Raw genomic sequence first — 459,220 nt, forward strand, 5'->3', positions numbered from 1 at the left:
AATGCCGCACCCAATCAGAGTGCGGCATGAGAGAGATTGCTTAGAGTGCGTCAGCAGCATGATCCGCAAGGCGTGAGCGCTCACCACGCGCAAGAGTGATGTGGCCACCATGACGCCAACCCTTAAAGCGATCGACTACATAGGTTAAGCCGGATGAGCCTTCGGTTAAGTAAGGCGTATCAATCTGCGCAATATTACCTAGACAAATAATTTTGGTCCCAGGACCCGCACGGGTTACTAGAGTTTTCATTTGCTTAGGCGTTAAATTCTGCGCCTCATCAATGATCACATACTTACTCACAAAAGTTCTTCCGCGCATAAAGTTCATGCTCTTGACCTTGATGCGTGAGCGAATGAGCTCTTGGGTTGCAGCGCGACCCCATTCACCAGCATCATCGTTGCGCTGAAGAACTTCAAGGTTGTCATCAAAGGCACCCATCCAGGGTTGCATTTTCTCTTCTTCAGTTCCTGGCAGAAAGCCAATATCTTCGCCAACGGGAACGGTAGCGCGAGTAATGATAATTTCGTTATAGCGTTTGCTATCTAGCACTTGTTCGAGTCCAGCAGCTAAGGCCAGCAAGGTTTTACCAGTACCGGCTTGGCCTAGTAGGGTCACAAAATCGATATCAGGGTTCATGAGCAAGTTCATGGCAAAGTTTTGCTCACGGTTTCGGGCGGTAACGCTCCATACATTATTTTTCTGATGGGAGAAGTCCCTGAGAGTTTGCAATAGCGCGGTTTTGCCATTGATTTCTCTGACGTGGGCATAGAAAGGCGTTGATCCGTCAGGATTCTCTTGATAAACAAATTGATTGACCAACATGCTTGTTACCGCAGGACCAGTCACTCGATAGAACATCGTGCCAGACTTAGGATCTGACCAACTTTCCATATCTTTGCCATGCTTTGGCCAGAAATCAGCTGATAGCGCCATGATTCCGGAATACATCAAATCACGATCTTCTAAAACCTGATCATTAAAATAATCTTCAGCAGGCAAACCAAGAGCACGTGCTTTGATGCGCATATTGATATCTTTAGATACCAACACGACTTCTTGACCATTGCGAGCTTTTTGTAATTCGCTCACTACTGCCAAAATCATGTTATCGCCCTTACCCTCTGGAAGTCCCTCAGGCAATGCTTGAGTAGATAGCTTGGTTTGGAAAAAGAGACGACCTGAAACATCTTGATTGCCAAGCTTGTTTAAAGGGATGCCTTCATCTAATGTGCCACTAGTACCGGCAACCAGCTGATCTAAGGATCTGCTAACCATACGGGCATTGCGGGCTACCTCAGTCATACCCTTTTTATGATTGTCCAGCTCTTCCAATGTGGTCATTGGCAGGAAAAGGTCATGTTCTGAGAAGCGGAACAAGGAACTTGGATCATGCATTAATACGTTTGTATCTAAAACGAATAGGCTCGGCGGACCAGTACGAATAACACGTTTAGGTTTTGCAGGGACTGCTACTCTATTCTCATACTGAGTAGGTGCATGGTCTGCTTTAATTTTCTCGAGAGCTACTTCTGCTGCTGATAAGTCCTCTGCAGCATCATCAGTCCAATGAGAGGCTTCCATCACCACTGGTTTTGCTGGTGCAGGACGTTTATTTAAATCCGGTGTGTCCTTGCGAGTCAGTTTGACTTGATCAGCAATTTGAGTTGGGATGGGTGGCAGTGGCATGCAGACTCTCCTAAAAGAAAAAACCGCTAAGCGATTTGCTGTAGCGGCTTGTTACGAAACTGATTACAGCGAGGTCAAAAAAACGGAGGGGGTTGCTCTCCGAACCTGTTCTGGAATATTCAGGCTGCTGATTCAAACGGATTGTCAGGCTTTCCCGTCGTTTGCGGTGCATATGACTTTACTTTACCCCAAATTTTGGGCTTTGCAAGCACCTCAGAACAAATTGTTGTAAAAATTATTTAGCGGCTTGGGCTGCCTGTAATACCTCTGTCACATGGCCTGGGACCTTAAGGCCGCGCCACTCTTTAACGAGCTTGCCAGAGGAGTCAAATAGGAAGGTGCTGCGCTCAACCCCGCGGACCTGCTTACCGTACATATTCTTCATTTTCATGACGCCAAAGATCTGGCACAGCTTTTCTTCGGTATCGGCAACGAGCTCAAAAGGGAGGCCTAATTTGCTGCGAAAGTTATCATGCGACTTCAGGCTATCTCGGGAGACTCCGACTACCAAGGTATTGGCTTTGGTGAAGGCATTAATATGGTCACGAAATTCACCAGACTCTGCTGTGCAGCCAGGCGTCATATCTTTTGGGTAAAAGTAGAGAACCAGTTTTTTACCTGCGGCTGAGGACGGAGAGAAGATCAGCCCCGAAGTTGCTGGAATGGCGCACTGAGGAATAGATTGACCGATAGCTACTGTCATGATGATCCTTTGTTATTTGTTTCTAAATGTTATTTATGAAGCATTCTGAATAATCAGTTCACCGCTGCGGTTAGGTATTTCCCCCCACGTTAACGGCAATATGGCTATTTTATCGAGTTGTTTGGTGGCATCCCAGGATTTATGAAGTTCACCCATAGTTACTAGCTCATGGCCTTGATTTAGCCACCCAGCTAGTAGCTGCTCAAAGGCTGGGAGTAGCTTTTGTCCCTCAAGTTCAGCGTGCAGAGTAAAGACTTGATCATTGGGGTTGCTTTGGGTGATTTCTAAGAGCTTTTTGACTGCGCTGAACTCATCTGCACCTTCAATACCAATGAGTTCATCAAAGGTTGGTAGAGTAGTTGGATATTGCACATGCTTTGTTTTACCTGAAGAAAGCGCCAGTCGGTAGGGCATGAGATTAGGATTAGCTCTGCCATCAGAAGAGTAGCTGATACCCCATTGATCAAGTTGTTCAAACGCAGCTTTGTTCATTTGCCAACCAGCGGCACCATAGGTGACTGGTGCATGGCCAAAGATCTCTACAAAGCGATCCCAACTTTTTTGCATCATCGCTTTTGTCCACTGCGAATCTTGGTGACGTACCGCGTCTTGCCAGGCAACATGATCCCAAGTATGAATACCGGTTTCATGGCCAGCTTGATCGATCGCACGCATCTGGGCAGCTGCTTTTTTACCAATATCTGGGCCGGGGATGAGTACGCCATAAAGCAAAGTCTTGATGCCATAGTGCTCTACAACAGAGGTGCGACTCACTTTTTTCAGAAAGCCTGGACGAAAGACACGCTTTAATGCCCAGCCAGTATGGTCTGGTCCTAAGCTAAATAAGAAGGTGGCTTTAAGGCCAAAGCGCTCTAAAGTACGAGCTAGGTTGGGTACGCCTTCTTTGGTTCCGCGTAAGGTATCAACATCAACCTTGAGAGCAATCTTAGCCATGAACCCTTAGAGTTATTTACTTATTCTTTATCTACTAAAGAGCGGGCTTTTTCTACATCCTGACGATAGGCTTCAAAAATATTCTTGAGAGCATCAGTCATTGGAGTAGTTGGCTTCCAGCTTAGTTCACTCATCGTGTTATCAATTGCCGGTACTCGGTTTTGAACATCCTGATAGCCTTCGCCGTAATAGGCTCCAGAGGTAGTTTCAACGATCTTTACTGCATTTGCGGTCTTCGCATACTCAGGAATGCTTCGAGCAATCTCTAACATTTGATTAGCCAGTTCGCGAACAGAGTGATTATTCTTTGGGTTGCCGATGTTGTAAATCTTGCCATTCGCAACACCATCTTTGTTATCGATGATCTTGATGAGCGCATCAATACCATCATCAATATAAGTAAAGGCACGTTTTTGAGCGCCACCATCGACTAGGTTAATGGGTTCGCCGCGAACGATGTGACCTAAAAACTGCGTTACTACTCGGGACGAACCTTCTTTTGGTGTATAGATACTATCAAGACCGGGGCCAATCCAGTTAAATGGACGGAACAGGGTAAAGCGCAAACCTTCCATGCCATAACCCCAGATGACGCGGTCCATCAGCTGCTTGGAGCAAGCATAGATCCAACGCGGTTTGTTAATGGGGCCATAGACCATATTGGATTGCGCAGGATCAAATTCACCATCCTCACACATTCCATAAACTTCGGAGGTTGATGGAAATACCAAGTGCTTTTTATATTTAACAGCAGAGCGCACGATTGGAAGATTGGCTTCAAAGTCGAGCTCAAATACTTTCAGTGGCTGCTGCACGTAAGTAGCTGGAGTAGCGATTGCAACCAAAGGTAAGATGACATCGCACTTACGAATGTGGTACTCAACCCATTCTTTATTAATGGTGATATCGCCTTCAAAAAAGTGCATGCGAGGATGATTAATCAAATCACCTAGGCGATCATTTTGCATATCCATGCCATAGACATCCCAATCGGTTGTCTCCAGAATGCGCTTGGAAAGGTGATGACCAATAAAACCGTTAACACCAAGAATGAGTACTTTTTTCATCTTTACTGCCTCGTTTTAAGCTAATGTATGTTGCTACTTACTTGTTGGAGGGAAACCATTCCAGAATTTCAACTGCCTGGCGGTCCCCGCAAATGCCGAATACCCGATTATCAACCACTTGGATGCCCAAAGAGCCAAGATCGAGATTGCTAGGGAATGGACCGTTAATGCTGGTGCGGGCCACAGTCATTGTCCGCTCCTGGTAGTCTGTGAAAGCGCCTGGATAAGGGGGTGCTACTGCTCTCACCAGGTTATGAACCTGAACGGCCTTCTGCTGCCAATGAATCTGGCCATCAGAGGGCTTTCTGCCACCAAAATAGCTGCCTTTTTGGAGTTCATTAGCCTTGCGGGGAACTTTACCTTGCATGAGGCTTGGCAGAGCTTGCTCGATCACTATTACTGCAGCTTGACTGACCTTGCTAAAGACATCGGTAGCAGTTTCATTAGGACCAATGTTCACTGCAGATTGACCAACAATGTCACCAGCATCGGGTTTAACTTCCATGACATGTAAAGTGGCACCTGTTTGCGTTTCTCCATGCAAAATTGCCCAGTTCACTGGAGCGCGGCCACGGTACTTTGGTAGTAAGGAGCCATGCATATTTAATGCGGCGATTTTCGCGCAAGTCAAAATCTGCGCAGGAATCATGTAGCGGTAATAGAAAGAAAAAATGTAGTCTGGTGCTAGTGCTTGTAGTTTGGGAGCTAAATCAACCAATTCAGTTGCGCTAGGTGTGATGTAAGGAATATTTTTTTCTTGGCACAGTTTAGCAACACTACCGAACCAAACATTCTCATTGGGGTCATCTTGATGGGTAACCACCAGATCAACTTGGATGCCTGCAGTTAATAAAGCGTTAAGGCAATTGAGGCCAACATCGTGATAAGCGAAGACGACTGCGTGCAATTATTTTTTCTCTAAAACAGTTTGCACAACATAGCGTGGGCGATTGCGGATTTGCTGATAGATGCGGCCAATATATTCGCCAAGGAGACCAAGACCAAATAGCATGACGCCAATCAGAAAGAAGGTTAAAGCAAACAGGGTGAAGACTCCTTCAACCTCAGCGCCTAGCAAGAAGCGGCGCACCAGTAGATACGCGAATAAGCTGCCTGCAGCCAGAGATAGCAACATGCCTAGAATAGAGAAGATCTGGAGCGGCATTACCGAGAATCCGGTTACCAAATCAAAGTTCAAACGAATGAGTTGATAGAGGCTATATTTTGATTCACCGGCAAAACGCTCTTCATGCTTAACGCTAATTTCAATCGGGTTGGCTGCAAAGGTGTAGGCTAATGCAGGAATAAAAGTATTGTTCTCGTCACACTGACGAACTAAGTCAACGATGCGACGGCTGTAGCCGCGCAACATGCAACCTTGATCCGTCATCGTGATGCGGGTAATGTGTTCACGTAATCCATTCATAGCGCGTGAAGCAAATTTTCTAAAAAAACTATCGCGACGATCTGCGCGTATGGTGCCTACGTAATCATGACCTTTTAATAACTGCTCAGTCAGAGCATCAATTTCTTCGGGGGGATTTTGTAAGTCCGCATCTAAGGTAATGATGTATTCACCCTTGGCATATTCAAAGCCAGCCATGATGGCCATGTGTTGACCAAAGTTGCTGTGGAATAAAACGGCGCGTGTAACGTCAGGACGCAATTCCACTTGTTTTGCCAGAATCCCTGCTGAGCGATCTTTACTGCCATCATTAACAAAAATGATTTCATAGGAAATATTGCGTTTGGCAGCTACCGCATCCAAAGATGGGTAGAGGCGATCAAAAAGTGCTTGAAGGCCGTCTTCCTCGTTGTAAACGGGGATCACAATGGAAAGCTTTGGGTTAGCAACTAAATTTGCAGTCATGCCGCAATTTTGCCTGATTCTTGGGGCCAAGCCCAATTGGGCTAGTTTTTGTAGTGTTTCTTGAGGATTCCGACCAATCCACTAGCGATACGGCCAATATCTTCATCTGCCATACCAGGGAAAAGTGGAAGGGTCAGGATAGAGTGACCAATGCGATCTGCCATCGGCGTATCACTTGTTTTGTAACCTTGGTTTTTGTAAAGAGTAAATCCAGTAATGGCGGGGTAGTGCACCCCTGTACCAATACCAAGATCTTTTAACTCAGTCATCACTTGACCGCGATCGCAATTTAATTGCTCCAGTGGCAGTAGTACTTGAAACATATGCCAATTGCTATCAGTGAAATTTTCAACCGGCAGTTCTAATTTGAGGTTTTCTAAGCTGGCTGATTTGAGTTCTGTGCGAATGGCATCAAAGTATTGATGCGCCAATGCTGCGCGGCGCGCCTGATATGTGGGTAATTGTTTAAGTTGTTGTAGACCAATCACTGCATTGACGTCGGTGAGATTATCTTTACCACCAAGGACATCTACATCCATGCCATCCATACCTTGACGTGTTAAACCTTGCAGGCGTAATTTTTCAGCCAGCTTAGCTTCTGTCTCGGTATTTAAAACCAAGCAGCCACCTTCTACGGTAGTGAGATTTTTATTGGCCTGGAAGCTAAAGCTCACTAGATCTCCAAAGCTGCCAATTTTCTTGCCCTTCCATTGAGAGCCAAAAGCTTGCGCGGCATCTTCAATGACGCGCAGATTGTGCTGCTTCGCTATTGAATAAAGGTGATCCATGTCTACCGGTAAACCAGCAAGATAGACCGGCATGATCGCTCGTGTTTTCGGTGTGATTGCCGCTACAACTTTATCAAGATCAATATTGCGTGTAAGAGGATCAATATCTACAAAGACGGGTTTAGCACCAACACTTAAAACTACATTTGAAGTAGCTACCCAAGAAATAGGGGTGGTGATGACTTCATCTCCCTCGCCAATACCAGCAACTTGTAATGCAATCTTCATGGTTGCTGTGCCATTAGCAAAGCAGCGCACAGGACGACCACCAAAGTAGGTGCTTAAGGCAGCTTCAAATTCTGCTAATTTAGGTCCTGAGGTAACCCAGCCAGAGCGCAGCACTTCTGTAACAGCATCAATCGTTTCTTGATTAAAGCTGGGGCGGGTGAAGGGGATAAAGTTTGACATGGTGTCCTATATTACCGCGTCACATTCGATGTGTCAGGATGCTTAACAATCACTCTGCGTGAATCGCGATCAACTTCTTGCATGGGTAAATTTAATTCTTGGAGAGCAATGTACTGCTCTGGAACCATTAAGGCATAAGCGGTTGAGTCTTCTTTCCAGCGCGCAATGAATGCGTCTAATGTGGGTATCCAAAGCTCAGGCTCTTGATTGACGCCAAACCCTAGCTCATCTGGTGATTCAACCATGATCATGGTTCTACCAAGATAAAACGGCACGGTGTGATCTAAAAGGCGAACAGAATAGAAATTAACTTTTTCTGGAATAGACGCTTTCACGCGATTGACAAGATCTATGCCTGAAACTGCACGCCCTAATGTCTCATGGCCTGTTCCGGCAATGATGGCGCAGAGAAAAAATCCAAAGGCAAAACTCACAATACTTTGAACACCATTGCGCTTACTTTGCCATGCTGCAAATGCACTGAAGGTAATGAGTGCAACTAAAGCGGCGATTACCCAATTGGTATATTGAGCATAAGCTTCGATTTCATCGGGCCTTGCTTGCTTGCTAATGTCTGATAGAAAGAAAAATCCAATACAACCCAAGATTGCAAATCCGATAGTTTGTAATTTCCAAGGAAGCTCCAGGGAATTGGCATGCGCCAATAGTTGATCGAGGCGATTACCAATTAATAATGCGAGCGCCGGGAAAATGGGGATGATGTAGCCTGGTAACTTAGAGCGTGAAATACTGAAGAACGCGAAGATCACCAAAAACCAACATACTAATAACCAACCGCTAGAGAACTCGCGACGACGCTCACCCCATGCTTGCACAATCGAGCCGGGGATTTGTAAAACCCAAGGAAGTAAGCCAATGAGAAGTAATGGAACAAAGTAATAGATGGGCCCCGTTCTACTATGAGCATCTTGAGTAAAGCGCTGTAGATGCTCATGAATAAAGAAGAACTCTAAAAATTCAGGGTTACGCTGCGCAACTAAAATAAACCACGGTGCAGTAATTGTGAGAAACAAAATGGTGCCACTGAACAGGCGTAAGCGCGCCCAGATTTTCCAATCCCAAGTACTGATGGAGTAAGCAATAAAGACCATCGCTGGAATGGCAGCGCCAATGACTCCTTTGGAGAGAGTTGCAAGAGCCATAAAGATCCAACAAGCCCACATCCAATTTCGACGGCTGGTTTTGTTGTGCGATGTTTGCGCTAGTAAGAGACTACACAGAGCTGCAACTAAAAATGCAGACAGGCCCATGTCAAGAGAATTAAAGTGACCACTAATGACCCACATCGGACTGGATGCGAGTACGACTGCCGCCAGCCATCCTGCTCTGGCGCTGTAGATACGAGCTCCAGTAAAGCCAATGAATAGAATTGTTAGAAAGCCAGTAAGGGCAGTCCACAGGCGTGCTTGCCAATCACCAATGCCGAACACTTGAAACGCTGTTGCGGTTGCCCAGGCTTGTAGGGGCGGTTTCTCAAAATACTTGTAGCCGTTGTAACGTGGTGTAACCCAATCACCAGTGACTAACATTTCTCTGGCGATTTCTGCATAACGCCCTTCATCTGAGGGAATGAGGTGACGATAGTTGAGCGTACCAAACCAGAGCAAGCTGTAAATGATGAACAGCAATAAAATTTTGCCGGGATGTAGGGCTGAGGATTGTCGGATTTCTCCAAATTGCATCAGATCGGCTCCACGATTAAAGCCAATAGAACTTGACGTCCTTCACCCACCAAAATGTTGTAGGTGCGGCAGGCTGCTTGAGAATCCATGATTTCAAAGCCAATTTTGGCCAAAATCAGGGATTTCAGGAGTTCGGGCTTCGGAAAGCGCTGTTTGCTTCCCGTTCCAATCAGGATTAATTCGGGTTTGAGCTCCACCATTTGGGCGAAATGGGATGCTTCTAGGCTATCGAATGACTGGGCTGGCCATGCAGAGATTGCCCCATCAGAGCTCAATAAGACCGCGTGGGCATATGGTGTCTGGTTGATCTCCACATAGCCATCACCATAGCCGGTGATCGTGTTGGCTCCAGAATGGGGGTCAGATTGAAGCTTCAAGTGGACTCTCTGTCATAATTGTATGGATTATAGCTAGCTGTTTTTTCCAAGATTTCAAGAACTTACCCTTTAATTTATTGTGAAACCCATCCTAAAGTCATTAAAACTCAATGATGTCTGCTACGACATACGCGGGCCAGTGCTCGAGCTCGCGCAGCGCATGGAGGAAGAAGGCCACAAGATCATCAAATTAAACATCGGAAACGTAGGGGTTTTCGGTTTTGATCCACCTGAAGAAATTCAGTTGGACATGATTCGTAATTTGAGCAATGCCTCAGCTTATTCTGACTCCAAAGGCATCTTCGCTGCTCGTAAAGCCATCATGCAGTATTGCCAAGAAAAAGGCATTCAAGGAGTGGCATTGGATGATGTTTATACCGGCAACGGTGTTTCTGAACTCATCGTACTTTCAATGAATGCATTGCTCAATGATGGTGATGAAGTATTGGTACCCGCACCTGACTATCCACTTTGGACTGCTGCTGTGAGTTTATCTAGCGGTACACCAGTTCACTATCTTTGTGATGAGTCTCAAGATTGGGCGCCAGACTTAAATGATCTGCGTAAAAAAATTACACCTCGCACTAAGGCGATTGTGGTGATTAATCCAAACAATCCAACAGGCGCGATTTATTCCAAAGAAGTACTGCTCGAGATAACCAAAATCGCGCGCGAACACGGTTTGATTTTGTTTGCTGATGAGATCTACGACAAGATGTTGTATGACGCAGAAAAGCATATCTCCCTGGCATCTTTATCTACTGACGTAGTGACAATCACTTTCAATGGCTTATCTAAAAACTACCGCTCATGCGGCTACCGAGCTGGCTGGATGGTGGTTTCAGGAGACAAAGAGATGGTGCGTGATTACATTGAAGGGCTCAATATGCTTTCTTCAATGCGCTTATGTGCAAACGTGCCAGGGCAGTACGCAATTCAAACTGCGCTTGGCGGCTATCAAAGTATTAATGATTTAGTAGCTGAGGGTGGTCGCTTAGCGAGGCAACGTGATCTCGCTTGGAAATTGATTACTGATATCCCGGGTGTGACTTGTGTGAAGCCAAAATCTGCTTTGTATTTATTTCCAAAGTTAGATTCTGAGATGTACCCCATTGAAGATGATCAACAGTTTGTTGCTGATTTTTTAAAAGAAGAAAAAGTATTATTAGTCCAAGGCTCTGGTTTTAACTGGGGCAAGCCTGATCACTTCCGCGTAGTATTTCTGCCTCACGAAGATGTTCTCAAGGAGGCCATTGGTCGTCTTGCGCGCTTTCTAGAGCGTTATCGTAATAAACATGGCCGTAAGGCTTCTGCAGTTGCAGCAAAGGCATCATGAAACCGATTCAAGTAGGTCTATTAGGTATTGGCACTGTTGGCGGCGGCGTATTTAAAGTGCTCGAGCGCAACCAAGATGAAATTACGCGTCGTGCCGGTCGCGGTATTCGCATTAATACCGTTGCTGATCTCAATGTAGAGCGTGCTAAAGAGATTGTTAAGGATCGAGCGCAGATTGTTAGTGATGCGCGTGCTGTTATCAATAACCCTGAGATTGATATCGTCGTTGAGCTCATTGGTGGCTACGGCATTGCCAAGGACTTAGTTTTAGAAGCGATTGCCGCTGGTAAGCATGTGGTTACAGCCAATAAAGCCTTGATCGCGGTTCATGGCAACGAGATTTTTAAAGCAGCCCACACTAAGGGTGTGATGGTGGCGTTTGAAGCCGCAGTTGCTGGTGGTATTCCAATTATTAAAGCGCTGCGTGAAGGCTTAACCGCGAATCGTATTGAATGGATCGCCGGCATTATTAACGGCACAACCAACTTCATTTTATCGGAGATGCGCGACAAAGGATTAGACTTTAATACTGTCCTTAAAGAGGCGCAACGCTTAGGCTACGCCGAAGCAGATCCTACATTTGATATTGAAGGTGTTGATGCTGCTCATAAGGCAACGATCATGAGCGCGATTGCCTTTGGTATCCCGATGCAATTTGATAAAGCCTATGTAGAGGGCATTACCAAGTTAGCTGCAATCGATATTCGCTATGCCGAGCAATTGGGTTACCGCATCAAGTTGTTAGGTATTGCGAAGAAGACGTCAGCAGGCGTTGAGTTGCGTGTACACCCAACTTTAATCCCAACGAAGCGTTTGATTGCTAACGTCGAAGGCGCGATGAATGCTGTGCAAGTTTTCGGTGATGCAGTAGGCACTACTTTGTATTACGGCAAAGGCGCTGGTTCTGAGCCAACTGCATCGGCAGTGATTGCTGATTTAGTGGATATCACACGTCTCTTAAGTGCTGATCCTGAGCATCGCGTTCCGTATCTAGCCTTCCAGCCAGATGCAGTGCAAAACACACCGGTCTTACCGATTGGTGAAATTACAACTAGCTACTATTTGCGTATGCGGGTGGCTGACCAAGCTGGCGTGCTGGCAGAAATCACCAAGATTTTAGCCTCCCATAACATCTCTATCGATGCACTTTTGCAAAAAGAGGCTGACGAGGGTGAGAGTCAAACAGATTTAGTGACTTTAACTCACGAGACTAAAGAGAAAAGCATGCTTGCTGCTATTAAAGAAATCCAGCACCTCAAGACAGTTGATGGCGAAGTGGTGAAGATTCGTTTAGAAAATCTGTCTTAATTAAATTCATGCGTTACCAATCTACTCGTGGCAATAGTCCACAACAATCCTTCTTAGAAATTCTCTTGGGTGGATTGGCGCCAGATGGCGGTTTGTACTTGCCAACGCAGTATCCACAAGTCACTCCTGCACAGTTAGATTCTTGGCGCGGCCTGTCTTATGCAGATCTTGCTTACGAAGTCTTGAGTCTGTATTGCGACGACATTCCGCAGGCAGACTTGCGTGCAATCTTACGCAAGACCTATACTGAACAGGTCTATTGCAATGGTCGCCCACAAGATAATGCCAAAGACATTACGCCAATACATTGGTTGGGTGAAGAGCATGGAACTCGTATTGGGCTCTTAAGTCTTTCGAATGGTCCAACCTTGGCTTTCAAAGATATGGCTATGCAATTATTGGGCAATCTTTTTGAGTACACCCTCAAGAAAAAAGGGCAGCAGCTCAATATCTTAGGCGCTACTTCTGGTGATACTGGTAGCGCCGCTGAATACGCGATGCGCGGCAAAGAGGGGGTGAAAGTATTTATGCTCTCACCGCGCGGTAAGATGAGCTCCTTCCAATCTGCACAGATGTATTCCTTGCAAGATCCGAATATTTTCAACTTAGCAGTAGCTGGTGTCTTTGATGATTGCCAAGATATTGTGAAGGCAGTGAGTAATGACCATGCCTTTAAGGCCAACAATAAAATTGGTACTGTGAACTCGATTAACTGGGGTAGGGTAGTCGCTCAAGTTGTGTATTACTTCCAAGGTTATCTCTTGGCTACTAAGTCGAGTAATGAGAAAGTGTCATTTACCGTCCCCTCAGGAAATTTTGGTAACGTTTGCGCCGGTCATATTGCTCGCATGATGGGTTTACCCATTGAGCACCTGATTGTTGCAACTAATGAGAATAATGTGCTCGATGAGTTTTTCCGCACCGGCATCTATCGTGCACGTAAGTCTGCAGAGACCCTTCATACCTCGAGCCCATCCATGGATATCTCCAAGGCAAGTAACTTTGAACGCTTTGTATTTGACTTTATGGGTCAAGACGGTAAGGCTACTGCAGGAATGTTTAAGCAAGTCGACGAGGCTGGCGGCTTTGATATTTCTAAAGACATAGTCTTTAAGGAACTTGGAAAATATGGATTTCAATCTGGTCGCAGTACCCACCAGAATCGTCTAGATACTATTCGTAATATTGATCAGCAATATGGCGTGATGATCGATACGCATACTGCTGATGGTGTGAAGGTAGCGCGTGAACATTTACAACTGGGTATCCCAATGCTGGTACTTGAGACCGCGCTTCCAATTAAGTTTGAAGAAACGATTCAGGAGGCTTTGGGTCGTCCAGCAGAGTGCCCACCTGCATTTAAAGATATCAAATCTAAACCTCAGCGCGTAGAGAATATTGATGCCGATGTAGGTCAGGTCAAAGCATTCATCACCACGCATCTTATTTAAAACACCACAATCAATTATCTATGACTAAGCCTCCAATGTTGACAGCGCAGCAGGCCTTGGATCATTTACTTTCTCACGCCAAGCCAGTTGCTGATAATGAAAGTGTTCCGATGCAAGCAAGCTTAGGTCGTGTGCTTGCTGAAAACGTCAGTAGCCTAGTAGATGTACCGCCACTCGATAACACCTCGATGGATGGCTACGCCGTACGTACTGCTGATATCCAAAAACCTGGCAGCATTTTGAAGATTGCGCAACGGATTCCGGCAGGTTCGGTTGGCACAGAGCTCCAAGTAGGAACGGCTGCCCGTATTTTTACTGGCGCACCGGTTCCTTTAGGTGCTGATGCGGTAGTTATGCAAGAGGATTGCGTCATCCCCGAAGGTTCAACGGATCAAGTCCAGGTTAATGTAGTACCAATAGCAGGCCAATGGATTCGTCGTAGCGGCGAGGACTTAACAACAGGTAAAACAGCGCTGACTACAGGCACTTTCTTGCGCCCACAAGAGTTAGGTGTTGCAGCCTCTGCTGGCGTAACCCACCTAAACGTAAAACGCAGAGTCAAAGTTGCTGCATTCTTTACTGGTGATGAGCTATCCCTTCCTGGTGAACCACTTAAACCCGGTGGCATCTATAACTCCAACCGCGATACTTTATTGGCTTGCCTCAAATCACTCGGATGCGATGCAACAGATTTAGGAATTGTTCCTGATCGTTTAGACGCAACTAAAGCGGCGTTACGCAAAGCCAGCAAAGATCATGATCTCATCATTACGTCTGGTGGCGTATCGGTCGGCGAAGAAGATCACATCAAACCCGCTGTAACTGCCGAAGGAAGATTAGATCTTTGGCAAATTGCGATTAAGCCTGGTAAGCCTCTAGCATTTGGAGCGGTTCGTAAATCAGATGAGCCAAAAGATGGTGAAGCTTGGTTTATTGGTTTGCCTGGTAACCCTGTTTCGAGCTTTGTAACCTTTTTATTATTTGTAAGACCGTTCATTTTGAAGTTACAGGGCCGCGAAGCTAAACAAATGCAATCTTATTTGATGCGCGCTGACTTTGATTGGCTAAAAGCCGATCGCCGCAATGAGTTCTTGCGCGTCAAACTCAATAATAACGGCGGCTTAGATTTATTCCCTAATCAAAGCTCCGGAGTGCTCACTAGCGCCTCTTGGGGTGACGGCCTTATAGATTGCCCACCAAACCAGCCAATTAAAGCTGGTGATCTAGTGAAGTACATCCCATTTGATGCGCTCCTCAAATAATCGGATTACGATTACCCCATGAAACTTGAATTACGATTTTTTGCCTCTTTGCGTGAAGCCCTTGGTGTTTCGCAAGAAAGCATCACTATTCCAGATAGCGTCAAAACGATTGCGGATCTCAGAGCTCATTTAATAGAGCGCGGCAATCCATGGGCCGACGTATTGGCGGAGGACAAGGTCTTGCGCTGCGCTCTGAATCAGGTCATGGTTGATGCAAATACCCCGCTACAAGAAAAGGCTGAGATCGCTTTCTTTCCGCCAGTGACCGGGGGTTAATATGCCAAGTCCAATCCGCGTCCAAGAAAAAGATTTCGACATTAGTGCTGAAATAGCGCTACTTCGCAAAGGCGATCCTAGGGTTGGCGCAGTGGTGAGTTTCTTGGGCACTGTGCGCGATATGAACGACGGTAGCCAGGTAAAGGGAATGACGCTAGAGCATTACCCCGGCATGACCGAAAAAGCATTGCAAGAAATTTTGGATCAAGCCAAGATACGTTGGGATATCTATCAGACCCTAGTGATCCATAGAGTTGGTCCTCTACTGCCTGAAGATCAAATTGTCCTAGTAGTAGTTACCAGCGCGCATAGGGGCGAAGCATTTGCAGCTTGTGAATTCATCATGGACTATCTAAAGACAGCGGCTCCATTCTGGAAAAAAGAAGACACTCCACAGGGTGCTCGCTGGGTTGATGCCCGTGTGACCGATGATGTTGCAATGGCGCGTTGGAAAAAATGCTAGATTACTGATTAAGAGCTTCTAAAGCTGCTTCATCATTAATCATTCTGCTTTAATTCCCGCTGACTTAATGATTTTGCCAAAGTAGTCAGAATCTCGATTAATAGTATTTGAAAGCTCTGAGGGGCTACCTCCCATCACAATCATGCCTTGTTGCTTTAGTTGATCAACTAAGGCTGGATTTGAGAATGCCTTTTGTAAGGCTCCATTTAATTTTTGAATAATTGGCTTTGGGGTGCCGGCTGGAGCAAATAGAGCTAGCCAATTGGTGCTCTGAAAGCCGGGTAGAGATTCAGCGATAGCGGGAACTTCCGGTAGAAGAGGGGAGCGCTTAGGCCCACCATTACCAAGTGCGCGAACTTTGCCCGATTTAATAAATGGAAGAGCAGTAGAAACGCTAATCAAAAACATCTGAACTTCATTAGTGCTCGTAGCCATAATCCCTGGGCTGCCACCCTTATAGGGGATATGAACGATATTGGTGCCAGTTTTATCTTTAAAGATTTCCATTGCTAGATGTTGTGGCGATCCAATGCCAGTTGAGGCATAGTTCAGTACGCCTGGTCGTGATTTTGCTAGTGCGATGAGGTCATTAATACTATTGGCTTGCAGAGATGGATTCACCACTAAGATGTTGTCTAATGACACACCAATAATCACGGGCTCTAAATCCTTCTTTAGGTCGAAAGGTACTTTGTCGTAAAGGAGTGGGTTGGTTGCAATAGATGCTTGGTCGACAAGAATGGTGTATCCATCCGGGACAGCTTTAGCAACTAGTGCCCCAGCTACCATTCCTGCGGCACCAACGACGTTATCAACGATAACGGTTTGCCCAATCTCTTTACTTAGTTCTTGGGCTGTTAATCTGGCGAAGATGTCTGTTCCACCACCTGCTGCATAGGGAACAACAAATCGAATTGTTCTATTCGGGTAGTTTGCTGATGTTTGCGCATGAGATGTGAGGCAGCTTACTAGTGCGGCAAGCGTCACGATCATGCGCGCTAGCGGCAGAATTAAATTATTTGGTTTGTCCATAATGCTATCTATTAATCTAATTTAATATTCAGTTGATTGAGGATTGGACCCCACTTCACATAATCCTGACGCATTATTTTTTCTGTTTCTTCAGGAGTTGTCCCAAGAATTTCGAATCCCTGCTTGGAGTAAGCCTCGCGAAGTGCAGGCTCTTTAAGAGATTCAATCGTTGCCTTGTAGATTGCTGAAATAGTCTGCGGGGGAGTGCCTTTGGGCGCCATTAAGACAAATCGTAGTCCAGCACGAACCCCCGGGAGTCCTGCCTCACTCATGGTGGGAATATTGTCAGCGGAGTTAGCGCGTTTTTCTGTCATCACAGCATATGGCTTCAAGTTGCCTTGATTGATATGGCTAATCACTGCGCCAAGAGTAAACATACCAACTTGTGCATGCCCGGCCAGAACATCCTGAAGAGCGGGCCCACCACCTTTATAAACAGGCTGCGCTGCAGTTACTCCAGCTTGCTTGGCAAATAATTCGAACGCAAGATGATGCGGCGTTCCAAGACCAGGATTTGCAAATGAAAATTTATTATCTTCAACCTTGGCAAAGGCTATTAATTCCTTAAGATTATTTGGGGGTAATGATTTATTTGATGCTAGAACCAGTGGAGTCTCTGCAATAAACGTGATTGGTATAAGGTCTTTGAAAACGTCATAGTTTAATTTTGAGTATAAGTAAGGGTAGATAGCGATGCCATCAGTATTAATGAGAAGTATGCTGCCATCTGCTGCTGAGCGTGCTACAAATTCGGTACCAATATTGCTAGCTGCCCCAGGTTTATTCTCGATGACTATAGTTCTATCCAACTTATTTTTTAGTTGATCTGAGAGTGGGCGTGCCAGACTATCTGCCCCTCCCCCTGGGGAGAAGGGGACTATTAGACGAATTGTTTTATTTGGAATTTGTGCATTACTTGGCGTAGACCATAAAAATAACGTTGAAAGTGCAACGCCGAAAAATTTACCAAGCATGGGAAGGATTCCGTTGAATGACTAGTGTGGATTTACTTTGAGGTCTACATTAAAGCGTGATTTAAATGCAGATTTAAGTTGATCAAACACGACTCCGACGCGAATCACTGAAAAATCAGAAAAATCAATAATGGTGCTCGAACGGCCTAAATTATTATGGTACTTAGATAATCCATAGTCCACGATTAAATCTACAGCGTTGAGTACCTCTGGTTCAATATCCTCAACTCGGTATTTACTACCCATCAAAGACGTATTTGCTGACGAACCAAAGACTGGTGTCCCAGCCTCCCATGATTGCCGGGCGATTTCATTATGAAGATCTCCGGCGTTGAGAAGCATATCAATGGTATTGGCTTTACTGGAATTTTGTATTACGAAAGGATCTACATCCTTAAAGAATGAATGATCTTTCTTGAAAGGCGCAACCACTGAGAAAGGTAATTTCTCTTGGTCAATGATTTCGCGAATCATAGCCCGTTTTTCGTCAGGCAGAATGTGAATTTCATTGCTAAATTGCCAGTTTGAAAAGAGCCCGCTTGGCTTCTCATAACTCCTCTTTTTGGCTGCAAATATCCGTTTAATTGCATTTTCTTTACTTCCTATAACTGCATATGCAACATCAAGAGGAAGAATTGCAACGCCACCACCATAAACAAGATCTAATATTTGTTTAACGTCATTCTGAATTTGTTCTTTTGGAACAGCATCCGCTGTATTGGCAATGGGGTGTGCAGACTTGAGAATTTGTGCCATAGTACTTCCTTGTGTAAACATCTGAAAACGATGTTATTTTTTATGTTGTATAACCTGATTAATATACATTTAAATGTAAACCATATGATGAGTATTTACCCGATGAGGTAATGGTTCATTCAAGAGAAGTCAACAAAGGAAACGTATATGTTTAGATTCTTCATAGCTTTTTTGATGGTCACTTTCTCGATCGCGGCCGGCGCTCAAAATAGCGCAGATCAATATCCCAATAAGCCAATCAAGGCAATCATCCCCTTTGGACCCGGAAGCAGCGCAGATGTACTGGCAAGAATTTTTTCTGACAGATTAAGCCAGCGATTAAAGCAACCTTTAATTATTGAAAATCGTGTTGGAGCAGGCGGAACCATTGGCGTTTCTTATGTTACCAAGGCACCTGCCGATGGATATACGATTCTCATTACGACTTCATCACCCTTAACTATCAATCCTATAGCTGATAAAAATGTTTCTTATAAAGTTGAAAGTGAATTAACGCCTGTGGCAGTCTTAAATAGCATTGGCCTAATGCTGGTGAGTAGTCCAAGTTTGCCACCGAAGACGCTGCCAGAGTTAATTGCATACCTGAAAAAAAAATCCAGGGAAGTATAGTTATGGCACGAATGGCAATGGTAGCTACTCCCATATGTGTATGGAACTCTTTAAGAAAGAGTTGGGTCTAGATTTAGTGCATGTGCCATACAAGGCGGCGACACAGGCTGAAACAGATGTCATTGGAGGGCAAGTGACTTTAATGTTTGATGCTGTGACAACTGGCGGAGAGCTGGTTAAGTCTGGAAGACTAAAGTCGTTTGGGATTAGCTCTCGAGCCCCAGATCCTCTATCTCCAGCTCAAAAGCCACTTGCATCACAGGGAATTGCAGAGCTAAGGAATTTTGATGTCACTGCTTTTACAGGAGTTCTAGTTCCTGCTGGTACACCTGCAGCTATAGTCAATACTCTTAAAAATGCGTTTATTGATATTCTTAGTGACCCACAATTTCGTGTTGAAATTGCTCAGCGGGGCATACCCTTATCGGAACCCTCTGCAGCGTTGCAGATGGATAAACTTTTGGCGGACGATAAGATTAAATGGGGTGCGCTGGTAAGGTCTGCAAATATTACTCTTGATTAATAAAAAACCCTAGCTTCTGAGATCTAGGCAATTGCTTTAACTTTGCCTCGGCTTTGGACGCCTCTGATCGATCGGGGTGCTCTTGAGTCGCTAAAAGGACAACTGGTCTACGAGATCTTGTATAGCGTGCACCTTGCCCTAAATTATGGGCTTCCAGACGATGTTCTAGGCGGTTAGTGATGCCGGCATAGTAAGTGCCATCAGCACATTCGAGAAGGTAAACAAGCCAGGTCAAAATAAGATAAATGAGGGATAAAAGTGGGTTATAGGCTTGAAATTATCGTGAATGTCCTTATATTTTATAGATAGATATATGGAGTGCAAAAATGAGAATAGATAAGTTAACCACTAAATTTCAAGAGGCTTTAAGTGAGGCCCAAAGTATCGCTTTAGCCAAAGATAATCAATATATTGAGCCAGCCCACGTGTTGCTGGCAATGTTGCGTGATTCTGATGGGGCTGCCAAGAGTTTGTTAACCCGTGCCGGGGTAAATATTTCAGGTCTTGAAAAGGGCGCAGAGAAGATCATTGCGAATTTGCCTGAGGTGCAGGGCACTAGTGGTGAAGTGCAAGTAGGCCGTGATTTAAGCAACTGGCTTAACCTTTGTGAAAAAGAAGCTAACAAGCGTAATGACCAGTTTATTGCTGGCGAGTTGTTTTTGTTAGTGGTGGCCGATGACAAAGGCGAGCTTGGCAAAGTAGCTCGTGAAAATGGATTAAATCGTAAATCATTAGAGGCGGCTATTGATTTAGTACGCGGAGGAGAATCAGTGAATAGTGCAGATGCTGAAGGTCAACGCGAGGCCCTCAAGAAATACACCATCGATTTAACCGAGCGTGCCCGGATGGGTAAGTTAGATCCTGTGATTGGTCGTGATGATGAGATTCGTCGCACCATTCAGATCTTGCAGCGTCGCGGTAAGAATAATCCGGTTCTGATTGGGGAGCCTGGTGTTGGTAAGACTGCAATTGTCGAGGGCTTAGCGCAACGTATTGTTAATGGAGAAGTTCCTGAAACCCTTAAGAACAAGCGCGTCCTCGTTTTGGATATGGCCTTGTTGTTAGCGGGCGCCAAGTATCGCGGTGAGTTTGAGGAGCGTTTAAAAGCTGTTCTGAGTGATGTTGCCAAAGACGAAGGTCAAACCATCATCTTTATTGATGAGATCCATACGATGGTTGGTGCTGGTAAAGGTGATGGCGCAATGGATGCTGGCAATATGCTCAAGCCTGCATTAGCTCGTGGTGAATTGCATTGTATCGGCGCAACAACTTTAGATGAGTACCGGAAGTACATTGAAAAAGATGCTGCACTAGAGCGTCGTTTCCAAAAAGTCATGGTTGAAGAACCTAGCGTGGAAGCAACGATTGCGATCTTGCGTGGTTTACAAGAGCGTTATGAGCTTCATCATGGTATTGAGATTACTGATCCAGCCATTGTGGCTGCTGCAGAGTTGTCGCATCGCTATATTACAGACCGTTTTCTGCCAGATAAGGCTATCGACTTAATTGACGAGGCGGGTTCACGCATTCGGATGGAGATCGATTCCAAACCAGAGGTGATGGATAAATTAGAGCGTCGCCTGATTCAACTCAAGATTGAACGTGAAGCAGTCAAGAAAGAAAAAGATGAAGCTTCTCAAAAGCGTCTGGGCCTCATTGAGGATGAAATTAAGCGCCTCGGTGCTGAGTACGCTGACTTAGAGGAAATCTGGAAAGCAGAAAAGGGTGCTGTTTTGGGTGCCGCCCATCTAAAAGAAGAGATCGAAAAAGTTCGCGGTGATATCACTAGGCTACAACGCGAAGGTAAGTTAGAACAGGTTGCTGAATTGCAATATGGAAAATTGCCAGAGCTGGAAGCCAAACTTAAGTCTGCCGCTGCCGCTGAAGCTAAAGGCGATAAGAATGGTATTGTGAAGAACAAACTTTTGCGGACTCAAGTAGGTGCTGAAGAAATTGCTGAAGTGGTGTCTCGCGCTACTGGTATTCCGGTATCGAAGATGATGCAGGGCGAGCGCGATAAGTTACTCAAGATGGAAGAGCTTTTACATAAGCGTGTGGTTGGTCAGGAAGAAGCGATTCGCGCAGTATCAGATGCGATCCGTCGCTCCCGTGCCGGCTTATCTGAAGAGAATCGTCCTTATGGATCTTTCTTGTTTTTAGGACCTACTGGTGTTGGTAAGACAGAACTCTGCAAAGCTTTAGCAGGATTCTTATTTGATAGTGAAGAGCATCTTATTCGCATTGACATGAGTGAATTCATGGAGAAACACAGTGTTGCGCGTTTGATTGGTGCGCCTCCAGGCTATGTGGGCTACGAAGAGGGCGGCTATTTGACTGAGCAAGTCCGTCGACATCCTTATAGTGTGATTCTCTTTGACGAGATTGAAAAAGCGCACCCTGATGTCTTTAACGTACTCCTACAAGTATTGGATGATGGTCGTTTAACGGATGGTCAAGGTCGCACTGTAGACTTTAAGAACACCGTGATTGTGATGACTAGCAATATTGGCTCCCATCTCATTCAGTCGATGACTGGCAAGAAGCAGTTAGAGATTAAGGAGGCTGTGTTTGAAGAGCTTAAGAGTCATTTCCGTCCAGAGTTCTTGAACCGCATTGATGAGATTGTGGTCTTCCATGGCTTGGATAAAGGCAATATTGCTAATATCGCTAAGATCTTGCTCAAAAACTTGTCAGATCGTTTGGCAAAAGTGGATATGCAGCTCGAGGTCAGTGATGCTGCCTTGAATAAGATTGCTGAGGTTGGCTTTGATCCTATCTATGGAGCAAGACCACTCAAGCGGGCTATTCAGCAGTTCATCGAGAACCCCGTTTCTAAGATGATCTTAGAAGGTAAGTTCGGACCTAGGGATGTAGTGCCTGTGGATGTTGATAAAAAGGGCGACTTTAGCTTCACACGTCAGGTTCACTAAGTATTTCAGCAGAAATCCTCCTACGCCAGTAAACTCGGTACATGACTGTTGCCCTAACCAGTAGGCGCGCCAGTGATGTCCGGGTTATTGGTCTGATCAGCCTGGCGCACGGCAGCTCCCACTTCTTTCATTTGATTCTTCCGCCGATGTTTCCATGGCTGAAGGATGCTTTTGCTTTAAGTTATGCAGAGCTTGGTTTGCTCATGTCAGTCTTCTTTGTAGTTTCATGTATTGCGCAGGCTGCCTCTGGATTCTTGGTGGACCGAATTGGAGCAAGACCAGTTTTGTTTGGTGGCATAGGCTTATTTGTGCTTGCAGCCCTTGTGTATTCCCAAAGTAATGGCTATGCAATGTTATTAGCGGGAGCGGTTATTGCTGGTTGCGGTAATGGTATCTTCCATCCGGTTGATTACACGCTCATCAATCACAAGGTATCGCCACCTAATCTCCCATATGCATATTCAATGCATGGAGTAACTGGCTACTTGGGTTGGGCAGCCGCACCAGCGTTTATGGTTGGGATTGCACAGTTGACAGATTGGCGTATTGCCTTCTTAGCCGCTGCTTTTTTAGAGGTCTCTATCTTAGTGATACTTTGGCTAAATAAAAATTACCTCCTGGACAACGTTCAGGAGCGACATGAGAACACCCATGCAAGCAACCATGCATCTAATCCTGGGTTTACTCAAGAGAGTCCATTTGCGTTTCTAAAATTAACTGCCGTATGGTTATGTTGGATTTTCTTTTTCTTCAGCATGGCATCTACATCGAGCTTGCAATCATTTGCGCCAAGCGCATTATTTAATATTTATGAAGTGCCTTTGGATGTCGGAAGTTATTACATCACCTTATTAGCCTTAGGCAGTGCGGCAGGTGTTTTATTTGGCGGCTATCTTGCTGCAAAACTACAGGCGCCAGAGCTTATTGTGACTTCTTGCTTGTCTGTAACGATAGTAATGAGCTTATTACTGGGTACGGGGTTCATTCCAGTTGGTCTTATTCCCTTTTTATTCATTGGCTTAGGATTTGGTTATGGGCTTGTTGCTCCTTCCCGAGATCTTTTGGTCAAGACAGTAACTCCTAAAGGTGTAGCAGGGCGCGTATATGGAATTGTGTATTCAGGGATTGATTTGGGTGCCGCAGTTGGCCCTTTTATTTTCGGCCTCTTTATGGATGCGGGCTTGCCAAAGGCTCTCTTCTTAGGCATTGTGCTATTCCAATTAATGATTATTCCAACCGTATTTAAGGTTTCCACTGGCGTCAAAAAGGCCAGTATTTGATTCGTAATCGATTGCGTCAAGTAAACTTTAAAAATTAAAATAATGGAGACATTAAATGAAGCAGTTAATTGATCGAATTGATCATATTGTTTTAACGGTGACTGATATTGAGGTGACTACTCAGTATTACGAAAAAGTATTTGGCTTTGAAAGAGAATTTTTCAAGGGGCCTGAGGGGCAGCCACGCTATGCATTGCGTTTTGGCCATCTCAAGATTAATTTACAAGACCGAGATACAGAGACTCCCACAAAAGCAAGGGTACCAACTATTGGATCTGGCGATTTCTGTTTGATTGCCTCGGTTCCTTTGGATGAATTTATTGAGCACCTTAATAAGAATGAAATCCCAATCGATGTAGGCCCTGTCCCGCGTCGTGGTGCGCTTGGTCCGATACGCTCGGTATATTTGCGTGATCCAGACGGAAACTTAGTTGAAGTAGCTGAATACGTCTAAACCCATTTCTTTGTTGTTCTAAAAATGAAGCGTAATTGCGCTTAGTGATGTATTTCATAATGCGAAATATCATTACACTGCGTAAAATGTGGTCCGATCAGTTGCAATCAATTGCATCTTGGTAAGTGAGTCATCATTCCGCATTATAAAAATAGTCATTTAAGTGATTGTTTTTAAATAACTAAATATTTTTATAAAACCCTGCAATATCCCTTGCTTACTTTGTTGAACTGTCTAAACTCTTATATAAGACATAAGAGTCAAATGTCTCTATATTGGAATTACTTGTTTAACTTAGGGAGAAAAACATGGCAGATCGCAAAGCAGAAATCGCAGCACTCCAAAAAGATTGGGACACCAATCCACGTTGGAAAGGTATTACCCGCGGCTACACGGCAGAAGATGTTGTCCGTCTGCGCGGCTCACTTAAGATTGAGCACACCTTAGCTAAGCATGGTGCCGAGCGTTTATGGCAATTAGTCAATAACGAAGCTTACGTGAATTGCTTAGGTGCCTTGACTGGTGGTCAAGCAATGCAACAAGTGAAAGCGGGTATTCAAGCAATCTACCTATCTGGTTGGCAGGTTGCTGCCGATGGCAATTCTTATGCTGCTATGTACCCAGACCAATCTTTATATCCAGTAGATTCCGTTCCAAAGATGGTTGAACGTATTAATAATTCTTTCCAGCGCGCTGATGAAATTCAAACAGCCAAAGGAATTAATAAGGGTGACGCAGGTTATATCGAGTACTTTGCACCCATCGTTGCAGACGCCGAAGCCGGTTTTGGTGGCGTATTGAATGCATTTGAATTAAGTAAGGCATTGATCAAGCAGGGCGCGGCCGGTGTTCACTTCGAAGATCAATTGTCTTCAGTAAAAAAGTGTGGCCACTTAGGTGGCAAGGTATTGTTGCCAACCGCCGAATCTGTTCAGAAACTGATCTCTGCTCGTTTGGCCGCTGATGTTATGGGTGTTTCAACCATTATCTTGGCGCGTACTGATGCTGAAGCTGCTGACTTATTAACGTCTGACTATGATGAAAACGACAAGCCATTCTTGACTGGCGAGCGGACTCCAGAGGGGTTCTATAAAACACGCAAGGGCTTGGATCAAGCAATCTCACGTGGTTTAGCATACGCCGCTTACGCTGATATGGTGTGGTGTGAGACAGGTACGCCTGACCTTGATTTTGCTCGGAAATTTGCTGAAGCCATTCGTGCGAAATTCCCAGGCAAGATGTTGGCATATAACTGCTCACCATCGTTCAATTGGAAGAAAAACTTGGATGATGCAACGATTGCAAAGTTTCAACGTGAGCTAGGTGCTATGGGTTACAAATATCAATTCATCACCCTCGCTGGTATTCATTCCATGTGGTACAACATGTTTGATTTAGCACAAGACTATATGCAGCGCGGTATGACTGCCTATATCGAGAAAGTGCAGGAGCCAGAATTTGCTGCTCGTGATCGTGGTTACACTTTCGTTTCACATCAGCAAGAAGTTGGTACCGGTTACTTTGATGATGTCACCACCGTCATTCAGGGTGGCAAGTCTTCCGTAACCGCATTGACTGGCTCTACTGAGGAAGAGCAGTTCCACTAACTCCTACTAGATCCCTAAGTAGTTTGTATTAGCAGTAGCACTCATTACTGCCGCGGCATCTAAATTACCCCACAAGGGTGACTTAGATGCCGTTTTCGTATACATTCTTGCCATGAGCAATTGCGTACTGTGTAAAGACGAACTCAAGCCTGAAGAGGGGCAGCTGATTTGGCGAGGTGATGACTGTCGTGTGATTCTCGTCAATGATCCTGACCTACCTGGTTTTTGTAGAGTGATTTGGAATCGTCATATAGCAGAGATGACTGATTTGACCTATGGTGAGCGCGAGCACCTCATGGCGCTCGTATTTGTCGTGGAAGAGGTAGTACGCCATGTCATGCATCCCGATAAGGTTAACATTGCTGCATTGGGTAATATGGTTCCCCATATTCATTGGCATGTCATACCCAGATATAAAGACGATGCTTTTTTCCCAGGGTCTGCATGGTCAGTGCGGACTCAAGAGACGACGAAATCTTCTCTAGAGGCTAGAAGCGCTCTTGCTAAGCAGTTGCCTGCCGCAATTCGCTCTGCAATTTCTCAAATGCATTAAATTACTACTAAATCAGTAAAAAGCTGAAAGTAGCACCCACAATAAAAAAGATGGAGACGGGTAGTGATAGACAAGATTATTCCTAGCGTGGCGCAGGCTATGCAGGATATTAGTGATGGCTCAACCATTTTAGTTTCTGGTTTTGGTGGCGCGGGCTTACCGATTTACTTATTAGACGCGTTAGCAAAGCAGGGTGCCAAGAACCTCACTATTGTGAGCAATAATGCTGGAAATTCTGGTGTTGGTATTGCAAAGCTCATTGGCGCTGGTCAAGTCAAGAAAATGGTTTGTTCTTTTCCACGGCAACCTGAGTCTGGAGCTTTTGATGAACTCTACCGTGCTGGCAAGATTGAATTAGAGTTGGTCCCACAAGGCACTCTAGCAGAGCGTATTCGTGCTGGCGGCGCAGGTATTGGAGGCTTTTACACGCCGACGGGTTTTGGTACGGAATTAGCCAATGGTAAAGATACTCGCGTCATTAATGGAGTAAATCATATTTTAGAAACAGCGATCAAAGCAGATTACGCATTGATCAAAGCTGATAAGGGTGATCGTTGGGGTAATCTGACTTACCATCGAACCGGACGGAACTTTGGACCAATTATGGCGACTGCCGCTCGCTGTACTATTGCCCAAGTCAATCAGATTGTAGACTTGGGTGCATTAGATCCAGAAAATATTGTGACCCCTGGCATTTTCGTAAAACGCGTTGTGCGTGTTGGAGATAAATCATGATTGATCTCTCTAAAGTACAAAAGCGTACGACAGCGCAAATTGCTAAGCGCATTGTTCAAGATATACCCGATGGTGCTCATGTGAACTTAGGTATCGGTCAACCAATGACCATTTCTAATTTCCTTCCTTCGGATAAAGAAATTCTCCTGCACTCCGAAAATGGTTTGCTGGGCATGGGCCCATTAGCGAAAGAGCATGAGATTGACCAAGAGTTGGTGAATGCTGGTAAACAGCCAGTCACGATGCTTCCCGGAGCTTCACTATGTCATCATGCGGATTCTTTCGTCATGATTCGTGGCGGACATATCGATATTTGCGTATTGGGTGCCTTTCAGGTTTCTATCAAGGGCGATATCGCTAACTGGCGCACTGGTGACCCTAAGGCCATTCCTGCAGTGGGCGGTGCCATGGATCTTGCTTTAGGTGCTCAGAAGTTATTTGTCATGATGGAACATCTCACGAAGTCTGGAGAATCTAAATTAGTTCAAGAATGCACTTACCCCTTAACCGCCCTAGCAGCAGTAGATTGTATTTATACCGACTTAGCAACCATTGCAGTAACGCCTGAAGGTTTAGTGGCAATTGATTGGGTAGATGGACTGAGCTTTGAAGACTTACAAGAGCTCAGCAAAGTGCCAATGCATAGGCTTAGGAAATAATGTGCACTCCAAACTGAAACTCAACCATTTTTTCTTAGCACTGTTATTTTGGATTGGCTTGGGCTCTACCCATGCTGCTGATATTGCACCTGCCTATCCCAATAAACCCATTCAATTGATTGTTGGGTTTTCTCCTGGCGGTTCAGCAGATACAGTAGGGCGCGCTTTAGCAGAGGGCTTATCCACTCGACTTGGGCAGCCTGTCATTGTCCTTAATAAAGCAGGGGCTAATGGCAATATTGCTGCAGAACTTGTAGCTCGCTCAGCGCCGGATGGATATACCTTGTATTTCCCGTCGATTGGCCATGCTGTGAATGCATCGCTGTATAAAAATCTTCCTTACGATCCAATCAAAGATTTCACTGCTATTGGTAGCGTATTTTCAGCGCCAAATATGTTGGTAGTTCCTATGAACTCACCCTATAAGTCTGTGGCTGAGGTTATCGCTGCAGCAAAAAGTAACCCTGGAAGGCTCACTTTTGCTTCTAGCGGTAGTGGAACATCGGTTCATCTCTCGGCAGTATTGTTTGAAAAAATGGCAAAAATTGACATGATCCATGTGCCATACAAAGGAACCGGTAGCGCTATGCCTGATGTGATTTCGGGTCAAGTTGATATGAGCTTTCCGAATCTACCAAGCGCGGTGCCGCAAGTAAAAGCTGGCAATTTAAGGGGTTTAGCTATAACGAGTGCAAAGCGTTCAGCTGCAGCGCCCGATGTTCCCACTATCGCAGAATCTGGCTTGCCTGGTTACGACATGGCAACCTGGTATGGATTAGTGGCACCAGCAAATTTACCAATAGGCATACGTAGTCGCTTGAATAAAGAGCTGCAAAGTATTTTGGCTGATCCTAAATTTAAGGATAAGCTGATTGCACAGGGTGCTGACCCAATGCCAGGAAGTCCCGAACAATTTTCTATTTTCATTAAAAGTGAAATGGAAAAGTGGCGTAAGCTGATTGCGCAGTCACAAATTACAGTTGATTAGACTAGTTGCTGAATCAAAGAATTTACTAAAGGAATATTCATGTCGTTTGCATCCAATGCCTGTATCGCTGGAATATATGAGCACCCATTGCGTGTAGCTCCAGATCACACAGTTGCTCAGTTGCATGCTGAAGTAGCACGAGGCGCTTTATTAGATGCTGGACTTACTTTAGATGATGTAGATGGGTATTTTTGTGCAGGTGATGCGCCAGGTATGGGCCCGGTATCAATGGCAGACTATTTGGGCCTCAAGAAATTAAAATACTTGGACTCCACTGATACCGGTGGCTCTTCCTATCTAACCCATGTTAATCATGCAGCACGTGCTATTGCAGCGGGGCAATGTAAGGTAGCCTTAATCACCTTGGCAGGGCGCCCAAAGTCTGAGGGCTCTAGTGGTACACAGGTTCGTAGCCAGTGGGCTAGCGCTCCCGACTTTGCATTTGAAAAGCCATACTCACCAGCACCTTTAAATACGTATGCGATGTGCGCAATGCGCCATATGTATGAGTTTGGTACCACTAGCGAACAGCTTGCTTGGATTAAGGTAGCCGCCTCACATCATGCGCAACACAATCCGAATGCTGCCTTAAAGGATGTTTTAACTGTTGAAGATGTCTTGAATTCTCCAATGATTGCTGATCCATTACACCGTGCAGATTGTTGCGTGGTAACTGATAGCGGTGGGGCACTGGTAGTAGTGCATCCTGATATTGCTAAGACTTTAAAAAAGCCCGTCGTTACGATGATGGGTGCGGGCGAAACTACTAAGGGTCAGATGGGCGGCAAAGTTGACCTGACCTATTCTGGTTTAGCTTGGGCTGCTCCTCTTGCATTTAAGGAAGCCAAGTTAACACCTGAGCAAATTCGCTATGCATCTATTTATGACAGCTTTACTATTACGGTACTCATCCAGTTAGAGGATCTCGGATTCTGTAAAAAAGGTGAGGGCGGCAAGTTTGTTGAAGGTGGCCAATTAATTTCTGGCAAAGGCAAGCTTGCTTTTAATACCGATGGCGGAGGTTTATGTAATAACCATCCAGCCAACCGCGGGGGCATGACCAAGGTGATTGAGGCAGTAAGACAGTTGCGCGGAGAAGCCCACCCAGCAGTTCAGGTTCCTAATCTAGAGTTTGCGCTAGCCTCTGGTATTGGTGGGGCCCTTGGCACACGTCACGGCGCAGCAGTATTAATTTTAGGGAGACTGTGATGAGCCAAGTTAATCCAGACAATAAAGAGCATCGCTTACCAAGCCCCATTAGTAATCCTGAAAATATAGATTTTTTAGCGGCCGCTCAGGAGAATCAACTCTTGCTCAAGTATTGCAATAGTTGTAAAGAAGCACATTACTACCCACGTACTATTTGCCCACATTGCGGCAGTGATGATACGACTTGGGTTAAGTCTAATGGCCATGGAGAAATTTATTCTTATACCGTCATGAGGCGTGGAGTGGCTGTGCCATTTGCTATGGCTTATGTCCGCCTGCAAGAGGGTATTTCTATGCTGACTCATTTAACGAATTGCGATTTTGATTCAATTCGTATTGGGCAAAAAGTGAAAGTGGTTTTTCAAGAAACAGAAGATGGTCAAAAGACACATTTATTTGAGCCGATCTAATGCGACTTAATATCTAAACCACCCTTTAAAACTTCAATATAGCCCTCGGGATTGAGGGTTAACCTTCACGTTGTACTTACTAAAATATTAATTTTTAAAATAACTATGGATTTTCAATATAAAAGTCATATTTTAAATAGTTAGGCTATTGGCTTTGAAGCGAATACGATTGGGCTATGCCTTCAGCCCCCTTCAAATTTCTACACTTTGCTGCTTCCCTTCGGCGTATTAATAAGCGCTATAAGCTTGCCGACCAGAAAGAGGTATTGGTGCTTGAGTCGGTTTTGTCAGCCCATGCTGAAAAAGTGAGCTTTTCAGTCCTCGATTTAATCTTATTAAATGAGATTGCTTCTCAGGCTACCTTGCATTCAGTGATGAGTAATTTAATCACCAAAAAGTTGATTAAGGCCGAGACTTCAAAAGAGGATGGCAGGCGAAAGTATGTGATACCAACTAAGCTAGCCCTTGAGTGGCTACAAGACTGTTCTGATTTGCTATGTTCAGCCCCTCAGAAATGACCCCCCTTTGTTTTTTAAAGACACTATTTTTCGTCTTCTCAACCTTGATCTGCTGTTCTGTTGTAAATGCCCAATCAAGTAAAGAGAAATCTATTACTTGCTATCAGGTTTCCATCAAAGAACCGCTGATGCTTTATGGAAATCCAGGCGATATCTTTTCTTTGTATGACGGTTCGCGCTGGAAAGTGCTAGCTGGCACTCAATATGAGTATGTCCCATTACCTTACAAGGATGGCCTGCTTTGTCCTGAGGTTGAGAAATTCATTATTGGCAGCAAGGTAATGCGCGTTTCAAAACTAAACTAGTTTTTTTAATGCCTCGAGATATTGATCGGGGTTAAGTTGTCCACCTTCACGCTGCGCTTCCCACATTACCTGTCCTAAGCATTCCATCATGAGGTGCTGAGCCTCGTGCTCAGAGCCCGCTTTCTTGATCAGCTTTTCTGCTACCTCTTTAATTCCAGGGGGTTGATTAATCAAGATCTGCTCACTAATCGATAGATGCATTGAGAGGTGCAAGAAAGGATTGGTTTCTCCACGTTCTGGTGTGTAGTCTTGAGCTAAAGCACCTTCAGGATCTGCCAACAGGGTGTGATACTCAGGGTGGTCTACCATCCAATCACTCGCAAGTGTTTCCATCGAATCTAGGATGTGGCCATCGGTTTTCTTTTTCCAGGTATCGCAGAAAAAGCGACGTACTTCTTCTCGAGTTGGATTAAATATTGCCACGAACTTTCCCTTTGCCAGTTTTTTGTTTAAAGCCACATAAGGGCTCAACAATACATTGGGCACAATCTGGATTGCGTGCCTTGCAAGTGTATCTACCATGCAGGATAAGCCAATGATGTGCGTCTAGTAAATACTCTTTAGGTACACGTTTGAGAAGTTGCTCTTCCACTTTAACCACATCCTTACCGGGCGCTAAACCAGTGCGATTAGAGACTCTAAAGATATGTGTATCAACAGCAATAGTAGGCTGCCCAAAGGCAGTATTGAGAATCACGTTGGCAGTTTTTCTACCAACTCCTGGCAAAGCCTCAAGTTCTTCACGAATTTTTGGAACTTGGCCTTGATGTTTTTCTAGCAAGAGGCGACAAGTCTCTTGAATATGTCTACCCTTGGAGTTAAATAATCCAATGTGCTGAATAAATGGCTTCACCCCTTCTTCACCCAGATCTAAAAGTGCTTTTGGTGTGTTGGCTATCTTAAAGAGTTTGCGTGTACCTTTATTGACTGATACATCAGTTGCTTGCGCTGAAAGCAATACTGCAATGAGAAGCTCAAATGGTGAGTTGTACTCAAGTTCAGTTGTCGGCTTCGGATTATTGGCCTTGAGTTGCTCAAAGAAGGCGCGCCGTTTTTCAGGATTCATCATTTTTGTTGCTGGGCACGTGCAATGGCAGCAGCAATAATGGCGCGTTTACGCTCTTGCTCTTTCTTTTGCTCATCTGATGTTGGGTTATCCGCATTCACTGCTATTAATTTGGCCGCCGCTTTTTTGGCTAAACGCTCATCATTATCTTTTTGCTCTCTGTGAAGACGTTGATCTCGCTCGTGATAACGCTGACGTGAAATATCTGCCAAGTCTGGCGACCAGGCATCCCAGCCCATTTGATTGCCTGTGACATCAATCATGCTGATGCAATCGACGGGGCAGGGAGGAATACAAAGATCGCAACCCGTACACCACTGCGTTAAAACTACATGCATTTGCTTTGAAGCGCCCACAATCGCATCGACTGGACAAGCTTGTATGCATAGAGTGCAGCCAATACATTTCTGTGGATCGATGAAGGCTACTGGTCTGGGACGCTCTTTACCGCACTCAGGATCTATTGTGGGATGCAGCTCAAAAGCATCTTGTGGATAAATTGGAATGAGTATTTTGCTTAGGCGCGCAATTCCATCGACGCCTCCTGGTGGACAACGATTGGGTAAAGCCTCACCACTGGCCATCGCTTCTGCATAGCCTCGGCAATCGGGATAACCGCATTTAGTACATTGTGTTTGAGGAAGTGCATCCTCTAAGCGATCAGCAAGTTCGTTCGCTTGGTTGGTTGTCATTGCGAGATCGTGGGTTAAAAAAAGTGAGGGCCTTGGCCCCCACTGATTGATGCTTAGTTAGAGCCTTCTAATTTAGGAGGCCTTGCTTTAGTTCTTTTCTGCGCAACTTGATGCTCGAGAATGAAAGATTTAATCTTTGGATAAACCTTGTCACGCCAACGACGACCAGCAAAGATGCCGTAGTGCCCTGCACCAGCAACTTCGTAGTGCGCTTTATGTTCTTTTGGAATACCAACACACAAGTTATGTGCCGAGCGGGTTTGCCCACTTCCAGAGATATCATCAAGCTCACCCTCGATAGTCAGCAGTGCAGTCTTTTTAATATCTTGGGGCTTCACTAAATCACCAGCCACTTCCCAAGTGCCGTTAGGTAAAGCGTAATCTTGGAAAACGGTCTTGATGGTATCTAAGTAAAACTTGGCATCTAAATCTAATACGGCGTTGTACTCGTCATAGAAACGAATATGCGCATCGGTATCTTGTTCATCACCACGTACCAGATTTTGGAAGTAGTCCCAATGCGATTGCATATGGTTTTGTGGGTTCATAGCAATAAAGCCGGTGTGTTGCAAGAAGCCTGGATATACCTTGCGACCAGCCCCTGGGTAATTTGGCGGCACTTTGTAGATGACGTGGCTTTCGAACCAATCAAAAGACTTGTGTTCAGCCAGATTATTTACAGCAGTCGGTGATTTGCGGGCATCAATTGGGCCGCCCATCATAATCATGGATGCAGGAGTTTCTTCACCAGCAGAAGCCATCAGAGAAATGGCACCTAAGGTTGGAACGGTAGGCTGACAAACTGATACAACATGCAAATCTTTCGCACCAATCGCACGAATAAACTCTTGGATGTAGTGAACATAGTCATCTAGACCAAATTCACCATCTTCAATTGGAACGTTACGTGCATCAATCCAGTCGGTAATGTAAACCTTATGATCTTGTAATAGCGTACGAACGGTATCGCGCAACAAGGTAGCATGATGGCCAGACATCGGAGCTACTACCAATACAACCGGATCATCCTTGAGGCTCTTGATGGTTTCTACATCATCCGAAAAGCGTTTGAAGCGAACTAGATTGCAAAAAGGTTTTGCAACGATCGTTCTTTCATGGATGGCTACTTCTTGACCATGTGCTTGTACTGCCCGAATACCAAATTCTGGTTTTTTGTAGTTTTTACCTAGGCGATAAAGAAGTTCGTAACTAGCAGCTAAACGCTCAGATCCTGGAACCATCGATGCTGGATTGGAGGCATTGATAAATGCCTCTGAGGCTGCCCGCGCCCATGAGCTGAGGGGTTGAAGTAAAGCTGTTTGGAACTCGTGTAACTGATATAACATTTTAGCTCCTGTAATTCTGTATATCCGCTTGTTATCCTAATACGCGGGCGATTGCTTTGGCTACTTTATCAATATTTTTGGTATTGAGCGCCGCAACACAAATGCGTCCAGTGGAGAGGGCATAAATACCATCTTCTTTCTGTAGGCGTTCAACTTGCTCAGCCGTTAAGCCTGAGTAAGAAAACATTCCACGTTGCTGTTCGATAAAAGCAAAATCTTGTTTCACACCAGCAGCAGCCAGTTTTTCAACGAGGCCATGACGCATTGCTTTAATACGGTCACGCATTTCTGCTAACTCATCTTCCCAAAGCTTGCGTAGTTCAGGGGAATTTAAAACAGCAGAAACAATGGCACCGCCGTGAGTTGGGGGATTTGAATAGTTGGTGCGAATCACACGCTTCAATTGTGAGAGTACGCGAGTAGACTCATCTTTACTTTGCGTCACGATGGACAGAGCACCGACACGCTCACCATAAAGTGAAAATGACTTGGAGAAAGAGCTCGATACGAAGAAGGACATACCAGACTGAGCAAAGAGGCGAACCGCAATACCATCTTGTTCAATGCCAGATGCAAAGCCTTGGTAAGCCATATCCAAGAAGGGAATCAAACTCTTGTTTTTGCAGATGTCGATCACTTGATGCCATTGCGCTTCAGTAATGTCAGCGCCAGTTGGGTTATGACAGCAGGCATGCAAAAGAACAGTAGTGTTCTTTGGGAAGGACTCTAGAGATTTCACCATGCCATCAAAATCAACACCCCGAGTTTTGCCATCGAAGTAGGCGTATTCCACAACTTCAAAGCCCGCGGATTCAAAAATACCGCGGTGGTTTTCCCAGGTTGGATTGCTGATAGCGCAGGGCGCGTTTAAATTAAGACGCTTAATAAAGTCAGCGCCAACACGTAATGCACCAGTGCCGCCCAAACATTCCGCAGTCACAACGCGGCCATCTTTGATCAGCGTCGAGTCAGCGCCAAACAATAAATTTTGCACCGCGCTGTTGTAGGGGTTTGGGCCTTCAATTGGAATGTAGCTGCGTGGAGAATGTTTAGCAACGATCGCTTCTTCAGCCTTGATCACCGCTTTAAGAAGGGGTACCTTACCTTCATCGGTGTAATACACGCCAACTCCCAGGTTAACTTTGTCAGCACGTTGATCTGCAACGTAGGCTTCTGTGAGACCAAAAATAGGATCTTTGGGGGCTAATTGGACGGAGGCAAAAAGGGTCATTGGCGTTCGAAAATGATGGTTTAAAGGTTGCTTCGCTATTAATTGCCATTCAATTTGGCTTAATTAATGGTTTTAGAGGCCAGAATTAACTATTTCCAAATAAAAACGGCAAAATCATTGTTTGTACAAAATTCGCTGTGAAGAAAACTCACAGATCAAATGATAGCTGAGATGCCCCCTAAGCCGCCCAAAACGTCGTCCAATTCCCCAGCTAAAGAAGATGCCCAAAAACCAGTTGCTGACCCATTGGGCGAGGCTGGCCATGATCTGGATCCTGCCAAATTTGTTAGCTTTCCAGGCTCTCCCTATCAGCTTTATCAGCCCTTTAGCCCTGCTGGTGATCAACCAGGGGCGATTGAAGGCTTAGTCGAGGGTATTGAGGATGGGCTCACTTTTCAGACCCTTCTCGGGGTTACGGGCTCCGGAAAGACCTTCACTATGGCCAATGTGATCGCCAGAACGGGGCGTCCAGCCATTATTTTTGCGCCAAACAAGACCTTGGCTGCTCAGCTCTATAGTGAATTTAGAGAGTTTTTTCCCAAAAATGCGGTTGAGTACTTTGTAAGTTATTACGACTATTACCAACCTGAGGCTTATGTTCCTCAGCGCGATCTCTTTATTGAAAAAGACTCATCCATTAATGAGCACATTGAGCAGATGCGACTGTCTGCAACTAAGAGTTTGTTAGAGCGACGTGATGTCATTATCGTTGCAACTGTTTCTGCAATTTATGGCATTGGTAATCCCGGTGACTATCACAGTATGGTGATGACATTGCGTCCTGGCGATAAGATGAGTCAACGCGATATTTTAATGAGACTAATTGCGATGCAATACGATCGTAACGAGACGGATTTCAAGCGCGGTGTATTTAGAGTGCGTGGCGACACGATTGATATTTTTCCGGCCGAACATAATGAGTTAGCGGTACGCGTTGAATTGTTTGATGATGTGGTGGAGAGCTTACAATTTTTTGATCCACTCACTGGGAAGATCCGTCAAAAGATTCCGCGTTTTACGGTCTACCCAAGTTCACACTATGTAACACCACGCGAAACGGTACTCAAAGCGATTGAAACAATTAAGACGGAGTTGCGTACTCGCTTAGATGAGTTTGTCAAAGATGGAAAACTGGTTGAGGCGCAACGCCTAGAGCAGCGCACCCGGTTTGATTTAGAGATGCTCAATGAATTGGGTTTTTGCAAAGGCATTGAGAACTACTCTCGCCATCTTTCTGGGGCCTCTCCAGGCGAGGCACCGCCAACCTTAGTGGACTATCTGCCGAATGATGCCTTGATGTTCTTGGATGAGAGCCATGTCCTTATTGGGCAACTGAATGCCATGTATAACGGCGATAAATCGCGCAAACATACTTTGGTGGAATTTGGTTTTCGCTTGCCTTCAGCAATGGATAACCGGCCACTTAAATTTACTGAGTTTGAAACCAAGATGCGTCAAACCATTTTTGTTTCTGCGACACCAGCTGATTATGAAAATACCCACCAAGGTAAGGTAGTCGAGCAAGTGGCTAGACCCACTGGATTAGTTGATCCAGAAATTGAAGTATTACCTGCAAGCACTCAAGTTGATAATTTACTAGATCAGATTCATGAGCGCGTCAAAGTGCATGAGCGGGTATTGGTAACTGTACTTACAAAGCGTATGGCAGAACAATTAACAGACTATTTGTCTGACAATGGTGTGAAGGTGCGATATGTTCACTCAGACATTGACACCGTTGAACGAGTTGAAATTTTGCGGGACTTGCGTTTAGGGGTCTTCGATGTTTTAGTGGGCATTAACTTATTGCGCGAGGGTTTGGATATTCCAGAGGTTTCTCTGGTGGCTATTTTGGATGCTGATAAAGAAGGCTTCTTACGCTCTGAACGCAGTTTGATTCAGACGATTGGACGCGCCGCACGAAACATTCGAGGCAAAGCCATTTTGTATGCCGATAGGGTGACTGACTCTATGCGTAGGGCGATGGGCGAAACCGAAAGACGCCGTACCAAGCAAATTGCCTTTAATAAGCTCCATGGAATTGAGCCTAAGGGGGTCCAAAAGCGGATTAAGGACATTATTGATGGGGTCTATGACGTTAAAGAGAAGCGCGAGGAGATGCAGACTGAGCAGGAACGGGCGCGCTATGAAGATATGAGTGAGAAGGATCTGGCAGTGGAAATCAAGCGTCTGGAGAAGCAAATGAACGCTGAAGCCAAGAATCTGGAATTTGAGAAGGCCGCCAGCACCCGGGACCGCCTGACCAAGGTGAAGGAAATGGCTTTTGGGGCCAGGTCCCGAGATTCGGTTTAAAGACTCAATCCGCTAATTCCTGACTTACCTTGAGGTTTTTTAGGATAATTCCCGAGCAATTTGATAGGGATTATGGTAAAGTTGAGTGGATTGGTCGGGTATTACCCGCCTGACCATGAGCTGTCCATAAACAATCCATTACCAAGGTGAAATATGAGACTTACAACTAAAGGCCGTTTTGCAGTAACCGCAATGATCGATTTAGCCCTGCGTGAAGCGCATGGACCTGTAACTTTGGCTGGAATTAGCCAAAGACAAAAGATTTCCCTTTCCTATCTAGAGCAATTGTTCGGCAAATTACGCCGCTTCAATATCGTCGAGAGCACTCGCGGCCCTGGAGGTGGATACACCCTCGCACGCAGTGCAGATGCCATTAGCGTTGCAGACATCATTGTTGCTGTCGATGAGCCATTAGATGCGACCCAATGCGGTGGTAAAGGCAACTGTCATAGCGACGAAGATGAACATGGCCATTGTATGACCCATGATCTTTGGAGCAACCTCAATCTCAAAATGGTTGAGTACTTAAGCTCGGTTAGTTTACGTAACTTGGTTCAGCAACAAGAAGGGCGCGGAGTCGTGATTCAGGATATGCGCCAGAAGAAAGTCAAAGTTGAAAGTGCAAAAGCTGAAAAGACAGCACCAGCACTGGCAGCCAAGAAAGAAGTTGCACCTAAAGCACCATTAATTAATTCAGTATTTAATTGGGCGCGTCAAAGTTAATAGTAGTTATTCATTTATAAGCAAATCATGAACGCACCGCAAGACCTTCCAAAGCAACCTGTACCGATGTTTAGTCCTAAGCACTTTCCGGTATATATGGATTACTCGGCTACAACCCCGATTGATCCACGGGTGGTCGATAAAATGTTGCCCTACTTGCGTGAGCAATTTGGTAATGCTGCCTCCCGCAGTCATGCTTATGGTTGGGCTGCTGAAGAAGCGGTTGAGTGGGCGCGTTCAGAAGTTGCACAATTAGTTCATGCTGATCCACGAGAGATTGTGTTTACTAGTGGTGCAACTGAAAGTATCAACCTCGCATTAAAAGGTGCTGCGCATTTCTATAAAGATCGTGGCAATCACATCATTACTGTAAAGACTGAGCACAAGGCAACCTTAGATACTTGTCGTGAGCTAGAGCGTGAAGGTTATGAAGTGACTTATTTGGATGTATTGCCAAGCGGTTTGATTGACTTTGCACAGCTAGAGACTGCCATGAAGCCTGGCACGATTTTGACTTCAGTGATGTATGTCAATAATGAAATCGGTGTGGTGCAAGACATTCCAGCTATTGGTGAGTTATGCCGTTCACGTGGAGTGATTCTTCACGTAGATGCTGCACAAGCAACTGGTAAAGTTGAAATCGACTTAGAGAAGACCAAGGTTGACTTGATGAGTTTTTCTGCTCACAAGACTTATGGTCCTAAAGGCATTGGCGCATTGTTTGTGCGTCGTAAGCCCCGTATTCGTATTGAAGCTCAGATTCATGGTGGTGGCCATGAGCGTGGTATGCGCTCTGGAACCTTAGCTGTCCATCAAATTGTGGGTATGGGTGAGGCCTTCCGCATTGCTCGTATCGAGATGGCTGAAGGAAATAAGCGTATTCGTGCGTTGCGTGATCGTCTGTTGGCTGGCCTGAAAGATATTGAAGAGGTTTATGTCAATGGTGATATGGACCACCGTGTTCCTCATAACCTCAATATCAGCTTTAACTATGTTGAAGGCGAATCGATGTTGATGGCTTTAAAAGACTTGGCCATCTCATCTGGCTCAGCTTGTACTTCCGCATCTCTTGAGCCATCTTATGTATTACGCGCTTTGGGACGCAATGATGAATTAGCGCATAGTTCTATTCGTTTTACTCTCGGTCGCTTTACAACCGAAGAGGAAGTAGATTTCACCATCAAGTTAGTGAAAGAAAAGATTGCGAAGTTGCGTGAGCTTTCACCATTATGGGAAATGTTTAAAGACGGAGTCGACTTAAGTACGATTCAATGGGCAGCACACTAAATAATAATTAAATAAAGAAATAACGAGGGAATACCATGGCTTATAGCGATAAAGTGATTGACCATTACGAAAATCCAAGAAATGTTGGCTCTTTTGAAAAGGGCGATGATAGTGTTGGTACCGGAATGGTTGGCGCGCCTGCTTGTGGCGACGTGATGAAATTACAAATCCGTGTAAATGATCAGGGTGTGATCGAAGATGCCAAGTTCAAGACCTATGGCTGCGGCTCAGCGATTGCCTCCTCCTCATTGGTTACTGAGTGGGTAAAGGGTAAGACTTTGGATCAAGCTTTAGAGATTAAGAACTCTCTGATTGCGCAAGAGTTAGCTTTGCCACCTGTAAAGATTCACTGCTCTATCTTGGCGGAAGATGCTATTAAAGCTGCGGTTGCAGATTACAAAGAAAAACATCCAGCCGTATAAAAGACAAAACTATGGCAATCACCCTAACCGATAAAGCAGCTGCACACGTTAACCGCAATTTAGAAAAGCGCGGCAAGGGGTGTGGTTTGCGTTTAGGGGTTCGTACGACAGGTTGCTCTGGTTTAGCTTATCAATTGGAGTATGTAGATGAGCCAGCCGCTGAAGATCAAGTATTTGAGTCCAATGGCGTGAAAGTATTTATTGATCCAAAGAGCTTGGCTTATTTGGATGGAACAGAGCTAGACTTTGTACGTGAGGGTTTGAACGAAGGGTTTAAGTTTCAAAATCCAAACGTAAAAGATGAGTGTGGTTGTGGCGAATCCTTCCGCGTCTGACGATTACTTTCGCTTCTTTGGACTAAATCAGCAATTCACAATCGATTTGCCTGCCCTTGAACAGGCTTATCTAGCAATTCAAAAAGAAGTTCATCCTGATCGCCATGCACGTGGCAGCGATACAGAACAACGTCTTGCCATGCAAATGGCTACATTGGCCAATACCGCATTGCAAACGCTTAAGAATCCCGTACAACGCGGTTTGTATATTTGCCAGCTGCACTGTGTAGATGCCAAGCTAGAAACTAATACTGCTATGCCAGCTGCATTTCTGATGAAGCAGATGGAATGGCGCGAGAGTTTAGATGAGCAAGCCGATGATCTTCCTGCTTTAGAAAAACTCATGGATGAGGTCGCAGTTTCCAAGCAAGATACTCTGGCTGAGATAGCCCAAGCAATCGATAGTGCTAAAAATTATCAACGCGCTGCCGAACTTCTCAGAGGATTGCTCTTTATTGATAAGTTTGCTATCGAGCTTGATGATGCCATTGTGGCCTTGGCCTAGCCTATAACCGAATTAAAATTTAAAACTTATGGCCTTATTACAAATCTCCGAACCTGGTAAATCCTTGGCGCCCCATCAGCGCCGCATTGCTGTTGGTATCGATTTGGGCACTACCAATTCGCTTGTTGCGATCGTGCGAGATGCTCTACCTAAGGTACTACCAGATACACTGGGAAGAGAGCTACTCCCATCCGTTGTGCGCTATCTACCAAATGGTAGAACTCAAGCTGGCTTTGAAGCTCTAGAGAGCTTAGTAATTGATCCAAAGAACACCATTGTTTCTGTGAAACGATTTATGGGTAGAAGCGTGCAAGACGTTGATCATATTGAGAGCACTCCATATGACTTTGTAGATCAACCGGGAATGCTAAAGCTGAGAACGGTTGCAGGCGATAAGAGTCCGATCGAAGTATCTGCTGAGATTTTGGCGCGTTTGCGTCAGCTAGCTGAAGACTCTGTTGCGGAAGACATTGTTGGTGCCGTAATTACTGTGCCCGCTTATTTTGATGATGCACAACGTCAAGCGACTAAGGATGCAGCTAAGTTAGCTGGCATTGAAGTACTTAGACTTCTGAACGAGCCTACTGCTGCAGCGATTGCTTATGGCTTGGATAACGCCTCCGAGGGTGTCTACGCTGTTTATGACTTGGGGGGTGGAACCTTCGATATCTCTATTCTGAAAATGAGTAGAGGCGTATTTGAAGTGCTTTCTACTGGTGGGGATTCTGCATTAGGTGGTGATGACTTTGATCATCGCTTGTATTGCTGGGTGGTTGAGCAGGCAAAACTGGCGCCCTTATCAATTCATGATCACCGAACCCTATTGTTGGCATGCAAACATGCTAAAGAGTTGCTGAGCCACAACCCATTGGCTCGCGTTCATGAGACTCTGGCAGATGGCACCATCGTCAATGTCGGTGTTAGTCAGGCGCAATTCTTCGAGATCACTCAAAACCTGGTTGCCAAGACCTTAACGGCTTGTAAAAAAGCTTTGCGAGATGCAGGATTGAAGGCTGAAGATGTCAAAGGGGTGGTCATGGTGGGTGGTTCTACGCGCATGCCAAATGTACAGCGTGCCGTAGGTGAGTTGTTTGGAACTCAACCGCTGAATAATTTAAACCCAGATCAGGTGGTTGCGCTGGGCGCTGCCATGCAGGCTGACTTATTGGCTGGTAATCAAAGTAAAGATGATGAATGGCTGCTATTAGATGTTATTCCACTCTCTCTGGGTATTGAGATGATGGGCGGCTTAGTCGAAAAGATTATTCCGCGTAATACTCCGATTCCAGTAGCCAGGGCTCAAGAATTTACAACCTTTAAAGATGGTCAGACTGCGCTAGCAATTCAGGTGGTGCAAGGTGAGCGCGAGCTTGCACAAGATTGCCGCTCTCTGGGTAAGTTTGAGTTACGTGGCATCCCAGGCATGGCTGCAGGTGCCGCACGTATTCGGGTGACCTTTCAGGTAGATGCTGATGGCTTGCTATCTGTCAGTGCCATGGAGCAGGGCTCTGGAGTCCAAGCCTCAATTGATATTAAGCCTTCTTATGGCCTCACAGATTCTGAGATTACGCGCATGCTGCAAGATGGCTTTGCCTCTGCAAAAGAGGATCTCTTAGCGAGATCGTTGCGTGAGGAGCAAGTGAATGCACAGCGTTTGTTAGACGCAGTACAAACAGCCTTAGCTAGTGATCGTGCCCTGCTGAATAAAGAAGAGCAAGCTGCGATTGATCAAGAGATGCTAGTTTTGCAAAAGATTTTGAATGAAGAAACCAGTAGTGAAGTGTTGCGTAAGGCTGTAGATCATGCGGCCAAAGCAAGCGATGAGTTTGCACAAATGCGGATGAACGCCAGTATTCAGAAGGCATTGTCTGGCAAGAATGTTGCAGAGATATAAAACAATAGAAACAAAACTAATAGAAAAGAATCATGACGCAAATCGTTGTATTACCTCATAGTGAGTATTGCCCAGAGGGCGCCGTGATTGAAGTGGCACCAGGCACTTCGGTTTGTGAGGCATTGCTAGAAAATGACATTCCGATTGAGCATGCCTGCGATATGGTCTGTGCCTGCACGACTTGCCACGTCATTGTGAAGGAGGGCGGCCAGAGCTTGAATACACCTGATGAGAATGAAGAAGATATGTTGGACCGTGCCTGGGGATTGAATCCTCAATCCCGTTTATCTTGCCAAGCGATTGTTGCTAAACAAGATTTGGTGATTGAAATACCTAAATATTCAATCAATCATGCCAAAGAGAATCATTAATGCACCAAAATAATGCAAATGAGCCCTGAAAGATGCAAACAGCAGAAAAATGAGATTTTGAGACAACTAATATCAACTTGTCGTTTGTTCTTTAAGTAGTACCTCCAAAATCTCTTTTAAGCCATCCTTCGGGGTGGCTTTTTCTTTAGGACTTTAATTTTTCGTTGTACCCGATAAAAAGTGTTGCTTGATAACTTGAGTGACATTTTGTCGTAGGTGTTTTTTACGCTCAAGCAATCCGACTTTCCGGAAGATCGTTTTTCCAGGGAGCTCTTGAATTCTGAGCTGTCGATCGTTGGACCATGCAATATTGGCTAACTGTGGAACGATAGAATATCCAAGTCCTTGTCTAACTAGCTCAATAATTGCTTCTACAGAATTTAATTCCATACCATCTTGAATTGATAGTTTATTGGACTTGATAGCTTGATCAACAAGATGACCCGTCCAAGTATTTCTTTCAAAGCGAATGAATGGGGGATCTAGGCTGAGATTTTTTGGATCTTTTTTCTTGCCAGGTGGCATATTTGGGTAAATTAAAATCATGGGCTCCTTGTAGAGCTCCGTCCATTGGAGGCTTTGGGGAAGAGCATAAGGTGACTCAGTCACAATTGCCGCATCAAGAGTGCCTTCAATCAGTTGATCCAAGAAATTACTGGATAAGCCAGCTATCAATTTGATTTCTAACTCAGGATAGTTATGTTTGATTTCATTTAAGGTCTTGCCAAACGCACCCATCAGTGTAGAAACTAAAGCACCCAAGACAATTGTGCCGCTGAGATTAGATTTAAAGTTTGAGCGAAGGGCTTCATAGCGAGCCACAATTTCCTGGATAGGCTCAATCAGGGATCTGCCATAAGCATTTAAAGTCAGGGAGCGCTTAGTCCTATCAAAGAGTTCAAGACCAATTTCTTTTTCCAATTGCTGCAACTGTTGGCCAGCCGCAGCCGCGGTCAAACCAATTTCCCGGGCGGCGGCTGCAACGCTCTTGTGGCGGGTAATCGCCAAGAAGTTTTTGAGGGTTTTAATGCTGGACATAGATCTAATTATAAATAAATTCTTTATCTCAAAGAAAAATTAATTCGATTTATTTTTTACTATCTATCAATATAATGAGCAGATGTCAAATAATGATCTCAAAGTAAGAGTATGGCGAGGCTCCCAAGAAGGTGAGTTCGTTCAGTACTTGGTACCACGTAACCCAAATCAAACGGTTCTGGATGTGGTTACCTATATTCAGAGAAAGCTTGATCCCACTTTAAGCTATCGCTTTGCCTGTCGTGTCGGAATGTGTGGTTCATGCGCAATGACCGTCAATGGAGTCGCTCGTTGGACTTGTCGTACTCACGTTTCTAAAATTCTTCAGGGGGATTCTTTAGAAATTGCCCCCCTCAATAACTTGCCTGTGATTAAAGATCTCGCTACTGATATGCGTGAATTTTTTAATAAGTGGAAGGGTGCTGTTGGATTCTTTAAGGGTGACAAAACACGTTACGATGATTTTACAAAAGTACAGCCAAATTCTGAGGAGCGTCAATTAGCAGACGCTGGTATTGAATGTATTGGTTGCGGCGTTTGCTATGCCTCATGTGAAGTTGTTCAATCTAGACCGAACTATCTCGGACCTGCAGCGCTCAATCGTGCTTGGACACTAACAAATGATGTGAGAGATGTTCAGCAGTTAGAGCGTATGACTGCGGTAGCGGGAGATGCAGGTTGCCACGCTTGCCATTCACAAGGGTCATGTACTGAAGCTTGCCCTAAGTCTATTGCGCCTACTGCAAGTATCGCGGGGCTCAAAAAGTTAGTTGCTAGAGCTGCAGTGAGAGGTAGCAAGTGGGGCAAGTTATGAACCAAGGAGTGCTACAGGCAAAGCTTTGGTATGCGCAAAGGATCAGTGCCATGGTGCTTGGCCTTTGTGTCGCGATTCATTTGGTGATTATTTTTTATGCCATCAGGGGTGGTCTTACTGCCCAAGAAATCTTAGGGCGCACCCAAGGTAATGTGCTGTTTGCTATTTTTTATGAAATTTTTGTTCTGGCTTGCTTTGTCCACGCTCCAATTGGCATAGCCAATATATTGCAAGAGACCTTTCCAAAGAGTGGCTTGGATAGACCTATTGCTTGGATTCTTGCTCTACTGATTTTGATTCTTGGTACTACCGCTGTTGTTGGTGTTTTTACAGGTGGTCAGATATGAGTTCCAGACCAAAATTAGATTACCGCGCCAAAACTCACTTATCTTATTTTGCGTATGCATGCCACCGCTTTTCTGGCTTGTTATTAGCGTGTTTTATTCCTTTACATTTTCTGATGCTGTCTCAATCTTTAAGAGGTGCAGAAGGTTTCCAGAAATCTCTCACGCTAACGGATTTATGGGTATTTAAGTTTGGTGAGTGGGCCTTAGTGATTTTGCTGGCCGTTCATTTGGCTGGTGGCATTCGTCTTCTCATGATCGAGTTTGGTCCATGGAAGGGCTTACGTAAGGGCTGGATACAGCTCTCCATTTTGTTCGCAATCGTTTGCGGGCTCCTATTTTTATATTTTGCTAATTAATTAGGCTGACATGCAATTACCAATGAATTTAGTCGAAGAAGCTTGTAAAGAGCTCTACATTCGTGCCCTAAAAGTGTTGCCTGATGACATTAAGGCGGGTATAGATCGATTGAATAAAGCCGAGACAGATTCGCGTGCTCAAGTGGTATTGAAGACCATGATTACGAATATCTCGGTAGCAGAGCGTGAAGATAATCTCCTATGCCAAGATACCGGTCTACCGATTTATAACGTGAAGATTGGTAGTAATGTGCAATTTGATGGCATGGCATTAAAGGCTGCTATTCGCAAAGGGTGCGAGCGCGCCACCAGAGAGTACCCCCTTCGATCTTCAGTAGTACATCCAATTACCCGTAAAAATAATCACACCTCGTGTGGTATTGATATGCCGGCAATTCATATTGATTTCTTTGGTGATGCAGAGTCTGTTGAAATTGAGATGGTTCCCAAAGGAAGCGGCTCCGAAAACAATTCTTTTTTAAAAATGGCGATTCCTGCAGACGGTATTAATGGCGTTAAAGCTTTTGTGATTGATAGTGTTGTCTCTGCTGGTGGCAAGACTTGCCCACCAACGATCGTTGGTGTTGGAGTTGGCGGAACGTCTGATCAATGCGTGGCTATGGCTAAGCGTGCAGCGACTCGTGAGTTGGGTAGTGTATGTAGCGATGAGGAGGGTGCCAAGTTAGAGAAGGAGCTCAGTGTAGCCGTCAATCAGCTTGGAATTGGTCCACAAGGACTTGGCGGTGATGGAACAGCATTTGCGGTCCACGTAGAGCTGGCACATACACATATCACCTTAAATCCTGTAGCTGTCAATATGCAGTGCCATTCGGCTCGCAGGGCACGTGCAACCTTTACGCCATCTGGTGTTACCTACGGATTCTAGGATAGCGAATATGGCTCATTACAACCTTGCAACACCGGTTACTGAAGAAGATATTCGTAAGCTTCTCATTAACGATACTGTGACTTTGCAAAACACCTTGTTTGGCATCCGCGATGCAACGCAAATTCAGATGTTTGATCATGGTCGTAAGACGCATTTTGATTTAAATGGCCATGCAGTAATCCATACGGCGCCCAATGTACGTAAAGTTGTAGTCAGCAAAGAATTTCCTGCTGGTTACGAACCTATTTGTATTGGCACCACCACTTCAGATCGTATGGAGCGTTTCACGCATCCCTTGATGGCACAAAACGGCGTGCGCATGATTGTGGGTAAAGGGGGTATGCGTGAAGGTTCTGCACAAGCGTTTCAGGATCTAGGTGGCGTATATCTAGCGATTATTGGCGGTACTGCAGCTCTAGAGACTACTTGGATAGAGCAAATTGAAGATGTTGATATGGATGATCTCAACCCAGAGTCTTTGTGGCGTTTCAAGATTAAAGACTTTGGCCCATTACTAGTTGCCATGGATAGCCATGGAGGAAGTATTTATCAGGAAGTGAAGAGTGATGTGGCGCTTAAAAAAGAAGCCGTATTAAAAAGCCTTGGAATTACTTCATGAGCGCTATCCCAACAATTAACACCGATATCTTGATTCTAGGTTCCGGAGGAGCGGGCCTTTTTGCTGCCTTACATGCGCATCAAGAAAATCCTAACTTACATATCACGATCGCAGTGAAAGGCTTGTTAGGCAAGTCTGGCTGCACACGCATGGTTCAAGGTGGTTATAACGTGGCTTTGGCTGAGGGGGATTCGGTTGAGCGCCATTTTATGGATACGATTGAGGGTGGTAAATGGCTCTGTGATCAAGATCTGGCTTGGACGCTAGTTAACACTGCAGTTGAGCGTATTCATGAGTTGGAGAATGAGCTGGGATGCTTTTTTGATCGCAATCCTGATGGTACGGTCCATCAAAAAGCATTTGCTGGCCAAACATTTGACCGGACTGTTCATAAAGGTGACTTAACAGGCATCGAGATTATCAATCGTCTAGCTGAGCAAGTATGGGCCAGAGGTATTAATCGTCTTGAAGAGCATCGCGCTATTGAATTGATCCATAGCAAAGATGGAAAGTCACTTGCAGGCGTCTTAATGCTCAATATGCAGACTGGCCAATTTGTATTGGTGCGTGCCAAAGCTGTCTTGCTAGCCACTGGTGGTGGCCCGACAATGTATAAATATCATACCCCTTCGGGAGATAAGAGTTGTGATGGCTTAGCAATGGCTCTGCGTGCTGGCCTCGTTTTGCGCGATATGGAGATGGTGCAATTTCACCCTACAGGACTCTTAGCCGGCCCAGGCACTCGTATGACCGGCACAGTCATTGAGGAAGGCTTGCGTGGAGCTGGTGGTTATTTGCTCAATGGCAATCAAGAGCGCTTTATGGGTAACTATGATCCGCGCAATGAGCGTGCCACAAGGGATATTGTTTCTAGATCAATTAATTCAGAAATCCGTGCTGGCCGTGCAACTCCTAATGGCGGTGTTTATATTCAAATGAGTCATTTAGGCCCCGAGAATGTTCGTAAACTATTTAAGGGCATGGTCGAGCGCTGTGCTGATAGTGGATTTGATTTAACCAGGGATTTAGTCGAAGTTGTACCAACTGCCCACTACATGATGGGCGGCCTGGTCTTTAAGAAGGATTGCAGCACTGATCTCCCAGGGCTATTTGCTGCTGGAGAAGATACGGGTGGTGTACATGGCGCTAATCGCTTAGGTGGCAATGGCGTTGCCAACTCAACCGTATTTGGGGGCATCGCAGGAGAGTCGATGGCACGTTGGGTTGCCACCCAGCAGTTCAAGGAATGCAATATGGATGAGGTAGCGGCTAGTGTTTATGAGCATGAAGCACCATTTCAAAAAGCGCCTGGCGATATTGAGTTAATTCGGGATGCTCTGGCTGAGTGTATGTGGGATGACGTTGGGATTTCAAGAACTAAAGAAAGTTTATTGCGCGCACGTCAAACTTTGAAGCAGCTTGCTTCACAATTAATTCAAATGGGTGTTGGCGATATTCAGCGGGAATACAGCAATACTTGGCAAGATTGGATGAACTTACAAAACCTCATTCTAGTTAGTCAATCTGTAACAGAAGCGGCTATTGCTCGAGAGAATTCGAGAGGGGCTCACTACCGTGAAGATTTCCCAGAGCCTGGATCGCTTGAAGACTCCTATTACACGGCTGTTCACTTTATTAACCAAGAGCTGATGATTGAAAATCGCCCAGTGCAATTTACGATGATCAAGCCTGGACAAACAATCTTGGTTGAGGCTTAATTATTTTTGATCTCATTGACCCAATCCATTTTGGGTTAGCGTCCTTAATTATTTTTGGCGCCTATTTCATTTTTGGCATATCAGGATTCGGATCATCAATCATTGCGGTTCCCCTGCTGGTGCAGATGTACCCATTGAAATCAGCAGTTCCAATGATGGTGATAATTGATATATGCGCCTCTTTATACCTCGGAAGGAAATCTTCTCAAGATGCTAATTTCAAAGAGCTTAAATGGCTCTTTCCCTTTACGCTGATTGGGATGGTTTTAGGAATTTTTCTACTAGTTAATGCGCCAAGTGAGCCACTCCTGATTACGTTGGGTTGCTTTGCTGCTCTAAATGGCGCTCGCGTGCTCTGGCAGAGGAACTCTGAAATGCAAGATCCTATCAATAAGTGGTGGGCTGCACCATTTGGCTTTTTTGGAGGCACCTTTACCGCATTGTTTGCTACTGGTGGGCCGATCTATGCATCCTATCTGGGTTTGCGCATCAATGACTCAAGGGCATTGCGCGCCACGATGGCATTTGCGATATTTATGCTCACCTTTTTGCGCCTGACTTTAATGCTGGTTACGGGTTTGATTCTGAGTTGGCCGGTGATTGGCTTAGCAATCTGCCTCATGCCGGCAACCTTTGTAGGGATTTGGTTGGGAACCCATGTTCATGCTAAGTTGAGCAATGTTGCTATGAGAGTTGCTTATGGGTCTATCTTGATTTTTTCTGGAACGATGCTACTAATACGTCAAGTACTAGATTAGCTTGCCCAAGTTACGATCGTTTGATGTTTGGTGCTGCAAGCCCATCTATCAAGACATTGATACATGAAGGCAGGTTGCTAGTGATCGCACGTTTAGCAGCCGGCAGAACTTCATTTGAGTCATTAACAAATTCTCCATGCCCGCCAAATGCAGTACATACTCTTTCATAATGAGATGGCAGTAGCTCACAACCAATAGTTCTGTCTTGACCATACTCGCGAACTTGAATTTGATACTCAGCATTCCACCGAGCATCATTACCAACCACCAGTAAAAATGGGAGCTTATAACGGACGGCAGTATCAATTTCAGCACTATGAAAGCCGAATGTACCATCACCCATCACTGCAATAATTAGCGAATTTGGTTTGGCAACTCTCGCTGCGATTACGAAGGGTAAGCCAGCTCCAATAGATCCAGCTACGCCATTGATTACTCTGTTAGGTGCTTGCAGACAGGCTTGGGCCCACTGACCAATTTCACCGCCGTCGCTAATGAGAACTGAATCAGGATGACTGTCTAGAATTTCTTGCAGTGGAGCGAGGGCTTGAATGGGGTGAATATTTCCCATTTTTGGTGGAAGCTCTTTCCACACCTTAGGGCGAAATGCGACTGCATCCCAAACTATATTTTGCCAATCACTTGTTGCCACCTCTTGATCTTTATTTAGACTAATAATGGACTCAATGGCAACAGGAATATCTGCTTGAATAGTTTGCAATAGGCGATCTCCAACCGCTCTTTTGGCGCGTTCAATTTCATCCATATCAGGATCAATTTGTAGAAACCGACAGTCCTTTTGGATTCCGGGACTTTGGGCAAACTTTAGAGTGAAATCAATCTTTTTTCCAAGTAGTAGTATGCAATCAGCTTGATTTAATATTTCGGCGAAAGCGCCTAAGCTCGGATCACCAATGCCCCGAGGGCTTTCCATTCCAATAACGGGAATGCCAGTCGCTTTTTCAAGTGTCTTTAATTTAGCTTTACCTTCTTTTGATTGCATCAATGGGCCTGTCAATATGAGAGGCTTACTTGATTTTTTCAATTGCTTGATGAGCTTTTCTAGGTCGGCGGCATTAATTGAAGATGACTCTGCTTTAAAGGATGAAGCAGTTGGCATCACTGCATTGATGGGGAGCGCAGATTCAAGTACATCAGTTGGTAGGCTGAGATGAACGGGACCAGGTCTTCCAGACTTGGCAATACGAATTGCTTTTGCAATATCCAATGCCACTTCTTCTGTCTTTTGACAGACCCACGAAGCTTTTGTTAAGGGGGCTGCAATAGCCGCCTGATCCATTTCTTGAAAGGCGCCTTTTCCGATCTGCCCAATCGGTGCATGGCCTGAAATAAGGACCACGGGCGATTCAGCCATCGCGGCGGTATAAAGTGCTGAAATGGCATTTGCATGACCAGGGCCACCCGTTACCATTGCAATTCCAACCTCTCCTGTTAATCTAGCCCAGGAGTCTGCCATGTGAACTGCTGCCGCTTCATGTCGCGTATGGATGAGGTCTATTTTTGAATCAAAAATAGCGTCATATACAGGCATGATGTGATTGCCAGAAAGGGTAAAAATTTTATTGATACCTGCAAATTCAAATGCCTCTATCAAGGCATGAGCCCCATTTTTATTTTTTGCATTCATTATTTTTTACAAATTCCTGACAAGATGGTGACATAGATGTATGAAAAAACGCCACTCATCAGAAGTGGCGTTTTTATTTATTGAGCACTAATATTTCTGCCCTTAATCACTTTCTCCCAAACGACTGATTCTGCTTTCACTTGGGCTTCAAATTCTTTCTGATTATTAACCACTGCAGTTAAGCCATTTAAATCAAGGCTAGCGCGTAATGCTTCTGAATTCACGGCCTTAACAGTGGCATCGTAAATCTTTTCGGTAATTGTCTTTGGGGTATTGGCTGGAGCAACAAGCCCAAACCAACCAGTCGATTCAAATCCAGGAATACCAGCTTCAGCAACGGTGGGTACATCAGGCAATTGTTTTGAACGTTTTAAGCTCGTTACGGCTAAAGGCTTTATTTGCCCATTTTTGGCAAACCCGGTTGCCGCAGTGAGATTGCCTACCATGAAGTCGATTTGACCGGCTACTAAATCATTGATCGCTGCTGATTCACCCTTATACGGCACATGGGTAGCGGGGATATTTGCTGAATAGGTAAAGTTCTCAGCTGCCATATGTACTTGGCTACCAATGCCTGCAGAACCAAAATTAAGATCTTTAGTCTTGGCATAAGCAATAAATTCACCCAAGGTTTTGACTGGTAACTTAGTGCTCACTGAGACCAGCATTGGACCACTCGCCACATTAGTAATATAAACAAAGTCTTTGGCGTAATTGACTGGTAATTTCTTATAAAGATTTGGGTTGACAGTGAGCATGCTTCCAGAGGCGAGCATGATGGTATAGCCATCCGCCGCAGATTGCGCTACAAACTCAGCGGCAATATTGCCTCCTGCGCCTGGTTTATTTTCGACGATAACATTTTGTCCAAGATCTTTTGTGAGCTGTTGCGCTAATAGGCGGCCCAAAATATCTGTAGTACCACCTGCAGCAAATGGAATGATGAGCTTAATAGGTTTAGTTGGCCAATTTTGCGCGTAGGTTAGTGGCGATGCAATCAAAAGCAATGCCCCTGTGATCAATACAAATTGTTTGCCGATACTTCCAATGAATTGCTTAAGCATTCTTTTGTTCTCCAGTGGTAATTCGATTTTGTATCTTATCTCTAATTTCATTTAAAAATATAACCAGTTTTTATAAAATGGTTATAAGCGTATATCAAGTTGGTATCTGCTTTATCGCTACTTAGCCTCATGTTTTTCGAAATTGCAGTGCACCATGTTTTGAATCTTGCAGGATATCAAATTCATCTATATGATATAGATATGTCATCTATTTTGATCTCCGAGTTCATTACAAGTCAAGCCTTAGAAACCCTGCGCTCTAAGCATGTAGTGGTTTATGAGTCCGAGCTTTATAAAGATCGCCCAGCTTTGATTGCTGCGTTGCAAAATATTGAGGGGCTAATTGTTCGTAATCTGACTCAAGTAAATGAGGAGATCCTGGCAGGCGCCCCAAACTTAAAGGTAGTTGGTCGGCTGGGTGTTGGGCTTGAAAATATTGAATTGCCTGCCTGCGCTAAAAGAAACATCAAGGTCATTCCGGCAACTGGTGCAAATGCCGAGTCTGTTGCTGAGTATGTTGTGGGTGCTGCAGTTGCATTAACGAGAGGATTTATTCCAGCGACGGTTTCAACGCTTAAAGGTGAGTGGCCTCGCCCTCGTTTTTCTACTTATCATGAATTTTTAGGTAAGACCATTGGCATTATTGGTTTTGGTAGCATTGGAAGGGTGGTGGCTAAGAAAGCAAATGCATTTGGATTGCACTGTCTTGCATATGATCCAATGCTGCCTGCTGGCTCCATTGAACTTGATGGATTTTCAGTGCCATTACTCTCATTGAGTGACTTACTTGGTAAAAGTGACGCGGTTACCTTACATCTTCCATTTTTACCTGAAACAAAGAATCTATTTAATGCAGCTACCTTGGGTCAAATGAAAAATGGTGCCTGCTTAATTAATACTGCGCGCGGCGGCATCGTTGATGAGAGGGCTCTTGCAGAGCATTTGCGCTCTGGGCGTTTGGGTGGGGCAGCAATAGATGTGTTTGAGAGTGAGCCAGCAAAAGATTTGAGTCACTTTTCAGGCATAGAGAATCTCATTCTGACTCCGCATGTAGCAGGCGTAACTCATGAAAGTAATGAGCGCGTTAGTCAAATGATTGCCGATGAAGTTAATCGGTTTTTTGGAGCATAAAGTGAATTTATCCTATCAACAGATGCTTGAGCTAGCCTCATCTGGTTTACGTGCAGCCGGTATTGGTGAAAAGGCAGCTCATGAGACAGCACAATTTTTAGCGCTTGCTGAGCTTGATGGATTGGCCTCCCATGGATTAGCGCGAGTATCGCAATATGCAGGACATGCTAAAAATGGACGCATCGAGTTAGCCCCCAAAATCAAAGTGCGTCCTTTTAAAGCATCGGCTGCATTAGTAGATGCTTGTGATGGACTTGCGTTTCCAGCGCTGCGCTTTGCTACAGACCTATCTGTCAATTTAGCCTCTAAGACTGGAGTGGGTTTAGTCGCAGTGACGAATAGTCATCATTTTGGAGTTGCGGGGCACTTTACTGAAGCAGCAGCACGCGCCGGATACATTTCATTATTGTTTGGCAACACCCCCGCTGCTATGCCGATGGTTGGCGGTAGCAAAGCAATTTTTGGTACTAATCCTCTGGCTGCAGCCTTTCCAGTTGCTAGCCGCGATCCTTTAGTCATTGATATGTCTCTGTCAGCAGTAGCCCGTGGTAAGTTATTAGTTGCGGCGAAGAAGGGCGAATCTATTCCAGAGGGTTGGGCCTTAACGGCTGATGGTAAACCCACTACTGATCCTAATGAGGGACTCAAGGGATTAATGGTTCCGCTCGGCGGTGATAAGGGCGCTTTGCTTGCTCTGATTGTTGAATTGCTCGTTGTCGGTTTGTCAGGAAGTCGCTTCTCTTATGAAGCAGACTCATTTTTCGATGCCAAAGGTAATCGCCCCCGTATCGGACAGCTTTTATTGGCGATAGATTCAGGTTTAGCAGGCAGCCAAGTATTTGCAAATAAGATGCAAGCACTCTTAAAGACCCTGGCATTAGATTCTGGAACCCGTGTTCCAGGGCAAAGACGTTTTAAACAGCGTGCATCAGGCTTTAAAGAAGGTGTCAACGTTTCTGATGTGGTTGTAGAAGAGATTCAGGCTGGTATTCGCCAGTCATGGGATGTTTAGTAGTTCAACAAGATTGAAGAGGAGAAGGTAATGATCCATTTTGTCGTGCATGAGCCAGGAGATGGCGTAGGCGTGGTAGTAGTTGAAGGCGTAAAAGCTGGAGATGATTTGATTGGTTGGGTAATGGATGGAGATTTAACGCTCAATATGAAATCCGAGAGTGATATTCCCATTGGCCACAAAATTTCATTAAATGATTTTAAGTCAGGCGATACGGTGATGAAGTATGGCGTAGACATCGGCAAGGTTGTAGCTCCCATCAAAAAAGGCGAGCACCTCCATGTTCAAAACGTAAAAACGAAGCGCTGGTAATCCAGGCTTTTATTCACCTATTCATTTAGAAAGAAAACAAGATGATTAATTTGAAAGACGCGAGCTTCATGGGTTACCGCCGTGAAAATGGCCGCATGGGAATTCGTAATCACGTATTAATTTTGCCTTTAGATGATTTATCAAACGCAGCTTGCGAAGCTGTAGCAAATAACATCAAAGGAACTCAGGCTATCCCTCACTCTTATGGCCGCTTGCAGTTTGGTGCCGACCTAGATCTGCACTTCCGCACTTTGATTGGCACTGGCACTAATCCAAACGTAGCTGCTGTAGTGGTGATTGGTATTGAGCCGCAGTGGACAAAAATTGTGGTTGATGGAATCAAAGCTTCTGGTAAGCCAGCAGAAGGTTTCTGGATCGAGGGTAATGGGGATACCGCTACAATTGCCTCTGCTAGCAAAGCTGCGTATCAAATGATGAAGCATGCCTCTAAGCAAAAGCGAGTTAAAGCACCGTTATCTGAGCTATGGGTATCTACAAAGTGCGGTGAGTCTGATACAACTTCTGGCTGCGGCGCAAACCCAACAGTAGGCGATGCTTTTGATAAGCTCTATGGGATTGGCTCTACCTTGGTATTTGGCGAAACTACCGAGTTAACTGGTGGTGAACATTTGGTAGAAGCACGTTGCCGCACACCAGAGGTAAAAAAGAAGTTCCGTGAAATGTTCGATCGTTATCAAGACGTTATCGAACGCCATAAGACTAGCGACTTATCTGACTCTCAACCAACCAAAGGCAATATTGCTGGTGGTTTGACCACGATTGAAGAAAAAGCTCTGGGCAATATTCAGAAAATTGGTAAGAAATGTATCGTGGATAGCGTTTTGGATAAAGGTGAAGAGCCTAAAATCCCAGGCTTGCACTTTATGGACTCTTCCTCAGCTGCTGCTGAGATGGTGACCTTATGTGCCGCTGCAGGATTTGCAGCACACTTCTTCCCAACAGGCCAAGGTAACGTGATTGGTAATGCGATTCTTCCAGTGATCAAGATTTGTGCAAACCCAAAAACAGTACGTACTATGGGTGAGCATATTGACGTTGATGTATCAGGATTATTGCGTCGTGAAGAGAATATGGACCAGGCTGGTGATAAGTTGTTGGAGTGCCTCTTACGCACTGCTGACGGCGAATTAACGGCTTCTGAGATTCTCGGTCACCGTGAATTCGTATTAACTCGTTTATACGAATCAGCGTAATTTTTAAAGTATGAGATCCCTGACCGCTTATGAAGAAGTAAAGCAAAAGATCACCGATGATCTGGTCAGGGGCCGTTATCCAATGGGGCAGGCGTTGCCTGCCGAAAAGGATTTATCAAAAGAGTTAGATGTTTCTATAGGAACCCTGCGTAAGGCGGTGGACGAGTTGGTTGCGGAAGGTATTGTCGTTCGTCGTCAGGGCAGGGGAACCTATGTTGCTGAGCATGATCTTAAACGATTGCTGTATTACTTTTTTCACGTTGTAAAACACGACGCTGATAAAAAAATAAATCCACGAGTCGAGTTAGTTTCCTTAACTTCAGCTCTTGCAAATAGGGAAGAAGCCAGCAAACTGCAAATTAAAGAGGGCGCATCAGTATGGCGCCTAGTTAATTGCCTTTATTTAGATGACAAATGCGTCATGATTGACCACATCACTTTGGATAAGAAGCGGTTTAAGAATTTAACTCGTGTAGATTTTATTAATCGCGAGGGCAGTATCTATCAGCTATATCAAATGAAGTACGGTCAGACAGTAGTTCGCAGTAGCGAACGATTACGTGCTGGTCTGGCTGGCAAGCAATACTCAGAATGGTTAGATTTGAAGCCAGATTCACCAGTTTTGGTTATCAGAAGGGTAGCTCTTGGTATTCAAGATGAGCCATTGGAATGGCGAGTTTCTACACTTAACACCAATCAACATGAATACTTTAGTGAGTTAGTGGTCTAAGAATTTATGCTCACGACTGCTAAGCAGAACTTACCAGGTTTAATGGTTTGTTTGATCATCGCCATGTCTACCAGTTTTCTTTCGGAAAATTATGGTGGACCACAGCTCTTATATGCTTTGTTACTAGGCTTATCACTACACTTTCTCTATCTGAATGATGCTGTCAAGCCAGGAATAGACTTCTGTGCAAAAACGATTCTTCGTTTAGGCGTTGCTTTTTTAGGAATTCGGATTACTTTTGCTGATATTAGTGCGATTGGTATTAATACTGGCTTCATGGTCATAGTTGCCGTTGCAGCCACCGTTATCTTAGGGTTACTGCTCGCCAAGTTTTTGAGGATATCTCCCGATTTTGGCTTGATAGCCGGTGGATCTGTTGGCATTTGTGGCGCTTCTGCTGCACTTGCAGTTGCCTCTGTATTACCTAAGTCAAAAGAGAACGAGCAATTTACCTTATTAGTCGTTGTTGGCGTGACCGTACTATCGACCATTGCAATGGTGACATATCCTTTTGCTTTGCAAATGCTCAATATTGGCGATCTTTCAGCCGGTATTTTTATAGGTGCCACTATTCATGATGTTGCTCAAGTGGTTGCCGCAGGAATGCTGTTTGGTTCCGAGGCAGGCGATGTTGCAACTGTGGTGAAGTTATTTCGCGTAGCGCTACTCCTACCCGTAGTTTTAGTGATCTCTATTTTCTTTGATGCGCAAAGAGCGACTAATCAATTAGGGTGGGGTAGCTTGCGCTTGATCCCAACATTTTTATTGGGCTTTGTTGCGCTTTCTATTGTGGCTTCAATGGAAATTTTACCCACTTCAATCACACATCAAATTGGTGGAATATCCCGTTGGATGTTGGTGATTGCAATTGCAGCTGCAGGATTGAAAACCAATTTTCAAGAACTAGCAAAGCTAGGTTGGCAGCCGGTATTTATGTTAGTTGTTGAAACCCTCTTTATTGCTATTCTGGGGCTCATTTTCATTATGTATGGCACCTAGGGTTAACAGAATATCAACTTTTATAGTTTAGCAGTATGCTTTAAAAAAACGATAAGCTGAGTAACGCATATAACGGAGGCAATGTATTTATGTCTAAGAGGGATAAACTTTCTAATCGCCGTCTTTTTTTAAAGTCATCGCTTGTTGCGGGGGCGAGTATAAATGGCGTAATAAGTGCTAATTCTGCCTTTGCTAAAAATCAGGGCGATGGTTTTTTAGAGGTTGATCCTTGGACAAAAACTCAGGGATCAACCTTCGTAAATCCACCTTATGGCTTGCCATCGAAGTATGAAAAGAATGTTGTTCGATTACTTCCCTCTCCAGCGCCAACATTCTTAACGGGTTCAAGAACACCCTTGCAAAGCTTGCATGGAATTATTACCCCTAATGGTTTAGTTTTCGAACGACATCATGCAGGAGTGCCTGATATTAATCCTGACCTACATAAATTGGTGATCCATGGTTTAGTGGATCGCCCAATGGTCTTTAGTATGGAAGATATTGTTCGCTTTCCATCGGAATCCCGAATTAATTTCTTAGAGTGCTCTGGCAATAGCGCTGCTGAACTTAAGAAGGCGAGCAATCAAACGGTTCAGCAAATTCATGGATTACTATCCTGTTGTGAGTGGACTGGCGTGCGCTTATCTACAATTTTGCAAGAGTGTGGTGTACAGCCTTCTGCTAAATGGGCTTTGGCTGAGGGTGCTGATGGCGCGGCGATGACGCGGAGTATTCCCATGAGTAAGATGATGGACGATGCTTTATTGGTATACGCACAAAACGGTGAGATGTTGCGTGCTGAACAAGGCTATCCACTGCGCCTATTCTTGCCTGGTTATGAAGGCAATATGAGTATTAAGTGGTTACGAAGAATTAAGTTAGGTACTGAGCCATGGCAAACTCGTGAAGAGACCTCTGCTTATACCGATCTGAGGGCAGATGGGAAGGCGCTGCAATTTACTTTTGCCATGGAGGTGAAATCAGTCATTACGCAGCCCTCAGGGATGATGAAACTCAAATCAAAAGGCTTTTATGAGATCTCAGGCTTCGCTTGGTCCGGTAATGGCAAGATTCGGCGCGTTGAGGTCTCGACTGATGGTGGTAAGTCATGGAGTGAGGCCGTGTTGCAGGAGCCTGTGATAGATAAATCCCTAGTTCGATTTCGTTTTCCTTGGATGTGGGATGGAGCACCAGCAACGCTGATGAGTAGGGCGGTTGATTCAAGTGGTGAAGTACAGCCTACGATGGATGCTGTTATCAAGGCTAAGAGCGCAAATACCTTCTATCACAATAATGCCATTCAACCATGGCGTGTTGCTGCTAATGGGGAGGTGACTAATGGACGCTAATAGATATATCAACATTGCTCTGCTTGTAGTTACCATTGGCATGCCATTAGGCTGCACTAGTGGTTACCAAGCACATAGCCCCATAGGCCTTGGCAAGCCGATTACTGAAAATCAGATTCAGGCATGGAATATTGACGTTGGTCCAAGTGGAGCAGGCTTACCACCCGGCTCAAGTACCGCAACTATTGGAGAAAAGTTATATCAGAAACAGTGCGCATCCTGTCATGGAGACCAGGGGCAAGGCGGAGTAGCAAATCGTCTTGTGGGTGGTGGCTCATTGAATACAAATTCGCCCGTAAAGACCGTGGGCAGTTTTTGGCCTTACTCAACTACTATTTTTGATTATGTGAAAAGGGCGATGCCACATCAAGCGCCGCAGTCTTTAACAGATGATCAAGTTTATGCTGCTACTGCTTATATTTTGTATCTTAATAAGATAATCCCAAAAGATGCGGTGATGGATGCTAAGACACTACCTTTGGTAAAAATGCCTAATAGGGATGGATTTACTCTTATCGAGCGTTGAGTAGTTGAAAAGACATTGATGATTTAAAGAGTCTTACGCTCATTACTTTTCTACAAATGCTCTTTCAAAGACGTAATCACCCAACTGTCCAAGGCTTGGTGAAACCTTAAAGCCTTTGGCATCAAGCATCTCAGCAGTTTCTTTAAGCATGGATGGACTGCCACAGATCATCGCTCGGTCTACTGCTGGATCTAATGGAGGCAAGCCAATATCTTTAAATAGCTGACCAGATTCGATGGCAGTAGTCAGGCGGCCAGTGTGCTTAAATGCTTCACGAGTCACCGTTGGGTAGTAGATTAGCTTTTCACGAATGATCTCACCAATATATTCGTCTTGAGTGAGTTCATTTTTGATGTATTCACCATAAGCAAGTTCGCTGACTAGACGAACACCATGAATCAACACTACCTTTTCAAACTTATCGTAAGTCTCTGGGTCACGAATAATGCTCATAAATGGCGCCAAGCCAGTACCGGTACTGAACAAGTAAAGGTGCTTGCCAGGATTTAAGTCGTCAATCACTAAGGTGCCAACAGATTTCTCGCTCACGAGGATGGGATCGCCAACCTGAATTTTCTGCAAACGGGATGTGAGTGGACCATCTTGAACCTTAATACTTAAGAATTCGAGGTGCTCTTCGTAGTTTGGGCTGGCAACACTATAGGCTCGCACGAGTGGCTTGCCTTCTACTTCAAGGCCAATCATTAAGAAGTGACCACTACGAAATCGCAGGCCTTTATTGCGAGTGGTAGTGAAGCTAAAAAGGGTGTCATTCCAATGATGAACAGTGAGAACAGTTTCAGTGTTGTATGCGGCCATAGGTGCTTGTAAATAAAATGATTTGATTTAGCAATGTGATGATTAAAGTATTCCTGACTTTTCTTTAGTTACTCTTCTTCGCGACGTAAGTGAGGGAACAAAATCACATCTCGAATATTTGGTGCATCAGTGAGGAGCATGACTAAGCGATCGATACCAATACCGCAACCACCTGTTGGAGGCATACCGTATTCCAGGGCGCGGATAAAGTCATGATCAAAGTACATCGCTTCCTCATCGCCGGCCTCTTTTTGGGCCACTTGCTTGCGGAAGCGATTAGCTTGATCTTCAGCATCATTTAGTTCTGAGAAGCCGTTGGCAATTTCACGGCCAGTGATAAAGAGTTCAAAGCGCTCAGTAACACCTGGGCGAGTATCGGATTCTCTAGCGAGGGGGCTTACTTCGATTGGGTAATCGATGATGTAGGTTGGCTCCCAGAGATGTTCTTCGGCCACCAATTCAAATAAGGCGAGTTGGAGGGCACCAATACCAGCATTCTTCAGCGTTGGAGAGTCTGGATTTTCACCGCCTTTTTTCAATTCAGCGCGAATGAAATCAGCATCTTCTAATTCAGCAGCTTGGTAGCTCTTATTGGACTGAGGCCCGTACTTCAGAATTGCTTCGGTAATCGTTAAGCGTTGGAATGGCCTACTTAAATCGAGTTCACGACCTTGGTGAGTCAATACTGCTGTGCCTTGCGCATCCATTGCGGCTGCACGAATCAAGCCTTCTGTGAAATCCATTAGCCAACGGTAGTCGGTATAAGCCGCATAGAACTCCATCATCGTAAATTCAGGGTTATGACGTGGGCTCACGCCTTCGTTGCGGAAGTTACGATTGATTTCAAAAACGCGTTCAAAACCACCCACTACCAAGCGCTTGAGATAAAGCTCAGGTGCAATACGCAAGAACATCTGCATATCTAAAGCATTGTGGTGGGTAATAAAGGGTTTGGCTGTGGCGCCACCAGGAATCGGGTGAAGCATCGGCGTTTCTACTTCCATAAAGTCTGCATCAAGCATATGGCGACGAAGAGACGCAATCGCATTGCTACGCGCTTTGAAGGTATTGCGACTTTCTGGGTTTACAATCAAATCTACATAGCGCTGACGATATTTAGTTTCCAGATCTGAGAGGCCATGGAACTTATCAGGTAATGGGCGCAATGACTTACTCAGTAAACGCAGATTGCTAGACTCAACCGAGAGCTCGCCCTTATTAGTCTTGAAAAGATTGCCTTCAGCAGAGATAAAGTCACCCATATCCCAATGTTTAAAGGCGCCGTGGGTATCGGCACCGCTGAGTTCATCACTAATATAAAACTGAATCTGACCACTGCGATCTTGAATAGTGGCAAAACTGGCTTTACCCATCACGCGTTTAAGCACCATACGACCAGCCACTTTGACGTGAACCTTCTTGGCAGCCAACTCCTCTTTAGTGAGACTATCGTAATGAGTATGAAGATCAGCCGCTAAATGCGTTGGTACAAAATCATTTGGGAAGGCAACTCCACCTTCACGGAGCTTGGCGAGTTTTTCACGGCGCTCTGCAATGATATGGTTCTCATCGACTACTTCAGTGGCTGGCGCTGGGTTGCTACCTAAGTTCGTTTTATCGTTCATATTCGAAGTTATAGTGGTGATACGGTAATTAAACGCCTTGCTTCAGGCTGGCTTCAATAAAGGCATCAAGATCCCCATCCAATACCTTCTGGGTATTTGAGATCTCAACGTTAGTACGTAAATCTTTGATGCGGCTTTGATCCAAAACGTAAGAGCGGATTTGATGACCCCAGCCCACATCGGTTTTGTTCGCCTCTAACTTATCTTGTTCAACGCGACGTTTTTGCATCTCATGTTCGTATAAACGTGACTTTAGCATCGTCATTGCTTCAGCGCGGTTGCGGTGTTGGCTTCGGTCATTCTGACACTGCACCACAATACCTGTTGGAATATGCGTGAGACGTACCGCAGAGTCAGTTTTATTAATATGCTGACCACCGGCACCAGAGGCGCGGTAGGTATCGGTGCGAATATCGGCAGGGTTCACTTCAATCTCAATAGAGTCATCAATCTCGGGATAGACATAGATCGAGGCGAAAGAGGTATGGCGACCATTAGAGGAATCAAAGGGTGATTTACGTACTAAGCGGTGCACACCAGTTTCAGAGCGGAGGTGGCCATAGGCATACTCGCCATCGACTTTGATGGTAGCGCTCTTAATGCCGGCAACATCACCATCGGATTCTTCGAGGATTTCCGTTTTGTAGCCCTTACGTTCGCAATACTTGAGGTATTGGCGATAGAGCATGCTAGCCCAGTCACAGGCTTCTGTGCCGCCTGCACCTGCTTGAATATCGATAAAGCAATTGCAGGAATCCATTTCATTATGGAACATGCGGCGGAACTCTAGATCACCGATGATCTTGCTGTAACTCTCTACATCCTGCTCAATGGCAGAGATAGTTTCGAAGTCGCTTTCCTCTTTGGCCATATCAAATAGCTCCAGAGCGCTAGTGATATTCGTATTTAAATTAGTCAGAGTGGCAACCACGCCATCGAGTAATTTCTTTTCTTTACCTAGCGCTTGTGCTTTTTTTTGATCATCCCAAATAGTGGGATCTTCTAGGATTGAGTTAACTTCGGTAAGGCGACGTGACTTTACTTCGAAGTCAAAGATACCCCCGAAGAGCTTGCTCACGGGTGAGCAGGTCGGACAAGGTATTTGAGATCGTATTGAGTTGTTCAGCTTCCATCCCCTAATTATAAGGGGGTTTTTTAGCTTGCCCTTTAGGTTCCGGCACTCTCGTCATGAGCCTCAATCATCAGTTGGATGCGGGCTTGTCCTTGATAGCGATCGGTCACCAAGCGATAGGCCAATTTGGCTTTGGCTGGCAGGCTTTGGGTACGGTTGAACCAAACGGCCGATAAGGGTTTATTGCTAGCGGCTACCCCAAGCGGGCGGAGCATCACGCGGAGGTGTTTTTCTTTCATGAGGCTTTGCTGGGCAATCTCAAATTCCCCATAAAAGACCGGCTGTGGAAACCCCTGGCCCCAAATCTCTTGAGCCAGAAGATCGCCAATTTCAGGGGTGAATTCTGAAGGCTGCAGAGATCCATCGTGGGGGTGTTGGCGCTCTAGGATTTCATCGGTCAACAAGCTGGCTGCGACTTCCTGAAAGCAGGCATCAAACTTTTCAAAATCACTCTTGCGAATCGTTAAACCTGCGGCCATCGCATGACCACCAAATTTTAGAATAAGATCGGGCTCACGTTTGGAAATAATATCCAAAGCATCACGTAAATGAAAGCCTGTCAATGATCTGCCAGAACCACGTAGCTCTTCACCTGTAGCGCCATCAGCGGGAGCAAAAACAATCGCAGGGCGATTAAAACGTTCTTTTAAGCGTGAAGCCACAATCCCAACAACACCTTGATGCCACTCTTGGTTCCAAAGGCAGATACTTGTGCGCTGCGCTATTGTTCCAGCTAATTGGTCTTCTGCAAGATGGGCAAGAGCTGCTTCTTGCATGCCGGTTTCAATCACGCGACGTTCACGATTAATACGATCGAGTTCTTGCGCAAGTGTCATTGCTTCATCGGCGTTATCTGTTAGAAGCAAGCGAATACCTAAAGTCATATCGGCTAAGCGCCCAGCAGCATTGAGGCGCGGGCCAATGGCAAAGCCTAAATCAAAGGTATTTGCCTTGCGTGGGTCTCGACCTGCTGCTTGAAACAAGGCCTGTATTCCGGGTTGGGATATTCCAGCCTGAATACGTTTCAAGCCATTGGAAACCAGTACACGATTATTGCGATCAAGCTGGGCTACATCAGCAACCGTGCCTAGCGCAACGAGATCCAATAAGTTCTCAATCTTAGGTTGAGTCTCATTGGTAAATCTTCCACGCTTACGTAGTTCTGCGCGTAGTGCTACCAATAGATAGAACATTACACCAACACCCGCAAGCGCCTTACTGGGGAAGGTGCAACCTGGTTGATTGGGATTGACAATCGCAGTTGCTTTGGGAAGGCGATCACCAGGTAGATGATGATCAGTAACGATTACTTCCATATCCAGTTCACGAGCACGATCTACGCCAGCTTCACTCGCAATACCGTTATCAACCGTAATGAGATATTTCGGTTTGGGGCTTTGCTCAGCAGCAAGTTCAACCACTTCAGGAGTGAGACCATAGCCCATCGTGAAGCGATTGGGGACTAGAAAGTGAATGGGGGTCTCGGGGCCGCCCAGCATTCGCAAGCCCCGCAAGCCAACAGCGCAAGCAGTGGCACCATCGCAGTCATAGTCTGCAACGATGAGCATCGGCTCTTTGCGCTCTAAGATATCTGCTAACAAAGCTGCTGTGCTGATGCAATTCTTCAGTTCCGTTGGCGAGAGCAGTTGTTTTAAGTCGAGTGAGAGTTCTTCAGGAGATTGCAGGCCTCTTGCGGCATAGAGTCTAGCAAGTAATGGATGAAGACCACTTTGTTCAAACCAGGTAGCAGTGCGTTCAGAAAAAGGGCGCTGAGAAAAGAGACTCATGAAGAAATGATTTCTTTCCAAGTAAGCGGCGCTGGTTTTTTCCAGAAGGCCCAAGATTTTCTATCAAGGTCTTTAGCTGTGAAGACCCGCTCGCGAGCTTTCCCTTTTGGAAAATCAATGAGCAGGACTTCATCTAATTCTTTATTACTCAGTGCAGCACTTAATGTCGGCCATACCGATTCAGGGTTCTCTAGCCAGGCAAAAGATCCTGCTGCTGGGGTATTGAATGTTGGTGAATGAGGGATATTAAAGAGCTTGGCCAAGCCAACCAACAGGGGGTGTGACCCATACAGATGATTCGATTGCAAAATTATCAGCGGTGCTTGTACATCGCTCAATTTACCAATGCCGCTAATCCATAAGGAGTTGATGCTTGGCATACCACGTTGCTCGCGTTCTTCATTCACTGGATCAATATGCCACAGCATCTGGATTTCATTTTGGAGTTTGCGCCAACGCTTTGCGATGCCCTCTTCATTAGTGTCACGCGGCATCCACCAATCAATATTGCGGCCATGTGCTTGATCGATGCTATAGGCCTCTAAGTTTGTAAATGGACCAGCTGGAACAAACCAGTAGTGCTGGCCCTGGAGCAGAATCGCACTTTGAAAATCTTCTTCAATCAAGGGCAGGGCGGCCTTCAGAAGTTCGGCAGATTCAGATTGTGTCAAATCGATCTGGTTTTGCCCCATCAAAATCAGGTGATCGCGCGTAGCATGCAGATGAACTGGTTGTAGGCAGGCAATGACTTCAGACGGATTCACATTTTGAGATGTTTGTCCTAAAAGTAGGGCTGGTGCCAGTGGAACAAGGTCCCCTAGTAAAAAGCGCTCGTGAGGCAGCCCTTTAACAGGGCGATCACCCATTGCCCGCTCGTCTCCAGGGTCAAGGGCATCCTCTCCTGGCAACATCAGGGTAAAGCGTCGAAGAGCGTTCTGGGAGCTTGGGGAGGATGTGGAATTTGAAGTCATTTCCCTGATTTTAGGTGGCATTTAGGTATTCCATCAGTTTGCCTTGGTAATTCACTAAACTGTGGCTATGTTGAGACTTCCTATTGAGCTAGAAATTGGCCTGCGCTATACCCGCTCCAAGCGTCGTAAGACGGTGGGTAAGCGCGATGGCTTCCTGTCTTTCATTTCCGGTATCTCTACCGCTGGTATCGCCCTAGGCGTTGCCTCCCTCATCGTCGTCCTCTCTGTCATGAATGGTTTCCAAAAGGAAGTCCGTGACCGCATGCTGTCTGTTCTATCGCACGTCGAAATTACTGCACCAGAGGGATTGGCGAACTGGGAGCCACTTGCTCTGAAGGTTGCTACACAACCACACGTAGTAGGTGTTGCGCCCATGGTGAGCTCTCAAGGCTTGCTCAGCCGAGAAAATATCATGCGCGGTGTCTCTATTCGGGGCATCTTGCCTGGTGAAGAAGGAAAAGTTTCCGATCTGCCAAAACAATTTGTTGCTGGCAGTATTGATGATCTCAAGCCAGGAAGCTTTAGTGTTGTCCTAGGCGCTCAACTTGCAGCCCTTGTCGGTGCGCATGTTGGTGATCGTGTCAATCTCATTGTTCCTGAGAGTGATTTAACACCAGCTGGCGCAATGCCAAGAATGCGAACACTACAAGTCGTTGGCATTGTCGACAGTGGACATTACGAGTACGACAGCTCCTTAGCTATCATGCATTGGAAAGATGCCGCTGCCTTGTTACGCTTACGCGATCCATCTGGCTTGCGTGTGAAGATCGATGATATGCAGCGTGCACCTGAGATAGCTAATCAATTGGCTGCCGTAGTACCCCAGGCAATGTGGGTAACGGATTGGTCACGTTCAAATCGCAATTGGTTTGCTGCAGTTCAAACTGAAAAGAAGATGATGTTCATTATTCTGACTTTAATTATTGCGGTAGCAGCATTTAATCTCGTGTCTACATTAGTGATGACTGTCAATGAGAAGCAGGCTGATATTGCGATTTTGAGAACGATGGGCGCTAGTCCCGGTTTGATCCAAAGAATATTTTTAATTCAAGGTCTAGCTATTGGCATCCTCGGCTCCCTAGCGGGTGTTGGCTTAGGTTTGTTAATTGCGCTCAATATTGATTTCATTGTTCCTGCCATAGAAGCGATCTTCCGAGTGCGCTTCTTGCCACGCGAAATCTACTTTATTAGTGAATTACCTTCGGATGTCAGATTGAGTGATGTAGTCACTGTAGGCTTGATGGCATTTGGATTGTCTGTACTGGCAACTCTCTATCCAAGTCGACGTGCCGCCCAAGTTCAACCAGCGGAGGCCTTGCGCTATGAATGAGGCCATGAGTAATCCAGCTAATTTAGTTCTGATGGCTAGAGGTCTCGCTAAGACCTATGGTCAAGGCCCCACAGCGGTAGAAGTTCTGAAGGCGATTGACTTAGATATCGCACCTTCAGAGAAGGTGGCTATTGTTGGCTCGTCTGGTTCTGGCAAAAGCACCTTATTACATCTCTTAGGTGGCTTAGATACGCCAAGCGCAGGCTCAGTCGTTCTTGCAGGCTCAAATTTAAATCAGTTATCCGTCAAAAAGTTAGATCAATTACGCAATCAAAGCTTGGGCTTTATTTATCAGTTCCATCATCTCTTGGATGAATTTAGTGCAGTTGAGAACGTCGCTTTGCCATTACGTATTCGTGGTTTAGATAATGATGAGTCCATGGATCGTGCCAGCAAGATGCTGAAAGCAGTTGGTTTATCTACGCGTGAACTGCATACCCCGGGAGAGTTGTCTGGTGGCGAGCGCCAACGTGTAGCTGTTGCAAGGGCTCTAGTAGGTAATCCTGCATGTGTATTGGCGGACGAACCAACCGGTAACCTTGATACCGAAACTGCTGATGGTGTATTTGATTTAATGCTAGATATTGCTCGCGATCAAGGAACTGCCTTTGTGATTGTGACTCATGATCCAGTACGCGCCAAACGTTGTGATCGTATTTTGCATTTAGAGCGTGGAGTATTAAAGATTTTTTCGCAATGATCATGGGAGCAACGTATCCCATGTGGATCGATACCCATTGCCATCTAGATGCGCCTGAGTTTGAGCATACATTGCCGGAGGTCATTCAGGCTGCTGCTGAAAAAAATGTCCAGGCAATTCTATTGCCGGCTGTCAGGGTGGCTGATTGTCAGCATGTTCGTGAGCTTGCCAAGCAATATAGTCAATTGATTCCTGGCTTAGTCTATACACTCGGTATTCATCCTCTGTATACCAATCAAGCTCAAGAAGCTGATATCAATATTCTTGCGCAAGAGATCGCCAAATCGCTTTCTGATCCCAGATTTGTTGGTATCGGTGAGATAGGACTGGATTATTTTGTGGAAGGCTTAGATCCACATAAGCAAGAGTATTTTTTTAATGCGCAGTTGGATTTAGCGCAAAAGTTTCAGCTGCCAGTCATCTTGCATGTGCGTCGCTCACAAGATGCCATTCTGAAAGCGCTTAGACGTCACAAAATTCTTGGCGGCATTGCGCATGCCTTTAATGGCAGCTTTCAGCAGGCAGAGCAATTTATTGAGTTAGGTCTTAAGTTAGGATTTGGTGGTGCCGCTACCTATGAGCGGGCGCTACAAATACGCAGGCTTTTAACTGAGTTACCACTCGATAGTATCGTTACAGAAACTGATTCTCCTGATATTCCACCGGCATGGTTGAGGGAAGAGGGGATTGCATTTAACGAGCCCGCCTTTGTGGCTCGGATTGCAAAAGAATTGGCCACTATTCGTGGTATTACTGATTCTGAATTTGCTGATGCTGTTTGGCGTAATGCTATGCAGGCATTGCCGCGTTGGTCAGCGCTCTACTCTTATAAAGTAATTTCTGACGGATCGATTGGCAAAGTTTGAACGACCACTATTGCGATGCAATAATTTTTCCATTAGATAAAAGTAGGCACTTAAAGTTGTCTTTCTTTTCTTCATCAGTAAAAGTAAGGGGAACTACTAACAATTCAATAAAAGAGGCTTTAAGTCTCTTCTAGTTGGTTTATATTAATTAGCAAATGATTCTCCTTGGGGGTGTAGATGAATGCTCTGATGCCAAAGTTGCAAGTACCTAAAGCGATTGCTGGGCCTGCCGCATGGAATGGCCAGGAGTTGCAAAAGGATACATCCTGGATACTAGAGTGGACTCAAGATGAAATTCGCGAGCTTATAGAGGCGGGGAGTTATTTTTTATCACTGAATAAGCCCCTAGAGCAGATTTCTCCAAAATACTTCCCATTAGCTTCTTTATCCAAAAAGATAAAAGAATTTTCAAATGAATTACTGTTTGGACGCGGTTTTTTGTTGATCAGAGGATTGCCGGTTGATCAGTTAGACCTTAAATTGTCTGCCACAATTTATCTTGGCATTGGCTCTCATATTGGAAGTTTGCGTAGCAGTAATGCAAAGGGGCATTTGTTGGGGCATGTGAAAGATCAAGGGGTTGATATTAAGAATAAAGATGTCCGTTTTTATCAAACCAATAAAAAATTAGACTTTCATACCGACTCTGCAGATTTGGTGGCCTTACTTTGTCTGCAAAAAGCTAAGTCAGGAGGGGAGTCCTATATTGCCAGTTCTATTAGCTTATATAACGAAGTTGCACTGAGGCGACCAGATCTAGTGGAGGCATTATTTATGCCCTATCCAACCGATAGAAGAGGTGAGATTCCAGATGGCTATGATCCCTGGTATAGCATGCCCATTTTTACTTGGTTCGAAGATCAGCTAACTTGCACCTATATACGTCAATATATTGACTCAGCTCAAAATAACTTTCCAGATGCTCCAAGGCTAAAGCTTGAGCAGGTTGATGTGATGGACTTAATGGATGAAATATTGGCCGAGAGAAAGGTTGTATTGTCTATGGAGTTTGAGCCAGGCGATATTCAAATATTAAATAACCATCTAATACTTCATTCAAGAAGTGATTTTGAAAATTGGCCTGAGCCTGAACGTCATCGTCATTTACTGAGGTTATGGATTGCCCCCAATAATGCTCGGTCACTTCCTGAATACTATATTCCGCGTTGGGGGTCAACGACAAAGGGTGACCGAGGCGGAATTATTGTCCCAGGCACTCAACTCAGTGTTGAGCTTAATTCGCTTTAAAAAACTTAAAATCTACTTTGGGTGTGATGATATGTTCAATGATCTGCGTAGGATAATAAATAATGCTGTGAGTCTGAAGTTTGCATCTTGGGGACTCATTTTTGTAGCTTTAAATTCTGTCTCAGTGGGTCTCAGTGCTCAAGGCTACCCGTCTAAACCAATTACTTTAATTGCCCCCTATACTGCGGGCGGAGATAGTGATTTTTCTGGTAGAAACTTGGCATCAGTTGCGACCAAGTTGATGAACCAGCCTTTGATTGTTCAAAATATTGTCGGCGCATCAGGAACCATTGGTTCCCTGAAGGTTCGGAATAGCACGCCCGATGGCTATACCTTATTGATCTCGCGAGTTGGCTCTCAGGCTATTGTGCCTGCGCTCGATAGTAAAACTCCCTATAAGTGGAATGATTTTACTTTTATCAGTTTGTTGGATTTAAATCCTATGGTGTGCGTTGTTAAAAGCGATTCACCTTATAAAAATATGAGGGATCTACTCGGGGCCCTTCGATCCGATCCAGGTAAGCTCAACTATGCAACTGCTGGCCCAGGCACTTCTCAGCATTTATCGGTTGAGATCTTACTAAATGCAGCTAACTTACCTTCTTCAGCAGCTGCAATGATTCCTTATAAGAGTGCTGGGGAAAGTAGTGCTGCCTTACTCGGAAATCAAGTCGATTTTGTTTGCAACACGATGACCACCTTGGCTGGCCAAATTAAAGGCGGGAGTATGCGCGGCTTAATGGTATCTACACCAGATAGGCTGAAAGATTTCCCTGATATCCCTTCTAGTCGTGAGTTGGGATTAAATCAATTCGAGCAGGCAACAGGATGGAGCGGTTTATTTGGTCCGCCGGGTTTGCCTCAAGATGTAGTAGATAAGTGGGTTGAAGTTCTAAAGAAAGTAGCTCAAGATCCCGCATGGGAGAATGCTAATAAAACAGCGGGTGCGATAGCCGCTATTCGGTCTCCAGCCGAAACTGACCAATTTGTGAAGCAACAAGTTCTGCTTTATGAAAGACTTGGTACTAATCTGGGTTTACGTAAATAGCTTTCTGGCTTACAGGTAAACGCTGGGCAGAGAGAAATTGGCTACGCAGTAATTCTATTACTGTTTTAGTTGGCTCTCTGCGCTGGCAATTCACGCTTAACCAAGCTTCTTAAGGTCTTGCGCTTAGCGATTACGGCGTTTATCGCCGGGGGATCATTCCTTTTCTTTTTGCCAGAGTTGCCCCTGTATTGGATGTCAGGATGTTTTCTGCTTGGCATGATTTTTTTATTCTTGGCTTATGTTGAAAAACCACTAAGTTATGTTCGTAAATTAGCCATTATTACTTTCGTATTCGTGCTGGGCTTTGCTTGGAATGCTCGCTATGCCGAGAATCGATTACACAATGTCCTTTCTCCAGAAATGGAGGGCAAAGAATTAACAATAGAAGGGCGTATAGCCGCACTACCTCAAGGAAATATAGAAGGTGCTAAGTTTGCATTTGAAATAGATGACGCCACAGCCACACTTCCTCGGCGCATCTATTTAAGTTGGCAGCCTGCGTGGAGAAACCCGCAAGCAATCCCTGAGATTGTGCCGGGTCAACGCTGGGGGTTCAAAGTAAAACTCAAGCGTCCTTACGGTTCGCTCAATCCATATACCTTTGACTTTGAGCGTTGGTCCTTTCATCAGGATTTTGGGGCCAGTGGCTCAGTAAGGTCTGGAGAGCTCTTGCTCTCAAGAGATATTAGTCTCACAGAATTTGAGTTGCGTATGGAATTAGCACGTTGGAAGTTGCGCAAAAAGATTCAATCTATGCTGCCAGCAGATGCCCGCTATGCTGGTGTGATGATTGCCTTGGTAATGGGCGATCAAAATGCAATTGAACAGGATGACTGGCGAGTATTTAATGCTACCGGTATTGGCCATTTAATTTCCATATCAGGGTTACATGTAACGATGTTGGCTAGCGTTGGTGCGTCTATAGCAGCATTTATTTGGCGACGCCGATCTTGGCCGCTACTCATCCCTGTTGGCAAGGTTGCTGCAATCGCTGGGTTTTTGACAGCATTTATTTACGCGTGGTTGGCGGGCTTTCAGATACCTGCGCAAAGAACGATGTATATGGTTGGTGTAGTGGCATATGCGCTATGGTCTGGCAAAAATCCGAGATCTTTTGATATTTGGTGGTGGGCATTAGCATTTGTTTTATTGATTGATCCAATGGCACCCTATACCCCTGGATTTTGGTTGTCGTTTGGTGCGGTTGCTGCCATCCTATTCGCGATGGGAAATTCATCAGGCTTGCTCGGCATACCCACCGGTAAAGAATTAGAAGTTCATTGGATTTATCGCATCACTCAAGCCTTACGTGAAGCCTGTCGAGTGCAAGCAGTTATGACCATTGCATTACTCCCATTGACTTTATATTGGTTCTATCAAGTATCACTAGTGTCGCTATTGGCTAATGCCTTTGCAATTCCCCTGGTTAGTTATGTTGTGACACCTTTAGCTATCGCTGGAGCATTGTTACCGGAATTTATTGGGAAGTGGCTTGTATTGCTAGCCCATATGGCAATGGAGTATCTCGCAGTCGCATTAGATTGGATGGCTAACTGGAATTGGTCAGTGGTCTGGGCGCCTCACCCGGAGTGGTGGACCTTACTTTTATCTATCGCTGGAATTATTTATGCCATTCGCCCAGGAAGTTTGATCGATGAGTGGAGAAGGCGTACTTTAGCTTTAACTCTATCCATCCCTTTGTTCATTCCGCTACTCAGTTTTTCAAATCTAAGCGCTTTAGCTGTGGGCGAATTCCGGGCAACTGTTCTAGATATTGGCCAAGGTACGTCAGTCTTGCTGGAGACAGCAAATAAGAAATTACTCTATGACACTGGACCCATTCAAGGAAAGAAGGATGATGCAGGGCAGCGCGTGATTCTGCCTTATTTGCGCGGTAGAGGTATTGATCAAATAGATCGCATGGTGATTAGCCATAGTGATAGTGATCATGTGGGCGGGGCAGCTACCTTACTAAAGCAAATTCAGTTTGATTCCATGATGGGTTCATTGCCCATTAATAATCCTTTGCTCCAAAATCTTCAATCTAGAAAAGTTCCCAGCATCCCTTGTCGGTTTGGACAGCGTTGGATTTGGGATGGCGTTGAATTCATAGTGTGGCACCCAAGCGAAGATACACTTTTTGAGGATCAATATTCTAGAAAGCCAAATGAAGTGAGTTGCGTGCTCGAGGTTCGCAACCAGAATGCTTCTTTCTGGTTAACTGGTGATATAGAAAAGCAAGGTGAGGCTGAGATAGTGGAGCGGCTCAATCACTCAAGACTTACAGAGATGGCCGATAAACAACTCATTTTCATGGCGCCACACCATGGCAGTAAAACTTCTTCATCCCTCGACTTACTGAAGAGTTTGAGGCCTGATCAGGCTTTTGCACAAAACGGCTACCGTAATCGTTATGGCCACCCACACCCTACTGTGAGCGCACGTTACAGAGATTTAAATATTCCGTTTTACCAAACGCCTATCACGGGCGCTCAAATCTGGACATTTAAAAACCATACTAAGCCTTCGACACAATTTTGGCGGCATGCTATAAATCGTCTATGGCATAGGAGTATTAAGGAATAATCCTTAAACCCAAACTTAATTTAGCAAAAAGGTGATGAATATGAACAAGCTATTTGCGTTATGTTCTTTAGTGTTGATTACGGCAGTCGGCTGTGCTGGTGCTGATGTTCGCCCAATTGTCGATATGAAGGGCGTTAATGAAGCCGCCTATGAGAAGGATTTGCAAGAGTGTCAGGCGTACGCTAAAGATCAGTCCGGTATGGGTGGGACTGCCGCAAAAGGTGCTGGTGCAGGTGCTGTAGTTGGTGGCTTACTGGGGCTTGTTACGGGTGGCAATACAACTGGTATCGTTCAAGCTGCTGGCGCCGGTGCAGTGATTGGCGGTGCTGGCGGTGCGTTTAGCGGCAACCAAGCTCAAGAGGCTGTTGTTAAGCGGTGTTTGGGTGGTAGGGGTTATAAGGTTTTGAATTAAGCCTTTAATATAGAGCAGAGCTAAATATGGAAATGCTTGCTGCTAATAGACCTGGTGGCAATAGGCCCCTCTTTAGTTGGTCGATAGTATGATTTCCAGACTTAAGGGGATTTAGATATGTACAGAATTGTTGTTTTACTCATAGTTAGCCTTAGCTTAATAGCATGTAGAGGTAACGATAGAGTCGTGAGTGCTTGGGAAATTAACGATGTCTATCGTTCTACCCTCATTAGCTCTAATTCCAGTACTGGCGGAAAGATATATCAAGGCCCTCCGATCAATACGATGGATGCTGCCAATACTTTTGAAATGTTTAGTCTCAGAGCAGAGAAAAGTGTTCAGGGTGTTAAATCATACGAACTCCTGGTTCATTTGACTTACTTTGCTCCATGGCGCTATTACGAATCAGCTAACTTGCTAAATAAACCTGCGAGTACTTTTAAAGTGTTATCGCGAGAAGCTGGCGTCTGTGAACCTCAAGGTTGCGTGTTTAAAGAGTTGATGGCCATTCAACTGACCGATACTTTTTTGCGGGAGCAAATGAATAAGGGATTTCAGGTCAGGATTTCTTCAAAAACTGGGGTGAGTAGTGATTTATTTGTGCCAGCTCAGTACCTTCAGGGTTACCTAAAAGCAGTTGACGGACCAAAGAACTAGTTTATTGAGCAGTCTTTCAGGGTTTAGTTATCGCTAAAAAGCAAAAAGCCCTTAAAAATAAGGGCTTAGAGCTGTAATACTGGTTGCGGGGGCAGGATTTGAACCTACGACCTTCGGGTTATGAGCCCGACGAGCTGCCAGACTGCTCCACCCCGCGTCTGAGTCTTAGATTCTAGCATTTTTTGGGGGTCCCTGTCGAGGTTTTCCTGCAATTTGAATATAAAAAAGCGGTTTTTGAGGGTTGAACTCATTATTTAAGGGTTGCCCATAAGGAGTAACATATTGCCATGCAACATACCTTAAGGTTATGAGATGTCAATTAGTAATCCAGAGTTTTCCAGCTCAACACTTCTAAATCCAGTAGAGGTGAGTGGCCCTGGTGGCGAGCATAAAAAAAGCCTGGGTGTAATGATGCTTGCAGCAATTGGCGTCGTCTTCGGTGATATAGGAACTAGTCCGCTCTATGCGCTAAAAGAATGCTTTGATCCTACTCATGGCATTGCGTATACCCCAGAAGCTTTATTTGGCGTCATCTCAATGATGATTTGGGCTCTGATTCTAGTTGTGACTGTTAAGTATGTATTGTTTGTGATGCGAGCAGACAATAAAGGCGAGGGTGGAGTTCTCTCTTTGATGGCCTTAGCTTTGCGTTCTTTCGATAGCAAATCAAAAGGTTACTTCTTTTTTATGATCATGGGCATGTTAGGTGCTTGCATGCTCTTGGGTGAGTCAGTCATTACCCCGGCTATTTCCGTTTTATCTGCTGTTGAGGGTATTGAAATTGCTGCTCCAGGTTTGAACAAATTCATTATTCCAATTTCACTCATTATTTTGGTTGCTCTATTTCTCATTCAGAAATATGGCACTGCTGCTGTTGGAAAATTATTCGGGCCCATTACGCTTGCTTGGTTTTTAGTGCTTGCTGCTCTAGGTATCTGGAACATTGGCGATGCTCCTGAGATCATTGCCGCTTTCAATCCGCTATACGCAATTGACTTTGTCAGGCTGCATCCAACTACCGCATATATTGTGATGGGCGCGGTAGTGCTCGTAGTTACTGGAGTGGAAGCACTGTATTTGGATATGGGGCATTTTGGTCGCACACCGGTGAGATATGCATGGTTATTAATTGTTCTGCCAAGCCTTCTAATTAATTATCTAGGTCAAGGTGCTTTAGTGCTCTCTAATCCCGAAGCCATTAAAAACCCCTTCTACTTAATGGTCCCAGAGTGGGCATTATGGCCAACAGTAGGATTAGCGACGGCTGCTACTGTCATTGCTTCTCAAGCCGTCATCTCAGGAGCATATTCACTAGTAAGTCAGGCAATTTTGCTTGGATTTATGCCGCGTATGAATATTTTGCATACCTCTGACTCTGAGCAGGGTCAAATTTATATTCCAATGGTCAATTGGGCTTTGTTGTTTATGGTCGTCGTAACTATTATTGAGTTCCGAGAGTCCGTGAATTTGGCAGCAGCTTATGGTATTTCGGTAACCTCAACAATGCTGATCACTACCATCTTGTTGGCAGTAGTAATGTTCCGTGAATGGAAGATGAATTTTGTATTAGTGGCAGCAATTACAACCGCCTTCTTTTTGGTTGATTTTGCTTTCTGGACTGCTAACTTAATTAAGATCAAAGATGGGGGCTGGTACCCGTTAGCTCTTGGCTTACTTTGCTTTATCTGTTTGATTACTTGGTACCATGGCCGTCAAATTTTGCGCAAGCGTGCAATGGAAGGTGGCATCGAACTCAGTAGCTTTATTAGCTCTTTGCTTCAACACCCACCTCATCGTGTTGAGGGCACTGCTATATTTTTAACTGCTCATGTGGATTATTTGCCAATCTCTTTTTTACATAATCTCAAGCATAACCATGTATTGCATGAAAGAGTCTTCTTCTTGAAGGTCAGTATTTGGGATGTACCCTATGTAAACGATCAAGAACGCATTACCCTTAAAGATTTAGGTGGCAATATATTTGTAGTGAGGGCTATCTATGGATTTAAAGAAACTCCCGATATGGGAAGCATTATTAGTTTGATTGAAACTAAATTTAATATGAAGTTTGACATGATGGATACATCCTTTTTCTTGGCACGGGATACCATCGTGCCTTCAGCAATGCCTGGGATGGCCCTCTGGCGTGAGCGCTTGTTCTGCTGGATGTATCAAAATGCAGGTCGTCAGTCTGACTTTTTTAAGATACCTGCCAATCGAATTGTAGAGCTTGGTTCAAAGGTGGAAATTTGAGGAGTCACACTATTCGCTCAACGATATTCCTCGGAATTTTTGTAGCAGTTTGCTCTTTTAGTAGCTTAGTCCTTGCGACGCCTGCTGAAGAGGCTGAGCTTGCCCAGCTAGATAAGATTGAACAAGAACTTGAGCTGCAGCGCGAGTGGGCCAAGTATCGCTGGGGCAAGGCTCAATCCGACTGTCATCAAAAGTATTGGGTGAATTACTGTATCGGCAGCGCTAGAAAGGAATATCGCAAAGAAATAGACCCTATTACGCAGCAAGAGATTGCACTTCATGAGGCGCAGCGAAAATTACGCAAGAGCCTGAAGGATCAAGAAGATATAAAGCGAGCTGCTGAGCGAGCCTCGCCTGTTAAGGCGGCTGAGCGTGTAGATAATCAGCGGGAGTTTGCTGAGAAGCAAAAAGATGCAGCTCAAAGAGCGGCTGATTTAGAGCAGCGCCGCAAAGATGCGCCTAAGCGTGCACAAGAAAATAAATCCGGCACACAGCTGGATTGATGACCAACTCAATATTTTTTAATTTTATTACTAGGTAACTCTTGGCCAAAGTCAAAACGGTTTACATCTGCCAATCTTGTGGCGGCAGCTCTGCAAAGTGGCAGGGGCAGTGCCCATCTTGTCAGGAGTGGAATACATTGGAAGAGGGGCTGCCTGAGAGCACAGCGAATTCTCGTTTTCAGGGTTTAGCGCAATCTTTACCTAGGCAAAAGTTATCTGCAATTGCTGCAGAGGATTTACCAAGATTTAGCACTGGCGTTGAAGAGTTTGATCGCGTCTTAGGGGGTGGCTTAGTTCCAGGTGGTGTGGTTCTCTTGGGAGGTGATCCCGGAATTGGTAAATCGACATTACTATTGCAAGCCTTGGCTGAGATGAGTGCTGCTGGGATGAATGTGCTCTACAGTAGTGGTGAAGAATCAGCAGCCCAAATCGCATTACGGGCAAAACGAATTGCATTAGATGCTCCCCAACTAGAGGTCTTGGCAGAAATTCAGTTAGAAAAACTGATTTCGATTATGGATACTGTTAAGCCACAAGTATTGGTGGTGGACTCCATTCAAACCTTGTACTCCGAAGTGCTAAGCTCTGCTCCCGGATCGGTAGCGCAAGTACGAGAGTGTGCTGCGCAATTAACTAGGGCCGCTAAATCCAGTGGTATCTGTGTATTGATGGTAGGCCATGTTACTAAAGATGGCCACCTTGCCGGACCTAGAGTCTTAGAGCATATTGTGGATACTGTTTTGTATTTTGAGGGCGACACCCATTCTTCATTTCGTTTAGTGCGCTCGATTAAGAATCGCTTTGGTGCTGTGAATGAGTTAGGCGTGTTCGCAATGACCGAAAAAGGTCTGCGTGGTGTCACTAATCCTTCGGCAATTTTCTTATCGCAGCATGAGCAAATGGTTCCAGGTGCCTGTGTACTAGTTACCCAAGAAGGTAGCCGTCCTCTATTGGTAGAAATTCAGGCGTTAGTAGATACCGCGCACGTTCCCAACCCACGGCGTTTAGCTGTTGGTCTAGAGCAGGCGCGCTTAGCAATGCTCTTAGCGGTTTTACACCGTCATGCAGGCATTGCTTGCTTTGATCAAGATGTGTTCTTAAATGCGGTGGGCGGAGTCAAAATCTCCGAACCTGCAGCTGACTTAGCAGTGCTGTTGGCAATCCAATCGTCGATTCGCAATCGTGCTCTACCTAAAGAGCTGATCGTATTTGGTGAGGTTGGTTTGGCGGGTGAAATTCGTCCATGCCCACGTGGACAAGAGCGTTTAAAAGAGGCGGCAAAATTAGGCTTTACTGTAGCCATTATTCCAAAGGCTAATATGCCTAAGACCAAGATTCCGGGATTGAAAATTATTCCGGTTGAGCGAATTGATCAGGCAATTGCTGCTGCAGCAGAATTAAGTTGATAGATTTCTAACGCAGCTCTTCCGCCTGTATGAGAAGTACTTGCTCTTCGCCAGCAGAGACTTCCATCCAAATCGCTGGAATTTGAGGAAAAGCCTTTTTAAAGTTCTCATACTCATTGCCAATCTCAATCAGAATGGCGCCACGCTCAGATAAGTAATCTGGCGCATGCGCAATAATTCTTCTGATTAAGTCCATGCCATCATCCCCGCCAGCTAATGCCAGAACTGGCTCAGCATGATATTCAGCGGGAAGCATATTCATTGAGTGGGCGTTGACATATGGTGGGTTGCAAATGATTAGGTCAAATACATTATCTTCATTGGGCTCTGGCAAAGCATTCCATAAATCACCATCTAATAAATCTACCTGAGAGTTCAAGCCATGACGATCGACATTTCGTGCGGCTATAGATAGGGCGGGCATGCTGATATCACAAGCGCTCACATGAATATCAGGACAAGACAGTGCTAAGAGGCTTGCTAACGAGCCATTACCAGTGCATAAGTCAAGTGCTTTACCACCTGCAGGCAACCATGGCTCTAGAGAGCCATCGACAATCAGTTCTGCAATCAATGAACGGGGAACAATACTTTGTTCGCTACAGAAAAAGGGGACACCCATCAGCCAGGCTTCACCCAGAATATAGGCAAGTGGTTTACGAGTGGCGATTCTTTCGTCAGCAACAAGGATAGCTTTTTTCTCCTGCTCGGCTGTAATTGAGTCTTCCAAATGATCAAGCGCTTCAGTTGGGCTTAAATCGATTTGCTTGCTGACAAGCCAGAGTGCTTCGCTTTGCGCATCAATTGCGCCATGCCCGTAATGTAAGTTTGCTGCTGCCAGTTTTTGTGCAATTTGATTGATGCACTGATTGACTGTTAGTGATTGCAAAGGCTCAGGGTCCATGATGGCTTGGCTTCAACTGGAAAGAAATTGATTCGCAATTAAGCAATCAGCTGCTCAAGTGTTTTGCGATAAATATTTTTCAGGGGCTCAACATCATCAATGATGACGCACTCATTGATTTTGTGGCTAGTAGCATTGAGTGGCCCAAACTCTACAACTTCATTGCAAATCTTCGCAATGAAGCGTCCGTCACTAGTGCCACCAGTAGTCGATAGCTCAGTATCTACTTGAACTTCTGCTTTGATGGCCTGACGCAATACAGTTGCTAGGCCACCATCTCCTGTAATAAAAGGACTGCCGCCCAATACCCAGTCAATTTCGAAATCAAGGCCGGCATTATTCAAAATCTTTTCAAGACGCTCACGCAATTGTTCTGGCTTACTCTCAGTAGAGAAGCGGAAATTGAAATCAATTGTTAATTCACCAGGAATCACATTGTTTGCCCCAGTGCCAGCATGAATATTGGAAATCTGAAAGCTAGTGGGCTGAAAATATTGATTCCCTTTATCCCACTCGGTTTCTACTAAGGTGGAGATGGCAGGTGCCGATAGGTGAATCGGATTCTTGCCTAGATGCGGGTAGGCAATATGGGCCTGAATACCTTTAATTTTGAGCTTGCCCGATAAAGAACCGCGACGACCATTTTTAATCATGTCACCAAGTTTCTCAACAGAAGTGGGTTCACCAATCACGCAATAGTCTAGGCGTTGTCCTTGCTTTTGCAAACGCTCGCACATAATGACAGTGCCATCATTCGCAGGGCCTTCTTCATCGCTAGTGATTAAGAAGGCAATAGAGCCGTGATGATCGGGGTGTGCTGTGACAAACTCTTCGGTTGCCACTACAAAACCAGCAAGAGAGGTTTTCATATCAGCTGCGCCACGACCATAGAGCATGCCATCACGAATGGTGGGAGTAAATGGATTGCTATCCCACTTTTCCAATGGTCCAGTTGGCACAACATCTGTATGACCAGCAAACATCAGTACTTTGCCTTCATCACCAGACTTACCTTTTTTAATTGCCCAGAGATTGGTTACTTGAAAGTTCTCAGGACCACTCACAACACTCTCAGTATGAAACCCAAGAGCTTGCAAGCGATGAGCGATTAATTCTTGGCAACCACCATCAGCCGGGGTAACGGAGTGGCAAGCAATTAGAGCCTCTGTCAGCTCAAGGGTGGCGCTCATAAAATTTAGTCGCGGAGTAATTCGTTGATGGCAGTCTTTGCTCTCGTTTGCGCATCCACCTTCTTCACGATGACGGCAGCATACAAGCTGTATTTGCCGCAAGCAGAAGGAAGGGATCCTGGAACCACTACAGAGCCTGCTGGAACTCGGCCGTAGTGCACTTCGCCCGTTTCACGGTCATAAATCTTGGTGCTCTGACCCAGATAGACGCCCATGGAAAGAACAGAGTTCTCTTCGATGACTACACCTTCAACTACTTCGGAGCGAGCACCGATAAAACAGTTATCTTCAATAATGACCGGACCAGCTTGGATCGGTTCCAAAACGCCGCCAATACCAACGCCACCAGAGAGGTGAACGTTTTTACCAATTTGAGCGCAGGAACCTACAGTTGCCCAGGTGTCCACCATAGTGCCTTCACCGACATAAGCACCAATATTGACGTAGGACGGCATTAAAACCGCGTTTTTGCCAATAAACGAGCCGCGACGCGCTATTGCAGGGGGGACAACCCGAAAGCCGCCAGCAGCAAAATCAGCCGCAGTGTAGTCCTGAAATTTGCTGGGTACTTTGTCATAGAACTGGGTATAGCCACCAGCACCCATGGGAACGTTGTCCTCTAGGCGAAAAGAGAGCAAAACAGCCTTCTTAACCCATTGATTGACATCCCATTTACCAACGCTACGGCGTTCAGCAACGCGAATAGTGCCGGCATTTAGGCCTTCTAAGACCGCATTTACGGCATTACGGACATCCCCTGGAGCGGTATCTGGGGAGAGGTTTGCGCGGTTTTCCCAGGCTTGTTCAATGATGTTTTGTGGTGATTGGCTCATGCTTTTTAGTTAACTATCAGATTGTTAAGGGGTTTTGTCCCTGGAGGTAGATTTATCATTATATCGATGGGCAGAAAACGCGTCTAAGTAGTCCCAAGCTTGCTATCATCTTCCCACTTTAGTTTTAATTAATTACCCCCTTATTTAAACCTCTTTTTCCCTGCAAAGTACGCCGTGCAACTGAAATCCATCAAACTTTCCGGCTTTAAGTCTTTCGTCGACCCAACCCATTTTGAAATGCCTGGCCAATTAATTGGCGTTGTGGGTCCTAACGGTTGCGGAAAGTCGAACATTATTGACGCCGTCCGCTGGGTTTTGGGCGAATCTCGCGCTAGTGAGCTGCGGGGCGAATCGATGCAGGACGTCATTTTTAATGGCTCTGGATTGCGTAAGCCATCTGGTCGTGCCAGTGTGGAATTGATTTTTGATAATACAGAGGGGCGTGCTCAAGGTCAGTGGAGTGCTTTTACAGAGCTCGGAATCAAACGTGTTTTGACTCGTGATGGCAACTCCAGTTACTACGTCAACAATCAAGTAGTGCGTCGTAAAGATATTCAAGATATTTTCTTGGGCACTGGTATGGGTCCAAGAGGTTACGCCATTATTGGTCAAGGAACCATTAACCGAATTCTAGAAGCAAAGCCAGAAGAATTGCGTGTGTTCTTGGAGGAGGCTGCTGGTGTTTCTAAATATAAAGAACGTCGTAAAGAAACGGCATCGCGCTTAGAAGACACTGTAGAAAATTTAACGCGTGTTGAAGATATCTTGCGCGAGCTAGATCAGCAATTAACGCGTTTGGAAAAACAAGCTACAGTTGCTGAGCGTCACGCAGAGCTCTCAACACAAATGAAATCACAGCAGCAGTTGCTCTGGTTTGTGCGTCAAACTGAGGCTGGTAAAGAGCAAGAGCGCCATGCTAATAGCATTCGTGATACCCAGGTTAGCTTGGAAGAGCAAACTGCTAAGTTACGCCATGCTGAGGCCGAATTAGAGACCATGCGTACCCAACAGTACGCATTGCAAGATAAGGTTTCTCAGGCCCAAGGTGATTTGTATCAAACTAACTCTGATGTGAGTCAGGTCGAGTCTCAGATTCATTATGTGCAAGAAGCACGTCAACGCTTGCAACAACAAACCTTAGATTTGCAGGCACAGTTACAACGTTGGACTATTCAAGAGACTGATGCTGCACAAGCACAACGCACTACCGAGCATGAGTTATCTCTTGCAACAGAAAAAGAGCAAACCCTCTTGGCAGATCTCAATGGCTTGCAAGCACAGATGCCAGGCCGTGAAGAGGCTTATCAAACATCTGCTCGTGATCTCAATCAGGCGCGAGAAAGTTTGGCATCCATCGAGCAGCGCCTAGCAAGTTTGGGTGAGCGTATTCGTGCAATGTCTGCACAATCGGATGAGCTCAAAGGGCGCGAGACTCGCCTCACCAGCGAATTAGATGGTATGCGCAGGCCAGATGCAGAGGCTTTGCAAACTTCGATTGATCGCCAGGTGATGGCGCAGCGTAAGGTGGATGAGGCTAAGCAACGCGCAGTTGATACACAGCAACGCGTACCAGCTGCTGACGAGGCACGGAATGCCGCACAGCAAAAGACCCAGGCTGCAAACCAGGATCTTGCGCAAACTGAAGCGAAGTTAACAGCACTGACTGCTTTGCAAGCTAGTGTTCAAGCGCAAGGCAAGATTGGACCATGGCTAGAGAGCAAGGGCCTCAAAGAAAGCAAGCGACTCTGGCAAGAGCTGAAGGTTGAGAGTGGCTGGGAAGCTGCTTTGGAATCCGTATTGCGTGAACGCTTAGCCGCAGTAACAGCAAAGAGCGTTCAAGAAACATTGGCTCTGGCGAATGATGCTCCCCCAAGTCGTTTGGCAATTTTGCTCACTGAAGAAATTACGCCTGCACACACCAATGTACCTGCTGATTTCACACCACTGCTAACGCGTGTTCAAAGTGCTGGTGCAGCAAGACTGACTTCTGTATTACAAGAATGGTTAGATAATATTTATATTGCTAGCAGCCTTGAAGATGCTTTGCATCGTCGTGAGAAATTACCCGCTGGTGGCGCTTTTGTTACTCAGCAAGGTCACTTAGTGAGCCGTGTCAGTGTTCAGCTCTACGCGGCAGACTCTGAGCAAGCTGGTATGTTGGCGCGCGCTCAAGAGATGGAAAGTCTTGAGAAACAATTACGTGCACAAAAACTCATGCAAAGTGAGTTGCAGAGTGAACTAGATCAGTGCGCGGCAAATTATCAAGCCGCACACCAAGCAGCAGAGCAAGCCCGTATTAATGCTGAGCATGCCGTGCAAGAAGCGCATGGTTTCGAAGTGGAAAGAATGCAGCTCACCCAAGCTGAAGAGCAATACAGCCAGCGTGCCGCACAAATTCAAAGCGAGTTGTCAGAATTACATCAGCAGATGGAGCAATTGGGTGTAAATCAAGTGCAATCAAGCGAGGAGCTAGCCAAATCAGAGCAGTCCAAACAAGGACTGCAAGATTCTCTCCAAGCAGCTCAAGAAAAATTAGAGCTGACCACTCAAGAGCGTGATCACTTACGTGAATCATTTCGTGCTGCTGAGATGGCAGCACAAGAAGCGGCATTTACTACTCGCTCATTGCAGCAACGTATTACTGATTTGCAACGTGATCAAAGTACAGCGCGTACCCAGATTATGGAGATCCAAGATAAGCATGACCTGGCCACACAAGAGCTGGCAGCTTTAAGTGATGAAGAGGCACAAGATAAATTACAAGGTTTATTGCTAGCCCGCAGTGCACGTGAGGCTTCCCTTGCGAATGCACGCACCGAACAAGACGCTTTATTACATCAACTGCGTGAAGCTGATGAAGCCCGGATGCAAATAGAGCGTGGCTTACAGCCAATGCGTGACAAGGTAGTTGATTTACAGTTACGCGAACAAGCTGCCCGCTTGAACTACGAGCAATTTGCAACCTTATTAGCCGATGCTGAAGCCGATCTTATTGCCTTGGAGTCAAATTTCAATTCAGAATTGAAGGTGGGCGCCCTTCAAACTGAAGTGAATCGCTTAAATACCGAAATTCAATCCTTGGGTCCAGTGAATATGGCGGCTCTTGATGAGCTAGCGAGTTCACGTGAGCGTAAACAGTTCTTAGATGCACAATCTGCGGACTTGAATGAAGCAATGCAGACTTTGACAGATGCGATTGCGAAGATTGATGCTGAAACTCGTGATCTATTACAAGGAACTTTCGACCAAGTCAACACGCATTTCGGAAAATTATTCCCAGAGCTCTTTGGCGGTGGCCATGCCGAGCTTGTGATGACCGGCGAAGAAATTTTGGATTCAGGCGTTCAGGTCATGGCTCAGCCTCCAGGTAAGAAAAATAGCTCTATTCATCTTCTGTCTGGTGGTGAAAAAGCCTTGACTGCAATTGCTTTGGTTTTCTCACTCTTCCTCCTCAATCCTGCCCCATTCTGCTTACTTGATGAGGTAGATGCTCCATTGGATGATGCAAATACCTTGCGCTATTCAAAGATGGTTGCCAAAATGTCAGAGAAGACGCAATTTGTATTCATCTCACATAACAAGATCACCATGGAAATTGCCCATCAACTTATTGGTGTCACCATGCAAGAGCAAGGTGTATCCAGAATTGTGGCAGTAGATATCTCATCTGCTGTATCGATGGTGGAGGCCGCCTAAGTGTACGTAGAACAAATCATGACGAGTTTAGGTTTGTCTGATTTGCAATTTGCATTAGCTGCCATTGGTTTAGTGATTTTGACACTGGTAGCCATTCTTAATTTTAAATATGCACGTGCTCGTCGCCAAGCGCGAGAGCAGTCCCTATTTACGGATGATCGCTTTGGTCGTGAGCCTAGTTCTGCTGATCCAGACATAGGGCGCAGCGAGCCAAGCTTTGGATCTACCTCAACAGCAAACTCTATTCCCGAGAAATTTACTATTGATCCTCGCATTGATTGCGTCATCACACTTCGTTTTGACGAGGCTATTGCTGGATCAGAGATCTTAGAAGAGATTCATGATTGGGCCGATTCGCAAGTACAAGCTACTGCTAGGTGGGTATGCGAAGGCCTGAATGCTGACCAAGATGCGGCAGAGGATTGGGAAGGACTTAAGCCTGGATCTAGCTATTTAGAGTTACAGCTAGCCATTCAATTGGTAAGTCGCCGTGGCGCTATTGGAGTATTGGAGCTTTCTGATTTTTGCTCACGTGCACAAGCGCTCGCCGAGACTTTGGGTTCTCAAATTGATATGCCTAGTGTGAACACGATGCTAGAAAGCGCTAAAGAGCTAGATGTGATGGCTGCTGATAGCGATATCCAGCTGAGCATCAATGTTTTATTTGATGAACCATGTCCATGGGGTAACTTTGATGCCCTCATGCGTCAGCGTGGTTTTAAATTAGCTCGTAACGGTAGGCAATATGAGTTCTATAGCAATGAGGGACTTGTCTTTAGTAGTGCTGATTTAGATCCCAATTCACCTGTATCGCAATTGACTTTATTGCTTGAAGTTCCATTAGTTGTACAGGAAGAGCGTGCCTTCGAAAGAATGCTTGCTGAAGGTGTTGAGCTTGCTCAAGCTGCCCATGGCCGTTTAGTAGATGACAATGGCATTAACTTGAGTGAAGCTGCTGTAGTAAGTATTCGTCAGCATCTTGATCTTCTTTATGCCAATCTAGAGAAGTCTGGTGTTCCTGCTGGATCTTCTACGGCTAGCAGACTCTTTAGCTAGGAAATCACCTTGTCGTCCAATAGTCCGACAAATTTAGCGGAGCGCTATGCATTCTTGCAGGCAGAGCTTGCCCGCTTAGAGCATGCCTATTACGTGCTAGATAACCCACTTTTGCCTGATATTGAATATGACCGTCTCTATCGTGAGTTATTAGATATTGAGGCCGCTCATCCAGAGTGGATTACTTCAGAATCACTATCGCAAAGGGTGGGTGGCACGGCTCTAAAGGATTTTGATTCTGTCATTCATGAAGTACCGATGCTTTCTTTAAACAATGCGTTTGAAGAAGCTGAGCTTGTCGCCTTTGATCGTCGTTGTCGTGAAGGCTTAAAGCTAGACCACGTCGCTTATGCTGGCGAGCTCAAGTTTGATGGCTTGGCTATTTCGCTGCGTTATGAAAATGGTGCCTTAGTAACTGCTGCCACACGTGGCGATGGCGCTAGTGGCGAAGATGTCACAGCAAACATTAAAACGATTCGCGCTATTCCCCTCAAGCTCACTGGTAAAAATATCCCGAAAGTATTAGAAGTTCGCGGCGAAGTCTTTATGTATCTCAAAGACTTTGAGAAGATGAATCGGCAGGCAGCAGAGTTGGGTGAGAAAGAGTTTGCCAACCCCCGAAACGCAGCCGCCGGTAGCTTGCGTCAATTAGATTCGAAGATCACTGCAAAAAGACCACTCTCTTTCTTTGCTTATGGCTTGGGGGCACTAGAGCCTCAATCTTGGCTCCCAAAAACCCATGAAGAATTACTCAACACATATGTAGATCTGGGATTACCTGTATGTTCAGAGCGCAGAGTACTGAACTCGGTGCAAGAGATTCTCAATTTTTACAATGAGATTGGTGAAAAACGAGATTCTCTCCCATACGACATCGACGGCGTTGTCTATAAAGTTAACTCATTTGCAGAGCAGGCTAAGCTCGGTTTTGTATCTAGAGCCCCCCGATTTGCATTGGCTCACAAGTATCCAGCGCAAGAAGCACTCACTACTGTCTTGGGGATTGATGTCCAGGTGGGACGTACGGGTGCAATTACCCCAGTAGCCAGGCTGGCACCAGTTGAAGTGGGCGGAGTAACAGTGACCAATGCCACGCTTCATAACGAAGATGAAGTCAAGCGTAAGGATGTACGTATTGGTGATACTGTTTCTGTCCGCAGAGCAGGCGATGTGATTCCGGAAGTAGTTTCAGTGATTCAAGATCGCAGGCCTAGCAACACAACCGAATTTGTAATGCCAACAAATTGCCCGGTATGTGACTCGCATATTGAGCGTTTGGCTGATGAGGCAGTGGCTCGCTGTAGCGGTGGTTTATTTTGTGGGGCACAGCGCAAACAAGCATTGATTCACTTTGCCCACAGAAGAGCTCTCGATATTGAGGGTTTGGGTGAGAAGATCGTGGATCAATTGGTTGACCAGAATCTGGTGAGAACCCCAGCAGATCTCTACAGATTGGGATTTACTGCTCTAGCCAATCTTGAGCGCATGGGCGATAAGTCTGCAGATAATCTCATTCAAGCAATTAATCAGTCCAGAAACACTACCTTAGCGAGATTTATCTTTGCTTTGGGTATTCGTCATGTGGGTGAGACCACAGCAAAGGATTTAGCCAATCACTATCAGTCCATGCATGCATTAATGGATGCCAACTTAGATGATTTGCTCACAGTGAAAGACGTCGGACCAGTAGTGGCAGATTCTATTACTAGCTTTATGCAGGAGGCGCATAACCGCGAGGTGATTGAGCAGTTGCTAGCCTCAGGAATGCAGCTTGGTGTAGAGGAAAAAGTGATCAGTGCTGCAGTAGCAGGCAAGACCTTTGTTCTGACGGGTACTTTTCCCACCCTAACAAGAGATGAGGCAAAAGATCTATTGGAAAAGGCTGGAGCTAAAGTGGCCGGTTCGGTTTCCAAGAAAACAGACTACGTTGTTGCAGGTGCTGACGCCGGAAGCAAGCTGACTAAAGCTGAAGAGCTAGGTGTAACAGTGATTGATGAAGTTGCAATGCTCAATTTATTGAAATAAGATTCTTTCTCATATGAATTCATTACATCAAGAATTTTCTCTAATTGCTAAATCTTGGGATAACTTGGGACCAATTTCTGATTTAGAGAAGCAAGTTCGTATTGATTTAGCAACGGCCTATCAACTCGCGTATCTTAAAAATTGGGATGACGGAATCTATACCCATATATCTGCAGCGATCCCAGGCGAAGAAGGCGCTTATTTGCTCAATCAGTTTGGACTACGCTTTAATGAGGTTACTCCGCAGAATTTAGTGAAGGTCAATATTGAAGGCAAGATATTGTCTGGTGATGGCCCAGTCAATCAATCGGGTTTTGCAATTCATGGAGCAGTACATGCAGCAAGGTTAGATGCACATTGTGTATTTCATTTGCATGCAGATGCTGTGATTGCTGTATCGGCCCAGAAGCAAGGGCTATTGCCGATTTCTCAGCATGCCTTGCGTTTTTATCAAGATATGGGCTACCACCCGTATCAGGGCTTAGCCCTTTCATCGCAAGAGCAGGATTCCTTGATTGCAAACTTGGGTAATAAGAAGGCCATGCTATTACACAATCATGGCAGTATTGTTTGTGGGATATCTATTCAGCAAGCGTTTTATTTAATGGATGTACTCGATAAGGCCTGCAACATTCAGCTGCTAGCTGGATCCCAGGGGGATCTTGTATATCCCCCTACAGCTATCTGCGAATTAACCTACGAGCAGCTTTGTAGTGATGGTGATCAGGAGGGTCAGCTAGAATGGCCTGCATATCAACGTTTGTTTATTAACTATTAGTCGGAGGTAAAGATGCCGGTCATTCAAGTTCAATTATTTGAAGGTCGTACAGAAGATGTGAAGCGTGAGTATGCAAAAGCCATTACTGAAGCTGCCGTCAAAATTATGGGTTGCTCTGCTGAGTCTGTAGATGTGATCTATCAAGACATCAAAAAATCAGATTGGGCTACTGCAGGTAAGTTATGGAGTGATTAGTTCTAACTTGTATTCATCAAATCCCCATTCATTGGGGATTTTTTTATTCAATATGCTCCGGGGGAAGGCCTTTCCACCATTCCCCTTTAAATTGACCCTGTAGCCAATCAATACACTGACTCACTTTAGTGGGTACATGTTTAGGCGACGAAAATACTGCATGCATTTCTTGACTTGGTAGCAGCCAGTCTTCCATTACTGGTTGTAACACTTGATCTTGAATTGATTGATGTGCCACATAGCAGGGCAGTGCTGCTAAGCCCATTCCTGCTCTCGCGGCCGAAAGAATGGAAGAAAGGTTATTTGAAATAAATGGACCCTTCACCTCAACAACCTCAGTTTGATTTTGGGGATTTGTAAAGCTCCAGCGATGATCGCTTTGTGCTGTTGTATAGATCAGGGCACGATGTTTTTTGATATCTTCTGGCACTTTAGGTGATGGGTGTTCTTGAAGATATTTAGGATTAGCAACTAATATCCAGGGATTCATACCGATGAATCGGGAGCCCAATGAGGAGTCCGGTAGATTTCTCATTCGGATTGCTAAATCCACTCCTTGCTCAACGAGATTGATGTAGCGGTCATCCATACTCAAATCTACTTCTAGCTCTGGATGGTGCGACATAAATTCTAGGATGGAGGGTGTTAGTACGCGGCGCCCAAAAGCAACTGAAGAGCTGATGGTTAACTTCCCACGTACTTTAGATTGCATTAATGAGGCGAGATCATCAGCCTCGTTAATTTCTTGAGAAATGATTTTGCATTTTTCGTAGTAGAGCTTGCCAATTTCAGTTGCCATAACTCCACGTGTGCTGCGATGCAGCAATAGAGTGCCTAAACGTTTTTCCAGGCTAGCTACAAACTTCGTTGCCGTTGGTTGGGTAATACCCAAGTCCTCAGCGGCCTTGCTAAAGGAGCCTGTCTCAACAATTCGAATAAATAGAAATATGCCTTGGACGCGATCCATAGTGCTTTTTAAGGGTTTAGGTGCACTATTTTTACACTATTCCGTGGTGGAATACTAGATATAGATTTGCTGATCTTCCCAAAATAGGCAAATTTGACCATCATTGCCCCTACAACAACATTGGGAGGCAAATCATGGCAAAAATGAAGGCAGCAATGGCAGCGGTTTTGGTAATGGAAAAAGAAGGCATTACTACTGCTTTCGGAGTCCCTGGCGCTGCAATTAATCCACTCTATGCGCAACTTCGTGAACGTCAGTCGATTACCCATATTTTGGCACGCCACGTAGAAGGTGCATCGCACATGGCTGAAGGTTATACCCGTGCGAAGGCTGGCAATATTGGCGTCTGTATTGGTACATCTGGTCCTGCTGGAACCGACATGATCACCGGCTTATATTCAGCGAGCGCTGATTCCATTCCAATTCTTTGTATTACAGGCCAAGCACCACGTGCACGTTTGTACAAAGAAGATTTCCAAGCTGTTGATATTGAGAGTATTGCTAAGCCTGTTACCAAATGGGCTGTTACCGTTCGTGAGCCAGGTTTAGTGCCACGCGTATTTCAACAAGCATTTCACATCATGCGCTCTGGACGTCCAGGGCCGGTATTAATCGATTTGCCAATCGATGTTCAGATGGCTGAAATTGAATTCGATATCGATACTTATGAGCCATTGGCGGTTTATAAGCCTACTCCAAGCCGTAAGCAAATCGAAAAAGCGATGGAAATGTTAATGACTGCCGAGAAGCCATTGATTGTGGCTGGCGGCGGAATCATCAATGCAGATGCCTCTAAGTTATTAGTAGAGTTTGCCGAGATAATGAACATTCCAGTCATTCCAACTTTAATGGGTTGGGGATCAATTCCAGATGACCACCCCTTAATGGCTGGTATGGTTGGCTTGCAAACTTCGCATCGCTACGGCAATGCAACTATGCTAGCAAGCGACTTTGTATTAGGCATTGGCAACCGTTGGGCTAATCGTCACACCGGTTCAATTGATGTATATACCAAAGGCCGTAAGTTTGTTCACGTTGATATTGAGCCTACCCAAATTGGTCGTGTATTTACGCCTGACTATGGAATTGTTTCCGATGCTAAAGCAGCTCTTGAGTTATTTGTTGAAGTTGCTAAAGATTGGAAGGCAAAAGGCAAACTTAATAATTACGGTGATTGGGTAAGTCGTTGCCAAGAGCGTAAGAAGCTCATGTTGCGTAAAACTGATTTTGATAACATTCCAGTCAAACCACAACGTGTTTATCAGGAGATGAACACTGCATTTGGTCGCGATACTATTTATGTGACCACCATTGGTTTATCGCAAATTGCAGGTGGACAGTTCTTGCATGTGTATGGCGATCGCCAGTGGATTAACTGCGGGCAAGCTGGCCCATTAGGCTGGACTATTCCTGCTGCTCTAGGTGTATTGGCTGCTGATCCTACTCGTACCGTCGTTGGTTTATCAGGTGATTACGACTTCCAGTTCTTAATTGAAGAGCTGGCTGTAGGTGCGCAATTTAAATTGCCTCTAGTAATGGTATTGGTGAACAACAGCTATCTCGGATTAATTCGTCAGGCGCAACGCGGATTCGATATGGATTACTGCGTACAGTTGGCCTTTGACAATATCAACGTCGACGATACAACCCTCAAGGGCTATGGCGTTGACCATGGCAAAGTGGTTGAAGGTTTAGGTTGCAAATTAATCCGTGTAAGCGATCCTGCCAAGATTAATGCTGCTTTAGTTGAAGCGCAGAAGATGGCTAAACACTTCATGGTGCCAGTAGTGGTTGAGGTGATCATGGAAAAGGTAACCAATATTGCGATGGGCATGGAGATTGACAATATCAATGAGTTTGAAGAAGTTGATTGTCGTCACCCAGCTGGTCGTGAGGGCTTACAAATGGCAGGCCTCTTAGACTAAGCATTCAAGAAGTTTGTATTGCAAGAGCCCAGCTTAAAACCTGGGCTCTTTCTTTTTGTGGGTGATTAAGCCCCCAAAGCCTCAAGCAACTCAGTTTCTAACTGGATCTGTAATTTAGGATTCTTACCTAAATTAGCTGCATCGAGTAGTAATACATCTTCCACTCGCTCGCCTAGGGTATTAATTCGTGCGGTATGAATGGATACCTGATGTTTGGCTAGCACTCTAGAGATTGTGTAGAGCAAGCCGGTGCGGTCACTAGCGGATAGTGCGAGTGTGTAATATCTGCCACGCTCATCCGGAACCATATGAACGCGTGGTTGAATCGGGAAGGTGCGTGATTGCCTGGAGAGGCGACCCATGCTTGGGTTGGGCAAGGGATCTGCATTCGTTAGAGCAGCGGTTAACTCAAACTCAACCAGTTGAATGATGTCTCTATAACTGCCGCCCTCATCTACCAAGGTACTGCCAGATATTTGGAAGGTATCTAAAGCATAACCATGACGAGTCGTATGAATGCGAGCATCCCAAATCGAGAAACCATGTCTTTCAAAATAGGCGCAGATTCTGGCAAAGAGATCTTCTTGGTCTTTCACGTAAACGGCTACTTGTAATCCTTCGCCAATAGGTGATAGCCTTGCTCTGACAATTACTTGATCGTTGTTGACTTTGTTGTACAGATGTCGGGTGAGCCAAGCAATATCAGATGAATCCTGCCTTAAGAAGAAGGCGACATCTAGTTGCTTCCAGAGATCTTCATAGGACTCATCATCAATGCCGTAGAGACGCAATTTAGCCCTAGACTCTTCTTGATGTTGGGCCAGTTCTGAAGAGGCATCAGGCTTAGCGCCGCCGAGTACTCTGAGTGTGGCGCGATAGAGGTCTTCTAATAACTTACCTTTCCAGGCGTTCCAGACCTTAGGGCTAGTACCGCGCACATCAGCAACGGTTAATAAGTAGAGTGCAGTCAGGTGACGCTCATCACCTACTTTTTTGGCAAATGCTCTGACGACATCTGGGTCGGTGATATCTTGCTTCTGAGCTGTCTGGCTCATATTGAGATGTTCAGCAACTAGCCATACTACGAGCTCAGTATCTTTTTTATCCAAGCCATGCTCTTTTGCAAACTTACGCACATCAGCTCTACCAAGCTCTGAGTGATCGCCGCCGCGGCCTTTGGCAATGTCATGGAATAGAGCGGCTATTACTAATAGCCATGGTTTTTCAAAGTGAGCAATGAGGCCACTGCAGAAGGGAAATTCATGGGTATGCTCGATCACCATGAAGCGACGTACATTGCGTAGCACCATCAAAATATGTTGATCTACTGTATAGATATGAAACAAGTCATGCTGCATCTGCCCAACAATTCTTCTAAAGGCCGGCAGGTAGCGACCTAGGACGCTGGTGCGATTCATGAGCTGAAATGCGCGAGTGACGCCATCAGGTTGTTTTAACAGCTCCATAAAAAGCGCTCTGTTGACTGGGGCGGCGCGCCATTTACTGTCCATTTTTTGACGAGCGTTATACAGGGCTCTAAAAATAGTTGCAGAGAGACTCTTCACATTGGATGTTTGAGCAAACACCAAAAAGGTTCGCAGAATTTGCTCAGGATGTTTTTGGTAAAGCTGCGGATCAGTAATATCCAGAACCCCTTGTCGCTCAATGAAATACTCATTACCTTCACCAGCAATGGTGTGAGTTGTTTTCGACTCTTGTGGAAAGAGGAGTGCTTCAATGTTTTGTAAAAGTACATCATTGAGTTGATTGACAGCTTTTGCAGCCCAGTAGTAGCGACGCATAATCGCTTCACTAGCCAGGCGAGAGGACTCTTCTTCAATACCCATGGACTTGGCTAAGGCGGTCTGTAAGTCAAAGACGATCACATCTTGCCTTCGCCCTGCAAGTAAATGGAGGTTGGCTCTGAGTGTCTCTAAAAAACGCTGATTTCGATTTAATTCAGTGAGCTCGCGTTGGGTCACTAAGCCTGCTTCATTTAAGTCTTTAAAGGTCTTGCCAAGTAATGCTGCTTTACTAACCCAGGAAATAATTTGTAGATCTCGTAATCCACCAGGACTCTCTTTGCAATTAGGCTCAAGCGAGTAGGGTGTGTCCTGATATTTATAGTGACGCTGAATTTGCTCTGCCAGCTTTGCTTGGAAGAAAGCCTTGGGATCCATGGCAGCTTCAAACGCCTTTGTGAATTCTTTCAATAGCGGTCTATTGCCGCAAATGAATCGCCCTTCGAGCAAAGAAGTGCGCACGGTGATATCTTGTTCCGACTCCGAAATACATTCAGCAACCGTTCTTACTGAAGAGGCAATCTCTAGGCCGGCATCCCAACAGCTAGCAACATATTGCTCAACCTTTTTGGATAAGGATTGGGCCAACTCATCATTTGCAGGAAGTAGGATGAGGATATCAATATCAGAGTAAGGGAACAGTGAGCTTCTACCGTACCCCCCAACTGCCAGCAAAGTGGCGTCATTATTTAAACCACAATCACTCCAAAATTGAGTGAGAAGCTGATCTGTGACTTTGCTTAACTGCTTAGTCAGTTTGCCAACAGCTTGAGTTTTTTTAAACTCAGTGTAGGCAGTTTCTCGCGCAGCGCGCAGACTGGCTGCATTAGTAATCTGACTTGTCCCTTGCTGCAAATCGCTCATAGATTTAAGCGCTGGCTAGCGATGGTCTAAAAGAAAGATCTTTGACACAATCAGGCGCAGGGTTACTTCCTTCGGACCAGGTTAAGACTTCAACACCAGTTTGTGTAACCAAGAGAGTGTGCTCCCACTGTGTGGACAAGCTGCGATCTTTTGTTTTGACGGTCCACTGATCTGGCATCGTACGGATATCGCGACGGCCAGCATTAATCATAGGCTCGATTGTGAAAGTCATGCCAGCAACGAGCTTTTCACCGGTGCCAGGTTTGCCATAGTGCAGAATTTGCGGATCTTGATGAAATACTTTGCCGATACCATGGCCACAATATTCACGTACTACAGAGTAGCCAGATTTTTCAGCATGGGTTTGAATAACGTGACCAATATCACCGAGTGATGCCCCTGGTTTAACTTGGGCTATACCAAGCCACATACATTCAAAAGTCACTTGGGTAAGACGTTTTGCCATGACAGAAACTTCACCCACCATGAACATGCGACTAGTGTCGCCGTAGTAGCCATCGGGCGTAATCACTGTGATATCTAAATTAACAACATCACCACTCTTTAAAACTTTATCCCCCGGGATGCCGTGACAAATCACATCATTGACTGAGGTACAAATAGAAGCTGGAAATGGTGGGTAGCCAGGAGGCTGGTAGTTGAGTGGTGCAGGAATCGTCTTTTGGACATCGCGCATGTACTCATGGCAAATCCGGTCCAATTCTCCGGTGGTCACTCCAGCCTTGACATGGGGCGTTACATGATCCAAAACTTCGCTAGCCAAGCGGCCAGCTTCGCGCATTCCAAGGATGTCTTTTTCTGCAGTAAATACACTATTCATGCCTTGATTATCAACGACTTGGATAGTTTTGACCTAACAAGATTGCCTAAAATTTAGGCAAGTACCTGCTGTGGAGGGTATCTGGAGTTACTTTCATGCTGCTTCACCCCTTCTAATCCTGGGCTAGGGCTAGCTAGAGCATTGATATTTAAGCTATAATTTCGGTCTCGGGTCTATTTTGGACTTGAAATCGCAAGTTGAGCCTTCCAGGGTGGCGTTTTTTAGCGCAGCTAGGACTCAATTTTAGAACCAACCCTTAGGAGAAGTTATGTCAGTAACGATGCGTCAAATGCTGGAAGCCGGTTGCCATTTTGGTCACCAAACGCGCTTCTGGTCCCCAAAGATGGCCCCATATATTTTCGGTCATCGTAACAAAATCCACATTATTAACTTGGAAAAAACATTGCCAATGTTTCAGGACGCCCTGAAATTTGCAAAACAAGTTTCTGCTAATCGTGGCACGATTTTATTTGTTGGTACTAAGCGTCAATCACGCGAGATCATTGCTGAAGAAGCAACTCGTGCTGGCATGCCTTATATCGATAGCCGTTGGTTGGGCGGTACGCTCACCAATTTCAAAACTGTTAAGGGTTCCCTCAAGCGCTTGAAGGACATGGCAGTAGCTAAAGAGGCGGGCGACTGGGACAAGCTTTCTAAGAAAGAAGCCTTGACTAATGACCGTGATCTCGACAAATTGCAAAAAGCACTTGGTGGCATTCAGGATCTGAATGGTGTTCCTGATGCCATTTTCGTAGTGGACGTTGGTTATCACAAGATTGCAATTACTGAGGCTAACAAGCTTGGTATTCCAGTGATTGCTGTTGTAGATACCAACCACTCACCAGAAGGTATTGACTACATTATTCCTGGTAATGATGACTCTAGTAAAGCGGTAACCCTTTACACACGCGGCATTGCCGATGCAATCTTAGATGGCCGTGCAAATGCAGTTCAAGAAGTAATGACTGCCATTAAAGAAGGCGAAGAAGAGTTTGTTGAAGAAGGGAAAGCTGAATAATGGCCGCTATCACAGCTGCAATGGTTGGCGAGTTACGCGCCAAGACTGATGCTCCAATGATGGAGTGCAAAAAGGCTTTGACCGAGGCTGATGGTGATATGGCACGTGCAGAAGAAATTCTGCGTGTAAAGCTAGGTAGTAAAGCCGGTAAAGCTGCTTCTCGTGTCACTGCTGAAGGTATTGTTGCTTCATTCATCAATGGCAATAACGGTGCTTTGCTTGAAGTGAACTGCGAAACCGATTTCGTTTCTAAGAACGACGATTTCTTGGCATTTACAAACGAGTGCGTCAAGTTGATTTCTGAAAAGAACCCAGCTGACGTTGCTGCTTTATTGGCATTGCCACTGAATGGTAAAACAGTTGATGAGGTTCGTAGCGCATTGATCGGTAAGATCGGCGAAAACATCATGCCGCGTCGCTTTAAGCGTTTCGCCGGTAGCAGTAAGTTGGTTTCCTATCTCCATGGCACCCGCATCGGTGTGATGGTTGAATATGAGGGTGACGAAACTGCTGCTAAGGATGTAGCAATGCATATTGCTGCGATGAAGCCTGTGGCTCTATCTACGGCTGATGTTCCTGCTGAATCTATTGCGATTGAGCGTAGCGTTGCTGTACAAAAGGCTGCTGAATCTGGCAAACCACCAGAAATCGTTGAGAAGATGGTTGAAGGCTCTATTCAGAAATACCTTAAAGAAGTTTCTTTGCTAAACCAAACTTTCGTCAAGAACGATAAGCAAACGGTTGAGCAAATGCTCAAGGCTGCAAATACAACAATCAAGGGTTTCACCATGTTTGTTGTAGGTGAGGGCATTGAGAAGCGTCAAGACGACTTTGCGGCTGAAGTCGCCGCTCAGGTAGCTGCTGCCTCTAAAGCTACTGCTTAATTAGCCATTTTGGGGTTTGCCCCAGATGGTCGGTAATACCCAAAAGGGCATAGAAACTCAGGTTTCTATGCCCTTTTGTTTGATCTTTCCCAAGCCCTTTATAATTTGGCCAAGATATTAAAAAGTGCTTAAAGATCAATAAGCTAAGTAAGTAAATTACTTAGCAAATTACGGAAAAATAAAAATATGCCAGCCTACAAACGCGTCCTCCTCAAACTATCTGGTGAAGCCCTTATGGGTGATGATGCTTTTGGTATCAACCCGGTAACCATTGATTCCATGGTTGCAGAAATAGCCCAAGTGGTCAGTAGCGGCATTGAGCTGGCTATTGTGATTGGCGGGGGTAATATTTTCCGAGGTGTTGCTGGTGGTGCTGCTGGTATGGATCGGGCTACTGCAGATTACATGGGTATGTTGGCTACCATGATGAATTCCCTCGCATTACAAGATGCTTTGCGTCAAAAAGGGGTTGAAGCGCGAGTGCAATCAGCCCTTCGAATGGACCAAGTGGTTGAGCCTTACATACGTCCGCGTGCAATTCGTGCGATGAGTGAAGGCAAGGTAGTGATCTTTGCGGCCGGTACAGGCAACCCATTCTTTACAACCGATACAGCAGCTGCTCTGCGCGGTGCTGAGATGGGTGTCGATGTCATGCTCAAGGCGACCAAGGTCGACGGCATTTATAGTGCTGATCCCGTTAAAGATCCAACAGCAACTTTATATAAGACCATTACATTTGATGAAGCAATCATTAAAAACTTGCAAGTCATGGATGCCACTGCATTTGCTTTATGCCGTGACCGTAAATTACCGATCAAAGTATTTTCGATTCTCAAGCCAGGTGCACTCATGCGCGTAGTAAATGGTGAATCTGAGGGTACTTTGGTACACGCTTAATAGGAGGCCTGATGTCTGCAGCAGAAATTAAATCCACCACCGATCAAAAGATGCAAAAGTCTCTTGAGTCTTTGAAAAGTAGTTTGGCAAAGATTCGCTCTGGACGTGCTAATCCTGGAATTTTGGAGCACATTCAGGTGGATTACTACGGTAATCCAACGCCCTTGAGTCAAGTTGCCAGCTTAGGTTTAGCCGATGCTCGCACCATTAATGTTCAGCCATTTGAGAAGACAATGGTTGCCGCTATCGAAAAGGCGATTCGTGATTCTGATTTGGGCTTAAACCCAGCATCACAAGGCACTGTGATCCGTGTACCGATGCCTGCTTTGACAGAAGAGCGTCGTCGCGATCTCACCAAAGTTGTGAAGGGTGAGGGCGAAGATGCCAAGATTGCTGTACGCAATTTACGTCGTGATGCCAATGAGCATTTAAAGCGCCTAACTAAAGATAAAGAAATTTCTGAGGATGATGAGCGTCGTGCGACTGAAGATATTCAGAAGATGACAGACAAGGCAGTAATTGATATTGACAAGCTCGTCTCTGAAAAAGAAAAAGAGATCATGACGGTTTAAGGACCCGATTGAATTTAAGTCTCTCATGACCCAACACCTCAGTTCAACCCAAGATATTCCAGAGTTCAGTGCGATTCCTCGCCATGTGGCAATCATCATGGATGGCAATGGTCGGTGGGCTGGCAAACGCATGATGCCTCGTGTGGCTGGGCACTCTGAGGGTTTGTCTGCAGTTCGTAAGATTGTTCAAGAGTGTCATCGCAGTGGTGTTCAATACCTGACTATTTTTGCCTTTAGTTCTGAGAACTGGCGCCGCCCTCCAGAAGAAGTCGGTTTTTTGATGAAACTATTTCTGAAATCTCTGAAAGGTGAGGTTGCTCGCCTTGTAGAAAATGATATTTGCTTGCGCGTGATTGGTGATTTGAGTCGTTTTGATCCAGCCATCCAAGAAATGGTTCAGTTTTCGCAAGAAAAGACTGCTGGGTGTAAAGCGATTACCTTAACCGTTGCTGCAAACTATGGCGGCCGCTGGGATATCTTGCAAGCCATGCGCCGTTGCCTAGAAGTCAACCCCAATCTGAAGCCAGAGCAAGTGACTGAAGAGCTGCTTGCGCCCCATCTTTCGATGGCCTACGCTCCAGAGCCAGATTTATTTATTCGTACTGGTGGCGAGCAGCGTGTGAGCAACTTCTTGTTGTGGCAGTTGGCTTATACAGAACTGTATTTCACAGATATTTTATGGCCTGAATTTGATGAGCTCGAGCTGCGTAAAGCGTTTCATTGGTTTAGTCAGCGTGAGCGCCGCTTTGGGCGCACTAGCGCTCAGCTTGCATCGCAAGCTTTGAGTGACGCAGTTTGATTCTTTCAGTGGATCACCCATGCTAAAAACCCGAGTGATTACTGCCCTTGTTCTGCTAGCAGTACTCTTGCCCATCCTGTTCTTATTGCCAGCTTTTTATATTGGCGCGTTCTTCTTGGCAGCCTTATTAGCTGCTGCATGGGAATGGAGTACTTTACTGGCTCCCCAAGCTAGGTGGGCGGCTTGGCTCTATGCATTATTTTGCTTGGCCATCATTTTATTTCTGTTAGGCATGCAAAACGCATCTTGGCAATTTGCACTTCTACTCTTATCAGTCATTTTTTGGTTCTTTGTGGCGCCCTTTATTTTGGCAAAAGGCATCGACCTTTCTTTGCAAAAGTTACGCCCATTTTATGTGGTGCTCGGCTTGATTTTATTGCCGGCAACCTGGTTTTCACTGGTCTTCTTACGAGAGCTTGGCCTAGTATTTTTGTTGACAAGCATCGCTTTAGTATGGGTTGCTGATATTGGTGCTTACTTTGTTGGTAAGGCATTTGGTAAGCGTAAGTTGGCCATCCAAATCAGTCCCGGTAAGTCGGTTGAGGGCGCCATTGGCGGCCTTGTACTTTCTTATGGCTATGCATTGCTCTGCGTGATCTATTTACCTTTTGAGTCCACTCTATTCGGAGCTTGGGCAATTCGTTTTGGCTGGGTAGCCATGTTTTTGATGGTGACGGTTTTAGTGGCCTTTAGCATCTTTGGCGATCTATTTGAGTCTCAGTTAAAGCGTTTGGCTGGAGTGAAAGACAGCAGCCATTTATTGCCTGGACATGGTGGCGTACTTGATCGCGTTGATGCATTGATCCCAACAATGCCAATTGCAGCATTGCTAGCGGGATTTGTGTGATGACGATAAGGCATATCGCTATTTTGGGCTCTACAGGATCTATCGGCGTTAATACGCTGGATGTCATCCGCGCACATCCAGATCGATTTAAGGTAGCCGCCCTTACCGCCGGCAAGCAAATTGATCGATTAGCTCATCAGTGCGCAGAATTTAAGCCTAGTATTGCAGTTGTTGCAGATGCTGATGGAGCTACTCGTCTCAAGCAAATATTGCTTGATCAAAAAATCGATACACAAGTGCTCTATGGCCCTCAAGCGCTTGTAAGTGCTGTTACAGATTCAGGATGTGACACTGTGATGGCTGCAATAGTTGGTGCGGCTGGTTTAGTTCCCACCTTGGCTGCCGCTAAAGCAGGTAAAAGAGTATTGCTTGCCAACAAAGAAGCTTTAGTGATGTCCGGTAATTTATTCATGCAAGCAATGAAGCAGGGTGGAGGTGAGCTACTGCCGATTGATAGCGAGCACAATGCAATCTTCCAATGTCTTCCCCCTCAATTCTCTAAAACACCAAACCCAAGTCTGGGAGTGGAAGAGTTGTGGTTAACTGCCTCAGGCGGCCCTTTTAGAAATACGCCCCTAGAGCAATTGGGGAGCATTACACCTGACCAAGCTTGCGCTCACCCAAATTGGGTCATGGGTAGAAAGATTTCAGTTGATTCAGCCACGATGATGAATAAGGGTCTCGAAGTGATTGAGGCGTTTTGGTTGTTTGGTTTGCCTTTAGAAAAAATTAAAGTGTTGATTCATCCACAAAGCGTAGTGCACTCTATGGTGCGCTACCGAGATGGCTCTGTGATTGCGCAGTTGGGTCAGCCAGATATGCGCACTCCTATTGCTTATGGTTTAGCTTGGCCAGAGCGTATCGAGGCTGGTGTTACGCAATTGAATTTGACTCAATTGTCAGCGTTAAGCTTTGCAGAACCAGACTTAGCGCACTTTCCTTGTTTGTCTTTGGCTTTTGCCGCTGCAAAAGCGGGGGGTACAGCGCCTACAGTTCTCAATGCAGCTAACGAGATGGCGGTAGCAGCATTCTTGAATGAAGGTATACCTTATTTGGATATTTCCTTGGTTGTTGAGAAGACATTAAATGTAATGCCGGTTTCAGATGCAGACTCAATCGAATATATTTTGGATATTGATATGCAAGCTAGAAAAGTGGCGCATGACATTATTAAATCTATCCGCTCTTAACTTACAAAGTAATTAGGAATTCATTTGCAGGCACTTATTACACTTGCTGCATTTTTAGTCACCCTAGGCGTCCTCGTGAGCTTTCATGAGTTCGGACATTTTTTAGCAGCCCGCTTATGTGGAGTACGTGTGCTCCGATTCGCAGTTGGCTTTGGTAAGCCAGTATTCACTTATGTAGCGAGCAATAAAACGGAGTGGGTGATCGCCTCTATTCCTCTGGGCGGTTATGTGAAGTTGTTAGATGGTCGTGATAGTCAGCAAACGATTACTGCCACAGATGAGCTAGAGGCTTTTGATCACAAACCACTGTGGCAGCGTTCCTCGATTGTTGCGGCCGGCCCATTTGCTAACTTCTTTTTAGCAGTCGTTTTATTTGCTGTGATTTATGTTTCTGGCGCACCACAATTGCCGGCGATATTAAAGGCCCCACCCGAAAACTCAGTGGCAGCCAAACTCGGTGTTGAAGGAGGGGATCGCGTGATTGGCTGGCAGACGCTAGCAAACTCAAATTCAGTACCGCTTTCCGGTGAATTTGAGCCTGTTCTCAGTTGGAATGCTTTGCGCTGGACTCTTTTAGACGCCCTTACTGATGAGACTGGATTTTCCTTAGAAATGCAGACTCCTTCGGGCAGTCGCTATATGAAGACCTTTTTAGCCAGGGATTTACCTCAGATAAGCCCTCAAACTGACCCCATGCTGGCCCTTGGCATTTTGCCTAAGTCTGCGCCCCTGACGGATTGGGATCAGTTGAAGTTGGGCCCCTTTGATGCCATGGGATTTGCTAGCGAGAGGGTTTGGTTGATTACCAAGGTCTCCATAAGGCTAATGGCAGGGATTTTTACTGGGAATACCTCCGTAAAACAGCTGGGAGGCCCCTTAAGTATTGCCGATATGGCGGGTAAGTCTGCTCAGGTAGGTTGGCAGCCATTTTTTGCATTTTTAGCACTTATAAGTATTAGCATTGGCCTCTTGAATTTGCTCCCTTTTCCCATGTTAGATGGGGGGCAGCTCCTGTATGATGCATGGGAGTTAGTCGCTGGTAAGCGGATATCGATTTCGGTACAAGAACAGTTCCAGAAGGTGGGCTTTTTACTACTAATTTCTTTGTCCCTTCTGGCCTTATTTAACGATTTACAACGCTACCTTTCACCTTGAATTTTCTGACCTCGCCTTTGCGTATTTCTACCCGCTTGATTGCTCAGCTTTTGTTGGTGATCACTGCTGCGCTCAGTTTAAATATTCATGCAGCTGAATCTTTTGTAGTTAAAGATATTCGTATCGAGGGATTACAGCGCGTAGAACCAGGTACGGTATTTAGTTATCTTTCTGTTCAGGTTGGAGATACTTTTACAGAAGAAAAGGGCGGAGACGCAATCAAAGCCTTGTATAGCACAGGCTTTTTTCGAGATGTGCAAATTCAAGCTCAGGGCGATATTCTGATTGTGATTGTCGAGGAGCGCCCAACGGTTTCCCGTATCGAATTCACGGGGATGAAAGAGTTTGATCAAGAGATTGTGCGAAAGTCATTAAAGTCAGTAGGCGTTGCAGAAGCACGCTTTTATGACAAGGCGATCATTGATAAGGCTGAGCAAGAGTTAAAGCGCCAGTATGTCGGTAAGGGCATGTATGCGGCTGAAGTGGTCGCTACGGTAACTCCTGTTGAACGTAACCAGGTGGCGATTTATTTCAATATTGATGAAGGTCCAGTTGCCAAAATTCAAGAGATTAACTTTATTGGTAATGAAGTCTTTAGCGAAAGCACTCTTAAAAGTGAGATGCAATTGAAGACTGGTGGATGGTTATCTTGGTATAGCAAAGATAACTTGTATTCGAAGCAAAAGTTGACTGCTGACTTAGAGACTATTCGTTCTTATTATTTAAATCGTGGATATCTTGAGTTTGTCATTGAGTCTACTCAGGTATCGATTACTCCAGATAAAAAAGGTGTTTACCTCACCATTAGTATTAAGGAAGGTAAAAAGTTCACAGTGAAGGGTGTACGTGTAGCTGGTGATACTTTGGGTAAAGAGGCCGAGTTAATGCAGTTGATTACATTGAAGCCGGGTGACACCTTTTCTTCTGCCAAGTTGACAGAAAGCACCAAGGCAATTGCTGAGATATTGGGCTCATATGGCTATGCTTTTGCAACTATTAATCCGCAGCCAGATGTGCGACGCGAGCAAGCTGAAGTTGATCTAACCCTAGTGATTGATCCGGGACGTCGTATTTATGTTCGCAATGTGAATATTTCTGGTAACGCAAAAACCCGTGACATCGTTATTCGTCGCGAGATGCGTCAGTTTGAGAGCTCTTGGTTTGATAGTGACAAGATCGATCTATCTAAAAAACGTTTAGGTCGCATGGGTTACTTTACTGAAACCGACATCACTACTGAGGATGTTCCTGGGTCTCCTGACCAGGTAGACGTTAAGGTAAAGGTGACTGAAAAACCAACGGGTGCGGTAACCATTGGTGCTGGATTCTCTTCCACAGAAAAATTAATTTTGTCAGCTGGTATCAATCAGGAAAATGCATTCGGTACTGGCACATCCGTTGGTTTGAATTTTTCCATGGGTAAAGTGAATCAAAATCTCGCTTTTTCTAACTATGATCCTTACTTTACTGAAGATGGCATTAGTCGTTATACCGACTTGTACTATCGCTCTGCAAAGCCGCTCTATTACGCTGGAGATCCTAACTACCAAATCAAGTCAGTAGGCTCAAACATTAAATTTGGCGTTCCTTATACCGAAGTAGATAGGGTGTTTTTTGGAACTGGTATAGAGGCCTTCCGAATTAGCACTTCTTCGAATACACCGCAGCCGTATCTCAACTATGCAATGGATTACGGCATTCCTTCACCCGGTTACCCTGGCACTTTAACCACTTATAACGTGCCCTTGACTGTGGGTTGGGCACGCGATGGTCGTGATAGCGCATTAATTCCGTCGGAAGGTTCATTGCAGCAGCTATCTGGTGAGGTCGGTACACCAGTTGGTGACCTGACTTTCTATCGATTGTTTGGGCAGTACCAGAAATATCACTCTTTCTCAAAAGGCAATATTTTGTCCTTCAATGGTGAAGTGGGGTATGGCGAGGCATATGGCACTAAACCATTCCCTATTACCAAAAACTATTATGTCGGTGGTATTGGCTCTGTACGTGGTTATGCTCCGGGATCCTTGGGTCCCCAGTACTACAACTACAATATAGGCTCTTACCAAGCCACTGGTGGTCAGTCTAAGATCGTCAGTAACGTGGAATATACCTTCCCAGTTCCTGGGTCTGGCGTAGATAAAACCCTGCGTTTATTTACCTTCGTTGACGGCGGTAATGCCTTTGGGGAAAATATCAACTTAGTCTTAAAATATTCCTACGGATTAGGTTTATCATGGATATCACCGTTAGGACCTTTGAAATTTAGTTACGGTATCCCGTATAAATCTCTACCAACAGACAACGTCCAGCGATTGCAATTCCAGGTAGGTACGGCGTTTTAATTGTTTAAGGAAAGATTATGAAGTTTTATCACTCTTCAAAATGGATTCAAGTTGGCATCATTGCTGCAATGGCGGCGATGATTGCCCCACAAGTTTTTGCTCAGGATGCAGGAGCCAGAATTGGCGCTGTCAATGTTGATAAAGTATTTAACGAATCCAATATTGCCAAACAAAGTCAGGCCAAAATCGAAAAAGATTTTTCTAAACGCCAAAATGACATCAGAGATGCTGCAGGAAAGATAAAAGCTGCAGCTGAGAAATTGGAGCGAGATGCTCCTGTGATGAATGAGACTGAGCGGGTACGTCGTCAACGTGAGCTGGCCGAGCAAGATCGCGAACTGCAACGTAAGCAACGTGAGTTTACAGAAGACCTTAATCAAAGAAACTTTGAGGACCGTGCCAAGATTGCTGAGAAGGCTAATATTGCGCTCAAACAGGTTGCTGAGCAAAAAAAATTAGATATCATCATCCAGGATCCTCCTTACGCAAATCCTAAGGTTGATGTTACTGATGAAATCATCAGGGTTTTAAATAGCCTAAAGTAAATTTATGCCGACTGCCATCGAGCTGGCCGAACAGTTTCAAGCAAGCTTGGTGGGGGAAGCCTCCCGAGTACTGATTGGCCTCGCTCCTCTGGAGCGGGCGCAATCGAACCAAATATCTTTCCTCTCCAATCCACTATATCGCCAACAGGCCAGTGATAGTCTTGCAGGGGCATTGATTGTTAGCAAAGCTGATTTAGAGTTTTTACAAGCGAATCCAAGTGCTAACTCATCAAAACGAGTTTACTTTGTCTCTAAAAACCCTTACGCAACTTTTGCCAGAATGGCGCAGTTTTTTGCAAAAGAAGGCTCGCCAACATACCCCCCTGGAATACATCCAAGCGCTGTGATAGATTCCACGGCCGTTGTTCCCGCTTCATGCCATATTGGACCCTTCGTACAAATTGGTGCCGGCGTAAAGTTAGGCGAGCGTATATCAATTTTGGGAAATTCTTCGATTGCTAGAGATAGCGCCATTGCGAGCGATACGCTGATTTACCCTTCAGTTTCGATTTATTGCGGCACTCATATCGGTGAGCGCTGCATTATTCATAGTGGTGCTGTGATTGGTGCTGATGGTTTTGGATTTGCACCAGATTTTTCTGCAACCGGCGGAGAGTGGGTCAAAATTCCACAAACTGGCACGGTGGTCATTGGCAATGATGTCGAGATTGGTGCCTCAACCACGATTGATCGTGGTGCTATGAGTGACACTATGATTGGCTCGGGAACTAAAATCGATAATCAAGTACAAATCGCGCACAACGTCACTGTTGGTGAGTGCTGTGTGATTGCAGGGTGTGCCGCTATTTCGGGTAGTACGAAAATTGGTAATTTCTGCATTATTGGAGGCGCTTCGAATTTTGCAGGGCATCTTACGATTGCTGATAGAACTACGGTTTCTGGTAATACCTCAATTATTCGCTCTATAACTGAGCCAGGACAGCATTTTACGGGCGTTTACCCCTCAATGCCCCATAGCGCCTGGGAGAAAAATGCAGCGATCTTGCGTGGCCTAGATAAAATACGTCAACGTTTGCGTTTATTGGATAAGAGCAAGGGTTCGGGATCTTAAGATCCGCCAGTAATTAAATTTATATTAACTTTTAAGTAGGTACCCCATGAGCAAGCCAATTGCGATCGATATCAATAAGATTCTGAAGTTATTGCCGCATCGCTATCCATTTTTGCTGGTAGATCGTGTGCTCGAAATTACGCCACGTGAATCTATTACTGCATTAAAGAACGTCACAATGAATGAGCCATTCTTTCAGGGGCATTTCCCAGATTTTCCGGTAATGCCGGGAGTGCTCATTATTGAGGCTTTGGCGCAAACTGCTGCATTGCTCACTTTTTCAGAAGAGCGCGCAGAGGATGCTATTTATTATTTCGCCGGAATTGATAATGCCCGCTTTAAAAAGCCAGTTCTGCCAGGTGACCAGCTCATTATGACTGCCAAGTTAGAGCGCGGCCGTGCCGGTATTTATAAGTTTTCTGTACTAGCAACGGTAGATGGTGAGATTGCGGCTGAAGCAAATATCACTTGTGCGGTTCGTACGAAAGGCGCGTAATGACTCGGATTCATGCATCCGCTGTAGTTGATAGCAAAGCGGAGTTGGCTAGCGATGTTGAGATTGGCCCTTACTCTGTTGTCGGCCCTAATGTCAAGATTGGTGCCGGCACTAAAGTAGGCTCACATACCGTGATTGAGGGTTATACGACTATCGGCAAAGAGAATAATTTTGCGCACTTTGCTGCCATTGGTGGCCCGCCTCAGGATATGAAATACCGCGGCGAACCTACTCAACTCATTATTGGTGATCGCAATACAGTACGTGAGTTCACAACCATTCATACCGGCACAGCGCAAGACGAAGGTATCACTCGTATTGGAAGTGATAACTGGATCATGTCTTATGTGCATATTGCGCATGATTGCCAGATAGGTAATCACACCATCTTCTCTAGTAATGCACAAATTGCAGGCCACGTTCACGTTGATGACTGGGCGATTATGGGCGGTATGTCTGGAGTACATCAGTTTGTTCGCATTGGACAGCATGTCATGTTAGGCGGAGCTTCTGTTTTAGTTCAAGATATTCCGCCATTTGTGATTGCAGCTGGTGACAAGGCTAGCCCTCATGGAATTAACGTTGAGGGTCTCAAGCGCCGTGGATTTTCAAGTGAAACGATTTCTGCATTGCGCCAGGCCTACAAAGTGCTATATAAAGATGGGCTCAGTTTTGAGGATGCCAAGGTAGAGATTCAAAAAATGATCACTGTACATGCAGCGGATGCTGCTACTGCAGAAAAACTCGCTCAGTTTCATGATTTCATTGCCGCCTCCACGCGCGGCATCATTCGCTAAGGCTTTACTTTGCCTAAGTTAGCTTGTGTAGCGGGCGAACCCTCTGGTGATTTGCTTGCTGCACCAGTCCTAAGCGCATTGAACCAAATTCCAGATATGGCCGACCTAGAGGTCTATGGCATCGGTGGTCCTCGCATGCAAGCTCAGGGCATGCGTTCCGATTGGCCTATGGAGACCTTAAGTGTTCGAGGCTATGTTGAGGCAATCAAACAGCTTCCTGCTATTTTGAAGCTCCGCAAAGAGCTCATCCAACATCTGACAGGTGAAGGGCGCCCAGATGTGTATTTAGGAGTAGATGCTCCAGACTTTAATTTAGGTGTTGAGCTCCACTTACGCAAAGCGGGTATTCCAACTTTACATTTAGTTTCGCCATCGATTTGGGCGTGGAGAGCGGGGCGTATTAAGAAGATTTCTCAGGCTGTCGAGCGCATGCTATGTATTTTCCCTTTTGAAACTGAAATCTATGATCGGGCAGGTGTAGCCTCGACTTATGTGGGTCACCCGCTAGCAAGTGAAATTCCACTTGAGCCAAATACAAAGCAGGCCCGAGAAAAAATTACAAAAGAATTAAAACTATCGAGTAACTTACTCGATAGTATTGTGATTGCAGTATTGCCTGGCAGTCGTAGTTCAGAGATTGAGCTCATTGCCCCAGTATTTTTTGAAACGATGCATTTACTGAGCGAGAAATTAAAAGGACAGAAACTCCAGTTTTTAATTCCGGTTGCTACTCCACGATTACGTGTCCCCCTGGAGGAGCTTCTGCTTCAGGCTAAAAATCTAAATCCTGATATTCAGATTCAATTACTAGATGGTATGGCTGATGAAGTATTAGAGGCTTCAGATGTGGTGTTAATTGCTAGCGGTACAGCCACATTACAAGCAGCCCTGTGGAAAAAACCCATGGTGATTTCTTACAAGGTGCCTTGGTTAACTGCACAAATCATGAAACGTCAGGGCTACTTGCCGTATGTTGGTTTGCCAAATATTTTATGTGGTGAATTTGTGGTTCCAGAGTTGTTACAAAATGAGGCTACTGCAGAAAAGTTAGCCCAAGCTCTCATGGATTGGTTAAATCATCCTAATAAAGTTGCCGAACTCAAGGCACGGTTCTCTCAAATGCATGAGACACTCCGTCGTCCAACTGGCCTCTTGGTTGCACAGGCAGTCGCTCAAACGATTACAAACAGTCGTCAGAAAAGGGTTCAGTCGTGAGTCTGATTTGGATCTGCGGGGTTGACGAGGTAGGGCGCGGGCCATTGGTTGGGGCGGTCGTGGCAGGGGCGGTAGTACTTGACCCAAACAATCCCATCGAAGGCTTAAGAGACTCCAAGAAACTGACTCCTGCAAGGCGCGAGTTTCTCTATGAACAAATCATGGAGAAAGCTAAAGCCTGGGGCGTTGGCGAAGCTAGCCCTGCAGAGATTGACGATATTAATATTTTGCAAGCCACCATGTTAGCGATGAGACGGGCGATCGAGGATTTAACAATACGATTAGGCGCTTGGCCAGATAAAGCACTCATTGATGGTAATCGCTGCCCTGAGTTACCGATATCTGCTGAGGCAATTATTAAAGGGGATTCCAAAGAGCCGGCGATTTCAGCGGCATCTATCATCGCGAAAGTAACGCGCGATCGCCAGATGCAAGCATTAGATAAGCTCCATCCACAGTATGGATTTGCACAGCATATGGGTTACCCAACGGAGGCCCACTTTGCTGCTCTTAAAGAATTCGGTGCATGCGCTGAGCATCGCAGAAGTTTTTCTCCTGTACGAAGAGTTCTTGAAGGCGTTACAAGTTAGTCATGAACTTCGACCTTATTACTTCTAAAGAAAATCCTCTATTTAAGGAGATTCGCAACCTCCAGGCGACTGGCTCAAAGGGTCAGAAGGCAAGGCTCGCCAGTGGCCAGGCCCTGTTGGAGGGCATTCATCTCGTACAAACCTGGGTGGGTGATCCTGCCCTCAAGATTTTGCTTACTTCTGATCTTGGCCTTCAGAATATAGAAATCTCACAGGTAGTATATGAACATATAGAAATATGTCCTGATACCAAGGTTTATCAACTCGATAGTTCCTTATGGGATTTACTGAGTGAGTTAGTAAATGCGCCCCATATTGCTGGTCTGCTGGATCTACCAAAATCTTGCTTAACTCCGCCACAATCGATCGCTACACTTGCTGGAGATGTACTTATCCTAGACCGCATTCAAGATGCGGGGAATGTGGGATCTATCTTGCGAACAGCTGCTGCCGCAGGGTTCACCCAGGTCATTGCTACAACGGGTTGCGCACACTTATGGTCTAGCAAAGTATTGCGAGCTGGTATGGGCTCACACCGCCTATTAGATCTGTATGAAGGTTGGTCAAATCAGCAAGTGCTCAGTGCAGTGACGGCCCCAATGTTGGCTGCTACTGCAGATGCTGAACAGGATCTCTACTCCCTTAATCAAGAGTTACTCCATCCAGTGGCTTGGGTGATGGGTAGTGAAGGACAAGGAGTTTCTGAAGTTCTTCTGGCTCAAGCCAAGGGAATATCCATTCCAATGGACCCCAGGGTTGAGTCGCTCAATGTTTCTACGGCTGCTGCCATCTGTCTATTTGAGACAATGCGCATAAGACAGTAGTACTCAGGATATTTCTAAATAATTTAAAAGCTTGCCGCTAATCCGATTGAAGTACCTCGAACATTTAGACCAAATTGATAACGAAAGACTAATCGTATCCGGGTAAAAATGGGATCTGATGCACTTCTATCAAGTTCAACACCAGTTCCAATGGATGATAGCGAACTAAAGCCAAGGGCTCCACGCAAATTTCCCAAGAATTGCGTATTAGCAACTTCAAAAACAGCTCTTACGGGCCTATCTAAGGCCATAAAAGGCGTAGGAATTCTGCTGCGCGCCCATAGAGACGCACTTTGGGAGTCTGCAGATCCTTGGACTGCTGCAGAGCTATCAAAAGTTTGAAGGGCGATATTGGTGTAACGAAGCTCAACATCAATTTCTTGATCAGGTTTGTAGTTCTCATAGTCGAGCATGACTGATCCGCCTAGCCCATAGGAGTTCATGCGACCACTATTTATAAACTGCAGATTAATGTCTCGATTATTGTTAATGTAGCGTGTAGCGATGGAAGCATCACTTTCCAAATGGCCAAGCATGAAGTTAGCTATCGGCCTAAATCGTAATTGATCTGTAATCGGAAAATCCCAGCCAACTCCACCAGTGCCTGTAATGCTATTCCAATACATGGGAATATTGACGGACTTACTGCCAACTCCATCAGTAAAGGTTGGGTTGTAGCGACTTAAAGCTAGCGTTCCTTCTAGGTAAAGCGGGAAGTTGGCGCTGATCCGATCACCGCCGCCCAATGATGTCATTTGTAAATCGGCTCTATCTCCACTGCCACTATTAATTTTGAGATTTCCTGTTGTGACATCCGGCGTTAGCGAGTACCCAACAATGGTCATTAAGGCATCAGCCCTTTTCTTTAAATAGTTCGTTCCCGTATCTTGAAGCGGAGTTTGACCATAGGCATATTGCGCAATACCTAAGGTGTATAAGCATGCTAGAAAGAGGCGCTGAATCCAATGAGCCATGTAAATGATTTAAGCCAAACTCTTGTTTTGTCGAAAATGATGCTAAAAAATAGCGCTCTAGCCCAGAATTGTTTTATCTGATTTCATGGCTTGTAATACCGTGGTTGCAATCTCTTCAATCGATTTACTCGTGGTTAAAACCCAGGGGATAGATTGTTTTTTCATCATTGCAGTCGCTTCATTAATTTCGTAGCGGCAGTTTTCTAGTTTGGCGTAATTACTACCTGGACGTCGTTCGTTACGAATTTCTGAAAGCCGCTCAGCATCAATCATGAGGCCAAAAATCTTTTGGCGATAGGGCATCAAGTCCTTAGGCAGCTGCCCTCGCTCAAAGTCTTCTGGAATCAGCGGGTAGTTTGCTGCCTTCAACCCATACTGCATTGCTAAGTAAAGACTAGTTGGGGTTTTGCCAACTCGCGAAATACCAACCAATATGACATCAGCCTCAATCAAATTTTGATTCGATTGCCCATCATCGTGAGCCAAAGAGTAATTGATAGCTTCGATACGGTTCTTGTAAGCCTCGGTATCTGCATTGTGATGCAGGCGGTTCATGGCGTGGGTAGATTTCATCCCAAGCGCATCCTCTAGCGGTGCCACAAAGGTTTGAAACATATCCAAAATAAGGCCGTTGGCTTTGCTCACAATGTGATTGAGTTCAGGGTTCACCAAAGTGGTGAACACAATGGGCTGAACCCTATATTTCTCAAATGCCTGATTGATGTTGCTGACGGCCTCATGAGCCTTATCGACGCTATCCACAAAAGGAATGCGGATGTGCTTAAAAGTGGCCTCAAATTGAGCCAGAATTGATTGGCTGAAGTTCTCGGCGGTGATGCCGGTTCCGTCAGAAACAATGAAAACGATACGGGTTTCGGTAGACATGGATTTGGCCTAAAAGTCAGGGTCAGCACTACAATAGGAATTATTGAAGTATGCCCCATTTGAGTGGCTGCCTGACCAGTTTTCCTACCCTTAGAGAGTATTTTATGTCCAACCAACAGCAACAAAATAGCAGTGTGGCAGATGCCTATGTTTTGCCTTTTGAGCAACTTCGTATGACTGATGTTGAATCAGTTGGCGGTAAGAATGCTTCATTGGGCGAGATGATTTCTCAATTGGCTTCCACAGGAGTGCGTGTGCCAACCGGTTTTGCGACCACCGCCTTGGCATTTCGTGATTTTCTGAAACACAATAATCTGACTGAGCGTATTCAGAAGCGTTTGGAGGGTTTAAATATTGATGATGTGCGCGCACTGGCCCAGGCTGGCGCAGAGATTCGTGAATGGATCGAAACAGCACCATTTCAGGCTAAGTTAGATGAGGAAATTCGTAAAGCTTTTGCAGTGTTGGATGATTCTGGCAAAGGCTCCTTTGCCGTACGTTCATCTGCTACTGCGGAAGACTTACCAGATGCTTCCTTTGCTGGCCAACAAGAAACATTTTTGAACGTCGAGGGCATTGACGATGTTCTAAAGAAAATTCGTGAGGTCTTCGCTTCCCTTTACAACGATCGCGCCATCTCTTACCGGGTGCACAAGGGCTTTGCCCATGCTGAAGTAGCTTTATCTGCCGGTATTCAGCGTATGGTCCGTTCTGATTTGGGCGCGGCTGGCGTCATGTTTACCTTAGATACTGAATCTGGTTTTGAGGATGTCGTCTTTATTACCTCTAGCTACGGTTTAGGTGAGACCGTCGTGCAGGGTGCGGTGAACCCTGATGAGTTTTATGTATTTAAAACTACGCTAGCCCAAGATAAAAAAGCGATCATTCGTCGCTCTTTAGGGTCTAAGTTAATTCAGATGCAATTTGCACCTAAAGGCTCTAGCGAGAAAGTACAAACTGTGGATGTCACCCCTGAGAAGCGCAATCGCTTTTCTTTAGAGGATACAGACATCACCGAGCTGGCTAAATACGCTGTCATTATCGAAAAGCACTACGGTCGTCCAATGGATATCGAGTGGGGCAAAGATGGTCAAGATGGCCGTATCTATATTCTTCAGGCGCGCCCTGAGACTGTGAAGAGTCAAGCAGCTGGTCAAGTCGAGATGCGCTACAAACTCAAAGGCAGCTCCAAAGTACTAGCTAAAGGGCGTGCAATTGGCCAGAAGATTGGTGCAGGCCCCGTCAGAATCATTCGTGATCCTAGCGAAATGGATCGTGTTCAGCCAGGCGATGTATTGGTTGCCGATATGACTGACCCGAACTGGGAGCCAGTGATGAAGCGCGCTTCTGCAATTGTGACTAACCGTGGCGGCCGTACTTGCCACGCAGCGATCATCGCACGTGAACTAGGGGTGCCTGCAGTAGTAGGCTGCGGTGATGCTACCGAGCATTTGCAAGATGGCATGATGGTGACCGTTTCTTGTTCTGAGGGTGATGAGGGTCATATTTATGATGGCTTGATCGAAACCGAAGTCACCGAGATATCTCGGGGTGTATTGCCAGAGATTCCAGTGAAGATCACGATGAACATTGGCAATCCTCAGTTGGCATTTGATTTCTGCCAAATCCCCAATGCAGGCGTAGGCCTTGCCCGTCTTGAATTCATTATCAATAACTATATTGGCGTACATCCACGTGCTGTATTGGAGTACCCCAATATTGATCCAGAGCTCAAACGTGCAGTAGAGAGCGTGGCTCGCGGTTACGCCAGCCCACGTCAGTTTTATGAAGATAAATTAGTTGAAGGAGTGGCAACGATTGCAGCCGCTTTTTATCCAAAACCCGTGATCGTTCGTTTATCCGATTTCAAATCGAATGAGTACAAGAAGTTAATTGGTGGTTCACGCTATGAGCCGGATGAAGAAAATCCAATGCTAGGTTTCCGCGGCGCATCACGCTATGTATCTGCAGATTTTGGCGAAGCCTTTGCACTTGAGTGCGCAGCGATGAAGCGTGTGCGTGAAGAGATGGGGCTTGATAACGTCGAGATCATGATTCCGTTTGTACGTACCATTAATCAAGCTAAGCGCGTGATTGAGATGATGGAGAAGCTTGGTCTGAAGCGCGGAGTCAATGGCTTGCGCCTCATCATGATGTGCGAGATTCCTTCGAATGCAATTTTGGCTGATCAGTTCTTAGAGTATTTCGATGGCTTCTCGATTGGCTCTAACGATATGACGCAGTTAACACTAGGACTAGATCGCGACTCTGGCATGGAATTACTTGCGATTGACTTTGATGAGCGTGATCCAGCAGTGGAGTTCATGATTGCGCGCTCTATTGATGCTTGTCGCAAACAAAACAAGTATGTTGGTATCTGTGGTCAGGGCCCATCAGATCACCCAGACTTTGCACGCTGGTTAGTGGAGAAAGGGATTACTTCTATCTCATTGAATCCAGATAGCGTTGTGGAAACTTGGGAGATGTTGGGAAAGAGTTTAAAAGCCTAAATTACTCAAGCAGCACATCAAAAGGCCTAGATTGAATCTAGGCCTTTTTTCTTAGAAGTACTAGGCATTCAAATCGCCTCTAGCAATGCGACCTTTTTGCACTTCCCATTCACGCTCTTTGGTGGCAGCACGTTTGTCATGCTGTTTTTTACCTCGAGCTAGCCCAATCTCACACTTCACATTACCTTTGGAAAAATGCAGGTTTAGGGGTACTAAGGTGTAACCCTTTTGCTCTACCTTGCCGATGAGCTTACGAATCTCAATGGCATTGAGCAGGAGTTTTCTGGTACGGGTGCTATCAGGAACAATATGGGTGGAAGCAGAAAGCAGGGGGGTGATATGGCAGCCGATCAGGAAAAGCTCCGCCTGGCGAATGACGACATACGCTTCTTTGATGTGCGCGCGACCAGCGCGGATGGCTTTGACTTCCCAGCCCTCCAGCACAAGTCCGGCCTCAAAGCGTTCCTCGATAAAATAATCGAAGAAAGCTTTTTTGTTATCGACGATACTCATAGTTATTTAGCTTCCAAGATCGATTATGGCAGACGTCTACAAGACCGTTTTAATTGGGCAATCAGCCGACCGGATGTATGGCTTGGTAACCGATGTGGCGAAATATCCCGAGTTTTTGCCTTGGTGTGGCGGGGTGGAGATTTTTGAGCAAACTGAGACGGTCCTGGACGCCAAAATTAATATTCATTTCAAGGGTATTAACCAATTTTTTCATACCCGCAATATCAACCACCGCCCAGAAACCATTGATATGGTCTTTGTGGATGGACCTTTTAAGCATTTTTCGGGGCAGTGGAATTTCATCCCTTTGCGAGAAGATGCCTGTAAGGTGGAATTTAAGCTTCACTGGGAATTTAAGAGTGCCATTCTCGATAAGATTATTGGCCCTGTTTTTAGCCATATTGCTGGCACTTTTGTCGATTGTTTTGTGAAAAGAGCTGAGGATCTGGATGGCTAGCCGCAGATTAGATCTTTTACTCTGCGATGCCAGAAAGGGTGACCCTGTTCTGAGCCCGTTCCAATTTATTCTTGAGGAGGGTGAGCTTGCTACGGTGGGCTTAGCCTTGGTAAGGGCAGGTATTGCCACAGGTCAAGATGACCCACTCCTAGGCAGAAAAGGCTGTTTTGGGGTCTTTGGCAAGCGTAAAGATTGGGACAGCCCCATTTACTCTGGTGATCGTTTGGAGCTGTATTCCCCCCTGTTAATTGACCCTAAAAGCGTCCGCCGTAAGAAGGCTAACCAGAATCAGGACGCCAAATTCCAGGCTGCCGCTGCTAAAAGAAAGGCTAGGAGGCTATAATCTGTTTTTGTGACTAGGGGTTTTGTATGCGACTCATTCAAAAAGCACTCACTTTTGACGATGTGCTCCTCGTGCCGGCCTATTCATCGGTACTTCCTCGAGATGCCAGTCTGGCAAGTAAGTTAACTCGGGAAATTTCTCTCAATACACCGCTGGTGTCTGCTGCAATGGATACCGTGACCGAAGGTCGTTTGGCAATTGCCATGGCTAGTGAGGGTGGCATTGGCATCATTCATAAAAACTTAACGCCAGCTGAGCAAGCGCGTGAAGTAGCAAAAGTAAAGCGTTATGAATCTGGTGTTTTGCGCGACCCAATCACGATCGGTCCAGATTTCACTCTGCGCCAAGTGATTCAACTTTCTCGTGAACATGGCTTCTCTGGGTTTCCAGTTTTAGTAGGTAAAGAAGTTGTCGGCATTATTACGAATCGTGATTTGCGTTTCGAAGAAGATTTAGATGCCCCAGTTAAAACCAAAATGACGCCGCGTGAGCGCTTGGTGACTGTACAAGAGGGCTGCTCATTAGAAGAAGCAAAGCGCTCAATGAGTCAACATCGTTTAGAGCGCGTATTGGTTGTCAATAATAAATTTGAGTTACGCGGTCTCATTACCGTGAAAGATATTCTCAAGGCCACAGAGCACCCTAATGCCTGTAAAGACGGTGAAGGTAAGCTGCGTGTGGGTGCCGCAGTGGGTGTTGGTCCAGATAATGATGAGCGTATTGAGCTTTTAGTGCGCGCTGGTGTCGATGTGATTGTGGTGGATACCGCTCATGGCCATAGTCAGGGTGTTTTAGATCGCGTCAAATGGGTTAAGACAAAATTTCCACACGTTCAGGTGATTGGTGGCAACATTGCTACTGGCGATGCTGCTAAAGCCCTAGCTGATCATGGTGCTGATGGTGTGAAGGTTGGTATTGGCCCTGGCTCCATTTGTACTACTCGGATTGTTGCGGGTGTTGGCGTTCCTCAAATTAGTGCAATCGTCAATGTAGCTGCAGCACTGAAAGGCACCGGTATTCCATTAATCGCTGACGGTGGTGTTCGTTACTCTGGTGATGTTGCAAAAGCGCTTGCCGCTGGCGCAAGCTCCGTCATGATGGGCGGTATGTTTGCTGGTACAGAAGAAGCCCCGGGTGAAGTGTTCTTATATCAGGGACGCTCCTATAAGAGTTATCGCGGTATGGGTTCATTGGGCGCGATGGCTGATGGTTCTGCAGATCGTTATTTCCAGAGTGATATCGTAGCCAATGCAGAGAAACTCGTTCCAGAAGGTATTGAGGGGCAAGTCCCTTACAAGGGTAGCGTGCTCGCGATCTTGCATCAACTCACAGGAGGCATTCGTTCCTCGATGGGTTATCTAGGCTGCAAAACCATTGCCGAGTTACATGAAAAAGCCAATTTTGTGGAAATCACTTCAGCGGGTGTGCGCGAGTCACACGTTCATGATGTGAAGATCACTAAGGAAGCGCCGAATTACCACATTGATTAAGGCTGTTTCTTTCGTGCACGACAAAATACTGATTCTCGACTTTGGTTCACAAGTAACCCAATTAATTGCTAGACGTGCACGTGATGCACGAGTCTATTCAGAGATCCATTCCTACGACTGTGATCCAGAATTCATTCGTAAATTTATTCAAGAGCAGGGCGGTAAGGGAATCATTCTCTCGGGCGGCCCTAGCTCAGTAACAGAAGCTGGCAGCCCACGCGCACCACAAATTGTTTTTGAACTAGGCGTCCCTGTTCTTGGTATTTGCTATGGCATGCAAACCATGGCAACCCAATTGGGTGGTGCTGTAGCCTCTGCTGAGTCATTAGGTAAGGCACGTGAGTTTGGCTATTCTGAGGTTCGTGCTCATGGCCACACCAATCTCCTCAAAGGTATTCAGGATTTCTCTACTAGTGAAGGTCATGGCATCCTCAAAGTTTGGATGAGCCATGGCGATTCGGTAACGACCTTGCCACCTTCATTTAAGTTAATGGCTTCTACTGAGTCTTGTCCTATTGCGGGTATGGCAGACGAAGAGCGCCGCTTCTATGCATTTCAGTTCCATCCAGAAGTGACGCATACCATCCAAGGCACTGCAATCATTGAGCGTTTTGTGCATGAGATTTGCAAATGCAAGCCAGATTGGGTGATGGGCGATTACATTGCTGAAGCTGTTGAAAATATTCGTAAGCAGGTTGGAGATGATGAAGTCATCCTGGGCTTATCTGGTGGCGTTGACTCTAGCGTTGCTGCTGCCCTCATTCATCGCGCCATTGGTGATCAACTCACTTGTGTTTTTGTAGATCATGGCCTGCTTCGTTTGAACGAAGGCGACATGGTAATGGAAATGTTTGCCCGCAATCTTGGCGTTAAAGTGATCCGCGTGGATGCCAAAGATACCTTCATGGGTCAATTGGCCGGTGCTTCTGATCCTGAAGCGAAGCGCAAGATTATCGGTAAAGAGTTTGTAGAAATTTTCCAGACTGAGTCTGGCAAGATTGAGAATGCCAAGTGGTTAGCTCAAGGAACAATTTATCCAGATGTAATTGAGTCTGCTGGCAAAGGTAAAAAAGGCGCGCATACGATTAAGAGTCACCATAACGTGGGAGGCTTGCCAGAAGATATGCATCTGAAGTTATTAGAGCCGTTACGTGAACTTTTTAAAGATGAGGTTCGTGAGCTCGGCGTTGCTTTAGGTCTACCAAGAGAGATGGTCTATCGCCATCCATTCCCTGGACCAGGTCTAGGTGTTCGCATCTTGGGGGAAGTCAAAGCAGAGTTTGCAAACTTATTGCAACGCGCTGATGCTATCTTTATTGAAGAGTTACGCAACACGATTGATGAAGCCAGTCAAAAGTCTTGGTATGACTTAACCAGTCAGGCCTTTGCAGTATTTCTCCCAGTCAAATCGGTTGGTGTCATGGGTGATGGCAGAACCTATGAATATGTCGTGGCGTTGAGGGCAGTGCAAACGCAAGACTTTATGACTGCCCATTGGGCACACTTACCGCATGAGTTATTGGGTAAAGTTTCGAATCGCATTATCAATGAAGTGCGTGGTATCAATCGAGTGGTTTATGACATTAGTGGAAAACCGCCTGCAACGATTGAGTGGGAATAATTCTTTCTAGACTTCTGTCATCAATGCCAGAGCTTCGCCAAACTGCCCTTGAATTATTGGCCATCACTAATCCGGCAACCAAGGTTAACCGGGTAAAGCAATTATTTGTCCAGTATCAGCAAGAACATATCGATCTAGATACATCCAGTGTTTTGAATGCAGATGGGCTTTCACTTCCTGGACGCCCACAAAAGCCAGAGTTAGTTCCACCATTAACTGTTCCCAAAAGAAAAATGGATACGGTTGAAGGTAGGCTCTCTTTATTACATTCTCTTGCCCATATTGAATTTAATGCCATGAATCTTGCGCTAGATGCAATTTGGCGATTTGCTGATATGCCTGAACAATACTACGAGGATTGGTTAAGGGTTGCTAAGGAAGAGGCTCACCACTTTAGCTTGATTGAGAATCATCTGCAATCGGTTGGTGTTGCCTACGGAAATTTTCCTGCTCACAATAGTTTATGGGAGATGGTTGAAAGAACCTCGGATGCAGTCATCGCCAGAATGGCTTTAGTCCCCAGAACAATGGAGGCCAGAGGTTTGGATGCGGTCCCAGCCATACGAGATCGCTTTAAGCAAATTAAAGATCATGAGGTTGTCGAAATTTTAGAAACTATCTTAAGAGATGAAGTGGGACATGTGCTGATTGGTAATCGATGGTTTAATTTTTTATGTGCCAAAGAGAACGTGTCTCCAATTAAGACTTATAAAGAATTAGCTAGGGCATACTGCGCCCCGACATTAAGAGGCCCATTTAACCTAGAGGCTCGCAAACAAGCGGGGTTCACCTCTGAAGAGTTAAGTCTGCTTGGAACATAATTAGATAAACCTGGAGGAAATATGAATTTATCTCGTCGAACATTTATTGCATCCGCCGCCTTGGCTCCAGTTGCTTGTGGTGTACCACTTTCTTATGAGCGTGGGATTCCGATTGCAGCCCCCAAGCCAACGCCTACAGTTCGACCACCCCAGATTGGTCAAGAGTGGTCCTATATAAAAAAGGATGTTTTCAATGGTAAAACACTTGGCTTAGTTACTGAGCGCATTTCTAAGATTGGACCGAATATTGTGATTGATCGCCGCGATCAAGATGGTGGGATGCTGCCTAGTGAAATTCAAACTTCTTGGGGTATGGTTGCAACGGATACCCAATGGTCTCGTTTGCTGAACTTTAATCCTTCGCTACCCCTATGGCCACTAGAACTTTCCACTGACTGGAGTAAGCAATTTACTACCAAGTACAGTGTTGCTGGTTACTCTGACTCCCGTTTAAATTGGCAGGAATATATGAGTGTGCAGGGCTGGGAAAAAATCACCGTCCCTGCAGGAGAGTTTGTTGCGCTGCGCTTTCAGAATCTCATCAATTATGAGAGTTCAGATGCAAATAAAGTAGATTGCATTCGTAAGGAAACGGTTTGGTTTGCTCCGCAAATTGGGCGATGGGTGGCTCGTGAGGCGTCTGGCTCTTATCAAATTCAAGGCCAGATCGGTGTAACCATATTAGAGGGAGGTTACCAATGGCAGCTGACCTCTTGCAAGTAATGAAAATAAATCGCTGCCGAGTATTTTTACTTGTAGCCCTACCTATTATTTTGGCGGGGTGTATTTCCGCGCAACCTTTTCCTCAGGGTGTAAATGTAGCGCAACCCGCATCCCCACCTGCCGTTAGGGCGCCTAAGGTTGGGCAAGAGTGGGTCTATCAGGTTCGCAATGTTTTTAATCAAGAAATTGTTGATACCGTTACCGAGAGGGTTGTCTCGGTTGGTAGTGAAATTCGTATTGCAAGGTCTGGAGTTAAGACCGGCCAACTTCCAGATGAAATCCAATCACCTTGGGGTTTCATTTTGCAAGATCCTCACTGGAGTCCTCCGCAGTTATTTCAACAGCCAATTCCTCTTTGGCCAGAGCAACTTCAAGTAGGTTCTTCACGGTTTTACAAAACCCAGTATCAAGTACTTAACTATCCCGATGCTAGCTATTACTGGGGGCTAAGCATGGCCACGCTTGCATGGGAGCAAATCCAGTCTCCCGCTGGAAAGTTTCTCACCATTCACTATCACAATGAGATGCCTTATTTTGCGAGTAATGACCTTTTTAGGCTTCAAAGTGTGCGCGAAGAGAATGTATGGTTTGCACCTGAAATTGGTCGCTGGGTCATACGCAGAGGTAGTGGGCGCTACATTACAGCTGGCGTCTATTGGCCTAACGCTTATTGGGAAGATTATCTTCAGTGGGAGCTAGTCTCCTGGAAGTAGTAATGCGCTTAAAATAGGCTCATTGTGTATACCGTTAAAGAACTCTTTCCTACTCTTCAGGGTGAAGGCGCCCATGCTGGACGAGCTGCTGTTTTTTGCCGCTTTGCTGGTTGTAATTTATGGAGTGGTCGTGAAGAGGATCGTGCAACTGCTACCTGTAAATTTTGTGATACCGATTTTGTAGGTAGTGATGGTGATGGTGGCGGAAAGTTTGAAACTGCTCAAGATTTGGTGAATGCTATTGAGTCTTCATGGACAAGTACTTCAGCAGGGCCACAACAGCGCTATGTAGTTCTCACGGGTGGTGAACCGCTGTTGCAGCTAGATGAAGAGCTTATTGAAAAGCTTCATCAAAAAGGTTTCGAGATTGCGATTGAAACAAATGGCACTATCAAAGTCCCTAAGGGTGTCGATTGGGTATGTGTCAGTCCCAAAGCAGGCTCTGATTTAATTGTTCTCCAAGCGAATGAGCTCAAGTTAGTAATACCTCAAGAGGGGCATGATTCTCTGGAGAAGTTATTGGCACGTTTTGAGAAGATGGATTATCGCAATCGCTTCTTGCAGCCAATGGATGGAGCAAACCTTAAAATCAATACTGAATTAGCTATCAGTCTGTGCCAAAAACGCCCACTTTGGAGATTAAGTCTCCAATCCCATAAACTCATCGGTATTAGATAAAGTATTCGATAATCTGGCTAAGTCCAGTAGTGCTACTCATGAGATCTAAATGACAAGTAAACAAGCTGCAATTTCCATCACCCGCCGTCTTGAGTTTGACTCAGGACACCGCATTCCCAATCATGATGGGCAATGTAAGCATTTGCATGGACATCGTTATGCAATTGAAGTTACCTTAACTGGAGAGGTTGCAGATCATCCTGGCAAAGCTGATGACGGTATGGTGCTCGACTTTGGGGATATTAAACGCCTAACAAATCAATATATTGTTGATCTTTGGGACCATGCATTCTTGGTGGCTAAAGAGGATGAGGGCTTAGTTGCTTTCTTGGCAACACTACCTAATCACAAAACAGTCGTGATGGAGCATGTCCCTACTGTTGAAAATTTAGCCAATACTGCTTTTGCTATTTTGCAGCCAGTATTTAGTAAAGCTTTTGGTGGGCGCCTTGAGCTCTCTGCTCTTCGTTTATACGAGACACCCAATTGCTGGGCTGACGTACATCACCCCTAATGAAGCAAGTAGAGCTTGATCGCCAGTTCATGCAGCAGGCTCTAGAGCAAGCTAGGTTAGCTGCTCTTGCTGGTGAGGTTCCAGTGGGTGCTGTGATAGTCCGTGATGGCCAGGTGATTGCTAGGGCATTTAACCAACCTATCACCAATCATGATCCTAGTGCCCATGCTGAAATGCTGGCGCTAAGACAGGCCGCTTTAGCTGAAGAAAATTACCGTTTACCAGGTACTACCCTATATGTAAGCTTAGAGCCTTGCACAATGTGCGCTGGTGCAATGCTGCACGCTAGAGTTGACCGGATTGTTTATGGGGCCGCAGACCCAAAAACAGGTGCTGCTGGCAGTGTTTTGGATGTATTCTCATTAAAACAACTCAATCATCAGACCGTTATTGAAGGTGGAGTGATGGCTCAAGAGTGCGGTCAATTACTGCGTGATTTTTTTAAGGAGCGACGTTGAAATCCATTCACTTGATTGCTCCTTCCGGAGCAACTCTAGACGATAAAAGTCCTTTAGCTGGGATTGATTGGCTAAAAAGTCAGGGTATTGCGATTCAGAATTCAGAATGCGTGAAGCGTGTTCATGAGCGTTTTTCAGGAAATGATGAAGCGCGCTTAAATGAATTAAATAGCATAGCGACACTCGCTCCTGAGACTGTAGTTATGGCTATGCGGGGTGGTTATGGTATTCATCGTCTACTACCAAAGATTGATTGGGTCGGCATTGCCAAGGCCATCGGCAATGGCTTACAAATTTCTGGTCATAGTGATTTCACAGTATTTCAATTGGGCTTATTGGCTAAGACAGGCGCCATCACTTTATCTGGGCCAATGCTGAACTATGATTTTGGTAAGCTTGATGACGGCGGTAAAGCAATCGCTCCTGATGCATTTATGTGGAGCCATTTTCAAACTGCTATTCAAGACCGAAAGCTGGATTGCAAAGTATCAGCACCACAATCCTTTTTGGCCAAGGCAAATAGTGGTGAAGTTAAAGGGATTTTATGGGGTGGTAACTTAACAGTCCTAGCGGGCTTGGTCGGAACTCCGTATTTACCATCCCTACAGCAAACTCAAAATGGCATCTTATTTTTAGAGGATGTGAATGAGCATCCTTATCGCTTAGAGCGAATGCTGATGCAATTACTCGATGCTGACATTCTGAATCATCAGTCTGCGATTCTGTTGGGCGGTTTTTCTGCCTATCGCCTTTACGATAACGATAAAGGTTATACATTGGAGCGGGCTATTGAGACTATCCGTCAGCGTTTACCAGATAACATTCCTATTTTGACGAGTCTGCCATTTGGTCATCAAGCCAATAAGGTAACGCTGCCTGTGGGTGCGCAGGCAACTTTAGATTACAACGGTAATGGTTTTCATCTCAAGGCAAACTGGTAGATGCGATTAAAGCAGTTTCTAGTGAGAATTATTCTGCTTGTGATTACGCTGACTTTTACGGGAGCAGTAATGGCAACTGAAGAACCGCAATTTACCGTCCTAGAAAAAACACCCCCTTTTGAGCTGAGATCCTATGCGCCCATGATTTTGGCTGAGGTGAAGGTAGAGGGTGATTTGGAGGAGGCCTCCGGCCAAGGTTTTCGTCTCATTGCGGCCTATATCTTTGGACAGAACCAAGTGAGCGAGAAGATTGCCATGACGACACCAGTGGCAATTGAAGAGCAGGCACCCAAAAGCGCCAAGATTGCGATGACTTCTCCAGTCAGCATTGAATCAAATGCTGGCCAATGGATTGTTTCATTTGTGATGCCCGCTCAATACACTATGGAAAACTTGCCAAAGCCCCTGAACTCTAAGGTGCAGATTCGACAGATTCCTGCAGTAAAGCGAGCAGTGATTAGCTTTTCTGGTTTTTATAATGCAAATAAAGTCGCCGAAAGAACTCTAGAGCTAGAGGAGTGGATGAAGACTAAAAATCTTCAGGTAGCCAGTGCGCCAAAGTTTGCACGCTATAACCCGCCTTGGACGCTACCATTTATGCGCCGAAATGAAATTATGATCGATGTGCGGGACTAGAAACTGTTGAAGTGAATTACTTAAGCTTCGAAGCTCTTTAGTAAAAATTGAGCACCAGCGTCTACACCTAATGCCTTGGTGAGAGTGGGCAAAGCCTCTGCCAAATGCTTTTCCAGAGTCCATGGCGGATTGATGATGAACATACCGCTAGCTTGCAGGCGACGCTCTCCTGGCGCATTCTCAACCCTTAACTCAGCCTGTAACCATGAGCGTGTATGGCTAGCAGCAATTTTTTTCATGCGATCTGGCAGTGCTGCTGACTCTCTTCGGGAGAGGATCGGGTACCAAATGGCATAGCAGCCAGTAGCAAAGCGTTGCAAAGCTTCTTCCAGCGCTAGTTCAAGATATCGGTAGTCCTGTTTATCCTCATAAGAAGGGTCAATCAGTACTAGACCACGTCTACTTGGCGGTGGCACTAAGCCTTTGAGTCTGGCAAAGCTATCTTCGGCATAAACATCAATCTGCTTTGCCTGCGCCAACTCTCTCACATTGTGTCTAAGTATGTCGATCTCTTTGGGGTGTAGTTCAAATAATTTGAGTCGATCCTGTGACCTTAGTAAGTGAGCCAAAATAAAAGGTGATCCAGGATAGCTAGCAAGTTCATTACCCATATTTTTCGCTTGAACAAGGGTTACGTATTTTTTAACACTCTCTGCACATGGATTACCTGCCTCGATAAACTTGAGTAGTCGGAATATTCCACCCTCAGCTTCTTTGCTAACTGCAGCAAAGCCATCTTTCAGACTATAAATACCGGCTCCAGCATGTGTATCAATCATCGTCAAGGCGCCAGGCTTTTCCTGCAAGTATTCGACCAGATGAATCAGGGTCAGATGCTTGAGAATGTCAGCATGACTGCCAGCATGAAACGCGTGTCGATAACTAAACATGGTGAATCACTCTGATTTAGTGACTGAGGTATTGAATTGCGCTTTAATAAAAAAGGCCAAAGTGATTAGTAGTATGGCTATTGATCCATACTGTAGTGGCAGGTTGAGTTCATGATCCATGATTTGAGTTAGATGAGCATAAATAGCAATTACGCCCCCAATGGCTACAAGACGAAGCCACGCACCCTGAATTGAAAAATATCTTTCAGGAATGAAACTCGCTAAGAGAGCCCCTAGTATTCCGCACCATATTCCAAAGCCTGCGCCACCTAATACATCAGTTAACCAGTGCGCTCCAATAGCACTGCGCGATAAACCAACGAGGGCTGCAACAATAAATAAAAGCAACAGGGGTTTACGTTTATCTTTATCACAAGAAAAATATAAGGCTGCAGCTATAGCAAAAGCCGTGAGGGTATGCCCAGAGGGGAATGCTTTATGAAGTAAGGGTTCACCTAGTCGATAAAAGCTACCATCTGCTAAAACACCAGCCGGTCTTGGTAGGTCAAAATAACTCTTTAAAGCGGTGCTTGTAATTGCCGCAATAACACCAGCAAAGATTCCGGCAGTTAACACGCGGGGCGCTAGCAAGAGGAGGGGAAAGGTAATGGCGAAGACTCCCCATCCATTGCCTAGAAATGTGAGCCATACCCATAGGGTATCAGGCAAGGTTTGTGCTAATTCATTGAGATATAAAAAGCTACTACTTTGTAGTTCACCAAAATAAATTGCAGATGCGAGTGATAGTGGGGCTAGCGGAATAAACCAGGCTGATGTCGGAATTACTTTGTTGCGCATTTCGCTTAGCGACCCTTAGCCTTATCTGCGTCTTGTAATTGGATGCCGACTTTATCTAAGACTTGGGATACGGTAATGGCTTGCATGCAAACATTATCTTGACATGGGGTTTTGCGGTGGTTAGCAGCGCTCACACATGGAGAACATGCTAAGTTCGCAGTAATCGCAATTGAGTTTCCGATCGATCCGTAGAGGGCCGGAGTCTCTGGCCCAAAAAGGACAACTGTTCTCAATGGAGTGACAGCCGAGAAGTGCCCTGGACCAGAATCATTGGTCACCATGACATCAGAGAGGGTGTAGAGCGGCGGTAGTTCTGTAAAGCTGACCTGGCCCGCAAAGTTCAGGGCATTCTTGATATTGGCTACTACACGCACTTTTTCTACATAAGCAAATTCAGCAGGAGAGCCGGTAATCAATATCAGATCACTTGGGTATTGTTGATGTACGCCTTGAATTAATTCAGAAAAACGCTGCTGAGCCCAGCGGCGTTGTGGCAATAAGTCGCTAGCATTTGGATTAATCAAAATTAAGCGGTTCTTACCGTAGGTATATTCAACACTAGCTTCTTTTGCTAATTTTTCAATTCGCTCGCGCACTTTCTCAAGCGCTATTGGATCGATGACTGCTTGCTCTAAACGTACTTCAGAATCTGGGATCTGAATCTTACTGAATGGCACTTCGATCTGTTTTGCAAAGGCCGCATGAATTAAAGATAGAAAATTCTTAGTAATGTGGATATGTGGGTTGTAGTGCACCTTGCGGGTGAGCATGAAACCACGCCATAAGCCTTCACCATGAAAGATGTGATATCCCACGCGATGCCGGGCGCCACACAAGCCGGTAAGTAGGGCAGTAAAGCGCGAGAAGAGCTCTAGATCAATCACGGTATCAATACGATGATGACGAGCGACGATTAAAAATCGTAAAGTATCTTTAATCAAGCCAATCAAGCTAGAGGAGTCAATGGTAAAAATATTTTCTGGTTTGACGGTATTGAGTAAAGTGAGACTCGCACGATTACTCTTAAAGATTAAGAAGAACAGTTCGGCACCACGAGCTTGTGCATTACGCATAGCGGGGTCAACCAAAATGGCACTACCCATTTCTGAGAGCTCAATAAATAGTAATTTCTTTGGGGCTTCTGGACCACGACTAAAGATATTCTTGATGCCATCCATCAAGGCTACTAGTGGGCTAGCGATTGCGCACAGTGGTACACCGACCCAATGATCAATGGCACGCATAGTATTGACGCTAATAGTCATTGTTTTTCTCTGAAAGAATTATTTTCGTTTTAGTAAAAAGTATGCACCAGGTAATACCGATAAAACAGTAATTGCGCCATAGCTAATAGATGCCAGTACGGTTAAAGAGGGATTAACACCCCACAACGCCAATACTGAAGATAAGGTGGCCTCACGTAATCCCCAGCCTGAGATGCTAATAGGAAGCATGAGTAATAAACTGAGTGCTGGCAAACCAATCATCAATCCCTCGATGGGCGCATCAACTCCATATGCCTTCATGCAGAATAAAAGAGTGAGAATGGTTAGGCAGTGAATTCCAACAGCTAAAAAAGCTTGCGCAATATTCGTAGGCCAAGCAAAAGCTAGCTTGATACCAGGCATTGCATTATTCATTTGCAAACGGTCAAGTAGCTTTTGAAGCAATTGACGGCTAGGAGTCCATGCCAAGACAAAGGCGATGATCAGTCCTGCCAATAACATGATGCTCAGTACGGCGTAGCCTAAATCCTGACCCCAAGCAGCTAGAGTTACGCCGCCTACTATTAAACCAATCCCGCCCAACAAATTATTGCCAGCAAGACCAAGAAGGCGATCAACTAAAGTCATTGAAAAGCTCAGTCGTAATTTGGGTGTGGCATGACCTATATCAACCGCATGATGGAGTTCTTCATCCAATTCTTTGGTGTCGCTTAATTTTCCGGAGCTAGTGAGATGGGTCGCGGTAATGGCGCGATAGCTATCGCCGCCCAATGTACTTGGTAGACCTTGGTTGATTAACCCGCCCGCAAAATAAAGACCGATATAAGAATGAATGCGACGCGGGAATCCAACTGCCTGCATCAATAGTCCCCAGCGATAGCCGCCACAGATAAAGGCGGTCATCATGCTGGCCAAAGCAGCTAAAAACCAAATCGGCTCCATTTTGATTTCAGAATTAAATAGGGCGTGCCAATCAATTCCGCTAGTTGCTTTCCATAGGAGTGCAATCGATAGCAAAATACGAATGGTGGGCCATGCACGCTTCAGAATTGATTTCCACCCAGAAGGGGTTTTAGAGGTGGATTGGGGGATTGAGCTCATAGGCGTAAGGATAATGCCTTGGGCGCCTAAGATCCTGAATTTACGCTATTTACTGTGCAAAAACGGGTCCCTGCCAGTTGCTGCAGAGGCTAAAGTCAAATTTAGACAGTACTTGGCCAAAGCGCGTGATTTCTAGGCTATCTAAGAGTTCGCAACGTTCAAAGGCTGACTGACTGGCAATAGGGGGTGAGAAGCTCATGCCAGACCAATTAATGAGAACAATATTTGCTCCCAAGGGCAGCTGCCCAAACCAGATATCAAATTGATCTTTTCTTTGATCAAGAACAAATACTGGAATCGGTTTTGCGTACCAAGCAGCACGACTGCCTAGTGTCCAGTTTTGTACAGCAATACCATCTGCTTTAGTAGCTTGAGTGAGTTCGGCTGCTTTTTGTCCTGCTAATTTCCAGCCATAAAGATCAGCAATAGGATTGGACTTAATGGACGCAGAAGTAATGCCACCAGACAAAACAAAGCCAAAGCCAATCAGGCAAAGTGCTATTTGAAAGATCAATAGAGCGCGTATGACGGTTCGATGTTGAAGAGACCAAGCCTTTGCTAAACCAATACCCGCGAAGGGAGCCAAACAAAACCACGCAGGTGTTGTCCAGTGAGGCAGGCCACCACCACCGGAAAGACTTGCAAAAATAGTAAAGGGGATAAAAAAGAATCCGAATAATGCCAATAAAGAAAGCCTAGTTGCGTGAATGCAGTCTTTCAGAAAAATATAGCTGCCAATAATGAGCAATGGACCAAAGACGAGAATTTGAATTCCAAGAAATGCACTTAATCTACGCCATAACCATTCGCCGCCGCTACCATGAGCGATTTGGTATTTAAAGGAAATCCAATCATTGAGCCAGTTCCAATAGAGTACAGGCCCAATGAAGATGAGGGCGAGTAGGATTGCCAACCAAAAACCGATTTTGCTAATCCAAGGTTTTCTGTGGGCAACTACAAATACAAGCACTAAAGCAAGTGCAGTAAATATGGCCGTGTATTTACTGAGGCCAGCTAATCCTAGTAATGCGCCGGTCAATAACCAATCGCCAATCGAGAAGTGATCTTGAATTAACCAACGTAGCGCCATGAACATGAGACCAAGACTTAAGGGCGCCAACAAAGTGTCTGGTAATAAACCAATAGCTAGTACATGTGGCATTGGCGCTGCCACAATAGCGAGAACAGCCATCAGGCCACAAGCATTGGCAGAGGGCAGTGCGCTGGTGAGATATCCTGAGTTACGACCTTGAATAAAGTGATGTATCTCGAGCGTGACTTGGTAAACCAAGAGACAGGAGATAACCCATAACAACTCTGGCACTAAGCGAATGAAGCCTTCTGAAGAGGTGAGGGCAACGAGTGGCCACTGAATCCAACCGACTAATGGCGGGTGATCAAAATAGCTCCAAGCTAAGTGTTGGGCATATAAGGCGTAGTGTGCTTCATCAACCGAAAATTCAATTGAAAAACCCAGGGCAAAATGTACTAGCGCTGCTATGCAAACGCAGATTACTGCCCAACTTGAAGGTGATTGATGGCGCATAGGCTGATTTTAGACTCACTTGAGTAAATCTTTGGGACAATTAGAGATATGTTGAAACACGTTTTACACCCCCTGATTCTTGCGATGCTGCTGGCGCTAGCAGGCTGTACTGGTTTTGGTGGGAGCTCAGTTCAAGATGAGTCAGGACAGACCTTTGATCCCAGCAAACTGACAGCGCAGGATGAGCTCCCTAAATTTTCTGCACAAACTGCTCGCAATGGCATGCCTCATGGCTGGAATTTTTATCGCATAGCACCCTATAAGAAAAATACGGTTTACCGTCTTGAAAATTATCAAGGTAGAACAGTACTGAGCGCTAATTCCAAAACATCTGCCTCGGGTCTGGCTGTGAAGTTACACCCAAGAGCAGCAAATAATTTATGGTTGCAGTGGGAATGGAAGGCATTAAGTGCAATTCCTGAGGCTGATAATGCTGAGCGTTATCACGATGATGCACCCCTAAGAATATTGGTGGCATTTGATGGTAATAAATCTAAATTGCCATTAAAAGAAAAGATGAACTTCGAGATGGCTAATCTCATTAGCGGTCAAGAAATGCCGTATGCCACTCTCATGTATATCTGGTCTGGCAAATCTCCAGTAGATACGATTATCAATAATGCACACACCTCCCGTATTAAGATGATTGTGGTTGATTCTGGCTGGGATAATTTAGGCGCTTGGCACAAACATCAGCGTGACCTTGCTGCTGATTACATGCGCGCTTATGGAGAGGCTCCGGGCGAAGTCATTGGGATTGCTTTGTTGACTGATACAGACAATACCAAATCAGAAACGCGCGCTATCTATGGTGATATTGAACTCATTCGTAAGAGTCCTAAATAGATTGCGTAAGGGTGCGAGGGTGCCAGCGTTTTAATAAGAGCGCATTACTTAATACACAAAAGCTCGAAAGCGCCATGGCACTGCCTGCCAGCATTGGCGATAGATAGCCCAAAGCCGCTAAGGGTATCCCGGTAGCATTAAAGATAAATGCCCAAAATAAATTTTGCTGAATCTTTTTCCAAGTCTTTTTGGAGATATCAATCGCATCCGAAACTAAAGTGGGATCTCCACGTATTAAGGTAATGCCGGCAGCCTGCATCGCAACATCAGTACCCGTAGACATGGCCATACCAACATCTGCCGTAGCCAGAGCGGGTGCGTCGTTCACGCCATCCCCCACCATCGCAACCCACTGCCGCTCGCCATCCTTGGTAGATGATTGCAATTTGCGGATCATGTCCGCCTTATTGTTCGGCATGATTTGTGCAAAGACTTCATCGATGCCAATGAGCTGACCCACTCGATTCGCTGCCGCAGTATTATCACCCGAGAGCATGACAGTCCGAATGTGCAGCTGATGTAAAGAGGTGATAGCTGCCTTCGCATTACTTTTGAGTTCATCACCAAAAGCAATGATGGCAAGAGGTACTGAGGTAGATTCATTCATCAAAACAGAAACAGTTTGGCCTGCATCAAAACAAGCTTGCGCTTTTTCAATGATATCTGCGTAATGAGTATTCGAGCTTAGTGATGCCACGCTTTGTAAGCAGAGGTTTTGTCCCATCCAAGGGCCTGCACTAGGCTTGCCGCTAATGCCGATACCTGGGATGGCTTTGCTTTCAGAGGGTGTGATGGGGTTCATTCCTTTTTGCTTGGCTGCATCGAGCAAAGCCTTGGCCAAAGGGTGTTCGCTACCCAATTGCATTCCTGCCGCGCTCGTAAGGATGGCATCTGTATCTGCTGAATTGGTCAACGAAATGATATTGAGGAGTCTAGGCTTACCGAGCGTCAGCGTCCCAGTTTTATCAAAAGCAACAATGTTTAAGCGGTGTGCAAGTTCTAGGAGTTGTGGATCTTTAATAAGAATGCCAAAGCGCGCCGCGATTCCAGTTCCCGCCATAATGGCCGCAGGCGTTGCCAATCCAAGAGCGCATGGGCAGGCAATCACCATGACAGATACTGCCCTCAAGATTGCGATTGATACAGAGTCTAAGTAAAGCCAATTTACCAAGCCAGTGATGATGGCAATCACAATCACGCTAGGCACAAATATTGCACTTACTTGATCTACTAATTTTTGGATCGGGGCTTTTTGAGTTTGTGCATCTTCTACTAAAGCGATAATTTGGGACAGCACACTTTCGATACCAACAGCCTGTACTTCAATTACCAGAACACCCTCGCCATTAAGGGATCCCCCAATGACTTTCGAATCTAGGGATTTTTTTACTTGGGGCACTTTCTCCAGTGAGCAGGGATTCATCTATATGGCTGCTGCCAAGTAGGATCAGCCCATCAACAGGAATGCGCTCGCCTGGTAAAACTAAGACACGATCTTTAGGAAAGACTTGCTCGAGTGGCAGGTCACGATATTGATCTAGTGGTGTGCCTTCCATAACAGCAATGTTTGGTGCCAGTACCTTGGCATGCTCCGGCCAAAGTTTTTGCAGTGCTCGAATGGCTTCACTAGTTTGTTGTTTTGCACGAGCTTCCAACCATTTGCCTAAGAGCACCATACAAATGATGACGGCAGAAGCTTCAAAATACAATTCATGTGCTGCATGTGGTGAAGCGATTAACTGATAAACACTGAGGCCGTAAGCAGCGCTGGTACCGAGGGCAACTAGCAAGTCCATATTGCCAGTGCCTGACATCAGCGATTTAAAGCCCGCTTTGTAAAAGCGCCATCCCAAAAAGAATTGCACAGGGCTTGCTAACAGCAATTGCCATTCTGGAGAGAGTGCCCAATGAATCCCAAAGGGCATGAGGAGCATGGGTATTAATAATGGCGCGGAAAGAATAAATCCCAACAAAACTCTTCCTAAACCATCTGCACCCCAAAATGAGCGAGACTGATTTGGCTGCGTATTTTTATAGGGAGTGCTTAATTTAGCGTCGTATCCCGTTTTTTGGACCAAAGCGATGACGCCACCAATCGTCACCTCAGAATCTAGATTGAGGCGTATTTTTGCCTGTTCAGTAGCCAAATTGACACTGGCAGCCTCAACCCCAGGAATGCGTTCAAGAGCCTTCTCAACCCTCCCTACACAGGATGCACAGGTCATTCCTCCAATATCTAGATTAAATAACTCAGAATTGATCTCTTTTGCGGCGTTCATATGGAAGATAATCTACTCAATACCAAACAAAGTCACTTCAAAAGGGTCGATATGTTGAGTCTAAAGGTATCTGGCATGACCTGTGGGGGCTGTATTAAAGCGGTGACTAAGGCTATTCAATCTCAGGATCCGCAAGCCAAGGTAGAGGCCGATTTGGCATCCCAGATGGTTAGTCTTGAAACCTCTTTGTCTGCTGAGCAAGCAAGCCAGATCATCACGGATGCAGGATTTCCAGTGTCTCAATAATTACCCCTTGAGCTTTGGGTGTTTGAATTTTTAAGGCCGGCATCAGCAAATTTTCGCTGGCGCCGTTAATCTACCTGTTATTCAGCAAAATTAACAAAAGTAATTCTTAAAATATATCCGGAATTACTTCGTATAGGAGAAAGTAGTGTCAGTTACTGTAGAAGCTGTACAAGGAGCCCTTAAAGGCTTGGTTGATCCAAACACAAAGATCGACTTTGTAGCGGCTAAGAATCTCAAAAATTTACGTGTTGAGTCTGGCGATGTCTCATTCGATATTGTTTTAGGTTACCCCGCTAAAAGCCAATTTGATTCAATTCGCAAATTAGTGATTAATGCTGTGCGCGAATTACCTGGCGTTAAAAACGTGAGCGTGAATGTCAGCAGCCAGATAGTGGCGCATGCTGTGCAGCGTGGCGTGAAATTATTGCCTGGCGTAAAAAATATTATTGCTGTTGCTAGTGGTAAGGGCGGGGTAGGTAAATCAACGACTGCCGTGAATTTGGCTTTGGCTCTGGCAGCTGAAGGTGCGCAAGTCGGAATCTTAGATGCTGATATTTATGGTCCAAGCCAGCCAATGATGCTCGGCATTACAGGCAGACCAGAATCCATCGAAGAAAATACCATTGAGCCTATGCAAGGCCATGGTTTGCAAGCAAGTTCAATTGGTTTCTTGATCGAAGCAGATGCACCGATGGTTTGGCGCGGCCCAATGGTTACATCTGCCTTAGAACAATTACTTCGACAAACACGTTGGCGCGACCTAGATTACTTAATTGTGGATATGCCGCCAGGTACTGGTGATATTCAGTTGACCTTATCGCAAAAAGTTCCCGTTACTGGTGCAGTGATTGTTACTACTCCACAAGATATCGCCTTACTAGATGCGCGCAAGGGCTTAAAGATGTTCGAAAAAGTTGGCGTTCCGATTGTTGGCATTATTGAAAACATGAGTACTTATGTTTGTACTAAATGTGGTCATGAAGAGCATATCTTTGGTAGTGGTGGTGGCGAAAAAATGTGCAAAGAATATGGCGTAGATTTTTTAGGCGCTTTACCACTCAATTTATCGATTCGGGAGCAGGCTGATGCAGGACGCCCTACTGTAGTAGCTGACCCTGACAGCGCTATTAGTGCGATCTATAAAAATATTGCTAGGCAGGTTGCCATCCGTGTTGCTACTCTTTCTAAAGATATGAGCAGTAAATTTCCAAGCATCGTTGTACAAAACACCTAAGGCTCTGAGAACTTATGCGCTTTGCAGTAGTCATGCGTAAGCAAAATCTAGACAACCCATGGGTTTCCTATCGATGGGCTCCTGCGGAGGTGTTGCCTGATTTTGGACAATTCAATCCTCAGAGTCTTCAAAGTAATTCGATCTCAGGTCAATTTCTGGGGCGTGATGCCGACGGAGAATCTTGGCTATTTACTGGTTTTGAATTAAATCTCTTTCCGGATGAGGCTGAAGGCTACTACCTCACTGTTTCTTCGGCAACGCCTGCATGGTTTGTGATGTGGAGATTGGAAGAAGACATCGAGCGTTACATTGATGAGCAATCTCGCGCGCTCGCTAAAGCTGAAACGACAATGGCAATACCGCACCGAATTTGTGTAAGCTATAACGAGGCTGCCCGATTGCTAGATGGGGGAGAGTCAGTAGACACAGTTCCCATGAGTGATGAACATGCTTCATGGTTGCAAGAGTACGTCAATGAAAACTATCGACCTGAACCCAAAAAGCGGCACAAGCCAGCATCATTCAAGGGCGCCAATCGCCCAGCGGAGGAATGATGGCAGATGGTTTTTTAAATCGCTGGTCTAAGCGAAAAGCTGGCAAAGAAGATGATCTAGTAGAACAACCTAAAGAAGTTGTTCAAACTCCTGCGCCTATTTCTACTGTTGAAGAGGCTAAGCCACCAGCATCCCTAGAGGATGTAGAGAAGATTGACCGTTTTGACCCTGACTTCTCTGCCTTCATGAAGTCCGATGTAGATCCTGCAGTTCAGCAGGCTGCACTGAAAAAGATGTTTACCGACCCCCATTTCAACATAATGGATGGTTTAGACATCTATATAGATGACTACTCAAAACCCGACCCTCTGCCGCCAGGCATGCTGGAAAGAATGGTACAGAGCGATATGCTCAACCTTTTCCGTAAGACTGAGGACACTTCCAGAACAAAGGAAGAGCAACCTGTGGAGCAGGCGGCAGGAACCCAGTCTCAACAGAGTCTTTTAGAGGCTTCGGACCAAACTGATTTAACATCCACAGATTCCGCGGAGCAGGCAAAAACTGCTCACTTGGATGAAATGCCAATAGAGCCCACCCAGAAAAAAACTTAAGAAGATAGTGCATGAGTCAAAAATTAGTCTGTAACTGTAATGGAACCATGCCTTTGGATACAAAGGCTCTTGGTGTTCCAGTGCATCGCTCTTTGTGCAGGCAGGAGGTTGGCTCTTTCTTAAAAGCACTTGATGGATCAGATTCTTTGGTGGTTGCTTGCACCCAAGAGGGCGCTCTATTTAATGAGTTAGCAGAGCAGTCAGAAAAGCCTTTGGTGGCCCCCCTTCGTTTTGTCAATATTCGTGAAGTGGCAGGTTGGACTCAAGAAGCTAAGGCTTCAGGACCAAAGATTGCTGCCTTACTTGCTTTAGCCGATATGCCAGAAGCTGAACCCGTCCCAGTAGTCAACTATGAAAGCCAAGGCAGACTCTTCATTATTGGTGCAGGATCTGTAGCATTGCCTTGGGCAGAAAAACTGAGCGGGTCATTAGATGTTTCCGTTTTGTGCACTGAGCCTGGTGATTTACCTCTGGCGCGTAACTACCCCATCTATACCGGTGAAGTAACTAAGCTAGATGGTTATCTGGGCAAGTTCTCAGTCGACTGGGATCTGCAAAACCCAATTGACCCAGAAATGTGTACTCGTTGCGGCGCTTGTGTTGAAGTGTGCCCAGAGAATGCGATTGACCTCTCGTTTCAGATTGATTTGACTAAATGTAAATCACATCGTGATTGTGTCACTGCGTGTGCAAGTATTGGGGCAATCTCCTTTGATCGTAAAGACCGCGAGCGTAATGCAGAATTTGATTTGATTTTAGATCTGCGCGCTGATCCCAAGATGCGTATGAGCCAAACACCTCAAGGGTATTTTGCTCCCGGCAAGGAGCCGCTGGAACAGGCTTTAGTGGTCAATCAATTATTAGAAATGGTTGGTGAATTTGAGAAGCCAAAATATTTTGTCTATAACGAAAAAATTTGTGCACATGGTCGTAATGGCAAAGTAGGGTGCAATGCCTGTATTGATGTTTGCTCGACCGGAGCGATAAGCTCTTTATTCAAAAATGGCCAAGGTAGTGTTGAGGTTAATCCCAATCTCTGTATGGGTTGTGGAGCATGCTCTACAGCTTGCCCATCAGGTGCAATGCGTTACAACTACCCGAGCGTACCCCATCAAGGCAAAGAGTTAAAGACCATTGCATCAGTCTTTACTGCAGAGGCTAAAAAAATTAGTCAAGCTGCAGCGCCAAGCCTGCTCTTGCATACTTTAAAAGTAGGCACTCAAATGATTGATGGCTTGGGCCGCTCTGCGCATGTGCTGCCTAAGCAGTTTGAAGCCTTGCCATCATTTGTGATTCCCTATGGTATTGAGCACATCGCCTCCACCGGTTTGGATTTATGGCTTGGCGCTCTCACTTATGGATTTGCAGAGGTAACCTTGTTATTAAGTGGCGATGAAGATCCCGCTTATCGCGCAACTCTAGAAGAGCAGGCGGAGCTTGCTAATGCGATCCTGAAGGCCTATGGCTTTGATGAGCGCATTCATTTAATCATGGCTAAGTCAGCCGATGATTTGCAAACAGTTTCTCAGGCGATGGCTGCACTACGTCAGCGTGGCGCTCTACATTCGATTTGTACTCCTGCAAGTTTTGGTTTATCAACCCAAAAGCGAGAAACTCTTGAGGCGGTCTTGGAGCATTTGCAAAAACAAGCAAAGACTCCACTACCAGAGGCAGGCGTCGCATTACCTAATTCATCTTTGTTGGGTGGCCTAAATATCAATAAAGATGCTTGTACCTTGTGCATGTCTTGTGTCAGCAGCTGTCCTGAAGGTGCTCTCTTGGATAACCCAGATGAGCCGATTCTTTCCTTTATCGAAAAGCAGTGCGTGCAATGCGGCATTTGCGTGCAGACTTGCCCAGAAAAAGCTTTAACTCTAAATCCCCGTTTGCAGACCGTTGAGCAGCGCAAACAAAAAATAACCCTGAATGAGACCCAGGCTTTTCATTGCATCAGTTGCGGCAAGGCTTTTGGAACCCTAAAGATGGTTGATCTGATGTTGACTAAGTTGGGCGCCCACGGGGCCTTTGCGGGAGCTGCGATGGATAGGCTAAAGATGTGTGGCGATTGTCGAGTGGTAGATATGGTGAAAAAAGAAACATGAGTGAAATTGAGAAAGCAGTCGCGAAAGATAGCCCATCAACCGAAATAGGGGATGTGGGCTTGCCAGAGGATTTAGCGAGAGCTGACCTCTATGGCCTAATCGCCAGATTTTTTCATCTGCCGCCAGACCAAGCGCTTTTAGATCAAATTGCTGCCACAGCCAATCAACAAGATGCTGCCGATGCAGCTCCTTTAGCTAAGGCCTGGATGGATGTCATTGAAGTGGCTAAAAATAATCCTGCTAAAGCTTGGCACGATGAATTCGAATTAAATTTCATTAGCGTTGGTAAACCGAACGTTGTACTCAATGGTTCCTTTTATATGGCAGGACACCTTAACGAGAAACCGTTAGTCAATATTCGCAGGGCTTTAGACAAATTTGGACTTGAGGCTGCCGAAGAAGTTACCGAGACTGAAGATCACATTTCGGCTCTTTGTGAGGTCATGCGCTATCTGATTGCCGGTGATGATGTGGAGATATCAAACCTTACAAATCAAAGGGTTTTCTTTAATGACCATCTTCGCCCTTGGTATGACGACTTTTGTGATGCCATTGAGGGCATTCCTGAGATGCATCTTTATCACCCAATCGCCGCGCTGACCCGAGAATTCTTGGCTATCGAAGGTCAGGGATTCGACATGATTTGATTTTTTATCATTGCAAGGGAAAACCCTTAGGTGCAATGAAGCATACATATATGCTAAAAATGCAAATACGAATTACACTTGCTGCAGATCAAGAATTATTAAATAGGAGCATGCCATGAGCACAAAATCCAAAGTTGCTTTAAGCGAAGAAACAAAGCCATCACGCCGTAAGTTCTTTATTGGTGCAGGCGCCACTGTAGGGGCTGTTGCCGTTGCCTCACAAACGTCGATTGGCAAAGCTGTGATTCAAGAAATTGGTAGCACAGTGAAAAGTAAAGGCGAAGGCCATACGATCACTGCGCACATGCGTAAGTATTACGAAAGCACCATGCTTTAAATAGCTCATTACCGCTAGATATTGATTTAACCCTTACTTATTAAATAAAAAACTTTCTCAGGGACAACATATGAGTCTGACTCGTAAATCTAATACCCCCCAAAGCAGTCGCTCCACATCACATTTGATTGGTAGCTTATCCCGCGGCTTAAAAGCAGCGGTACCTACCATGGATCGCCGAACTTTCCTCAAGCGTTCGGGAGTCGGTGTTGGAGCCGGTATTGCTGCCAGCCAATTAAGTTTTGTACAAAAGGCATCAGCTGAGCAAAGCAAGGCAATGCTCGATGGCAAAGGCAAGATTGAAGTTAAGAGAACTATTTGTACCCATTGCTCAGTAGGTTGTGCTACAGACGCTACTGTTGAGAATGGTGTTTGGGTTCGTCAAGACTCTGTATTTGATTCACCGATCAATATGGGCGCTTACTGTGCCAAAGGTGCTTCACTGCGTGAGCATGGTCACGGCGACTATCGCCTCCGTTATCCAATGAAATTGGTTGATGGAAAGTATCAGCGCATTTCTTGGGATCAAGCGTTAACCGAAATTACTGCGCAGATGAAGAGCATTCGTGAGAAGTATTCTCCTGATGCGATGTATTTCATTGGCTCATCTAAGCACAACAACGAACAAGCCTATTTACTACGTAAGTGGGTTTCTTTCTTTGGTACAAACAATACAGACCATCAGGCTCGTATTTGTCACTCAACCACAGTTGCCGGTGTAGCAAACACCTGGGGCTATGGTGCGATGACCAATAGCTACAACGACATGATGAACTCTAAAGCTGCCATGTACATTGGTTCAAATGCTGCAGAGGCGCATCCAGTTTCGATGTTGAGCTTGTTGCATGCTAAGGAAAATGGTTGCAAAGTGATTGTGGTTGACCCACGTTACACCCGTACTGCTGCGAAGTCAGATCAGTACGTTCGTATTCGTTCTGGTTCTGATATCCCGTTCTTGTTTGGTGTGCTTTATCACATCTTTAAGAATGGCTGGGAAGATAAGAAGTACATCAATGACCGTGTTTACGGAATGGAAGAGATCCGTAAAGAAGTGATGGAAAAGTGGACTCCTGCAAACGTTGAAGAGGCTTGCGGTGTTCCAGAGGCGCAGGTTTATCAAGTTGCCAAAACCATGGCTATGAATCGTCCGAGCACGGTTGTTTGGTGTATGGGACAAACCCAACACACCATTGGTAATGCGATGGTTCGTGCCTCATGTATTTTGCAATTAGCCCTAGGTAACGTTGGTAAATCTGGTGGCGGAACAAATATTTTCCGCGGCCACGATAACGTTCAAGGCGCAACTGACGTAGGCCCTAATCCAGATTCATTGCCAGGCTACTACGGCTTGGCTGCCGGCTCATGGAAGCACTATGCAACAGTGTGGGGCGTTGATTACGAGTGGATTAAAGGCCGCTACGCACCAGACATGATGGAGAAGTCTGGTACTACCGTATCTCGTTGGGTGGATGCCGTTCTTGAGAAGAACGACATGATCGATCAGCAGACTAGTGTTAAAGGCTTGTTCTTCTGGGGTCATGCTCCTAACTCACAAACTCGCGGCCTCGATATGAAGCGCGCGATGGATGCCTTGGATCTACTCGTTGTAGTTGATCCATATCCAAGTGCAACTGCTGCAATGGCAGCAATGCCTGCAGCAGAAGGTCAGACAATCAACAAGAATCGCAATGTTTACTTGCTGCCTGCTGCCACTCAGTTTGAGACCTGCGGCACTGCAACCGCCTCTAATCGCTCATTGCAGTGGCGCGAGAAAGTAATCGATCCATTGTTTGAGTCTGTGCCAGACCATGTGATCATGCAAGCTTTTGCAGACCGTTTAGGCTTTGGTCAGGAGCTATCAAAGAACTATAAGATGCTGAGCACCAAGTTTGCTGGTAAGCAATGGAAAGAACCGCAAATTGAAGATATCTTGCGCGAGATTAATCGCTCCGTTTGGACGATTGGTTACACAGGCCAAACTCCAGAGCGCCTTAAAGCGCACATGAGAATGGCTGCTACCTTTGATCCGAAGACCTTGAAATCCCGTGGTGGTGTTGATCCAGTTACTGGTTATGACACTACTGGCGATTACTACGGTCTGCCTTGGCCTTGTTATGGAACAGCTGCAATCAAGCACCCAGGTTCGCCAAATCTCTATGACACCAGCAAGAGTGTGATGGAGGGTGGCGGTAACTTCCGCGCTAACTTCGGTGTTGAGAAAGACGGCAAGACATTATTAGCTGAAGATGGCTCTTACTCAAAAGGGTCCGCAATCAAGACCGGTTACCCAGAGTTTGATCACGTTCTCGTGAAAAAACTGGGCTGGTGGAACCAGTTGACTGAAGATGAGCAAAAAGCTGCTGATGGTAAAAACTGGAAGACTGACTTGTCTGGTGGTATTCAGCGTGTTGCTATGAAGAACGGTTGCCATCCATTTGGCAATGCGAAAGCGCGTGCAATTGTTTGGAATTTCCCAGATGCAATTCCAGTTCACCGTGAAGCTCTCTATAGTACTAACGCTGCAATGATGCGTAAGTACCCAACTTCTGCTGATAAGAAGAATTTCTGGCGTTTGCCAACGCTTTACAAGACCGTTCAAGATCAAAACTTGAGCGAGAAGTTATATGAGAAGTTCCCAATTATTTTGACCTCTGGTCGTTTGGTTGAATATGAGGGTGGTGGAGACGAAACTCGTTCCAATCCATGGTTGGCTGAGTTACAACAAGAAAACTTCGTGGAGATCAATCCTAAGGCAGCAGCAGCTCGCGGTATTAAGAACTGGGATTATGTATGGGTGAAATCTCCAACGGGTGCCAAGATCAAAGTACGCGCAATGGTGACTGAGCGTGTTGACCAAGAAACTGCCTTTATCCCATTCCACTTTGCTGGATGGTGGCAAGGTAATGATTTACGTAAGTACTATCCAGAAGGCGCTGCACCAGTCGTGTTGGGTGAAGCTGTCAATACTGCAACTACTTATGGTTACGATCAGGTGACGATGATGCAAGAGACTAAAACCACTATGTGTCAAATCGAAAAATTTGCCTAAGTTAAAAAATAAAGTCAGGAGAACACAATGGCAAGAATGAAATTTATCTGTGACACTGAACGTTGCATCGAATGTAACGGTTGTGTCACTGCTTGTAAAAACGATAATGAAGTACCTTGGGGCGTCAATCGTCGTCGTGTTGTTACGGTAAATGACGGCATCATTGGTCAGGAAAAATCGATTTCAGTAGCTTGTATGCACTGTACCGATGCTCCTTGTATGGCCGTATGCCCAGTAGATTGCTTCTACCGTACTGATGAAGGTGTTGTTCTTCATGACAAAGATATTTGCATTGGTTGCGGCTACTGCTCATTTGCCTGCCCATTTGGCGCACCACAGTTCTTAAGTCAAGGCGCTTTCGGTACACGCAGCAAGATGGATAAGTGTACTTTCTGTAGTGGCGGTCCAGAAGCGAATGGCAGTGTTGCTGAGTTTGAGAAGTATGGCCGTAATCGCCTGGCAGAAGGTAAGTTACCTCTCTGCGCAGAAATGTGCTCTACCAAGGCTTTGATTGGTGGGGACAGCGATATCATCTCCGGCATCTTTAATAACCGTGTTGCTACTCGAGAAAAGAATGGCAAGTACGCTGGTTCTAAGGCTTTCGGGTGGACTACTGCTTATGGTGGGCCAGATACCCCAGCTCCAACCCCAACGGCTGCTGCAAAAATTCCAGGAGCTAAATAATGAAATTTAATTTCAAAACTTTTGGTCTGTGTTTCGCAGCAGCAACTTTGCTGGCCGCATGTTCTGAGCCACCAGAAATTGCAGCTAAAGCGGCAAAGCGTCCTGACGTCGCCCCATACATGGGTGCAGATAATGGCTTCATGACCAAGAACTGGACTCCAAAGAATCAAACCAGTTGGACTGAATCCGTTGATAAGCGCACTCAGGGTCAAAACGAATACAGTCGCGTTAAGTGATCAACTAAATAACAATAAATAAAACGAAAACGTTTAAGGACATGTGTATGAAACGATCATTTTCTAAAGTTCTACGCACTTTGGTGTTAGCTGCTGGTTTGTCGCTGACTCTGGCCAGTGGAATCAGTTATGCAGAGCGAGGAGCAATGGCGCCTTTGCCTTCTCCTAGCGGAGTGGATATTCCACCTAAATCTGTACCAGCCAATCCCAATAGCCTAGCTAATGGAAATCAGGCTCAGTCACAACCAGCCAATCCATCAATCTTTACATCGGCTAATAGCGACCCATACAACTTTGTCAGCATTCCAGACAAAGAAGCGAGTGTTCTGATTCAGCGTTCTGGCGAGCAATGGCGCGTGATTCGTAATGGTGTGATTACTGTTTACGGTGGTTGGTTATTGGCGATTGCTTTCTTTGGTATTGCAGCCGTCTTTATTATCAAGGGCCCAATCAAATTACATGCGCCGCTATCGGGTCAAAAAATCAAGCGGTTTAATGGCTTCGAGCGCTTTACCCACTGGGTAATGGCTGCAAGTTTTATTGGACTTGCTTTGACTGGCGGACTAATTTTGTGGGGTAAGTATTTTGCTATGCCTTTGATGGGCGGCGTTGCTTACGGCACCTTTCTTAATATCTGTAAAAATATTCACAACTACTCTGGCCCTTTGTTCACTTTGAGCGTAGTGATTTTCTTCTTGCTCTTCGCTACTAGAAATATCCCGGGACAAGGCGATCTCACTTGGATCAAATCATTTGGCGGCATGTTTGGTGGAAAGCATCCTCCTGCCGGCTTCTTTAACTTCGGTGAAAAGATTTGGTTCTGGTTTGGTATGACCTTCTTAGGTTTGGTGATCTCGGGCTCAGGTCTTGTACTCGATATGATCGTGCCATTTATGCAGGTTGAGTACATCCGCGGAACCATGCAGATTGCTAATATTATTCACGGCGGTGCGTCAGTTCTCATGATGACTATGGCTATGGGTCATATTTATATCGGTTCAATTGGTATGCAGGGTTCTTCTGATGGCATGATGTCTGGCTACGTTGATGCAACCTGGGCAAAAGAGCACCATGAGCTCTGGTACAACAAAGTTAATAAATAAGGACAAAGCCATGAAAAAAATCATTGCTTTCACACTCTGCGCATTCACTTCTGCTTCAATATTTGCAGCTTTGCCTCCATTAACCCCTGAAGCGCAAGAGGCCAAGACATTGGCTGATGCAAAAACAGCCTATGCTGGTCGAGTAGGCGCCTTTCAGTTATGCCAGGCGATCAACAAAGTGGCTGATCAATATAGAGTTCCAGGAACACCAGCGCCCGCTGCTTGTACTGCGCCGCCACCATTTGTTGCTCCTACAGCAGCAACACCAGCTGCAAAGTAATTAGTTAGCGCTTAGTCAGCTAATAATTCTTGATGCAGGTAGCGTTTAGCAGCCTGTGTTTGAGGATTCAAAAAGAAGGGGCCTACGGGTCCCTTTTCTTTTATCTCACCATGATCAATAAAGATAATGTATTGCGCAAGTCTTTGAACTTGAGCAAGTTGATGTGAAGAAAAAATAACGTCCGTATTTTGCGCATCAAACTGGTGAATCATTTCTTCAACTTGCTCAGTGGTATTTGGATCCAGGTTTGCAGTGGGTTCATCTAACAAGACTAAGTTTGGCTTTTGCAAGATTGCCCGGCCAAGGCAAAGCTTCTGTCTCTCGCCAGCAGATAACTTGTGAGCAGGACTGGAGGCTAACTTTCCTAGGCCAACTTTTTCGATTACTTGCGCAATGGCCTCATCAGTAATCGTAGAGTCTGCATCTCTGACCATGCTTAAATTTGTTTTAGCAGAGGCTTTAATCATCGGAGTGTGATGCAGAACTAATGCAGTCTTCTTGGCAAACGAGTATCGCACTGTTCCAGTATCTGGTTGGATGAGGCCATCTAACAATTTTAAAAGGGTCGTTTTGCCGGCTCCGTTGGGACCAATGCATGCAGTAATGCGATCAGCCGGAATCAGCGCGTGCTGAATATTGAGAATAACCCGACCATTACTTTTAACGGTGATGTCGCGTAGCTCGATAAATCTTTCAAATTGCTCTGTCATATTAACCATAGCGACGCTCTGCTACTTGACGAACTGCAAACGTAAATAGATTGGCTAATAGAACAATTCCAAGTAAGACAATGCCCAATGCAAGTGCTAAGGGTAGGTCGCCCTTGCTGGTTTCTAAGGCGATTGCAGTAGTCATAGTTCTGGTCGAGTTTTGAATGTTCCCACCCACAATCATGACGGCACCAACCTCAGAAATTGCTCTAGCAAGGCCAGCAAGAACGGCAATAGTGAGGGAAAAGCGGCAATCCCAAATGAGCCACTTAAAGCGTGCCATCGATGGCAATCTCAGGCTTAAGAAGGTATCGCGATGAATTCTCCAGGAATCTTCCAAGATTTGACGACTTAGGGCTGCAATTAAGGGTGTTGTCAGAAGCGTTTGGGCCACAATCATGCCCTTGGGTGTAAACAACCATCCCCATGCTCCCATAGGGCCAGAACGAGACAGCATGAGGTAAACCAATACCCCGACAATCACGGTTGGAACCCCCATTAAGGTATTTAGACCAATAACAATCGATTTTTTGCCTGTAAATTCTTCAGTGGCCAGTAAGGCGCCCAAGGGAAGGCCAATGAGCGTACCAAATAGAAGAGCAGTTAAGCTGACTTGGAGGGAAACCAGGACAATCCCCAGAACCCCACCATCTAGATGGGCCAATAGGGCTAGGGCGTCTTCAAAAGCGGTCAACATGGGCTTGATTCTATCAAGGCAATGGCAAAATGAGCTTAATGCAATCTATACCCCTATTTTCCGACTGATGGCCGAAGTAGTTTGCCTCTGCAACGAGATCCTTGATGTGGATCTACGCGAGTACTTGGATACCCATCCAATCGACTCAATTGAGGAGTTGCGAGAGCAGGCATCTATTTGCAATAAATGCATGCAGTGTCAAGATTTGGTTGAGGGTGAGATATATTTGGCACGAGTTCGGCGGCAGCGTGCGGCAGGACAGTTTTAATGACTCAGAGTAGAGGCGCTCGCTTCACTGTCATGAGCATGAATGTGCACAAAGGAGTTTCTCCTTTGCATAGGCACTCTACTATTTATCAGTTGCGACAAAGAATGCGCAATCATCACCCAGACTTATTGTTTCTTCAAGAATTACAGCAAGAGCATCGAGGCAGAATTCGGCGATTTGGACAATGGCCCTTAACTGAGCTCACTCACTTTCTATCAGAAGATTTTTGGCGTGACTGGCATTACGGAAAAAATATGGAGTATCCAGATGGCCATCACGGTAATGCCATTTTATCGAAGCATCCGCTACACAAGGGCCTAAATTACGATATTTCTGCATATCGTTTTGAAAGGCGAGGCTTGTTGCATAGCGTGACCCAACTCGATGGAGTTGAGCAACCCATTCATTGCTTTTGTGTGCACTTAGCCTTATTTGAGCGAGGTAGAGAGCGTCAGTTAGAGCAAATCATGGGACATATTGAAGAGTTAGCCCAGCAAGGCCCAACCATTGTCGCTGGAGATTTTAATGACTGGCGTAATCGAGTAGGCGCACCAATGAAAGCAGCTGGGTTTGAAGAGGTATTTGAAGTCTTAACTGGTTCACCAGCGAAGACTTTCCCTAGCGTGAAGCCCTTATTAGCAATGGATCGGATTTATGTCCGTGGCCTGAAGATTCATTCTGCAGAAATATTGCACGATTGGATGAAATTGTCTGATCATCTAGGTATTACGGCTGAACTGGAATTGGTATGAACGACCTAATTAATATTTTTCTAAAACATACTTTCGAGCTCAATATTAATTGGCTCTTATGTATTCATTTCATATTGGTGACTTACTTTATTGGTGTGATTATCTCTGTGAGAAGGCCAGTGGGTGTGGCCTTTGCTTGGATCTTTATTGTGATGACTTTTCCAGTTTTTGGTATCAGCTTATATGTGCTGATTGGTGAGCGTCCTGTAGGTCGAAAACTTACTAGAAAAATTACGCGCATGAATCGTGAATATTCTGAAGTTACCGAAGGAATGCGCATCAAGTATGCAAGTGATAGGCAACAGCTACCAATTGAATCTCGTTCATTTAGTCTTTTAGCAGAATCGAATAATGGCACACCAGTAGTTGCTGGAAATAAGGTCGATTTGCATACGAATTCATTACAAATTCTGCAACTCTTTATCGATGAGATTAACCAGGCTAAAGAAAGTTTGCATCTAGAGTTCTATATTTGGGCCTTAGGCGGTGATGCTGACCGAGTAGGCGAGGCAATGATTGCAGCTGCTAAGCGGGGGGTTGCTTGCCGTGTCTTATTGGATTCTTTGGGTAGTAAAGATTGGTTTAAATCTAAATGGCCAGCCCGCTTTCGCAATGCGGGGATCGAGGTAACAGAGGCATTACCGATCCAAATTGGAAGATTTCAATTTAGGCGTGCTGATTTACGTTTACATCGAAAAATATTCATCATTGATAACGCTATTGTTTGGACTGGGAGTATGAATTTGGTAGATCCACGTACATTCAAGCAAGATTCTGGGGTGGGTGAATGGGTTGATGCCATGGTACGCGTTGAGGGCCCAGTTGCCTCTCAGTTTGAGCTGACGTTCTCTTTTGATTGGAGTGTTGATAATCCTAGGATTACGCATTTCAATAATCAGAGGGCTCCAGCAGCGCCTAATGAGGGCGGAGTCATTGCCCAGGAGCTTGCTTCAGGCCCAGTCTATCGTGACGATATTTTGTATCAAGTGATGATCTCAGCAATTATTGATGCACGAGAGGAGTTGACGATTACAACCCCTTACTTCGGCCCAGATGATGGATTAATGCAGGCACTCATGGGGACTGCCAGACGCGGAGTGAGGGTTACTTTAATTGCGCCCAAATTAAATGATTCAAAATTGGTTGCTTGGAGCAGTAGAAGTTATTATGCAGATCTCTTGAATTCAGGCGTGCATATTGCCGAGTTCCATGGCGGCCTGCTTCATACCAAGAGCTTACTAGTGGATAAAAAAACAGCCATCTTTGGTTCGGTCAATTTTGATCAACGTAGCCTCCGCCTTAACTTTGAAATTAGCCTCATTGTGTATAACAAGGATTTTTGTTCAAAGCTCGAAACCTTGATTGAATCTTATTTAGCGCAGTCTAATTACGTTGATCCAAAGGTCTGGTCAAAGCGGCCACGTTGGCAGCATTACTTAGAAAATGCCGCTCATCTCACTTCGCCACTACTTTAAATTGCGCCACTAGCGCGCATGCTCTCAATATCGGACTCTGTCATACCCAACTCTTTTAAGATGGAGTCAGTATGTTCGCCTACTGCTGGAATGGGGTCCATACGATAGTCGTAGCTGTCATTTAGTCCTGGTGGCAATAGCGCTGCAATATTGCCATTCGGGGTTCCCACCTCAGTCCAACGATGACGCGCTTTCAATTGTTCGTGATTCCAAAGCCCTTCCATATCATTGAGATGGGCATTAGCAATTTGAGCTTTATCTAGCTTGGCAATCAGTTGCTCTGCAGTGAGCTTGCTAAAGCAGGCATTAATAATTTCAAGCAACTCAGCGCGCTTTTCATTGCGCTTGTAATTTCTGTCAAAGCGCTCATCTTGGGCAAGTGTGGGATTCTCTAATACTGCTTCGCAGAACTGCACCCACTCCCGTTCGTTTTGAAGTCCAAGCATGACAGTCTTGCCATCACCAGCCCTGAAGGGGCCGTATGGGTAAATGGTGGCATGAGATGCGCCATTTCTGGATGGTGGATTGGCGCCCTTATAGGCGTAGTAAAGCGGAAAGCTCATCCATTCGGTCAGCGCCTCTAGCATTGAGATATCAATTACCGTACCTTTGCCCGTTTTTCCTCTTTGCAATAAGGCGGCTAAGATATTTGTGTAGGCATACATACCAGCAGCAATATCAGCAATAGAGTTGCCAGCCTTGCTAGGAGTTTCTGGCGTTCCTGTAACTGATAGGAAGCCTGCCTCACTTTGAATTAAAAGATCGTAAGCTTTCTTATCGCGATAAGGACCATCATTGCCATAACCTGAAATGGCGCACAGGATGAGTCCCGGATTTTCTTGCTGTAATGCCTGCGCAGTAAGTCCCATACGGGCAGCTGCTCCAGGAACTAAGTTTTGGATAAAGACATCAGCAGTTTTCAGTAAAGTCTTGAGCACTGTTAAAGCAGAGTCTTGCTTGAGGTCAAGCGTTAAACTTTCTTTTGATCTATTGACCCAGGCAAAGTGAGATGAGAGACCATCAACCTGGGTGTCGTAGCCCCTCGCAAAATCACCATCACCAGGACGCTCAATCTTAATGACTCTAGCACCTAGATCAGCTAACTGGCGAGTGCAGAAGGGCGCAGCAATGACATGCTCTAGCGCGATAACCGTGACTCCATCTAATGGGCGAACGCTCATCTCAATGACCTATTAGAAAGATCTTGGCAAGCCAAGAACATGCTCAGCCATATAGGAATAAATTAAGTTTGTTGAGATTGGCGCAACTTGATAAAGGCGGGTTTCTCTAAATTTACGTTCAACATCATATTCATTAGCAAAACCAAAGCCACCATGCGTTTGTAAACAAACATTCGCTGCCTCCCACGATGCTTTAGCAGCTAAGTATTTAGACATATTGGACTCAGGTCCGCAGGGCTGATGATTATCAAATAGTTCACACGCCTTAAAGCGCATGAGATTAGCAGCCTCAGTTTCAATGTAGCTATCAGCAATTGGAAACTGAATGCCCTGATTCTTACCAATCGGACGATCAAATACGACGCGGTCATTTGCATAGCGGCGGGCACGATCAATAAACCAATAGGCATCACCAATACATTCTGCTGCGATCAGAACACGTTCCGCATTAAGACCATCGAGGATGTATTTAAATCCTTGGCCCTCTGCACCGATCAGGTTTTCTGCTGGTATCTCTAAGTTATCAAAGAATACTTCATTGGTTTCATGATTCACCATATTGGCGATGGGTCGCACTTCCATCCCTTTGCCGATCGCATCAGCAAGATTTACGATGAAGATCGACATGCCTTCTGATTTACGCTGGACCTCATTGAGCGGAGTAGTGCGCGCTAGCAAAATCATCAGATCAGAATGCTGAATACGAGAGATCCAAACTTTCTGTCCATTGATAATGTACTTATCCCCTTTTTTGACAGCAGTGGTCTTTAGTTTGGTGGTGTCAGTACCAGTAGTAGGTTCTGTCACCGCCATACTTTGCAGACGTAATTGCCCGCTGGCAATTTTCGGCAGATACATTTTTTTCTGTTCTTCAGATCCATGGCGAAGTAGGGTTCCCATGTTGTACATCTGTCCATGACAAGACCCAGCATTGCCGCCCGAGAAGTTAATTTCTTCCATGATGACGGAGGCTTCCGCCAAGCCTAATCCTGAGCCACCATATTCTTCAGGTATCAAAGCTGCTAACCAGCCAGCTTCAGTCATGGCATCTACAAAAGCCTCTGGGTAGCCCCGCTCATGGTCTATTTTTTGCCAATAGGCGGAGTCAAATTTTCCGCAGAGGTCTCGTAAGGCTTCACGTATTTCTTGGTACTGGTCTGGCTTGGGGATAGGGTGATTCATGAAACTCTCGTTTTATCGGTTATTTTTGGGTGCAGACGCTAGTTTAAGCAAGATTTGAAAATCATGGAGAATGATGAAAATCAGGCGAAAATAGCCTAAATAATCTGTATATCAAGATAAACAAGGGATAAGTGCTTTCTCATGCAAAAGAATCGCCAACAAATTCTTTCTGGGGTCAAAGTTTTAGAGTTAGGTCAGCTGATTGCTGGCCCATTTGCCTCCAAAACACTTGCTGATTTTGGGGCAGAAGTGATTAAGGTAGAGTCTCCAGGTGTAGGCGATCCATTGCGTAAGTGGCGACTGCTACATGAGGGAACATCAGTTTGGTGGCAAGCCCAATCGCGTAATAAACAATCGATTTGCTTAGATCTGCGCGTCAAGGAGGGTCAGGCGATTGCCAGAAAGCTGGCGCTTGAAGCGGATGTCGTCATTGAAAACTTTCGACCAGGCACGCTAGAGAAGTGGGGCTTAGGCTGGGAAGAATTGCATCAAGCAAATCCAAAACTCATCATGTTGCGCATCTCCGGTTATGGCCAGGATGGGCCTAGACGCGATGAGCCTGGTTTTGCAGCGATTGGAGAGGCGATGGCTGGCTTGCGCTATATCACTGGTCATCCGAATGAGGTGCCAGTGAGGGCAGGCTTATCGCTTGGAGATACGATTGCAGGCTTGCATGGTGCTCTTGGCGTATTACTTGCTTTGTATGAGCGAGACGCTCGTGGTGGCCAGGGTCAAATGATTGACGTTGCTTTATATGAAGCGGTATTTAATTTAACCGAAAGCCTACTACCAGAGTATTCGGCATTTGGTGCGATACGTCAGCCTGCAGGCGGTGCTTTGCCCGGGATCGCTCCTTCTAATGCCTATCGGTGTGCGGACGGACAGTATGTCTTGATCGCTGGTAATGGTGATTCTATTTATAAGCGCTTGATGACCTTAATTGGCAGAGCAGACTTGGGTGAAGACCCAGATTTAGCTTTTAATGATGGTCGTGCCAAGCGAACCGTTGAAATTGATGCAGCAATTAATGCTTGGACGAAAACTTTAAGCCTTGATGAAGTTCTGAAAGGTTTACTTGAGGCAGAGGTCCCATCTGGCAAGATTTACACGGCAAAAGATATTGCCGAAGATCCTCACTACCATGCACGTGGTGTGATCGAGACCGTGCAAGCAGCGAATGGCCTTAAAGTCCAGGTGCCTGGAATCATTCCTAAGCTTTCTCAAAATCCTGGATCAATTCGTTATCGCGCCCCTACATTAGGAGAGCATACTGATCAAGTGCTTAAATCTGCCGGTCTGACTGAAGAGCAAATTATGATTCTGAAAAAATCTGGGGTCCTCTCTTAATGGATCATGCGCTCCAGCTATTTTTTTGGGTGGTTTGGTTTGCCGTCCGTTGGATTGTCAGCCGTCTTTATTAGCGCCTTCGTATCTGCCACCTTACTGCCGATTGGTTCAGAACCTATTTTGTTTGGGTATACCGAGCTTAATCCCAGCATGTATTGGATTGCGATCTTGGTTGCAACTGTTGGTAATACTATGGGCGGTATGTTTGATTGGTGGCTGGGGCTGATTTCTCGAAATGGTTTTGAGTCACTAAAAGGGCCAGCTAATAGCCGCATGCAACTTTGGCTAGAAAAGCGGGGCCCCAAGATGCTTCTCCTGTCTTGGCTCCCTGGCTTTGGCGACCCTCTTTGTATCGCAGCAGGCTGGCTGCGCTTGGCCTGGTTTCCATGCCTGATCTATATGTTTATCGGTAAATTGCTACGCTATCTCACCATGACTTGGTTGCTAACCTTGGTCTCCAATAGTTTTTGGCATCAGTTAGGTCATTGGCTACATTTGATCTAAATCTATTCGTTGTATCCTATGTTTTTTAATTCACTTGTTGAGAATATTGATATGTCTTCTTTAAAAGGTAAAACAGCGTTAGTCACTGGCTCTACGAGTGGCATTGGCTTGGGAATGGCAATTGCTTTAGCCAAGCAAGGCGTGAACATCATGGTGAATGGCTTTGGTGAGAAAGATGAAGCGATTGCAAAAATCAAAGCATGCGGTGTTGAGGTTGATTATCATGGCGCCGACATGAGTAAGCCTGCTGAAATTGAAGATCTCATTAAGCAAACTGAAAAACGTTTTGGCTCATTAGACATATTGATTAATAACGCTGGTATTCAGTATGTGGCGAGCATCGAAGACTTTCCAATAGAAAAGTGGAATGCGATTATTGCTATCAACCTCAGTTCTGTATTTCACACAACCCATCATGCATTACCCGGTATGAAAAAACGTAACTGGGGCCGCATTATTAATATTGCCTCTGCGCATGGTCTTGTAGCTTCCACTCAAAAATCTGCCTATGTTGCATCAAAGCATGGCGTTGTTGGTTTGACTAAAGTGACTGCTCTTGAGACCGCACGCACTGGGGTTACCTGTAATGCGATTTGCCCAGGCTGGGTCTTGACTCCTTTGGTTCAAAAGCAGGTAGATGCCCGCGCTGAGCGCGAAGGAACCTCAAATGAAGCCGCCAAGATTGCTTTAGTTTCTGAGAAACAACCGTCGGGAGAGTTTGTCACTCCAGAACAGTTAGCTGCTCTAGCTGTGTTCCTTTGTGGCCCAGATGCTTCAGAAGTTCGGGGCGTTGCTTGGAATATGGATGGTGGTTGGACTGCGCAATAAGTCAGCCCAAACCTTTTATCTTTTACAGCCGGGTTTTACTCGGCTGTAATTTTTCTCTCAGTAATAATTTTTCCCCAAGTCACAGATTGGCTTGCGATGTACTTTGCTAGATCTTCGCGGGTTCCAGGATTTGGAGTTAAGCCGTGGTCTGCTAACTGCGTACTGATAACTTTATCTTTCAGAACGGCTACTAGAGCTTTATTCCATTTCTCTAAAATAATATCGGGCGTTTTCCCTGGCGCTACAAATGCATACCAATTGCTAGCATCAAATCCAGGATAACCTGACTCTGCAATGGTTGGCACATTGGGAAGGGTGGGCGCGCGTTTTAAGCCGGTAGTGGCAATCGGAATTAACTTACCATTTTTGATGTAGGGATCTGCTGTGGCAAGAGCAGAGTAGTAGGATGAAACTCGGCCACCAAGGAGATCAACCATTGCGGGGCTGCCACCCTTATAAGGGATATGTACCGTATCAATATCTGCACGTACGTTTAAGAGTTCACCTTGCAGGTGGGATGCAGAACCGCTACCAGTGGATGCAAAAGTAATCTTGCCAGGATTCTTCTTGGCCATAGCGATATATTCTTTGAAATTCTTGACGCCTAGCTCTGGAATAACCACCAAGACGTTTGGAAAGGTGACACCCATGGTCAGAGGAGCTAAATCTTTTTGAGGGTCATAGGGCAACTTCATGAGGTGTGGTGCAATCGATAGTGGCCCAATCGATCCAAATAAAATCACCGAGCCATCTGTTGGTGCAGTGGCAGTATAGGCGTGGGCAATGTTACCGCCTGCACCTGGTTTGTTGTCCACAATCACATTTTGACCAAGATCTTCACTGAGCTTTTTTGCGATCACTCGGGCAGCGCTATCAGCCGAACCCCCTGCCGCAAAGCCAACTACGATAGTGATGGTTTTCTTTGGTGGAAATTCTTGTGCATTTACAGTTGATACAAGACTCAAGCCCACAATCACGAGAGCGGTCAGTGCTTTATGAATCATTTGAAATAGCATGATTACGCTTCTTATTTAGTTTATGGTTGGCATGGTGCTACGTGTAATTGATCTACTTTGCCAGCCATGAGTAGTTGGCTTGGCAATGTGCGGCCAATTAAAGATTGTAGATCCTTTGAACAATCTAAAAGTGCATCAATCTGCATATTGGTATTAAAGCCCATGAGATCAAACATATGCACAAGTTCTTCAGTACAAATGTTACCTGTTGCTCCTGGAGCATAAGGGCAGCCGCCCAAGCCTCCTAATGAAGAGTCAAAGCGAACAATGCCACTATTGACTGCAGCAAGGGCATTGGCTAGGCCCATGCCACGAGTATTATGGAAATGCAATGTCCATTGCAACTTAGGATATTTTGTTTGTACTGCTTCGCAAATAGAGTGAACTTGGGCTGGATTGGCCATGCCTGTAGTGTCGCAGACCGTAATGCCACGAACACCCCTAGCCGCAAAGCGATCAACCCAGTGCATTAATTCGGCTAAAGAAACGATGCCAGACATGGGGCATCCAAAGCTAGTCGACAAAGAAATATTCACGGCAGTATTGTTGGCGTGCGCCAAGTCAATTACAGAAGACAATCCTTTGAAAGAATCTTCACGACTCATTTTGAGATTGGCTTGGTTGTGAGCCTCGCTGACTGACATGACAAGATTAAATTCATCAACCCCAACACTTAAAGCGCGCTCAGCGCCCTTGAGGTTCGGAATGAGGACGGTGTATTCAACGCCTGGTATGCGGTCAATCCCTTGCATCACTGCTTCAGCATCGGCCAGCATGGGGATAGCTTTAGGGCTAGTAAAAGAAGTTACTTCAATCTTGGCGTAACCAGCGCGACTTAAGCGATTGATTAGGGCAATTTTTTGCTCGGTAGGTACAAATGCACTTTCCGCCTGAAAGCCATCTCGAGTCACTACCTCTTGGATATAGATTCTTTTCAGGTTTTGAGGGGATAAAGTGCTAGTCATATCAGTAGTAGGATTTTGTGCTCTAGAACGAGCTAAGGCTCTATTTTAAGTAAGATTTAGTCATTTTTACAGGATCGAGCAAATTTACAAGAATCGTTTATAGTTAGACCCATTATTAATCATAGGAGATCCTTTCATGGCATCAATTTTGACCTCTTTGGGACGTACTGTTTTAACCGGATTTGTACTTCTCATTCTCATCATCTTCGCCTTGGGCGGAAACTTTAGCTCTGCTGAATTGCCTTTCATATTCCGTTGGTTGCATGTGATGTTTGGTGTGATGTGGATTGGATTGCTCTGGTACTTCAATTTCGTACAAATTCCTTCAATGCCAAAAATCCCTGATGAGCAAAAACCAGCCATTGGTAAGGTAATAGCTCCAACAGCCTTGTTTTGGTTCCGTTGGGCAGCACTCTTTACTGTGTTGACTGGTTTGATCGTAGCCATCTTAAATGGTTATGCACACCAGGCCTTCACTTTACAAGCGCCATTCCGCGCAATCGGTTTAGGCATGTGGATTGCATTAGTAATGGCATTCAATGTTTGGTTCATTATTTGGCCAAATCAAAAGCGCGCTCTGGGTATCGTTGCTGTTGAGCCAGATGTAAAAGCAAAGTCAGCACGGGTTGCAATGTTGACTTCCCGCATCAATACAGTGCTCTCAGTACCAATGCTGTTCTTGATGAGTGCTCAGTCACACAATACGACTTGGTTTGTAGTCGTTTCTTAATCAGTACTTAAGTATTAAAAAAAGGCCCGCAATGCGGGCCTTTTTATTTGGTTAACATCAATTGCTATTAAGAAGAGATCACTACAGTAGTGGGGGCAGCTCCTTGGTTAAGGTTGCCCGCTGTGATGTTGCGGCTCCCATTAAGGCAAATCCCAGTAGCTTGCCATCAGGTGCTTCGAAGCGAGCTTCAATGCCGCCTTCAACGGTAGTTGTTTTCCATTGACCATCAGCACCTTTGGCTGGAGGAGAAACCACAGTGGGTAGTGCCGGAGTTTTGACCATGACCGGCATTGCTGGGTAGCTCAGTGCTGTCACTTGGCCAAGCAGCGTAGGCGCTAATGCTCGGGCAGCTTGCATGATGGGCATGACATAAGGGAGAACTAAACCATCCACCTCTGCACAATCACCAAGCGAGTAAATGTTGCTAGAGCTAGTTTCTAGGTGGCGGTTCACCTGAATACCGACTCCAGTTTTTACTCCCGCAGATTTTGCTAAATCTAATCTAGGTCTTAAGCCAACTGCAGAGAGGGCGACATCGCAAGAAATCGATTGGCCATTTGCTAGCTTCATTTCTAGGGCATCACCATTGCGATTAACTGTTTGGACGGTGGTGGAGAAGTGCCAGCGGACACCAGCCTCACTCAGTTTGTCTTGCAGCGCTCTGGCTGCAGGTTCAGGCAATAAGCGACCAAGTACCTGGGGGGCCAGATCGATTACATCGACCTCATAACCACCCAAGACTAAATCATTGGCAAATTCGCAGCCGATAAGGCCGGCCCCAAGAATAGCCACCTTCTTTTTGCCTGCAATGGCCTTACGAAATTTTTCATAATCTTCTAGATCATTCACAGTGATAACTTCACTAACGGCGCTGCCTTCTAATGTTATCCGTATTTGATCCGCGCCAAGGGCTAGAACCAGCTTTCCATAGGAAATTAGGCCTGCACTGGTTTGTAGTTCTTGCGCAGCAGTATCAATTGCGTTGACATCAGTTTGGGCGAGGATATCAATACCCAGTTGTGATGCCATCCCTTCGGATGCCGTAGTGATAAGTTGGCTAGCTTCTTTCTTGCTTGCAAGAGCAGTAGAGAGCATCGGCTTAGAATAAAAATAGCCAGGCTCACGTGTAATCAAGGTAATCGGTGCAGCTTTGTCTAATTTGCGAATTTCACGAATCAGAGTGTATCCAGCCAAGCCACTGCCAATGATGACAATGGTGGATGAACTAGGTGTAGTTTGGGTCAAAGCTAAACTCCTAATGAAAGCAAAAAGATCAATCAAACCACAATAGTGGAAGTACTAAGCTTATACCTGAACCATTTCAAAGTCAGATTTCGCTACACCGCAATCTGGACATTCCCAGTTCTCTGGGACATCGGCCCAAACGGTTCCAGGGGCAATGCCATCTTCTGGTAAACCTTTTGCCTCGTCATAAATAAATCCGCATACGATACATTGCCAAGTTTTCATTTTTATCTCCAAAATATCAGACCTGTATTTTAAATTTAATCCCACTTTTTTTCTTGGGATGTGCAATTCTGCAGAATTCAACAAAATTCATCAATTCTTGTTACAGTGGTTGATCTCAACATTCATACATAAAAAGGCTTCAGATGTCCGGTAAAGAAATCATGTTCACCCCAGTTAGTCTTGGCTCACTCCAGTTAAAAAACCGCCTTGTCATGGCGCCATTGACTAGGATGCGCGCAGTTGCCGGTGATGTACCAAATGCTTTGGCAAAGACTTATTACTCTCAACGTGCAAGCGCAGGCTTGATTATCACTGAGGCAACCCAAATCTCTCCACTGGGCATGGGATATCCAGCAACGCCTGGTATTTATTCACCAGAACAAACTGCCGCCTGGAAAGAAATCGTGGAAGCAGTGCATGCAAAGGGTGGATCCATTGTTGTGCAGTTATGGCACGTAGGCCGTATTTCCCATTCCTCCTTGCATCCAGAGCAGGGTGTGCCAGAAGCACCTTCAGCAATTGCACCAGCAGGTCAAACCTATGGTGCCGATTGGAAGCTGCATAACTATGAGACTCCTAAAGCAATGAGTCTTGATGATATTGCGCGCTTATTAAAAGAGTTTGAGGCTGCAGCGCAAAACGCAAAAACAGCAGGCTTTGATGGAATTGAAATTCACTCAGCTAACGGCTACTTATTAGATCAGTTCTTGCAAGATAAGACTAATCAACGTAGCGATCAGTATGGCGGCTCTGTTGAAAATCGTTTACGACTGTTAGGTGAGGTGATTGAAGCTGTTACGAACGTGTTCTCAAGTGATCGTGTAGGTGTTCGCCTTTCTCCTTATGGTACCTTTAACGATATTAGTGACAGCGATCCGATTGCGCTATTTACTGCAGCAATCAATAAACTCAATGGCTATCACTTAGCTTATGTCCATATGATTGAACCACGTGCAACTACTGCGGGTGGTGGCGATCAAGTTAACGAAGAAGCGCCAGTAACATCAGAGCTCTTCCGATCACTCTATCAAGGAAAATTCATTACTGCAGGCGGCTATGATCAGGCTCTAGGTGAGAAGGTTTTAGAAGATGGTCTAGCAGATGCGGTGGCTTATGGCCGTATTTATATTGCTAATCCAGATTTAGCAGAACGTTTTTTGCAGAATGCTCCACTGAATCCATATAACCGCGCCACCTTCTATGGCGGCCAAGAGGTCGGCTATACAGATTACCCAGCGCTCTAAAGCGAATTTAGTCGAGTAAATAAACCCTGCCTTAAAAAGCGGGGTTTATTTTTTATCCTCAGGATCTTTCAGGAGGTCGTAGTGGTTAGCAACCAAAAGTAAGGCAATAGAGGCACAGCCCATTGCAAAGAATTGCCACTGATGGAGCATTGCCGTACCAATTACAGTCATTAATATCGTCCAGCCAACAGCCATCTTTGCTTTTTTAGACAAAGGCTTCATCTTTTACTAACCCCTATGTTTTCGCTTTCTATTGATTGAATATGGAACGAGCCGTGCCGTCCATTACAACGTAATGTTGCCATAAAGCTGTTAATGCATGAGCGCCAATCAAAAAGTAAAGGACATTTCCTAAAAACTCATGAATCTTGTGGGCAGCTGTATGGGTAATTTCCCTAATTTAGTCTGACTCTGGCGCTGAGTTCGTTGGGCAGACCCCTTTTATCAACCTGAGAGAGCCTGAGAGCCTCGGCTTCAAAGTCGAGTTGGCCAGGATGAAATTCATCATCATTTTGAAGGTCGATTACATAGGTCCATACAAGCTCACGGCCATGCTTCTTAAATACATCAACAACACGTTTCATATGTACCGCCTTTATGGTGATGCTAATTGCTGCCTTGGGAAGAGCTTTGGATTTTCGTCTGTGGATTTAATGCATTCTTTAGTGTAATCAAGTTTCGCGCCTCAATACGAATGACGCCGCCTCTTGGGCTATCAATGTCAGCAATCAAGAAAAATGAGACAGCGATCACAAAAGGGAAAATCATAAACAGGGCAATGTTCTTCTTAAAGTTCCGCGCTCCAAATCCTACCAATGCATTTGCACAGATAGCGATTGCCATCATGAGAGCCCATGCAGTATTGGGTATTCGATTCCACCATGCAGCCTGAACATAGCCCTGAGAATTGAATACATCATTCATACCCGACACTACTAGTGTGATCATAGGACTTGGATTACTACGAGCAATGGGCAAGATCTCATTCCAGAGTTTTTGCTGTAATGTGTCTGTGTTCTGATTGATCTCTTGTACCTGCTCATGACTTTGCCTTGTATAGAACAGAATGCGCTGATCAAGATATTGATTAAGTAAACCTCGAGTAGTGGCAGCTAATTGTGGAGGTAGTAAGTCAGCCCTGAGATATTCCGTGCCAATTGCATTAGCTTCGCTCTCCTCAAGCAGCTCACGTTGATCATGACGATCAATCGCCATAGAAAAAGTAAAGCCAATAATTAAGGCAAGCAGGGTGAGTGTCGCTGTTTGAATAATTCCAAGATCTTCTGAAGTCTCGGTATCCTTAGTGCGATAGCGGCTCAATACAGCATTGCCGAACCAAACAGCAAATGCAAATACCAGGAATGAAATTCCAAAGACAAGGAGAGGGTAGTTTAGGACTTGTGTAATTTAAAAAGTTCCTGGGTACAAAATATCTTTAGTCACATTTTGAATATCGCGATGGCCGGTAAATGCCATGGTGATATCCAGTTCATTTTGAATGATTTCGAGACACTTCGTAACGCCGGCCTCACCCATTGCACCTAAGCCATATAGAAATGGTCTGCCAATCATCGTGCCACGTGCACCTAAGGCCCAGGCTTTTAAAACATCTTGGCCGGAACGAATGCCGCCATCCATCCAAACCTCGATATCGTTGCCAACTGCCGCCACGATTCCTGGCAGCGCTTCAATACTAGAGATAGCGCCGTCTAATTGTCGACCGCCATGGTTGGAGACGATTAAGGCGTCAGCACCAGTATTCACAGCTTGGCGGGCATCGTCCTCATCTAAGATTCCCTTGATGATGAGTTTTCCGCCCCAAAGTTTTTTAATCCACTCCACGTCGCTCCAGCTTAATCCTGGATCAAATTGCTCGGCAGTCCAAGATGAGAGAGAGGACATATTGCCTACACCAGTTGCGTGTCCAACAATATTGCGGAAAGTTCTGCGTGGCGTCATTGCCATACCAAGACACCAGCGTGGCTTGCTTGCCATATTGATCATATTGGCGATCGTCAGTTTCGGTGGGGCACTCAAACCATTCTTGAGGTCTTTATGGCGTTGCCCCAAAATTTGTAAGTCTAATGTGAGAACCAACGCAGAGCACTTGGCAGCTTTAGCACGTTCAATGAGACGCTCGATAAAGCCACGATCTTTCATGACGTAGAGCTGAAACCAAAATGGCTTGGTAGTGTGCTCTGCTACATCTTCAATGGAGCAGATACTCATAGTAGATAAACAAAAGGGCACGCCAAATTTTTCTGCTGCTTTAGCTGCCAAAATTTCACCATCAGCATGCTGCATACCGGTTAGTCCAGTAGGAGCAAGTGCTACAGGCATCCTTACTTCTTGACCTACCATCGTTGTCTTCGTGGTTCGATTAGTCATATCAACCGCTACACGTTGACGTAGCTTTATCTTCTGAAATTCAGATTCATTAGCACGGTAAGTGGATTCGGTCCAAGATCCTGAGTCAGCGTAGTCATAAAACATCTTGGGAGTGCGTTTTTTGTGGAGCACTCTTAAATCTTCGATATTGGTAATGATTGCCACAATATATCCTTCTGTTGAATGCCTCTGATATGGGGCATTTATCTAATTAAGCTCTATCTTAGCAATACCTGGGATTTGTTTCTACAATGCTAAAGTAACCCTCTTAGGGCCCTTGGATGCCTCTCTATTTTGATCTTTCTGAATGCCTCAGCTAAACCTCGCAACGACTATCTATTTATTGACTGCTACCGCCTTATGGGCTGGTAATGCGATTGCGGGTCGTGTTTTGGTTGCTAGTGGGGCTGTTTCACCAATCACCTTAAGCACAGTACGTTGGGGTCTAGCAGCATTGCTACTACTTCCCTTGGGCTGGCGAGTTTTTACTCCTAGTAGTGCTTTATGGCGCAACAAGAAGCGTTTTCTGCTCTTAGGTTTATTTGGGGTTGGTAGTTACAACGCCCTGCTATATCTCGCCTTAGAGACATCAACGGCCATCAATGTCACTTTAATTGGCGCAAGCATGCCTATTTGGATGTTATTTATTGGTGCTGTTTTTTACCAAACTAAACCTCGCTTATTGCAGGCAGTTGGGGCAGTTATTTCGCTCTTTGGAGTTGCGATTGTATTAACGAGAGGTGATTTATCGACCCTGCTTTCAATGCAAATCGTGCTTGGTGACTTTTTTATTATGCTAGCTACCATCACATGGGCTTGGTATAGTTGGATGTTGACCAAGCCTGGCTCAAGCAATGAGCGCCAGTGGCCTTGGGCGCAATTTTTAATGGCGCAGATATTTGCAGGATTATTGTGGTCAGGATTTTTTAATGGCTTTGAGATTGCCGCTGGACAAGCGTATTTGGATCTCAACTTCTGGACTGCTTCCTTAATTCTGTTTGTGGCCATTGGCCCTTCATTAATTTCTTACCGTTGCTGGGGCTTAGGTGTAAACGGGGCAGGACCTACAGTGGCCGCTTTCTTTGCGAATTTCATTCCATTATTTACGGCAATTCTTTCTGCTGCTATCTTGGGGGAACCTCCGCAGTTATTCCATGGTCTAGCATTCGCTTTGATCGTGACGGGCATTTGGGTTTCATCATCCCAAGGCCGCTCTAATAAGCCTTGAGCTATGTCTAGGTGAAAAATCTAAAAAAACAGTAAAGTATTTTCTTTTCTATCGAAGTCTGAGCCATGTTGGATGTATTAGTGATTGGTGGTGGTAATGCTGCTTTATGCGCTGCTTTGATGGCTCGGGAGGCTGGCGCTAGCGTTTTGCTGCTAGAGGCTGCACCTAAAGACTGGCGCGGTGGAAACTCTTCTCATACTCGCAATATCCGTGCAATGCATGATGAGCCACAAGATGTCATGCTTGAAGCTTATTCTGAAGAGGAATACTGGCAAGATATTTTAAAAGTGACTAGTGGGATTACCGATGAGTTTTTAGCAAGATTGGTTATTCGTGCTTCTTCACAATGTCGAGATTGGATGCGTCATCATGGTGTGCGCTTTCAGGCGCCCTTATCAGGTACCTTGAATCTCTCTCGTACTAATGCTTTTTTTATGGGCGGTGGCAAGGCTTTGGTCAATGCCTACTATCGTAGCGCAGAAAACTTGGGCATTCAAATTCGATATGAAGCTCCAGTCTCCTCAGTTGAAATCAAGGATGGAAAATTTATTGCTGCCTATGTTGGTGATGAACGCATTGAGGCTAAAACCTGCGTCTTGGCTGCGGGTGGCTTTGAGTCCAACCTTGAATGGCTCAAAGAGGCTTGGGGCATCAATCAATATGGCGAATCCCCAGCAGATAATTTCCTTATTCGCGGCACTAGATATAACAAGGGCGTTTTACTAAAGCAACTGATTTCCTTAGGGGCTGATTCAGTAAGCGATCCAACCCAAGCACATATGGTTGCTGTGGATGCTCGGGCGCCCTTATATGATGGCGGCATCTGTACTCGTATCGATGCAGTTTCATTTGGAATTGTGGTGAATAAAAATGCCCAGCGCTTCTCTGATGAAGGCGAAGACTTTTGGCCCAAGCGATATGCATTTTGGGGGCGCTTAGTGGCCCAACAATCTGGTCAGATTGCCTATTCCATTATTGATTCAAAAGTATTGGGCAAATTTATGCCGCCAGTATTTCCTGGTGAAAAAGCAGATACTATAGATGAGCTAGCTATTCAGTTGGGTTTAGATCCAAAGGCACTACAAGAGACTATCCAGTCTTATAACGCTGCTTGTAGAGTCGGTACTTTTGATCATACCGTCTTGGATGATTGCCATACCGAAGGCATAGAGCCAGCCAAAACACATTGGGCCTTGCCAATCGACACAGGTCCCTTCTATGGTTATACGGTTCGTCCGGGCGTGACATTTACTTACTTAGGCTTGAAGACTGATGAGACTGCGGCTGTTCACTTTGGTGGTCTAGCTAGCCCGAATTTATTTGTTGCCGGTGAAATGATGGCTGGTAATGTATTGGGTAAGGGATATGCTGCAGGCATTGGCATGACTATCGGCACGGTCTTTGGCCGTATAGCAGGAACACAAGCAGCTAAGGCTGCGCAAGTATCAAAAAGTCAAACTCTGGAGGCTGAGCATGCAGGAGCTTAAGTCGCTGATTAAAGAGGCTGGAGATCTCGCTATGGGGACGCCAGAGTCAGAGGCTAATCGTATGCTACAGATCTGTAACGCTTGTCGCTATTGCGAAGGATTTTGTGCGGTCTTTCCGGCAATGACCCGTCGGATTGAGTTCACGCCCAGTGTCGTAAATTATTTAGCCAACTTGTGCCATAACTGCGGCGCCTGTCTCCATGCTTGTCAATACGCGCCGCCACATGAGTTCGGCGTCAATATTCCACGCGTTATGGCCCAGATTCGTAAAGAGACCTATATCACTTATGCGTGGCCCAAGTCATTTGGGGCTTTATATAAAAGTAATGGTAGTAGCGTATCAATAGCAGTGTCGCTATCAATCACTTTTTTCTTATTATTGAGTGCATTGTTAAATGACTCCTTGTTCTTAGGGCCACTTGAGGGTAATTTTTATGCGGTCTTCTCTCACAACACAATGGCAGTGATGTTTGGTGCAGTGTTCGGTTTCTCATTAATAGCGATTGCAATTGGCCTTGTTGATTTTTGGAAGAGTATTTCTGCTGGAGTAATTTCCGCTAGTGCTGCGGTAGAAGCAACTCATGATGCTTTGACTCTGAAATATCTTGGAGGAGGGCATGGTGAAGGGTGCAATAACGAAGACGATGCTTTTTCTCTTTGGAGAAAACGTTTCCACCATTTCACCTTTTATGGCTTCATGTTGTGCTTTGCTGCTACGAGTGTTGCAACAATCTACCATTACTTCTTCGGTTGGTATGCGCCTTATGCCTTGAGTAGCCTACCTGTCATTTTGGGAACGCTTGGCGGTATTGGGCTGCTCATTGGCCCAGCAGGTTTACTGTATTTAAATTTGCAAAGAAACTCTGCGCACGGAGATGCTAGTCAAAAACCGATGGATAGGGCGTTTATCGTGCTCTTATTTTTGATTAGCGCTTCAGGTTTGCTCTTACTGGCTTATCGAGATTCTGCCGCTATGGCTGCTCTGCTTGCAGTTCATTTAGGTTTTGTCATGGGCTTCTTCTTGACTATGCCTTATGGCAAATTTGCCCATGGTATGTATAGAGTGGCTGCCTTATTGAAAAATTCCATTGAAAAGCGTCAGAAGAGCCATGCCAAGTTTGGCGCTGATTAATTAGCCCCTGATTTCTTGCATTTCTGGCCTTAGATCAGCCAAAATAGGCAAAATTGATCAAAAAAGTAAGGTTGCAGTGCAGTAAGCCGCTAAATCGGTATCATTTAGGTCTATCCACAGAAATCCCTAGGAAACTGCTATGCCAGGTTTACTCCCCAACGTTGATCCAGATGGTTTATTAGAGTTCTCGGTTGTTTATACCGATCGCTCCTTAAATCACATGTCTGAAGAGTTCAATCGCGTCATGGTTGATATTTCCAGCGTTCTGAAGGACGCCTACAACGCCAGCTCCGCAGTCATCGTTCCTGGTAGCGGCACTTTCGGTATGGAAGCCGTAGCGCGTCAATTTGCTAACAATCAAAAATGCTTAGTGTTGCGTAATGGCTGGTTTAGCTATCGTTGGACACAAATTTTTGATCTAGCTAATATTACAAATGACATTACTATCATCAAAGGCCGTCAATTAGAGCCCTCTACTCAGGGCGTATTTGCACCAGCACCGATTGAAGAGGTAGTGACCTTCATTAAAAAAGAAAAGCCAGCGGTCGTTTTTGCGCCGCACGTTGAAACCTCAGCAGGTATCATCCTGCCAGATGACTATCTCAAGGCAGTTGGTGAGGCTGTCCGCTCTGTGAATGGTTTATTTGTACTAGATTGCATCGCCTCAGGCGCAATGTGGGTAGATATGAAAGCCTGCAATGTAGATGTGGTGATCACTGCGCCACAAAAAGGCTGGAGCAGTTCCCCATGTTGTGCATTGATCGCACTTGGTGACAGAGCCCGACAGCAAATTGATGCCACTCAAAGTACTAGCTTTTCTATGGATCTTAAAAAATGGCTGCAGATCATGGAAGCTTATGAAAAAGGCGGTCACGTGTATCACACTACGATGCCTACAGACGCGCTCAAGATCTTGCGCAATGTGATGAAAGAAACGCAATCACTGGGTTTTGCGACACTCAAAGCAAAGCAGGTAGAGCTGGGTACGAAGGTTCGCGACTTATTAGTGTCTAAAGGTTACCCCTCTGTTTCTGCTAAGGGCTTTCAAGCTCCTGGCGTAGTAGTGAGCTACACCAAAGATCCAGATATTCAATCTGGTAAGAAGTTCATTGCCCTCGGCTTACAAACTGCTGCAGGCGTTCCGTTGCAGTGCGATGAAAGGCCAGACTTCCGTACATTCAGAATTGGCTTATTTGGTTTAGAGAAATTGACTCATGTTGATCGCACTCTTGGTCAATTAGCTACAGCCCTCGAAAAAATTACTGAAGCAGAAGTGATGCCTGCGTAATCTTTGCCCTAGGGATAATAAAGGCCATCTCATGATGGCCTTTTTCCTTTGATGGGCTCAGCCAGCCTTTCGGTCGCCGCTCAAATAGGGCATCGCTCTTTAAATGGCGCATTGATGACAAATTTATGAGTATTATCAAATCATCAACAAACCATCTTGGAGAATTTGATGATTTCTCGTGTTGCCCACCTTCGTCTAGCCACCCTGATTTCTGTAGTTATCGGCATTTCTCCAATCCCAGCAATAGCAGCTGATCCCGCTCCTGCTTCGGCACCAGCTGCCGCTACAGAGGCTGCTTCAACAGATAAAGCGACTGAGCAGAAAGCAAAGAAAGCAGCCAAGAAGGATAAGAAAGCTGAGAAAAAATCCAAGAAGAAATCCAAGAAGAAAGCTAAGCCTGCTTCAGACGCAGCCACTTAGCAATGGTTTTCCCTCTTAATTAAGGGACTCCGTTTTATCAAAGTCATCACGCTCACTCGAGTTTGGTGACTTTTTTCTTGAATCATCGTTGCGAACTAATAACCACATTGCAGCTATTACTAAAGCCATGCCACTGATTTGAATCCAGGTAATAGGCTCAGACAAAATAAAGTAGCCCATAAAGATGGTGGATACAGGCCCCAAGATTCCAGCTTGCGCTACAAGCGGTGAGCCAATCCGGTTAATAGCAACCATGATGAGCAACATCGGGATGACGGTGCACAAGCCTGCATTTAGTAGGCTTAACCAATAAATTGCTTCGACTTGCTCAAAGATAGCGCTTGGGTTGTAAATGGATGACTGTATTAAGCTAAAGACTGCAGAAGCAGTACTTGCATAGACTACCAGTCTGACGCTACCAATGCGCCGAACCATTTCACCTGAACCAATCATGTAGGCTGTATAAGAGCAGGCGCTGCCAAATACCAGGACCATCCCGAGCCATGCGCTGACTCCAGTGGAGCTAGCATCCTGAATAAAAACAATGAATACACCCAGGTAACCCACTACTAGTGCATACCACTGCAAACGAGAAATTGCTTTGTTTAAAAAAAAGCATGAAATTAGGAGCACGATAGTCGGGGTGAGATACAGCACAATGCGCTCAAGCCCAACAGAGATATATTGCAATCCTAGAAAATCGAGATAGCTTGACAAAAAATAACCCAAGAAGCCTAAGAAAAATAACTTAAACCGATCAGGCCAGGTGAGGGGGTTCATAGGCTTCCTGCGGGACTCCCACCAATAGATTGCCCAGAACATCGGAAGCGCCATAAGCATGCGTAAAGCCAATAGCGTTTCTGCGTTCACGCTATAGCCAAATGCAAGTTTGATGAGGATGGCCTTGCCAGAAAAGAGTATCGATCCGACTCCGGCCATCAAAATACCATAGAGATAGCGACGCTGATGTTGTGCTGTGCTTGCTGATTGCATAAGGCTTTATAACAGCTTATTTAATAAGCTTCTCATCTCTAGGATGGTTTCTGAGGGGGTTAGTCCAATCGGCCCAATACCTTTACTAACTAAACTATCGGCCGCTGCTGCATGTAACTGCACGGCAATACTGGTAGATTCCCATAAATCGAGTTGGTGGCGAACCCCCTGAGCTGTAATTGCGGCAATACTTCCCGTGAGAATATCGCCCATGCCACCAGTACCCATGCCGGGATTACCTTCTTGACACTGAAGGGCAGCATTTTTCGGGGATGCAATCAATGTATGCTGACCTTTGAGGACCGCAATAGATTGAGTTAGAGCAATTAATTTTTCTAGAGCACTCAAGCGATTCGCTTGAACATCTTCTGAACTGATGCCCAGTAATTTTGCTGCTTCACCGGGGTGTGGGGTGATAACACTCTGACCAGGAAATTGTTGATTGCGTTTTTGCAATGCCTCTAAAAGATCTCTGGATGCTGCAATGAGATTGAGTGCATCTGCATCAATGATCAAGGGGATGTTTGGATAGTGCAAGACCCCCATCAGCCATGCAGATGCCAGATCAGATTTTCCTAGGCCTGGGCCAATGGCAATGACATCTGGCTGAGTATTAAGTAATACACTATCAATCTCTGAACTTGCTAAATGAATCATGAGTTCAGGCGAATCTTGATAGGCATGCGCAGAGGCCGGATCGAACATCTCTAACATCGTCCAGCCAGCGCCTAGATGAAGGCAAGCATTACCAGCAAGTAATAGGGCGCCTGCCATACCGGGTGCGCCGCCAATTAATAGAGCTTTGCCTGCGCTGCCTTTATGTTCGGCAGTACCACGCTTTAAGAATTTGACTAGTTTAAGTGCAGCTAATGTGGCTAGTTGTGAGCTCATAACAATAGTATCTCTCGTATTTCCTGAGCTTGGTAATGATTATTTACTCTGCCACTTTCGCACCCTGAATATGATGGCGTTGCATGGAGTTGCCTATAAATCCAGATTGTTTCAGTTGCGTGATAACTTCACTTAAGTACAGAGTTGTTTTTTCAAAATCAGGTCTTGCTTTGGGAACCCCTATGGCTTGGTTAATGACCATGAATCGCCCCGGCAGCATACGTAAGCCTTCATAACGCTTCGCATCACTCTCTAGTTGCTGTTTTACACCAGCTGCAACATTGCCCTTACCGAGCATGAAGTCATCGACTACTGATTGTGAGTTCGCGGCTCTTAGCAGAGTGGCATTCTTAATTTCTCGTGTGAGGAAGAGGTCGTAGGCACTTCCTTTGCCGACAACAATTTCAGTACCAGTAACATCTACCTCTTCATTACGCTTTAAGGTAGAGGAAGATTTCACCATATAAGCACCTTCAATCTGAATATAGGCAGGTGTATAGCTGATATCAAGACCGCGAACGGGGTCGATAGCTACAAATATCATATCAAGATCGCCATTCTTAATGCCATCGACAGTCGCACCAGCACTTTTAAATGGAATAAGTTGTACTGGCCGATTGATGCGATTGCCAATTTCATTAGCGACATCAACGCTGATACCACTCAGCTTTTTAGTGGCGGCATCTTCACTGGCTAGAACTGGATTTCCTAGGTTGATTCCAACACGCAAGGCACCATTTGGTGCAAATGATTTAAGGGTAGTGGGATCAATCGGTTTAGTAGCTTGGAATGACTGGCTAAACGATACTTGTGAAATACAGAAGAGAGTAAGGCCGAGCAAGAATTTCATAATCAATTAGGGATAAAAAAACCGCGGCGCACCGCGGTTTCATTTAGCGATAGAAGGTTATTTTTTAGCGTCTGCTGCAGGAGCTGCAGGAGCTGCAGGAGCTGCTACCGGAGCTGCTGGCGCTGCAGCTTTCTTAGCTTCTTCCATGTGGGCCGCTTCTGCACCATGCTTTTCGCCGCCCATATCAATATCGCCGTCACCTTTAATGAGTAAATAGGCTGTGGCACCAACTAATACTAGTACCATGATGATGAGAGAACGGTTGCTCATTGCTTTTCCTTCAGTTTGGTTGAAATTAGCCCAATATTAACCCTTGTTGGCATCGTGGTAAATCCCAAATAGCCCTAAGCACATCTTGATCAAGGCTATTTAGGTATTAATACTAAGTTTTGGGGTGGGTAATCGAGTCTGATTGCTTCAAAACGTAAGAGGTAAGATGGCATGATCCAGATATCAAAGGCAAGAATATGAGCCCAAAGCTTCCCACCAATAATGCTCAGACCATTACCGATTTTCTAAATCCTGAGCCACATCGCATCTCTGAAGAGACTTCCGCAGAGTCCTATAAATTTGCATTTGATGATGAGGCTTTTCTGACCCGCAGAGAAACGATTGGAATTCGTTTTGAATTAGAGCTTTTAAAACCAGAAGTTTTACTAAATGAACACGGGATTGACCATACCATCACAGTCTTTGGCTCAACACGCTTTGTTAGTCGTGAAAAAGCCTTGGAGATGGAAAAGAGCGCACAAACGGTAGATGAGAAAGCTGCAGCAAATAAAGCATTGCTGCATAGTCGCTATTATGAGTCTGCTCGTGAGTTTGGTGCCACGGTTGCTCGCTATAACGCTACTCAAGACAAGAGCTCTAATAAATTACATATTTGTACTGGGGGTGGTCCCGGCATTATGGAGGCAGCAAATCGGGGTGCATTTGAAGCAGGGGATCAAACCATTGGTTTTAATATTAGCCTGCCAAGGGAGCAGCATCCTAACCCCTACATCAGTCCTGGCCTCAGTTTTCGTTTTCACTATTTTGCCTTGCGCAAGATGCACTTCATGTTACGGGCACGGGCAATCGTAGTATTCCCAGGAGGCTTCGGATCATTTGATGAGTTCTTTGAGGTGCTCACTTTAATGCAGACAAAAAAAGTAACTTCCTTTCCTATCATTCTCGTGGGGAAAGAGTTTTGGGCTGAAATGGTAAATTTTCAGCAGATGATTGAGTTTGGCGTGATTGATGAGGCTGACATGCAGACCATTCATTTTGTAGAGACTGCACAAGAGGCTTGGTTGATCATCCAAAATCACTACCAGTTAAGCTAGTGAGAGCTTTAATTGCTCCAATTGCTTAGTCTGTAAAATAGCGCAAAGCCCAATCATGACCCCACAAGACGCCAGCATCGCCACCACTTTAGATTTGCCCAGCTACCTTCTGGGTGCGATCATGCTATTGCTCGTATTGGTTCTTCATGGTCTCGTATTGCTACAAATTACGAAGCGTTATGAGGTCAAATCATTTCTATATTTAGCAGAGAAGAAATACTCAGAGGTGACACTCTGTTTCTATATTGGTATTTTCTGTTTATTTTTAACTCACATTGCTGAAATTATTCTCTGGGGTATTTCGCTTTATGCCCTAAAACTAGTCCCAGCTTTGGGTCAGAGTATTTTATTTAGTGGCAGTACTTATACGGCAATGGGCTTCATGGAAGACATCTTGCCGGATGGCTGGAAAATGTTGGCAGTCATCATTGCTTTCTCTGGCATGTTTGCTTTTGCTTGGACTGCCTCAGCCATGATCTCAATGACAAAAAATTTTCGTCAAGCCTATACCAAACGTCATATGGAAAAACTCAATATTTCTTCTGACATCATTGACCGCTTTAAATAAGTAATGACTAAGACATGGGATGCCGTCATTATCGGCGGTGGGGCAGCCGGTTTATTTTGCGCCGGAGTTGCTGGTCAGCTAGGGAAAAAAGTTTTAGTTCTTGACCACGCCCCGGTGCTAGGCGAGAAGATTCGCATTAGTGGTGGAGGACGTTGTAACTTTACTAATGTGCATAGCAGCCCAGCCAATTTCCTTTCGCTCAACCCTCATTTTGTTAAAAGTGCGCTTGCAAAGTACCCATCAAAAGAATTTATTAAGCTCGTTGATTCATACGGTATTGCTTATCACGAGAAGCATCAAGGACAACTCTTTTGCGATGATTCTGCTAAACAGATTATCGATATGCTCATGTCAGAGTGCGCCAAGGGTAAGGCCACCATTCGTAATCCTGTTTCTGTTGAAGCAATTACTCAAGAGGCATCAGGTTGGTTAGTTCACACAAATGCAGGCATCGAAAAAACGAAGACCGTTGTGATGGCAACGGGAGGCTTGCCGGTGCCCGCCATTGGTGCTACTGCCTACTCCTTAGATATTGCTAAACAATTTGGACTCTCAGTAGTAGAGCCAAGACCCGCATTGGTGCCGCTATCATTTACGGCAGATACTTTTGGCAATCTGAATGAGCTGGCTGGCTTAAGTGTTCCCATCAGAATTGCATCTGGCTCTAAGGGCCATCGTTATGGCGCCTGCCGATTTACCGAAGACCTTCTCTTGACTCACAAAGGCTTATCGGGCCCAGCGGTTCTTCAGGCAAGCAGCTATTGGGTCGAGGGTGAAGCAATTCATATTGATTGGCTTGGCGCCATTGAGGTGGCTGGTGGATTTAATTGTGATGCGCTATTTAATGATGAGGATAATCGACTAAAGCTTACCGAAAATATACTAGCTTCTGTTTTGCCGCAGCGTTTGGCTAAAGCATTTGCTGAGCAACGAAATCTGAGTGGCCGTAAGTGGGCTGAAGTATCTAAAAAAGATCGTCAAGCTTTAAAAGAGTTGCTTACTAATTGGTCTGAAAAGCCTGCTGGTACTTTGGGCTGGAAAAAGGCTGAGGTTATGTTAGGCGGCGTGGATACCAAAGATTTAGATGGTCAAACGATGATGTCACGCGCATACACGGGTTTATTTTTTATCGGTGAGTGCGTAGATGTTACCGGCCATCTAGGTGGCCATAACTTCCAGTGGGCTTGGGCAAGTGGTTTTGTTTGTGCCCAAGCTCTTTAATCAAGCTTCACTTTTTCTTCTTTCCTCGAGAGCGAATATTGAGAAGTTCTACGGAGAGCGAGAAGGCCATCGCGACATATACATACCCTTTAGGAATATGAACGCCCATACCTTCGGCAATCAGCACCACGCCTACAACAGTCAGGAATGATAGAGCCAGAACTTTAATCGAAGGGTGGCGATGTACAAAATCACCGATTGGTTTTGCAGCAATTAACATGATCATTACAGAGGCTAGTACTGCAGCAATCATGATACTAATTTCATCGACCATGCCAACGGCAGTAATGACGCTGTCTAGGGAGAAGATGATATCCAATATGCCAATTTGTACTACGGAACCAACAAACAAAGAAAACATCGATTTATTCAGGTTTGCTTTATTGGCATCACCTTGTTCATCATGATCTTCATTAAGCTCTACTTCAACATAGATCTCTTTTGAGGCTTTCCAAATTAAAAAGAAGCCCCCTAATAACAAGATCAGATCTCTACCGCTAATAGCATGGTCGTTAATACTGAAGAGAGGGTTGGTAAGGCTCATTACCCAAGACAGGCTGAGTAATAACAAGATTCTAGTTACTAAGGCAAAAATGAGGCCAAACTGTCGGACTTTCTCCCGAATCTCTACAGGAAGTCTATTGGCTATGACGCTAATAAAAATAATGTTATCAATTCCTAGAATGATCTCCAGGGCAGAAAGTGTTAAAAATGCCACCCAAGCATTGGGATCGCTCATCAGCTGTAAAAGACTATCCATTGATTGCTATTTCTAAAGTAGGTTTGAGGTAAAGTGTATCTAACTAAATTACCCGTGTGATTTCTATGCTTAAGTCCACACATATTATCAGGACATTGCTCTTCAGTATCAGCATGGCGCTCACGTTTCATGTGCAAGCTGCTTTCCCTGATAAGCCGATCAAAATTATTATTGGCTTCCCTGCAGGTGGCCCCCTGGATGCACATATTCGCCTTCTAGTGGATAGGTTGCAGTCTACTCTTGGACAGACGGTAATTGTGGACTACAAAGCAGGTGCTGGTGGCACTGTCGGCGCTCAATTTGTAGCGCAGTCTTTGCCAGATGGATACACGCTACTTTTGGCAAATACTGGCACGATGGTCATCAATCCAGCCATCTACACCAAAGCACCTTACGACACACTCAGAGATTTTCAGCCCATTGCCAGAACTGCTCAACAACCTCTGGCATTAATAGTGAATAAAGATGTCCCTGCTAATTCTTTAAAAGAATTGATTACCTATGCTAAGGCTAATCCAGGAAAGTTGAATTACGGTTCTGCCGGAAATGGCGGTATCTCGCATTTGGTTCCCGAGATGCTCAAAAGTGAGACTGGTATTTTTATGGTGCATATTCCATTCAAAGGAAGTGCACCAGCATTCACAGATTTAATTGCGGGCCATGTTCAATTTATGGCGGAGTCTGTTCCCCAGGCTGCAAACTATGCCAAGCAAGGCAAGGTAAAAGCATTGGCAGTGACTAGTGCAAAACGCAATGTTGCATTACCCAATACGCCTACTGTGATTGAAACAGGCGTAGCTAATCTGGAGGTTGTTGGTTTTTATGGAATTCTGGCCCCAAAAGGTACGCCACCAGATGTTACAAATAAATTAAGCCAAGCTTTTAAAGAGACTCTAGAGTCACCTGAGATACAGAAGAGAATGATTGAGCAGGGTGCTGATCCAGCCTTTCTGAATGCTGATCAATTTACAAAGTTTCTTGCTACAGAAATGCCGCGTTGGGCAAAAGTGGTCAATCAAGCGGGTGCCAAGCTAGATTAAGGTATTCGCTTGGCTTCTCATTCAAATGGTTATATTGTCATATTAATGTCTTAAATTAGAAGTGATTGGCAGTTTGCTAATTTCGGTTTAAAGTGCAATTGAAACCTTTTCTGGACCCTTTATTGATAGGAGCATAAAAATGGATGCAAAAGAATTGCAAAAATGGCAGCGCGAAAAAGCAAAAGAATTGTTTGATTACTCGCATACCTTATTAGAGGCCGCCAAGAAACTCAGCGAGCATCATATGGCAGAGATGGAGTGGGGCATGAAAAATGCCTTAGAAAGCGCAAAGTCAGCCGCTAAAAATGATTTAGCTAAATTAAAGGACTTACAGGAAGAGGCTGCTAAAGAAGCAGCTAAACGTGCAGCTACTTATCAGAAGAAAGTGAAATCAGTTCTCAAAGATCTTGGTGATAGTGCTGCCGATGAAACAGAGAAGCATCTTGAAAAGGTCCGCGCTTCTTTGGTCACTTGGCTTGAGGATGCTGAAAATAAAATGCCAGCACATGCGGAAAAGTTATCGAAAGTAGTTCATGAGATGTCGACCACTGGCCAGAAGATGTTCAAAGAAGGTCGCCGTATCGTGAATGAGGTTGCTGATACTGCAGAAAAAAATATTGACGAGATGGTCAAGAAATCTTCAGGATCAAAAAAGAAGTCCGATTAATCACCTTGATATTACTGAAAGAGCCGCCTCAAATCTGGGGCGGTTTTTTATTGCCAACCTTGTATCCACAACTCGCTTTTGGTCAGGTCGCGCCAAGCAATTAGGCTAACCTTTTTCGTCAACACGGCCTCTATTTCGATAAACTCAATTTTTTCGCTAGGAGGTTCTGGCAGAATGACTTTACTTACTAAGAAATGTTTCTGTTTGGCAATGGGTTTAACTGCCGTCCATTTGCTTAGTAAAAGCTTCTTAGGGCTAAGTGGATTCATCTATTTATAGTGCGATGCACTGGTAATTTTGGTCTTTGCTTGTGAGCGCACCAGATGATGGCGTAAACGTGTAAGCAGATTCTTGAATCAGTGAAGGACATTTTTGGTCAAAATAGCTTTGATTACCCAGACTGCCGCAATAGTCGAGCTTGAGGTCTTTCCATTCCATGCGGGCTTGTCTGAGAACCATGGAAACCTTCACCTCTGTCGCTGAATTGCAGCTCCAGCTAGTGTAAGTTTCTCGCTCGCAGGCCGCTAGCCCAAGAAGACTCAAAATCAATATTGACAGTCGCATGAAGTGCAAGAGCTAGAGAACCCAGAAGTGATGCGTTCCATCTTTACCCAGTTGATCTACTAAACCAAACTCCCAGTCTAGGTAGGCCTGCATTGCAGAGGGATCAACGCTAGTGCCCTCGTAAGGCCGCTTATAGCGATCTAAGGGTGGTGATGCTAAATGACTTGGGCCTTTCTCGAGTTCAAGGCCTGCGTTAGTCCAGGCTGCATTGCCGCCTTCCAATACCAATACTTCAGACTTGCAAAGAGACTGAAACTCGTGAGCAATAAATATACTTAATTGGGTTGGGGTGCTCGTCAGCACATAGCGATCAACCTGGGGAAGCTGTTTGATTGCATTAGCTAGTCGTGAACGCAATGCATACCAACTACCTGGAATATGACCCTTCACATAATTGGCGTGAGTACTGAAATCTACTGCAATCGTATTGCTATCCGTCTTGAGCCAATGAGAGACCGTAGCAGCATCAACGAATTGAACTTGAGGAAGTGCAGGTAAAGGGGCTTTCCAGATTCCTGTTTCACTCAGGTCGGATGGCTTCAGGCCATCCACTACATAAACATCCCACGCCATCTGCGCTAACCACGAAGCTGGCATATTGGCTCTGACACTACTACTGGCATCGGCTAAGACAATACGCGCACCGCGCACGGGTGCAACCATCTCAGTTTCTTGTACGAGCTGGCCACCAGGTACGGAACGAAAGCCCGGAAGATGGCCCGCTTCATATTCTTCGGGTGTACGGGTATCAAAGAAATAAGTAGTACGCTCTGTTTGAGATTTCCATTTCTCAATTTCAGCAAGAGTAGTGCGCTTTACATTCGCTCTATCGGCAACGCTACGAGCTCGATCTGAAGCTTCGCTTGCTGTATTCTCAGTCACTTCTTTAAACTTGCGATTCTGACCTTTGTCTAATTCTTGTCCAGCAAGAGTCCAGCCAATAGTGCCATTGCGTAATGCATTGACTTCATTCGGAATACCAGCATTGATTAACGATTGCGTGCCGATGATGCTGCGTGTTCTGCCAGCACAGTTCACAATAATTTTGGTTTTCGGGTTAGGCGCCAGCTCAGGAACACGTAATACTAATTCAGCGCCTGGAACACTAATACCGCTGGGAATACTCATCGTGTTGTATTCATCAAAACGGCGCACATCAACCACCACTACATCTGCTTGGTCATCTAGGAGCTTCTTAACCTCCTGGGCTGACAGCGAAGGGGTATGACGTTTAGATTCAACAAGCTCTCCAAAGGACTTGCTAGGAACATTGACGTCTCTAAATAGCTCACCGCCGGATTTTTTCCAGCCTGGGACACCACCCTCGAATATCGATACATCCGTATAGCCAAGACTGATTAATTGCTGGGCAGCGAGCTCAGCATCGCCCTCACCATCATCTAAGGTCACGATCGGAACATTTTTTCTAGGGAGCTTACCGTATGCATCTATCTCAATGCGAGAGAGTGGAACATTGGCAGCAAATAAAGGGTGTTCTTGAGCGTGTGGATCTTCCTCGCGCACATCTAAAAAAGCAATCTCTTCTTTGTTGAGAAGTTTGTTGCGAACAAATGCATAGTTTTTAGTTGGGATACTCATATTTTTATTTAATCTAGCTTTGCACCAGATTTTTTAACTACCTCACTCCAGCGGACGATTTCTTGATTGATATAGCTTGCCAGTTCAGGGCGGGTCATTTTAGGAACACTCGCACCCAATCCAGCCCAGCGCTCTTTGATCTCGGGGGAGGCTAGCGCGATCTGAACTTCATTGCTCATTTTTTCTACGATATCTTTTGGTGTACCTTTAATCGCCCACATGGCGTACCAGCTAGAGACGATAAAGCCAGAGATACCCAACTCTTGAGCGGTTGGTACATTCGGAAAGGCCTCGCTACGTTTATTACTGGCCACTGCTACTGCGATTAGTTGACCACTCTTAATAAATGGTGCTGCACCTGCCAAGGTATCAAACATCATATCCACCTGGCCTGCAACCAAGTCTTGCAGTGCAGGACCGGTACCACGATAAGGAATATGAGTAATGAATAATTTGTTTTGCATCTTAAACAGTTCACCCGCTAAATGCTGTGAAGTGCCATTACCAGTCGATGCGTAGTTATATTTCCCTGGGCTCTTGCGTATTGCTTCCATGATCGACTTCAAATCATTTTTAGGAAATTTTGTTGGGTTAACAACGATGACATGAGGAACGCTACCAATAATGGCAATTGGTTCAAAATCTTTAGTAATGTCATAGGGTAGGTTGACATACATACTTGGCGCAATAGAGTGATGCACCGCCCCCAAGAGCCAGGTGTAACCATCTGGTGCCATTTTTGCCGCAGCTGCAGCGCCCAAAGTGCCTCCTGCACCACCGCGATTATCGACCACGATTGAGTCATTTAATTGGGTAGAAAGTTGCTTGGCTAGAGGGCGCCCAAAGGCGTCCACAGCCCCGCCAGGGGGGAAGGGGTTGATAAAGGTGATTGGCTTATTCGGGGATGGCCAGGCGCTAGTCTGAGCGGCAGCCGACACTGAAAGGGTACTGGCAAGCAGCAAAAATAGTAAATTTCTGAGCATTTTGGGCGTCTCCAACAGGATTTTTGTTATTTAATCATTTTGGCTGAAATGCTGTTTCTAAGCGTTATCCCTGATAAAAAAGGCCATTTCTGAGTGTTTTTATGGGGATATACTGATTTCGTTGTAGGTATGAATATTTATTTGATAACGGGAGACATGATGTCACAACACGATACATTGTTAGCTGCTTTTGAAACATATCAAGCTGAAAACGAAAAATTCATTGGAAAAGGTATTAAGGCATCTGCAGCGCGTGCTCGTAAGGCGTTGCAAGAAATTGCTGGCGCATGCAAAGAGCGTCGCAAAGAAATCACCGCTACAAAAGAGGCGATGGAAGCTAAGAAGTAATTCTCAAACACATTCATCCCTAAGCCTAGCCTTGACCAGCTAGGCTTTTTTATTTGTGCACTACCGTACATTATGAATACAACGCAGTTTATTGAGTTGTTGCAGCAGGAAGGCTACCCCGATCCAGTTGAGGTAAGACAAACACCTAATGGCTCGCTAGGTGAGCACACTCATCCATTCACAGTGAAAGCTTTAGTGATCGATGGAAGTATCGATATCACAATTCAGGGTAATCGAAAAACGTACTCCATTGGAGACGTATTTCAGCTTGAATTTGAAGAGCCCCATTCAGAGAGCTATGGAGCTACTGGAGTGATCTATTTAGCTTCAAGAAATCACTAAAGGTTTCTCTTGTCGCTTGCTCATCTGGCCAATGACGCGTGCGCCCAAGAAGTGATGTTGATTAAAGATATCTAAGACTTCTTGCACACATTCAGGGGCGCAAGAAACCAGTAAGCCACCACTCGTTTGCGGATCGGTCAATAAAGCCAGTTGTGCTGGCGTAAAGTTAGCAGGAATGCCAACATCAGATCCATAGCTTTCCCAATTACGACCAGAGGCGCCAGTAATTACTCCATCGTTAGCCAATGTCTCTACATTAGAAAGCAGTGGAACCTGGCTCCAATCAATATGTGCAGTGCAGTTTGAGCCTCTTGCTAATTCCAACATGTGACCTGCCAATCCAAATCCAGTGACATCCGTTAAGGCATGGACGCCTTCTAGCTTTGCTAAGTCAGGGCCTGCAGCATTGAGCTTTGTAGTATTGGAAATCATCTCCCGATAACCATCAGGGCCTAGTATGTCCTTTTTCAGAGCTGCTGAGAGAATGCCTACGCCAAGTGGCTTGCCTAATATCAACACATCCCCAGGCTTCGCGCTAGCGTTACTCTTGACTCTCTTGGGGTCTACTAAGCCAATTGCCACCAATCCATAAATCGGCTCAACCGAATCAATGGTGTGACCACCCGCAATCGGAATGCCAGCGCTCCGACAGACTTCAGAGCCACCTTCTAGAATTCGGGCAATGGTCTTATTGGATAAAACCTTAATTGGCATACCTACTAAGGCCAGCGCAAATAAAGGTGTGCCGCCCATAGCATAGATATCGCTGATGGCATTGGTTGCTGCAATTCTCCCAAAATCAAATGGATCATCCACGATTGGCATAAAGAAATCTATTGTGGCTACGATTGCTTGAGACTCATTAATTTGATAGACCGCAGCATCATCAGAGGTCTCAATACCAATGAGTAATTCTTGAGGAAAGGGTAGCTGCGGAACATTCTTGAGGATTTCAGAAAGAACGCCTGGCGCAATCTTGCAGCCACAGCCGCCACCATGAGATAGGGAAGTCAGACGAGGTTCAGTAGTTTGAATATCTTGGGTCATGAAAATATTTTATATCCGAAGAAGTTCTATCGATTAAAGCTACGTTTGGGAGGGTTGCCATGCTTAGCTGGAGGGCGAGCAGATCCGCCACCATTGCCAGCAGCTTTAGGCTTTCTAGATTGTTGGTGCTGTTGGCTACGTAGCTGAATGGGTTGAGCAACAGCGTTAGGATCCGGCTCGAATCCCGCAATGATCTCTTGAGGCAATTTTTGTTTAATTAGTTTTTCAATATCCCTGAGCATTTGATGTTCATCAACGCAAACCAAAGAGACCGCGACACCATTAGAACCTGCGCGACCAGTACGTCCGATCCGATGGACATAATCTTCTGATATGTTTGGTAAGTCGTAGTTCACCACATGGGGCAGTTGATCAATATCGATACCGCGCGCAGCAATATCGGTTGCTACAAGCGCAGTTAGCTTGCCTGCCTTGAAATCTGCTAAGGCCTTTGTTCTCGCACTTTGACTCTTATTTCCATGAATGGCCATACTAGTGATTCCATCCTTTTCTAATTGCGTCACCAGTTTGTTAGCACCATGTTTGGTGCGAGTAAATACTAATACTTGCTTCCAGTCATTGGTTTTAATCAGATGGGCGAGCAAAGGATGTTTCTTAGTTCTGTCTACAGGATGAATCAGCTGAGCAATCGCTTCATTCGTACTATTACTTCGAGCCACTTCAATTAATGCTGGTGAATTGAGTAAGCCATCTGCCAAGGCCTTAATCTCAGTAGAGAAGGTTGCTGAGAATAAGAGATTTTGTCGTTGCTTAGGTAGAGCGGCTAGGATCTTTTTAATATCGCGTAAGAAACCCATATCAAGCATGCGATCGGCTTCATCCAAAACCAGAATCTCAATATGATTGAGTGAGACACATTTTTGTGACATCAAATCTAGCAAACGTCCTGGTGTAGCAACCAAAATATCTAAGCCACTAGCAATCGCTTTAATTTGTGGATTAGCGCCTACGCCGCCAAAGATCACAGTTGACTTAAGCCCAGTATATTTGCCATAAGTCTCAACAGACTCTTGAACTTGGGCTGCTAGTTCGCGAGTAGGAGTCAAAATCAGTACGCGTAAGACGCGCTTGCCTGCGCTTGCTTTTGTGGAGCTAAGGCGTTGCAAAATGGGGAGCGTAAAGCCTGCTGTTTTGCCTGTACCGGTTTGTGCTGCTGCTAGGAGGTCTCCACCTTGAAGAACTGCGGGAATCGATTTAGCTTGAATCGGTGTGGGGCTGGTATAGCCTTCTTCAGCAATAGCGCGAAGAATGGGTTCTGATAAACCAAGATCTGTAAATAACATAAGGGCCAATAAAGTATTGACCCGTATTTAATTAAAAGACTATCCCGGTCAATGGGGTGAGCTGCTACGCTAGAACGTTTGCAGTAAGAGTCCTTATTTTAAGTCATTAACCTTATTTCGCTAAAAATAGCCAGTCAGGCAGTGCTTTGGGCTTGAGGGTGACGGTATCCACACAAACGATATTAATTAAAGCACTCACGATGAGTTCCATCTCAGCCTCATTACCATCCTGAGATTTTCTTTTTGCTGTCTGCTTCACACTGACTTGGGCTCTGCTGCGGCGCTCTATGATCTGATCAATCTGCAGTAGATCGTCCAAGTAGGCGGGCTTATGAAAATCCATCTGCAGATCTCGGACGGGAAGCAGTATTCCAAAGTCCTTAATTAGTTTGGTTGGGCTTAAGTCGAACTGAGCCAACCACTCTGCACGACTGCGCTCAAATATATCCAAATAGCGCGCGTGATACACGAGGCCAGCAGCATCAGTATCGGAGTAACACACACGATGGATATATGGAAAAGAAGAGTGGGCAGTGCTCATAAGTGAAAGGTGATTATTGAGGCAATAAGAGCATCATATTACGATGGGGAATGCCTGCTTCATCATAGACTGGTCCTTCCGCTATAAAACCGAGCTTTGCATAAAAAGGAATTGCTGAGACTTGAGAGTGCAGTATCAAGGTTAAAACTCCTTCTGCTTTTGCTAGAGCGATCAAGTGACTCAAGATGGCCTTACCAATGCCTCGGTTTCGGAAGGCGCTTAAGACGGCCATGCGACCAATTTGCGCATGATGGCTATTTAGGGCAACCAATCGCGCGGTGCCGACACATAAAACCCCTTCATAAGCCAAAGCATGCTTAGAAGTAGTGTCATGCTCATCTAATTCCATATCCTCAGGTACCCCTTGCTCTTGTATGAATACCTTCTGTCGTATCAAGTAAGCCTCCTCAGAGGCCTCCTGCCAGGGTTTAATGAGAATTTCTAAGGGATTCAAAGGGTTTGGCAATTAATAGTAAGTTTTAGTAGGGGTATAGGTTTAATTTACCAAATAAGCGCAGGAAACTACATATAGCGTGGTTACAATGATTTGTGATCCTACTTTGGATTCGCCTCAATCCCTTTACTTACCTAGGAGTTATTTTGAAAAAATCGTTACTGACTGGTTTATTTGCCGCAGCTGGACTTGCTTTTGCAAGCGCTACTTTTGCTCAGGCACCTGCAAAAATGTTGCCATTGGCAGCGGAAGTGATTGTACTTACTGCAACTGTTGATTCTGTTGATGTGAAAAAGCGTATTGTTGTATTAAAAGATGCTAATGGTAATTTGGCACAGATGAATGTTGCTAAATCAGTCAATGATTTAGATAAAGTTAAAAAGGGCGACATATTTGTAGTTGAGCATGCCCAAGCGATTGCTGTTGGTTTAACAGCTGCAGGTAAAGATGCTAAGCCTGGTGTTTCTGGTGTGCGTTCTCTAACGGTTGCAGGCAAGGGCTCTGCTAAGCCATTTGAAGAAATTACCGACACTGTTTATGCAACTGTGAAAATCTCAACAATCGATGCAAAAACACGTATCGTGACTTTCACATTGCCAAGCGGTGAGAAGCAAAAGGTGAAAGTTGATCAAGCTGTTCTGGGTCTTGAGAAATTTAAAGCTGGTGATGACGTCATGGTTGAGTTTGTTGACGATACAGCCATTGGCTTTGTAACACCTAAGAAGTAACAAACTACTCTGGCCAAGTGCCAGAAGCTAGTAAAAAGCCCGCAGATGCGGGCTTTTTCTTTGGCTGCTACTTCTTAGCATTTGGAAAGAAGAGCTGCTCACCCCCAATTTGGTAGCTCGCAATCACGTCTTGACCATTCTTAGAGAGCAACCAATCAATAAAGGCTTGTCCCTCGGCTTTTTTCACATGAGGATACTTCACTGGATTAACTAACATCACGCCATATTGATTAAAGAGCCTAGGATCGCCTTGTACTAGTATGACTAAGTCACCACGATTCTTAAAGCTCAGCCAAGTTGCGCGGTCTGCCAGAATATAACCATTCATAGCGGACGCAGTATTGAGAGCAGGGCCCATACCGGAGCCTGTTTCTTTATACCAAGCTTGAGTTGGCGACACTGTAATGCCTGCACCTTTCCAATAACGCAACTCAGCTGCATGTGTGCCACTCTTATCGCCACGAGAGACAAAAGGAGCTTGTGCAGTAGAGATTTTCTGAAGAGCTGCCTGAATATCTTTGCCGCCACCCACTTTTGCGGGATCTGACTTAGGTCCAATCAGTACGAAGTCGTTGTACATCACTTCATTGCGTTTGGTTGCGAAGCCTTCTTCAACAAATTTTTCTTCAGCTGGCTTGTCATGGACGAATACGACATCGGCATCTCCACGACGACCAATATCGAGTGCCTGACCAGTTCCCACCGCAACAACCTTGACATTAATACCGGTCTTCATCTTGAAGATGGGAAGCATAAATTCAAATAGGCCAGATTGCTCGGTAGAGGTGGTGGAGGAAATCACAATACTTTTTTCTTGGGCAATAGCAGGCGATGCTAAAAAGACGGCATTAGTTAAGACAATTGCCAGCAATCGGGTAGATATAAATTTCATTAATACTTTCAGGCTGTTGCAATAAAGATTGCAGATATTTTAAGGTGCATTTCGCTTATTTTAGTCCTACTTGGCTTGATATACACTGGAGCTGAGCTCCTTCTTTTGGAATTGAATTGCGTCAATTTATTTTATCCTTCCTGTTGATCTTCTCGCAGAGCATTTTTGCTCAGCAGACTACTGTCGCCGTTGCCGCTAATATGAAGGATGCTTTCACTGAGATTAATAGTGCATTTAAAGCCGCAGGTAATTCCGATATCCGGATTGTGTATGGGTCTTCTGGAAACTTCACTGCGCAGATCATTAATGGCGCACCATTTCACTTATTTATTTCTGCTGATGAGCAATTTCCAATTGAGCTCTCTAAAAAAGGAAAGACGATTGATGAAGGTGTTGTGTACGCTATCGGCAAGTTAGCCATCATCTCAAAGAACTCTGCTGGAATGACTTTGAGTAATGATAAGACTGAGCTGATGAAAGCAATCAACAAGGCTAATAAGATTGCTATTGCTAAGCCTGAGTTAGCTCCTTATGGCAAGGCAGCCATTGAGTACTTAAAGGCGGAAGGGCTCTGGGATATTGCTAAAGATAAATTGATCTATGGGGACAATATTGGTATTGCAACCATGTACGTAGTAACGGGTGCAGCGGATTTAGGTTTTACTGCACTCTCTTTAGCGAAGTCTACAGAAGTTGCCAAAGAGACCCGCTTTATTCTGGTCAACAGCAAACTCTATAAGCCAATTAAGCAGAGGATGGTTTTAATCAAAGGCGCTCCTCGAGAGGCTACAACGCTTTATCAGTTCATGCAAAGCCCTACAGCCAAATCTATTCTTCAGAAGTATGGCTATAGCTCTCCTTAACTTAAGCCTGGCCCACAGTAGTTTTTCTCAATTTAAGCTATATTCTTATACATCTGACTATTGAAGGAGATGTTTCCATGAAACACAAGTCTAATTTATTTTTACTAACCAGTTTCTTGGCTATTTTTCTTTCTGGCACAGCTTTTGCTCAATCTGGTGAGGCCACATACAAACAAGTCTGTATGAGTTGCCATGGAGCTGGCGTTCTGAATGCACCTAAGCTTGGTGATAAGGCAAAGTGGGCGCCACTCATTGCTGAGGGGCAAGTCACCCTTACTGCACATGGTTATGTTGGCGTTCGTTCAATGCCTGCTAAAGGGGGTAATCCTAATTTAAGTATCGAAGGATTTGCTGATGCCCTGGTTTATATGGTGAATAACTCAGGTGGTAACTGGAAGTCGCCAAATGCCCAAACCATTGCAGCGATTAATAAAGAAGTGGAAGCTCGTAAAGCAGGGCTAAACAAGAAGCAGTAAACAAACTGAGCACCAAGGATGACCCTTGGTGCTCAATATCATTAGTCAGTCTGCTTTAATTCCAGCATCTTTAATAACCTTGCCCCACATATTCAATTCTCTTTGAATACGCTTGGCAGAATCGGCGGGTGTTAGGTAGTTCACATATACACCAGCAGCCAACATGCGCTCTTGTACATCTGGGCGCTGCAAAATGACTTTGATATCAGTATTGAGTTTATCAATAATGGGTTTTGGTGTACCTGCAGGAGCCAAAATTCCGAACATACTCACGACATCAAAGTTTGGCAAGCCAGTGGCTTCAGTGACGGTAGGCACGTCAGGCAATTGGGGCACACGTTTAGCAGTAGTTACCGCTAGAGCTCTTAATTGGCCACCCTGAATAAATTGCAGTGCTGCAGGCACTGTCTCAGACATGCTGAGTACTTGACCGCCAACCAGGTCTGTCATTGCAGGGCCACTTCCCTTGTAGGGCACGTGTAAAAGGTCTAAACCCAATTGCGCGCGGAACATTTCCATCGCTAGACGTTGCGGTGCACCTGCGCCCGAAGATGCAAAGGTGAGCTTGCCTGAGTTAGCTTTTGCATAAGCAATAAATTCCTTCATATTCTTCACGGGAACAGAAGGGTTAACAACAAATACTAGTGGCACTACGCCAACTACACCAACGGGTGTGAAATCTTTTTCTAGGTTGTACTTAATGCCATCTTTATTCAGATTAGTATTAATGGCGTGTGATGTGAGTGCGCCCATGAGCAATGTGTAACCATCGGCTGGAGACTTAGCAACCATATCCGCGCCAATATTGCCACTATCTCCTGAGCGATTATCGGGCACCACTTGTTGACCTAATGATTTGGATAGCTCTTGCGCCATGATGCGGCCAATCACGTCAGTCGCACCTCCTGGAGGGAAAGGGATGACTATACGAATTTGCTTGTCTGGGTAGTTCTTAGTGGCTGCATCGCCTTGGGCATAGGTATTGCCTAAAATAGCGGTCGCGCAAAGCGTAATTAATAAGGATTTTTGGATTAGTTGTCTCATGGCTTATTTTGAATATAGGTTTGTATGGCAAGTTTGTATTATGACCAGAATTGGAGTTCCTGCGCTAGATCAATGAATGTTTCATTTCATTAATTACAATAGATTCATGAACCTTGAGCCCCACCAGATTGAAGTCATTGGTTATTGTGCCGCATTCTTGACCACGCTCGCCTTTTTGCCTCAGGCAATACAGTCCTGGAAGACTCGGGATTTATCAGGCGTATCTCTGGGCATGTACTCCCTATTTACCGCTGGGGTAGGGCTCTGGCTAATTTATGGCCTCATTATTGAGAAGTGGCCCCTGATACTGGCGAATGCTTTGACCTTTGCTTTGGCTCTGAGTATCTTGGCATTGAAATTGCGTCATACTTCTAAACATCGAAAATAAACACTAATCCGGGGCATCCCACAGAAAGGGTTTTATGAGTTCAGCATTTGTGATTGATCCACCAGCAGTGATATCTTTGCCAGTTACTGGTGATACTCGTCGTTTTGCAGTAAATCGTATTTACTGTGTTGGTCGCAACTATGCAGATCATGCGCGTGAAATGGGTCATGATCCGGATCGTGAGCCACCATTCTTCTTTATGAAGCCAGCCAACTCTATCGTGACTGATGGCAAAGACATGGCCTATCCAAATTTATCCAAAGATGTGCATCATGAAATTGAAATGGTAGTTGCGATTGGTAAAGGCGGTGCCAATATTTCTGCTGATAAAGCCCTAGATCATGTTTATGGTTATGGCGTTGGCTTGGATATGACTAGGCGTGATTTACAAGGTGAAGCCAAGAAAATGGGCCGCCCTTGGGATACCGGCAAGGCATTTGATCAAGCAGCTCCTTGCGGAGTGATTACTCCAGTAAGCAAATGCGGTCATCCAACCAAAGGCGCTGTCAAACTATTGGTCAATGGTGAGGTGCGCCAAGAGGGTGATTTAAACCAATTAATCTGGAATGTGCCTGACACTATTGCTTATCTCTCTACCTTGTTTACTTTAGAACCAGGCGACTTAATCTACTCAGGTACTCCAGCTGGTGTTGGCCCAGTCAAGAAGGGTGATGTGCTTGAGGGAAGTGTTGAAGGTTTAGTTAATTTAAATACTAAAGTTATTTAGCCCTTCTAATTTAGTTCCTTAGCGACTTCCTGCGCTAGAATTCTTTTATGTATATGTTCCTGCCTTTTCTGACAGCATTGATCGGGCTGATTTTGGTCTGGTTTGAAAAACGTCTTGCTGGCTTAATCCTATTAGCGCTTACTGTTGGGCTTCTGGCTGTTTGGTTCTACTTTCATGCAAGTACCCATCTCAATATCAGCTTATGAGTAAGACTTCTTTTTCTTCACTAGCTGCGCTTGGTAATCAACTGGCATTACTTGCGGTAATCAGTGTCTTGTCGTATGCCTTTGTTGATCAACTTTATTTTGGCGAACTACCTTGTCCATTATGTCTAATGCAACGCATCGGGTTTGTCATCATTGGCTTTGCCTTGGTTCTCAATATTCGCTGTGGCGCCCTTGCGGCACATTATGGCTGGGGCATCATTGGTGGCTTAGTGGGAATGATGGTTTCTTTGCGTCAAGTGCTGCTACACATCTTGCCTGGCGATAAGGGATTTGGCGCAACCTTTTTGGAATTGCATTTTTATACCTGGGCCATCGTGGGTTACGTGGGGCTATTACTAGGCTTTGCAATTTTATTGATGTTGCCTAATCGCGATGTGCGTTCTCGGTCTATGTTTGCCAATACTTTAGTGATCATTTTTATCCTACTGGTAGCTGGTAATTTGATATCTACGCTACTCGAGTGCGGTATCGGTCCATGCGCTGATGATCCTATTAAATATGAGGGTTGGCTTTGGTTACGAAACCGATTTGGTTTTTAACTAAGCTAATGATGTTATTTTCCAGGCTCATGAAAAGCCTCTTCGTTCTTTTGTTTGTTTGGCTTGGTGTATCTAATGCCTATTCACAAACAAAGACGACTTGGCCCAAGCAGGCAATTCGGATCATTGTGACCTTTACACCTGGCGGTGCGCCCGATATCCTAGCGCGCGTCTTGGCTGAAAATTGGCAGCAAACTCTTGGTGTCCCAGTGCTCGTTGAAAATCGTCCTGGCTATGGCGGCAATATCGGGGCAGATTTGGTTGCTAAGAGTGATCCTGACGGCTACACCTTGCTGATTGGTACCGTAGGTATTCATGCGATCAATGGAGCTCTTTATGACAAGATGTCTTTTGATCCTGTGAAAGATTTCACGCCGATTAGTTTCTTGGCAAGCACTCCCAATGTATTGATCGTCAATAAACAGCTGGGCGTTAGCAATGTTCACGAGTTGATTGAGCTTGCAAAAGCTAAGCCAAATCAATTGACCTTTGGTTCTTCAGGCGTGGGTACTTCATTACATATGTCCGGTGAGTTGTTTAAAGAAATGGCTGGAATTAATATTCGCCATATTCCCTATAAAGGGCGCAATCAGTCATTGCCAGATCTAGTCAGCGGGCGGATATCGATGCTCTTTGATAATCTATCTTCTTCATTGCCATTAATTAAAGCAGGGGAGGTGCAGGCTTTGGGCGTCACGACATTAAAACGCTCGCCTGCTGCCCCAGAAATTCCAACTTTGGCCGAGCAGGGTTTGCCAGGTTTTGAAGCAGTTTCGTGGTTTTCTTTGATGGCCCCAGCAAATTTGCCGCCAGCCATTCAAATGCGGCTTAATCAGTTGACTAAACAGGCTTTGGAAAACTCAGATATTAAAAATAGACTCTTGGCCGGTGGTCTGGATCCCGCCCCCGGTAGCCCTGAGGACCTTTCTAAATTGATTACAAGAGAGTCCCGCAAGTGGAGTAGAGTGGTTCAGCAGTCAGGCGCCAAAGCAGAGCCATAATTTCTGATTTTCTTGTCAGCCTGGAGTGGCTACAAAGCGTTATATCCCTATGGCACAGTCCAGGCGCTACAAATCCAATATATTCGATTGAAAATCATTCATCACACCCTTTTTAATCGACCTAATTTGCTTAAATTTTCAGCATTAGACTTTTCTAAATCCGGAGCATTTTTCTCCATGATTGCAGCCTACCTATTGGTCGGGTGTGCAACTCAGACTCAACAAATGAAAATGAATGAGTCTAAGGAGCAATTCAAAAATGGGAATATGCAGACTACAGCTGCCACGATTCAGGGCGTATTTAAAGATAAAAATACCCTGTATTACTTGGAGCTTGGTCAGGTCCAGCGACTGCAAGGCGCAACCCAAATTCCCAATAGCACGCAGAATTTATTGGCAGCAGATCAATTGGTTGAACAATGGGAAATTGTGACTAGCGATAAGCTCAAGCGCTCCTTGACGGATGTGAGTTCATACATCTTGTCCGAAGGCTTAAGTAGTAATTACGATCCAAAGCCATATGAGGTCAGCCTCTTAAGTCAGACAATTGCATTAAATCATTTATCACAAGGCCGCTGGAACGATGCCATGGTTGAGGCAAAAAAAATGGCGCAACGAGAAAAGGTGATTGAGGAACTGATTCAAAGAAAAGTGGCAGCGGTATCAAGAGTTGAGCAGCAGCAGCAAAATAACCAGAACACCAGAGGTGCTACGAGTCGTATTCAAGATATTGGCGGGTATCCAATTAATTTATTGGATGATGAGGAGACTCGTAGCCTTAAGAATTCGTATCAAAATCCTGCTGCCTACTATTTATCCGGTTTTATTCATGAATCCCAGGGAGAAGCTAGCTTGGCTGCCCCGGGATATCGATTGGCAATTGAATTGCGACCATCGGTGAATTTTTTTAAGACCAGCATTGCAAAGCTAGACTCTAATATTGCCAATCAAGCTAAAAAAACTTTTGCAGACACCTTAATCATTATTGATACGGGTTATATGCCTAAAATTAGTCCTTATCAAATTAGTCAGACAATCAACTTTGGGGGTAACTCAAAAGTAGTCACTCTCACTTTTCCTGTAATCGAAAAATCGAGTGATCGCTTTACTCCAAATTTTGTACAACTTGGCGATCGCGCAGCAAATCTTGAGTTAGTAAGCAATATCGACGCCATGGCCAGGAAGAATCTCAAGGATGAGATGCCGGGCTATGTTTTAAGGGCAAGCACTAGAGCCCTTGTATCTTTAGCGGCACAGTTTGCGGCAGATCAAGCTGCGCAACAATCGGCTAAAAGAAATAACCAAAACAATCAAAATAATAATGCAGCAATTATTGGTGCGATCGCAGGAATGATCACTGGCTATGGCTTGCAAGCGATTAATGTGACCGATGTGCGACATTGGTCTACTTTACCAGCCCAAACGTATATGGCTAGAATGGGCTTGCCAATTGGGTCTAGCGTTCTTAAATTTACCCTGCCATCTGGAGTGACGCAAACCCAAACTATTAATCTGCTTGGCGGCTATAACGTAGTCTACATTCGCATGTTCAGAAATAGCGCAACGGTATTAACATCTAATGATCCAGCAGCGCTTCCTCCTAAGCCACAAGTTCTGGCGCCACAAACAATTGCTAATCCTGTGGCCGTAGTACCTAAGGTAAGCTCGGAGGAGGTGAAGCCAAAAGACGGTGCCTTTGATGGATTTAAGAAACTGTTCAGTTTTGGGGGCGCAAAGTCAGAGGAGCTAGTCACACCGTCAGAAACTATATCTACAGATGTGCCACAAGCTATCAGTCCCACAACTAGCCCCGCAAGCGGTAATATGGATGGGTTGAAGCCCTATGAGCCACCCAATTTACTCAATAGCCTTCAGCAGCTTTTTAATTAGGAAAGACCGAGAATGAAAAAATACCTATTGATCTTATTGGCAGTTTTTACTCTAGCTGCTTGTAGCTCAACACCTTCCATGAAAGAGATGACGGTGCGTATGGGCGACACTGACAGTATTCAGATTGCCGATATGCGTAGCCTAATGCGTAACGGCGTGCTGACAGCGCAGGTAACCATTCAGAACGATAGCAAATCCAACTTAGTTTCTTATCGCTTTAAATGGATTGGCAAGAATGGCATGACCGTAACTGATGAAGAGGCTTGGAAGCCAGTGACAATCGGTAAAGGCCAGTCGACCGTTATCATGGGTATCGCGCCAACACCAGATGCCACCGATTTTCGCTTTGAGTTAAATCAATATAAGTAAACCCTAGAGTAAATTTAATAGCTAATTGAAAAATGATCATGAAAATACACACTAAAACTATCTACTTATCCATATTTGCGCTGTCTACAGTTTTATTGGCAGCTTGCTCAGGTCCGCAAGTGCGCTATGGCGATGCTAAGGCTGTTGAGACAGTCAATGCTAACTATGGCTCAACCGATCTGCAAATGATTGCTGAGGCGATGACACGATCACTCTTGCAATCAAAAGCAATCTCGGGAAGTAAGGATGCCCCGATTGTGACTTTGGCAGATGTGAAGAACAAGACCTCTGAATATATTGATACTCGCGTGATCACCGATAAAATCCGCACGCAGCTCACAAAGAGTGGTCAAGTACGCTTTGCAGTGAGTGTTACCGAAATGCAAAACCAAACTGATGAGTTAAAGCGTCAGAATCAGTCAGGCTTATATAAGAACAGTACGATTGCTAAAACTGGCAATATGCAGGGCGCTCAGTACCGCATTGAAGGCTCAATTGCATCTATCGTGAAAAATACGAAAGACGTGAAGGATGTCTACTACGTCTTTAACTTAAATCTCATTAATAACGAATCAGGCTTGCTGGAGTGGGCTGATGAAAAAGAGATTCGCAAGACTGCAACCCGCTAATGAAGGATGTTAATTAATGTCATTACTTAAAAGAACGTTTCTAGTTTGTGCGGGAGTTGGCCTAGTCTTATTGACTGGCTGCGCCTCTAAACCGCCTGCAGTAGCTCCAGAGCAAGCGATTGTTGGGAGGGTGCCAGCTGATCCACCGAAGAACCCAGTGATTAATGCTGAGACTCTTAAAGCTGAATCTAAGTCAATCGCAGTGACGGATATTTACTTTAAAAAAGAAGGTAAGAATTTAGTCTTTATTGAAGAGACTAGAACAACTACTGGCAATAGTATCTCCTCTACGATAGTACCTAAGATGATTGAAGTAGATGCCGATAAAGCCAATGCTTCTGCTCTGACTGGCGGCCCAAACTCATCTGCGTTTCCAGTGAAGTTTACCGATTTGTCTGATCCGAAGTCTACCGCTCCAGGCACTTCTCCGGTAATAACCCCCGTAGATCCTCAGACTTCTAGCAATAGCTCTAATACTCAAGCACAGAGTTCCAAGAAGTCAGGCTATGAGAGCAAGATGGAATATGGCGAGCTTCGTTACTTAGCTAACCCTATCCGTGGTTTACTGATTAAATCAGGCTACAAAGTTGTGCAGGCTAAGTCAACAGCAGCGATGCCAAACCAAGGTGATGAGTATTTTGATATCGTCAAGCGGATTAAAGCGGGCGATTTTGGTGACGCAGATTATGTTCTCTATGGTGTTTTAGCTGAAGTCTCCAATACAGATAATGTGGCAGATATTCCTGGAACTAGATCTAGCTCACATCAGATGACGCTTGAGGTAACGGTAGACTTTAATATTGTTGACGCTAAGACAAGCCAAATCGTAGCCTCCTTTATCGCTTCTGGAGAAGGAAAAGATGTCCAAATCGATGGTAGAGATACCGCTTATAAGCCAAGTGCGGCAAAGTTAATGAAGTTAGCATCTCTAGATTTAGCAGAAGATGTGCGTAAGAACTTAGCAGCTCAGAATTTCATTACTAATAATCCAGGATCAGCTGGATATGAGCGCAATCTCAAGCGCCGTATCGAAGACGATGCTTCTACTTTAAAAGTCTATAAGTAAGAAGTCAGCAGAATCTAATACCTTGCTACAGGACGAGCGGCGGATGCGTTTTTTCATAGCGCTCCGCTGTTTTTCTAAAGAGGTAAAGTAAAAAGCATGCAGCTAACCCAAGGCTGAGACTATTGCCAGCCCAAAAGCCATTGGCACCTTGCAAGAAGGTGGGCACATTACCAAATACATTAAAGCCCATGAGGTAGCCACCACCAAGACCTACGCCCCATAGCGATCCTGCATAGATTAGCATGGGCCAAAAGGCAATACGATAAGCCCGCAGAATAAATGCTGCAGTGATTTGTAGGGCATCAAAGATTTGATAAAACGCAATAAATAAAAAGAGGGGGATTGAAAAAGCCTTCACCTCAGGTGGCGGATCATATAAATCTAATAGCTGCATTCTGAAGACCCAGACAGCAATTCCAATCGTGATACAGGTAGCAGTTGTAAAAAATACGGATGACCAACCAATTTCCTCGGCACGTGCTGGCTTATTGGCACCAATCGATTGTGACACTAAGGTCATCGTTGCAATGGAGAGGGAGAGCGGCACCATATAAATTACAGTGCCTAGGTTGGCAACAATTTGATGCCCAGCCAATGCAGTAGTACCCAGACGCGCAATAAAGAGTGACATGAAAGTAAATGAAGTGACTTCAATCAAGTAGCTAAAGCCAATAGGAGCTCCAAGTTTTAGCAATACCCAAATACGATGCCAGTCAGGCGGGCTAAAGCGTACAAAGATCGCAAAGGGTTTATAGAAACGATCAAACAGGACAAAGCCCAGAGTCAGCAGCATCCAGGTCCAGTTAATGATGACGGTGGCTACTGCACACCCAGGGCCGCCCATACCTTCGATTCCAAAGCCACCATAAATAAAGAGTAAGTTCAGAGGTAGCTTTAGTCCCAAGCCAATGAGTTGAATGATGGTGATCACGGCAGGACGAGATACGGCATTATGTAAGGCCATCAAGACACGCATCACCATGCTGGCAGGCAATCCAATCGCCAGAATATTGAGATACAACTTTGCCTTGTCTTCTATATCTGGACTCAAATGAGAAATCTCAAGCACATGATCGGCATTAGTCAAAATCAAGCAACCAAGAATGGTAAGTCCGAGAGCGAGCCAAGTAGCTTGTCTTACCTCTTCACCGATCTCAGAATAACGTTTGGCACCAAAGAGTTGACCAGCAATCGGTGCAAGGGCAGATACCACGCCAGTGAGGCCAACATAAACACTGATAAAGATGGCTGAGGCCATTGCAAGTGCCGCTAAGTCTTCAGCAGAGTAACGTGCGGTCATAGCGGTATCTAACACGCCAAATGCAATTACTGCTAACTGACCAATCAGTAGGGGTCCAGCAAGTTTGAGTAAAGCGGGGACGTCCTCGCGTAGGCGCGATAGTTTAAAGTGCAGCACTATTTATTCCGGGATGACTTCGTAAAGACGTAAACGTTCATCACGGTCAGCTGCACGACGGTCTTCCCAAAGTAATTGCAGTTTTTTATTGTTAAGCTTTGCGTACGCTTTGGCTTCGGATTGATTGTGGGTCAACATCCACGGGCAATCAGAGTCATCACGTAAGGAGAGCTTTGTGAAATAACTAAAAGAGGCAAGTTGGGCATCGCCCAGATTGCTGGTATTAATACAGCCGGCTCCAGATGGCACCACCTGCACAAGACGTGCCGCGACTTGACGATAAGTTTTGGCATAGTTAATGGTTGGCAACCATAGCGTCATCAATAGTACCCACATTAAGGTTGTGCCAGATGCAGAGATGATGAGGCATCGCCAGATTTCTTTAGGAGCGCGAGAAGTTCTCCAACGCACAATAGCAAGCCATGCACCAGTAATCAAGATTGCTACAAAAAGAGCGAGGTAGTTAAACTGAAATTGAAATCCCGGAAGCAAGCGGGCTATGTTTGCAGCGGTTGACTCTGGATAGCCTGTTACCTTTGCCAGCCAAATAATCCAAATGGCAATGGCAATGATGGTGAAGCTAAACATCGCAAACCAATCGATGAAGCTAATCATGCTGCGTTTTAAAACAGGCAGACTAAATGCAGCAATAATCGATAGGCTCGGAATTAAAATCATCAAATCATGTTCGTTAGCCTCTAAGCGGAACAAAACATAAATCAAGCTGCCAATAAATAAGCTTAGGGGAATACAAAGATGAGGAGCACGCCATGCACCAGCCTCTTTAACTCGACCCCAGTGCGCTAATGAGATGATTGCAAGAGGCCAAACAGGCCAAGCGTAGGCCCAAAAGTTCACGCTTAAAAAGCTAAGAGATTCGATTGAGGGAGTAGCGCGCATTTCTGGGATATTGCGCCAGCCTTCTTGTGCAGCATGGCGTAAATCAACTGGTAGATCAGTTAAATACCAAACGATTGGCCAAATAGCAAAACCGATTAAGCCCAATAGAGCACTGGTTAATGTCCAGCGAAAACGCAACTTCGCATTGCTAGCCAGAACAGCAATGATGGTGGAGCTAACGATGATTAAGCTTAGAGTGAGATTGCTAGAGAGGGCAACAATTGTGATTCCCAGACCAGTCCATAAGCCGCCTTGCCATGGTTTATCTAATCCACGCACAGTCCCATAGAGCACGATGCTGATACCCATGAGTTGAGCCATCATGGGCGTAGTTTCATGGGCGCGTTGAGCTAGACCAACGCAAGCTAAGAAGATGAGGAGTGCGCCATCTGCTAAGGTCATGCCATAGCTCTTCAAATCGGGTTGACCGCCAACAGCAAGCGCCATTGGTTGCACTTCACGACGACGTCCTAGAAGATAGGTGGCATACCAGATCGCTAAAGCAGCGGAGAAAAAGCAAATGGCAGAATACAGGCGCGCAGCATTGGCAGCGCCAATCCAAGATCCAAATAATTCAATGAGAGTGGCGCCCATCCAATAGGGAAGTGGTGCACCTAAAGAAATATCGCGACCGGCAATGTGCGGGACAACCCAGTCCATTGAATTACCGCGGAACAAAGTCCACATGCCACCAAAGCCAACCGCATCTTCATTTTTCCAAGGATCACGAAAGAAGAGACCCGCAAACCCATAAACCAATGTCAACGCAAAAATAATAATGCGTGGAATGGATTTAGTGGCAGCGGCGGTAAGTTTGACCATAGACTCTATTTAAGCAAAAACAAAAAATAAAAAAGGCAGCAAACGCTGCCTTGATTATCTCGCAGAGAAGGTATTTCACATACCCTGCGAATTGAAGTGAATTAAGCCTTCTTCTTAGCGGCTGGCTTTGCAGCAGCTTTAGCTTCTGCAGCTGCAGCCTTTTTTTCAGCTGTTTTAGCAGCGCCATTACCGGTAGCCTTAGCAACAGCTTTAGTGCCGAATTTCTGACGGAATTTCTCAACACGACCAGCGGTATCCATAATTTTTTGGGTGCCGGTGTAGAAAGGGTGTGATTCAGATGAAGTCTCGATCTTGGCTAATGGGTATTCTTTGCCATCTTCCCACTTGATTGTCTCTTTAGTAGACATAGTGGAGCGAGTCTTGAAGCTGAAGTTATTAGAAACGTCTACGAAGACGATTTCACGATATTCGGGGTGAATGCCAGGTTTCATTTTGAGTCCTCTGAGCGGGTAGCCGTTTAAGTTAAAAGAACCTAAATACTTTCCCAGTTTTTAAAAGCAGTGAATGGTGCAGCAAAGGCGAAATTATGCCATGAAATCAACAAGAAAGCGCACTTTTGGGGTCTAAACAGGCTTAAAGCAGCCCCTAAGCCTATAAACAGGCCCCTAAATTAGCCTCCGCGACGCATCAGGTCGAAGAATTCACCATTGTTTTTGGTCGATTTGAGCTTATCCACAATGAAGTTCATCGCCTCAATATCGTCCATATCGGCCAGCAATTTACGCAATACCCAGATTTTCTGGAGATTTTCTGCCTTAACCAATAATTCCTCACGGCGGGTGCCAGACTTGTTAAGGTTAATCGATGGGTAAACGCGACGCTCAGCCAAGCGACGTTCAAGGTGAACTTCCATATTGCCAGTACCTTTGAACTCTTCATAAATGAGGTCATCCATACGGCTACCCGTTTCAATCAAGGCAGTGGCGATGATGGTTAATGAACCACCTTCTTCAATATTACGGGCTGCACCGAAGAAGCGTTTTGGACGCTGTAAAGCATTGGCATCCACACCACCAGAAAGCACTTTTCCGGATGAAGGAATCACCGTGTTGTATGCACGAGCAAGGCGGGTAATGGAGTCAAGCAAGATGATCACATCTTTACCCATCTCAACTAAACGCTTGGCTTTTTCAATCACCATCTCGGCAACTTGAACGTGACGCACTGCTGGCTCATCAAAAGTAGAGGCAACCACTTCACCGCGAACGGAGCGCTGCATCTCGGTTACTTCTTCAGGACGCTCATCGACTAGGAGAACAATCAAGATTGCATCAGGGTTGTTAGCAGAGATAGCGTGAGCGATGTGCTGCATCATCACTGTCTTACCGGATTTAGGCGAAGACACAATCAAACCGCGTTGACCAAAGCCAATCGGAGAAATCATGTCGATGATTCGGCCGGTTAAATTTTCTTCTGCCTTGATATCTCGCTCTAACAAAATCGTGCGATTAGGGTGCAGGGGAGTTAAGTTCTCAAACATGATGCGGTTCTTGAGAGCCTCTGGAGCCAAACCGTTGATCTTGTCGACTTTAACTAATGCAAAGTAACGCTCACCATCTTTTGGTGTGCGCACTTCACCTTCAACGCTGTCACCAGTGTGGAGGTTAAAGCGGCGAATCTGTGCAGGAGAAATATAAATATCGTCAGGGGAAGCCATGTAAGAGGCTTCAGGAGAGCGCAAGAAACCAAAGCCATCTGGTAATACCTCTAAAGTACCATCACCAAAAACCATTTCACCGGCTTTAGCGCGCTTCTTCAGAATGGCAAACATCAATTCTTGTTTGCGCATCCGTTGCGTATTTTCAATCTCCAAGCTAGCTGCCATTTCAAGCAGGGCGGATACGTGGAGGACTTTGAGTTCAGTTAATTGCATGTGGTTCTCTGATGTTGATAAAGAAAAAAGGGATTAGATCAATTGGTTTTGGGGTGTCGCTGCGCTGATGGAAATCAAGCAGATGTGAAAAAACAGAATTTGGGAGATTTACTTAAAAGAGGGGGAGGTAATTGCTGGAAATGAGCGCTCTGCTTTAAAAAGGGCGAGGCGCTGAACTACTGTTAAACGCAATACTACACTAAAAAATGGGTCTGGCAAGTAGGGGAAGCAGGTAAAAACCACGGGCTCAACTGGTGAACCTGTGGGATGGGATCATTAGATATTGCTGTCAATAAAGGCGGATAACTGGGATTTGGCCAAAGCGCCTACTTTTTGAGCAGCCACAGTGCCATTTTTGAATAGGATTAAGGTCGGAATGCCGCGAATATTGAATTGGGCTGGAACACCTTGGTTCTCATCCACGTTCATTTTTGCGATTTGCAACTTGTCGCCATACTCACCGGAAAGCTCTTCCAGGATTGGGCCAATCATTTTGCAAGGACCACACCATTCAGCCCAGAAATCGAGGAGAACAGGTTTATCAGACTTGAGGACGTCTTGTTCGAAAGAGGCGTCAGTTACATATTTAATACCGGCACTCATGAAAATTCCTTATTTAGACTTATTTAGCGAGTTATTTAATTCTGGCGTTACAAAGCTTATATTAGCAATAAGCCAAACATTCTGCCGAATTTTCCAAATAAGCCCCAAAACCCCAATCTGACAGCCCCTGTAATGCCTCACCCATTTCCAGCCATTTCAAAGCAAAAGCAGCTTCAGGCTTGGGCAATTACGCCCAATAGCCAGGCGCTTTCCGAATTGGCCAAAGGTATTTGGAATTGTGCGGAACAAACCCAAAAACGTCCCTTAGTAGTCCTTAGTACTGCTGGACCTCTGATTGGAGTGCGGGCAGCCCTAGAGCAAAACCGACCAAAGGATCTGCCAAGCAACATCGCCTTTTTGCCGCAAGTAATCAGTTTTTCTGATTGGCTAGATGCAGCACCAGGCGCATGGAAGTTTCCAAAAAAACAAACGGATTTAGAGAGATGGTTATCGGTCTTTGTCAATTTGCGTAAACACAAAGTGTTGCAAAGCTGGTTTAAGGCAGAGAGTGAAGCAGGTGCATGGGGGTTAGCGCAAGCGGTTATTGATGCGTGTGACTCATTATCAGAAGCGGTCGTTCCGCAATTACAAAGCGAGTTAAATGACTTGCTCCGCACCCATACTCTCGATACCGAGGCCTGGCTAAAAAAAGTAGAGCTTGTTTTAGATCAAGCGATTGTAAAAGCTTACGTAGGACTCTCACGTAAGGTGGTTGATGAAGAGTCTGCAGTGCTATTAACTTTCTGGCGTTACTTAACCAATATTGGTGATCCAGTCATTCGTAAGCATTTGGCGATGGCTGCCCACTTAGATTTAGCAAAAACTAATCAGCAGCAGGCTCGACCCTTGATCTGGGTTCAGACTGCAGATGCCAAGCCGATTGATAAAGAGGTCATGGATAAGTACTTAAATGACTATGCACAATACTCTCCTGTTATAGAGGTTGCATTAGATTGGCAGACAGTTGCATTATGGTCTGAGGCCCTTGTAGGGGAAGGCATTACAGGAGAATTCATTGAACTCAATGTAGAGCAAGAGCAGCAACTGAGCAGCAATATCCAGGCGGCACGTTATCAAGATTGGCGTTTGATTTCAGCAAGACGTTTTGAAGAGTTAGCCTGGGCTGCAACTAAATCGATTGAATCATACTTAATTGCAGGTAAAGCAAATATTGCTTTAGTAGCGCAAGATCGTCTAGCGGCAAGACGGGTAAGAGCATTGTTGGCGCGTTTAGGACCAGCATTAAATATTCGTGATGAAACTGGTTGGAAGATTGACACCACAAGGGCAGCAGCAGCGATCAATAGTTGGCTAGAGCTCATTCGCGCTCCCAAGGAAGGACCAACGGCTAGTAGCTTATTAGAATTTTTGCAAAATCCATTTTTAGATATTCCTGCTTGTATTGAAAAGCCTCCTGAGGTTTGCATTGGATTACTGGCGCAACTTGAAGATATCTTGATTGCTAGCCAGGCAAAGTCGGGCTGGGAAACGTTTTATATGGCCATTGAGCGGGCCAATGACTATGCAGCCACTCATGAGGCTAGCTCCAATGAGGCCTTATTAAAACTACTGCAGTTTGTGAGGGAGCGGCACTACGCCTGGCAAGAGTTAGATCTCAATTGTTCAAACGCGTATGGACTCTTGCAACAAAATTTGCAAGATACCGGAATGGCTCCCGCTTTAGAAAAGGATGCTGCAGGCAAGCAGTTGCTGGAGGTAATTAATACCTTTGATTTGCGCTCTAGCAATTATCAAAACGTTGCGATGCGTCTACCGGAGTGGATTAGTTTGATTAAATCCGTTCTAGAGGAGGCCTCATACGAAGAGGCTGGCAAAGAAGCACAAGCAAACTTGAGTATTTTGCCGCTCAGCTCAACACGTCTTCGTCAATTTGATGCCGTAGTGGTAGTGGGTTGCGATGAGCAGCAATTACCCGCATTTTCCGAGCCGCCCTTATTTTTCTCAGATGCACTCAATCGCCTACTAAAAACATCTACTATCAATGCTCAGTTTATTCAGCAAGCACGTGATTTCTCGCAACTATTGGTTTCTTACCCAAGTGTTGATTTGCTCTGGCAAAGTAAGAGTAAGAGTGGCGAGCCGCTCAGGCCATCAGCATGGATACAGCGTTTGCAGACGCAATTGCCTCATTGGAAATCAGTCATTGCTAAGCCTGACTCTTATGGTGGAAAAGCAAGACCACTACAAAAGGCAGTCGCAACGCTAGATCAAAATTTACCTTTACCGCTATCCATGAGTCCAAGCGCCTATAAGGCTTTGAGAGACTGCCCCTATAAATATTATGTCCGTAGTTTATTGGGCCTGCGAAAAGCAAAAGTATTTGAAGATGGGTTTGATGCCTCTTTAGCAGGGCAATCACTTCATGCTTTGCTACGAAATTTTTATCAGTCGCTCAAAACTGAAGAGCAAAAAGTCGGATCACTAATTACCCAGAATACGCAGGCGCGTCGTTTATGGATGGAGCGTGAACTATCTGCCATTTCCGAAAAAGAATTTAAACGACTTATTGAGGGCGACGGCAGGGTGTTAGGTACCTTACGAGATTGGCAAAAACAAATCCCCAGCTTTGTAGATTGGCAACTTCAAAGAGAGGCGCAAGGATGGCGTTATCAAAACGCTGAACTGAAGGTTGGTTTTGACATGCATTTTGTCGACTTTGATGGTGAGAATCGTATGATTCGGATTGAAGGACGCGCCGATCGTTTTGATATCAATATTCGAGACGAGCAACAGGCTGAGGTGATCGATTATAAAAATCAGTCGATGACCAAGATTAAAAAACGCGCTGAACATGTTTTGGATGATCCACAGCTACTGATTTATGCCCGTGCTGCCAATGAAAATCCTACCAGTGCACATCTTCAGAATCATCAGATCGATCATGCTCAGTGGGTCTCACTCAAAGTGGACCTTAGGAGAGATAAAAAACTACTCAGATCTTTAGAGGTAGAGGGCGTACCTGACTTGATGCCTCAGTTTGACCAGCAAATTACTCAAGATATGCAAAATCTATGGTCTAGAAAAGAGATGACTGCTTTTGCCCCGGATGGAGTTTGTAAATACTGTGAGGCAAGAGGAATTTGCAGAAAGGGGATGTGGTGAAAAAGTTTGATAACGCCATAGCATGCGACCCTCGCAGATCAGTCATAGTCTCCGCTTGTGCTGGTAGCGGTAAAACATGGCTATTAGTGGCCCGCATGATTCGTCTATTGCTTGCTGGTACCAAACCATCAGAAATCCTAGCCTTAACCTTTACACGTAAAGCTGCGCAAGAAATGCGTGATCGGCTCTATAGTCTGCTAGAGCAATTTTCAACGATGAGTGATGCATCCCTGTTAGATGAACTATGCAAAAGAGGTTTAGATGAGAAGGAGGCGAAAGCATTACTGCCTCAAGCTAAGGCGCTTTATAACAAGGTACTCGCTAGTCCTCAGTCGATTGTGATTGATACCTTCCATGGCTGGTTTGGCAGACTGTTAAATGCTGCCCCCATTTCAGCAGAAGTGCAGCCCGGATTTAGCTTGCGCGAGGATGGCAAAAGATTATTAGAGGAGTGCTTGGATGATTGGTGGGGTGACCTTCCGTCAGATCTCAAAGCGCACTATGACGTTCTTCTTAAGCACTTGGGCGCAAGTAATGCAGAAAAGTTCTTAATGGGCAACTATGGCTTGATGAAGCAACGTGGCGCCTGGACGTTCTTTATGCATGCTTGTAAGGAAAGAGGTATTACCCCCATTGAGCACTTCAAGCAATTTTTACCCAGACTCAATCTAGAAAATCCTTTGCTACAAATGTGGAATGCGCCACAGGCAAGAGCAGATTTTGAGTTCTTGCTTCGCTGCTTTGCTCACAGTAGCACCCAAGAGAGTGATTTCTTGCCACGTTTAGTTGCTGCTCTAGAGTGTATGCAGCGCGGTGGTGATGTCATGGAAGTTGCTGCAAATCTGCAATTAGTATTTTTAAATGCCGATAGCGAATCTCGCTCCAATAATAATAAAGCTCTTGGAGCAGTGAAGACCTATCTTAAAAATGAAGGCTTAAGTCATCTCGAGCCAGAGCATATTGCCTATAAGCAGGCGTGGGCGCAGGCATTCATAGACTATGTAGCTTGGCAAGCTGAAAAAGATGTTTATGAATTAAACCTTGCTTGGTTTGCCATGAGTGAGCGCATGATGGCCCATGCTGCCGCATCTAAAGAAGCCATGCGCGTGCGAGATTTTGATGATTTAGAAATTGGCGTGAGTCAGTTGATGGCAAATAGCGCTAATGCAGCCTACTTGCAATCTCGCTTAGATGCTAAATATCAACATATCCTGATTGATGAGTTTCAAGACACCAATCCATTGCAGTGGCAAATTCTTCGTTCTTGGTTAGACGGCTATGGCAATGATGAGAGTAAGCCTAGTGTTTTTATCGTAGGCGATCCAAAGCAATCCATTTATCGCTTTCGCAGAGCAGATCCACGCTTATTCGCTAGTGCTAAAGAGTTCTTAAAAATCCATCTGCATGCTGTTGCGCTTGATCAAGATAAAACGCGTCGCAATGCTAACAAAATTAACTCGGCCGTGAATGCTACTTTTGCTCAGTCGCAATTACCGCCTACCTATGAATTTCATGAGCAAGAGACCTTGTGGGAGCCTTTACAAGAGGGTCTGCCAAACGAAGTCTATGCAAAAGAAGGCGAGGCTGCACTATTACCTCTTATCCCTTATGTTAAAGAAGAGCTCACACCTAGAGCAGGTAATGCATTTGATACGCCTATTACAGATGTGAACCAAACGGTTGCAGCCATGCAGCGCTATGTTGAGGGTCAAGAGATTAGTAAGTTGATTCATCAGGTGATGGCAACTCACCAGGTGATGGATGAGCAAGATGGGCGCAAACTCTGGCGTGCTGCTAGAGAGAGCGACTTCCTATTGCTTGTCAAACGCCGTAAATATTTACCGCAGTTTGAGAGAGCGCTACGTGAAGCAGGGCTTGCTTATGACAGCTCTAGGCTTGGTGGCCTATTAAACACACTTGAAATTGATGATTTGATTGCTTTGCTCACTGTCTTGCTGTCGCCACGCCATGATTTGCCGCTTGCACAAGTACTCAGAAGTCCAATCTTTAATTTTACTGAGCAGCAAATGCAAAACCTGACCATTACTAAGGCAAATAATCAATATCGCTCTTGGTGGGATGTCTTGCAAGATAGCCAAGATGCATCAGCACTTAGAGCTGCACGCTTTTTAGAGCATTGGCGTTTACTAGCAGAGCGTTTGCCAGTACATGACTTGTTAGATCAAATTTATCAAGAAAGTAATTTGCGTTTTGCATATGGAGTAAGCGCTCAACCCTTAGCTCGCGCACAGGTAGTTGCTAATTTAGATGCTTTTTTAGAGCTCTCTTTAAATCAGGATGGCGGCCGTTATCCGAGCTTAAGTCGCTTTATTGATGAGATTAATGCCATACGTCGTAGCGATGATGACGAAACACCAGATGAGGGTGATGTGGAGCTTGAGGCTGAAGCAGAGCTTGCAGAGATAGATGAAGATAGCGAAATGTCAGAAGAGGATAGGCATAAGCGCGTACGCCTTATGACCATTCATGGAGTAAAAGGACTGGAGTCTCCTTTTGTGATTATTTTGGATGCCAATCATACGGTTGGTGCTTCTGATCATTCTGGCGTTTTATTAGAGTGGTCACCAAATGAGAGAAGCCCATCGCATCTATCGATGTATACCAAGTCAGGATTAACTTCACCGCGTAGTCAAATTCGGGAGGACGAGGAGCTCATTAGCCAGAATGAAAACTGGAACTTACTATACGTTGCAATGACCAGAGCCAAGCAAGGCTTATGGATCAGCGGAGTAGCAAAAGAGCCTACGGCAAATAATCCCATCGGCCTAGATCAGAAATCTTGGTATGCCAGGGCTCAATTAGGCAAACTTCCAACGGTAGAGTCTATTGAGATAGCCGCATCTACTTCTAGCGATAAAGTGAAAGAGTCGGATAAGTCTAAGGAAAGTGCTTCGATTTCCGAGAATTTTAGTATTGAAGATTTCCAGATTGCATGGGAGCAGGCAAAGCTAAGTCACCAGCAACAGTTACTAGATATTGAGAGCGGTGCTACAGTACTCCCTGCTCAAGCGGCAAAAGAAGAGCCTGATCTAGAAATTTTAGAAGAGGGCACGAACTTTCATAAGCTACTTGAGTTCCTTACTGCAGACTCAAACAATCCAGCCAAACCCCCGATGCCAAGTGAGCAAGAGGTGATGAATTGGCTAGGTATAGATCAAGCACATGCTCAAAAGTTAATTGCCCGAACTAACGCAGTATTAGAAGCGCCAGAATTGAAGCGCTACCTCACTTCAGGGCAATGGATTCAAGCTTGGAATGAGCTCGATATTGCTAGTGAAGACGGTAAGAGTTACCGCATGGACCGCTTAGTGGAGTTAGATGACCATCTAGCCATCATTGACTACAAGCTCACCATCCCAGAGCCTAACAGCGAGAAGTATGAAAAGTACCGCAAGCAGTTACAGGGTTATCAGACTGAGCTCACACGCATCCGCAAAGATAAACCGAATAAGGCTTACTTAATTTCAGCAGAAGGTGAGATCCACCAAATTGGCTAGGTTTTTGCTCTTGAATTCCCCCCAAAAGCCCCCATATCAATAGGGAATAGGAAAAATACCTAAACTAGCGATAATCAAAATTGCAGTGAAACATCCCATAAGGAGTCATGATGAAAATGCAAAATACACTGAAGTTCATTGTTAGCGTGTGCGCTAGCGCAGTATTGCTCACAAGTAATCTTGCTTTAGCAGAGGCAACATTGCCGCAAGTTTCTCAAGCCATTCAATCTGGGCAGTTAGATAAAGCTAATGCCATGATGAAAGAGGTGCTGCAAAACCATCCGAATAGCGCTAAAGCACATTACATCGCTGCTGAACTCTATTTAAAAGAAGGTAAGTTAGACGCCGCTAGAAGCGCATTTGTGCGAGCAGAGAATCTGGCGCCAGGCTTGCCTTTTGCTAAACCAGAATCTGTGCAAAAACTCCAAGTACAACTTGCCAATAGTTCAGGCAATTCTGTTGCTGGCGCAACATCGATCTTCAGTAGTCCACTCTTTTGGGGTTTGATCGCAATCTTAGTAGTTGGCATCATCATTGTGATGAGACGTCGTAAGGCTGAGGCAGTGCAAGTCTATAACGCACCAAGCGCTGGTTACCCTGGTACTCCAGGTACTCCAGGCGGTCCTGCTGGCTATCCTGGTGCTCCCGGATATCCTGGAGCACCAGCAGCCGGCGGTATGGGTAGTGGCTTAGTGGGTAGTCTTGCAACTGGTGCGGCTTTAGGTGCTGGCATGTATGCTGGCCAAGCATTAGCAAGCAATCTAATGGGTGGTCACGATAATAGCCATCCAAATGCTAACCCCAATATGAATCAAGTTGGTGGCCCAGCATCCACAGATCCTAATTTTGGTGTGCGCGATACAGGCTCTTGGGATGATGGCGGTGCGAGTTCTTGGGATGATGGCGGTGGTGATTTTATGAGTGACGTTTAGCATAAAACCTCTCGTTATCCTGGGATGCCCAATAAAAAACCACCGAATGCGGTGGTTTTTTATTTGAAGCAAAGGAAAAATTCAGAAAGATCTACTTAATCATTCCTGCATTCTTTGCATCTTCCATGGCTTGAGGAATTTTCTCTTTCATGAAGGCTGGCATTTTTGCCAAAGGCACATCTACAATCACAAACCCAGAGTCTTCTAGCTTCTTCTTAGTTTCAGGATCAGCATTGAGCTTTGCAAAGTAGTCAGACATCTTTTGCTGCAATACCAGCGGCGTAGCTTTAGGTACAGCAACACCACGATAAGCGCCATCTACCCAGTTCAGACCTAATTCTTTAAAGGTTGGCACATCTGGCAGGGCAGGGTTACGTTTCTCAGTAGCAATAGCTAGTGTACGTACCTTACCTTTTTGCTGAATCGCTAATGGCAGATACCCCATTGCGCCATCTACGTGTATCCCAATCAAAGCAGTAATTAAATCACCGGTACCTTTAAAAGGAACGTAATTGATTTTGACGCCAGCTAATTTATTTAAGCGCTCTACAGCCATGTGGTTTGCAGAGAACTGCGCTGAACCTGCTAAAGACATCTTGCCCGGCTCTTTCTTGGCAGCAGCAATAAATTCTTGATAGGTCTTATATGGACTATCCGCAGAGACCATCAAAGCATCTGGAGTGAAATGGTAGTAATAGATCGCATTAATATCTTCAGTCTTGTACTGAATACCTTCTTGTAAGGGCTGCAAGATCGTATGCGGAATATTGACGCCCACTACGGTAGTGCCGTCAGCAGGATAGGTGTTGAGAGCGCTCCATACCAAAGCACCGCCAGCACCAGCGCGATTCATCACTACCATGGGCTGATTAAATTTCTTGGCAGAAATATCGGCTTGATAACGCGCCACTAAATCAGACTCGCCCGCAGCAGGAAAGGGAATGATGTACTGAATAGTTTTATCCGGGAAGGGTTGAGCACTAGCCCCCGATAGCAACCCAAAAGAAAGCAAGCAAGCACTCAGTACAGCACTCAGTAATTTAAATCGCTTCATTTAGAAATCTCCTCGATAACTGCACTAGTAACATCACTCATCATCGCGCTGCCGCCAAGATCACGAGTGTGTAGCTTTGGATTGGCTGTCACTTTTTCAATCGCGGCCATTAATTTTGCACCTAGGGCTTTTTCACCTAGGAAGTCGAGCATCATCACTGCGGACCAGAAAGTACCGATCGGATTGGCAAGGCCTTTACCCATGATGTCAAACGCAGAACCATGAATGGGTTCAAACATCGATGGATAGCGGCGCTCTGGATCTAGGTTTGCAGTTGGTGCAATACCTAAACTACCTGCGAGTGCTGCGGCTAAATCACTGAGTACGTCTGCGTGCAAGTTGGTTGCCACAATGGTGTCTAAAGACTCAGGGCGATTGACCATGCGTGCTGTTGCGGCATCAACCAATTCTTTATCCCAGGTGACATCCGGAAAATCTTTAGCAACGATGTTGGCGATTTCATCCCACATCACCATGCCATGACGCTGCGCATTCGATTTAGTAATGACGGTCAAGTGCTTACGAGGGCGTGACTGCGCTAATTTAAAAGCAAAGCGCTGTACACGCTCAACTCCAACGCGCGTCATGATGCTCATATCGGAAGCTACTTCAATGGGGTGCCCTTGATGCGCTCTGCCACCAACACCAGAGTATTCGCCTTCAGAGTTCTCACGCACAATTACCCAATCGAGTTGACCAGGCTTGCAATTACGCAATGGTGTTTCAATTCCGGGAAGAATGCGAGTAGGGCGTACGTTGGCATACTGATCAAAGCCCTGACAGATTTTGAGACGCAAGCCCCACAAAGTAATGTGATCAGGAATTTTTGGGTCACCAGCGGAACCAAACAAGATGGCGTCTTTAGAGCGCAAAGGCTCCAGACCATCATCGGGCATCATGATGCCGTGTTTGCGGTAGTAATCACCACCCCAATCAAAGTGCTCAAAATCAAAAGCGACTTCAGGATGTTTTTTGCTTAAGGCATTCAGAACCTTTTCGCACTCAGGAATAACTTCTTTGCCAATTCCGTCACCCGGAATGGACGCTATCTTGTACGTCTTCATGTGTCTCCTACTGTTCTTTTTATGGGCAGCTGCATCGGCAGCTATCTGACCCATTATGCAATCCCTGATCCCCTAGAGACCTCAAAACAACAAAAATAGTCTCATTTTTACGGTTTTTACATATACTGTATAAATATACAGTATATTAATGACTATGAACCAGCAAATGAGTCCCATCAAAGTCAGCCTAAGCCAGAGCCCACAAGCCTTGGGGGCGTATTTTGCCGCCTATGAGACCAGGCTCCTGAGCCACCGGATTTCGGCAGGATTTCCTAGTCCAGCGGCGGATTACGCTGAGGATGGCCTCGATTTGAACCATTACCTCGTTCAGAACAAGCCGGCCACTTTTATGTTCACGGTGAAGGGCGATTCCATGCTGGGGGCAGGCATTTGCGATGGCGATAAGGTGGTCGTTGATAAAGCCCTGAAGCCAAAACATAAAGATATCGTGGTGGCGGTAGTTGATAGCGAGTACACCATCAAGCGCTTGTATCAATTACGCGGCCGCATTGAACTCCAAGCAGAAAATCCCAACTATCAAGCCATCACCTTTAACGAAGGTAGCGAGTTGCAAATTTGGGGTGTCGTTGTCGGGGTAGTACGCAAGTACAGCAATGCAAGTACGAGATACAACAAGGAGGCAAAGTCATGAGTCCCCTTTTTGCACTCGTTGATGTCAATAATTTCTATGTATCTTGTGAGCGTGTGTTTCAGCCCAAGTTAGAAGAAGTGCCAATGGTAGTGCTCTCGAATAACGATGGTTGTGCAGTAGCGCGTAGTGCGGAAGTCAAAGCGCTGGGTGTCAAGATGGGGACGCCTTGGTTTCAGATGCAAGAGCTTGCTAAGAAGCACGGCATTCAGGCCTATTCATCTAATTACACCTTGTATGGGGATATGAGTAGCCGCGTAGTGCAAGTGCTTAAAGCCTTTACGCCAAATCTTGAGGTCTACAGCATCGATGAGAGCTTTTTGCAGGTCGAGACAGTCTTAAAACAATACCAAGACACAATTGAGCTCGGAACAAAAATCAAGCAGCAAGTCAAAGATACCACTGGTCTGCCAGTCTGTGTCGGTATTGGAGCGAGCAAGACCTTAGCCAAGTTAGCCAATCACTTAGCTAAGAAACACAAACAGTTTGCTGGAGTGTGTGATGTCAACGCCATGGCAAAGCCAGAGCTCTACCAATGGATGAGTGAGACACCAGCAGCTGAGGTATGGGGTGTTGGTAGACAGATTGCCAAAAAACTCACAGCCCAAAACATTCATAGCGTATTTGATCTCTTGCAAGCTTCACCACAAGCGATGCGCCAACAGTTTGGGGTGGTAATGGAACGCCTTTGTTATGAGCTGCGTGGGACTTCTTGTGTAGAGCTTGAAGAAGTGGCGCCAGCCAAACAACAAATCATTGCCTCACGTAGTTTTGGAAAGCTCGTTACGAGCCAGGCAGAGCTTGCCCAGTCAGTAGCTACCCATGTAGCGCGTGCAGCCGAAAAACTGAGAGTCCAAAACAGCACCACGAGCGCGCTCACCGTATTTATTCAAACTAATCCATTTAAGCAATATGAGCCGCAGCATCATCAGAGCATCACGATTCCACTGCCTGACCCAAGCGATAACACGCTGACATTAACTAACGCAGCGCTTGCAGGCCTGAAGCAAATTTATAAACCAAACTTTCGGTATAAGAAGGCGGGTGTCATTCTCAACCTCATTAGTGACAAGCCTACTGTGCAGCAATCCTTATTTGAAGATATCGAAAGCAAAGGCAAATCTGCACATCTCATGAAGGCGATGGATCAGATCAATACGCGTTTTGGTAATGCAGTGCTGAGATCAGCGGCAGCAGGAACAAACAATACAAAGCAAGAGTGGCAAATGAAATCAGGCAATAAGTCACCAAACTACACCACGCAGTGGGATGAGTTGCCAGTAGCGAGATAAATGAAGTAACACAACACACAAAGGAGAAAAAATGGAAACTATCAGCAACTTAATAAATAACTTTAATGGCATCTCATTGGCAGTCATCATGATTCTGTCTTACTGCGCAGTGCTCAAAAACACCAAGCGTCATGAAAGCGAAACAAAGCCAGTATTTAATCGTAGATACGAGTAAAGATCAGTAAATAAGCAGTAAATCAGTAGTAAGCCGAAGTAGGTTTTGAAAGCAGGGGGGAGTAAGGAAATCACGGATTCCTTATTCCCTAATTCTTTTGGGGCCCTGTATGAGGCTATTAAGCATAATTCCCCTATGTAATATATGGCTTTTCGTAAAGCAACAAAGAGACAAAGTTCGTTAAGATTGAAACATGAATGAAGACAAGCAAACCTATCTAGATAAAAAATTGCGCCCATTACCACGTTGGATATTTATGTCCCGTTGGTTGCAGGCACCTTTATATATTGGTCTCATCGTTGCCCAAGGTGTTTATGTTTGGCAGTTCTGGATAGAGCTCTACCATCTGATTACCATGATGTCGAATAAGGATATGACTGAAACGGCATTAATGCTTGTCGTCTTAGGTTTAATAGACGTCGTGATGATTTCTAACTTGTTAGTTATGGTCATCCTTGGTGGTTGGGAGACCTTTGTATCGCGTTTGGAGCTGGAAAACCATCCTGACCAGCCTGAGTGGTTGTCTCATGTAAATGCCGGTGTTCTGAAGGTGAAGTTAGCAACAGCCATTATTGGTATTTCATCGATTCATTTGCTCAAGACCTTTATTAATGCTGCGTCCTATGATGAAAAGACATTAATGTGGCAGACCCTCATCCACATTACCTTTGTATTGTCTGCCATTGCCATTGCCTATACTGAAAAAATAGTTCATTCATCACATAAACCGGATTGAGAATGAGGGTGGGTAGACTCTCTTGTTCTTTTAGGTGGCCTTCAGCTCAAACTTAATAATCTTTCCCAATGCAGTGGCTGCGCTTGCGAGCGTAATTAACGTCAAGCTGGTATCGCTCTCATCGAGTAAGCGATTTAGGGCAGCACGACTGGTGTGCATTCTCTTGGCCATGGATGTTTTAGTCAAGTTTTGTTTTGCCATCTCTCGTTCGATTTGCCAGGCGATGACTCGTTTTACTGCTACTGCAGTAGAGTGCTCAAGGAGAGACTCATCCTTTAGGAATTCATCGAAATTACTGCCAATATGTTTTTTCTTCATAAACGTTTCCTTAACTGCTTGACTCTGGGTTTTGCTAAATCTAAATCTGGTTTTGGTATCTTCTGTTGCTTCTTGATAAAACCATGGATTAACACCATGGCATTACCCTCAAGTACAAATAGAACTCTGGCAATATTTCCACTCAATTTGCTACGAACTTCCCAGATATCACTATTTATATATCTAACTAATGGCATACCAAGAGGCCAGCCAAATTGAACAGTTTTAATATCCTCTCCTATGAGCTTTTTATCTCTAGGCGTCAGCAGTTGAAGCCAATCTCTAACTGGTTCTTTTCTTGTTTCAGTTTCAAAAAAGTACACATCTAGCTTTGGAGTTCTCATCCAAATAGCGTACCAATAATGATACATATATTACATCAGAAATGACTAATTTGTTTGTAGGAATAGTTGGCTTATAGATGGCTCTAATTAGGGCATACAATTTAACTTTGTATATGAGAGTTGAATTGAACCCCAATCCCTGCTTTGAATGCGGCCAGTGTTGCCAACATTTTCGGGTGAGTTTTTATCATGCTGAAATTGAAGGTAATGGGGTGGGCATAGTGCCAGCAAAGCTCACTACCAAAATATCAGAGCACCTCGCGTGTATGAAGGGCACAGAGAAGGGCGGGGCACCTTGCATAGCTCTTACTCATAATAAAGAAGAGGGTTGGCGCTGCTCAATCTATGAAGATCGACCAAGCCCTTGCCGAGAATTTAATATTCTCAATGAAGACGGCACACCCAACTCTGATTGTCTAAAGCTACAGCAAGTAGCCAAACAGAAAAAAGCCTTACTTAGCCAAATTTAGACTCTTCAGGATTTGACTAAACGCTGCGTACTCTTGAGTGAGCTTTTCTTGCAACTCTTTGCCAGTGAGTACAGCTGAAGACTCCCCTGACTCATCTAAGTAACGCAGGGTATCTGGCTCTTTCATCGCCTTACTGTAGGCTTGGACAATTTGATTGATACGTTCGGGCTTTGTGTCCTTAGGGGCAAGAATGACACGCCATAGCAAAGTCTCTTCTTTAGCAAGGCCAATATCTTTTAAAGAGCTCGCATTTGGGAACTGGGCATTTCTGTTGACCGAAGAAACTAATAAACATTTAGCCTTACCCACATTTGCGTGCTGCAGCACTGGTGGAATAGAGCCCACATAAATATCAATCTGATTCGATAAGAAGCCGATAATGGTTTCGCCAGCACCTTTATAAGGGACATCGACTGTTTGAATATTTTGGGTTCTAAAGATGCGCTCAGCAGCAAGCTGTGCAGGACCACCTAGACCATCGGTTCCGTAAGTGTATTTCTTGGGATTTTTACGCAACTCTTCCATCAAGGCTTTACCGTCATTTGCCGGAAAGTCTGGGCGCACACAAAAGATATAAGGGGCCGTAGAGAGCTGAATCACCGGAATGTAATCACTCGGCGTATAGGGCACTTTGCTAGTTTGTGGCACCACGGTTACTGGTGCAGGCCATACGCCGGCTAAGGTATAACCATCGGGTACAGAGTTAATCACTTGTGCAAGGCCAATGGTGCCTCCAGCACCGGCTACGTTCTGAATACTAATCGGCCCACCAATAAAGCGTTGCGCATCTTTCGAGACCACCCGAAATAAGGCGTCAGTGCCACCACCAGGCGCAGTAGGCACAATCAATTTCGTGACCGTTTGTGCAAGGACAGGGCTTTGTAATAAGTAGATAACGCTAAGACCAAATAAACCCTTAGCGAGAGATTGAGTGAGTGTGATCATTAAGTGGCGCATAGCAGAACCTTAGAGGAAGCTGAGTCTAAAAATGAAACAGCGTTTTAGGATTATGAATGAAAATATCTTCCCAAATTGCCGAATCGTCAACTGCTGATTCAATCCAAGTCAAGCAATCAGCGTAAGTAAATTGGTTTTCATAGCTCAGCCAAGGCCAGTCGCTAGCCCAGACTAGCTGTTTTGGGTTTGCTGCTACTAGGGCATCAACATAAGGCTGAATGCTGACACCATTCAAAGACCCTACTCGATAGGGTGCAGAAAGCTTAACCCAAACCTGGCCGGTCTCAAGAGCTCGCAAAGTGTTCTGAAAAGATGCACTGTTAATACCTGCCTTCGGGTCAGGGTTGCCAAAGTGATCCAGAACCAAAGTAGCACCACTTGCCAGAATCTGAGGAACGACCTGTTCTTGTAAGTGGTCTTCTATAAATAATTCAATATGCAGATCAAGGTCTCTTGCTAAAGCGAGCAGTTTTTTATATTGCGCACTATTAATATCCGGAAGAACTTTCTTCTTATTCCAATTGAGTCGTATACCAACAATGCCAATTTCTTGCATTAGATGCAATTGACGCTCAAGAGTAATGATCTCTGTAGTAGGATCGATAATTGCTGTACCTCTCAGTTGATCCGGAAAGTTGTGAAGCGCATCAAATAGCAAGGTATTGTTTGCGCCATAAAAGCTTGGGGCTGTTAAAACCCCATGAGAAATGCCATGGCTATGGAGAACGTCTAGATATTCTTTGGCACTTACATCTCTTGCAGGGCGAGAGTGAATGTCAGAGGCTAAAGGAAAGTCCAACGCCATAATATGGGCGTGGCAATCTATTCCTGTGACTTTGCTTTTATCCTGCATCCGCCTTTAGATTCATCCTTATAATTCTGTAAAAAGGAGACTACCATGTCCATGCACTTAGGCACAAAATTGCGCAAGCTCATTAATGAGAAGCGGGGTTTGCTGGTACCAGGAGCAGGTAACGCCTTAGCGGCACGCGTGATTGAGGATGCAGGTTTTGAGGCTATCTATTTAAGTGGTGCTGCAATCACCAATCAGTTCTATGGCATTCCTGATCTAGGCTTTATTGGCTTAAATGATGTTGCGGCACACACTGCAGCAATTAGAGAAGTTACCCAACTTCCCTTAATTGTCGATATTGATGTTGGCTTTGGTAATGCAGTTAATGTGCATCACACGATTAAAGTGCTCGAGCGCGCCGGCGCCAATGCAGTACAAATCGAAGATCAAGCAATGCCCAAGCGTTGTGGCCACTTCGCAGGCAAGATCATCATTAGTAAAGAGGAGATGTGCAGCAAGATTAAAGCTGCAGTTGATGCTAGGGTACATGATGACTTCTTAATTATTGCTAGAACTGATGCCAGATCAATCTATGGCTTTGAAGATGCACTTGATAGAGCGCAAAGCTATGCACAAGCAGGTGCAGATATGACTTTTATCGAAGCACCAGAAAGTGTAGAAGAAATGAAGCTCATCGCTGCGCAAAGCTATTGCCCACAACTGATTAACATTGTTATTGGTGGAAAAACCCCATCCCTACCATTAAAAGACTTATCTGCGATGGGCTTTGGAATCGTGCTCTATGCTAATGCAGCTTTGCAGGGCGCTGTACGTGGCATGACTAATGCCTTAGATCATTTAAAGAAAACGGGCGAACTCAAAGAAGATCCGATATTAGTGGCCACCTTTGCTGAGCGCCAAAGTGTCGTCAAAAAAGAAGACTTTGATGCATTGGAGAAAAAATTCTCTTAATGCAAATAAAGAAATTAATCAGATTCAATATGAAGGATGAATAATTGATGGTAAATATGGCTCGTCTAGGATTTTTGATTCCGCCTGGTAATCCCAATACTGAAGGTGAAGTTATTAAAATGGCTAGGCCAGAATTCTCGCTTCACTTCACAAGAATGGTCGCACATGGCGAGACGGGAAGTCTTGATGGGCAGGACGAGCGCAATCAAACGCAGATCGATCATTTACCTGAGAATATTGAGCTTCTCAAGTTGGTCAAGCCTGCTGTGATAGTGATGGCCCATACTGCCAGCAGCTACACCCTTGGCAAGGAGGGTGAGGCCAAGTTGATTCAAAAGCTTGAGGATCAATACGCAGTGCCATTCATTACCGCTTTTGGTAGTGTGGTGAAGGCATTGAATCACCTTAAAGTAAAAAAGATTGCCTTTGGTACGCCATATAGTGAGCAAAACACTTTGCGTTGTAAATATTTATTAGAGGCGTATGGTTTTGAGATTGTGAGTTTTGGAAATTTGCCAGGCGTGAAAAATATCTATGATGAAACCCCGCAGCGTGCACTTGAGCTAGTGCGCCAAGTCAATAGTTCTGAAGCGCAGGCTATATTTGTGAGTGGGGTAGGAATGCCCACGATTGACATTTTGGCGCAAGGCGAGGCCGAGACGGGTAAGCCCGTGATTTCAAGTATTGCCGCTACCATGTGGAATGCACTTCAAGCGGCAAAGGTCAGCAGTAGTATTGAGCAATTTGGTAGCTTACTTTCAGGAAAACATTAAAGTGAAATTCATCCAATATGTATTAGCCACACTAGCAATCACGATTGCTTCACTATCCCATAGTGCCCCATTTCCAGATAAACCCATTCGCCTAATAGTTCCATTTACAGCTGGAGGCAATGTTGATAATTCTGCGCGCACGATTAGTCAGGGGCTATCTGAGCAATTAGGACAGAGCGTGATTGTTGATAACAAGCCTGGGGCCAATACCCTCATCGGTGCTGAGTTTGTGGCGCGCGCTAATCCAGATGGCTATACCTTGTTATTAGGAACGCCCGAGAGTCTGGCAATAAACCCCCATGTATATAAAAAGATTAACTATGATCCGCTCAAAGATCTTACTGCCGTTGGCTTAGTCGGTAATTTCCCTTTTGCATTGGTTGTCAATCTAAAATTACCCGCTAAAAATATCAAAGAGTTTGTGGCACTTGCAAAAAGCATGCCTGGAAAAATGAACTATTCATCATGGGGTATAGGTAGTACATCCCAAATTACATTTGAGAAGTTTAATCAAGTAGCCGGTATTGAATTAGTCCATATTCCCTTTCAGGGAGCTGCTCCAGCGATCACTGCAATTGCAGCAGATGAGGTGCAGGCGATGATGGTGCCGCTCTCGGTTGCCTTGCCGCAGGCAGCCGGCGGCAAAGTCAAAATTTTGGGTATTACCACTAGTCAACGCTTCGCTAGTGCCCCAGATATTTCGACTTTTCAGGAGCAGGGCTATCCAGTAGTCATGAGTGGTTGGCATTTAATCGTAGCGCCAAATAAAACTAGCCCATCTGTTTTGCAAACTCTGAACCGAAACCTGAATAAAGCCTTAGAGACTCAAGCTACTAAAGAGGCGTTAATCAAGATTGGGATTGAGCCAAGCCCAGGATCAATTGCTCAAGCTAATAAACTCATCCAGACTGAATATGAGCGTTGGGGCAAAACCGCTAAAGATGCTGGTATTGCAATTGAGAAAGCAGAGTAACTTTCTAGTTGCTCATTTTGATGATTAGTACAAGAGAAGGAAGTGCACAGTGAAAATTTTTGTAGCGGTATTGGCTTTTATTTGCTCCTCACTCGCGTTTGCAGACTATCCTGAGAAGTCGATTCGTTTAGTAGTGCCATTTGCTACTGGAGGAACTTCAGAAATTATTGCGCGCTCTGTGGCTAGCAGCCTGAGTACAAGCCTAGGCCAATCTGTCTATGTGGATAACAAACCTGGTGGTGCTGGCAACATTGCCATGGAAGAGGTTAAGCGTGCCAGTCCAGATGGCTACACCTTGATATTGGGTCACGTCGGAACCCTGGCTGTGAACCCCGCACTATTTGGTAAAAAACTTCCTTATGATCCCAACAAAGATTTTGCTCCCATCACCTTAGTAGCAAAAGTACCCAATGTGATTGCAGTGAGTGAAAAAAGTAATTATAAGACCTTAGCCGATTTAGTGGCAGATGCTAAAAAGAATCCAGGAAAAATAAATTATGGCTCTGCAGGCAATGGCAGTGCAGGGCATTTGGCGATGGAATACTTTTCATCTGAAGCCGGAATTGATTTAGTGCATGTGCCTTACAAAGGCTCTGGCCCAATGCTGACTGATTTAATCGGCGGTCAAATTCAGGCAACATTTAATGGGCTACCCTCATTAATGGGCCAGATTAAAGGTGGAACTTTACGTCCGCTAGCTGTTGGATCATTGGAGCGCTCAAAGGTGTTGCCCAATGTACCCACTATCGCTGAGTCTGGTTACAAAGGATTTGAGACCTCGCAATGGTATGGAATTATGGCTCCAGCTGGCACGCCGCAACCGGTGATTGACCGCTTGCAAAAAGAGATTACAAAATCTTTAAAGTCAAAAGAAGATTCTAAAAAGATGCTAGATGACGGAGCGGTATTGGTAGGAGATACACCTGTACAGTTTGGAGCATTCATTAAATCTGAGCAAAGCCGTTGGGCTAAAGTAGTTGAAAAGGCAAAAATCACGGTCGATTAAGGAAATGCTACAGACATACCCTTTATTTGAGAGCAAGTATTAATATAGTGATGTTTAAATCTGGGCCAAACCCCAATGCCAAAAAAGACAAAAGAATCCCTGCGTAGTGCCCGCTGGTTTGCACCAGATGATTTACGTTCATTTGGACATCGCTCGCGCGCTATGCAAATGGGCTATGGCCCCGAGGATTGGGCTGGTAAGCCAGTGATTGCCATTATTAATACTTGGTCAGACATTAATCCTTGCCATACGCATTTCAAGCAGCGGGTTGAAGATGTCAAGCGTGGTATTTTTCAAGCAGGTGGATTTCCACTAGAGCTGCCAGCAATTTCATTGGCAGAGCAGTATGTCAAACCGACAACGATGCTCTATCGCAATATGCTCGCCATGGAAACAGAAGAGCTGATTCGCTCTCATCCTGTGGATGGCGCAGTACTCATGGGCGGCTGCGATAAAACGACTCCTGGTTTAGTGATGGGCGCTTTATCTGCTGGTCTGCCATTTGTATATCTACCTGCTGGTCCGATGTTGCGTGGTAATTGGAAGGGTAAAGTTCTGGGCTCAGGATCTGATGCTTGGAAGTATTGGGATGAGCGCCGCGCTGGCAAGCTCTCAGAAGCACAGTGGCTAGAAGTAGAGGGTGGTATCGCGCGAAGTCATGGTACTTGTATGACGATGGGCACTGCTGCCACCATGATGGGTATTGCCGAAGTATTAGGACTCACATTGTCTGGCGCATCGAGTATTCCAGCAGCTGATGCTAGCCATCCACGTATGGCTGCAGCCTGCGGCAGAAGAATAGTAGAGATGGTCTGGGAAGATTTAACTCCTGCCAAAGTTTTAAATAAAACGAGTTTCTTAAATGCGATTAATGCTGCTATGGCGATGGGCTGCAGTACCAACGCCATCATTCATTTAATTGCAATGTCAAGACGTGCTGGAGCAGCGTGTACTGTGACTCTAGATGATTTTGATTCAGCCAGCAGAAAAGTCCCCGTGATTGCCAATATCCGTCCTAGTGGTGATCAATATTTGATGGAAGACTTTTATTACGCAGGGGGCATGCCTGCGCTCCTTAAGCAAATGGGCTCCCATCTCAATCCCAGCGCCATGACCATCACCGGTAAAACCATTGGCGAGAATATTCAAGATGCGCAAGTGCATAACGAAGATGTGATCAGGCCTCTGAATAAAGCAATCTACCAAGAGGGAGCACTTGCAGTACTTAAAGGCAATATCGCCCCTGGTGGCGCAGTGATCAAGCCAAGCGCCTGTGCAGAAAAATTCTTAAAGCATACCGGCCCAGCCTTAGTATTTGATAGCTATCCTGAAATGAAAAAAGCCGTTGAAGATGAAAATCTTGACGTCACAGAAAATCACATCTTAGTTCTGAGAAACGCAGGCCCTAAAGGTGGGCCTGGCATGCCCGAGTGGGGCATGTTGCCGATTCCAGTAAAGCTCGTTAAGCAAGGTGTACGCGATATGCTGCGCTTATCCGATGCGCGCATGAGCGGTACCAGTTATGGCGCTTGCATATTGCATGCCTCACCAGAAGCCTATATCGGTGGACCATTAGCGCTCGTTAAAACAGGTGACCTCATTACCGTTGATGTGCCTAATAGAAAAATTCATCTAGAGATTAGTGATGAAGAGCTCAATCAAAGAAAAGCCAAATGGGTTGCACCAGCACCTAAATATGAACGTGGCTATGGTTGGATGTTCAGCCGCCATATCTTGCAAGCGGAAGACGGTTGTGATTTTGATTTCCTAGAAACGAGCTTTGGTAAACCAGTGCCAGAGCCAGATATTTTTTAAGGGTAGAACTAAATATGAATCTTTTTACTAATATTATCCGCATCGCAGCGTTATTTTTAGCAGTCTTGTTTTTCCCGTTAGCGGTACAGGCTCAGGCTTGGCCTACTAAACAGCCCATTAAATTTATTGTGGTTTATCCGGCTGGCGGCGCTTCCGATGTCACAGCAAGATTAATAGCTACAAAACTATCTGAGTCCATTGGGCAGTCAGTAGTGGTAGAAAATAAGCCAGGAGCTAACGGCATTATTGCAACCGAATACGTAGCTAAGGCAGCTCCTGATGGTTATACCCTCTTAATGGCTAACTTAGGACCAAATGCAATTAATCCGGTGGTGTACAAAAAACTGCCATATGATGCTGTTAAAGACTTCTCAGCAGTTACCTTAACGACCATCGTTCCCCAATTTATTGTGGTTGCGCCAACCCAGCCAATTAATTCCTTAGCTGATCTGATTGCCTATGCAAAAGCTAATCCTGGAAAAGTCACGTTTGCCTCAGCAGGCAACGGCGCATCAAACCACCTTTCTGGTGAGCTATTTAACTCCATGGCAGGGATCAAGATGGTGCATGTTCCATATAAGGGCGATGCACCAGGCCTTGTCGATGTGATGTCGGGGCAAGTAACTGTTGCCTTGCCAACAGCTATTGCCGCCGCACCTTTTATTCGTTCAGGCCAATTACGTGCTTTAGCGGTGACTAGCAATAAGCGCTTACCTTCATTTCCGGATGTGCCAACTGTTGCAGAAACCATACCTGGATTTGAGTCAGTATCTTGGGGCGGTGTAATGGTGCCAGCCGGAACACCTCCAGCCATTATTGATCGCTTAAATAGCGAGATTCTGAAGATTCTGAAGATGCCTGATGTCGCAGAGAAGCTCAAGAGTTATGGCGCTGAGACAGTAGGCTCTACGCCAAAGCAATTCGACACCTATGTGAAGTCTGAGATTGCTAAGTGGGGTAAGGTAGCGCGTGAAAACAACGTGACACTAGACTAGTTTGGCGATATCTCTTACATTAATCAGATGATGACTATCACCTTTAAAAAACTACATCCCACCTTTATGGCTGAGGTGAGCCCCATCAATTTGCGTGAGCTCAGTGATGAGGCCTCCCTTGAGGAGTTGCGCAAGGGAATGACAGAATATGGCGTCCTAGTATTTAAAGGCCAAGAGTTCTCACTCCAAGATCAGCTTGATTTTGCCCAGCGCCTCGACGGTGAGTTGCATTCCAAAACATCTAATTCAGCAGTGAGCAAGAACCGTTTTGGTAATGATGCCTTAACTGATATTTCGAACGTGACCCAAGACGGCGATATTATGGCGGCCGACGATCGGCGCCGCATGAACAATATTAGCAATCGTATTTGGCATACCGATGCATCCTTTGTCGATCCAGCAGGACGCTACTCTATGCTCTTTGCACGCAATATTCCACCGGTACGTGCTGATACCGAATTTGCTGATATGCGTGCTGCCTATGATGCTTTGGACGAACAAACTAAAGAGACGATTGCAAATTTACATGTACGCCATTCAATTGTGTATTCACGGCACACAATGGGTTTTGATTTTGCTGAGGAAGAAAAAGCTAAACTTCCAGGAGCAACACAACCATTAGTCAAAATGATTCCAGGCTCTGCGCGCAAGGGCTTATATCTTGCTTCTCATGCTGACCATGTAGTGGAGTGGCCGGTGCCTGAAGGGCGTCTCTTGTTAAAAGAATTGATGGAGCATGCTACGCAGCCACAGTTTGTGCATTATCACGAATGGACCTTGGGAGATTTAGTCATTTGGGATAACCGCACAACGATGCATAGAGCGCGTCCATTTGACGATAAGCTTTATAAGCGCGAGCTGACTCGAGTAACCACTCTAGATATTGCTCACGTTTAGATTTTAGAAAATCTAAAGCATTTATTTACTGGAGAGTATTACAAAGAGGTAATGCTTTCCTACCCCTAATTCATCCTTCTTCTCTATTCAATATCTATTCATAGCTCTACGCTGAAACCTTCTATATAGGGGAGGCCAGCTTTGCGAGTTTCTATAGAGTGTTCTCACAGGCAGTTACAGTTATTCAGAATCTCACTAGACGCGCGAACCGTCCTGGTGTTGGCCATTATTTGGATGATCTGGGGAATTCTGAAAATGCTACGGATAATCTAAGACTGGCTGCTTTCTTGATTTCTCACTGATCCGTAAATTGCAGTTTAGCCAAACGGGCATACAGACCACTACGCAAGATTAAATCCGAATGGGTGCCCGTTTCAATGATTCGTCCGTTCTCTAACACCAGAATTTTGTCAGCTTGCTTCACTGTAGAGAGTCGATGTGCAATGACAATAGTAGTACGGTGATCCATCGCAGCCTCAAGAGCGCGCTGCACCAGTAATTCAGATTCAGCATCCAGAGCACTCGTAGCTTCATCTAAAAGCAACAAGGCTGGATTTTTTAATAAGACTCTGGCAATGGCAATGCGCTGCTTTTGCCCACCAGATAAGCGGATGCCGCGATCGCCTAAGAAGCTTTGGTAGCCTTCAGGTAATTTAGAGATAAATTCATCGGCAATTGCTAGGCGAGCAGCAGCGAACACTTCCTCATCGGTGGCATCCATTTTTCCAAAACGAATATTTTCCATCGCGTTATCAGAAAAAATCACAATGTCTTGTGGCACTACGCCAATCATTTTCCTCAACGCTTCCAATTCAAGATCTTTAATGTTGATGCCATTAAATAGAATCTTCCCGCTGGTCGGATCATAAAAGCGTTGAAGGAGTTGAAAGAGGGTGGTCTTACCAGCACCAGAAGGGCCAACAACGGCAATGCGCTCACCCGGTTTAATCTCAAAAGAGACATCCGATAAAACCGGATTCTGATTGGATGGATATTGAAAGCGCAGATTGTCTACTGTCACTCCAATGCCATTGGCATTGACCTCTGGAATTGACTCAACGACTGCTACCGTTTGAATGGAAGACTGAACGTTAAGAAGCTCTAAAAGACGATCACTAGCGCCAATGGCTCTTTGAGTGTCGCCTACGACTTCAGAGATACCAGCAATCGCCCCAGCAACAATGACGGCATACAAAATAAATTGAGAGAGCTCACCAGCGGTAATTTGATTGTCCATGACGGCATAAGCACCAAGCCAGAGAACCAAAATAATGCTGGTAAAGCCAAATAGAATTGCCACAAAGGTCAGCAATGACCGAGCTTGTGTCCGGGTGATCGCTGCTACAAGGGCCGTTTGAATGGATTGGTTAAAGCGATTGATTTCAATCTCTTCATTGGTAAAGGATTGAATCGTTGGAATAGCGTTCAATTTCTCACTCGCTAGTGCAGACGCATCGGCAATTTTATCTTGTGAATTACGCGAGAGCTTACGTACACGTCTGCCCATGATCACGGTAGGAATGATGGTCATGAGCAAGGTAGCAAAAATCAGGACAGATAATTTTGGGCTAGTGATGAACATCATGACTAAACCACCTGCTAGCAAAAGCATATTGCGAATTGCCATTGAGACACTCGTGCCAATCAATGTTTGGATTAAGACGGTATCGGTATTCAGGCGCGAGAGGATTTCACCGCTGTGGGTCACTTCAAAGAACTCTGGGCTTTGTTTGATGACATGGCTATAGACAGCAGAGCGAATATCAGTCGTAATCTTTTCGCCAAGCCAAGACACCATGTAAAAGCGTAGCGATGTACCTAATGCCACCAAACAAGCCACAGCAAATAAGGTTAAAAAAGTCGTATTGATTTGACTGCCGCTATTGGCATTAAATCCTAAATCAATGATTTGTCTAAAAGAGAAGGGAACAGCTAAGGTTGCACTGGCAGCCAGAACCAAACTAAAGATTGCTAGAACAAATTGCTTTTTATAGGGCTTTAGAAAAGGAGTTAGTGCTGCTAGGGTACGAAACCCACGGGGATTGGTCCTGCTCTTCTGCTTGGTCATTGAATAATCCCTAATAATTATCTATGATAGTTCACTTAGATTGGCTTTGGATTTTTAGAGATATCAGCAAGATGGCAGGCGAGAGTTCCGCAACGAATAAAGACCCCCTACATAAAAGAAGCCCCTGGCTGCCTCGCGGTCAAGCACGCAAGATTATTTTTCTAGGGCTCATCATCATGGCCGGTTTGGGCTCAACACAGCATTGGTCTTTCCTCATTCTGCTTGCACTAACAACTATTTGCCTCTCGCCAAAAGTATTGCTAGCTACCGCCTATTATTATGGACGCTCTGCTATGTATTTTGGCCAGCGGTTTAGTAAATGAGTAGTCAATGAAAAGCAAATGAGCACCCCATGAAAATCTTCTTGACCGGTGCCAGCGGTTTTGTGGGAAGTCATTTGGCCCAGTCTTTAGAAGCAGCAGGCCATGAGATCGTTGCGCACTATCGCTCACCACAGTCAATCAATAGTAAATCTCAACATAATTTGGAAGTTTGGTTGGGCGACTTAAATGATGTCCACAGTTTAGCCAAGCGACTGCAGGGTATGGATAGTGTGATTCATTGCGCTGCAGAGATGAGGTTGTGGAATTGCGAAAAAGAATTACATGAGACCAATGTGCTCATGACTCAACATATTTTGAAGGCTGCCAAGCAGGCTGGAGTTTTGCAGTTCATATATATGAGTGATGCATCGGTTGCTAAAGATCCATCCATTGCCAATCTAGATGTTTGTGAATTGCGCGCTTTGCCATCTCTAGAAAAATTCCCCTATAGCCATAGCAAGTCCTTGGCAGAGCAGTATGTTCTGGCGGCTGGAGATGAGTCTTTTCGAGTCATCAGTCTTCGGCCAGCATCAATTTGGGGTAAAGGTGATCTGATTGATCGCATCTTAGGTAAGGCTTCCAACCTCAATCAATTTGGTTGGTTTGATCAGGGCAACTATCTCTTTTCAACTTGTAACATTGACAACCTGTGCGTGGCAGTTCAAAAAGCCTTGCTATCTAAAGCAAACCGAGAAAGCTTTTTTATTAGCGATGGGTCCCCAGTTCCATTTCGGCAATGGATGAGTAGAAGACTTTTGGCAGGCCATTACAAAGTGCCGACTTTATCTATCCCCCGTTTCTTAGCCTGGCCATTGGCGCGCTTTACGGAAAATGGTTGGAACTACTTGCCGCTGCGTGGAGAGCCCCCTTTAATTCGGGAGATGGTGCACTTAATGGCGCACCCGTTTTCTGTCTCGATTACCAAAGCCCAAGAGCAACTGGCTTATCAGCCGCTCTGTGGGATGGAAGAGGGCATGCTGGAAATAGAGAAAAATCATATTTAATCAAGGGTTTACCCTAGATATCTTGACTCTCAGAATGGCGCGGTTTAAAGTTTTCATAGTAAATAAGTACTGATGCATTGGTGATGCACTGAGGGTCTGATGAAGATCTAGTGCGCAAAAGATAAAACCTTGAAAGGATACAAAGCATGATGAAATTTCATGATGTAAGAGACCAGATTTCTAAAATAGCTGGATTTTGCGGCATGGTGATTAGCATTACCGTTGCTTTTTATCTGATCTTCCCTTCAGGCCAGACCCAATCTAAGTTTGCCATGTTGTTAGTGTCATTTGGAATCGGAATCGCTTTAAGTGTCCTGACCTTCAAGGCGCTGCTCAAGTCCCAGCGTTAAAAGGCCAATTCTGAACCCATAAAAAGCCCCACAATATTGCAGTATTTGGGGCTTTTTCTTTGGGTCCAAAATAGCCCAGCCAATAGCTCAGGACCCCATTAAACCCCATTTAATCGGTGTAAACACTTATATCTAAAACCCCTCAAGAGGCTTTTACTTAGGCATCTATAGATCAACGTTTTACGGTATGACTCATTTTTGGCTTGACCCCCTTTTTGAAATTGGTTTGAAGACAAACCAATTTCATTTTCTATTCATTTCTTATAGCAAAGTCTGAGGTAAGAATTGAATTCTGTATCCCAAGAAGTCGTGCTAGATTCCCAGCCCATCAATTTCCAGCCCTTAAAAGAGCGTGGTCAAAGAGAGGTTTTCTGCGGCCTGACTGGAATCATCTGGTTGCATCGCAAAATTCAAGATGCCTTTTTTCTAGTGGTGGGTTCTCGCACCTGCGCTCATCTCATTCAGTCTGCGGCAGGCGTGATGATTTTTGCAGAGCCCCGTTTTGCAACTGCCATCATTGATGATCGCGATTTAGCTGGTCTGGCAGATGCTAATGATGAGTTAGATAAAGTCGTCAAACAGTTACTCGATCGCCGTCCTGATATCAAACTCCTATTTTTAGTAGGCTCCTGTCCTTCGGAAGTGATTAAGTTAGATTTATCTAGAGCAGCGCAGCGCCTAGGTAAAACCTTTGCACCTAAAGTGCGCATTCTCAATTACTCTGGCAGCGGCATTGAAACGACCTTTACTCAAGGTGAAGATGCCTGCTTAGCTGCGCTAGTGCAAGATCTGCCTAAATCAACCGAATCAAATCAAGCGGATGAGCTCGATTTATTAGTGGTGGGTTGTTTGGCCGATGTAGTCGAAGATCAATTTAGCCGAATCTTTAAAGACCTGGGTCTGAAGTCCTTTGCTTTTTTCCCGCCTAGAGAATCTACGCAAAAAATTGTGGTTGGTCCCAAGACGAAATATTTACTCGCTCAACCATTTCTGACAGATACCGCCAGATTCTTAGAAAATCTGGGGGCGCAGAGAATTGCAGCACCTTTCCCATTAGGAGTTGAAGGTACAGAAAAATGGTTCCTAGCTGCCGCTAAAGAATTAGGTGTTTCTGCCGATACCTTTGAAAAAGTGATTGCCCCACAACGCGAGCGCGCTAAGAAGTCACTTGAGCCTCATCGTGAAATCCTCAAAGGCAAATCTATTTTCTTCTTCCCAGACTCTCAATTAGAAATTCCTTTAGCGCGCTATTTAAATAGAGAGCTCGGTATGAATCTGATGGAAGTAGGGGTTCCTTACTTACATCGTCAGCACATGGCAGAAGAATTAGCGATGTTAGATCCCAAGACACAATTGGCTGAAGGCCAAAACGTCGAGAACCAATTAGATCGTTGTCGTGAACAGCAACCCGATATGGTGGTCTGTGGCCTGGGCCTAGCCAATCCATTAGAAGCAGAGGGCTTTACAACCAAGTGGTCCATTGAGCTCGTCTTCACGCCGATTCAAGGATTTAACCAAGCAGCTGATTTAGCAGAGTTGTTTGCACGTCCTCTGACCAGAAAGAACAAGCTCATGATGGTGGAGGCGGCATGAAATTAACCCTCTGGACTTATGAAGGGCCACCTCACGTTGGTGCTATGCGCATTGCTACCGCAATGGATAAAGTGCATTACGTCTTACATGCACCGCAAGGGGATACGTACGCTGACCTCCTGTTCACCATGATTGAGCGGATGAAAAAAAGACCGCCGGTGACTTATACGACTTTTCAGGCGCGCGATTTAGGAAGTGATACTGCAGAATTATTTAAAGATGCTGCTAGAACAGCCTATGCCCGTTTTCAGCCGGACTTATTAATGGTGGGCGCTTCTTGTACTGCAGAACTCATTCAAGATGATCCGGGTGGCTTAGCGGCTGCTCTCGATTTACCGGTACCCATCTTGCCGCTGGAATTGCCTGCATATCAAAAGAAAGAAAATTGGGGCGCAGCAGAAACGTTTTATCAGATGGTTCGCCTATTAGGCCAAGATCATGTTTTACCTCCAGGTCAGCAGCGCGCAGCCCGAGCAGCAGGCGCCAAGCCTAGTTGCAATATTTTGGGACCTACCGCTTTAGGCTTTCGTCATCGTGATGATGTTCAAGAAATCTCCCGCTTGTTGCGCGAGCTAGGAATTGAAGTCAATGTGGTTGCACCGCTAGGCGCCAATCCAGCCGATATTGCCCGTTTGTATGAAGCAGACTTTAATGTCAATTTATATCCTGAGACTGCCAATACGGCAGCCACTTGGATGACGAGAAGTTTTGGTCAGCCCTCTACCAAATCAATCCCGATTGGATTTAAAGGCACGCAAGCTTTTATTACTGAAGTTTGCCAACTAGCTGGCATTGAATGTGATGTGCAAAAGTTCAGTCAATCCTCAAAAGCGCGTTGGTACGCTTTATCTGTGGACTCTACTTACCTCACTAATAAAAGAGTCTTTATTTTTGGTGATGCCACCCATGCGATTGCTGCCGCCAAAGTGGCAGCCCATGAAATGGGTTTCAAAGTCGTTGGCCTAGGAACCTATAGCCGTGAATTGGCTCGTGAAGTGCGTGAAGCTGCTGCCGAGTTAGGTCTTGAAGCCATGATCACGGATGACTATTTAGAAGTTGAGGCCAAGATCACAGAACTGCAACCGGAGTTAATTTTGGGTACGCAAATGGAGCGCCATATTGCTAAGCGCCTACAGATTCCCTGTGCAGTGATTTCTTCACCAGTGCACGTGCAAGATTTTCCAGCGCGCTATTCCCCACAAATGGGATTTGAAGGTGCCTGTGTTTTATTTGACTCTTGGGTCCATCCATTGATGATGGGCCTAGAGGAACATTTAATTGGTATGTTCAGAGGGGACTTTGAGTTTCATGAGGGCGCAATGCCATCGCACCTGGGTCATAGCTCAGCCCCGATGAAGGCAGAAACAGGAGGAGCAGGAGCGGGAGCAGAGCAAATTACCGCTCCTAATCTCAATTTAGGTAATAAAACCCTTGCCTGGGAAACAGATGCAGAGAAAGAGCTCAATAAGATTCCCTTCTTTGTCAGAGGCAAAGCCAGGCGAAATACCGAGAAATATGCAGTAGAGCAGGGCCTTTTAAGTATTACCTTAGAAACTTTGTATGATGCAAAGGCGCACTTTAAAAGTTAAATCATGACCTTAGGTCAAAAATAGCAAAGGCAATTCAAAATGAAAGCAATCAACATACCAATCTCAGATGCTCGTAGCGCACCACCGGATGGTGAGGGCAGTCTGCAGGTTCAGCTTGATCCGAATTTGAAAATTGGTAAAGCCAAGGTCTTTGCAATTTACGGTAAAGGCGGAATTGGTAAGAGCACCACCTCATCTAACTTGTCAGTTGCTTTTTCTAAGCTAGGTAAGCGGGTCATCCAAATTGGCTGCGATCCAAAGCACGACTCGACATTTACGCTCACGAAAAAACTCATGCCCACCGTCATTGATGTGCTTGAGAAAGTGGACTTTCATTCTGAAGAGTTGCGCATTGAAGACTTCGTTTATGAAGGCTATAACGGTGTGATGTGTGTTGAAGCGGGCGGCCCACCAGCCGGAACCGGATGTGGTGGCTATGTTGTTGGACAAACTGTCAAACTCTTAAAAGAGCATCATTTACTAGACGATACCGATGTTGTGATCTTTGACGTCTTGGGCGACGTGGTATGTGGTGGCTTTGCTGCGCCACTTCAGCATGCTGATCGTGCATTAATTGTGACGGCGAATGACTTTGATTCTATTTTTGCGATGAATCGCATTATTCAGGCCATTGGCGCAAAAGCGAAAAACTATAACGTGCGATTAGGCGGTGTGATTGCCAATCGCAGTAAAGATACGGATCAAATCGATAAGTTCAACGAACAAGTCGGATTAAAGACGATGGCTCATTTCCCAGACTTAGATGTGATTCGTCGTAGCCGTCTGAAAAAGTCCACCTTATTTGAGATGGAATACTCTCCTGAGCTTGAATTAGTCCAGCAAGAGTACATGCGTTTGGCTGCGGCGCTATGGCTCGGAGCAGATCCATTGCCATCGATCCCAATGAAAGATCGGGATATATTTGATTTGCTAGGCTTTGATTAAACAGCCAGCTTAGTCAGTGGGCATGCCAACGAGCTTGGCAGTAATTTCCCAGAGGTCTTTGCTCAGCTTCTCGCTCTTGGCTTTCATGGAAAGCTCTTGAGCGAAAGGCTCTCTAATGGCTGAATTGCGATTGCCCCAACTCCAGTGAACACCTGATTGGGTAAAGTGCGGGTCTGCCACGACTTGAGCGACCCGATCACCTGCAAGCTCTTGGCTCACATACCCTTTAGTAATGTTCTTCTGAAACCAAGGGAAGATTTTCTGAAAGAGTGGCGGCGTATCTCTAAAGAGCGCTGTCTCAGCTACGCATCCAGGATACAAAGTATTAAAGATCACCCCAGTACTGGCGTGATATCTTTTTTGGAGCTCGCGATTCATGACCATATTGCATAACTTACTGTCCTTGTAGGCTTTGCCTGGTTTAAAGGGTTTACCGTTGATCATCGCAATCGGGGCTTTAAAGCCAGCCATCAAACCTTCTAGCGCACCAATATCTGCAGGAGCAGGAATGGGCACCTTGCCACCAAACTCTTCTGAGTTTGCAGTCACAGTACCCAAGGTAATGAGGCGCGCATGCTCATGTGCTTTAGCAGTTTGGATTAGATTTTCTAGCAACATTCTGCTCAGAACATAGTGCCCAAAATAATTGGTAGCAACGCTGATCTCAAATCCTTGAGGCGAACGTGCAGGTTCTTTTAAGAGCGGCAGGTAAGTAGCTGCATTACAGAGCAGGGCATTGAGCTTTTGACCGCTGTCATTAAAGCGCTTCACAAATGCTCGCACGCTATCTAGATTACCGAGGTCTAATTGCCAGATTTCATATTGGCTAGAATCAAATTGATGCGCCTTGGCAGCCAGTTCCATTTTCTGGGGATCGCGAACCGCTAGAATGAGACGCCACTTTCTAGCGAGTAGGGCTTTTGCGGCATATAAACCAACACCAGAGGAAGATCCAGTAATAATGGCAAGTGGTTGATTGGTAGTGGAGGTCATTTTTCTATTACAGTCTTAGTGTTGGTCAAGATTCAGGTAAAGATTCATTGTTGTCATTTTAAGGCTAGAACTCGATGTTCCTCAAAGCGCTCAAGATCATTGCTCTTGCACTCATCAGCTTGATATTACTGGCCGCTCTCTACTTATGGACGCCAGATAAGTCTAAAGCAGAGCTTGAGAAAATCTATGGCTCACCTAGAAATGCTTATGTCAGCGCATTGGGTGTCAATCTCCATTACCAAGATACTGGCCCTTCTAAAAACGCAATCCCTATTGTGTTTTTGCATGGCTTTGGTGCGAGCCTACAAACATGGGAGACCTGGGCACAAGCTTTAAGTGAAGACTACCGAGTGATTTCTGTTGATCTACCAGGATTTGGTTTGACTGGAGAAGACCCAAGCGGTATCTATACCGATCAGAGAAGTGTGGAAGTCTTAGAAGCTTTTCTGAAAGAGCTCAAGATTCCAAAGGTGGTATTGGTAGGTAATTCCATGGGTGGCAAGTTTGCTTGGCAATTTGCAGCCCATTATCCCAATCAAGTTGCGAAGTTGGTACTGATATCCCCAGATGGATATGCAAGTCCTGGAATAGAGTACGGTAAAAAACCAGACGTTCCAGCCATTGCCGATCTCTATCGGTATTTCTTTTCTAAAACGTTTTTAGCAATGAACCTCAAGCCCGCTTACGCTGACCCCAATACCTTAAATGATGCTTTGGTCAATCGTTACTATGATCTGATGTTAGCCCCTGGAGTGAGAGGTGCCATTTTGGGCCGCATGCAGCAAACGGTTTTGCAAGACCCAGTGCCATCCTTATCTAGCATTCAAGTACCCACCTTATTAATCTGGGGTGAAAAAGATGCCTTCATTCCGATTAGTAATTCAAACGACTACTTGAAGGTGATGCCCAATGCTAAAAGAGTATCCTTACCCAATATTGGCCACTTACCGCAAGAAGAGCAGCCTTCCATTGGTCTTGCAGCACTCAAAGAGTTTTTATAAGCAATGAAACGAATCCCCTTAGATTGGCCTAATCGAGAACATAGCAGAATTGTCTCTGTGGGTAACATCGATTGGCATGTGCAGCTCACCGGTACAGGTCCGGTTATTTTGCTTCTGCATGGCACGGGTAGCTCAACCCATTCTTGGTCTGATCCGATTCCTTTATTAGCAGGCCATGCGCAAGTGCTTGTACCCGATTTGCCAGGCCATGCATTTACCTTAGGCGCCAAACTAGAAGACCTCAAGCTTGATGAAATCGCCCGTTCATTACAACTGCTCATCGAGCAAATGGGAATCGAAGCGCCATCGATCGTAGTAGGGCATTCTGCTGGAGCGCCCTTAGCGATTCGGTTTGCAGTAGCGGCAGCAAAACAGCCTAAGCTCGTGATTGCATTGAACCCATCTTTTATACCGCCACCACCGGTCTATACCAGTTTCTTTGGACCGCTCTTAGGACCTATCACCAGATCTTCAACACTCTCTAGCTTGCTTGCTTCACTATCACCGAGCCTTGGAATGGTAGATAAGTTATTAGACTCCACCAATACCATTTTGCCCGAGGCTCGCAGAGTCTATTACCGCAAACTCTTTGAGCGTCCTGATCACGTTCGGGGTGCCATGAACTTCCTGGCAGCAGCAGATATTCATAAAGTACTGGCAGATGCCAATTTGTATCGCGGTAAATTGATTTGCGTATTGGGTAATCAGGATGCGTGGATTCCGGCGAAACCGTTAGAGAAAATTATTCAAGAAAATTTCCCTGCTGCACAGGTTCTTAAGTGGGATGGTGGTCACATCATGCATGAGTTAGAGCCTGCCAAAGTGGCGCAACTCATTCTTGCAGGACTTGCAGAGTAGCTAAGGGCTAGCAACCAAGAACTAGCTAAGCCTTTTTAAGCCCTTGCATGATGGCTTGAGAAACTTCATTTGCTCCTGCATTGGGTAAAGGTAAGTACATTGACCCTAGTAACGCTGCCATGGCTTTACCTTCATCCCTAGCTTGCGGTGAAGTATCAATCCACAAAGACTTAAATGAGTAATAAGCAGCAGCCCGTGCTGACTGCTGCGCATCTTCCATGGCTTTGGGCCTACCAGGAGAGCCATCTTTAGCAATATTGGCCCTACCATCGGTTAAGAAAACCAAAGCAGGGCTTAATCCTTTTCTCATCGATGCGCTCGCCACTTCAAATGACTCATCAATCGCGCGAGATAAGGGAGTACCACCGCCACCAGGTAGTCCACTTAAAGCCCGTTTGGCTTTTACTAAAGAGCGGGTAGGGGCCAAGATGAGCTCAGCAGTACTGCCTCTAAATGACATCACTGCCACTTGATCTCGTCGGATATAGCATTCAGCCAACAAGAGTTCTACAGCACCCTTGGCTTCTGCCAAGCGATGCATAGCAGAAGAGCCAGAAGCATCGACGATAAACATTGTTAAAGTTTGAGTACGTTCTTGATAGCGCTTGATCCGAAAATCTTCTTTACGGATCATGATTTTTCCAAGAGGAATGGTTTTGCCAGCAGCCAGCATTTCTGCGCGACGAACCCTTTGCCAAGGAACCGCAGCTCGAAGGGTATCAATAATGCTTAATGTCTTACCGCCTTCAGGCATGCCCGGCATATTGCCTAGCGGGCGACCACGCATACGACCCACCTTTACAGCACCCGTTTTACCGCCCATACCTTTAGGTGATTTCAGGTCTGCTAAATCTGCCAAGCGTGCCAAGAGATCTGCAGGGATGGCTGCTTGAGCGGCTTCTAGAATTTCATCTTCAAGCGCTTGCGGAGTTTCTGCATTACTTTCGGGTTCTTGATCTTCCTGATCTTCTTGATTCTCTTGCTCCTCTTTATCATCTTCCTGCTCTTGATCTACAGGATCTTGCTCATTCTCAGGCTGCTCTTCTGATTCAGATGGAAGCTCTTCCTCTTCTGGAGGAGCACTTTGTGGCATACGTGTAGCGCGTGGGGATAGAACCAAAGCAATTGCCCGTTGCAGGTGCAGACTGCTGACTTCATCTTCTGCGTCAAAAGCAGCCAAACACTTTGCAGTATTGATTGCTAAATTGAGAGCCCGTATTGATATCACCCCGAGTTGTTCTGCTACACCTACTAAGGCATTCAGACTATCTTCACTGACAGTAACATTTGAGAAGTTCTCACGCGCATCTTGAAGTGATTGGCTATCTGGCACAAAATCATCATCGGTTTCTGGTAAATCTCTCCAGCCGAGGATATCGAGATTTAATAAAAACGCTACTCTTTGCCGAATCTTTTCATTGGGGTGCTCATCATCTTCAATGCCTTCATCCAAAGCCACAACACCAAAGTGACTTTCTATTCTGCGGCTTTGACCATCACGCTCAATCGAGATAAAGCCATTGTCTAAAGCGCTGACTACTTTTGCGACAGCGCCTACTTCCACTCTTTCTGCCATTGGCATGAGTAAGAGCTGCTGATCGCATTGAGCTAATAAGCCTTGTCTCAGAACTGCTTTACCAGTGCGCAATGTTTGATCAAGATCTATTCCACCAATCAGATTTTCATCGGAGATGCCCAGTGGCATCTTGCGTAAGGGTAGGCGCATGCCACCTAATTGAGCTATGGTATTGAGATAAGCTAACCAGCGATCTCGCACTGGGCCAGAGCGTGCTCGGACAATGACGCCACCTAAACCATGGGGGTTGATGACTAAGAGCTGAGCGACCTGGAGTGCACGCAACCAAGTTTCGAGTTTGGCGCTCTTACTGATCTCTTGAGATTGTTCTGGATTTTCCAAAGACAGTATGTGTTTGTTGAACTTACTTATTCAGTTACTTACTTTTTTCAGGAAACAATTCTTCTAAGGCTCTTTTGACTCTGACTCCAGAACTAGAGTCATCTAGTGGATTGCGCCTGAGTCGATGCTGAAGAGCGGGCACTGCAATCTTTTTCAGATGCTCAATCGTCACCTGATTTTTTCCACACAAGGCTGCATAAGCACGGGCTGCCCTGAGAAGAGTGAGCTCACCCCGTAAGCCATCGGTGCCTAAGTGACTACAAAGTTGGGTGACTTTTTCCATCATGGCGTCATCGACTTTAACGTTGGGTAATTTCTTTTTGCCAGCTTGAATTTGATGTCGAATGATTTCGTCTTCTTTTTCCCAAGTCTGCATGAACTTGGCTTGATTGCGTTCAAACTCATCACGTCGCTTAATAATTTCGACTCTTGCTTTAGGTTCTTGTGGTGTCTTCACTTCGACTGCCAGACCAAAGCGATCGAGCAGTTGAGGGCGCAGCTCGCCTTCTTCAGGGTTACCACTGCCTACTAAGACAAATTTGGCAGGGTGACGAATACTCAAGCCTTCTCTTTCAACGACGTTTGCTCCAGAAGCAGCAACGTCAATTAACAAGTCCACCAAGTGATCTTCTAAAAGATTGACCTCATCGATATACAAAAAGCCACGATGGGCTTTAGCAAGCAAACCGGGCTCGTAAGCTTTTTCTCCAGAGCTCAGTGCTTTTTCAATATCTAGTGCACCAATCACGCGGTCTTCAGTAGCGCCCAATGGCAAGTCAACTACGGGGACTGGTTTCTTGACTGTTTTGAGTTTTCCGCCAAGCTTGAGCTTTGAACGCAGTTCATCACAAATAGGGCAGCTTCCTGCTGGGGCATTAGGATCGCAAGCATAGGCACACTCTTGCACGGTGTTCATCTCGGGGAGCAATGCTGCAAGCGCACGAACAGCAGTAGATTTGCCAGTGCCGCGATCTCCCATCACCAAAACTCCACCCACGTTGGAATCGAGAGCTGCAATCAAGATTGCTAACTTCATATCCTCCTGCCCCACGATTGCTGAGAAAGGGTAATTACGCGCCATTAAGATTCCTTGAAATTTTTGTACTGAAAGTGACTTATTGCAGAGCAACAAAACGCTGTATTAACAGCTAACGATGTAAATATACTGGCATTCATTTTTTATTGGGATTTACCCTATAAATGATAGCTTTGAAGGGAAATAGATGTCAATTTTAGTTGACAGTATTGTAGGATTCTTTAAGAATCAATCTGAGACAAAAAGACAAAAAAGTGTGAAAAGTAAATTTATTTAAATTTAGCCTTTTTAATTAAAACTATTCAATGTTGACCAAAACAAAATCCTCCAACTTGCATGAGCCGATCAAGCTTGTGCTCGTGACGATGGATACCCACCTGAATAGTGCTGCGAATCGCGCTTATCAGGACCTGAAGAAGTCAATTCCAGGGGCAACACTGAGTATTCACTCGGCTAGTGAATTTTCTGGCAATCCCACCCATTTACAACAATGCAAACAGGATATTGCTAGTGCTGACATTGTGATTGCCACAATGTTGTTTCTTGAGGATCACTATTTACCCATCTTGGATGATCTCAAAGCAAGGCGAGATCATTGTGATGCCATGGTTTGCGCTATGTCTGCAGGAGACGTTACCAAGCTGACCAAAATTGGTAAGTTAGATATGAGTAAGCCGGCCAGTGGTTTGATGGCCATGCTGAAAAAATTACGCCCAAGCGCTAAAGATAAAGACGGTAAAAGCAAGAGCTCGACCGCAGGCGCTAAGCAAATGAAGATGCTGCGCGTGATTCCGCAGATGTTGCGCTTTGTGCCAGGTACTGCTCAGGATCTCAGGGCTTATTTCTTATCCTTGCAGTACTGGTTGGGCGGTTCTCAAGAGAACATGTACAACATGATGGTCAACCTGATTAATCGCTATGCTTCTGGCTCGCGCGAGGCTTTGCGTAAAACTGCCAAGGCACTTGATCCAGTTGAGTATCCAGATTCTGGTGTGTATCACCCCCGTATGAAAAATCGCTTGAGCAGTAATCTCAGTGATTTACCAAAAGTAGTGCCAGATGTCAAAGCCCGTGGCCGCGTAGGGCTCTTGGTGCTGCGCTCTTACTTAGTCTCCGGTAACAGTGGTCACTATGATCCGGTCATTGCTGCATTAGAGGCGCAAGGCCTACAAGTGATTCCTGCATTTTCTGCTGGCCTAGATGCCCGTCCCGCAATTGATGATTACTTCACTCAAGATGGCAAGCCAACCATCGATGCCATGATTTCTTTAACGGGCTTCTCTTTAGTGGGCGGCCCTGCTTATAACGATGCGCATGCTGCTGAAGAAGTATTAGCGAAATTGGATATTCCTTACATTGCTGCTCACCCGGTGGAGTTTCAGAATCTCGAGCAGTGGGGTAGTTCTGAGCGCGGCTTACTCCCAGTAGAGAGCACCATCATGGTGGCGATACCTGAGTTAGATGGCTCTACGATTCCAATGGTTTATGGCGGACGCCCTGGCGCATCTGGAACTACTTGTACTGGTTGCCATAAGCAATGTTTATTTACGGATGACCATAACCCACAAGATATGTTCACCTGTACTGAGCGTGTCGGCATGTTGGCTGCACGCGTTGGTAAGTTAGTTGATCTGCGTCGCTCAGAGCGGGCAGAGCGTAAGGTGGGCATCGTGTTATTTAACTTCCCACCAAACGCCGGCAATATTGGTAGCGCAGCTTACTTAAGCGTATTCCAATCAGTACACAACTTATTGGCGGGCATGAAGGAACGTGGTTACACCGTCGATGTACCCGCATCGGTTGATGAGTTACGCGAGTCGATTTTAAAAGGCAATGCTCAGCAATATGGCGCGGATGCCAATGTCCATGCCTTAATTCCGGTAGATGACCATGTGCGTCGTGAGCGCTGGTTAAAAGAGATTGAAGCGCAATGGGGCCCAGCTCCAGGCAAACAACTCTCGAACGGTAGCTCCATCTTTGTACTTGGTAAGCAGTTCGGTAATATTCTGATCTCGGTTCAACCTTCCTTTGGTTATGAAGGTGACCCAATGCGCTTGCTGTTTGAGCGGGGCTTCGCACCAACCCATGCTTTCTCTGCTTACTACCGTTATTTGCGTGAAGACTTTGCTGCTACAGCAGTGATTCACTTTGGCACACACGGCGCGCTCGAGTTCATGCCTGGCAAACAAACGGGCATGAGTGGCGCATGTTGGCCTGATCGCTTAATCAATGATCTGCCCAATATTTATTTGTATGCATCGAATAATCCTTCTGAGGGTGCGATTGCAAAACGCCGCTCTGGTGCAACCCTCATTAGTTATTTAACTCCTCCCGTAACGCAAGCCGGTTTGTATGCGGGCCTTGCTGATTTGAAAGCCTCGATTGAGCGCTTTAGATCCTTAGATAAAGATGCTGATCAGGAGCGGATTGATTTAGGAGATCTCATTCAGGCGCAAGCAGCAGAGATTGATCTGTGCAAAGCCGAACCTGTATGGGATAAAACGGATCTCAATGGTTTACAAAATATCGTGAGCAATCTCTTTAACGAATTGCTAGAACTTGAGTACACCTTAATACCGCATGGCTTGCATGTGGTGGGCGCAGTTCCTCCTCTTGCAGAGCGCTTTGGTTTGCTAAAAGCCATGGCGGATGTTGCTTTGGATCATCCAGTGGAAGATGCCGTAGTAGAGGCGCTGATGAATGGTGAGGATTTTGGCAAAGTCATTGATGCCCATCCAGAGTTACTAGAACTTGGCACCCGCGAAATATTGGAAGAGCTATTTGGCAAGATGGTGAGGTCCAATGAGCTGATGTCTGCAGAGACTGAAGTCGCTGGCATGTTAGATGCACTCGATGGACGCTTCATTCGTCCGGCAGCCGGTGGTGATGTGATGCGCAATCCTGAAGTACTGCCAACCGGTCGTAACTTGCATGGCTTTGATCCATTCAGAATCCCCAGCGTCTTTGCTGTTAAAGATGGCGCCAAGCAAGCTCAGCGTATTCTGGATAAATACCAAGAAGAGAGTGACTCACTGCCAGAATCTATTGCGATGGTTTTATGGGGCAGTGATAACTTGAAATCAGAAGGCGGCCAAATTGGTCAAGCACTCGCATTGATGGGTGCTAAACCCCGCTTTGATAGTTATGGTCGTTTAGCGGGTGCGCAATTGATTCCTTTAAGTGAACTTGGTCGTCCGCGCATTGATGTTGTGATTACCTTATCTGGCATCTTCCGCGACCTCTTGCCATTGCAAATTAAGTTACTAGCTGAAGCCGCCTTTATGGCGGCCTCTGCAGAAGATGAGCCGCTTGAGCAAAACTTTATTCGTAAACATGCCTTGGCTTATCAAAAAGAACATGGCTGTGATTTAGAAACTGCCTCATTACGGGTTTATGGAAACGCCGATGGTGCTTACGGATCTAACGTGAGCAATATGGTTGAGAACAGTGTCTGGGAAGAAGAAGACGAGTTAGCGGAAACCTACACTCGCAGAAAAGGCTTTGCATTCGGACGTGCTGGTATACCGATTCAGAACAATGCGCTATTGAAGAGTGTTTTATCTGATGTGCAAATGACTTATCAAAATCTGGACTCGATGGAGTTGGGCGTTACAACCATCGATAACTATTTCGATACCTTGGGTGGCATTACCAGAGCCGTGAAGCGCGCCAAGGGCGGAGTAGATGTGCCCGTCTTTATTGGTGATCAAACCAAAGGTGAGGGTGCTGTTAGAACGCTCTCAGAACAAGTCTCCTTAGAAACGCGTACTCGCATGCTCAATCCAAAATGGTATGAAGGTATGTTGGAAAGTGGTTATGAAGGCGTGCGTCAAATTGAGGTGCACATCACTAACACTATGGGATGGTCTGCAACCACCGGTCAAGTTCAGCCTTGGGTCTATAAGCAACTGACAGAGACCTTCATGCTGAATCCAGAAATGCGTGATCGTTTAGCCAAGCTCAACCCGACTGCTGCTGCCCGTTTGGCAAATCGCCTGACCGAAGCCTCACAAAGAAATTATTGGCAGCCTGAACCAGAAATGCTCAAGGCAATGCAAGAAGCCAACGATGAGTTAGAGGATCGCTTAGAAGGTATTTACGACAACGCGCCTTTAGCGGCCTAACCGATTGGTATCAGTAGGATTCTTTTTTAAACACGATACTTCATTACAAAAATGACTATGAGCACCTTAGACCGAATTAATCAAAGCCTTGAAAAAGCCATGATTTTGGCGCACTCCAAACAAGGGCCACAGCTTTTGCAAGAAGCGATGCACTATTCAGTATTCCCAGGCGGTGCCAGAATTCGTCCGCAACTATGTTTGGCTGTGGCTGCAGCTTGCGGTGATGATGATCCTGCACTATCAAATGCTGCTGCGAGCGCGATTGAACTATTGCACTGCGCTTCCTTAGTGCATGATGACTTACCTTGTTTTGATAATGCCCAACTCAGACGTGGCAGACCATCAGTACATGCTGCTTATGGTGAGCGCATTGCAGTGCTATCAGGCGACGCTCTAATTGTTTTAGCTTTCCAGGTCTTAGCCAACTCAGGTACACGCTCTATCTTCCGTTTGGGCCCTTTGATGAACACCATTGCGATGAGCGTTGGCTCGCCCCATGGCATTGTGGCTGGTCAAGCCTGGGAGTGCGAATCAAAAGTCGTGTTGAGAGATTATCAACGCGCTAAAACGGGTTCACTGTTTGAGGCGGCTACTGCCGCTGGAGCGCAAGCTGCCGGCGCTGATGCAGCAACGTGGAGACCTTTGGGTGAATGGCTAGGCGAGGCCTATCAAGTCGCAGATGACATTCGTGATGTTGTGGCTGATCAAACTGAATTGGGTAAGCCTGCTGGCCAAGATGTAGCCCATGATCGACCTAGCTCTGCAAAGGATTTAGGTCTGAGCGGTGCTGTGCAGCGCTTTGATGAGTTAGTACAAAAATCGATTGCCTCGATACCCCATTGCAAAGGCGAGAAGATGTTGCGTGCTCTTGTCACTCAGGAGTCTGAGCGTCTAGTGCCTTCAGATTGGTTTAAGGATGCGAAAAGAAAAATTTTGTTTCGTCAAACCAGCCATTCTTAATCTTCATAGCGCTGCTGTCTAAGTTCTCAATTGCCATTCATGGAAAGCTTCTTCGATTGGCGAAACCGTTTAATTGCCTCCCCTAGCTTTCAGCGCTGGGCTACCCGTTTTCCACTCACCCGTTGGATCGTTAAAAAGCAAGCATCCGAGATCTTTGATTTGATGGCAGGCTTTGTGTATACCCAAGTCCTGCTTGCCTGTACCCAAGTCAATCTCTTTGATATTTTGTCTAAAGGGGCTCTCAGCTTTGATGATCTGCAAAAACAAGTCCCATTAAAGCCAGCTGGCTTAAGGCGTCTGTTAGACGCTGCAGTAGCGATCAAGTTACTGGTCAAGCGTAGTGAAGACCGTTATGCCTTAAGCATGAAGAGCGCCCCCCTAGTGGGCAATGTCGCCATTTTGGATATGGTCAAACACCATGCCGATTTTTATCGTGACCTCTCTGATCCAATTGCTTTATTGCAAGGGGATACAAGTTCTGCATCCTTAAATGAGTACTGGCCCTATATCACCCCAGAGCAGGGCGCTGCACCAGAAAACCTATCTGCTGAAAAGGTGGCCGATTACTCCAAATTGATGGCGCATACCCAATCCTTAGTCACAGACGAGATTCTGGATGCCTACCCCATGGACAAGCATCAAACAGTGCTTGATATTGGCGGTGGTCAGGGAGTCTTTATTAAACGGTTGGCTGCGCGCTACCCACACTTAGCGTTCAAATTATTTGATATTCCTGGGGTAGCAGAGCTCTCCAATGCCCACTTTGCCGAAATTGGACTTGCTACCCGTGGCAAAGCGATTGGCGGTAACTTCTTTCAGGATCCTTTACCTAAAGGTTGTGACCTAGCGACCCTCGTGCGGGTGATATTTGATCATGATGATGCCCGCGTAAAACAACTGCTTGCCAATGTGTTTGATGCCCTCAATCCAGGCGGCACTTTACTGCTGGCAGAACCGATGGCGGAGACCAAAGGTTTTGAGGCAATGGGCCATGCTTATTTTGGTTTTTATTTGCTAGCCATGGGCAGGGGAAGACCGCGAACTGAAGCAGAAATCAGTGGTTTATTACGTCAAGCAGGGTTTACAGATATCAGGCTATTAAATTCTTTTATGCCCTTAAATGCACAAATATTGCGGTGCAATAAGCCGAGCACTCCTATGGCATAAAGCCTTGCTCAGAAGTCGCTCTATTTAGGCTCCAAAATAGACATTATTTAGTAGAGAAAACCCCTAGATGACAAGCGGGCAATTAAGGATTAAAAACTATTGTGTAAACATTTTTTTACACATTAAATCGAAAAATAGACCGCCTAGTTAGACATGACCGATAAGTATCAAACAAGAGCAATCGTTCTGGAAAAGCCAGAAAGTGTCATTCTTGCTGATCTGGAATTAACACCCATGACCCCAATCGATATCTTGGTGGATATGGAGTGGAGCGGCATCAGTACTGGTACAGAAAAATTATTGTGGACAGGCAAAATGCCCAACTTTCCTGGCATGGGTTATCCGCTAGTTCCTGGTTACGAATCTGTAGGCAGGGTAGTGAAGGTGGGCGCAGACTCCACACTCAAAGTAGGTCAAAGAGTATTTGTTCCTGGAGCGAAATGCTACGGTGAGATTAAAGGTTTGTTTGGTGGTGCAGCCTCGAGAGTGATTGTGGATAGTAATCGTGTGATTGCCATTCAAGATCATTTAGGCGAAGAAGCCATTCTCTTTGCTTTAGCTGCAACTGGATATCACGTCACCTCTGGTCCCGGACAGGAGCAACCCGATTTAATTATTGGACATGGCGTATTAGGCCGCTTGATTGCCCGTATCGCAGTTGCCAAAGGTAAGCGTCCAGTAGTTTGGGAGACCAATGCAGGACGCCGAGAAGGCGCCGTAGGTTACGACGTTATAGATCCTAAAGACGATCAGATTAAGAAGTACAAAACAATTGTGGACGTCAGTGGCGATGCCAAATTAGTAGATACATTGATCAGCTGCCTTAGTCCTGGTGGCGAAATTGTTTTGGCAGGTTTTTATGACACGATTTCTTTTTCATTCCCACAAGCATTTATGAGAGAAGCACGTATTCGTATCGCAGCACAGTGGGCGCCTGGAGATTTAGTAGCAATTAAAGATTTGGTGGAGTCGGGTAAGTTAAGTTTAGATGGCTTGATTACGCATCGCTCTTCACCTAATGATGCAAATGATGCCTATCACACGGCTTTCAACAATATTGATTGTTTAAAAATGGTTTTAGATTGGAGAAATCTACAATGAGTTCATCAAGCATCCCAGCAACAGCAACAATTCAGTTCATGGACCTCAAAAAAGAGGCTGCCATTGAACCTGATCCAGTTTCCACAGGTCCAGTGACCAAAGAAACCCAAATCATTGCTATTTATGGCAAAGGCGGAATTGGCAAGAGCTTTACGCTTGCCAATCTCTCTTACATGATGGCTCAGCAAGGCAAGAAAGTATTGCTGATTGGTTGTGATCCTAAAAGCGATACAACTTCACTCCTCTTTGGCGGCAAGGCTTGCCCAACCATTATTGAAACCTCTTCGAAGAAAAAATTGGCTGGTGAATCAGTATCGATTGGCGACGTTTGCTTTATTCGTGATGGTGTATTTGCGATGGAGTTAGGTGGCCCAGAAGTGGGAAGAGGTTGCGGCGGTCGCGGCATTATTCATGGCTTTGAAACATTAGAAAAACTAGGCTTTCATGATTGGGGCTTTGACTATGTTCTCCTCGATTTCTTGGGTGACGTAGTTTGCGGTGGCTTTGGTTTGCCAATCGCACGTGATATGTGCCAAAAAGTCATCGTAGTTGCCAGTAACGATTTGCAATCTCTTTACGTTGCAAACAACGTTTGCTCGGCAGTGGAGTACTTCCGTAAATTGGGCGGTAACGTGGGTGTAGCCGGTATGGTGATTAATAAAGATGATCTCACTGGTGAAGCACAGGCTTTTGCTGAGAAGGCGGGCATTCCAGTATTGGCAGCGATTCCTGCGAACGAAGATATTCGTCGTAAGAGTGCTAGCTATGAAATTATTGGCCAGCCTGGTACGCAGTGGGCTCCACTATTCGAAGAGCTTGCTACTAATGTTTCTGAAGCTCCGCCAGTTCGTCCTAAGCCATTAAGTCAAGATGAGCTATTGGGCTTGTTCTCTTCAGAGGTAACTGGTCGCGATATTGTTTTGAAGCCAGCTACTGTGAAAGACATGATGGGTAAAGACGAAGTTATTAAGAAAACACTCGAAGTTATTTACGATCAAGCTTAAAGAGATAGAGAGCAATCTGCTGCTATGAATAAAACGATCATTCCGATTACTCCAGAGGAAAAGTTAAAGACTGATCCTAGTTTAGGAGATGGTCTGGGCTGTCACTCGGGTGAGGCAGAGATGCTTGCTGCTGCTAAGGCAGCAGGTAAGTCTGAGACTTTGCAGCAATATGCAAAAGACTATCCTAAGGGCCCGCATGATCAACCTCAAAGTATGTGCCCTGCATTTGGAGCATTGCGAGTAGGCTTGCGGATGCGCAGAACTGCCACCATTCTTTCTGGTTCTGCATGTTGCGTATATGGCTTAACTTTTACTTCTCACTTCTATGGTGCACGTCGCAGCGTGGGTTATGTGCCATTTAATTCTGAGACATTGGTGACCGGTAAGTTGTTTGAAGATATACGTGATGCGGTTTATCAAGAAGCAGATCCAGAAAAATACGACGCGATCGTCATTATCAATTTATGCGTACCAACAGCCAGCGGTGTACCACTGCAGTTGTTGCCAAAAGAAATTAATGGTGTTCGCATCATCGGCATTGATGTGCCAGGATTCGGTGTGCCAACGCATGCTGAAGCAAAAGATGTACTCGCTGGTGCCATGCTCAATTACGCACGTAATGAAGCCATGTCTGGTCCTGTGCAAGCACCACGTGCTGGGCGCTCCAGTAAGCCAACCATTACTTTATTAGGCGAAATTTTCCCAGCAGATCCTGTTGGTATTGGCATGATGATTGAGCCGATGGGCTTGGCAGTAGGTGCTTCAGTGCCAACGCGTGAGTGGCGTGAAATGTATCAAGCACTCGATTGCGTAACCGTTGCTGCATTACATCCTTTCTACACCTCTTGTATCCGTGAGTTTGAAGCAGCAGGGCGTTCTATTGTCGGCTCAGCACCAGTAGGTTATGAAGGTACGGCCCGTTGGTTAGAGGCCATTGGTAAATCAACCAACACGCCACAGGACTTAATTGCAGCTGCACAAAACCGTATTCTTCCAGCGATTAAGGGCGTACTTGCTGCTGCACCCATCAAGGGGCGCATTACCTTAAGTGGTTATGAAGGCTCTGAGCTGATTGTGGCGCGCTTACTGATTGAGAGCGGTGCCGATGTACGTTACGTTGGTTCTGCCTGCCCACGCACTCCTTGGAGTGATGAAGATCGTGAATGGCTAGAGGCAAAAGGTGTTCACGTTCAATTCCGCGCTTCCTTAGAGCAAGACTTAGCAGCGATGAAAGAATTCAAGCCAGATTTGGCAATTGGCACTACACCAGTAGTGCAAGCTGCTAAGCAAGCTTCGATCCCATCTCTGTACTTTACGAATCTGATTTCTGCAAGACCCTTGATGGGCCCTGCAGGTGCTGGTTCATTAGCGCAAGTGATTAATGCGGCGATTGGTAATCAAGCCCGTTTTGATGAGATGAAGGCGTTCTTTGGTGATGTTGGATCTGGTTATAAGTCTGGTGTTTGGGAAGATGTTCCAAAAGATTTCCCTGACTTCAAGGCTGAAGTACGCCGTAAGCTAGAGAAGAAATTGAAGAAGCGCAAAGCAGAGGAGATGATGTAATGTTTGTCATCGATCATGATCGCGCTGGTGGATATTGGGGTGCAGTGTATGTATTTACTGCCATCAAAGGATTGCAGGTAGTGATTGACGGTCCTGTAGGCTGTGAAAACTTACCCGTGACTTCAGTGCTGCATTACACCGATGCTTTACCTCCACACGAGTTACCCATTGTGGTGACTGGTTTAGAGGAAGAGCAGTTAGGCCGCGAAGGTACCGAAGGTGCGATGAAGCGCGCGCATGCTACCTTAGATCCTGATCTACCAGCAGTAGTGGTAACCGGTTCTATTGCAGAAATGATTGGTGGTGGCGTTACTCCAGAGGGCATGAATATTGCCCGCTTCTTACCAAGAACCATTGATGAAGATCAATGGCAATGTGCTAACCGTGCGATGTATTGGTTGTGGACTGAATACGGTACCCGTAAGGTTCCAGAACGCAAGCCTAGAGCAGAAGGCGAAAAGCCACGCGTCAATATTATTGGACCTTGCTATGGCACTTTTAATATGCCGAGCGACCTTGCAGAGATTCGTCGCCTAGCAGAAGGCATTGGCGCTGAAATTAATATGGTTTTCCCGCTAGGATCTCATTTAGCTGAAGTAGAGAATCTAGTGAACGCAGATGTGAATATCTGCATGTATCGTGAGTTTGGTCGCATGCTGTGTGAAGCCTTGGAGCGTCCTTATTTGCAAGCACCTGTAGGCCTGCATAGCACCACCCAATTCTTACGCAAGCTCGGTGAATTATTGGGCTTAGATCCAGAACCATTTATTGAGCGTGAGAAGCACACCACCATTAAGCCGATCTGGGACTTATGGCGTTCAGTGACCCAAGATTTTTTCAGTACTGCAAGTTATGCAGTCGTTGCGAATGAAACTTATACCCGTGGTATTCGTCATTTCTTATCAGATGAGATGGGATTACCTTGCAGCTTTGCTATTCCTAGAAAGCCTGGTGAAAAAACCAACAATCAAGAGGTACGCAAGCTCACAAAAGAGAAGCCACCGCTCGTGATGTTTGGAAGCTATAACGAAAGAATGTATTTGGCCGAGAACGGTAGTAAGGCATCTTACATTCCATCATCATTCCCTGGCGCGATTATTCGACGTCATACCGGTACTCCATTTATGGGTTATGCCGGTGCTACCTACATCATTCAAGAGTTTTGTAACGGTTTATTCGATGCACTCTTTTATATCCTGCCATTGGGTACCGATATGGATAAGGTAGATTCCTCCTTAACACGTACCTATCGCTCCAACTCTCTTCCTTGGGATCAAGAAGCTCAGAAATTAGTGGCTGACTACATTAAAACCAGACCAGTACTGATTCAGATTTCTGCTGCTAAAGAGCTGCGAGATCGTGTAGAGCAAGATGCAGAAAAAGCGAGTGAAGAAAGAATTACTGCTGCAAGAGTGAAGTCTTCTTGTAAAGAAATCATTGAGGAGGTTGAAGCTTAATGGCCTTCTTGATAACTATTGAGTACAACAAGTCACTTGACTTGTTGGAAACGGAATGTGGCATGCCGTACGCTACAACCCATGTCGCGCGGGTTAAGCGCGATAACGGCCGCAAGGCTATTTTTGAAGGAGGTAATTGGTTATGAGCGATCACAGAACAGGTTCAATATCCGGCCTTACTGATGACGAAGCCAAGGAGTTTCACCAGTTGTACATCCAAGGTTTAGTTGGGTTTGTTTCAATTGCAGTAGTAGCCCATATTTTGGTTTGGGCTTGGCGTCCTTGGTTCCATTGATATCGGATTAAATCTTAGGGGAATGAAATGGTAAATACTCACGTTATAAGCAAAGAAAAAAATATGATCCGAGAGGATTCAATTACTTTCAATCTTATTTTTATTTTGTGTTTTTTAGTGTGCTTTGTTATTTCTTTGTTTACCCAGATTTTGCCAAACAAGTGGAGTTCTTGGCTTCCAGGAGCTGAAGAAAAATCGCTTATCGATGGTACGAAGTCGGCAGTTTATGGTTTTATGTCTTACTTAAATTAGGAGAAGATTATGTGGAGAATTTGGAAACTGTATGATCCGTTGCGATCAATGGTTGTTCAAGGTATTTTTCTGTTTGGTCTTGCAGCAATGATTCACTTGATTTTGCTGAGCAGTGTTCGTTTTAACTGGTTGGATGGTTTGAGCCAAGCCCAGTTCAAGGCGATGGAAGCAAAAACAGGTTCTGCAATGCCACCATCAGTTCCAGCAGCAAAGTAATTTGTATAAAAATAATGGTGAATAGGGTTAGGTTAAATCGCTTTTTAGCTCAACCCTATTTATCCATTCATTGGAGATTATAAAAAATGGCCATGCTAAGTTTTGAGAGAAAGTACCGAGTTCGTGGCGGTACCTTAGTTGGTGGGGACTTATTCGATTTTTGGGTAGGGCCGTTTTACGTAGGATTTTTCGGTGTCACTACCGTCCTCTTTTCCTTTTTAGGCACCGCACTGATTTTGTGGGGTGCTTCACAGGGTCCAACTTGGAATCCCTGGCAGATCAATATCGCGCCACCGGATCTCAGTTATGGATTAGGTTTTGCCCCCTTATTACAAGGAGGGCTCTGGCAGCTCATTACAGTCTGTGCCTTAGGTGCATTCCTTTCGTGGGCCTTACGTGAAGTCGAAATTTGTCGAAAACTGGGCATGGGGCTTCATGTTCCTTACGCCTACTTAATGGCAGTGTTCGCTTATTTCACTTTAGTGGTGATTAGACCGGTACTCATGGGTGCGTGGCATCACGGTTTCCCATACGGCATCTTGAGCCACCTTGATTGGGTATCCAATACGGGCTATCAGTACTTACATTTTCATTACAACCCAGCGCACATGATTGCGGTGACCTTATTCTTTACAACTACCTTTGCGTTGGTATTACATGGCGGCCTGGTCTTGTCGTCCACCAATCCCCAGAAAGGGCAGTTTGTTAAAACGCCTGAGCATGAAGATACTTTCTTTAGAGATTCGATCGGTTATTCGATTGGTACTTTAGGCATTCACCGCCTTGGATTGTTTTTAGCGGTAGCAGCGGTTTTCTGGAGCGCTGTATGTATTGTGATCAGTGGCCCATTCTGGTCTCGTGGTTGGCCTGAGTGGTGGGGTTGGTGGTTGAACTTGCCAATTTGGCGTTAATAGGGACCTATATATTATGGAATATCAAAATCTATTCACTCAAGTTCAAGTGGTTGCACCCCCACATCACGGGGTATCTATAGATCCTTATGAAGAGCGAGAGCGCTTTGGCACGCCAGCCCTGATTCATTTATTTGGTCGTCTAGGGAATGCTCAGCTTGGGCCTATTTACTTAGGCGGTTTCGGCATTGCCTCTTTATTTTTTGGCGTTATTGCATTCCAGATTATGGGCTTTAATATGCTGGCCTCAGTCAATTGGGATCCCATTCAATTTGTGCGCCAATTATTCTGGCTGTCTTTAGATCCACCGCTGCCAAAGCATGGGCTGTCTTTATTCATGCCCCTCAATGAGGGCGGTTGGTGGATGATGGCCGGTTTCTTCTTAACTGTCTCAATTTTATTGTGGTGGGCAAGAATGTACCGCCGTGCTGTTGCTTTGGGTTTGGGCACGCACATTGCTTGGGGTTTCTTGGCAGCGATCTGGTTATATCTGGTACTAGGATTCATCCGCCCCATCATGATGGGTAGTTGGAGTGAAGCGGTGCCATTTGGAATCTTCTCGCACTTAGATTGGACCGCCGCTTTTTCACTGCGTTATGGTAATTTGTTCTATAACCCATTCCATATGCTCTCGATTGTTTTCCTATATGGATCCGCGCTCCTCTTTGCAATGCATGGCGGCACTATTTTGGCGGTCAGCCGCTTTGGTGGCGAACGGGAGATTGAGCAAATTGTTGATCGCGGTACAGCTTCAGAAAGAGCTGCTTTGTTCTGGAGATGGACCATGGGCTTTAATGCCACGATGGAGTCGATTCACCGCTGGGCTTGGTGGTTTGCAGTATTAACACCTTTAGTTGGTGGTATCGGCATTTTGCTCACCGGCACTGTTGTGGATAACTGGTATTTATGGGCAGTAAAGCATCATGTTGCGCCCGCTTACCCTTATGTTTTTGGAACTCCATTGCCTGACCCTGCTACCACCGGATTTATTCCACCTCTTCCACCTGCTATCCCAGGGAAATAAGCCATGAAACAACTAAGAAAATTTCTGATGTTACCGGCCTTGCTGTTGGGTACCTTGCTGCTGTCTAGCTGCGGCGAGAGGCCACCTATTGAAGCTGTCCAGCATGGTTATCGTGGAACCGCCATGGATTTGATTTACAACCCCCGCATTTTGGCTGGGCAAGCTGAGAAAAATGCAGTACCGGTGTCATCTGGGCCAGCGTCAGCCGATGGACCAAAAGCAGGGGCGGTATATCAAAATGTCAAAGTCCTCAATAATTTGAGTGTTGGTCAATTTACTTCATTCATGGTTGCCATGACGAGCTGGGTTGCACCTGAGCAGGGCTGTGCTTATTGTCATAATGTGAACAATTTTGCAGATGAATCTTTGTATACCAAGGGTGTAGCTCGCAACATGATTTTAATGACGCAACGAGTGAACACTCAATGGCAAAGCCACGTCGCTCAGACAGGTGTAACTTGCTATACCTGCCATCGTGGTAATAACATTCCGCAAAATGTGTGGTTTGAAGACCCCACACAAAAAGTTGGCAATGGTATGTTAGGTAATAAGAATGGTCAAAATTCGCCAGTTGAAGGTTCTGGCTATGCATCATTGCCGAATAATACTTTTGCAGCTTATTTACTCAATGACCAGAAGATTCGCGTCAATGGTGAGACTGCATTGCCCACGGGGAACAAAAGTAGTATTAATGCAACCGAAGGGACCTATGGATTGATGATGCATTTCTCAAAATCTTTAGGTGTTAACTGTACGTATTGTCATAACACTCGATCCGTAGCTTCTTGGGAAGAAAGTCCGCCACAGAAATCGACAGCTTGGTATGCCATTCGAATGTCGCGGGATCTCAACAAGAACTATATGGAACCAATCCAAGAACTTTTTCCTCCGCATCGTTTAGGCCCTACTGGTGATGTTGCTAAAAATAATTGCGCTACTTGCCACCAAGGTGCTTACAAGCCGCTTTATGGGATATCGATGTTGTCTGATTATCCTTATCTGACCGGGCCCGCAATGACAACACAAAAAGCTCCTAACTATCCGTATTTGAACGGGCCGGCTAAGTCAATGCCAAAATCTACAGACGCGCTTGCTCCAGCAAAATCGGTAGCAATGAAGTAAGCTATGTTGAGTTAAACCAATAGCGTCATACTGTGAATATGACGCTATTTTTTTGTAGAAAAGTTGGTTTGTAGAAATGTTAAAAAAAGCGGTATTTAAAGAAGATGAAGTATCTACTGCCATTGTGATTGGAAGTGGATTTGGCGGATTAGCCTCTGCGATTCGCCTGTCTTGTAGAGGCTACAAGGTCATTGTTATAGAGAAGCTAGATGCACCCGGTGGTAGGGCATACGTACACCATCGTGATGGCTATACCTTTGACGCTGGCCCGACCATCATTACTGCACCCTTTCTACTGAGTGAATTGTGGGAGTTATGCGGTAAGAAGATGTCAGATGATGTTGATCTGCGCCCAATGGATCCTTTTTATCGGATCCGTTTTGATGATGGTACTCATTTTGATTACACGGGTGACCCAGACAGAATGCGCGCTGAAGTGGCTAAGTTTGCGCCAGAAGATTTACCAGGTTACAAGCGATTTTTAGCAGAAGCAGAAAAATGCTACAAGCTGGGTTTTCAGGAGCTCAGCTCTACTCCATTTGACACAATCAAAGATTTGATTCGCGCTATTCCATCAATGGTGAAGATGCGGGCCTGGGAGAGCCTCTATAAATTAGTTGCGCGCCATTTAAAAAATGACAAGATACGTCAAGTGATGAGTTTTCATCCGCTCCTCATTGGTGGCAATCCTTTCTCGGTTACAGCAGTCTACGCACTCATCAACTCCTTAGAGCGACGCCATGGAGTGCACTCGGCAATGGGTGGCACGGGCTCTTTAATTAAGGGCTTAGCAGGTTTGTTAGCGGGTAGAGGGGTGCAAATTCGGCTGAACTCTGAGGTCAAACGCATTGAAGTGGAAGACGGTAAAGCACAAGGTGTCACGCTAGCCAATGGTGAATTTATTCCTGCAGATATTGTGGTCTCCAATGCTGACGCGGCATGGACTTATCAAAAGCTCATCGCACCAGAACACCGCAAAGTGTGGACCGATGCTAAGGTGAATAAGAGTAAATACTCTATGAGTCTATTTGTTTGGTACTTCGGCACAGACAATCAATACCCTGACGTTCCACACCATATGATTTTGTTGGGTAAGCGTTACAAAGAACTGCTTACAGATATCTTTAAGAAACATAAACTGGCAGATGACTTTAGTTTGTATTTACATCGACCAACCGCGACTGATCCATCCTTAGCACCCGCAGGAGGAGATGCGTTCTATGTGTTGGCCCCAGTTCCGAATTTAGAAAGTGGTACGGACTGGGCTAAAGAGGCTGAGCCCTATCGCCAAGCAATTGCCAAGTACTTGGATGAAAGTGTTCTGCCTGGATTTGAAAAGCATCTTAAAACATCCTTTCTCATGACTCCTCAAGATTTTCAGGATCGTCTTTTGTCAGTCAAAGGTGCCGCCTTTGGTTTTGAACCGCTCTTGCTTCAAAGTGCTTGGTTTAGACCGCACAATCGTAGTGAGGATATTCAAGGGCTTTATATGGTGGGGGCTGGAACCCACCCAGGTGCAGGCATCCCCGGTGTTTTATCTTCAGCAAAAGCGTTGATGTCAGTAGTAGCCGAACCTAAAAAAGTCTTAGCATGACCCAAAGTATGAAAGACCTTCAAGAGTGCGTCGCAAAGTAAATCTAAGGTATCGATATCTAAGTCATTGGTGGGTTCATCTAAAACCAATACATTTGCTGGTCTAGCAAATAAACGAGCGAGCAATAAGCGATTACGTTCGCCGCCCGACAAAGTACTTACTGGAGAGTTGGTGCGCTCTGGTGCAAATAAGAAATCACTCAAATAACTCTTAACGTGTTTTTTATTGCCATTGATTTCAATCCACTCGCTACCTGGACTAATGTAATCCTCAAGCGAAGCATTGAGATCAAGACCTTCACGCATTTGATCAAAATAAGCTACTTCAATCCGAGTGCCCATCGTAGCGCTTCCTGAGTCAGGTGCAATGGTCCCTAGAATCAATTTCAGCAAAGTCGTTTTACCTGCGCCGTTAGGACCGAGCAGACCTACCTTATCTCCACGCAAAATCGTTGCTGTAAAGTCTTGCACAATCGGCCTATCGTAAGATTTACTGACCTCCTGCAGGTCTGCAACGATCTTGCCACTGCGATCGCCTGCTGAGACGGCCAATTTCACTTGACCCATCGCATCTCTGCGCTCAGTTCGGCTGGTGCGTAACTTTTCAAGGCGGGCAATACGGGCAACACTCCTAGTACGGCGAGCCTCAACACCCTTTCGAATCCAAACCTCTTCTTGGGCTAGTAATTTATCTGCCCGAGCATTAGCCAATGACTCAGAATTGAGTTCTTGTTCTTTGAGAACTTCATATTGAGTAAAGTTACCTGGGTAGCTTCGAAGAATTCCACGATCAAGCTCCACGATTTGTGTACAGACGTTATCCAAGAAAGCACGATCATGGGTTACTAAAATCACTGAGCCTTGGTATTCTTTTAATAACTCCTCTAACCAGGCAATCGAATCTAAATCTAAATGGTTGGTTGGCTCATCCAGAATTAAGACATCAGGCATTTCTACTAAAGCGCGGGCAAGTGCCACGCGTTTTTTAGTTCCGCCTGACAGCGTACTGATCTTCAGATCCGCTTCTAAATGCAAGCGATCCAGAGTTTCGTGAACGCGCTGCTCCCAATTCCAACCACTGAGCGCTTCTAATTGAGATTGCACCTCATCTAAGCGATGGTGGGATGCATCATCCCAGTCCCCTACACTAAGTGCTTCATATTCCTCACGCAGGGCCTTAGCCTGAGCTACCCCCTTGGAAACTGCATCAAATACCGTTTCATTGGAATCAAAAATGGGCTCTTGAGGAACGTAAGCAATTCTTAAACCTTGCTGATATTGCAAAAGCCCATCATCCATTTTTTCAATGCCAGCCAAGATCTTCAATAAGGAAGATTTGCCAGTGCCATTGCGTCCAATTAAGCCGACGCGCTCACCCGATTCGAGTGAAAAAGCAGTATTTGCGAGGAGATCTACGTGGCCGAAAGCCAGTTTTGCATCAGTAAGTACGATTAAAGCCATGGCGACATTATCGTCTCTTCCGCAAAAGAGGTGGTATTTCTGAAATTACCTAAAAATGGTCCCTGCTAGGAGGATGATTTACTTTGATAAATAATCTAATGCAAGTGCTTCTGCTACCTTAATCCCATCGACACCAGCAGATAGAATGCCACCGGCATAACCAGCACCCTCACCCGCAGGATAGAGACCCTTGATATTGAGGCTTTGAAAATTTGGGCCACGTGGAATGCGCAAAGGTGAAGAAGTTCTAGTCTCTACACCCGTTAACACGGCATCTTTCATCGAAAAGCCTTTGATTTGCTTTTCAAACACAGGCAAGGCTTCGCGAATCGCTTCAATGGCATAAGCAGGTAAGCTTTGGGCTAAATCTGTTAAATGCACACCAGGCTTATAGGAAGGCAGGACGCTGCCAAACTCGGTTGAGGCTTTGCCTTCCAGAAAATCCCCTACCAACTGCCCTGGGGCCTCATAGGTTCCTCCACCTAATTCAAAAGCCTTAGATTCAAGTGTGCGTTGGAATTCGATTCCAGCAAGTGGTCCACCAGGAAAATCATCTGGAGTAATACCCACGACAATACCGGCATTAGCATTACGTTCATTGCGCGAGTATTGACTCATGCCATTAGTTACTACGCGATTAGGCTCTGAGCTTGCTGCCACAACCGTACCACCTGGACACATGCAAAAGCTATAGACCGAGCGACCGTTCTTAGCGTGATGTACTAACTTGTAATCAGCGGCACCAATCAACTCATTGCCAGCATGTGGTCCTAAACGCGCCTTATCAATCAGTGACTGCGGATGCTCAATACGAAAACCCACTGAGAATGGCTTGGCCTCCATAAAGACACCAGCCTCATGCAAAGCATGAAAGGTATCACGTGCACTGTGGCCAAGTGCCAGTACAACATGGGTTGCAGGAAGATCTTCATGGCCTTCAATTTTGACACCAGTAATTTGCTCGTTCTGAATATCAAAACCAATCACTTTTTGGGAGAAACGAATCTCACCGCCAAGCTCAATAATTTCTTGACGCATTTTCTCTACTACGCCTACTAAGCGGAAGGTGCCAATATGAGGCTTAGCAACATACAGAATTTCTGCTGGCGCACCTGCCTTCACAAACTCATTAATTACTTTACGGCCATAAAACTTCGGATCTTTAATCTGGCTCCATAACTTACCATCTGAAAAAGTACCAGCACCACCCTCTCCAAATTGCACATTGGATTCTGGGTTGAGTACATTCTTACGCCATAAACCCCAGGTATCTTGTGTACGCTCTCTAACCTTCTTGCCGCGCTCGAGCACAATCGGCTTAAATCCCATTTGCGCCAAGACGAGCGCAGCAAATATTCCACAAGGACCAAAGCCAATGACTACCGGACGCAATGATTTGCCTGCGGCAATAGACTCAGGAGCCTTGGCTTTAAAGTGATAACTCGTATCAGGTGATGGTCTGATATGAATATCGCCATCAAACTGTTTCAGAATGGCTTCTTCATTTTTTACCGAAAGATCTACTGTGTAGATGAAAGAAAGTGCCACATTCTTTCTGGCATCGTAGCTACGCTTAAAGACTTCAAAGCTGATTAAGTCCTTAGCGGGCAAATTGAGGCGCTTGAGAATCGCCGCTTCCACGGCTTCTGGAGCGTGATCGACAGGCAGACGTAGTTCAGTAATCCGAATCATGGGACCTTACAATACACAGTATTGAGATTTACTCCGCTTTTGCCCCTGAGCTTCTCACGACGTTTGCCATGCGATCGAAATCTTTGACAAGCAGTTGATTGAATTCAGCAGGCGTCAGATTGCCAATTTCTATCCCCTGGCGACGCATACGCTCAATGATGTCTGGCTGCTTAAGTAATTTAGCCATTTCAGTGGAAATTTTATTAGTCACCTCTTTTGAAGTTCCAGCTGGAGCTAACAAGCCAAACCAACTATCAAATGCATAGCCCTTGACAGTATTGCCAATCGGCGGAATACCAGGCACAAATGGTGAAGACTTCTCGGAAGACACCCCCAGGAAACGAATCCGGCTATCAGCTGCAAATGGCAGCGCGGCCACATTTGCAGCGATGACTGCCTGAGCCCGGTTAGCCAGTAATTCGGTAATAGCATCACCCGTCCCTTTGGTAGGTACATGCACTAAATCAATGCCAGCCATACTATCGAAATAGGCCATCGCTAAATGAGAGGCGCTGCCGTTGCCAGCGCTGGCGTAATTGAATTGACCAGGTTTAGATTTCGCTAAGGCAATAAACTCGGCAATAGTCTTTGCTGGAAACTCAGTATTCGTCATCAAGATATAGCTGCTAGTACCAATATAGGCTGCTGCCGTGAAATCCTTGATCGGATCAAAGCTGAGTTTAGGAAATAAGGTGCCATTGATATTGTGACTCGCTGCAGCCATCACCAAGGTATATCCATCAGGGGCAGATTTCGAAACAATGCCAGTACCAACGGTACCGCCAGCTCCCGCCTTATTTTCAACTAGGACAGTTTGGCCAAGTGCTTGGCCTAATTCATTCGAGAAGGATCTCGCTAAGGCATCTTGAACACTGCCTGGAGAAAATGGCACCACGATCTTGATCGGCTTATTGGGCCAAACTTCCGCTGCTAAGAGCGAATTTCCAAAGCCAATAAAAATAAGTCCGACGACTAAGTTTAAGAAATAGGAGATTTTTCGAGTCGGCCAAGTATTCATAGATATTCCGTTTGAAGGTCCAATTCCCAAAATGATACTAGGGATATGAATAGCCCACTTTAAGAGCGATAATGCGGCATGGCTCTACGCGCAACCATCCACAAAGCCGACCTTCACGTCGCAGACTCTGACCGGCACTATTACGGCAGTCACTCCCTCACCATTGCCAAGCACCCCTCTGAAACCGAAGAGCGAATGATGGTCAGAATCATCGCCTTTGCTTTGCAAGCAAATGAGGATTTGGCATTCACCAAAGGCTTAAGCGATACCGACGAACCTGATCTTTGGATCAAAGATCTCACTGATGCTATTAAGCTGTGGATTGAGATTGGTCAGCCTGATGAACGTCGTATTCTGAAAGCTTGCGGTAGATCAGATCAAGTGATTGTGTACTGCTATGGCGGACACACTAGCAAAATTTGGTGGGATGGCATTGCCAATAAACTCACACGCGCTCGCAATCTCCAAGTTATTTCTATCCCAGCGACGCAAGCAAATGAACTCAATAAATTGGTTGAGCGCAGCATGGTCATTCATGTAAACATTCAGGATGGCGAAGCTTATGTCTCCTCAGATCAGGGGCAAGTAACGATCACACCTGAAATTTGGCGCAGTAATCAAGAGTAAACATTTTTGTAGATGAAATCCGTCGTCTTTGATACCAATGTTCTGCTAGATCTATTTGTCTTTAATGACTTTAGAGCACTACATTTAAAACAAGCCCTGATTGAGCAAAAAATTGATGCGCTTACCAGCCTAAAAACTCTGGAAGAGTTTGCAGATGTGATCTCTAGACCCCTGTTTTCTTTAGAGACAGTAGAACAAGAGAAAATCTTAGATCAATGGAAATCTCTATCAAGAGTCTTAGATGATCAAAGTCTATTGAGCTCCCCCTGGCTCTGCCAGGACCCTGATGATCAGATCTTTCTAGACCTAGCCTTTACCGCAAAGCCCTGCACTCTGATTAGTAAAGACAATGAAGTATTAAAGTTTGCCGCTCGGGCTGCAAAAGAGAATATTTTGATTTCTGCTGACTATCAGTCTTTAGACTTCTAGCGACTGAGCAGCCTGTGCTGCAATTTCAAACGAACGCAAGCGGGCTTGATGATCAAAGATTTGTCCGGTGATGATGATTTCATCTGCTCCAGTAGCTTCTAGCCAATAAAGCATTCCTTTTTTAACGGTTTCTAGTGAGCCCACCACAGAGACTTGCAAGGTATGCGCTGCTGCTGCCTGCTCGTGGGGCTCACAAAATTCATCGAGATTCGTTATTGGTGGTGGTAATTGACCACGGGTATTACGCCGCATTCGAACCACATTTTGCTGCAGGGTTGTAAATAGATAAGCAGCCTCTTCATCTGTATCAGCAGCCACAACATTCATCACAAAAGCACAATACGGTTTATCTAATTTATCTGAGGGCTTAAAGAGCTCACGATAAATCCTCATTGCCTCCAATAATTGATCGGGTGCAAAGTGTGAGGCAAATGTATAAGGTAAGCCAAAATGCGCAGCTAGCTGAGCGCCATAAAGACTAGAGCCTAGAATCCAAATTGGTACCTCAGTGTTAGCGCCAGGAATGGCCTTAACAGTCTGACCCTCCTGAATCGGGCCAAAATAATGCTGCAATTCGCGCACATCTTGTGGAAACCGATCATCACTACCAAGTAGATCTCGACGCAAGGCTCTTGCTGTCACCTGGTCGCTGCCAGGGGCCCTACCTAGACCCAAGTCAATTCGCCCGGGATAAAGAGACTCTAAGGTGCCAAACTGCTCAGCAATAACTAAGGGGGCATGGTTAGGCAGCATTACCCCGCCAGATCCTACGCGGATATGTGTTGTTCCTGCCGCCAAATATCCTATCAATACTGCTGTTGCAGAACTCGCATTCCCTGTCATATTGTGATGTTCAGCCACCCAATAGCGGGTATAGCCCCATTTTTCAGCATGCTGAGCAAGATCCAAAGAATTACGCAAGGCATCAGCTGCAGTAAAACCGGCAGGAATGGGAGATATATCTAGAATGGAGTATGGGATGGGATTTGCCATCACAAGATCATACTGAGAAAGTACATTGTTGACATGACTAAGCCCAAAATGGCTGCCCCTGATGCGGGACTCTTTAAGCCCGGCAGCAAACTAAAACATCTAAAGACGGGTGGATTTTATAAAGTCGTCTTATTAGCAAATGTTGAAGCCTCTCTTGAGCCAGCCTACGTTTATGAATCAATGCAATCGCATGATTTTTGGATTAGGCCAAAAGCAGAAATGGAAGATGGGCGTTTTGAGCTTGTCTCAGAATAAAAGGTAAGTTATATGAGTGATGAGCGCATTACTAATCTAGAAATCAAATTGAGCTTTACTGAAGACTTGATTGAAAAACTCAATGAGACTGTCTATAAGCAACAGCAACAAATTGAATTTCTGTATCGCGAGCTAAAAGCCATTAAAGAACAGGCCAGCAGCTCTGGCGGTGGTGGTGGCAGCCTCAAAGATGAAATCCCCCCTCACTATTAGATGACTGATAAGATCATCCTGTAAGAACCATCCTCTAACAACTTCTCATCAGAAGAAAAGGCAGAAAATCATGGGCAACTTAACGCTATTTGTAATTCAATGGGGACTCACTTCCCTATCCCTATGGGTAGCTAGCTATATATTTAGTGGTTTGCGTTTTGCTGATGGAGGGTCACTCATCATTGCAGCCTTGCTCTTAGGATTCGCCAATGCCATCGTTAAACCATTACTCATTTTGTTTACCTTACCTTTAACGGTAATTACGATGGGCTTATTTTTATTGGTTATCAATGCTTTAGTCTTGATGCTAGTATCGTCAGTCGTTAGTGGCTTTACGATTTCTAGCTTCTGGACCGCGCTCTTTGCGAGCATCTTTATTTCTTTATTCAGCCTCTTTATCAGTGGCCTAGTCTTCTAAAAACTCAATTAATTAGATCCTGGATAGATATCTGCCCAAGAATGCAGCGCCGTTTTGCAGGGCTGCCTCTTGGTGCTCATGGACCTTACATTCTCTGCAGCAATACTCATCCCGCCGGTTAAAAAGCCTAAGCCGATAGATACCGCGCTATTAACAACCCCTTCTTTATTAATACCAGCCTTGGGATTTTGCAAAGTACCCTCAAGTTGCACCAAACTACCTAAGTCAACCCCTGTAGTCAGACCAGATTTTTGATGGGGATCAATCTTGAGATTGATTGCTTCACTATTCAAATTCACCACACCCGACAACACAATGTTTAATTTATCAGTCTCTACCCCAACTGAATCTTTCACATTCACTATGCCATTGATGACTGGCAAATAAGCAACGGCGCATTCCAACACAGTCTGATTGCTTTGCTTGCGCATTGGATTTAATGTATCCATGATTGTGATAGCTAGGTCACCAGCAGCATTTAGCAGCCTTGAGTCAATGCGGGCATTACCCACCGTCATTTGCGCAGAACCATTTGCACCCCCAACTATCTGATGCAAGCTTTTTCCTCTGCCAGATAGATTTAAGGCAACTTGAACATCTCCCCCGCTCACCTTGGCACTGGAATCACTACTAACGACTACTTGCTCCAAAGTAAATCCTTTAGCAAGTGCCTTCATAGAGACTGCAGGCGCAGCGCTGCTGATCTGTGAGAGCGAAATTTGTGCCTGGGCCTGCCCTTTACCTAAATCAAATTTCAGATCATTGATATCAATCCTGTCTCCTTTAAATGCAATGGTGCCGCTCATGTCCTTCAGGGCCGTCAAATTTGGTAGCTTGAGTTCATTCATATTGAGTGCAATGCTTCCATTAGCGTTTGGCAGTAAATTAAATGGCAACGCATCATCACTAAAGAAATATTTACTCTGAGTACTGATAGGCTTTACTAGTCCTGTTGATTTTCCGACAGAAGATGCGATGGAAGCAGCGGCTAGTGGAGCCAAGTCAAACGATTTAGACTCCAGCTTGATATCGAATTGTGGCGATACCTTGGGCTCTTTATCAATCTTGCCTGTGATATCTAAGGACTTTCCATTGAGAGTCAGCGTCAAATCCAGACTTGTCTTCAAGGGAGCCTGATCCCAATCGACGATAGCCTGGCGCACCGAGCCCATATTACCTTTGAGACCTAATTTGTAATTGGCATATTGAAGATCCAGCAAGATAGCCGTTTTGCTGCCCTCAGCCATGAGAGAAAGCTTTGGTATCTCCAACAGCTTGATTGGATTGTCACCATTCTGATAGCTAATGTGTGCATCCGAAACGCGAATGGCTTCGATTGCCATCAAAATGTTGTCACTAGAAGATGTTTGGGGAGGAGCACTAGAACTACTTTTTGAATGACTAGCAGTGACTGGCGACGATAAATTCCAATTGCTTTGCCCTACTTGATTGGTCTGCAAATACGCATCAAGTCCAACAAGATTGATGCTGCTAATTTCTACGCGTCCTAAAAACAGAGGAAATAACTTCACATCGAGCTCAATCTGCTTTAAAGCCAGCATTTGGGATTGACTTGCCCATGAAGCGTTACTTAGGGTAACTTGTTCAGCCTTGACGCCAATTGAAGGAAAAATCTTGAGACTTACTGGTCCTGCAATTTTGAGATCCCGTCCCGTGGCATCTTTCACTGCGGAACTAAGTAATTGAGTTAATTGCGTTGGGTTGATAGATGATGCGGCATACCAAGCCCCCAGACCTCCCAGGGTTAAGATAGCCGCAAAGGTGATCAGAGTGATTTTGAGAGTTTTAGTCATTACGGATTCATTCTATATCGAGCCCATCGGGATCGTAAGTCTTTCCTGGCCATCAGCAGGACAAGCCCTATACAGCCCGTATTAAAACTATCAGGAATTTGCAGTAATATCTATCAGTACTGCAGCTCATTAATAGCAAACGAAGGGTAATAAACCATGGCTACAAAGAAATCACCAGCAAAAAAGAAAGTAGCTACTAAGGCGTTAAAAAAAGCCCCTGCAAAGAAGGTTGTTAAGAAGGTGACGACTAAGAAGCAGGCAACCAAGAAAACCGCTAAAAAGGTAGTGAAAAAGGTAGCTGCCAAGAAGCCAGCTGCCAAGAAGGTAGCTAAAAAAGCAGTCGAGAAAGCACCAGCTAAATCTTCTAAGGTAGATCAATATGGTCTTGAGAAAGACGATGAGTTTTATGGTCTTTACTTCGCCAAATCTACCAGTAAAGGTCTTGTAGAAGTAAAGCCCTGCACCTTCACATTGATGTACTGGTGGAAAGGTTTGCTTGGCTACCCTGACATGATTGAGATTTCTAAAGGCAGCAATACTGCAATGTTGCAGTTTGAATCTACTTTTGGTGGTGGCGATTCTGGTGAAACAGAATTAACTGAGCAAGATGTTCTAGATATTGACCATATTATTGAAGTAGACGAGCAAGAAATGCTGATCTCGCTCTACTCCTATGTACCCATTCCGGTTCCAGATAAATTAATTGGTGCGCTAGGTTTAGCGATTCTGAACATCAACCCAGAAACACGCTATGGCAGCCTTGAGTTGTGCACTACTGAAAATGAAGAAGGCCAAACAGAGCACTTCTTACGCTATCGTGCGGCAACGTACTTACGCGGCATTAAATCCGGAAAAGTAGAAGCCATCGAGAGCATGGTCACCAATGGTTCCGAATTCTTCGGGCTTGCTTTAGATGCCATGTGTGTCAATAAGTCGATTAAGAAATGGTTGCTAAGCTAGAGCCTTAGTAGGGCTTCATCGTCACTTATCGGCATAAGTAGATATAAGTCATTGGAAAACGGTCATTGACCGTTTTCCTACTTTCAGCAGCTACAGCATTCTGCTTTCCCAGCTTCTTGCATTCCGCAAGAGCCATTCCTTGAGCCTCATTCTCTTTAGCGCCTTTTGGGGCATGGACCCCAATCGCACCATCCGATTGTTTGTATACCCCAAACTCACTGTCTGGAGTTCCGCAGGCAAACAAAGCAAAAACAAGAATGAGGGGTAAGTAAGCAGAAGTTTTCATTATGAGCATGGATAATTGAGAATTGATTCTATTCTAGAAGTAATTCTGATGATCCCAAATAGTATAAATATATCTTTTTAAGATGTCTGTTTAGCTATCTATTGAGCTGCATAGCTGATACATTGAATTGATGTTTAGTAAAAACCATGAGTTAATGATCGGCAGCATTTTTGCCTTACGTGCTTGGACCAAAGACCACCTCCCAATAGAAAATTCTTTGATTGCCTACGATTTAATTCTTGTTCTAGCTATTAATAACTACGCCAAAAATAACATCTCAATCAAAGAGCTGTTTGCTTCAGTCCCTCACTCCTATACAGCTGTGCGTGGACACTATCTCAGGTTTGTCAATGATGGCTGGATTGAGCATTATTTAGATGAGTCTGATAAACGGATCAAGTATGTTCGTCCGACCGCTAAGCTTGTGAAGACAATGAATGATTACGCTGCAGCAGCCAATAAACTCTTAATAAAAACTATTGACTAGTTTTGGCGGAGAGGGAGGGATTCGAACCCTCGGTACCTTTGACAGTACGCCTGATTTCGAGTCAGGTACATTCGACCACTCTGCCACCTCTCCGAACCGAAGAGCAATTATAGCGGGCATGCTAAGAATATCCGCGCAACCACAAGGGGCTTAAATCTCTTGAATTTAGGCAGTGAAAATCCAATAATCACACTATGAGCGAAAACCTAAAGCAGAATAAATTAACTAAGCCTCCATTTGATAGAAAAAAGTTTGCTCAAGAACTTAGAAGGCATAGAGCCTCAATGAAGATGGGCACCTCAGTTATGAATGAAGTCAGATCTGAACCCCGCTACGAACCGGCCATTAAATCGACTTAAGTACTTCCAAACTACCCAAATAAGGTTGCAGTGCTTTCGGAATAGCAATGCTGCCATCGACTTGTTGTTTGTTCTCTAGTAGAGCAACCAATGCTCTACCTACAGCAAGGCCCGAACCATTTAAGGTGTGTACCAATTCTGGTTTACCTTGGCCAGCTTTAAATCTCGCTTGCATCCGTCTTGCTTGGAAGTCGCCCATGCTCGAGCATGAACTAATCTCGCGATAAGCCTTTTGCGATGGCACCCATACTTCTAAGTCATAAGTCTTGGTACTACCAAATCCCATATCACCGGTACACAGCAATACTTTTCTGTACGGCAACTCGAGTAGCTCCAGAATACGTTCGGCATGGCCGGTCAATTCTTCAAGCGCTTGCATTGAATGCTCTGGTTTGGTGATTTGTACCAACTCGACTTTGTCGAACTGATGTTGACGAATCATTCCCCGCACATCACGACCATAGCTACCTGCTTCGGAGCGGAAGCATGGTGTATGCGCCACATACTTCATTGGCAGATTGTCTGCGTTGACGATTTCATCCCTTACCAAATTAGTTACGGGCACTTCTGCGGTTGGTATGAGATAGAAGTTTTCTGTTTTTGATTCTCCACCCTCGTCTTCGCCACCCATCTGGCGCGGAACCTTAAAGAGATCTTCTTCAAACTTCGGCAATTGGCCAGTACCGCGCATAGAGGCTGCATTCACCATATAAGGTGCGTAGACCTCTTGGTAACCATGATGCGTTGCGTGCGTATCAATCATGAATTGCGCTAAGGCGCGATGTAGTCTAGCAATTGGTCCTTTGAGTACGACAAAGCGTGAGCCACTGATCTTGGCTGCAACTTCAAAATCCAAGCCTAATGGACCGCCAAGGTCTACGTGATCTTTAGTCTCAAAATCAAATATGGGCTCAGTTCCCCAGCGCTTGATCTCTTTATTTTCAGTCTCATCTTTGCCGGCTGGCACAGACTCATCTGGAAGGTTGGGAATACCCATTAAGAAATCAGATATCTCGGTTTGGAGGATAGATAAACGTGCTGAACCAGATTCCATATCGACGTTGATCTGACTTGCCTCTGCCATCTCTGCAGATGCATCCTCGCCCTTACCTTTTTTCATGCCAATGGCTTTTGCCAACTGATTGCGTTTGGCTTGCAGCTCTTCGGTGCGGGTTTGTAAAGATTTACGCTCAGACTCAAGAGTATTGAACCTCTCAACATCCAATTCAAATTTACGAGTAGCTAAGCGCGCTGCAATAGCGACGATATCTTTACGGAGTAATTGGGGATCAATCATATGTTGCTCTGTTTGGTTTGTTTAATGCTTAATTAATATTGTGGCTCTAGTTTAAGCGTAAGACCTCAGCGCCGGCCGGTGGTGTAAAAGTGAAGCGATTTGCTGGTAAATTCACGTTCAGCTGGATTTTATCTAGGGTCACCAGCACCACGCTTCCCAGACCATCAATTAATTCTAGCGCTTTGGGTAAGCCATTGGCCATGCCTACTGAGATCTTTGTATAAGGAAGATCGTTTCCGCTTTTGGCATTGGGATCTTTCTTGGGAGAAAGCCCAACCCACTTCATGCCGGAACGCTCCTCGCCCTCCACTAAATCAAAATGCTGATCCAAAGAGGATTCACCAAATAGAATCGCTGCAGGCGTTGCTGCCAGTGCTTGCCCTGCAGGACGAATGGTGGCTTGATTTAAATCCTTATCCCACAAAGTCAGATATTTTCCATCTGCAATCAGTTTTTGCTCATATGGCTTTTGGGTATCCCAGATAAATCGTCCCGGACGCTGAAATACAAAGCGACCTTGCGTCTGGCGCACCAACTTCAAACCTTTATCTTGCGGCTCATTTGCTTTGGGTGTGCGCAACTGTTGTTGTACAAAATCACCTTCGGCTGTTTTGGAGTTACGTACAAACTGACGTAATTGATCAGCGCCGCTCTCGCTTTGGGAGAGGGCTGTGCCTGAAAACAGCATGGCAGTTCCAAAGATTACTGCAGATAAGAGTCTTTGCAAAATGACTGCCTTATTCTGAAGGGCGGCGCAAGATCTCGCGATTACCACCATTACCCATCTTCGATACGAGTCCTGCTTTTTCCATATCCTCTAAGAGGCGTGCTGCACGGTTGTAACCAATCCGTAAGTGACGCTGCACCAAAGAGATGGACGGGCGCTTGTTCTCTAAAACAATGGCTACAGCTTGGTCATACAGTGGATCTGCTTCACCACCACCCTCACCTGTTAGGGCATCGACATTAGATTCGTCAGCACCTTCAAGTACGCCATCAATGTAATTGGCTTCGCCCTTCTCTTTAAGCCACTCCACCACACGATGCACTTCATCATCTGATACAAATGCGCCATGTACACGCACTGGCAATCCAGTCCCTGGTGCCATATAGAGCATGTCGCCCATACCAAGCAGGGCTTCTGCCCCCTGCTGATCCAAAATCGTACGGCTATCAATCTTGCTGCTGACCTGGAAAGAAATACGAGTCGGTACGTTCGCTTTAATCAATCCGGTAATCACATCCACACTGGGGCGTTGTGTTGCCAATACCAAATGAATACCTGCAGCACGTGCTTTTTGCGCAATGCGGGCAATGAGCTCTTCAATCTTCTTGCCGGAGACCATCATCAAGTCAGCTAACTCATCAATTACGATGACAATTACTGGTGCTTTATAGATTGGCTCAGGATCATCCGGGGTCAAGCTAAATGGGTTGGTGAGTTTCTCGCCCTTCTCTTCAGCTTCCAAAATCTTTTTATTAAAGCCAGCAAGGTTACGCACACCAAACTTACTCATCAGTTTGTAACGGCGCTCCATCTCATTGACTGCCCAATTAAGCGCGTTATAGGCCTGCTTCATATCCGTTACTACTGGGCAAAGTAAATGGGGAATCTTGTCGTAGATTGCCATCTCGAGCATCTTTGGATCGATCATGATCAGACGCACCTCATCGGGCTTAGCTTTAAAGAGGAGTGACAAAATCATGGCATTAATACCAACTGACTTACCAGCGCCGGTAGTACCTGCAACTAAGCAGTGAGGCATCTTCGCAAGGTCGGCCACCATTGGGCTACCAGAAATATCTTTACCTAGAGCAAGAGTGAGTAATGAATGATTGTCGTTATAAACCTGTGAGGTCAAAATCTCAGAGAGATAGACGGATTGGCGTGTTGGGTTTGGTAATTCCAAAGCCATACAAGTTTTGCCTGGAATAGTTTCGACGACACGCATACTCACAACACCCAGTGAGCGTGCAAGATCTCGTGAGAGATTGACAATCTGACTACCCTTCACGCCAATTGCTGGATCAATCTCATAACGAGTCACCACTGGACCAGGGTAGGCAGCAATGACGGTTACCTGGACATTAAATTCAGCTAACTTGCGCTCAATCAAGCGGGAAGTAAATTCCAATACATCCGCAGAGATGGTTTCTTTTACTTCCGGTACGGGATCTAGTAATGCCAGCGGTGGCAATTCAGAATCGGGGATATCTACAAACAATGGCTGTTGTTTTTCACGCTCTACACGCGCACTCTTTGGAATCTCTATCGGTGCACGCACTATTTGTACGGGAGCTGCAACTTCTACGCGGCCACGAAACTCTTCAACAAACTCTTCACGCTCTTCGGCAGCAGCTTCGCCTAGCTTGCGATCTTCTTCGCTATCACGACGCTCACGAATACGCAGAAATGTCACTTCCAGGAAGCGCCCTACTTTTTCAGCAATATCTAACCAGGAGAAATGTAAAAACAGGGATAGGCCAGCAGACAAGCCAAAAAGGAGAACCAGCGTTGCCCCAGTAAAACCGAGCGACATTTGCAGGGGATCGCCAATCAACTCTCCCAAGATGCCTCCAGGCGGTCTTGGGAGCTGCCAGGACAAGGAATGCATACGAATCGACTCAAGGCCCATGCTGCAGGCTAAGGTCAGCCCAAAGCCCAACCAGCGCACCAGCAGGGATTCTGGTTTGGCATCAGGATCGGGCGGAAGTGGAATGCTCCAGAGCTCACGCCAGCCATGAAGGACGCGGCGGCCAAAGAGGACAATCCACCAAAAGGCAGAAATGCCAAAAATATAGAGCATTAGGTCGGCCAAATAGGCCCCAAAACGACCACCGAGGTTTCTAGGAGCCTCAAAACTGGCGTGGGACCAGGCTGGATCAGCCTTGGAATAAGTGAGCAAAATGGCCAATAAACCCAGGCATAGGCCCAAGGAAATGAACCAGCGTGCCTCTAGGAGAAGGCGGGGCATCCTGCCCTGCCCATCCATCTCTGGGGGCTGAGGACTCATTGGAGCCTTGGACTTTGGATATACAGTTCTTGCCATGTTCCACCGATTGTAAACAAGCAAACCTATAATTTGGGTATGACTACAAATACCCCAAAACACTCCAAAGTTCTGATCCTTGGATCCGGTCCTGCTGGCTATACAGCGGCAGTCTATGCTGCCCGAGCCAATTTAAAGCCCACCCTCATTACTGGCCTGGCTCAAGGGGGTCAATTAATGACCACTACTGATGTCGAAAACTGGCCGGCAGACGCCGATGGGGTTCAAGGACCAGAACTGATGGACCGCTTTTTGAAGCATGCTGAACGCTTTAATACCGAGATCATTTTTGACCACATTCATACAGCAGCACTCACAGAAAAGCCTATTCGCTTAGTTGGCGACTCTGGAACTTATACCTGTGATGCCCTCATTATTTCTACTGGTGCTTCTGCCCAATACATTGGCCTGCCAAGTGAAGAGGCATTTATGGGTCGCGGTGTTTCTGGTTGCGCAACTTGCGATGGTTTCTTTTATCGCAATCAAGATGTCTGCGTAGTGGGGGGTGGCAACACCGCAGTTGAAGAGGCGCTCTACCTGACCGGTATTGCAAAGAAAGTTACTGTCATTCATCGTCGTGACAAATTCCGTGCAGAGCCAATCCTAAATGATCGCCTCATGGCCAAAGTTGCCGAAGGCAAAGTAGAGCTCAAGCTCAATGCAACACTGGATGAAGTTCTGGGCGATGAAAAAGGTGTGACTGGTGTGCGCATCAAGAAAGAAGATGGCAGCACGGAAGATATCGCTGTGACTGGTGCCTTCATTGCAATTGGCCACAAACCCAATACCGAACTCTTTATTGGTCAGCTAGATATGAACAATGGCTACATCAAAACGCACTCAGGCTTAGAGGGCAATGCTACTGCCACCAATATCCCTGGCGTGTTTGCTGCAGGCGACGTGCAAGACCATATCTATCGTCAAGCTATCACTAGTGCTGGCACAGGCTGTATGGCTGCATTAGATGCGCAGCGTTATTTGGAAACCTTGGATTAAGACTTCTGAGGATTCTCTAAGCAAAAACGCCTAGCAATGCTAGGCGTTTTTTCTTAAGGAGCGCTATTTAAACCCAATTTTCAAGAGCTAGATTTGGAACCCTTTTAAATTCAGATAAATTGTTGGTGACCAAAGTTAATCCATGACTTCTGGCGTGAGCAGCAATATGAATATCATTTACACCGATTGGCTTTCCGGATCGCTCTAAAAATGCTTTTATTTGGCCGTAATGCTGAGTCGCATTTATATCGTAAGGCAAAACCTCTAAATGACTGATAAAGTCCTCAATAGTGTTGAGATTCTTTTCTACTTGCTTGCTTTTTTCAGCGCTATAAATTAACTCTGCCAACGTAATAGTAGATATAGCCATACGACTTGCATTTTTATTAAAAACCTTAAGGGCCTCTAGAGGTTTTCGTTTCACAACATAAATAACAATGTTTGTGTCTAATAAGTATTTAAGCATTAAAGAGGCTCTCTATCACCTTGTTCTTGGGTCCCTCTTTCATCCATAAAGTCGTCACTTACACCTGCTTCACTTAAGAAGAAGTTGTCCCATATGTTTTCAATTGGGGCAATGATGCGTTCACAGCCTTTTGCACGAACATTCACCTTGCGAACATTCTCTGGAAGCCGCATCTCGACAGGTAGTCGCACTGCCTGAGTTCGATTGTTCGTAAAAACAGTTGAAATAGCCAAAATCCAGTCCTCCTCATGTATATAGCAATTGTATATTGCATTTAACACTCTTACAACCCCTATTTAAGGGAGGATTTATGTCCTATTGGGTTTGATGGCAGTTGTAATGACGCTCTTCCACGCAAGGTCATCCTCTTTTTCATGGGCCAGTATTTCTGACTCTGTAACCAATGCCAATGCTTTGTGATCAACAAAACCACTGGGAAATGTTTTGGGATTTTTTAGGTCAACATGAATTCTAAAAAATTTAATTTTTTGTATACCCAAATGATAAGTTATCCAATACCCATATTCACCTTATGTAATGAAGAATAAAAAAACGCCTAGCATTGCTAGGCGTTTTTGTTTGATGCTTTAATACTGTTTCTTAGCGACTCATCACCGGCAACAATGGCACGATCAGCAATGCCACGATGTTAATGATCTTGATGAGTGGGTTCACTGCAGGACCAGCAGTGTCTTTGTAGGGATCGCCTACAGTATCACCAGTCACTGCTGCTTTATGCGCTTCAGAACCTTTACCGCCGAAGTTACCTTCTTCGATGTATTTCTTAGCGTTATCCCAAGCACCACCACCAGTACACATTGAGATCGCCACAAATAAGCCGGTCACAATCGTACCCATGAGTAAGCCGCCTAATGCAGCAGGCCCTAACAAGAGACCCACTACGATCGGCGCAACCACTGGTAATAGAGAAGGAACAATCATTTCCTTAATAGCTGCAGTGGTGAGCATATCGACTGCCTTGCCGTACTCAGGCTTAGCAGTGCCCTCCATAATTCCGGGAATGTCACGGAACTGGCGACGCACTTCTTCCACAACTGCACCAGCGCAACGACCTACTGCTTCCATCGCCATCGCACCAAACAAGTAAGGAATCATGCCGCCAATAAAGAGGCCAATGATCACCATATGGTTAGACAAGTCAAAGGAAACTTGTTGGCCAATACCCTCTAGCGCATGGGTGTAGTCAGCGAACAATACCAGTGAAGCTAAGCCAGCCGAACCAATCGCATATCCTTTGGTCACAGCTTTAGTGGTGTTACCAACAGCATCCAATGGATCAGTAATATCGCGAACTGCTTGTGGCAAACCAGCCATCTCAGCAATACCACCTGCATTATCAGTAATTGGGCCGTATGCATCTAGAGCAACGACTATTCCTGCCATAGACAACATGGCGGTCGCTGCGATTGCAATACCGTACAAACCAGCCAACCAGTAAGCCGCAAAAATTGCTGCGCATACAAAGAGTACTGGGTATGCAGTGGACTTCATAGAAATGCCTAAGCCCGCAATGATGTTAGTACCGTGACCTTTAGTAGAAGCCTCAGCAATATGCTGCACTGGCTTAAATTGAGTGCCGGTGTAGTACTCAGTAATCCACACCAAGCCTGCAGTAAGTAGGAGACCTACTACTGTGGCACCAAATAAACGCCACTGGCTACCAGGAATACCCAAAGCATCATCGGGCATGATGAAGTTCGTCACAAAGTAGAACGCTACTAATGACAAGCCACCTGCAATGATGAGGCCCTTATACAAAGCTGGCATCACGTTCTTCATGCCAGGCGTTGCTTTTACAAAAGAGCAGCCGATGATAGAGGCGATGATGGAGACACCACCCAAAACCAATGGGTAAATAATGGCCGCTACTGGCGCACCCGTAACCATCAAGGAACCAAGCACCATGGTTGCAATGAGTGTCACTGCATAAGTTTCAAAGAGGTCTGCTGCCATACCTGCGCAGTCACCTACGTTGTCACCGACGTTATCGGCAATCACCGCTGGATTACGTGGATCATCTTCCGGAATGCCGGCTTCTACCTTGCCCACTAAGTCAGCGCCAACGTCTGCACCTTTGGTGAAGATGCCGCCGCCAAGACGCGCAAAGATAGAAATTAATGATGAACCAAATGCCAATCCAATCAGTGGATGCAATACAGAAGAGAGATCCTGTCCCGCGCCTATCGATACGAGGAACATAAAGAATAAGCCAACCCCCAAGAGGCCAAGACCAACCACCAGCATGCCGGTAATAGCGCCACCTTTAAATGCTACGTTGAGTGCTTCGTTCATGCCTACGGTAGCCGCTTGTGCTGTACGCACGTTTGCGCGAACTGAAATATTCATGCCAATAAAGCCGCATGCTCCAGAGAGCACTGCACCAACCACAAAGCCGATCGCAGTTGCAAAGTCCAAGAAGAGCGCCATGAGGATGGTGAGAACCACCCCAACGACCCCAATCGTTTTATATTGGCGTGATAAATAAGCGGCAGCGCCCTGCTGAATCGCTTCAGCAATCTCCTGCATTTTGGCGTTGCCCGTACTTTGCTTCAAAATCCAGCTGCGCATCACAAAACCGTAAATCACGGCCAGAACACCGCATGCCAAGGCAAAATACAAGCCTAAAGTGATATTACTCATGCTTGAACTCCCTAAAGTTGATCCTATTGTTTTATATATCTAGCGCCTATATCAGCCTAGTTTTTTAAAGCTTTAAACTAGAGCTCTAAAGCTGTATCAGTATGTATCAGAATCACCCCTGAGCCTATTTGCTAATATCAGGGTATTTACTAATCACCAATTGGAGTTTTTATGAGTTTGGACAACGTCAAGCCGGGAAAAAAGATTCCTGAAAGCTTTAACGTCATTATTGAAATCCCTATGAATGCGGATCCAATTAAGTATGAAGTAGACAAGGAAAGTGGTGCGATTTTCGTAGACCGCTTTATGGGTACTGCGATGCACTACCCATGCAACTATGGCTATATCAATAAAACTATTGCTGGTGACGGTGACCCTGTTGACGTCCTTGTCATTACTCCATTCCCACTCATTCCAGGTGTCGTTGTAAGCTGCCGCGCCATTGGTGTTTTGCAGATGGAAGATGAAGGCGGACAAGATGCCAAATTATTAGCCGTTCCAGAAGACAAAATTTTGCCGATCTATACCCATTGGCAAAAGCCGGCAGATATTAATCCATTACGCCTCAATCAAATCCAACACTTCTTCGAGCACTATAAAGATCTCGAGCCAGGTAAATGGGTTAAGGTAAAAGGTTGGGGTGGTGTTGGAGATGCGCATACAGAAATTCTGGAAGGCATCGAACGCTACAACAAAGAGCACGCTTAATTTATTAGTAAAGGCTTTGTGAATCGGAGTGAGTACGCAAAAAATTGCCCTAGTTCAAATGAACCCAATGTTGGGGGATTTGGCTGGCAACGCGCAACTGATTCACAAGGCTGCTCAAGATGCCTTTAAGCAAGGTGCCAAACTCGTAGTCACTCCAGAGCTTGCGCTGACTGGCTACCCCCCAGAAGATCTATTACTCCGCCCCGCTTTCATAGAAGCGGCAAAGCAAGAGCTTGATCTCTTAATGAAAGAACTTGCCCAATACTCAGGTCTCACTGTAGTGGTAGGGCACCCCAGAAATACCTTAGCCGGCCTACAAAACTATGCCTCTGTTTTACAAAATGGCAAAGTAATCGCAGGCTATGCCAAACAAGTATTGCCGAACCATGAAGTATTCGATGAAGTGCGTTACTTTATTCCTGGCAAAGACGCCTGCGTATTTGAATGCGAAGGTATTCGGTATGGCGTGATTCTGTGTGAAGATGCATGGCATGCTGGTCCCGCCAAACAAGCGCATGCTGCAGGGGCTCAAGTTTTGCTAGTTCCTAATGCATCGCCCTATCACCTGAAAAAAGAGGCCTTGCGCATTGATGTGCTGCGCGAGCACATTGCACTAACCAAGATGCCTTTGATCTATGTCAATTCCGTTGGCGGTCAAGATGAACTCGTCTTTGATGGCGGATCGTTTGCATTAAATAGTCAGGGGGATGTTGTCATGGCGATGCCTCAGTTTGAAACTGGCTTAGGTATCGTTGACATCAGCCCCTCCGGTCAATTAGAGAAGGGTCTCATTAAACCGCCCCAAAGCGTTGAGGCTCAAGCCTATCAAGCGCTGGTTCTTGGGGTACGCGACTACGTTACTAAAAATCATTTTCCAGGGGTCATCATTGGTCTATCGGGTGGTGTAGATTCTGCTTTAGTGTTGGCCATTGCGGTTGATGCTTTAGGCGCTGACAAAGTCCGCGCAGTGATGATGGCCTCGCGCTATACAGCAGACATCTCCTGGATTGATGCCAGTGAACTAGCCAAGAATCTAGGCGTGCAATATGACGAGATTCCCATTAGCGGCCCGGTAGATGCTCTCGAAGCCTCCTTAGCAGACCAGTTCAAAGGCTTGAAGATAGACGCTACTGAAGAGAATATTCAGGCCCGTGTCCGTGGCACCCTGCTCATGGCTCTTTCAAATAAAACTGGGCGCCTAGTTTTAACAACCGGCAATAAGAGTGAGATGGCTGTTGGCTATTGCACTTTGTATGGCGACATGGCTGGTGGCTTTGCGGTGATTAAAGATATTGCTAAGACTTTGGTGTATCGACTCTGCGATTACCGCAATAGCATTAAACCCGTCATACCGAAGCGTATTTTGACGCGTGCCCCTTCAGCCGAATTACGCCCTGACCAAACCGATCAGGACAGTCTGCCCTCTTATGAAGTCTTAGACGCGATCGTAGAGCGCTACATGGAACAGAACCAATCCATTGCCCAAATCATTGCCGCTGGCTTTGATTCTGAGAGCGTAGAGAAGGTTACCCGCCTGATCAAATTAAATGAATACAAGCGTCGCCAAGCCCCTCCTGGAGTTCGTGTAACTACCCGTGCTTTTGGTCGCGACTGGCGCTACCCCATTACCTCACAATTTAGAGCCTAAAAATCGATTGGGCTGATCGTTTTTAGCGTTATATTTGAGTTCTAGGTATGATTACTGCATTAGGGGGAATAAATGAAATTAATTACATCAATCATTAAACCGTTCAAACTTGACGAAGTTCGTGAGGCTTTAGCAGAAGTAGGTGTTACTGGCCTGACCGTAACCGAAGTTAAAGGCTTTGGTCGCCAAAAAGGGCATACAGAACTCTATCGTGGGGCTGAATACGTAGTTGACTTCTTACCTAAGGTCAAAGTCGAAGCCGTTGTTCCAGGCGATCGCGTTGAGGCCGCTCTCGAAGCCATTACGAAAGCTGCACACACTGGAAAAATTGGTGACGGAAAGATTTTTGTTACTGCTGTTGAACAAGTGATTCGTATTCGTACTGGTGAAACAGACGAAGCTGCAGTTTGATTACTGCCCAAACTAGAACAGATTCTCAGCGCAACTGAGAATCTGACGAAACTGCGGGCTGGCCTACTTCAGCAGCCTCCAAAATAATTGTCTTGCTAGCGCCACCTGCACGCACCTTAGTGCCCTGGTAATACAAGTCCAATTGATTTAGGCCTAATGTGAGCACTTTAAAAGGTGGCTTGCCATAAATGCTTACCCCTGCCCCAGGCTCCAAAGTTTTATTTTGATTCTTGCCTGAGGCATCAATTACGCAAACCGTTTGTGGCGTCTTTGATTGCACATAAAACATATCGCCAGACTTTTTAGGAGCATCAGGCTTATAAGTCACCGCTGATGCATCCATTGCTGGACACTCTGAAGAAATAATCGCAGCAGGCACAGCAGCCGCCACTACTGGACTTGGGGATGTTATTGGTGCTGGCGCTTGTGCTGGTGCGGCCTGCTTAGCCTCTTCTACGGCAGCACTAACTGGAGGAGCCTCTTGGACTGCCTCCACGAGCACAATCTCTTCTTTAGGCGGCTCAGGGAAAAACAGGGGACGCAGATTCACTACTGCAAACGCGAGTGCTGCAGTAACGCCCAATAAAACAAAGAGTCTCTTTTGGGGATTCCTTTCTGCCACTACCTTACTAGCTTCATAAGGTCTTGCCGGTTCAGGACTTTTAGCAACAGCTTTTGGTGTTTCCTCCACTTGCTGTGATTTGGATTCCTGTTTTGGCTCTGGTATTTTTTCTACGATCCCTACTTTTTCAGCAACAGGCTCTACCATTTTTTCTAGTGAGGCTTCCATACCAAAATCAAAAGCATCCTCTTCTTTTAATTTGAGTAGAGACGCAACTTTTTTTGCAGCGACAAATTTGATTTGAGGGCTATAGAAGGAGGTCATGCCCCCATTTTCAATTTGCTCTATTTGGCGCACTGAGAGACAGGCCATACCAGATAAATCTTTCGTGCTCAGGCCAAGACTTTCCCTGGCCTTAGTAAAAGCTTCTTTGCGAATCTCTCCTGGTATAGATGGCTTATCCATGGTTTATTATCTGTCTTTTATAAAAGTAATAAAACTGATACTAACCCCAAAATGGTGCAGTAGTAGTTAGCCACAAAGCTAATTGTTTAAAGGGTGACTACCCAAATCGGACTCTAGAAACTTCTTCACCAAGCTTTGCAGTGAATCTGCATGCATCTTATCCATTACCCTAGCTTTATGAACCTTAATAGTGGCATCGGTTGTCCCTAATTTGATAGCAATATCTTTATTAAGCAGCCCCTTAACCAACCAACCGCAGACTTCACGCTCTCTTGGCGTTAGGCTAACATAATCCCTTCTAGTTTCCACGTCTTGGGAAATGCGCTTTAACTGGCGTCCGTCAAAATCAATCGCGTCAGCTACGGCCTTGAGCAATTCATCCAAATTGAAGGGTTTAAATAAGAAATCGACCGCCCCTTTCTTGAGGCCCGAAACAATTTGATGGGGGTGGCTTTGGCCGCTGACAAAGATAATGGGGGTCTTACTGCCCAATTTCAGCAATTTTTCTTGCAGATCTAAGCCTGTCATGTCTGGCATCTGCATATCCAAGAGAATGACTGCGGGAGATACTGGGACGGACTTTTCCAGAAAAGTACTGGCTGAAGCGTAATCCTCCACCAAATACCCCAACTCACGAAGCATTCTCGCAAGCGAGATAAGCACCGATTCGTCATCGTCAATTAAGAAGATATGGCCCACTTTAGTCATTGAATTCAAAGGGAAAAATAATGATTCGCCTAATTTACAGTAGTAACTTACAACAAGCTATTAGCTTCATAGCTAATAATTACAATCTAGCCCTATGAATTCATTCACTATTTCTTATTGCGCTGCAATATATTGACCCCTTCACCGCCACAAATAGGATGCTTAGCCCCTAAGCAGTTCTCACGGCACAATAGAGCCTTTCGACACCAACCTTTTCTGGAGTAATAAGCATGAAACGCCTTAATGAACGCTCACGCATGGTCACCGAGGGAGTAGCTCGCGCTCCCAACCGCTCGATGTATTACGCCATGGGCTACAAGGAAAATGATTTCTCAAAGCCAATGGTTGGTGTTGCCAATGGTCATTCCACCATTACACCTTGTAATAGTGGATTACAGAAATTAGCAGATGCGGCAGTCAATGCCCTAGAAGAGGCAGGTGCAAAGGCCCAGGTATTTGGTACCCCTACTGTTTCTGATGGCATCGGCATGGGTACTGAGGGCATGAAATACTCCCTCGTCTCACGTGAAGTAATTGCTGACAGTATTGAAGTTTGCGTCAACGGCCTTTGGCAAGATGGTGTGGTTGTGATTGGCGGTTGCGATAAAAATATGCCAGGCGGCATGATGGCGATTGCCCGCACTAATGTTCCAGCGATCTATGTTTATGGTGGCACGATTAAGCCAGGCCATTACAAAGGCAAAGAGCTCAATATAGTTTCCGCCTTCGAAGCGGTCGGTGAATTTACTTCCGGCAGATTAAGCGCAGAAGATTTAAAAGGCGTTGAAGAGAATGCTTGTCCAGGCAGCGGCTCCTGTGGTGGCATGTATACAGCAAACACCATGAGCTCCTCTTTTGAAGCGCTGGGCATGAGTCTGCCCTACTCCTCAACCATGGCTAACGTGGATGAAGAGAAAGTGATCAGCGCCGCTGAGTCTGCTCGTGTGTTGGTTGAGGCAATCAAAAATAACTTACGCCCACGCGACATCATCACTAAAAAATCGATTGAGAATGCAGTCAGCGTCATCATGGCAGTAGGTGGCTCTACCAATGCGGTATTGCATTTCTTGGCTATTACTAGTGCCGCTGAAATTGATTGGACGATTGATGACTTTGAACGCATTCGTAAGCGTGTTCCAGTCATTGTAGATATGAAACCTTCTGGTACTTATTTGGCCACTGACTTACATCAAGCTGGCGGCATTCCGCAAGTCATGAAAATCCTTTTGGATGGCGGATTACTCCATGGTGATTGCATGACCATCACTGGCAAAACGATTGCAGAAGTGCTGAAAGATATTCCTTCTGTACCGCGCGCAGATCAAAAGGTGATTCGCACTTTAGATAATCCTTTGTACAAACAAGGGCACTTAGCGATTCTGAAGGGTAATATCTCCCCAGAAGGTTGCGTTGCTAAGATTACCGGCCTCAAGAATCCATCAATCACCGGCCCAGCCCGCGTATTTGATTCTGAAGATGATGCGATGGCAGCCATCATGGCCCAAAAGATCAAAGATGGTGACGTTGTCATCATTCGCTACGAAGGCCCTAAAGGTGGTCCTGGTATGCGTGAAATGCTCTCTCCTACCTCGGCCCTCGTTGGTCAAGGTTTAGGTGAGACTGTGGGCCTCATCACTGATGGTCGCTTCTCTGGTGGCACTTGGGGCATGGTGGTTGGCCACGTTGCTCCTGAAGCCTACGTTGGCGGCACGATTGCCCTCATCAATGAAGGTGACTCAGTGACTATCGATGCCCATAAGCTACTCATCCAGCTCAACGTCAGCGATGAAGAGATTGCCAAGCGTAGAGCAGCCTGGAAACAACCGAAGCCACGCTATACCCGCGGCCTGCTTGCTAAGTATGCGAGTACTGCAAGTAGCGCAAGTAAAGGTGCGGTAACGGATTTAGATTTAGATTTAACGTAATCAGTAGACTCGAAAAACAAAAGCTCCTGAATAAAACCAGGGGCTTTTTTATTGCAGAAGTTCAGGAAGCTTAATACTTAGCGCTAACTTAGTGCTTTACTGCTCCACCAGCTTGACCCATAGCATTGACTGGCATCTTTACCTCTACTTCGCCAGCCTTAGCAAACTTGAGCTTGACCAGAACAGATTCACCAGCACTCAATGGAGCCTTAATATTCATAAACATGAGATGTAAGCCACCCGGCTTTAATTCAACAGAACCTCCAGCTGGCACAGGAATGTCTTTTACCTGACGCATTTTCATCACATTGCCTTCCATTGCCATCTCATGCAATTGCACTTCACCAGCAACAGGTGAGCTTGCAGAGATCAATTGATCAGCACCGCTACCTTTATTTTCAATCTTCATAAATCCACCAGCTGCCATTTGGCCTGACACAGTCGAGCGGGTATAAGCCTGCTCAACCTTGATTGATCCTACTTTTGCCTCTTGCGCCTGTACTGAAAAACTAAAGCCTAAAGCTACTACTAATAACGCCAATGTATTACGTTTCATATATACCCCTTTTAGTTAACCTTATACCCCGAGATATTTCTCGAGATCTTTTTCAAACTGCTCTTGCTCATTCATCACCACAAAAAAACCAATGGGCACTTCTTTAGTCGAACTCTTAAGAGTTAAAGAAGGTCTTCCAGTACCACTGCGATGCAGCTTTGTCCAAAGAGTATTTAACTCATCAATCTGAATTTTTCCTCCCCAACTTCTTTCTACAAAGAGCTGCTTGCCAACGATTGTTATTTTTTCGTAATCCAAAGCATGTCTTGTATAAACATACAAAGCTATCGTTAGAGCCAGAATTTCAATCGAAGTAAAGATGATGATCATCCAAACACCAATGAACAAGAAATAACCAGCTACCAACAGAGAAAAGCTAACAATCGATAAATAGAAAAGTCCCACCTGTTTAGGCGAGAAGGAACAATTTCTTTTCATTAACCAAGTTCGCATGGTTGCTTATGTCCAATTTGTATCAAGGAATTCATTTTTCTAACGGCTAGCAATAAGGCTAGACTGAAGCTGTTGAAAATTAATGAGCCCCGTTTTACGGGTCGCTCTACCATTTTTATCAATCAAAATTGTTGTTGGTGTCTCACCATGCCACTTAGGATCGATTTCATAACGCAAACGCTCATCAAAAGGTCCGACAACATAGTAATTATTGGCTTTTTCTAGGCCGGCCTTACTCAACATCTTCTGCATACTCTCGGTAGAAACATCATCCACCTGAATAAAGATAACTTTTGCGCTTGGATTGCCCTTCAGAAAACTTCCCCACAGAGGCATTTCTTTCACGCAAGCCGGGCAAGTAACACCCCAAAAATGAATGGCGATTGGCGCACTATTGGCATTCTTCACTAGACTAGGCCAGTCACCACCCTGATAGGGCTTGAGCACTTGTTTATCCGCAAATGCAAGTTGAACGATTCCCATGGCAAGTATGAATGTGAGTAAATATTTTTTCATTGCTGTTGTCCAAGCTTAATCAATTGATAACCATCATTTCTTGTTAGCCATGATAAAAATACTGTTGCTCCTTGGTTTATCAATAAAGGGTGGTCGCTATACCCATTTGTTTTAGAAATCATCTGCGGAGCACTCCACGTTTTTCCATCATCAGCAGATTGTTTCATGTAAACCAAAGAATATGCACCATCAAACTCTTTCCAGACTAGCCATACTTGCTGACCCAAAGCTAAAAGATATGGTCTAGAGACGTTCGCACCTTCTGCGCCAATTCTAGCGGGCTGGGAATAACTCAAACCTTGATTACTAGAGTTGGCATAAAACACTCCAGAGCGCTTGCTACCTTGTGTATACCAAGCTACGTGAAGTTTTCCGGATCCGGAAACTGCAATTGATGGACCATGGTGCGGGCAGGCATCTGTCTTCCACTCATCATCCGCCACCCTGCGAATTGGCTCAGCACCCTTAACAGAAATAACTTGGCTTGCCTGATCTCGAATACCTCCAGGGAATATCGCTCTATACACGATCACAGGCTGATGGTTCATATCTAGAGCCCCACCAATGCGGCAACACTCGCAACTACTCTCATTGGAAAATTGTTCAAGCTGAAATGTTTTTCCGCCATCATTTGAAAATGAATAGGCAATTGATCCACCTAGGCGCTTTACTCCACCCTGCTTTGCGGCTGCCACCAGTCGCTTATCAATCCAGGAAATAAAAATAGAATCATCAGGCCTGATTAAAGCTGAAGGGAAGCGCTGGCTAGAGCCATCCCGAACCAGTGATGCTGGAGCGCCAAATGTATTACCACCATCAGTTGATCTAGCAGTATTAATTTGCGCATTCCAATTAGAGTCCTTAAAAAATGCGTACGCTAAAAAGACATTACCCTGTTTATCGGCCACAATTTGAGGGCGTGCATCGCTACCAGTGTCCAAGGATTTACCATGCTCTGCAATTTTGACAGTCGATATCAATGTTTTACCGAGATCAAAAGACTGCCCTACTGATACCACTCCACTTGCAGTCCAAGCTAGTAGTAATTTGCCATCAGGAGAGAGAGAAGGTGTAGCTGCAATAGCGCAATCGAGCCCAGACCCCTGGCAAACATCCTTTTGCTTTACTGCTGCCATAGGACGTGAATGATCCATTTGTGCATCTGCTCGACCATGCAAACCAAGTACCCCTACAAAGAGAGCGCTTAAGACGACTAGGCGGAATGATGAATGGAGATGAAATTTCATGATTAGAAGATGATACGTGCACCAACGGTAACCGACTGCGGCGAGCCTAATACATAGCTTGTATTGCTCGATCCCGTGCCAAAAGTGATGTATTGGCGATTAAATAAGTTCACCGCAGAAGCATAAAGTGTTGCGTTTTTAGTAATTTCATAATTAGCTCGCAAACCTACTACTGCATATGCTGGTACGGGTAACGTATTAGAGGTATTCATCCAGGAGCTGCCTACATATCTAATAGTTGCTGTGAAGCTTGCTTGTGGCACAGGATAGTAAGTCAAGCCAGAACCAAAAATATTCTGAGGAACGCCACCCAGTTGCTTACCAATTGGGTCACTCGTAGTGCTCATAGTTAATTTAGTACTAGTAAATGCGTAGTTTAAATCTGTGGCCCACTTAGCGCTAATATCATGGTGAAACTGAAATTCAATACCTTGGCTAAGCAAATTTTGATTATTGGTGTAATAACTTAAGTTAGATGAGTTACAAATACCATAGCTAGACTGGCCAGTCCAGGTAGTTGAGGCTCCACATAACTGTTTTGCTAGCGCCTGATCTGTACTACTATTTTTATTAAGCGAGTATGTAGCAACAGCACTCTGAATATAGTTATTAAAGCCAGTCAACTGAGCAAAGCCGCCCTTCCACCGATAATCTGTTCCAACTTCATACCCCGTCATTGTCTCGGGAGTTAGATTGGGATTTGCAAAACTAAAACCGCTAGAAGAACCATAGGATCGCAAGGTGTTATTCAGGCCAGGGGCATGGAATGCTTGATAAGCTGCTGAACGTAAATCCCAATTACTGGTTGCTTTATATAGAAACCCTAAAGTAGGACTTAATTGGGTCTTACTCTGATTCGGAACATTTTGGTACGCAGGATTAGCACCATTAGCGCCAGTGTTGTAATTTGTCGGAGTTTGACTATTCCATTGATCAATGCGAGCAGCTAATGTAGTTTCGAGTGGAAATGACTCAGCCTTGGACTTTAACTGCCCCATCAGACCATAGAAGATTTGCTGTCCTTGGGCATAATTTACTGCAGCAACTGTTCCATTGTTATTCAGATTATTAGTTAGGTTTGAGCCCGCGATATTACGCGCATCCATACCAACTACGTACTGATCGACGATACCTTGCAACTCTTTCGTATATTGAGCTGACACACCAATACTGCTATATGGATCTTCATAATTTGCATTAATGTATGGGGTGTTAGCCGGGATATTGTTTGTTCTACTAGTAGTAGTCGAGCCATTTTGCTTATTAAAACCAGTGTTCTGATAGAAAAGATTAAGGTCTACCTTAGACTGATTATCTAAGCGGGTGGTGGTTCCTCCTGCCAAATCAGTACTTTGTCTGATATTGGTTGCAAATGCATATCCTGAAGATAAATCTGACATGGTGCTGTAGCCGGCACGAAAAAAGCCATTGGTATTAGGACTGGCTTTAAAGTAACCCTGAAGGCGAGTATTCGAGTTATGGGAACTAGCTGGTCCCTGGCCGTTCTTAATGCTATTTGAGGCTGCCGGAGAAATCGTCGCAATTCCCTGGTAACCATCGGTAGCAAAGTAATCTGCCGAGAATCTTAATTGCAAAGCGTCAGATGCGATTAAATCTTTTGATGCAGCGACATTACCCGTACCAAATGAGCCAATACTTCCTGAAACCTCTTGTTGACTATTAGATGGGGTTTTAGTCTTAATATTAATAACACCGCCCATGCCATAGTTACCCCAAAGACTAGAAACGCCACCACGAATAAACTCCACTGAATCAATAGCAGACATAGGTACTAAATTCCATTGAACAGTGCCATAAAAGGCATCGTTCGCAGGCAGGCCATCAATCAACACCAGCGTTCTTGCATTTCCAAGGCCGCGCACATTAATACTTTGACCGGTAGGATCTTTTTGATAGTACGGCGTGTCATTGAGGATCACGCCTGGGACATTCTTTAATACCTGATCTATTGTTTGATCTGGCGCTATCTCAAGCACTTCCTTAGTCAAGATAGTCGTATTGAGAGGTATCTCATCCAGGGGAGTGCCTGAGCGCGTAGCGCTGACCACCACATCACTCAACTTTTGGTTGTAATCGGGTGGTGGTGCTATTTGACCTTGCGTACCAGTGCTTATCAGGATTGCACCCAATAACACATTAACGGATGCACTAATTTTCTTTTGCTTAAAAAGCATTTACTCTCCCACACACAACATTACGGCAACTTATTTACATTGTTGCCACCTACATAGCTAGGCTATGCCCTAAAAATTTCTTAGGCTGGTGTTGGAGGCGCTGCTGAGGGAGGTGTTACCCAAACAGCAAGTGGCTTGGGTGATTGATAAAAAAGTGCTGGCAGCAAATCTAATGCTTGGGGTGCCTGGAATGTAAGATTGGTATTAAAGGCTGGGGTAATGGTGTTCTGAGCCACGCAATCAGGACAAGTTTGCATTTGACTGGCAACTTCTTGATCATCCATCTGAACGCTAACTTGTATCTGGTTACCATCAGCCGAGCAAATCTCCATCGTAAAACCTTCGCCATGTTTTGCAAGCGATACCGCTTGTGACATTGCTGGTGCAAGCGCACTCATTGCGATTGCTATTGCAGCAATCCAATGAACGAGTTGGCTTTTGTGGAAATTCATGATGAAGAAATTTTAGCGGATTTTTGCTTTGCCATTAAAAAAGGGGCTTGCGCCCCTTTTTAGATAGATCAGTCTGGCTTTTGACCAGCTAAGCGTTATGCTGCAGCAGCTTTTTTCTTACCAATGACTTTACCAATCAATGGCCAGAAGAGAAGCAACAAGGCTAGAGAAGTAATGCCGCCTACCAAGTAGTTAGAGAAGAAAATATCTAAGCTTCCCTGTGAGAACAGCATGGATTGACGGAAAGAATCTTCTGCGCGGTCGCCCAATACCAAGGCCAGTACCATTGGCGCCATTGGATAGTCAAGCTTCTTAAAGACATAACCTAGCACACCGAAGCCCATCATCAACCAAACGTCAAACATGGCATTGTGAACGGTGTATGCACCTACCGCACAAATCACAATAATGACTGGTGCAATGATTGAGAACGGAATTCTCAAGATAGAGGCGAACAGTGGCACGCAAGTTAAAACAACGAACAAGCCAGCCAAGTTACCCAAGTACATACTAGCGATCAAGCCCCAAACAAAGTCTGGCTTCTCTACGAAGAGTAGTGGTCCTGGTTGTAAGCCCCAGATCAACAAGCCACCGAGCAATACCGCTGCTGTTGGTGAGCCTGGAATACCTAGAGACAACATTGGCAGAAGCGCCGCTGTACCAGCAGCGTGAGCTGCAGTTTCTGGAGCAACAATACCCTCCATTTTGCCGGTCCCGAACTTATCGCCCTCTTTAGATACGCGCTTCGCTACACCGTAAGCCATGAAAGAAGCTGGTGTTGCACCGCCTGGAGTAATACCCATCCAGCAACCAATCAAACAGCTGCGCAATGAAGTGGCCCAGTATTTTGGTAACTGCTTCCAGGTTTCCCAAACCACCTGGGCACGAATCTTGGCAGCTGCGCCTTTGAATGCAAGGCCCTCTTCCATCGATAACAGAATCTCGCCAATACCAAACAAACCGATCACAGCGATCAAGAAGTCAAAACCGCGCATTAATTCTGGATTACCGAATGTCAAACGCAATTGACCGGTAACTGTATCCATGCCAACAGTAGCCAAGGCGAAGCCCAGCATCATGGCGGAAATCGTTTTAAACGGCGACCCCTTATTCATACCCACGAAACTACAGAAGGTAAGCAAGTAGACCGAGAAGAATTCCGGGGGACCAAACTGGAGCGCAAACTTAGCGACCAACGGCGCCAAGAAGGTAATCATCACGATGGCAAAGAACGCACCAACGAAAGAAGATGTAAATGCGGCTGTGAGTGCCTCTCCTGCTTTGCCATTACGGGCCATCGGATAACCGTCAAAGGTTGTCGCAACCGACCAAGGCTCGCCTGGAATATTAAACAGGACGGATGTAATCGCACCACCGAACAGAGCACCCCAATAAATACAGGAGAGCATGATGATGGCTGATGTTGGCGGCATAGTGAAAGTCAATGGCAACAGAATGGCGATGCCGTTGGCACCACCCAATCCTGGCAACACACCAATAATCACACCAAGCGTTACTCCCACAAGCATGAGTAACAGGTTAAATGGGGTCATTGCAACAGCAAAGCCGTTGAATAGAGCGTTAATTTCTTCCAACTCGTACTCCTTTTATCTAATCTTTTTTATTTTTTAGTTCACACCAACAAACTCGAGTGGATTGAACCATGAGCCATGTGGCAATGGAACCTGGAACCAGAACTCGAACATGAGGTACAGGGCTACGCTCACCCCAACAGAAACAGCAACTGCCTTCCAAATTGGATATTTTCCTAGCCACACCATAAAGATAGCGATGTAGAGGGCTGAAGAAACATAAATACCGATCAATTGCACTCCCAACACAAAAACGATCGCCGGTAAAAGCACGGCCAAAATTTGCTTTAAAGGCTCGCTATCGACAAATGACTCTGTTTTCTTTTTCTTATTGACGATTGCAGCTTGGTAAAGAGTGACTGTGCTTGAAAGCAGAATAATCAAGCTGATATAGAACGGGAAATATCCCGCTTCTGGGCCATCACTACCCCAACTCGCGCCTAACTTGAGACTTCCAACCATTACCGTTAGACCAATCGCAAGGAACACGATCGAAGTGATGATATCCATTGCTCTGACGCTAATCGCCGATTCTTGATTTGAATTATTTGTATGTTCAGACATTTGCTTTGTTTATCAATAAAGTTAATTAATGCACTACTTAAAAAATAGGACCCCCAAATGGAGGCCCTATCAGATTTATTACAAATTACTTAGCTAAGAATCCAGCTTCAGTCATTAACTGCTTATGCAAAGCTTCGTTTAATGTGAGCCAGTTTCTAAACTCTTTACCAGTCATAAATGTCTGATTGAATGCACCATCAGCCATAAACTTCTTCCATTCTGGAGTAGCACGTACTTTTTTGAACAACTCAACATAGAAATCAACTTGTTCTTGTGTCACACCTGGAGCCATGAAAATACCGCGCAACATGACGTAGTCAGTAGAAACACCGGCCTCTTTACAGGTTGGTACGTCATACCATGATTGAGTATCGGTAATCTTCTCTTTGTAAGGCATGCGGGTGTCATCAAATACGCACAATGCACGTAATTTATTAGCACGCCATTGAGCCACCGCCTCAATTGGATTATTCACAGAAGAGTCAATGTGGTTACCAACGAGCTGAACGGCAACGTCGCCACCCCCTTTAAATGGGATGTAGGTAAACTTCACGCCTGTAGCCTTTTCAATGGCAACGGTAATGATTTGATCTTCTTGCTTAGAGCCAGTGCCACCCATTTTGAATTTACCTGGGCCAGCGGCTTTAGCAGCATCAATATATTCTTTGGCTGTCTTATAAGGCTTTTCTGCGTTATCCCACAAAACAAATTGGTCAAGCGCCAACATCGCTACTGGCGTGATGTCTTGCCAGTTAAATGGAACACCGGTTGCTAATGGAGTAGTAAACAAGTTTGAGAGCGTTATCACAATCTTATTTGGATCACCTTTAGCTTCTTTCATTGCCAGGAAGCCTTCAGCTCCAGCGCCAGCACCTTTATTCACAGGAATAACGGCCTGCTTCATTAAATTATTTTTAGTGATGATTCCTTGAATCATGCGCGCCATTTGATCAGCACCACCGCCAGGACCAGCAGGAATGATGAACTCAACAGGCTTAGTTGGTTCCCATGCAGCAAATGCAGGTGAAACGCCAGCGACACCGAGGGCTAATGCGGTGGAAATCAATGCCCCTTTTAACTTCATCTTCATTAATGCGCTCCTATAAGTGGTTTGCCAATTTATTTTTGGCTTATTGAATGTCTGTGATTTTTAAACAAGATGGGCAACTTGAACTTGACAACCATCAATAATTTCAAAATCGTTCAAGACAAGTGTCTATAAGCGAGTGTAAACCCCTATCAATCAAGCCAAAGACAATTTCAGTGTACTTATATCTAGGCTAAAAAACTGCACTTAATGTGCAAAAAAGGCACAAAATGAGTATGGTTATCCATCTAGCCTATCTTGAATTAAATATAAGTATTTACCCTAGGTAATTTTGTTTCTAGCGGAAACGATCGAGGAGCTTCTTACTGACTTTATCAAGCTTGGTAGAGTCTTTAATCATGAATTGCAGGCCATTTGAATCTGCAATCAGTAAGGTATTACCAGCGATTCTGCGGATATCTTCCTCGCCCTTCAGGCGGATACGCGTTGGACCACGATCCGTTTCAATATCCCAAATGCTTGGTGTGGCAAATGTAGAGACCTGGGTAATTCTCTCAATGACCGGCATAAATTCTCGGGCAGCCAATTCTTCTTTAATGAGGGTGAGCTCTGATTCTGGAATCAGCGCAACATCTGGAAACCAACAGACTTCTTTGCCGGACTGATTCATGATGCCAATGCCTGCACTTGGTGCAGTAATCGGAAATGCTCGTACCGGATATACACCAACATGGCGCTCACCCACTGCGTCAATGAAAATCAAATTTCCAAGCGCATCTCGTTCTAGTTGGTGGGTCTTATTCATACGCCACCCCCAATGTTCTTGGCAATGACTTCTAATTTCTCTACTTGCTTTTCTTGCTGCTGCTCTTCTGGTGACTCTTCAAGACTCTCGCCAATCGCCCCACCCTCAACCAACTCGGCAGCATGACGAAGTTGTGCCTGATACAGAGTGAAGTAAGAACCCTGAGCTTCCATCAATTGCTCATGCGAGCCAATCTCGACAATCTCGCCCTTATCAAGGACTACGAGGCGGTCAGCCTTTCTCAAGGTTGAGAGGCGATGTGCAATCGCAATGGTGGTGCGGCCCTTCACAAGGTTATCTAATGCGCGCTGAATTTCTTTTTCAGTCGTTGTATCAACGGATGATGTCGCTTCATCCAAGATCAAGATGCTAGGATTAATTAGGAGTGCGCGTGCAATCGAGATACGTTGACGTTCGCCACCAGATAGAGATTGGCCACGTTCGCCAACCAAGGAGTCATAACCCAAAGGTAGCCTGAGAATAAATTCGTGGGCATGGGCAGCGCGTGCAGCTTCAATAATTTCTTCTCGAGTCGCATCAGACTTTCCATAGGCGATATTCTCTGCAATCGTGCCAAAGAATAAGAATGGTTCTTGCAAGACTAAGCCAATACGCTTGCGATAGTCGGCAATCCGAATACTGCGAATATCGCGCCCATCTAAAGAGATTGAACCAGCACTCACATCGTAGAAACGACAGATCAAATTCACTAAGGTGCTCTTACCTGAACCACTATGCCCTACCAAGCCAATCATTTCACCAGGAGCAATATCTAAATCAATCCCTTTCGATACCGCACGATTGCCATAACGAAAACCTACCCCCTTCAGGGAGAGACGACCCTGAACGCGTCCTAATGATGCTGGGTTGATAGGTTCAGGAACACTCGATACGTGATCCAAAATATCAAAAATACGCTTAGCTCCTGCAGCTGCTTTTTGGGTATGAGAAACAATCCGGCTCATCGAGTCTAGGCGAATATAAAAACGTCCGATGTAGGCTAAGAAGGCAATCAATACACCAACGGTTACCTTTTGATGCGCAACCTGCCAAATACCAAATCCCCACACAACTAGTAAACCTGTTTCGGTCAGCAAAGTGACCGTAGGAGAAAACAATCCCCAGACGCGGTTCACGCGATCGTTGATTTGTAAGTTATGTTTATTGGAGTCAACAAAACGTTTTAGCTCACGATCTTCTTGAGCAAATGCTTTAACTACCCGAATACCCGGGATAGTATCAGCCAAGATGTTGGTCACCTCAGACCACATGCGATCAATCTTTTCAAAGCCAAAACGCAAGCGATCACGTACGACATGAATCATCCAGACAATGAAAGGTAATGGCGCCAATGTCACCAAAGCAAGCAAAGGATCAATCGATACCAAGATTGCTGCCGTCATGGTGATCATAATGACATCGGTTATAAAATCTAAGGCATATAAAGACAAGAAAACGCAGATACGATCAGTCTCTGCACCGATGCGAGCAATCAAGTCGCCAGTACGCTTGCCGCCAAAATACTCTAGAGAAAGCTTGAGTAAATGCTCAAAGGTGGTATTACGTAAATCGGCACCAATGCGCTCGCTCACTAAAGCGAGTAAGTAAGTCTTCCACCAACCCAAAGCCCAAGCAACAATTGCAGCGCCAAACAAGGCGAGCAAATACATGCTGGCCAAATGAAAATCAATCGGATTACCTTTCTCATATGGAATCAAGACATGATCCATCAGCGGCATCGTCAGATAAGGCGGAATCAGTGTTGCACCAGTTGACAATAAGGTCAGCACAAAACCAAGCGCGAGTTGTTTTTTATATGGCTTTGCAAAACGCCAGAGTTTAAATAGTGTCCACGTTGAAGGTGGAGTGTCATCATCTGGATCACAGGTAGGACATGAATCTGAATTGCTGGATTTTGGACTTAAGCAAACTGGGCAAACTTGTTTGTCGTACTCGCTTGCCTCCCCCTTGCTTTGCTCTTCACCTCTAGTGAGTTTCTTAAAACTCGACTGCAGACGCAGAATCTGTGGATTGACTGCAAGAGTGAAATACCAAGCTCGGAGCAAGCTATCAGCAGTTTCCAGCCTGAGATGACCGACTCCCGCATGGTCTCCATGAGCCAAATGCTGGCCCCGCTCTAGTGACCAAGACTCAAATTGCTTGCCATCAGTCCAAAAAAGGCCCTGTTCACTTAGCAAAAGCAGGCTTTTTTCAAAGCGCAGATCTGCATCTAAATCTAACTCAACCCACGCCAGCAAGGCATCAAGACTGCGGACTGGGGATTTTTCGCCTTGCAAAACCAGCTGCCAATGGCTTGGCAAGCTTGGTGCAAAAGGTAGAATTTCTGGCTTCATTGACACTAAAAGTATAGTGGAGCTAGATTTTTTAGATTTATCGCCGTTGTCAACTTTGGAGCCCTAAAAGCGTTGAATTGTGAAAGTAGCGCTTTTTATGCATTTTTGCGAATTTTGTGAGTTTTAAATAAAAACTAGAAATAGAGAGACTGTCTAACGCGTCTTAGCCTAAAACTGGCTTAAGCACTCGCAACACCCTAAAAATGCCCCAATTACTAGATAAATCCATCGAGATCCTGAGTGTTAAGCATCTCCGTGGCCCCAATATGTGGACTTATCATCCCGTCATTGAGGTTTGGGTTGATATTGGCGATCTAGAGGACTACCCCTCTAATTTGATCCCGGGCTTTTATGACCGTTTGGTTGAGGCCTTACCCAGTCTTGTGGAGCATCGTTGCAGCATTGGGGAAACTGGCGGCTTTCTGATGCGGGTTAAAGAAGGTACATGGCCTGCTCACATCATGGAGCATCTCACTCTCGAGCTGCAAAACCTTGCTGGCATTCCAGGTGGCTTTGGCAAGGCACGTGATGGGGATCGCCGAGGGGTTTACAAAGTGATGGTGAGCGCCATCAATCAAGAGGTGACTCTGACCGCACTTAAGTGCGCACGTGATCTGTTCCTAGCCTTAGCGCAAGATAACAAAGACTGTGTTGCACAAGTTCAAACGATTATTGAAGAGCTACGTGATCTGGGTGATGATCTTTTGCTTGGGCCAAGCACAGCATGTATTGTGAATGCTGCTGAAGAGCGTGGCATTCCTTCAATCCGCTTATCCGAAGGTAACCTAGTCCAATTGGGTTATGGGGCTAAACAACGCCGCATCTGGACTGCAGAGACTGATCAAACCAGTGCGATTGCTGAAACCATTTCTAGAGATAAAGATTTAACGAAGAGCTTGCTGCGCAGCGCAGGTGTTCCTACGCCTGAGGGCAGAACCGTGACTAGCCCGGATGATGCTTGGGAGGCTGCGCAAGATATTGGCTTACCTGTAGTGGTCAAGCCAATTGATGGTAATCACGGTCGAGGCGTATTTATTAATCTGTATACCCAACAAGAAGTTGAATCTGCTTATGCAGTAGCTATAGATGAAGGTAGCGAAGTTCTTGTTGAGCGCCATATTGTTGGTGACGAACATCGCTTACTGGTAGTGGGCAATAAAGTTGTTGCTGCAGCGAAAGGTGAAACTGTTTGGGTTACTGGCGATGGCAAACACACTGTTCACGAACTCATTCAGATTCAGATTAATTCTGATCCCCGTCGTGGTACTGCAGAAGAGTGCCCGCTGAATCCAGTGCGTATTGATTCAGCAGTAGAGCTTGAGCTCGCACGCCAACAACTTAAAGGCGATAGCATTCCTACGATTGATCACAAAGTGCTTATCCAGAGCAATGGCAACGTTGCTTTTGATGTAACTGATTTAGTTCATCCAGACGTTGCGCACCAAGTAGCCTTGGCTGCGCGCGTGGTTGGGCTTGAAATTGCTGGTGTTGATCTAGTTGCGCAAGATATCAGTCGCCCCATGGCAGAACAAAATGCCGCCATTGTGGAAGTAAATGCCGGCCCTGGTTTATTAATGCATTTGAAGCCAGCGAGCGGCAAACCACAACCCGTAGGTAAAGAAATTGCTAATCACCTATTCCCTCCAGAGACGGATTTCCGTATTCCGGTTGTAGGCATTTGTGGTGAACATGGCAAAACCCCTGTTGCAGAAATGATTGCTCACTTCTTGCGTCTTACCAATGCCTATGTTGGTCTTTCCTGTAGCAAAGGTTTGTATTTTGGTAATCGTGCAATTCCAAATACCAATACATCGAATTGGGAAAATGCACGTCGCACTTTGTTAAACCGCGCGGTAGAAGCAGTCGTGATTGAAAATAATCACCTCTCGATGCTGATTGAAGGTTTAGCTTACGATCGTTGCCAAGTTGGCGTAGTTCTGAATGTAGACCCTAAGGCAAATTTTCCTGAATATGCAATCTACGATGAAGAACAAGTCTTTAGTATTGTGCGCACTCAAATTGATGTTGTGCTCCCGAGCGGCGTTGCGGTTCTCAATGCAGATGATCCTATGTGTGTTCAGATGGCAGAACTCTGTGATGGTCAAGTTATTTTCTTCAGTCAAGATCCTACTTCTGAAGTTGTTAAAACTCATCTACAAAATGGTGGCCGTGCAGTGCTCGTTGGCAAACAACAAATCACGCTCAAGTCTGGCAAGCTGGATCAGAAGTCCATTCCAGTGCCAAGTCACTCAGAATCAGACTCGACTGCTCCGTGGAAGGGAATGAACCTCGGCGCAGCGATTGCTGCAGCTTGGGCTTTAGATATTCCGTTTAATGTGATTGAAGCTGGTGCAGAAACATTTGTGCCAGACCTTACCACTGCAACAGGGGCTTAAGTGGAAATCACTCGCATTCGCATGTTGCGCGGCCCCAATTTATGGAGCCGCCATACCTCTTTGGAGGCGATTGTTTCTTGCGAAGAATCTGAACGCTCTATTGACTCGATACCCCAGTTTGAAACCAAGATTCGCGAACGCTTCCCACAATTAGGTGGTATGCGCCGAGGCGGTCAAAATGAAATACTTTCTTTAGCACATGCTTTGGAACATGCCGCTTTAGGTTTACAAGCGCAAGCGGGCTGTCCCGTCACCTTTAGCCGCACTGTTCAAACGATCGATGCTGGGGTCTACCAAGTCGTTGTGGAGTACATCGAAGAAGTTGTTGGTCGTATGGCCTTTGACTTTGCCTTTGCCCTCATTCAAGCTACCTTAAACGATGCACCCTTTGATCTCACCGCCGCTCTTTCAGAGTTAGAGGCCTTATACGAGGATGTACGTCTTGGTCCTAGCACTGGCTCTATTGTTGATGCCGCCGTTCAGCGCAATATTCCTTACCGTCGTATGACCGAAGGCAGTATGGTGCAGTTTGGCTGGGGTAGCAAACAAAAACGTATTCAAGCAGCCGAAACCAGCGATACGAGTGCAATTGCCGAAGCGATTGCCCAAGATAAAGAATTAACCAAGAACTTACTTGCAGCTGCTGGAGTGTCAGTACCCGTGGGTGAAGTGGTCACTACTGCTGTTGACGCTTGGCGTGCCGCACAAAAAATTGGCGGTCCGATTGTTCTCAAGCCCAAAGACGGTAATCAAGGCAAAGGTGTTGTCGCCAATATACAAACTGAAGCAGATATCCGCGCTGGTTTCCTGGTGACTCAAGGCTTTGGTAGAGAAACCATTGTTGAGCGCTACCTTCCAGGTGCTGACTATCGCTTACTAGTAGTTGGCAATCGCCTCTCTGCTGCTGCACGTCGGGAACCCGCCCAAGTAGTTGGTGATGGCACGCACACCATCACCGAACTGGTTGAAATAGAAAACAAAAATCCTTTGCGCGGCGATGGACATGCCACAGCGCTTACTAAAATACGGTTTGATGACATTGCCCTTGCCCACTTAGCCAGCAATGGGCTTACCCCACAGTACACGCCTAAAACGGGTGAACGTGTACTGCTTCGCAATAACGCAAACTTAAGTACTGGTGGAACTGCCACTGATGTTACTGATGATGTCCATCCCGATGTCGCTGCCAGTGCAGTTGCTGCTGCACAGATGCTTGGTCTTGATATTGCTGGTGTAGATATCTTATGTGAAGCTATCTATAAACCCTTGGAACAGCAAGGCGGCGGTATTGTGGAAGTGAATGCTGCTCCTGGTTTGCGCATGCACCTCAAACCGTCTTATGGCAAGAGCCGCCCCGTTGGTGAAGATATTCTCAATACCTTATTCCCTGCTGGCGAAGATGGTCGCATTCCAGTAGTTGCAGTCACAGGTACTAATGGCAAAACAACCACTGTCCGTTTGATAGCCCATCTACTAGATGAAAATGGACTTCGCGTTGGCATGACGACGACTGATGGCGTTTATGTTAATCATCGCTTGATTGACTCTGGTGATTGCAGTGGGCCGAAGAGCGCGCGCAATGTATTGATGCATCCCGATGTCGATGCTGCCGTTTTAGAAACTGCACGCGGCGGCATGTTACGTGAAGGTCTTGGTTTCGATCGCTGTGAAGTAGCTGTAGTGACGAATATTGGTGAAGGTGATCACCTTGGACTAAATTACATTACAAGCGTTGAGGATTTAGCCATCTTAAAACGTGTCGTTGTGCAAAACGTAGAGTCAACTGGCGCTGCTGTCTTAAACGCTGCTGACCCAATGGTAGTGAAGATGGGGGATAAGTGTGCGGGTCGGGTGATTTTCTTTGCTCAGAACCAACATCATCCCGTTATTGCTGCACATCGTGCAAAGAATAAGAAAGTAATCTATTTCGATGGCACATACATTGTTGCCTCAAAAGGTTCGCGCGTCATGTACCGCTTCCCTGTGAGTGAAATTCCGCTGACTAAAAATGGGGTACTGGGCTTCCAAGTAGAAAATACGATGGCTGCAGTTGGTGCAGCCTGGGCACTCGGATTAGACGCTGAAAAAATTGCACGTGGCTTGCATAGCTTTGAGAGTGATGCCAACTCTGTACCAGGTCGCTTTAATCAGTTCCAACATCAGGGTGCGACTGTCATTGCAGACTATGGCCACAATCCAGATGCCATGCGTGCGCTAGCAAGTGCCATTCAGGCCATGAAGCCAATCAAGAGTCATGTTGTCATTAGCGGGGCCGGGGATCGGCGCGATGAGGATATTCGTGATCTCACTCGCATTCTTGGAAACTCGTTTGATAATGTCATCTTGTATCAAGATGCCTGTCAACGTGGTCGTGAAGATGGTGAGGTACTAAAGCTCTTACAAGAAGGGCTTGTAGGCGCAACCAAGGCAAAGCAAGTGAAAGAAATTCATGGGGAGTTCAAGGCGATTGATACCGCCCTTAACGATGTCTCGCCTGGAGATATCTGCCTCATACTAATTGACCAAGTCGAAGAGTCGCTCGCCTACCTCAAAGAAAAAGTAAAACCCTAAGACCAAACTTGGGTTTTAGCTTATGAGTGGTATTGCTTTAAGCGGTCAATCTCTTCTTTAGACCCCAGCATCACTGAGACGCGCTCATGCAAGTCTGTTGGCTGGAGATCCATAATGGTCTGAGTGCCATTAATCGATGCACCACCAGCCTGCTCTACCAAAAAGCTCATCGGATTTGCTTCATACATCAAGCGTAATTTGCCTGCTTTCTTTGGATCACGCTTATCCCACGGGTACATAAATACGCCACCGCGAGATAAGACCCTATGCACGTCAGCTACCATCGATGCAATCCAGCGCATATTAAAGTCTTTATCACGTGTTCCAGTAGTGCCAGCCAAGCACTCTTCAATATAACGACGCACAGGATCAGCCCAATGACGCATATTGGACATATTGATCGCAAACTCTTTGGTAGAAGGTGCGATGGTCACCGCATCTTTGATTAATAAGAACTCGCCAGTATCTTTGTTTAAAGTGAACATGACTACGCCATCACCCAAAGTCAGGGCCATCGTAGTTTGAGGGCCATAGACGACATAACCAGCAGCCGCTTGGTGACGACCTGATAGTAAAAAATCAGAAGTTTGTAGTGGTGCGCTAGGATCTTGCTTTTTCAATATAGAAAAAATAGTGCCGATGGATACATTCACATCGATATTGGATGAGCCATCAAGTGGATCAAACAAGAGAAGGTAGTCGCCAGTACCCTGCACTGCTACAGGCAATTCCATTTCTTCTGAAGCAAGGCCTGCAAGGGAGTGACATCCCTTAACACCATCCATCAGTTGATCATTTGCGATGATGTCAAGCTTTTGTTGCACTTCACCTTGCACATTGCCGCTACCAGCAGAACCCAACAAACCAATCAAGGCGCCCTGCGCTACTTCATGACTAAGGGTAGAGCAAGTATTGACTACTGCGAGCAATAAATCTTGCAGGCCAGTAGGTATTGCAGCACCCTTTGGTTTGGCGCTAACAAGATACTGCTTGAAATTAGTATTGATACCTGAGGACAAAAGTATTTCTCCAAAGTGCTATTAAGATTAAGGTCTATTTTGCCTTGTTATTGAAAACGGTCATAATTTATTGCTATTTGGTAGTAAATTTCACTCTTAACAATTAGGTGGCCCTTACAAATGAAGCTCGATATTGATGAAAAATTGATACATAGCGCTATGGAATACGTAAATCCAAAGACTGCTCCCGCAGATCTGATCCATGAACTTGTTTCCGCCTTTATTAGGCTCAATGCAGGGAAAAATCTTGTGGCCCTTGGCGGAAAATCGCCAAAAATGGAGAATATACCGCGCTAAAACAGGCATTCTTGAGCACTAGCTACTCAATGCCTTGCTGATTACTTCACGAGTATCTGGAGAGAGGGTTTGGTAGGCTGCTACGCGCTCCAAGGCTGATTTCATCCGATCTTGATAGGGTGCCGCAAAGAGGCGCCAACGATCTAGAGCCCTGGCTAAACGCGCTGCAACTTGGGGGTTGATGGGATCCAAAGCCAGAACGCTATCTGCCCAAAATTCATAGCCACTGCCATCTGTCTGATGAAAACTCGCCGGATTATTCGAGCAGAAAGTATGAATCACGCTTCGCACTCTGTTGGGATTATTCATTTTGAATGCCGGATGCTCACGTAATTTCTTGACATTGCCCAGAGTTGGCTCAAGGCCATCAACCGGTGGACGGCTCGATTGCAAGCCAAACCATTTATCAATCACTAGCGCATCATTTGTAAAGCGTTCATAAAAATCACTCAAACAATCAGTTGCCTCCCTAGCCCCATGAATTACTAATCCAGCTAAAGCAGCATAGCGATCAGTCATATTATCGGCAATACGATATTGATTAACTGCCATCGGCGCCCAAACAGCAGTATTGGCTTCAAGCAACATACTCAGAGCCAGGTTTTTTAAAGCCCGCTTGCCTGCATCTACCGCATCTGACTTAAACGGTCCAGGCGTTTGCATCTGCTGATAGAGCGCGGCCCACTCTAACTGTAGCTGTTTAGCAATTTCCCTGCGAAATGCTCGGCGTGCGGTAAAAATTTTCTGTGGATCTACGCTCGTGCACTGCTCATACAGATAAGACTCGGCGGGCAGCGTTAAGGCCAAATCTTTAAAGGCTGGATCGAGTTTAGGGTCCATTAATAGATTGCGATAGGCATCAATTAATTGCTTATCAGGTAAGCGATGATTCAAAATCATTTGCATAGCTAACTTCTGGCCAGCCTCCCAGCGATTAAAGGGATCGTCATCACTTGAGAACAGGGTGAGGAGATCTGCCTCACTTTGCTCGAAGTCTAAATGAATCGGGGCCGAGAAATTCCGGTTAATTGACAGTACTGGGCGCTCATCAATATTGTCAAAAGTCCAGGTTTGACTTGCTTGAGTTAATTCCAACAATTGCTCTACTTGATCATCGCTATTGGTAATCAAACGCATCTTCAATGGGATGTGAAAGAGCTTCTTATCCGGCTGGCCTGGACTTGGCGCGCAGCTTTGAGTCAATGTGATCTGATATTGTTTTTTTGTCGCATCGTAATGCTCCTCTAGCTTAACCCGCGGTGTCCCTGCCTGGCTGTACCAATTTCTGAACTGGGTAAGATCTTTGCCATTGGCATCAGCCATCGCCATCAAGAAATCATCACAGGTGACGGCTTGACCATCGTGACGCTTGAAGTACAAATCCATTCCCTTGCGAAAACCCTCTATACCCAGCAGGGTTTGATACATCCGCACCACCTCAGAGCCTTTTTCATAGACGGTTACGGTATAAAAGTTGCTGATCTCTTGGTATTCATCAGGACGAATCGGGTGAGCCATGGGACCCGCATCCTCAGGGAACTGTAGTTGACGAAGTAAACGGACATCTTCAATGCGCTTCACTGCCCTACCGGATTCGCTACCCATTTGATCGGCAGAAAACTCTTGGTCTCTAAAGACTGTTAAGCCTTCTTTCAGAGAAAGTTGAAACCAGTCTTGGCAAGTGACTCGATTACCAGTCCAGTTATGAAAGTACTCATGAGCTACAACGCTCTCAATATTAGCGAAGTCAGCATCCGTTGCAGTTTCTGGCTGGGCCAAGACGAATTTAGTATTGAAGATATTTAAACCCTTGTTCTCCATGGCGCCCATATTAAAATCACCAACCGCCACGATCATGAAGCGCTCTAAATCGAGCTCCAGACCGAAACGTTTTTCATCCCAATGAATCGAGGCAATTAAGGAATCCATGGCATGGCGGGTCTTCTGAAGATCATGAGGCTCCACCCAGATCTGCAATAGCTTCTTGGCGCCGCTACTTGTAGTGATAGTCTCTTCTATGCATTCCAACTTACCGGCCACCAAGGTAAATAAATAGGATGGCTTTGGAAAGGGATCCTCCCAGATGGCACTATGCCAGCCGTTCGGTAATTTTTCAGTTTTTAATAAGTTGCCATTAGATAAAAGAACTGGGTACTCAGCTTCACGCGCCCGCAAGGTCACGCGATAGCGTGCCATGACATCAGGGCGATCTAGGAAATAGGTAATCTTTCTAAAGCCCTCAGACTCACATTGAGTAAAGAAGTTCCCATTGGAAACGTACAGCCCCATGAGAGAGGTATTTTTCTCTGGCACGCAAACACAAATGATTTCAACGATGAACTTCTCTTTGCCCTCTTTTGGTAAAGAATGGATTGTCAGAAAATCAGGGGTGAGTTCAAAGTGACGATGCGCCTCGCCGTTAATACGCAAACTTACAAACTCCAACTCGTGACCCACCAAAACCAATGGTGCTCCAGCCTCAAAGCTCTTGCCCGGTAATACCTCAATCCGACTTTTAATGATCGTGCGCGCAGGATCCAAAGCGATATCAAGCTCCACTTGATCAAAGGTGTAAACAGGAGGGCGGTATTCGAGCCGACGAAAGCTCTGTGGCAGATCAGTTTTCATAGTTTTATTTTAAGCCCTGACTAGAGTGGCCAAGCCCCCTGAATAATCCTCTAACCCCAAATCAGCGTAGCGATGCCAATCGCAATAAAGGTAACAGCAGCAACCGCATGTACCCACTTGATTGGCATACGCTTGGTAAATTTTTGACCAACCCAGACTGCTGGGGCATTAGCCAGCATCATCCCCAATGTAGTGCCAATGGTTACAGAGAAGACATCCTCATATCGGGCACCCAAGGCAATCGTCGCAATTTGAGTCTTATCGCCCATCTCTGCCAAGAAGAATAGTCCCACCGTCAGCAAAAATACTTGCCATGCACGATCAGCAACCTTTGATCTTGCAGCATCATCAATGTGATCTGGAACCAAAAGCCATAAACCAATTCCTAAAAAGCTCAATCCTAAAATCCAGCGCATCACATCCGGGGAAACCAAAGTGGTGAGCCAATGACCTAACAAGGCAGCGCATGCATGATTAGCAATGGTGGCGATAAAAATGCCCGCAATAATAGCCAAGGCTTGCTTGGGGTAGCGTGCAGCCAACATCAATGAGAGAAGCTGTGTTTTATCCCCCATCTCTGCCAAGGCAACAACTCCGGTAGAGAGAGCTAAAGCAGAAAAGTCCATGAATTTAGTCGTTCCAGTAAGCACAGCGAGGAGAAATACATTGGGGATAGTTTAAATCCCCAATGTGTCCACACGACGTAAAAACTACAAACCCATCTAAAACCAGCTTATGCGACCAAGAGCTCCTGTGCCAAAGAAAAGTCTAGGCCCTGAGCTTGAGCTACAGGTATAGAGGTTAAAACTCCTTTATACACACTCAGACCATTGCGCAGGTGATGATCAATTGATAAGGCTTTCATAACGCCTTGATTAGCCAAAGCCTCCACAAAAGGGTAAGTAGCATTGGTTAAGGCAAATGTGGATGTTCTAGCAACAGCACCTGGCATATTGGCAACACAATAATGCAATACACCATCTACCAAAAAAGTGGGGTCAGCATGCGTTGTAGGCCTAGAAGTTTCAAAGCAGCCGCCTTGATCAATTGCCACATCAACCACTACCGAACCTGCCTTCATCCCCTTCACCATCTCATACGTGACCAACTTTGGCGCAGCACCACCAGGCAATAGAACTGCGCCAATCACAACATCTGCTTCACACACCTCTTGCTCGATTAATAAATTGTCAGAATAAAAAGTGCGCACTCGATTGCCATACAACATATCAATCTGACGCAAGCGATCAATATCACGATCAAAGATGCACACTTCTGCACCAAGACCTACTGCCATCTGCAAGGCATTACGGCCCACTACCCCGCACCCCAGAATGACGATCTTGGCGGGAGCCACACCGGGAACCCCTGCCATTAGCACACCTAAACCACCATGCGTCTTTTCTAAATGAGATGCAGCCGCTTGAATCGACATCCGACCTGCCACTTCACTCATAGGCGCAAGTAATGGGAGTGCTCCATTCATGGCTGTCACCGTTTCATAGGCAATACAAGCAGCACCAGAATGCATTAACGCTTTGGTCTGTTTTGGATCGGGGGCTAAATGTAGATAGGTAAACAGAATCTGATCTTCACGCAACATAGCGCATTCTTGTGCTTGAGGCTCTTTCACTTTCACAATCATCTGCGCCTTATGAAAAATCTCTGCAGCACTATCAATTAAGGAGGCGCCAGCAATTCGATAAGACTCATCTGTCAGGCCGATTTGCTCTCCTGCCCCGCGCTGAATCAGAACTGTATGGCCTTGCTTGCAAAGCCCACTAACATTTCCTGGGGTGAGCCCCACGCGGAACTCATTATTTTTAATTTCTTGAGGTACGCCAATAATCATTGTCATCTCCTATTATTTAAATTCACAATTATTTTTTGTCTTATGGTGTAAGCCAACGATATAAAACATCACTAGATACACTGTTAATAAACATGGACCTAATATCAAGGCAATCCGTGCATCCTCATGAAAGCCCATCAGCACAATGACCAAGAAAATAAAGGCTAGAGCAAACCACGAGGAATACGGATACCAAGGAGTGCGATAGGCAAGCTCGGCCACTTGGACTTTGCTTAGCGAGCGGCGGAATTTGAGTTGCGTAAACAAAATCGCAATCCAAACCATTAGGCCAATAAAGGTAACCGCAGCCATCACATATTGAAAAGCCTTATCTGGAACGAAATAGTTCAAGACAACCCCTGTCATTGACACTGCAACGGTAGCCATTACTGCGTAATGAGGAACTCCATACTTCGATAGCTTTGCAAATGGCGCCGGTGCATAGCCGTTACTTGATAGTGAATACAAGAGACGACCACCACTAAAGATACCGGCATTGCATGATGAAAGCGCTGCAGTAATTACAACGAAGTTAATCAATCCAGCCGCTTCACGCAAGCCAATCCGTTCAAACATGACTACGAATGGACTGCCCTGTTGACCTACTTCATTCCAAGGGAAGATTGCCAGAATGACTAAGATTGCGCCCATATAGAAAATCAAAATACGCCATGCCAATGAATCAATCGCCATTGGGATTGTTTTCTTTGGGTTCTCAGCTTCACCTGCAGACAAACCAATCATCTCAATGCCAACATAAGCAAATAAGACCATCTGTAGTGAGAGCAACATGCCGGTAATGCCATTCGGAAAGAAGCCGCCATGCTGCCACAGATTACTTAAGCCAATAGGTTGCCAATCATTGGTAAATCCAAATAAAATTACGGATCCGCCAAGTGCAATCATGGCAATAATCGCCACTACTTTAATCAGGGCAAACCAAAATTCAAACTCACCAAAGACTTTGACTGCAATGAGATTGATTAAGCCCATCATCACTACAGAAGATAATGCCCATATCCACTGAGGTATTTCTGGGAACCAAATTCCCATGTAAATGCCAACAGCAGTCACTTCGGCAATACCCACCACAACCCAATAAGTCCAGTAACCCCAACCGACCATATAACCTGCTAATGGACTCACATAATTATTGGCATAAGCTGCAAAGGAGCCCGCTACAGGTTCATGAACTGCCATTTCACCCAGAGTGCGCAGCACGATGAAAGCAACAATTCCAGCTAAGAGATAAGCCAAGAGAATGGATGGCCCGGCAATCTTGATCGCAGTTGCCGACCCCAGAAATAGTCCAACGCCAATCGTTGAGCCCAGAGCCATCAAGCGAATGTGCCTTACTTTGAGATGGCGTTTTAAGCCAGTTTGTTCAGTCTGCAAAAGAGACCTCCTTTCGGTTTGCCGTTGGCCGATTTACCAACGAGGCAAAGTCTAGGGAGTGCTTGGCGGATGTGCTAGGGGATAAAAATACCTAAAGTGATTAAAGATATAAAAAGTAGATCGCATCAAAAGGAAATGTCTTTTAAATCAAGGTTATTGCGATCTCTAAAATATTCCTGACTGCAAAAGAATCAGAAATTTCTTACAGGGAATCCCCTTAAGGGTTTATTGCCAATTAAGCAAAAGTTAGTCTTGTGCTGCAATCTGATTAAGAATCTCAGCAGCGGCTGCAAGACCACAAGCGGCCGTTACCATCACAGTAGAGCCATAACCAGTACAAGCAAGGCCACCGCTCGCTGCGCCAGCACGTGGCTCATGAGAGTAAACGGCACGAATGCCAATTTTTTTCTTCAGATTTCTAGAGAAGCCATGATCCTGTCTAAGCCCCTGGCGCACCTTTGCTAGTAATGCATCTTGCTCGGTACGAGAGAGATCATCACAGCGCACAGAAGTTGGATCAGACTTACCGCCGGCCGCACCACACATCACAAGTGCACGATCATTTTTAGTTGCCCATGCTGATAAAGCAATTTTGGTTTGTACTGAATCTGTAGCATCTAATATCAATGCGTCTTTTGGTATGAGTACATCTAAATTTTCTGGCGTCAGAAATTCATCGCAAGGTGTTAATTTGATCTCGGGATTAATCTGCAAAATACGTTGTGTCATCGCCTCTACTTTGGCTTTACCGTACTGCCCCTCTAAAGCATGGAGTTGGCGATTGGTATTACTCTCTGCAATGTGATCAAAGTCAACTAAGACGAGATGCCCAATGCCAGTTCGAGCCAAGGCCTCCGCAGCCCAAGAGCCGACTCCACCCAAACCAGCAACCACTACCGTGGCATTGCGAAAGCGCTCCCGCAGCTCTGGCCCATAGAGTCTAGCGACCCCGCCAAAACGACGATCTTCCATGCTTTCTGCTACCTTGTCTTCTGCCATAGCTTCTCTTTATACTGAATAAATGGACTCCATTGCTAAACTTCGCAAAAACTATACCTTCGGTCAGCTTTCTGAAACCGATGTCCCAGGCAATCCTTTGCCTCTTTTTAAGCTCTGGTTTGATCAGGCCGTAAGAGCCGAGTGTCCCGAACCCAATTCCATGACTTTAGCTACTGCTGATAAAGCTGGAAATCCTTCAGCTCGTATTGTCTTACTAAAAGGCGCTGACGAAAATGGCTTTAGCTTTTTCACGAACTACGAAAGCCAAAAAGGGAAAGATTTGGCAGTTCGCCCTCAAGCGGCCTTACTGTTTCATTGGCACGAGCTGGAGCGCCAGATTCGCATTCAGGGAGTAGTAGAGCGTGTTAGCGCCGTTGAAAGTGATGAATACTTTCACTCTCGCCCCTCAGCATCACGAATCGGCGCTTGGGCTTCTCCACAAAGCTCAGTTATTCCAAACCGTGAATTTTTAGAAGAGGCGGAGAAGCAATTCAAAGCAGAATTCGGAGATACGCCACCTCGACCTGAGTATTGGGGTGGTTACCGTCTACGTCCTACTGAAATGGAATTCTGGCAAGGCCGTCCTTCCAGATTGCATGACCGCATTCATTACAAATTAGATGGCTCTACTTGGCAGGTGAACCGCCTAGCGCCTTAAGAGTATTGCGGCGCTATCAGCGATTTAAATTTCGCCCTGAACTTTGCTAACTTAGGTGCAACTACTGCCCTGCAATAGCCTTGATTAGGATGCTGCACAAAATAATTCTGGTGATAGTCTTCAGCAGGGAAAATGGTTGGAGCCACATCAATTTGCGTCACTATCGAGCTAGAGTAAATTCTCGACTCTTCAAGTTCTTTAACAACTTCATGAGCCATTTGATTCTGCTCATCGCTATGGGTAAAAATGACTGATCGATATTGTGTGCCGTGATCATTGCCTTGGTAGTTCAATGTAGTAGGATCATGAATCACAAAGAAAATTTCCAATAGATCCCTAAACGAAATCACTTGTGGATCAAACAGGATGTCTACAATTTCAGCATGACCGGTAACCCCAGTACAAACTGCTTCATAAGTAGGATTGGGTCTTGGGCCCCCAGCATATCCAGAAACGACTGATTTAACCCCAGTAATTTGCTGATACACAGCCTCAAGACACCAAAAACATCCGCCGCCTAAGGTGGCTTGCTCTAGTGGGAATTGATTTTTCTCAAGAATTTGGTTCATGGCTTTATCCTAATGCCTTATTCCAATATTTGCCAACTATTAAACACTATGAATCGCTTCACCATCCAACTTGATGAAATCAAAGCAGCCTATGCTGCCGAATCCAACCCCACTCTTGAAGTCAGATTAGAGCGCATTAATCGAATCGAAAAGATGATTGCGGCGAATGAAGAAAAAATCTGCAAAGTATTAGAAGCAGATTTTGGAGTACGCCATCCGATTGAAACTCGCCTTGCAGAATTTCAGATGGTGTATCAAGCAGCCAAGTACGCGCGCAAACATCTTAAAGAGTGGATGCGACCTGTGCGGATGGAAACACCGTCATTTATGGGCTCTTCAGAAGCGTGGACCGAAAGTCAATCGATTGGCGTTGTTGGCATTATAAGTGCTTGGAATTACCCAATCCAATTAGCACTTGTCCCTGCAATTGCAGCGCTTGCTGCTGGGAATCGCGTTTGGCTAAAACCTTCTGATCGCTGCTCTCGTACGTCTGGGTTCTTAGCAGGCTTGATTCAAGAGTATTTCCACCCTAGCGAATTTTGTGTAACTACTGGCGGCATCGATGTAGCAGAACAGTTTGCCGCTTTACCATTCAACCACCTTCTCTTTACTGGATCAGAAGCTACCGGCAAAAAAGTAATGCGTGCTGCTGCCGAAAATCTAACGCCTGTGACACTAGAGCTTGGAGGCAAGACACCAGCCATCATTGATTCAACGGCCAAACTCCAAGAAGCTGCTAGCGCCATTATTTATGGCAAATTACTGAATAGCGGTCAAACCTGCATTGCTCCAGATTACGTTCTGGTTGAACGGGGCAGACAAGATGCTTTTATTCAAGAACTTCAAGCTGCAGCTCAATCCCAATTTAGTAATCCTGAAGAGCTGACCGGCCCGATTGATGATGCGCAGCTGCAATACTGGCAACACTTGGTAAGCGATGCCGTAGATCGTGGGGCAAAAGCAATTCCCTTGCTCAATAATCCCTCTGCTGGGGCAAGAAGGTTTGAGCCTGTTGCTCTAGTTGATGTATCGCCTCAGGCGCGTGTTCTACATGAAGAAATCTTTGGGCCCATTCTTCCAATAGTGACTATTGCAGATACCGCCACAGCCATTGCTTATATCAATAACAGAATTAATCCATTAGCACTCTACTGGTTTGGTAAAGACAAAAAGAATATGCGACGTGTTTTAGAGGAGACTCGCTCTGGTGGCGTCACTATTAATGACACCTTATTACATGCAGCAGTCGAATCCCTACCCTTCGGTGGAATTGGTGCTAGTGGCATGGGCGCTTATCACGGGAAGGCAGGCTTTGATACCTTTAGTCACCACAAGCCAATCCTGCAAGTGCGTGGCTTACTGGGTAGCAATCTTTTGAAGGGTACTAAGCCCGCTCACCCACCCTACAGTAAGAAAACAGAGCGCCTATTAAAGCGGCTGAAGTAATCAGGCAATTAATAAGCGTAGAGCAAACCCGACAAATAAGAGCCCTGCTAGCATCCATAGGCTAGCAGCCCAACGCGGATGAGTCTCAAAAAACTTTGAGAAAAGTTGGCCTACGCAAATTAAGGCTGCTAAATAGCTCATGCTCATCAACTGCAAAACAGTAGCCAGATATAAAAAGGTATATGTAGGATTTTCAGAATCAGAACGAATAAACTGAGCAAAGAAGGCGATAAAGAAAAAGATTGCCTTAGGGTTTGTTAGGGATAGAGCGAGGGCTGCAAGCAAGGGATGTAATCGCATGAGGCGGGCTTGGACTTCATAAGCTTCTGAATGCCCCTTTGATATCCAGCGCTGATGACCACTCCGCAGCAAGCCAACTCCCATCCACGCTAAGTAAGCAGCGCCCAAAGTTCGGACAATGTTAAAAATTACTGGTGAAGACATAAGCAATGTGGCGGCGCCCAATGCAACGGCAATCATCAACACTAAATCGCCAATAAAGATTCCTAGCGCACTCCAGACACCCAACCTCCAACCCCTTTGCGTTGTAGTTGTTAAGACATAAAGAGAATTAGGCCCTGGCAATAAGATGATGAAGAGCGTGCCCAGCAGATAGCTTGTGAAATCAATAATTTCAGCATTTGAGGGCTTGAACAGGTCTAATGAGAAAAATTCCATCTCTGCATCATAATTAATTCGGGAAAACCCTTGTAATCACCCCCCCAAACTGTCATAATAAGAGGCTTTTGAAGCAATTTGATTCATCGCCCCCCAGCTATATTTCAGCGTCCCGTTTAGAAGTCATAAACACAGAAGTTCATAAAACGCGCTGCCGCCTGTCTGATGGTCGATGCCTTTGACCATCGCATCCCATAAAACCATGGATGCAACATACGGAGACATCCCTTGAAAGGGATGTGTAATAGCATGACTTTTTCTAAAGAAACTCAACACGAGTCGAAAGGCTCAAAGTCGACTGGATCTGAATTCCAGTCTTTCGCCCTAGCGGCCCCACTTCTTAAAAACGTTGCTGAATTGGGTTTTACCCAAGCGACCGCTGTTCAGGCTCAGGTTATTCCCGCAGCTTTAGCTGGTGGTGACTTATTGGTCAGCAGCCAAACTGGTAGCGGCAAAACCGCAGCTTTTTTATTACCTTTGATTCATCAACTCATCGAAGCCAATCCGAACAATTCACCTGTGCCAGGTCGCGCGCAACCTAAAGTGTTAGTGCTCTGCCCTACCCGTGAATTAGCTCAACAGGTTACAGCTGATGCAGTGAACCTAGTGCGTGGCATGAAAGGTATCCGCATTGCAACCATCATGGGCGGTATGCCTTATGGCAAACAAATTCAGGCCCTCAAAGGCGCACTCTTAGTTGTTGCAACCCCAGGTCGTTTACTTGACTTGTGTGATAGCAAAGCAATTCGCTTAGATGATGTAAAGCAACTCGTGATTGATGAGGCCGATCGCATGCTTGACATGGGATTTGCTGATGACCTCGAGGCAATTGACAAGCGTTGTGCAGGCCGCAACCAAACTTTAATGTTCTCAGCGACCTTTGCGCCAAAGATTATGTCTTTAGCCAATGCCTTGACTACCGATGCTAAGCGCATTGAACTTGCTCATGCAGGTGAAAAACACGCCAACATCGAACAGAAATTACATTGGGCTGACAGCATGTCACACAAGCACAAATTGCTTGAGCATATTTTGGCTGATGCCACTTTGGATCAGGCAGTTGTTTTTGCTAGCACTCAGGTAGAAAGCGAAAAGATCGCTGACACATTGCGTGCTAACGGCTACGAAGCTACTGCACTCCATGGTGCAATGCCTCAAGCTGTGCGCATGCGTCGCCTAGAGTCCTTACGTAAAGGTCACACCAAGATTTTGGTAGCGACTGATGTGGCGGCGCGCGGTATTGATGTGCCCCGTATTAGTCACGTGATTAACTTTGGCTTGCCAATGAAACCTGAGGACTACACGCACCGTATCGGTCGTACTGGTCGCGCTGGTCGTAATGGTGTAGCTATCACTTTGGTTGAACATCGTGATCGCGCCAAGATCCGCAACATCGAGCGCTTTACACAGCAAGATATCGTAGCGTCAGTGATTGCAGGCCTTGAGCCACAAGCAAAGCCTAGCTTTGGTGGTGGCGGTGGTGGCAACCGTTCTGGTGGTGGTCGCTCTGGTGGCGGCGGTGGCAATCGTTCTGGTGGTGGCGGTGGTCGTTATGGTTCGGGCGCACGCTCTGAATCTCGTTTCGGTGGTGGCGGCTCTGGCGGTGGCAATCGTTCGGGTAACCATTTTGAAGCGCGCTCGACTGGTTCTGCTGATTCACGTCCTGCACGCTCAGCCGATTCACGTCCTGCACGCTCTGCTGATTCACGTCCTACGCGTTCAGGGGATTCACGTCCAGCAGGTCCACGTTTTGCTAAACCGAAGTCTGGCGGTCAACGTCGGAACTTTAGCGGTAGCTAAAAATGGCTCACCGTAATCGTCTCCGTTCTTCATGGAATCGAGCCGGTTCCGGTGAATTTCATCGGGCGCCACGAAAGTGGCAGCCTTGGCTTAGTGATACTGGGTCACTTACCCAAAAAATTGAGAACGCGATTGGTCAAAAACTAGAAGTACGGGTTTTGCGCGATTGCCCTCAATCCCTCAATAGCGATGAAAGTCGCTATTTCCATTTGAAGATTAGACGCTGTAGGGTACGTGAAGTACTTTTGTGTGCCAATAATATTCCCGTTGTGATGGCACACAGCGTGATTCCGACCCTAAGCTCTAGTGGTAGCAACCATAGCGTCCTACGCCTTGGTACCAAGCCTTTGGGCGCCGTGTTGTTTGCAAAAACACGAAGATATGTCAAAGCAAAACCACCACGAGATATTGCGCGCCTAGATAAAAGTAGCGCCTTATGGAAACGATGTTCCAAGAATTACAGTGGATTAAATTCGCCCTTGTGGGCTCGACGTACCCTCTATCAGCTAAAGGGTCGCCCAATATTGGTTAATGAAATTTTCTTACCCGCTTTACTAGAACTCTCAAAAACTTAAATCATGAGCCAAGCCAGGCTGGCTTTAATGAGCGCTTCATCGCCGGACTCGGTAGTAAAGACCTCACCAAATCCAATAGCCTTAGCTGTATCAGCAATATTCTGGTGTGGGCATAAGGCGCTAGCAGCTTGCAACCCCTGTGGAAATTGATCCTTCACTACTTGGCCCAAATAACGTACTGCTTCAGAAGATGTCAACAACCAAAGCGATTTTGAGAAATCCATCTCACGAATCACATGCCAAGCAGGATTGGCAAGATCTAAGGGTACGCGCGTGTATACAGAGATCGCTTCTACTGTCGCCCCTGTATTCATAAGGGTATCAGCTAGCCATTCACGACCTCCCTCACCTTTGAAAATAACAATCTTTTTGTTTTTAAAGTCCCAGCCAAGGCTTTGCAGCTCTTGCCATAGCCCTTCTGAATCCCATTGCTCATTGTTCTTTGGAATCAACACCGGAGTGGGATTTTTTTCTTGACCAACGCCATGGTTCAGTAACGCTAACTTACTGCTTCCACCCATCACGCCAATCGGAATAATCTTCTTTGAAAATTTTTGCCAATCACGCTCTAGTAAACGCATAACGCATTCAATTGCATTAGGACTAACAAAGATAGCTAGATCTGCATCTTTTAGACTAGTAGCAATATGATCTGCTAGTGAATGATCCGCTTTGGGAACGATTGTCAGCAAAGGAAGTGAGGCTATTTCTGGGAGACTACGCTTGGCAACCCCACTGCGCTCAATGCTTTTCGTCAGTACCTCGATGAGCTGACGAGCTTGGCCGCTAGGTCTAGTAACAACAATGGTTTTAGTACTCATCGCTACGATGATGACTATTTAGCAATTTTCGGAATTAAATCTGCTGCGCCCTGTGCTAACAAATCTTTTGCAACTACAAGCCCCAGAGCCTCAGCATCCTCAATCGACCGAACTTGTGCATTGCCATTGGCTATACAAATCGCTTTGCCATCCACGCTTGCCACAAAAGAACGAATTTGCATCTGGCTTTGGTCCCATACTGCATGAGCTGCTAAGGGTACTTCGCAGGAACCACCGAGCTGACGAGACACCATCCGCTCCGCAGAAACAGAAAACAGAGTGGGCAAATCATTTAGAGGGGCAAGCCATTGTTTGATGTTGGGATGCTTGCTTAAAGTCTCAATACCTAGAGCGCCTTGACCAGCAGCTGGCGTGTATGGATCATAGGGAAGATAAGCGCGAATCCGACTTTCCAAACCCAAACGCTTTAATCCTGCAGCTGCCAAAATGATGGCTTGATACTCGCCACGATCTAACTTACCCATGCGGGTATCCAAATTACCACGCAGAGGATGAATCTCTAGATGCGGAAGTTTTGCTCGCAATACTGACTCACGGCGCAAGCTTGAAGTTCCTACGATTGCTCCCTTGGGTAAGTCTTCAAGACTGGCATAGTCATTTGAAACGAATGCATCCCGTGCATCTTCTCTAGCCATCACGCAAGAAAGATCAAATCCCTCTGGCATCACCATCGGAACATCCTTGAGGGAGTGAACTGCCAAATCAGCGCGCCCATCCTCCAGAGCTGTTTCGAGTTCTTTGACAAAAAGGCCTTTACCGCCCACTTTAGAGAGGGCTTTATCCAAAATCTGGTCCCCTCGGGTAGTCATGCCCAAAATCTGGACATCGCAGTCTGGATAGAGCTTTTTGAGGCAATCCCGGACATGTTCTGCCTGCCACATGGCTAAGCGACTTTCACGGGAGGCGATAACTAGGCGCTTAGGAGCTGCCAAAGAGGGAGAATTTGTGGTCTGGGACATAGCATTTAAAATAATAAAAGACGTACAACAATATACTGTGTTTATGAGCTCACCCAAAAATTCCTTAGACAACAAAGCCCAAGCTTGGTCGGCCCGTTTTAATGAGCCGGTAGACGAGCTCGTTCAGCGTTATACCGCCTCAATTGGCTTTGATCAACGCTTTGCAATGGTCGATATTGCCGGCTCCCTGGCCCATGCCCAGATGTTAGCTGCCCAAAAGATCATCAGCGCCCAGGATTTAGCGGATATCGAGAAGGGCATGGCTCAGATTAAGAATGAGATTGAATCTGGCCAATTTGCATGGCAATTGGCGCTAGAAGATGTCCACCTCAATATTGAAGCACGCCTCACTGCGCTAGTAGGTGATGCAGGAAAACGTCTGCACACTGGTCGCTCTAGAAATGACCAAGTGGCTACTGATTTACGTCTGTGGTTGCGGGGCAGTGTTGATGAGATTGCCATTACTCTTCAAGTTCTGCGCAGCGCACTATTGGATTTAGCAGAAAAACATGCTGGCACGATCATGCCTGGTCATACTCATCTGCAGGTTGCACAACCCATTACCTTTGGTCATCACTTGATGGCTTATTTTGAAATGTTTAGTCGCGATGCAAGTCGCTTGACTGATTTGCGTGCGCGCTTTAATCGTCTGCCCTTAGGTGCCGCGGCTTTGGCAGGTACTACCTACCCGATTGATCGCGAACAGGTTGCTAAGGCTCTTGGCTTTGATGGTATTTGTAATAACTCCTTAGATGCCGTATCAGATCGTGACTTTGCGATTGAGTTCTGTGCATTTGCATCGATCTTGATGATGCACGTTTCTCGCCTCTCAGAAGAGCTTGTGCTGTGGCTTAGTCCACGCTTTGGATTTATCGATCTGCCAGATCGCTTCTGCACTGGTAGCTCCATCATGCCGCAAAAGAAAAATCCTGATGTTCCTGAATTGGCGAGGGGCAAAACAGGTCGCGTCTATGGTGATCTTATCTCCTTGCTAACACTCATGAAGAGTCAGCCTCTTGCCTATAACAAGGATAACCAAGAAGATAAAGAACCGTTGTTTGATGCAGTCGATACTGTGCAAGATACCCTGCGCATCTTTGCTGACATGATTCCTCACATTGAAGTCAAGGCGAATGTGATGAAAGCAGCAGCTCAAGAAGGTTTTTCTACGGCCACTGACTTAGCTGACTACTTAGTTAAAAAGGGCTTGGCATTTCGTGATGCTCATGAAGCTGTTGCTCACGCCGTTAAAGCCTGCGTCGGTAGAAACTGCATGCTGACTGACTTAAGTCTCTCAGAATTGCGTTTTGCTTGCGGTCTTGATAATCGTCCTGAACTGATTGGTGATGATGTCTTCGCCTTGCTAACAGTCGATGGCTCGGTGCAATCACGCCAACATGCTGGAGGTACAGCGCCCTCCCAAGTACTCGCTGCCATCAAACGGGGTCGTGCAGATCTCTAGATCGCATGGGGTTTTGGTCCAAACTTTCCGCAGGAATTGATCGTATAAACCAACTGCTTGGCAAAGCTGCCAGCATTATGATTTTGCTGTCCTGCATAGTATCGGCAGTCAATGCCTTACTGCGCTATGGCTTAGACATTAGTAATAACTGGCCTTTAGAGCTGCAATGGTATTTATTTAGTGCTGCAGTCATGTTGGGCGCGGCCTACACTCTCAAACGCAATGAGCATGTCCGCGTAGATTTAATTTATTCCCAGCTTCCTGATCGTGGGCGTATTTGGGTAGATTTATTTGGCTTTCTATTTTTCTTGATGCCGGCATGCATTTTATTTGCATGGCTCTCATGGACTACCCTCTTTTATCCGTCCTGGTTAGTGATGGAACATTCGATGAATTCGGGTGGTCTTGCTCGTTACCCTATTAAGTTTGTTGTGCCGTTTGGTTTCTTTATGCTCAGCTTGCAAGGCGTATCAGAAATCATCAAACGCATTAGCGCGCTCAAAGGTACAACCAGCTTACCTACCGAAGATCTTCATTACGAAAAGCCAATGCAATGATCCCATTAGAGTGGATGCCACCGTTTATGTTTGGCGGCCTGATTGTCTTTATGTTGATCGGCTTCCCAGTCGCATTCTCTCTCATGGCTGCTGCCCTATTCTTTTCTGGCATTGCCATCAGCGAAGGCTTCTTTGGTATGTCATTTTTGCAAGCCATTCCACAGCGCATCTTTGGTAGCGTGCTCGCGAATGACCTGCTTCTGGCGATTCCGTTCTTTACTTTTATGGGTGCCATTCTTGAGCGCTGCGGTCTTGCTGAAGAAATGCTGGACTCCATGGGTCAACTCTTTGGAGGAGTGCGTGGTGGCCTAGGTTACTCAGTCATCATTGTGGGATTTATTCTCGGTGCGATTACCGGCACTGTAGCCGCCCAAGTGATTGCTATGGCGATGATCTCTTTGCCAGTGATGATACGCTATGGCTACAACATGCGTTACGCTACAGGCGTTCTGGCTGCCTCTGGAACCATTACTCAATTAGTGCCGCCATCGTTGGTTCTGATTGTTTTAGCGGATCAACTCAAGACTCAAAGTGGTAGCGCCGATGTCGGCAGTATGTATCTTGGTGCTTGGGGACCTTCATTGCTGCAAATTGTACTTTTTGCGCTCTATACCTTCTTTCTCTCCCGTATACGTCCAGCCTATTTGCCAGCGATGCCAGTAAGTGATCTCACCCTCAAGGGCTGGGCGCTCTGGAAAAAATGTCTCTTAGGAATTATTCCGTCTGCGGTACTCATTTTTTTAGTATTGGGTACGATCATGACCGGTATTGCCACCCCGACTGAATCTGGTGCTATGGGGGCGATGGGCGCATTGCTATTAGCATGGCTACGCAGAGCGAATATTCCCAATCTCAAAGGCTTAATTCAGGAGGCCTATCAAAACACGATGCGCATTACTGCCATGGTGGTCTTTATTCTCATCGGCTCAACCTGCTTCTCAGTCGTATTCCAAGGAGTTGATGGCGGCTTGTGGGTTGAGAATCTGTTCTCAGGAATGCCTGGTGGCTGGATTGGCTTTCTGATTGCCGTCAATCTCTTAGTATTTTTCTTGGCATTCTTTTTAGACTTTTTTGAGATTGCTTTCATCATCGTGCCGATGCTCGCACCAGTAGCAGTCAAACTACTCTCTCCGGTACTGCTTGACTCTATGAACGGTAATCCACAGGCTGCCGCAAGCGCTGCACTTGTCTGGTTTGGGGTGATGCTATGCGTCAATATGCAAACCTCGTTCATGCATCCCCCATTTGGATTTGCCCTTTTCTACCTACGAGGAGTTGCGCCAAAAGAGGTCAAGAGTAGCGACATTTACTGGGGGGCGCTCCCTTGGGTGGGATTGCAACTGATTATGGTGGCTGTGGTCATCGCCTTCCCTGCGCTTGTGACAACATTGCTAGATAAGCCTGCTGCTGTAGTGCAGAGTCAGGATTACAACTTCACCGACGGCGAAGAATCAAAGCCGGAAGAATCTGCAAATAAGGTGGATGAAGATGCCCCGGTAACGTTTCAATTGGATAAGCCGGTTAAATAGCTGCCAATCTTATAAACGCTTCCTCTGCTTGCAATTTCGATATTGGGCAATAGAAATTTTGAGATGTAGTGCATTAGCCGGCGATTTCAATAGGTATATCGTTTCTTTCATACCGCTATACACATTATTCGATGTTAAGCCAGTACTCGATAAAGCTTCTGATCTATTTTTCCTAACCATTGAAATCTCTCGCGTAAAAAAAATTAAGAAAGATACAGAAGCATACTTAGATCAGCAAGTAAAAAATACCCTGAAATTTTCAGGGTATTTAATCAAACAACGGGGAGACTTAAAGCGTGATATCACGCTCTTGCCTTACGCAATCAACATAGTATTGACTACGACCATCTAGGTCAGCCTTCACTAGACCATGAATATCAGTCTCAAAGCCAGGGAACTTTTCATTAAAGTCTCTTGCGAAGTACAGATAATCCACAATGCGTTTGTTAAAGCGCTCACCTGGAATCAAGAGTGGAATACCTGGTGGGTATGGCGTTACCAACATGGCTGTTACGCGCCCCTCTAACTGATCGAGTGGGACACGATCGACTTCTTTATGCGCCATCTTGGCCCAAGCTTCCGAAGGCATCATGGCTGGAACCATATCAGAGGTATACATCTCTGTAGTCATGCGGGCCACATTACGGCCCTTGTAGAACTCATGAATCTGCTGACAAATATCTTTTAGGCCAACACGCTCATAACGTGGGTGCTTGGCAACAAACTCAGGCAGCACCTTCCATAAAGGAGCGTTCTTATCAAAGTGATCCTTAAACTGTTGCAGCTCTGTCACTAGTGTGTTCCAACGACCCTTAGTAATGCCGATGGTAAACATAATGAAGAAGGAATACAGGCCACACTTCTCAACGATCACCCCATGTTCTGCAAGATACTTCGTGACAATACTTGCTGGGATGCCCATGGAACCAAAGTTACCCTCGATATCTAATCCAGGAGTAACTACTGTTGCCTTGATTGGGTCCAGCATATTAAAGTCTTTAGCCAATTTACCAAAGTCATGCCAGCCTGCATTAGGTGCCAACACCCAATCAGAGCGCTCGCCAATACCTTCTTCTGCTAAGTGATCTGGTCCCCAGACCTTAAACCACCAATCGGCGCCAAACTTATCATCCACCTCGCGCATAGCGCGACGGAAGTCCATTGCTTCAGCAATCGACTCCTCTACCAGAGTAGTACCGCCGGGTGACTCCATCATGGCAGCAGAAACGTCGCAAGAGGCAATAATGGCGTACTGCGGGCTCGTAGAGGTATGCATCAGATAAGCCTCATTGAAGCAGTCTCGATCAAGCTTGGTCTCTTGCGCATCCTGAACCAGTACTTGCGAAGCTTGCGACAAACCAGCCAAGAGCTTATGAGTAGATTGGGTTGCAAACATCAAACTCTTCTTGGTGCGCTTGCGATCAGAACCAATCGCATGCATATCTTTATAGAAAGGATGGAAAGCGGCATGGGGCAACCAAGCTTCGTCAAAATGTAAAGAGTCAACCTTGCCATCAAGCATCTCTTTGATCATTTCAACGTTATAAATGATGCCATCGTAAGTACTTTGAGTCAGTGTCATGACGCGTGGCACCACGTTTTTATTCTTAATGAATGGATTGGCATCAATTTTCTTCTTGATGTTGGCCCACTCAAATTCTTCTTTAGGAATCGGTCCAATAATGCCGAGGTGATTACGGGTTGGCATCAAGAAAATCGGAATCGCGCCCATCATAGTAATCGAGTGAATCACCGATTTATGGCAATTGCGATCGACTAACACTACATCGCCAGGAGCAACGGTAGAATGCCAAACAATTTTATTGGATGTAGAGGTGCCATTGGTGACGAAGAACAAATGGTCCGCATTAAAGATGCGCGCAGCATTACGCTCGCTCTGAAGCACCGGGCCAGTATGGTCTAGTAGTTGGCCCAACTCTTCTACAGCATTACAAACGTCGGCACGCAGCATGTTCTCACCAAAGAATTGATGAAACATACGGCCCACTGGACTCTTCAAGAAAGCAACGCCGCCTGAATGCCCTGGGCAATGCCAAGAATACGAACCTTCAGAAGCGTAATTGGTTAGCGCCCGGAAGAATGGTGGCGCTAATGAATCAAGATAGACCTTTGCTTCACGAATAATATGACGTGCTACAAACTCTGGGGTGTCTTCATTCATATGAATGAAGCCATGCAATTCACGCAAGATGTCATTAGGCATATGACGTGAAGTACGAGTTTCGCCGTACAAGAAGATTGGAATATCTTCATTGCGCTTACGCACTTCTGTAATGAAGGCGCGCAGGTTATTTAGGGCAGGAAGATCATGATCTTCAGAATCCGAGTCAAACTCTTCATCATCAATCGAAACGATAAAGCTAGATGCACGGGAGGCTTGTTGTGCAAAAGAGGTGAGGTCGCCATAACTAGTTAAGCCAATGACCTCCATGCCCTCCTGCTCAATAGCTTCAGCGAGATCGCGAATACCTGAACCCGAAATATTTTCGGAGCGAAAGTCCTCATCAATGATGATGATTGGGAAACGAAATTTCATGGCTACCCTTTAGGTTCGCGAACTAGGATTGTAATAAAGGAAATTAAGTCTTGGGCAGGGTCACGCCCCGCTGACCTTGATACTTGCCACCACGATCTTTATAAGATGTGCCGCAAATCTCATCACTCTCAAAAAAGAGAACTTGTGCGCATCCCTCACCTGCGTAAATTTTGGCAGGCAATGGTGTAGTGTTAGAAAACTCTAGAGTGACATAGCCTTCCCATTCGGGCTCGAATGGAGTGACATTCACAATAATGCCGCAACGAGCATAGGTGCTTTTGCCAACGCAAACAGTTAATACGCTGCGTGGAATCTTAAAATATTCAACGGTTCTTGCTAAAGCAAATGAATTCGGTGGAATGATACAAACATCACCCTTAAAATCTACGAAAGATTGATCATCGAAATTCTTGGGGTCAACAATAGTGCTATTGATGTTCGTAAAGATCTTGAACTCATCTGCGCAACGAATATCGTAGCCATAGCTTGATGTGCCATAACTCACGATTTTGTTTCCAGCAGCGTCTTGGCGAACTTGTCCTGGCTCGAACGGGCTAATCATGCCTTGCTCGCCCATGCGACGGATCCAGTGGTCAGATTTAATAGTCATGGGCGAATTGTAAAACCTTCGCAGCCCTTCCCGATCATTTATCGGGTGCTGAGCACTAAAAATTAGCTATTTTTGGTAAAAATCACTCGCTCAGGGGCGTTATAGATCTCAAAATGTTTACCAGAACAACGAGACAGGATGGTGAGGTTGGTTTTACGAGCCAGTTCTAGACCCATGAGAGTGACCCCCGAGCGGGTTAGTAGGAAAGGCACGCCCATCTGGGCTCCTTTAATCACCATCTCAGAGGTGAGCCGCCCAGTAGTGAAGAAGATTAAATCTTTGCCGGGTTTATTGGCCAGCCACATCAGACCAGAAATCGAGTCGACTGCATTATGGCGTCCCACATCTTCAATAAAGTGAAGAAGCTGCACCCCATCCTCACCTGCCCTCTCAAATACAGCACAGGCGTGAACTGAGCCAGACCTCTTATAGATCGAGTCATGAACGCGAATGGCATCAATTAAGGCGACGATTGCCTCTTGGGATAATTGGGGTCCATCTGGTAGCCGAATTTCCGACATCTCTTCCATGAGGCCACCAAACATCGTGCCTTGACCACAACCCGTAGTGACTACCCGCTTGCTAGTTAGCGCATCAATATCAACCGAACTGCGGCGAGTCTTAACAGCAGCAGAATCCGTCTCCCAGTCAACCTGGATGCTCTCGATATCGTTCGGAGACTCCACCAAACGCTGATTGCGTAAATAGCCCAGAACCAAGGCTTCGGGAGCGCTGCCTAGGGTCATCAAAGTGACGACCTCACGCTTATCCAGATAAATCGTTAATGAGCGCTCCCCAGGGATGTGGGTGAGCTTTTTCCTGCCCGCCTCATCTAAGACCTCGACCTCGTGGACCAAAGGCACGGAGGCGCTAGACATCTGAATATTGGGCTGAACGGCCATGAAACGCTTTCTGAATCGAGTAGAAATTGGAGTTTAGCGAGATTTACGGGAACTTCGCGGTGTTAACTTTAACCGCAGACTAAAATCACTGCACAAGCTCGGCATAATTGAGCATTACCCCTAATTTAACCTTCTTATTTAAGTCCGCATTACATGAGCAGCTCCCAGCGTCGTCTTCTTGTTACCTCCGCCTTGCCGTATGCCAATGGTCAGATCCATATTGGCCATTTGGTTGAATATGTGCAAACTGATATTTGGGTGCGCTTTCAACGGATGCGTGGCCATGAAGTGCATTATGTTGGCGCTGATGATACCCATGGCACCCCCATCATGCTGCGCGCAGAAAAAGAAGGGATCACTCCAAAGGAGTTAATCGCCAATGTTTGGAAAGAGCATAAGCGCGACTTTGATAACTTCCTCATTTCATTTGATAACTACTACACCACAGATAGCCCAGAGAATGAAAAGCTCTCGCAAAGCATCTATCTGAAATTACGTGATGCTGGCCTGATTGAAAAGCGTGCGATTGAACAAGCTTATGACCCGGTCAAAGAAATGTTCTTGCCCGATCGTTTCATCAAAGGCGAGTGCCCAAAGTGCGCTGCCAAAGATCAATATGGTGATAACTGTGAAAAATGTGGTGCCACCTATTCACCTACTGATCTGAAAAATCCTTTCTCAGTAGTCAGCGGTGCAACACCAATCAAGAAGATTTCTGATCATTACTTCTTTAAGTTATCTGACCCACGTTGCGAAGCATTTTTACGCGACTGGACTCAAGTAAAGACACCTCTTCAACCTGAGGCCCGCAACAAGATGAAGGAGTGGGTTGGCCAGCCAGGCGAAAGCAAGCTGGGTGACTGGGATATCTCCCGTGATGCTCCTTATTTCGGCTTTGAGATTCCTGATGCCCCGGGCAAATACTTCTACGTCTGGCTTGATGCCCCTATTGGCTACTACGCTAGCTTTCTCAATTACTGTCAGGCCAAAGGTCTGAACTTTGATGAGTGGGTCAAACCAGATACAACCACTGAGCAATATCATTTCATTGGTAAAGATATTTTGTATTTCCATACCCTCTTTTGGCCAGCTACGTTGCAGTTCGCAGGCTATCGCACACCAACCAATGTATTTGCTCATGGTTTCTTAACCGTTGATGGCGAGAAGATGAGTAAGTCACGCGGCACCTTAATTTCTGCCAACAGCGTCATTGAGTGCGGCTTTAATCCGGAATGGTTCCGCTATTACTTTGCTACGAAGCTCAATGACAGCATGGAAGATTTAGATTTAAATCTACAAGACTTTGTAGCGCGCGTGAATAGTGATTTATTGGGTAAGTACATCAATATTGCGAGTCGCAGCGCAGGATTCTTAGTCAAGCGTTTTGGTGGCGTGGTGTCTGATGAAGCTATGAACAATCCCCTGCTCAAAGAAATTGCCGCCTCAAGTGAAAAAATTGCAGCGTTATACGAAGCACGCGAATATGCAAAAGCCTTACGTACTATCATGGATCTTGCTGACAAGGTCAATGCTTTCGTAGATGAGAACAAGCCTTGGGAAATTGCCAAAGATCTGGCTCGAGAGGCAGACTTGCAGCAAATTTGTAGCGTTACCTTGGAAGCTTTCCGCATGCTCAGTCTTTATCTCAAGCCGGTTATTCCACAAGTTGCTATAGGCGTAGAAACGTTTCTCTCCCTCCCTCCGCAATCTTGGAGTGATATCAATACCCCGCTTTCTAGCAAGAATCCGATCAAGGCCTATCAGCATCTGATGACCCGGGTGGAGGCTCCTCAAATTGAGGCTTTGCTAGCAGCAAACTTGTAAAAATAGCCCTAAAAAGCACCTATAATGGTGGTCGTAGTCCATAGATGACTTTTGGCATTAATCTCTATAAGTTATTGAATTTATTGAGTATTTTAGGAAATACCATGGCAAGATATCAGTCTGAATTTACCCAGTTCTTAAATGAGCTCAAATCTGAGAAGCCCAATCTCGAGGCAGACCAACAAGCTGGTCGCGCGCTGTTGTGGGACAAAGAACCCCTTACCGTTGAAGATCAGCGCCGCGCAAAAGCGGCCAAGTTAAAACAACGCGCTTACGTTTACTCGAATGACTGAGCCAAGCACTCAGCCAATCTCTGATTTACTAGATAGCACCCCATCAGTCACTGACGGGATGTCGGAAGCATTCGCCAAACTGTATGGTGAGCCACTCTTTAAGCTCCCTACTGATCTCTATATCCCACCAGATGCGCTGGAAATTTTTCTAGAAGCATTTGAAGGTCCGCTAGATCTTTTGCTTTATCTCATTCGTAAGCAGAATTTCAATGTACTAGATATTCCAATGGCGCAGGTTACTCAGCAATATCTGAGCTATATCGATCAAATTCGTCATACTAATCTTGAGCTTGCTGCCGAATATTTATTGATGGCAGCGATGTTGATCGAAATTAAATCGCGCATGCTATTGCCAATGAAGAAGGCAGATAGCGAAGAAGAGGTAGATGATCCACGCGCAGAATTGGTTCGTCGCCTCTTGGAATATGAGCGCATGAAGCTGGCCGCTCAAGAGCTTGACCAAATTCCTCAGCAAGGACGTGACTTCCAGATAGCGCACGGCTTTGTAGACACTACTGTTGCCATCGCTTGGCCCGAAGTCAATTTAGATGACCTGCAAATGGCGTGGCGTGATGTCTTACATCGTGCCAAACTCAATCAGCACCACACCATTACTCGCGAACAATTATCTGTCCGTGACTTCATGACACGGATTTTACGTCGCCTACAAAGCACGCGTTTTATTGAGTTTGGCGAGCTATTTGAAGATGCAATTAAATCTGGCGAAGGTATTGCAGTAGTGATTGTGAATTTCATTGCCATGCTTGAGCTCTCACGCGAGGCTTTGATAGAGATCACACAGGCCGAGCCCTATGCTCCGATTTACGTACGCCTAGCCTATACGCCCGTTGCATGAAAATCATTAGTGATATTCAGGAGTTGCGTGATCACTTACGCGGCCAGAACCGTGCCTCATTTGTACCGACCATGGGTAACCTACATGAAGGTCATTTGTCACTCATGCGCCTGGCAAGGCAACATGGCGACCCAGTAGTTGCTAGCATCTTTGTAAATCGCCTGCAGTTTGGTCCTAATGAAGACTTTGATAGCTATCCTCGCACTATGCAAGCGGATATTGAGAAGCTAGAAAAAGAAGGTGTCTACATTCTGTTTGCACCGACTGAGCGTGATCTTTACCCACAACCACAAGAATATCGCGTAGATCCACCACAACAACTCGGCGACATCCTTGAAGGTGAATTTCGCCCGGGATTCTTTAAAGGCGTTTGTACGGTTGTATTAAAACTTTTTTCTTGCGTACAGCCTAAGGTCGCCGTATTTGGAAAAAAAGATTACCAACAGTTGATGATTATTCGTCAAATGGCTAAACAGTTTGCATTACCAGTCGATATCGTTCCTGGTGAAACTATTCGCGCTGATGATGGCCTCGCTCTCTCATCGCGCAATAGCTTCCTCTCAGCCGACGAGCGTGCAGAAGCGCCCGAACTACAAAAAGCGCTCAAAGATGTACGCGAACAAGTTCTACAATTAAAAGATCGAAATGTAGCGTCACTCTCAGAAATTGAAAAAAAGGCAGTGGCAACACTTGCCAGACGCGGCTGGAATCCTGATTACATCGCTATTCGTAAGCAAAGTGATTTGGCTCCAACCTCCAATGAAGGTCTGCATGCAGGCGAGCCGCTCGTGATTCTCACAGCGGCCAAGATTGGCAAAACACGCTTGATAGATAACCTAGAGATTTAATCCTTAGTAATGCTTAAAGGGTAAAAAACTTACCCACCTCTAAGTTCAACTCTTTAGCCAAATCGGCACCACTCACCTTCCCTGAAGCACCCTTAGCCTTGAGGACTTCAATCTGTCCGCCATGGCAGGCAATAAAGAATGAATCTAAAGTGATTTGTGTGATTTCACCTGGCTTGCCTTTAACTGCACCAAAGGTTGCAGTCACATGTTTGTGGCAATCGTAGATCTGAACCTTTTGCTCACCAAATTTCGTCCATGCTCCAGGAGCTGGGTTGCACGCACGAATCAGGTTGTAGATTTGACTGATATGTGTCGCCCAATGAATCTGCGCAGCATCAACACCAAACCAACCCTCATAGTTAGCCTTGGATTCATCTTGAACGAGTTCTTGATGTTTACCTGCGACTACCAGATCAGCAGCCTCTAATAGCGCTTTGACTCCGATTGGGAAAAGATGATCAAAGTAGACCTTGCCCAAGGTGTCATTTGGTCCAATGGCGACTTCTTTTTGCAAAATCACTTCGCCTTCATCCAAACCATCGGATGGACGGAAGATCGTTAGACCCGTTTTTTCTTCTCCTAATGCAATCGCCCAGTTAATTGCACTGGGACCGCGATATTTTGGCAGCAAAGAGGGATGGTATTGAATGGTGCCGTGCTTAGGAATCTTGCAGAGCTCTTGAGGAACAAACTGAAGCACATAGGCCATCACACAGATATCTGCATTACTATCAATCATGGCCTGAGCAGCCTCAGGTCCTTTGAGGGAAGAGAATTGCAAAGCGCTAAGGCCTCTTACCAGCGCCGCTTCTTTCAGAACCTCAGGTTTAGTCGATTTGGGATTATCAGGTGGACAGAAAACGGCAACGACTTCATCACCACGATCTAAAAAAGCCTCTAAGGCAGCCTTACCAAAATCAGCACTACCAATCAGCGCAATCCGCATCTTAGATCACCTTATCGTGACGAAGAGAAATTAATTCATCGGTCGAATAACCCAATTCATGAAGAATCTCATCGGTATGCTCACCAAGTAATGGTGAACGCGTTACATCAGTTGGGCTATCAGACATCTTGATTGGATTGCCTACAGTAAGGTACTTGCCGCGAATGGGGTGATCTACCTCAACTACTGTACCTGTAGCACGGAGTGCGGGCTCTTCGGCAATTTCTTTCATCGACAGAATTGGGCCACATGGAACATCGTACTTATTGAGAATATCCATGACTTCGAACTTACTCTTGGTCATCGTCCATTTTTCGATCTCACCAAAGATCTCCATCAAATGGGGCAAGCGCGCCATTGGGGAAGCAAATCTGACATCCGTAATCCAATCCTCATGACCGATGACTTTGCAAATTGCTTCCCATACTGGCGCTTGCACTACGACATAGATGTATGCATTTGGATCAGTTTCCCAGCCTTTGCATTTCACAATCCAGCCCGGCTGCCCACCACCAGAAGCATTGCCGGCGCGAGGTACAGCTTCGCCAAACTCACCGTTCGGAAACTGGGGGTACTCTTGCATGATGCCATTGCGCTCTAAGCGCTGTTGGTCCCGCAACTTCACACGGCACAAATTCAATACTGCATCTTGCATGGCTGCCAGGACCTTTTGGCCACGGCCAGAGTGGGTGCGCTGATAAAGCGCAGTAACGATACCTAAAGCTAAATGTAAGCCAGTTCCACTATCACCAATTTGCGCACCAGTCACCATGGGGGGGCCATCATCAAAACCAGTGGTGGATGCAGAGCCACCGGCGCATTGCGCGACGTTCTCATACACTTTGCAATCTTCATAAGGGCCAGGACCAAAACCTTTGACAGAGGCCATGATCATCATCGGATTCAGTTCTTGAATACGCTCCCAAGTAAACCCCATACGATCGAGCGCGCCCGGTGCAAAGTTTTCTACTAAAACATCACATTCTTTAATGAGGCGCTCGAGGATCTCTTTGCCCTTTTGAGTCTTAGTATTGACAGTAATAGAACGCTTGTTGTGATTCAACATAGTGAAATACAAGCTATCTGCATCCGGAATGTCGCGCAGCTGACCGCGAGTTGCATCCCCTTCCCCAGATTTTTCTACCTTGATGACGTCTGCACCAAACCAGGCAAGCAACTGTGTGCAGGTTGGTCCAGATTGAACGTGCGTAAAGTCGAGGATTTTTACCCCTTCTAGTGCTTTTGCCATGGTTTGAGTCCCAATAAAGAATGAAATTTCTGAATTGGGATAATTTTACCAGTGGGGAATAAGGGTCAATAGTGCATGCCCAATTTTTGGGCAAGACCCCCTACTCAAGCTAAATTGACGCTTCCTAAGAGGTATAGGAGGCTAAGAGCCAGAATTTTCAAGAACAGCGATGCGCTGTTTAAGAGCCTTCTCCTGGGTATAGCGATCGGTCTCATCCCGAATTACCGCAACAATCCCATTGACCTTGTGATGCTCATCAAACAGCATACCCACTGTAAACGCGATGGAAAGCATGTTGCCACTCTTATGCAGAGCGGGTACCTTGAGTAATGATGCGCCGTAACGAGTAATCCCCGTTTCCATTGACCTGCGACAGCCCTCGTTATGTCGATGACGTTGACGCTCTGGAACAATTAAGTCCATGGTGCTACCTAATGCTTCTTCTTCCGAGTAACCAAAGATGCGAGTAGCAGCGGGATTCCACATCACAATTTTTTCATGAGCATCAACAACAATAATTGCATCCCCGATGCACTCTACTAATTGGCTTAAATCAATACCGGTATTCATAGAATCAACCTAAATAAAAAAAGGCGCTCACAAGGAGCGCCTTCAAGATGCTACTGATTAATGATTGTTCTTAAACTGCTTTAGCTGTATGCAACTTAGCAATGTCATCAGCGTTGTAGCCAAGGTCAGCCAATACTTCATCAGTATGCTCACCCAATACTGGAGATGGCTTCACTTCGATTTCCAAATCAGAGAACTTGATTGGGCTACCGATAGTTAAATACTTGCCGCGTACTTTGTGATCCACTTCAACGATTGAACCGCTCTTACGCAGGTCAGGTGAAGCAGCCAATTCTTTCATAGAGAGAACTGGAGCACATGGAATATCGAACTTGCGCAGAATATCCACAGCTTCGTACTTAGTCTTGTCTTTGAGCCACTCTTCAATGGTTGCGAAGATGTCAAAGATCTTGTCTTGACGAGCTTCAGCAGTCATATAAGCTGGATCAGTTGCCCACTCTGGTTTGCCCAAAGCCTTAGTAATTGGCTCCCAAGCGTGACCTTGAATAGTGAAATAGATATAAGCATTAGGATCAGTTTCCCAGCCCTTGCACTTCAACACCCAACCTGGCTGACCGCCACCACCAGCATTACCACCGCGTGGTACTACGTCAGTGAATGTGCCATGTGGATACTGTGGATACTCTTCCAAGTAACCAATCTTGTCCAAGCGTTGTTGGTCGCGTAACTTCACACGGCATAAGTTCAATACTGCATCTTGCATTGAGCAAGAAACTTTTTGACCTTTGCCAGTTTTTTGACGCTGCATCAAAGCAGTCAAAATACCGATTGCCAAATGCATACCAGTATTAGAGTCGCCCAAAGCTGCTGCAGAAACTGTTGGAGGACCATCCCAGAAACCAGTGGTAGAAGCTGCACCGCCAGCACACTGAGCAACGTTCTCATACACTTTTAAGTCTTCATATGAATGGCCATCGCTAAAGCCCTTTACTGATGCCAAGATCATTTTTGGATTGAGTTCTTGAATACGCTTCCAAGAGAAACCCATGCGATCTAATGCGCCTGGTCCGAAGTTTTCAACCATCACATCAGAAACTTTGATCATCTTCTCAAGCACTTCTTTGCCTTCTGGAGTTTTAGTATCCAAAGTCAAAGAACGCTTATTACCGTTGAGCATAGTGAAGTACAAAGCATCTGCGCCTGGGATATCACGTAATTGACTACGAGTAACGTCGCCTGAACCTGGACGCTCAACCTTAATCACGTCAGCGCCATAAAAGCCCAACAACTGAGTACATGCAGGACCTGCCTGTACGTGGGTGAAGTCAATAATGCGAATACCGTCTAATGGTTTAGTCATGTTTGTTTCTCCTTAAGTGTTTCTTGTTTACTACTAAATTCAGTCTAAAAAATTAACTTTTACTCTTAACTTCTCATCCCTGCTTATTTCTTTCCAGCCGCAGTCGATGGATTTAAGTTTGTTAAACGGCCACTCTCAGTACCTGCGGTTTCATCAATAACAGCATTGATGAGGGCTGGTTTACCGGCAGCAATCGCTTCTATTAATGCTGCTTCTAATTCTGCTGGAGTAGTTACGTAGTAACCAACACCACCGAACGCCTCAATCATTTTGTCGTAACGCGCATCCTTAACGAAAACGGTCGGGGCAACATCAGCGCCGCCAGTTGGGTTTACGTCAGTACCACGGTAAACGCCATTGTTGTTAAAAACGACTGTCGTGATTGGCAAGTTGTAACGGCAAACCGTTTCGAGCTCCATGCCGCTAAAACCAAAGGCGCTATCGCCCTCTACTGCCACTGTTGGTAAGCCGCTAGTGACGGTAGCGCCAATCGCATAGCCCATACCGATACCCATGATGCCCCAAGTACCAGAGTCAAAACGCTTACGCGGCTTATACATATCCACAATCGCACGGCAGTAATCCAAGGTGTTTGCACCTTCGTTCACCAAATTGACATCTGGGTTCTTTTTAATCACATCACGAATCACACGTAGTGCGCCATGGAAGTTCATTGGGTTTGCTTCTTTTGCCAATGTCTCAGCCATCTTGGCAGTGTTCTTATTTTTCTTCTCAGTGATTGCAGCAATCCATTCAGCGCTTGGCTTAGGAACAGAGGCAATACCTTTTAAGAGCTCGCCAACGCATGAGCCAATGTCACCAATCAATGGTGCGGCGATTTGTACGTTGCTATCAACTTCGTTTGCCTGAATGTCGATCTGAATAAATTTCTTAGGATCCTTGCCCCAAGTCTTACCCTTACCGTGAGCCAGCAACCAGTTCAAGCGCGCGCCAACCAACATCACTGCATCAGCCTCAGCCAATACAAATGAGCGGGCTGCAGAAGCAGATTGTGGGTGGTTATCAGGCAACAAACCTTTTGCCATTGACATTGGTAAGTAAGGAATACCAGACTTCTCGATCAAGTCACGGATCTCTTTATCGGCTTGCGCATAAGCAGCGCCTTTGCCCAAGAGAATCAATGGGCGTTTAGCGCCCTTGAGTACATCTAATGCACGTGCTACTGCATCAGCCGCTGGAATTTGGCGTGGTACAGGGTCGATGACTTTAAAAATCGTTTTCTTAGCTTCATCAGCAGGCATGGTTTGAGCAAGTAGCTGTGCTGGTAAGTCTAAATACACTCCGCCTGGGCGACCAGAAACTGCTGCACGAATCGCGCGGGCAAAACCAATACCGATATCTTCAATATGATTAATACGATATGCCGCTTTGCAATATGGCTTAGCTGCATTGAGCTGGTCCATCTCTTCGTAGTCACCCTGCTGCAAGTCAACAATCTCACGCTCACTTGAGCCAGAAATCAAAATCATTGGGAAACAGTTCACAGTTGCATTTGCTAATGCTGTTAAGCCGTTCAAGAAACCTGGAGCAGAAACGGTCATACAAATACCAGGTTGTTGTGTCATATAACCAGCAATCGCAGCAGCGTTACCAGCATGTTGCTCATGACGGAAGCCAATAAAACGCATACCTTCTGCCTGCGCTAAACGACATAAGTCAGTAATTGGAATACCAACTAGACCGAAAATGGTGTTGAGGTCATTTGCTTTTAAAGCATCAATGACGAGATGAAAGCCATCGGTTAATTGTGTGTTTTGATTATCTGTTGTCATAGAATTTTGATATCAATTGCAGGTCACCACTGAGTGATGGGGCTATGCAATTTAGCTTTCGCTAGCTTCTCCAATAAAGTTATTAATTGCACTGCGGGTATTAGTCCCCGCTTGGCAGAGATGAATATTAGGCTCGGGGTGGGGGTTCATCATTGACTTCGGTCAATTTCCCCCTAATTGAAGCGTCCCAATGGGGCGCAAACCCCTAAAACCTAAATAAAAAGCTCTTTATGCTTTGTTTTAAGACGGCTTAAGGTCTCTGGAGAGAGGTTGAGGTAAGAGGCTAGCTCCTTTTTGGGAAGTAGCTCAAATAGGTCTTCATATTTACGCAGGAAACGCTCTACCCGGCCCGGGGCATCGAGCATATGCAAAGTAATGGAATGAGCCATGATCTCGCTCATGAGTCGCATTACTTCAAACTCAAAGCTTTCTTTGAGGGACTGATGTTGATCTAAGAATTCGGCCCATTTTTTAAGGGGCATCCGGGCTACACGGGCTTTGGTGACAGCGGCGATGCTATAGGGGGCAGCAGTCTTAAGGCGCCAAGCAGCATAGCTAGTCTCAATATCTTTTTCAATCGCAAAACGCAGAATCATTTCTTTAGCGTCAGCACTAGACACAATGCGCTTTAAGATTCCATCTAAAACAAAGTATTGTTCCATTTGATGATCACCTTGATGCAGCACAATTTCTGATTTTCTAAGATCTGAGATCTCTAAATGGCTCTCTAAATCAGCCATTACGTCCTGCCCCAAGCTTTTTAAGACTGAGTTTTGGCTCAGCTGAAGGCGAATCAGGTTTTTTTCGGGGTGCTTATCTAATACTGTCATAAATCGATACTCCAAGAATGACAATTGTAGTCTTTATTACCCGAAAAAATAGATAAAAACCCTAACCCACTGGGTGATTAAGCTAGAATGAATCTGTCGTGGTGCTTTATTGCAGTGCAATAAAGTTAAACGGGAAACACTAAACGTGTGCTGCCCCCGCAACGGTAAGTAAATGCGCCTTTTATCAAAAGGGTGTGAGGAATCTGACAAAGCCACTGTGCGCGTCAATCGCATGGGAAGGCCAGATTCTGAGATTTACTAGCCCGGATACCGGCCAAGACAGGTGGAATTTTGCGGACGGGGACCTTCGCGCGCCGATGACAGTGCCTGGTCCTGCGATCTTGCGCCCAATTGACGCCCGAACTCCTGCACGTGAAGTTCTGTTCGACCCAGCTTACGGGGAAGTGAGCTAGGTATTCGACAACAGAAAGCATTTCATGAAACAGCAGTTGAGCAGCAAACTTAGCACCCTACTATGCGGCGGTTTAATAATTCTCAGCAGCGTAACGCATGCACAAAATGATTCCAGTGTTTCGGTTGCATCCGCGCCAAATCCCATGGACCCGATTATTGTTACAGCAACTAGGACACCAACTAAAGCAAGTGATGTATTAGCCGATAATGTTTACATCGGCTCAGAGGAAATAGCACAGTCAGGCCAAACAACCCTAGTCGAGTTACTGCAAAAACAAAAAGGCGTGACGATCTCTAGCTATGGTGGCGGAGGATCGAATTCCAGTGTTTTCCTAAGGGGCACAACTAATAATCAGACGCTTGTATTAATTGATGGCGTACGAATAGATGATTCATTTAGCGGGGGTGCTAACTGGTCAGTGATACCTCTAAATGTCATTGATCACATTGAAATTATTTTTGGGCCACAAAGTAGTCTCTATGGAGCGGATGCCATTGGCGGCGTAATTCAGATTTTTACAAAACGTGGGGAGGGACCGCCCAAAGTCAATGCCTCGATTGGGTATGGCACCTACGGAACCTCAATAAGCGAGGCCAGCATTTTTGGCTCTACGACTGGCGACCAAACAATAAGCTACTCACTAGCGGCATCCCAAACTCTCTCCATGGGATTTAATACCATTGCGTCAAATAATAAGGATGGTATTACACCAGGCAATAGAACAGGATATGTGCAAGATAGCGTAACAGGCAGGATTTCTCAAGAATGGCAAAAGGGGCAAGAATTTGGCCTTCAGTTTTTACAGAGCAAATTAAATAATCAGCTGCCTGCACTGAATGGTCAAGATGGCTTGCAACAAATTCAAAACCAAATTTCTCAGCTTGGCACCTATAGCCTCTACTCTAAGAATCAAATAAATGATGCATGGAAAAGCCTACTTCAGGCTTCTGCGCAAACTAGCAATGCACTAACACACTCACCAACCTCAGGCGATTATTCTGCATATGACAGCACACTTAATCAAAGGCAAAATATTTACACTTGGCAAAATGATATAAGCCTAGGAAAAGATCTTGTGCAAGTACTGGCCGAGAGAAGAACTCAAACTGTTTCGAGTAATCAGCTTAACTACAACTCACTCGACTTTCCCTTCCCACTTCTTGGTTTTAATCAGTCTCGCAATACAAATTCTGGGGCTTTAGCCTATCAACTCAAGCGCGAATCGAATATTGCAAACTTCTCTATTCGCAATGACAGCATTACTGGATATGGCCCGCATACGACAGGCTCTGCTGCATATGGTTATTTCTTTACAAAAGAATGGCGCGCTAATATCAACTATGGAACTGGCTTTAGGGCTCCTACTTTCAACGATCTTTACTACCCAGGCTATGGAAACCCTGCAGTGCAGGCAGAGAAAAGTAAAAATATAGAGGCTGGATTACATTTTGAAAAACCTACGCTTGAAGGTCACGTCGTAGTTTTTAGTAACTCTATTTCAAACCTCATTCAAGTGAGTAAAGTCAACTGTCCAGTAGGAACAAATCCATACACAGGATGTGCATCGAACGTTGCGAGCGCCAATATCACTGGACTCACACTAAGTGGAATGAGTCACCTAGCGAGCCTCAATCTAAAGGGCTCATTTACCCAACAAAATCCTGTCAATCAGGGCACGGATACAACCCTAATCAAACAAGCAAAGCAATACGGAAATATAGCTGCAGAGTATGTCTATACCAAAGTGACAGCTGGGGTTGGTGCAACATTTTCTGGCAGGCGCAATGACTACCTTGGCGAGGCTACCGGGATGGGAGGCTATACCATCTATAACCTATATGCCAACTACGACTTAGAGAAAGATCTCAGCCTGTTTGTCCGATGGAATAACGTTTTTAATAAAGATTACCAACTGAGTTATGGCTACAACACCCCTGGCTCTAACGCATTCCTAGGCTTGCGCTACGCTATGAAATAAGTCCTAATTTCAGACTACAATGCCAGTATGAATGAGTACAACCCTCTTTCCTCTGGCGATGTAGATCTGGATGGCCTACGTGCATCCATTCAACGCCTTTCTGAAAAGATTGTCTTAGTTTCTGATGCCGTTATAAACCTATCGCAGAACCGGATTCAACTTGAGGGAAAAATTGAGGGGGCGCAAAAGCGTATTCAACATATTTTGAGTCGCTTACCAGAACAAAGTGATGGACGCCAATTGAACTTACTTGGCGAAGCTATTCCACCTACCAACACAGAGGATGATAGTGAGCCAACAACGCATTGAAGTAACCCTAGCTGGGCAAAAGATTACTCTTGCCACAAGCGCAGAACACGAGCCTTTGCTGCGTGAGGCTTGTGTATTGGTTGATGAGCAAATTCAGCTTGCTATTGGCGGTGGTAATCGCAGTATTGAACGCGCCAGCATGATGGCTGCACTCAAAATTGCTGGTGATCTAATTAAGCTACAAAAACAATCGCAACAAAGCTCCTCTTCTAACGTGAGTTCAGATGAGATCGCAAAACTTCAAGCAGAGATCCACAATCTTGAAGATCAAGTAGATGCTTTGATGCAAACCCTTTCCCTGCCTGGTTCGCCAAGGCCAATAGTTCCTTGAACCGATGCGCAAGCATCCGGAACGATCTTTACCTTGTGGGCGTGAGCGTCTTGCAAGTTCACAGTGCCAACTCAGACTTGGTGACTCCCTGAACTTCTTAATGCACCCGAAGCAGAGTAGCCGTTCCACCTTGAACCTTAGGGTTCAGGATGACGGCCTAGCGGCCAAGGCGGGGAATTCATGTTACTAAGCGATATCTTGATGCTCATGTTGTGCGGGAGCATCTCCGGATTTCTGGCTGGACTTTTAGGTATTGGTGGCGGCATGATTTTGGTACCCTTCATGATTTTGGTTTTCAACCATCTGGAATTTAGCCAAGGGGTCATTGTTCATATGGCTATCGCTACCAGTATGGCTACGATTCTGTTTACCACTACATCAGCGATTTGGGCGCACCATAAACATGGCTCTATTGATTGGAAGTTGGTTGCCGCATTTAGCCCCGGATTAGTTGCTGGAAGTCTTATTGGTGGCAGTGAAATTTTCGAGGCCCTCAATACTTCATGGCTTTCACTCTTTTTTGCGATCTTTCTTGTTTACACTTCGATTCAGATGTTGCTCAATAAGAAACCTCAAGCTGGTAGAGAATTACCAGCCTCTCTTGGACTCTTTGGCTTTGGTGCTTTTGCTGGCGCCCTCTCGAGTCTTGTTGGCGCTGGCGGTGCATTTATCACTGTACCCTTCATGCTCTGGTGCAATGTAAAGCCACATGTAGCAATGGCTAGCTCATCTGGCCTAGGATTTCCGATTGCGGCCGCGGCAACGATTGGTTATATGTATGGCAGCTGGAATCACCCCAACCTGCCATCCGGATCTTTAGGTTTTGTTTATGTTCCAGCAGTTGCTTGTATTGTTGCAGTGAGTATCTTCACTGCTCCGCTGGGTGCCAAGATGGCTCGCAAGCTGAATATTGCTCAACTCAAGCGCATTTTTGGTGTGATGTTATTTTTCCTTGCTGCCTTCATGTTTAATGAAAGCCGCAAGGCATTTGGCTTTTAACTAGCTCGTATATTGCTGACGCAAGATATTCTTTTGTACTTTACCCATCGCATTACGAGGTAAGTCAGCAACAATCTCTAAACGCTTTGGAATCTTAAAGTTCGCAATCTGCGTTTTTAAAGTAGCAATCATGGCTTGGGCATTTAACTTGGCACCAGCTTTTGGAACTACAACAGCCATCACAGCCTCACCAAAGTCTGGATGTGGAATCCCAATTACTGCACTCTCATCCACTCCATCCATATCATCAATGAAACCTTCGATCTCTTTTGGATAGACGTTGTAACCACCAGAAATAATGAGGTCTTTGCTGCGGCCAACGATACATAAGTAGTCTTTTGGAGCTTTGCCACCGTTGGCATCACCGCCCCAACGCCCAACGTCACCGGTCTTAAACCAACCGTCTTGAGTAAATTCTTCAGCAGTTTTTTCAGGCATACGCCAGTAGCCCGGGAATACATTTGGGCCTTTTACTTGAATGCTGCCAATCTCATCAACGCCACAAGATTTATTATTTTCATTCACCACACGGACTTCGACACCTGGTAATGGCAATCCTACTGAGCCACCCACGCGTGCACCTTTGTATGGATTAGAGACCAACATCACTGTCTCACTCATGCCATAGCGCTCTAGAATCGGCTGCCCAATCACTTGCTTGAAAGTATTGAATGTTTCTGTCAATAAGGGGGCTGATCCAGAAACAAACAAGCGCATATTACGTGCTACTTTCTGATTAAAGCCTTTGTCAGCTAGCAAGCGTACATAGAAAGTCGGTACGCCCATCATCACTGTGGATTTTGGCATGTGATGAATCAATTGCGCCGTATCTAAGCGCGGCAACCAAATCATCTTGCTGCCGTTAATCAACGCACCATGGGCAGCTACAAATAATCCATGTACGTGGAAGATAGGCAAAGCATGCAACAGCACATCGCCTTTTTGCCAGCCCCAGAATTTTTGCAAGACCTGAGCATTACTTCCTAGGTTTTTATGGGTGAGCATTGCACCCTTGCTTCGGCCAGTGGTGCCTGAGGTATACAGAATAGCTGCAAGGTCATCGTCTTTAGCTGGCACAGTTTTAAATTGATCACTTAAGCTACCTGCGCACTCTAGCAATGTACCAGTTCGATTTTCATCGAGAGTTAAGACATGCTTAGTACCTGCCTTAGCGGCTACCTTGGATACCCAGGAGAAATTCTTGCTGCTGCAAACTACTACAGCAGGCTGCGCATTCTCCAGAAAATATTGGATTTCAGTAGACTGATAAGCTGTATTGAGGGGTAAATACACATAACCCGCACGAATCGTAGCAAGATACAGAAAAAGAGCCTCAGGGGATTTCTCAACCTGGACAGCAACCCTTGAACCAGCAGGAAGCTTAAGACTCTTGAGTAAATTCGCCAACTTAGCAGTGGCACCCTCAAGATCAGCCCAGGAGTAGTAAAGCCCATCATGCGTTTCTAATGCACATGCTTTCTTGTCTTTTGGAAATCCTTTTTCCAATAGCGAATATAAATTCATGAACCCCTCAAATCCAATCTCTTAAAAATCATGAAAAATTAATCTAATGTAGCGCCGGATTTCTTAACGACAACAGACCAACGCGCTACATCAGCTTGTACTTGCCTTCCAAAAGCCTCTCCAGTCAGAGTCGGAGTATCGGAACCATTCTTTTCCCAAATAGCTTTGAGATTAGAAGTATTTAGGGCTTTTTGCACCTCAGCAATCATCTTATCTACGATCGGCTTTGGAGTACCAGCTGGGGCAAATATGGAATACCAAGTGGACACCTGGTAGTCAGGCAAGCCTGCCTCTTGGAATGTGGGAACATTAGGTACGGCAGGTGAACGCTTATTCGATGCTAAGGCGATTGCTACCAGCTTACCTGCATTAATTTGCGGAGCAGAAGTAGCCAAACCATCAAACTCGAGATCGACTTGTCCGGCCAGTAGGTCAGTCATCGCTGGACCAGCACCGCGGTATGGAATATGGGTAATGAATGTGCCTGTTTGAATCTTGAACAACTCACCAGCCAAGTGGTGAACAGTTCCGCTACCAGCGCTGGCATAGTTATATTTGCCAGGGTTCTTTTTCATCAACTCAACGAATTCCTTGGTATTACGGGCGCTTACTTTTTGTGGATTGACCACCAAAACTTGCGGCACGTTTGCAATCATTGCAACCGGTATAAAACTCTTCTCAATGTTGTAATCCAAATTTTTATACATGGATGGAGCGATAGTGTGATGAGTGGCACCGATCAACCAGGTATAGCCGTCAGGAGCTGCTTTTGCAGCTACGGATGCTCCAACAGTTCCCCCTGCTCCACCACGATTGTCAATGATGAACTGTTTGCCCAGTTGCTCGGTGAGCTGAGCTGCCAAAGGCCTAGCAAACGCATCTGTCCCGCCGCCCGCTGGGAAAGGCACAACAAAAGTAACTGGCTTATTCGGCCACTCTTGTGCCATCACCACCAAAGGTGCAGCACAAACTAAAAATAAGGCCTGCTTGATAAGGCTCGTAAATCTCAATTGCTTTAACATTTTTTGTCTCCTTTACTGACTATTTTGATTAGCTATAGATTCAATATTCGAACTTCAATAACACTTTTGGCATTAATACCTAATGCCGCCAAGCTTACTCCATATGAACCTTAGGCGAATACTCTATGAATTCTGCCTTAGGACGTCTCCTCCTGCATTCCTAATCAGGGCACCATTAAACGGCCTACTGCCCTTGAATAATCAATCTCTCCGTGGGTAAAACGTTCATGATTTTCCTCAACAGAAGAAAGATCATATAAATAATTCACCATTAATGCCCCTGATTCACGTAGGCCCTTCCGTGAAAGATCGGCCGCCCAATTGATTTGATGGAGCTTTGCTCCGTTCCCTAGGTGGAACTTAGCCACAGGATTGCCGTTGCGTCCGGCTGAGCCGAGTCCCAAATAAATACTTGCGAGACACAGTAATGCAGATTTTTCTTTTTCGCTTGCATCATCAGGATGCCAGCCAGCACTTAAACGCTCAGTCCAAGAACGTTTTGCCAAACCTAGAGTCTCTAGCGATTGCTCGCGTGCTGATCTGATTGCAGGCTTGAGTTGTACGCTGAAATTATCACCACCAATATCAGCACCGCTAGCCACCCAATCAATAAATCCAGGAATGGGCGATAAGGTGACAAAAGTTTTGAGGCTCGGAAATTCTTCATGCAATTGCTCGGCAACACGCTTGATGAGGAAGTTGCCCATAGAAACACCGCGCAGGCCAGGCTCACAGTTGCTAATCGAATAAAAGGCTGCCACTTTGTAATTGGACGTTTGATGGACTGTCTCAGCCTTCTTATCTACTAGCGGCGTAATCACTGCGGGGATTTCTGATAGGAGGGCAACCTCAACGAAGATCAGCGGCTCATTAGGCAACTGAGGATGAAAGAACGCAAAACATCTGCGGTCAGGCTGTAGACGACGGCGTAAATCATCCCAACCGTCAATCGCGTGCACTGCTTCGTGCTGAATGAGCTTTTCTAAAATCTCGGCTGGCGATTTCCAGTCGACGCGATGCATCTTCAAGAATCCAGGATTGAACCAAGAAGATAAAAGATGACGCAAATCAAAATCCACTGCAGTTAACTCTGGTTGTTTATCTAGCACCAGCAAAAGATCGCGGCGCATTCCTACTAATGCAGCAGTTCCATTGGTGGCGCGATTTAAACGGCGGAATAACTCTTGTCTGGGGGGCTCAACAACTCGTTGTAATTTAATGTAGTTACGGGCATTACCTTCAGCAGAAAAATTTTGTGCAGCAGACATCACCGCTACAGGATCCGGATTGAGTTTCTGGAATAGGAAAGTAAAGAACTTTGCATGCTGATCTTTAGTAAGCTTGTAATAGTTATTAATCACATCGTCAGCCATGCTGACAGCATTGGACTCGCCACGCTCTGAAATCAGGCGGGTCACCGCACCAGTAACGCGCGAAAAATAACGGGCTTTTGCTAACTTTTCAAGCATGCGAGTCTTTTCAGAAATACGGCTAATAAAAAACGATAAATCAATGTATTCCTGCAAAAACCCTGAAATCCATTAAGTTACTGATTGTATCTAGAAAATATAGGTGTTTAGGTATTTTTGCGATGCAATATCAGGGCTTCAGCCCTGATATGCATTTTTATACCTTGGACTTTGATTTAAACGAAGTCATGAGAAAAATGCCGAACAGGATCATTGGTACACATAACCACTGCCCCATCGATAAGCCTAAACCTAAGAGACCCAAAAATGCATCTGGTTCACGCGCATATTCAGCTAAGAATCGGCAGATACCGTAACCCAATAAGAAAAGTCCCGAAACCTGACCGACTCGATGTTGTTTGCTGGAATAGATCCATAACACCACTCCAAGCAAGATACCCTCGCCCAGTAGCTGATAGATTTGAGATGGATGGCGCGGGATACTATCAACCATCGGAAACACCATGGCCCAAGGAAGATCGCTAGGCCTACCCCAGAGCTCCCCATTAATGAAATTACCTAGACGTCCAAACGCCAAACCAAAGGGGACCAATGGCGCCACTAAGTCACTCACCACAAAGAAAGTCGTGTTGCGTTTTTTTGCAAACCAATACAAAGCGAGCAGTACACCCAAAAGACCACCATGAAAAGACATGCCACCCTCCCAAACCTTCAAAATATCTAAAGGATGAGTCAGGTAATAGCCGGGCATATAAAACAAGGTATAGCCCAAGCGGCCACCAAGAACAACTCCCAAGACGCCTGCAAACAATAAATCTTCGAGATCTTTATAAGTCCAGCCCAAGGCTTGATAGCGCGCAGCTTGAATCCGTAGACGACCTAACAATAAAAATTGTGCGAAGGCCATGAGATACATTAATCCGTACCAATGAATTGCAAAGGATCCAATGCGAATCGCAGCTGGATCAAACTGGGGATGAATCAACATAGAGCCTTAACTCTTAGACTGGTCAAAGTTGTGCAACTCATGGCCAAGATCTCGGTAAGCTTTATAACGCTCGCGCCCAGCTAAGCGCTCCGCCTCATTGACTGTAACGACTTCAACAATTCGAGGAAACCGTGCAGCTAAGGCAGCCACGTCTTGTGGCATTCGCATCCCCAGATGAATCATGACATCAGCATGCGGTAGGTTGGATAATGCGGGAGAGGCAAAGTCATCGGTTAAAACAATGGGGGTTTCAGTAGCAGCCTCATCATCAATAAAACAATGGGGCAAAAAATCAGTACCACTAAAAGTCCAAAGTAATTCATCTAGCTTTTTTAAATCAGCCATTTCGCCAACCATCACAACATTACGCACTGGCTGACCTTCAGGTGTAGCGCTCCAAATTTTGCGCGTGAGACGACAAGCGTATTCCAGCTTATCAGCAACATTGCTATGAAAGTCGATGCGAGCCATTGAGCAGGATAGACTTACTTTTGCTCAAGCAAAAAGTTCACCAATAAGGGCACTGGACGACCGGTAGAACCCTTTGCAGCGCCACTCTTCCAGGCGGTGCCGGCAATATCTAAATGGGCCCACTTGTACTTCTCAGTAAAGCGCGACAAGAAGCAAGCTGCAGTAACGCTACCAGCCGGGCGACCTCCAATATTGGCAACATCAGCGAAGTTAGATTTGAGCTGCTCATGATAGGCAGTATCTAAAGGCATACGCCATACAGTATCTAAAGAGGTCTTGCCTGCTTTAGTCAAAGCATTGACTAAAGCATCATCATCTGAAAATAATCCACTATGCACATGACCCAAGGCAATGACACATGCCCCCGTTAAGGTTGCAATATCAATGACTGCTTTAGGCTTGAAGCGCTCTACATAAGTGAGTGCATCACACAGAATTAAGCGGCCTTCAGCATCAGTGTTCAGAATCTCAATGGTTTGACCAGACATGCTTTTGACAATATCGCCTGGGCGAGTTGCTTGGCCTGATGGCATATTTTCACAGGTGGGGATTACGCCAATCACATTCTGATTGAGCTTCATCAAACCAGCCGCATACAAAGTACCTATTACCGAAGCAGCGCCACACATATCGTATTTCATCTCATCCATGGCTTCACCAGGCTTTAATGAAATGCCACCCGTATCAAACGTAATACCTTTACCAACTAAAACAATCGGCGCATCACCCGTTTTGCCACCTTGATGACGCATGACAATAAATTGGGGTGGCGTTTCAGAACCTTGTGCAACGGATAAGAATGAACCCATACCCAAGGCTTCTATTTGTTTGCGGCCAAGCACTTCAACTTTTAAGCCAACCTTCTTGCTAAGGCCTTGAGCAGTCTTAGCTAAGTAGCTTGGAGTACAGATATTGGGAGGAAGATTGCCTAAATCTTTTGCCAAATGCATTCCCTCAACCATCGCAAGGCCTTGCTCTACCGCAAGCTTAAGCTCTTTTGCGCAATGATTATTACCAGCAAACACTAAATGCTTAAAAGTATCTGCTTTATCTTTTGCTTTAAATTTCATGGCAGGTTGACGCACACCGAAACGATAAGCTTGGTCGCCTGCATACTGGATTGTTAATCGCACTTCTTCAGCAATTAACTCTACTTTTTGTGCAAAGCTTGGTACAAACCACAGCGCATTTTCAATTGAACCGCCGCTTAATGCTTTCAATCCTGCGCGTACTACTTTAGAAAAGCTGGTCAAACTACGCTCGCTCGCGATATGTAAATCACCCAAACCTAGCAATAACACACGCTTTACCTTCACCCCGTTTGTAGCCCAAGATTTTTCAGCACGCAGAATACAGACAGCTGATTGCTTATCTTCAAGATCACCGAGTACATTGGCGTGGCTCAATGAACCGCCCAGCAGTTGGTCAAGCTCAGCCAAAAATCCCGCCTTACTCTTGGCCCCTTTTGCACCGCCAAAATGATCAAAGTCAGCCTTGGAGTAGCCCAAAACTAAACAGTCAGAGCTTTGAGCCAGAAGGCTTTTAAGGCTGGAATTTAAGGCTTTTGGACTTTGGAGGTCGGCCTGGGGGAAAATCTTGCTACTAAATTGGATTGTCATAATCTATTACGATGTGTTTAAGTCAAATCAAGTGTGTAGGAAATACTAAAACAGGTCTTTTATCCATTATCCTCCGACATGAGGTGAACTTCTTTTATCTGCACCAATATAAGCCCTTAAACCCCACTAATAACCCCAGAATCCAAATAAACCGCTTCGCATGATTTTTCACCAAGCCCTCCGCCGCGAACTCAGCTATACGACTGGTGGGGTTTTTTTGGTCTTGGTGACCATCATGGTTACCACCTTGGTCATTCGAATTTTAGGTTTCGCCGCTAATGGCGCAGTCAACCCAGAGGATGCCGTAGTTTTAATTGCGCTAGCTACTCTTGGCTACCTAGCGGTCTTACTCACTGTCTCCCTATTTGTAGCCACTCTCATCGTCCTAGTTCGCTGGTACAAAGACTCAGAAATGATCGTGTGGTTTGCAAGCGGCTTAAGTATTACCAATTTAATTCGCCCCGTTCTGCAATTTGCAACCCCACTCATTATTATCATCGCCCTCTTAGCTCTTTTTATATGGCCTTGGGCAAATCGTGAATCCACGCTCATCAGTCAGCGCTTCCAGCAGCGTGATGACGTTTCCATGGTGAGTGCTGGACAATTCAAAGAATCTGCTAAAGCAGAGCGCGTGTTCTTTATCGAAGAACTAGATATCGATAAGGGCGAAGTAAAAAATATATTTGTTGCCGATTCCAAGAATGGCAAGCTCAGTGTTGCCGTCTCCTCAACCGGCTACATCCAAAACTCCGAAGGCGGGGAAAAGTCGATCGTGCTCAAAAAAGGGCGGCGCTATGAAGGCGAACCAACGCAGCCTGACTTTAGGATTTTAGAGTTTGAAGAGTACAGCACGAAAATTCGCAGTAAGGAGACTCTAGCTCCGGCCCCGCGTGATAGAGAAAAAACTATTCATGAATTAATGAATGAGCCAAACCCAGCATTTATTAATCCTAGTAGAGCGGAACTGCTCTGGCGCATTGGCCTCCCACTCATGGCCCTTGGATTGGTACTAATTGCAATCCCGCTAGCCTACGTCAACCCACGCCTTGGTAATTACACTGCCATGCTGTATGCAGTCTTAATTTATTTAATCTATAGCAATCTACTCAACTTGACGCAGAACTTTGTATCTCAAGGGAAGATCAGTGTATTTGTTGGCATTTGGCCTATCCATGTTTTGGCTTTTTTAATCGCTTTTGCCTTGATTCGAAATCGCATCAATCCATCATTGAAATGGTGGCGCCGCCAATTACCTAGTGTATTTTCAAGTAAATGAAACTGCTCTTTCCCTTTATCTATGAGCGGTATCTAGCCAAGCAAATTTATGTAGCGTTTGGTTTTATTTTGTTTGCCCTTGTAGCTCTGTTCTTATTTTTCGATATATTGAGCGAGCTTGGATCAGTCCAGGGTGGCTACACACTATCTCTTGCACTACTGCATGTTCTCCTAAAAGCGCCTAGTCGAGTCTCAGAAATCATTCCAATTGCCGGGCTGATTGGCAGTATTTATGTCTTTGCTATGCTCGCCAGCCAATCCGAATTTACGATCCTGCGTATCGCCGGTCTGGATGTAAAGCGTGGTCTGATCACTCTCACCAAAATCTCGCTGCCACTCGTGGCCCTCACACTCATTACGAGTGAATGGGTCGGCCCCTATACCGAGGCTAAATCAGAGCAAATTCGCATGAAGGCCTTGGGTTCTAGTTACTCATCACAATTTAGAACTGGTGTTTGGGTAAAAGATCGACTGCGTGATGAAGATGGCAGCGGTCCAGTGAGGCCCGGCGTGCGCTATGTCAACGTCGGCAAGGTTGATAAAGATAATGTCATCAGCAATATTCGAATGTATGAGTTTGATGATACCTATCACCTTCTATCTATTAGAAGCGCTATCTCAGGTCAATTTGACGAAACTGGTATTTGGGTACTCAATGATGTTGTAGAAACTCGCTTCAAAGAAACTAAGCAATCCGATCCATTGAATGCTGTTTTTTCTGCACAGACATTCAGACACCCCATGGTAATGCTGGAGTCTGAAGTGACGCCCAAAATTTTGAGCGTACTGCTGATTAATCCAGAAAAGATGTCCATCTTGAGTTTAGGTCGCTTTATCTCGCATCTTCGTGATAACAAACAAGATGCCCAGCGCCATACCATTGCGTTCTGGAAAAAAGTGATTTACCCCTTTACTATTTTTGTGATGCTCGCTTTAGCATTACCTTTTGCTTATTTAAAAGTGCGCGCTGGTAGTGTAGGCATTAAAGTTTTTGGCGGCATCATGCTGGGCATGAGTTTTCAGCTCTTTAACTCCTTATTTTCCAATGTCGGCTTATTAGGATCTTGGCCCGCTCTCATGACGGCTCTCACGCCACCCCTGCTTTACTTCCTCTTGGCTCTAACGGCATTACGCTGGGTATCTAAAGCTTAATACCCAAAATTCATTTAGAATTTGATTCCTATATCTTTGTTGATATATAGCTAGGAATTTATATGAATCTCCATCAATTTCGCTTTGTGCGCGAAGCGGTTCGACAAAACTTTAATCTGACAACGGCTGCCAAGGCCCTCTTCACTTCTCAGCCAGGCGTATCCAAGGCGATTATTGAACTCGAAGATGAGTTGGGAGTAGAGATCTTTCGCCGTCACGGCAAACGCATTCGCTCTCTCACCGAGCCAGGTAAACGAATCTTGACCTCTATCGAGCGGATCTTAGATGAAGTCGAAACCTTGAAACGTGTTGGTAAAGATTTTGCAAGTCAAGATCAAGGCAGCTTAGTCATTGCGACAACGCATACTCAAGCTCGCTATGCACTACCTAAAGTTCTCATGGAGTTTACAAAACGCTTCCCAAAGGTACGCGTCAGTATTGCGCAAGGTAATCCTGGGCAAATTGCTGAACTCCTCACTCATGATCGGGCTGATATCGCGATTGCCACTGAAGGGATCGCCAATACACCTGGAGTCCTTGCTCTACCTGGGTATCAATGGCAACACGTGGTGATGGTGCCATTAAGTCACCCACTTCTAAATCAAGCCACGGTGACATTAGAAGAAATTGCAAAGTATCCGATCATTACATATGACAAAGCCTTTGCAGGCCGCAGCAAAATTGATGCCGCTTTTGCCCAAAGAAATATCACGCCAGATATTATTTTGGAAGCGATCGATGCCGACGTGATTAAAACTTATGTAGAAACTGGCATGGGTATTGGGATTGTTGCAGGTCATGCCTATGACCCTGATCGGGATCGCAACCTCAAGGTAATTTCAGCAAGTCATTTGTTTGGCAATAATGTTACCCATCTTGGCGTCAAACAAGGTGCTTATTTAAGGTCTTTTGTTTACACCTTTATTGAGCTCTTCTCGCCGACATTAACCAAGAAAATCGTTGAGCAAGCAATGAATAACGAATCTGATTCGTATGAGATTTAGAATTTAGTGGAACTCAAAGACAAAATCGTCATTTGAGTGGTGCCTCGGGGCGGACTCGAACCGCCACGCCTTGCGGCACCGGATTTTGAGTCCGGCACGTCTACCAATTCCATCACCGAGGCAGGTGTTTGCAGTGGAAATTCTGCTAACTAGGATGCTTTATTACTGCTAAGACATGAGAGTGTAACAAAAAACGGCTCCCAATCCTCTATCTTTGGTCTAGAACCCTTTAAAATGAGGTCCTCTAGCCAAATTATTAAAAGGAATTACCCGTATGGCCGGCCACTCGAAATGGGCCAATATTCAGCACCGCAAAGGTCGTCAAGACGAAAAGCGCGGCAAGATTTGGACAAAACTCATTAAAGAAATTACTGTTGCTGCCAAATTAGGTGGTGGCGATGTTGCCACTAATCCTCGCTTGCGCTTAGCGATTGATAAAGCCAAAGACTCCAATATGCCCAACGATAATGTGCAAAGAGCTATTGCCCGTGGTACCGGCTCACTGGAAGGTGTGAACTACGAAGAGATTCGTTATGAAGGCTATGGAATGAATGGTGCTGCCATCATTGTCGATTGCTTAACCGATAATCGCACTCGCACTGTTGCTGAAGTTCGCCATGCTTTCAATAAAAATGGTGGCAATATGGGCGCTGAAGGATCGGTTGCGTTTCTCTTCAAACATTGCGGCCAAATGTTATTTGCACCAGGCACTAGTGAAGACCATTTGATGGAAGTCGCTTTAGATGCTGGCGCAGAAGATGTGATTACGCATGAAGACGGCTCACTTGAAGTGCTCTCACCAGTTCCTGATTTCTCAAAAGTACAAGACGCTATGAGTAAAGCGGGTCTCAAGCCTGAATTAGCTACTGTAGCAATGCGTCCCGAAACCGAGATTACTCTCGAAGGTGATCAAGCAGAAAGTATGCAAAAACTATTAGACGCTCTTGAAAATCTGGATGATGTTCAAGAAGTATTTACAAACGCCGCTCTTTAAATAGAACTTTTACTCACTATGAAAATTCTTCTCATTGGATCTGGTGGACGCGAACATGCTCTAGCGTGGAAGCTTGCCCAATCACCTCAAGTACAAACCGTCTATGTAGCGCCGGGTAATGGCGGCACTGCTACCGCCAAACAAACTGGTGCTGGTATTGAGAACTTACCAATTACAGGCTTACAAGAACTGGCAGACTTTGCCAAGCGTGAGAAGATTCATCTCACTGTAGTTGGACCAGAAGCGCCCTTAGCCGCCGGTATTGTGGATGTCTTTCGCAGTAACGGTTTACGTATTTTTGGTCCAACGCAATTAGCAGCGCAACTAGAGTCCTCTAAGGATTTTTCTAAAGCGTTTATGAAGCGTCATGGTATTCCGACGGCTGATTACCGAACATTTAGTAGTGCCCTTGAGGCACATGCCTATATTGATGCCAAAGGTGCACCGATTGTGATTAAGGCTGATGGGCTTGCCGCTGGTAAAGGTGTTGTTGTTGCCATGAACTTAGAGGAAGCACATGGAGCAGTAGATATGATGCTAGCTGATAACAAATTAGGTAATGCGGGTGCACGTGTTGTGATTGAAGAATTCCTGACTGGTGAAGAAGCCAGTTTTATTGTGCTCGTTGATGGCAAGAATGTTCTCGCACTAGCAACTAGCCAAGATCACAAACGCTTGCTTGATGCTGACCAGGGACCTAATACTGGCGGGATGGGTGCTTACTCCCCCGCTCCCGTTGTTACACCAGAAATCCATGCACGTGCTTTGCGTGAAGTCATCATGCCAACAGTCAAAGGTATGGAAGCAGATGGCATTCCCTATACGGGTTTCTTGTATGCTGGCTTAATGATTGCACCAAATGGCAAGATCAAAACCTTAGAGTTCAATTGCCGCATGGGCGACCCAGAAACACAGCCGATCATGGCTCGCCTGCGCAGTGATCTAGTAAATGCCTTAGATCATGCTGTTGATGGCAAGCTCAATGAGGTAGATCTAGAGTGGGATCGTCGGACGGCCTTAGGGGTGGTGCTAGCAGCTCATAACTATCCAGATACCCCACGCAATGGCGATGTCATTAGCGGCATTCCGACTGATACTGAAGATCAGATTACTTTCCATGCAGGTACTAAATTGGAAGATGGCAAGATACTCACATCGGGTGGTAGGGTATTGTGCGTAGTAGGCCTTGCGGATACTGTTCGTGGTGCGCAACAAAAAGCCTATGATGTCATTGATCAGATTCAGTTTGATGGCATGCAATATCGTAAAGATATTGGTTATCGCGCAATCAAGTAAATAGGTAGACTCACTTGACAACACAACACACCCAAATTGACATAACAGCACTAAGAGATTATTTCTTAGGCTTGCAAGATCGTATTACGAGTGCAGTTAGTGCTCTTGATGGTAAAGCCTTTGTTGCTGATGAGTGGCATAAACCTGAAGACAGCAAACTCAAGGGCTATGGTCGCACTTGCACTTTAGATGGCGGCAACATCTTAGAAAAAGGTGGCGTGGGTTTCTCGCATGTCCGTGGCGATCAAATGCCGCCTTCCGCTTCCCATCATCGCCCTGAAATGGCCGGCCGCAGCTTTGAAGCATTAGGCATGTCATTGGTATTTCATCCAAATAACCCCAAGGCTCCTACTACTCATATGAATGTTCGCTGCTTCATTGCGCAAGCTGCAGATAAAGAGCCAGTTTGGTGGTTTGGTGGGGGCTTTGATCTCACTCCTTATTACGGTGTCGACGAAGACTGTAAACACTTTCATCAAACCGCTAAAGATGCTCTAGACCCATTCGGTGAGGAGCTCTACCCTCGCTTTAAAAAATGGTGTGACGAATATTTTTATTTAAAACATCGTGATGAGCCCCGTGGTATTGGCGGAGTATTCTTTGATGACTTTAATGAGCTAGGCTTTGAGCAGAGTTTTGCAATGACCCGTGCAGTGGGTGATGCTTTTATCAATGCCTATCTGCCGATCTTAAAACGCCGCTATCAAGACCCTTTCACACCGGAAGAAAAATCTTTTCAAGAATATCGTCGTGGTCGTTACGTGGAATACAACCTGATCTTTGACCGGGGCACTATCTTTGGACTGCACTCTGGCGGAAGAACAGAATCAATCCTCATGTCGATGCCCCCAGTGGTGCAGTGGTGGTACAACTGGCAGCCTAAGCCAGGCACGCCCGAGGCTAAGCTCTATGACTATTACCTCAAACCACGCGATTGGTTAGCTTGAGCAGCATTCAGAAAATTGGCATTCTGGGTGGAACTTTTGATCCGCCGCATATTGGCCACTTAAAGCTAGCAAGTCATTTTGCAAAGATATTGCAATTAGATCAATTACTTCTCATACCTAGCGGTGAGCCTTGGCAAAAAGGTGCCGATATCACTCCTGCAGAAATTCGTTTTCAGTTGACGGAAGGGGCAGGTATAGATTTAGCTAGAGCGTTCTTGTATCTAAAAATTCCAACCCAAATTGGAGTTGATCGAATTGAAATTGAACGAGCAGGTCCAAGCTATAGCATTGATACTGCCAAGTCCCTCAGAGAGCGCTTTGGCCCTAAGGCCAGTCTAACTTGGCTAACAGGTGCAGACTCCCTAATTCATCTTCCAAGCTGGAATTCTTGGCGTGATTTATTTAAATACATGAACTTTGCAGTTGCGAGTCGGCCGCACTGCGATCTAGATACTGAGATGAGCCCTGAAATCAAGGAAATATTGAAAGTACGCCAAGTATTTGATCCAGCAGCGCTGATCAATGAGCCATCTGGCCTCATCTATGTAGATGAAAGCTTGTCAGTCGATCTCTCCTCTACTGATCTGCGCAATCGCCTCAAAACACCTGCTCACGACCAGATTGCTTCAGAGCAAATCCCCACTCATACCTTAGAAATCATTACAAAGCTGGGCTTGTATCAGTAATCAAGCTAAGATCACCCTAAATACTAAAAAATATCATTGAGAAACCATGGACTTACGTAAATTACAACGCGTCATTATTGATGCCCTAGAAGATGTTAAAGCGCAAGATATACGCGTATACGACACCACTAAACTCAGTGAGCTATTTGATCGCGTGATCATTGCCACTGGTTCAAGTAATCGTCAAACACGATCACTTGCAATGTCTGTTAAAGAAGATGTCAATGCTAAAGGTGGTGAAGTGATCTCCATCGAAGGGCTAGAAACTGGTGAATGGGTATTGGTAGATTGCGGCGATATCGTTGTTCATATCCTGCAACCGATGCTGCGTTCTTACTACCAACTAGAAGGCATGTGGGGTGCAAAACCTGTACGCGTTAAATTGGCTGGTAGTAAGGGGCTTGTAAAAGCCAGTGATTTAGAAGACGATGAAGAATAAGTTCGTCTCGCTTTTTTCCCTGCCCCATTCTTTGCCTGATTATTCGTCTTACTCATGCGCTTAACCATCGTTTCAGTTGGTCATAAAATGCCCGATTGGGTTGCTACAGCAACCCAAGACTATGTCAAACGCATGCCAGCGGACTGCAGTATTGAAATTAAAGAAATCAAACCTGATCTAACACCCGCCAAAGAAGCGATCAAGATTGCTGCTGCCATTCCAAAAGGCTCAAGAGTGATTGCCTTAGATGAACGCGGCAAAGATCAGACAACACAAAATCTAGCAACTCAACTGGCCTCATGGCGCCAAGAGGGCTTTGATATCACCTTTTTAATTGGTGGTGCTGATGGCCTAGACCCTAGACTGAAATCCAATGCGCAAGCAATGTGGCGACTCTCTAGCTTAACCCTACCACACGCCATGGCTAGAGTATTACTCGTTGAACAACTGTATCGCGCTTGGACTATCTTGCAGGGTCACCCCTACCATCGTGAGTAATCCTATGTACTCTTTCATCTATCTCGCCTCACAAAGTCCACGACGCCAAGAGTTATTAAAACAAATGGGCATCCGCTATGAGATGTTAGCACCCAGCCCCGGTGAAGATAGTGAAAGCATTGAAACCCCCCTTCTTCATGAAAAAGCTCGCGCCTATGTTGAGCGCGTTACCTTAGCGAAAAGCACTGCTGCCTTGGCACGCTGGCAAAAAAGTGGTCTTACGTGGGCGCCGATCTTATGCGCTGATACCACTGTGAGTATGCCCGGTAATAGTGAAGGTGAGATTTTAGGAAAGCCTACGGATGAAACTGACGCTGCCCGCATCTTAAATATGCTCAGCGGCAAAACTCACGAAGTTCTGACCGCTATTGCCCTGACTATTGACCCAAGTCAGAAACCGCTTTGCTTGGTGCAGGTATCAAAGGTTCATTTTGCCAAGCTATCGCCAGAGCAGATAGCTGCTTATATTGCCAGCGGCGAGCCTTTCGGAAAAGCGGGTGCCTACGGTATTCAAGGGCTTGGGGGTGCTTTCATCCCTTCGATTGAGGGGAGTTATAGCGGTATCATGGGATTACCCATTTTTGAAACTGCACAACTTCTAGAGCGCGCTCAGGTGACATGCCTATGAACGAAGAAATCCTCATCAATATCACCCCGCAAGAAACGCGGGTGGCCTTGATTCAGCAAGGTGCTGTTCAAGAACTGCAAATTGAACGCACACGTCAACGCGGTATTGTTGGCAATATCTATCTTGCTAAAGTCGTTCGCGTACTGCCTGGTATGCAATCTGCTTTTATTGAAATTGGTCTTGAGCGCACGGCTTTTATGCACGTAGCTGACATTGTCCAAAATAATCCGCAAGCCCAAATTGAAAAGCTATTGTTCGAAGGTCAAACGATCTTGGTGCAAGTACTAAAAGATCCTCTTGGGACTAAGGGTGCTCGTTTGACAGCGCAACTGAGTATTGCTGGTCGCAACTTGGTATATCTGCCTCCAGCAGGCAGCGATCCTGCTACAGAAAAATATATCGGTGTATCTCAACGCATTGATCAAGCAGAAGAGCGTGAAGCAATTAAAGTCAGGCTAGCTGGCCTGATGGCTGCCGATGAAAAAGGCGGCATCATTGTACGCACTAGCGCTCAAGAGGCTTCCGATACCGAGCTTTTACATGACATGCATTACCTACGCACTACCTGGGAAAATATTCAGGAGGCAAAAAAACATCAAGCAGCACCAAGCCTGCTATATCAGGATCTCAGCCTAGCTGAACGGGTTTTGCGAGATATCGCCGGTGAAGAGACTGCCCAGATTCGGGTGGACTCTGCTGAGAACTTTGAAAAGCTCAAAGTATTTTCGAATCTGTATATGCCCAATCTATTAGGCAAGCTAACGCTCCATCGTGGTGAGCGCGCCCTCTTCGACTTATTTGATGTCGATGCCGAAATTAATAAAGCTTTGGGTCGTAGAGTAGATCTAAAGTCTGGGGGCTACCTCATGATTGACCAGACAGAGTCCATGACAACAATTGACGTGAACACGGGCAGTTATGTCGGTGCCCGCAATCTAGATGACACTGTCTTTAAAACCAATTTAGAAGCAGCTCAAGCCATTGCGCGGCAATTACGATTACGCAACCTCGGTGGCATCATCATTATTGACTTTATTGATATGCTCAGCAAAGATCATCAAGAATCTGTTCTCTATGAACTCAAGCGCAATCTTGAGCGCGATCATGCCCGCACATCAGTGAGTGAATTTTCTGCACTAGGCTTAGTAGAGATGACGCGCAAACGAACTCGTGAGTCCTTAGCTCACATCACCTGCGAGCCATGCGCTACCTGCATGGGCAAGGGTGAAGTAAAAACCGCTCAAACCATTTGCTATGAAATCTTGCGCGAGATTGTGCGGGAGCATCGCCAGTTCAATCCACGCGAATTTAGAATCGTTGCAGCCCCTGATGTCATTGACTTATTTCTAGAAGAAGAAAATCAATTCCTGGCTCAACTGGGTGACTTTATTGCTAAGCCGATCACCCTTCAAGCTGAAGGCAGCTTTCGCCAAGAACAATACGATATTGTTCTGAGTTGATTTATTTAAGCGTTTGAAAACTGAATGCGGTGAAGGTTGGCATACAGGCCATCTTTTTTGATCAAGTCTTCGTGTGAGCCATTCTCAACAATTTGGCCATGCTCTAGAACCACAATGCGGTCGGCATGCTCAATCGTCGATAAGCGATGGGCAATGACTAAAGTTGTTCTACCAGCCATCAGGCGGTCTAGGGCATCTTGCACTTGTCGCTCCGACTCGGAATCTAAAGCAGAAGTAGCTTCGTCCAAAATTAAGATAGGGGCATCCTTATAGATTGCCCGAGCGATTGCCAGACGCTGACGCTGACCCCCAGATAGGCGATTGCCGTTATCACCAACCATTGAATCAATACCTTCTGGAAGCTCTTTAATGAGAGCGCCTAGATTGGCGGCCTCTAAAGCCTCGATTACTCTTCCCCGATCTATCCCTTCTTGACCGCTAGCACCATAGGCTACGTTTGCAGCAATCGTATCGTTAAATAAGATGACATCTTGGCTCACAAAGGCAATTTGCTTTCTGATGTCAGCCAATACGATATCTTCTAAGCGAATATCATCCAAGAAAATATGCCCGCTTGTTGGTTTGAAGAAACGGGGCAGCAAATTAACTAGCGTAGATTTTCCGCCGCCAGATGGCCCAACAAAAGCGACTACCTCACCAGGCGCAATAGAAAGATTAATTCCGCGTAAGGCATCTTGTCGGCCCACCTCTTGTTCATACGAGAAACCAACATCCTCAAAGCGAATGCTACCTTTGGCTTTGTCCAAGGACTTCATATTGAGCCTGCGTTCCTCAGCCTCTTCCAAAGGTTGATCCATGAGCCCAAAAATCATCTCGGCTGCTGTAAGGCCTCGTTGCAAGGGTTGATTGATATCGGCTAGGTGCTTTAATGGAGAAATCACCAATAACATTGCCGTGATGAAGGCGGCAAAGCCGCCAACTGTCGTACCTTCTGTAGCAGACTGCAGTAAGGCGACTACTAGCACTACTGACAAGGCCATCGAGGCAATGAGCTGTGTTATTGGCTGGTTCAAGCCACCTGCTACAGCCGACTTCAATGCAAATTGGCGAAGGCGCTCAGCTTTTTCGAGAAAGCGATTCATCTCATATTGCTCAGCACCATGCACTTTAATAATCCGATAACCAGCAGCAGCCTCTTCAACGATATATGCAAGATCACTCGTCAGAGTTTGCTGCTCACGATTGAGAGATCGTAGGCGGCGGTTAATCTTACTCATGATGTAAGCAATGATTGGAAAAATAATTAGGACAATTAAAGTCAGTTTCCAGTTTAGATAAATTAAGTAGCCCATCAGACCAATCACCGTCAGGGAATCACGCACTAAACTAATTAACATCCCACCCATAATGGAAAGAACATTATTGACTTCAAATACAACCGCATTGATCACATGAGATGCTGAATTTTGTTGGAAAAAGATTGTTTTAGCGTGCAGCAGAGTTTGAAACATTTGCTCGCGTAACTTTAGAAGAACCGAATTAATCACACGCGACAACAAATAGTTGGATAAAAATTGAGCTAAGCTACGAACCATCGCTAAGCCAACCAAGAAAACAGGTACCTGCCAAAGCTGATTATTCAGTTGACCTGTAAAGCCGCGATCAAGCAAAGGCTTCATCAAGGCAGGAATTGAAGTCTCTGAGGCGGCGACAAAGGCCATGGCCACCAAAGACCCAATAATCAAGCCAATATGGGGCTTAAGATAGGTAATTAAGCGATTTAGGGCAATTCGGTCTTGAGCATTCATATAATGAATTATGCCCACCTTATCAGTCATACTCATCACCCGCAATGAAGAGGCCAATTTGGACGATTGTCTAGCCTCCCTAGATGGCATTGCCCAGCAGATCGTTGTGGTAGATACGGCCAGCTCAGACTGCACCCTAGAAATAGCGCAAAACTATGGGGCGGTGACTGCCAGCCCACCCGATTGGCCCGGTTTTGGCCCCCAAAAGAATCGCGCCTTGGATCTGGCAACTGGGGATTGGGTGCTCTCTCTAGATGCAGATGAAAGGCTAACCCCAGCCCTCAGAGCTGAAATTCAGATAGCTATCCACCATAGTGCCCAGGTGGACTGCTTTGCTATCCCAAGACTATCTTGGTATTGCGGACGCTTTATTCGTCATTCTGGCTGGAGTCCGGACTATGTTGACCGTCTTTTTAAGCACGGCACTGCCCGCTTCTCAGATGACTTGGTTCATGAACGCTTAATTCCGAATGGTCAAGTAGCCAAACTAGAAAATCCGATACTGCACTTCAGCTTCATGAACTATTCACAGGTCTTACAAAAGATCGATCGCTACTCCACCGCCTCTGCAGAGCAGGCCTTTGCTAAAGGTAAAACGAGCAGTCCTCTCAAAGCAGTACTTCATGGCTTCTGGGCATTCTTTCGCACTTATATTATTCGTGCAGGCTTCTTAGATGGTGCTCAAGGATTTGCTTTGGCAATTTCCAATGGCCAAGGCACTTACTATCGCTATATCAAGTTGTGGCATCTCAATCAGGATTCTAGAAAATGATTTCGATTTTGTTGGCCACCTACAACTGGCCACAAGCTCTCAAACTTTGCTTAGAGTCTCTTGCGACACAAACTGATCGTCATTTTGAAATCATCATTGCCGATGATGGCTCTACTGATTCCACCAAGCAAGTGATTGAACAGTTCAAAGCCTCTTCATCCATTGCTATTAACCATTTATGGCAAGAGGACCTAGGCTTTCGGAAAACTATCATTCTCAATCAAGCAATCGCTGCTGCACATGGAGACTATTTAGTATTTCTAGATGGGGACTGCATTGTGCAACCCGATTTTGTTGCACGTCATCGACAATTAGCCCAAAAAGGATACTTAGTTACCGGCAGCCGCGTACTCCTAAACGAAAAACTCACTCAAGTGCTGCTGACCTGGTCTCATTGGGACTTTAAGCGCTTTAGCACCAGTCTTTTGGGTGAAAGATTTAGTGGTGGCATTAATAAATATTGGCCTCTCAAGATGAAGTTTAGCAATGGCCCTTGGCGGGACTATAAAAAGTTTGTCTGGCGTCGTATTAAGGGTTGCAATATGGCTTGCTGGAAAGCAGATGCTGAGGCTATCAATGGTTTTGATGAAACCATGACTGGCTGGGGTCATGAGGATGCCGATTTTGTATTTCGCTTACAACGGCACCAGATCATTCGTAAATCAGGATCATGGGCTACTGAAGTTTTACACCTCTTTCATAAAATCCATGATCAAAGTAATGCCGCTGAGAATGCCCGGCGTGTTCGAGAAAAAATTCTAGCGAAGGCTATGTAAGCAAATGAGTAGCTTCTCGAATCTGCAGCCTAAAAAAGTATTATTCATCGCTACGCGACAAATTGGCGATGTGCTGGTGACTACCCCCCTTATTACCAAGGCTAGAGAATTATGGCCAGATGCGCAGTTTCATTTTCTAGGCTATCGCGGCAAGCTCGATATGCTGTACGGCAACCCTGATATCGCGAAGATCATTGAGACCTCTGATCGCCCCGGCTTCGGCGAATACCTATCACTGTTCAACACATTATTTCAGCGCTATGACTTAGCCATCGTTACTCAACCTAGCGATCGGGCCTATATTTATGGCTTAGTTGCTGCTTTTAGAAGGGTTGGAGTCCTAGGTGGCCACCCCCAAGGCAAAGAGGTAGAGGATAAATCCAAGAGAAGTAAAAGTGAAAAGCAAAACGCTTGGAAGAAATTCATCTGCATGCATACGGTGGATGTAGATTACTTTAATCAACATGTCATTACAGAGAAACTGCGCTTGCTCGAAGTCTTCTTCAGAAACCCAGCAGATCTGTTTAATAAACCGAATTCTGTAACACCACCCGTTGGTGAACCACTGACACCTGTGATTACAAATGCGCTCACCCAACCCTATGTCGTGATTCACCCAGGACCACTTACCGCATATAAGCGCTGGCCTCTAGCGCACTGGCAGCACCTGATTACTTGGATTGTTAGTAGAGGGTTTCAGGTGGTATTGAGCGCCTCACCTGCGAAGCAAGATGTGCAACTCAATCACGACATCATCTCTCTTTTGGGTGATTCGACTGCTAGCAAAGTCATTAACACTGCAGGCAAACTCTCTATTCCACAAGCGGGCACGCTCTTACGAAGTGCTGCGCTTTATATTGGTGTTGATACCTCCATTACCCATTTGGGCGCGGCTTGTAACACTCCGACGATCACCTTATTTGGGGCAACCCCCCCAACAAACTTTGGCCCATGGCCCAATGGTTTTATTGGTGAACAACCTTATCAACTTCGAGCTCGCTCACAAACTGTTGGTAATGTCACTATCTTGCAAGGTCCTGGCGAATGTGTGCCCTGCCGCAAAGCAGGCTGCCTTGATCATGCTGATAGCAATAGTGAGTGCTTAGATTTATTAGAACCTGCTCAAGTTATCACAGCGATTGAGCAAGCGATCAAAAGTACTTAGTGGTACTGAACCTGAACTGGGTCTTTTTGTTTTGAGGCTAGCAATTGATTGAGACTATGCAGACAAGCATCATCAGGATAAATGCGTAACTCTTCTGGGAATTGCATTAAGCAAGCCCCGCCACTCGTAGTCACAGCAGCGGTTAGCATTAAACCCTTGACGCCATCATTAGCGCCGGGCATTACTGGTCGAGCAGGACTCAACTTGGGATCCCTGACACGATTGGTCATCAAATAAGGTCCGATTTGACTACGTAGCATCTTGAGATCAATTGCAGAATCAATGCAGACGTGTACATTGCGAGCAAAACGCATACGCGCGCCAGTAATATCCATCACTGCTTCTGAAACTACTCGCATGCCACCCGAGAATTTATCTGGTGTGACGTTGACCTTAGCAACTAACATCTCATCTTCTTTGAGCCAGGAACGATTCGGTTCATACACTTCGCTATAAAGGGTCACCTCAATAGCGGCGCTACCATCATCAATCGTGGCAATCATCATGCGGCCGCGTTGACCTGTGAGCATCCGAGCTGAAGTAATAATGCCGGCAATCAATTGATCTTTACCTTCAGCTACCTTGGCTAAAGGTTGACGAATGAAGTGTGCAGTTTCATCACGATAGGCATCAAACATATGCCCTGTTAAACAAAGCCCTAAAGCAGTCTTTTCTTCTTGCAGGCGTTTTTTCTCAGACCAGACCGGCTCACGAACTAGTTCTGGAAGATGGCGATCTTCTTCTCCAGCAGCTTCAAACAAACTCACCTGATGAATCGAGGCTTCTGCTTGTTCTGCAGCTTCAATGGCTCTTGCTAGTGAAGCTAATAAGGTAGAGCGAATGTCATAGAGATTACCGCCCGCAGGAACTAAATCACGATAGAGGCTATCAAATGCACCGGCGCGCATGAGCGCTTCAATAGCGCGGCGATTCACTTGTCTGCGATCTACTCGGGCGCAGAAATCAAATAAGTCTTTAAACGGCCCGCCAGTCTCACGCGCCTTAACAATTGCTTCAATCGCTGCCTCACCTGTACCTCTGACAGCGCCTAAACCGTAGCGAATGTGGCTAACCGGTGAATCCATTGCTGCATCAGGTGCACGCAAGGGCGTGAACTCATAGACACCCGTATTGATATCAGGAGAGAACACACGAATCTGATTAGCTAAACAATCGTCATACAGAATCTTCACCTTATCGGTGTCATCCATCGCGAGCGATAAGTTAGCCGCCATGAATTCAGCTGGGTAGTAGGCCTTGAGCCAAGCAGTTTGATAAGCTAAGAGTGCATAAGCAGCAGCATGGGATTTATTAAATCCATAGCCCGCAAAACGCTCCATCAAGTCATAGATCTCATTTGCCTTACCTTCACTAATGCCGCCTGCTTTTGCGCCATCACTGAAAATCTTGCGGTGCTGCGCCATCTCTTCTGGCTTTTTCTTGCCCATCGCACGGCGCAACATATCAGCACCACCTAATGAGTAGCCGCCAATCATCTGCGCCATCTGCATCACCTGCTCTTGATAGACCATGATGCCGTAGGTCTCACGCAGCACTGATTCAATACGCGGATCTGGATACTCTACTTTTTGACGACCATGCTTACGCTTAATAAAGTCTGGAATCAGGTCCATTGGGCCTGGTCGGTATAAAGCTACCAAGGCAATAATGTCCTCAAAGCGGTCAGGCTTGGCTTCACGTAGCATGCCTTGCATGCCACGGCTCTCTAACTGGAACACGGCAACGGTATTGGCTTTCTTGAGCACATCAAAGGCTTTTTCATCATCAAGCAACATATCGCTAATACTCCAACCCTTGCGATCAGCATGAAGTGCTTTAATCCAGCGCTCTGCGGCAGCTAAGATGGTCAGCGTGGTCAAGCCTAAGAAGTCAAACTTCACCAAGCCAATGGCTTCAACGTCATCTTTATCAAACTGACTGATCACCGAGGTGCTATCTTGATCCTTGCTCTCTTGCGTGTAGAGCGGACAGAAATCAGTCAGACGTCCGGGAGCGATCAATACACCCCCAGCATGCATACCGACGTTGCGAGTCATGCCCTCTAATTGCTGTGCAAGAGAAAGTAACTGCCGCACTTCATCTTCATTTTTCTCACGCTCGGCTAATTGCTTCTCTTCTTTCTTGGCCATTTCAATAGTCATATATTGACCTGGCTTATTGGGAACGAGTTTGGCAATACCATCTACGAAGTTATAGCCCTGCTCTAGTACGCGCCCTACATCCCGAATCGCTGCTCGCGCTGCCATCGTGCCAAAGGTAGCAATCTGACTAACTGCATCTTTACCGTATTTATCTTTAACGTACTGAATCACGCGGTCACGACCGTGTTGGCAAAAATCGATATCAAAGTCGGGCATCGAAACTCGCTCTGGATTTAAGAAACGCTCAAAGAGCAAGTTATAGCGAAGTGGGTCAAGGTCGGTAATACCCAGGGAGTAAGCCACTAAAGAGCCAGCGCCTGATCCACGGCCAGGGCCTACCGGCACGCCATTATTTTTTGCCCAGTTAATGAAATCCGCCACGATGAGGAAGTAGCCCGGAAATCCCATTTGAGAAATCGTCTTCACCTCAAACACTAAACGCTCGCGATAGCGTGGCATTTCCTTAGCGCGCTCTTCTGCATCCGGGAAATTACGCTCCATATGACGCTCAAGCCCAACTTCAGATTGGGCAAGTAAATATTCATCTAGCGTAATGCCGGGAGGTGTCGGGAAATCTGGCAAGCGTGGCTGACCCAGCACAAGTGATAAGTTACAGCGCTTGGCAATTTCCACGGAGTTTGCTATTGCAACAGGCAAATCTGCAAAACGCTGTTCCATTTCTGCTTGCGTTAAGAAGTATTGCTCATCATTAAATTTTTTCGAGCGTCGTGGATTACCTAACAACTCACCTTCAGAAATACAGACCCTTGCCTCATGGGCCGTGAAATCGCTCTTTTTCATGAACTGCACAGGGTGGGTTGCCACTACCGGTAACTTCAGCTCACTAGCAAGATGGCAGGCTAGCTGGAGCTGCGTCTCGTCTTGCTGATGGCCACCCCGTTGAACCTCAATATAAAAAGACTTGGGGAACAATTTTTCATAGCGTTTTGCAGCAATTTTGGCTTGATCTTCTTGACCCGCTAATAAAGCAGTACCAACCTCACCTTGGCGCGCTCCTGAGAGCGCAATCAATCCATAAGTCAGGGTTCTTTTAGCTTTCTTATCTTGAGCTTTTGCAGCGGGCTCACTAAACCAAGCGGAGTTCACTTCAGCGCGACCACGCGATTGGTTCTCTAAAGAAGCTCTACTGAGTAACTCACAAAGATTGAGATAGCCAGAATGGTTTTGCACTAAGAGTAATAAACGATATGGCTGATCTGGATCTTGGGGATTGCTCACCCAAACATCGGCACCCGTAATCGGTTTAATGCCAGCCGCACGGGCTGCCGTATAAAAACGCACTAATCCAAATAGATTACTGAGATCAGTCAGGGCTAAGGCACCCATTTCATCTTTGACAGCGGCGGCTACTGCATCGTCAATACGAACGACTCCATCCGTAATCGAAAACTCGGAATGAAGGCGAAGATGTACAAAACGGGGTGAAGCCATGAGATGATTTTAGCTGTGTCTACATTGAAAAACCTCTCATCCCCAGCCGACGGCTACCGCGGGCGATTTGCCCCCTCTCCCACTGGCCCACTCCATGCTGGATCCTTGCTTGCCGCCCTGGGAAGCTGGTTAGATGCCCGTAAAAATGGGGGTCAATGGCTGCTCAGAATCGAGGATTTAGATACCCCCAGGTGCATTCCTGGGGCAGACCAACAGATCCAAGCGCAACTTCGTGCCTGCGGCCTTGCTTGGGATGAAGAGCTCACCTACCAGTCTGAGCGCCAAGGACTCTACCAGGAGGCCTTAGAGCGATTAAATGAGCTCAAATTACTCTTTCCCTGCACCTGCTCGAGGCAAACCATTGCCAGTACTCTGGCTAACTTGGGAATTGAAACCCCCCGTCATCAGGAAATGGTTTACCCAGGAACATGCAGGCCAGATCAGTTACAAACCAATTCACCAGAACTATTAAAGACAAGCAAAGTCGCCTGGCGACTTGCCCTGCCCGAGAAATGTCATATTGAGTTTGAGGATGTAGCGCTGGGTCATCAAAGCCAAGACCTCAATACAGAAGTGGGTGATTTTGTTCTGCGCAGAAGCGATGGATTATTTACTTATCAACTGGCAGTGGTAGTCGATGATACGCAACAAGGCATCACTCATATTGTGCGTGGCGAAGATTTACTAAGCAATACCGCCCGACAAATTCATCTGCAAAAGATATTGGGATATGAAACCCCCCAATACCTTCACCTACCTTTGGTGCTTGATGAGCATGGGGAGAAATTGAGCAAGCAAACCTTGGCAACCCAGATTAATACCGAAGATGCCAAAAGCGCTCTTGCAGAATTACGCAAAGCAGCACATCATTTGGGATTGAGAAATTTGCCTGATGGTGAGAGCATCACCATTGCAGAGTGGCTTTTAGCAGCCACCCATGCTTGGCGCTGAACTACTTCTTTTTAAAGCCGCCCAATAAAGCGCCAACAGTTGGCTTGGCAGGCGTAATGCCTACTTTCTTTTCTTCAGGCTTTGCACCCTCTGTAGTCTGAGGTGCAGCACTGGGTTCATAAGGCTTGTAGAAAAATGGGTCAGACATTTTTGCTGGTGCACTGCTAGGTGAAGATCTTGTAGATGAATGGCTACTTGAAGGGGTCCTACCTTGTGAAGAGGTGCCTTCTGGCAAAGGTTTGATATCAAGCTTACGCTTCATCAATTTTTCGATGTCATCAAGCAATCGCTTTTCGCTAGCATCTACCAGTGCAATTGCATCGCCTGTGCTACCGGCACGACCAGTGCGGCCAATACGATGAATAAAGTCTTCTGCGTTATATGGCAATTCATGGTTAATCACACAAGGCATATCTGGAATATCTAAACCACGGGCAGCAACATCAGTTGCAACCAGTGCTTCGATGGCGCCAGATTTAAATGCATCTAATGTAAGAGTACGTTCGCCCTGACTCTTGTCACCATGAATCGCGCCCGCTTTAATGCCATCACGCTCCAGCGCACGAGACAATCTGGCGCAACCCAAACGACTATTCGTAAAGATGATGCATTGACGTGATAGACCCTTACGTGTGCGCTCTTCCAATACCCTCACAATGGCGCTCTGCTTATCAGCCGAGGCCACCATGTGCACTACCTGCTTGACGGTATCTGCAGCAGCATTCTGGCGTGCTACCTCTACCGTTACCGGAGTACGCAAATAACTCTGTGCCAGTTTTTTAATTTCTGGTGAAAAAGTTGCTGAGAACAGTAGGGTTTGTCTTTGCGCAGGAATCAAATTAATAATGCGCTGCAGATCGGGTAAGAAACCCATATCGAGCATGCGGTCAGCTTCATCGAGCACGAGAATTTCTACTTGGGATAAGTTTGCTACTTTTGAACCAATGTGATCAAGTAAGCGACCTGGTGTGGCAATCAAGATTTCAACGCCGTTACGCAAAATCCCAACTTGCTCTTTCATATCCACACCGCCATAGACCACAGCAGCGCGCAAATCGGTATGTTTGGAGTAGCTTGCGGCATTCTCAGCCACTTGCACTGCCAACTCTCTAGTTGGAGTCAGCACTAAAGCACGAATCGGATGGCGTGCTGGTGAAGCGCTATTACTTGCGTGACGCAAAATCTGTTGGATGATTGGCAATACAAAAGCGGCTGTCTTACCAGTTCCGGTTTGCGCTGCACCCATCAAGTCTCTACCCGCTAAAACGTGTGGGATCGATTGCGCTTGAATCGGTGTAGGAATGGTGTAGCCCTGCTCGAGTACCGCCTTTTGAATCTTTGGATCTAAACCAAAATCAGCAAAAGTAATTGTTGCCGAAGGGGCGGTGTCAGTAACGCTAGGGGTACTAGTGGTACTAGGGGCGACTGTATCGTCAGCCCCTGTAATAGAAGTTATTTCAGTATCAGTATTTATCAAGGTAACTTACAGAATGGCGGCAATGCCGGCCTTAGCGGTCTCAGCATCCTCCGCTGATTTAACGCCGGAAACGCCGACTGCGCCGATGGTAAACCCGTTTACCTCGATATTGACGCCACCCTCCAACATACCCGATACGTGCGGGGCGGATAAGAAAGCATGACGTCCGTTATTAATAATTTCTTCGTAAACACGTGTCTCACGTTTGCCCATGGCAGCAGTGCGTGCTTTCTCTTGAGCAATGTAAGAAGATAAAGGAGCGCATCCGTCGCGACGAATTAAGCCCAACATATGGCCACCGTCATCACACACGGCAATTGTCACTGCCAAATTATTTTTAGCAGCATGTTGATCTGCTGCATTCAAAATCTTTTGAACATCAGCCTGAGTTAAATAAGGTTTAGTCGCTAACATGTTTAATCTTTCTGTCTCGAAAATGGCGCATCTAATCTGTGCGCTTCTATATAAGTACTTGAATTATAAGGGGTGCAGCCCGATTGACCCTGAGGATCTGGCTCCACCCCGCTCTCAATGCTAAAAACGGATTATTTTAGGAATTCTTGCGCAGCAACTACCCCACTTGCCTTGGGTTTGAAGCCCATAGAGCCCAAACTCATTTCTACGCCACTTAAGGCCGCCATGAGGTTGAGCTCATTGCAGTCACCCAAATGTCCAATACGGAATGCCTTACCTTTGATCTTGCCAAGGCCAGTGCCCAAGGAGAGATTAAATTTCTCTAAAGCATGCTTACGCAGGACATCGGCATCCATGCCCTCAGGTGTTGCAATACAGGTGAGTACTGGTGAATAAGAATCGATGTCCTGACACTGAATCTCCAATCCCCAAGCCTTCACTGCTTCACGACAAGCTGCAGCTAAACGTTGGTGGCGAGCAAAAATGGTATCCAGACCTTCAGCCAACATCATGTCCATGGCTTCATGTAATCCATACATCAGATTAGTGCTTGGTGTTGTAGGCCAGTAACCATTTTTATTGGATTCAAGAATTTCATCCCAGGCCCAATAGGCTTTATGCATTTTGTTTGCTTTGCTTACTTCGATTGCTCTTGGTGACAAAGCATTAAAGCCAATGCCTGGAGGCAACATCAAGCCTTTTTGTGAACCAGAGATGGTGACGTCAGCGCCCCATTTGTCGTGCTCATAGTCTGCGGAACCTATACCAGATACGCTATCTACCAGCAATAAGGCTGGGTGCTTTAAAGAATCAATTGCTTTACGAACTGCAGCAATGTTTGAAGTAACGCCAGTAGAAGTTTCGTTATGCACTACGCACACTGCTTTGATCTCATGCCCAGTGTCTTTGCGTAAACGCTCTTCAATGACAGAAGCATCAACACCCCAGCGCCAAGAATCTTGTCCAGATTTACCGACCACTTCAACATCAAGACCAAGACGTTTACCAAGTGCACGCCACAAGTTTGCAAATTGACCAGTCTCATAAAAAAGTACCTTGTCGCCAGGATTAAGTATATTGACTAAAGCACCTTCCCAAGAACCTGTGCCGGAAGCGGAATAAATGATGACGGGCTGCTCGGTCTTAAAGATCTTTTTAATGCCATCTAGAACCTTCAAACCAAATACGCCAAACTCAGGACCGCGATGATCAATCGTTTGGTAGCTAATCGCACGCAACACGCGTGGAGGAACTGGACTTGGGCCAGGAATATGTAAGAAATGGCGTCCGGATGCGTGGTTATCGAGTTTGAGCATGTTTTGTCTCGCTGAGTTTGGGTTGAATAATCTCGCTAGTGTAAGACAATTTTTGCCAATTTTCTATTTTGTATACAAATTATTTCCAGAAAACCTTAAAATAAAGCCATTATTTAGGGTTTAAAGCCCATATTTATGCTTTATGATAGCTTATTGATATTTTTGTATACAAATTTAGAGTCTAGGAAACGGATGCCATGACGGTAATAGAACAACCGAATTCTCAGAACTTGCATGAGGCTATCTTCCAAAAGCTCAGACTTCTTTTGGTGGAAGGCAAGATTGTTCCTGGCAGCAAACTTAATGAACGCGAATTGGCTGAGAGCTTAAATGTTTCTCGCACTCCAATCCGGGAAGCGATTCGTCGCTTAGCTGCAGATGGTTTAGTTGAGCTGATTGCTAACCGTGGCGCGATTGCCGTGCAACTTAGCCTTGAGGATGTGATCAACACCTTTAATGTGATTGCAGACCTAGAAGGTTTTTCTGGAGAGCTAGCTGCAAACAATATTAGTGATACCGCCCTCTCTGAATTAGAAGCCCTCCAATACGAAATGATGGCTTCGTATGCTCGCCGTGATCTATCGACTTATTACAAACTCAATCTGCGCATTCATCATCTAATTAATCAAGCGGCCAATAATCCAGTACTAGCTCAGCTCTTCTCTCAAGTGAATGCCCGTATTGAAGCCCTGCGCTTTAGATCCAATCAAGATGGCGTCAAATGGGAAAAGGCTGTAGAAGAACATCAAGAGATGCTCGATGCCCTAAAGGCCAGAGACAGTGCCCGTATGCGCAAAATTATGATTCAGCACGTCCAAAACAAACGTGATGTTGTAGTGCAGTTACTCAAGGCTGAAACCGAAGCCACAACTGCAGCAGAGGCAGTGAAATGAATAAACCCCTCGATCTCAAAGAGCTGATGGTAGATCAAGCGCAACTTGCTAAACGTTTGCGTCAGGAGACATCTGGGGAGGTGATGACTGATAGCGCGAGTCGTGGTCGTTATGCTACCGATGCTTCTATCTATCAAGCCATGCCAGTGGCTGTCTTTGTACCGAAGACTTCCCAAGATATTGCAAGTAGCATTCAGATTGCATCTGAAATGGGTGTGCCTGTGCTCCCCCGTGGTGGTGGCACCAGTCAGTGCGGTCAAACCACTGGCGCAGCATTAGTTATTGATAACAGCAAATACTTCAGAAACGTTCTTGATCTCAATCTAGACAAAGGCTATGTCGAAGTTGAGCCAGGTATGGTGCTCGATCACCTCAATGGCTCACTCAAGCAACACGGTCTTTGGTACCCAGTAGACGTTTCTACTGGTGGGCAAGCAACCATTGGCGGTATGGCAGGCAATAACTCTTGCGGTAGCCGCTCCATTGCTTACGGCAATATGGTGCATAACGTTCTAGGCATTAATGCTTGGCTAGCAGATGGCAGAGTTGCTGAATTTGCTAACTATGCAAATAGCTCCGGGGTCGCTAAAGAGCTGGGTAACTTTGTAAAAGGCTTGGCTAATACGCTGCAGCCTGAGATTGAAGCACGCTTTCCGAAAGTTCTAAGACGCGTTGCGGGTTACAACCTCGATATCTTCCATCCCCAAAGCGAATTACCGTACACCCAAGATGGTAGCGTCAATCTGTCACATCTATTAGTGGGTAGCGAAGGTACGCTAGCCTATTTCAAATCCCTCAAACTCAAGTTAGCTCCACTGCCACAGCATAAGGTGCTGGGCATTGTGAACTTTGCGAGTTTCTACAAAGCAATGGATAGCGCTCAGCATATTGTCAAACTGGGTCCTACTGCTGTGGAGCTAGTGGATCGCACGATGATTGATTTGGCCCGCAGCAATCCGAGCTTTCAGAAAACGATTGAGACTGCACTGATCGATCACGCCGCACAAACACCAGAAGCTATTCTGTTAGTGGAGTTCTCCGGTGAGGCCCATGCCCCACTACTAGATAAACTCAAAGCCTTACAAGAACTGATGAGTGATTTAGGTTTACCAGGCTCAGTAGTACCAATGCCTGACGCCGCTTTGCAAAAGAATCTCTGGGAAGTGCGCAAAGCAGGTTTGAACATCATGATGAGTCTTAAAGGTGATGGTAAGCCAGTAAGCTTTATTGAAGATTGCGCCGTACCACTAGAAAGCTTGGCTGATTACACCCAAGCATTAACTGAAGTGTTCTCTAAGCATGGATCAAGAGGCACTTGGTATGCCCACGCCTCTGTAGGAACTTTGCATGTGCGCCCTATTTTGGATATGCGCAGAGACGGTGCACAGAAGATGCGTGCCGTCGCAGAAGAAGCATCAGAGCTGGTACGTAAGTACAAAGGTGCTTATAGCGGTGAGCATGGCGATGGCTTATGTCGTGGTGAGTGGATCTCTTGGCAATTTGGCCCCAAGATTACCGAAGCCCTCTCTGAAATCAAGTACGCATTTGATCCTAAGGGATTATTTAATCCTGGCAAGATTGTCAATCCGCCGAAGATGGATGATGTCAGTAACTTTAGATTGCCGCCCAGCTATAAAGTCATTCCATTGCAACCCGCACTAGATTGGTCCGCTTGGAATGTCCAGAACAATCCTGTTACAGAGCAAACGACTGCGCCAGGCACTGGTGGCGATCCAGCAATGGGCTTGGCTAAAGCGGTGGAGATGTGTAATAACAATGGTCATTGCCGCAAGTTTGATGCTGAAGTAATGTGCCCAAGCTACCGTGTGACTCGGGATGAGAAACATCTCACCAGAGGTAGGGCTAATACCTTACGCTTGGCACTATCGAATCAAATAGATGTTAAGAGCGGTACATCAACAGAAACCTCACCACTAGCTAGCGATGCGATTAAGGAAGTGATGGATCTTTGCGTCAGCTGCAAGGCTTGCCGTCGCGAGTGTCCTACTGGTGTCGATATGGCCAAGATGAAGATTGAGTTCTTATCAGCCTACAAGAAACGGGTTGGACATTCCTTGCGAGATTTGGCAGTAGCTTTTCTACCTAAATATGCAGCCACCATTAGTAATATTCCACTCCTGCCAGCACTACTGAACCTGCGTAATCACATTGCGCCACTAGCAAAACTACAAGAATGGATCATGGGCATCTCTGCACAGAGAAGCTTGCCGATCTGGAAGAGCGAGACCTTCTGGAACCAGCAAGTAGCACCAAGCTATCAGTTCACACCAGAACAATTGGCACAAAGTGCTAATGGCAAAGGCGTAGTGTTGCTCGCCGATACTTTTAATGCCTATTTTGAAGATGAGAATTTGATTGCTGCACTAAAAGTTCTCAAAGCTGCCGGCTATCGCGTACACATTCCGAATAAGAGCAGCAGCAAAGCCAAGGCAACGGGCAATACGTGCTCCAAAGAATTTTGCTGTGGCAGAACTTACCTTGCCTCTGGCATGGTAGATAAAGCTAAAGAAACGCTTGGTGAACTCGTTGATCATCTTGCACCTTATGCAGATAAGAACATTCCGATTATTGGTTTAGAGCCTTCATGCCTCTTTACCCTTAAGGATGAAGCTTTGGTGATGGGCTTTGGTGAAAAAGCCATCAGCGTTTCTAAGCAAGCCCAACTCTTAGAGGAGTTTTTAGCTAGTGAAGTAAAAGCAGGAACGCTTAAACTCAATCTCAAAGAAGCCAGCAAACCAGTGCTCTTTCATGGTCACTGTCATCAGAAAGCTTTTGCAGCAGTAACTCCTGCTATGGAATTACTCAAACTGATTCCTAAAGCAGAGCCTAAATTGATTGAATCATCTTGCTGCGGTATGGCCGGCAGTTTTGGTTACGAGGCTGAGCATATTGAAGTATCTAAGCAAATGGCTGAACTTACTCTCTTACCTAGTATTCGGAAATCACCTGATAGTTGGGTAGTGGCTGATGGTACTAGCTGCCGTCATCAAATTGCCGATGGCACTCAAAGAGAAGCGGTACATATCGCCAGAATTCTGGCGGCGCATCTTTAAAGACAGTTAAAAGATTTTTAGCGTATTAACGTATAACGCCGTAACCCACCATAAGTAAGATTCCAGTCAGTAAGCCTGCAACCAATCGCTTAGTAGGTTTTGAAATCATGACGCCAATCGCTAGGGCGCAAATCAGAATGCGTATCCACAAAGGTACTGTTGCCATTAAGCCTAAGGGCATGACAATCAGACGCACTGTTAAGGCAGCAACCATTGCGTACGTAACTGCAGCTATCCAACGGAAGATTTCGCTCTCTTGATTAATGCTATTAGAGAGAAATACCCCAATCGCGCGGCAGAAGTAAGTACCTAGGCAAGCACCCGCAAGGGCGAACCACAAACCCCAGCCGGAGAGCGCATTAGCCATAGTGTTCATCATCCAATCACTCCAGCTTTTTTACGCAAGAACTGACGATCAATAAAGTAAGCCAGTGTTCCAGCCACAAGACCTGATGTGAGCAAACTAGTATCGCGATCAACGATGAAGAAAATCGGGCCAAAGATGCAACCCAACATCAGTGCGATGCGGTTAATCCAAGGTTTTACTTCGGTAAAGGTCAATAAGAAAAATAGTGGATTAATAAAAATAAGACCCAAGGTGACGGCTGGAGGCACCATACCTGCCAAGTAGAAACCCAAGATTGTTCCTGGAATGGAAATGAACCAACAGAGTAAGCCCAGACCGACAAAGTAAGCTAATCGGTGCTTAGTCTCAATCGCATGAAACTCCTTCATCGAGATTGCCCATGCAGTCATTGCTAATAAATGGACTGAAGCATACAAACTACGATTACGATCTTTTTGATGAAACTGTGGAAAGAGTGTCACGGTCATCGTAATAAAACGGGTCGAGGTTAGTGTCACCGCTAAAGCAATAGCAACAGCTGATGAACCGGTAATCGCCATCTCCAGTAAGACCACCTGCCCTGGTAGGGCGAACATGAAAAAGGAAGTAAAGGTAGTAAACCAAACGTCAAAGCCATTGGTCTTACCCATGGCTCCGAAACCAACCATGCCTGCAAAGAGCACCATGGCTGGTGCACCAGCTCCATCCCGAAGGCCCGACCAGAATGCATCTTTTGGACTTTTGAAACGCTCGGCAGCCGAACCCTCTAGCGCGATTTCGCTAGGATCAATATAGGGTTGCTCGGATGATGACATGTGTCAATTGTAAGCCTTTAGGGCCCACTCAATATGCTCGGCAACTAAAGCATCAGCAGAAGACAAACTTTCGCTCAAGGCCTTCTGAATTAAATCTTTATCAGTAGCAGTAACTTTGGGACTAGCCAGCGCATTACCCATCGCCACCGCCAGATTACGGCGCCAGCGACTATAACCAATACGACGTATTGCACTCCCTTCATGGCGCTGCTCAAACTCGGCCTCGGTCCAAGACCAAAGATGCAGAAGACTAGCTTGTCCTAAGCCATGGCGTTGTGCAAAGTCTGGGAGCTGTGAACGCTTAGCAAATTTATTCCATGGGCAAATCAGTTGGCAATCATCACAGCCGTAAATACGATTACCCATCGCGATTCTGAACTCTACTGGTATGGCCTCAGGATTTTCAATAGTGAGATAAGAAATGCAACGACGCGCATCTAATTGATAAGGGGCAGTAATGGCCTTAGTGGGGCAGATATCAATACAGGATTGGCAAGTACCACAATGCTCATCCTGCTCTTCATCAAGCGGTAGCGGAACATCTACTAAGATCTCACCCAAGAAAAAAGTAGAACCAGATTCTCGATTGAGTAGGAGTGTATGTTTACCACGCCAACCTAAACCTGCTTTACGAGCAAGCTCTACTTCCATTAAGGGTGCTGAGTCTGTAAACACTCGATAGCCAAAGGCGCCAATCTTTTCTTCAATAGCTTTAGCAAAATCTTGCAAACGATTGCGGAGCACTTTGTGATAGTCGCGCCCGCGGGCATACATCGAGACCACCGCTTGCGAAGGATCTTCCAGTCTCTGCCACTCAGCATCAAAGTCACTTTCAGGCGGAAGGTAGTTCATCGACACGCAAATTACTCTGACTGTGCCTGGAACTAATAGCTGAGGATCAGAGCGTAAGTCTGCATGGCGCTGCATATATTCCATATGGCCATGACGCCCTTCTGCTAGCCATTCTTGGAGGCGCTCACTGGCAATACCTAAATGGGTATCGGTAATCCGTAAGTCATCAAAACCAAAGCTCTCAGCCTGCTCCCCCAGCCAAGCTCGCAGTTTTGGCTGATCTAGTGTGGAGGGGTTTGTAGATAAAGACATAGGCAATACAGAATGTAGCGCAATAATTGAATAAACTAGGACAATGACCGCAAATCAGACGCCTCAGACATCTCCCAAAGCATCGCTCAAGCAATATTGTAGGCAGGAAGCAGAAACTGCATCCCTAGCCCAGCGTCTTGCCGCCTCTATTCAGGAGAATATGAAGCATTCTCCGAAATCCCACCTCAATATCTCTTTAGAGGGCGACCTAGGCGCAGGCAAAACGACCTTTGCCAGACATTTGATTCAGGGCTTGGGCTACGAAGGAAAAGTAAAGAGCCCTACTTATACCTTGTGTGAGCCCTACGAACTGCAAAGCAATCAACAAGCATTCACTGCCCACCACTTTGATCTTTACAGAATGCGTGATTCCTTGGAATGGCAAGAAGCAGGATTTGGAGAATACTTTGATGTGCCGGGATTTTGTTTAATTGAGTGGCCAGAAAAGGCTGAAGGCACCCTTCCTACATTTGATATTCAGATTACTCTGACAGCTGGCACAGATGACAATGAACGTGCCATTGAGCTTAATGCTTTTTCTGAGCAAGGCAAAAAAGTTGTTGAGCAGACTCAAAAAGCGCAAGCAACACAAATAAAGTCATGAGTAGTAAAAAAGTGAATTTCTCTAGAAGACAGCACCTCAAGACTTCAGCTAAGTTTTTGAGTTTTGCCTTACTCCTTGCTGAAGTAGATATTGCCTGGGGTGCCAAGATATTGGGCGTGCGTATTTGGCCCTCAGAGGATTACACCCGCATTACCCTAGAGTCTGATACGCCACTACCGATTACGCAGCAGATCCTGACTAATCCAGATCGCTTGGTAGTTGATGTACAAGGTTTAGAACTCAATCCGACGCTAAAAGATATTGTTGCTAAGGTCAAACCAAACGACCCCTATGTATCGCAAATTCGGGTGGGGCAATTTCAGCCAGGCATTGTGCGTTTGGTATTTGACTTAAAAGAACCCATCAAGCCACAACTCTTCACGCTCGATCCCGTTGGTGAATACAACTACCGCATGGTGTTTGATCTTTACCCAACAACACCATTAGATCCACTCATGGCCCTCGTGAAAAGTAGTGCCAAAAAAGAGAGTGCTCTTGAAAAAGCCAATGAAGAGATTGATCTGATTGCGCAGTTTGCAACCAAGAAAGATAAAGAGGCTGTTAAAGTACCGGCAGCCCCGGTAGCCCAAGCCATCCCAGAAACAAAGGATGTATCAGCACCTCCTAAATACAAACGATTAATTACGATTGCGATTGATCCTGGCCATGGCGGTGAAGATCCAGGCGCCATTGGTACCGCAGGATCCCGAGAAAAAAATGTCGTGCTCTCGATAGCCAAGCGACTCAAAGACAAAATTGAGAGTGAAGCCTATATGCGCTCTTACCTGACTAGAGATGGTGATTACTTTGTGCCTCTGCATGTGAGGGTACAAAAAGCCAGAAGAGTTGAAGCAGATCTATTTGTATCGATTCATGCAGATGCTTTTATTGAACCCCGAGCTAAAGGTGCATCTGTATTTGCACTCTCTCAAATGGGTGCCAGTAGCTCTATGGCACGTTGGATGGCCAATAAAGAAAATGCTTCCGATCTCATTGGTGGCATCAATATCAAGACCCAAGATCGTCAAGTAGCGAACTTACTTCTGGATATGTCGACAACTGCCCAAATTAAAGACTCTATGCAGGTAGGTCAATCCATTCTGAAGCAAATTGGAGGTTTTGCACCTCTGCATAAGCCAAAGGTAGAGCAAGCCAGCTTTGCTGTTTTAAAGGCTCCAGACATCCCTTCTATCCTGGTGGAAACTGCTTTTATCAGCAATCCTCAAGAAGAGGCCAGATTGAATGATGAAGGCTATCAAGATCGGATTGCAGAGGCTATTTTGAGAGGAATTAAGGAGTATTTTTCCAAAAACCCACCAGTAGCCAGACGGGTCAACTCATAAGCTACTCGTAAGTACAAGGGCTTAGGGGCAGACTCCCCAGACCAAGGGGAAACTACAAACTTCTTGCTATAATTTCCGTTTTACCGGGTCGGTAGCTCAGTCGGTAGAGCAGCGGACTTTTAATCCGTTGGTCGCGAGTTCGAATCTCGCCCGACCCACCAGCATTACTACGCCTCGCTCTGCGGGGCGCTTTTATTTTAAAGTCTAAGTTGTCTCCGTTAGCATCAGATCAATAGGCGAGCATCATGAATTCTGGACTGAAATATCTATCACCTCCCCTTTGTAGGCCCCTGCTAGAGCTTTTTTCACAATCTTATATATATCAAGATCAAACTCAACGTTGCCAGCGCTTTTTAACTCAGACAACTCCTCCTCATTGATAGCAGTTCCTAGATAACACCACTTATCTAGGACGATCATTTCTCCACCATCATTAATGGCTATTGGCCCTTCATAAGGCCAAACTGTTACCTTATAAAAACTCATCGCAGTCTTTAGATGAAGATTGTGCATTTCAGTAGTCATCTCTCCAATACAAGCTCCACCGCATTGCTTGACTTGGTATCCAAAACAGGATTTACCTTCAATACCCTTTTCCAATCCTAGCAATAGCTCACATAGCCGGTGCTTCTTAGCTACCGCCTTTAGATAAGAGTGAGCCTCTCGTTTGCCATAAAACAATCCATACAGATTATCTTGAAGGCCTGGAGGTAAATCCTTTTGATTAACAAGAGCTGGCTTTAATACGCCAGTAGCATCGATTTCTAGACTCCAAGCACAGAGATCTTTAGAGCGCCGCAGTTTGATGTTCATACTAGGCATGCGCTCTTTGATCAGTTGAGACTCTAAAATTAAAGCGCCTAATTCACCACTAGTTTCTATCCAGTCAATATCTCTCACCTGCAAAGATAACTTCATTTCTTTGCGCTGCGTTAATGAACCCTGAAAGTGCCCCATCACCCTGCTACGCAAGGAAATGCTTTTACCAATGTATAAAGGCGCCTTATTTTCACCATAAAAGATATAGCAGCCTGGAGCATCAGGAATCGAATCAATTACATGTTGATCAATATTAGGCGGTAGGCTTGCATTGCCTATTAGCTGATTCATGGCTTCGAGCAATCGCTCCTTACCAACTGCCTTTTCACATACTTGCCAGAACTGGAAAAGTAAATCTGCATCACCAAGCGCTCTGTGTCTAGCGCTCACTACTAAATCATGGGCCTGAATGATGGTGTCTAAGTTATGACGCGTTTGATTGGGAAATAGCAGTCTTGAAAGCTTAACCGTACATAAGACTTTGGGTCTGAAATCAATCCCCACCCTTTTGAAAGATGCTTTGATGAAGCCATAATCAAAACGGGCATTGTGGGCTATGAAAATTTTTCCCTCAAGCTGCTCTTTTACCTCTTTAGCAAGGTCCTCAAAGCTAGGCTGACCTGACACCATTTCTGGGGATATCCCAGTCAGTCTTTGAATGTTCTGCGGAATATAGGTCTGGGGATTAATTAATTTTTCCCAGATACTGACCTCACCACTAGCAAGCGTTTTAATGCCGATTTCTGTGATTCGGTCTCGCTCAAAATGTGATCCCGTAGTTTCAATATCTACAAAAGCTAGATCTGGGTAAGTAGCTTGCTTGCTGACCACGTTAGAGGGCTTTAAAAAATTTAGTGGGCAGTTGAATTTTTGTTAAGGTAATCAGCGAAATTAAAAACAGAGTTAGGTCCACGTGGTATTTCCCTAGGCTTTTTAAATGATGCTTGAACGATGTTTTGAATCTCCCCTTTTTGTCTTTTTTCTTGTTTTTCATTTTGCGGAGACTCTACTAGGACGTTTGATTTTCGCTCCGGCGCTATTTGCACTTCACTGAATCTTGGGATGTAGTCTTTAATTCCAGAGGCTGAGGTCACATGAGAGACGCAACCCATCATGTAAGTTTCTAGTGACTGATAAAGCTCCTTGGCAATATCAGAAACCTCTACCTTTCTCTTTTTAATTCTGTTCATCGCCAAAACGATATCTTTAATCGTGATGATGCGAGGATCTTTAGTGAGTTGGTAGCCTCCAGTTCGCCCCTTGATGCCAATGACCAGTCCAGACTCTCTTAAGGGCTTTAGTAATAGCTCGATGCGGCTAATTGATAAATGTTGCCTTTGAGCGATTTCTGGCACGGGTACTAAGCGCCCGTTCATAGAGTGTGTGGCTATGTCCACAAGCGTGTTGAGGGCCGCTTTGACTGCTTTAGTAATTTCTAATTCCATAGTGTATTTGGCATAAAAGTAGGATTGAGACCAGTATGAAACCGATTTTTACTTTTTGCTGCAGCACACCATTTAACCCTATTTAGCTAATGGTTGAAGCTTTCAATAGCGCCTACCTGCCTCATTCTTAATACTTTGACCACCAAGCTAGAAATTAATGCGTACTTTTGCGCTCTTGAGATTTAGCCAACTGATCAGCACTTCTTTGTTGAAAATCGACCATGTTGTGGTAACCCATTTGGTAGCAAGGGCAGTGCTTACCCAAAATCCAACGAGCGAGCTTAATTCGTAGTTTTTGTACCATTTTTTTTCTCCAAGTTTTGTACCATCAATATATAGGTAAATGGGGCTTATTGCAGAGCAGAGTCAAAAATAGAAGGGGGTTTAAGCACTTGCTTGGTGCTGAGCAAAAAGCATGTAAATCCATTACATTGATCTTATGAATGAATTAAACGCTAATCGTCGAAAAATCCCTTTATTTCCCCTGGGAACGGTACTGTTCCCTGACGGCGTCATCGCTCTCAAGATTTTTGAAGCACGCTACCTCGATATGATCAAGCGATGCTTGCGCGAGAAGACTGAATTTGGCGTTATCAGCATTATGAAAAATATAAACGATAACAACGAAGATTTGGCTCCAAACTTTTCAAATATTGGGACTCTCGCGCTCATTGAAGACTTTGACCCAGTTCAGCCCGCAATGTATATGACCAAATCATTTGGAACTCTGCGCTTCAAGCTACTAAGTAGTGTCCAAGAGTCTAATGGTCTATGGATTGGCGAAATCGAGCTGCTTGAAAAAGATCCGCTAATACCCATCACTAAAGAACATCAAGGGGTAGTCAAGCTACTAGATGAAATTATTTCAGTGATTCAGGGCGAAGATCTATTAGGTGCTGCGCCATTTAAGAGGCCTTTTAAGATTGATGATTGTGGCTGGGTCTCAAACCGCCTTGCCGAGCTATTGCCCATCTCTCTCGCACAAAAAAATCATCTACTTGCACAAACCAATCCTCGTATTAGACTAGATCTCATCACTGAAATTATTGAGGATGACGATTTAAGAAGCCTCAACATGCATTAATGCCATGTTGAAGTGGCCTAACTCAGTAATGATAAAAAGTATCTGAAGTTAGGTGCCGAGACTTGAGCTTCAACTTTCCTCATGCAAACCGAACTTTTTAAGCAAATCCAGACCGACCCCAAGATCAATTTACTACCTAAGGATGGTGTTGCCCACTACTTCCAAGGTATTTTTGACGACGTCACGAGCGATCTTCTCTATCAATCACTATTAAGCTCTTTAGATTGGCAGCCCGATCAACTATGGATGTTCGGGAAAAAGGTGGTGACACAAAGAAAAGTAGCTTGGATTGGAGATAGCGGCTGCTCATATACCTACTCGGGGATAAAAAAAGAACCCCAAGCATGGACTCCAGAGCTTTTGGATATTAAAAGCAAAGCAGAAGAATTGGTTCAATGGAAATTCAACTCTTGCTTACTCAATCTTTATCACAATGGCAATGAGGGCATGGGATGGCATAGTGATGATGAAATTGAGCTCAATCAAGAAGCCCCGATTGTTTCGATTAGCTTTGGAGCAACGCGAAAATTTGCCTTCCGGCACAAGCGCGACCGCACTCGCGTTTCACTTTTTCTAGTCAGCGGTAGCGCGTTAGCAATGCACGCTCCAACCCAAGAATTTTGGCAACATAGCTTATTAAAAACAAAGCTATCTATTGCACCACGCATCAATTTAACTTTTCGTGCCATTCAGCTTTGAAATGAAATACCAAAGTGATGCTCTTTGCTAGGCAATTACTGATTAGTCAGTGACTTGTACGCCCTTCCAAAAAGCAATAAATCCAGCAATATTATTTGCAGCAGATTTAGGCTCAGGATAGTACCAAGCTGCATCTTTATTCGATTGGCCGTTAACCTCTATGTCGTAATAACTAGCAGTGCCTTTCCAAGAGCAAACTGTATTCTTTTCCGACTTTTTAAAAAACTGCGTATTCAGGCTTGAAGGTGGAAAGTAATGATTACCTTCTACCACAACAGTATCGCTTGAATTAGCCAAAACTTCGTTATTCCAAATAGCTTTCATCTCATCTCCCTGTAAGCATTCAGCATAAAGCAAATCTCACCTTTATGTTGTATAAAGAATGACTATCCTAAAGAATAAATTGCCATAAAAAAGTCATGAAAATACCTATCGGTTCGGACGATCAATCTACAGTCCAAAATGACTTAGCTCACGAGATTGAAATAGGCTTATTAGCTCAGTCTGCCTGGATTTCACCCAAGTTTTTATATGATCCCTTAGGATCACATCTCTTTACGGCGATTACCTTACTGCCCGAGTACTACCCAAGCACTACTGAAAAAAATATCTTTACCCAATATCGCGATCAAATTACGGCGGCAGTAGGTATAGGCGGAACTCTGATTGATCTAGGCGCTGGTAATTGCCAGAAAGCAGAGTCATTTTTCGGCACCCTCAAACCCTCAAGCTATCTTGCAATTGATTTTTCAGCCGAATATCTACAAGATGCAGTCACTAAGCTTCAAGGAAAGTATCCACATATTGATATACAAGGTATTGGCATGGATTTTTCCAAGGAAATCATTATTCCTAGCTCTATCAATACTGCCAAACGAACCTTTTTCTATCCTGGCTCCAGTATTGGGAATTTCTCTAACAACGAGGCAATAAAACTCCTAAGTCAAGTGAAGAGTCAGGCCAAAGATGGTGGCTTACTCATTGGAGTAGATCTGATGAAAGAAGACTCTGTTCTGATGGCGGCATACGACGATCCTTTAAAAGTTACAGCTGCGTTTAATCTCAATATCTTGAGATCAATTAACTCGCATTTAGGCTCTAATTTTAGGGTTGAGCAATTTCGTCACATTGTCAAAATTAATCATGCAGAAAATATGGTTGAGTTGTACTTACAGGCCCTAGAAGACTTGACTGTTTCATGGCCAGCTAACTCTAGGGTATTCAAAAGGGGTGATCTGATTCATACTGAGAATTCTCACAAGTACACGATTGAATCGATCAAGCAGTTATTGAAAAATGCCGGTTTTGAAAAGACCCAAATCTGGACGGATCCCAAAAACTATTTCGCAGTAATCTATGCTCGATAAAACTTCATATCCATCACTTTTCGCAGATGAAATAGCGAAGCAATTTCATCTTTCCAGAAAGTACTCGACAAATCTCATTTCTAACCTGAGTCCAGAGGACTGTCAGGCACAGTCTATGGAAGATGCTAGCCCTGCTAAATGGCATCTGGCTCATGTCACATGGTTTTATGAAGTCATGGTTCTCAAGCCTTTTGAAGAAAATTTTGCCTACTGGAATCCCGAGTTTGCCGTTTTATTTAATAGCTATTACAACGGCATTGGGGATAAACATCCGCGCAGCAAAAGAGGTCTGTTAACGCGGCCTTCCCTTACAGAGGTACTTGAATGGCGGACCAATATCGAAGCTAGGGTCAACCAACTCATCAAGGAAAAAGCTTCTGATGAACTACTATGGTTAATACAGCTTGGTATAAATCATGAGCAGCAACATCAAGAGTTGCTATTAACGGATATTCATCATCTTTTCTCTAATAACTCACTTTTGCCGACCTACTCTTCTCAAAGCAAACAGATATCGCCAGATGCGAAGCCATTTCAATGGATTCAAGGTGTTAGTGGTTTAGTGGAAACTGGTCATGAAGGCAATGGATTTCATTTTGACAACGAAGGGCCCAAACATTCTGCCTTTAATCAGCCTCATTCGATAGCAAATCGACTCGTTAGTAATTCAGAATGGCTGCAATTTCTTGAAGATGGTGGCTATCAAAATTTCCAATGGTGGCTTGATGCTGGTTGGGCATGGCTGCAGGCAGAAAATATCTCTGCTCCACTCTATTGGCGTCGGGATGCCCAAAATCAGTTTTACCGCTTTTCTCTACAGGGCAACTCACCCCTCGATCTCAATGCACCTGTATTAAATATTAGCTATTTTGAAGCCGATGCCTTTGCGCGCTGGGCTAGTCAACATCTTCCTGGGTTTGCTGGAGCACGTTTACCAACTGAGTTTGAATGGGAGGCTTTTGCAAAAGTAAATTCACAATCTTCAGATCTCTTTGGTAAAGCCTGGCAGTGGACTAGTAGTAACTATAGCCCCTATCCAGGCTATCAACCATGGAGTGGTATCGCAGGTGAATACAACGGTAAGTTTATGATTAATCAGATGGTTCTCAGAGGGAGTTCTGCATATACCCCTGATGGGCATTCCAGAAGTACTTATCGTAATTTTTTTCAAACAAATACACGCTGGCAAATGACAGGTTTAAGGCTTGCTAAAGATGGCATTTGATTTCGATACCCCCACCAATCGACTAGAGACAGACTCTATTCGCTGGGATAGCTTTAATAGCCAACAGGTACTACCCTTATGGGTTGCCGATATGGATTTTCAATCTCCGCCTTGTGTGATCAAAGCCCTAAGCAACAGAGTTCAGCAAGGAATTTTTGGCTATACGCACAGCCCTCATCAAATGAACGCGATGATTGCGGACTATCTAAAAGAGCAATACCAGTGGGAAGTAGATCCAGATTGGATTGTGATTCTACCCAGCGTTGTCTCTGGACTCTATACAACGGTCCAGCAACTTACTAGTAGTGATGAAAGTGTTCTTATTCCCAATCCGGTCTACCATCACCTGCGCCTTGCTTGCTCAAGTGCCAACAGGCTATTTCAGGAAATGCCGCTTGAATTAAAAAAGGAGCGCTGGGTTTTGCCAAACAATCAATTGCAAGATCTAGTGAAAGCCAAGACAAAGCTAGCCTTATTCTGTAATCCGCAAAATCCAGGTTCTACTGTTTTTACTAGAGAAGAATTAAAAGAGTTTGGCAATTTTTGTATTCAGAATCATTTGTGGATTTGTTCTGATGAGATTCATGCAGGCCTTGTCCTAGAGGAAGATAAAAAACACATTCCCTTGGCCAGCATCAGTAAAGAAATTTCTGAGAAGACAATTACCTTGATGTCTTTGAATAAAACGTTTAACTTCCCTGGAATTGGTCTTGCTTGGGCGGTGGCTGAAAATCCTACTCTACGCAAAGCAATCCAGGTTGGTCTTCACCAAACTATTGCCCCGCCATCCCTACTAGCCTATACCGTAACAATGGCAGCAATCAAAGAAGGAGAGCCTTGGCGACTAGAGCTGATCGAATACTTGAGAAGCAATCGAGATTTGATTCACGAGAAAATAAACGGCATCAAAGGATTATCGATAGATAAGATGGAAGGCAGCTATCTCGCTTGGATTGATTGCACCAATCTAAATCACCAAAATCCTTACCAGCTATTCTTAGATAATGGCCTAGCTACCTCTCCTGGCAGCCAATTTAATCGCGAGAAATTTGTCAGGCTGAACTTTGGGACCCAAAGAGCTAGACTGAATCAAGCTCTCGATATTATTGAATACTGCGCAAGTCTTTAATCACTGAAATTCATTAAGGCGGAGAAATCATTTCTGATATTGCGTTACCAAGCTTGTAACCGCTTGTCCACGCCCCCTCTATCGTCGACTCAATAAACCAATCTCCACAAAGGGCAATATTTCGATTGGCGTCTAAATAAAAATATTGATCCTGGGGATTTTCTACTTTTGCGTAGCGCCATAAATGACTCTGATACAACTTGCAGGACTGGCCTGATATTTTTTCAAACTCAGGAACCAATTCAGACTCCACTTGATAATTGGTCATCTCAACCCGCTCTTTAGACCACTCATGATTAGCCTGTGCAATCCATGATTCTGAATCTGATCTACCTGGTTTTGAGTTATCTCTAGCAATCCAGCTAAAAGGACTATCAGCAATAAATGCGCCGTCAAAAGGTAGGGAGATTGGCTTATACAAAAAAGGAAATTAAAGTCCAGCAAGGCAACATGCGTGCATTAGCGCAAATTTCAGACAAGCCTTTAAACTGGCCGCCCAATAAAGACTCTGCCTGCTTGGGCGGTATTGCAATGACGATTAAATCAAAAGATTTGGGGTGCTGGCCTTTTTCTTTTGAGAATAGTATCCAACCCTCTTCAGTCTTAGCAATTTTAGAAATGGTGTGAGAAAGCATTACTGGAATATCACTGGCTAAGTATTTGGCCAATGAATTCATTGTGGGTACACCAACATAGCGTTGAGCTAAATTATCAACCTCAGTAGTCTGCTTTTTGTTGATCGAAACAATTTTTCCAAGCCAGGGCTCTATCACGCCTGCCTTAATCCAGGTATTGACCTCTTTCTTAAAAAGATCTCCCTTGGCTGTAAAGTACTGCGCTCCATGATCGGCGCCCCAATGCTCAAAAAGCCGATGACTCGTTCTACCCCCAGGCCCAGTACTTTTATCGAATAATGTAACAAGCTTGCCGGAAGCCTTGAGCGCCTTGGCACAGGATATTCCCGCTATACCAGCGCCAATAATGGCGACACTTTGAACTTTTTTCATGATCGATTTAGTATAGCCTGCGATTTTTATTATGTGTATAGCAGCAATAGAAGATAAATCTGCCTTAATCAATGACAACTCCTCTTCACAAGCAGATTTATATAAATCATGATTCAATATCCGCATGCTAGATGAACTCATTCGTAACTCTATTCGGGAAATGGTAGGCGGCAGTAGTGGGCCTCCAGTAGCATTTCTAACCCCCAAGGGAGATCGGGGCCTCTTTGGTCCAGAGTCTATGGCCTGGAGAGTCCATGCTGACTTTATCTCCATGATGATTGGGGGCATTAGCTCCTTAGTCCTTCAGGCCCTCCACCCCCAAGCATTGGCTGGAGTTTGGGATCATTCGAGCTTCAGAAAAGATCTCAAGGGCAGATTAGGGAGAACGGCCTACTTTATTGCTGCAACAACGTATGGATCTCATGAAATGGCTCATGAGATTATTCACAAGGTGAATAGAATTCATCAACATATCCATGGTATTGATGAGTTTGGAAAACCGTATATTGCAACTGACCCCCATCTACTAGCTTGGGTTCATCTGACTGAAACACTTAGCTTTCTAGAGGCCTACCAAAACTATCGATACCCAAAGCTGACTTGGCAGGAACAGGACCAATACTTTAAAGAAATGAAGGTTTTGGGAGAAATGCTGGGCGCTCAAGATCTGCCAGATACTCTCAAAGGAACGCAAGAAGCAATTGAAGCTTATCTTCCAGAGCTTCACTATGGAGAACGTGCCCAAAGCATCATTCAACTGCTAGATGACTTTCCGAGTAATTTGCAGTCTAGGCCCTTTGTCAAACTCATCAGCAAAGCTGGCTTTATCAACCTTCCCAGTTGGGCTCATACCAAACTAAAAAAGCCAAATCCATCTACACTTGAAAAGATCTTGGTCAATAAGAGTATCGATTTAATTGCAATCCCAATTAGAGATGCACTGAAAGATGGGGTTGCAGCCCACTCTTACCGAAGGGTTTACGGATAAACAAGGAAAGCAAAATGCTAAAGACAAAGTTTCTAATAATCAGTTTTGTTATAGCAATATCTGGATACGCTCAAGCGCAAGCGATTTCTAGTGATTTTCAAAAGAGCTGCGTTCAAGAACAACTAGCAGAGCATAAAGATATTAAAAAGAAATCTTTTACTGAAGAAGACTTTAAGCCCTACTGTAGTTGCTTGGCAGAATATATTTCTAAAAACACAAGCAGCAAGCAAGTGAATGAGTTAGTGATGAATCCTAAGGCTAAGCCTGAGTGGCTCAAAGGGATTGAGTCTAAGGCGATGAAAGGTTGCCTTGCTTCTGAGCCTAAGATGAGTACTTAAGGGTTTAGGAGATCGATATGCTCGTTATAAGCCTATATACCTAGGTTGCCATCTCGAAGTTAGAGGGCTGCTGGATGATTTATTACGCTTCCGATACATCTCTATTTTAAATTTTCACGATGATATATATTCTGCTTTCATCTGAATGTCTAGATAAAAAAAATGCCCGCCGAAGAGGGCAAAAGAGAGAACAGCGGGAGGTAAAATTAATCGATCACAACAGCCATCAGAGCAGTTGCTGCACCAGCTCCTAATGCCGGAATGCCCCAACGCTCTAAGGTCGGCAATGACTTACCAGTGACTACTTCAACAGGAATATCGCTGATCTCTAATAACTTCGCGGTAGTCGAGTTCTCAAACAATCTACTCAATGTATTTTTCTTGGCTGATCCTATGACGATACGATTACACCCTAGGCGCATCGCCTCATCGCGCAAGGCTTCGCCTTTATCACCGCTGACATGAGTAAATGAAAAGCTCGCGCCTGACTTTTCTAGAAATTCAATAGCCGACTTTGCTACATTTTTTGCACGCTCCGCCTGCCATTCTTTTATATCAGCTTTACTAAAAAACTTTCCTATATGACGATAAATTCTAGGCTGTACGTTACAAATATGAAACTGAGTGTTATCAGATTTTCCATACGTTAAAACTGCATGGACTACAGCTAAAAGAGCGTTGCTTGAATCATCTACTGGAATGAGGACTTTATTCATCACTTTATCTCCTTGAGTATGAGGCTTCTGTTGAGGTAGTATTTCGAATGCAGCTGGAACAACTGAAGCTGGCGCAATCACTTCTTCGAGTGCCAACCTACTTCTAATAAATCCACCACACAAAACACCGAGTATTACTAGAGCCTGAATGACATATTCAAAAGCTGGATATTGAAAGATTTGCCATTCTTTTACCATTGGCTCCGCAAGCATCATCTTTGCTGCCGTCCAAGCTAATACGCCAGCGCCTAGGTAAATCACTGAGGGATAACGCTCTACTAACTTGAGAATTTGGGTTGAACCCCAGATCACAATCGGAATACTAATTAACAGGCCCAGTACGACCAAGAGGTAGCTACCATGAGAAGCGCCTGCTACAGCCAAGACGTTGTCTAGGCCCATGACAGCATCTGCAATCACGATCGTCTTCATTGCACCCCAAAAACTGGTTGATGCATGATCATGTTCTTCATCACCATCTTTACCGGGATTTAATAACTTGTAAGCAATCCACACCAATAACAGGCCACCAACTAGCATCAAGCCTGGAATCTGTAATAGGTAGACAACCGCAAGCGTCATCGCACTTCTGACGGCAATTGCGCCTACCGCACCCCAAATAATTGCCTTCTTTTGCAAATGCGGAGGTAAATTTCTGGCAGCCATAGCAATGACGATGGCGTTATCGCTAGCCAAAACGAGGTCAATGACGATAATGGCCAACAGGGCTGAAAAAAACTCAGGGCTAAACAGTTCCAATTTAATAACCTTTATGCGTTTACGGAGTCCATGAATGCCATGGCTCTTGATGGGGTTAATTTAGGAGCATTTGCACTTAGTTAAAAGCAGAGATATATTGATAATAATTTCGGAAAAAACTGACAATGAGCAATTCCTATAACTATCGCCACCTCTATTACTTTTGGGTAGTCGCCAAAGAAGGCAGTATGTCCAAGGCCGCAGAGCGCCTGGATATGGCCATCCAAACCATTAGCGCTCAAGTTCATGAGCTAGAAAAATCCCTTGGATACCTACTTTTTAAACCTGCTGGACGAGGCATTGCCCTGACAGAGTCTGGCTTTGCAGCTCTTGAAATTGCGGATCAAATTTTTTCTATTGGCGAGAAGCTACCTGAAGCAGTCAGAGATGCAGCTAAATCCCCAAAAACAAAAATTATTGTTGGTGTATCGGACGGCTTGCCCAAGCTCGTGACAAGGCAGTTGTTAGAGCCTATCCTCAAACACAAGGACGCACAACTCATTGCTCATGAAGGAAAGTTTGAAGACTTGTTGGCAGATTTGGCGCTGCATCGTTTGGATATTGTCTTGGCAGACCGCCCCGCCCCTAATAATAAGAATCTCAACGTTTACAGTGAAGAGCTCACTAGAACATCAATGGCTTGGTATAGCCCAAAGCAATTTGTGAAAAAAGCTAAAAAAGATTTTCCTCATTGCTTAAATGAACTGCCCATTCTGATACCAACACCTCACTCTACCGTTCGCCTTTTAATAGACCAATGGTTTAGCAAGCATGGCATCACACCCAATATTGTTGGAGAATTTGAGGATAGCGCACTCCTCAAAACCTTTGCAGCTAGCGGCCTAGGGGTCTTTCCTGCTGGGAAGCTGATAGAGAAAGATCTCAAAGAAACCTATGGGATGGAATTGCTCGGTGACTGTGATGATATCTATGAATACTTTTATGCCACCCGATCTGAGAAGAAAATTCAGAACCCACTAGTTCAGGCAATTATTAAGCAGTAGTTTTTTATAGACCCATTAAGAATGCGGATAATAATCAAAAGCTGATTACACATAGAATGTATCAATGACTAATTTCTTAGACCCTGCAATTTTATTTTTTTTATTCGGTGCATTTGCAGGGGCCGTTAAATCGAATTTAGAAATTCCCTCTCAAATCTCCAGATTTTTATCATTGTATTTATTGATGGCATTGGGATTAAAGGGTGGTTTTGCTCTCCACAAATCTGGTTTCACCAGTGAAATTGGATTCTCCCTTGGTCTAGCAATTTTCTTAGCCATCATCATTCCGATCTTTGGATACTGGCTCTTAAGAAGAAGCTTGAATACTTTTGACGCAGCCGCTATTGCAGCTACCTATGGGTCAGTGAGTGCTGTTACCTTTATTACTGCTACTCAGTATTTAGATCAATTTAAGATTGAGTATGGTGGTCATATGGCAGCTGCAATGGCACTGATGGAATCACCAGCCATTATCTTAGCGATTATTTTGGCCAATAAAGCCAGGGCCGCTCACTCAAGAGATTTAAAAATCAAACAAGAAGCTACCAGCGTCTCGAAAATACTGCACGAATCTTTTACCGATGGAGCGCAACTGTTGTTGCTAGGCTCAATGCTTGTAGGCCTAGTCAGTGGCGATGCTGGTCAACAATTAATGGCTCCATTCTCGATTGATCTTTTTAAAGGCATGTTGGCTTTTTTCTTGCTAGATATGGGTCTGATGGCTGCCAGAAATTTTGGAGGACTCAAGGGTAAGCCGCCCATAACCGTTTTATACGCAATTGGCTCCCCTTTGTTTCATGCTCTATTAGCCTTACTACTTTGTAAGCTCATTGGTTTACCTCTTGGAAATACCATCTTACTCATGGTGCTCGCCTCCAGCGCTTCTTATATTGCTGTGCCAGCAGTATTGCGCCATGCCATGCCTGAAGTGAATCCAGCCTTATACATGGGGATGTCATTAGGCATCACCTTCCCCTTTAATATTATTTTAGGCATCCCTATCTATACCATCATTGCTAAATATTTTATGTAAGGGAATAGTCAAGCAAGATGTCAACCCATTCAAAACCTTACTCTGGACTCAAAGCAAGCTTATTGACTCAACATGGCAAAGAGTCAATCATTTGCCCGCAACTATTTGACTCCAATGACTTAGAAGTCATTCATGTATCAGACTATGACACCGACAAACTAGGATCATTTACTAGAGATATCCCAAGATATGGATCTCAACTCGATGCCGCAAGAAAGAAAGCTAGGGTTGGAATGGAGCTTTCGGGTTTAAAGCTTGGCATTGCTAGCGAAGGTGCTTTTGATAACGACCCTTACACAGGTATGTTTCCTTGGAACTATGAGTTAGTGCTTTTGATAGATGACATCCGAAATCTTGAGATTATTGGATTTTTTGGTGGCCAAGCTCAAAGCGCCAGCCAGCTAGTATCGAGCTGGGATGAATTGACTGCACTGCTTTCTGAAGCTCAATTCACTACGCATCAATTAGTAATTCGCCCTGACGATGAATATCATCCAGAATGTCGCAAAGGTATTAAAGATCTTGAATCCTTAAAAGAGGCATTTGAATGGGCAACCAAGCTTTCAAAAAAGGGGAATGTCTTTGTAGAGAATGACCTCAGAGCACACACCAACCCAACCCGCATGGCTAATATTCTGAAGGCTACGCAAGATCTCTCTAGAAAGATGAATTCTTTATGCCCAGAATGTGAGGCGCCTTGTTTTTGGGTAACAGAAAGGAAAAAGGGATTGCCATGCGCCTCTTGTGATGCACCAAGCAATTTACCCCTAGCAAATATTTGGTCATGCGTTAAATGCAATTACAAAAAAGAGGAAGTGATTGCCAATCAAGCGAAGGCAGATCCATCAAAGTGCAACTACTGTAATCCCTAAAACTGGATCAATTCCTATCCCCGACTTTGCCTTTAGAAATATCGATGATGAGGCGTGATAGTAAATACATTCTTGGGGTAATAGAGCTCACCAAAATGTATTCATCGTCATTAGAGTGGGCGCCAAATCCTTGAACCCCCATACTCTCAATCACTGGATTTTGAGTATCCAGCGCAGCAAAGGCAGCATCCGTTCCACCACCGGCAGCTACTGTCCCCAAAATTAAGTCACGGCCAAGTTCCGAATAGACTTTTTTGGCATATTCTGCCATTTGTAAAGACTGGGGGCTGGTCAATAGGGGTGGGCGACGGCGCTCAAAAGCAACATCAATTTTGGCATCAGGTATTTGCTGCGTTTTGACTCGCTCCCGCACCTTTTTCTCTACCACATCAAAATCATCTTTCTTCATCACACGAACATCAGCGGTAGCAAATGCAATAGAGGGTATGACATTACGATTGGTACCAGCAGTTGCTAGAGTCCAATTCATTTTTATACCCTCTTTAGGATCTGATAAATCACGCATCTGTTGAATCTGAAACGAGAGCTCTTCTAGGGCGTTTCTTCCCAGTTCGGGCGCAGAACCTGCATGAGACGCCTTACCAGTAATATTTAAATTAACAGCTGCAATTCCTGCTGTAGTGAGGGCAATACGATCAGATTTTGCCTGAGATGCCTCACATGAAAAGGTGGCATCATGCTCTGCACCTAGCTTTGAAAAATACGCTCGTGCTGCGGGGGAGCTAATCTCCTCATCACCATTAATGAGCACAGTAATTTTTCCATAGTCCTTAAATTTCAACTTTTTCAAGCTATCCATGGTGTGCAGAATTAATGCAATTCCTTGCTTATCATCCGAAATACCTAAGCCATAAGCACGATCGCCATCAATCCTGAACGGTTGCTTGGCAAGCATACCTTTGAGATATACCGTGTCCATGTGCGCAATTAAGAGTATTTTCTTTGTACCTGAACCCTTAAATTCAGCCTTCACCATGCGGCCCGGCCTATCAGGCGTATCGTGCATTCGGTACATATTAGCACCAGGTTCGATAAACTCAACCTGCCCACCAAGCGCCTTAAGGCGATTAAAAATTACTTGCGATATCTTGTCTAACCCTTCGCGATCCCTACTTCCAGACTCAAGGGATACCAATTCTTTTAAGGTATTTAAAAACGGTTTTTGCTCTTTTTCTACTACCGAAAATATAGGCTCTTGAGGGGCAGCGATACTGACTGATGCAGTCCCCATTACAGCAAGAAAGAATAAAATGGATTTTTTCATTTATCCCTCTAATGATTTTTCTATTCAGAATAAAAGAGAAGCATTAGTTATTTACTATTGGTAAGCCAAATTCGTTAGTATGGCCTGATGGGTTTAGATCAACTGATTGATCTGGTGGCAGCTCAATTTTGTAATGTCTTCTTAGAATATCTGATATCTGCTCATAACAAACACCCATACGGACAACTTGCATAGTTTCAAAGTTAATCAAAGTTGCAGACCGTCTATACATATGATATTTACGCAGGCCATAATCGATAATGACATCTGCGATGCTAGTTAATTCATCTTGTATATCTTCGACCCTAAACTTTGTTCCGGTTCCAGTTAAATTGGCAGATGATCCAAATAAGGGGTGCACCTCTTCGCGACTCAACTTAGTAATTTCAGCATGAAATGGTCCAGCATTTACCAGCATAGCCAATGTTCCACCAGCAGTACTGGCAGCAAGGGCATTTGGATCAATTTTTTTCATTAATGGATGATCGGTACGATAAGTGGCAATAGGACCTAATGGCAAGTTGTAATCTTGCGTAATCACTTCAATCATTTCTTGGCCACGCTTATCAAGCACCTGAAGCTCTCGCTGGGTTTCCATATCGCAAATCAAAGCATTGCGTTTATGTCCACCCCTTTGCTTAGCATTAAATATTTTCTTTAGGCCTTCTCTTGAGCCGCTGATCATCGTGTAACCAACATCTACCGGGAAAATGGCTATCCCTCCAGATTTACAAATTTCAAATGTTCTACGTGCATCCGCTTTGATATCTAATCTAGACATAAAAATCTCTCTTTTAGTTTATAAATTTATTGTGGTTTGAAGTTAGCAGCTTTAAGAATCGGTGCGAATTTGTCATATTCTTTTTGTAAGATAGCAACGGTATCTTCAGAAGTGCTAAATCTAACTTCAAATCCCAAGCCCTCCATTTCACTTCGATACTGCTTATCGTTGAAGAGCTCGGAGAAAGCTCCCTCCAGTCTCTTAACAACGGCTTTAGGAGTTTTGGCTGGAACCATGATGAGATACCGCGAGCTCACCTCCATGTTTAATATTCCACTTTCTGCAAGGGATGGAATGTCCGGAGCTAATGTTGATCTTTGAGGGCTGATTACTGCCAAGATCTTCACTTTGCCCGCTTGGGCATATGGCTGAACTTGGGATAAAGTGAACATTCCAATATCGACGTGACCAGCAATCGTATCTGTTAAAGCGGGTCCGTTACCCTTATAAGGAATCTCATTGACATCGATATTGGTTCGGTTAGTAAATAACATTGCCGCTAAGTCATGAGGGCTGCCTGGTCCAGAAGTAGCTAAAGCAACCTTACCTGGATTCTTTTTTGCATAGGCAATGAGTTCCTTCACATCCTTTGCTGGAAAATTCGGATTTGCCACTAAAACAATTGGTGCACTTGCGTAAAAAGAGATTGGGGTCAAATCCTTGCGAATATCAAAATTAATCTTTGAAAAAAGTAATGGCGCTAAAACAATCGTGTCAGTGTTCGCCAAGAGCGTATAGCCATCAGGTTCAGACCGAACCACTATTTCAGTGCCAATCGTGCTACCTGCCCCACCCTTGTTCTCAATAATAATCGCCTGGTTTAAGCGAGAATCAAGGTGCTTACTCATGACCCTAGTCGAGATATCTGTACCACCGCCTACTGCATAAGGTATGACTAACTTAATCGGTTTATTTGGATAAGACTGTGCATGAGCAAAACTGGCAATCCCAATAAGAACTATAGCGCTCTTTAAAAAGACTGACGTCATGAATGAAAAGAATGAGTTCATTACTGCAAGCTCCTATTGAGTACCAATTAAATCCCCAATTAAAAAAGCAATCTTCACCACACTTCTCAACACTAGGGGGGATAACTCAATCTAACATGCGAACCTGTAAAGGACCCTCAGGGATAACCCGAAAATAGCATATCCACACAAGTGATGAAGTGTAAGCACCCTGAGTTGACTCCGATTAACTTCTAGGGACTTTTTTATTGATGACTTAAGCTGCTACAGATAAACCATCAACCCGATGCTTTTGAATGAAAGAGGCAATGAGGCCGGATTGCTTTGCCTCTTTTACAAATTGAGTTAAAAATTCGATAGCTTGGATATTCTCCTTGGCTGTTGCCACTCCCTGCTGCACAGCCATGAATTGCCCATCCAAGACTTTAGATCCGGGTAATCTTTTGGACTCTTTTATTAAACCCGTCTTAAGTCCTGCAAGCGCATGAAGATTTTTACTAAAGAATAGCTCGACACTTGCTTCCAAGGTATCAGCATGGACCAAGGAGGCATGCTGAATATTACGAGCTAGCCATAAATCATAGGCGCTCTTCTGAAATGAGGCAATCTGGATACCGGGAGCATCAACAGATTCAATCGTTTTGAGTGTTGAATTTGGTGGGACTAAATAAGAAGCCTCAATTTCGACATAGGCTGGTGCAAAAGTAATTTTTTGCGCGCGATCTGGGTCAGATCCAACCAATCCAATCCCGCAGATACCGCTCGCTACTGCCTCTACCAACTCACCTTGAGTATCAAAAGGCAGCAATTGAACTTTCACATTCAACGCTGCTGCAATAGCCTTGGCCAAGTCAGGTGAGACACCATCTGGATTGCCTTGATTATCTTTTCCGGTAACTAATAAAAAATTACCGAGATAAATGCCGGCTGTTAAAACCCTGTTGGGTGCAAGCTGATTCGCTATTTGATTACTCATGGGATCTGTAGATTAAATAATTCGTTCACTAAATTTTTTCATTGCCGCCTCAGATAGGGTTAAGCCCAATCCAGGCTGCTCTTTTAATGTCATCATGCCATTTTTAATAATCGGCGGATCTTCAAATAACTCTGCCTGCAAGGGATCTCTCTCTGGGTCAGTAAATGCTTCCACAATACAGCCCGCAGGACTGCCTGCCACAATATGCGCATGTATGAAGCAATCATGATGAGGCGCAACTTGAACATGGTTAAGCTCACAGAGTCCCGCCATTTTTCGGCCTTCAGTAAAGCCGCCAAACATCGTGCAATCAAATTGCAGTATCTGAATTGCCTGTTCTTCAATCATGGCACGACAACCATAACTGGTCAGCTCACTCTCGCCTCCAGATAGTGGGATGCGAGTTTTATTGGAGAGCAATTTCAAGGCTCTACGATCATCTTCCCATCTCACTGGCTCTTCAAGCCATCTTGGATTGAGAGGCTCCAATAATTGCGCGCCCTTGATAGCAGTTTCTAAATCCCATGCACGATTCACATCAATCATGAGATCCCTTTTATCGCCAATGACTTCTCTGATAAGGGCCATGCGCTCGATATCTCTTTCCAGCGGTAAGCCACCAACCTTTGACTTGAAGCCAGTATGTCCTTGGTCTACTAATTTCTGCACCTCATCGCGCAGTTCAGAATCGTCCTTACCATCGCGATAGTATCCACAGGTGACATAGGCAGGTACTTCACTACGAAAGCCGCCAAAAATTCTATACAAAGGCAAACCAGCAGTCTTGCCAACAATATCCCAAAGCGCAATATCAATTGCTGAGGATATTCTGATGACTGCCTCTCTTGACCAACCTTTTTCACTTGCTAGTCTGCTAGTAGTAAGCGCAAATAACTTCTTATAGACACGTTCAGGGGCCAAAGGATCTTCACCAATAATTAAATCACCAATGCCAGACTTAAATGCCTTAACAGCAAAATCAATTGGCGTATAGCTAGTAGCTAGACCGAAGCCGTCAATACCCTCATCGGTATAAATGCGAACTAGGATCTCATTAGCGGTAGGAACAATAAAGTGGCTAACCCAATGTGGCCTACCTGATTGTGGTGCTTTAAGAGTGAAGACTTCAAGACGTGTAATTTTCATAAATGGATTTTTAATTCAATAAAACATTATTCATCAATGGAAGCGCCAGATTCAGCGATGATTTTTTTCCAGCGCACAGATTCAACCTGAATCATTTTGGTGAAGTCTGCAGGCGATGCAGTTGGCGCAATATCTAAACCCTTTTCGCTCATGCTGTCACGAAAATCTTTGCTGTTAAGCGCCTTCTGAATATCGCTATGTAATTTGGCAACAATATCTTTGGGCGTTCCAGCAGGAGCCAAAATACCAACCCACATATCAGGATTAAAGCCTGGCACTGTATCTGCAATAGGGGGAATTTCTGGGGCTAGTGGAGATCTTGTTACTGAAGTAATTCCAAGAGCACGCAATCTTCCATCTTTTATAAGAGGTAAAGCTAAAGGCAGACTTGAAAAGTTCATAGGAACTTGACCTGATACTGTATCCATTGCAGAGGCAGCTGCTCCTTTATAGGGAACATGAACAATATTTGTTTTAGTAAGGTACTTAAACAAATCAAACAATAGATGGTTCGGCGTGCCATTTCCAGCTGACCCATAAAACAACTCACCAGGCCTTGCCTGAGCATAAGTAATCAACTCTTTAACTGTTTTTGGTGGGAACGAAGGATTAGTAACGAGTACATACGGAGCCCTTACGATCGGCGCTACTGGCTCGAAATCTTTTTGCGCATCAAAACCTGTATTTTTATATAAATAAGGATTGATTACTATCGTATTACCCAAAGCAAGCAACAATGTATAGCCGTCCTTAGGCGACTTCGCTACATATTGGGCTGCTATATTTCCGCCGGCACCAGGGCGGTTGTCAACAATGAAGGGCACCTTCAACATATCCGTCAATTTTTGTGCGATTGCCCTACCCGTAATATCGTTAGCGCCTCCGGGAGCCTGTGTCAAAACAAAAGTAACTTGCTTGTTCGGATAGCTTGCCGATGTCTGCGCATAGGCGTTTGGACTCAATATTAAACAGCCAGATAAGCACAAGAGCACATACTTCATCATGATACGCAGCATACTGCCTCCTCATTAATCAATGTTTTACTAACTATAAGTTAGAAGTGATATTACTATTTAATACTTAATCGACTATCTCACTGTATCCTTGAGCATCAACAGATCTCTATTAACCTCCTCATAAGGCATCAAGAGATTTGGAAGCTCTAGCGAGAGGATGACATAAATCGAGATGCCAATAAGGAGCGTATATAAAGAGGCTAATAACCAGTCAGTCTCATTTTTTAAGACCATCGTGTAGCCAATCAAAAAGGCGCCAATACAGAGAAGGGCGAACAAAAACTTTAATAAGAGAGATGGAGGATGGGATTTTGTATCGATGACTCCAGCTGCAAAGGCCGTAGCCAAATTGCTGACTTGAGACGTAAGTAACCCCGTTGCAAAGGCCTTATTTTCGGAGGATGTATTCAAAGTTGCCTGTGTGACGTCCTCCTGAATCTTTCTAGTTGCTGCCATAATTTTTGCTCCCCCAGCATCTATATCAGACATGGCTATGAGATTTTTATATGCCGTGAGTCGTGCATCCAACAAATCATCGAGAGATTTTTTAACGACTACTTGATCATTTTTGTTTAGATACTTTAGCGAGCCATAAACCTGTTGAAGTGTTTGCGCTTGAACTCGAATAGCATCCATACGATCCACATATCTCGATGCAGATCCAGAGAATGTAAAACCTAGAACCAAAGCAGAGAGGCCAAAAATGGCCGCCGCTAAAGAGTCTCTAATGACAGCTCCACTCTCGCCATACTTTTTTAGTCGATAGAGCCCAACAGACCAGCCAATGGCAGTGAAAATAATAATCGCAATGATTAAACCAAAAGGAACATACTGAGCTATGTGCAAATTTGATTCAAAAAATGAGTGCATAGAAATCTGCCTTTTAAAAGATACTTACATTCTAAGCATTTAGTGGGCTAAAGATAGAAAAATCTGAAGCACTGAATCAATCTCTCCAGGCGGGATGTTTATCCATGACCGAAAGAAATAGCTTGGACTCAATCTGTCGGCGTAACCATTTTTGAATATGCGGGATGGGTAATAGCTCAAACTTTTGCTGGTCAACCATGGAAAATTGTCGAATAAATGGAAAAATAGCCACATCAACCCAAGTCATTCTGCCGCCCAGTAAATATTCGCTAGATCCTAGCGCGCGCTCCATGGGCTCCAACATCAATTCCATTACATCAGCTAGAACTGCTACTTGATTTAATTGGGGGTATCGATTGGGATATTTGTATTGGTCTAATAAACCCTTAAATACTTCGTCATTTTTCTCAATCCATGTCTTGGCGATATTCTCATCAAGCATGTTCCAACCATCTGGATCGGAAACCTTTAATGCCCAGCACATAATATCTAAGCTTTGGTCTAGAACAAGTCCATCCACATATAAAACAGGAACAGTGCCTTTGGGCGATAGATCTAACATCGATTGCGGCTTATTTCGGAGTTCAATCTCTCGATACTCAAACTGAATGCCTGCATATTGCAGCGCCATCCTAGCCCTCATGGCATAGGGGCACCTCCGGTAGGTATACAAAATTGGCGTCATCGTTTGATTACTGAAAGCTAGCATTAGACGATTTCAATACAAGTATCGATTTTTTTAATCTACTCAACCGACCCTCCTCTATACTGAGATTTCTAAATAAAATGACTAGCCAAGACGGAACTAAGCGAGAATTTTCCTCGATTTAGGTGCTCACAAAGACTGATAGTGCACCAAGACTTAATTGAAGTAAATTCTGCGGAGAATTCCTAACAGCATCATAATATTCCCTATATGACACTGACAGAATTACGCTATATCGTCGCAGTTGCTCGTGAACGCCATTTTGGCAGAGCGGCAGATGCTTGCTTTGTTTCTCAGCCAACTCTATCGGTGGCAGTTAGAAAGCTAGAGGAAGAGCTCAATACACAAATTTTTGAGAGAACCAACACTGAAGTTTCGATGACCAGCCTAGGCGCGCTCATTGTTGATCAAGCTCAACGAGTGCTGGAAGAGGCAAATTCTTTAAAACATCTGGCTATGCATGGACAAGACCCTCTATCTGGTCCATTGCGACTCGGCGCAATTTATACCATTGCGCCCTACTTACTTCCAAGCTTGGTGAGAATTGCAAGAAAGCGATTGCCCAATGTACCTTTATTTTTAGAGGAAAACTTTACGGTTCGTTTGCTAGAGATACTGCGCCAAGGAGCACTAGATTGCCTAGTTCTAGCAGAGCCCTTTGCAAGCGCTGGTTTAAACCAAATTGATTTATATGACGAACCATTTTTGGTTGCCGTACCTAAGGGCCATCCTTGGGAGTTCCGCACTTCGATACCGCACCGCGAGCTCAAGGAGCAAAATACTTTATTGCTGGGAACCGGTAATTGCTTTCGAGATCATGTCTTGGGAGTTTGTCCTGAATTAAACCGCTTTGGCTCAGGCGCTACTCTTGGCGAACAACGCAGCTTTGAGGGATCTTCCCTAGAAACCATTCGGAAAATGGTAGCGAGCGGCATTGGTATTTCAGTTATGCCTCGCACTTCCGTTGCAGATCCAGAAGCTGCAGATCAGCTTATTCGGTATATCCCTTTTGAGGACCCCATACCAACCAGAAGAATCTGTCTTGTCTGGCGCAAGAACTTCCCCCGTGCTGCTGCAATGGAGGAATTAGCCAAGGTCATCCGTGAAGCCGCTCTACCGGGGGTTACCTACCTTTAGAGCGGACTGTACTAGCTTAAGTCAGAAACTAAAGATGCCAAGGTTTCTAGTGGCAAGGTTTCAACATGCATTGGGTATCCCTTGTGATCGCAACCCACCATTAATTGAGCGCCGGCTTTCAGAGCTCTCTTCATATTACTAGTCAGATCAAAACGCATAAAGTGCACTGCTGATGTTTTCTCAGCAGTAGAACGCTCTAAATCTTCATCGGCAATGGCATAGACGCGCGGCTGACCTTCTACTTCAATAAAGATCTGATGCTCAATACCTACTAATTTGGCAAGTGCGACTTTACGATCAGCTTCATTAGGATATTCAATCATCATCGTTGCCTTGAAGTCAGAGCCTCCTGGAACTAAGGGGTTATAAGCATTCAACTCATCCTCAATGCCCTCTTCCTCAAAGGTCTTTTCGACGCGCAACATTTCTTGTATCTGATAACGCATTAAAAATTCATTCTCAAAAATCATCGTTACATGATCACCAAGGTGGACAGTGCGTAAACGACGCTCTTGAATTGCCTTCTCACGAAAAGCAGGACGCTCTTTGTGATAAGCCTCAAGACTCAGAAGGCTATCGCGTGTAATAGTTGCCATACTTTAATAATTCCTTTATTTATTGATAGTGTTACTTACAGACCGTATGCCTTAGCAAGCAAAGTGAGTGGATGCGCCATTTCTGATTTTGGCAATCCCAACTCTTCCATGCCTTGCTCAATATGATGACCGGCAAGCTGACAATCCGAGCTAATGTAATTGGGCTCTTCCTCAGCCATTCTTTTGAAAACAGGTTTACCAATCTTCATCGCTGTTTCATGAAATTCTTTTTTGACACCCCAAGTACCAGAGTGGCCAGAACAACGTTCGACCACATTAACTTCCGTACCAGGAATGAGCTTTAGAGTTTCAGCGGTCTTCTGTCCGACGTTTTGCACACGGGAGTGACAAGCCATGTGATAGCTAACGTGACCAAGCTCTTTACTGAAATCTTTTTTAAGCAGTCCATCAGAGTTGCGTGCCATAAAGTATTCAAATGGATCCCACATCGCATCTTTAACTAATTGTGTATCAGCGCATTCAGGGAACATCAGTGGTAGCTCTTGCTTGAACATCAAGGTACAGGAAGGAATTGGCGTCACAATTGCATATCCCTCACGCGCTAATTTAGCTAATTTAGGAATATTCTTTTCCTTATTCTCTGCCACTGACTCTAAGTCGCCGAGCTCTAGCTTTGGCATGCCGCAACATGCTTCCTTATCCACCAATTCATATGGAATTTGATTGTGATTCAGAACCTTAATGAGATCTTGACCAATTCCTGGCTCGTTGTAATTAATGTAACAAGTGGCGTAGATAGCTACCTTGCCTGGCGTCTTTGTGCCATCAACCACAGGCCATGCGTCTGACTTCTTAGCCAACTGCGGGAAAGTCTTAGGAGCATATTCAGGAATCCAAGCATTCTTATCAACTCCCAAAGCGCCTTCCATCACCAAGCGCGCAAGTCCAGTGCTATTAACTGCATTCACTGCCTGCGTAACAATCGGAATTCCAGCGAAGTGCCCAAGCTTGTCTGTAGAGGAAAGCAACTTATCGCGGAATGTTGCTTTGTCATCTTTAAAATTAACCGCCTTTGCACGCAGCATCAAATGCGGGAAATCGATATTCCAAGGATGTGGTGGTACGTAAGGGCACTTCGTCATATAGCAAACATCGCAGAGGTAGCACTGATCGACTACCTTCTGATAGTCAGCTTTATCAACCTGCTCCATCTCCAGATCTTCAGTAGCATCAACTAAGTCAAAAAGAGTCGGAAATGATCCACAAAGACTCACGCAACGACGACAGCCATGGCACAGGTCAAAGACCCGCTCCATTTCGGCCTCTAAATTGGCCTTGTCATAAAACTGGGGATTTTTCCAATCCAAGGGGTGTCTTGTTGGAGCCTCTAGACTGCCTTCACGTGTTGTCATATTCGTTCTCTAATGTTTTTTTGCATGGGCTATGCAACTCAATGGCGCTAGTGTATGACCCAAAGATTCGATAGTAAAATTGTATTAATTAACAATTTCAATAGGAAATAACTAAATACACGGAAATCTGGGGTTTAATTCGGTCTAAACCCCAAGAAAACCTCAAATGGAGGCTTCATTTGAGTATATACCCTCCAAAAGCGCCTGTTTCATGTAGTTAAGGTGTTTTATTTTATTAATTGAAATATCTATATCAGTTGTTTTTAACTATCAAGACAATACAAAAATACGATTATTCAGGCCGGCAATTTTGTCCATAATGAGTCCGTGGTGATGTTTTCACCCCTATTTCAACAACCCATTCTTAGGAGTCATAAATGGCTAAAACCGTAAAAGGTACAAAGACAGAACAGTCTTTGAAAGAAGCATTTGCTGGTGAATCACAGGCAAACCGTCGCTATCTCTATTTCGCGAACCAGGCTGACATTGCTGGTGCAAACGATGTAGCAGCAGTATTTCGTTCAACAGCGGAAGGCGAAACAGGCCACGCTCACGGTCACATGGAGTATTTGATCGAAGGCGGTGCAGGCGAGCCAGGTACTGGTATGCCAGCTAAGACAGTTGCCGAAGCATTGCAAGCAGCTATCGCCGGCGAAACTCATGAGTACACAGACATGTACCCAGGCATGGCTAAGACAGCACGCGATGAAGGCTTTGACGAAATCGCTGATTGGTTTGAAACATTAGCAAAGGCTGAACGTAGCCACGCTAATAAGTTCACCAAGACTTTAGAAGCGCATTTAGCAAACGTTTAATCATTGTTTGTTGTACCAAATAAAAAAGACTGCCTAGGCAGTCTTTTTTATTTATTGAGGTCACTGAGTGAAGTAACTGAACAACTCAGCTATCTTTTAAAAGCCCCTGCAATACTTCACGCACCTTCTGCGGAATCGGTGTGGATTGGTTGCTCAAGCGATCCACATACACATGCACAAAGTAACCTATTGCACAAGCAACATCCTCATGATTTTTAAAGATAGCAACCTCATATCTAGCGCTGCTATTACCTAAGTGAGTTACTTTCAATCCCACATGAATTAAATCAGGATAAACAATTGGGGCAAAGTATTGGCATTGGGTTTCAACAACCAAGCCTATTTCTTTGCTATTTTGAAGATCTAAAACATTATGCTCAATCAAATAACGATTGACTGCTGTATCGAAGAATGAGTAGTACACCGCATTATTAATATGGCCATACACATCGTTGTCATTCCATCTCGAATGAACTTCTTCAAACGCTACAAAATCTGCGCGAGTTGGCGGTGGGGATTTTTGATGACTCATAAGGCCTCTCTGTAAAGAGCATTAGCATCAGTTAAGGTGATCTCACGGGGACTATTTTGCAGCAAGCGAGTCTGGAGCATGGCATCACTTGCCAATTGGTCAATATCATTCGAGGTAATCCCCACTTCTGATAATCGCTTGGGAAGCCCCAAACTACCGGCGAGCCCACCTAAATAATCTGCTAGTTGAGATGCTTGCTCTGTGGTGGATCCTTGTAAGCCTGGCTTGATGATTTGTCCAAGCTGAGCGTACATAACATGCGCCTGCGCGATATTAAAGCGCATCACAGGGCCTAACATCAAAGCATTGGATAGGCCATGAGACACATGAAATCTGGCACCAATGGGGTAGGCCAAAGCATGCACACCAGCTACTGGCGCATTCGTAAATGCCATGCCCGCAAGACAAGCACCTAAGAGCATATTTTCACGAACGACGATGTCATCACCCGCATTAACTGCCGCATGAAGATTGCCAGCCAATAATCTAAGCGCTTCTTTGGCCAAACAATCAGAAACCAGATTTTTTAAACGCTTTGTTGTAAATGCCTCAATGGCATGCACCATGGCATCAATACCAGTTGCTGCTGTGATGTGTGGGGGTAAGCCTAAAGTCAGTTCAGCATCTAACAGTGCCACATCAGGCATGAGTTTAGGGGAGACAACGCCTTTTTTCTCACTCTCGCTCACTGTGACAATAGAGATAGTGGTGACTTCAGAGCCCGTTCCTGCAGTGGTAGGAACTAAGATCAGAGGTAGTCGCGGACCTTTAGCCATGCCGATGCCATATACATCGGATAACTTTTCTTTTCCTGGCACCAAGAGTGCCACCAATTTAGCAACATCCATTGAACTGCCACCGCCAAATCCAACAATGAAATCTGCTTTACATTCTTGAGCAAGCTTTACAGCGCTATCAATCACAGAAACCGGTGGATCAGCCTGAACATCTGAAAATACTTTTAGAGAAAGTGCCAATTCTTTGAATTGAGGCAGCGCCTTATTTAACAATCCCGCTGATAAGACGCCAGGATCAGTAACAATGAGTACTGATTTACCACCACGCTCAATAATCCGCTTGGCTAAATGAGCAGACCCACCCCGTTCTACGATGATGGACTGTGTTGAGTGGAAGTCAAATTGCATTTCTGTACCTTATAAAAATCCTGCCCAACTAATACAGAAATCATAACCCACGCAATCAAGAGTTTTAGGCCAATTTATCCTGAAAACCTAGGGCTTGTACTAATTCATTTCCCCTGTATCCGAATAGTTGCCAATATTGCCACCCCTATAATGGTCTGATAAATTACTGTGAATTATTAAGGGGACTAAAGTGAACTATCAAACTCATTTCAAAAGATTTGCGGGCATCCTATTAAGCCTGACTGCCTTGACATCATTAAGTCATGCGGCTGATGTCTTTCCATCTAAGCCCCTCAAAATTATTGTCACCGCCGCTCCTGGAGGAACGACTGATATTGCATCTAGAGCACTTGCAGATCAGCTCGGAAGAGAATTAGGGCAATCAGTGTTAGTTGAAAATAAAGCGGGGGCAGCAGGAATTATTGCTCTGCAAGCATTAATCGCTAGTCCAGCAGATGGCTACACCATGGCGATGGGCAACATTGGTACAAATGCTATTAACTACGCTCTATATAAAAGCCTGCCGTACAAATCAGAAGACATGAGGGCTATCAGCGTTGTTTTAGCAACCCCTAATGTCATGGTGGTGAACTCTGCCCTACCAGTCAAGACCGTGGCTGACTTCGTAGCATTGGCTAAAGCAAACCCAGGTAAGTATTCATTCGCATCTTCTGGCAGAGGACAGTCCATTCACATGTCAGGTGAATTATTTAAAAATATGTCTGGTATTGATATTGTCCACGTACCTTACAAAGGTGCAGGCCCTGCTCTCATTGACTTGCTAGCTGGGCAAGTGACGATGATGGTTGATAATTTGCCGAGCTCTATAGAACATATTCGCAGCGGCAAACTACGCGCCTTAGCAGTCACTAGTAAAACCCGTAACCCTGATTTACCAGATGTACCCACCATGCAAGAAGCAGGCTATCCAAACTTTGAAGTGATTGCTTGGTTTGGATTATTCGTTCCGGCTAAAACGCCTCAGCCTGCAGTAGATAAAATTTATGCTGCGTTGAAAAAGGTTTTAAATTCGCCTGAAACCAAAGCCAAATGGAAAGATTTGGGTGGCTGGGGAATTGGTGATACCCCCGCGAACACTGATCTATTTGTGGCTGCTGAAAAGAAAAAATGGGAAGACGTTGCCGTTCAGGCAAAGATCCCACGCGAGTAAATCACAGAGTCATTTACTGCGCAGGTCTTAAGCCCAGCATCGCACGTGCTTCACTAGAAGAAGCTAACTCGCCGCCCATGCTTTCGATGAGCGCTTTAGCTTTGAGGACTAACTCAGCATTGGTTTTGCAAAGTACGCCTTTGCTGAGATAAATATTGTCTTCCATGCCAACGCGCACATGGCCGCCATATAACCAAGCTTGAGCAACGATTGGATACTCTGCCCGACTAATACCAAAGGCAGCCCAATTGGCGCCCTGAGGTAGTTGATCACGCATATATAACAAAGTAGCTGGATCGGTATTTAGGCCATACTTCACGCCCATCACGAAAGTGAAAAGTCCTGGGCCATCAATCGTACCGTCCTGCAATAGATCTTTTGCTAGATTAAGATCGCCAGTATCAAAGATCTCTAATTCAGGCATGACTCCTGAATCACGAATCACCTTAGCCATCTTACGAACGTTAGAAGGCGTATTCATCACAACATCGGCGCCTGAGTTCATGGTATTTAAATCTAAGGAGCAAATATCTGGTTTTAACTGGGCAACGTGCTCCACCCTTTTCAGCGGATGGCACAAAGTAGTCCCTGGTGCAAATACCTTAGGATCATCTTCACTCGGAATATATCTACCGCCAGGCCCGGTAGTTAAGTTAATGATCAGCTCTTTGTTTTTCGCCTTGATTAAACGCATCACCTCAGCGTAATGACCTATATCCATTGATGGCTTACCCGTATCAGGATCGCGCACATGAATATGCACTACGGCGGCCCCGGCATCAGCCGCACCTAAGCAGGATTCTGCAATTTGAGCAGGTGTAATTGGCAAATAAGGCGTCATCTCAGGTTTGGTGAGATTACCTGTTACTGCACAAGTTAAGATTGTTTTATTCATGATTGACCAAAAGAAAATAAACGATAGCGGACTCTATCTTACAGTGATAACGCCCGATTCTTCTGAGGCCAGACATTAGCTCGTCATTCCAAGAAAAGATCGAATATGCTGCCCAGTAAACCATCCTAAGGGATAACCCGAAAATTCTATTTCTGAGCAAATATTTAAGAGTAAGCTCTATAGAAACGAGTAATTGGTTTGCTGAAATTCCAGATCACATTAACTATCTCATGATCCAATTTGATCCAGACAAGGTCACTCCATTAAAGAGTGAAGCACAGTCGCTAAATTATCTTTCAAAACCAGCAAGCCGCTAGGGAGTTTATTGTGATAAAAATAATTCAACATGGATTTTTCATCGTATTGTTAACGCTCAGTTGTAGCGCATTTTCACAGAGCCAATCGACCACCAAGGCGCCACAATATAAAGTTGATGCTTCTTGGCCAAAAGCATTACCCAATAATTGGATATTAGGTCAAGTGGCAGGAGTAGCCACCGATAAAAATGATCATATTTGGATCATTCATCGACCACTCACTATTACAGACGATGAAAAAGGTGCCACGCTAAATCCCAAAAGATCAAAATGCTGCATCCCTGCTCCACCTGTTCTTGAGTTTGATAAAAACGGGAATTTATTACAAGCATGGGGCGGTGCTGGCAATGGTTATAACTGGCCTAAAAATGAACATGGAATTTATATCGACCCTAACGGTAATGTTTGGGTTGGTGGGAACGATCAAACTGACCATATGATTCTAAAATTTACTAAACAAGGAAAATTTCTTCTGCAAATTGGCTCTCCTGGCGCAAGTCTTGGTAGCAACGATACAACTCAGCTTGGCCGTCCTGCTCACATGAATGTCGACCCTATTGCAAACGAAGTTTATATTGCCGATGGCTACTTAAATAAACGTGTCATTGTTTTTGATTCCAACACCGGAGTCTATAAACGTCATTGGGGTGCATACGGAAATGCTCCTAGCGATGAAAAGATGCCGAATTTTAATCCGACGTCAATGCAATTTGCTAATCCAGTTCATTGTGTTCGTCTCATGAAGGACAACACCTTATTTGTTTGCGATAGAGCAAATAACCGTATTCAAGTGTTTGAAAAAAATGGAAAATTTATACGTGAAATGGCTTTTGAAACTGAAACTCGTGGTTCGGGATCGGTTTGGGATCTCATCCCTTCGGATGCAAGTGAAAAGTATATTTTGATTGCGGATGGCACCAATAATGAGGTCACCGTGCTAGTACGTGACACCGGCCAAAAAGTAGGATCTTTTGGTAGAAGCGGTAGAAATGCAGGAGACTTTCACTGGGTTCACAATATCGCAGTTGATTCTGAAGGCAGTGTATACACTACAGAAGTTGACACCGGAAAGCGGGCTCAAAAATTTATGAAATCAAAATAAATTGGTTCATCTCTTGAAATATCTTTTTGCCTACGCGCTCTTTTTAACGCTGAGTACTCCTGCAATAGCCCAACTCGAAGTCATGATCTCGGGTGGTTTTCAGGGGCCCTACACACAAATGCTACCTTCCTTTGAAAGGACGACTGGCATTAAGGTGATTACAAAATCTGGGGCATCTCAAGGCTCTGGTCCTAAGACCATCAAAGCCCAACTACTCACTGGTACAACAGCAGACGTAGTAATTCTTTCACGTGAAGGACTTACTGAGCTCATTGCAATGAATAAAATTCTTCCAAATTCAGATGTTGATTTAGCACAGGTCCCTATAGGTTTAGCCGTCCCAGCAGGAAATGCAAAACCCGATATCTTGTCTACCAAAGCTTTTGTGGATGCCCTTGTCAAGGCAAAAAAAATAGTTGTTCCAGGCAGTACTAGTGGCATTTACTTAACTAAAGAAATTTTTCCCAAGCTTGGTATCAGTGATCAAATTTCAGTGCAAATAACTGAGCGAGGTGCACAAGCTACAACATTGCTGGCTAATCGCGAAGCGAATATTGCCCTCCAACCCAGCAGCGAACTCATCAATGTAGCGGGTATTGATTATGTGGGCCCAATACCTGATAGCCTTCAACTCATTCAAACTTTTGCTGCCGCAATCACTACAAATGCATCGAACTTAGAAGGGGCTAAAAAGTTAATTGAATATTTAAGCTCGCCCATTGCAGTAGGGCCCATCAAAAATAGTGGCATGAATGTCATACAATCAAAATAAAGGCTAGAGCTATCTATGCATAATCGCCGCTCATTTTTAAAAGAAACTGGCAAAGCGCTGGGTGGATTATTTTTCTGCGGTTGTGGATTAGCCCACTCGGCCGACCTAAAAGATGGGATGCCAAAAAGAATCACTCCGTTATTTATTAACGGGAAGCGCATTAAGACAATTGATGTACATGCCCACTGCCTTTTCCAAGACGCTATTGATTTAATGGGAGATGAGGCTAAATCGGTTCCTCCCCCAACCAAGGGAGTTCCGGAGCATTTCATCAAAATCAATGAGCGCATTAAGGCCATGGAAGCCCAGGGCATTGATATGCAAGTGCTGAGTATTAATCCGTACTGGTATCGCCAAGATAAAGATACCGCTGCTGAAATATGTCGTCTCAACAATTTTCATTTGGCTGAGCTATGCGCAATGAGGCCGGATAAGTTTGCCGCCTTTGCTTCGCTAACAATGCAGCATCCAGATTTAGCTGTTGAGCAATTAGTATATGCGGTAAAAAATCAGGGGCTGCGGGGCGCTGCCATCGGTGGGAGCGTTCTAGGACAGGATTTCTCAGACCCCAAATTTCATCCGATATTGGCAAAGGCTCAAGAGCTTAATGTGCCCCTATTTATTCACCCTCAAAGTACGCCGCAACTTGCTCAGCGCTTTAAAGGCAATGGTTGGATGTCTAACGTCATTGGCAACCCCCTTGATACCACCATCGCACTACAACATCTTATTTACGAGGGTGTACTCGATAAATATCCCCGATTAAAAGTATTGGCTGCTCATGGCGGAGGCTTTCTAGGATCTTATGCTCCTCGTATGGATCACAGCTGCTTTGTCTCGCCACAAAATTGTGACCCTAAGATAGTTCTTCAGAAGAAGCCATCTGAATACCTTAAGCAACTATATTTTGACTCACTGGTTTTCACTCCAGAGGCGCTAGCTTATTTAGTCTCACAGGTTGGCGCAAGTCAAGTTGTTATAGGAACAGATCACCCCATACCTTGGGAGGAATTTCCTGTAGAGCGTGTTATGGCCACCAAAGGCTTAAGTAATGCTGATCGCATAGGTATTCTTGGAGGCAATGCTTCCAGACTGCTCAATATATGAATAATCAACTAGATAGCATCGCACCCCTGCGTGAATTTGTCATTGGAATGACGAACTTGGTCTCTCATGAGTCAGTAGAGCAAGAACTCATTACCAAGGGCTCTGAATTACTCAAAACACTGATTCAATCAGATTCATGGCTTCCAGAATTTTGTACTATTCCACACCCTGAGTTTTATCAGCAGTTTTTACTTCACGCAGATCCCTTGGGTAGATTTTCAGTAGTGAGCTTTGTATGGGGCCCCGGTCAAAAAACGCCAATCCATGATCACTGCATCTGGGGCTTAATTGGCATGCTCAGAGGAATGGAACAAGGTCAGCACTATAAGAGACTGCCATCAGGCGAGTTAGAGATGGATGGCCCCCAAACAGTTCTTCGCCAGGGCGATATTGAGGTGGTTGGCCCTGCTGTCGGTGATATTCATGTGGTGAGCAATGCTATCCCTGATAAAACATCAATCAGTATTCATGTGTATGGCGCCAATATTGGCGCAGTCAAACGGCATACCTATGATCCCATTACTGGCAAGCCAAAGAAATTTGTTTCTGGCTACTCTTCTCAGCAAGTTCCCAATCTTTGGGATCGCTCTGCTGAGATAAGGGCGAGTCTTAACTAAGCCAAGTAGTAAATTCTTCTGAGCTGACTCTAGGCGTATGAAAGGTGTTCACAATATCCGCCTTATCGACATAGCCTAGCGCCATGCCACAGACCAACATCTCATTATCTTGCGCTCCGATCATAGGCAGAATAATTTTGGAGTAATCATTCCAGGCTGCCTGCGGACAGGTATCTAAGCCCTCACCTCTTGCTGCCACCATCAAGTTTTGTAAGAACATGCCGTAGTCGAGCATAGAGCCTTTACCCAATTCCTTATCAATGGTAAAGAATAGGCATACGGGCGCTCCAAAAGCCTGAAAGTTCTTGCGATGCTGCACATGCATTCTGTCTTTATCACCCTTGGTGATACCCAGAAGACCATACAAGCTCCAGCCATTTTCGCGACGTCGGTCAATGTATGGACTAAACCATTTGGTGGGATAGTAGGTGTAACCAGCCTGATATTCTTTAGCTAATTCAGGATTAGCAGCAATGCTGTCATAAGCGTCGCAAACTTTAGTACAAAGATCTTCAAGCACTTTACCCTCTAATACGTAGACTTTCCAGGGTTGGGTATTCGTGCCAGATGGTGCCCTAGAGGCAATATTTAAGAGCTTTGCAATGGTGTCTTTTGGAACCATCTCTTTGGTAAATGCTCGCACGGACTTTCGTGAGGTGATTGCTTCTTCTACAGTTAAAGACTGCATTTTTAAACTCTTCTATTCATTTGGTTTTTTTATTCCGTTACCTAAATGCCGCCCATGCAAAGGTATTTCATCTCCAGATAATCTTCAATGCCGTGCTGCGATCCTTCGCGACCTAGACCGCTTTCCTTCACGCCTCCAAAAGGAGCAGTCTCATTCGAAATAATGCCCTCATTAATACCAACCATGCCGTACTCCAGAGCTTCTGCTACGCGCCAGATACGACCGATATTTTGACTATAGAAATAAGAAGCTAAACCGAACGGAGTGTCGTTAGCCATTACAATTGCCTCAGCCTCAGTGGAGAACTTAAATATCGGCGCAAATGGACCAAAGGTTTCTTCTCTGAAAGCCAGCATATCTTTAGTAGCACCAGAAACTACCGTAGGCTCATAGAAAGAACCGCCTAAGGCATGGCGCTTGCCGCCAATGAGTACTTTGCCACCTTTTTTCACTGCGTCACTGACCTGCTCTTCCACCTTGGCAAGGGCTTTGTCATCAATCAATGGGCCGATCACAGTGTCAGCATCAGCACCACTGCCAACCTTCAAACCGCCCACTGCTTTAGTAAATTTTTCAACAAATGCGTCATAGATAGAGTCTTGCACCATGATGCGATTGGCACAGACACAAGTTTGACCAGCATTTCTGTATTTAGAAATAATTGCGCCTTTCACAGCAGCGTCAATATCAGCATCATCAAAGACAATGAATGGTGCATTACCACCCAACTCCATAGAAACCTTCTTCACCGTTGTTGCGCATTGCGCTAATAACAGCTTGCCGATTTCAGTTGAGCCAGTAAAGCTGAGTTTTTTGACAATGGGATTTGATGAAAGCTCACCGCCAATGGCTGTTGCGGAACCTGTTACACAAGAAAAGACACCCGGCGGAATACCCGCCTCTTCTGCTAGCTGGCATAACGCTAAGGCACTAAACGGCGTCTGACTTGCAGGCTTTAAAACAATTGTGCAGCCAGCTGCTAAAGCTGGCCCCGCTTTGCGAGTAATCATCGCCGATGGAAAGTTCCAAGGAGTAATCGCAGCACAAACACCAATCGCCTGCTTAATCACAATCAATCTTTTATCAGCAGCATGGCCAGGAATCGTTTCGCCGTACAAGCGCTTTGCTTCCTCACCAAACCATTCAATAAAAGAGGCACCATAAGCAATCTCGCCCCTACTCTCCGCCAAGGGCTTTCCTTGCTCGGCCGTCATCAATTGAGCGAGTGCCTCTTGGTTCTTCATAATGAGCTCAAACCAATTGCGCAAGATTTTGGCACGCTCTTTCGCAGTTTTAGCCCGCCAAGCAGGTAAAGCCTTTTGCGCGGCTTCAATTGCTCTGCGGGTTTCAGCTACTCCCATATTGGGGACCGTACCAATTAATGCACCAGTAGCGGGATTGTTCACAGAAATGGTGGACTGATTATCAGCCTCAACCCATTGGCCATTAATGTAGGCTTTTTCAAACTGCAGAGCTAAATTACTCATATCTTTGTACTCAACTGTCAATTGGATTGCTGGACTCGTAATTTCGAGGGAATATGTAATCTTAACCCCTTCTAATCACCTCTTCTAGCATTGATATTAAAACCCAGAAATGGTGCATCTGATCGCCGAAATTGTGCAGCACCGTAATTACCACTAATTTTTGTAACTTAATATGGGGCATGCGTATCAAAATTACCAAAAACCTCGTACTCCATACTCAAATTCAAGAGATGACAAGCGTTCCTGAAGCCCTCTTTCCGGAAGGGGAGTATCTTGCCAACCTCACCCCTGAGGGAAAGATTGAGCTAATGAATACGAAGAAGATCAAGGCACGATTTTCTTTTTCTCAATTCAGGGAAAAAGTCTCTCTCGGCGAATTTGTAGTTGTAGAAAGCTAAACGGGTTAGTGATCTAAATCTAAACTCTGAATCAAGCTGGCAAGCTTAACCACAGACTCAAAAACGCTTGAACTACTGGCCTCTACATCCAGATTTTCCCAATTAAATTCTAATGAGAAATGGGCTGACTCAATAATCAGCTCATAGCTTGAGGTAGCTTTGTTAATAGACTTGGATTGCAGATCCTCAGTGATGGGCACTTTAATTGCCTCAATTGCATTAACCAGCATCGCCACCTCAGTCTCGGTGAGCTCCCTGCTGTGTAAGACATCGTCTGTTCTCTTAATGGAAATCTTAGAGCCGCTATCAATCACGACCTCATATTGATTTAAGCCAAGATCAAACCAAACCGTTAACTCAAGGGCAATCGGATAGTGTTTCATTGAATCGACCTTGTCGGCTTGTAATCAATATAGAAGGATTTCATCTGTAGCCTCCAGGGCGCTTACAACTGATGAAATCATCTTACACCTCAATAGCCCGAATTGACTACCCAAGGGCTGTTTTGAGGAACCCCATTAAAATGAATGATCAGAAACTCCCATGCTAACTGGAGCCCCCATGGAATTACTACCTTGTATTGAACTGGAAACTACCCCAAATCCAACGGCTGCCGTCATTTGGCTGCATGGTCTTGGGGCTGACGGCAATGATTTCGTTCCCATCATTCCTGAGCTCAATCTTGCTGGTTGCCGTGGTATTCGCTTTGTCTTTCCGAGTGCACCAAGCATGCCAGTCACTTTAAATGGTGGTTATGTCATGCCTGCTTGGTATGACATCATTGGGCGCAGCTTGATGGATCAAGAAGATGCTGCTGGTATTCAAAAATCAGCTGTATCTATTGTTCAATTAATCGAGCGTGAGGCAAACCGTGGCATTGCTTATGACAATATTGTTTTGGCTGGCTTCTCACAAGGCTGTGCTATGGTCTTACAAACTGGCTTACGCTTTCCACATAAACTTGCTGGCATCATTGCACTCTCAGGATATTTACCACTAGCAGCAAGCTTGCCGATTGAAAAACACTTAGCAAACCAAAACACGCCTATCTTCATGGCTCATGGAGAATATGATCCAGTGGTTGCGCTAGACCGCGCGCAAGCCTCACATGCTTTGCTTGAAAATATGGGGTATTCAGTAGAATGGAATGAGTATCCAATGGAACACTCCGTTAACCGTGAAGAGCTTCTTGATATCTCACACTTCTTGCAACGGGTTCTAAGCTCTCAATAAATACTTATATCAGGCCATCGGTGATCAACTTAATACTGGCTGCTAGCAGGAAAAACTGGACAATACGGTAATACCATTTCGTTGATATTTTTTCGGCTAGATAAAATCCGAGATAAACGCCAACCGGTACGCAAGGCAGAAGAATCATCGAGGTAGCCAGTTCTTTGAAATTGAGTAAATCCAAATAGGCATAGGGTCCCAGCTTGCCAAAATTAATAAAAGTGAAGAATATTCCCAAGGTAGAGGCGTACGCCATTGGTAATAACTTCTCTCTCAACATAAAGATGGTGATCGGTGGACCGCCATTGTGGGCCAAGAAACCAGTGAATCCAGACATCAGTCCCATGAGACGGCCCAACCAAGGGTAAGGCTTAGCCTCTCTCAAATCGAAATGAGAAGTCACCAGCATCTGAATTAAAAACAGCATAATAAAGATACCTACAAACAGCGTTAAAGCTTTGGGTGTGATGATGGTAAAAAAAAATCATACCTAAGAGCAAACCAAGGAATCCAGCTGGCAGAATGAGTTTTAGAATTCGCCAATTGGCATTCTTCAAGAATCGCCGTATCCCCACCAAATCAATCGCAATCAATAGTGGCAACAATATCGCTAAAGCTTCATTCAAGCCTACCTGACTAGCCATAAGTGGCAGCGATAGTACGCCTAAGCCGGCACCAAAGCCACTTTTTGAAATCCCCACCAAAACCACACTAGCAATCGCACAGATGAAAAACGCTAGCGAATGGGCGTGAAAAGATTCAATAACTGGGTTCATCAGAGCATCTAGCATGACGCAATACTAACAAGAGATGCTGGCTGTCTAAGCAATAAATAAATACATTGCTGCCAGACCCATAAAACCGGTTGCACCCCAGCCAAGCATTTTCATAGTCCAACTTGCGGTATGCGAGCCCATCACCGAGCTCTTAGAAGACAAAACCATGATCGCCACCATCAATGGAACAGCAACAATGCCATTAATCACAGCACTCCAAAATAAGGCCTTCATTGGGCTAATGGGTGAGTACTGAATGGCTAAGGCTAGTAACACACTCAAGGCAATAATCGAATAAAACTTACCAGCTTGAGATGCCGAATCCTCAAGACTTGAGCGCCAACCAAAGACTTCTGACAATGCATAGGCTGCTGAGGCAGCAAGAACTGGCACCCCCATCAACCCCACCCCCAAAATACCCAAAGCAAATAAAAGAAATGCAAATTCACCGGCTAATGGCCTAAGGGCCGACGCTGCCTCTGCTGCTGTATTAATATCGCGCACTCCAGTAGCATGCAAAGTCACCGCTGTTGCCAAAATAATGCAGTAAGCAGCGACATTCGAATAGAGCATCCCGCTCCATGTATCCCACTGAATTCTGCGTAACTCTGTTTTTGCCTCTGACTCACTACTTTGATTGAGCAGATTACTTTGATGCCTTAAGTTCATATCCTCTACTTCTTGAGAGGATTGCCAAAAGAATAAATAGGGGCTGATGGTGGTTCCAAAGATGCCTACGATCACTGCGGCTGAATCTGTGTTCCAAGTAAAAGAGGGAAAGAAAGTACTCCAGACGACTTCGCTCCAAGGAATATGCACTGTAAATAAAACTGCGCCATAAGCCAGCAAGGATAAAGAGAGCCATTTCAGAAAGAAAACGTAATGGCGATAGGGAATCAATATTTGTAAAAGTAGGGTTAAGAAAACAAACACGCCAGTCATGATGTGCCAGTTAACTCCAGTGACTAATTGCGCTACTTCACCCATTGCCGCAATATCAGCGGCGATATTGAGCACATTAGCAATTAAGAGCATCAGCACCAATAAAAACAATACGGGAGGAGAAAAAGCATCCTTCATATTGGCTGCAAGACCTCGGCCTGTAACCCTCCCAATCCGAGCACATAAGACTTGAATGCTGGCCATTAAAGGGTATGCCAAAGGCATTGTCCACAACATGTTTAGACCAAATTGTGCACCTGCCTGAGAGTAGGTAACAATTCCGCTGGGATCATCATCAGCAACCCCAGTGACTAAGCCAGGACCGACCCTAGACAAAGGGTGATGCTTAATACGTTGCCAAATGACAGAAAGATTCATTACTCAGTGTAGTACCTATTGGATGAGGTAAAGAAAAAGGGCTCCTAGGAGCCCTATGCTTACAAGTAATCAGCGCTTAAAGCTTTTTATTAAAGCTATATTGCGCAAAAGCTTGCTCTGCCACATTGAACCATTGCGCTTCCATGTTTCTGAATACACGATAGTCATCAAAAATCTTCTTGAACTGAGGATTCTTGGCAGACTCTTCTGCATACGTTTCTTGACTGGCCTTAAAGCAGGCATCCATCACCGAGGTGTTGAACTTGCGTAAGACTGCACCACTCTCTAGTAAGCGCTGTAATGCTGGTGGGTTTAAAGCGTCGTACTTAGCGCACATGTCCACATGCGTCTCAAAGCAGGCAGCCTCCCAAGCAGCTTGATATGCAGGCGGCAAAGAATCCCACTGCTTTTTATTAACCAAGAAAGATAAGCCTGCAGCACCCTCCCAAAACGCGGGGTAGTAATAGTTCTTGGCAACTTTTGCTAAGCCTAATTTTTCATCATCGTAAGGGCCGACAAATTCAGCGGCATCAATCGTGCCTTTTTCAAGAGCTGAATAAATTTCGCCCGCAGGTAATTGCTGTGGAACTACTCCCAACTTTGAGAGAACCTGACCTGCAAATCCAGCGATACGGAACTTTAAGCCTTTGAGATCTTCAGGAGATTTGATTTCTTTACGAAACCAACCACCCATCTGAGTACCTGTTTGCCCACCCAGGAAATTCACAATGTTATAACTAGCATAGAGCTCACGCATTAGCTTCATACCATTGCCATGTAGCATCCATGCTGATTGCTGGCGAGCAGTCATACCAAACGGCGCCGCAGTATCAAATATAAATGCGCTGTTCTTACCAAGGTAGTAATAGCTAGCCGTATGACCGCATTCAACCGTGCCATTCTGAACTGCATCTAATACTTGTAATGCAGGAACAACTTCACCAGCTGCAAATATTTTGACATTAAATTTTCCGTCGGTAGCCTTGCGTAATGAATTGGCAAAAATCTCAGGTGCGCCATACAAAGTATCCAAGGATTTAGGAAAGCTAGATACCAAACGCCAATTGAGGGTTGGCAAGCTTTGCGCAATAGCCGGTGCGCCAATGGCGGCGACTCCAGCACCAATAGTCGCTTTCTTTAAAAATGAACGTCTTTGCATTTCTTTCTCCCTTCAGTATTTATTTACCACCAACAGTCATCGAGCCAATCAAAATTGAACCAGTTTCTTTAGTTCCCCGGATCAACGTATCGCTCCCAATCATGGCAATATCTAAAAGCATCTCGCGTAAATTACCTGCGATCGTTACCTCTTCGACTGGGTACTGGATTTCACCATTCTGAACCCAATAGCCAAAAGCACCACGTGAATAGTCACCCGTGACATAGTTCACGCCCTGCCCCATTAATTCAGTCACCAAGAGGCCCGTTCCCATTTCTTTTAATAAAGCAGGTAATCCGCCTTTGGGAGTTTTCTTGCTTTGTAGTTTTAAATGATGTGCACCGCCAGCATTGCCTGTAGTCTTCATTCCCAATTTACGCGCTGAGTATGTGGATAAAAAATATCCTTCTAAGATCCCCTTATCCACAACGGTGCGGGGAGATGTCTTCACACCCTCGTCATCGAATGGTGCACTACCCGTCATCGACTTCAGATGCGGATTTTCAAAGAGGCTGATATGTTTTGGAAGTACTTGTTTACCTAAACTGTCTAACAAAAAGCTCGTGCGTCGATAGAGCGCACCACCTGACACAGCCTGTACCAATCCGCCCAAGAGCCCTGCAGCTAATGGTGCCTCAAAAATGACAGGGCAACGGCGCGTCGTCAGTGATCGTGCTTTCAAACGGGATAGCGCGCGCTGCGCCGCATATTGACCAATCAATGCAGGGTCGGCTAACTCTTCTGGTATCCGCGAACTGGAATACCAGTCATCACGTTGCATATTTGACTGTTTACCACCTTCACTTGCAATGGGTGCGCAAGAAATATAGTGGCGAGAAAATGGGTAGCCCCCCATAAATCCGTGACTTGTGCCCATCATGAAATGTGCATGGTGTGCAGATACAGAGGCACCATCGCTATTCTGAATTTGCTTACTCATTGCAAATGCAGCGCCTTCTGCAATGCGGGCAATTTCTACTGCATGTGCGGCATCAATATTCCAGGGATGAAATAAATCTAGGTCGCGTGGATTTTTTTCTAAGAGTTCACGTTCAGCTGGTCCAGCACAAGTATCTTCAGCAGTGTGCTGAGCAATGTGATAAGCAGCATCTACTGTTGCCTTCAAAGATGCTTTAGAAAAATCACTCGTACTAGCATTACCGCGGTGATGTCCTAAAAATACCGTGACTCCGACTTGCTTATCCAAGCTTTGCTCAATCGTTTCGACCTCGCCTTTACGGACCGTTACGGAGAGGCCTTGCCCCTCAGAGACCTCGGCAACCGCATCCGAAGCCCCCCTTCTTTTGGCTTCTTTGAGCAAGAAATCGACGATTTCTTGAAACTGACTAGATGTATATGTAAACATGCCCTAATAATAGCTAGAATAGAAACATGAAGCATACCGAAGACCAAAAGCGTAGCTCCCCAAATGAAGTCAAAATCGGCCTGATTTCGATCTCCGATAGAGCCAGCAATGGGGTATATCAAGATGAGGGCATCCCTGCCCTACAGTCTTGGTTAATGAAAGCCATTAGCAACCCCTGCGACTTTCATGAGCGTCTTATTGCAGACGAATCTGAAATCATCACAGAAACCATTGTTGAATTGGTAGACGATATGGGGTGCGATCTGGTACTCACCACAGGAGGCACAGGCCCATCTCGTAGAGATGTCACCCCTGAAGCTACCCTTGAAGCCGGAACCTGTGAAATGCCGGGCTTTGGCGAGCAAATGCGGCAAATCAGCCTGAAATTTGTTCCGACGGCGATTTTGTCTAGGCAGGTAGCTGTTTTGAGAGAAATAGAGGGGCATGCTGCGCTCGTCATCAATTTACCCGGTCAACCCAAAGCGATTGCTGAAACACTAGAAGGTCTTAAGGATGAGAATGGGAAAGCGATTGTGCCCGGCATCTTTGCAGCAGTTCCTTACTGCATTGATTTAATCGGCGGGCCTTATATCGAGACCCATGAAGAGGTTATCAGAGTCTTTAGGCCAAAGAGCGCACTCAAGAAATAAATGCTTTTTTGAGTTTTCACTTCCCTTTACTTCGGTAGTGGAATGATAAATTTATCGCGGTAGTACTTGAGCTCTTCAATCGATTCTTCAATATCTGCCAATGCAGTATGTGCCTGGTTTTTGGTAAAGCCCTTCACTAACTCTGGATGCCAGCGCTTGCACAACTCCTTGAGAGTCGAGACATCAATACTTCGATAATGAAAATAAGCTTCCAACTTTGGCATGTACTTGGCCATAAAGCGACGATCTTGGCCAATCGTATTGCCACACATCGGAGCAATACCGGCCTTGATGTATTTCTTTAAAAAGGCAATGCACTCGGCCTCAACAGTTGCCTCATCCAATGAGGATGCTTTGACCTTATCGATCAGACCCGAACGCCCATGAGTGCCTTTATTCCAAGCATCCATTGCATCTAAAACGGCATCCTCTTGATGAACGACCCAGACAGGGGCGGTTGCAATGGTATTCAGGTGGGCATCAGTAACAATGATGGCGATTTCTAAAATCCGCTCAGTTTCGGGATTAAGGCCCGACATTTCCATATCCACCCAAATCAGGTGCTCATCGGCGGGGGGTGCCTTTTTCTCGGCCGTGTTCGTTTGTTCACTCATATCTATAATGATCTCATGACATTCACAATTGTTTTTCTAATCGCCTTTATTGCCAGTTTTGGCCTACGCCACTGGTTATCCCAACGCCAAATTCGCTATGTCGCCCAGCACCGCGATCAGGTTCCCGCAGAATTTACTGAAAAAGTGAGTTTGGCTGAACATCAAAAAGCAGCTGACTACACTATCGCCAAACTACGCCTTGGCATATTAGAAAATGGAGTCAGCGCCATTATTTTAATTGCCTTCACTTTATTGGGTGGATTGCAAATTCTGAATATGGCCCTGCTACAATTTCTAGGCGAAGGCATTGCCCAGCAAATTGCTCTACTAGTCTCGATTGTGCTTATCTCCGGAATCATTGATCTACCCTTCTCCTGGTACAAGCAGTTTTATCTGGAGGAGCGTTTCGGCTTTAATCGCATGGGTAAGAAATTATTCTTTAGCGACATGATGAAGGGTATAGGGGTAGGTGGCGCAATCGGCGTGCCACTACTTTGGGTGATCCTCACGCTCATGGCTCAAGCTGGCGATCTTTGGTGGCTTTGGGCATGGGGGGTATTGACCGCATTTAGTGTATTAATGCAGTGGATCTTCCCTACATTTATTGCCCCGCTCTTTAATAAGTTCCAAGCTTTAGAAGATGGTCCCTTAAAAACCCAAATTGAAGCACTACTGAAACGCTGTGATTTTGCTAGCCAAGGCTTGTTTGTAATGGACGGCAGCAAGCGTAGCGCTCATGGCAATGCATTCTTTGCTGGCATGGGCAAGGCAAAACGTATTGTCTTCTTTGATACTTTGATTGAAAAACTCAACCCTGGTGAAGTAGAGGCTGTACTTGCTCATGAGTTGGGCCACTTTAAACGTCAGCATATTCGTAAGCGCCTCTTAGTTTCTTTTGCTTTGAGCTTTGGTATGTTTGCTCTACTAGGATGGATTAGCACCAAGGTCTGGTTCTACACCGATCTGGGGGTTATGCCCAACCTCAATGGTTATAACGGCGGCCTAGCGCTGGCGCTCTTTATGCTGGTATCTCCAGTGTTCAGCTTCTTCTTCACACCACTGGGCAGCCTTGCTTCTCGTAAACATGAATATGAAGCTGACGGTTTTGCAGCTGAAAAATCTTCTGCTCAAGATTTGATCTCTGCTTTAGTCAAGCTTTACCAAGACAATGCTTCAACGCTCACCCCAGATCCAATTTACACCGCCTTCTATAGCTCACATCCACCAGCACCACTGAGAATTGCCAATCTCCAGCGTCTGAGCTAATACGAATCATCGATGGAACAATTTCACGCGCTACTGACTGCCTCTTATGGGAGACACTATCTAGCGCAGCGTTTGGTAGCAGATGCACAAGGAAATCATTCACCTCAGGGGCCATTAATTCAGGTAAGCACGCCCGCTAAGCAGCACGTTGGTGCAGTGGGTGATCGCATGCTGCTCGAAATGACATCGGCAGATCAAGCGCGCATTATTCAGATTGAACCACGTGACAATATTTTGTATCGCTCCGATGCATTTAAGAGCAAGATTATTGCCTCTAATGTCGATCAAATTTTAGTAGTACTAGCAACGCAACCGGCATTCTCACCAGATCTTTTAGGTAGAGCAGTGGTAGCTGCAGAAGCTAACCAAATTGGTTTACATATTCTCTTAAATAAATGTGACCTCAAAGATAATTTAGAACACGCACGCAAAATCATTGCACCGTATGCACGCATGGGCTACTCAGTGAGTGAGGTATCCGCCAAGTTTGACTCTGAATCGATTAATGCTCTCCAGATGGCACTCTGCGGCAAGGTCTCTGTCTTTGTAGGTCAGTCAGGTATGGGTAAGTCTAGTCTCTTAAATGCCTGGGTTCCCAATGCTGCTGCACTCACCCAAGAATACTCAGTGCGCTTAGATACTGGTAAGCACACCACTACCGCTTGTCGTTATTTTGAATTACCACAAGCTTGGGGTAGAGATGCTTCTGGCAAGCTTGGCGCCCTCATTGATTCTCCAGGTTTTCAGGAGTTTGGTTTGGCCCATATGTCAGTCAGTGAATTGCAACATGCCTTTAGAGAATTCAAAGATTTACTGGGTAAATGTCGCTTTCACAATTGTGCACATGAATCAGAGCCTGATTGCGCTGTAAGAGATGCAGTCAATAGAAACGAAATAGCGCCAGAAAGACTAGCGCTATTTAGGCAACTGCACTCTGATTCAAAAACAGCAGATACGCAAATTCAGGGGATTAGCCAAGCCAAAGAGCGATGGTCAGCATTAGCAATAAAGCCATCCAAGCGATAACTAGGCGCCATACCAAGCCTACTGCGGAGCGCATCGTCCGCTCGGTAGGCTCAAGACCTACTTCATAGATCAGCGGCTCACCAGCCTCTGCCATCCGCAATGCTTCATCACTACCAGGCTCACTCAAGGGCTCACCTAAACGCACACCTAGGGCACCACCACCGGCAGCCAAAATTACTGCTGATAAAGAGTCGGCCCATTTTTGAGTAAGGTAGCGCCATGCATAAACTGCGCCTTCAAAGTTACCAACAATTGCAAAGCCCATTGCAGTAATCCGAGATGGAATCCAATCGAGCACGTAAAAGAAATGGCGCGCTGCTTCACTCAGATTAAAGTCACCCCGCATAGACCAACGTTGCGCAGCCATATCGGCTAAACGATAGAGCACAACTCCCGCAGGGCCCATTGGCATCATGAACCAGAACAAGACACCAAATACGTGACGATGGGAGCCAATGATGGCGCGCTCAAGAGCCAAAGAGATCACTTGAGTTTCTGTCAGATGAGCGGTATCTAAATCTGGGCCATACCATTGGCCAAGTGCGGCGCGGGCTGCTGGTAGATCATGGGCCTCAATCGCTTCATGCACTAGAGTGAAGGAATGGCTAAATTGACGAAAGCCAAAAAACAAATAGGCAATCGCAATATTCCATACAAAACCTAAGATTGGGTAAGTCACCATACAAATGACGTAAACCAAGAACACTAAAAAGGTTGGCAAAATAAATGCAACCAAGCAGGCCATGCGAGCACCAATTGGGCTTGCCCCTTCTTCAGTCTTACCGCCGAATTCTCCGGCGACCCAATCCAACCAACGGGTGCTAGTCCGCACAATCCAATGGCTAGCAGTTACTGGGCGATATTGCTCAGCAATGAGGGCGAAGAGAATGGAAAAGAAAGTCATACTTTTAATAAATGATATAGGTTTCGTAACATTCCCGCAGTAGCGCCCCAAATAAAGCGGTTCTTATAAGGCATTGAATAAAAACGACGGCCACCCCGCTCACTTTGCCACACTCTAATCTGATGGTTTGCTGGGTCCAATAAAAAACTTAAAGGCACTTCAAAAATATCTGCCACTTCAAATTCATCTAAGACGTATTCTGCCTGAGCCTGTACCAATCCCACTACCGGAGTAACGCTATAGCCAGAAACAGTGAGATATTGAGGCAAATGCCCAATAATCTCTACACGCTTGCGATCCAAACCAATTTCTTCTTCACTCTCCCGCAGCGCAGTGTCATTAGGACTTTGATCTTCAGGATCCATGCGACCCCCGGGAAAACTAATTTGCCCGGCATGGTCGCGTAAGTGATTGGTTCGTTGAGTTAGGAGTACTGATAAGCCTTCTGCCTTTAATACCAACGGTATCAACACTGCCGCCTTAGTAACCTTACCCGCTGCCTGACGCTTAGCAATAATGTCTGAGGCGATCACATGGCGGTTTTCATCAGTAATTTCTGGATGCCAATCAGGAGGCGCCTGAAAACGGGATCTTAAGCTTGCTAGCTCGAGGCGCTCTTTGGGCACCTTGATCTGATCCCCACAAATCTCATAGATCGGAATGGCTTGTGCATCAAACCCGGGAGGCGCAGCCACATTGATTGCATCTTCTTCAGTCTGAGGGGTCTTGGGCATATTCATATTCTAAGGCAACAAAAAAGGCGACCTAGGCCGCCTTTTTAATTTGCATCAAAGCAGCAATTATTCAGCAGCTGGAGCAGCTACTGCCTTAGTGCGAGCTTGAAGCTTTTCTTTAATACGTGCTGACTTACCAGAACGATCACGCAAGTAGTACAACTTTGCACGACGGACATCACCGCGACGCTTCACTTCAACGCTAGCAATCAATGGTGAGTATGTTTGGAAAGTACGCTCAACGCCTTCACCAGAAGAAATCTTACGCACGATAAAGCTGGAATTGAGTCCGCGATTACGCTTAGCAATCACAACGCCTTCAAAAGCCTGGGCACGCTTACGTGTACCCTCAACAACGTTTACGCTAACAACCACAGTGTCGCCAGGAGCAAAGCTTGGTAATACTTTATTAGCACTTAAGCGAGCAATTTCTTCTTGCTCAATTTTTTCGATCAAATTCATTTTTTTATTCCTAAAACATCTTGTTAACCTTTAATCCCGAGATTTAAATCAACGGACTTAACAGAGGATGCAGTTAAAACAATTTCACTAAACCAAAAATCAAACCGCTTATTCACAACTCAATTTATAGAGAGCGAAGAAATTGTTCATCTTCTCGGGTTAGCAACCCATTGGCTCTGGCCGATTCAATTAAATCTGGCCGGAGCCTGAACGTCAGCTCTAAAGACTTCTGCCGACGCCAATCCGCTATTTTAGCGTGATGTCCGCCCAAAAGCACGTCTGGCACCGATAAATTTTCATAAACCTCGGGTCTGGTGTAGTGGGGATAGTCCAAAAGACCGTTCATAAAGCTATCCTGGGTGGCAGATTCGCCATCCCCAAGAGCGCCTGGAATGAGCCTAATTACCGCATCCATCATTGCCATTGCAGGAATTTCACCTCCAGAGAGCACAAAATCGCCGATAGAGAGCTGTAAGTCGATGTTTCGATCAATAAAACGTTGGTCGACTGCCTCATACCGACCACAAATAAAGCTCAAATTACCCAAATTCAGGATATCAGCTGCCATTTTCTGAGAAAACCGCTCGCCTTGGGGTGCCAATAAGCAAATTGGGCCTGTTTTGATATTGGCGGCCTGATGGGCCGTTTTAATACTGGCGACGGTATCTTCTAGGGGCTTGGCCATCATGACCATTCCTGGACCGCCGCCATAGGCGCGATCATCTACCGTCTTACGGGGATCAGTACAAAAGTCTCTGGGATTCCACAGATGAACGCTGGCTAGTGATTGCTGACATGCGCGACCAGTTACACCCCACTGCGTCAGAGCAGAGAACATTTCTGGAAATAAAGTCACAACATCAAAGCGCATATCTATATTCGTCGGTTTATTTTTTATTCGTTCATCACCAATCACTCTGCCAATCGAGAGTAATTTTTTTATTATCTAAGTCTACGTTTTGCACTACTTCTTTTACAAATGGAACTAATTGTTTAATGGTCTTACTTGATGCATCGCCAATGGCGATCACACCATGAGCACCGTTCTCAGTAACATCAATGACCTCACCAAGCTCTTCGTTTTGCAGATTGACTGCACTGCAACCAATCAGGTCAACCCAATAATAAGAATCACTATCTGCTTTTGGAAATGCATCGCGTGCTACTAATATTCTGGCGCCTTTTAATGCAAGCGCTTGATCGCGATCACTGATACCTTCTAGTGCCATGACGACATTACCGCTGTGCATCTTAGCGTTCTTAACTTTGTATTGCGTGAGGGAGGCTTGCTCTACAGACGCAGAAACCCCTGCATCCCTGCGCGGAATGAGAGACAACCAAACAGCTTTAGAAGATAGAAGCGCTACAGGCTCTGATGAGTGAGGTCTAACCTTCACTTGACCCTGCAATCCTTGGGCCTCAGAAACAGCACCAAGCTCAATCAAATCATTTAAGGAAGGTGTACTCATTTGAAAGACACCTTATTTTCCCAAAATAAAACTACTCAAATCCTGCCGCCAAAAACTCCACCGCAAAGATGAAGTCTTTAGCAAAGTGACTTAAACAGCAGGATTGTTTTTGATCAGACGAACAACGGTTGGAGAGATTTGCGCGCCAACACCAGTCCAGTAAGTCAAGCGATCCTGAGCAATACGCATCGCTTGCTCAGTTGCAACTGCTTGTGGATTGAAATAGCCAATGCGCTCGATAAAGTTCGAGTCACGACGGTTGCGCTTATCAGTAGCAACGATGCTGTAAAAAGGGCGCTTCTTAGAACCGCCGCGTGCCAGTCGAATGACGACCATACTTATTCCTTAAAAAATCTAAAATGAAAAAATCTGAGACTCCGGCCCACCTAAGTAACGTACGGTAGAGCGGAAAACCTCATATTCTAGACGAAAACCCCTACTCCTTCCACCTATTTCAGCGTCTAAGCCAGTAGAATAGAATCATCCAGAGAATTAAAAATACATATAAAACAATAACTTAGATAAATATGCCCACAAAAATCGCATCCCAAGCCTCAAGAAAGGGCCTCTTCAGAGGCTTCTCAAATAGCCTAATTGTGGTGTTTTCATCTTTGGGTATTGTTCTTTTGACTGGGTGCGCCAATGTCATTCCGCCCTGCAATGCCAAAACGAGCCCTCCTAGCAGCGAGCTTCGGAACACCAAGTGGGAGCTCACTCGCTGGAATTTAGCCCCCAATAGTGGTGGTGAGGTGCGCACCCGCCAAATTCCACAAGGTGAAGCCAGTAACCCCATTCACATCATTTTTGACACCAATGGCCAGCGCATCAGCGGCTCAACTGGCTGCAATCGCTTTACCGCACAGCTAGAAGAAGATGCTCGTGGCTTTACCATCACTAAAATTGTGAGCACAAAAATGGCCTGTACGCCACAACGTAATGAATTAGAAAATGACTTTCTGTATGAGCTCAACGACTATCGCAGTATCGTTCGTAATGGCGATCAATTGCTGATGATTGGAGCCGATCGAGAAGTCTTAAGCTTTACTCAGCGTCCCAATAACAACAAATAAGTAAGTCATTCAAAAGATAAAAGATTAATGAAAAACTCCAAACTGATTTTTTTGCGCTCTCGGATTTTTTTTCCCAGGCAGTGGACTCAACTACTTTTACTTGCAAGGCATCAAATCTTTTTGGGCTTGGGCGCAATTATTTGCTCTGATTGGCGGCATTGCTGGCTGGACCATCCTAAAAAACGCCAACTTTCATTCTGCACCTGGATGGATGCTGATCACCTTTGGATTTATTGCCATAGAAGCCAGCTGGTTAACAACGATTGCCTTTGGTCTTCGCCCTGATGAGAAATGGGATGCGCAATTTAATCCCGGCATCGAAGAGCACCGTCGAACTCGCTCTGGCTGGCCAGTCATTCTGACGGTAATCTTCTCGCTTGTATTGGGTGCTGCAGTCATGATGACTTTTTTGGCCATCTCTTTTGAGCAATTCTTCATCTCCCAACTTCACGAAGCCAAAAAGCTATCGCAATAACTTCAGAACTGCTCTACCTCTAAAGCATTTGTAGAGTGACCGCTTTCAATAATTGAAGTTGCTAGAGCGCTAGCTTGTGGTAATAAATTCTCGGCAAAGAAACGTGCCGTAGTGATCTTGGCATGATAAAAAGCAGGATCGCTATCGCGTAAACGCTCGGCAGCTAAGAGGCTGCGAGCCATTTGCCAAGCACCCAACACTAAACCGGATAGTCTCAAATACGCAAAACTACCGGCATACACTGCCTTGGTATCACTCTTTGCATTTGCCAAAATATAAGCAACAGTATCTTCAAATGCGGCGCGCCCTATCTTCAACTGCTTTAGTACTGCCTGAGCATCTGCTGAACTACTCGCTAGTAACTCTTTTTCTGTTTGTGCAATTTTTTGTGAGAGTACTCTCGCAGTGGCGCCACCATCACGTACCGTTTTTCTCCCAAGCAAATCATTTGCTTGAATGGCTGTAGTACCTTCATAGATGGTCAAGATACGAGCATCACGATAGTGCTGAGCTGCACCTGTCTCTTCGATAAAGCCCATGCCACCATGCACTTGAATACCCAAGCTAGCGACCTCGATTGACATCTCCGTAGAGAAGCCCTTCACAATCGGTACCAAGAATTCATAAACAGCTTGACTGGCTTTACGCTGCCCCTCATCAGGCGCTGCATGCTGTGCGTCATTAGCAGCAGCAGCGTAATAAGCCAATGCGCGAGAAGCTTCAGTATAGGCGCGCATGGTCATGAGCATCCGCTTGACATCTGGTTGATGAATAATCGCCACAGGCCCAGCAGAGCCATCTAAATCTCGACTTTGCACACGATCTTTAGCGTATTGCACTGCCTTTTGGTAAGCACGCTCTGCTACTGCAATGCCTTGCATACCCACCGCAAAGCGAGCAGCGTTCATCATCACGAACATGTATTCAAGGCCGCGATTTTCTTCGCCAACCAGGTAGCCGATTGCACCACCGTGATCACCAAACTGCAGGACTGCAGTTGGGCTGGCCTTGATTCCTAATTTGTGCTCAATCGATACACAGTGAACATCGTTACGCTCGCCTAAGGAGCCGTCAGTATTCACTAAGAGCTTAGGAACTACAAATAATGAAATTCCTTTAACTCCCTCTGGGGCATCTGGCGTTCTTGCCAGTACCAAATGGACAATATTCTTGGCCATATCGTGCTCACCATAGGTGATATAGATCTTGGTACCAAATATTTTGTAGGTGCCATCACCTTCAGGTATCGCTTTAGAGCGGACCATGGATAAATCAGAACCTGCTTGTGGCTCAGTTAAGCACATGGAGCCAGTCCACTCACCCGAAATCATATTCGGGACATATTGCGCTTGAATCTCTGGGCTAGCCGCCGTTAATAAAGCCTCAATCGCACCATCGGTCAGCATGGGACATAAAGCAAATGACAAGCTGGCTGAGTGAACCATTTCAAAACATGCAGCAGCAATTAACTTTGGCAAGGCTTGGCCACCAAACTCAACTGGATGCACTACGCCCTGCCAACCAGCAGCAGCGAATTGTTCAAAGGCTTCTTTAAAACCAGGAGTGGTAGTAACTACACCATCTTTCCAGGAGCTTGGGTTTTGATCACCAGGCCAATTGAGGGGTGCAATAACGTCTTGAGTGAACTTTGCAGACTCTTCCAAAATTGCTGGAGCCAAATCGACATCAACCCCTGCTTGTGCATAAGAGGGATAAGCAACCACATCGGCTAGCCCAGCTAACTCATTCATGACAAACAACATGTCTTTTACTGGGGCTACGTATGGCATTGCTGCTCCTATTGAATTAAATCAAATAATGCAATCACACTTAGCTCAGTGCTTTAGTTAATTCTGGCACTGCCGTATTGAGATCGGCAACTAAACCGTAATCAGCAACACCAAAGATAGGAGCTTCTGGATCTTTGTTGATCGCAACAATCACCTTGGAGTCCTTCATGCCTGCTAAGTGCTGAATAGCTCCAGAAATACCAATCGCGATATAGAGCTCTGGAGCAACAATCTTGCCGGTTTGGCCAACTTGATAATCATTAGGAACATAACCCGCATCCACTGCAGCACGCGAAGCGCCTAAAGCAGCGCCTAGCTTGTCAGCTAATGGGGCGATGAGCTCCTGGTACTTATCACCAGAACCTAAACCGCGACCACCAGAAACAATGATCTTGGCAGCAGTCAGCTCTGGACGATCAGACTTCGTTAGCTGACGGCCCACAAAGGATGATGAGGATTTACTTTCTATAGCAGCTTGTTTTTCAATCGCTGCCGAGCCACCAGTAGCAGCCACAGGATCAAAACCGGTAGTGCGAACTGTGATGACTTTAATTGGATCGCTAGTTTGTACAGTAGCAATCGCATTACCCGCATAAATTGGGCGCTCAAAAGTATCGCTACTCACAACCTTGGTGATATCAGATAGCTGGGCAACATCTAGCTTAGCCGCGACACGTGGCAACACATTCTTACCGTTAGCAGTTGCAGGAGCCAAAATATGACTGTAGTGATTTGCAATCGACAGAATCTGTGCAGCCAAAGGCTCAGCCAATTGATCAGCTAGACTAGCAGCGTCGACCTGAATCACTTTACGGATGCCTACTATTTGAGAAGCAGCCTGTGCAACCGCATCAGACTGGTTACCTGCAACCAATACATCTACTTCAGGAGAGCATTGCAATGCAGCTGCTACAGTATTTAAGGTAGCTGCTTTTAAAGATTGATTATCGTGTTCAGCGATTACTAGAGTAGCCATTTAAATCACCTTCGCTTCATTTTTGAGTTTTTCTACCAAGGCTGCTACATCAGCTACCATGACACCAGCACTTCGTTTAGGTGGATCCTCAACCTTCAGGGTTTTAAGGCGCGGGACAATATCCACACCCAAATCCTCAGGCTTTACAACATCAATGGTCTTTTTCTTGGCCTTCATGATATTAGGCAGAGTGACATAACGTGGCTCATTCAAACGCAAGTCAGTAGTAATCACTGCCGGCAAACTCAAGGCAATAGTTTCTAGACCACCATCGACTTCGCGCGTCACAGTTACCTTACCGTCGGCTACTACCACCTTGGATGCAAAAGTTGCTTGTGGGATATCCAATAGACTGGCCAGCATTTGACCTGTTTGATTACTGTCATCATCAATCGCTTGCTTGCCAAGGATGATGATTTGAGCAGATTCTTTTTCAGAGAGCGCTTTCAGAATCTTAGCAACTGCGAGTGGCTGCAAGTCAGCATCAGACTCCACTAAGATGGCGCGATCAGCGCCAATCGCCAAAGCAGTTCGCAATGTTTCCTGGCACTGCGTCACACCTGCACTAACCACGACAACTTCAGTTGCAATGCCTGCTTCTTTTAAACGTACCGCCTCTTCAACAGCAATTTCATCAAAGGGGTTCATGCTCATTTTGACGTTGGCCAGATCTACACCAGAACCGTCAGACTTCACTCGAATTTTGACGTTGTAATCAACGACTCGTTTTATTGCCACTAAGATCTTCATTTGGAATTCTCAATATTGATAAAAATTTGCAAATATCTGCATAACTACTTATTTTATCCGCCCCAAGCCCGAAGAACTAAACATCAATAGCGGTGGCAGAGCCAGCTTGCTTCCGCAGTTCAAATTTCTGGATTTTTCCGGTTGAGGTCTTAGGCAGCTCCCCAAATACAATCGCCTTGGGCACCTTAAATCCAGCTAAATGTTGCTTACAGTGGGCAATGATCTCCGCTGGACTTACCTGAACTCCAGACTTAATTTCTAGGAAAGCACAGGGGGTCTCGCCCCATTTTGGATCAGGTTTAGCAACTACTGCAGCAGCAATCACTGCAGGATGGCGGTATAGAACATCTTCTACCTCAATAGAAGAAATATTTTCCCCGCCAGAGATGATGATGTCCTTGCTGCGGTCTTTAATCTTGACGTAACCATCTGGGTTCATGACTGCTAAGTCACCGGAATGAAACCAGCCGCCCTCAAATGCTTCTTGAGTGGCCTTCTGATTCTTCAGATAACCCCTCATGGTGATATTCCCTTTGAACATAATTTCACCCATCGTTTCACCATCAGCAGGGACGGGCTGCATGGTTTCTGGATTGAGCACATCAATTGCTTGTTGCAGGTGATAGCGCATGCCTTGTCGCGCATTCAAGCGAGCGCGCTCGCCGATATCCAAATCATCCCACTCATCTTGTCTCACGCAAATTGCGGCCGGGCCATAAGTCTCAGTCAAACCATATACATGGGTTAAATCAAAGCCCAGCTTTTCCATCCCTTCAATGATCGAAGCTGGCGGCGCAGCCCCGGCGATGAGTCCCTTGACACCTGAAGGCACGCCTACCTTGAGCTCGTCCGGAGCATTAACCAAAAGGTTATGAACAATCGGTGCAGCGCAGTAATGGGTGACTCCATGCTCCTTAATCGCAGCAAAAATATGGGGCGCATCCACACGCCGCATGCAAACATTAACGCCCGCACGCGCTGCAATAGTCCAAGGAAAGCACCAACCATTGCAATGGAACATTGGCAGGGTCCACAAATACACCGGATGCCGATTGATATCCCAGTCCAAAATATTCGATACTGCATTCATTGCTGCGCCACGATGGTGGTAGACAACACCTTTAGGATTACCGGTGGTACCCGAGGTATAGTTCAAGCAAATAGCTTGCCACTCATCCGCAGGAACTTGCCAAGCGAACTTTGGGTCCCCTTGCGCTAATAATTGTTCGTAAGTGAGTTTTCCTAATTTCTCACCTGCTACATCGAATTCTTTTTCTTCGACATCGATGACCAAAATATCTCGGCCACTTTCTTTTTGCGCGATCTCCAGTGCTTTTTTCATCACCGCTGAAAATTCTGGATCAACGATCACGACTTTGGCTTCGCCGTGATTGAGCATGAAAGCAATTGATTCTGGATCCAAGCGAGTATTCAAAGCATTCAGCACAGCACCCGCCATCGGAATACCAAAGTGGGCCTCCACCATAGGAGGTGTATTCGGCAGCATCACTGCAACCGTATCCCCCAAGCCAATACCATGCTTTTGCAAAGCACTGGCCAGACGACGGCAACGCTCATCCGTTTGCTGCCAAGTTTGCCGTAACTCCCCATGAATAATGGCAGTCTTATGAGGATAAATAGCTGCTGAACGCTCTAAAAATAGCAGTGGGGTAATTGGGGTAAAGTTCGCTGAATTACGATCCAAACCTTGTTCATAAATATTTGCCATCATGTACTTTCAATAACGGTTTTATTCAATTAGAGCGACTTAAATATCTGCTAAGGCCTTGACGTGAGCTACAACACTGCGCCCTAAAGCAGAGAGGTTGTAACCCCCCTCTAAGCAGCTGACTATGCGACCTTGTGCATAATCTTTCGCAATTTCCTTGAGGCGCTGAGTGATCCAAACATAATCATCCTCCACCAAACCCATTTGACCTAAGTCATCCTCACGATGCGCATCAAATCCTGCAGAAATAATAATCAGCTCTGGCTCAAAGTTACGTAAAGCTGGCAGCCAGCGCTCTTGCACAATCGAGCGCACCACATCACCTCGAGTGGATGCAGGCAAAGGCACATTGACCATATTATCCGAGGCATCTAGTCCACTATATGGGTAGAAAGGATGCTGGAAAAAGCTACACATCATCACGCTGGGATCATTAAAGAATGCTGCCTCAGTACCATTGCCATGATGTACATCAAAATCAATAATAGCGACACGCTTAATGCCATACGCTTCCTGAGCATAGCGGGCTGCAACTGCAACGTTATCGAATAAACAAAAACCCATAGAACGGGTTGGCTCGGCATGATGGCCAGGTGGCCTGACAGCACAAAATACGTTATCAACCTCACCCTTCATCACCGCATCAACACCCGCTATTGCAGCGCCTGCTGCACGCAATGATGCCCTATAGGTATGAGGGTTCATAATGGTGTCACCATCTAGCATGAAGTAACCGCTCTCTGGAGCGCGGTCTCTAACAAATGCAACGTGGTCAGGGCTGTGCACTAATTCCAATTGATCTTCAGTTGCTAGGGGGGCGTCTAAATGATGAAGGAAGCGATCTACGCCACTGCGGATCAATTGATCATTGATCGCCTGAATTCGTTCAGGGCACTCTGGATGATGACTTCCCATCTCATGTTTCAGAAAGTCTGGATGAGTTATGTATCCTGTTGTCATTACTCTAAATCCTTCATAGCAAAACTCTTATTTTTATAATCTTGGCAAACGTGTTTATTTCTCAACAATCCGTCCCATCGCGCATGTATCTTCGCATCTCCTACTTAGTTCTAGTCTTACTTCTAGCTGCCTGCGCCAGCGCGCCAACGCCACCCACAAAGCCAGACCAACCCATCGTAAACCAAGCTGAAGATATCGCTATAGAAGCGCGAGTCAGTCAAAACCTCAATGAATTACTCAGCCAAGTTTCCCAAACCCAAGAAATCCCCCTGCAAAGCCTAGAATCTGGCTTTTTAGATGCTAAAACGATTCCTTCAATACGCAAATTGGTATTACCCCCATCGGGCACTTTCAAGAAAAATTGGCTTGCCTACCGCAAGCGTTTTATTGAACCCATCCGACTAAAGGCTGGAAAAGCCTTTTGGGAAGAAAACCAAGCCTTTTTGAGCCAAGTTGAGCAGGATTCTGGGGTTCCCGTTGAGATCATTGTTGCCATTATTGGCATTGAGACCATCTATGGACGCCAGACGGGTAATTTCCGAGTAAAAGATGTCTTATCTACCCTAGCCTTTAGCTACCCCGAGACGCCCAATAAACTTGCCCGTGAGCAACTATTTAAAGATCAGCTCAAAGAACTCATCCTCTTATGCTGGACTGAAGCTGGCGGCAAGTTGCCAGCCAAGAACAGCATACAAGGTGTCAATAGCCCTCGCTTTAATGCTTGCTTAAACCAGAATAGCTCTTATGCAGGCGCAATTGGTTTACCGCAATTCATGCCTAGTAGCATTCGCAGCTTTGCAATGGATGGTGATGGCGATGGAAGAATCGATTTAAAGCAAAGTCCAAAAGATGCCATAGCTAGTGTTGGTAACTTCATGAAAAAACATGGCTGGCAGCCTGGCATGCCCATTTCATTTCCTGTGCAAATTGATGGCATAACAGCCGCTAAAGAATTGGCCGATGGACAGCCGCAGCTAAAATACACTGTTCAAGAGCTCATTGAAAAAGGGATCTTAACCAAACAACAAGGTGACCTGCAAAGTGGTGGCGTTGAGTCCAGCAGCAAAGCATTTATTGTGGATCTGCCCTACCCAGATAAAGATGGCTCAGACCAAGTCCAATACTTTGTAGGCTTGAATAACTTTTTGACGATCGTGCAATACAACCGAAGCTACTTCTATGCACAAAGTGTTGCCGAGTTTGCAGAAGCTTTGGGATATAAGAATCAAAGCGTAGTGCCGGTAGAAAATACTGGTAAAGCAGGGGGCAGTAAGAGTGCCAGTGAAAAATCTAAGCAAAAGAAATCTAGCGCTAAGAAAAAGTCTAAAACGAATTAAGCTGGTGAGTTAGGCCGGAAACACCCCAGTAGATAAATAGCGGTCGCCGCGGTCACAAACGATAAAGACGATCGTGGCATTTTCAACCTGACGTGCAATACGCAAGGCAACAACTAAGGCACCGCCAGCAGATATGCCGCAGAAGATACCTTCCTCTGCTGCCATGCGGCGCGCCATCTCCTCAGCATCTGCTTGTGTAATGTATTCAATACGATCGACTTTATCGCCTTGATAAATCTTCGGCAAATACTCTGGAGCCCATTTACGGATTCCCGGAATTTGTGAGCCCTGCTCAGGCTGCGCACCAATAATCTGAATCTCCGAATTCATGGACTTGAGATAGGTTGAGACACCAGTAATCGTTCCGGTAGTGCCCATTGCTGAAATAAAGTGGGTAATTTGCCCATCGGTATCTCGCCAAATCTCTGGCCCAGTAGTTTCAATATGTGCTCGTGGATTATCCGGATTTGCAAACTGATCCAGTAATCTACCGCGACCTTCTCGCTGTAGTTGGAGCGCATAGTCCCGTGCAAACTCCATGCCACCAGAAGCAGCAGTCAAAATGAGTTGAGCTCCATAGGCAGCCATACTTTGGCGGCGCTCAATACTTTGATTTTCTGGCATTACCAATACCATCTTGTAGCCCAACATAGCAGCCGTCATAGCCAATGCAATGCCAGTATTACCACTTGTTGCTTCAATGAGGGTATCGCCAGGTTTAATTTCTCCGCGCTCTTGTGCGCGCATGATCATCGACAGCGCAGGTCGGTCTTTCACCGACCCGGCTGGATTATTGCCTTCTAGCTTACCTAAAATCACATTATTGCGGGTCGAGTTCTCGAGACCCGGAATCCGTTGCAATTGAACTATAGGTGTGTTGCCTACGGTTTGTGAAATTGTCAGGTAAGAAGGTTTACTCATAAAGCCATTTTAGCCGTAAGCAAACCTACACGCGAAAGGGCTTAATTTCTGCGACCTGCTCCCGAACGCTCCGGCTGATGGCGAATACCAGTTTGAGTACGAGAATTGCGTCTACTAGAGGCGCCGCCCTCTTTTTTAGTCCTGCCATTAGGTTCCCGAAAGGAACTGGGTGCCTCAATGGTGAGGCCGTTATCTACCATCTTTTCTACGGATTTCATGCCAATGCCTCGGACCCGTTTCTGTAAATCATTGGCATCTTGAAAATGACCGCCATCCAAGCGCTCGGCAATAATGGTTTTTGCCTTAGAAGGCCCAATCCCTTTAATACTCTCTAACTCAGATTGAGTAGCGGTATTGACATTGATGGGGGATGCTATAGCAACGCCAAGTGCAGAAACTGCCAGTGTTACAGCAAGCGCAGCAGATCTTACAAAACCAGTTACAACACCAATATTTAAGTTTCGACTCATACATTCTCCAGTATTAAATAAAAAATCCACGGACACAAAGTGCGCGTGGATCGTTTACAACGAATGGAAGTGGATACTGTTGACGAAATTACGTGGGATACAAACTAATCAGCAAGCTCTGATAGGGCGCTCTATTTCTGATTCAAAATGAATTGCGCAGCACGCTTTATAAATTCTGGCTCAGTTTGATTAAAGCCGTGATAGGCAAAGGACACACAAACATCACCTTCGCTGATGCCGCCTTCAATTACCTCAAAGCGTGAAATATAGTTTTTAGGTCTTCCAGAAATAATGTCCTGAGAGGCTGAAGGAGGGGTTCCCTTGCACTCGTCTTGCTGGTGATGAATAGCCGCAACAGGCAATCTGACTCTATCGTCAAGTAACGCTGTTCTTACAGTTCCAGCAATAATGATACCGGTCAGTTTTTTTGAATCTTCATTTAACTGGTTTACAAAATATGTTGCAGTAGATGTGCCCATGCTATGGCCAAAAATCCAAATAGGTAAGCCAGTTTTACTTTTGTAAAAACTAACTACTTCACCCACCCTCTTGAGATGATCGTCTTCATTTCTGCGATCCCCCCTTCTTAGGTCACCCAGATCGTATGGGGTATCAACTAGTACGGCGGCAATCTGATATTGGTCCCATTGAGCAAGTGAGCGAACAAAAGTATGTTGATTGCGCATTGAGCCATCGTCTTTGAGCCGTAACATGCCGCCGCCGCCAGGAAATAATAAAACTAGGGCTTTGGGATTTTGTACTCCGACAAAAAGGGTACGCGTAGGGGCATCTTGTTGATGTGGAACATCAAATACTTGCCCTTGGGCCATAAAGGCAACCTGGCACAAATACAGTGCCAATAAAGTTCTAGCTACCAACAATTCCCTTAAGGCCCGTATAAATTGATGCCGCAGTTGTTCCCAGAGCAACGACTGTTCCGCCATGCTCCTCTACGGTTTTCATCAGCCCAAAGACTCCTTGAATAGAAGCGCTAGCGCTCTTTGCATGGTTAGACGCTGCCTTGTTAAGCGCACTCATGATTCCAGCTTGCCGGCGCCGTTGCTCAGCTGCAAAGGCAACTCTACCAAGCAGCATTCCAGTCAAGAAACTGAAGGCGATGCTTGCGGAGTACTCTAAAAGCTCTTTCCACTCAAATAGGTTCTGTGGAAAAACTGGTGAACGGTCTACCAAGCTAGTAATCCAGCTCATACCAATCACTGAAGCAATCGCAAGAAAGACTACGCCGATGAACCAAGGAAAAAGTTTGTGCGCGTGACTCTTAAATAAGAAATAAGCAAAGGGCAATGGAAGAATCATAGAGATGATGCGCAAATAAATCATTTTGGTGTCATAAACAATCGCTATTAACCAATGTGCTAGCAATAACAAAAGTAATGGCACGATCAGATAAATAGCAATATCTTTTATCCAGGCGAATGAAGACCTGTTAGCGAGTTTCTGATTTTGTTCTTCCAACAAGTACTCAAGCTCAGCAATCCTAAGCTCATTCACTTCTTGACTGGGGATTGCAGCCAACTGGCCTTCTAGGCTAGCAATCTTGGCGATCATTGGTTTAAAAAGATAAAGATCACGACTGCAAGTCTTACAGACGTGAGCCTCTTCTGAAACATCAGATAGGCAATATGGACAATTCATTATTTATTCACTACCAAATTCAATACTGAGTTCGTTTCACGACCCTCAGAATCTTTCACCGTTACACGGATCGTATGGGTTCCTGGAGGAACATCCGCCTTTGCAAAATCAATGCCATTGGCAGAGATAGCACTCTTTAAACGAGGGGTTAAATCTACAAAAGGTGATTTCATATAAACCACTTTGACAGAGCTTGGATCAATCTTGGCATCGCCGCGTGGCTCAAAGTTCACCTTGAAATCAAATGGAGAAGCTACCGGCGTATCGGCTTCTGGTGAGGCTAACTTAATCCCTGGCCCACGAGAAATACCACGGGTTGCAAGAGCGCCAGCTGCCGGTGGCAAAGCGGCTTCTTTTGCACTAATCAAAGCAGCAGCAACAGACCACTGGGAAGAGGCAAGCAGTGATGTGGCAAGCAATATATGACTCAATTTCATAGAAAACCTCAAATAATTAAAAATGTTGAACAAGTAGATCTTAAATCAATCCCCCACCACTACAAAGGGGGCCCAGAACAAGGGGTGGGCATAGGCGTATTTCATATTCGCGCCTTCTTTCATGCCACCTTGGTCAATTTGGGTAAGCATGGCTTGTCTGAGGAGCTCAGCCTTGCTAGTGCCTTGGGCCTTTTGCTGATTCTTAAAGAGATCAGTCATCAAGGTTCTTGAGGCCACTGAGTCTACTGGCCAGTTAGAGACTAAGAGGGCTTTAGCACCAGCAAAGAAGAAGGCTCTACCAAGACCTGAGACTGCTTCAGAGCCAGCACCCTCACCTGCCGCTGTATTACAAGCAGAGAGTACGACCCAGTCAGCATCGAGCTTTAAAGTGAGGACCTTATCCATCGTCAGAAGGCCATCATCTTTATCACCCGTGACATCAGGAGACGATAGCGCTAGCGCTGGTTGCGTTAAGCCATTGAGTTCGCCTGGCACTAAACCATGGGTAGCAAACATTACTACCTTGCGATTAGATAAGTCTGTCGCCATCACTTGCTTTACGGAAGCTTGTTTATGCAAGAAGATATCGCCATCACCTGCTCCAATCGCTTTACCAATCTCTTCTAACTCAAGACTGGTATCTGGTAGGCGTGGCAAGAGTGCCAACTCAGCAGAGCTCACGCCGGAAGTTTTAGGGGCGCTGCGTAAGTTCAAGGGCACTCCACGGGTTGCTAGCTGAGTTGCCTTTACCTGTTTATCAGCTTGCTGCTCTTGCTGGGCACTAAAGTAAGGGTCGCCAAAGCCAATAAAGTTCTTACGGTTAGGGTTGCCTGCTGGCAAGGAGCGCAGTGCAGTTAAGGCAGTAACTGAAGGTACTTGAGCAACAGCAATATCTCTTGTTAACCAAGGAACAGTCTTGTATCCAATAAACGGGGTTGCACCACCTTTGGCAGGCTGCGCTGTTGGCTTGGTCACCAACAGGGATAAGGGTAATTGGCCCAACTCAGCATGGGGCACCGTCAGCATCACTTTTTTACCAGCAAACGCACTTTGCACGGGAGCGAGCACTTGTTGATAGAGTTGATTGGCAAGCACTACATCAAAGGCTGGTATCTCATCAATGGTAGCTACGCCAGGATCGAGCGCTTTGCGTAACTGCGCAACATCTTTAGCCATTTTTGCCCGACCAATGGAGAGCTGTGCAAATTGTGCAGGCTTATCTTTAGTAATGGCCCAAACATAACCCACGTTATCGCCAAAATACCAAGAGATCAACACTTCATCAGGTTTAAGCGCTTTTTGAGTACGCTCTACTGAAGCGGGTTTAGGCTCAACCAACTCAGCATAATCAGGATACTTTTTCTCAATCTCTTTTTTAAGGTCATCACGTTGTGATTTAAAGGCGGTGATATCAGTACGGATTTTGGCTTGAGCAGCAGGCAGCTGTTGTGCCGGTGGAGCTGAGAGCAACCCAGTTAAGAGCTCTGTCAAGGTATTGATACGCTGCTGTAAATCCTGCTCACGACGCGCTAGTCCAGCAAGCTGAGGATCAGAAATATTGGCACGTGCTGCACTTGACGTTAAAGCGCGTTGTACCCCACTGCCGCGGGCAAGGTCAGCAATCTGAAACGCTTCTGCAGCAGCCGCACCAGAAGAATCTGTTTTAGCTTGTTGCGCAAGAGAAGCGAGATACTCTTCCAAAACAAAGGTTATGCGCTGAGTTTGACGAATTGTTGAAGAGCCATTTTCTGAATCATTGCGCGCTTGGTCAATCAATATCGGAATGGATTGCTTAAACTCTGTTAGTGCCTGAGATCCCTGCCCAGACACCTGAAGTGCAGAGGCATTAAATGCTCTGATCGTTGCCAATCGGGGAGAGCCCTTTTCCATTCGAGCGTCGGCCTTAGATAACATATCTGCAGTCATTGTCACAGCCTGAGGTGCCTTGCCTGTTTTAATCAATGCAATGGCCCAATCTAAATCACCAGCCTGATAACGCGAAGCAATCTCAGGGTCGGCCTTAAGACCTTCAATCATCTCGCTAAAGACTTTATCTGCTTGGGCGTACTTACCGTCCGCAGCTAGAGATGTAGCCAAAACTTTCCTTGATGTAGCAATCAAAGGAGACGCGGAATAATCCGTTGATTGCATAGCTACCTTGAGAGCTGCTTGAGATAACATGACCGCCTCAGCTTGACGCCCTTGCTCACTAATAATTTTTGATAGTGTTAATAGTGCAAAACAGGTAGCTGAAGAATTGACACCCTCACGATTAATTGCTAGTACAACTGACTCTCTTGCCCAATATTCAGCATCCATCAAGCGTCGCTGACCCAGAAAAGCATTCGCCAGCTGGTTATATAAAGCAGCCCTTTGACCATAGGCATATCTTGGCGTGCTAGAAACATCCTGCAGCACCCTGACCTCATTATCCAATGCGTCCTTATTGCTATCTTTGACATTCTCAAGAATTGTTTTATTTAAACCTAGAGCAGTTCTAAAACTCCTCTCAGCCTCAACAAATTTTCCTTCCGACATAAAAACTCTGCCACGAGCCCGCTCATAGCCCAACTGCCAGTTCGTCCTATAAATAAAATTCGGATTCCTAGCTACGCTAATGAGATTAGAGTAATCTGCTTCAAGGGTAGCAAGTGCTTTATTTGCACAATCAAAATCTCCCATTTGCAAACAGATAGCGACCATTTTTTGCCCAGAGCTTATCTTCCATCCAGCCAGATTATTGGGAATCATTGCCCTCGTATCTTCTACTAACTTTTTGGCAAGTACTAAGTTACCTCTTTTTTGCTCTTGCTGGGCATACTGCATTCTTTCATCTAGTTGCATCGCTATGTCAAAACTAGGGTAATCAATCGCAGCTTTTTTAAAATTTTCTAAAGCTTCTTTGCTGTTTTCTAATGCATTTTCTGCAACAGCGCGCTGATAGTAGTAGTGATTAAGGGCACTAGTGTCACTTGTTGATGGGGGAGATTTTGCAAGCGTCTTTTTCGCTTTGTCTATAAGAGCCTGATCCTGACGAGTTTGACTGAGGATTTGCAAAATATCCTTTACATCTCTCGGTGGCGCTTTGATATTTTCTACATCAGCATCATCCTTACTCGGCGCTGCGAATGATTGTGATGAAAAGAGTGCCATGCTGCAGCATAGCATGAGTGCGATAACAGTAAGTAGCTTGCGCATAGAAATCCCCTAGTTTTTATAAGCAATATGGTAGCTCAAAACTAGTAAACGGGCGCTTAGTAGAGATGCCTAGTTACCCCTGCAAATTAGCACCTATAAACGATGCTTTTATAGCCTAAAGGGGATTAGCCAAGAATCCTGAGTTCGCCTCTAGCCACTCAATATAGCGACCTACACCGTGTTCAACATCAAGGAAGGGTTCTGTATAGCCGGCAGCGCGAAGTTTCGTGAGATCGGCTTGAGTGAAGCACTGATATTTACCTCTGAGTGCATCTGGAAATGGAATGTATTCAATCGCTTTTTCTTTTACCAACTCTTGCAGAGTCGCTGGTTTGGCTTTATCTAGTTTACGCATGGCATTGGCTACCGCATGTGCAACATCATTAAATGGTTGTGCCCTGCCGCTACCTAAATTAAAGATGCCGCTGATTTCTGGATGATCTAAGAAGAAGAGATTTACCTTCACCACATCTTCAACTGAGACAAAGTCACGGCTTTGCTCGCCAGGACCATAACCACCATATTCACCAAACAGTTTGACATGGCCATTCGCCTTGTATTGGTGATATTGATGAAAGGCTACCGATGCCATACGACCCTTATGTGATTCACGTGGGCCATACACATTGAAGTAGCGAAAACCAACTACCTGTGCAGTATTTACTTTTTCTGCAAAACGCTTACGCATGACTTGATCAAACAAGAACTTAGAGTAGCCATAAATATTGAGTGGCTTCTCATGCTCACGACTCTCCACGAAAGTATCTGAGCCACCGTAAGTGGCTGCAGAAGATGCGTAGAGCAGTTGCACTTTTTGGGCTGTGCAGATATCAAGCAAGTCCATGGTATAGCGATAGTTATTCGCCATCATGAAAATACCATCCGTCTCCATCGTGTCAGAGCACGCACCCTCATGAAAGACTGCTTTGACCTTACCAAAACGACCACTTCTAAAGGCCTCTAGAAATTCATCTTTATCGAGATAGTCAATAATCTCTAAATCAGCAAGATTGCGATATTTGTCTGCAGGGCGAAGATCATCAACAGCGATGATATTTTTCTCGCCGCGCGCATTGAGCGCTTGCACAATATTTGCGCCGATAAAACCAGCAGCGCCAGTTACGATAATAGTCACTGTAGTTCCTCTGAAGTAACAGTTGCGGTTCCAAGCTTGCCGACCACAATGCCGCCAGCACGATTTGCCAAGGCCATCGCTTTTTCTAAGGGCCACTTAGCAGCTAAGGCAACCGCTAAAGTTGCAATCACAGTATCGCCAGCGCCAGAAACATCAAACACCTCACGTGCCTGCGCCTTGACATGACTGACACCCGCTTCGGTATACAAACTCATACCCTCTTCTGATCGGGTGAGAAGTAGCGCCTGTAAATCTAATGACTTTCTGAGGGCTTGTGCTTTATTGGTGAGCTCCTCTTCATTGGTCCACTTGCCAACGACCTGACGCAATTCACTTCGATTTGGCGTTAAAACAGTAGCACCGCGATACTTTTCATAATCTTCGCCCTTAGGATCGACCAAGATAACCTTGTTTTGCGCTCTGGCCTGCTCAATCATATGAGTCACCTGACCTAAGGCGCCTTTGCCGTAATCTGACAAAATCACAACATCAGCACTACCTACCAATTTTTCAAAACGCTCTAACTTATGGGCTAGTGCTTTTTCACTTGGGGTCTCTTCAAAGTCGAGACGAATTAACTGCTGCTGACGAGCAATCACCCGCAACTTCACAATCGTTGGTGCATTTGCATCAATTTCTAGTTGGCTATCAACGCCACCTGACTTGAGTAACTCCACTACACGCTTGCCAGGCTCATCATTACCAACGATACCCAGAATGGTTGTTTGAGCACCCAGTGCTGCTACGTTACGAGCAACGTTGGCTGCGCCTCCCAAGCGCTCATCAATCTTACCAACCTGCACTACTGGCACAGGCGCTTCAGGAGAAATCCGATTGGTATCGCCAAACCAGTAGCGATCGAGCATGACATCACCAACCACTAGTAGGCGGGTTTTAGAAAATTGGTCTTGGTTGGCTTTTTCCATAGGATAATTTCTGCAATGACTTAATTATGTCGTCCAATACCATAGTACTCAATACCTAATTCCTTCATGGCACTTGGCTCATAGAGATTACGGCCATCAAAAATGATGGGGTGAGTCAATTTTTGCATGACCTGTTCAAAGTCTGGGCTGTGGAAGGCTTTCCACTCAGTGACAATGACTAGCGCGTCGCAAGCATCTAGGGCTGCCATTGGGCTGTCGACCATAGAGACTCTCTTGAGGCCATCTGGATTACCCTTGAAGTCGGACTCTAGACAATGTTTTGCTTCTGGCATCGCCACTGGATCATGGGCAACAACCGAAGCACCGCGTTTTACTAATTCTTGAATGATCACGCGACTTGGAGCCTCACGCATATCATCGGTGTTGGGCTTAAAAGCCAGACCCCAAAGCGCAAACTTCATACCTTTAAGATCATTACCGAAGCGTTTTTCGATCTTTTCAACCAAGATATATTTCTGGAGTTCGTTTACCGCCTCTACAGCATCCAGAATCTTTAAATCTCTACCATGCTCCCTAGCAGTTTTAGAAAGGGCTGAGACATCCTTTGGAAAACAAGAACCACCGTAACCGGTTCCTGAATATAAAAATCCAAAGCCAATGCGTGAGTCAGAACCAATTCCTTGTCGCACCGATTCAATATCAGCACCTACTAAATCTGCCAAGTTTGATAACTCATTCATAAAAGAAATACGGGTAGCTAACATGGCGTTGGCAGCATACTTAGTTAACTCTGCGCTCTTCACATCCATGTAATAGGTACGTTCATGGTGGCGGTTAAATGGGGCATAGAGCTTACGCATTTGCTCTTTAGCACGAAGGCCTGCTGGAGTATTTTCAGTACCAATCACAATGCGGTCCGGGCGCATAAAGTCTTCTACTGCTGCGCCTTCCTTTAAAAACTCTGGGTTAGAAACTACTGAACATAAGTCAGCTGGCTGGCCTCTTTTTTCTAATTCTTCTTTGATGGCAGCAGATACTTTATCTGCAGTACCTACTGGCACAGTAGATTTATCAACAATTACCTTAGGGGAAGTTGCATAACGGCCAATGTTACGTGCTGCAGCAACTACATATTGCAGATCAGCAGAACCATCTTCATCGGGAGGCGTACCTACTGCAATAAATTGAATATCGCCATGAGCAACTGATGCAGCAATATCAGTAGAGAACTGCAATCTTCCAGCTGCACGATTGCGCTCAATCATCTCTTTTAAGCCCGGCTCATAAATCGGAACGCCGCCAGAATTGAGAATCTCAATTTTTTTTGGGGTCCAAGTCCAGGCAAAAAATATTATTACCTTGCTCAGCAAGGCAAGCGCCAGTAACCAAGCCTACGTAACCGCTACCGATGATGGTGACTTTCAACTGATCTCCGTTCTTCTTTACATTGAAGGGCCGCTAGGCGCAACGCCCTCGGCTCGTCTTGGGGAGTATGCCTCCCAATGATTACAACCAGGACACTGCCAATAGAATCGACGCGCCCTAAAACCACAATTGCCACAAGTATATCTAGCCAAGCTGGTAGTACGCTGACGCAAAATATTTAAAATTGACTGTAGCTCAATCATCCTGTCCGGATGTGCGCCATTCGCCTCAATCGCTAAACGTGTTTCAGCCAGCTTTGACAGAGCACTTAAGCTTGGGGAGTGCTGGATAACATCAGATAACATTACATTCGCTGCTTGAGGGCCCCGAATAGTCATAAGATGCTTGTGAGTGATATCCAGCAACTCGCCTGATGCTTGCGTTTTCAATAGATCACACAAACGATCTAGACCCTCGTCAGTTTTGCCTAGTTCGGTATGCGCTAACATCCAGCGATCAGCCAATAAATGCATATAAGCTGGGTGCGAGTTGGCAATAATGCTCCATGCCTCAATCGCTTGAGCTGGACGTCCTGTCGCCATAAAAAAATCACCCTGCAAAATCACGGCACGCGCATGATTTGGGACAGCACTTAAGGCCCGTTGAATCGACTCTTCAGCCTCCTGGAGATCTTTGCGACGCAAAGCCTCTTGAGCTAACTCACAATGAAATTGGGCAATTTCAGTTTGATGGGATTTACCTTGTAATGTAGCGAGCTCATGCGCGGAGATGATAGCTTTTTGCCAATCTCGCTCAACCTGATACATCTCCAGCAAGCTCTCTTTTGCTGGCACTGCAAACTTACCTTCACCTACACGATTGAGTGAGGCTTCGGCGCGGTCCAATAGGCCGGCACGCAGAAAGTCACGGCCTAACTCATAGGCAGCATGATCACGGTCACGTGGCTTTAAGTCATCGCGATTGGCGAGATGCTGATGAACTTTAATAGCCCGCTCAGTCTCACCACGACGACGAAATAAGTTGCCTAAAGAAAAATGTAACTCAATCGTCTCTGGATCTAATTGCGCAATTTTGACGAGCGTCTCAATTGCCTGATCAGGCTGCTCATTTAATAAAAGACTTAAGCCTTTAAAGGTGGAGCGCTGCTGACGTATGAGCTCAAGCTCATCCATGCGATTTTCAAGGCGTAGGTCCCAGCGTGATGCTAGCCAGCCAATCCCAAACATGACCGGAAGAAGCAATAGCCAAGATGTCGCTATCTGAATCATGGCGTACAGAAATTAAATAAAAAAATGGTCCTGATGGACCACTGAGGATGAGCCTGAATGTTAGGCACCTGAACCCTCTTTGGGGCCCGCCTGTTTCAGTGGCTTGTAATCCACTCGCTCACGCAACTCTTTACCGGGCTTGAAATGTGGAACTTTTTTTTCTGGAATCAAGACTTTATCACCTGACTTGGGATTACGACCGGTACGTGCCGGACGATGATGCAGTACAAAACTGCCAACGCCACGCAACTCAATACGCTTACCCTCAGCCAAAGCATGAGTCATGGTGTCTAACAAAGTTTTTACTGCAAGCTCCACGTCCCTAGGAAGAATCTGCGGAAATTGTTCCGCGAGGCTCTCCACGAGTTCGGAGCGAGTAATGGCTTGTTGCTCTTGATATGTCATGATCTATCAAAAAAATCGCCGCTCCCCCAGAGGAAAGCGGCAATATTGCTTTAACCCTGATTGTCCATTTTTGCTTTTAACAAAGCGCCCAAATTGGTTGTGCCAGACTGCGCATCACCTTGGAGCTTGGTCATTGCATCTTGTTGATCAGAGCTGTCTTTTGCCTTAATTGAAAGGTTGATAACACGTGACTTACGATCAATATTAATGATCATGGCAGTAACGCTATCGCCTTCTTTCAATACATTGCGTGCATCTTCAACGCGATCGGTTGAAATCTCAGAAGCACGTAAGTAAGCTTCAACTTCATCAGCCAAGTGAATAGTTGCACCCTTAGCATCAACCGCTTTCACAGTACCAGTAACAAGGCTACCCTTGTCGCTTACGGATGTGTAGTTATTGAATGGGTCACCAGACAATTGCTTGATACCAAGAGAGATACGCTCTTTCTCAACATCAATTGCCAATACCGTGGCTTCAACTTCATCACCTTTTTTGTATTTCTTCACAGCTTCTTCGCCTGGTTCATTCCAAGAGATATCAGAGAGATGAACTAAGCCGTCGATGCCGCCAGGCAAACCAATGAACACACCAAAGTCAGTAATCGACTTGATTGCGCCAGTCAGTTTGTCGCCTTTTTGCTGAGCACGTGAGAACTCTTCCCATGGATTTGCTTTGCACTGCTTGATGCCCAAGCTAATACGACGCTTGTCTTCATCAATATCCAGAACCATTACTTCAACTTCGGTTCCTAATGCAGTAGCTTTGCTTGGAGCAACGTTCTTGTTAGTCCAGTCCATTTCAGAAACGTGTACCAAGCCTTCGATACCAGATTCAATTTCTACGAATGCGCCGTAGTCAGTCAAATTGGTAACTTTGCCGAATAAACGGGTATTTGGTGGGTAACGACGAGCGATACCAACCCATGGATCATCACCAAGCTGTTTCACACCGAGTGAAACACGGTTCTTCTCTTGATCGAACTTCAAAATCTTCGCGGTTACTTCTTGACCAACAGTTAGCATCTCGCTTGGGTGACGCACGCGACGCCATGCCAAATCGGTAATGTGCAAGAGGCCATCGATACCACCGAGGTCAACGAAGGCGCCGTAATCAGTAATGTTCTTAACCAGGCCAGTAACTACTGCACCTTCTTTGAGGTTAGACATCAACTCAGCGCGCTCTTTACCTTGGCTAGCTTCAACCACTGCACGACGTGATAACACGACGTTGTTACGCTTACGGTCAAGCTTGATAACCTTAAACTCCATCGTCTTACCTTCGTAAGGGCTGGTGTCTTTGATTGGACGTGTATCAACAAGTGATCCAGGCAAGAATGCGCGGATACCGTTCACCATGACAGTCAAGCCTCCTTTAACCTTGCCAGTAACAGTACCGGTAACGATCTCAGCTTGCTCGAGTGCTTTTTCCAAATTCATCCACGATGCCAAGCGCTTCGCTTTGTCACGGGAGAGGATGGTGTCGCCATAGCCGTTTTCAAGGGCATCGATAGCAACAGAAACGAAATCGCCAGGAGCTACTTCAATCTCGCCAGCGTCGTTATGGAATTCTTCAACAGGAATAAACGCTTCAGACTTTAAGCCAGCGTTAACAACGACGAAGTTATGGTCGATGCGAAGAACTTCAGCCGAAATAACTTGGCCGGTCTTCATATTCGAGCGGGTTAATGATTCTTCAAATAATTCTGCAAATGATTCAGACATGTGTATTCACTTTGTGCCGTCAGAAGGTCCGACGGGTTAGGTTAAAAAAGCCTTAAAGAAACACGCTAATGAACGCGTTGTAGAGTTTCTTAAGACGCCAAAACTACTTCTACAGCTCACTACCAAACAACTGACAAACTAAACAATCGCAGATTGATACCAATCCAAAACTGTCTTAACTGCCTGATCTATCGATAAATCTGATGTTTCAAGCACTTTTGCACCATCTGCAACTAACAGGGGTGCGGTACCTCGACTACTATCTCTGGCATCGCGCTCCTGCAAATCTTGCAGTAAGTCGGAAAGTTTAGCAGAAATTCCCTTAGCTATCAATTGCTTATAGCGACGTTCTGCTCTGGCAGCCGCTGTTGCCGTCAAGAAAACCTTCAAAACCGCGTCTGGGAATATCACGCTAGCCATATCCCGGCCATCTGCCACTAATCCCGGAAACTGCCGAAAACTACGTTGCAGGCCTACTAAAGCGGATCGAACCTCGGGATGAACCGCCACAGTAGAGGCTCTCAGGCCAATGTTTTCAGTACGAATAGCGTCGGTAACATCCTCGCCATCCAGAGAAATTTGACTATTTTTGAATGAAATCAATAACTTAGGAACTAAAAGACCCAATTCTGGGCCATTTTTTGCGTCAATTCCGCGTTTTTCACTAGCAAGGGCAACTAAGCGATAGAGCGCCCCACTATCCAAATAATGAAAGCCTAGCTTTTCTGCCACCAAAGATGCAACTGTTCCCTTGCCAGAGGCAGTGGGTCCATCAATTGCAATGACTGGGTAAGAAATCATGTGATCAACTCGCTACCTTTGCAAACTCGGCAAAGTAAGTCGGGAAAGTTTTAGCAACGCAATTAGGATCGTTAATTTTCAAAGCGTTCGGACCAAAAGCGGCGAGCGAGAAACACATTGCCATGCGATGGTCATCATAAGTATCAATGCCCTCACCTGGTGACTTCCACTCACCTTGAGATGGGGCATTCACCACAATATAGTCGGCACCTTCTTGTACAGTAGCGCCAACTTTTCTAAGCTCTGCTGCCATGGCGGCAATACGATCCGTTTCTTTAACGCGCCAACTCGCAATATTGGTTAAGCGCGTAGGACCTTCGGCGAAGAGTGCAGCAACAGCTAGAGTCATTGCTGCATCTGGAATTTCGGTGCAATCCATCGTGATGCCATTAAGTTTACCGCTTGCGTTTTTGACGCCCGTAATCTCAATCCAATCTTCACCAGCGCTAATGTTGGCACCCATCAATGCAAGTGCATCGGCAAAAGCGACATCACCCTGAATACTGTCTTTACCAACACCAAGAACTCGCAAAGGGCCGCCGCCGATAGCGCCTAGCGCCAAGAAGTATGAAGCAGACGAGGCATCGCCCTCAACAGATAACTGACCAGGGCTCTTATAAACAGCATCAGATGTTTTAGCGGGAATCACAAATGACTGTGCATCAGGACAAGCAACATTCACACCAAAGCGTGCCATCAACTTTAGAGTGATATCAATATATGGTCGAGAAATCAATTCACCAACGACTTCAATACGAACCGGCTTTACCGCAATAAGTGGTAATGCCATCAATAATGCCGTCAAGAATTGACTTGATACATCGCCACGTACTTTAACCACATCCAAGATTTTGATATCAGCAGCAGAAATCTGAATCGGGGGATAACCTTCTTGTAATTCGTATTCAATCTTAGCACCAACTTGTCGCAGACCATTGACCAAATCCCGAATCGGTCTCTCATGCATGCGAGCAACACCAGATAAGCGATAGTCACCACCTTGCATTGCAAGTGCTGCGGTCAGCGGACGAATTGCTGTGCCGGCATTACCCATGAACAAATCTGCTTTGCGTACCGGAAAGCGGCCACCACAACCCTCAACTACGCAAACATTGTTGGCTTGGTCAGTAACAGATAAGCCAAGCTGACGAAGTGCGTTGCGCATCACCTGGGTGTCATCAGCATCCAGCAAGTTCTTTAAAGTAGTAGTGCCTGTGGAAAGCGCTGCCAGCAATAAAGCGCGATTCGAAATACTTTTGGAACCAGGCAAAATAGTCGAGCCTTGAGCTCGCTTGAATGGTCCAATCTGAATACTAGGCGAATGAGCCATTAAGCCTCATCCAAATCTTGACGAGCTTTACTTGCTTTATTGAATAATTTTTCTAGACCCTCACCGTCGCCCTCAGCAACTAATTTACGCATGTGGTTCACGATCAATAAATATCGATCCAACTCTTGCAGAATCGCAGCACGGTTACCTATACAAATATCACGCCACATTTCTGGGCTAGAAGCAGCAATACGGGTGAAATCCTTAAACCCTGCGCCCACATGATCCAACTTTTGATCAGCATCTTCTGAGTTCACGACACTGGCCATCAATGCATAAGAAAGAAGATGTGGCAGATGGGATACTGCGGCATAAATCGCATCGTGCTGCACAACACCAATCTTTTTTACTATCGAACCAACGGACTCCCAGAAGCCCGTCATCAAGGCGATATCTTCAGGGGAGTTTTCTTGCAATGGGCAAACAATCGTTTGTTTACCTTGAAATAAATCTGCTTTAGCAGAACTAGCGCCATGCTGCGCACCACCAGCAATTGGATGGGCCGGCACAAACTGACATGCTTTCTTACCCAATACTTCTTTTGCGGCCAGAATCACATCACCTTTAGTGCTGCCCGCATCAGTAATCATGGTTCTAGATTCAAGATGCGGTTCAAGCGCTTCAAAAGCAGCGCGCATTTGCGCCACTGGCATACACAACACAATCACATCTGATTGCTTGGCAGCTTCTACCAAATCGACCACACCATCAATTGCACCCATCTTTTGTGCTTGATCTAAATTTGCTTTACTACGACCAACGCCTAAGACTTTCGTCACCACGCCGGCCTTTTTAAGAGCCAAACCTAAAGATGCGCCAATTAAGCCAACGCCAACAATGGTGACGGTGCCGTAATTACTAGCAGGGTTAATCATGGTCATAGATGAATATCTTTATTAGGCCAAGATAGCTTTAAGTGCATCAATAAAAGCAGCATTCTCTTGAGGTAAACCAATCGAGATACGCAACCATTGTGGCAGGCCATAGTTACCCACAGGCCGAACGATAATGCCGCGTTTGAGCAGTTCTAAATTAATACGTTCACCTGCTTGATCATCATTGCCCACCTTTACCAACACAAAGTTTCCGGCAGATGGTAAATACTGAAGTCCTAATTGATCAAATGCTTTAGTCAGTTGTGCGTAACCTGCGCGATTGAGCTCAAAACCCTCTCTCAGAAATGCGGTGTCTTGGAACGCTGCAATTGCTGCAGCTTGGGCCAGACTATTCACATTGAATGGTTGACGAATGCGATTTAGTAAATCGGTTAAATGAGGTTGTGCCACACCATAACCAATCCGTAAGCCAGCCAAGCCATATGCTTTTGAGAAACTGCGGGACAAAATCATATTGGGAAAACGTTTCACCCAAGCAATCGCGTCATAGCGTTGCTCTGGATTCAGGTACTCGTTATACGCCTCATCTAAAACCACCACTACATGAGTAGGCAACGCTATCAGAAAATCTTCAATTGCTTTTGCAGTGAGATAGCTGCCCGTTGGATTATTGGGGTTTGCGACAAATACTAGCTTCGCTTTTTCACCAGCGGCTTTGATCGCAGCCAGAATTGCTGGCAGGTCATGACCATAAGTCTTGGTAGGAGCTACTTCAACTGCTTTGGCGCCTAAGGCTTGGGTTGCCAGAGGGTACACAGCAAATGCATGTCTAGAAAAAAACACTTCATCACCTGCTTGCGCAACGGCGCGTGCGGCTAACTCAAGAATGTCATTACTGCCGTTGCCTAGCGTAATCCAATCGCTTGGCACCCCTAAGCGCTCGGACAATACTTTCTTTAATTCAAAGCCATTGGAGTCTGGATAACGACCTAGATCACCAGCAGCTTTGAGCATGGCATCTTGGGCGGACTTTGGCATTCCCAAGGGATTTTCATTGGAAGCCAGTTTCACAATCTTGTTTTCATCTAAGCCGTACTCGCGCGCCACTTCACTGATGGGGCGACCACCAACATAGGGTGCTATAGCGTGAATATGTTTAAGACCAATCTTAGAAGTCATTCTTAGGCTTACTGATTTATTTACTAATGTATCGACAAATTTATTTTCTATAGCTCAGGCTGAGTGAGGATAGGAACCCAGGTTCTTGTAGAACGCTGCAGTTGCTTTTAATTCCTCTAAAGCCTTCACGACTTTGGCATCCTGTGCATGACCGGCAATATCAATATAGAAGTGATATTCCCAGGTGCCTTTGCGGGCAGGTCTTGACTCAAAACGGTTCATGGACACCCCATGCTTTGCTAAAGGTGCCAGTAAGCGATGCACAGCGCCTGGCTGGTTATCGATCGATAAGACTAAAGACGTTTGATCTTTACCGGTTGGCTGACATTCATAGGCGCCTACTACAACAAAGCGAGTACGGTTATGGGGATCATCCTGAATCTGTGCAGCGACAGCTTGTAAACCATAAGCCTCTTGCGCAGGATCACCAGCGATTGCAGCTAAGGATGGATCATTAGCTGCCAAACGTGCAGCCTCAGCATTGCTACTCACTGCTTGGCGTTTTAAGTTTGGCGCATGCAGGCTTAACCATTGCTGACACTGTGCCAATGCTTGTGCATGAGCGCACACTGTTGTGACACCGTCAAGATTTCCACTCTTAGTTAAGAGGTGATGATGAATCGGCAACACTACTTCACCGCTAATGCGCATTGAAGAATCTAAGAGCAAATCTAAAGTACGTGAGATCGCGCCTTCACTAGAGTTCTCAACCGGCACCACACCAAATTGCGCGGCGCCCTTCTCTACTGATTTGAAAACTTCGTCCAAACTTGCACAAGGCAATCCCGCAATCGAGTGGCCAAAATACGTTTGAGCAGCTTGTTCAGAGAAGGTGCCTGTTGGCCCGAGATAAGCAATTGTTTGACGAGCCTCTAAGGCTCTGCAGGCAGACATGACTTCGCGCCAAATGGCTGCAATACCATCAGGTAATAAAGGACCAGCATTGATTTCTTGAAGACGAGCAACTACCTGGCGCTCACGCTCAGGACGAAATACTGGGGATGAGAAACCACCTTTTACATGTCCCACTTCTTGCGCTGCTTTAGCACGCTGCGTCAGTAAATCTAAAATCTCTGCATCTAATGCATCGATTTTTTCTCGCAGGGGAGCTAAGCGCTGTTCTTCAGTACTCATTAAGCCCGCCTTTCAAAATCACGCATAAATTCAATTAAAGCTTTGACACCCTCTATCGGCATTGCGTTGTAAATACTTGCGCGCATACCACCCGCAGCTTTATGACCACGCAAAGCAACTAAACCTGCAGCATTGGATTGCGCCAAAAACTGTGCATTCAAAGACTCGTCCTTTAAAAAGAAAGTGACGTTCATACGAGAACGGTATTGTTTTTCGACCCGATTCTCATACAAACTACTTTGATCCAAGAACTGATAGAGCAAGCCCGCTTTTTCTTGGTTACGCTTTTCAATAACCTTAACACCGCCCTGCTTAAGAAGCCACTTAAATCCTAGGCCAGCCATATAAATTGAAAAGGTGGGGGGCGTATTGATCATCGATTGGGTGCTGGCCTGAACAGACCAATCCCAAATTAAGGGTGTGATCCCCATGTGGTGACCTATCAGGTCTTTGCGGACAAGCACAATCGTCACACCCGATGGGCCAATGTTTTTCTGTATACCGCCGAACCAAACGCCACACTGCGTGACATCCATTTCTTTAGAAAGAAAATTACTAGAAATATCGGCAACTAAAGGAGTATTGCCAACATCTGGCACATCCGGAAACTCAACACCGCCAATCGTCTCATTGGCACAGTAGAGAACATAAGCAGCATCATTCGATAGCTTCCAAGTATTTCTTGGGGGGATGGTGTTGAACTTTTCTGCAGCAGAAGATGCAGCTAAGTTTGCAGTGCCATACTTCTGCGCTTCTTTATAAGATTTTTCTGACCAGATGCCAGTAACAATGTAATCCGCCTTGGGTCCATTCTTAGCTAAAGGCATGAGATTCATTGGGATAGCTGCATTTTGTCCAAGGCCGCCACCTTGTAATAGCAAGACTTCATAGTTACTTGGAATATTCATCAAGGTGCGCAGATCCTGCACCACCTCTTCATACACCTCCATGAATTCTTTGCTGCGATGGCTAATCTCCATCACGCTTGTGCCAAGTCCACGCCAATTGAGCATTTCATCAGCAGCCTGCTTCAACACCTCTTCAGGCAAAGTGGCCGGCCCCGCAGCGAAATTGAAGATGCGGCGGTCAAAGCTCATCGTGTTAGCTAATTTAGTGGTGACGCCTTACGCGTCACCTGCCGCATCAGGGGTGGAATCGGTTGCTGGATCAGCAGATGCATCGCCCTCTTCTACTTCATCACCCTCGTCATCCGAATCGCTTTCAGCAATGCGCTGTAAACCAGAAAGACGTGTACCTTCATCAACGTTGATCAAAGTGACGCCTTGAGTTGCACGGCCCATCTCACGAATTTCAGAAACGCGGGTACGCACTAAAACACCGCCAGTGGTTATCAACATGATTTGATCTTCTGGCGATACCAATGCAGCGGCAACAACCTTGCCATTACGCTCGCTTGTCTGAATCGCAATCATGCCCTTAGTGCCACGACCATGACGCGTGTACTCTGCAATTGGAGTGCGCTTGCCATAACCATTCTCTGTAGCAGTTAATACGCTACTCGGAACTGCAACGCCATTTGCATCCACTACTGCAGCTTGCACACCTTCAGCTTCTGCTGGAGCAACGAGCATTGCAATCACTTGATGACCATCACCTAAGTTCATGCCACGAACACCACGTGCGGTACGGCCCATTGGACGAACGTCATTCTCATCAAAGCGCACTGCTTTACCTGCATCAGAGAACAACATCACATCGTGTTGACCATCAGTAATTGCTGCGCCAACTAAGAAGTCACCCTCATTCAAGTCGACAGCAATAATGCCGGCTTTACGAGGATTGGAGAAATCAGATAAACGGGTTTTCTTCACAGTACCTAAGCTAGTTGCCATAAAGACATACTGATCATCCTGATAGCCCTTGATTGGAAGAATCACGGTAATCTTTTCACCCTCAATCAAGGGGAACATATTGACAATTGGCTTACCACGTGAAGTACGGCTACCTTGCGGTACTTCCCATACCTTCAACCAATACATACGGCCACGATCAGAGAAGCAAAGGATGGCGTCATGCGTATTGGCTACGAATAGAGTATCAATCCAATCCTCATCCTTAGTGGCAGCAGCTTGCTTGCCGCGACCACCGCGTTTTTGTGCGCGGTACTCGCTCAGTGGCTGACTCTTCATATAACCTGTATGTGAAAGTGTCACCACCATATCTTGTGGAGTGATCAAATCTTCCGTAAAGAGTTCGGTAGCATTCATTTCAATAAATGAACGTCGACCACTATCACCACCTGCTTTACCAAACTCCGCTTGAACTTCTTTCAGCTCGCTTTCAATCACAGAAGTAACGCGCTCTGGCTTAGCTAATAAATCTAACAAGTCAGAGATCTCTGACATAACTTCTTTGTACTCATTAACAATCTTGTCTTGCTCAAGACCAGTCAGGCGTTGTAAGCGCATCTGCAAAATTTCTTGCGCTTGACTATCAGAGAGGCGATACAGGCCCGTGGTCTGCATGCCGTACTCAGGCAATAAGCCTTCAGGACGATAAGCATTGCGGCCACCCGGGGTATCTGTTTCAGCACGCGCCAACATCTCGCGCACCATCGATGAATCCCAAGCTTTGCCCATTAACTCCTGCTTCGCAATTACTGGATTTGCAGCCGCTTTAATAATGGCAATGAACTCGTCAATGTTTGCCAATGCAACAGCTAAACCTTCTAGGACATGGCCACGCTCGCGCGCTTTACGCAATTCAAAAATGGTGCGACGTGTCACCACTTCACGACGATGCTGCAAGAAGTACTCCAGCATTTGCTTTAAGTTGAGTAAGCGTGGCTGGTTGTCTACTAAGGCAACCATGTTCATACCGAAGTTATCTTGTAGCTGTGTACTCTTATACAAATTATTGAGAACAACTTCCGGCACTTCACCGCGTTTGAGTTCAATCACAACGCGCATACCGGATTTATCTGACTCATCACGCAAATCAGAAATGCCTTCAACCTTTTTCTCATTCACCAACTCAGCGATACGCTCGAGTAAGTTCTTTTTATTGACCTGATATGGCAACTCATCAACGATGATGGCTTGACGTGCACCTTTATCGATATCCTCAAAGTGAGTCTTAGCGCGCATGACCACTCGGCCGCGACCAGTGCGATATCCCTCGCGAACTCCTTGAACACCGTAAATAATGCCGGCAGTGGGGAAATCTGGGGCTGGAATAATCTCAATGAGCTCATCAATCGTGCATTCTGGGTTATGCAAGACGTGTAAACAGGCCGTCACGACCTCATCGAGGTTATGAGGGGGGATGTTCGTCGCCATACCTACGGCAATGCCAGAACTGCCATTAATCAGCAAATTAGGCACTTTGGCAGGCAGAATCAGGGGTTCTTTCTCGCTACCGTCGTAATTTGGCCCAAAATCGACGGTTTCCTTGTCCAAATCAGCTAAAAGCTCATGGGCGATCTTGCGCAGCCGGATCTCGGTATATCGCATTGCAGCAGCGTTATCACCGTCTACAGAGCCAAAGTTGCCCTGCCCGTCAACCAGCATATAGCGCAGGGAGAAATCCTGGGCCATTCGCACAATGGTGTCATACACCGCAGAATCACCGTGCGGGTGGTATTTACCGATGACATCGCCAACTATACGGGCAGATTTTTTGTAAGCTCGGTTCCAATCGTTGTTTAATTCATACATCGCAAATAAGACCCGGCGATGAACCGGTTTGAGACCGTCACGCACGTCTGGCAGGGCTCTGCCGACTATGACGCTCATAGCGTAGTCCAAATAGGACCGTCGCATTTCGTCTTCGAGGGATATTGGTAGTGTTTCTTTAGCGGCTTGTTCCATCTATAAATAATATCATTTTGATGGCAGGTGGCCCCTATGATAAGATTCTGTCAGTTTGTATGAATTTAAGAAGTATCGCTTTGCGGTTTTTTGATTCAAAGTAGGGCGAATTCGATATACGTTTGACTTTAATTTAAAAGAGATTTGAGGACTAAAAATGAACAAAACCCTAAAACTGATGCTTGCTGGCGTAATTACTGTTGCTGCTACAGCTGCTTCTGCTCAAAACGTTGACAACTGGGTCAACTCAACCGGTACATCCTGGAAAAACGGCGACGGCACATTGTGCTGGCGTGATAACAGCTGGACTCCTGCTACAGCTGCTATAGGTTGTGATGGCGCAATTGCCGCTAAGCCTGCTGCTGCTGCTGCTGCTTCTGGTGTTAGCCAAAGCAAGATCACTTTGCAAGCTGACACACTTTATGACTTTGACAAAGCTTCATTGAAGCCAGAAGGAATGGCAACTTTGGACAAGATTGCTCGTGATTTGAGCAAGATCAAGTTAGAAGTCATCATTGCTGTTGGTAATACTGACAGCGTTGGTACAGATGCATACAACATGGCCCTCGGTCAGCGTCGTGCTCAGTCAGTTAAAGCTTATCTGACAAGCAAAGGTGTTGACGGTAGCCGTATCTACACAGAATCAAAAGGCAAGAGCAATCCAGTTGCAAGCAATGCAACTGCTGAAGGCCGCGCTAAGAACCGCCGTACTGACATCGAAGTTGTTGGTACAGCAGCTGCTAAGTAATTCACCTTACTTGTAAAAAAGCCCGCTTCTTGCGGGCTTTTTTATTTCCGCTATATTCGTAGACTTACCCATTAATTCACCCAATAGCTTCTGCCCATGAACGTCGACCAATCTGAAATCGCCAAATTTAGCGCCCTAGCCCATCGTTGGTGGGACCCGAACAGCGAATTCAAGCCTTTACATGCCATTAATCCCCTACGCTTAAATTGGATGAAAACCTTCGTTAACTTCGAGGGCAAAAAAGTAGTGGATATTGGTTGTGGTGGTGGCATCCTCGCAGAATCAATTTCTCAATCAGGTGCCGGCACTACTGGTATCGATCTCTCTGAAAAAGCACTTAAGGTAGCTGAGCTCCATGCATTGGAAGTGGGTGCTAACCTCACTTACCGCTCTATTTCAGCAGAAGCGCTAGCAGATGAACAGCCAGAACAATACGATGTGGTGACTTGTATGGAAATGCTGGAGCACGTACCCGATCCCTCTTCTGTAGTCCGTGCCTGCGCTAAGCTCTGCAAACCTGGTGGTACCCTCTTTTTTAGCACCCTAAATCGCAATCCCAAGTCCTACTTATTTGCCATTATTGGTGCAGAGTACATTCTCAAACTGCTCCCTAAGGGCACTCATGAATACGCTAAATTTATTAAGCCCTCAGAACTCGTTGGCTTTACCCGTAACGCAGGTTTAGAAATGATTGGCATCAAAGGCTTAAGTTACAACCCGCTCACTCAGGTGTATAGCCTCAATGATGATGTGGATGTGAACTATATGATTGCCGTTCAGAAACAATGAATAGCGTGAATCCTGTAATAAGCCCTTATCACGGAATCTTTTTTGATCTAGATGGCACATTAGCAGACACAGCCCCAGATTTAGTTGCTGCAACGAATAAATTACTAATAGAACGCAACCTTGCTCCAAAGCCGTATGAACTTCTGCGCCCATACTCATCTGCTGGTGCGCGCGGACTTCTTGAGGGCGCATTCGGAATTGCACCAGATCATGCTGAGTACATTTCTTTACGCGATGAGTTCATGATTAATTATGAAAATGCCCTCTTGGTTCACAGTGTTTTATTTGAGGGTATCGAGCACTTACTGCAACAATTAGAAAAAGCAAATCTTCCTTGGGGAATCGTTACTAATAAAAGTGAGCGTTTCACTCACCCACTCACCGAACTTATGGGTCTCCGCCAAAGAGCGGCCTCAACTGTTTGCGGTGATACAACGCCACATCCAAAGCCCCATCCAGCACCCATTCTGCATGCAGCCAAAATTGCCAATGTTGATCCTACAAAATCAATTTATGTAGGTGATGACATTCGAGATGTGATTGCAGGTAAAGCGGCAGGTATGCTGACAGTTGCAGCCGCATATGGCTACTGTGGCTGTAAAGAGCCTCCCGAGGCCTGGGGTGCGGATTACATCATTAACAAACCTCTCGATTTATTACAAATCATCTTCCCAAATAGGGGATAACAACACTTCCAAAAGATATTGGGCAATTTAAAGCTAGCGGCTTTAAAATAGACCTTCCTATGCATGAACTCCGGGGTCGACATGGTTTCGACGTGGATTACAAAGCATCAAGGGCATACCGAGGACCCGTTATCTCGTAAATCAATGGGAATGTAATAACTGCTAACGACGAACGTTACGCACTAGCCGCTTAATTGCGGTTGCCCCTGAACTGATTCTCTCTTGGGTCAGGTAGCGCAAGCTACATCAGGGTCATTTACAAGAGATAAGACTATTTCGTGTCACGGGGGATAGTACGAAAACTTAGTGAATCGTCAGTCAGGAACATGTCAATCTGTGCCTGACTAATTAAATTAAATGATATGACTAAGTATGTAGAACTTGTTGTGGAGGATTTGCGGACGCGGGTTCGATTCCCGCCGACTCCACCATTTTGAAGTATGTAACAGTCTAACGCCACCCACCAGGGTGGCGTTTTTCCATCAGAAAAGCAATTCAATCATTTGCATTAATGAAATTGATAACTCATGCCAGCTTGAAAATTAAGCGGTGCACCTGCAAAGATTCCATCTGGATTTCGGCTAGCAATATATCTCTTATCAAAAAGATTATTGATTACTCCAAACACTTTCCAATCTTTATTAATTGCGTAGTTAGCGCTCCAATTAACCGTTGCAAATGCAGGCATCTCACCTAAAGTTCCAATGGCATTTTCAACAACTGTGTTTGCTGAATCGGCATATTGATTAGACACATAATTCAGACTCACTAAAGTTTTAAAACTATTCTTTTCATAGCTAACACCTAGGTTGGAAGTCAGCTTAGGTGTGTAGGGAATGCGGTTTCCATCCCGCCCTAAGGAGTTTGTGCCGACAAATTTTGCTACCGGAATATAGGTAGCATTGCCGTTAACACCCCAACCATGGCCAAGCATATATCCAAGAGCTAACTCAGCACCCTGATGCAAGCTTTTCCCTCCATTGGCCTTCGATATTCCTGCTGCCAAGCTCTGATTCACAATTTGATTACTGAAGTTCATACTAAAAACTGCAGAATCATATGAGAAAGCGCCCGATCTTCCACGCAAGCCCAATTCCATATTGGTTGAGCGTTCGGGCGCCAACTGCTGATCAACCCCTTTATCATCAATCGCGGTTGATAGTTGGGCTGGTGCGAAACCCTTGTAAATGCTGCCATATATTTGTGCTTGGGGCATTACTTGCCAAGTAGCGCCAATTTGCGGAATCGTTTCTACATTCTTGGCACTCCCAGATGCGCCACTAAGAACATTTGAACGGCTCTGGTTGTAGCTTTCAACTCGTACCCCTGGAATGAGCGCAAAGTCTTTGCTCAACAAGAAACGATTTTGCCCATATACCGCCACAGAGTTAGCCTTATTATCTTCATGCGCAGAAATACGCCCTGAATAGGCTAAGGTTTTAGAGGTCTCCAGTTGATTAATTTGAGATTCAGTATGTAAACGAATGCCAAACTCTGCTTCATTGGAAATTCCCAAGGCCTTATAGGCATGACCCACCCGAGAATCAAGACCCAGCATTTGAAACTCACGATTACGACCAATCAGACAATCTGAGCCTTGGTTACAGGGCCTAAAGACTGTGGCATCTTGAGTGCGATTAACAATACTTTGTCGCCAATAATTGCGGGATAACTTGCTCCAATACATCAAAGTATTGATTTTGGTATCTGCATCAATTTCGATAGCATGATTAATGTCTACCGCATTTCTTTGGGTAATGAAGCGGTCATTAGGTGCTGTATTTTCTTTCGAGCGATTAATGTATTGATTGGGACGCAGACCGACATAGGAGGTATTGATATTGTTATCGTAATGAGTGTATTTCAGACTTAACCACTGATTCTGCGAAATCTCTATTCCTCCCTTCATCAAGATGTCATACATTTTGAAACCATTACTCTGATAACCATTGGACTCAGATTGAATGAGATTAATTCCCCCAATTGCGCCATTTGACGATGACCTTCCCCCTGCTTCAATCTCCGCCAAGCGATATCCATAATTACCAAGCTTACCGGTTAACTTAAATCCTTGGGATGGTGTTTTACTGAGGTAATTGACTACCCCGCCAATATTAGATGGCCCATATTTCAGACCTGATGCGCCCTTTAAAACCTCAATCCCGCCAATACGCTCAACCGGCGGACTGTAATAGGAGGCGTTTGAAATAAAGAGGCTTGGTTGTATTGGAGCGCCGTCTTCTAGCAGCAGCACTTTTGTGCTACGGCCAGGATTTAATCCGCGAATTCCGATATTCGGAATGGATCCTAAACCACCTTCATCTCCACGAACATTCACACCAGGAATTGTCTTTAATACATCTTGTAGTGACTGAGGCTGAATCTCTGTCATCCTCTTTTGATTGATGACATTAACTGTTCCTGGAATTTTGCTCAGGGCGCTCTCCTCTCGCCCAACAATATCAATTCTGGGTAACTCAATATCTTGAGCCTTTACTAAAACCGAAAAAGAATTACCAAACAATAATGCAATCGATGAAAGCCAGGCCAGCTTATTTTGAGGGCGAAAAACATCTTGATGCTTCATATACTATCTCCAGTGATAAAAACAAAAAATCGCTGGCTATATGCATATGAAAATGCTCTTGCTGGCTAGTAACTGATTAACGACTTACTTTGTCAGAATAAGTTTTCCTAATTTAGTGATACGTAATTGATATGAATTCCCGTCATGCAGGATAAAAATCTGCTTCATACGCCCTAATAAAACTTCGCTAGAAACAGTCTTAGGCAAAAGATAGAGGGATTGATCTTTAGCAACCTCTTGATTTGAATTATTTTTCTCACTCAAAGGCTAGCCCTCTAAGATAAATTGAACGGGAGTCTGAAAGCACTGAGAGGAAACCTCGTCAGAGGGCTTGAGGGGCATAAATCTCCACAATGCCAAGGCTTTCAGAGCTGAATGATCTAAACCTTGAAAGCCTGAACTCTGACTAAGGCCAACCTGATCCACGATGCCCTGCTCATTCACACACAACCTCACAATCACTAAACCCTGCTCCCTGAGTTGCTTGCTTGCCAGAGGGTAATGAGGTTTAGGGCTATGCATAGGCAATCTAGCTGCACCATTTACCGAATGGCCAAGATTCTTTCCGCCACCCGGCGAATTAGATTCATGAGTAGAAATTGAACTGTAACTTTTAGCATTTAAGGATGCATTCACTAGAGGCGTATTAGATGATTTTTTACGCGAGGGTAAGAGCGCCCTTTCACCTAATAAATTTACCATCAGAGCTCCTGGTTCTGATGAATTGGCACCTACAGGTGGCCCTGATAAAAGCGCTAGTAAAACTAATAAATGAGAGATCAATACGCCTGAAATAAGCAATGTATTTCTGGGCAAGGCACTCCAGAGCAAATGACTTCCTTAAAATATAAATGAGTAGTAATCAAGCTCACTTGCTGACAGGATTTGCAGTAATGAACTCTAGCTCTCAAACATTTTAAGGATGATGTAGTGGATTAACAACCATAAGCCCAATAGGGACCGGGCTTGTAGGGCTATTTACTGTGGTACTACTTTATAGCCAAACGCCAAAGTGATGTGACCTCTTTAGATCTTGCAGTATATAGAGCATCCGTTTTATCGAACACTTTTTGATGCTGTGGTTTGGTATCTAAATGAGCGATCACTTTCAAGCCAGCATCCTCAATCCAAGACAGCAATTCTTCTCTAGATCGCAATCCTAGATGCTCGGCCAAATCAGAAAGAATGAGCCAGCCTTCACCGCCAGGTAATAAATGATCTTTTAATTTGCCTAGAAAGCCTCTTAACATTTGACTCTCAGGGTCATACACAGCGTGCTCAAGTGAAGAGCTGGGTCTTGCTGGCAACCACGGCGGATTACAAACAATCAGCGCTGCTTTTTCTGCTGGAAATAAATTTGTCTTGAGAATTGCGATTTGCGAGGATAGACCTAAGCGTTTAATATTTTCCTTAGCGCATGCTATTGCACGATCATCTTGATCGGTTGCAGTGATCTTTTCAATACCCCTGATTGCCAATACAACTGCTAGTACACCAGTTCCTGTGCCAATATCAAATGCGGTGGAGTTTTTCTGAAGGGTAGTAGGTAGTGGTGCCTTAAGAACAAGCTCAATATACTCCCCTCGGACTGGGGAGAAGACACCATAGTGCGGATGAATCCGAATCTCTTCATCATCCCTTACCAAAACGGACACACCTTTTTTGCGCCACTCATGAGCGCTAATGACCCCCAGTAACTCTCTGAGAGAGATGACATAAGGCTCGGCTTGCTCTCCATAGGCCTCAAAACAAGCTTTGGCAACATCTGGCGCTCGCCTTAA

The 459,220-nt window shown here is 45.4% G+C and carries 448 protein-coding genes, 4 tRNA genes, 2 other RNA genes, 6 pseudogenes and 1 riboswitch (2 of these 461 only partly in view); of the genes and pseudogenes, 250 read left to right on the forward strand and 210 right to left on the reverse strand.

Annotated features, from left to right (window positions below; genetic code table 11):
* From CBI31_RS00610 to CBI31_RS00660, 10 genes are all read right to left on the reverse strand, one after another.
* A protein-coding gene (locus tag CBI31_RS00610; protein WP_338047320.1) for a C40 family peptidase crosses the window boundary here: on the reverse strand, positions 1-111 show its 5' end (the start). It extends 468 nt beyond the left edge of the window; 111 of the gene's 579 nt are visible here — the first part of the coding sequence; it begins with the start codon at positions 109-111; the stop codon falls past the left edge of the window.
* A complete protein-coding gene (locus tag CBI31_RS00615; RefSeq protein WP_088524496.1) occupies positions 41-1,687 on the reverse strand; it encodes a PhoH family protein in 1,647 nt (548 codons plus the stop codon). Before CBI31_RS00615 ends, CBI31_RS00610 begins: the two co-directional genes overlap by 71 nt.
* A gap of 235 nt (positions 1,688-1,922) precedes the next feature.
* Positions 1,923-2,390 (reverse strand): peroxiredoxin, encoded by a 468-nt coding sequence (locus CBI31_RS00625; protein ID WP_088524498.1) that lies wholly within the window; start codon positions 2,388-2,390, stop codon positions 1,923-1,925.
* 33 nt (positions 2,391-2,423) lie between these two features.
* A complete protein-coding gene (locus CBI31_RS00630; RefSeq protein WP_088524499.1) occupies positions 2,424-3,344 on the reverse strand; it encodes a polysaccharide deacetylase family protein in 921 nt (306 codons plus the stop codon).
* Between the two features lie 20 nt (positions 3,345-3,364).
* Positions 3,365-4,411 (reverse strand): bifunctional UDP-4-keto-pentose/UDP-xylose synthase, encoded by a 1,047-nt coding sequence (locus CBI31_RS00635; RefSeq protein ID WP_088524500.1) that lies wholly within the window; start codon positions 4,409-4,411, stop codon positions 3,365-3,367.
* Between the two features lie 37 nt (positions 4,412-4,448).
* Positions 4,449-5,318 carry a formyltransferase gene (locus CBI31_RS00640; RefSeq protein WP_088524501.1) on the reverse strand — a complete coding sequence of 290 codons (870 nt, stop codon included), beginning with the start codon at positions 5,316-5,318 and terminating at the stop codon, positions 4,449-4,451.
* Positions 5,319-6,281 (reverse strand): glycosyltransferase, encoded by a 963-nt coding sequence (locus CBI31_RS00645; protein WP_088524502.1) that lies wholly within the window; start codon positions 6,279-6,281, stop codon positions 5,319-5,321. It lies immediately after the preceding gene.
* A gap of 41 nt (positions 6,282-6,322) precedes the next feature.
* Complete coding sequence (locus tag CBI31_RS00650) at positions 6,323-7,477, reverse strand: DegT/DnrJ/EryC1/StrS family aminotransferase (protein WP_088524503.1); 1,155 nt, start codon at positions 7,475-7,477, stop codon at positions 6,323-6,325.
* Positions 7,478-7,488: 11 nt separating this feature from the next.
* Positions 7,489-9,180 carry an ArnT family glycosyltransferase gene (locus CBI31_RS00655; RefSeq protein ID WP_088524504.1) on the reverse strand — a complete coding sequence of 564 codons (1,692 nt, stop codon included), beginning with the start codon at positions 9,178-9,180 and terminating at the stop codon, positions 7,489-7,491.
* Positions 9,180-9,557 carry an Mth938-like domain-containing protein gene (locus tag CBI31_RS00660; protein WP_088524505.1) on the reverse strand — a complete coding sequence of 126 codons (378 nt, stop codon included), beginning with the start codon at positions 9,555-9,557 and terminating at the stop codon, positions 9,180-9,182. The genes CBI31_RS00655 and CBI31_RS00660 overlap by 1 nt, the downstream gene beginning before the upstream one ends.
* A gap of 79 nt (positions 9,558-9,636) precedes the next feature.
* Between CBI31_RS00660 and CBI31_RS00665 the strand changes: the two genes are divergently transcribed.
* From CBI31_RS00665 to moaE, 6 genes are read left to right on the forward strand one after another with little or no spacing between them, the layout of a single operon-like run.
* Positions 9,637-10,893: a pyridoxal phosphate-dependent aminotransferase gene (locus tag CBI31_RS00665; RefSeq protein WP_088524506.1), complete on the forward strand. Its 1,257-nt coding sequence runs from the start codon at positions 9,637-9,639 to the stop codon at positions 10,891-10,893.
* Positions 10,890-12,200, forward strand: a complete 1,311-nt coding sequence (locus CBI31_RS00670; RefSeq protein WP_088524507.1) for a homoserine dehydrogenase — start codon at positions 10,890-10,892, stop codon at positions 12,198-12,200. Before CBI31_RS00665 ends, CBI31_RS00670 begins: the two co-directional genes overlap by 4 nt.
* 8 nt (positions 12,201-12,208) lie before the next feature.
* Positions 12,209-13,651 carry a threonine synthase gene (gene thrC, locus CBI31_RS00675; RefSeq protein ID WP_088524508.1) on the forward strand — a complete coding sequence of 481 codons (1,443 nt, stop codon included), beginning with the start codon at positions 12,209-12,211 and terminating at the stop codon, positions 13,649-13,651.
* Between the two features lie 35 nt (positions 13,652-13,686).
* A complete protein-coding gene (locus CBI31_RS00680) occupies positions 13,687-14,913 on the forward strand; it encodes a molybdopterin molybdotransferase MoeA (RefSeq protein ID WP_088524509.1) in 1,227 nt (408 codons plus the stop codon).
* Between the two features lie 18 nt (positions 14,914-14,931).
* Positions 14,932-15,189, forward strand: coding sequence for a molybdopterin converting factor subunit 1 (gene moaD, locus CBI31_RS00685; RefSeq protein ID WP_088524510.1), 258 nt, complete (start codon positions 14,932-14,934; stop codon positions 15,187-15,189).
* 1 nt (position 15,190) lies between these two features.
* A complete protein-coding gene (gene moaE / locus CBI31_RS00690; RefSeq protein ID WP_088524511.1) occupies positions 15,191-15,652 on the forward strand; it encodes a molybdopterin synthase catalytic subunit MoaE in 462 nt (153 codons plus the stop codon).
* A 39-nt stretch (positions 15,653-15,691) separates the two neighbouring features.
* Here the strand turns inward: moaE and CBI31_RS00695 are convergent, their stop codons facing one another.
* From CBI31_RS00695 to CBI31_RS00705, 3 genes are read right to left on the reverse strand one after another with little or no spacing between them, the layout of a single operon-like run.
* Positions 15,692-16,684: a Bug family tripartite tricarboxylate transporter substrate binding protein gene (locus CBI31_RS00695; protein ID WP_088524512.1), complete on the reverse strand. Its 993-nt coding sequence runs from the start codon at positions 16,682-16,684 to the stop codon at positions 15,692-15,694.
* Positions 16,685-16,695: 11 nt separating this feature from the next.
* Complete coding sequence (locus CBI31_RS00700; protein WP_088524513.1) at positions 16,696-17,658, reverse strand: Bug family tripartite tricarboxylate transporter substrate binding protein; 963 nt, start codon at positions 17,656-17,658, stop codon at positions 16,696-16,698.
* Between the two features lie 21 nt (positions 17,659-17,679).
* Positions 17,680-18,414 carry a Sua5/YciO/YrdC/YwlC family protein gene (locus CBI31_RS00705; protein ID WP_161491167.1) on the reverse strand — a complete coding sequence of 245 codons (735 nt, stop codon included), beginning with the start codon at positions 18,412-18,414 and terminating at the stop codon, positions 17,680-17,682.
* A gap of 147 nt (positions 18,415-18,561) precedes the next feature.
* Here CBI31_RS00705 and CBI31_RS10550 point away from each other — a divergent pair, with 147 nt between their 5' ends.
* Entirely contained in the window at positions 18,562-19,023 is a 462-nt protein-coding gene (locus CBI31_RS10550) for a Bug family tripartite tricarboxylate transporter substrate binding protein (RefSeq protein WP_088524515.1), read from the forward strand.
* 34 nt (positions 19,024-19,057) lie between these two features.
* Complete coding sequence (locus CBI31_RS10555; RefSeq protein WP_088524516.1) at positions 19,058-19,546, forward strand: Bug family tripartite tricarboxylate transporter substrate binding protein; 489 nt, start codon at positions 19,058-19,060, stop codon at positions 19,544-19,546.
* Here the strand turns inward: CBI31_RS10555 and CBI31_RS00720 are convergent.
* Complete coding sequence (locus CBI31_RS00720) at positions 19,533-19,781, reverse strand: GIY-YIG nuclease family protein (protein WP_088524517.1); 249 nt, start codon at positions 19,779-19,781, stop codon at positions 19,533-19,535. The two genes, CBI31_RS10555 and CBI31_RS00720, sit on opposite strands and share 14 nt — an antisense overlap.
* A gap of 91 nt (positions 19,782-19,872) precedes the next feature.
* Here CBI31_RS00720 and clpB point away from each other — a divergent pair, with 91 nt between their 5' ends.
* The 12 genes from clpB (at position 19,873) to CBI31_RS10290 (ending at position 31,194) form a co-directional block, all read left to right on the forward strand.
* The gene (clpB, locus tag CBI31_RS00725; RefSeq protein WP_088524518.1) at positions 19,873-22,476 is read left to right on the forward strand and encodes an ATP-dependent chaperone ClpB; all 2,604 of its coding nucleotides are present in this window, start codon (positions 19,873-19,875) and stop codon (positions 22,474-22,476) included.
* Between the two features lie 41 nt (positions 22,477-22,517).
* A complete protein-coding gene (locus tag CBI31_RS00730; RefSeq protein WP_088524519.1) occupies positions 22,518-23,756 on the forward strand; it encodes an MFS transporter in 1,239 nt (412 codons plus the stop codon).
* A gap of 55 nt (positions 23,757-23,811) precedes the next feature.
* The gene (locus CBI31_RS00735; RefSeq protein WP_088524520.1) at positions 23,812-24,210 is read left to right on the forward strand and encodes a VOC family protein; all 399 of its coding nucleotides are present in this window, start codon (positions 23,812-23,814) and stop codon (positions 24,208-24,210) included.
* A gap of 308 nt (positions 24,211-24,518) precedes the next feature.
* Positions 24,519-25,817 carry an isocitrate lyase gene (gene aceA, locus CBI31_RS00740; RefSeq protein ID WP_088524521.1) on the forward strand — a complete coding sequence of 433 codons (1,299 nt, stop codon included), beginning with the start codon at positions 24,519-24,521 and terminating at the stop codon, positions 25,815-25,817.
* A 112-nt stretch (positions 25,818-25,929) separates the two neighbouring features.
* Entirely contained in the window at positions 25,930-26,370 is a 441-nt protein-coding gene (locus tag CBI31_RS00745; protein WP_088524522.1) for an HIT family protein, read from the forward strand.
* A 63-nt stretch (positions 26,371-26,433) separates the two neighbouring features.
* The gene (locus CBI31_RS00750) at positions 26,434-27,105 is read left to right on the forward strand and encodes a 3-oxoacid CoA-transferase subunit A (protein ID WP_088524523.1); all 672 of its coding nucleotides are present in this window, start codon (positions 26,434-26,436) and stop codon (positions 27,103-27,105) included.
* Positions 27,102-27,764, forward strand: a complete 663-nt coding sequence (locus CBI31_RS00755; RefSeq protein ID WP_088524524.1) for a 3-oxoacid CoA-transferase subunit B — start codon at positions 27,102-27,104, stop codon at positions 27,762-27,764. Before CBI31_RS00750 ends, CBI31_RS00755 begins: the two co-directional genes overlap by 4 nt.
* Position 27,765: 1 nt before the next feature.
* Entirely contained in the window at positions 27,766-28,752 is a 987-nt protein-coding gene (locus CBI31_RS00760; protein WP_161491168.1) for a tripartite tricarboxylate transporter substrate binding protein, read from the forward strand.
* 39 nt (positions 28,753-28,791) lie between these two features.
* On the forward strand, positions 28,792-29,961 hold the full coding sequence (locus CBI31_RS00765; RefSeq protein ID WP_071464787.1) for a thiolase domain-containing protein: 1,170 nt from the start codon (positions 28,792-28,794) through the stop codon (positions 29,959-29,961).
* A complete protein-coding gene (locus tag CBI31_RS00770; protein WP_088524526.1) occupies positions 29,961-30,371 on the forward strand; it encodes a Zn-ribbon domain-containing OB-fold protein in 411 nt (136 codons plus the stop codon). Before CBI31_RS00765 ends, CBI31_RS00770 begins: the two co-directional genes overlap by 1 nt.
* A gap of 176 nt (positions 30,372-30,547) precedes the next feature.
* Positions 30,548-30,889 (forward strand): hypothetical protein, encoded by a 342-nt coding sequence (locus CBI31_RS00775; RefSeq protein ID WP_088524527.1) that lies wholly within the window; start codon positions 30,548-30,550, stop codon positions 30,887-30,889.
* Positions 30,890-31,017: 128 nt separating this feature from the next.
* The gene (locus tag CBI31_RS10290; protein WP_161491169.1) at positions 31,018-31,194 is read left to right on the forward strand and encodes a hypothetical protein; all 177 of its coding nucleotides are present in this window, start codon (positions 31,018-31,020) and stop codon (positions 31,192-31,194) included.
* Here the strand turns inward: CBI31_RS10290 and CBI31_RS00785 are convergent.
* From CBI31_RS00785 to CBI31_RS00805, 5 genes are read right to left on the reverse strand one after another with little or no spacing between them, the layout of a single operon-like run.
* Positions 31,186-31,611, reverse strand: a complete 426-nt coding sequence (locus CBI31_RS00785) for a DUF1841 family protein (RefSeq protein ID WP_088524924.1) — start codon at positions 31,609-31,611, stop codon at positions 31,186-31,188. The two genes, CBI31_RS10290 and CBI31_RS00785, sit on opposite strands and share 9 nt — an antisense overlap.
* On the reverse strand, positions 31,604-32,260 hold the full coding sequence (gene nth / locus CBI31_RS00790) for an endonuclease III (protein WP_088524923.1): 657 nt from the start codon (positions 32,258-32,260) through the stop codon (positions 31,604-31,606). Before nth ends, CBI31_RS00785 begins: the two co-directional genes overlap by 8 nt.
* On the reverse strand, positions 32,260-33,003 hold the full coding sequence (gene rsxB / locus CBI31_RS00795) for an electron transport complex subunit RsxB (RefSeq protein WP_276207119.1): 744 nt from the start codon (positions 33,001-33,003) through the stop codon (positions 32,260-32,262). The genes nth and rsxB overlap by 1 nt, the downstream gene beginning before the upstream one ends.
* A 2-nt stretch (positions 33,004-33,005) precedes the next feature.
* On the reverse strand, positions 33,006-34,298 hold the full coding sequence (locus tag CBI31_RS00800; RefSeq protein ID WP_088524530.1) for a polyhydroxyalkanoate depolymerase: 1,293 nt from the start codon (positions 34,296-34,298) through the stop codon (positions 33,006-33,008).
* Positions 34,299-34,329: 31 nt separating this feature from the next.
* Positions 34,330-35,529: an amino acid aminotransferase gene (locus tag CBI31_RS00805; protein ID WP_088524531.1), complete on the reverse strand. Its 1,200-nt coding sequence runs from the start codon at positions 35,527-35,529 to the stop codon at positions 34,330-34,332.
* Positions 35,530-35,688: 159 nt separating this feature from the next.
* Here CBI31_RS00805 and uvrB point away from each other — a divergent pair, with 159 nt between their 5' ends.
* The 8 genes from uvrB (at position 35,689) to fdx (ending at position 43,379) form a co-directional block, all read left to right on the forward strand.
* Positions 35,689-37,842: an excinuclease ABC subunit UvrB gene (gene uvrB / locus CBI31_RS00810; protein WP_240553619.1), complete on the forward strand. Its 2,154-nt coding sequence runs from the start codon at positions 35,689-35,691 to the stop codon at positions 37,840-37,842.
* Between the two features lie 153 nt (positions 37,843-37,995).
* Positions 37,996-38,565, forward strand: coding sequence for a Fe-S cluster assembly transcription factor (locus CBI31_RS00815; protein ID WP_088524532.1), 570 nt, complete (start codon positions 37,996-37,998; stop codon positions 38,563-38,565).
* Positions 38,566-38,592: 27 nt separating this feature from the next.
* On the forward strand, positions 38,593-39,852 hold the full coding sequence (locus CBI31_RS00820) for an IscS subfamily cysteine desulfurase (protein WP_088524533.1): 1,260 nt from the start codon (positions 38,593-38,595) through the stop codon (positions 39,850-39,852).
* A gap of 35 nt (positions 39,853-39,887) precedes the next feature.
* Positions 39,888-40,274, forward strand: coding sequence for a Fe-S cluster assembly scaffold IscU (gene iscU / locus CBI31_RS00825; protein ID WP_088524534.1), 387 nt, complete (start codon positions 39,888-39,890; stop codon positions 40,272-40,274).
* Positions 40,275-40,285: 11 nt separating this feature from the next.
* Complete coding sequence (gene iscA, locus CBI31_RS00830) at positions 40,286-40,609, forward strand: iron-sulfur cluster assembly protein IscA (protein ID WP_072583082.1); 324 nt, start codon at positions 40,286-40,288, stop codon at positions 40,607-40,609.
* Positions 40,587-41,114 (forward strand): Fe-S protein assembly co-chaperone HscB, encoded by a 528-nt coding sequence (gene hscB, locus CBI31_RS00835; RefSeq protein WP_338047321.1) that lies wholly within the window; start codon positions 40,587-40,589, stop codon positions 41,112-41,114. The genes iscA and hscB overlap by 23 nt, the downstream gene beginning before the upstream one ends.
* Positions 41,115-41,142: 28 nt before the next feature.
* Positions 41,143-43,008 carry a Fe-S protein assembly chaperone HscA gene (gene hscA, locus CBI31_RS00840; protein ID WP_088524536.1) on the forward strand — a complete coding sequence of 622 codons (1,866 nt, stop codon included), beginning with the start codon at positions 41,143-41,145 and terminating at the stop codon, positions 43,006-43,008.
* 32 nt (positions 43,009-43,040) lie between these two features.
* Positions 43,041-43,379 (forward strand): ISC system 2Fe-2S type ferredoxin, encoded by a 339-nt coding sequence (gene fdx / locus CBI31_RS00845; protein ID WP_088524537.1) that lies wholly within the window; start codon positions 43,041-43,043, stop codon positions 43,377-43,379.
* A 153-nt stretch (positions 43,380-43,532) separates the two neighbouring features.
* On the opposite strand, the gene CBI31_RS00850 is transcribed toward fdx, so the two are convergent.
* Entirely contained in the window at positions 43,533-44,417 is an 885-nt protein-coding gene (locus CBI31_RS00850) for a LysR substrate-binding domain-containing protein (RefSeq protein WP_088524538.1), read from the reverse strand.
* A gap of 82 nt (positions 44,418-44,499) precedes the next feature.
* Here CBI31_RS00850 and CBI31_RS00855 point away from each other — a divergent pair, with 82 nt between their 5' ends.
* The 7 genes from CBI31_RS00855 to CBI31_RS00885 are packed head-to-tail and all read left to right on the forward strand — an operon-like array spanning position 44,500 to position 49,918.
* Positions 44,500-45,231 carry a succinate dehydrogenase/fumarate reductase iron-sulfur subunit gene (locus CBI31_RS00855; RefSeq protein WP_088524539.1) on the forward strand — a complete coding sequence of 244 codons (732 nt, stop codon included), beginning with the start codon at positions 44,500-44,502 and terminating at the stop codon, positions 45,229-45,231.
* Positions 45,228-45,578, forward strand: coding sequence for a succinate dehydrogenase (locus tag CBI31_RS00860; RefSeq protein ID WP_088524540.1), 351 nt, complete (start codon positions 45,228-45,230; stop codon positions 45,576-45,578). The genes CBI31_RS00855 and CBI31_RS00860 overlap by 4 nt, the downstream gene beginning before the upstream one ends.
* Positions 45,575-45,934, forward strand: a complete 360-nt coding sequence (gene sdhC / locus CBI31_RS00865; RefSeq protein ID WP_088524541.1) for a succinate dehydrogenase, cytochrome b556 subunit — start codon at positions 45,575-45,577, stop codon at positions 45,932-45,934. The genes CBI31_RS00860 and sdhC overlap by 4 nt, the downstream gene beginning before the upstream one ends.
* Before the next feature lie 10 nt (positions 45,935-45,944).
* The gene (locus CBI31_RS00870; RefSeq protein WP_088524542.1) at positions 45,945-46,820 is read left to right on the forward strand and encodes a fumarate hydratase; all 876 of its coding nucleotides are present in this window, start codon (positions 45,945-45,947) and stop codon (positions 46,818-46,820) included.
* A gap of 10 nt (positions 46,821-46,830) precedes the next feature.
* Entirely contained in the window at positions 46,831-47,442 is a 612-nt protein-coding gene (locus tag CBI31_RS00875) for a fumarate hydratase C-terminal domain-containing protein (protein ID WP_088524543.1), read from the forward strand.
* On the forward strand, positions 47,439-49,160 hold the full coding sequence (locus CBI31_RS00880; protein ID WP_088524544.1) for an L-aspartate oxidase: 1,722 nt from the start codon (positions 47,439-47,441) through the stop codon (positions 49,158-49,160). The genes CBI31_RS00875 and CBI31_RS00880 overlap by 4 nt, the downstream gene beginning before the upstream one ends.
* A 50-nt stretch (positions 49,161-49,210) precedes the next feature.
* Complete coding sequence (locus CBI31_RS00885; RefSeq protein WP_276207120.1) at positions 49,211-49,918, forward strand: sulfite exporter TauE/SafE family protein; 708 nt, start codon at positions 49,211-49,213, stop codon at positions 49,916-49,918.
* Between the two features lie 10 nt (positions 49,919-49,928).
* On the opposite strand, the gene CBI31_RS00890 is transcribed toward CBI31_RS00885, so the two are convergent.
* Positions 49,929-51,566 (reverse strand): thiamine pyrophosphate-binding protein, encoded by a 1,638-nt coding sequence (locus CBI31_RS00890; protein ID WP_088524546.1) that lies wholly within the window; start codon positions 51,564-51,566, stop codon positions 49,929-49,931.
* Positions 51,567-51,643: 77 nt separating this feature from the next.
* Positions 51,644-52,630 (reverse strand): Bug family tripartite tricarboxylate transporter substrate binding protein, encoded by a 987-nt coding sequence (locus tag CBI31_RS00895; RefSeq protein ID WP_088524547.1) that lies wholly within the window; start codon positions 52,628-52,630, stop codon positions 51,644-51,646.
* A gap of 201 nt (positions 52,631-52,831) precedes the next feature.
* Here CBI31_RS00895 and CBI31_RS00900 point away from each other — a divergent pair, with 201 nt between their 5' ends.
* The 8 genes from CBI31_RS00900 to CBI31_RS00935 all read left to right on the forward strand — a co-directional run bounded on the left by CBI31_RS00900 (position 52,832) and on the right by CBI31_RS00935 (position 59,903).
* Positions 52,832-53,761, forward strand: coding sequence for a hydroxyacid dehydrogenase (locus CBI31_RS00900; protein ID WP_088524926.1), 930 nt, complete (start codon positions 52,832-52,834; stop codon positions 53,759-53,761).
* 1 nt (position 53,762) lies between these two features.
* Positions 53,763-54,773 (forward strand): Ldh family oxidoreductase, encoded by a 1,011-nt coding sequence (locus tag CBI31_RS00905; protein WP_088524927.1) that lies wholly within the window; start codon positions 53,763-53,765, stop codon positions 54,771-54,773.
* Between the two features lie 30 nt (positions 54,774-54,803).
* Positions 54,804-55,085: a flagellar biosynthesis protein FlgA gene (locus CBI31_RS00910; RefSeq protein ID WP_088524548.1), complete on the forward strand. Its 282-nt coding sequence runs from the start codon at positions 54,804-54,806 to the stop codon at positions 55,083-55,085.
* 41 nt (positions 55,086-55,126) lie between these two features.
* On the forward strand, positions 55,127-56,299 hold the full coding sequence (locus CBI31_RS00915; protein ID WP_088524549.1) for a UxaA family hydrolase: 1,173 nt from the start codon (positions 55,127-55,129) through the stop codon (positions 56,297-56,299).
* Between the two features lie 10 nt (positions 56,300-56,309).
* On the forward strand, positions 56,310-57,029 hold the full coding sequence (locus CBI31_RS00920; RefSeq protein WP_088524550.1) for a GntR family transcriptional regulator: 720 nt from the start codon (positions 56,310-56,312) through the stop codon (positions 57,027-57,029).
* A gap of 6 nt (positions 57,030-57,035) precedes the next feature.
* Positions 57,036-58,028 carry a YeiH family protein gene (locus CBI31_RS00925; RefSeq protein ID WP_088524551.1) on the forward strand — a complete coding sequence of 331 codons (993 nt, stop codon included), beginning with the start codon at positions 57,036-57,038 and terminating at the stop codon, positions 58,026-58,028.
* Positions 58,029-58,117: 89 nt separating this feature from the next.
* Positions 58,118-59,377, forward strand: coding sequence for a sulfite dehydrogenase (soxC, locus tag CBI31_RS00930; RefSeq protein ID WP_088524552.1), 1,260 nt, complete (start codon positions 58,118-58,120; stop codon positions 59,375-59,377).
* Positions 59,367-59,903: a c-type cytochrome gene (locus tag CBI31_RS00935; RefSeq protein ID WP_240553622.1), complete on the forward strand. Its 537-nt coding sequence runs from the start codon at positions 59,367-59,369 to the stop codon at positions 59,901-59,903. The genes soxC and CBI31_RS00935 overlap by 11 nt, the downstream gene beginning before the upstream one ends.
* A gap of 42 nt (positions 59,904-59,945) precedes the next feature.
* Here CBI31_RS00935 and CBI31_RS00940 read toward each other — a convergent pair whose 3' ends face one another.
* From CBI31_RS00940 to CBI31_RS00955, 5 genes are all read right to left on the reverse strand, one after another.
* A complete protein-coding gene (locus tag CBI31_RS00940; RefSeq protein WP_088524553.1) occupies positions 59,946-60,722 on the reverse strand; it encodes a ferredoxin--NADP reductase in 777 nt (258 codons plus the stop codon).
* A 68-nt stretch (positions 60,723-60,790) separates the two neighbouring features.
* On the reverse strand, positions 60,791-62,347 hold the full coding sequence (lysS, locus tag CBI31_RS00945; protein ID WP_088524554.1) for a lysine--tRNA ligase: 1,557 nt from the start codon (positions 62,345-62,347) through the stop codon (positions 60,791-60,793).
* Positions 62,348-62,375: 28 nt separating this feature from the next.
* A protein-coding gene (gene prfB / locus CBI31_RS10250) for a peptide chain release factor 2 (RefSeq protein ID WP_112218901.1) occupies positions 62,376-63,480 on the reverse strand; the annotation gives its coding sequence in 2 pieces (ribosomal slippage) (positions 62,376-63,398 and positions 63,400-63,480; 1,104 coding nt in all).
* A gap of 34 nt (positions 63,481-63,514) precedes the next feature.
* Positions 63,515-65,266 (reverse strand): single-stranded-DNA-specific exonuclease RecJ, encoded by a 1,752-nt coding sequence (gene recJ, locus CBI31_RS00950; protein ID WP_088524555.1) that lies wholly within the window; start codon positions 65,264-65,266, stop codon positions 63,515-63,517.
* Positions 65,263-66,237 carry a hypothetical protein gene (locus CBI31_RS00955; protein ID WP_240553624.1) on the reverse strand — a complete coding sequence of 325 codons (975 nt, stop codon included), beginning with the start codon at positions 66,235-66,237 and terminating at the stop codon, positions 65,263-65,265. Before CBI31_RS00955 ends, recJ begins: the two co-directional genes overlap by 4 nt.
* 67 nt (positions 66,238-66,304) lie before the next feature.
* On the opposite strand from CBI31_RS00955, the gene CBI31_RS00960 reads away from it, so the two are divergent.
* The 8 genes from CBI31_RS00960 to CBI31_RS00995 all read left to right on the forward strand — a co-directional run bounded on the left by CBI31_RS00960 (position 66,305) and on the right by CBI31_RS00995 (position 75,084).
* The gene (locus tag CBI31_RS00960) at positions 66,305-67,567 is read left to right on the forward strand and encodes a lipoprotein-releasing ABC transporter permease subunit (protein WP_088524557.1); all 1,263 of its coding nucleotides are present in this window, start codon (positions 66,305-66,307) and stop codon (positions 67,565-67,567) included.
* A 4-nt stretch (positions 67,568-67,571) separates the two neighbouring features.
* A complete protein-coding gene (locus CBI31_RS00965; protein WP_420812053.1) occupies positions 67,572-68,267 on the forward strand; it encodes an ABC transporter ATP-binding protein in 696 nt (231 codons plus the stop codon).
* Between the two features lie 20 nt (positions 68,268-68,287).
* Entirely contained in the window at positions 68,288-69,133 is an 846-nt protein-coding gene (locus CBI31_RS00970) for a TatD family hydrolase (protein WP_088524929.1), read from the forward strand.
* Positions 69,134-69,322: 189 nt separating this feature from the next.
* A complete protein-coding gene (locus CBI31_RS00975) occupies positions 69,323-70,381 on the forward strand; it encodes a TauD/TfdA family dioxygenase (protein ID WP_240553626.1) in 1,059 nt (352 codons plus the stop codon).
* 67 nt (positions 70,382-70,448) lie between these two features.
* Complete coding sequence (locus CBI31_RS00980) at positions 70,449-71,429, forward strand: Bug family tripartite tricarboxylate transporter substrate binding protein (protein WP_161491170.1); 981 nt, start codon at positions 70,449-70,451, stop codon at positions 71,427-71,429.
* Positions 71,430-71,645: 216 nt separating this feature from the next.
* The gene (locus tag CBI31_RS00985; RefSeq protein ID WP_240553628.1) at positions 71,646-74,015 is read left to right on the forward strand and encodes a DNA internalization-related competence protein ComEC/Rec2; all 2,370 of its coding nucleotides are present in this window, start codon (positions 71,646-71,648) and stop codon (positions 74,013-74,015) included.
* A gap of 40 nt (positions 74,016-74,055) precedes the next feature.
* Positions 74,056-74,427: a glycine zipper family protein gene (locus tag CBI31_RS00990; protein ID WP_088524931.1), complete on the forward strand. Its 372-nt coding sequence runs from the start codon at positions 74,056-74,058 to the stop codon at positions 74,425-74,427.
* Between the two features lie 186 nt (positions 74,428-74,613).
* Positions 74,614-75,084, forward strand: coding sequence for a hypothetical protein (locus CBI31_RS00995; protein ID WP_088524561.1), 471 nt, complete (start codon positions 74,614-74,616; stop codon positions 75,082-75,084).
* An 80-nt stretch (positions 75,085-75,164) separates the two neighbouring features.
* Here CBI31_RS00995 and CBI31_RS01000 read toward each other — a convergent pair.
* Positions 75,165-75,241 (reverse strand) — tRNA-Met (locus CBI31_RS01000).
* 251 nt (positions 75,242-75,492) lie between these two features.
* On the opposite strand from CBI31_RS01000, the gene CBI31_RS01005 reads away from it, so the two are divergent.
* From CBI31_RS01005 to radA, 3 genes are read left to right on the forward strand one after another with little or no spacing between them, the layout of a single operon-like run.
* Positions 75,493-77,337 carry a potassium transporter Kup gene (locus CBI31_RS01005; RefSeq protein WP_420812057.1) on the forward strand — a complete coding sequence of 615 codons (1,845 nt, stop codon included), beginning with the start codon at positions 75,493-75,495 and terminating at the stop codon, positions 77,335-77,337.
* Positions 77,334-77,840, forward strand: a complete 507-nt coding sequence (locus CBI31_RS01010) for a hypothetical protein (protein WP_088524563.1) — start codon at positions 77,334-77,336, stop codon at positions 77,838-77,840. The genes CBI31_RS01005 and CBI31_RS01010 overlap by 4 nt, the downstream gene beginning before the upstream one ends.
* Before the next feature lie 41 nt (positions 77,841-77,881).
* Entirely contained in the window at positions 77,882-79,246 is a 1,365-nt protein-coding gene (radA, locus tag CBI31_RS01015; RefSeq protein WP_088524564.1) for a DNA repair protein RadA, read from the forward strand.
* A gap of 7 nt (positions 79,247-79,253) precedes the next feature.
* On the opposite strand, the gene prmB is transcribed toward radA, so the two are convergent.
* The 3 genes from prmB to dapD are packed head-to-tail and all read right to left on the reverse strand — an operon-like array spanning position 79,254 to position 82,173.
* Entirely contained in the window at positions 79,254-80,150 is an 897-nt protein-coding gene (gene prmB / locus CBI31_RS01020) for a 50S ribosomal protein L3 N(5)-glutamine methyltransferase (protein ID WP_088524565.1), read from the reverse strand.
* A 38-nt stretch (positions 80,151-80,188) separates the two neighbouring features.
* Complete coding sequence (dapE, locus tag CBI31_RS01025) at positions 80,189-81,340, reverse strand: succinyl-diaminopimelate desuccinylase (protein WP_088524566.1); 1,152 nt, start codon at positions 81,338-81,340, stop codon at positions 80,189-80,191.
* Between the two features lie 5 nt (positions 81,341-81,345).
* Positions 81,346-82,173, reverse strand: coding sequence for a 2,3,4,5-tetrahydropyridine-2,6-dicarboxylate N-succinyltransferase (gene dapD, locus CBI31_RS01030; protein WP_088524567.1), 828 nt, complete (start codon positions 82,171-82,173; stop codon positions 81,346-81,348).
* A gap of 174 nt (positions 82,174-82,347) precedes the next feature.
* Between dapD and smc the strand changes: the two genes are divergently transcribed.
* From smc to CBI31_RS01055, 5 genes are read left to right on the forward strand one after another with little or no spacing between them, the layout of a single operon-like run.
* Entirely contained in the window at positions 82,348-85,869 is a 3,522-nt protein-coding gene (gene smc / locus CBI31_RS01035) for a chromosome segregation protein SMC (protein ID WP_088524568.1), read from the forward strand.
* On the forward strand, positions 85,870-86,925 hold the full coding sequence (locus CBI31_RS01040; protein ID WP_240553630.1) for a cell division protein ZipA C-terminal FtsZ-binding domain-containing protein: 1,056 nt from the start codon (positions 85,870-85,872) through the stop codon (positions 86,923-86,925).
* 9 nt (positions 86,926-86,934) lie between these two features.
* Positions 86,935-88,950 carry an NAD-dependent DNA ligase LigA gene (ligA, locus tag CBI31_RS01045; protein WP_088524570.1) on the forward strand — a complete coding sequence of 672 codons (2,016 nt, stop codon included), beginning with the start codon at positions 86,935-86,937 and terminating at the stop codon, positions 88,948-88,950.
* Positions 88,951-88,963: 13 nt separating this feature from the next.
* On the forward strand, positions 88,964-89,728 hold the full coding sequence (locus tag CBI31_RS01050) for a class II aldolase/adducin family protein (protein ID WP_088524571.1): 765 nt from the start codon (positions 88,964-88,966) through the stop codon (positions 89,726-89,728).
* A gap of 12 nt (positions 89,729-89,740) precedes the next feature.
* The gene (locus CBI31_RS01055) at positions 89,741-89,923 is read left to right on the forward strand and encodes a 4-oxalocrotonate tautomerase (RefSeq protein WP_088524572.1); all 183 of its coding nucleotides are present in this window, start codon (positions 89,741-89,743) and stop codon (positions 89,921-89,923) included.
* A gap of 43 nt (positions 89,924-89,966) precedes the next feature.
* Here CBI31_RS01055 and CBI31_RS01060 read toward each other — a convergent pair whose 3' ends face one another.
* The gene (locus CBI31_RS01060; protein ID WP_088524573.1) at positions 89,967-90,890 is read right to left on the reverse strand and encodes a LysR family transcriptional regulator; all 924 of its coding nucleotides are present in this window, start codon (positions 90,888-90,890) and stop codon (positions 89,967-89,969) included.
* A gap of 134 nt (positions 90,891-91,024) precedes the next feature.
* Here CBI31_RS01060 and gcl point away from each other — a divergent pair, with 134 nt between their 5' ends.
* Positions 91,025-92,815: a glyoxylate carboligase gene (gene gcl, locus CBI31_RS01065; protein ID WP_088524574.1), complete on the forward strand. Its 1,791-nt coding sequence runs from the start codon at positions 91,025-91,027 to the stop codon at positions 92,813-92,815.
* Positions 92,816-92,880: 65 nt separating this feature from the next.
* On the opposite strand, the gene CBI31_RS01070 is transcribed toward gcl, so the two are convergent.
* Together CBI31_RS01070 and map are read right to left on the reverse strand one after the other, a co-directional pair.
* On the reverse strand, positions 92,881-95,481 hold the full coding sequence (locus tag CBI31_RS01070) for a [protein-PII] uridylyltransferase (RefSeq protein ID WP_088524575.1): 2,601 nt from the start codon (positions 95,479-95,481) through the stop codon (positions 92,881-92,883).
* Between the two features lie 4 nt (positions 95,482-95,485).
* The gene (map, locus tag CBI31_RS01075) at positions 95,486-96,322 is read right to left on the reverse strand and encodes a type I methionyl aminopeptidase (protein WP_088524576.1); all 837 of its coding nucleotides are present in this window, start codon (positions 96,320-96,322) and stop codon (positions 95,486-95,488) included.
* A gap of 268 nt (positions 96,323-96,590) precedes the next feature.
* Between map and rpsB the strand changes: the two genes are divergently transcribed.
* From rpsB to CBI31_RS01155, 16 genes are all read left to right on the forward strand, one after another.
* A complete protein-coding gene (gene rpsB, locus CBI31_RS01080; RefSeq protein ID WP_088524577.1) occupies positions 96,591-97,340 on the forward strand; it encodes a 30S ribosomal protein S2 in 750 nt (249 codons plus the stop codon).
* Entirely contained in the window at positions 97,340-98,224 is an 885-nt protein-coding gene (gene tsf, locus CBI31_RS01085; RefSeq protein WP_088524578.1) for a translation elongation factor Ts, read from the forward strand. Before rpsB ends, tsf begins: the two co-directional genes overlap by 1 nt.
* A gap of 186 nt (positions 98,225-98,410) precedes the next feature.
* Entirely contained in the window at positions 98,411-99,121 is a 711-nt protein-coding gene (pyrH, locus tag CBI31_RS01090; protein ID WP_088524579.1) for a UMP kinase, read from the forward strand.
* Between the two features lie 11 nt (positions 99,122-99,132).
* Positions 99,133-99,693 carry a ribosome recycling factor gene (gene frr / locus CBI31_RS01095; protein WP_088524580.1) on the forward strand — a complete coding sequence of 187 codons (561 nt, stop codon included), beginning with the start codon at positions 99,133-99,135 and terminating at the stop codon, positions 99,691-99,693.
* Positions 99,694-99,718: 25 nt separating this feature from the next.
* On the forward strand, positions 99,719-100,492 hold the full coding sequence (gene uppS / locus CBI31_RS01100) for a polyprenyl diphosphate synthase (protein WP_088524581.1): 774 nt from the start codon (positions 99,719-99,721) through the stop codon (positions 100,490-100,492).
* 19 nt (positions 100,493-100,511) lie between these two features.
* Complete coding sequence (locus CBI31_RS01105; protein ID WP_088524582.1) at positions 100,512-101,339, forward strand: phosphatidate cytidylyltransferase; 828 nt, start codon at positions 100,512-100,514, stop codon at positions 101,337-101,339.
* A gap of 5 nt (positions 101,340-101,344) precedes the next feature.
* Positions 101,345-102,529: a 1-deoxy-D-xylulose-5-phosphate reductoisomerase gene (gene ispC / locus CBI31_RS01110; protein ID WP_088524932.1), complete on the forward strand. Its 1,185-nt coding sequence runs from the start codon at positions 101,345-101,347 to the stop codon at positions 102,527-102,529.
* 24 nt (positions 102,530-102,553) lie between these two features.
* Entirely contained in the window at positions 102,554-103,684 is a 1,131-nt protein-coding gene (locus CBI31_RS01115) for a M50 family metallopeptidase (protein ID WP_088524583.1), read from the forward strand.
* 5 nt (positions 103,685-103,689) lie between these two features.
* Positions 103,690-106,029, forward strand: coding sequence for an outer membrane protein assembly factor BamA (gene bamA / locus CBI31_RS01120; protein ID WP_420812058.1), 2,340 nt, complete (start codon positions 103,690-103,692; stop codon positions 106,027-106,029).
* Between the two features lie 17 nt (positions 106,030-106,046).
* On the forward strand, positions 106,047-106,574 hold the full coding sequence (locus CBI31_RS01125; RefSeq protein WP_088524585.1) for an OmpH/Skp family outer membrane protein: 528 nt from the start codon (positions 106,047-106,049) through the stop codon (positions 106,572-106,574).
* Between the two features lie 4 nt (positions 106,575-106,578).
* Positions 106,579-107,646, forward strand: coding sequence for a UDP-3-O-(3-hydroxymyristoyl)glucosamine N-acyltransferase (lpxD, locus tag CBI31_RS01130; RefSeq protein WP_088524586.1), 1,068 nt, complete (start codon positions 106,579-106,581; stop codon positions 107,644-107,646).
* 46 nt (positions 107,647-107,692) lie between these two features.
* A complete protein-coding gene (gene fabZ / locus CBI31_RS01135) occupies positions 107,693-108,142 on the forward strand; it encodes a 3-hydroxyacyl-ACP dehydratase FabZ (RefSeq protein WP_088524587.1) in 450 nt (149 codons plus the stop codon).
* Complete coding sequence (gene lpxA / locus CBI31_RS01140) at positions 108,142-108,939, forward strand: acyl-ACP--UDP-N-acetylglucosamine O-acyltransferase (RefSeq protein WP_088524588.1); 798 nt, start codon at positions 108,142-108,144, stop codon at positions 108,937-108,939. The genes fabZ and lpxA overlap by 1 nt, the downstream gene beginning before the upstream one ends.
* Before the next feature lie 9 nt (positions 108,940-108,948).
* Positions 108,949-110,154, forward strand: a complete 1,206-nt coding sequence (gene lpxB, locus CBI31_RS01145) for a lipid-A-disaccharide synthase (RefSeq protein WP_088524589.1) — start codon at positions 108,949-108,951, stop codon at positions 110,152-110,154.
* On the forward strand, positions 110,151-110,744 hold the full coding sequence (gene rnhB, locus CBI31_RS01150) for a ribonuclease HII (protein ID WP_088524590.1): 594 nt from the start codon (positions 110,151-110,153) through the stop codon (positions 110,742-110,744). Before lpxB ends, rnhB begins: the two co-directional genes overlap by 4 nt.
* Positions 110,745-110,746: 2 nt before the next feature.
* Positions 110,747-111,568: a TrmH family RNA methyltransferase gene (locus tag CBI31_RS01155; RefSeq protein ID WP_088524591.1), complete on the forward strand. Its 822-nt coding sequence runs from the start codon at positions 110,747-110,749 to the stop codon at positions 111,566-111,568.
* A 23-nt stretch (positions 111,569-111,591) separates the two neighbouring features.
* Here CBI31_RS01155 and CBI31_RS01160 read toward each other — a convergent pair whose 3' ends face one another.
* Entirely contained in the window at positions 111,592-112,542 is a 951-nt protein-coding gene (locus CBI31_RS01160; protein ID WP_088524592.1) for a hypothetical protein, read from the reverse strand.
* A gap of 57 nt (positions 112,543-112,599) precedes the next feature.
* Positions 112,600-113,427 carry a posphoenolpyruvate synthetase regulatory kinase/phosphorylase PpsR gene (gene ppsR / locus CBI31_RS01165; RefSeq protein WP_088524593.1) on the reverse strand — a complete coding sequence of 276 codons (828 nt, stop codon included), beginning with the start codon at positions 113,425-113,427 and terminating at the stop codon, positions 112,600-112,602.
* Between the two features lie 104 nt (positions 113,428-113,531).
* Between ppsR and ppsA the strand changes: the two genes are divergently transcribed.
* On the forward strand, positions 113,532-115,937 hold the full coding sequence (gene ppsA / locus CBI31_RS01170) for a phosphoenolpyruvate synthase (protein WP_088524594.1): 2,406 nt from the start codon (positions 113,532-113,534) through the stop codon (positions 115,935-115,937).
* 60 nt (positions 115,938-115,997) lie between these two features.
* Here the strand turns inward: ppsA and smpB are convergent, their stop codons facing one another.
* Positions 115,998-116,450: an SsrA-binding protein SmpB gene (gene smpB / locus CBI31_RS01175; RefSeq protein ID WP_088524595.1), complete on the reverse strand. Its 453-nt coding sequence runs from the start codon at positions 116,448-116,450 to the stop codon at positions 115,998-116,000.
* Positions 116,451-116,475: 25 nt separating this feature from the next.
* Here smpB and CBI31_RS01180 point away from each other — a divergent pair, with 25 nt between their 5' ends.
* The 12 genes from CBI31_RS01180 (at position 116,476) to CBI31_RS01235 (ending at position 125,845) form a co-directional block, all read left to right on the forward strand.
* A complete protein-coding gene (locus tag CBI31_RS01180; RefSeq protein WP_088524596.1) occupies positions 116,476-116,907 on the forward strand; it encodes a type II toxin-antitoxin system RatA family toxin in 432 nt (143 codons plus the stop codon).
* The gene (locus CBI31_RS01185) at positions 116,900-117,250 is read left to right on the forward strand and encodes an RnfH family protein (RefSeq protein WP_088524597.1); all 351 of its coding nucleotides are present in this window, start codon (positions 116,900-116,902) and stop codon (positions 117,248-117,250) included. The genes CBI31_RS01180 and CBI31_RS01185 overlap by 8 nt, the downstream gene beginning before the upstream one ends.
* A 26-nt stretch (positions 117,251-117,276) precedes the next feature.
* Positions 117,277-118,740, forward strand: coding sequence for an IMP dehydrogenase (gene guaB / locus CBI31_RS01190; protein ID WP_088524598.1), 1,464 nt, complete (start codon positions 117,277-117,279; stop codon positions 118,738-118,740).
* Positions 118,741-118,753: 13 nt separating this feature from the next.
* Positions 118,754-120,361: a glutamine-hydrolyzing GMP synthase gene (gene guaA, locus CBI31_RS01195; protein ID WP_088524933.1), complete on the forward strand. Its 1,608-nt coding sequence runs from the start codon at positions 118,754-118,756 to the stop codon at positions 120,359-120,361.
* A gap of 23 nt (positions 120,362-120,384) precedes the next feature.
* Positions 120,385-121,182, forward strand: coding sequence for a ferritin-like domain-containing protein (locus CBI31_RS01200; protein ID WP_088524599.1), 798 nt, complete (start codon positions 120,385-120,387; stop codon positions 121,180-121,182).
* Between the two features lie 21 nt (positions 121,183-121,203).
* Positions 121,204-121,905, forward strand: coding sequence for a hypothetical protein (locus CBI31_RS01205; protein ID WP_088524600.1), 702 nt, complete (start codon positions 121,204-121,206; stop codon positions 121,903-121,905).
* Positions 121,881-122,618 (forward strand): hypothetical protein, encoded by a 738-nt coding sequence (locus tag CBI31_RS01210; RefSeq protein ID WP_206075422.1) that lies wholly within the window; start codon positions 121,881-121,883, stop codon positions 122,616-122,618. The genes CBI31_RS01205 and CBI31_RS01210 overlap by 25 nt, the downstream gene beginning before the upstream one ends.
* Before the next feature lie 21 nt (positions 122,619-122,639).
* The gene (gene queE / locus CBI31_RS01215) at positions 122,640-123,296 is read left to right on the forward strand and encodes a 7-carboxy-7-deazaguanine synthase (protein ID WP_088524601.1); all 657 of its coding nucleotides are present in this window, start codon (positions 122,640-122,642) and stop codon (positions 123,294-123,296) included.
* A gap of 49 nt (positions 123,297-123,345) precedes the next feature.
* Complete coding sequence (queD, locus tag CBI31_RS01220; RefSeq protein WP_088524602.1) at positions 123,346-123,810, forward strand: 6-carboxytetrahydropterin synthase QueD; 465 nt, start codon at positions 123,346-123,348, stop codon at positions 123,808-123,810.
* Positions 123,810-124,268, forward strand: coding sequence for a tRNA adenosine(34) deaminase TadA (tadA, locus tag CBI31_RS01225; protein ID WP_088524603.1), 459 nt, complete (start codon positions 123,810-123,812; stop codon positions 124,266-124,268). The genes queD and tadA overlap by 1 nt, the downstream gene beginning before the upstream one ends.
* On the forward strand, positions 124,265-125,209 hold the full coding sequence (locus tag CBI31_RS01230) for an LD-carboxypeptidase (RefSeq protein WP_088524604.1): 945 nt from the start codon (positions 124,265-124,267) through the stop codon (positions 125,207-125,209). The genes tadA and CBI31_RS01230 overlap by 4 nt, the downstream gene beginning before the upstream one ends.
* A gap of 69 nt (positions 125,210-125,278) precedes the next feature.
* On the forward strand, positions 125,279-125,845 hold the full coding sequence (locus CBI31_RS01235) for an SOUL family heme-binding protein (protein ID WP_088524935.1): 567 nt from the start codon (positions 125,279-125,281) through the stop codon (positions 125,843-125,845).
* 20 nt (positions 125,846-125,865) lie between these two features.
* Here CBI31_RS01235 and CBI31_RS01240 read toward each other — a convergent pair whose 3' ends face one another.
* From CBI31_RS01240 to CBI31_RS01260, 5 genes are read right to left on the reverse strand one after another with little or no spacing between them, the layout of a single operon-like run.
* Positions 125,866-126,735 carry a 23S rRNA (adenine(2030)-N(6))-methyltransferase RlmJ gene (locus CBI31_RS01240; RefSeq protein ID WP_088524605.1) on the reverse strand — a complete coding sequence of 290 codons (870 nt, stop codon included), beginning with the start codon at positions 126,733-126,735 and terminating at the stop codon, positions 125,866-125,868.
* Positions 126,736-126,741: 6 nt separating this feature from the next.
* Positions 126,742-127,533 carry a phosphatase PAP2 family protein gene (locus CBI31_RS01245; RefSeq protein WP_088524606.1) on the reverse strand — a complete coding sequence of 264 codons (792 nt, stop codon included), beginning with the start codon at positions 127,531-127,533 and terminating at the stop codon, positions 126,742-126,744.
* 5 nt (positions 127,534-127,538) lie between these two features.
* On the reverse strand, positions 127,539-128,798 hold the full coding sequence (locus tag CBI31_RS01250; RefSeq protein WP_088524607.1) for a glycosyltransferase family 9 protein: 1,260 nt from the start codon (positions 128,796-128,798) through the stop codon (positions 127,539-127,541).
* A gap of 18 nt (positions 128,799-128,816) precedes the next feature.
* Entirely contained in the window at positions 128,817-129,860 is a 1,044-nt protein-coding gene (locus tag CBI31_RS01255; RefSeq protein ID WP_088524608.1) for a lysylphosphatidylglycerol synthase transmembrane domain-containing protein, read from the reverse strand.
* Between the two features lie 49 nt (positions 129,861-129,909).
* The gene (locus tag CBI31_RS01260) at positions 129,910-131,406 is read right to left on the reverse strand and encodes a glycosyltransferase family 39 protein (RefSeq protein WP_088524609.1); all 1,497 of its coding nucleotides are present in this window, start codon (positions 131,404-131,406) and stop codon (positions 129,910-129,912) included.
* Between the two features lie 48 nt (positions 131,407-131,454).
* On the opposite strand from CBI31_RS01260, the gene CBI31_RS01265 reads away from it, so the two are divergent.
* Positions 131,455-132,252: a DUF3047 domain-containing protein gene (locus tag CBI31_RS01265; protein WP_088524610.1), complete on the forward strand. Its 798-nt coding sequence runs from the start codon at positions 131,455-131,457 to the stop codon at positions 132,250-132,252.
* Here the strand turns inward: CBI31_RS01265 and CBI31_RS10465 are convergent.
* Both CBI31_RS10465 and CBI31_RS10470 read right to left on the reverse strand, forming a co-directional pair.
* Entirely contained in the window at positions 132,245-133,651 is a 1,407-nt protein-coding gene (locus tag CBI31_RS10465) for a heavy metal translocating P-type ATPase (RefSeq protein ID WP_240553633.1), read from the reverse strand. The genes CBI31_RS01265 and CBI31_RS10465 overlap by 8 nt on opposite strands.
* Entirely contained in the window at positions 133,599-134,531 is a 933-nt protein-coding gene (locus tag CBI31_RS10470) for a heavy metal translocating P-type ATPase (RefSeq protein WP_240553634.1), read from the reverse strand. Before CBI31_RS10470 ends, CBI31_RS10465 begins: the two co-directional genes overlap by 53 nt.
* On the opposite strand from CBI31_RS10470, the gene CBI31_RS01275 reads away from it, so the two are divergent.
* The 12 genes from CBI31_RS01275 (at position 134,532) to CBI31_RS01330 (ending at position 145,554) form a co-directional block, all read left to right on the forward strand.
* The gene (locus CBI31_RS01275) at positions 134,532-134,777 is read left to right on the forward strand and encodes a heavy-metal-associated domain-containing protein (protein WP_240553636.1); all 246 of its coding nucleotides are present in this window, start codon (positions 134,532-134,534) and stop codon (positions 134,775-134,777) included.
* A gap of 145 nt (positions 134,778-134,922) precedes the next feature.
* A complete protein-coding gene (gene apbC, locus CBI31_RS01280; protein ID WP_088524611.1) occupies positions 134,923-136,011 on the forward strand; it encodes an iron-sulfur cluster carrier protein ApbC in 1,089 nt (362 codons plus the stop codon).
* Between the two features lie 14 nt (positions 136,012-136,025).
* Entirely contained in the window at positions 136,026-136,565 is a 540-nt protein-coding gene (locus CBI31_RS01285; RefSeq protein ID WP_088524612.1) for a DUF3305 domain-containing protein, read from the forward strand.
* Positions 136,562-137,116, forward strand: coding sequence for a DUF3306 domain-containing protein (locus CBI31_RS01290; protein WP_088524613.1), 555 nt, complete (start codon positions 136,562-136,564; stop codon positions 137,114-137,116). Before CBI31_RS01285 ends, CBI31_RS01290 begins: the two co-directional genes overlap by 4 nt.
* A gap of 11 nt (positions 137,117-137,127) precedes the next feature.
* Positions 137,128-139,218 carry a 4Fe-4S binding protein gene (locus CBI31_RS01295; protein WP_088524614.1) on the forward strand — a complete coding sequence of 697 codons (2,091 nt, stop codon included), beginning with the start codon at positions 137,128-137,130 and terminating at the stop codon, positions 139,216-139,218.
* On the forward strand, positions 139,215-139,865 hold the full coding sequence (locus tag CBI31_RS01300) for a TorD/DmsD family molecular chaperone (RefSeq protein ID WP_088524615.1): 651 nt from the start codon (positions 139,215-139,217) through the stop codon (positions 139,863-139,865). The genes CBI31_RS01295 and CBI31_RS01300 overlap by 4 nt, the downstream gene beginning before the upstream one ends.
* Before the next feature lie 115 nt (positions 139,866-139,980).
* Entirely contained in the window at positions 139,981-140,202 is a 222-nt protein-coding gene (locus tag CBI31_RS01305; protein ID WP_088524616.1) for a hypothetical protein, read from the forward strand.
* A gap of 70 nt (positions 140,203-140,272) precedes the next feature.
* Positions 140,273-143,251, forward strand: a complete 2,979-nt coding sequence (locus CBI31_RS01310) for a formate dehydrogenase subunit alpha (RefSeq protein ID WP_088524617.1) — start codon at positions 140,273-140,275, stop codon at positions 143,249-143,251.
* A 27-nt stretch (positions 143,252-143,278) separates the two neighbouring features.
* On the forward strand, positions 143,279-143,935 hold the full coding sequence (fdh3B, locus tag CBI31_RS01315) for a formate dehydrogenase FDH3 subunit beta (protein ID WP_088524618.1): 657 nt from the start codon (positions 143,279-143,281) through the stop codon (positions 143,933-143,935).
* Complete coding sequence (locus CBI31_RS01320; RefSeq protein ID WP_088524619.1) at positions 143,935-144,171, forward strand: hypothetical protein; 237 nt, start codon at positions 143,935-143,937, stop codon at positions 144,169-144,171. Before fdh3B ends, CBI31_RS01320 begins: the two co-directional genes overlap by 1 nt.
* 47 nt (positions 144,172-144,218) lie before the next feature.
* Positions 144,219-145,274: a formate dehydrogenase subunit gamma gene (locus CBI31_RS01325; RefSeq protein WP_088524620.1), complete on the forward strand. Its 1,056-nt coding sequence runs from the start codon at positions 144,219-144,221 to the stop codon at positions 145,272-145,274.
* A gap of 10 nt (positions 145,275-145,284) precedes the next feature.
* A complete protein-coding gene (locus CBI31_RS01330; RefSeq protein WP_088524621.1) occupies positions 145,285-145,554 on the forward strand; it encodes a hypothetical protein in 270 nt (89 codons plus the stop codon).
* Positions 145,555-145,565: 11 nt separating this feature from the next.
* Here the strand turns inward: CBI31_RS01330 and CBI31_RS01335 are convergent, their stop codons facing one another.
* Together CBI31_RS01335 and CBI31_RS01340 are read right to left on the reverse strand one after the other, a co-directional pair.
* Positions 145,566-146,273, reverse strand: a complete 708-nt coding sequence (locus CBI31_RS01335; protein WP_088524622.1) for an ATP-binding cassette domain-containing protein — start codon at positions 146,271-146,273, stop codon at positions 145,566-145,568.
* Positions 146,266-146,961 carry an ABC transporter permease gene (locus tag CBI31_RS01340; RefSeq protein WP_088524623.1) on the reverse strand — a complete coding sequence of 232 codons (696 nt, stop codon included), beginning with the start codon at positions 146,959-146,961 and terminating at the stop codon, positions 146,266-146,268. Before CBI31_RS01340 ends, CBI31_RS01335 begins: the two co-directional genes overlap by 8 nt.
* Here CBI31_RS01340 and CBI31_RS01345 point away from each other — a divergent pair.
* The 3 genes from CBI31_RS01345 to cls are packed head-to-tail and all read left to right on the forward strand — an operon-like array spanning position 146,960 to position 149,456.
* Positions 146,960-147,229, forward strand: coding sequence for a hypothetical protein (locus tag CBI31_RS01345; RefSeq protein WP_088524624.1), 270 nt, complete (start codon positions 146,960-146,962; stop codon positions 147,227-147,229). The two genes, CBI31_RS01340 and CBI31_RS01345, sit on opposite strands and share 2 nt — an antisense overlap.
* Positions 147,229-147,981: an endonuclease/exonuclease/phosphatase family protein gene (locus tag CBI31_RS01350; protein ID WP_088524625.1), complete on the forward strand. Its 753-nt coding sequence runs from the start codon at positions 147,229-147,231 to the stop codon at positions 147,979-147,981. Before CBI31_RS01345 ends, CBI31_RS01350 begins: the two co-directional genes overlap by 1 nt.
* Entirely contained in the window at positions 147,978-149,456 is a 1,479-nt protein-coding gene (gene cls, locus CBI31_RS01355; protein ID WP_088524626.1) for a cardiolipin synthase, read from the forward strand. Before CBI31_RS01350 ends, cls begins: the two co-directional genes overlap by 4 nt.
* On the opposite strand, the gene CBI31_RS01360 is transcribed toward cls, so the two are convergent.
* Positions 149,453-150,637: a CaiB/BaiF CoA transferase family protein gene (locus CBI31_RS01360; protein WP_088524627.1), complete on the reverse strand. Its 1,185-nt coding sequence runs from the start codon at positions 150,635-150,637 to the stop codon at positions 149,453-149,455. The genes cls and CBI31_RS01360 overlap by 4 nt on opposite strands.
* Before the next feature lie 12 nt (positions 150,638-150,649).
* Positions 150,650-151,819 (reverse strand): acyl-CoA dehydrogenase family protein, encoded by a 1,170-nt coding sequence (locus CBI31_RS01365; RefSeq protein WP_088524628.1) that lies wholly within the window; start codon positions 151,817-151,819, stop codon positions 150,650-150,652.
* Between the two features lie 141 nt (positions 151,820-151,960).
* Here CBI31_RS01365 and CBI31_RS01370 point away from each other — a divergent pair, with 141 nt between their 5' ends.
* From CBI31_RS01370 to CBI31_RS01380, 3 genes are read left to right on the forward strand one after another with little or no spacing between them, the layout of a single operon-like run.
* Positions 151,961-153,166: a CaiB/BaiF CoA transferase family protein gene (locus tag CBI31_RS01370; RefSeq protein ID WP_088524629.1), complete on the forward strand. Its 1,206-nt coding sequence runs from the start codon at positions 151,961-151,963 to the stop codon at positions 153,164-153,166.
* Between the two features lie 6 nt (positions 153,167-153,172).
* A complete protein-coding gene (locus CBI31_RS01375) occupies positions 153,173-153,670 on the forward strand; it encodes a YqaA family protein (RefSeq protein ID WP_088524630.1) in 498 nt (165 codons plus the stop codon).
* Positions 153,671-153,721: 51 nt separating this feature from the next.
* The gene (locus CBI31_RS01380; RefSeq protein ID WP_088524937.1) at positions 153,722-154,498 is read left to right on the forward strand and encodes a 3-hydroxybutyrate dehydrogenase; all 777 of its coding nucleotides are present in this window, start codon (positions 153,722-153,724) and stop codon (positions 154,496-154,498) included.
* Between the two features lie 35 nt (positions 154,499-154,533).
* Here CBI31_RS01380 and CBI31_RS01385 read toward each other — a convergent pair whose 3' ends face one another.
* Together CBI31_RS01385 and CBI31_RS01390 are read right to left on the reverse strand one after the other, a co-directional pair.
* A complete protein-coding gene (locus CBI31_RS01385) occupies positions 154,534-155,514 on the reverse strand; it encodes a Bug family tripartite tricarboxylate transporter substrate binding protein (RefSeq protein ID WP_420812054.1) in 981 nt (326 codons plus the stop codon).
* A 20-nt stretch (positions 155,515-155,534) separates the two neighbouring features.
* Complete coding sequence (locus tag CBI31_RS01390; protein WP_206075423.1) at positions 155,535-156,479, reverse strand: hydroxymethylglutaryl-CoA lyase; 945 nt, start codon at positions 156,477-156,479, stop codon at positions 155,535-155,537.
* 136 nt (positions 156,480-156,615) lie between these two features.
* Here CBI31_RS01390 and CBI31_RS01395 point away from each other — a divergent pair, with 136 nt between their 5' ends.
* Positions 156,616-157,209 carry a urate hydroxylase PuuD gene (locus tag CBI31_RS01395; RefSeq protein WP_088524631.1) on the forward strand — a complete coding sequence of 198 codons (594 nt, stop codon included), beginning with the start codon at positions 156,616-156,618 and terminating at the stop codon, positions 157,207-157,209.
* An 81-nt stretch (positions 157,210-157,290) separates the two neighbouring features.
* Here the strand turns inward: CBI31_RS01395 and CBI31_RS01400 are convergent, their stop codons facing one another.
* Positions 157,291-158,454, reverse strand: a complete 1,164-nt coding sequence (locus CBI31_RS01400) for an NAD(P)/FAD-dependent oxidoreductase (RefSeq protein ID WP_088524940.1) — start codon at positions 158,452-158,454, stop codon at positions 157,291-157,293.
* Positions 158,455-158,514: 60 nt separating this feature from the next.
* Positions 158,515-158,679 carry a rubredoxin gene (locus tag CBI31_RS01405; RefSeq protein ID WP_088524632.1) on the reverse strand — a complete coding sequence of 55 codons (165 nt, stop codon included), beginning with the start codon at positions 158,677-158,679 and terminating at the stop codon, positions 158,515-158,517.
* A 143-nt stretch (positions 158,680-158,822) separates the two neighbouring features.
* Between CBI31_RS01405 and CBI31_RS01410 the strand changes: the two genes are divergently transcribed.
* The gene (locus CBI31_RS01410) at positions 158,823-159,923 is read left to right on the forward strand and encodes an alkene reductase (RefSeq protein WP_088524633.1); all 1,101 of its coding nucleotides are present in this window, start codon (positions 158,823-158,825) and stop codon (positions 159,921-159,923) included.
* Positions 159,924-159,968: 45 nt separating this feature from the next.
* Here CBI31_RS01410 and CBI31_RS10295 read toward each other — a convergent pair whose 3' ends face one another.
* The 4 genes from CBI31_RS10295 to CBI31_RS01425 all read right to left on the reverse strand — a co-directional run bounded on the left by CBI31_RS10295 (position 159,969) and on the right by CBI31_RS01425 (position 162,476).
* Positions 159,969-160,145 carry a hypothetical protein gene (locus CBI31_RS10295; RefSeq protein WP_161484699.1) on the reverse strand — a complete coding sequence of 59 codons (177 nt, stop codon included), beginning with the start codon at positions 160,143-160,145 and terminating at the stop codon, positions 159,969-159,971.
* A 173-nt stretch (positions 160,146-160,318) separates the two neighbouring features.
* A complete protein-coding gene (locus tag CBI31_RS01415) occupies positions 160,319-160,507 on the reverse strand; it encodes a hypothetical protein (RefSeq protein ID WP_088524634.1) in 189 nt (62 codons plus the stop codon).
* A 22-nt stretch (positions 160,508-160,529) separates the two neighbouring features.
* A complete protein-coding gene (locus CBI31_RS01420; RefSeq protein ID WP_206075437.1) occupies positions 160,530-161,330 on the reverse strand; it encodes a bestrophin-like domain in 801 nt (266 codons plus the stop codon).
* Positions 161,331-162,476 carry an alpha-hydroxy acid oxidase gene (locus tag CBI31_RS01425; protein WP_088524635.1) on the reverse strand — a complete coding sequence of 382 codons (1,146 nt, stop codon included), beginning with the start codon at positions 162,474-162,476 and terminating at the stop codon, positions 161,331-161,333.
* Positions 162,477-162,618: 142 nt separating this feature from the next.
* Between CBI31_RS01425 and CBI31_RS01430 the strand changes: the two genes are divergently transcribed.
* From CBI31_RS01430 to CBI31_RS01450, 5 genes are all read left to right on the forward strand, one after another.
* Positions 162,619-163,539 (forward strand): DMT family transporter, encoded by a 921-nt coding sequence (locus CBI31_RS01430; protein WP_088524636.1) that lies wholly within the window; start codon positions 162,619-162,621, stop codon positions 163,537-163,539.
* 65 nt (positions 163,540-163,604) lie between these two features.
* Positions 163,605-165,026 (forward strand): FAD-dependent tricarballylate dehydrogenase TcuA, encoded by a 1,422-nt coding sequence (tcuA, locus tag CBI31_RS01435; RefSeq protein WP_088524637.1) that lies wholly within the window; start codon positions 163,605-163,607, stop codon positions 165,024-165,026.
* A complete protein-coding gene (gene tcuB / locus CBI31_RS01440) occupies positions 165,013-166,158 on the forward strand; it encodes a tricarballylate utilization 4Fe-4S protein TcuB (RefSeq protein ID WP_088524638.1) in 1,146 nt (381 codons plus the stop codon). The genes tcuA and tcuB overlap by 14 nt, the downstream gene beginning before the upstream one ends.
* A gap of 139 nt (positions 166,159-166,297) precedes the next feature.
* Complete coding sequence (locus CBI31_RS01445) at positions 166,298-167,446, forward strand: aminotransferase class V-fold PLP-dependent enzyme (RefSeq protein ID WP_088524639.1); 1,149 nt, start codon at positions 166,298-166,300, stop codon at positions 167,444-167,446.
* 168 nt (positions 167,447-167,614) lie between these two features.
* Positions 167,615-167,866, forward strand: coding sequence for a protein tyrosine phosphatase (locus tag CBI31_RS01450; RefSeq protein ID WP_088524640.1), 252 nt, complete (start codon positions 167,615-167,617; stop codon positions 167,864-167,866).
* Positions 167,867-167,881: 15 nt separating this feature from the next.
* Here the strand turns inward: CBI31_RS01450 and CBI31_RS01455 are convergent, their stop codons facing one another.
* The 4 genes from CBI31_RS01455 to CBI31_RS01470 are packed head-to-tail and all read right to left on the reverse strand — an operon-like array spanning position 167,882 to position 170,870.
* Positions 167,882-168,859: a DMT family transporter gene (locus tag CBI31_RS01455; RefSeq protein ID WP_088524641.1), complete on the reverse strand. Its 978-nt coding sequence runs from the start codon at positions 168,857-168,859 to the stop codon at positions 167,882-167,884.
* A gap of 6 nt (positions 168,860-168,865) precedes the next feature.
* Positions 168,866-169,750, reverse strand: a complete 885-nt coding sequence (locus tag CBI31_RS01460) for an NAD(P)H-hydrate dehydratase (protein WP_088524642.1) — start codon at positions 169,748-169,750, stop codon at positions 168,866-168,868.
* Positions 169,751-169,793: 43 nt separating this feature from the next.
* A complete protein-coding gene (locus CBI31_RS01465; protein ID WP_088524643.1) occupies positions 169,794-170,600 on the reverse strand; it encodes an ABC transporter substrate-binding protein in 807 nt (268 codons plus the stop codon).
* Between the two features lie 57 nt (positions 170,601-170,657).
* Positions 170,658-170,870, reverse strand: coding sequence for a hypothetical protein (locus CBI31_RS01470; RefSeq protein WP_088524644.1), 213 nt, complete (start codon positions 170,868-170,870; stop codon positions 170,658-170,660).
* Positions 170,871-171,067: 197 nt separating this feature from the next.
* On the opposite strand from CBI31_RS01470, the gene CBI31_RS01475 reads away from it, so the two are divergent.
* Genes CBI31_RS01475 through CBI31_RS01485 form a run of 3 tightly spaced genes read left to right on the forward strand, consistent with a single transcriptional unit; the run spans position 171,068 to position 173,714 of the window.
* Positions 171,068-171,925 carry an LOG family protein gene (locus CBI31_RS01475; protein WP_088524645.1) on the forward strand — a complete coding sequence of 286 codons (858 nt, stop codon included), beginning with the start codon at positions 171,068-171,070 and terminating at the stop codon, positions 171,923-171,925.
* Between the two features lie 55 nt (positions 171,926-171,980).
* Positions 171,981-172,493, forward strand: a complete 513-nt coding sequence (locus CBI31_RS01480) for a hypothetical protein (protein WP_088524646.1) — start codon at positions 171,981-171,983, stop codon at positions 172,491-172,493.
* A gap of 3 nt (positions 172,494-172,496) precedes the next feature.
* Complete coding sequence (locus CBI31_RS01485) at positions 172,497-173,714, forward strand: BaiN/RdsA family NAD(P)/FAD-dependent oxidoreductase (protein ID WP_088524647.1); 1,218 nt, start codon at positions 172,497-172,499, stop codon at positions 173,712-173,714.
* A 7-nt stretch (positions 173,715-173,721) separates the two neighbouring features.
* Here CBI31_RS01485 and CBI31_RS01490 read toward each other — a convergent pair whose 3' ends face one another.
* Entirely contained in the window at positions 173,722-174,474 is a 753-nt protein-coding gene (locus CBI31_RS01490; RefSeq protein WP_088524648.1) for a TerC family protein, read from the reverse strand.
* A 113-nt stretch (positions 174,475-174,587) separates the two neighbouring features.
* Here CBI31_RS01490 and CBI31_RS01495 point away from each other — a divergent pair, with 113 nt between their 5' ends.
* Both CBI31_RS01495 and CBI31_RS01500 read left to right on the forward strand, forming a co-directional pair.
* On the forward strand, positions 174,588-175,514 hold the full coding sequence (locus tag CBI31_RS01495; protein ID WP_240553640.1) for a Bug family tripartite tricarboxylate transporter substrate binding protein: 927 nt from the start codon (positions 174,588-174,590) through the stop codon (positions 175,512-175,514).
* 139 nt (positions 175,515-175,653) lie between these two features.
* A complete protein-coding gene (locus CBI31_RS01500) occupies positions 175,654-176,181 on the forward strand; it encodes a hypothetical protein (protein WP_088524650.1) in 528 nt (175 codons plus the stop codon).
* A gap of 47 nt (positions 176,182-176,228) precedes the next feature.
* On the opposite strand, the gene CBI31_RS01505 is transcribed toward CBI31_RS01500, so the two are convergent.
* From CBI31_RS01505 to CBI31_RS01520, 4 genes are all read right to left on the reverse strand, one after another.
* On the reverse strand, positions 176,229-176,450 hold the full coding sequence (locus CBI31_RS01505) for a TIGR02450 family Trp-rich protein (protein WP_088524651.1): 222 nt from the start codon (positions 176,448-176,450) through the stop codon (positions 176,229-176,231).
* Positions 176,451-176,454: 4 nt separating this feature from the next.
* Positions 176,455-176,640, reverse strand: a complete 186-nt coding sequence (locus CBI31_RS01510) for a hypothetical protein (RefSeq protein ID WP_088524652.1) — start codon at positions 176,638-176,640, stop codon at positions 176,455-176,457.
* Between the two features lie 117 nt (positions 176,641-176,757).
* A complete protein-coding gene (locus CBI31_RS01515; protein WP_088524653.1) occupies positions 176,758-178,344 on the reverse strand; it encodes a rhodanese homology domain-containing protein in 1,587 nt (528 codons plus the stop codon).
* An 8-nt stretch (positions 178,345-178,352) separates the two neighbouring features.
* Positions 178,353-179,327, reverse strand: a complete 975-nt coding sequence (locus CBI31_RS01520; protein ID WP_088524654.1) for a Bug family tripartite tricarboxylate transporter substrate binding protein — start codon at positions 179,325-179,327, stop codon at positions 178,353-178,355.
* 156 nt (positions 179,328-179,483) lie between these two features.
* Here CBI31_RS01520 and CBI31_RS01525 point away from each other — a divergent pair, with 156 nt between their 5' ends.
* Entirely contained in the window at positions 179,484-179,675 is a 192-nt protein-coding gene (locus CBI31_RS01525; RefSeq protein ID WP_240553642.1) for a hypothetical protein, read from the forward strand.
* Positions 179,676-179,747: 72 nt separating this feature from the next.
* Positions 179,748-180,017 carry a cupin domain-containing protein gene (locus CBI31_RS01530; protein ID WP_088524655.1) on the forward strand — a complete coding sequence of 90 codons (270 nt, stop codon included), beginning with the start codon at positions 179,748-179,750 and terminating at the stop codon, positions 180,015-180,017.
* On the opposite strand, the gene selD is transcribed toward CBI31_RS01530, so the two are convergent.
* The 4 genes from selD to CBI31_RS01550 form a co-directional block, all read right to left on the reverse strand.
* Complete coding sequence (gene selD / locus CBI31_RS01535; protein ID WP_088524656.1) at positions 180,003-181,064, reverse strand: selenide, water dikinase SelD; 1,062 nt, start codon at positions 181,062-181,064, stop codon at positions 180,003-180,005. The genes CBI31_RS01530 and selD overlap by 15 nt on opposite strands.
* Before the next feature lie 26 nt (positions 181,065-181,090).
* The gene (locus CBI31_RS01540) at positions 181,091-182,368 is read right to left on the reverse strand and encodes a DEAD/DEAH box helicase (protein WP_088524657.1); all 1,278 of its coding nucleotides are present in this window, start codon (positions 182,366-182,368) and stop codon (positions 181,091-181,093) included.
* Between the two features lie 112 nt (positions 182,369-182,480).
* Positions 182,481-182,909 (reverse strand): YbgC/FadM family acyl-CoA thioesterase, encoded by a 429-nt coding sequence (locus CBI31_RS01545; protein ID WP_088524658.1) that lies wholly within the window; start codon positions 182,907-182,909, stop codon positions 182,481-182,483.
* 13 nt (positions 182,910-182,922) lie between these two features.
* Positions 182,923-183,306, reverse strand: coding sequence for a GNAT family N-acetyltransferase (locus CBI31_RS01550; RefSeq protein ID WP_240553644.1), 384 nt, complete (start codon positions 183,304-183,306; stop codon positions 182,923-182,925).
* Positions 183,307-183,509: 203 nt separating this feature from the next.
* Between CBI31_RS01550 and CBI31_RS01555 the strand changes: the two genes are divergently transcribed.
* Complete coding sequence (locus tag CBI31_RS01555) at positions 183,510-184,091, forward strand: hypothetical protein (RefSeq protein WP_088524660.1); 582 nt, start codon at positions 183,510-183,512, stop codon at positions 184,089-184,091.
* Between the two features lie 67 nt (positions 184,092-184,158).
* Here the strand turns inward: CBI31_RS01555 and CBI31_RS01560 are convergent, their stop codons facing one another.
* On the reverse strand, positions 184,159-184,983 hold the full coding sequence (locus tag CBI31_RS01560) for an ABC transporter substrate-binding protein (RefSeq protein ID WP_088524661.1): 825 nt from the start codon (positions 184,981-184,983) through the stop codon (positions 184,159-184,161).
* Positions 184,984-185,099: 116 nt separating this feature from the next.
* On the opposite strand from CBI31_RS01560, the gene modA reads away from it, so the two are divergent.
* A complete protein-coding gene (modA, locus tag CBI31_RS01565; protein WP_240553645.1) occupies positions 185,100-185,846 on the forward strand; it encodes a molybdate ABC transporter substrate-binding protein in 747 nt (248 codons plus the stop codon).
* Between the two features lie 77 nt (positions 185,847-185,923).
* Positions 185,924-186,322: a c-type cytochrome gene (locus tag CBI31_RS01570; RefSeq protein ID WP_088524663.1), complete on the forward strand. Its 399-nt coding sequence runs from the start codon at positions 185,924-185,926 to the stop codon at positions 186,320-186,322.
* A 45-nt stretch (positions 186,323-186,367) separates the two neighbouring features.
* Here CBI31_RS01570 and CBI31_RS01575 read toward each other — a convergent pair whose 3' ends face one another.
* The gene (locus tag CBI31_RS01575; protein WP_088524664.1) at positions 186,368-187,366 is read right to left on the reverse strand and encodes a Bug family tripartite tricarboxylate transporter substrate binding protein; all 999 of its coding nucleotides are present in this window, start codon (positions 187,364-187,366) and stop codon (positions 186,368-186,370) included.
* A 106-nt stretch (positions 187,367-187,472) separates the two neighbouring features.
* Here CBI31_RS01575 and CBI31_RS01580 point away from each other — a divergent pair, with 106 nt between their 5' ends.
* The 9 genes from CBI31_RS01580 to CBI31_RS01615 all read left to right on the forward strand — a co-directional run bounded on the left by CBI31_RS01580 (position 187,473) and on the right by CBI31_RS01615 (position 194,202).
* Positions 187,473-187,754, forward strand: coding sequence for a SemiSWEET transporter (locus CBI31_RS01580; RefSeq protein WP_088524943.1), 282 nt, complete (start codon positions 187,473-187,475; stop codon positions 187,752-187,754).
* A 34-nt stretch (positions 187,755-187,788) separates the two neighbouring features.
* The gene (locus tag CBI31_RS01585; RefSeq protein WP_088524665.1) at positions 187,789-188,481 is read left to right on the forward strand and encodes a fumarylacetoacetate hydrolase family protein; all 693 of its coding nucleotides are present in this window, start codon (positions 187,789-187,791) and stop codon (positions 188,479-188,481) included.
* A 47-nt stretch (positions 188,482-188,528) separates the two neighbouring features.
* Positions 188,529-188,687: a DUF5993 family protein gene (locus CBI31_RS10390; protein ID WP_169709846.1), complete on the forward strand. Its 159-nt coding sequence runs from the start codon at positions 188,529-188,531 to the stop codon at positions 188,685-188,687.
* Positions 188,684-189,247 (forward strand): disulfide bond formation protein B, encoded by a 564-nt coding sequence (locus CBI31_RS01590; protein WP_088524666.1) that lies wholly within the window; start codon positions 188,684-188,686, stop codon positions 189,245-189,247. Before CBI31_RS10390 ends, CBI31_RS01590 begins: the two co-directional genes overlap by 4 nt.
* A 29-nt stretch (positions 189,248-189,276) precedes the next feature.
* On the forward strand, positions 189,277-190,248 hold the full coding sequence (locus tag CBI31_RS01595) for a tripartite tricarboxylate transporter substrate binding protein (protein WP_240553647.1): 972 nt from the start codon (positions 189,277-189,279) through the stop codon (positions 190,246-190,248).
* Between the two features lie 267 nt (positions 190,249-190,515).
* Positions 190,516-192,138 carry a COG3014 family protein gene (locus CBI31_RS01600; RefSeq protein ID WP_240553649.1) on the forward strand — a complete coding sequence of 541 codons (1,623 nt, stop codon included), beginning with the start codon at positions 190,516-190,518 and terminating at the stop codon, positions 192,136-192,138.
* A gap of 12 nt (positions 192,139-192,150) precedes the next feature.
* On the forward strand, positions 192,151-192,507 hold the full coding sequence (locus CBI31_RS01605) for a YcfL family putative periplasmic lipoprotein (RefSeq protein ID WP_088524668.1): 357 nt from the start codon (positions 192,151-192,153) through the stop codon (positions 192,505-192,507).
* A gap of 38 nt (positions 192,508-192,545) precedes the next feature.
* The gene (gene lpoB / locus CBI31_RS01610) at positions 192,546-193,136 is read left to right on the forward strand and encodes a penicillin-binding protein activator LpoB (protein WP_088524945.1); all 591 of its coding nucleotides are present in this window, start codon (positions 192,546-192,548) and stop codon (positions 193,134-193,136) included.
* A 16-nt stretch (positions 193,137-193,152) separates the two neighbouring features.
* Complete coding sequence (locus CBI31_RS01615) at positions 193,153-194,202, forward strand: hypothetical protein (protein WP_088524669.1); 1,050 nt, start codon at positions 193,153-193,155, stop codon at positions 194,200-194,202.
* A 25-nt stretch (positions 194,203-194,227) separates the two neighbouring features.
* Here CBI31_RS01615 and CBI31_RS01620 read toward each other — a convergent pair whose 3' ends face one another.
* The 5 genes from CBI31_RS01620 to trxA form a co-directional block, all read right to left on the reverse strand.
* On the reverse strand, positions 194,228-195,619 hold the full coding sequence (locus CBI31_RS01620; protein ID WP_088524670.1) for an MATE family efflux transporter: 1,392 nt from the start codon (positions 195,617-195,619) through the stop codon (positions 194,228-194,230).
* Between the two features lie 3 nt (positions 195,620-195,622).
* Complete coding sequence (locus tag CBI31_RS01625; protein ID WP_088524671.1) at positions 195,623-197,341, reverse strand: ArnT family glycosyltransferase; 1,719 nt, start codon at positions 197,339-197,341, stop codon at positions 195,623-195,625.
* Positions 197,342-197,442: 101 nt separating this feature from the next.
* A complete protein-coding gene (locus tag CBI31_RS01630; protein ID WP_088524672.1) occupies positions 197,443-197,793 on the reverse strand; it encodes a type B 50S ribosomal protein L31 in 351 nt (116 codons plus the stop codon).
* Positions 197,794-197,972: 179 nt separating this feature from the next.
* Positions 197,973-199,235 carry a transcription termination factor Rho gene (rho, locus tag CBI31_RS01635; RefSeq protein WP_088524673.1) on the reverse strand — a complete coding sequence of 421 codons (1,263 nt, stop codon included), beginning with the start codon at positions 199,233-199,235 and terminating at the stop codon, positions 197,973-197,975.
* A 276-nt stretch (positions 199,236-199,511) separates the two neighbouring features.
* The gene (gene trxA / locus CBI31_RS01640) at positions 199,512-199,838 is read right to left on the reverse strand and encodes a thioredoxin TrxA (protein WP_011903146.1); all 327 of its coding nucleotides are present in this window, start codon (positions 199,836-199,838) and stop codon (positions 199,512-199,514) included.
* A gap of 132 nt (positions 199,839-199,970) precedes the next feature.
* On the opposite strand from trxA, the gene CBI31_RS01645 reads away from it, so the two are divergent.
* The 3 genes from CBI31_RS01645 (at position 199,971) to CBI31_RS01655 (ending at position 207,411) form a co-directional block, all read left to right on the forward strand.
* Entirely contained in the window at positions 199,971-202,961 is a 2,991-nt protein-coding gene (locus tag CBI31_RS01645; protein WP_088524674.1) for a PD-(D/E)XK nuclease family protein, read from the forward strand.
* A complete protein-coding gene (locus CBI31_RS01650) occupies positions 202,955-206,479 on the forward strand; it encodes a UvrD-helicase domain-containing protein (protein ID WP_240553652.1) in 3,525 nt (1,174 codons plus the stop codon). The genes CBI31_RS01645 and CBI31_RS01650 overlap by 7 nt, the downstream gene beginning before the upstream one ends.
* A 107-nt stretch (positions 206,480-206,586) precedes the next feature.
* Entirely contained in the window at positions 206,587-207,411 is an 825-nt protein-coding gene (locus tag CBI31_RS01655; protein WP_240553654.1) for a tetratricopeptide repeat protein, read from the forward strand.
* A 91-nt stretch (positions 207,412-207,502) separates the two neighbouring features.
* Here CBI31_RS01655 and CBI31_RS01660 read toward each other — a convergent pair whose 3' ends face one another.
* Both CBI31_RS01660 and CBI31_RS01665 read right to left on the reverse strand, forming a co-directional pair.
* Complete coding sequence (locus tag CBI31_RS01660; protein ID WP_088524676.1) at positions 207,503-208,465, reverse strand: Bug family tripartite tricarboxylate transporter substrate binding protein; 963 nt, start codon at positions 208,463-208,465, stop codon at positions 207,503-207,505.
* The gene (locus CBI31_RS01665; protein ID WP_088524677.1) at positions 208,462-209,529 is read right to left on the reverse strand and encodes a tartrate dehydrogenase; all 1,068 of its coding nucleotides are present in this window, start codon (positions 209,527-209,529) and stop codon (positions 208,462-208,464) included. The genes CBI31_RS01660 and CBI31_RS01665 overlap by 4 nt, the downstream gene beginning before the upstream one ends.
* Positions 209,530-209,695: 166 nt before the next feature.
* Here CBI31_RS01665 and CBI31_RS01670 point away from each other — a divergent pair, with 166 nt between their 5' ends.
* From CBI31_RS01670 to CBI31_RS01680, 4 genes are all read left to right on the forward strand, one after another.
* Entirely contained in the window at positions 209,696-210,181 is a 486-nt protein-coding gene (locus CBI31_RS01670; protein WP_088524678.1) for a LexA family protein, read from the forward strand.
* Positions 210,178-211,470, forward strand: a complete 1,293-nt coding sequence (locus CBI31_RS01675; RefSeq protein ID WP_088524679.1) for a Y-family DNA polymerase — start codon at positions 210,178-210,180, stop codon at positions 211,468-211,470. The genes CBI31_RS01670 and CBI31_RS01675 overlap by 4 nt, the downstream gene beginning before the upstream one ends.
* A gap of 31 nt (positions 211,471-211,501) precedes the next feature.
* Positions 211,502-211,645, forward strand: coding sequence for a hypothetical protein (locus CBI31_RS10395; RefSeq protein ID WP_169709847.1), 144 nt, complete (start codon positions 211,502-211,504; stop codon positions 211,643-211,645).
* A 193-nt stretch (positions 211,646-211,838) separates the two neighbouring features.
* The gene (locus CBI31_RS01680; protein ID WP_088524680.1) at positions 211,839-212,381 is read left to right on the forward strand and encodes a TIGR00645 family protein; all 543 of its coding nucleotides are present in this window, start codon (positions 211,839-211,841) and stop codon (positions 212,379-212,381) included.
* A 30-nt stretch (positions 212,382-212,411) separates the two neighbouring features.
* Here CBI31_RS01680 and CBI31_RS01685 read toward each other — a convergent pair whose 3' ends face one another.
* Both CBI31_RS01685 and CBI31_RS01690 read right to left on the reverse strand, forming a co-directional pair.
* The gene (locus CBI31_RS01685; RefSeq protein ID WP_088524681.1) at positions 212,412-212,699 is read right to left on the reverse strand and encodes an XRE family transcriptional regulator; all 288 of its coding nucleotides are present in this window, start codon (positions 212,697-212,699) and stop codon (positions 212,412-212,414) included.
* Positions 212,696-213,043, reverse strand: a complete 348-nt coding sequence (locus CBI31_RS01690; RefSeq protein WP_088524682.1) for a type II toxin-antitoxin system RelE/ParE family toxin — start codon at positions 213,041-213,043, stop codon at positions 212,696-212,698. The genes CBI31_RS01685 and CBI31_RS01690 overlap by 4 nt, the downstream gene beginning before the upstream one ends.
* A gap of 113 nt (positions 213,044-213,156) precedes the next feature.
* Here CBI31_RS01690 and CBI31_RS01695 point away from each other — a divergent pair, with 113 nt between their 5' ends.
* Positions 213,157-213,513, forward strand: coding sequence for a YkgJ family cysteine cluster protein (locus tag CBI31_RS01695; RefSeq protein WP_276207117.1), 357 nt, complete (start codon positions 213,157-213,159; stop codon positions 213,511-213,513).
* On the opposite strand, the gene CBI31_RS01700 is transcribed toward CBI31_RS01695, so the two are convergent.
* On the reverse strand, positions 213,496-214,470 hold the full coding sequence (locus CBI31_RS01700; RefSeq protein ID WP_088524684.1) for a tripartite tricarboxylate transporter substrate binding protein: 975 nt from the start codon (positions 214,468-214,470) through the stop codon (positions 213,496-213,498). The two genes, CBI31_RS01695 and CBI31_RS01700, sit on opposite strands and share 18 nt — an antisense overlap.
* A 25-nt stretch (positions 214,471-214,495) precedes the next feature.
* The gene (locus CBI31_RS01705; protein WP_088524685.1) at positions 214,496-215,323 is read right to left on the reverse strand and encodes an amidohydrolase family protein; all 828 of its coding nucleotides are present in this window, start codon (positions 215,321-215,323) and stop codon (positions 214,496-214,498) included.
* Positions 215,324-215,374: 51 nt separating this feature from the next.
* On the opposite strand from CBI31_RS01705, the gene CBI31_RS01710 reads away from it, so the two are divergent.
* The 7 genes from CBI31_RS01710 (at position 215,375) to CBI31_RS01740 (ending at position 222,694) form a co-directional block, all read left to right on the forward strand.
* Positions 215,375-216,235, forward strand: coding sequence for an isocitrate lyase/PEP mutase family protein (locus CBI31_RS01710; RefSeq protein ID WP_088524946.1), 861 nt, complete (start codon positions 215,375-215,377; stop codon positions 216,233-216,235).
* Positions 216,236-216,282: 47 nt separating this feature from the next.
* Positions 216,283-217,008, forward strand: a complete 726-nt coding sequence (locus tag CBI31_RS01715; RefSeq protein WP_088524686.1) for a maleate cis-trans isomerase family protein — start codon at positions 216,283-216,285, stop codon at positions 217,006-217,008.
* A 1-nt stretch (position 217,009) separates the two neighbouring features.
* The gene (locus tag CBI31_RS01720) at positions 217,010-217,981 is read left to right on the forward strand and encodes a Bug family tripartite tricarboxylate transporter substrate binding protein (protein ID WP_161491173.1); all 972 of its coding nucleotides are present in this window, start codon (positions 217,010-217,012) and stop codon (positions 217,979-217,981) included.
* A 49-nt stretch (positions 217,982-218,030) separates the two neighbouring features.
* Positions 218,031-218,987, forward strand: coding sequence for a Bug family tripartite tricarboxylate transporter substrate binding protein (locus CBI31_RS01725; RefSeq protein ID WP_088524688.1), 957 nt, complete (start codon positions 218,031-218,033; stop codon positions 218,985-218,987).
* A gap of 75 nt (positions 218,988-219,062) precedes the next feature.
* Positions 219,063-220,802 carry an L-arabinonate dehydratase gene (araD, locus tag CBI31_RS01730; protein WP_088524689.1) on the forward strand — a complete coding sequence of 580 codons (1,740 nt, stop codon included), beginning with the start codon at positions 219,063-219,065 and terminating at the stop codon, positions 220,800-220,802.
* Between the two features lie 14 nt (positions 220,803-220,816).
* A complete protein-coding gene (locus CBI31_RS01735; protein WP_088524690.1) occupies positions 220,817-221,797 on the forward strand; it encodes a Bug family tripartite tricarboxylate transporter substrate binding protein in 981 nt (326 codons plus the stop codon).
* A 27-nt stretch (positions 221,798-221,824) separates the two neighbouring features.
* A complete protein-coding gene (locus tag CBI31_RS01740) occupies positions 221,825-222,694 on the forward strand; it encodes a TauD/TfdA dioxygenase family protein (protein ID WP_088524691.1) in 870 nt (289 codons plus the stop codon).
* Between the two features lie 295 nt (positions 222,695-222,989).
* Here the strand turns inward: CBI31_RS01740 and CBI31_RS01745 are convergent, their stop codons facing one another.
* Positions 222,990-224,762 (reverse strand): ABC transporter transmembrane domain-containing protein, encoded by a 1,773-nt coding sequence (locus tag CBI31_RS01745; RefSeq protein WP_088524692.1) that lies wholly within the window; start codon positions 224,760-224,762, stop codon positions 222,990-222,992.
* Between the two features lie 23 nt (positions 224,763-224,785).
* Here CBI31_RS01745 and CBI31_RS01750 point away from each other — a divergent pair, with 23 nt between their 5' ends.
* The 6 genes from CBI31_RS01750 (at position 224,786) to bchL (ending at position 230,566) form a co-directional block, all read left to right on the forward strand.
* Complete coding sequence (locus CBI31_RS01750; RefSeq protein WP_088524693.1) at positions 224,786-225,085, forward strand: hypothetical protein; 300 nt, start codon at positions 224,786-224,788, stop codon at positions 225,083-225,085.
* Positions 225,086-225,114: 29 nt separating this feature from the next.
* A complete protein-coding gene (locus CBI31_RS01755; RefSeq protein WP_088524694.1) occupies positions 225,115-226,089 on the forward strand; it encodes an NAD-dependent epimerase/dehydratase family protein in 975 nt (324 codons plus the stop codon).
* Positions 226,090-226,235: 146 nt separating this feature from the next.
* Complete coding sequence (locus tag CBI31_RS01760) at positions 226,236-226,439, forward strand: hypothetical protein (protein ID WP_088524695.1); 204 nt, start codon at positions 226,236-226,238, stop codon at positions 226,437-226,439.
* Positions 226,440-226,724: 285 nt separating this feature from the next.
* Complete coding sequence (locus CBI31_RS01765) at positions 226,725-228,032, forward strand: ferredoxin:protochlorophyllide reductase (ATP-dependent) subunit N (protein WP_088524696.1); 1,308 nt, start codon at positions 226,725-226,727, stop codon at positions 228,030-228,032.
* Entirely contained in the window at positions 228,029-229,621 is a 1,593-nt protein-coding gene (gene bchB / locus CBI31_RS01770; protein WP_088524697.1) for a ferredoxin:protochlorophyllide reductase (ATP-dependent) subunit B, read from the forward strand. The genes CBI31_RS01765 and bchB overlap by 4 nt, the downstream gene beginning before the upstream one ends.
* Before the next feature lie 39 nt (positions 229,622-229,660).
* On the forward strand, positions 229,661-230,566 hold the full coding sequence (gene bchL, locus CBI31_RS01775) for a ferredoxin:protochlorophyllide reductase (ATP-dependent) iron-sulfur ATP-binding protein (RefSeq protein WP_088524698.1): 906 nt from the start codon (positions 229,661-229,663) through the stop codon (positions 230,564-230,566).
* A 9-nt stretch (positions 230,567-230,575) separates the two neighbouring features.
* Here bchL and CBI31_RS01780 read toward each other — a convergent pair whose 3' ends face one another.
* Entirely contained in the window at positions 230,576-231,559 is a 984-nt protein-coding gene (locus CBI31_RS01780; protein ID WP_088524699.1) for a protochlorophyllide reductase, read from the reverse strand.
* Between the two features lie 74 nt (positions 231,560-231,633).
* Here CBI31_RS01780 and CBI31_RS01785 point away from each other — a divergent pair, with 74 nt between their 5' ends.
* Positions 231,634-232,560 carry an alpha/beta fold hydrolase gene (locus tag CBI31_RS01785; RefSeq protein WP_088524700.1) on the forward strand — a complete coding sequence of 309 codons (927 nt, stop codon included), beginning with the start codon at positions 231,634-231,636 and terminating at the stop codon, positions 232,558-232,560.
* Positions 232,561-232,563: 3 nt separating this feature from the next.
* Positions 232,564-233,418, forward strand: a complete 855-nt coding sequence (gene bchO / locus CBI31_RS01790; protein ID WP_088524701.1) for an alpha/beta fold hydrolase BchO — start codon at positions 232,564-232,566, stop codon at positions 233,416-233,418.
* 25 nt (positions 233,419-233,443) lie between these two features.
* Here the strand turns inward: bchO and CBI31_RS01795 are convergent, their stop codons facing one another.
* Positions 233,444-235,336 (reverse strand): magnesium chelatase subunit D, encoded by a 1,893-nt coding sequence (locus CBI31_RS01795; RefSeq protein ID WP_161491174.1) that lies wholly within the window; start codon positions 235,334-235,336, stop codon positions 233,444-233,446.
* A gap of 34 nt (positions 235,337-235,370) precedes the next feature.
* A complete protein-coding gene (bchI, locus tag CBI31_RS01800; RefSeq protein WP_088524703.1) occupies positions 235,371-236,417 on the reverse strand; it encodes a magnesium chelatase ATPase subunit I in 1,047 nt (348 codons plus the stop codon).
* 260 nt (positions 236,418-236,677) lie between these two features.
* Between bchI and CBI31_RS01805 the strand changes: the two genes are divergently transcribed.
* The 13 genes from CBI31_RS01805 to CBI31_RS01870 all read left to right on the forward strand — a co-directional run bounded on the left by CBI31_RS01805 (position 236,678) and on the right by CBI31_RS01870 (position 253,162).
* Positions 236,678-240,496: a magnesium chelatase subunit H gene (locus tag CBI31_RS01805; RefSeq protein ID WP_088524704.1), complete on the forward strand. Its 3,819-nt coding sequence runs from the start codon at positions 236,678-236,680 to the stop codon at positions 240,494-240,496.
* A gap of 57 nt (positions 240,497-240,553) precedes the next feature.
* The gene (locus tag CBI31_RS01810) at positions 240,554-241,456 is read left to right on the forward strand and encodes a polyprenyl synthetase family protein (RefSeq protein ID WP_088524947.1); all 903 of its coding nucleotides are present in this window, start codon (positions 240,554-240,556) and stop codon (positions 241,454-241,456) included.
* 39 nt (positions 241,457-241,495) lie between these two features.
* The gene (locus CBI31_RS01815) at positions 241,496-242,623 is read left to right on the forward strand and encodes a methyltransferase (protein ID WP_088524705.1); all 1,128 of its coding nucleotides are present in this window, start codon (positions 241,496-241,498) and stop codon (positions 242,621-242,623) included.
* Between the two features lie 153 nt (positions 242,624-242,776).
* Entirely contained in the window at positions 242,777-243,724 is a 948-nt protein-coding gene (gene bchC / locus CBI31_RS01820; RefSeq protein ID WP_088524706.1) for a chlorophyll synthesis pathway protein BchC, read from the forward strand.
* Complete coding sequence (locus tag CBI31_RS01825) at positions 243,721-244,728, forward strand: chlorophyllide a reductase iron protein subunit X (RefSeq protein WP_088524707.1); 1,008 nt, start codon at positions 243,721-243,723, stop codon at positions 244,726-244,728. The genes bchC and CBI31_RS01825 overlap by 4 nt, the downstream gene beginning before the upstream one ends.
* A 24-nt stretch (positions 244,729-244,752) precedes the next feature.
* Complete coding sequence (bchY, locus tag CBI31_RS01830; protein ID WP_088524708.1) at positions 244,753-246,291, forward strand: chlorophyllide a reductase subunit Y; 1,539 nt, start codon at positions 244,753-244,755, stop codon at positions 246,289-246,291.
* A complete protein-coding gene (gene bchZ, locus CBI31_RS01835) occupies positions 246,291-247,748 on the forward strand; it encodes a chlorophyllide a reductase subunit Z (RefSeq protein WP_088524709.1) in 1,458 nt (485 codons plus the stop codon). The genes bchY and bchZ overlap by 1 nt, the downstream gene beginning before the upstream one ends.
* Positions 247,749-247,890: 142 nt before the next feature.
* Complete coding sequence (gene pufB / locus CBI31_RS01840; RefSeq protein WP_088524710.1) at positions 247,891-248,043, forward strand: light-harvesting antenna LH1, beta subunit; 153 nt, start codon at positions 247,891-247,893, stop codon at positions 248,041-248,043.
* 261 nt (positions 248,044-248,304) lie between these two features.
* Positions 248,305-248,511 carry a light-harvesting antenna LH1, alpha subunit gene (gene pufA / locus CBI31_RS01850; RefSeq protein WP_088524712.1) on the forward strand — a complete coding sequence of 69 codons (207 nt, stop codon included), beginning with the start codon at positions 248,305-248,307 and terminating at the stop codon, positions 248,509-248,511.
* 86 nt (positions 248,512-248,597) lie between these two features.
* Positions 248,598-249,422, forward strand: coding sequence for a photosynthetic reaction center subunit L (gene pufL, locus CBI31_RS01855; protein WP_088524713.1), 825 nt, complete (start codon positions 248,598-248,600; stop codon positions 249,420-249,422).
* Positions 249,423-249,438: 16 nt separating this feature from the next.
* Entirely contained in the window at positions 249,439-250,446 is a 1,008-nt protein-coding gene (gene pufM, locus CBI31_RS01860) for a photosynthetic reaction center subunit M (RefSeq protein WP_240553656.1), read from the forward strand.
* A gap of 3 nt (positions 250,447-250,449) precedes the next feature.
* Positions 250,450-251,568, forward strand: a complete 1,119-nt coding sequence (gene pufC / locus CBI31_RS01865; protein WP_088524715.1) for a photosynthetic reaction center cytochrome PufC — start codon at positions 250,450-250,452, stop codon at positions 251,566-251,568.
* A 76-nt stretch (positions 251,569-251,644) separates the two neighbouring features.
* Entirely contained in the window at positions 251,645-253,162 is a 1,518-nt protein-coding gene (locus CBI31_RS01870; RefSeq protein WP_088524716.1) for a phytoene desaturase, read from the forward strand.
* Here CBI31_RS01870 and CBI31_RS01875 read toward each other — a convergent pair.
* From CBI31_RS01875 to CBI31_RS01885, 3 genes and pseudogenes are all read right to left on the reverse strand, one after another.
* Positions 253,114-254,622 (reverse strand): annotated as a pseudogene (locus CBI31_RS01875) (ABC-F family ATP-binding cassette domain-containing protein); the annotation flags it as partial. The gene CBI31_RS01870 and the pseudogene CBI31_RS01875 sit on opposite strands and share 49 nt — an antisense overlap.
* 78 nt (positions 254,623-254,700) lie before the next feature.
* Positions 254,701-256,314: an NAD(P)/FAD-dependent oxidoreductase gene (locus tag CBI31_RS01880; protein WP_088524717.1), complete on the reverse strand. Its 1,614-nt coding sequence runs from the start codon at positions 256,312-256,314 to the stop codon at positions 254,701-254,703.
* Between the two features lie 28 nt (positions 256,315-256,342).
* On the reverse strand, positions 256,343-257,332 hold the full coding sequence (locus tag CBI31_RS01885) for a tripartite tricarboxylate transporter substrate binding protein (protein WP_088524718.1): 990 nt from the start codon (positions 257,330-257,332) through the stop codon (positions 256,343-256,345).
* A 78-nt stretch (positions 257,333-257,410) separates the two neighbouring features.
* On the opposite strand from CBI31_RS01885, the gene CBI31_RS01890 reads away from it, so the two are divergent.
* Both CBI31_RS01890 and CBI31_RS01895 read left to right on the forward strand, forming a co-directional pair.
* Positions 257,411-257,959, forward strand: coding sequence for a YaeQ family protein (locus CBI31_RS01890; RefSeq protein WP_088524719.1), 549 nt, complete (start codon positions 257,411-257,413; stop codon positions 257,957-257,959).
* 12 nt (positions 257,960-257,971) lie between these two features.
* Positions 257,972-258,388 (forward strand): putative toxin-antitoxin system toxin component, PIN family, encoded by a 417-nt coding sequence (locus tag CBI31_RS01895; protein WP_088524720.1) that lies wholly within the window; start codon positions 257,972-257,974, stop codon positions 258,386-258,388.
* On the opposite strand, the gene CBI31_RS01900 is transcribed toward CBI31_RS01895, so the two are convergent.
* The gene (locus CBI31_RS01900; RefSeq protein WP_088524721.1) at positions 258,377-259,381 is read right to left on the reverse strand and encodes an LLM class flavin-dependent oxidoreductase; all 1,005 of its coding nucleotides are present in this window, start codon (positions 259,379-259,381) and stop codon (positions 258,377-258,379) included. The two genes, CBI31_RS01895 and CBI31_RS01900, sit on opposite strands and share 12 nt — an antisense overlap.
* Before the next feature lie 33 nt (positions 259,382-259,414).
* Between CBI31_RS01900 and CBI31_RS01905 the strand changes: the two genes are divergently transcribed.
* The 3 genes from CBI31_RS01905 to CBI31_RS01915 all read left to right on the forward strand — a co-directional run bounded on the left by CBI31_RS01905 (position 259,415) and on the right by CBI31_RS01915 (position 260,267).
* Positions 259,415-259,636: a hypothetical protein gene (locus tag CBI31_RS01905; protein ID WP_088524722.1), complete on the forward strand. Its 222-nt coding sequence runs from the start codon at positions 259,415-259,417 to the stop codon at positions 259,634-259,636.
* Positions 259,637-259,648: 12 nt separating this feature from the next.
* Positions 259,649-259,849 (forward strand): SlyX family protein, encoded by a 201-nt coding sequence (locus tag CBI31_RS01910; RefSeq protein ID WP_088524723.1) that lies wholly within the window; start codon positions 259,649-259,651, stop codon positions 259,847-259,849.
* A gap of 67 nt (positions 259,850-259,916) precedes the next feature.
* Positions 259,917-260,267, forward strand: coding sequence for a phage holin family protein (locus CBI31_RS01915; protein WP_240553690.1), 351 nt, complete (start codon positions 259,917-259,919; stop codon positions 260,265-260,267).
* 8 nt (positions 260,268-260,275) lie between these two features.
* Here the strand turns inward: CBI31_RS01915 and CBI31_RS01920 are convergent, their stop codons facing one another.
* Positions 260,276-262,081, reverse strand: a complete 1,806-nt coding sequence (locus tag CBI31_RS01920) for an AsmA family protein (RefSeq protein ID WP_088524725.1) — start codon at positions 262,079-262,081, stop codon at positions 260,276-260,278.
* Positions 262,082-262,237: 156 nt separating this feature from the next.
* Here CBI31_RS01920 and CBI31_RS01925 point away from each other — a divergent pair, with 156 nt between their 5' ends.
* The gene (locus CBI31_RS01925; RefSeq protein ID WP_088524726.1) at positions 262,238-263,041 is read left to right on the forward strand and encodes a hypothetical protein; all 804 of its coding nucleotides are present in this window, start codon (positions 262,238-262,240) and stop codon (positions 263,039-263,041) included.
* Positions 263,042-263,066: 25 nt separating this feature from the next.
* Here the strand turns inward: CBI31_RS01925 and CBI31_RS01930 are convergent, their stop codons facing one another.
* Positions 263,067-263,336 (reverse strand): hypothetical protein, encoded by a 270-nt coding sequence (locus tag CBI31_RS01930; protein WP_240553658.1) that lies wholly within the window; start codon positions 263,334-263,336, stop codon positions 263,067-263,069.
* 121 nt (positions 263,337-263,457) lie between these two features.
* Between CBI31_RS01930 and CBI31_RS01935 the strand changes: the two genes are divergently transcribed.
* A complete protein-coding gene (locus CBI31_RS01935) occupies positions 263,458-263,814 on the forward strand; it encodes a hypothetical protein (protein WP_088524728.1) in 357 nt (118 codons plus the stop codon).
* A gap of 3 nt (positions 263,815-263,817) precedes the next feature.
* On the opposite strand, the gene CBI31_RS01940 is transcribed toward CBI31_RS01935, so the two are convergent.
* From CBI31_RS01940 to CBI31_RS01955, 4 genes are all read right to left on the reverse strand, one after another.
* Positions 263,818-263,907, reverse strand: a tRNA-Ser gene (locus CBI31_RS01940).
* Positions 263,908-264,159: 252 nt separating this feature from the next.
* On the reverse strand, positions 264,160-265,470 hold the full coding sequence (gene serS / locus CBI31_RS01945; protein ID WP_088524729.1) for a serine--tRNA ligase: 1,311 nt from the start codon (positions 265,468-265,470) through the stop codon (positions 264,160-264,162).
* Between the two features lie 46 nt (positions 265,471-265,516).
* Positions 265,517-266,248 (reverse strand): outer membrane lipoprotein periplasmic chaperone LolA, encoded by a 732-nt coding sequence (gene lolA, locus CBI31_RS01950; protein WP_240553660.1) that lies wholly within the window; start codon positions 266,246-266,248, stop codon positions 265,517-265,519.
* Positions 266,208-268,484, reverse strand: coding sequence for a DNA translocase FtsK (locus CBI31_RS01955; RefSeq protein WP_420812059.1), 2,277 nt, complete (start codon positions 268,482-268,484; stop codon positions 266,208-266,210). The genes lolA and CBI31_RS01955 overlap by 41 nt, the downstream gene beginning before the upstream one ends.
* 75 nt (positions 268,485-268,559) lie before the next feature.
* On the opposite strand from CBI31_RS01955, the gene trxB reads away from it, so the two are divergent.
* On the forward strand, positions 268,560-269,516 hold the full coding sequence (trxB, locus tag CBI31_RS01960) for a thioredoxin-disulfide reductase (RefSeq protein WP_088524731.1): 957 nt from the start codon (positions 268,560-268,562) through the stop codon (positions 269,514-269,516).
* Between the two features lie 67 nt (positions 269,517-269,583).
* On the opposite strand, the gene vapC is transcribed toward trxB, so the two are convergent.
* The 3 genes from vapC to CBI31_RS01980 form a co-directional block, all read right to left on the reverse strand.
* On the reverse strand, positions 269,584-269,982 hold the full coding sequence (gene vapC / locus CBI31_RS01965) for a type II toxin-antitoxin system tRNA(fMet)-specific endonuclease VapC (protein WP_088524732.1): 399 nt from the start codon (positions 269,980-269,982) through the stop codon (positions 269,584-269,586).
* Positions 269,982-270,263, reverse strand: coding sequence for a type II toxin-antitoxin system VapB family antitoxin (gene vapB, locus CBI31_RS01970; RefSeq protein ID WP_276207118.1), 282 nt, complete (start codon positions 270,261-270,263; stop codon positions 269,982-269,984). The genes vapC and vapB overlap by 1 nt, the downstream gene beginning before the upstream one ends.
* Positions 270,264-270,582: 319 nt before the next feature.
* Positions 270,583-272,643 carry a sodium-translocating pyrophosphatase gene (locus CBI31_RS01980; RefSeq protein WP_088524734.1) on the reverse strand — a complete coding sequence of 687 codons (2,061 nt, stop codon included), beginning with the start codon at positions 272,641-272,643 and terminating at the stop codon, positions 270,583-270,585.
* Between the two features lie 171 nt (positions 272,644-272,814).
* Here CBI31_RS01980 and ppa point away from each other — a divergent pair, with 171 nt between their 5' ends.
* The 3 genes from ppa to CBI31_RS01995 all read left to right on the forward strand — a co-directional run bounded on the left by ppa (position 272,815) and on the right by CBI31_RS01995 (position 275,410).
* The gene (gene ppa / locus CBI31_RS01985; RefSeq protein WP_088524735.1) at positions 272,815-273,351 is read left to right on the forward strand and encodes an inorganic diphosphatase; all 537 of its coding nucleotides are present in this window, start codon (positions 272,815-272,817) and stop codon (positions 273,349-273,351) included.
* A 28-nt stretch (positions 273,352-273,379) separates the two neighbouring features.
* Positions 273,380-274,999, forward strand: coding sequence for an NAD+ synthase (locus CBI31_RS01990; protein WP_088524736.1), 1,620 nt, complete (start codon positions 273,380-273,382; stop codon positions 274,997-274,999).
* A gap of 72 nt (positions 275,000-275,071) precedes the next feature.
* Positions 275,072-275,410 (forward strand): P-II family nitrogen regulator, encoded by a 339-nt coding sequence (locus tag CBI31_RS01995; RefSeq protein WP_088524737.1) that lies wholly within the window; start codon positions 275,072-275,074, stop codon positions 275,408-275,410.
* Positions 275,411-275,435: 25 nt separating this feature from the next.
* On the opposite strand, the gene CBI31_RS02000 is transcribed toward CBI31_RS01995, so the two are convergent.
* Together CBI31_RS02000 and CBI31_RS02005 are read right to left on the reverse strand one after the other, a co-directional pair.
* Positions 275,436-276,437: a helix-turn-helix domain-containing protein gene (locus CBI31_RS02000; RefSeq protein ID WP_088524738.1), complete on the reverse strand. Its 1,002-nt coding sequence runs from the start codon at positions 276,435-276,437 to the stop codon at positions 275,436-275,438.
* Between the two features lie 78 nt (positions 276,438-276,515).
* Complete coding sequence (locus CBI31_RS02005; protein WP_088524739.1) at positions 276,516-277,145, reverse strand: response regulator transcription factor; 630 nt, start codon at positions 277,143-277,145, stop codon at positions 276,516-276,518.
* 230 nt (positions 277,146-277,375) lie between these two features.
* On the opposite strand from CBI31_RS02005, the gene ilvD reads away from it, so the two are divergent.
* A complete protein-coding gene (gene ilvD, locus CBI31_RS02010; protein WP_088524740.1) occupies positions 277,376-279,070 on the forward strand; it encodes a dihydroxy-acid dehydratase in 1,695 nt (564 codons plus the stop codon).
* 88 nt (positions 279,071-279,158) lie between these two features.
* Here ilvD and CBI31_RS02015 read toward each other — a convergent pair whose 3' ends face one another.
* The 11 genes from CBI31_RS02015 to CBI31_RS02065 all read right to left on the reverse strand — a co-directional run bounded on the left by CBI31_RS02015 (position 279,159) and on the right by CBI31_RS02065 (position 290,852).
* Positions 279,159-279,626: a copper chaperone PCu(A)C gene (locus CBI31_RS02015; protein WP_088524741.1), complete on the reverse strand. Its 468-nt coding sequence runs from the start codon at positions 279,624-279,626 to the stop codon at positions 279,159-279,161.
* Between the two features lie 21 nt (positions 279,627-279,647).
* Positions 279,648-280,079, reverse strand: a complete 432-nt coding sequence (locus CBI31_RS02020; protein WP_088524742.1) for a DUF2244 domain-containing protein — start codon at positions 280,077-280,079, stop codon at positions 279,648-279,650.
* A 39-nt stretch (positions 280,080-280,118) separates the two neighbouring features.
* On the reverse strand, positions 280,119-280,595 hold the full coding sequence (locus CBI31_RS02025) for a TlpA family protein disulfide reductase (protein ID WP_088524743.1): 477 nt from the start codon (positions 280,593-280,595) through the stop codon (positions 280,119-280,121).
* Positions 280,592-281,842 (reverse strand): sialidase family protein, encoded by a 1,251-nt coding sequence (locus CBI31_RS02030; RefSeq protein ID WP_088524744.1) that lies wholly within the window; start codon positions 281,840-281,842, stop codon positions 280,592-280,594. The genes CBI31_RS02025 and CBI31_RS02030 overlap by 4 nt, the downstream gene beginning before the upstream one ends.
* A 2-nt stretch (positions 281,843-281,844) precedes the next feature.
* A complete protein-coding gene (locus tag CBI31_RS02035; protein ID WP_088524745.1) occupies positions 281,845-284,037 on the reverse strand; it encodes a TonB-dependent receptor in 2,193 nt (730 codons plus the stop codon).
* An 80-nt stretch (positions 284,038-284,117) separates the two neighbouring features.
* Positions 284,118-284,489 (reverse strand): DUF2946 family protein, encoded by a 372-nt coding sequence (locus CBI31_RS02040; RefSeq protein ID WP_088524746.1) that lies wholly within the window; start codon positions 284,487-284,489, stop codon positions 284,118-284,120.
* 95 nt (positions 284,490-284,584) lie between these two features.
* Positions 284,585-286,084: a tripartite tricarboxylate transporter permease gene (locus CBI31_RS02045; RefSeq protein ID WP_088524747.1), complete on the reverse strand. Its 1,500-nt coding sequence runs from the start codon at positions 286,082-286,084 to the stop codon at positions 284,585-284,587.
* A 33-nt stretch (positions 286,085-286,117) separates the two neighbouring features.
* Positions 286,118-286,645 carry a tripartite tricarboxylate transporter TctB family protein gene (locus CBI31_RS02050; protein WP_088524748.1) on the reverse strand — a complete coding sequence of 176 codons (528 nt, stop codon included), beginning with the start codon at positions 286,643-286,645 and terminating at the stop codon, positions 286,118-286,120.
* Between the two features lie 85 nt (positions 286,646-286,730).
* Positions 286,731-287,729 (reverse strand): Bug family tripartite tricarboxylate transporter substrate binding protein, encoded by a 999-nt coding sequence (locus CBI31_RS02055; RefSeq protein WP_206075440.1) that lies wholly within the window; start codon positions 287,727-287,729, stop codon positions 286,731-286,733.
* A 301-nt stretch (positions 287,730-288,030) separates the two neighbouring features.
* Positions 288,031-288,498, reverse strand: coding sequence for a cyanophycin metabolism-associated DUF1854 family protein (locus CBI31_RS02060; RefSeq protein ID WP_088524750.1), 468 nt, complete (start codon positions 288,496-288,498; stop codon positions 288,031-288,033).
* Positions 288,495-290,852, reverse strand: coding sequence for a cyanophycin metabolism-associated ABC transporter (locus CBI31_RS02065; protein WP_088524751.1), 2,358 nt, complete (start codon positions 290,850-290,852; stop codon positions 288,495-288,497). Before CBI31_RS02065 ends, CBI31_RS02060 begins: the two co-directional genes overlap by 4 nt.
* Positions 290,853-291,055: 203 nt before the next feature.
* On the opposite strand from CBI31_RS02065, the gene CBI31_RS02070 reads away from it, so the two are divergent.
* Together CBI31_RS02070 and cphA are read left to right on the forward strand one after the other, a co-directional pair.
* Complete coding sequence (locus CBI31_RS02070) at positions 291,056-293,248, forward strand: cyanophycin synthetase (RefSeq protein ID WP_088524752.1); 2,193 nt, start codon at positions 291,056-291,058, stop codon at positions 293,246-293,248.
* Positions 293,249-295,819 carry a cyanophycin synthetase gene (gene cphA / locus CBI31_RS02075; RefSeq protein ID WP_088524753.1) on the forward strand — a complete coding sequence of 857 codons (2,571 nt, stop codon included), beginning with the start codon at positions 293,249-293,251 and terminating at the stop codon, positions 295,817-295,819.
* Positions 295,820-295,839: 20 nt separating this feature from the next.
* Here the strand turns inward: cphA and CBI31_RS02080 are convergent, their stop codons facing one another.
* Positions 295,840-296,838 (reverse strand): class 1 fructose-bisphosphatase, encoded by a 999-nt coding sequence (locus CBI31_RS02080; RefSeq protein WP_088524754.1) that lies wholly within the window; start codon positions 296,836-296,838, stop codon positions 295,840-295,842.
* A gap of 120 nt (positions 296,839-296,958) precedes the next feature.
* On the opposite strand from CBI31_RS02080, the gene CBI31_RS02085 reads away from it, so the two are divergent.
* Entirely contained in the window at positions 296,959-297,135 is a 177-nt protein-coding gene (locus CBI31_RS02085; protein WP_088524755.1) for a DUF2191 domain-containing protein, read from the forward strand.
* An 18-nt stretch (positions 297,136-297,153) separates the two neighbouring features.
* Here CBI31_RS02085 and pepN read toward each other — a convergent pair whose 3' ends face one another.
* From pepN to CBI31_RS02110, 5 genes are all read right to left on the reverse strand, one after another.
* Positions 297,154-299,763: an aminopeptidase N gene (gene pepN / locus CBI31_RS02090; RefSeq protein WP_088524756.1), complete on the reverse strand. Its 2,610-nt coding sequence runs from the start codon at positions 299,761-299,763 to the stop codon at positions 297,154-297,156.
* 50 nt (positions 299,764-299,813) lie between these two features.
* Positions 299,814-300,389 carry a TMEM165/GDT1 family protein gene (locus CBI31_RS02095; protein WP_088524757.1) on the reverse strand — a complete coding sequence of 192 codons (576 nt, stop codon included), beginning with the start codon at positions 300,387-300,389 and terminating at the stop codon, positions 299,814-299,816.
* Positions 300,390-300,496: 107 nt separating this feature from the next.
* Positions 300,497-301,615 (reverse strand): alanine dehydrogenase, encoded by a 1,119-nt coding sequence (gene ald, locus CBI31_RS02100; RefSeq protein ID WP_088524758.1) that lies wholly within the window; start codon positions 301,613-301,615, stop codon positions 300,497-300,499.
* A 12-nt stretch (positions 301,616-301,627) separates the two neighbouring features.
* Positions 301,628-302,953 (reverse strand): amino acid permease, encoded by a 1,326-nt coding sequence (locus CBI31_RS02105; RefSeq protein WP_240553694.1) that lies wholly within the window; start codon positions 302,951-302,953, stop codon positions 301,628-301,630.
* A gap of 303 nt (positions 302,954-303,256) precedes the next feature.
* The gene (locus tag CBI31_RS02110) at positions 303,257-304,009 is read right to left on the reverse strand and encodes a tRNA threonylcarbamoyladenosine dehydratase (RefSeq protein ID WP_088524760.1); all 753 of its coding nucleotides are present in this window, start codon (positions 304,007-304,009) and stop codon (positions 303,257-303,259) included.
* A 22-nt stretch (positions 304,010-304,031) separates the two neighbouring features.
* On the opposite strand from CBI31_RS02110, the gene pdxH reads away from it, so the two are divergent.
* On the forward strand, positions 304,032-304,667 hold the full coding sequence (gene pdxH, locus CBI31_RS02115; protein ID WP_088524761.1) for a pyridoxamine 5'-phosphate oxidase: 636 nt from the start codon (positions 304,032-304,034) through the stop codon (positions 304,665-304,667).
* Here pdxH and msrA read toward each other — a convergent pair.
* Entirely contained in the window at positions 304,664-305,236 is a 573-nt protein-coding gene (msrA, locus tag CBI31_RS02120) for a peptide-methionine (S)-S-oxide reductase MsrA (protein WP_088524762.1), read from the reverse strand. The genes pdxH and msrA overlap by 4 nt on opposite strands.
* A gap of 48 nt (positions 305,237-305,284) precedes the next feature.
* Here msrA and CBI31_RS02125 point away from each other — a divergent pair, with 48 nt between their 5' ends.
* A complete protein-coding gene (locus CBI31_RS02125; RefSeq protein WP_088524763.1) occupies positions 305,285-306,682 on the forward strand; it encodes a coniferyl aldehyde dehydrogenase in 1,398 nt (465 codons plus the stop codon).
* Here the strand turns inward: CBI31_RS02125 and leuE are convergent, their stop codons facing one another.
* Positions 306,683-307,360 carry a leucine efflux protein LeuE gene (leuE, locus tag CBI31_RS02130; RefSeq protein ID WP_088524764.1) on the reverse strand — a complete coding sequence of 226 codons (678 nt, stop codon included), beginning with the start codon at positions 307,358-307,360 and terminating at the stop codon, positions 306,683-306,685. It lies immediately after the preceding gene.
* A gap of 249 nt (positions 307,361-307,609) precedes the next feature.
* On the opposite strand from leuE, the gene CBI31_RS02135 reads away from it, so the two are divergent.
* Positions 307,610-309,160 carry a DEAD/DEAH box helicase gene (locus CBI31_RS02135; RefSeq protein ID WP_088524765.1) on the forward strand — a complete coding sequence of 517 codons (1,551 nt, stop codon included), beginning with the start codon at positions 307,610-307,612 and terminating at the stop codon, positions 309,158-309,160.
* 2 nt (positions 309,161-309,162) lie between these two features.
* Entirely contained in the window at positions 309,163-309,735 is a 573-nt protein-coding gene (locus tag CBI31_RS02140) for a chorismate--pyruvate lyase family protein (RefSeq protein ID WP_088524766.1), read from the forward strand.
* Here the strand turns inward: CBI31_RS02140 and CBI31_RS02145 are convergent.
* Complete coding sequence (locus tag CBI31_RS02145) at positions 309,732-310,556, reverse strand: uroporphyrinogen-III synthase (protein WP_088524767.1); 825 nt, start codon at positions 310,554-310,556, stop codon at positions 309,732-309,734. The genes CBI31_RS02140 and CBI31_RS02145 overlap by 4 nt on opposite strands.
* Before the next feature lie 14 nt (positions 310,557-310,570).
* Positions 310,571-311,536, reverse strand: a complete 966-nt coding sequence (gene hemC, locus CBI31_RS02150; protein ID WP_088524768.1) for a hydroxymethylbilane synthase — start codon at positions 311,534-311,536, stop codon at positions 310,571-310,573.
* A 43-nt stretch (positions 311,537-311,579) separates the two neighbouring features.
* Between hemC and argH the strand changes: the two genes are divergently transcribed.
* The 3 genes from argH to CBI31_RS02165 are packed head-to-tail and all read left to right on the forward strand — an operon-like array spanning position 311,580 to position 315,084.
* Positions 311,580-312,998 carry an argininosuccinate lyase gene (gene argH / locus CBI31_RS02155; protein WP_088524769.1) on the forward strand — a complete coding sequence of 473 codons (1,419 nt, stop codon included), beginning with the start codon at positions 311,580-311,582 and terminating at the stop codon, positions 312,996-312,998.
* Positions 312,999-313,003: 5 nt separating this feature from the next.
* Entirely contained in the window at positions 313,004-313,555 is a 552-nt protein-coding gene (locus CBI31_RS02160) for a TRAP transporter small permease subunit (RefSeq protein WP_088524770.1), read from the forward strand.
* Positions 313,552-315,084 carry a TRAP transporter large permease gene (locus CBI31_RS02165; protein WP_088524771.1) on the forward strand — a complete coding sequence of 511 codons (1,533 nt, stop codon included), beginning with the start codon at positions 313,552-313,554 and terminating at the stop codon, positions 315,082-315,084. The genes CBI31_RS02160 and CBI31_RS02165 overlap by 4 nt, the downstream gene beginning before the upstream one ends.
* 289 nt (positions 315,085-315,373) lie before the next feature.
* On the opposite strand, the gene CBI31_RS02170 is transcribed toward CBI31_RS02165, so the two are convergent.
* From CBI31_RS02170 to CBI31_RS02180, 3 genes are all read right to left on the reverse strand, one after another.
* Positions 315,374-317,641: an arginine/lysine/ornithine decarboxylase gene (locus CBI31_RS02170; RefSeq protein WP_088524772.1), complete on the reverse strand. Its 2,268-nt coding sequence runs from the start codon at positions 317,639-317,641 to the stop codon at positions 315,374-315,376.
* Between the two features lie 43 nt (positions 317,642-317,684).
* Positions 317,685-318,251 carry a dCTP deaminase gene (gene dcd, locus CBI31_RS02175; RefSeq protein WP_088524773.1) on the reverse strand — a complete coding sequence of 189 codons (567 nt, stop codon included), beginning with the start codon at positions 318,249-318,251 and terminating at the stop codon, positions 317,685-317,687.
* A gap of 62 nt (positions 318,252-318,313) precedes the next feature.
* A complete protein-coding gene (locus CBI31_RS02180; protein WP_088524774.1) occupies positions 318,314-319,153 on the reverse strand; it encodes a formate dehydrogenase accessory sulfurtransferase FdhD in 840 nt (279 codons plus the stop codon).
* 153 nt (positions 319,154-319,306) lie between these two features.
* Here CBI31_RS02180 and metG point away from each other — a divergent pair, with 153 nt between their 5' ends.
* The 4 genes from metG (at position 319,307) to panC (ending at position 322,974) form a co-directional block, all read left to right on the forward strand.
* Positions 319,307-320,977 carry a methionine--tRNA ligase gene (metG, locus tag CBI31_RS02185; RefSeq protein WP_088524775.1) on the forward strand — a complete coding sequence of 557 codons (1,671 nt, stop codon included), beginning with the start codon at positions 319,307-319,309 and terminating at the stop codon, positions 320,975-320,977.
* 104 nt (positions 320,978-321,081) lie between these two features.
* Positions 321,082-321,270, forward strand: coding sequence for a DUF3460 family protein (locus CBI31_RS02190; RefSeq protein WP_088524949.1), 189 nt, complete (start codon positions 321,082-321,084; stop codon positions 321,268-321,270).
* Positions 321,263-322,126, forward strand: a complete 864-nt coding sequence (locus tag CBI31_RS02195) for a segregation and condensation protein A (protein WP_088524776.1) — start codon at positions 321,263-321,265, stop codon at positions 322,124-322,126. Before CBI31_RS02190 ends, CBI31_RS02195 begins: the two co-directional genes overlap by 8 nt.
* Entirely contained in the window at positions 322,123-322,974 is an 852-nt protein-coding gene (panC, locus tag CBI31_RS02200; protein ID WP_088524777.1) for a pantoate--beta-alanine ligase, read from the forward strand. Before CBI31_RS02195 ends, panC begins: the two co-directional genes overlap by 4 nt.
* Positions 322,975-322,987: 13 nt before the next feature.
* Here the strand turns inward: panC and CBI31_RS02205 are convergent, their stop codons facing one another.
* The 6 genes from CBI31_RS02205 to CBI31_RS02230 all read right to left on the reverse strand — a co-directional run bounded on the left by CBI31_RS02205 (position 322,988) and on the right by CBI31_RS02230 (position 329,683).
* Positions 322,988-323,920: a methionyl-tRNA formyltransferase gene (locus CBI31_RS02205; protein ID WP_088524778.1), complete on the reverse strand. Its 933-nt coding sequence runs from the start codon at positions 323,918-323,920 to the stop codon at positions 322,988-322,990.
* A 1-nt stretch (position 323,921) separates the two neighbouring features.
* Positions 323,922-325,169, reverse strand: coding sequence for a formyl-CoA transferase (frc, locus tag CBI31_RS02210; RefSeq protein WP_088524779.1), 1,248 nt, complete (start codon positions 325,167-325,169; stop codon positions 323,922-323,924).
* A gap of 141 nt (positions 325,170-325,310) precedes the next feature.
* Positions 325,311-325,739: a PAS domain-containing protein gene (locus CBI31_RS02215; protein ID WP_088524780.1), complete on the reverse strand. Its 429-nt coding sequence runs from the start codon at positions 325,737-325,739 to the stop codon at positions 325,311-325,313.
* Between the two features lie 70 nt (positions 325,740-325,809).
* Positions 325,810-327,060 (reverse strand): formyl-CoA transferase, encoded by a 1,251-nt coding sequence (frc, locus tag CBI31_RS02220; RefSeq protein WP_088524781.1) that lies wholly within the window; start codon positions 327,058-327,060, stop codon positions 325,810-325,812.
* An 83-nt stretch (positions 327,061-327,143) separates the two neighbouring features.
* The gene (gene oxc, locus CBI31_RS02225) at positions 327,144-328,853 is read right to left on the reverse strand and encodes an oxalyl-CoA decarboxylase (RefSeq protein WP_088524782.1); all 1,710 of its coding nucleotides are present in this window, start codon (positions 328,851-328,853) and stop codon (positions 327,144-327,146) included.
* Between the two features lie 212 nt (positions 328,854-329,065).
* On the reverse strand, positions 329,066-329,683 hold the full coding sequence (locus CBI31_RS02230; protein ID WP_088524783.1) for a Crp/Fnr family transcriptional regulator: 618 nt from the start codon (positions 329,681-329,683) through the stop codon (positions 329,066-329,068).
* Positions 329,684-329,765: 82 nt separating this feature from the next.
* Positions 329,766-329,976: riboswitch (cobalamin riboswitch) on the forward strand.
* A 144-nt stretch (positions 329,977-330,120) separates the two neighbouring features.
* Between CBI31_RS02230 and CBI31_RS02235 the strand changes: the two genes are divergently transcribed.
* The 5 genes and pseudogenes from CBI31_RS02235 to CBI31_RS02255 all read left to right on the forward strand — a co-directional run bounded on the left by CBI31_RS02235 (position 330,121) and on the right by CBI31_RS02255 (position 333,715).
* On the forward strand, positions 330,121-332,076 hold the full coding sequence (locus tag CBI31_RS02235; RefSeq protein ID WP_088524784.1) for a TonB-dependent receptor domain-containing protein: 1,956 nt from the start codon (positions 330,121-330,123) through the stop codon (positions 332,074-332,076).
* 27 nt (positions 332,077-332,103) lie between these two features.
* A complete protein-coding gene (locus CBI31_RS02240; RefSeq protein WP_088524785.1) occupies positions 332,104-332,385 on the forward strand; it encodes a hypothetical protein in 282 nt (93 codons plus the stop codon).
* Positions 332,360-332,578: pseudogene (locus tag CBI31_RS10620) on the forward strand (cell division protein ZapA); the annotation flags it as partial. The gene CBI31_RS02240 and the pseudogene CBI31_RS10620, both read left to right, overlap by 26 nt.
* 99 nt (positions 332,579-332,677) lie before the next feature.
* Positions 332,678-332,896, forward strand: a non-coding RNA gene (ssrS, locus tag CBI31_RS02250) — 6S RNA.
* Positions 332,897-333,715, forward strand: a complete 819-nt coding sequence (locus CBI31_RS02255; RefSeq protein ID WP_088524786.1) for a sulfite exporter TauE/SafE family protein — start codon at positions 332,897-332,899, stop codon at positions 333,713-333,715.
* On the opposite strand, the gene CBI31_RS02260 is transcribed toward CBI31_RS02255, so the two are convergent.
* The 6 genes from CBI31_RS02260 to CBI31_RS02285 form a co-directional block, all read right to left on the reverse strand.
* Positions 333,716-335,239, reverse strand: coding sequence for a malonate--CoA ligase (locus CBI31_RS02260; protein ID WP_088524787.1), 1,524 nt, complete (start codon positions 335,237-335,239; stop codon positions 333,716-333,718).
* A 38-nt stretch (positions 335,240-335,277) separates the two neighbouring features.
* Positions 335,278-336,261, reverse strand: a complete 984-nt coding sequence (locus CBI31_RS02265; RefSeq protein ID WP_088524788.1) for a Bug family tripartite tricarboxylate transporter substrate binding protein — start codon at positions 336,259-336,261, stop codon at positions 335,278-335,280.
* Positions 336,262-336,425: 164 nt separating this feature from the next.
* Positions 336,426-337,787: a malonyl-CoA decarboxylase domain-containing protein gene (locus tag CBI31_RS02270; RefSeq protein WP_240553663.1), complete on the reverse strand. Its 1,362-nt coding sequence runs from the start codon at positions 337,785-337,787 to the stop codon at positions 336,426-336,428.
* Positions 337,788-337,887: 100 nt separating this feature from the next.
* On the reverse strand, positions 337,888-338,679 hold the full coding sequence (lgt, locus tag CBI31_RS02275) for a prolipoprotein diacylglyceryl transferase (protein ID WP_088524790.1): 792 nt from the start codon (positions 338,677-338,679) through the stop codon (positions 337,888-337,890).
* 6 nt (positions 338,680-338,685) lie between these two features.
* Complete coding sequence (locus CBI31_RS02280) at positions 338,686-339,150, reverse strand: DNA polymerase III subunit chi (protein ID WP_088524791.1); 465 nt, start codon at positions 339,148-339,150, stop codon at positions 338,686-338,688.
* 14 nt (positions 339,151-339,164) lie between these two features.
* Entirely contained in the window at positions 339,165-340,769 is a 1,605-nt protein-coding gene (locus CBI31_RS02285) for a leucyl aminopeptidase (protein ID WP_088524792.1), read from the reverse strand.
* A 160-nt stretch (positions 340,770-340,929) separates the two neighbouring features.
* On the opposite strand from CBI31_RS02285, the gene lptF reads away from it, so the two are divergent.
* The 3 genes from lptF to CBI31_RS02300 all read left to right on the forward strand — a co-directional run bounded on the left by lptF (position 340,930) and on the right by CBI31_RS02300 (position 344,200).
* The gene (gene lptF, locus CBI31_RS02290; RefSeq protein WP_088524793.1) at positions 340,930-342,045 is read left to right on the forward strand and encodes an LPS export ABC transporter permease LptF; all 1,116 of its coding nucleotides are present in this window, start codon (positions 340,930-340,932) and stop codon (positions 342,043-342,045) included.
* Complete coding sequence (gene lptG / locus CBI31_RS02295; RefSeq protein ID WP_088524794.1) at positions 342,042-343,196, forward strand: LPS export ABC transporter permease LptG; 1,155 nt, start codon at positions 342,042-342,044, stop codon at positions 343,194-343,196. Before lptF ends, lptG begins: the two co-directional genes overlap by 4 nt.
* A gap of 62 nt (positions 343,197-343,258) precedes the next feature.
* Positions 343,259-344,200 carry a CysB family HTH-type transcriptional regulator gene (locus CBI31_RS02300; RefSeq protein ID WP_088524795.1) on the forward strand — a complete coding sequence of 314 codons (942 nt, stop codon included), beginning with the start codon at positions 343,259-343,261 and terminating at the stop codon, positions 344,198-344,200.
* Between the two features lie 37 nt (positions 344,201-344,237).
* Here the strand turns inward: CBI31_RS02300 and CBI31_RS02305 are convergent.
* Positions 344,238-344,322 (reverse strand) — tRNA-Leu (locus CBI31_RS02305).
* A 152-nt stretch (positions 344,323-344,474) separates the two neighbouring features.
* On the opposite strand from CBI31_RS02305, the gene CBI31_RS02310 reads away from it, so the two are divergent.
* From CBI31_RS02310 to rng, 8 genes and pseudogenes are all read left to right on the forward strand, one after another.
* Positions 344,475-345,194: a YebC/PmpR family DNA-binding transcriptional regulator gene (locus CBI31_RS02310; protein ID WP_088524796.1), complete on the forward strand. Its 720-nt coding sequence runs from the start codon at positions 344,475-344,477 to the stop codon at positions 345,192-345,194.
* Between the two features lie 18 nt (positions 345,195-345,212).
* Positions 345,213-346,490, forward strand: coding sequence for a phosphoribosylamine--glycine ligase (gene purD / locus CBI31_RS02315; protein ID WP_088524797.1), 1,278 nt, complete (start codon positions 345,213-345,215; stop codon positions 346,488-346,490).
* A 35-nt stretch (positions 346,491-346,525) separates the two neighbouring features.
* Positions 346,526-347,437 (forward strand): oxygen-dependent coproporphyrinogen oxidase, encoded by a 912-nt coding sequence (hemF, locus tag CBI31_RS02320; RefSeq protein ID WP_088524951.1) that lies wholly within the window; start codon positions 346,526-346,528, stop codon positions 347,435-347,437.
* Positions 347,434-348,123, forward strand: a complete 690-nt coding sequence (locus CBI31_RS02325; RefSeq protein WP_206075426.1) for a nicotinate-nucleotide adenylyltransferase — start codon at positions 347,434-347,436, stop codon at positions 348,121-348,123. Before hemF ends, CBI31_RS02325 begins: the two co-directional genes overlap by 4 nt.
* A gap of 46 nt (positions 348,124-348,169) precedes the next feature.
* Positions 348,170-348,559: pseudogene (gene rsfS, locus CBI31_RS02330) on the forward strand (ribosome silencing factor); the annotation flags it as partial.
* A gap of 57 nt (positions 348,560-348,616) precedes the next feature.
* On the forward strand, positions 348,617-349,060 hold the full coding sequence (gene rlmH, locus CBI31_RS02335) for a 23S rRNA (pseudouridine(1915)-N(3))-methyltransferase RlmH (RefSeq protein ID WP_088524799.1): 444 nt from the start codon (positions 348,617-348,619) through the stop codon (positions 349,058-349,060).
* A 4-nt stretch (positions 349,061-349,064) separates the two neighbouring features.
* Positions 349,065-349,688: a Maf family protein gene (locus tag CBI31_RS02340; protein WP_088524800.1), complete on the forward strand. Its 624-nt coding sequence runs from the start codon at positions 349,065-349,067 to the stop codon at positions 349,686-349,688.
* Positions 349,685-351,148: a ribonuclease G gene (gene rng / locus CBI31_RS02345; RefSeq protein WP_088524801.1), complete on the forward strand. Its 1,464-nt coding sequence runs from the start codon at positions 349,685-349,687 to the stop codon at positions 351,146-351,148. The genes CBI31_RS02340 and rng overlap by 4 nt, the downstream gene beginning before the upstream one ends.
* Positions 351,149-351,153: 5 nt before the next feature.
* Here rng and msbA read toward each other — a convergent pair whose 3' ends face one another.
* Complete coding sequence (gene msbA / locus CBI31_RS02350; RefSeq protein ID WP_088524802.1) at positions 351,154-352,917, reverse strand: lipid A export permease/ATP-binding protein MsbA; 1,764 nt, start codon at positions 352,915-352,917, stop codon at positions 351,154-351,156.
* Between the two features lie 10 nt (positions 352,918-352,927).
* Here msbA and CBI31_RS02355 point away from each other — a divergent pair, with 10 nt between their 5' ends.
* Genes CBI31_RS02355 through CBI31_RS02365 form a run of 3 tightly spaced genes read left to right on the forward strand, consistent with a single transcriptional unit; the run spans position 352,928 to position 355,630 of the window.
* A complete protein-coding gene (locus CBI31_RS02355) occupies positions 352,928-353,689 on the forward strand; it encodes a glycosyltransferase family 2 protein (RefSeq protein WP_088524803.1) in 762 nt (253 codons plus the stop codon).
* Positions 353,686-354,465, forward strand: coding sequence for a glycosyltransferase family 2 protein (locus CBI31_RS02360; RefSeq protein WP_088524804.1), 780 nt, complete (start codon positions 353,686-353,688; stop codon positions 354,463-354,465). Before CBI31_RS02355 ends, CBI31_RS02360 begins: the two co-directional genes overlap by 4 nt.
* 4 nt (positions 354,466-354,469) lie before the next feature.
* On the forward strand, positions 354,470-355,630 hold the full coding sequence (locus tag CBI31_RS02365) for a glycosyltransferase family 9 protein (RefSeq protein WP_088524805.1): 1,161 nt from the start codon (positions 354,470-354,472) through the stop codon (positions 355,628-355,630).
* Here CBI31_RS02365 and dnaE read toward each other — a convergent pair.
* A complete protein-coding gene (gene dnaE / locus CBI31_RS02370; RefSeq protein ID WP_088524806.1) occupies positions 355,627-359,244 on the reverse strand; it encodes a DNA polymerase III subunit alpha in 3,618 nt (1,205 codons plus the stop codon). The genes CBI31_RS02365 and dnaE overlap by 4 nt on opposite strands.
* A gap of 3 nt (positions 359,245-359,247) precedes the next feature.
* Here dnaE and gluQRS point away from each other — a divergent pair, with 3 nt between their 5' ends.
* Complete coding sequence (gene gluQRS, locus CBI31_RS02375) at positions 359,248-360,195, forward strand: tRNA glutamyl-Q(34) synthetase GluQRS (RefSeq protein WP_088524807.1); 948 nt, start codon at positions 359,248-359,250, stop codon at positions 360,193-360,195.
* Between the two features lies 1 nt (position 360,196).
* Here gluQRS and CBI31_RS02380 read toward each other — a convergent pair whose 3' ends face one another.
* From CBI31_RS02380 to CBI31_RS02390, 3 genes are all read right to left on the reverse strand, one after another.
* The gene (locus CBI31_RS02380) at positions 360,197-361,672 is read right to left on the reverse strand and encodes a DEAD/DEAH box helicase (protein WP_088524808.1); all 1,476 of its coding nucleotides are present in this window, start codon (positions 361,670-361,672) and stop codon (positions 360,197-360,199) included.
* Between the two features lie 6 nt (positions 361,673-361,678).
* Positions 361,679-362,086: a GlcG/HbpS family heme-binding protein gene (locus tag CBI31_RS02385; RefSeq protein ID WP_088524809.1), complete on the reverse strand. Its 408-nt coding sequence runs from the start codon at positions 362,084-362,086 to the stop codon at positions 361,679-361,681.
* A gap of 131 nt (positions 362,087-362,217) precedes the next feature.
* Complete coding sequence (locus tag CBI31_RS02390) at positions 362,218-363,402, reverse strand: pyridoxal-phosphate-dependent aminotransferase family protein (RefSeq protein ID WP_088524810.1); 1,185 nt, start codon at positions 363,400-363,402, stop codon at positions 362,218-362,220.
* 197 nt (positions 363,403-363,599) lie between these two features.
* On the opposite strand from CBI31_RS02390, the gene CBI31_RS02395 reads away from it, so the two are divergent.
* On the forward strand, positions 363,600-364,295 hold the full coding sequence (locus tag CBI31_RS02395) for a GntR family transcriptional regulator (protein ID WP_088524811.1): 696 nt from the start codon (positions 363,600-363,602) through the stop codon (positions 364,293-364,295).
* Positions 364,292-367,369, forward strand: a complete 3,078-nt coding sequence (locus tag CBI31_RS02400; RefSeq protein WP_088524812.1) for an FAD-binding and (Fe-S)-binding domain-containing protein — start codon at positions 364,292-364,294, stop codon at positions 367,367-367,369. The genes CBI31_RS02395 and CBI31_RS02400 overlap by 4 nt, the downstream gene beginning before the upstream one ends.
* 25 nt (positions 367,370-367,394) lie before the next feature.
* On the opposite strand, the gene CBI31_RS02405 is transcribed toward CBI31_RS02400, so the two are convergent.
* From CBI31_RS02405 to queG, 3 genes are read right to left on the reverse strand one after another with little or no spacing between them, the layout of a single operon-like run.
* On the reverse strand, positions 367,395-367,748 hold the full coding sequence (locus CBI31_RS02405; protein WP_240553665.1) for an AzlD domain-containing protein: 354 nt from the start codon (positions 367,746-367,748) through the stop codon (positions 367,395-367,397).
* Positions 367,745-368,530 (reverse strand): AzlC family ABC transporter permease, encoded by a 786-nt coding sequence (locus CBI31_RS02410; RefSeq protein WP_088524813.1) that lies wholly within the window; start codon positions 368,528-368,530, stop codon positions 367,745-367,747. Before CBI31_RS02410 ends, CBI31_RS02405 begins: the two co-directional genes overlap by 4 nt.
* A 3-nt stretch (positions 368,531-368,533) precedes the next feature.
* Positions 368,534-369,634 carry a tRNA epoxyqueuosine(34) reductase QueG gene (queG, locus tag CBI31_RS02415; RefSeq protein ID WP_088524814.1) on the reverse strand — a complete coding sequence of 367 codons (1,101 nt, stop codon included), beginning with the start codon at positions 369,632-369,634 and terminating at the stop codon, positions 368,534-368,536.
* A 43-nt stretch (positions 369,635-369,677) separates the two neighbouring features.
* On the opposite strand from queG, the gene tsaE reads away from it, so the two are divergent.
* From tsaE to CBI31_RS02430, 3 genes are all read left to right on the forward strand, one after another.
* Positions 369,678-370,238: a tRNA (adenosine(37)-N6)-threonylcarbamoyltransferase complex ATPase subunit type 1 TsaE gene (tsaE, locus tag CBI31_RS02420; protein ID WP_088524815.1), complete on the forward strand. Its 561-nt coding sequence runs from the start codon at positions 369,678-369,680 to the stop codon at positions 370,236-370,238.
* The gene (locus tag CBI31_RS02425; RefSeq protein ID WP_088524816.1) at positions 370,235-371,581 is read left to right on the forward strand and encodes an N-acetylmuramoyl-L-alanine amidase; all 1,347 of its coding nucleotides are present in this window, start codon (positions 370,235-370,237) and stop codon (positions 371,579-371,581) included. Before tsaE ends, CBI31_RS02425 begins: the two co-directional genes overlap by 4 nt.
* Before the next feature lie 85 nt (positions 371,582-371,666).
* Positions 371,667-371,742, forward strand: a tRNA-Lys gene (locus CBI31_RS02430).
* Positions 371,743-371,824: 82 nt separating this feature from the next.
* Here CBI31_RS02430 and CBI31_RS02435 read toward each other — a convergent pair.
* From CBI31_RS02435 to CBI31_RS10300, 3 genes are all read right to left on the reverse strand, one after another.
* Complete coding sequence (locus CBI31_RS02435) at positions 371,825-373,231, reverse strand: 3'-5' exonuclease family protein (protein ID WP_088524817.1); 1,407 nt, start codon at positions 373,229-373,231, stop codon at positions 371,825-371,827.
* A gap of 20 nt (positions 373,232-373,251) precedes the next feature.
* Positions 373,252-373,845 carry an RrF2 family transcriptional regulator gene (locus CBI31_RS02440; RefSeq protein ID WP_088524818.1) on the reverse strand — a complete coding sequence of 198 codons (594 nt, stop codon included), beginning with the start codon at positions 373,843-373,845 and terminating at the stop codon, positions 373,252-373,254.
* A 154-nt stretch (positions 373,846-373,999) separates the two neighbouring features.
* Entirely contained in the window at positions 374,000-374,149 is a 150-nt protein-coding gene (locus CBI31_RS10300) for a hypothetical protein (protein ID WP_161491175.1), read from the reverse strand.
* 135 nt (positions 374,150-374,284) lie between these two features.
* Here CBI31_RS10300 and CBI31_RS02445 point away from each other — a divergent pair, with 135 nt between their 5' ends.
* Complete coding sequence (locus tag CBI31_RS02445; RefSeq protein WP_088524819.1) at positions 374,285-374,929, forward strand: LON peptidase substrate-binding domain-containing protein; 645 nt, start codon at positions 374,285-374,287, stop codon at positions 374,927-374,929.
* A gap of 81 nt (positions 374,930-375,010) precedes the next feature.
* A complete protein-coding gene (locus CBI31_RS02450) occupies positions 375,011-375,628 on the forward strand; it encodes an alpha-ketoglutarate-dependent dioxygenase AlkB family protein (protein ID WP_088524820.1) in 618 nt (205 codons plus the stop codon).
* Between the two features lie 42 nt (positions 375,629-375,670).
* On the opposite strand, the gene CBI31_RS02455 is transcribed toward CBI31_RS02450, so the two are convergent.
* Positions 375,671-375,952, reverse strand: a complete 282-nt coding sequence (locus tag CBI31_RS02455) for a DUF427 domain-containing protein (protein ID WP_088524821.1) — start codon at positions 375,950-375,952, stop codon at positions 375,671-375,673.
* Positions 375,953-376,047: 95 nt separating this feature from the next.
* Between CBI31_RS02455 and egtD the strand changes: the two genes are divergently transcribed.
* The 3 genes from egtD to CBI31_RS02470 are packed head-to-tail and all read left to right on the forward strand — an operon-like array spanning position 376,048 to position 379,349.
* Positions 376,048-376,995 (forward strand): L-histidine N(alpha)-methyltransferase, encoded by a 948-nt coding sequence (egtD, locus tag CBI31_RS02460; protein WP_088524822.1) that lies wholly within the window; start codon positions 376,048-376,050, stop codon positions 376,993-376,995.
* Positions 376,985-378,220: an ergothioneine biosynthesis protein EgtB gene (gene egtB, locus CBI31_RS02465; RefSeq protein ID WP_088524823.1), complete on the forward strand. Its 1,236-nt coding sequence runs from the start codon at positions 376,985-376,987 to the stop codon at positions 378,218-378,220. The genes egtD and egtB overlap by 11 nt, the downstream gene beginning before the upstream one ends.
* A complete protein-coding gene (locus CBI31_RS02470) occupies positions 378,210-379,349 on the forward strand; it encodes a MalY/PatB family protein (protein ID WP_088524824.1) in 1,140 nt (379 codons plus the stop codon). The genes egtB and CBI31_RS02470 overlap by 11 nt, the downstream gene beginning before the upstream one ends.
* 13 nt (positions 379,350-379,362) lie before the next feature.
* Here CBI31_RS02470 and CBI31_RS02475 read toward each other — a convergent pair whose 3' ends face one another.
* Positions 379,363-379,770 carry an NAD(P)/FAD-dependent oxidoreductase gene (locus tag CBI31_RS02475; RefSeq protein ID WP_088524825.1) on the reverse strand — a complete coding sequence of 136 codons (408 nt, stop codon included), beginning with the start codon at positions 379,768-379,770 and terminating at the stop codon, positions 379,363-379,365.
* A complete protein-coding gene (locus tag CBI31_RS02480; RefSeq protein WP_088524826.1) occupies positions 379,763-380,497 on the reverse strand; it encodes an NAD(P)/FAD-dependent oxidoreductase in 735 nt (244 codons plus the stop codon). Before CBI31_RS02480 ends, CBI31_RS02475 begins: the two co-directional genes overlap by 8 nt.
* On the opposite strand from CBI31_RS02480, the gene CBI31_RS02485 reads away from it, so the two are divergent.
* Together CBI31_RS02485 and CBI31_RS02490 are read left to right on the forward strand one after the other, a co-directional pair.
* A complete protein-coding gene (locus CBI31_RS02485) occupies positions 380,481-381,344 on the forward strand; it encodes an oxygenase MpaB family protein (RefSeq protein ID WP_088524827.1) in 864 nt (287 codons plus the stop codon). The genes CBI31_RS02480 and CBI31_RS02485 overlap by 17 nt on opposite strands.
* Before the next feature lie 14 nt (positions 381,345-381,358).
* On the forward strand, positions 381,359-381,682 hold the full coding sequence (locus CBI31_RS02490; protein WP_088524828.1) for a hypothetical protein: 324 nt from the start codon (positions 381,359-381,361) through the stop codon (positions 381,680-381,682).
* A gap of 206 nt (positions 381,683-381,888) precedes the next feature.
* Here the strand turns inward: CBI31_RS02490 and CBI31_RS10475 are convergent, their stop codons facing one another.
* Together CBI31_RS10475 and CBI31_RS10305 are read right to left on the reverse strand one after the other, a co-directional pair.
* Positions 381,889-382,398 (reverse strand): universal stress protein, encoded by a 510-nt coding sequence (locus CBI31_RS10475; RefSeq protein ID WP_240553698.1) that lies wholly within the window; start codon positions 382,396-382,398, stop codon positions 381,889-381,891.
* A 96-nt stretch (positions 382,399-382,494) separates the two neighbouring features.
* Positions 382,495-383,163, reverse strand: a pseudogene (locus tag CBI31_RS10305) (TerC family protein); the annotation flags it as partial.
* A gap of 119 nt (positions 383,164-383,282) precedes the next feature.
* Here CBI31_RS10305 and CBI31_RS02500 point away from each other — a divergent pair.
* The 3 genes from CBI31_RS02500 (at position 383,283) to CBI31_RS02510 (ending at position 386,066) form a co-directional block, all read left to right on the forward strand.
* Positions 383,283-384,161, forward strand: coding sequence for a LysR family transcriptional regulator (locus CBI31_RS02500; RefSeq protein WP_088524830.1), 879 nt, complete (start codon positions 383,283-383,285; stop codon positions 384,159-384,161).
* Positions 384,162-384,225: 64 nt separating this feature from the next.
* Entirely contained in the window at positions 384,226-385,194 is a 969-nt protein-coding gene (locus CBI31_RS02505; protein WP_088524831.1) for a sodium-dependent bicarbonate transport family permease, read from the forward strand.
* Between the two features lie 17 nt (positions 385,195-385,211).
* Entirely contained in the window at positions 385,212-386,066 is an 855-nt protein-coding gene (locus CBI31_RS02510; RefSeq protein ID WP_088524832.1) for a DUF6671 family protein, read from the forward strand.
* A 7-nt stretch (positions 386,067-386,073) separates the two neighbouring features.
* Here CBI31_RS02510 and CBI31_RS02515 read toward each other — a convergent pair whose 3' ends face one another.
* From CBI31_RS02515 to CBI31_RS02550, 8 genes are all read right to left on the reverse strand, one after another.
* Positions 386,074-387,351: a glutamate carboxypeptidase gene (locus tag CBI31_RS02515; protein ID WP_088524833.1), complete on the reverse strand. Its 1,278-nt coding sequence runs from the start codon at positions 387,349-387,351 to the stop codon at positions 386,074-386,076.
* Between the two features lie 43 nt (positions 387,352-387,394).
* Entirely contained in the window at positions 387,395-388,132 is a 738-nt protein-coding gene (locus tag CBI31_RS02520; RefSeq protein ID WP_088524834.1) for a Sua5/YciO/YrdC/YwlC family protein, read from the reverse strand.
* Positions 388,133-388,158: 26 nt separating this feature from the next.
* Positions 388,159-389,142, reverse strand: a complete 984-nt coding sequence (locus CBI31_RS02525) for a Bug family tripartite tricarboxylate transporter substrate binding protein (RefSeq protein WP_088524835.1) — start codon at positions 389,140-389,142, stop codon at positions 388,159-388,161.
* 214 nt (positions 389,143-389,356) lie between these two features.
* Positions 389,357-390,076: a transporter substrate-binding domain-containing protein gene (locus CBI31_RS02530; RefSeq protein WP_088524836.1), complete on the reverse strand. Its 720-nt coding sequence runs from the start codon at positions 390,074-390,076 to the stop codon at positions 389,357-389,359.
* 12 nt (positions 390,077-390,088) lie between these two features.
* Complete coding sequence (locus CBI31_RS02535; protein WP_088524837.1) at positions 390,089-391,222, reverse strand: mandelate racemase/muconate lactonizing enzyme family protein; 1,134 nt, start codon at positions 391,220-391,222, stop codon at positions 390,089-390,091.
* A 26-nt stretch (positions 391,223-391,248) separates the two neighbouring features.
* A complete protein-coding gene (locus CBI31_RS02540) occupies positions 391,249-392,238 on the reverse strand; it encodes a Bug family tripartite tricarboxylate transporter substrate binding protein (protein WP_216861400.1) in 990 nt (329 codons plus the stop codon).
* Between the two features lie 72 nt (positions 392,239-392,310).
* Positions 392,311-393,108 carry a hypothetical protein gene (locus tag CBI31_RS02545; protein ID WP_088524838.1) on the reverse strand — a complete coding sequence of 266 codons (798 nt, stop codon included), beginning with the start codon at positions 393,106-393,108 and terminating at the stop codon, positions 392,311-392,313.
* A 76-nt stretch (positions 393,109-393,184) separates the two neighbouring features.
* On the reverse strand, positions 393,185-393,817 hold the full coding sequence (locus tag CBI31_RS02550; RefSeq protein WP_240553666.1) for a glutathione S-transferase: 633 nt from the start codon (positions 393,815-393,817) through the stop codon (positions 393,185-393,187).
* A gap of 207 nt (positions 393,818-394,024) precedes the next feature.
* On the opposite strand from CBI31_RS02550, the gene CBI31_RS02555 reads away from it, so the two are divergent.
* On the forward strand, positions 394,025-394,951 hold the full coding sequence (locus tag CBI31_RS02555) for a LysR substrate-binding domain-containing protein (protein ID WP_088524839.1): 927 nt from the start codon (positions 394,025-394,027) through the stop codon (positions 394,949-394,951).
* An 11-nt stretch (positions 394,952-394,962) separates the two neighbouring features.
* Here the strand turns inward: CBI31_RS02555 and CBI31_RS02560 are convergent, their stop codons facing one another.
* Together CBI31_RS02560 and CBI31_RS02565 are read right to left on the reverse strand one after the other, a co-directional pair.
* Positions 394,963-395,547 carry a DUF3501 family protein gene (locus tag CBI31_RS02560; RefSeq protein WP_088524840.1) on the reverse strand — a complete coding sequence of 195 codons (585 nt, stop codon included), beginning with the start codon at positions 395,545-395,547 and terminating at the stop codon, positions 394,963-394,965.
* 35 nt (positions 395,548-395,582) lie between these two features.
* Complete coding sequence (locus CBI31_RS02565; protein ID WP_088524841.1) at positions 395,583-396,920, reverse strand: heterodisulfide reductase-related iron-sulfur binding cluster; 1,338 nt, start codon at positions 396,918-396,920, stop codon at positions 395,583-395,585.
* 377 nt (positions 396,921-397,297) lie between these two features.
* On the opposite strand from CBI31_RS02565, the gene CBI31_RS02570 reads away from it, so the two are divergent.
* Entirely contained in the window at positions 397,298-397,735 is a 438-nt protein-coding gene (locus CBI31_RS02570) for a rubrerythrin family protein (protein WP_088524842.1), read from the forward strand.
* A gap of 85 nt (positions 397,736-397,820) precedes the next feature.
* On the opposite strand, the gene CBI31_RS02575 is transcribed toward CBI31_RS02570, so the two are convergent.
* Both CBI31_RS02575 and CBI31_RS02580 read right to left on the reverse strand, forming a co-directional pair.
* Positions 397,821-398,267 carry an acyl-CoA thioesterase gene (locus CBI31_RS02575; protein ID WP_088524843.1) on the reverse strand — a complete coding sequence of 149 codons (447 nt, stop codon included), beginning with the start codon at positions 398,265-398,267 and terminating at the stop codon, positions 397,821-397,823.
* Positions 398,264-399,412, reverse strand: a complete 1,149-nt coding sequence (locus CBI31_RS02580; protein WP_088524844.1) for an iron-containing alcohol dehydrogenase — start codon at positions 399,410-399,412, stop codon at positions 398,264-398,266. The genes CBI31_RS02575 and CBI31_RS02580 overlap by 4 nt, the downstream gene beginning before the upstream one ends.
* 190 nt (positions 399,413-399,602) lie before the next feature.
* Here CBI31_RS02580 and CBI31_RS02585 point away from each other — a divergent pair, with 190 nt between their 5' ends.
* A complete protein-coding gene (locus CBI31_RS02585) occupies positions 399,603-400,583 on the forward strand; it encodes a Bug family tripartite tricarboxylate transporter substrate binding protein (protein WP_088524845.1) in 981 nt (326 codons plus the stop codon).
* Positions 400,584-400,596: 13 nt separating this feature from the next.
* On the opposite strand, the gene CBI31_RS02590 is transcribed toward CBI31_RS02585, so the two are convergent.
* Positions 400,597-401,478, reverse strand: a complete 882-nt coding sequence (locus CBI31_RS02590; protein WP_088524846.1) for a beta-keto acid cleavage family enzyme — start codon at positions 401,476-401,478, stop codon at positions 400,597-400,599.
* A gap of 327 nt (positions 401,479-401,805) precedes the next feature.
* Here CBI31_RS02590 and CBI31_RS02595 point away from each other — a divergent pair, with 327 nt between their 5' ends.
* The 4 genes from CBI31_RS02595 to CBI31_RS02610 are packed head-to-tail and all read left to right on the forward strand — an operon-like array spanning position 401,806 to position 405,393.
* Positions 401,806-402,897 (forward strand): NHL repeat-containing protein, encoded by a 1,092-nt coding sequence (locus tag CBI31_RS02595; RefSeq protein WP_206075427.1) that lies wholly within the window; start codon positions 401,806-401,808, stop codon positions 402,895-402,897.
* 13 nt (positions 402,898-402,910) lie between these two features.
* Complete coding sequence (locus tag CBI31_RS02600; protein ID WP_133062478.1) at positions 402,911-403,669, forward strand: substrate-binding domain-containing protein; 759 nt, start codon at positions 402,911-402,913, stop codon at positions 403,667-403,669.
* 15 nt (positions 403,670-403,684) lie between these two features.
* Positions 403,685-404,776 carry an amidohydrolase family protein gene (locus CBI31_RS02605; RefSeq protein ID WP_088524848.1) on the forward strand — a complete coding sequence of 364 codons (1,092 nt, stop codon included), beginning with the start codon at positions 403,685-403,687 and terminating at the stop codon, positions 404,774-404,776.
* Positions 404,773-405,393 (forward strand): cysteine dioxygenase family protein, encoded by a 621-nt coding sequence (locus tag CBI31_RS02610; protein WP_088524849.1) that lies wholly within the window; start codon positions 404,773-404,775, stop codon positions 405,391-405,393. Before CBI31_RS02605 ends, CBI31_RS02610 begins: the two co-directional genes overlap by 4 nt.
* Here CBI31_RS02610 and CBI31_RS02615 read toward each other — a convergent pair.
* A complete protein-coding gene (locus tag CBI31_RS02615; protein WP_088524850.1) occupies positions 405,386-406,081 on the reverse strand; it encodes a nitroreductase in 696 nt (231 codons plus the stop codon). The genes CBI31_RS02610 and CBI31_RS02615 overlap by 8 nt on opposite strands.
* 41 nt (positions 406,082-406,122) lie before the next feature.
* A complete protein-coding gene (gene gabD, locus CBI31_RS02620; RefSeq protein ID WP_088524851.1) occupies positions 406,123-407,568 on the reverse strand; it encodes an NADP-dependent succinate-semialdehyde dehydrogenase in 1,446 nt (481 codons plus the stop codon).
* Positions 407,569-407,747: 179 nt separating this feature from the next.
* On the opposite strand from gabD, the gene CBI31_RS02625 reads away from it, so the two are divergent.
* On the forward strand, positions 407,748-407,966 hold the full coding sequence (locus CBI31_RS02625) for a hypothetical protein (RefSeq protein ID WP_088524852.1): 219 nt from the start codon (positions 407,748-407,750) through the stop codon (positions 407,964-407,966).
* Between the two features lie 5 nt (positions 407,967-407,971).
* Here the strand turns inward: CBI31_RS02625 and CBI31_RS02630 are convergent, their stop codons facing one another.
* On the reverse strand, positions 407,972-408,349 hold the full coding sequence (locus tag CBI31_RS02630) for a hypothetical protein (protein WP_088524853.1): 378 nt from the start codon (positions 408,347-408,349) through the stop codon (positions 407,972-407,974).
* A gap of 178 nt (positions 408,350-408,527) precedes the next feature.
* On the opposite strand from CBI31_RS02630, the gene CBI31_RS02635 reads away from it, so the two are divergent.
* Complete coding sequence (locus tag CBI31_RS02635; RefSeq protein WP_088524854.1) at positions 408,528-409,199, forward strand: alpha/beta hydrolase; 672 nt, start codon at positions 408,528-408,530, stop codon at positions 409,197-409,199.
* A gap of 4 nt (positions 409,200-409,203) precedes the next feature.
* On the opposite strand, the gene CBI31_RS10420 is transcribed toward CBI31_RS02635, so the two are convergent.
* The 5 genes from CBI31_RS10420 to pmbA form a co-directional block, all read right to left on the reverse strand.
* Positions 409,204-409,626 (reverse strand): sulfite exporter TauE/SafE family protein, encoded by a 423-nt coding sequence (locus CBI31_RS10420; protein WP_240553667.1) that lies wholly within the window; start codon positions 409,624-409,626, stop codon positions 409,204-409,206.
* A complete protein-coding gene (locus CBI31_RS10625; protein ID WP_420812055.1) occupies positions 409,571-409,990 on the reverse strand; it encodes a TSUP family transporter in 420 nt (139 codons plus the stop codon). The genes CBI31_RS10420 and CBI31_RS10625 overlap by 56 nt, the downstream gene beginning before the upstream one ends.
* Positions 409,991-410,020: 30 nt before the next feature.
* Positions 410,021-411,295 (reverse strand): NRAMP family divalent metal transporter, encoded by a 1,275-nt coding sequence (locus CBI31_RS02645; protein WP_088524855.1) that lies wholly within the window; start codon positions 411,293-411,295, stop codon positions 410,021-410,023.
* A gap of 76 nt (positions 411,296-411,371) precedes the next feature.
* The gene (locus CBI31_RS02650) at positions 411,372-412,454 is read right to left on the reverse strand and encodes a TRAP transporter substrate-binding protein (RefSeq protein WP_088524856.1); all 1,083 of its coding nucleotides are present in this window, start codon (positions 412,452-412,454) and stop codon (positions 411,372-411,374) included.
* 19 nt (positions 412,455-412,473) lie between these two features.
* On the reverse strand, positions 412,474-413,820 hold the full coding sequence (pmbA, locus tag CBI31_RS02655) for a metalloprotease PmbA (RefSeq protein ID WP_088524857.1): 1,347 nt from the start codon (positions 413,818-413,820) through the stop codon (positions 412,474-412,476).
* A gap of 26 nt (positions 413,821-413,846) precedes the next feature.
* Here pmbA and mog point away from each other — a divergent pair, with 26 nt between their 5' ends.
* Complete coding sequence (gene mog, locus CBI31_RS02660; RefSeq protein ID WP_088524858.1) at positions 413,847-414,470, forward strand: molybdopterin adenylyltransferase; 624 nt, start codon at positions 413,847-413,849, stop codon at positions 414,468-414,470.
* A gap of 26 nt (positions 414,471-414,496) precedes the next feature.
* Here the strand turns inward: mog and orn are convergent, their stop codons facing one another.
* A complete protein-coding gene (gene orn, locus CBI31_RS02665) occupies positions 414,497-415,084 on the reverse strand; it encodes an oligoribonuclease (RefSeq protein WP_088524859.1) in 588 nt (195 codons plus the stop codon).
* A 15-nt stretch (positions 415,085-415,099) separates the two neighbouring features.
* On the opposite strand from orn, the gene CBI31_RS02670 reads away from it, so the two are divergent.
* Positions 415,100-416,350, forward strand: a complete 1,251-nt coding sequence (locus CBI31_RS02670) for a M48 family metallopeptidase (RefSeq protein ID WP_088524860.1) — start codon at positions 415,100-415,102, stop codon at positions 416,348-416,350.
* 12 nt (positions 416,351-416,362) lie between these two features.
* Complete coding sequence (gene rsgA, locus CBI31_RS02675) at positions 416,363-417,376, forward strand: ribosome small subunit-dependent GTPase A (protein ID WP_088524861.1); 1,014 nt, start codon at positions 416,363-416,365, stop codon at positions 417,374-417,376.
* Here rsgA and CBI31_RS02680 read toward each other — a convergent pair.
* The 6 genes from CBI31_RS02680 to rpsP all read right to left on the reverse strand — a co-directional run bounded on the left by CBI31_RS02680 (position 417,321) and on the right by rpsP (position 421,281).
* The gene (locus CBI31_RS02680; protein ID WP_088524862.1) at positions 417,321-418,280 is read right to left on the reverse strand and encodes a CobD/CbiB family protein; all 960 of its coding nucleotides are present in this window, start codon (positions 418,278-418,280) and stop codon (positions 417,321-417,323) included. The genes rsgA and CBI31_RS02680 overlap by 56 nt on opposite strands.
* Positions 418,277-419,014 carry a CoA pyrophosphatase gene (locus CBI31_RS02685; protein WP_088524956.1) on the reverse strand — a complete coding sequence of 246 codons (738 nt, stop codon included), beginning with the start codon at positions 419,012-419,014 and terminating at the stop codon, positions 418,277-418,279. The genes CBI31_RS02680 and CBI31_RS02685 overlap by 4 nt, the downstream gene beginning before the upstream one ends.
* Before the next feature lie 66 nt (positions 419,015-419,080).
* Positions 419,081-419,476, reverse strand: a complete 396-nt coding sequence (gene rplS, locus CBI31_RS02690; protein ID WP_088524863.1) for a 50S ribosomal protein L19 — start codon at positions 419,474-419,476, stop codon at positions 419,081-419,083.
* Between the two features lie 124 nt (positions 419,477-419,600).
* Positions 419,601-420,347, reverse strand: a complete 747-nt coding sequence (gene trmD, locus CBI31_RS02695) for a tRNA (guanosine(37)-N1)-methyltransferase TrmD (RefSeq protein WP_088524864.1) — start codon at positions 420,345-420,347, stop codon at positions 419,601-419,603.
* A gap of 34 nt (positions 420,348-420,381) precedes the next feature.
* Positions 420,382-420,945: a ribosome maturation factor RimM gene (gene rimM / locus CBI31_RS02700; protein ID WP_088524865.1), complete on the reverse strand. Its 564-nt coding sequence runs from the start codon at positions 420,943-420,945 to the stop codon at positions 420,382-420,384.
* 90 nt (positions 420,946-421,035) lie between these two features.
* The gene (rpsP, locus tag CBI31_RS02705; RefSeq protein WP_088524866.1) at positions 421,036-421,281 is read right to left on the reverse strand and encodes a 30S ribosomal protein S16; all 246 of its coding nucleotides are present in this window, start codon (positions 421,279-421,281) and stop codon (positions 421,036-421,038) included.
* Between the two features lie 260 nt (positions 421,282-421,541).
* Between rpsP and CBI31_RS02710 the strand changes: the two genes are divergently transcribed.
* Together CBI31_RS02710 and CBI31_RS02715 are read left to right on the forward strand one after the other, a co-directional pair.
* Positions 421,542-422,015 (forward strand): META domain-containing protein, encoded by a 474-nt coding sequence (locus CBI31_RS02710; RefSeq protein ID WP_240553669.1) that lies wholly within the window; start codon positions 421,542-421,544, stop codon positions 422,013-422,015.
* 100 nt (positions 422,016-422,115) lie between these two features.
* Positions 422,116-422,490 carry a hypothetical protein gene (locus CBI31_RS02715; protein WP_206075429.1) on the forward strand — a complete coding sequence of 125 codons (375 nt, stop codon included), beginning with the start codon at positions 422,116-422,118 and terminating at the stop codon, positions 422,488-422,490.
* Positions 422,491-422,492: 2 nt separating this feature from the next.
* On the opposite strand, the gene CBI31_RS02720 is transcribed toward CBI31_RS02715, so the two are convergent.
* From CBI31_RS02720 to CBI31_RS02740, 5 genes are all read right to left on the reverse strand, one after another.
* Positions 422,493-424,280, reverse strand: a complete 1,788-nt coding sequence (locus tag CBI31_RS02720; protein ID WP_088524868.1) for an acyl-CoA dehydrogenase — start codon at positions 424,278-424,280, stop codon at positions 422,493-422,495.
* A 40-nt stretch (positions 424,281-424,320) separates the two neighbouring features.
* Entirely contained in the window at positions 424,321-425,256 is a 936-nt protein-coding gene (locus CBI31_RS02725) for an electron transfer flavoprotein subunit alpha/FixB family protein (protein ID WP_088524869.1), read from the reverse strand.
* Positions 425,257-426,006, reverse strand: a complete 750-nt coding sequence (locus CBI31_RS02730; protein WP_088524870.1) for an electron transfer flavoprotein subunit beta/FixA family protein — start codon at positions 426,004-426,006, stop codon at positions 425,257-425,259.
* A gap of 76 nt (positions 426,007-426,082) precedes the next feature.
* Positions 426,083-427,735, reverse strand: coding sequence for an acyl-CoA synthetase (locus CBI31_RS02735; RefSeq protein WP_088524957.1), 1,653 nt, complete (start codon positions 427,733-427,735; stop codon positions 426,083-426,085).
* Positions 427,736-427,774: 39 nt separating this feature from the next.
* Positions 427,775-428,695: a histone deacetylase family protein gene (locus CBI31_RS02740; protein ID WP_088524871.1), complete on the reverse strand. Its 921-nt coding sequence runs from the start codon at positions 428,693-428,695 to the stop codon at positions 427,775-427,777.
* Between the two features lie 50 nt (positions 428,696-428,745).
* Here CBI31_RS02740 and CBI31_RS02745 point away from each other — a divergent pair, with 50 nt between their 5' ends.
* Positions 428,746-430,032, forward strand: a complete 1,287-nt coding sequence (locus tag CBI31_RS02745; RefSeq protein WP_240553671.1) for a lytic murein transglycosylase — start codon at positions 428,746-428,748, stop codon at positions 430,030-430,032.
* 9 nt (positions 430,033-430,041) lie between these two features.
* Here CBI31_RS02745 and cysM read toward each other — a convergent pair whose 3' ends face one another.
* The 19 genes and pseudogenes from cysM to gyrA form a co-directional block, all read right to left on the reverse strand.
* A complete protein-coding gene (cysM, locus tag CBI31_RS02750; RefSeq protein ID WP_088524872.1) occupies positions 430,042-430,953 on the reverse strand; it encodes a cysteine synthase CysM in 912 nt (303 codons plus the stop codon).
* Between the two features lie 41 nt (positions 430,954-430,994).
* The gene (locus CBI31_RS02755; RefSeq protein ID WP_088524873.1) at positions 430,995-431,423 is read right to left on the reverse strand and encodes a ComEA family DNA-binding protein; all 429 of its coding nucleotides are present in this window, start codon (positions 431,421-431,423) and stop codon (positions 430,995-430,997) included.
* A gap of 131 nt (positions 431,424-431,554) precedes the next feature.
* A complete protein-coding gene (locus CBI31_RS02760) occupies positions 431,555-432,253 on the reverse strand; it encodes an alpha/beta hydrolase (RefSeq protein WP_133062479.1) in 699 nt (232 codons plus the stop codon).
* A gap of 37 nt (positions 432,254-432,290) precedes the next feature.
* Positions 432,291-433,079, reverse strand: coding sequence for a hypothetical protein (locus tag CBI31_RS02765; protein ID WP_133062480.1), 789 nt, complete (start codon positions 433,077-433,079; stop codon positions 432,291-432,293).
* Complete coding sequence (locus tag CBI31_RS02770; protein WP_206075430.1) at positions 433,079-433,516, reverse strand: hypothetical protein; 438 nt, start codon at positions 433,514-433,516, stop codon at positions 433,079-433,081. Before CBI31_RS02770 ends, CBI31_RS02765 begins: the two co-directional genes overlap by 1 nt.
* A 45-nt stretch (positions 433,517-433,561) precedes the next feature.
* A complete protein-coding gene (locus tag CBI31_RS02775) occupies positions 433,562-436,714 on the reverse strand; it encodes a CHAT domain-containing protein (RefSeq protein ID WP_088524876.1) in 3,153 nt (1,050 codons plus the stop codon).
* 115 nt (positions 436,715-436,829) lie between these two features.
* Entirely contained in the window at positions 436,830-437,849 is a 1,020-nt protein-coding gene (gene rfaD, locus CBI31_RS02780; protein ID WP_088524877.1) for an ADP-glyceromanno-heptose 6-epimerase, read from the reverse strand.
* A complete protein-coding gene (gene rfaE1 / locus CBI31_RS02785; protein WP_088524878.1) occupies positions 437,846-438,775 on the reverse strand; it encodes a D-glycero-beta-D-manno-heptose-7-phosphate kinase in 930 nt (309 codons plus the stop codon). The genes rfaD and rfaE1 overlap by 4 nt, the downstream gene beginning before the upstream one ends.
* Before the next feature lie 20 nt (positions 438,776-438,795).
* Positions 438,796-440,161: pseudogene (locus tag CBI31_RS02790) on the reverse strand (UDP-glucose dehydrogenase family protein).
* Positions 440,162-440,178: 17 nt separating this feature from the next.
* A complete protein-coding gene (lapB, locus tag CBI31_RS02795; protein WP_088524879.1) occupies positions 440,179-441,390 on the reverse strand; it encodes a lipopolysaccharide assembly protein LapB in 1,212 nt (403 codons plus the stop codon).
* A 66-nt stretch (positions 441,391-441,456) separates the two neighbouring features.
* Positions 441,457-441,795 (reverse strand): annotated as a pseudogene (locus tag CBI31_RS02800) (integration host factor subunit beta); the annotation flags it as partial.
* Between the two features lie 50 nt (positions 441,796-441,845).
* On the reverse strand, positions 441,846-443,519 hold the full coding sequence (gene rpsA, locus CBI31_RS02805) for a 30S ribosomal protein S1 (RefSeq protein ID WP_088524881.1): 1,674 nt from the start codon (positions 443,517-443,519) through the stop codon (positions 441,846-441,848).
* 138 nt (positions 443,520-443,657) lie between these two features.
* Positions 443,658-444,320: a (d)CMP kinase gene (gene cmk / locus CBI31_RS02810; RefSeq protein ID WP_088524882.1), complete on the reverse strand. Its 663-nt coding sequence runs from the start codon at positions 444,318-444,320 to the stop codon at positions 443,658-443,660.
* Positions 444,321-444,324: 4 nt separating this feature from the next.
* Complete coding sequence (gene aroA / locus CBI31_RS02815; RefSeq protein ID WP_088524883.1) at positions 444,325-445,650, reverse strand: 3-phosphoshikimate 1-carboxyvinyltransferase; 1,326 nt, start codon at positions 445,648-445,650, stop codon at positions 444,325-444,327.
* Positions 445,650-446,531 (reverse strand): prephenate dehydrogenase, encoded by an 882-nt coding sequence (locus CBI31_RS02820; RefSeq protein WP_088524884.1) that lies wholly within the window; start codon positions 446,529-446,531, stop codon positions 445,650-445,652. Before CBI31_RS02820 ends, aroA begins: the two co-directional genes overlap by 1 nt.
* Before the next feature lie 15 nt (positions 446,532-446,546).
* Positions 446,547-447,665, reverse strand: coding sequence for a histidinol-phosphate transaminase (gene hisC, locus CBI31_RS02825; RefSeq protein ID WP_088524885.1), 1,119 nt, complete (start codon positions 447,663-447,665; stop codon positions 446,547-446,549).
* A 54-nt stretch (positions 447,666-447,719) separates the two neighbouring features.
* On the reverse strand, positions 447,720-448,799 hold the full coding sequence (pheA, locus tag CBI31_RS02830; protein ID WP_088524886.1) for a prephenate dehydratase: 1,080 nt from the start codon (positions 448,797-448,799) through the stop codon (positions 447,720-447,722).
* Complete coding sequence (gene serC / locus CBI31_RS02835) at positions 448,799-449,896, reverse strand: 3-phosphoserine/phosphohydroxythreonine transaminase (protein WP_088524887.1); 1,098 nt, start codon at positions 449,894-449,896, stop codon at positions 448,799-448,801. The genes pheA and serC overlap by 1 nt, the downstream gene beginning before the upstream one ends.
* A gap of 27 nt (positions 449,897-449,923) precedes the next feature.
* Positions 449,924-452,629, reverse strand: a complete 2,706-nt coding sequence (gene gyrA, locus CBI31_RS02840; RefSeq protein ID WP_088524888.1) for a DNA gyrase subunit A — start codon at positions 452,627-452,629, stop codon at positions 449,924-449,926.
* 157 nt (positions 452,630-452,786) lie between these two features.
* Between gyrA and ompA the strand changes: the two genes are divergently transcribed.
* The 4 genes from ompA (at position 452,787) to ssrA (ending at position 455,283) form a co-directional block, all read left to right on the forward strand.
* Positions 452,787-453,377 carry an outer membrane protein OmpA gene (gene ompA / locus CBI31_RS02845; RefSeq protein WP_088524889.1) on the forward strand — a complete coding sequence of 197 codons (591 nt, stop codon included), beginning with the start codon at positions 452,787-452,789 and terminating at the stop codon, positions 453,375-453,377.
* A gap of 96 nt (positions 453,378-453,473) precedes the next feature.
* On the forward strand, positions 453,474-454,166 hold the full coding sequence (gene ubiG / locus CBI31_RS02850; RefSeq protein ID WP_088524890.1) for a bifunctional 2-polyprenyl-6-hydroxyphenol methylase/3-demethylubiquinol 3-O-methyltransferase UbiG: 693 nt from the start codon (positions 453,474-453,476) through the stop codon (positions 454,164-454,166).
* Positions 454,167-454,171: 5 nt separating this feature from the next.
* Positions 454,172-454,852: an HAD family hydrolase gene (locus CBI31_RS02855; RefSeq protein ID WP_240553673.1), complete on the forward strand. Its 681-nt coding sequence runs from the start codon at positions 454,172-454,174 to the stop codon at positions 454,850-454,852.
* 72 nt (positions 454,853-454,924) lie between these two features.
* Positions 454,925-455,283: a transfer-messenger RNA gene (gene ssrA / locus CBI31_RS02860) on the forward strand.
* A 77-nt stretch (positions 455,284-455,360) separates the two neighbouring features.
* Here the strand turns inward: ssrA and CBI31_RS02865 are convergent.
* From CBI31_RS02865 to CBI31_RS02880, 4 genes are all read right to left on the reverse strand, one after another.
* Positions 455,361-457,439 carry a TonB-dependent receptor family protein gene (locus CBI31_RS02865; RefSeq protein ID WP_088524892.1) on the reverse strand — a complete coding sequence of 693 codons (2,079 nt, stop codon included), beginning with the start codon at positions 457,437-457,439 and terminating at the stop codon, positions 455,361-455,363.
* A gap of 84 nt (positions 457,440-457,523) precedes the next feature.
* Positions 457,524-457,703, reverse strand: a complete 180-nt coding sequence (hemP, locus tag CBI31_RS10560) for a hemin uptake protein HemP (RefSeq protein WP_088524893.1) — start codon at positions 457,701-457,703, stop codon at positions 457,524-457,526.
* 3 nt (positions 457,704-457,706) lie between these two features.
* Complete coding sequence (locus CBI31_RS02875) at positions 457,707-458,141, reverse strand: energy transducer TonB (protein WP_133062481.1); 435 nt, start codon at positions 458,139-458,141, stop codon at positions 457,707-457,709.
* Between the two features lie 287 nt (positions 458,142-458,428).
* On the reverse strand, positions 458,429-459,220 hold the 3' portion of the coding sequence (locus CBI31_RS02880; RefSeq protein WP_206075431.1) for a 50S ribosomal protein L11 methyltransferase. Its footprint extends 366 nt past the window's final position; only the last 792 of its 1,158 coding nucleotides appear in the window; its start codon lies beyond the right edge, outside the window; its stop codon occupies positions 458,429-458,431.

Source organism: Polynucleobacter campilacus, from assembly GCF_002206625.1.
Lineage (GTDB): Bacteria > Pseudomonadota > Gammaproteobacteria > Burkholderiales > Burkholderiaceae > Polynucleobacter > Polynucleobacter campilacus.

Excerpts from the sequence above, each read along its gene's own strand:
- CBI31_RS01545 (WP_088524658.1), bottom strand. The coding sequence starts at position 182,909 with ATGAGCACTGCCCACTCTTCTTTTCCATATATCCATCGTGTGTGTTAC.
- pheA (WP_088524886.1), bottom strand. The coding sequence starts at position 448,799 with ATGAGTACTGAAGAACAGCGCTTAGCTCCCCTGCGAGAAAAAATCGAT.
- CBI31_RS01925 (WP_088524726.1), top strand. The coding sequence starts at position 262,238 with ATGGCTACAAAGAAATCACCAGCAAAAAAGAAAGTAGCTACTAAGGCG.
- CBI31_RS01340 (WP_088524623.1), bottom strand. The coding sequence starts at position 146,961 with ATGTTGACCGCTTTTGAAGACGCCCTAGCCCTATTGGCCCATCTAGAT.
- CBI31_RS02550 (WP_240553666.1), bottom strand. The coding sequence starts at position 393,817 with ATGCTAGCTTTCAGTAATCAAACGATGACGCCAATTTTGTATACCTAC.
- bchI (WP_088524703.1), bottom strand. The coding sequence starts at position 236,417 with ATGGCGCGTAATTACCCTTTCTCAGCAATCGTGGGGCAGGAGGATATG.
- CBI31_RS01810 (WP_088524947.1), top strand. The coding sequence starts at position 240,554 with ATGAGCACCTTAGACCGAATTAATCAAAGCCTTGAAAAAGCCATGATT.
- CBI31_RS02205 (WP_088524778.1), bottom strand. The coding sequence starts at position 323,920 with ATGCGGATTGCGCTGATTGGTAGTGCTGATTTTGGTAAGGCTGCCTTA.
- CBI31_RS01125 (WP_088524585.1), top strand. The coding sequence starts at position 106,047 with ATGAAGTTTTATCACTCTTCAAAATGGATTCAAGTTGGCATCATTGCT.
- rpsA (WP_088524881.1), bottom strand. The coding sequence starts at position 443,519 with ATGTCTGAATCATTTGCAGAATTATTTGAAGAATCATTAACCCGCTCG.
- CBI31_RS01715 (WP_088524686.1), top strand. The coding sequence starts at position 216,283 with ATGGTAAATATGGCTCGTCTAGGATTTTTGATTCCGCCTGGTAATCCC.
- CBI31_RS01695 (WP_276207117.1), top strand. The coding sequence starts at position 213,157 with ATGAGAGTTGAATTGAACCCCAATCCCTGCTTTGAATGCGGCCAGTGT.
- rng (WP_088524801.1), top strand. The coding sequence starts at position 349,685 with ATGAACGAAGAAATCCTCATCAATATCACCCCGCAAGAAACGCGGGTG.
- CBI31_RS02775 (WP_088524876.1), bottom strand. The coding sequence starts at position 436,714 with ATGCGCAAGCTACTTACTGTTATCGCACTCATGCTATGCTGCAGCATG.
- CBI31_RS02765 (WP_133062480.1), bottom strand. The coding sequence starts at position 433,079 with ATGAATTGTCCATATTGCCTATCTGATGTTTCAGAAGAGGCTCACGTC.
- CBI31_RS01750 (WP_088524693.1), top strand. The coding sequence starts at position 224,786 with ATGATAGTTCACTTAGATTGGCTTTGGATTTTTAGAGATATCAGCAAG.
- CBI31_RS00650 (WP_088524503.1), bottom strand. The coding sequence starts at position 7,477 with ATGTCAAACTTTATCCCCTTCACCCGCCCCAGCTTTAATCAAGAAACG.
- CBI31_RS01335 (WP_088524622.1), bottom strand. The coding sequence starts at position 146,273 with ATGGTTAATATGACAGAGCAATTTGAAAGATTTATCGAGCTACGCGAC.
- CBI31_RS02235 (WP_088524784.1), top strand. The coding sequence starts at position 330,121 with ATGAAACAGCAGTTGAGCAGCAAACTTAGCACCCTACTATGCGGCGGT.
- CBI31_RS01470 (WP_088524644.1), bottom strand. The coding sequence starts at position 170,870 with ATGAGCAACCGTTCTCTCATCATCATGGTACTAGTATTAGTTGGTGCC.
- CBI31_RS01890 (WP_088524719.1), top strand. The coding sequence starts at position 257,411 with ATGGCTCTACGCGCAACCATCCACAAAGCCGACCTTCACGTCGCAGAC.
- CBI31_RS00705 (WP_161491167.1), bottom strand. The coding sequence starts at position 18,414 with ATGGCACAAATTCTCAAGTCTGCACACCCCATTGCCAATACAGCGGAT.
- CBI31_RS01460 (WP_088524642.1), bottom strand. The coding sequence starts at position 169,750 with ATGAGCTCACAACTAGCCACATTAGCTGCACTTAAACTAGTCAAATTC.
- CBI31_RS02105 (WP_240553694.1), bottom strand. The coding sequence starts at position 302,953 with ATGGCTCTGGGCTCAACGATTGGCGTTGGACTATTTCTGGGGTCGGCA.
- CBI31_RS01625 (WP_088524671.1), bottom strand. The coding sequence starts at position 197,341 with ATGGTCAAACTTACCGCCGCTGCCACTAAATCCATTCCACGCATTATT.
- CBI31_RS02560 (WP_088524840.1), bottom strand. The coding sequence starts at position 395,547 with ATGGCAACTATTACACGCGATAGCCTTCTGAGTCTTGAGGCTTATCAC.
- CBI31_RS02095 (WP_088524757.1), bottom strand. The coding sequence starts at position 300,389 with ATGGACTTTTCTGCTTTAGCTCTCTCTACCGGAGTTGTTGCCTTGGCA.
- araD (WP_088524689.1), top strand. The coding sequence starts at position 219,063 with ATGCCAAAAAAGACAAAAGAATCCCTGCGTAGTGCCCGCTGGTTTGCA.
- CBI31_RS01070 (WP_088524575.1), bottom strand. The coding sequence starts at position 95,481 with ATGAGCGATTTGCAGCAAGGGACAAGTCAGATTACTAATGCAGCCAGT.
- pepN (WP_088524756.1), bottom strand. The coding sequence starts at position 299,763 with ATGAAAACTGATCTGCCACAGAGCTTTCGTCGGCTCGAATACCGCCCT.
- CBI31_RS02050 (WP_088524748.1), bottom strand. The coding sequence starts at position 286,645 with ATGTCTGAACATACAAATAATTCAAATCAAGAATCGGCGATTAGCGTC.
- CBI31_RS02190 (WP_088524949.1), top strand. The coding sequence starts at position 321,082 with ATGGCAAGATATCAGTCTGAATTTACCCAGTTCTTAAATGAGCTCAAA.
- CBI31_RS01495 (WP_240553640.1), top strand. The coding sequence starts at position 174,588 with ATGGCGCTCACGTTTCATGTGCAAGCTGCTTTCCCTGATAAGCCGATC.
- CBI31_RS02505 (WP_088524831.1), top strand. The coding sequence starts at position 384,226 with ATGACTAATTTCTTAGACCCTGCAATTTTATTTTTTTTATTCGGTGCA.
- CBI31_RS02195 (WP_088524776.1), top strand. The coding sequence starts at position 321,263 with ATGACTGAGCCAAGCACTCAGCCAATCTCTGATTTACTAGATAGCACC.
- CBI31_RS02000 (WP_088524738.1), bottom strand. The coding sequence starts at position 276,437 with ATGGATAAGCCATCTATACCAGGAGAGATTCGCAAAGAAGCTTTTACT.
- serS (WP_088524729.1), bottom strand. The coding sequence starts at position 265,470 with ATGATTGATCCCCAATTACTCCGTAAAGATATCGTCGCTATTGCAGCG.
- lptF (WP_088524793.1), top strand. The coding sequence starts at position 340,930 with ATGATTTTTCACCAAGCCCTCCGCCGCGAACTCAGCTATACGACTGGT.
- purD (WP_088524797.1), top strand. The coding sequence starts at position 345,213 with ATGAAAATTCTTCTCATTGGATCTGGTGGACGCGAACATGCTCTAGCG.
- dcd (WP_088524773.1), bottom strand. The coding sequence starts at position 318,251 with ATGACTATTAAATCTGACCACTGGATCCGTCGCATGGGCGAGCAAGGC.
- CBI31_RS02405 (WP_240553665.1), bottom strand. The coding sequence starts at position 367,748 with ATGATGAACACTATGGCTAATGCGCTCTCCGGCTGGGGTTTGTGGTTC.
- vapC (WP_088524732.1), bottom strand. The coding sequence starts at position 269,982 with ATGCTTAAATACTTATTAGACACAAACATTGTTATTTATGTTGTGAAA.
- uppS (WP_088524581.1), top strand. The coding sequence starts at position 99,719 with ATGACCCAACACCTCAGTTCAACCCAAGATATTCCAGAGTTCAGTGCG.
- tsaE (WP_088524815.1), top strand. The coding sequence starts at position 369,678 with ATGACCGCAAATCAGACGCCTCAGACATCTCCCAAAGCATCGCTCAAG.
- CBI31_RS01345 (WP_088524624.1), top strand. The coding sequence starts at position 146,960 with ATGGGCTTGATTCTATCAAGGCAATGGCAAAATGAGCTTAATGCAATC.
- CBI31_RS01370 (WP_088524629.1), top strand. The coding sequence starts at position 151,961 with ATGCAAAAGAATCGCCAACAAATTCTTTCTGGGGTCAAAGTTTTAGAG.
- CBI31_RS02015 (WP_088524741.1), bottom strand. The coding sequence starts at position 279,626 with ATGAAACGTAATACATTGGCGTTATTAGTAGTAGCTTTAGGCTTTAGT.
- gcl (WP_088524574.1), top strand. The coding sequence starts at position 91,025 with ATGGCAAAAATGAAGGCAGCAATGGCAGCGGTTTTGGTAATGGAAAAA.
- CBI31_RS02875 (WP_133062481.1), bottom strand. The coding sequence starts at position 458,141 with ATGGTAAATTTATTAGGTGAAAGGGCGCTCTTACCCTCGCGTAAAAAA.
- CBI31_RS01600 (WP_240553649.1), top strand. The coding sequence starts at position 190,516 with ATGCAGACTACAGCTGCCACGATTCAGGGCGTATTTAAAGATAAAAAT.
- CBI31_RS02395 (WP_088524811.1), top strand. The coding sequence starts at position 363,600 with ATGACGGTAATAGAACAACCGAATTCTCAGAACTTGCATGAGGCTATC.
- CBI31_RS01390 (WP_206075423.1), bottom strand. The coding sequence starts at position 156,479 with ATGACTAGCACTTTATCCCCTCAAAACCTGAAAAGAATCTATATCCAA.
- CBI31_RS02530 (WP_088524836.1), bottom strand. The coding sequence starts at position 390,076 with ATGAGTAATCAAATAGCGAATCAGCTTGCACCCAACAGGGTTTTAACA.
- CBI31_RS02450 (WP_088524820.1), top strand. The coding sequence starts at position 375,011 with ATGCAAACCGAACTTTTTAAGCAAATCCAGACCGACCCCAAGATCAAT.
- egtD (WP_088524822.1), top strand. The coding sequence starts at position 376,048 with ATGAAAATACCTATCGGTTCGGACGATCAATCTACAGTCCAAAATGAC.
- CBI31_RS01885 (WP_088524718.1), bottom strand. The coding sequence starts at position 257,332 with ATGAATACTTGGCCGACTCGAAAAATCTCCTATTTCTTAAACTTAGTC.
- CBI31_RS01655 (WP_240553654.1), top strand. The coding sequence starts at position 206,587 with ATGATGAAAATGCAAAATACACTGAAGTTCATTGTTAGCGTGTGCGCT.
- selD (WP_088524656.1), bottom strand. The coding sequence starts at position 181,064 with ATGACCCAAGATATTCAAACTACTGAACCTCGTCTGACTTCCCTATCT.
- CBI31_RS02355 (WP_088524803.1), top strand. The coding sequence starts at position 352,928 with ATGCCCACCTTATCAGTCATACTCATCACCCGCAATGAAGAGGCCAAT.
- CBI31_RS10390 (WP_169709846.1), top strand. The coding sequence starts at position 188,529 with ATGTATATGTTCCTGCCTTTTCTGACAGCATTGATCGGGCTGATTTTG.
- CBI31_RS00965 (WP_420812053.1), top strand. The coding sequence starts at position 67,572 with ATGAGTAATCCAGCTAATTTAGTTCTGATGGCTAGAGGTCTCGCTAAG.
- CBI31_RS00735 (WP_088524520.1), top strand. The coding sequence starts at position 23,812 with ATGAAGCAGTTAATTGATCGAATTGATCATATTGTTTTAACGGTGACT.
- CBI31_RS02425 (WP_088524816.1), top strand. The coding sequence starts at position 370,235 with ATGAGTAGTAAAAAAGTGAATTTCTCTAGAAGACAGCACCTCAAGACT.
- CBI31_RS02160 (WP_088524770.1), top strand. The coding sequence starts at position 313,004 with ATGGGGTTTTGGTCCAAACTTTCCGCAGGAATTGATCGTATAAACCAA.
- CBI31_RS01675 (WP_088524679.1), top strand. The coding sequence starts at position 210,178 with ATGAGTCCCCTTTTTGCACTCGTTGATGTCAATAATTTCTATGTATCT.
- CBI31_RS01365 (WP_088524628.1), bottom strand. The coding sequence starts at position 151,819 with ATGAATCACCCTATCCCCAAGCCAGACCAGTACCAAGAAATACGTGAA.
- CBI31_RS01630 (WP_088524672.1), bottom strand. The coding sequence starts at position 197,793 with ATGAAACCTGGCATTCACCCCGAATATCGTGAAATCGTCTTCGTAGAC.
- CBI31_RS01680 (WP_088524680.1), top strand. The coding sequence starts at position 211,839 with ATGAATGAAGACAAGCAAACCTATCTAGATAAAAAATTGCGCCCATTA.
- CBI31_RS01235 (WP_088524935.1), top strand. The coding sequence starts at position 125,279 with ATGGCAACTGAAGAACCGCAATTTACCGTCCTAGAAAAAACACCCCCT.
- argH (WP_088524769.1), top strand. The coding sequence starts at position 311,580 with ATGAGCTCACCCAAAAATTCCTTAGACAACAAAGCCCAAGCTTGGTCG.
- CBI31_RS01740 (WP_088524691.1), top strand. The coding sequence starts at position 221,825 with ATGATGACTATCACCTTTAAAAAACTACATCCCACCTTTATGGCTGAG.
- CBI31_RS02545 (WP_088524838.1), bottom strand. The coding sequence starts at position 393,108 with ATGCACTCATTTTTTGAATCAAATTTGCACATAGCTCAGTATGTTCCT.
- CBI31_RS00870 (WP_088524542.1), top strand. The coding sequence starts at position 45,945 with ATGCAATTACCAATGAATTTAGTCGAAGAAGCTTGTAAAGAGCTCTAC.
- msbA (WP_088524802.1), bottom strand. The coding sequence starts at position 352,917 with ATGAATGCTCAAGACCGAATTGCCCTAAATCGCTTAATTACCTATCTT.
- CBI31_RS01450 (WP_088524640.1), top strand. The coding sequence starts at position 167,615 with ATGATTTCTCGTGTTGCCCACCTTCGTCTAGCCACCCTGATTTCTGTA.
- CBI31_RS02680 (WP_088524862.1), bottom strand. The coding sequence starts at position 418,280 with ATGACTTTCTTTTCCATTCTCTTCGCCCTCATTGCTGAGCAATATCGC.
- CBI31_RS02385 (WP_088524809.1), bottom strand. The coding sequence starts at position 362,086 with ATGTTAGCGACTAAACCTTATTTAACTCAGGCTGATGTTCAAAAGATT.
- CBI31_RS02730 (WP_088524870.1), bottom strand. The coding sequence starts at position 426,006 with ATGAAGATCTTAGTGGCAATAAAACGAGTCGTTGATTACAACGTCAAA.
- CBI31_RS01330 (WP_088524621.1), top strand. The coding sequence starts at position 145,285 with ATGAAAAAAATCATTGCTTTCACACTCTGCGCATTCACTTCTGCTTCA.
- CBI31_RS01180 (WP_088524596.1), top strand. The coding sequence starts at position 116,476 with ATGGCAGACGTCTACAAGACCGTTTTAATTGGGCAATCAGCCGACCGG.
- CBI31_RS01255 (WP_088524608.1), bottom strand. The coding sequence starts at position 129,860 with ATGAGCTCAATCCCCCAATCCACCTCTAAAACCCCTTCTGGGTGGAAA.
- CBI31_RS01930 (WP_240553658.1), bottom strand. The coding sequence starts at position 263,336 with ATGCTCATAATGAAAACTTCTGCTTACTTACCCCTCATTCTTGTTTTT.
- uvrB (WP_240553619.1), top strand. The coding sequence starts at position 35,689 with ATGATAGCTGAGATGCCCCCTAAGCCGCCCAAAACGTCGTCCAATTCC.
- CBI31_RS02630 (WP_088524853.1), bottom strand. The coding sequence starts at position 408,349 with ATGAAACACTATCCGATTGCCCTTGAGTTAACGGTTTGGTTTGATCTT.
- tadA (WP_088524603.1), top strand. The coding sequence starts at position 123,810 with ATGAAGCAAGTAGAGCTTGATCGCCAGTTCATGCAGCAGGCTCTAGAG.
- CBI31_RS01490 (WP_088524648.1), bottom strand. The coding sequence starts at position 174,474 with ATGGATAGTCTTTTACAGCTGATGAGCGATCCCAATGCTTGGGTGGCA.
- CBI31_RS01520 (WP_088524654.1), bottom strand. The coding sequence starts at position 179,327 with ATGCTCAGAAATTTACTATTTTTGCTGCTTGCCAGTACCCTTTCAGTG.
- CBI31_RS01155 (WP_088524591.1), top strand. The coding sequence starts at position 110,747 with ATGAACTTCGACCTTATTACTTCTAAAGAAAATCCTCTATTTAAGGAG.
- CBI31_RS02110 (WP_088524760.1), bottom strand. The coding sequence starts at position 304,009 with ATGGCAGAAGACAAGGTAGCAGAAAGCATGGAAGATCGTCGTTTTGGC.
- fdx (WP_088524537.1), top strand. The coding sequence starts at position 43,041 with ATGACGCAAATCGTTGTATTACCTCATAGTGAGTATTGCCCAGAGGGC.
- CBI31_RS00910 (WP_088524548.1), top strand. The coding sequence starts at position 54,804 with ATGATCCATTTTGTCGTGCATGAGCCAGGAGATGGCGTAGGCGTGGTA.
- pufA (WP_088524712.1), top strand. The coding sequence starts at position 248,305 with ATGTGGAGAATTTGGAAACTGTATGATCCGTTGCGATCAATGGTTGTT.
- CBI31_RS01405 (WP_088524632.1), bottom strand. The coding sequence starts at position 158,679 with ATGAAAACTTGGCAATGTATCGTATGCGGATTTATTTATGACGAGGCA.
- bchZ (WP_088524709.1), top strand. The coding sequence starts at position 246,291 with ATGTTTGTCATCGATCATGATCGCGCTGGTGGATATTGGGGTGCAGTG.
- CBI31_RS02400 (WP_088524812.1), top strand. The coding sequence starts at position 364,292 with ATGAATAAACCCCTCGATCTCAAAGAGCTGATGGTAGATCAAGCGCAA.
- CBI31_RS01510 (WP_088524652.1), bottom strand. The coding sequence starts at position 176,640 with ATGGTTCTCAGACAAGCCCGCATGGAATGGAAAGACCTCAAGCTCGAC.
- CBI31_RS01755 (WP_088524694.1), top strand. The coding sequence starts at position 225,115 with ATGAAAATCTTCTTGACCGGTGCCAGCGGTTTTGTGGGAAGTCATTTG.
- CBI31_RS00920 (WP_088524550.1), top strand. The coding sequence starts at position 56,310 with ATGAGATCCCTGACCGCTTATGAAGAAGTAAAGCAAAAGATCACCGAT.
- panC (WP_088524777.1), top strand. The coding sequence starts at position 322,123 with ATGAAAATCATTAGTGATATTCAGGAGTTGCGTGATCACTTACGCGGC.
- CBI31_RS10555 (WP_088524516.1), top strand. The coding sequence starts at position 19,058 with ATGTGTATGGAACTCTTTAAGAAAGAGTTGGGTCTAGATTTAGTGCAT.
- CBI31_RS02300 (WP_088524795.1), top strand. The coding sequence starts at position 343,259 with ATGAATCTCCATCAATTTCGCTTTGTGCGCGAAGCGGTTCGACAAAAC.
- CBI31_RS01200 (WP_088524599.1), top strand. The coding sequence starts at position 120,385 with ATGCCAGAGCTTCGCCAAACTGCCCTTGAATTATTGGCCATCACTAAT.
- bchO (WP_088524701.1), top strand. The coding sequence starts at position 232,564 with ATGAAACGAATCCCCTTAGATTGGCCTAATCGAGAACATAGCAGAATT.
- lolA (WP_240553660.1), bottom strand. The coding sequence starts at position 266,248 with ATGGTGGTAATCGCGAGATCTTGCGCCGCCCTTCAGAATAAGGCAGTC.
- CBI31_RS01515 (WP_088524653.1), bottom strand. The coding sequence starts at position 178,344 with ATGAGTATCCCAACTAAAAACTATGCATTTGTTCGCAACAAACTTCTC.
- CBI31_RS02720 (WP_088524868.1), bottom strand. The coding sequence starts at position 424,280 with ATGCCATACGTAGCCCCAGTAAAAGACATGTTGTTTGTCATGAATGAG.
- CBI31_RS02590 (WP_088524846.1), bottom strand. The coding sequence starts at position 401,478 with ATGAATAAAACAATCTTAACTTGTGCAGTAACAGGTAATCTCACCAAA.
- CBI31_RS01325 (WP_088524620.1), top strand. The coding sequence starts at position 144,219 with ATGAAACGATCATTTTCTAAAGTTCTACGCACTTTGGTGTTAGCTGCT.
- CBI31_RS01210 (WP_206075422.1), top strand. The coding sequence starts at position 121,881 with ATGGCAGCTGACCTCTTGCAAGTAATGAAAATAAATCGCTGCCGAGTA.
- thrC (WP_088524508.1), top strand. The coding sequence starts at position 12,209 with ATGCGTTACCAATCTACTCGTGGCAATAGTCCACAACAATCCTTCTTA.
- CBI31_RS01760 (WP_088524695.1), top strand. The coding sequence starts at position 226,236 with ATGATGAAATTTCATGATGTAAGAGACCAGATTTCTAAAATAGCTGGA.
- CBI31_RS00770 (WP_088524526.1), top strand. The coding sequence starts at position 29,961 with ATGAGCCAAGTTAATCCAGACAATAAAGAGCATCGCTTACCAAGCCCC.
- CBI31_RS02170 (WP_088524772.1), bottom strand. The coding sequence starts at position 317,641 with ATGAAATTTCGTTTCCCAATCATCATCATTGATGAGGACTTTCGCTCC.
- pdxH (WP_088524761.1), top strand. The coding sequence starts at position 304,032 with ATGGACTCCATTGCTAAACTTCGCAAAAACTATACCTTCGGTCAGCTT.
- CBI31_RS00775 (WP_088524527.1), top strand. The coding sequence starts at position 30,548 with ATGCCTTCAGCCCCCTTCAAATTTCTACACTTTGCTGCTTCCCTTCGG.
- CBI31_RS01910 (WP_088524723.1), top strand. The coding sequence starts at position 259,649 with ATGAGTGATGAGCGCATTACTAATCTAGAAATCAAATTGAGCTTTACT.
- CBI31_RS02615 (WP_088524850.1), bottom strand. The coding sequence starts at position 406,081 with ATGCAGTCTTTAACTGTAGAAGAAGCAATCACCTCACGAAAGTCCGTG.
- ald (WP_088524758.1), bottom strand. The coding sequence starts at position 301,615 with ATGATTATTGGCGTACCTCAAGAAATTAAAAATAATGAGTTCCGCGTG.
- CBI31_RS10470 (WP_240553634.1), bottom strand. The coding sequence starts at position 134,531 with ATGAACGCCGCAAAAGAGATCAATTCTGAGTTATTTAATCTAGATATT.
- CBI31_RS01530 (WP_088524655.1), top strand. The coding sequence starts at position 179,748 with ATGAATACAACGCAGTTTATTGAGTTGTTGCAGCAGGAAGGCTACCCC.
- CBI31_RS01785 (WP_088524700.1), top strand. The coding sequence starts at position 231,634 with ATGTTCCTCAAAGCGCTCAAGATCATTGCTCTTGCACTCATCAGCTTG.
- msrA (WP_088524762.1), bottom strand. The coding sequence starts at position 305,236 with ATGAACCAAATTCTTGAGAAAAATCAATTCCCACTAGAGCAAGCCACC.
- CBI31_RS00915 (WP_088524549.1), top strand. The coding sequence starts at position 55,127 with ATGATTAATTTGAAAGACGCGAGCTTCATGGGTTACCGCCGTGAAAAT.
- CBI31_RS10420 (WP_240553667.1), bottom strand. The coding sequence starts at position 409,626 with ATGCTGTTTTTAATTCAGATGCTGGTGACTTCTCATTTCGATTTGAGA.
- CBI31_RS01575 (WP_088524664.1), bottom strand. The coding sequence starts at position 187,366 with ATGAGACAACTAATCCAAAAATCCTTATTAATTACGCTTTGCGCGACC.
- CBI31_RS01380 (WP_088524937.1), top strand. The coding sequence starts at position 153,722 with ATGTCTTCTTTAAAAGGTAAAACAGCGTTAGTCACTGGCTCTACGAGT.
- aceA (WP_088524521.1), top strand. The coding sequence starts at position 24,519 with ATGGCAGATCGCAAAGCAGAAATCGCAGCACTCCAAAAAGATTGGGAC.
- CBI31_RS02575 (WP_088524843.1), bottom strand. The coding sequence starts at position 398,267 with ATGAGTCATCAAAAATCCCCACCGCCAACTCGCGCAGATTTTGTAGCG.
- CBI31_RS01005 (WP_420812057.1), top strand. The coding sequence starts at position 75,493 with ATGATGCTTGCAGCAATTGGCGTCGTCTTCGGTGATATAGGAACTAGT.
- iscA (WP_072583082.1), top strand. The coding sequence starts at position 40,286 with ATGGCAATCACCCTAACCGATAAAGCAGCTGCACACGTTAACCGCAAT.
- CBI31_RS00880 (WP_088524544.1), top strand. The coding sequence starts at position 47,439 with ATGAGCGCTATCCCAACAATTAACACCGATATCTTGATTCTAGGTTCC.
- CBI31_RS02020 (WP_088524742.1), bottom strand. The coding sequence starts at position 280,079 with ATGCGAACTTGGTTAATGAAAAGAAATTGTTCCTTCTCGCCTAAACAG.
- CBI31_RS00820 (WP_088524533.1), top strand. The coding sequence starts at position 38,593 with ATGAACGCACCGCAAGACCTTCCAAAGCAACCTGTACCGATGTTTAGT.
- CBI31_RS01955 (WP_420812059.1), bottom strand. The coding sequence starts at position 268,484 with ATGAGTCCTCAGCCCCCAGAGATGGATGGGCAGGGCAGGATGCCCCGC.
- CBI31_RS02140 (WP_088524766.1), top strand. The coding sequence starts at position 309,163 with ATGGCTCACCGTAATCGTCTCCGTTCTTCATGGAATCGAGCCGGTTCC.
- CBI31_RS00680 (WP_088524509.1), top strand. The coding sequence starts at position 13,687 with ATGTTGACAGCGCAGCAGGCCTTGGATCATTTACTTTCTCACGCCAAG.
- CBI31_RS02260 (WP_088524787.1), bottom strand. The coding sequence starts at position 335,239 with ATGAATTTATATTCGCTATTGGAAAAAGGATTTCCAAAAGACAAGAAA.
- CBI31_RS01690 (WP_088524682.1), bottom strand. The coding sequence starts at position 213,043 with ATGAGAACTCCAAAGCTAGATGTGTACTTTTTTGAAACTGAAACAAGA.
- CBI31_RS02165 (WP_088524771.1), top strand. The coding sequence starts at position 313,552 with ATGATCCCATTAGAGTGGATGCCACCGTTTATGTTTGGCGGCCTGATT.
- CBI31_RS01475 (WP_088524645.1), top strand. The coding sequence starts at position 171,068 with ATGAGCCCAAAGCTTCCCACCAATAATGCTCAGACCATTACCGATTTT.
- CBI31_RS00860 (WP_088524540.1), top strand. The coding sequence starts at position 45,228 with ATGAACCAAGGAGTGCTACAGGCAAAGCTTTGGTATGCGCAAAGGATC.
- CBI31_RS02070 (WP_088524752.1), top strand. The coding sequence starts at position 291,056 with ATGCCCCAATTACTAGATAAATCCATCGAGATCCTGAGTGTTAAGCAT.
- CBI31_RS02555 (WP_088524839.1), top strand. The coding sequence starts at position 394,025 with ATGACACTGACAGAATTACGCTATATCGTCGCAGTTGCTCGTGAACGC.
- dnaE (WP_088524806.1), bottom strand. The coding sequence starts at position 359,244 with ATGGCTTCACCCCGTTTTGTACATCTTCGCCTTCATTCCGAGTTTTCG.
- CBI31_RS00745 (WP_088524522.1), top strand. The coding sequence starts at position 25,930 with ATGAGCAATTGCGTACTGTGTAAAGACGAACTCAAGCCTGAAGAGGGG.
- ppsA (WP_088524594.1), top strand. The coding sequence starts at position 113,532 with ATGTCCAACCAACAGCAACAAAATAGCAGTGTGGCAGATGCCTATGTT.
- gabD (WP_088524851.1), bottom strand. The coding sequence starts at position 407,568 with ATGAGTAATTTAGCTCTGCAGTTTGAAAAAGCCTACATTAATGGCCAA.
- CBI31_RS01410 (WP_088524633.1), top strand. The coding sequence starts at position 158,823 with ATGTCCGGTAAAGAAATCATGTTCACCCCAGTTAGTCTTGGCTCACTC.
- lpxD (WP_088524586.1), top strand. The coding sequence starts at position 106,579 with ATGCCGACTGCCATCGAGCTGGCCGAACAGTTTCAAGCAAGCTTGGTG.
- pufB (WP_088524710.1), top strand. The coding sequence starts at position 247,891 with ATGAGCGATCACAGAACAGGTTCAATATCCGGCCTTACTGATGACGAA.
- prmB (WP_088524565.1), bottom strand. The coding sequence starts at position 80,150 with ATGGACCCTGAGCCTTTGCAATCACTAACAGTCAATCAGTGCATCAAT.
- trmD (WP_088524864.1), bottom strand. The coding sequence starts at position 420,347 with ATGCGCTTTGATGTTGTGACTTTATTTCCAGAAATGTTCTCTGCTCTG.
- hemC (WP_088524768.1), bottom strand. The coding sequence starts at position 311,536 with ATGTCCCAGACCACAAATTCTCCCTCTTTGGCAGCTCCTAAGCGCCTA.
- CBI31_RS02535 (WP_088524837.1), bottom strand. The coding sequence starts at position 391,222 with ATGAAAATTACACGTCTTGAAGTCTTCACTCTTAAAGCACCACAATCA.
- CBI31_RS02735 (WP_088524957.1), bottom strand. The coding sequence starts at position 427,735 with ATGGCAAATATTTATGAACAAGGTTTGGATCGTAATTCAGCGAACTTT.
- hscA (WP_088524536.1), top strand. The coding sequence starts at position 41,143 with ATGGCCTTATTACAAATCTCCGAACCTGGTAAATCCTTGGCGCCCCAT.
- CBI31_RS02340 (WP_088524800.1), top strand. The coding sequence starts at position 349,065 with ATGTACTCTTTCATCTATCTCGCCTCACAAAGTCCACGACGCCAAGAG.
- CBI31_RS00895 (WP_088524547.1), bottom strand. The coding sequence starts at position 52,630 with ATGCTTAAGCAATTCATTGGAAGTATCGGCAAACAATTTGTATTGATC.
- CBI31_RS02510 (WP_088524832.1), top strand. The coding sequence starts at position 385,212 with ATGTCAACCCATTCAAAACCTTACTCTGGACTCAAAGCAAGCTTATTG.
- egtB (WP_088524823.1), top strand. The coding sequence starts at position 376,985 with ATGCTCGATAAAACTTCATATCCATCACTTTTCGCAGATGAAATAGCG.
- CBI31_RS02455 (WP_088524821.1), bottom strand. The coding sequence starts at position 375,952 with ATGAAAGCTATTTGGAATAACGAAGTTTTGGCTAATTCAAGCGATACT.
- CBI31_RS01590 (WP_088524666.1), top strand. The coding sequence starts at position 188,684 with ATGAGTAAGACTTCTTTTTCTTCACTAGCTGCGCTTGGTAATCAACTG.
- CBI31_RS02280 (WP_088524791.1), bottom strand. The coding sequence starts at position 339,150 with ATGGCTCGCATCGACTTTCATAGCAATGTTGCTGATAAGCTGGAATAC.
- CBI31_RS01250 (WP_088524607.1), bottom strand. The coding sequence starts at position 128,798 with ATGACTATTAGCGTCAATACTATGCGTGCCATTGATCATTGGGTCGGT.
- CBI31_RS01360 (WP_088524627.1), bottom strand. The coding sequence starts at position 150,637 with ATGAGCGTTCGCCCATTAGATGGAGTCACGGTTATCGCGCTAGAGCAT.
- CBI31_RS01825 (WP_088524707.1), top strand. The coding sequence starts at position 243,721 with ATGAGTTCATCAAGCATCCCAGCAACAGCAACAATTCAGTTCATGGAC.
- CBI31_RS02540 (WP_216861400.1), bottom strand. The coding sequence starts at position 392,238 with ATGCTGCGTATCATGATGAAGTATGTGCTCTTGTGCTTATCTGGCTGT.
- CBI31_RS01980 (WP_088524734.1), bottom strand. The coding sequence starts at position 272,643 with ATGAGTAATATCACTTTAGGCTTGTATTTTGCCTTGGCATGCGGTGTT.
- nth (WP_088524923.1), bottom strand. The coding sequence starts at position 32,260 with ATGAATCCTGAAAAACGGCGCGCCTTCTTTGAGCAACTCAAGGCCAAT.
- trxA (WP_011903146.1), bottom strand. The coding sequence starts at position 199,838 with ATGAGTGCCGGTATTAAATATGTAACTGACGCCTCTTTCGAACAAGAC.
- CBI31_RS01305 (WP_088524616.1), top strand. The coding sequence starts at position 139,981 with ATGAGCACAAAATCCAAAGTTGCTTTAAGCGAAGAAACAAAGCCATCA.
- CBI31_RS00615 (WP_088524496.1), bottom strand. The coding sequence starts at position 1,687 with ATGCCACTGCCACCCATCCCAACTCAAATTGCTGATCAAGTCAAACTG.
- cls (WP_088524626.1), top strand. The coding sequence starts at position 147,978 with ATGAACGACCTAATTAATATTTTTCTAAAACATACTTTCGAGCTCAAT.
- ppa (WP_088524735.1), top strand. The coding sequence starts at position 272,815 with ATGAGTTTGGACAACGTCAAGCCGGGAAAAAAGATTCCTGAAAGCTTT.
- CBI31_RS00630 (WP_088524499.1), bottom strand. The coding sequence starts at position 3,344 with ATGGCTAAGATTGCTCTCAAGGTTGATGTTGATACCTTACGCGGAACC.
- CBI31_RS02360 (WP_088524804.1), top strand. The coding sequence starts at position 353,686 with ATGATTTCGATTTTGTTGGCCACCTACAACTGGCCACAAGCTCTCAAA.
- pmbA (WP_088524857.1), bottom strand. The coding sequence starts at position 413,820 with ATGTTTACATATACATCTAGTCAGTTTCAAGAAATCGTCGATTTCTTG.
- CBI31_RS02030 (WP_088524744.1), bottom strand. The coding sequence starts at position 281,842 with ATGAAATTTCATCTCCATTCATCATTCCGCCTAGTCGTCTTAAGCGCT.
- CBI31_RS01185 (WP_088524597.1), top strand. The coding sequence starts at position 116,900 with ATGGCTAGCCGCAGATTAGATCTTTTACTCTGCGATGCCAGAAAGGGT.
- metG (WP_088524775.1), top strand. The coding sequence starts at position 319,307 with ATGAGCAGCTCCCAGCGTCGTCTTCTTGTTACCTCCGCCTTGCCGTAT.
- CBI31_RS02525 (WP_088524835.1), bottom strand. The coding sequence starts at position 389,142 with ATGAACTCATTCTTTTCATTCATGACGTCAGTCTTTTTAAAGAGCGCT.
- CBI31_RS01710 (WP_088524946.1), top strand. The coding sequence starts at position 215,375 with ATGCACTTAGGCACAAAATTGCGCAAGCTCATTAATGAGAAGCGGGGT.
- CBI31_RS01685 (WP_088524681.1), bottom strand. The coding sequence starts at position 212,699 with ATGAAGAAAAAACATATTGGCAGTAATTTCGATGAATTCCTAAAGGAT.
- CBI31_RS01880 (WP_088524717.1), bottom strand. The coding sequence starts at position 256,314 with ATGATTCGGATTACTGAACTACGTCTGCCTGTCGATCACGCTCCAGAA.
- CBI31_RS01815 (WP_088524705.1), top strand. The coding sequence starts at position 241,496 with ATGGAAAGCTTCTTCGATTGGCGAAACCGTTTAATTGCCTCCCCTAGC.
- CBI31_RS02145 (WP_088524767.1), bottom strand. The coding sequence starts at position 310,556 with ATGAGTACTAAAACCATTGTTGTTACTAGACCTAGCGGCCAAGCTCGT.
- CBI31_RS02770 (WP_206075430.1), bottom strand. The coding sequence starts at position 433,516 with ATGAAATTGAGTCATATATTGCTTGCCACATCACTGCTTGCCTCTTCC.
- CBI31_RS10550 (WP_088524515.1), top strand. The coding sequence starts at position 18,562 with ATGTTTAGATTCTTCATAGCTTTTTTGATGGTCACTTTCTCGATCGCG.
- recJ (WP_088524555.1), bottom strand. The coding sequence starts at position 65,266 with ATGAGTCTCTTTTCTCAGCGCCCTTTTTCTGAACGCACTGCTACCTGG.
- CBI31_RS02685 (WP_088524956.1), bottom strand. The coding sequence starts at position 419,014 with ATGCCCAAGACCCCTCAGACTGAAGAAGATGCAATCAATGTGGCTGCG.
- CBI31_RS00700 (WP_088524513.1), bottom strand. The coding sequence starts at position 17,658 with ATGCTTGGTAAATTTTTCGGCGTTGCACTTTCAACGTTATTTTTATGG.
- frc (WP_088524781.1), bottom strand. The coding sequence starts at position 327,060 with ATGACTAAACCATTAGACGGTATTCGCATTATTGACTTCACCCACGTA.
- CBI31_RS00635 (WP_088524500.1), bottom strand. The coding sequence starts at position 4,411 with ATGAAAAAAGTACTCATTCTTGGTGTTAACGGTTTTATTGGTCATCAC.
- CBI31_RS01485 (WP_088524647.1), top strand. The coding sequence starts at position 172,497 with ATGACTAAGACATGGGATGCCGTCATTATCGGCGGTGGGGCAGCCGGT.
- CBI31_RS01285 (WP_088524612.1), top strand. The coding sequence starts at position 136,026 with ATGCGCTTTGCAGTAGTCATGCGTAAGCAAAATCTAGACAACCCATGG.
- pyrH (WP_088524579.1), top strand. The coding sequence starts at position 98,411 with ATGCCAGCCTACAAACGCGTCCTCCTCAAACTATCTGGTGAAGCCCTT.
- rimM (WP_088524865.1), bottom strand. The coding sequence starts at position 420,945 with ATGAGTACACCTTCCTTAAATGATTTGATTGAGCTTGGTGCTGTTTCT.
- CBI31_RS01920 (WP_088524725.1), bottom strand. The coding sequence starts at position 262,081 with ATGACTAAAACTCTCAAAATCACTCTGATCACCTTTGCGGCTATCTTA.
- pufL (WP_088524713.1), top strand. The coding sequence starts at position 248,598 with ATGGCCATGCTAAGTTTTGAGAGAAAGTACCGAGTTCGTGGCGGTACC.
- CBI31_RS00755 (WP_088524524.1), top strand. The coding sequence starts at position 27,102 with ATGATTGATCTCTCTAAAGTACAAAAGCGTACGACAGCGCAAATTGCT.
- CBI31_RS01995 (WP_088524737.1), top strand. The coding sequence starts at position 275,072 with ATGAAATTAATTACATCAATCATTAAACCGTTCAAACTTGACGAAGTT.
- fdh3B (WP_088524618.1), top strand. The coding sequence starts at position 143,279 with ATGGCAAGAATGAAATTTATCTGTGACACTGAACGTTGCATCGAATGT.
- CBI31_RS02580 (WP_088524844.1), bottom strand. The coding sequence starts at position 399,412 with ATGCAATTTGACTTCCACTCAACACAGTCCATCATCGTAGAACGGGGT.
- CBI31_RS02820 (WP_088524884.1), bottom strand. The coding sequence starts at position 446,531 with ATGACCATGATTAACCCTGCTAGTAATTACGGCACCGTCACCATTGTT.
- CBI31_RS01525 (WP_240553642.1), top strand. The coding sequence starts at position 179,484 with ATGATGTCACAACACGATACATTGTTAGCTGCTTTTGAAACATATCAA.
- lysS (WP_088524554.1), bottom strand. The coding sequence starts at position 62,347 with ATGAACGATAAAACGAACTTAGGTAGCAACCCAGCGCCAGCCACTGAA.
- CBI31_RS01905 (WP_088524722.1), top strand. The coding sequence starts at position 259,415 with ATGACTAAGCCCAAAATGGCTGCCCCTGATGCGGGACTCTTTAAGCCC.
- CBI31_RS00875 (WP_088524543.1), top strand. The coding sequence starts at position 46,831 with ATGGCTCATTACAACCTTGCAACACCGGTTACTGAAGAAGATATTCGT.
- cmk (WP_088524882.1), bottom strand. The coding sequence starts at position 444,320 with ATGATTTCTTACCCAGTCATTGCAATTGATGGACCCACTGCCTCTGGC.
- CBI31_RS00960 (WP_088524557.1), top strand. The coding sequence starts at position 66,305 with ATGTTGAGACTTCCTATTGAGCTAGAAATTGGCCTGCGCTATACCCGC.
- frc (WP_088524779.1), bottom strand. The coding sequence starts at position 325,169 with ATGGCAAAAGCACTAGAAGGGGTAAAAATCCTCGACTTTACGCACGTT.
- CBI31_RS00765 (WP_071464787.1), top strand. The coding sequence starts at position 28,792 with ATGTCGTTTGCATCCAATGCCTGTATCGCTGGAATATATGAGCACCCA.
- CBI31_RS01935 (WP_088524728.1), top strand. The coding sequence starts at position 263,458 with ATGTTTAGTAAAAACCATGAGTTAATGATCGGCAGCATTTTTGCCTTA.
- CBI31_RS01480 (WP_088524646.1), top strand. The coding sequence starts at position 171,981 with ATGACCCCACAAGACGCCAGCATCGCCACCACTTTAGATTTGCCCAGC.
- tcuA (WP_088524637.1), top strand. The coding sequence starts at position 163,605 with ATGTTGGATGTATTAGTGATTGGTGGTGGTAATGCTGCTTTATGCGCT.
- CBI31_RS01900 (WP_088524721.1), bottom strand. The coding sequence starts at position 259,381 with ATGGCAAATCCCATCCCATACTCCATTCTAGATATATCTCCCATTCCT.
- fabZ (WP_088524587.1), top strand. The coding sequence starts at position 107,693 with ATGAGCAAGCCAATTGCGATCGATATCAATAAGATTCTGAAGTTATTG.
- CBI31_RS10290 (WP_161491169.1), top strand. The coding sequence starts at position 31,018 with ATGCTTTATGGAAATCCAGGCGATATCTTTTCTTTGTATGACGGTTCG.
- CBI31_RS10295 (WP_161484699.1), bottom strand. The coding sequence starts at position 160,145 with ATGAAGCCTTTGTCTAAAAAAGCAAAGATGGCTGTTGGCTGGACGATA.
- rfaE1 (WP_088524878.1), bottom strand. The coding sequence starts at position 438,775 with ATGGAAAAAGCCAACCAAGACCAATTTTCTAAAACCCGCCTACTAGTG.
- CBI31_RS00815 (WP_088524532.1), top strand. The coding sequence starts at position 37,996 with ATGAGACTTACAACTAAAGGCCGTTTTGCAGTAACCGCAATGATCGAT.
- CBI31_RS02625 (WP_088524852.1), top strand. The coding sequence starts at position 407,748 with ATGCGTATCAAAATTACCAAAAACCTCGTACTCCATACTCAAATTCAA.
- CBI31_RS01465 (WP_088524643.1), bottom strand. The coding sequence starts at position 170,600 with ATGAAATTCTTGCTCGGCCTTACTCTCTTCTGTATTTCACAAGTATCG.
- CBI31_RS02500 (WP_088524830.1), top strand. The coding sequence starts at position 383,283 with ATGAGCAATTCCTATAACTATCGCCACCTCTATTACTTTTGGGTAGTC.
- queG (WP_088524814.1), bottom strand. The coding sequence starts at position 369,634 with ATGTCTTTATCTACAAACCCCTCCACACTAGATCAGCCAAAACTGCGA.
- CBI31_RS01540 (WP_088524657.1), bottom strand. The coding sequence starts at position 182,368 with ATGTTATTTACAGATCTTGGTTTATCAGAACCCATTCTTCGCGCTATT.
- iscU (WP_088524534.1), top strand. The coding sequence starts at position 39,888 with ATGGCTTATAGCGATAAAGTGATTGACCATTACGAAAATCCAAGAAAT.
- bchB (WP_088524697.1), top strand. The coding sequence starts at position 228,029 with ATGAAATTAACCCTCTGGACTTATGAAGGGCCACCTCACGTTGGTGCT.
- soxC (WP_088524552.1), top strand. The coding sequence starts at position 58,118 with ATGTCTAAGAGGGATAAACTTTCTAATCGCCGTCTTTTTTTAAAGTCA.
- CBI31_RS02520 (WP_088524834.1), bottom strand. The coding sequence starts at position 388,132 with ATGTCTAGATTAGATATCAAAGCGGATGCACGTAGAACATTTGAAATT.
- CBI31_RS01665 (WP_088524677.1), bottom strand. The coding sequence starts at position 209,529 with ATGAAGACGTACAAGATAGCGTCCATTCCGGGTGACGGAATTGGCAAA.
- map (WP_088524576.1), bottom strand. The coding sequence starts at position 96,322 with ATGAATAGTGTATTTACTGCAGAAAAAGACATCCTTGGAATGCGCGAA.
- clpB (WP_088524518.1), top strand. The coding sequence starts at position 19,873 with ATGAGAATAGATAAGTTAACCACTAAATTTCAAGAGGCTTTAAGTGAG.
- CBI31_RS02490 (WP_088524828.1), top strand. The coding sequence starts at position 381,359 with ATGCTAAAGACAAAGTTTCTAATAATCAGTTTTGTTATAGCAATATCT.
- CBI31_RS02085 (WP_088524755.1), top strand. The coding sequence starts at position 296,959 with ATGAAGCTCGATATTGATGAAAAATTGATACATAGCGCTATGGAATAC.
- CBI31_RS01560 (WP_088524661.1), bottom strand. The coding sequence starts at position 184,983 with ATGAAATTTATATCTACCCGATTGCTGGCAATTGTCTTAACTAATGCC.
- CBI31_RS01700 (WP_088524684.1), bottom strand. The coding sequence starts at position 214,470 with ATGCGCCACTTAATGATCACACTCACTCAATCTCTCGCTAAGGGTTTA.
- CBI31_RS02445 (WP_088524819.1), top strand. The coding sequence starts at position 374,285 with ATGAATGAATTAAACGCTAATCGTCGAAAAATCCCTTTATTTCCCCTG.
- oxc (WP_088524782.1), bottom strand. The coding sequence starts at position 328,853 with ATGACAACAGATAATCAAAACACACAATTAACCGATGGCTTTCATCTC.
- CBI31_RS00805 (WP_088524531.1), bottom strand. The coding sequence starts at position 35,529 with ATGACCCTTTTTGCCTCCGTCCAATTAGCCCCCAAAGATCCTATTTTT.
- CBI31_RS01240 (WP_088524605.1), bottom strand. The coding sequence starts at position 126,735 with ATGTTTAGTTATCGACACGCGTTTCATGCTGGCAGTCATGCTGACATT.
- lgt (WP_088524790.1), bottom strand. The coding sequence starts at position 338,679 with ATGTTGATTCATCCCCAGTTTGATCCAGCTGCGATTCGCATTGGATCC.
- CBI31_RS02285 (WP_088524792.1), bottom strand. The coding sequence starts at position 340,769 with ATGACAATCCAATTTAGTAGCAAGATTTTCCCCCAGGCCGACCTCCAA.
- cysM (WP_088524872.1), bottom strand. The coding sequence starts at position 430,953 with ATGAGTAAACCTTCTTACCTGACAATTTCACAAACCGTAGGCAACACA.
- CBI31_RS02565 (WP_088524841.1), bottom strand. The coding sequence starts at position 396,920 with ATGACAACACGTGAAGGCAGTCTAGAGGCTCCAACAAGACACCCCTTG.
- dapE (WP_088524566.1), bottom strand. The coding sequence starts at position 81,340 with ATGAGCGCCACCCTTGAGCTGACAGAGGCTCTAATTGCTTGCCACTCC.
- CBI31_RS02255 (WP_088524786.1), top strand. The coding sequence starts at position 332,897 with ATGTTACTAAGCGATATCTTGATGCTCATGTTGTGCGGGAGCATCTCC.
- ompA (WP_088524889.1), top strand. The coding sequence starts at position 452,787 with ATGAACAAAACCCTAAAACTGATGCTTGCTGGCGTAATTACTGTTGCT.
- guaB (WP_088524598.1), top strand. The coding sequence starts at position 117,277 with ATGCGACTCATTCAAAAAGCACTCACTTTTGACGATGTGCTCCTCGTG.
- CBI31_RS10395 (WP_169709847.1), top strand. The coding sequence starts at position 211,502 with ATGGAAACTATCAGCAACTTAATAAATAACTTTAATGGCATCTCATTG.
- CBI31_RS01645 (WP_088524674.1), top strand. The coding sequence starts at position 199,971 with ATGCCTCACCCATTTCCAGCCATTTCAAAGCAAAAGCAGCTTCAGGCT.
- frr (WP_088524580.1), top strand. The coding sequence starts at position 99,133 with ATGTCTGCAGCAGAAATTAAATCCACCACCGATCAAAAGATGCAAAAG.
- CBI31_RS02760 (WP_133062479.1), bottom strand. The coding sequence starts at position 432,253 with ATGGCCCAAGGGCAAGTATTTGATGTTCCACATCAACAAGATGCCCCT.
- CBI31_RS02065 (WP_088524751.1), bottom strand. The coding sequence starts at position 290,852 with ATGAAGCCAGAAATTCTACCTTTTGCACCAAGCTTGCCAAGCCATTGG.
- CBI31_RS01310 (WP_088524617.1), top strand. The coding sequence starts at position 140,273 with ATGAGTCTGACTCGTAAATCTAATACCCCCCAAAGCAGTCGCTCCACA.
- CBI31_RS00890 (WP_088524546.1), bottom strand. The coding sequence starts at position 51,566 with ATGAATGCAAAAAATAAAAATGGGGCTCATGCCTTGATAGAGGCATTT.
- CBI31_RS01050 (WP_088524571.1), top strand. The coding sequence starts at position 88,964 with ATGAATTCATTACATCAAGAATTTTCTCTAATTGCTAAATCTTGGGAT.
- CBI31_RS01615 (WP_088524669.1), top strand. The coding sequence starts at position 193,153 with ATGTCATTACTTAAAAGAACGTTTCTAGTTTGTGCGGGAGTTGGCCTA.
- leuE (WP_088524764.1), bottom strand. The coding sequence starts at position 307,360 with ATGGAATTTTTCTCATTAGACCTGTTCAAGCCCTCAAATGCTGAAATT.
- CBI31_RS01060 (WP_088524573.1), bottom strand. The coding sequence starts at position 90,890 with ATGGATCGCGTCCAAGGCATATTTCTATTTATTCGAATTGTTGAGACA.
- sdhC (WP_088524541.1), top strand. The coding sequence starts at position 45,575 with ATGAGTTCCAGACCAAAATTAGATTACCGCGCCAAAACTCACTTATCT.
- CBI31_RS02390 (WP_088524810.1), bottom strand. The coding sequence starts at position 363,402 with ATGCTCAAACTCGATAACCACGCATCCGGACGCCATTTCTTACATATT.
- CBI31_RS00695 (WP_088524512.1), bottom strand. The coding sequence starts at position 16,684 with ATGGACAAACCAAATAATTTAATTCTGCCGCTAGCGCGCATGATCGTG.
- CBI31_RS01605 (WP_088524668.1), top strand. The coding sequence starts at position 192,151 with ATGAAAAAATACCTATTGATCTTATTGGCAGTTTTTACTCTAGCTGCT.
- CBI31_RS00645 (WP_088524502.1), bottom strand. The coding sequence starts at position 6,281 with ATGACTGCAAATTTAGTTGCTAACCCAAAGCTTTCCATTGTGATCCCC.
- ilvD (WP_088524740.1), top strand. The coding sequence starts at position 277,376 with ATGAAACGCCTTAATGAACGCTCACGCATGGTCACCGAGGGAGTAGCT.
- CBI31_RS02480 (WP_088524826.1), bottom strand. The coding sequence starts at position 380,497 with ATGAGTTCATCTAGCATGCGGATATTGAATCATGATTTATATAAATCT.
- CBI31_RS02410 (WP_088524813.1), bottom strand. The coding sequence starts at position 368,530 with ATGTCATCATCCGAGCAACCCTATATTGATCCTAGCGAAATCGCGCTA.
- moaE (WP_088524511.1), top strand. The coding sequence starts at position 15,191 with ATGCCAAGTCCAATCCGCGTCCAAGAAAAAGATTTCGACATTAGTGCT.
- CBI31_RS01265 (WP_088524610.1), top strand. The coding sequence starts at position 131,455 with ATGTTGAAACACGTTTTACACCCCCTGATTCTTGCGATGCTGCTGGCG.
- CBI31_RS02060 (WP_088524750.1), bottom strand. The coding sequence starts at position 288,498 with ATGAATAAGACCCACCAACTAGAACGAGATGCGCTTGGAAATTTGATT.
- CBI31_RS02470 (WP_088524824.1), top strand. The coding sequence starts at position 378,210 with ATGGCATTTGATTTCGATACCCCCACCAATCGACTAGAGACAGACTCT.
- CBI31_RS01245 (WP_088524606.1), bottom strand. The coding sequence starts at position 127,533 with ATGCGCAACAAAGTAATTCCGACATCAGCCTGGTTTATTCCGCTAGCC.
- gyrA (WP_088524888.1), bottom strand. The coding sequence starts at position 452,629 with ATGGAACAAGCCGCTAAAGAAACACTACCAATATCCCTCGAAGACGAA.
- CBI31_RS01595 (WP_240553647.1), top strand. The coding sequence starts at position 189,277 with ATGAAAAGCCTCTTCGTTCTTTTGTTTGTTTGGCTTGGTGTATCTAAT.
- ppsR (WP_088524593.1), bottom strand. The coding sequence starts at position 113,427 with ATGTCTACCGAAACCCGTATCGTTTTCATTGTTTCTGACGGAACCGGC.
- gluQRS (WP_088524807.1), top strand. The coding sequence starts at position 359,248 with ATGATTTTAGCTGTGTCTACATTGAAAAACCTCTCATCCCCAGCCGAC.
- CBI31_RS02230 (WP_088524783.1), bottom strand. The coding sequence starts at position 329,683 with ATGACAGTATTAGATAAGCACCCCGAAAAAAACCTGATTCGCCTTCAG.
- CBI31_RS01580 (WP_088524943.1), top strand. The coding sequence starts at position 187,473 with ATGAACCTTGAGCCCCACCAGATTGAAGTCATTGGTTATTGTGCCGCA.
- ubiG (WP_088524890.1), top strand. The coding sequence starts at position 453,474 with ATGAACGTCGACCAATCTGAAATCGCCAAATTTAGCGCCCTAGCCCAT.
- pufC (WP_088524715.1), top strand. The coding sequence starts at position 250,450 with ATGAAACAACTAAGAAAATTTCTGATGTTACCGGCCTTGCTGTTGGGT.
- mog (WP_088524858.1), top strand. The coding sequence starts at position 413,847 with ATGAAGCATACCGAAGACCAAAAGCGTAGCTCCCCAAATGAAGTCAAA.
- CBI31_RS01735 (WP_088524690.1), top strand. The coding sequence starts at position 220,817 with ATGAATCTTTTTACTAATATTATCCGCATCGCAGCGTTATTTTTAGCA.
- CBI31_RS02485 (WP_088524827.1), top strand. The coding sequence starts at position 380,481 with ATGCTAGATGAACTCATTCGTAACTCTATTCGGGAAATGGTAGGCGGC.
- CBI31_RS02005 (WP_088524739.1), bottom strand. The coding sequence starts at position 277,145 with ATGACTAAAGTGGGCCATATCTTCTTAATTGACGATGACGAATCGGTG.
- CBI31_RS01670 (WP_088524678.1), top strand. The coding sequence starts at position 209,696 with ATGAGTCCCATCAAAGTCAGCCTAAGCCAGAGCCCACAAGCCTTGGGG.
- bchY (WP_088524708.1), top strand. The coding sequence starts at position 244,753 with ATGAATAAAACGATCATTCCGATTACTCCAGAGGAAAAGTTAAAGACT.
- CBI31_RS01660 (WP_088524676.1), bottom strand. The coding sequence starts at position 208,465 with ATGAAGCGATTTAAATTACTGAGTGCTGTACTGAGTGCTTGCTTGCTT.
- CBI31_RS02240 (WP_088524785.1), top strand. The coding sequence starts at position 332,104 with ATGAATGAGTACAACCCTCTTTCCTCTGGCGATGTAGATCTGGATGGC.
- CBI31_RS01320 (WP_088524619.1), top strand. The coding sequence starts at position 143,935 with ATGAAATTTAATTTCAAAACTTTTGGTCTGTGTTTCGCAGCAGCAACT.
- CBI31_RS01275 (WP_240553636.1), top strand. The coding sequence starts at position 134,532 with ATGGAAGATAATCTACTCAATACCAAACAAAGTCACTTCAAAAGGGTC.
- CBI31_RS01805 (WP_088524704.1), top strand. The coding sequence starts at position 236,678 with ATGTTGACCAAAACAAAATCCTCCAACTTGCATGAGCCGATCAAGCTT.
- aroA (WP_088524883.1), bottom strand. The coding sequence starts at position 445,650 with ATGGCTCATTCGCCTAGTATTCAGATTGGACCATTCAAGCGAGCTCAA.
- queD (WP_088524602.1), top strand. The coding sequence starts at position 123,346 with ATGACAAGTAAACAAGCTGCAATTTCCATCACCCGCCGTCTTGAGTTT.
- CBI31_RS00900 (WP_088524926.1), top strand. The coding sequence starts at position 52,832 with ATGTCATCTATTTTGATCTCCGAGTTCATTACAAGTCAAGCCTTAGAA.
- moaD (WP_088524510.1), top strand. The coding sequence starts at position 14,932 with ATGAAACTTGAATTACGATTTTTTGCCTCTTTGCGTGAAGCCCTTGGT.
- CBI31_RS02040 (WP_088524746.1), bottom strand. The coding sequence starts at position 284,489 with ATGAATTTCCACAAAAGCCAACTCGTTCATTGGATTGCTGCAATAGCA.
- CBI31_RS10475 (WP_240553698.1), bottom strand. The coding sequence starts at position 382,398 with ATGAATAAAGTCCTCATTCCAGTAGATGATTCAAGCAACGCTCTTTTA.
- CBI31_RS02865 (WP_088524892.1), bottom strand. The coding sequence starts at position 457,439 with ATGAAGCATCAAGATGTTTTTCGCCCTCAAAATAAGCTGGCCTGGCTT.
- CBI31_RS02310 (WP_088524796.1), top strand. The coding sequence starts at position 344,475 with ATGGCCGGCCACTCGAAATGGGCCAATATTCAGCACCGCAAAGGTCGT.
- CBI31_RS00925 (WP_088524551.1), top strand. The coding sequence starts at position 57,036 with ATGCTCACGACTGCTAAGCAGAACTTACCAGGTTTAATGGTTTGTTTG.
- CBI31_RS02025 (WP_088524743.1), bottom strand. The coding sequence starts at position 280,595 with ATGAAAAAATATTTACTCACATTCATACTTGCCATGGGAATCGTTCAA.
- CBI31_RS10300 (WP_161491175.1), bottom strand. The coding sequence starts at position 374,149 with ATGGTACAAAAACTACGAATTAAGCTCGCTCGTTGGATTTTGGGTAAG.
- CBI31_RS01105 (WP_088524582.1), top strand. The coding sequence starts at position 100,512 with ATGCTAAAAACCCGAGTGATTACTGCCCTTGTTCTGCTAGCAGTACTC.
- CBI31_RS01055 (WP_088524572.1), top strand. The coding sequence starts at position 89,741 with ATGCCGGTCATTCAAGTTCAATTATTTGAAGGTCGTACAGAAGATGTG.
- lapB (WP_088524879.1), bottom strand. The coding sequence starts at position 441,390 with ATGATTCAGATAGCGACATCTTGGCTATTGCTTCTTCCGGTCATGTTT.
- CBI31_RS02440 (WP_088524818.1), bottom strand. The coding sequence starts at position 373,845 with ATGGAATTAGAAATTACTAAAGCAGTCAAAGCGGCCCTCAACACGCTT.
- CBI31_RS00975 (WP_240553626.1), top strand. The coding sequence starts at position 69,323 with ATGCCAAAGTTGCAAGTACCTAAAGCGATTGCTGGGCCTGCCGCATGG.
- CBI31_RS00855 (WP_088524539.1), top strand. The coding sequence starts at position 44,500 with ATGTCAAATAATGATCTCAAAGTAAGAGTATGGCGAGGCTCCCAAGAA.
- CBI31_RS01870 (WP_088524716.1), top strand. The coding sequence starts at position 251,645 with ATGTTAAAAAAAGCGGTATTTAAAGAAGATGAAGTATCTACTGCCATT.
- CBI31_RS02635 (WP_088524854.1), top strand. The coding sequence starts at position 408,528 with ATGGAATTACTACCTTGTATTGAACTGGAAACTACCCCAAATCCAACG.
- CBI31_RS02670 (WP_088524860.1), top strand. The coding sequence starts at position 415,100 with ATGACATTCACAATTGTTTTTCTAATCGCCTTTATTGCCAGTTTTGGC.
- CBI31_RS01455 (WP_088524641.1), bottom strand. The coding sequence starts at position 168,859 with ATGCAATCAGCAAGCACAGCACAACATCAGCGTCGCTATCTCTATGGT.
- CBI31_RS00970 (WP_088524929.1), top strand. The coding sequence starts at position 68,288 with ATGTGGATCGATACCCATTGCCATCTAGATGCGCCTGAGTTTGAGCAT.
- CBI31_RS01705 (WP_088524685.1), bottom strand. The coding sequence starts at position 215,323 with ATGCAGGATAAAAGCAAAGTCACAGGAATAGATTGCCACGCCCATATT.
- CBI31_RS01430 (WP_088524636.1), top strand. The coding sequence starts at position 162,619 with ATGCCTCAGCTAAACCTCGCAACGACTATCTATTTATTGACTGCTACC.
- CBI31_RS00850 (WP_088524538.1), bottom strand. The coding sequence starts at position 44,417 with ATGTCCAGCATTAAAACCCTCAAAAACTTCTTGGCGATTACCCGCCAC.
- dapD (WP_088524567.1), bottom strand. The coding sequence starts at position 82,173 with ATGAGCCAATCACCACAAAACATCATTGAACAAGCCTGGGAAAACCGC.
- orn (WP_088524859.1), bottom strand. The coding sequence starts at position 415,084 with ATGAGTGAACAAACGAACACGGCCGAGAAAAAGGCACCCCCCGCCGAT.
- CBI31_RS10625 (WP_420812055.1), bottom strand. The coding sequence starts at position 409,990 with ATGCTAGATGCTCTGATGAACCCAGTTATTGAATCTTTTCACGCCCAT.
- CBI31_RS02265 (WP_088524788.1), bottom strand. The coding sequence starts at position 336,261 with ATGTTAAAGCAATTGAGATTTACGAGCCTTATCAAGCAGGCCTTATTT.
- CBI31_RS02740 (WP_088524871.1), bottom strand. The coding sequence starts at position 428,695 with ATGACAACAGGATACATAACTCATCCAGACTTTCTGAAACATGAGATG.
- CBI31_RS01895 (WP_088524720.1), top strand. The coding sequence starts at position 257,972 with ATGAAATCCGTCGTCTTTGATACCAATGTTCTGCTAGATCTATTTGTC.
- rlmH (WP_088524799.1), top strand. The coding sequence starts at position 348,617 with ATGCGCTTAACCATCGTTTCAGTTGGTCATAAAATGCCCGATTGGGTT.
- tsf (WP_088524578.1), top strand. The coding sequence starts at position 97,340 with ATGGCCGCTATCACAGCTGCAATGGTTGGCGAGTTACGCGCCAAGACT.
- CBI31_RS02605 (WP_088524848.1), top strand. The coding sequence starts at position 403,685 with ATGCATAATCGCCGCTCATTTTTAAAAGAAACTGGCAAAGCGCTGGGT.
- rsgA (WP_088524861.1), top strand. The coding sequence starts at position 416,363 with ATGGAACAATTTCACGCGCTACTGACTGCCTCTTATGGGAGACACTAT.
- CBI31_RS00935 (WP_240553622.1), top strand. The coding sequence starts at position 59,367 with ATGGACGCTAATAGATATATCAACATTGCTCTGCTTGTAGTTACCATT.
- CBI31_RS01415 (WP_088524634.1), bottom strand. The coding sequence starts at position 160,507 with ATGAAACGTGTTGTTGATGTATTTAAGAAGCATGGCCGTGAGCTTGTA.
- CBI31_RS01385 (WP_420812054.1), bottom strand. The coding sequence starts at position 155,514 with ATGCTATTTCAAATGATTCATAAAGCACTGACCGCTCTCGTGATTGTG.
- CBI31_RS00990 (WP_088524931.1), top strand. The coding sequence starts at position 74,056 with ATGAACAAGCTATTTGCGTTATGTTCTTTAGTGTTGATTACGGCAGTC.
- CBI31_RS02650 (WP_088524856.1), bottom strand. The coding sequence starts at position 412,454 with ATGCAAAGACGTTCATTTTTAAAGAAAGCGACTATTGGTGCTGGAGTC.
- CBI31_RS00985 (WP_240553628.1), top strand. The coding sequence starts at position 71,646 with ATGATTTTTTTATTCTTGGCTTATGTTGAAAAACCACTAAGTTATGTT.
- smpB (WP_088524595.1), bottom strand. The coding sequence starts at position 116,450 with ATGAGTATCGTCGATAACAAAAAAGCTTTCTTCGATTATTTTATCGAG.
- CBI31_RS02755 (WP_088524873.1), bottom strand. The coding sequence starts at position 431,423 with ATGAGTCGAAACTTAAATATTGGTGTTGTAACTGGTTTTGTAAGATCT.
- CBI31_RS00670 (WP_088524507.1), top strand. The coding sequence starts at position 10,890 with ATGAAACCGATTCAAGTAGGTCTATTAGGTATTGGCACTGTTGGCGGC.
- CBI31_RS01290 (WP_088524613.1), top strand. The coding sequence starts at position 136,562 with ATGATGGCAGATGGTTTTTTAAATCGCTGGTCTAAGCGAAAAGCTGGC.
- tcuB (WP_088524638.1), top strand. The coding sequence starts at position 165,013 with ATGCAGGAGCTTAAGTCGCTGATTAAAGAGGCTGGAGATCTCGCTATG.
- CBI31_RS02610 (WP_088524849.1), top strand. The coding sequence starts at position 404,773 with ATGAATAATCAACTAGATAGCATCGCACCCCTGCGTGAATTTGTCATT.
- CBI31_RS01350 (WP_088524625.1), top strand. The coding sequence starts at position 147,229 with ATGACTCAGAGTAGAGGCGCTCGCTTCACTGTCATGAGCATGAATGTG.
- bchL (WP_088524698.1), top strand. The coding sequence starts at position 229,661 with ATGAAAGCAATCAACATACCAATCTCAGATGCTCGTAGCGCACCACCG.
- CBI31_RS02125 (WP_088524763.1), top strand. The coding sequence starts at position 305,285 with ATGAATCGCTTCACCATCCAACTTGATGAAATCAAAGCAGCCTATGCT.
- hisC (WP_088524885.1), bottom strand. The coding sequence starts at position 447,665 with ATGACTTCTAAGATTGGTCTTAAACATATTCACGCTATAGCACCCTAT.
- CBI31_RS02035 (WP_088524745.1), bottom strand. The coding sequence starts at position 284,037 with ATGCTTTTTAAGCAAAAGAAAATTAGTGCATCCGTTAATGTGTTATTG.
- CBI31_RS00940 (WP_088524553.1), bottom strand. The coding sequence starts at position 60,722 with ATGGCCGCATACAACACTGAAACTGTTCTCACTGTTCATCATTGGAAT.
- lptG (WP_088524794.1), top strand. The coding sequence starts at position 342,042 with ATGAAACTGCTCTTTCCCTTTATCTATGAGCGGTATCTAGCCAAGCAA.
- CBI31_RS01295 (WP_088524614.1), top strand. The coding sequence starts at position 137,128 with ATGAGTCAAAAATTAGTCTGTAACTGTAATGGAACCATGCCTTTGGAT.
- CBI31_RS00800 (WP_088524530.1), bottom strand. The coding sequence starts at position 34,298 with ATGTTATATCAGTTACACGAGTTCCAAACAGCTTTACTTCAACCCCTC.
- CBI31_RS02365 (WP_088524805.1), top strand. The coding sequence starts at position 354,470 with ATGAGTAGCTTCTCGAATCTGCAGCCTAAAAAAGTATTATTCATCGCT.
- CBI31_RS01570 (WP_088524663.1), top strand. The coding sequence starts at position 185,924 with ATGAAACACAAGTCTAATTTATTTTTACTAACCAGTTTCTTGGCTATT.
- CBI31_RS01160 (WP_088524592.1), bottom strand. The coding sequence starts at position 112,542 with ATGGCTCATTGGATTCAGCGCCTCTTTCTAGCATGCTTATACACCTTA.
- CBI31_RS02135 (WP_088524765.1), top strand. The coding sequence starts at position 307,610 with ATGACTTTTTCTAAAGAAACTCAACACGAGTCGAAAGGCTCAAAGTCG.
- trxB (WP_088524731.1), top strand. The coding sequence starts at position 268,560 with ATGACTACAAATACCCCAAAACACTCCAAAGTTCTGATCCTTGGATCC.
- CBI31_RS02645 (WP_088524855.1), bottom strand. The coding sequence starts at position 411,295 with ATGAATCTTTCTGTCATTTGGCAACGTATTAAGCATCACCCTTTGTCT.
- CBI31_RS00730 (WP_088524519.1), top strand. The coding sequence starts at position 22,518 with ATGACTGTTGCCCTAACCAGTAGGCGCGCCAGTGATGTCCGGGTTATT.
- bchC (WP_088524706.1), top strand. The coding sequence starts at position 242,777 with ATGACCGATAAGTATCAAACAAGAGCAATCGTTCTGGAAAAGCCAGAA.
- CBI31_RS01505 (WP_088524651.1), bottom strand. The coding sequence starts at position 176,450 with ATGAATCCACTTAGCCCTAAGAAGCTTTTACTAAGCAAATGGACGGCA.
- CBI31_RS02215 (WP_088524780.1), bottom strand. The coding sequence starts at position 325,739 with ATGAATACCGGTATTGATTTAAGCCAATTAGTAGAGTGCATCGGGGAT.
- CBI31_RS00955 (WP_240553624.1), bottom strand. The coding sequence starts at position 66,237 with ATGACTTCAAATTCCACATCCTCCCCAAGCTCCCAGAACGCTCTTCGA.
- CBI31_RS01375 (WP_088524630.1), top strand. The coding sequence starts at position 153,173 with ATGCGCTCCAGCTATTTTTTTGGGTGGTTTGGTTTGCCGTCCGTTGGA.
- CBI31_RS00625 (WP_088524498.1), bottom strand. The coding sequence starts at position 2,390 with ATGACAGTAGCTATCGGTCAATCTATTCCTCAGTGCGCCATTCCAGCA.
- CBI31_RS01445 (WP_088524639.1), top strand. The coding sequence starts at position 166,298 with ATGCCAGGTTTACTCCCCAACGTTGATCCAGATGGTTTATTAGAGTTC.
- CBI31_RS01780 (WP_088524699.1), bottom strand. The coding sequence starts at position 231,559 with ATGACCTCCACTACCAATCAACCACTTGCCATTATTACTGGATCTTCC.
- CBI31_RS00655 (WP_088524504.1), bottom strand. The coding sequence starts at position 9,180 with ATGCAATTTGGAGAAATCCGACAATCCTCAGCCCTACATCCCGGCAAA.
- CBI31_RS02515 (WP_088524833.1), bottom strand. The coding sequence starts at position 387,351 with ATGAAAAAATCCATTTTATTCTTTCTTGCTGTAATGGGGACTGCATCA.
- rho (WP_088524673.1), bottom strand. The coding sequence starts at position 199,235 with ATGCAATTAACTGAACTCAAAGTCCTCCACGTATCCGCCCTGCTTGAA.
- lpxA (WP_088524588.1), top strand. The coding sequence starts at position 108,142 with ATGACTCGGATTCATGCATCCGCTGTAGTTGATAGCAAAGCGGAGTTG.
- pufM (WP_240553656.1), top strand. The coding sequence starts at position 249,439 with ATGGAATATCAAAATCTATTCACTCAAGTTCAAGTGGTTGCACCCCCA.
- CBI31_RS02055 (WP_206075440.1), bottom strand. The coding sequence starts at position 287,729 with ATGAAGTTAAAAGGGGCATTGATTTCCACCGCATTAGCCCTCGGTGTC.
- CBI31_RS01300 (WP_088524615.1), top strand. The coding sequence starts at position 139,215 with ATGAGTGAAATTGAGAAAGCAGTCGCGAAAGATAGCCCATCAACCGAA.
- CBI31_RS01260 (WP_088524609.1), bottom strand. The coding sequence starts at position 131,406 with ATGCGCCATCAATCACCTTCAAGTTGGGCAGTAATCTGCGTTTGCATA.
- serC (WP_088524887.1), bottom strand. The coding sequence starts at position 449,896 with ATGAGCTTTGACCGCCGCATCTTCAATTTCGCTGCGGGGCCGGCCACT.
- rpsP (WP_088524866.1), bottom strand. The coding sequence starts at position 421,281 with ATGGTCGTCATTCGACTGGCACGCGGCGGTTCTAAGAAGCGCCCTTTT.
- CBI31_RS01585 (WP_088524665.1), top strand. The coding sequence starts at position 187,789 with ATGAGTTCAGCATTTGTGATTGATCCACCAGCAGTGATATCTTTGCCA.
- lpoB (WP_088524945.1), top strand. The coding sequence starts at position 192,546 with ATGAAAATACACACTAAAACTATCTACTTATCCATATTTGCGCTGTCT.
- CBI31_RS02725 (WP_088524869.1), bottom strand. The coding sequence starts at position 425,256 with ATGGCTACTCTAGTAATCGCTGAACACGATAATCAATCTTTAAAAGCA.
- CBI31_RS01395 (WP_088524631.1), top strand. The coding sequence starts at position 156,616 with ATGGCATCAATTTTGACCTCTTTGGGACGTACTGTTTTAACCGGATTT.
- CBI31_RS01205 (WP_088524600.1), top strand. The coding sequence starts at position 121,204 with ATGAATTTATCTCGTCGAACATTTATTGCATCCGCCGCCTTGGCTCCA.
- rplS (WP_088524863.1), bottom strand. The coding sequence starts at position 419,476 with ATGAATTTGATCGAAAAAATTGAGCAAGAAGAAATTGCTCGCTTAAGT.
- CBI31_RS01500 (WP_088524650.1), top strand. The coding sequence starts at position 175,654 with ATGGATGCAAAAGAATTGCAAAAATGGCAGCGCGAAAAAGCAAAAGAA.
- CBI31_RS02180 (WP_088524774.1), bottom strand. The coding sequence starts at position 319,153 with ATGGCCGTTCAGCCCAATATTCAGATGTCTAGCGCCTCCGTGCCTTTG.
- rpsB (WP_088524577.1), top strand. The coding sequence starts at position 96,591 with ATGTCAGTAACGATGCGTCAAATGCTGGAAGCCGGTTGCCATTTTGGT.
- CBI31_RS02570 (WP_088524842.1), top strand. The coding sequence starts at position 397,298 with ATGGCTAAAACCGTAAAAGGTACAAAGACAGAACAGTCTTTGAAAGAA.
- CBI31_RS01745 (WP_088524692.1), bottom strand. The coding sequence starts at position 224,762 with ATGACCAAGCAGAAGAGCAGGACCAATCCCCGTGGGTTTCGTACCCTA.